General features: G+C 45.0%; 373 protein-coding genes, 11 tRNA genes, 2 other RNA genes, 7 pseudogenes and 1 riboswitch. Of the genes and pseudogenes, 224 read left to right on the top strand and 169 right to left on the bottom strand.

The features are described 5' to 3' along the window. A pseudogene (locus AC2UZJ_RS04660) lies at positions 1–680 on the top strand (RNA-guided endonuclease InsQ/TnpB family protein); the annotation flags it as partial. A 39-nt stretch (positions 681–719) separates the two neighbouring features. Here the strand turns inward: AC2UZJ_RS04660 and AC2UZJ_RS04655 are convergent. From AC2UZJ_RS04655 to eco, 3 genes are read right to left on the bottom strand one after another with little or no spacing between them, the layout of a single operon-like run. Continuing rightward, entirely contained in the window at positions 720–1,442 is a 723-nt protein-coding gene (locus AC2UZJ_RS04655; RefSeq protein ID WP_486948945.1) for an LrgB family protein, read from the bottom strand. Further along, positions 1,442–1,801 (bottom strand): CidA/LrgA family protein, encoded by a 360-nt coding sequence (locus tag AC2UZJ_RS04650; protein ID WP_486948944.1) that lies wholly within the window; start codon positions 1,799–1,801, stop codon positions 1,442–1,444. The genes AC2UZJ_RS04655 and AC2UZJ_RS04650 overlap by 1 nt, the downstream gene beginning before the upstream one ends. A 30-nt stretch (positions 1,802–1,831) precedes the next feature. Beyond that, positions 1,832–2,365, bottom strand: coding sequence for a serine protease inhibitor ecotin (gene eco / locus AC2UZJ_RS04645; protein ID WP_486948943.1), 534 nt, complete (start codon positions 2,363–2,365; stop codon positions 1,832–1,834). A 353-nt stretch (positions 2,366–2,718) separates the two neighbouring features. Here eco and AC2UZJ_RS04640 point away from each other — a divergent pair, with 353 nt between their 5' ends. Both AC2UZJ_RS04640 and AC2UZJ_RS04635 read left to right on the top strand, forming a co-directional pair. After that, complete coding sequence (locus AC2UZJ_RS04640) at positions 2,719–4,386, top strand: sodium:solute symporter family protein (RefSeq protein ID WP_486948942.1); 1,668 nt, start codon at positions 2,719–2,721, stop codon at positions 4,384–4,386. A gap of 15 nt (positions 4,387–4,401) precedes the next feature. After that, the gene (locus AC2UZJ_RS04635; protein WP_486948941.1) at positions 4,402–4,533 is read left to right on the top strand and encodes a putative transporter small subunit; all 132 of its coding nucleotides are present in this window, start codon (positions 4,402–4,404) and stop codon (positions 4,531–4,533) included. A gap of 76 nt (positions 4,534–4,609) precedes the next feature. Here AC2UZJ_RS04635 and AC2UZJ_RS04630 read toward each other — a convergent pair whose 3' ends face one another. After that, a complete protein-coding gene (locus AC2UZJ_RS04630; RefSeq protein ID WP_486948940.1) occupies positions 4,610–5,155 on the bottom strand; it encodes a carboxymuconolactone decarboxylase family protein in 546 nt (181 codons plus the stop codon). 18 nt (positions 5,156–5,173) lie between these two features. After that, positions 5,174–6,526 (bottom strand): aspartate aminotransferase family protein, encoded by a 1,353-nt coding sequence (locus AC2UZJ_RS04625; RefSeq protein ID WP_486948939.1) that lies wholly within the window; start codon positions 6,524–6,526, stop codon positions 5,174–5,176. Positions 6,527–6,720: 194 nt separating this feature from the next. On the opposite strand from AC2UZJ_RS04625, the gene AC2UZJ_RS04620 reads away from it, so the two are divergent. Continuing rightward, on the top strand, positions 6,721–7,599 hold the full coding sequence (locus AC2UZJ_RS04620) for a MurR/RpiR family transcriptional regulator (protein WP_486948938.1): 879 nt from the start codon (positions 6,721–6,723) through the stop codon (positions 7,597–7,599). On the opposite strand, the gene AC2UZJ_RS04615 is transcribed toward AC2UZJ_RS04620, so the two are convergent. Both AC2UZJ_RS04615 and AC2UZJ_RS04610 read right to left on the bottom strand, forming a co-directional pair. Further along, positions 7,600–8,145, bottom strand: a complete 546-nt coding sequence (locus AC2UZJ_RS04615) for a cob(I)yrinic acid a,c-diamide adenosyltransferase (protein WP_486948937.1) — start codon at positions 8,143–8,145, stop codon at positions 7,600–7,602. Then, positions 8,142–8,645, bottom strand: a complete 504-nt coding sequence (locus AC2UZJ_RS04610) for a GNAT family N-acetyltransferase (protein WP_486948936.1) — start codon at positions 8,643–8,645, stop codon at positions 8,142–8,144. Before AC2UZJ_RS04610 ends, AC2UZJ_RS04615 begins: the two co-directional genes overlap by 4 nt. A 66-nt stretch (positions 8,646–8,711) precedes the next feature. Here AC2UZJ_RS04610 and AC2UZJ_RS04605 point away from each other — a divergent pair, with 66 nt between their 5' ends. After that, positions 8,712–9,017: a copper-binding protein gene (locus tag AC2UZJ_RS04605; RefSeq protein WP_486948935.1), complete on the top strand. Its 306-nt coding sequence runs from the start codon at positions 8,712–8,714 to the stop codon at positions 9,015–9,017. On the opposite strand, the gene hslU is transcribed toward AC2UZJ_RS04605, so the two are convergent. The 4 genes from hslU to AC2UZJ_RS04585 all read right to left on the bottom strand — a co-directional run bounded on the left by hslU (position 9,018) and on the right by AC2UZJ_RS04585 (position 12,509). Then, positions 9,018–10,352: an ATP-dependent protease ATPase subunit HslU gene (gene hslU / locus AC2UZJ_RS04600; RefSeq protein WP_486948934.1), complete on the bottom strand. Its 1,335-nt coding sequence runs from the start codon at positions 10,350–10,352 to the stop codon at positions 9,018–9,020. A 22-nt stretch (positions 10,353–10,374) separates the two neighbouring features. Continuing rightward, positions 10,375–10,908, bottom strand: coding sequence for an ATP-dependent protease subunit HslV (hslV, locus tag AC2UZJ_RS04595; RefSeq protein ID WP_486948933.1), 534 nt, complete (start codon positions 10,906–10,908; stop codon positions 10,375–10,377). Positions 10,909–11,035: 127 nt separating this feature from the next. Continuing rightward, the gene (dksA, locus tag AC2UZJ_RS04590; protein WP_486948932.1) at positions 11,036–11,461 is read right to left on the bottom strand and encodes an RNA polymerase-binding protein DksA; all 426 of its coding nucleotides are present in this window, start codon (positions 11,459–11,461) and stop codon (positions 11,036–11,038) included. Positions 11,462–11,480: 19 nt separating this feature from the next. Then, positions 11,481–12,509, bottom strand: coding sequence for a CobW family GTP-binding protein (locus tag AC2UZJ_RS04585; RefSeq protein ID WP_486948931.1), 1,029 nt, complete (start codon positions 12,507–12,509; stop codon positions 11,481–11,483). A 148-nt stretch (positions 12,510–12,657) separates the two neighbouring features. Between AC2UZJ_RS04585 and AC2UZJ_RS04580 the strand changes: the two genes are divergently transcribed. The 5 genes from AC2UZJ_RS04580 to AC2UZJ_RS04560 all read left to right on the top strand — a co-directional run bounded on the left by AC2UZJ_RS04580 (position 12,658) and on the right by AC2UZJ_RS04560 (position 17,059). Next, on the top strand, positions 12,658–12,786 hold the full coding sequence (locus AC2UZJ_RS04580; protein ID WP_486948930.1) for a hypothetical protein: 129 nt from the start codon (positions 12,658–12,660) through the stop codon (positions 12,784–12,786). After that, positions 12,783–13,499, top strand: coding sequence for a metal ABC transporter ATP-binding protein (locus tag AC2UZJ_RS04575; protein WP_486948929.1), 717 nt, complete (start codon positions 12,783–12,785; stop codon positions 13,497–13,499). The genes AC2UZJ_RS04580 and AC2UZJ_RS04575 overlap by 4 nt, the downstream gene beginning before the upstream one ends. Continuing rightward, positions 13,499–14,398 (top strand): metal ABC transporter permease, encoded by a 900-nt coding sequence (locus AC2UZJ_RS04570; RefSeq protein ID WP_486948928.1) that lies wholly within the window; start codon positions 13,499–13,501, stop codon positions 14,396–14,398. The genes AC2UZJ_RS04575 and AC2UZJ_RS04570 overlap by 1 nt, the downstream gene beginning before the upstream one ends. 288 nt (positions 14,399–14,686) lie before the next feature. Next, a complete protein-coding gene (iscB, locus tag AC2UZJ_RS04565; protein WP_486948927.1) occupies positions 14,687–16,021 on the top strand; it encodes an RNA-guided endonuclease IscB in 1,335 nt (444 codons plus the stop codon). Positions 16,022–16,108: 87 nt separating this feature from the next. Continuing rightward, positions 16,109–17,059: a metal ABC transporter solute-binding protein, Zn/Mn family gene (locus AC2UZJ_RS04560; protein ID WP_486948926.1), complete on the top strand. Its 951-nt coding sequence runs from the start codon at positions 16,109–16,111 to the stop codon at positions 17,057–17,059. Here AC2UZJ_RS04560 and AC2UZJ_RS04555 read toward each other — a convergent pair. From AC2UZJ_RS04555 to AC2UZJ_RS04545, 3 genes are read right to left on the bottom strand one after another with little or no spacing between them, the layout of a single operon-like run. After that, the gene (locus tag AC2UZJ_RS04555; RefSeq protein ID WP_486948925.1) at positions 17,049–18,041 is read right to left on the bottom strand and encodes a site-specific integrase; all 993 of its coding nucleotides are present in this window, start codon (positions 18,039–18,041) and stop codon (positions 17,049–17,051) included. The two genes, AC2UZJ_RS04560 and AC2UZJ_RS04555, sit on opposite strands and share 11 nt — an antisense overlap. After that, positions 18,034–18,696, bottom strand: a complete 663-nt coding sequence (locus AC2UZJ_RS04550) for a DUF484 family protein (RefSeq protein ID WP_486948924.1) — start codon at positions 18,694–18,696, stop codon at positions 18,034–18,036. The genes AC2UZJ_RS04555 and AC2UZJ_RS04550 overlap by 8 nt, the downstream gene beginning before the upstream one ends. 11 nt (positions 18,697–18,707) lie before the next feature. Then, positions 18,708–19,562 (bottom strand): lysophospholipid acyltransferase family protein, encoded by an 855-nt coding sequence (locus AC2UZJ_RS04545; RefSeq protein WP_486948964.1) that lies wholly within the window; start codon positions 19,560–19,562, stop codon positions 18,708–18,710. 230 nt (positions 19,563–19,792) lie between these two features. Between AC2UZJ_RS04545 and metK the strand changes: the two genes are divergently transcribed. The 4 genes from metK (at position 19,793) to metF (ending at position 23,796) form a co-directional block, all read left to right on the top strand. Beyond that, complete coding sequence (gene metK, locus AC2UZJ_RS04540) at positions 19,793–20,956, top strand: methionine adenosyltransferase (protein ID WP_486948923.1); 1,164 nt, start codon at positions 19,793–19,795, stop codon at positions 20,954–20,956. 29 nt (positions 20,957–20,985) lie between these two features. Continuing rightward, a riboswitch (S-adenosyl-L-homocysteine riboswitch) is annotated at positions 20,986–21,068 on the top strand. Between the two features lie 76 nt (positions 21,069–21,144). Next, positions 21,145–22,545 carry an adenosylhomocysteinase gene (ahcY, locus tag AC2UZJ_RS04535; RefSeq protein WP_486948922.1) on the top strand — a complete coding sequence of 467 codons (1,401 nt, stop codon included), beginning with the start codon at positions 21,145–21,147 and terminating at the stop codon, positions 22,543–22,545. Between the two features lie 33 nt (positions 22,546–22,578). Then, positions 22,579–22,926, top strand: a complete 348-nt coding sequence (locus AC2UZJ_RS04530; protein ID WP_486948921.1) for a phage holin family protein — start codon at positions 22,579–22,581, stop codon at positions 22,924–22,926. A 33-nt stretch (positions 22,927–22,959) separates the two neighbouring features. Next, complete coding sequence (gene metF, locus AC2UZJ_RS04525; protein ID WP_486948920.1) at positions 22,960–23,796, top strand: methylenetetrahydrofolate reductase [NAD(P)H]; 837 nt, start codon at positions 22,960–22,962, stop codon at positions 23,794–23,796. Between the two features lie 12 nt (positions 23,797–23,808). Here the strand turns inward: metF and AC2UZJ_RS04520 are convergent, their stop codons facing one another. Beyond that, complete coding sequence (locus AC2UZJ_RS04520) at positions 23,809–24,429, bottom strand: 5-formyltetrahydrofolate cyclo-ligase (protein WP_486948919.1); 621 nt, start codon at positions 24,427–24,429, stop codon at positions 23,809–23,811. Positions 24,430–24,462: 33 nt separating this feature from the next. Here AC2UZJ_RS04520 and AC2UZJ_RS04515 point away from each other — a divergent pair, with 33 nt between their 5' ends. Further along, positions 24,463–26,445 carry a lytic transglycosylase domain-containing protein gene (locus tag AC2UZJ_RS04515; RefSeq protein ID WP_486948918.1) on the top strand — a complete coding sequence of 661 codons (1,983 nt, stop codon included), beginning with the start codon at positions 24,463–24,465 and terminating at the stop codon, positions 26,443–26,445. Further along, positions 26,442–27,635: a tRNA nucleotidyltransferase/poly(A) polymerase-related protein gene (locus AC2UZJ_RS04510; RefSeq protein ID WP_486948917.1), complete on the top strand. Its 1,194-nt coding sequence runs from the start codon at positions 26,442–26,444 to the stop codon at positions 27,633–27,635. Before AC2UZJ_RS04515 ends, AC2UZJ_RS04510 begins: the two co-directional genes overlap by 4 nt. Here AC2UZJ_RS04510 and AC2UZJ_RS04505 read toward each other — a convergent pair. The 3 genes from AC2UZJ_RS04505 to ppc are packed head-to-tail and all read right to left on the bottom strand — an operon-like array spanning position 27,568 to position 32,555. After that, positions 27,568–28,485: a DMT family transporter gene (locus AC2UZJ_RS04505; RefSeq protein ID WP_486948916.1), complete on the bottom strand. Its 918-nt coding sequence runs from the start codon at positions 28,483–28,485 to the stop codon at positions 27,568–27,570. The genes AC2UZJ_RS04510 and AC2UZJ_RS04505 overlap by 68 nt on opposite strands. A 6-nt stretch (positions 28,486–28,491) precedes the next feature. After that, the gene (locus AC2UZJ_RS04500) at positions 28,492–29,739 is read right to left on the bottom strand and encodes a class I SAM-dependent methyltransferase (protein WP_486948915.1); all 1,248 of its coding nucleotides are present in this window, start codon (positions 29,737–29,739) and stop codon (positions 28,492–28,494) included. Positions 29,740–29,750: 11 nt separating this feature from the next. Next, the gene (ppc, locus tag AC2UZJ_RS04495) at positions 29,751–32,555 is read right to left on the bottom strand and encodes a phosphoenolpyruvate carboxylase (RefSeq protein WP_486948914.1); all 2,805 of its coding nucleotides are present in this window, start codon (positions 32,553–32,555) and stop codon (positions 29,751–29,753) included. An 82-nt stretch (positions 32,556–32,637) separates the two neighbouring features. Here ppc and ilvD point away from each other — a divergent pair, with 82 nt between their 5' ends. Genes ilvD through AC2UZJ_RS04475 form a run of 4 tightly spaced genes read left to right on the top strand, consistent with a single transcriptional unit; the run spans position 32,638 to position 37,015 of the window. Beyond that, complete coding sequence (gene ilvD / locus AC2UZJ_RS04490; RefSeq protein ID WP_486948913.1) at positions 32,638–34,503, top strand: dihydroxy-acid dehydratase; 1,866 nt, start codon at positions 32,638–32,640, stop codon at positions 34,501–34,503. Between the two features lie 37 nt (positions 34,504–34,540). Further along, positions 34,541–35,386: an ammonia-dependent NAD(+) synthetase gene (nadE, locus tag AC2UZJ_RS04485; RefSeq protein ID WP_486948912.1), complete on the top strand. Its 846-nt coding sequence runs from the start codon at positions 34,541–34,543 to the stop codon at positions 35,384–35,386. A gap of 13 nt (positions 35,387–35,399) precedes the next feature. Further along, a complete protein-coding gene (locus AC2UZJ_RS04480) occupies positions 35,400–36,464 on the top strand; it encodes an AI-2E family transporter (protein ID WP_486948911.1) in 1,065 nt (354 codons plus the stop codon). Between the two features lie 35 nt (positions 36,465–36,499). Next, complete coding sequence (locus AC2UZJ_RS04475; protein WP_486948910.1) at positions 36,500–37,015, top strand: cytochrome b; 516 nt, start codon at positions 36,500–36,502, stop codon at positions 37,013–37,015. Positions 37,016–37,046: 31 nt separating this feature from the next. Here AC2UZJ_RS04475 and AC2UZJ_RS04470 read toward each other — a convergent pair whose 3' ends face one another. Continuing rightward, positions 37,047–37,379 (bottom strand): hypothetical protein, encoded by a 333-nt coding sequence (locus tag AC2UZJ_RS04470; protein WP_486948909.1) that lies wholly within the window; start codon positions 37,377–37,379, stop codon positions 37,047–37,049. 131 nt (positions 37,380–37,510) lie between these two features. Between AC2UZJ_RS04470 and AC2UZJ_RS04465 the strand changes: the two genes are divergently transcribed. Genes AC2UZJ_RS04465 through AC2UZJ_RS04455 form a run of 3 tightly spaced genes read left to right on the top strand, consistent with a single transcriptional unit; the run spans position 37,511 to position 39,905 of the window. Further along, a complete protein-coding gene (locus tag AC2UZJ_RS04465) occupies positions 37,511–37,888 on the top strand; it encodes a PepSY domain-containing protein (RefSeq protein ID WP_486948908.1) in 378 nt (125 codons plus the stop codon). 5 nt (positions 37,889–37,893) lie between these two features. After that, positions 37,894–38,559 (top strand): response regulator transcription factor, encoded by a 666-nt coding sequence (locus AC2UZJ_RS04460; RefSeq protein WP_486948907.1) that lies wholly within the window; start codon positions 37,894–37,896, stop codon positions 38,557–38,559. Beyond that, positions 38,550–39,905 carry an ATP-binding protein gene (locus AC2UZJ_RS04455; RefSeq protein ID WP_486948906.1) on the top strand — a complete coding sequence of 452 codons (1,356 nt, stop codon included), beginning with the start codon at positions 38,550–38,552 and terminating at the stop codon, positions 39,903–39,905. The genes AC2UZJ_RS04460 and AC2UZJ_RS04455 overlap by 10 nt, the downstream gene beginning before the upstream one ends. Here the strand turns inward: AC2UZJ_RS04455 and AC2UZJ_RS04450 are convergent. Then, entirely contained in the window at positions 39,902–41,566 is a 1,665-nt protein-coding gene (locus AC2UZJ_RS04450; RefSeq protein ID WP_486948905.1) for an AMP-binding protein, read from the bottom strand. The two genes, AC2UZJ_RS04455 and AC2UZJ_RS04450, sit on opposite strands and share 4 nt — an antisense overlap. A 190-nt stretch (positions 41,567–41,756) precedes the next feature. Between AC2UZJ_RS04450 and AC2UZJ_RS04445 the strand changes: the two genes are divergently transcribed. Continuing rightward, a complete protein-coding gene (locus AC2UZJ_RS04445) occupies positions 41,757–42,917 on the top strand; it encodes an ABC transporter substrate-binding protein (protein ID WP_486948904.1) in 1,161 nt (386 codons plus the stop codon). Here the strand turns inward: AC2UZJ_RS04445 and AC2UZJ_RS04440 are convergent. Then, complete coding sequence (locus AC2UZJ_RS04440; RefSeq protein ID WP_486948903.1) at positions 42,910–43,719, bottom strand: sulfite exporter TauE/SafE family protein; 810 nt, start codon at positions 43,717–43,719, stop codon at positions 42,910–42,912. The genes AC2UZJ_RS04445 and AC2UZJ_RS04440 overlap by 8 nt on opposite strands. Positions 43,720–43,799: 80 nt before the next feature. Continuing rightward, a complete protein-coding gene (locus tag AC2UZJ_RS04435) occupies positions 43,800–44,318 on the bottom strand; it encodes a DUF2478 domain-containing protein (RefSeq protein ID WP_486948902.1) in 519 nt (172 codons plus the stop codon). Positions 44,319–44,333: 15 nt separating this feature from the next. On the opposite strand from AC2UZJ_RS04435, the gene AC2UZJ_RS04430 reads away from it, so the two are divergent. Continuing rightward, entirely contained in the window at positions 44,334–44,933 is a 600-nt protein-coding gene (locus AC2UZJ_RS04430) for a DUF3617 family protein (RefSeq protein WP_486948901.1), read from the top strand. On the opposite strand, the gene AC2UZJ_RS04425 is transcribed toward AC2UZJ_RS04430, so the two are convergent. The 6 genes from AC2UZJ_RS04425 to AC2UZJ_RS04400 form a co-directional block, all read right to left on the bottom strand. Next, positions 44,884–46,164, bottom strand: coding sequence for an O-antigen ligase family protein (locus tag AC2UZJ_RS04425; RefSeq protein WP_486948900.1), 1,281 nt, complete (start codon positions 46,162–46,164; stop codon positions 44,884–44,886). The genes AC2UZJ_RS04430 and AC2UZJ_RS04425 overlap by 50 nt on opposite strands. A gap of 20 nt (positions 46,165–46,184) precedes the next feature. Continuing rightward, positions 46,185–47,597, bottom strand: coding sequence for a GntP family permease (locus AC2UZJ_RS04420; RefSeq protein ID WP_486948899.1), 1,413 nt, complete (start codon positions 47,595–47,597; stop codon positions 46,185–46,187). Between the two features lie 112 nt (positions 47,598–47,709). Continuing rightward, complete coding sequence (locus tag AC2UZJ_RS04415; RefSeq protein ID WP_486948898.1) at positions 47,710–48,531, bottom strand: arsenic resistance protein; 822 nt, start codon at positions 48,529–48,531, stop codon at positions 47,710–47,712. An 85-nt stretch (positions 48,532–48,616) separates the two neighbouring features. After that, a complete protein-coding gene (locus AC2UZJ_RS04410) occupies positions 48,617–49,915 on the bottom strand; it encodes a TRAP transporter large permease (protein ID WP_486948897.1) in 1,299 nt (432 codons plus the stop codon). Continuing rightward, positions 49,912–50,400, bottom strand: a complete 489-nt coding sequence (locus tag AC2UZJ_RS04405) for a TRAP transporter small permease (RefSeq protein ID WP_486948896.1) — start codon at positions 50,398–50,400, stop codon at positions 49,912–49,914. The genes AC2UZJ_RS04410 and AC2UZJ_RS04405 overlap by 4 nt, the downstream gene beginning before the upstream one ends. A 9-nt stretch (positions 50,401–50,409) precedes the next feature. Then, positions 50,410–51,414 carry a DctP family TRAP transporter solute-binding subunit gene (locus tag AC2UZJ_RS04400; RefSeq protein ID WP_486948963.1) on the bottom strand — a complete coding sequence of 335 codons (1,005 nt, stop codon included), beginning with the start codon at positions 51,412–51,414 and terminating at the stop codon, positions 50,410–50,412. A gap of 155 nt (positions 51,415–51,569) precedes the next feature. On the opposite strand from AC2UZJ_RS04400, the gene AC2UZJ_RS04395 reads away from it, so the two are divergent. Next, positions 51,570–52,226: a peroxiredoxin gene (locus AC2UZJ_RS04395; RefSeq protein ID WP_486948895.1), complete on the top strand. Its 657-nt coding sequence runs from the start codon at positions 51,570–51,572 to the stop codon at positions 52,224–52,226. Positions 52,227–52,310: 84 nt separating this feature from the next. On the opposite strand, the gene AC2UZJ_RS04390 is transcribed toward AC2UZJ_RS04395, so the two are convergent. The 3 genes from AC2UZJ_RS04390 to AC2UZJ_RS04380 form a co-directional block, all read right to left on the bottom strand. Continuing rightward, complete coding sequence (locus AC2UZJ_RS04390) at positions 52,311–52,913, bottom strand: EthD family reductase (protein ID WP_486948894.1); 603 nt, start codon at positions 52,911–52,913, stop codon at positions 52,311–52,313. Then, positions 52,913–53,959, bottom strand: coding sequence for a 2,5-dihydroxypyridine 5,6-dioxygenase NicX family protein (locus AC2UZJ_RS04385; protein ID WP_486948893.1), 1,047 nt, complete (start codon positions 53,957–53,959; stop codon positions 52,913–52,915). The genes AC2UZJ_RS04390 and AC2UZJ_RS04385 overlap by 1 nt, the downstream gene beginning before the upstream one ends. An 89-nt stretch (positions 53,960–54,048) precedes the next feature. Continuing rightward, entirely contained in the window at positions 54,049–54,573 is a 525-nt protein-coding gene (locus AC2UZJ_RS04380) for a flavin reductase family protein (protein WP_486948892.1), read from the bottom strand. A 214-nt stretch (positions 54,574–54,787) separates the two neighbouring features. Here AC2UZJ_RS04380 and AC2UZJ_RS04375 point away from each other — a divergent pair, with 214 nt between their 5' ends. Both AC2UZJ_RS04375 and AC2UZJ_RS04370 read left to right on the top strand, forming a co-directional pair. Then, the gene (locus AC2UZJ_RS04375; RefSeq protein WP_486948891.1) at positions 54,788–56,014 is read left to right on the top strand and encodes an acyl-CoA dehydrogenase family protein; all 1,227 of its coding nucleotides are present in this window, start codon (positions 54,788–54,790) and stop codon (positions 56,012–56,014) included. Positions 56,015–56,017: 3 nt separating this feature from the next. Continuing rightward, the gene (locus AC2UZJ_RS04370; RefSeq protein WP_486948890.1) at positions 56,018–57,367 is read left to right on the top strand and encodes a carboxylesterase family protein; all 1,350 of its coding nucleotides are present in this window, start codon (positions 56,018–56,020) and stop codon (positions 57,365–57,367) included. Here the strand turns inward: AC2UZJ_RS04370 and AC2UZJ_RS04365 are convergent. The 4 genes from AC2UZJ_RS04365 to AC2UZJ_RS04350 all read right to left on the bottom strand — a co-directional run bounded on the left by AC2UZJ_RS04365 (position 57,339) and on the right by AC2UZJ_RS04350 (position 60,198). Further along, entirely contained in the window at positions 57,339–58,220 is an 882-nt protein-coding gene (locus AC2UZJ_RS04365) for a PaaX family transcriptional regulator (RefSeq protein ID WP_486948889.1), read from the bottom strand. The two genes, AC2UZJ_RS04370 and AC2UZJ_RS04365, sit on opposite strands and share 29 nt — an antisense overlap. Positions 58,221–58,222: 2 nt before the next feature. Beyond that, complete coding sequence (locus AC2UZJ_RS04360) at positions 58,223–58,675, bottom strand: PACE efflux transporter (RefSeq protein ID WP_486948888.1); 453 nt, start codon at positions 58,673–58,675, stop codon at positions 58,223–58,225. 154 nt (positions 58,676–58,829) lie between these two features. Next, positions 58,830–58,914, bottom strand: a tRNA-Leu gene (locus tag AC2UZJ_RS04355). 93 nt (positions 58,915–59,007) lie between these two features. Next, the gene (locus tag AC2UZJ_RS04350; RefSeq protein ID WP_486948887.1) at positions 59,008–60,198 is read right to left on the bottom strand and encodes an RtcB family protein; all 1,191 of its coding nucleotides are present in this window, start codon (positions 60,196–60,198) and stop codon (positions 59,008–59,010) included. A gap of 2 nt (positions 60,199–60,200) precedes the next feature. On the opposite strand from AC2UZJ_RS04350, the gene AC2UZJ_RS04345 reads away from it, so the two are divergent. From AC2UZJ_RS04345 to AC2UZJ_RS04325, 5 genes are all read left to right on the top strand, one after another. Beyond that, positions 60,201–61,175 (top strand): acyltransferase family protein, encoded by a 975-nt coding sequence (locus AC2UZJ_RS04345; protein ID WP_486948886.1) that lies wholly within the window; start codon positions 60,201–60,203, stop codon positions 61,173–61,175. Positions 61,176–61,280: 105 nt separating this feature from the next. After that, positions 61,281–63,185, top strand: coding sequence for a molecular chaperone HtpG (htpG, locus tag AC2UZJ_RS04340; RefSeq protein WP_486948885.1), 1,905 nt, complete (start codon positions 61,281–61,283; stop codon positions 63,183–63,185). 180 nt (positions 63,186–63,365) lie between these two features. Beyond that, positions 63,366–65,561 carry a TonB-dependent receptor gene (locus AC2UZJ_RS04335; protein WP_486948884.1) on the top strand — a complete coding sequence of 732 codons (2,196 nt, stop codon included), beginning with the start codon at positions 63,366–63,368 and terminating at the stop codon, positions 65,559–65,561. A gap of 29 nt (positions 65,562–65,590) precedes the next feature. Next, positions 65,591–66,271 carry a Fe2+-dependent dioxygenase gene (locus tag AC2UZJ_RS04330; protein ID WP_486948883.1) on the top strand — a complete coding sequence of 227 codons (681 nt, stop codon included), beginning with the start codon at positions 65,591–65,593 and terminating at the stop codon, positions 66,269–66,271. 3 nt (positions 66,272–66,274) lie between these two features. Further along, complete coding sequence (locus AC2UZJ_RS04325; protein ID WP_486948882.1) at positions 66,275–67,384, top strand: alpha-hydroxy acid oxidase; 1,110 nt, start codon at positions 66,275–66,277, stop codon at positions 67,382–67,384. Here AC2UZJ_RS04325 and ampD read toward each other — a convergent pair. Genes ampD through AC2UZJ_RS04310 form a run of 3 tightly spaced genes read right to left on the bottom strand, consistent with a single transcriptional unit; the run spans position 67,341 to position 69,020 of the window. Next, complete coding sequence (gene ampD, locus AC2UZJ_RS04320) at positions 67,341–67,928, bottom strand: 1,6-anhydro-N-acetylmuramyl-L-alanine amidase AmpD (protein ID WP_486948881.1); 588 nt, start codon at positions 67,926–67,928, stop codon at positions 67,341–67,343. The two genes, AC2UZJ_RS04325 and ampD, sit on opposite strands and share 44 nt — an antisense overlap. A 5-nt stretch (positions 67,929–67,933) precedes the next feature. Then, positions 67,934–68,176, bottom strand: a complete 243-nt coding sequence (locus AC2UZJ_RS04315; protein ID WP_486948880.1) for a PP0621 family protein — start codon at positions 68,174–68,176, stop codon at positions 67,934–67,936. Beyond that, a complete protein-coding gene (locus AC2UZJ_RS04310; RefSeq protein WP_486948879.1) occupies positions 68,169–69,020 on the bottom strand; it encodes a cytochrome C assembly family protein in 852 nt (283 codons plus the stop codon). The genes AC2UZJ_RS04315 and AC2UZJ_RS04310 overlap by 8 nt, the downstream gene beginning before the upstream one ends. Before the next feature lie 98 nt (positions 69,021–69,118). Between AC2UZJ_RS04310 and ffh the strand changes: the two genes are divergently transcribed. After that, positions 69,119–70,615: a signal recognition particle protein gene (gene ffh / locus AC2UZJ_RS04305; protein WP_486948878.1), complete on the top strand. Its 1,497-nt coding sequence runs from the start codon at positions 69,119–69,121 to the stop codon at positions 70,613–70,615. 11 nt (positions 70,616–70,626) lie between these two features. On the opposite strand, the gene lysM is transcribed toward ffh, so the two are convergent. The 3 genes from lysM to trmB form a co-directional block, all read right to left on the bottom strand. Further along, on the bottom strand, positions 70,627–71,076 hold the full coding sequence (gene lysM / locus AC2UZJ_RS04300) for a peptidoglycan-binding protein LysM (RefSeq protein WP_486948877.1): 450 nt from the start codon (positions 71,074–71,076) through the stop codon (positions 70,627–70,629). 65 nt (positions 71,077–71,141) lie between these two features. Further along, on the bottom strand, positions 71,142–71,339 hold the full coding sequence (gene thiS / locus AC2UZJ_RS04295) for a sulfur carrier protein ThiS (RefSeq protein WP_486948876.1): 198 nt from the start codon (positions 71,337–71,339) through the stop codon (positions 71,142–71,144). A gap of 4 nt (positions 71,340–71,343) precedes the next feature. Continuing rightward, complete coding sequence (gene trmB, locus AC2UZJ_RS04290; RefSeq protein WP_486948875.1) at positions 71,344–72,069, bottom strand: tRNA (guanosine(46)-N7)-methyltransferase TrmB; 726 nt, start codon at positions 72,067–72,069, stop codon at positions 71,344–71,346. 59 nt (positions 72,070–72,128) lie between these two features. Between trmB and AC2UZJ_RS04285 the strand changes: the two genes are divergently transcribed. After that, a tRNA-Gly gene (locus tag AC2UZJ_RS04285) sits at positions 72,129–72,202 on the top strand. A gap of 3 nt (positions 72,203–72,205) precedes the next feature. Here AC2UZJ_RS04285 and AC2UZJ_RS04280 read toward each other — a convergent pair. The 3 genes from AC2UZJ_RS04280 to AC2UZJ_RS04270 form a co-directional block, all read right to left on the bottom strand. Further along, complete coding sequence (locus AC2UZJ_RS04280) at positions 72,206–73,120, bottom strand: cation diffusion facilitator family transporter (RefSeq protein ID WP_486948874.1); 915 nt, start codon at positions 73,118–73,120, stop codon at positions 72,206–72,208. 16 nt (positions 73,121–73,136) lie between these two features. After that, positions 73,137–75,209, bottom strand: coding sequence for a methionine--tRNA ligase (gene metG / locus AC2UZJ_RS04275; RefSeq protein ID WP_486948873.1), 2,073 nt, complete (start codon positions 75,207–75,209; stop codon positions 73,137–73,139). Between the two features lie 111 nt (positions 75,210–75,320). Beyond that, complete coding sequence (locus AC2UZJ_RS04270) at positions 75,321–75,605, bottom strand: hypothetical protein (RefSeq protein WP_486948872.1); 285 nt, start codon at positions 75,603–75,605, stop codon at positions 75,321–75,323. A 132-nt stretch (positions 75,606–75,737) separates the two neighbouring features. Here AC2UZJ_RS04270 and apbC point away from each other — a divergent pair, with 132 nt between their 5' ends. The 7 genes from apbC to gcvH are packed head-to-tail and all read left to right on the top strand — an operon-like array spanning position 75,738 to position 86,687. Next, positions 75,738–76,823 (top strand): iron-sulfur cluster carrier protein ApbC, encoded by a 1,086-nt coding sequence (gene apbC / locus AC2UZJ_RS04265; RefSeq protein WP_486948962.1) that lies wholly within the window; start codon positions 75,738–75,740, stop codon positions 76,821–76,823. A gap of 20 nt (positions 76,824–76,843) precedes the next feature. Beyond that, positions 76,844–78,640 (top strand): autotransporter assembly complex protein TamA, encoded by a 1,797-nt coding sequence (locus AC2UZJ_RS04260; RefSeq protein WP_486948871.1) that lies wholly within the window; start codon positions 76,844–76,846, stop codon positions 78,638–78,640. After that, entirely contained in the window at positions 78,640–82,200 is a 3,561-nt protein-coding gene (locus AC2UZJ_RS04255) for a translocation/assembly module TamB domain-containing protein (protein WP_486948870.1), read from the top strand. The genes AC2UZJ_RS04260 and AC2UZJ_RS04255 overlap by 1 nt, the downstream gene beginning before the upstream one ends. Before the next feature lie 30 nt (positions 82,201–82,230). Then, complete coding sequence (gene dcd / locus AC2UZJ_RS04250) at positions 82,231–82,794, top strand: dCTP deaminase (protein WP_486948869.1); 564 nt, start codon at positions 82,231–82,233, stop codon at positions 82,792–82,794. Between the two features lie 26 nt (positions 82,795–82,820). Next, positions 82,821–85,091: an Orn/Lys/Arg family decarboxylase gene (locus AC2UZJ_RS04245; RefSeq protein ID WP_486948868.1), complete on the top strand. Its 2,271-nt coding sequence runs from the start codon at positions 82,821–82,823 to the stop codon at positions 85,089–85,091. A gap of 2 nt (positions 85,092–85,093) precedes the next feature. Next, complete coding sequence (locus AC2UZJ_RS04240; RefSeq protein WP_486948867.1) at positions 85,094–86,302, top strand: BaiN/RdsA family NAD(P)/FAD-dependent oxidoreductase; 1,209 nt, start codon at positions 85,094–85,096, stop codon at positions 86,300–86,302. 1 nt (position 86,303) lies between these two features. Further along, positions 86,304–86,687 (top strand): glycine cleavage system protein GcvH, encoded by a 384-nt coding sequence (gcvH, locus tag AC2UZJ_RS04235; protein ID WP_486948866.1) that lies wholly within the window; start codon positions 86,304–86,306, stop codon positions 86,685–86,687. A gap of 20 nt (positions 86,688–86,707) precedes the next feature. Here gcvH and AC2UZJ_RS04230 read toward each other — a convergent pair whose 3' ends face one another. The 9 genes from AC2UZJ_RS04230 to AC2UZJ_RS04190 form a co-directional block, all read right to left on the bottom strand. After that, on the bottom strand, positions 86,708–87,736 hold the full coding sequence (locus tag AC2UZJ_RS04230; protein WP_486948865.1) for a C45 family autoproteolytic acyltransferase/hydrolase: 1,029 nt from the start codon (positions 87,734–87,736) through the stop codon (positions 86,708–86,710). A 7-nt stretch (positions 87,737–87,743) separates the two neighbouring features. Then, positions 87,744–88,466 carry a glutamine ABC transporter ATP-binding protein GlnQ gene (gene glnQ / locus AC2UZJ_RS04225; protein ID WP_486948961.1) on the bottom strand — a complete coding sequence of 241 codons (723 nt, stop codon included), beginning with the start codon at positions 88,464–88,466 and terminating at the stop codon, positions 87,744–87,746. A gap of 29 nt (positions 88,467–88,495) precedes the next feature. After that, complete coding sequence (gene glnP / locus AC2UZJ_RS04220) at positions 88,496–89,152, bottom strand: glutamine ABC transporter permease GlnP (RefSeq protein ID WP_486948864.1); 657 nt, start codon at positions 89,150–89,152, stop codon at positions 88,496–88,498. A 37-nt stretch (positions 89,153–89,189) separates the two neighbouring features. Continuing rightward, positions 89,190–89,954, bottom strand: coding sequence for a glutamine ABC transporter substrate-binding protein GlnH (gene glnH / locus AC2UZJ_RS04215; RefSeq protein WP_486948863.1), 765 nt, complete (start codon positions 89,952–89,954; stop codon positions 89,190–89,192). Beyond that, positions 89,954–92,092, bottom strand: coding sequence for a BCCT family transporter (locus tag AC2UZJ_RS04210; protein ID WP_486948862.1), 2,139 nt, complete (start codon positions 92,090–92,092; stop codon positions 89,954–89,956). Before AC2UZJ_RS04210 ends, glnH begins: the two co-directional genes overlap by 1 nt. Before the next feature lie 62 nt (positions 92,093–92,154). Further along, positions 92,155–93,297: a methionine aminotransferase gene (locus AC2UZJ_RS04205; RefSeq protein ID WP_486948861.1), complete on the bottom strand. Its 1,143-nt coding sequence runs from the start codon at positions 93,295–93,297 to the stop codon at positions 92,155–92,157. After that, the gene (locus tag AC2UZJ_RS04200; protein WP_486948860.1) at positions 93,290–93,811 is read right to left on the bottom strand and encodes a dihydrofolate reductase; all 522 of its coding nucleotides are present in this window, start codon (positions 93,809–93,811) and stop codon (positions 93,290–93,292) included. Before AC2UZJ_RS04200 ends, AC2UZJ_RS04205 begins: the two co-directional genes overlap by 8 nt. 27 nt (positions 93,812–93,838) lie before the next feature. After that, the gene (locus AC2UZJ_RS04195) at positions 93,839–94,651 is read right to left on the bottom strand and encodes a thymidylate synthase (protein WP_486948859.1); all 813 of its coding nucleotides are present in this window, start codon (positions 94,649–94,651) and stop codon (positions 93,839–93,841) included. Between the two features lie 7 nt (positions 94,652–94,658). Beyond that, on the bottom strand, positions 94,659–95,081 hold the full coding sequence (locus AC2UZJ_RS04190; protein WP_486948858.1) for an OsmC family protein: 423 nt from the start codon (positions 95,079–95,081) through the stop codon (positions 94,659–94,661). Between the two features lie 89 nt (positions 95,082–95,170). Between AC2UZJ_RS04190 and coq7 the strand changes: the two genes are divergently transcribed. Next, entirely contained in the window at positions 95,171–95,896 is a 726-nt protein-coding gene (gene coq7 / locus AC2UZJ_RS04185) for a 2-polyprenyl-3-methyl-6-methoxy-1,4-benzoquinone monooxygenase (protein ID WP_486948857.1), read from the top strand. A gap of 332 nt (positions 95,897–96,228) precedes the next feature. On the opposite strand, the gene AC2UZJ_RS04180 is transcribed toward coq7, so the two are convergent. Further along, positions 96,229–97,116: a 2-hydroxy-3-oxopropionate reductase gene (locus tag AC2UZJ_RS04180; RefSeq protein ID WP_486948856.1), complete on the bottom strand. Its 888-nt coding sequence runs from the start codon at positions 97,114–97,116 to the stop codon at positions 96,229–96,231. A gap of 87 nt (positions 97,117–97,203) precedes the next feature. Here AC2UZJ_RS04180 and AC2UZJ_RS04175 point away from each other — a divergent pair, with 87 nt between their 5' ends. Then, entirely contained in the window at positions 97,204–98,112 is a 909-nt protein-coding gene (locus AC2UZJ_RS04175) for a LysR family transcriptional regulator (protein ID WP_486948855.1), read from the top strand. Positions 98,113–98,118: 6 nt separating this feature from the next. Here AC2UZJ_RS04175 and AC2UZJ_RS04170 read toward each other — a convergent pair whose 3' ends face one another. Next, a complete protein-coding gene (locus AC2UZJ_RS04170) occupies positions 98,119–98,304 on the bottom strand; it encodes a 4-oxalocrotonate tautomerase (RefSeq protein ID WP_486948854.1) in 186 nt (61 codons plus the stop codon). Between the two features lie 145 nt (positions 98,305–98,449). Here AC2UZJ_RS04170 and AC2UZJ_RS04165 point away from each other — a divergent pair, with 145 nt between their 5' ends. The 7 genes from AC2UZJ_RS04165 to AC2UZJ_RS04135 are packed head-to-tail and all read left to right on the top strand — an operon-like array spanning position 98,450 to position 107,954. Continuing rightward, positions 98,450–99,583: an MraY family glycosyltransferase gene (locus AC2UZJ_RS04165; RefSeq protein WP_486948960.1), complete on the top strand. Its 1,134-nt coding sequence runs from the start codon at positions 98,450–98,452 to the stop codon at positions 99,581–99,583. 32 nt (positions 99,584–99,615) lie between these two features. Beyond that, positions 99,616–100,890, top strand: a complete 1,275-nt coding sequence (gene tviB, locus AC2UZJ_RS04160; RefSeq protein WP_486948959.1) for a Vi polysaccharide biosynthesis UDP-N-acetylglucosamine C-6 dehydrogenase TviB — start codon at positions 99,616–99,618, stop codon at positions 100,888–100,890. 22 nt (positions 100,891–100,912) lie between these two features. Beyond that, positions 100,913–101,953 (top strand): SDR family oxidoreductase, encoded by a 1,041-nt coding sequence (locus AC2UZJ_RS04155; RefSeq protein ID WP_486948853.1) that lies wholly within the window; start codon positions 100,913–100,915, stop codon positions 101,951–101,953. Next, positions 101,953–103,305, top strand: coding sequence for a murein biosynthesis integral membrane protein MurJ (murJ, locus tag AC2UZJ_RS04150; RefSeq protein ID WP_486948852.1), 1,353 nt, complete (start codon positions 101,953–101,955; stop codon positions 103,303–103,305). Before AC2UZJ_RS04155 ends, murJ begins: the two co-directional genes overlap by 1 nt. Positions 103,306–103,310: 5 nt before the next feature. Then, positions 103,311–104,420 carry a glycosyltransferase family 4 protein gene (locus AC2UZJ_RS04145; RefSeq protein WP_486948851.1) on the top strand — a complete coding sequence of 370 codons (1,110 nt, stop codon included), beginning with the start codon at positions 103,311–103,313 and terminating at the stop codon, positions 104,418–104,420. Positions 104,421–104,430: 10 nt separating this feature from the next. After that, the gene (locus tag AC2UZJ_RS04140) at positions 104,431–105,561 is read left to right on the top strand and encodes a glycosyltransferase family 4 protein (RefSeq protein ID WP_486948850.1); all 1,131 of its coding nucleotides are present in this window, start codon (positions 104,431–104,433) and stop codon (positions 105,559–105,561) included. Further along, the gene (locus AC2UZJ_RS04135) at positions 105,558–107,954 is read left to right on the top strand and encodes a glycosyltransferase (RefSeq protein WP_486948849.1); all 2,397 of its coding nucleotides are present in this window, start codon (positions 105,558–105,560) and stop codon (positions 107,952–107,954) included. Before AC2UZJ_RS04140 ends, AC2UZJ_RS04135 begins: the two co-directional genes overlap by 4 nt. Here AC2UZJ_RS04135 and AC2UZJ_RS04130 read toward each other — a convergent pair. Further along, on the bottom strand, positions 107,937–109,319 hold the full coding sequence (locus AC2UZJ_RS04130; RefSeq protein ID WP_486948848.1) for a phosphomannomutase/phosphoglucomutase: 1,383 nt from the start codon (positions 109,317–109,319) through the stop codon (positions 107,937–107,939). The two genes, AC2UZJ_RS04135 and AC2UZJ_RS04130, sit on opposite strands and share 18 nt — an antisense overlap. Positions 109,320–109,392: 73 nt before the next feature. On the opposite strand from AC2UZJ_RS04130, the gene AC2UZJ_RS04125 reads away from it, so the two are divergent. Beyond that, on the top strand, positions 109,393–110,802 hold the full coding sequence (locus AC2UZJ_RS04125) for an FAD-binding oxidoreductase (protein ID WP_486948847.1): 1,410 nt from the start codon (positions 109,393–109,395) through the stop codon (positions 110,800–110,802). Between the two features lies 1 nt (position 110,803). Continuing rightward, positions 110,804–111,523, top strand: a complete 720-nt coding sequence (locus AC2UZJ_RS04120) for a phosphatase PAP2 family protein (protein WP_486948846.1) — start codon at positions 110,804–110,806, stop codon at positions 111,521–111,523. On the opposite strand, the gene mutM is transcribed toward AC2UZJ_RS04120, so the two are convergent. Beyond that, positions 111,442–112,320, bottom strand: a complete 879-nt coding sequence (mutM, locus tag AC2UZJ_RS04115; RefSeq protein ID WP_486948845.1) for a bifunctional DNA-formamidopyrimidine glycosylase/DNA-(apurinic or apyrimidinic site) lyase — start codon at positions 112,318–112,320, stop codon at positions 111,442–111,444. The two genes, AC2UZJ_RS04120 and mutM, sit on opposite strands and share 82 nt — an antisense overlap. Before the next feature lie 58 nt (positions 112,321–112,378). Between mutM and AC2UZJ_RS04110 the strand changes: the two genes are divergently transcribed. From AC2UZJ_RS04110 to AC2UZJ_RS04060, 11 genes and pseudogenes are all read left to right on the top strand, one after another. Beyond that, positions 112,379–114,178, top strand: coding sequence for a tetratricopeptide repeat protein (locus AC2UZJ_RS04110; RefSeq protein ID WP_486948844.1), 1,800 nt, complete (start codon positions 112,379–112,381; stop codon positions 114,176–114,178). Then, positions 114,175–114,738, top strand: coding sequence for a lipoprotein insertase outer membrane protein LolB (locus tag AC2UZJ_RS04105; protein ID WP_486948843.1), 564 nt, complete (start codon positions 114,175–114,177; stop codon positions 114,736–114,738). Before AC2UZJ_RS04110 ends, AC2UZJ_RS04105 begins: the two co-directional genes overlap by 4 nt. A gap of 6 nt (positions 114,739–114,744) precedes the next feature. Further along, positions 114,745–115,662 (top strand): 4-(cytidine 5'-diphospho)-2-C-methyl-D-erythritol kinase, encoded by a 918-nt coding sequence (gene ispE, locus AC2UZJ_RS04100; RefSeq protein WP_486948842.1) that lies wholly within the window; start codon positions 114,745–114,747, stop codon positions 115,660–115,662. Positions 115,663–115,666: 4 nt separating this feature from the next. After that, positions 115,667–115,743: transfer RNA gene (locus AC2UZJ_RS04095), tRNA-Gln, on the top strand. Positions 115,744–115,865: 122 nt separating this feature from the next. Next, a complete protein-coding gene (locus AC2UZJ_RS04090) occupies positions 115,866–116,816 on the top strand; it encodes a ribose-phosphate pyrophosphokinase (RefSeq protein WP_486948841.1) in 951 nt (316 codons plus the stop codon). A 93-nt stretch (positions 116,817–116,909) separates the two neighbouring features. Further along, positions 116,910–117,551, top strand: a complete 642-nt coding sequence (locus AC2UZJ_RS04085) for a 50S ribosomal protein L25/general stress protein Ctc (RefSeq protein WP_486948840.1) — start codon at positions 116,910–116,912, stop codon at positions 117,549–117,551. 75 nt (positions 117,552–117,626) lie between these two features. Then, complete coding sequence (gene pth, locus AC2UZJ_RS04080; protein WP_486948839.1) at positions 117,627–118,220, top strand: aminoacyl-tRNA hydrolase; 594 nt, start codon at positions 117,627–117,629, stop codon at positions 118,218–118,220. Then, a complete protein-coding gene (locus tag AC2UZJ_RS04075) occupies positions 118,217–118,957 on the top strand; it encodes a CPBP family glutamic-type intramembrane protease (RefSeq protein WP_486948838.1) in 741 nt (246 codons plus the stop codon). Before pth ends, AC2UZJ_RS04075 begins: the two co-directional genes overlap by 4 nt. A 51-nt stretch (positions 118,958–119,008) precedes the next feature. Next, complete coding sequence (gene ychF / locus AC2UZJ_RS04070; RefSeq protein WP_486948837.1) at positions 119,009–120,100, top strand: redox-regulated ATPase YchF; 1,092 nt, start codon at positions 119,009–119,011, stop codon at positions 120,098–120,100. A 26-nt stretch (positions 120,101–120,126) separates the two neighbouring features. Beyond that, positions 120,127–120,457: pseudogene (locus AC2UZJ_RS04065) on the top strand (carboxymuconolactone decarboxylase family protein). Positions 120,458–120,616: 159 nt separating this feature from the next. After that, positions 120,617–121,579, top strand: coding sequence for a cytochrome-c peroxidase (locus AC2UZJ_RS04060; protein WP_486948958.1), 963 nt, complete (start codon positions 120,617–120,619; stop codon positions 121,577–121,579). Here AC2UZJ_RS04060 and AC2UZJ_RS04055 read toward each other — a convergent pair. Beyond that, on the bottom strand, positions 121,563–121,973 hold the full coding sequence (locus AC2UZJ_RS04055) for a group III truncated hemoglobin (protein WP_486948836.1): 411 nt from the start codon (positions 121,971–121,973) through the stop codon (positions 121,563–121,565). The two genes, AC2UZJ_RS04060 and AC2UZJ_RS04055, sit on opposite strands and share 17 nt — an antisense overlap. 118 nt (positions 121,974–122,091) lie before the next feature. Between AC2UZJ_RS04055 and AC2UZJ_RS04050 the strand changes: the two genes are divergently transcribed. The 3 genes from AC2UZJ_RS04050 (at position 122,092) to AC2UZJ_RS04040 (ending at position 124,061) form a co-directional block, all read left to right on the top strand. Next, positions 122,092–122,436, top strand: a complete 345-nt coding sequence (locus AC2UZJ_RS04050; RefSeq protein WP_486948835.1) for a protein tyrosine phosphatase family protein — start codon at positions 122,092–122,094, stop codon at positions 122,434–122,436. Between the two features lie 28 nt (positions 122,437–122,464). Further along, positions 122,465–122,926: a universal stress protein gene (locus AC2UZJ_RS04045; RefSeq protein ID WP_486948834.1), complete on the top strand. Its 462-nt coding sequence runs from the start codon at positions 122,465–122,467 to the stop codon at positions 122,924–122,926. Between the two features lie 76 nt (positions 122,927–123,002). Next, positions 123,003–124,061 (top strand): dienelactone hydrolase family protein, encoded by a 1,059-nt coding sequence (locus AC2UZJ_RS04040; RefSeq protein ID WP_486948833.1) that lies wholly within the window; start codon positions 123,003–123,005, stop codon positions 124,059–124,061. Here AC2UZJ_RS04040 and AC2UZJ_RS04035 read toward each other — a convergent pair. From AC2UZJ_RS04035 to AC2UZJ_RS04015, 5 genes are read right to left on the bottom strand one after another with little or no spacing between them, the layout of a single operon-like run. Next, positions 123,991–124,260 carry a formate dehydrogenase subunit delta gene (locus AC2UZJ_RS04035; protein WP_486948832.1) on the bottom strand — a complete coding sequence of 90 codons (270 nt, stop codon included), beginning with the start codon at positions 124,258–124,260 and terminating at the stop codon, positions 123,991–123,993. The two genes, AC2UZJ_RS04040 and AC2UZJ_RS04035, sit on opposite strands and share 71 nt — an antisense overlap. Before the next feature lie 21 nt (positions 124,261–124,281). After that, positions 124,282–125,124, bottom strand: coding sequence for a formate dehydrogenase accessory sulfurtransferase FdhD (fdhD, locus tag AC2UZJ_RS04030; protein WP_486948831.1), 843 nt, complete (start codon positions 125,122–125,124; stop codon positions 124,282–124,284). Positions 125,125–125,144: 20 nt separating this feature from the next. Beyond that, positions 125,145–127,997 (bottom strand): formate dehydrogenase subunit alpha, encoded by a 2,853-nt coding sequence (gene fdhF, locus AC2UZJ_RS04025; protein ID WP_486948830.1) that lies wholly within the window; start codon positions 127,995–127,997, stop codon positions 125,145–125,147. Between the two features lie 14 nt (positions 127,998–128,011). After that, the gene (locus tag AC2UZJ_RS04020; protein ID WP_486948829.1) at positions 128,012–129,553 is read right to left on the bottom strand and encodes a formate dehydrogenase beta subunit; all 1,542 of its coding nucleotides are present in this window, start codon (positions 129,551–129,553) and stop codon (positions 128,012–128,014) included. Positions 129,554–129,555: 2 nt separating this feature from the next. Next, entirely contained in the window at positions 129,556–130,020 is a 465-nt protein-coding gene (locus AC2UZJ_RS04015; RefSeq protein ID WP_486948828.1) for a formate dehydrogenase subunit gamma, read from the bottom strand. A gap of 182 nt (positions 130,021–130,202) precedes the next feature. Between AC2UZJ_RS04015 and AC2UZJ_RS04010 the strand changes: the two genes are divergently transcribed. From AC2UZJ_RS04010 to mobA, 3 genes are read left to right on the top strand one after another with little or no spacing between them, the layout of a single operon-like run. Continuing rightward, on the top strand, positions 130,203–131,279 hold the full coding sequence (locus tag AC2UZJ_RS04010; protein WP_486948827.1) for a substrate-binding domain-containing protein: 1,077 nt from the start codon (positions 130,203–130,205) through the stop codon (positions 131,277–131,279). Between the two features lie 38 nt (positions 131,280–131,317). Further along, positions 131,318–132,406: a GTP 3',8-cyclase MoaA gene (gene moaA / locus AC2UZJ_RS04005; RefSeq protein WP_486948826.1), complete on the top strand. Its 1,089-nt coding sequence runs from the start codon at positions 131,318–131,320 to the stop codon at positions 132,404–132,406. Continuing rightward, positions 132,399–133,022 carry a molybdenum cofactor guanylyltransferase MobA gene (gene mobA, locus AC2UZJ_RS04000; protein ID WP_486948825.1) on the top strand — a complete coding sequence of 208 codons (624 nt, stop codon included), beginning with the start codon at positions 132,399–132,401 and terminating at the stop codon, positions 133,020–133,022. Before moaA ends, mobA begins: the two co-directional genes overlap by 8 nt. On the opposite strand, the gene AC2UZJ_RS03995 is transcribed toward mobA, so the two are convergent. The 5 genes from AC2UZJ_RS03995 to moaC are packed head-to-tail and all read right to left on the bottom strand — an operon-like array spanning position 133,019 to position 136,047. Beyond that, on the bottom strand, positions 133,019–134,227 hold the full coding sequence (locus AC2UZJ_RS03995) for a molybdopterin molybdotransferase MoeA (protein WP_486948824.1): 1,209 nt from the start codon (positions 134,225–134,227) through the stop codon (positions 133,019–133,021). The two genes, mobA and AC2UZJ_RS03995, sit on opposite strands and share 4 nt — an antisense overlap. Before the next feature lie 57 nt (positions 134,228–134,284). Continuing rightward, complete coding sequence (gene moaB / locus AC2UZJ_RS03990; protein WP_486948957.1) at positions 134,285–134,797, bottom strand: molybdenum cofactor biosynthesis protein B; 513 nt, start codon at positions 134,795–134,797, stop codon at positions 134,285–134,287. Beyond that, positions 134,772–135,236, bottom strand: a complete 465-nt coding sequence (locus AC2UZJ_RS03985; RefSeq protein ID WP_486948823.1) for a molybdenum cofactor biosynthesis protein MoaE — start codon at positions 135,234–135,236, stop codon at positions 134,772–134,774. The genes moaB and AC2UZJ_RS03985 overlap by 26 nt, the downstream gene beginning before the upstream one ends. Positions 135,237–135,242: 6 nt before the next feature. After that, on the bottom strand, positions 135,243–135,497 hold the full coding sequence (gene moaD / locus AC2UZJ_RS03980) for a molybdopterin converting factor subunit 1 (protein ID WP_486948822.1): 255 nt from the start codon (positions 135,495–135,497) through the stop codon (positions 135,243–135,245). Between the two features lie 46 nt (positions 135,498–135,543). Beyond that, the gene (moaC, locus tag AC2UZJ_RS03975) at positions 135,544–136,047 is read right to left on the bottom strand and encodes a cyclic pyranopterin monophosphate synthase MoaC (RefSeq protein ID WP_486948821.1); all 504 of its coding nucleotides are present in this window, start codon (positions 136,045–136,047) and stop codon (positions 135,544–135,546) included. A 146-nt stretch (positions 136,048–136,193) separates the two neighbouring features. On the opposite strand from moaC, the gene AC2UZJ_RS03970 reads away from it, so the two are divergent. Then, positions 136,194–136,679, top strand: coding sequence for a redoxin family protein (locus tag AC2UZJ_RS03970; protein WP_486948820.1), 486 nt, complete (start codon positions 136,194–136,196; stop codon positions 136,677–136,679). A gap of 81 nt (positions 136,680–136,760) precedes the next feature. Beyond that, positions 136,761–138,212 (top strand): MFS transporter, encoded by a 1,452-nt coding sequence (locus AC2UZJ_RS03965; protein ID WP_486948819.1) that lies wholly within the window; start codon positions 136,761–136,763, stop codon positions 138,210–138,212. On the opposite strand, the gene AC2UZJ_RS03960 is transcribed toward AC2UZJ_RS03965, so the two are convergent. From AC2UZJ_RS03960 to AC2UZJ_RS03940, 5 genes are all read right to left on the bottom strand, one after another. Next, positions 138,147–139,007, bottom strand: a complete 861-nt coding sequence (locus tag AC2UZJ_RS03960; protein WP_486948818.1) for an EamA family transporter — start codon at positions 139,005–139,007, stop codon at positions 138,147–138,149. The genes AC2UZJ_RS03965 and AC2UZJ_RS03960 overlap by 66 nt on opposite strands. Further along, on the bottom strand, positions 138,995–139,936 hold the full coding sequence (gene bioB / locus AC2UZJ_RS03955; protein ID WP_486948817.1) for a biotin synthase BioB: 942 nt from the start codon (positions 139,934–139,936) through the stop codon (positions 138,995–138,997). Before bioB ends, AC2UZJ_RS03960 begins: the two co-directional genes overlap by 13 nt. A gap of 256 nt (positions 139,937–140,192) precedes the next feature. Then, a tRNA-Asp gene (locus AC2UZJ_RS03950) sits at positions 140,193–140,269 on the bottom strand. Positions 140,270–140,297: 28 nt separating this feature from the next. Next, a tRNA-Glu gene (locus tag AC2UZJ_RS03945) sits at positions 140,298–140,373 on the bottom strand. Between the two features lie 88 nt (positions 140,374–140,461). Continuing rightward, a tRNA-Ala gene (locus tag AC2UZJ_RS03940) sits at positions 140,462–140,537 on the bottom strand. Positions 140,538–140,845: 308 nt separating this feature from the next. Between AC2UZJ_RS03940 and AC2UZJ_RS03935 the strand changes: the two genes are divergently transcribed. Beyond that, entirely contained in the window at positions 140,846–142,963 is a 2,118-nt protein-coding gene (locus AC2UZJ_RS03935) for a putative bifunctional diguanylate cyclase/phosphodiesterase (RefSeq protein WP_486948816.1), read from the top strand. Here AC2UZJ_RS03935 and lnt read toward each other — a convergent pair. The 10 genes from lnt to queA form a co-directional block, all read right to left on the bottom strand. Next, the gene (lnt, locus tag AC2UZJ_RS03930) at positions 142,861–144,486 is read right to left on the bottom strand and encodes an apolipoprotein N-acyltransferase (RefSeq protein ID WP_486948815.1); all 1,626 of its coding nucleotides are present in this window, start codon (positions 144,484–144,486) and stop codon (positions 142,861–142,863) included. The two genes, AC2UZJ_RS03935 and lnt, sit on opposite strands and share 103 nt — an antisense overlap. Positions 144,487–144,490: 4 nt before the next feature. Then, positions 144,491–145,315 carry a CorC family transporter gene (locus tag AC2UZJ_RS03925; RefSeq protein ID WP_486948956.1) on the bottom strand — a complete coding sequence of 275 codons (825 nt, stop codon included), beginning with the start codon at positions 145,313–145,315 and terminating at the stop codon, positions 144,491–144,493. Positions 145,316–145,423: 108 nt separating this feature from the next. Then, positions 145,424–145,921: an rRNA maturation RNase YbeY gene (gene ybeY, locus AC2UZJ_RS03920; protein WP_486948814.1), complete on the bottom strand. Its 498-nt coding sequence runs from the start codon at positions 145,919–145,921 to the stop codon at positions 145,424–145,426. After that, the gene (locus tag AC2UZJ_RS03915; protein ID WP_486948813.1) at positions 145,918–146,916 is read right to left on the bottom strand and encodes a PhoH family protein; all 999 of its coding nucleotides are present in this window, start codon (positions 146,914–146,916) and stop codon (positions 145,918–145,920) included. The genes ybeY and AC2UZJ_RS03915 overlap by 4 nt, the downstream gene beginning before the upstream one ends. After that, complete coding sequence (miaB, locus tag AC2UZJ_RS03910; RefSeq protein ID WP_486948812.1) at positions 146,916–148,298, bottom strand: tRNA (N6-isopentenyl adenosine(37)-C2)-methylthiotransferase MiaB; 1,383 nt, start codon at positions 148,296–148,298, stop codon at positions 146,916–146,918. The genes AC2UZJ_RS03915 and miaB overlap by 1 nt, the downstream gene beginning before the upstream one ends. Before the next feature lie 89 nt (positions 148,299–148,387). Then, positions 148,388–149,332, bottom strand: coding sequence for a protein translocase subunit SecF (gene secF / locus AC2UZJ_RS03905; protein ID WP_486948811.1), 945 nt, complete (start codon positions 149,330–149,332; stop codon positions 148,388–148,390). A gap of 2 nt (positions 149,333–149,334) precedes the next feature. Beyond that, entirely contained in the window at positions 149,335–151,215 is a 1,881-nt protein-coding gene (secD, locus tag AC2UZJ_RS03900; RefSeq protein WP_486948810.1) for a protein translocase subunit SecD, read from the bottom strand. A gap of 35 nt (positions 151,216–151,250) precedes the next feature. Then, positions 151,251–151,592: a preprotein translocase subunit YajC gene (gene yajC / locus AC2UZJ_RS03895; protein ID WP_486948809.1), complete on the bottom strand. Its 342-nt coding sequence runs from the start codon at positions 151,590–151,592 to the stop codon at positions 151,251–151,253. Between the two features lie 66 nt (positions 151,593–151,658). Beyond that, entirely contained in the window at positions 151,659–152,795 is a 1,137-nt protein-coding gene (gene tgt / locus AC2UZJ_RS03890) for a tRNA guanosine(34) transglycosylase Tgt (protein ID WP_486948808.1), read from the bottom strand. 1 nt (position 152,796) lies between these two features. Continuing rightward, on the bottom strand, positions 152,797–153,843 hold the full coding sequence (gene queA / locus AC2UZJ_RS03885; RefSeq protein WP_486948807.1) for a tRNA preQ1(34) S-adenosylmethionine ribosyltransferase-isomerase QueA: 1,047 nt from the start codon (positions 153,841–153,843) through the stop codon (positions 152,797–152,799). A gap of 29 nt (positions 153,844–153,872) precedes the next feature. Here queA and dacB point away from each other — a divergent pair, with 29 nt between their 5' ends. From dacB to AC2UZJ_RS03860, 5 genes are all read left to right on the top strand, one after another. Then, the gene (gene dacB, locus AC2UZJ_RS03880; protein WP_486948806.1) at positions 153,873–155,306 is read left to right on the top strand and encodes a D-alanyl-D-alanine carboxypeptidase/D-alanyl-D-alanine endopeptidase; all 1,434 of its coding nucleotides are present in this window, start codon (positions 153,873–153,875) and stop codon (positions 155,304–155,306) included. A gap of 40 nt (positions 155,307–155,346) precedes the next feature. Beyond that, a complete protein-coding gene (gene upp / locus AC2UZJ_RS03875; RefSeq protein ID WP_486948805.1) occupies positions 155,347–155,991 on the top strand; it encodes a uracil phosphoribosyltransferase in 645 nt (214 codons plus the stop codon). 99 nt (positions 155,992–156,090) lie between these two features. Continuing rightward, the gene (locus tag AC2UZJ_RS03870; protein WP_486948804.1) at positions 156,091–156,405 is read left to right on the top strand and encodes an ElaB/YgaM/YqjD family protein; all 315 of its coding nucleotides are present in this window, start codon (positions 156,091–156,093) and stop codon (positions 156,403–156,405) included. Between the two features lie 51 nt (positions 156,406–156,456). Further along, positions 156,457–156,855, top strand: a complete 399-nt coding sequence (locus AC2UZJ_RS03865; RefSeq protein ID WP_486948803.1) for a phage holin family protein — start codon at positions 156,457–156,459, stop codon at positions 156,853–156,855. Then, complete coding sequence (locus tag AC2UZJ_RS03860; protein WP_486948802.1) at positions 156,848–157,270, top strand: hypothetical protein; 423 nt, start codon at positions 156,848–156,850, stop codon at positions 157,268–157,270. Before AC2UZJ_RS03865 ends, AC2UZJ_RS03860 begins: the two co-directional genes overlap by 8 nt. Before the next feature lie 10 nt (positions 157,271–157,280). On the opposite strand, the gene AC2UZJ_RS03855 is transcribed toward AC2UZJ_RS03860, so the two are convergent. Then, positions 157,281–158,825: a UbiD family decarboxylase gene (locus tag AC2UZJ_RS03855; protein WP_486948801.1), complete on the bottom strand. Its 1,545-nt coding sequence runs from the start codon at positions 158,823–158,825 to the stop codon at positions 157,281–157,283. 88 nt (positions 158,826–158,913) lie between these two features. Between AC2UZJ_RS03855 and AC2UZJ_RS03850 the strand changes: the two genes are divergently transcribed. Next, complete coding sequence (locus AC2UZJ_RS03850) at positions 158,914–159,753, top strand: transglycosylase SLT domain-containing protein (protein WP_486948800.1); 840 nt, start codon at positions 158,914–158,916, stop codon at positions 159,751–159,753. A 16-nt stretch (positions 159,754–159,769) separates the two neighbouring features. On the opposite strand, the gene AC2UZJ_RS03845 is transcribed toward AC2UZJ_RS03850, so the two are convergent. Continuing rightward, positions 159,770–160,927, bottom strand: coding sequence for a pyridoxal phosphate-dependent aminotransferase (locus tag AC2UZJ_RS03845; protein WP_486948799.1), 1,158 nt, complete (start codon positions 160,925–160,927; stop codon positions 159,770–159,772). Positions 160,928–160,980: 53 nt separating this feature from the next. Here AC2UZJ_RS03845 and AC2UZJ_RS03840 point away from each other — a divergent pair, with 53 nt between their 5' ends. The 3 genes from AC2UZJ_RS03840 to AC2UZJ_RS03830 all read left to right on the top strand — a co-directional run bounded on the left by AC2UZJ_RS03840 (position 160,981) and on the right by AC2UZJ_RS03830 (position 164,907). After that, on the top strand, positions 160,981–161,871 hold the full coding sequence (locus AC2UZJ_RS03840; RefSeq protein WP_486948798.1) for a hypothetical protein: 891 nt from the start codon (positions 160,981–160,983) through the stop codon (positions 161,869–161,871). 113 nt (positions 161,872–161,984) lie between these two features. Beyond that, entirely contained in the window at positions 161,985–164,273 is a 2,289-nt protein-coding gene (locus tag AC2UZJ_RS03835; RefSeq protein ID WP_486948797.1) for an NADP-dependent malic enzyme, read from the top strand. A 163-nt stretch (positions 164,274–164,436) separates the two neighbouring features. Further along, positions 164,437–164,907, top strand: a complete 471-nt coding sequence (locus AC2UZJ_RS03830) for a barstar family protein (protein WP_486948796.1) — start codon at positions 164,437–164,439, stop codon at positions 164,905–164,907. A 2-nt stretch (positions 164,908–164,909) separates the two neighbouring features. Here the strand turns inward: AC2UZJ_RS03830 and AC2UZJ_RS03825 are convergent, their stop codons facing one another. After that, positions 164,910–165,668: a 16S rRNA (uracil(1498)-N(3))-methyltransferase gene (locus AC2UZJ_RS03825; protein ID WP_486948795.1), complete on the bottom strand. Its 759-nt coding sequence runs from the start codon at positions 165,666–165,668 to the stop codon at positions 164,910–164,912. Between the two features lie 127 nt (positions 165,669–165,795). Here AC2UZJ_RS03825 and tkt point away from each other — a divergent pair, with 127 nt between their 5' ends. From tkt to AC2UZJ_RS03810, 3 genes are read left to right on the top strand one after another with little or no spacing between them, the layout of a single operon-like run. Continuing rightward, positions 165,796–167,847 (top strand): transketolase, encoded by a 2,052-nt coding sequence (gene tkt, locus AC2UZJ_RS03820; RefSeq protein ID WP_486948955.1) that lies wholly within the window; start codon positions 165,796–165,798, stop codon positions 167,845–167,847. Between the two features lie 12 nt (positions 167,848–167,859). Continuing rightward, on the top strand, positions 167,860–168,876 hold the full coding sequence (gene gap / locus AC2UZJ_RS03815) for a type I glyceraldehyde-3-phosphate dehydrogenase (protein WP_486948794.1): 1,017 nt from the start codon (positions 167,860–167,862) through the stop codon (positions 168,874–168,876). Positions 168,877–168,881: 5 nt separating this feature from the next. Beyond that, positions 168,882–170,087, top strand: a complete 1,206-nt coding sequence (locus AC2UZJ_RS03810) for a phosphoglycerate kinase (RefSeq protein WP_486948793.1) — start codon at positions 168,882–168,884, stop codon at positions 170,085–170,087. A 109-nt stretch (positions 170,088–170,196) separates the two neighbouring features. On the opposite strand, the gene AC2UZJ_RS03805 is transcribed toward AC2UZJ_RS03810, so the two are convergent. The 3 genes from AC2UZJ_RS03805 to AC2UZJ_RS03795 form a co-directional block, all read right to left on the bottom strand. Beyond that, on the bottom strand, positions 170,197–171,165 hold the full coding sequence (locus AC2UZJ_RS03805) for an MBL fold metallo-hydrolase (protein ID WP_486948792.1): 969 nt from the start codon (positions 171,163–171,165) through the stop codon (positions 170,197–170,199). A gap of 194 nt (positions 171,166–171,359) precedes the next feature. Beyond that, positions 171,360–172,676 (bottom strand): MATE family efflux transporter, encoded by a 1,317-nt coding sequence (locus AC2UZJ_RS03800; protein ID WP_486948791.1) that lies wholly within the window; start codon positions 172,674–172,676, stop codon positions 171,360–171,362. Between the two features lie 21 nt (positions 172,677–172,697). Further along, positions 172,698–173,516, bottom strand: a complete 819-nt coding sequence (locus tag AC2UZJ_RS03795) for an NAD-dependent epimerase/dehydratase family protein (RefSeq protein ID WP_486948790.1) — start codon at positions 173,514–173,516, stop codon at positions 172,698–172,700. 72 nt (positions 173,517–173,588) lie between these two features. On the opposite strand from AC2UZJ_RS03795, the gene AC2UZJ_RS03790 reads away from it, so the two are divergent. The 8 genes from AC2UZJ_RS03790 to AC2UZJ_RS03755 all read left to right on the top strand — a co-directional run bounded on the left by AC2UZJ_RS03790 (position 173,589) and on the right by AC2UZJ_RS03755 (position 179,560). After that, positions 173,589–173,927, top strand: coding sequence for a metallophosphoesterase (locus AC2UZJ_RS03790; protein ID WP_486948789.1), 339 nt, complete (start codon positions 173,589–173,591; stop codon positions 173,925–173,927). Next, positions 173,924–174,205 (top strand): hypothetical protein, encoded by a 282-nt coding sequence (locus tag AC2UZJ_RS03785; protein WP_486948788.1) that lies wholly within the window; start codon positions 173,924–173,926, stop codon positions 174,203–174,205. Before AC2UZJ_RS03790 ends, AC2UZJ_RS03785 begins: the two co-directional genes overlap by 4 nt. Before the next feature lie 25 nt (positions 174,206–174,230). Then, the gene (mog, locus tag AC2UZJ_RS03780) at positions 174,231–174,848 is read left to right on the top strand and encodes a molybdopterin adenylyltransferase (RefSeq protein WP_486948787.1); all 618 of its coding nucleotides are present in this window, start codon (positions 174,231–174,233) and stop codon (positions 174,846–174,848) included. Between the two features lie 72 nt (positions 174,849–174,920). Further along, on the top strand, positions 174,921–175,985 hold the full coding sequence (gene fba / locus AC2UZJ_RS03775; protein ID WP_486948786.1) for a class II fructose-bisphosphate aldolase: 1,065 nt from the start codon (positions 174,921–174,923) through the stop codon (positions 175,983–175,985). 21 nt (positions 175,986–176,006) lie between these two features. Further along, positions 176,007–176,885, top strand: coding sequence for a phosphoribosylaminoimidazolesuccinocarboxamide synthase (locus tag AC2UZJ_RS03770; RefSeq protein ID WP_486948785.1), 879 nt, complete (start codon positions 176,007–176,009; stop codon positions 176,883–176,885). 5 nt (positions 176,886–176,890) lie between these two features. Continuing rightward, positions 176,891–177,397 carry a 5-(carboxyamino)imidazole ribonucleotide mutase gene (purE, locus tag AC2UZJ_RS03765; protein WP_486948784.1) on the top strand — a complete coding sequence of 169 codons (507 nt, stop codon included), beginning with the start codon at positions 176,891–176,893 and terminating at the stop codon, positions 177,395–177,397. Continuing rightward, complete coding sequence (locus tag AC2UZJ_RS03760) at positions 177,397–178,566, top strand: 5-(carboxyamino)imidazole ribonucleotide synthase (protein ID WP_486948783.1); 1,170 nt, start codon at positions 177,397–177,399, stop codon at positions 178,564–178,566. Before purE ends, AC2UZJ_RS03760 begins: the two co-directional genes overlap by 1 nt. After that, on the top strand, positions 178,559–179,560 hold the full coding sequence (locus AC2UZJ_RS03755; RefSeq protein ID WP_486948782.1) for an L-threonylcarbamoyladenylate synthase: 1,002 nt from the start codon (positions 178,559–178,561) through the stop codon (positions 179,558–179,560). The genes AC2UZJ_RS03760 and AC2UZJ_RS03755 overlap by 8 nt, the downstream gene beginning before the upstream one ends. On the opposite strand, the gene AC2UZJ_RS03750 is transcribed toward AC2UZJ_RS03755, so the two are convergent. Next, a complete protein-coding gene (locus AC2UZJ_RS03750) occupies positions 179,531–180,343 on the bottom strand; it encodes an alpha/beta fold hydrolase (RefSeq protein WP_486948781.1) in 813 nt (270 codons plus the stop codon). The genes AC2UZJ_RS03755 and AC2UZJ_RS03750 overlap by 30 nt on opposite strands. A 29-nt stretch (positions 180,344–180,372) precedes the next feature. Here AC2UZJ_RS03750 and pyrC point away from each other — a divergent pair, with 29 nt between their 5' ends. Continuing rightward, positions 180,373–181,431, top strand: coding sequence for a dihydroorotase (pyrC, locus tag AC2UZJ_RS03745; RefSeq protein ID WP_486948780.1), 1,059 nt, complete (start codon positions 180,373–180,375; stop codon positions 181,429–181,431). 18 nt (positions 181,432–181,449) lie between these two features. Here the strand turns inward: pyrC and AC2UZJ_RS03740 are convergent, their stop codons facing one another. Further along, positions 181,450–183,267 carry an ABC-F family ATP-binding cassette domain-containing protein gene (locus AC2UZJ_RS03740; RefSeq protein WP_486948779.1) on the bottom strand — a complete coding sequence of 606 codons (1,818 nt, stop codon included), beginning with the start codon at positions 183,265–183,267 and terminating at the stop codon, positions 181,450–181,452. A 57-nt stretch (positions 183,268–183,324) separates the two neighbouring features. Between AC2UZJ_RS03740 and rnpB the strand changes: the two genes are divergently transcribed. From rnpB to lpxC, 15 genes are all read left to right on the top strand, one after another. Continuing rightward, positions 183,325–183,712: RNase P RNA component class A (rnpB, locus tag AC2UZJ_RS03735), an RNA gene on the top strand. A 48-nt stretch (positions 183,713–183,760) separates the two neighbouring features. After that, positions 183,761–184,825 (top strand): 16S rRNA (cytosine(1402)-N(4))-methyltransferase RsmH, encoded by a 1,065-nt coding sequence (gene rsmH / locus AC2UZJ_RS03730; RefSeq protein ID WP_486948778.1) that lies wholly within the window; start codon positions 183,761–183,763, stop codon positions 184,823–184,825. Continuing rightward, complete coding sequence (gene ftsL, locus AC2UZJ_RS03725; protein ID WP_486948777.1) at positions 184,822–185,121, top strand: cell division protein FtsL; 300 nt, start codon at positions 184,822–184,824, stop codon at positions 185,119–185,121. Before rsmH ends, ftsL begins: the two co-directional genes overlap by 4 nt. Positions 185,122–185,210: 89 nt before the next feature. After that, positions 185,211–186,857 (top strand): peptidoglycan D,D-transpeptidase FtsI family protein, encoded by a 1,647-nt coding sequence (locus tag AC2UZJ_RS03720; RefSeq protein ID WP_486948776.1) that lies wholly within the window; start codon positions 185,211–185,213, stop codon positions 186,855–186,857. Positions 186,858–186,859: 2 nt separating this feature from the next. Then, a complete protein-coding gene (gene murF / locus AC2UZJ_RS03715; RefSeq protein ID WP_486948775.1) occupies positions 186,860–189,646 on the top strand; it encodes a bifunctional UDP-N-acetylmuramoyl-L-alanyl-D-glutamate--2,6-diaminopimelate ligase MurE/UDP-N-acetylmuramoyl-tripeptide--D-alanyl-D-alanine ligase MurF in 2,787 nt (928 codons plus the stop codon). Next, entirely contained in the window at positions 189,636–190,808 is a 1,173-nt protein-coding gene (gene mraY / locus AC2UZJ_RS03710; RefSeq protein WP_486948774.1) for a phospho-N-acetylmuramoyl-pentapeptide-transferase, read from the top strand. Before murF ends, mraY begins: the two co-directional genes overlap by 11 nt. Beyond that, entirely contained in the window at positions 190,805–192,256 is a 1,452-nt protein-coding gene (gene murD, locus AC2UZJ_RS03705; RefSeq protein ID WP_486948773.1) for a UDP-N-acetylmuramoyl-L-alanine--D-glutamate ligase, read from the top strand. Before mraY ends, murD begins: the two co-directional genes overlap by 4 nt. After that, entirely contained in the window at positions 192,253–193,440 is a 1,188-nt protein-coding gene (gene ftsW, locus AC2UZJ_RS03700) for a putative lipid II flippase FtsW (RefSeq protein ID WP_486948772.1), read from the top strand. Before murD ends, ftsW begins: the two co-directional genes overlap by 4 nt. Beyond that, positions 193,437–194,507, top strand: a complete 1,071-nt coding sequence (murG, locus tag AC2UZJ_RS03695) for an undecaprenyldiphospho-muramoylpentapeptide beta-N-acetylglucosaminyltransferase (RefSeq protein ID WP_486948771.1) — start codon at positions 193,437–193,439, stop codon at positions 194,505–194,507. Before ftsW ends, murG begins: the two co-directional genes overlap by 4 nt. Then, complete coding sequence (gene murC, locus AC2UZJ_RS03690) at positions 194,504–195,913, top strand: UDP-N-acetylmuramate--L-alanine ligase (RefSeq protein ID WP_486948770.1); 1,410 nt, start codon at positions 194,504–194,506, stop codon at positions 195,911–195,913. Before murG ends, murC begins: the two co-directional genes overlap by 4 nt. After that, positions 195,910–196,854: a D-alanine--D-alanine ligase gene (locus AC2UZJ_RS03685; protein WP_486948769.1), complete on the top strand. Its 945-nt coding sequence runs from the start codon at positions 195,910–195,912 to the stop codon at positions 196,852–196,854. The genes murC and AC2UZJ_RS03685 overlap by 4 nt, the downstream gene beginning before the upstream one ends. A 12-nt stretch (positions 196,855–196,866) precedes the next feature. After that, entirely contained in the window at positions 196,867–197,673 is an 807-nt protein-coding gene (locus AC2UZJ_RS03680; protein ID WP_486948768.1) for a cell division protein FtsQ/DivIB, read from the top strand. An 11-nt stretch (positions 197,674–197,684) separates the two neighbouring features. Beyond that, positions 197,685–198,911: a cell division protein FtsA gene (ftsA, locus tag AC2UZJ_RS03675; protein ID WP_486948767.1), complete on the top strand. Its 1,227-nt coding sequence runs from the start codon at positions 197,685–197,687 to the stop codon at positions 198,909–198,911. Positions 198,912–199,014: 103 nt separating this feature from the next. Continuing rightward, positions 199,015–200,208, top strand: coding sequence for a cell division protein FtsZ (gene ftsZ / locus AC2UZJ_RS03670; protein WP_486948766.1), 1,194 nt, complete (start codon positions 199,015–199,017; stop codon positions 200,206–200,208). Positions 200,209–200,278: 70 nt separating this feature from the next. Continuing rightward, entirely contained in the window at positions 200,279–201,202 is a 924-nt protein-coding gene (gene lpxC / locus AC2UZJ_RS03665; protein WP_486948765.1) for a UDP-3-O-acyl-N-acetylglucosamine deacetylase, read from the top strand. A 19-nt stretch (positions 201,203–201,221) separates the two neighbouring features. On the opposite strand, the gene AC2UZJ_RS03660 is transcribed toward lpxC, so the two are convergent. Beyond that, a complete protein-coding gene (locus AC2UZJ_RS03660; protein WP_486948764.1) occupies positions 201,222–201,701 on the bottom strand; it encodes a DciA family protein in 480 nt (159 codons plus the stop codon). 18 nt (positions 201,702–201,719) lie between these two features. Here AC2UZJ_RS03660 and AC2UZJ_RS03655 point away from each other — a divergent pair, with 18 nt between their 5' ends. After that, positions 201,720–202,616, top strand: coding sequence for a M23 family metallopeptidase (locus tag AC2UZJ_RS03655; protein WP_486948763.1), 897 nt, complete (start codon positions 201,720–201,722; stop codon positions 202,614–202,616). A gap of 130 nt (positions 202,617–202,746) precedes the next feature. Continuing rightward, on the top strand, positions 202,747–205,488 hold the full coding sequence (gene secA, locus AC2UZJ_RS03650) for a preprotein translocase subunit SecA (RefSeq protein WP_486948762.1): 2,742 nt from the start codon (positions 202,747–202,749) through the stop codon (positions 205,486–205,488). An 11-nt stretch (positions 205,489–205,499) separates the two neighbouring features. On the opposite strand, the pseudogene mgtE reads toward secA, so the two are convergent. The 4 genes and pseudogenes from mgtE to AC2UZJ_RS03630 form a co-directional block, all read right to left on the bottom strand. After that, positions 205,500–206,810, bottom strand: a pseudogene (gene mgtE / locus AC2UZJ_RS03645) (magnesium transporter); the annotation flags it as partial. A 22-nt stretch (positions 206,811–206,832) separates the two neighbouring features. Beyond that, positions 206,833–207,240, bottom strand: coding sequence for an acyl-CoA thioesterase (locus AC2UZJ_RS03640; protein ID WP_486948761.1), 408 nt, complete (start codon positions 207,238–207,240; stop codon positions 206,833–206,835). Between the two features lie 38 nt (positions 207,241–207,278). After that, complete coding sequence (locus AC2UZJ_RS03635) at positions 207,279–208,475, bottom strand: M20 aminoacylase family protein (RefSeq protein ID WP_486948760.1); 1,197 nt, start codon at positions 208,473–208,475, stop codon at positions 207,279–207,281. A gap of 4 nt (positions 208,476–208,479) precedes the next feature. After that, complete coding sequence (locus AC2UZJ_RS03630; RefSeq protein WP_486948759.1) at positions 208,480–209,343, bottom strand: inositol monophosphatase family protein; 864 nt, start codon at positions 209,341–209,343, stop codon at positions 208,480–208,482. Between the two features lie 76 nt (positions 209,344–209,419). Between AC2UZJ_RS03630 and mnmC the strand changes: the two genes are divergently transcribed. The 3 genes from mnmC to AC2UZJ_RS03615 all read left to right on the top strand — a co-directional run bounded on the left by mnmC (position 209,420) and on the right by AC2UZJ_RS03615 (position 213,844). After that, entirely contained in the window at positions 209,420–211,255 is a 1,836-nt protein-coding gene (gene mnmC, locus AC2UZJ_RS03625; protein WP_486948758.1) for a bifunctional tRNA (5-methylaminomethyl-2-thiouridine)(34)-methyltransferase MnmC2/FAD-dependent 5-carboxymethylaminomethyl-2-thiouridine(34) oxidoreductase MnmC1, read from the top strand. Between the two features lie 132 nt (positions 211,256–211,387). Continuing rightward, positions 211,388–213,580, top strand: coding sequence for a glycoside hydrolase family 31 protein (locus AC2UZJ_RS03620; protein ID WP_486948757.1), 2,193 nt, complete (start codon positions 211,388–211,390; stop codon positions 213,578–213,580). 188 nt (positions 213,581–213,768) lie between these two features. Beyond that, positions 213,769–213,844 (top strand) — tRNA-Lys (locus tag AC2UZJ_RS03615). A gap of 130 nt (positions 213,845–213,974) precedes the next feature. On the opposite strand, the gene AC2UZJ_RS03610 is transcribed toward AC2UZJ_RS03615, so the two are convergent. Continuing rightward, positions 213,975–214,694 carry a hypothetical protein gene (locus tag AC2UZJ_RS03610; RefSeq protein WP_486948756.1) on the bottom strand — a complete coding sequence of 240 codons (720 nt, stop codon included), beginning with the start codon at positions 214,692–214,694 and terminating at the stop codon, positions 213,975–213,977. A gap of 42 nt (positions 214,695–214,736) precedes the next feature. On the opposite strand from AC2UZJ_RS03610, the gene AC2UZJ_RS03605 reads away from it, so the two are divergent. Genes AC2UZJ_RS03605 through AC2UZJ_RS03595 form a run of 3 tightly spaced genes read left to right on the top strand, consistent with a single transcriptional unit; the run spans position 214,737 to position 217,063 of the window. Next, complete coding sequence (locus AC2UZJ_RS03605) at positions 214,737–215,591, top strand: methionine ABC transporter ATP-binding protein (protein ID WP_486948755.1); 855 nt, start codon at positions 214,737–214,739, stop codon at positions 215,589–215,591. Continuing rightward, positions 215,591–216,256 carry a methionine ABC transporter permease gene (locus AC2UZJ_RS03600; RefSeq protein WP_486948954.1) on the top strand — a complete coding sequence of 222 codons (666 nt, stop codon included), beginning with the start codon at positions 215,591–215,593 and terminating at the stop codon, positions 216,254–216,256. The genes AC2UZJ_RS03605 and AC2UZJ_RS03600 overlap by 1 nt, the downstream gene beginning before the upstream one ends. Before the next feature lie 18 nt (positions 216,257–216,274). Next, positions 216,275–217,063: a MetQ/NlpA family ABC transporter substrate-binding protein gene (locus AC2UZJ_RS03595; protein ID WP_486948754.1), complete on the top strand. Its 789-nt coding sequence runs from the start codon at positions 216,275–216,277 to the stop codon at positions 217,061–217,063. A 10-nt stretch (positions 217,064–217,073) separates the two neighbouring features. Here the strand turns inward: AC2UZJ_RS03595 and AC2UZJ_RS03590 are convergent, their stop codons facing one another. The 3 genes from AC2UZJ_RS03590 to AC2UZJ_RS03580 are packed head-to-tail and all read right to left on the bottom strand — an operon-like array spanning position 217,074 to position 219,577. Beyond that, a complete protein-coding gene (locus AC2UZJ_RS03590; RefSeq protein WP_486948753.1) occupies positions 217,074–217,769 on the bottom strand; it encodes a DUF6776 family protein in 696 nt (231 codons plus the stop codon). A 60-nt stretch (positions 217,770–217,829) separates the two neighbouring features. After that, positions 217,830–218,540 carry an N-acetylmuramate alpha-1-phosphate uridylyltransferase MurU gene (gene murU, locus AC2UZJ_RS03585; protein ID WP_486948752.1) on the bottom strand — a complete coding sequence of 237 codons (711 nt, stop codon included), beginning with the start codon at positions 218,538–218,540 and terminating at the stop codon, positions 217,830–217,832. Continuing rightward, positions 218,540–219,577, bottom strand: a complete 1,038-nt coding sequence (locus tag AC2UZJ_RS03580; RefSeq protein WP_486948751.1) for an aminoglycoside phosphotransferase family protein — start codon at positions 219,575–219,577, stop codon at positions 218,540–218,542. The genes murU and AC2UZJ_RS03580 overlap by 1 nt, the downstream gene beginning before the upstream one ends. A gap of 115 nt (positions 219,578–219,692) precedes the next feature. Between AC2UZJ_RS03580 and AC2UZJ_RS03575 the strand changes: the two genes are divergently transcribed. Genes AC2UZJ_RS03575 through rsmA form a run of 3 tightly spaced genes read left to right on the top strand, consistent with a single transcriptional unit; the run spans position 219,693 to position 224,289 of the window. Beyond that, complete coding sequence (locus AC2UZJ_RS03575; protein WP_486948750.1) at positions 219,693–222,080, top strand: LPS-assembly protein LptD; 2,388 nt, start codon at positions 219,693–219,695, stop codon at positions 222,078–222,080. Next, the gene (locus AC2UZJ_RS03570) at positions 222,081–223,493 is read left to right on the top strand and encodes a peptidylprolyl isomerase (protein WP_486948749.1); all 1,413 of its coding nucleotides are present in this window, start codon (positions 222,081–222,083) and stop codon (positions 223,491–223,493) included. 7 nt (positions 223,494–223,500) lie between these two features. Beyond that, positions 223,501–224,289 carry a 16S rRNA (adenine(1518)-N(6)/adenine(1519)-N(6))-dimethyltransferase RsmA gene (rsmA, locus tag AC2UZJ_RS03565; protein ID WP_486948748.1) on the top strand — a complete coding sequence of 263 codons (789 nt, stop codon included), beginning with the start codon at positions 223,501–223,503 and terminating at the stop codon, positions 224,287–224,289. Here the strand turns inward: rsmA and AC2UZJ_RS03560 are convergent. Genes AC2UZJ_RS03560 through glyQ form a run of 7 tightly spaced genes read right to left on the bottom strand, consistent with a single transcriptional unit; the run spans position 224,286 to position 231,087 of the window. Beyond that, complete coding sequence (locus AC2UZJ_RS03560) at positions 224,286–225,515, bottom strand: nucleoside recognition domain-containing protein (RefSeq protein ID WP_486948747.1); 1,230 nt, start codon at positions 225,513–225,515, stop codon at positions 224,286–224,288. The two genes, rsmA and AC2UZJ_RS03560, sit on opposite strands and share 4 nt — an antisense overlap. 35 nt (positions 225,516–225,550) lie before the next feature. After that, a complete protein-coding gene (gloA, locus tag AC2UZJ_RS03555) occupies positions 225,551–225,946 on the bottom strand; it encodes a lactoylglutathione lyase (RefSeq protein WP_486948746.1) in 396 nt (131 codons plus the stop codon). Positions 225,947–225,985: 39 nt separating this feature from the next. Beyond that, a complete protein-coding gene (locus AC2UZJ_RS03550; RefSeq protein WP_486948745.1) occupies positions 225,986–226,753 on the bottom strand; it encodes a M48 family metallopeptidase in 768 nt (255 codons plus the stop codon). Then, complete coding sequence (locus AC2UZJ_RS03545) at positions 226,737–227,474, bottom strand: lysophospholipid acyltransferase family protein (protein WP_486948744.1); 738 nt, start codon at positions 227,472–227,474, stop codon at positions 226,737–226,739. The genes AC2UZJ_RS03550 and AC2UZJ_RS03545 overlap by 17 nt, the downstream gene beginning before the upstream one ends. After that, a complete protein-coding gene (gene gmhB, locus AC2UZJ_RS03540) occupies positions 227,474–228,019 on the bottom strand; it encodes a D-glycero-beta-D-manno-heptose 1,7-bisphosphate 7-phosphatase (protein WP_486948743.1) in 546 nt (181 codons plus the stop codon). The genes AC2UZJ_RS03545 and gmhB overlap by 1 nt, the downstream gene beginning before the upstream one ends. A 3-nt stretch (positions 228,020–228,022) precedes the next feature. Beyond that, positions 228,023–230,155 (bottom strand): glycine--tRNA ligase subunit beta, encoded by a 2,133-nt coding sequence (gene glyS, locus AC2UZJ_RS03535; protein ID WP_486948953.1) that lies wholly within the window; start codon positions 230,153–230,155, stop codon positions 228,023–228,025. 14 nt (positions 230,156–230,169) lie between these two features. Continuing rightward, positions 230,170–231,087: a glycine--tRNA ligase subunit alpha gene (glyQ, locus tag AC2UZJ_RS03530; protein ID WP_486948742.1), complete on the bottom strand. Its 918-nt coding sequence runs from the start codon at positions 231,085–231,087 to the stop codon at positions 230,170–230,172. Positions 231,088–231,260: 173 nt separating this feature from the next. Here glyQ and AC2UZJ_RS03525 point away from each other — a divergent pair, with 173 nt between their 5' ends. From AC2UZJ_RS03525 to AC2UZJ_RS03510, 4 genes are all read left to right on the top strand, one after another. Further along, entirely contained in the window at positions 231,261–232,784 is a 1,524-nt protein-coding gene (locus AC2UZJ_RS03525) for a fumarate hydratase (RefSeq protein ID WP_486948741.1), read from the top strand. A gap of 122 nt (positions 232,785–232,906) precedes the next feature. Next, a complete protein-coding gene (locus AC2UZJ_RS03520) occupies positions 232,907–233,893 on the top strand; it encodes a sulfurtransferase (RefSeq protein ID WP_486948740.1) in 987 nt (328 codons plus the stop codon). Between the two features lie 5 nt (positions 233,894–233,898). Beyond that, positions 233,899–234,990, top strand: coding sequence for a YeeE/YedE thiosulfate transporter family protein (locus tag AC2UZJ_RS03515; protein ID WP_486948739.1), 1,092 nt, complete (start codon positions 233,899–233,901; stop codon positions 234,988–234,990). A gap of 18 nt (positions 234,991–235,008) precedes the next feature. Next, complete coding sequence (locus AC2UZJ_RS03510; RefSeq protein WP_486948738.1) at positions 235,009–235,185, top strand: hypothetical protein; 177 nt, start codon at positions 235,009–235,011, stop codon at positions 235,183–235,185. Here AC2UZJ_RS03510 and AC2UZJ_RS03505 read toward each other — a convergent pair. The 6 genes from AC2UZJ_RS03505 to AC2UZJ_RS03480 all read right to left on the bottom strand — a co-directional run bounded on the left by AC2UZJ_RS03505 (position 235,175) and on the right by AC2UZJ_RS03480 (position 241,259). Beyond that, entirely contained in the window at positions 235,175–237,154 is a 1,980-nt protein-coding gene (locus AC2UZJ_RS03505) for a TRAP transporter permease (protein ID WP_486948737.1), read from the bottom strand. The two genes, AC2UZJ_RS03510 and AC2UZJ_RS03505, sit on opposite strands and share 11 nt — an antisense overlap. Then, a complete protein-coding gene (locus tag AC2UZJ_RS03500) occupies positions 237,132–237,548 on the bottom strand; it encodes a DUF1850 domain-containing protein (RefSeq protein ID WP_486948736.1) in 417 nt (138 codons plus the stop codon). Before AC2UZJ_RS03500 ends, AC2UZJ_RS03505 begins: the two co-directional genes overlap by 23 nt. 85 nt (positions 237,549–237,633) lie before the next feature. Further along, complete coding sequence (locus AC2UZJ_RS03495) at positions 237,634–238,662, bottom strand: TAXI family TRAP transporter solute-binding subunit (RefSeq protein ID WP_486948735.1); 1,029 nt, start codon at positions 238,660–238,662, stop codon at positions 237,634–237,636. 37 nt (positions 238,663–238,699) lie between these two features. Next, on the bottom strand, positions 238,700–239,188 hold the full coding sequence (folK, locus tag AC2UZJ_RS03490; protein ID WP_486948734.1) for a 2-amino-4-hydroxy-6-hydroxymethyldihydropteridine diphosphokinase: 489 nt from the start codon (positions 239,186–239,188) through the stop codon (positions 238,700–238,702). Further along, positions 239,188–240,549, bottom strand: a complete 1,362-nt coding sequence (gene pcnB / locus AC2UZJ_RS03485; RefSeq protein ID WP_486948733.1) for a polynucleotide adenylyltransferase PcnB — start codon at positions 240,547–240,549, stop codon at positions 239,188–239,190. Before pcnB ends, folK begins: the two co-directional genes overlap by 1 nt. 8 nt (positions 240,550–240,557) lie before the next feature. Then, a complete protein-coding gene (locus tag AC2UZJ_RS03480; protein ID WP_486948732.1) occupies positions 240,558–241,259 on the bottom strand; it encodes an HAD family hydrolase in 702 nt (233 codons plus the stop codon). A 110-nt stretch (positions 241,260–241,369) separates the two neighbouring features. On the opposite strand from AC2UZJ_RS03480, the gene purM reads away from it, so the two are divergent. After that, entirely contained in the window at positions 241,370–242,419 is a 1,050-nt protein-coding gene (gene purM / locus AC2UZJ_RS03475) for a phosphoribosylformylglycinamidine cyclo-ligase (RefSeq protein WP_486948731.1), read from the top strand. A gap of 11 nt (positions 242,420–242,430) precedes the next feature. Here the strand turns inward: purM and miaA are convergent, their stop codons facing one another. Then, positions 242,431–243,375 carry a tRNA (adenosine(37)-N6)-dimethylallyltransferase MiaA gene (miaA, locus tag AC2UZJ_RS03470; protein ID WP_486948730.1) on the bottom strand — a complete coding sequence of 315 codons (945 nt, stop codon included), beginning with the start codon at positions 243,373–243,375 and terminating at the stop codon, positions 242,431–242,433. Positions 243,376–243,383: 8 nt separating this feature from the next. Next, positions 243,384–245,183: a DNA mismatch repair endonuclease MutL gene (gene mutL, locus AC2UZJ_RS03465; RefSeq protein ID WP_486948729.1), complete on the bottom strand. Its 1,800-nt coding sequence runs from the start codon at positions 245,181–245,183 to the stop codon at positions 243,384–243,386. Positions 245,184–245,237: 54 nt separating this feature from the next. On the opposite strand from mutL, the gene AC2UZJ_RS03460 reads away from it, so the two are divergent. Next, positions 245,238–245,873 carry a VTT domain-containing protein gene (locus AC2UZJ_RS03460; protein ID WP_486948728.1) on the top strand — a complete coding sequence of 212 codons (636 nt, stop codon included), beginning with the start codon at positions 245,238–245,240 and terminating at the stop codon, positions 245,871–245,873. A 22-nt stretch (positions 245,874–245,895) separates the two neighbouring features. On the opposite strand, the gene AC2UZJ_RS03455 is transcribed toward AC2UZJ_RS03460, so the two are convergent. After that, entirely contained in the window at positions 245,896–247,254 is a 1,359-nt protein-coding gene (locus AC2UZJ_RS03455; protein WP_486948727.1) for an N-acetylmuramoyl-L-alanine amidase, read from the bottom strand. After that, complete coding sequence (gene tsaE, locus AC2UZJ_RS03450; RefSeq protein WP_486948726.1) at positions 247,224–247,724, bottom strand: tRNA (adenosine(37)-N6)-threonylcarbamoyltransferase complex ATPase subunit type 1 TsaE; 501 nt, start codon at positions 247,722–247,724, stop codon at positions 247,224–247,226. The genes AC2UZJ_RS03455 and tsaE overlap by 31 nt, the downstream gene beginning before the upstream one ends. A 144-nt stretch (positions 247,725–247,868) precedes the next feature. Here tsaE and AC2UZJ_RS03445 point away from each other — a divergent pair. The 3 genes from AC2UZJ_RS03445 to AC2UZJ_RS03435 all read left to right on the top strand — a co-directional run bounded on the left by AC2UZJ_RS03445 (position 247,869) and on the right by AC2UZJ_RS03435 (position 249,314). Then, positions 247,869–247,943 (top strand) — tRNA-Arg (locus tag AC2UZJ_RS03445). A 248-nt stretch (positions 247,944–248,191) separates the two neighbouring features. Then, entirely contained in the window at positions 248,192–248,995 is an 804-nt protein-coding gene (locus AC2UZJ_RS03440) for a hypothetical protein (protein ID WP_486948725.1), read from the top strand. 88 nt (positions 248,996–249,083) lie between these two features. Continuing rightward, positions 249,084–249,314, top strand: coding sequence for a DUF1153 domain-containing protein (locus AC2UZJ_RS03435; RefSeq protein WP_486948724.1), 231 nt, complete (start codon positions 249,084–249,086; stop codon positions 249,312–249,314). A gap of 130 nt (positions 249,315–249,444) precedes the next feature. On the opposite strand, the pseudogene AC2UZJ_RS03430 reads toward AC2UZJ_RS03435, so the two are convergent. Next, positions 249,445–249,627 (bottom strand): annotated as a pseudogene (locus AC2UZJ_RS03430) (transposase); the annotation flags it as partial. A 248-nt stretch (positions 249,628–249,875) separates the two neighbouring features. On the opposite strand from AC2UZJ_RS03430, the gene AC2UZJ_RS03425 reads away from it, so the two are divergent. After that, positions 249,876–250,328 carry a helix-turn-helix transcriptional regulator gene (locus tag AC2UZJ_RS03425; protein WP_486948723.1) on the top strand — a complete coding sequence of 151 codons (453 nt, stop codon included), beginning with the start codon at positions 249,876–249,878 and terminating at the stop codon, positions 250,326–250,328. Positions 250,329–250,445: 117 nt separating this feature from the next. Next, positions 250,446–251,960 carry a YfjI family protein gene (locus AC2UZJ_RS03420; RefSeq protein WP_486948722.1) on the top strand — a complete coding sequence of 505 codons (1,515 nt, stop codon included), beginning with the start codon at positions 250,446–250,448 and terminating at the stop codon, positions 251,958–251,960. Positions 251,961–252,137: 177 nt separating this feature from the next. Here the strand turns inward: AC2UZJ_RS03420 and AC2UZJ_RS03415 are convergent, their stop codons facing one another. Both AC2UZJ_RS03415 and AC2UZJ_RS03410 read right to left on the bottom strand, forming a co-directional pair. Next, positions 252,138–252,863, bottom strand: coding sequence for a conjugal transfer protein TraN (locus AC2UZJ_RS03415; protein WP_486948721.1), 726 nt, complete (start codon positions 252,861–252,863; stop codon positions 252,138–252,140). A 20-nt stretch (positions 252,864–252,883) separates the two neighbouring features. Beyond that, entirely contained in the window at positions 252,884–253,522 is a 639-nt protein-coding gene (locus AC2UZJ_RS03410; RefSeq protein ID WP_486948720.1) for a YagK/YfjJ domain-containing protein, read from the bottom strand. A 393-nt stretch (positions 253,523–253,915) separates the two neighbouring features. Between AC2UZJ_RS03410 and AC2UZJ_RS03405 the strand changes: the two genes are divergently transcribed. From AC2UZJ_RS03405 to AC2UZJ_RS03380, 6 genes are all read left to right on the top strand, one after another. Then, positions 253,916–255,631: a class I SAM-dependent DNA methyltransferase gene (locus AC2UZJ_RS03405; protein WP_486948719.1), complete on the top strand. Its 1,716-nt coding sequence runs from the start codon at positions 253,916–253,918 to the stop codon at positions 255,629–255,631. Next, positions 255,621–256,946, top strand: a complete 1,326-nt coding sequence (locus tag AC2UZJ_RS03400) for a restriction endonuclease subunit S (RefSeq protein ID WP_486948718.1) — start codon at positions 255,621–255,623, stop codon at positions 256,944–256,946. Before AC2UZJ_RS03405 ends, AC2UZJ_RS03400 begins: the two co-directional genes overlap by 11 nt. Beyond that, positions 256,943–258,178, top strand: coding sequence for an FRG domain-containing protein (locus AC2UZJ_RS03395; RefSeq protein WP_486948717.1), 1,236 nt, complete (start codon positions 256,943–256,945; stop codon positions 258,176–258,178). The genes AC2UZJ_RS03400 and AC2UZJ_RS03395 overlap by 4 nt, the downstream gene beginning before the upstream one ends. 85 nt (positions 258,179–258,263) lie before the next feature. After that, positions 258,264–259,220 (top strand): Abi family protein, encoded by a 957-nt coding sequence (locus tag AC2UZJ_RS03390; protein WP_486948716.1) that lies wholly within the window; start codon positions 258,264–258,266, stop codon positions 259,218–259,220. Positions 259,221–259,323: 103 nt separating this feature from the next. Further along, a complete protein-coding gene (locus tag AC2UZJ_RS03385) occupies positions 259,324–262,479 on the top strand; it encodes a type I restriction endonuclease subunit R (protein ID WP_486948715.1) in 3,156 nt (1,051 codons plus the stop codon). 9 nt (positions 262,480–262,488) lie between these two features. Then, positions 262,489–263,523 (top strand): lysozyme inhibitor LprI family protein, encoded by a 1,035-nt coding sequence (locus AC2UZJ_RS03380; protein WP_486948714.1) that lies wholly within the window; start codon positions 262,489–262,491, stop codon positions 263,521–263,523. Between the two features lie 88 nt (positions 263,524–263,611). Here the strand turns inward: AC2UZJ_RS03380 and radC are convergent, their stop codons facing one another. From radC to AC2UZJ_RS03355, 5 genes are all read right to left on the bottom strand, one after another. After that, the gene (gene radC, locus AC2UZJ_RS03375) at positions 263,612–264,112 is read right to left on the bottom strand and encodes a RadC family protein (protein WP_486948713.1); all 501 of its coding nucleotides are present in this window, start codon (positions 264,110–264,112) and stop codon (positions 263,612–263,614) included. Between the two features lie 204 nt (positions 264,113–264,316). Then, positions 264,317–265,198: a recombination directionality factor gene (locus tag AC2UZJ_RS03370; protein WP_486948712.1), complete on the bottom strand. Its 882-nt coding sequence runs from the start codon at positions 265,196–265,198 to the stop codon at positions 264,317–264,319. Positions 265,199–265,294: 96 nt separating this feature from the next. Further along, complete coding sequence (locus tag AC2UZJ_RS03365; RefSeq protein ID WP_486948711.1) at positions 265,295–266,299, bottom strand: YqaJ viral recombinase family nuclease; 1,005 nt, start codon at positions 266,297–266,299, stop codon at positions 265,295–265,297. 264 nt (positions 266,300–266,563) lie between these two features. Further along, the gene (locus AC2UZJ_RS03360; protein WP_486948710.1) at positions 266,564–267,430 is read right to left on the bottom strand and encodes a YDG/SRA domain-containing protein; all 867 of its coding nucleotides are present in this window, start codon (positions 267,428–267,430) and stop codon (positions 266,564–266,566) included. A gap of 238 nt (positions 267,431–267,668) precedes the next feature. Then, the gene (locus AC2UZJ_RS03355) at positions 267,669–268,937 is read right to left on the bottom strand and encodes a tyrosine-type recombinase/integrase (RefSeq protein ID WP_486948709.1); all 1,269 of its coding nucleotides are present in this window, start codon (positions 268,935–268,937) and stop codon (positions 267,669–267,671) included. A gap of 559 nt (positions 268,938–269,496) precedes the next feature. Here AC2UZJ_RS03355 and AC2UZJ_RS03350 point away from each other — a divergent pair. After that, entirely contained in the window at positions 269,497–270,225 is a 729-nt protein-coding gene (locus AC2UZJ_RS03350; protein ID WP_486948708.1) for a hypothetical protein, read from the top strand. On the opposite strand, the gene AC2UZJ_RS03345 is transcribed toward AC2UZJ_RS03350, so the two are convergent. Continuing rightward, on the bottom strand, positions 270,222–270,629 hold the full coding sequence (locus tag AC2UZJ_RS03345) for a GlcG/HbpS family heme-binding protein (protein ID WP_486948707.1): 408 nt from the start codon (positions 270,627–270,629) through the stop codon (positions 270,222–270,224). The genes AC2UZJ_RS03350 and AC2UZJ_RS03345 overlap by 4 nt on opposite strands. A gap of 102 nt (positions 270,630–270,731) precedes the next feature. Beyond that, on the bottom strand, positions 270,732–271,622 hold the full coding sequence (locus AC2UZJ_RS03340) for a tyrosine recombinase (protein ID WP_486948706.1): 891 nt from the start codon (positions 271,620–271,622) through the stop codon (positions 270,732–270,734). A gap of 102 nt (positions 271,623–271,724) precedes the next feature. On the opposite strand from AC2UZJ_RS03340, the gene modA reads away from it, so the two are divergent. Genes modA through AC2UZJ_RS03325 form a run of 3 tightly spaced genes read left to right on the top strand, consistent with a single transcriptional unit; the run spans position 271,725 to position 273,935 of the window. Then, positions 271,725–272,501 (top strand): molybdate ABC transporter substrate-binding protein, encoded by a 777-nt coding sequence (gene modA, locus AC2UZJ_RS03335; RefSeq protein WP_486948705.1) that lies wholly within the window; start codon positions 271,725–271,727, stop codon positions 272,499–272,501. A 22-nt stretch (positions 272,502–272,523) separates the two neighbouring features. Next, a complete protein-coding gene (gene modB, locus AC2UZJ_RS03330; RefSeq protein ID WP_486948704.1) occupies positions 272,524–273,201 on the top strand; it encodes a molybdate ABC transporter permease subunit in 678 nt (225 codons plus the stop codon). Between the two features lie 2 nt (positions 273,202–273,203). Then, positions 273,204–273,935: an ATP-binding cassette domain-containing protein gene (locus AC2UZJ_RS03325; RefSeq protein ID WP_486948703.1), complete on the top strand. Its 732-nt coding sequence runs from the start codon at positions 273,204–273,206 to the stop codon at positions 273,933–273,935. Here the strand turns inward: AC2UZJ_RS03325 and AC2UZJ_RS03320 are convergent. Continuing rightward, positions 273,918–274,730 carry a TOBE domain-containing protein gene (locus tag AC2UZJ_RS03320; RefSeq protein ID WP_486948702.1) on the bottom strand — a complete coding sequence of 271 codons (813 nt, stop codon included), beginning with the start codon at positions 274,728–274,730 and terminating at the stop codon, positions 273,918–273,920. The genes AC2UZJ_RS03325 and AC2UZJ_RS03320 overlap by 18 nt on opposite strands. Before the next feature lie 36 nt (positions 274,731–274,766). On the opposite strand from AC2UZJ_RS03320, the gene AC2UZJ_RS03315 reads away from it, so the two are divergent. The 9 genes from AC2UZJ_RS03315 (at position 274,767) to AC2UZJ_RS03275 (ending at position 286,541) form a co-directional block, all read left to right on the top strand. Then, positions 274,767–277,433 carry a PD-(D/E)XK nuclease family protein gene (locus AC2UZJ_RS03315; RefSeq protein WP_486948701.1) on the top strand — a complete coding sequence of 889 codons (2,667 nt, stop codon included), beginning with the start codon at positions 274,767–274,769 and terminating at the stop codon, positions 277,431–277,433. Next, the gene (locus AC2UZJ_RS03310; protein WP_486948700.1) at positions 277,420–280,755 is read left to right on the top strand and encodes a UvrD-helicase domain-containing protein; all 3,336 of its coding nucleotides are present in this window, start codon (positions 277,420–277,422) and stop codon (positions 280,753–280,755) included. The genes AC2UZJ_RS03315 and AC2UZJ_RS03310 overlap by 14 nt, the downstream gene beginning before the upstream one ends. 30 nt (positions 280,756–280,785) lie before the next feature. After that, positions 280,786–280,883, top strand: an RNA gene (gene ffs, locus AC2UZJ_RS03305) — signal recognition particle sRNA small type. Positions 280,884–280,986: 103 nt separating this feature from the next. Further along, positions 280,987–282,831: a DNA polymerase III subunit gamma/tau gene (gene dnaX / locus AC2UZJ_RS03300; protein ID WP_486948699.1), complete on the top strand. Its 1,845-nt coding sequence runs from the start codon at positions 280,987–280,989 to the stop codon at positions 282,829–282,831. Between the two features lie 43 nt (positions 282,832–282,874). Next, positions 282,875–283,201, top strand: a complete 327-nt coding sequence (locus AC2UZJ_RS03295; protein WP_486948698.1) for a YbaB/EbfC family nucleoid-associated protein — start codon at positions 282,875–282,877, stop codon at positions 283,199–283,201. Further along, positions 283,202–283,813 carry a recombination mediator RecR gene (gene recR / locus AC2UZJ_RS03290; protein ID WP_486948697.1) on the top strand — a complete coding sequence of 204 codons (612 nt, stop codon included), beginning with the start codon at positions 283,202–283,204 and terminating at the stop codon, positions 283,811–283,813. It abuts the gene before it with no gap. 82 nt (positions 283,814–283,895) lie between these two features. Then, complete coding sequence (locus tag AC2UZJ_RS03285; RefSeq protein ID WP_486948696.1) at positions 283,896–284,942, top strand: ABC transporter substrate-binding protein; 1,047 nt, start codon at positions 283,896–283,898, stop codon at positions 284,940–284,942. Continuing rightward, entirely contained in the window at positions 284,935–285,744 is an 810-nt protein-coding gene (locus tag AC2UZJ_RS03280; protein ID WP_486948695.1) for an ABC transporter ATP-binding protein, read from the top strand. Before AC2UZJ_RS03285 ends, AC2UZJ_RS03280 begins: the two co-directional genes overlap by 8 nt. A gap of 2 nt (positions 285,745–285,746) precedes the next feature. Next, a complete protein-coding gene (locus AC2UZJ_RS03275; protein WP_486948694.1) occupies positions 285,747–286,541 on the top strand; it encodes an ABC transporter permease in 795 nt (264 codons plus the stop codon). A gap of 11 nt (positions 286,542–286,552) precedes the next feature. Here the strand turns inward: AC2UZJ_RS03275 and tal are convergent, their stop codons facing one another. Then, a complete protein-coding gene (gene tal, locus AC2UZJ_RS03270; protein ID WP_486948693.1) occupies positions 286,553–287,518 on the bottom strand; it encodes a transaldolase in 966 nt (321 codons plus the stop codon). Positions 287,519–287,597: 79 nt separating this feature from the next. Between tal and carA the strand changes: the two genes are divergently transcribed. Continuing rightward, entirely contained in the window at positions 287,598–288,761 is a 1,164-nt protein-coding gene (gene carA / locus AC2UZJ_RS03265; RefSeq protein ID WP_486948692.1) for a glutamine-hydrolyzing carbamoyl-phosphate synthase small subunit, read from the top strand. 18 nt (positions 288,762–288,779) lie between these two features. Then, a complete protein-coding gene (gene carB, locus AC2UZJ_RS03260) occupies positions 288,780–292,010 on the top strand; it encodes a carbamoyl-phosphate synthase large subunit (RefSeq protein WP_486948691.1) in 3,231 nt (1,076 codons plus the stop codon). Positions 292,011–292,097: 87 nt separating this feature from the next. Here the strand turns inward: carB and AC2UZJ_RS03255 are convergent, their stop codons facing one another. Beyond that, complete coding sequence (locus AC2UZJ_RS03255) at positions 292,098–292,718, bottom strand: histidine phosphatase family protein (RefSeq protein ID WP_486948690.1); 621 nt, start codon at positions 292,716–292,718, stop codon at positions 292,098–292,100. Between the two features lie 106 nt (positions 292,719–292,824). On the opposite strand from AC2UZJ_RS03255, the gene AC2UZJ_RS03250 reads away from it, so the two are divergent. Together AC2UZJ_RS03250 and greA are read left to right on the top strand one after the other, a co-directional pair. Next, on the top strand, positions 292,825–294,141 hold the full coding sequence (locus AC2UZJ_RS03250) for a solute carrier family 23 protein (protein ID WP_486948689.1): 1,317 nt from the start codon (positions 292,825–292,827) through the stop codon (positions 294,139–294,141). An 89-nt stretch (positions 294,142–294,230) separates the two neighbouring features. Next, positions 294,231–294,707, top strand: coding sequence for a transcription elongation factor GreA (gene greA, locus AC2UZJ_RS03245; protein WP_486948688.1), 477 nt, complete (start codon positions 294,231–294,233; stop codon positions 294,705–294,707). Positions 294,708–294,787: 80 nt separating this feature from the next. Here the strand turns inward: greA and AC2UZJ_RS03240 are convergent, their stop codons facing one another. After that, on the bottom strand, positions 294,788–295,201 hold the full coding sequence (locus tag AC2UZJ_RS03240) for a YhbY family RNA-binding protein (protein WP_486948687.1): 414 nt from the start codon (positions 295,199–295,201) through the stop codon (positions 294,788–294,790). A gap of 17 nt (positions 295,202–295,218) precedes the next feature. On the opposite strand from AC2UZJ_RS03240, the gene AC2UZJ_RS03235 reads away from it, so the two are divergent. From AC2UZJ_RS03235 to glmM, 4 genes are all read left to right on the top strand, one after another. Beyond that, positions 295,219–295,851: an RlmE family RNA methyltransferase gene (locus AC2UZJ_RS03235; RefSeq protein WP_486948686.1), complete on the top strand. Its 633-nt coding sequence runs from the start codon at positions 295,219–295,221 to the stop codon at positions 295,849–295,851. A gap of 105 nt (positions 295,852–295,956) precedes the next feature. Further along, entirely contained in the window at positions 295,957–297,915 is a 1,959-nt protein-coding gene (gene ftsH / locus AC2UZJ_RS03230; RefSeq protein ID WP_486948952.1) for an ATP-dependent zinc metalloprotease FtsH, read from the top strand. Between the two features lie 40 nt (positions 297,916–297,955). Then, entirely contained in the window at positions 297,956–298,795 is an 840-nt protein-coding gene (gene folP / locus AC2UZJ_RS03225; RefSeq protein ID WP_486948685.1) for a dihydropteroate synthase, read from the top strand. Positions 298,796–298,798: 3 nt separating this feature from the next. After that, positions 298,799–300,139, top strand: a complete 1,341-nt coding sequence (gene glmM / locus AC2UZJ_RS03220) for a phosphoglucosamine mutase (RefSeq protein ID WP_486948684.1) — start codon at positions 298,799–298,801, stop codon at positions 300,137–300,139. Here glmM and AC2UZJ_RS03215 read toward each other — a convergent pair. Then, positions 300,119–301,633 (bottom strand): Ppx/GppA phosphatase family protein, encoded by a 1,515-nt coding sequence (locus AC2UZJ_RS03215; RefSeq protein ID WP_486948683.1) that lies wholly within the window; start codon positions 301,631–301,633, stop codon positions 300,119–300,121. The genes glmM and AC2UZJ_RS03215 overlap by 21 nt on opposite strands. Positions 301,634–301,721: 88 nt before the next feature. Between AC2UZJ_RS03215 and ppk1 the strand changes: the two genes are divergently transcribed. From ppk1 to AC2UZJ_RS03180, 7 genes are all read left to right on the top strand, one after another. Next, positions 301,722–303,794 (top strand): polyphosphate kinase 1, encoded by a 2,073-nt coding sequence (gene ppk1, locus AC2UZJ_RS03210; RefSeq protein WP_486948682.1) that lies wholly within the window; start codon positions 301,722–301,724, stop codon positions 303,792–303,794. A gap of 77 nt (positions 303,795–303,871) precedes the next feature. Next, positions 303,872–304,930, top strand: coding sequence for a phosphate ABC transporter substrate-binding protein PstS (gene pstS / locus AC2UZJ_RS03205; protein WP_486948951.1), 1,059 nt, complete (start codon positions 303,872–303,874; stop codon positions 304,928–304,930). After that, positions 304,893–305,855 carry a phosphate ABC transporter permease subunit PstC gene (gene pstC / locus AC2UZJ_RS03200; protein ID WP_486948681.1) on the top strand — a complete coding sequence of 321 codons (963 nt, stop codon included), beginning with the start codon at positions 304,893–304,895 and terminating at the stop codon, positions 305,853–305,855. Before pstS ends, pstC begins: the two co-directional genes overlap by 38 nt. A 21-nt stretch (positions 305,856–305,876) precedes the next feature. Continuing rightward, the gene (gene pstA, locus AC2UZJ_RS03195; RefSeq protein ID WP_486948680.1) at positions 305,877–306,743 is read left to right on the top strand and encodes a phosphate ABC transporter permease PstA; all 867 of its coding nucleotides are present in this window, start codon (positions 305,877–305,879) and stop codon (positions 306,741–306,743) included. A gap of 29 nt (positions 306,744–306,772) precedes the next feature. Further along, a complete protein-coding gene (gene pstB / locus AC2UZJ_RS03190) occupies positions 306,773–307,558 on the top strand; it encodes a phosphate ABC transporter ATP-binding protein PstB (protein ID WP_486948679.1) in 786 nt (261 codons plus the stop codon). Positions 307,559–307,623: 65 nt separating this feature from the next. After that, the gene (locus tag AC2UZJ_RS03185) at positions 307,624–308,370 is read left to right on the top strand and encodes an ABC transporter substrate-binding protein (protein ID WP_486948678.1); all 747 of its coding nucleotides are present in this window, start codon (positions 307,624–307,626) and stop codon (positions 308,368–308,370) included. Between the two features lie 4 nt (positions 308,371–308,374). Further along, positions 308,375–309,658 (top strand): DUF2254 domain-containing protein, encoded by a 1,284-nt coding sequence (locus AC2UZJ_RS03180; RefSeq protein ID WP_486948677.1) that lies wholly within the window; start codon positions 308,375–308,377, stop codon positions 309,656–309,658. A 42-nt stretch (positions 309,659–309,700) separates the two neighbouring features. Here AC2UZJ_RS03180 and AC2UZJ_RS03175 read toward each other — a convergent pair. From AC2UZJ_RS03175 to AC2UZJ_RS03160, 4 genes are all read right to left on the bottom strand, one after another. Further along, a tRNA-Pro gene (locus AC2UZJ_RS03175) sits at positions 309,701–309,777 on the bottom strand. A 538-nt stretch (positions 309,778–310,315) separates the two neighbouring features. Beyond that, positions 310,316–311,794, bottom strand: a complete 1,479-nt coding sequence (locus tag AC2UZJ_RS03170; protein ID WP_486948676.1) for a phospholipase D-like domain-containing protein — start codon at positions 311,792–311,794, stop codon at positions 310,316–310,318. A 2-nt stretch (positions 311,795–311,796) separates the two neighbouring features. Next, positions 311,797–312,015 (bottom strand): hypothetical protein, encoded by a 219-nt coding sequence (locus tag AC2UZJ_RS03165; protein ID WP_486948675.1) that lies wholly within the window; start codon positions 312,013–312,015, stop codon positions 311,797–311,799. A gap of 110 nt (positions 312,016–312,125) precedes the next feature. Beyond that, positions 312,126–312,201, bottom strand: a tRNA-His gene (locus AC2UZJ_RS03160). Positions 312,202–312,355: 154 nt separating this feature from the next. Here AC2UZJ_RS03160 and AC2UZJ_RS03155 point away from each other — a divergent pair. The 4 genes from AC2UZJ_RS03155 (at position 312,356) to bamC (ending at position 315,799) form a co-directional block, all read left to right on the top strand. Beyond that, the gene (locus tag AC2UZJ_RS03155; protein WP_486948674.1) at positions 312,356–312,982 is read left to right on the top strand and encodes an L-threonylcarbamoyladenylate synthase; all 627 of its coding nucleotides are present in this window, start codon (positions 312,356–312,358) and stop codon (positions 312,980–312,982) included. 44 nt (positions 312,983–313,026) lie between these two features. Beyond that, a complete protein-coding gene (locus AC2UZJ_RS03150) occupies positions 313,027–313,677 on the top strand; it encodes a site-2 protease family protein (protein ID WP_486948673.1) in 651 nt (216 codons plus the stop codon). 74 nt (positions 313,678–313,751) lie between these two features. Continuing rightward, a complete protein-coding gene (gene dapA, locus AC2UZJ_RS03145) occupies positions 313,752–314,657 on the top strand; it encodes a 4-hydroxy-tetrahydrodipicolinate synthase (protein ID WP_486948672.1) in 906 nt (301 codons plus the stop codon). Next, the gene (gene bamC / locus AC2UZJ_RS03140) at positions 314,654–315,799 is read left to right on the top strand and encodes an NlpB/DapX family lipoprotein (protein ID WP_486948671.1); all 1,146 of its coding nucleotides are present in this window, start codon (positions 314,654–314,656) and stop codon (positions 315,797–315,799) included. The genes dapA and bamC overlap by 4 nt, the downstream gene beginning before the upstream one ends. 68 nt (positions 315,800–315,867) lie before the next feature. On the opposite strand, the gene mutS is transcribed toward bamC, so the two are convergent. After that, positions 315,868–318,462, bottom strand: coding sequence for a DNA mismatch repair protein MutS (gene mutS, locus AC2UZJ_RS03135; RefSeq protein WP_486948950.1), 2,595 nt, complete (start codon positions 318,460–318,462; stop codon positions 315,868–315,870). Positions 318,463–318,470: 8 nt separating this feature from the next. After that, positions 318,471–319,499, bottom strand: a complete 1,029-nt coding sequence (locus AC2UZJ_RS03130; RefSeq protein WP_486948670.1) for an LLM class flavin-dependent oxidoreductase — start codon at positions 319,497–319,499, stop codon at positions 318,471–318,473. Between the two features lie 126 nt (positions 319,500–319,625). Here AC2UZJ_RS03130 and AC2UZJ_RS03125 point away from each other — a divergent pair, with 126 nt between their 5' ends. Further along, entirely contained in the window at positions 319,626–320,465 is an 840-nt protein-coding gene (locus tag AC2UZJ_RS03125; RefSeq protein ID WP_486948949.1) for a mechanosensitive ion channel family protein, read from the top strand. A gap of 102 nt (positions 320,466–320,567) precedes the next feature. Here AC2UZJ_RS03125 and AC2UZJ_RS03120 read toward each other — a convergent pair whose 3' ends face one another. The 3 genes from AC2UZJ_RS03120 to AC2UZJ_RS03110 are packed head-to-tail and all read right to left on the bottom strand — an operon-like array spanning position 320,568 to position 323,034. Further along, positions 320,568–321,332: an IclR family transcriptional regulator gene (locus AC2UZJ_RS03120; RefSeq protein ID WP_486948669.1), complete on the bottom strand. Its 765-nt coding sequence runs from the start codon at positions 321,330–321,332 to the stop codon at positions 320,568–320,570. A 5-nt stretch (positions 321,333–321,337) separates the two neighbouring features. Continuing rightward, complete coding sequence (gene cysE / locus AC2UZJ_RS03115; RefSeq protein WP_486948668.1) at positions 321,338–322,222, bottom strand: serine O-acetyltransferase; 885 nt, start codon at positions 322,220–322,222, stop codon at positions 321,338–321,340. A gap of 17 nt (positions 322,223–322,239) precedes the next feature. Continuing rightward, positions 322,240–323,034: an RNA methyltransferase gene (locus tag AC2UZJ_RS03110; RefSeq protein WP_486948667.1), complete on the bottom strand. Its 795-nt coding sequence runs from the start codon at positions 323,032–323,034 to the stop codon at positions 322,240–322,242. Positions 323,035–323,138: 104 nt separating this feature from the next. Here AC2UZJ_RS03110 and AC2UZJ_RS03105 point away from each other — a divergent pair, with 104 nt between their 5' ends. Both AC2UZJ_RS03105 and AC2UZJ_RS03100 read left to right on the top strand, forming a co-directional pair. Then, positions 323,139–323,933 carry an inositol monophosphatase family protein gene (locus AC2UZJ_RS03105; protein ID WP_486948666.1) on the top strand — a complete coding sequence of 265 codons (795 nt, stop codon included), beginning with the start codon at positions 323,139–323,141 and terminating at the stop codon, positions 323,931–323,933. Positions 323,934–323,997: 64 nt separating this feature from the next. After that, the gene (locus AC2UZJ_RS03100) at positions 323,998–325,587 is read left to right on the top strand and encodes a TerC family protein (RefSeq protein ID WP_486948665.1); all 1,590 of its coding nucleotides are present in this window, start codon (positions 323,998–324,000) and stop codon (positions 325,585–325,587) included. 30 nt (positions 325,588–325,617) lie between these two features. Here the strand turns inward: AC2UZJ_RS03100 and AC2UZJ_RS03095 are convergent, their stop codons facing one another. The 3 genes from AC2UZJ_RS03095 to AC2UZJ_RS03085 all read right to left on the bottom strand — a co-directional run bounded on the left by AC2UZJ_RS03095 (position 325,618) and on the right by AC2UZJ_RS03085 (position 327,711). Then, a complete protein-coding gene (locus AC2UZJ_RS03095) occupies positions 325,618–326,427 on the bottom strand; it encodes a UDP-2,3-diacylglucosamine diphosphatase (RefSeq protein ID WP_486948664.1) in 810 nt (269 codons plus the stop codon). Further along, entirely contained in the window at positions 326,420–326,929 is a 510-nt protein-coding gene (locus tag AC2UZJ_RS03090) for a peptidylprolyl isomerase (protein WP_486948948.1), read from the bottom strand. The genes AC2UZJ_RS03095 and AC2UZJ_RS03090 overlap by 8 nt, the downstream gene beginning before the upstream one ends. A gap of 164 nt (positions 326,930–327,093) precedes the next feature. After that, positions 327,094–327,711: a tetratricopeptide repeat protein gene (locus tag AC2UZJ_RS03085; protein ID WP_486948663.1), complete on the bottom strand. Its 618-nt coding sequence runs from the start codon at positions 327,709–327,711 to the stop codon at positions 327,094–327,096. A 102-nt stretch (positions 327,712–327,813) separates the two neighbouring features. Here AC2UZJ_RS03085 and cysS point away from each other — a divergent pair, with 102 nt between their 5' ends. From cysS to AC2UZJ_RS03015, 14 genes are all read left to right on the top strand, one after another. Next, entirely contained in the window at positions 327,814–329,262 is a 1,449-nt protein-coding gene (cysS, locus tag AC2UZJ_RS03080; protein ID WP_486948662.1) for a cysteine--tRNA ligase, read from the top strand. Positions 329,263–329,328: 66 nt separating this feature from the next. Then, on the top strand, positions 329,329–330,294 hold the full coding sequence (locus AC2UZJ_RS03075; RefSeq protein ID WP_486948661.1) for an acetyl-CoA carboxylase carboxyltransferase subunit alpha: 966 nt from the start codon (positions 329,329–329,331) through the stop codon (positions 330,292–330,294). Next, positions 330,266–331,333, top strand: a complete 1,068-nt coding sequence (gene tilS / locus AC2UZJ_RS03070) for a tRNA lysidine(34) synthetase TilS (RefSeq protein ID WP_486948660.1) — start codon at positions 330,266–330,268, stop codon at positions 331,331–331,333. The genes AC2UZJ_RS03075 and tilS overlap by 29 nt, the downstream gene beginning before the upstream one ends. 6 nt (positions 331,334–331,339) lie before the next feature. Continuing rightward, positions 331,340–332,602, top strand: coding sequence for an aspartate kinase (locus AC2UZJ_RS03065; RefSeq protein ID WP_486948659.1), 1,263 nt, complete (start codon positions 331,340–331,342; stop codon positions 332,600–332,602). 64 nt (positions 332,603–332,666) lie between these two features. Continuing rightward, a tRNA-Ser gene (locus tag AC2UZJ_RS03060) sits at positions 332,667–332,758 on the top strand. Between the two features lie 83 nt (positions 332,759–332,841). Further along, positions 332,842–335,082 (top strand): cyclic di-3',5'-guanylate-activated glycosyltransferase NfrB, encoded by a 2,241-nt coding sequence (nfrB, locus tag AC2UZJ_RS03055; protein WP_486948658.1) that lies wholly within the window; start codon positions 332,842–332,844, stop codon positions 335,080–335,082. Then, positions 335,079–338,066, top strand: a complete 2,988-nt coding sequence (locus AC2UZJ_RS03050; protein WP_486948657.1) for an NfrA family protein — start codon at positions 335,079–335,081, stop codon at positions 338,064–338,066. The genes nfrB and AC2UZJ_RS03050 overlap by 4 nt, the downstream gene beginning before the upstream one ends. Next, complete coding sequence (locus AC2UZJ_RS03045; RefSeq protein ID WP_486948656.1) at positions 338,066–338,962, top strand: DUF4434 domain-containing protein; 897 nt, start codon at positions 338,066–338,068, stop codon at positions 338,960–338,962. Before AC2UZJ_RS03050 ends, AC2UZJ_RS03045 begins: the two co-directional genes overlap by 1 nt. A 20-nt stretch (positions 338,963–338,982) precedes the next feature. Continuing rightward, on the top strand, positions 338,983–340,113 hold the full coding sequence (gene wecB, locus AC2UZJ_RS03040; protein ID WP_486948655.1) for a non-hydrolyzing UDP-N-acetylglucosamine 2-epimerase: 1,131 nt from the start codon (positions 338,983–338,985) through the stop codon (positions 340,111–340,113). A 39-nt stretch (positions 340,114–340,152) separates the two neighbouring features. Next, a complete protein-coding gene (locus AC2UZJ_RS03035; RefSeq protein WP_486948654.1) occupies positions 340,153–341,400 on the top strand; it encodes an alpha-hydroxy-acid oxidizing protein in 1,248 nt (415 codons plus the stop codon). Between the two features lie 120 nt (positions 341,401–341,520). Further along, positions 341,521–342,393 (top strand): ion transporter, encoded by an 873-nt coding sequence (locus AC2UZJ_RS03030; RefSeq protein WP_486948653.1) that lies wholly within the window; start codon positions 341,521–341,523, stop codon positions 342,391–342,393. A 49-nt stretch (positions 342,394–342,442) separates the two neighbouring features. Continuing rightward, the gene (locus AC2UZJ_RS03025; protein ID WP_486948652.1) at positions 342,443–343,039 is read left to right on the top strand and encodes a glutamine amidotransferase-related protein; all 597 of its coding nucleotides are present in this window, start codon (positions 342,443–342,445) and stop codon (positions 343,037–343,039) included. Positions 343,040–343,063: 24 nt separating this feature from the next. Then, positions 343,064–343,540, top strand: coding sequence for an MgtC/SapB family protein (locus tag AC2UZJ_RS03020; RefSeq protein ID WP_486948651.1), 477 nt, complete (start codon positions 343,064–343,066; stop codon positions 343,538–343,540). Positions 343,541–343,641: 101 nt separating this feature from the next. Further along, complete coding sequence (locus AC2UZJ_RS03015) at positions 343,642–345,720, top strand: catalase (protein WP_486948650.1); 2,079 nt, start codon at positions 343,642–343,644, stop codon at positions 345,718–345,720. Here AC2UZJ_RS03015 and AC2UZJ_RS03010 read toward each other — a convergent pair. Together AC2UZJ_RS03010 and AC2UZJ_RS03005 are read right to left on the bottom strand one after the other, a co-directional pair. After that, positions 345,710–346,246 carry a metal-dependent hydrolase gene (locus AC2UZJ_RS03010; protein WP_486948649.1) on the bottom strand — a complete coding sequence of 179 codons (537 nt, stop codon included), beginning with the start codon at positions 346,244–346,246 and terminating at the stop codon, positions 345,710–345,712. The two genes, AC2UZJ_RS03015 and AC2UZJ_RS03010, sit on opposite strands and share 11 nt — an antisense overlap. 33 nt (positions 346,247–346,279) lie before the next feature. Continuing rightward, positions 346,280–346,984 (bottom strand): SDR family NAD(P)-dependent oxidoreductase, encoded by a 705-nt coding sequence (locus AC2UZJ_RS03005; RefSeq protein ID WP_486948648.1) that lies wholly within the window; start codon positions 346,982–346,984, stop codon positions 346,280–346,282. Between AC2UZJ_RS03005 and AC2UZJ_RS03000 the strand changes: the two genes are divergently transcribed. Continuing rightward, the gene (locus tag AC2UZJ_RS03000) at positions 346,985–348,232 is read left to right on the top strand and encodes an exonuclease SbcCD subunit D C-terminal domain-containing protein (protein WP_486948647.1); all 1,248 of its coding nucleotides are present in this window, start codon (positions 346,985–346,987) and stop codon (positions 348,230–348,232) included. A 4-nt stretch (positions 348,233–348,236) separates the two neighbouring features. Then, positions 348,237–350,771, top strand: a complete 2,535-nt coding sequence (locus tag AC2UZJ_RS02995; RefSeq protein WP_486948646.1) for an AAA family ATPase — start codon at positions 348,237–348,239, stop codon at positions 350,769–350,771. Here the strand turns inward: AC2UZJ_RS02995 and AC2UZJ_RS02990 are convergent, their stop codons facing one another. Genes AC2UZJ_RS02990 through AC2UZJ_RS02980 form a run of 3 tightly spaced genes read right to left on the bottom strand, consistent with a single transcriptional unit; the run spans position 350,772 to position 352,645 of the window. Then, positions 350,772–351,143 carry a hypothetical protein gene (locus tag AC2UZJ_RS02990; protein WP_486948645.1) on the bottom strand — a complete coding sequence of 124 codons (372 nt, stop codon included), beginning with the start codon at positions 351,141–351,143 and terminating at the stop codon, positions 350,772–350,774. Between the two features lie 15 nt (positions 351,144–351,158). After that, positions 351,159–352,259, bottom strand: a complete 1,101-nt coding sequence (locus tag AC2UZJ_RS02985) for a glycerol dehydrogenase (RefSeq protein WP_486948644.1) — start codon at positions 352,257–352,259, stop codon at positions 351,159–351,161. A 23-nt stretch (positions 352,260–352,282) separates the two neighbouring features. Then, entirely contained in the window at positions 352,283–352,645 is a 363-nt protein-coding gene (locus AC2UZJ_RS02980; protein WP_486948643.1) for a hypothetical protein, read from the bottom strand. 73 nt (positions 352,646–352,718) lie between these two features. Between AC2UZJ_RS02980 and AC2UZJ_RS02975 the strand changes: the two genes are divergently transcribed. Beyond that, on the top strand, positions 352,719–352,850 hold the full coding sequence (locus tag AC2UZJ_RS02975; protein ID WP_486948642.1) for a hypothetical protein: 132 nt from the start codon (positions 352,719–352,721) through the stop codon (positions 352,848–352,850). 270 nt (positions 352,851–353,120) lie between these two features. On the opposite strand, the gene AC2UZJ_RS02970 is transcribed toward AC2UZJ_RS02975, so the two are convergent. Both AC2UZJ_RS02970 and AC2UZJ_RS02965 read right to left on the bottom strand, forming a co-directional pair. Beyond that, positions 353,121–354,623, bottom strand: a complete 1,503-nt coding sequence (locus AC2UZJ_RS02970; protein WP_486948641.1) for a metal-dependent hydrolase family protein — start codon at positions 354,621–354,623, stop codon at positions 353,121–353,123. 59 nt (positions 354,624–354,682) lie between these two features. Continuing rightward, the gene (locus AC2UZJ_RS02965) at positions 354,683–356,161 is read right to left on the bottom strand and encodes a SulP family inorganic anion transporter (protein WP_486948640.1); all 1,479 of its coding nucleotides are present in this window, start codon (positions 356,159–356,161) and stop codon (positions 354,683–354,685) included. Positions 356,162–356,314: 153 nt separating this feature from the next. Here AC2UZJ_RS02965 and AC2UZJ_RS02960 point away from each other — a divergent pair, with 153 nt between their 5' ends. The 3 genes from AC2UZJ_RS02960 to AC2UZJ_RS02950 are packed head-to-tail and all read left to right on the top strand — an operon-like array spanning position 356,315 to position 360,326. Beyond that, entirely contained in the window at positions 356,315–358,264 is a 1,950-nt protein-coding gene (locus AC2UZJ_RS02960) for a sensor domain-containing diguanylate cyclase (protein ID WP_486948639.1), read from the top strand. Positions 358,265–358,287: 23 nt separating this feature from the next. Further along, on the top strand, positions 358,288–359,055 hold the full coding sequence (locus AC2UZJ_RS02955) for a MipA/OmpV family protein (RefSeq protein ID WP_486948638.1): 768 nt from the start codon (positions 358,288–358,290) through the stop codon (positions 359,053–359,055). Between the two features lie 59 nt (positions 359,056–359,114). Further along, on the top strand, positions 359,115–360,326 hold the full coding sequence (locus tag AC2UZJ_RS02950; protein ID WP_486948637.1) for an NnrS family protein: 1,212 nt from the start codon (positions 359,115–359,117) through the stop codon (positions 360,324–360,326). Positions 360,327–360,345: 19 nt separating this feature from the next. Here AC2UZJ_RS02950 and AC2UZJ_RS02945 read toward each other — a convergent pair whose 3' ends face one another. Beyond that, on the bottom strand, positions 360,346–360,636 hold the full coding sequence (locus tag AC2UZJ_RS02945) for a hypothetical protein (RefSeq protein WP_486948636.1): 291 nt from the start codon (positions 360,634–360,636) through the stop codon (positions 360,346–360,348). Between the two features lie 117 nt (positions 360,637–360,753). On the opposite strand from AC2UZJ_RS02945, the gene AC2UZJ_RS02940 reads away from it, so the two are divergent. After that, a complete protein-coding gene (locus AC2UZJ_RS02940; RefSeq protein WP_486948635.1) occupies positions 360,754–361,305 on the top strand; it encodes a DUF4142 domain-containing protein in 552 nt (183 codons plus the stop codon). Here the strand turns inward: AC2UZJ_RS02940 and AC2UZJ_RS02935 are convergent. Further along, positions 361,302–362,936 carry a Na+/H+ antiporter gene (locus AC2UZJ_RS02935; protein WP_486948634.1) on the bottom strand — a complete coding sequence of 545 codons (1,635 nt, stop codon included), beginning with the start codon at positions 362,934–362,936 and terminating at the stop codon, positions 361,302–361,304. The two genes, AC2UZJ_RS02940 and AC2UZJ_RS02935, sit on opposite strands and share 4 nt — an antisense overlap. Before the next feature lie 217 nt (positions 362,937–363,153). Between AC2UZJ_RS02935 and AC2UZJ_RS02930 the strand changes: the two genes are divergently transcribed. Further along, a complete protein-coding gene (locus tag AC2UZJ_RS02930; protein WP_486948633.1) occupies positions 363,154–364,224 on the top strand; it encodes a YeiH family protein in 1,071 nt (356 codons plus the stop codon). A gap of 6 nt (positions 364,225–364,230) precedes the next feature. On the opposite strand, the gene AC2UZJ_RS02925 is transcribed toward AC2UZJ_RS02930, so the two are convergent. Both AC2UZJ_RS02925 and pta read right to left on the bottom strand, forming a co-directional pair. Further along, positions 364,231–364,998: a sulfite exporter TauE/SafE family protein gene (locus AC2UZJ_RS02925; RefSeq protein WP_486948632.1), complete on the bottom strand. Its 768-nt coding sequence runs from the start codon at positions 364,996–364,998 to the stop codon at positions 364,231–364,233. Next, the gene (gene pta, locus AC2UZJ_RS02920) at positions 364,995–366,002 is read right to left on the bottom strand and encodes a phosphate acetyltransferase (RefSeq protein WP_486948631.1); all 1,008 of its coding nucleotides are present in this window, start codon (positions 366,000–366,002) and stop codon (positions 364,995–364,997) included. Before pta ends, AC2UZJ_RS02925 begins: the two co-directional genes overlap by 4 nt. A gap of 146 nt (positions 366,003–366,148) precedes the next feature. Between pta and AC2UZJ_RS02915 the strand changes: the two genes are divergently transcribed. From AC2UZJ_RS02915 to AC2UZJ_RS02905, 3 genes are all read left to right on the top strand, one after another. Next, on the top strand, positions 366,149–366,952 hold the full coding sequence (locus AC2UZJ_RS02915; RefSeq protein WP_486948630.1) for an IclR family transcriptional regulator: 804 nt from the start codon (positions 366,149–366,151) through the stop codon (positions 366,950–366,952). A gap of 100 nt (positions 366,953–367,052) precedes the next feature. Then, positions 367,053–368,161, top strand: a protein-coding gene (locus AC2UZJ_RS02910; RefSeq protein ID WP_486948947.1) for an IS3 family transposase whose coding sequence is annotated in 2 segments (ribosomal slippage) — positions 367,053–367,305 and positions 367,305–368,161 — 1,110 coding nt in all. Because the reading frame shifts where the segments join, the coding sequence is not laid out codon by codon here. Then, on the top strand, positions 368,161–368,502 hold the full coding sequence (locus tag AC2UZJ_RS02905) for a cache domain-containing protein (RefSeq protein WP_486948946.1): 342 nt from the start codon (positions 368,161–368,163) through the stop codon (positions 368,500–368,502). Before AC2UZJ_RS02910 ends, AC2UZJ_RS02905 begins: the two co-directional genes overlap by 1 nt. A gap of 46 nt (positions 368,503–368,548) precedes the next feature. Here AC2UZJ_RS02905 and AC2UZJ_RS02900 read toward each other — a convergent pair whose 3' ends face one another. After that, a complete protein-coding gene (locus AC2UZJ_RS02900) occupies positions 368,549–369,076 on the bottom strand; it encodes a peroxiredoxin family protein (RefSeq protein ID WP_486948629.1) in 528 nt (175 codons plus the stop codon). 67 nt (positions 369,077–369,143) lie between these two features. Here AC2UZJ_RS02900 and clcA point away from each other — a divergent pair, with 67 nt between their 5' ends. The 5 genes and pseudogenes from clcA to AC2UZJ_RS02875 all read left to right on the top strand — a co-directional run bounded on the left by clcA (position 369,144) and on the right by AC2UZJ_RS02875 (position 373,742). Continuing rightward, positions 369,144–370,517, top strand: coding sequence for a H(+)/Cl(-) exchange transporter ClcA (gene clcA / locus AC2UZJ_RS02895; RefSeq protein ID WP_486948628.1), 1,374 nt, complete (start codon positions 369,144–369,146; stop codon positions 370,515–370,517). Beyond that, positions 370,480–372,219 (top strand): annotated as a pseudogene (poxB, locus tag AC2UZJ_RS02890) (ubiquinone-dependent pyruvate dehydrogenase). The gene clcA and the pseudogene poxB overlap by 38 nt, the downstream one beginning before the upstream one ends. A gap of 73 nt (positions 372,220–372,292) precedes the next feature. Further along, a complete protein-coding gene (locus AC2UZJ_RS02885) occupies positions 372,293–372,745 on the top strand; it encodes an Ivy family c-type lysozyme inhibitor (RefSeq protein ID WP_486948627.1) in 453 nt (150 codons plus the stop codon). Between the two features lie 22 nt (positions 372,746–372,767). Beyond that, positions 372,768–373,304 carry an isochorismatase family protein gene (locus AC2UZJ_RS02880; protein ID WP_486948626.1) on the top strand — a complete coding sequence of 179 codons (537 nt, stop codon included), beginning with the start codon at positions 372,768–372,770 and terminating at the stop codon, positions 373,302–373,304. Positions 373,305–373,310: 6 nt separating this feature from the next. Beyond that, a complete protein-coding gene (locus AC2UZJ_RS02875) occupies positions 373,311–373,742 on the top strand; it encodes a hypothetical protein (protein ID WP_486948625.1) in 432 nt (143 codons plus the stop codon). Positions 373,743–373,828: 86 nt separating this feature from the next. Here AC2UZJ_RS02875 and yghU read toward each other — a convergent pair whose 3' ends face one another. Next, positions 373,829–374,686 (bottom strand): glutathione-dependent disulfide-bond oxidoreductase, encoded by an 858-nt coding sequence (gene yghU, locus AC2UZJ_RS02870; protein WP_486948624.1) that lies wholly within the window; start codon positions 374,684–374,686, stop codon positions 373,829–373,831. Positions 374,687–374,792: 106 nt separating this feature from the next. On the opposite strand from yghU, the gene AC2UZJ_RS02865 reads away from it, so the two are divergent. The 6 genes from AC2UZJ_RS02865 to AC2UZJ_RS02840 all read left to right on the top strand — a co-directional run bounded on the left by AC2UZJ_RS02865 (position 374,793) and on the right by AC2UZJ_RS02840 (position 380,254). Further along, positions 374,793–375,728, top strand: coding sequence for a LysR family transcriptional regulator (locus AC2UZJ_RS02865; RefSeq protein WP_486948623.1), 936 nt, complete (start codon positions 374,793–374,795; stop codon positions 375,726–375,728). Between the two features lie 225 nt (positions 375,729–375,953). Beyond that, positions 375,954–376,619 carry a hypothetical protein gene (locus AC2UZJ_RS02860; protein WP_486948622.1) on the top strand — a complete coding sequence of 222 codons (666 nt, stop codon included), beginning with the start codon at positions 375,954–375,956 and terminating at the stop codon, positions 376,617–376,619. Positions 376,620–376,650: 31 nt separating this feature from the next. Continuing rightward, entirely contained in the window at positions 376,651–377,616 is a 966-nt protein-coding gene (locus tag AC2UZJ_RS02855; RefSeq protein WP_486948621.1) for a TRAP transporter substrate-binding protein, read from the top strand. 33 nt (positions 377,617–377,649) lie between these two features. Continuing rightward, entirely contained in the window at positions 377,650–378,114 is a 465-nt protein-coding gene (locus AC2UZJ_RS02850) for a TRAP transporter small permease (protein ID WP_486948620.1), read from the top strand. 1 nt (position 378,115) lies between these two features. Continuing rightward, positions 378,116–379,414 carry a TRAP transporter large permease gene (locus AC2UZJ_RS02845; RefSeq protein WP_486948619.1) on the top strand — a complete coding sequence of 433 codons (1,299 nt, stop codon included), beginning with the start codon at positions 378,116–378,118 and terminating at the stop codon, positions 379,412–379,414. 3 nt (positions 379,415–379,417) lie between these two features. After that, positions 379,418–380,254, top strand: coding sequence for an NHL repeat-containing protein (locus AC2UZJ_RS02840; protein WP_486948618.1), 837 nt, complete (start codon positions 379,418–379,420; stop codon positions 380,252–380,254). On the opposite strand, the gene AC2UZJ_RS02835 is transcribed toward AC2UZJ_RS02840, so the two are convergent. Beyond that, positions 380,251–380,604 carry a hypothetical protein gene (locus tag AC2UZJ_RS02835; RefSeq protein WP_486948617.1) on the bottom strand — a complete coding sequence of 118 codons (354 nt, stop codon included), beginning with the start codon at positions 380,602–380,604 and terminating at the stop codon, positions 380,251–380,253. The genes AC2UZJ_RS02840 and AC2UZJ_RS02835 overlap by 4 nt on opposite strands. Positions 380,605–380,648: 44 nt before the next feature. Here AC2UZJ_RS02835 and AC2UZJ_RS02830 point away from each other — a divergent pair, with 44 nt between their 5' ends. The 7 genes from AC2UZJ_RS02830 to AC2UZJ_RS02800 all read left to right on the top strand — a co-directional run bounded on the left by AC2UZJ_RS02830 (position 380,649) and on the right by AC2UZJ_RS02800 (position 388,609). After that, a complete protein-coding gene (locus AC2UZJ_RS02830; protein WP_486948616.1) occupies positions 380,649–381,167 on the top strand; it encodes a class I SAM-dependent methyltransferase in 519 nt (172 codons plus the stop codon). A gap of 4 nt (positions 381,168–381,171) precedes the next feature. Further along, positions 381,172–384,048 (top strand): adenosylcobalamin-dependent ribonucleoside-diphosphate reductase, encoded by a 2,877-nt coding sequence (locus AC2UZJ_RS02825; RefSeq protein WP_486948615.1) that lies wholly within the window; start codon positions 381,172–381,174, stop codon positions 384,046–384,048. Positions 384,049–384,069: 21 nt separating this feature from the next. Further along, entirely contained in the window at positions 384,070–385,500 is a 1,431-nt protein-coding gene (locus AC2UZJ_RS02820; RefSeq protein WP_486948614.1) for a cytochrome ubiquinol oxidase subunit I, read from the top strand. Positions 385,501–385,503: 3 nt separating this feature from the next. Then, entirely contained in the window at positions 385,504–386,523 is a 1,020-nt protein-coding gene (gene cydB, locus AC2UZJ_RS02815; RefSeq protein ID WP_486948613.1) for a cytochrome d ubiquinol oxidase subunit II, read from the top strand. Beyond that, positions 386,507–387,073, top strand: coding sequence for a pseudouridine synthase (locus tag AC2UZJ_RS02810; RefSeq protein WP_486948612.1), 567 nt, complete (start codon positions 386,507–386,509; stop codon positions 387,071–387,073). Before cydB ends, AC2UZJ_RS02810 begins: the two co-directional genes overlap by 17 nt. Before the next feature lie 10 nt (positions 387,074–387,083). Then, entirely contained in the window at positions 387,084–387,782 is a 699-nt protein-coding gene (locus tag AC2UZJ_RS02805; RefSeq protein WP_486948611.1) for an MgtC/SapB family protein, read from the top strand. A 167-nt stretch (positions 387,783–387,949) separates the two neighbouring features. Next, entirely contained in the window at positions 387,950–388,609 is a 660-nt protein-coding gene (locus AC2UZJ_RS02800; RefSeq protein WP_486948610.1) for a PRC-barrel domain-containing protein, read from the top strand. A gap of 137 nt (positions 388,610–388,746) precedes the next feature. Here the strand turns inward: AC2UZJ_RS02800 and AC2UZJ_RS02795 are convergent, their stop codons facing one another. Next, positions 388,747–388,887: a hypothetical protein gene (locus AC2UZJ_RS02795; protein WP_486948609.1), complete on the bottom strand. Its 141-nt coding sequence runs from the start codon at positions 388,885–388,887 to the stop codon at positions 388,747–388,749. 59 nt (positions 388,888–388,946) lie between these two features. On the opposite strand from AC2UZJ_RS02795, the gene AC2UZJ_RS02790 reads away from it, so the two are divergent. The 3 genes from AC2UZJ_RS02790 (at position 388,947) to AC2UZJ_RS02780 (ending at position 391,599) form a co-directional block, all read left to right on the top strand. Beyond that, positions 388,947–389,345 (top strand): tetratricopeptide repeat protein, encoded by a 399-nt coding sequence (locus AC2UZJ_RS02790; RefSeq protein ID WP_486948608.1) that lies wholly within the window; start codon positions 388,947–388,949, stop codon positions 389,343–389,345. A 398-nt stretch (positions 389,346–389,743) separates the two neighbouring features. Next, positions 389,744–389,953, top strand: coding sequence for a CsbD family protein (locus AC2UZJ_RS02785; RefSeq protein ID WP_486948607.1), 210 nt, complete (start codon positions 389,744–389,746; stop codon positions 389,951–389,953). A gap of 101 nt (positions 389,954–390,054) precedes the next feature. Next, positions 390,055–391,599 (top strand): hypothetical protein, encoded by a 1,545-nt coding sequence (locus tag AC2UZJ_RS02780; RefSeq protein WP_486948606.1) that lies wholly within the window; start codon positions 390,055–390,057, stop codon positions 391,597–391,599. A gap of 17 nt (positions 391,600–391,616) precedes the next feature. Here AC2UZJ_RS02780 and AC2UZJ_RS02775 read toward each other — a convergent pair whose 3' ends face one another. Then, on the bottom strand, positions 391,617–392,315 hold the full coding sequence (locus AC2UZJ_RS02775) for a DUF3108 domain-containing protein (protein WP_486948605.1): 699 nt from the start codon (positions 392,313–392,315) through the stop codon (positions 391,617–391,619). Positions 392,316–392,384: 69 nt separating this feature from the next. On the opposite strand from AC2UZJ_RS02775, the gene AC2UZJ_RS02770 reads away from it, so the two are divergent. The 4 genes from AC2UZJ_RS02770 (at position 392,385) to AC2UZJ_RS02755 (ending at position 397,693) form a co-directional block, all read left to right on the top strand. Further along, positions 392,385–394,316, top strand: coding sequence for a protein-L-isoaspartate(D-aspartate) O-methyltransferase (locus AC2UZJ_RS02770; RefSeq protein ID WP_486948604.1), 1,932 nt, complete (start codon positions 392,385–392,387; stop codon positions 394,314–394,316). Between the two features lie 340 nt (positions 394,317–394,656). Beyond that, on the top strand, positions 394,657–395,991 hold the full coding sequence (gene iscB / locus AC2UZJ_RS02765) for an RNA-guided endonuclease IscB (protein WP_486948603.1): 1,335 nt from the start codon (positions 394,657–394,659) through the stop codon (positions 395,989–395,991). 87 nt (positions 395,992–396,078) lie between these two features. After that, a complete protein-coding gene (locus AC2UZJ_RS02760) occupies positions 396,079–396,384 on the top strand; it encodes a DUF6172 family protein (RefSeq protein WP_486948602.1) in 306 nt (101 codons plus the stop codon). A gap of 34 nt (positions 396,385–396,418) precedes the next feature. Further along, positions 396,419–397,693, top strand: coding sequence for a DEAD/DEAH box helicase (locus AC2UZJ_RS02755; protein ID WP_486948601.1), 1,275 nt, complete (start codon positions 396,419–396,421; stop codon positions 397,691–397,693). Here AC2UZJ_RS02755 and AC2UZJ_RS02750 read toward each other — a convergent pair. The 7 genes from AC2UZJ_RS02750 to AC2UZJ_RS02720 form a co-directional block, all read right to left on the bottom strand. Continuing rightward, the gene (locus AC2UZJ_RS02750) at positions 397,677–398,438 is read right to left on the bottom strand and encodes a MauE/DoxX family redox-associated membrane protein (protein ID WP_486948600.1); all 762 of its coding nucleotides are present in this window, start codon (positions 398,436–398,438) and stop codon (positions 397,677–397,679) included. The genes AC2UZJ_RS02755 and AC2UZJ_RS02750 overlap by 17 nt on opposite strands. A 398-nt stretch (positions 398,439–398,836) precedes the next feature. Further along, positions 398,837–399,319, bottom strand: coding sequence for an aromatic-ring-hydroxylating dioxygenase subunit beta (locus AC2UZJ_RS02745; RefSeq protein WP_486948599.1), 483 nt, complete (start codon positions 399,317–399,319; stop codon positions 398,837–398,839). A 4-nt stretch (positions 399,320–399,323) separates the two neighbouring features. Next, positions 399,324–400,625 carry an aromatic ring-hydroxylating oxygenase subunit alpha gene (locus AC2UZJ_RS02740; protein ID WP_486948598.1) on the bottom strand — a complete coding sequence of 434 codons (1,302 nt, stop codon included), beginning with the start codon at positions 400,623–400,625 and terminating at the stop codon, positions 399,324–399,326. Beyond that, complete coding sequence (locus tag AC2UZJ_RS02735; protein WP_486948597.1) at positions 400,622–402,460, bottom strand: ABC transporter ATP-binding protein; 1,839 nt, start codon at positions 402,458–402,460, stop codon at positions 400,622–400,624. The genes AC2UZJ_RS02740 and AC2UZJ_RS02735 overlap by 4 nt, the downstream gene beginning before the upstream one ends. Further along, positions 402,460–403,332 carry an ABC transporter permease gene (locus AC2UZJ_RS02730; RefSeq protein WP_486948596.1) on the bottom strand — a complete coding sequence of 291 codons (873 nt, stop codon included), beginning with the start codon at positions 403,330–403,332 and terminating at the stop codon, positions 402,460–402,462. Before AC2UZJ_RS02730 ends, AC2UZJ_RS02735 begins: the two co-directional genes overlap by 1 nt. Positions 403,333–403,337: 5 nt before the next feature. Next, on the bottom strand, positions 403,338–404,342 hold the full coding sequence (locus AC2UZJ_RS02725; RefSeq protein ID WP_486948595.1) for an ABC transporter permease: 1,005 nt from the start codon (positions 404,340–404,342) through the stop codon (positions 403,338–403,340). A gap of 70 nt (positions 404,343–404,412) precedes the next feature. After that, positions 404,413–405,933, bottom strand: a complete 1,521-nt coding sequence (locus tag AC2UZJ_RS02720; protein ID WP_486948594.1) for an ABC transporter substrate-binding protein — start codon at positions 405,931–405,933, stop codon at positions 404,413–404,415. A gap of 157 nt (positions 405,934–406,090) precedes the next feature. Here AC2UZJ_RS02720 and AC2UZJ_RS02715 point away from each other — a divergent pair, with 157 nt between their 5' ends. Both AC2UZJ_RS02715 and AC2UZJ_RS02710 read left to right on the top strand, forming a co-directional pair. Beyond that, positions 406,091–406,609: a V4R domain-containing protein gene (locus AC2UZJ_RS02715; protein WP_486948593.1), complete on the top strand. Its 519-nt coding sequence runs from the start codon at positions 406,091–406,093 to the stop codon at positions 406,607–406,609. Then, positions 406,602–407,279, top strand: a complete 678-nt coding sequence (locus AC2UZJ_RS02710) for a GntR family transcriptional regulator (RefSeq protein ID WP_486948592.1) — start codon at positions 406,602–406,604, stop codon at positions 407,277–407,279. Before AC2UZJ_RS02715 ends, AC2UZJ_RS02710 begins: the two co-directional genes overlap by 8 nt. Before the next feature lie 581 nt (positions 407,280–407,860). Here the strand turns inward: AC2UZJ_RS02710 and AC2UZJ_RS02705 are convergent. Then, positions 407,861–408,445: pseudogene (locus AC2UZJ_RS02705) on the bottom strand (IS3 family transposase); the annotation flags it as partial. A 28-nt stretch (positions 408,446–408,473) separates the two neighbouring features. Next, positions 408,474–408,673, bottom strand: a pseudogene (locus AC2UZJ_RS02700) (hypothetical protein); the annotation flags it as partial.

Genomic DNA, 408,673 nt, shown 5'->3' with positions numbered 1-408,673 from the left:
CATCGTGGGTATCGATATGGGAATTGCCCGTTTTGCCACCCTGAGCGATGGCTCGTATGTCGCTCCGCTCAATCGCTTTAGACGCCAAGAGAAAGCCTTGGCAAAGGCGCAACGAGCGCTGAGCCGAAAACGGAAATTTAGCAACAACTGGAAAAAGGCGAAGGCCACCGTCCAGAAAATCCATGCCCGTATCGCCAATGCCCGACGCGACTACCTGCACAAAGCCACGACCACCATTAGCCAAAACCACGCGATGGTGTGTATCGAGGATTTGCCGGTTCGGAATATGTCCAAGTCCGCATCAGGCACAACGGAAAGACCAGGGCGAAACGTGAAAGCCAAATCGGGCCTAAACAAAGCCATCCTTGATCAAGGATGGTTCGAGTTTCGGCGTCAGCTAGACTACAAACTGGCTTGGTTGGGCGGGGAACTCCTTGCCGTACCCCCCAGAAACACCAGTCGAACCTGCCCTTGTTGCGGTCATATCGCCAAAGAAAATCGGCGCAGCCAAGCGCGGTTCCAGTGTGTGAGCTGTGATTTCGAGGAAAACGCCGATTTAGTCGGCGCGATCAATGTGTTAAGGGCGGGACACGCCCAGTTAGCTTGTGCAGACACTTCGCCCGCAGTTAGGGGCGTCGGGCCAAGAACCCACCGAAGCGAGTCAGGCGATGGTCGCTTGAACGCTGTAGGAATCCTTGTCCTTTAGGGCGAGGAGGATGTCAAATTAGCCACTGCACCACAAAAGGCATAAATACGGCGGTTAGAATTCCAGTCAGGCTCATAGCCAATGCTGAAAAAGCACCCATGGTTTCGCTGATTTGAATTAAACGCGCCGTACCAATGGCATGCGTGGATACTCCGGTAGCGACCCCACGTACGATGGGGTCGTTAATGCGTAATAAATGAAACAACGGCCAGGCCATAATACTACCTACAATCCCAGTAAAAGCCACAGAAACAGCGGTTAGGGAAGGCTGCCCACCAAAATAATCCGCCACGGGCATGGCGATGGGCATCGTGGCAGATTTAGGCATGAGGGAGATAATGGTTTCAGGGCTAGCACCAGACCATTGGCTAATTAAAGCAGCGCTGATTAAACCCACCAAAGAGCCCACAGTAATACTGACGCTTAAGGAAAACCAAAGCTGTTTTAGGCGAGGTAATTGTTTATAAAGCGGTATAGCTAGACCTACGGTGGCCGGTCCGATTAAAAAGTGAAGAAACTGTGCCCCTTCGAAGTAACTTTCGTAAGGGGTTTTTGTGATCATTAAAATCCCTACAATGGCGCAAACGGAGGTTAATACAGGTAAGGCCAGAGGGTTTAGATTAACGCGCCTATATAAGAAAAGAGATAAGAGATAGACGCATAAAGTGACGGTGAGCCAAAGAACTGGGCTATCGATCAAAAAAAGCCAAATAGGCAAGAGCATTTCTTTAGTCATTATTTTTGCTTTTTATTTTTTATTTTTAAGAGCCAAGATAAACAATAAGCGGTAACAGCCATGGTGATAAGCGTGCCAAAAATGCCAGCCATCACAAAAGGAAGCCATTCTTCTTTTAGGAGATCAAAATACAGCATAACGCCTGTGACCGCAGGAATAAAAAGCAGCATAAAGTGTTGTATGAGTAGGGTGGCACTTTGCTCTAGGGCTCGAGGCACTTTTTTATAAATAACCAAAGCCGAAAACAGTAATAACATACCTGCTAAAGGCCCAGGCAAAGACAAGGCTAAGAGGTGTACAACTACCTCGCCTAACAACTGAAACACTAGCAATGTGCTAAAAGCAATAATAATAGGCATGTTAAAAAATTACATAACAACTACATAAAACTAATTAATAGTGGCGGTATTGTAAGGAGTAGCCACCCATGTGCGCCAACGTAGTTCTAAACCTTCAGGTAAGTAAACCACCACTGGTAAACGGCTATTGTATTCCAACAGAGAACCTGTGGTGATTACCGGAATAAACTTAAAAGATTTTTCTTCATCGGGACATGCCATTTTAGTACTGACCGGGCCGCTTAGCTCGCTAAGCTCGTAATAATTATAACCCCAGCCTTCTAAGGTTTTTTCAGTGAGTTGGCCCGTATAATGCGTGGGATTACAGTCTATCTCTTGCACTTTCCCGGGCAAAAGTTCTATTTTCAGGTTGTTTTCATAGTTGCCAACGGGCAGACGGATAATATGACGCTCGTAGTTGGCTTCAGGAGCGGGGAAGGCGTCTAAATCAACGGCGGTGTTTTGATTGTTAAGCGCCTCCGTTTCTGTGTCTGCTGCTAGTGTTACAGTGGTAGAGAGGAATAGCGCTCCAATAGTGGTAATAAGAGCTTTTATTGATGGGTTAGCGTGTAATAATGGCAACATAATAAACCTACTTAAGTAATTTTAATTGTTGATAGTAACCGCTTTTCACTATCAGTTCATATAGTAGCAGTAGCTGCACTAGATAGGTATGAACTAGACTATAGGGGCTAAGACATATACAATAGTTAGCACAACTTTTGTGCTAACTACTTAATAATTAAGCACTTTTATTGGTATTTCAATTAATTCAGGTGAATAATAAATGGATTAGCTCCATCTCTTATTCACCTTCATGGGGTATGTGCCGCCCATCGTAGCTATGCGGAAACGGCAGGGTGTGGTGTGTCTAAACATAGAACTATAAATATAAATAGACACTGACACAGACACACATAATGAAGGTCAATAATAATATGCAAAACAATGAGTTTTTCCAACTCAGTACGTCAACCGCCTTACTTTTATTAATAGGGTTTTATCTAGGGACATTTTTACTTACGCTGATGATTAGCCGTAAAAATGAAAACGTAGATGAGTACATGGTATCAACCAGTGCTGTAGGCTTTGGTTTGTCTGCGGCAAGTATGATTGCCACCTGGATTTGGGCGGCTTCTTTTTATGCCAGTGCTACATCTGGCTTCCAATACGGTTTATCTGGGCCCATGCATTATGGTTTCTGGGGGGCTTTGATGATTTTATTTATCTATCCCTTTGGTCGCCGTTTCCGTAAGTTAGCCCCGGATGCCCATACCTTAGCTGAGGTGATGCACGCACGGCATGGGAAATCCAGTCAACTTATTATGGCGGGTTCCAATATCGTAGGTAGCTGTATTAGTTTGATGGTGAACTTTACCGCAGCAGGGGCACTGGTATCGGTATTAAGTCCCTTAAGCTTTATTCAAGGGGTATTGATTGCCGGATTAGGGGTATTGTTATATACCTTATGGTCTGGTTTTCGCGCTTCGGTGATGACAGACTTTGCACAGCTGATTGCTATGATTTTAGCTGCGGTGGTGATAATTCCACTCATTTTCTATAATGCGGGAGGCACCACATTTTTAGCAGAAAACTATTGGCGTTTAGATGCAGAGCAAGCTAACTTCTTTTCTACTAAAGCTATTTTAGAACAAGGGGCGCCTTTCTTTATCGCAGTACTGGCCTATGCCATTGGTAATCAAACCATTGCACAGCGTTTATTTGCGGTACGGGAAGATTTAATACGTTCCACCTTTATAACCGCCACTATAGGTTATGCCGGTGTAGTGATTGGTTTAGGTATGCTTGGTTTGCTTGCAATTTTTGCAGGTTTAGTGCCAGTTGATGGCGATATGAACAACATTATTCCGCAGATGGCTTCTATGTATTTGCCTCCTGCTGGTATTGCGTTGTTCTTTATTTTGGTGATTGGTTCATTGTCATCTACGGCAGACTCAGACCTCAGTGCATTATCTGCTTTAGTCATGACGGATATTTACGGTAAAAACATTGCCAAAGGCAAGCCTGACCCAAAACGTATGTTGCTTTGGGGGCGTATGACCATGATTATTGCCACCATGATAGGTGTGATTTTTGCTAGTTTACGCTTAGACATTCTCGTCATGTTGGTGTTTGTGGGCGCTTTATGGGGTGCTATTGTTTTCCCGGTAATTGCGAGTTTTTATTGGGGGAAAATCACTAACCGTGCTTTTACTACGGCAGTATTCTGCGCCGTGATTCTATTCACTATAGTGCGTTTTGAATTGCTCCCTTTGACTGGCGCTATAGGTGTATTTTTTGAAGTTGCTGCCGCTATAGGTGGTGGGGTGGTGATTGGTTTAATGACCTTTGCTTTTTTCCCGCGCCGTTTGGGTATAGCAGTAGGGATAATTGCTGCAATTGTACTCGTGCCATACTTCGTTGGCTTCTTACGTGATTACGTAGTATTGCTTGGCTCGTTAACCTCTTATGGGGTGAGTACCGTGGTGTGTGTGGCAATGAGCTGGAGAAGTAAAGAGAATTTTGATTTCTCTCTACTGGCGGAGCGTGTCATAGCTTTCCAAGAGGAAGATGACGCCATCCTAGAGCAAGCAAATCTTAAATAACAAAGGGGAAAAATAATGAGTATAAGTTTATTAACTACCTATATTTTAGTTTGGCCAGTTATTTCTGCTGGTATTTTAATATTGTTACTCGGCGCATTATTTGTAGATATTCGTACTGCTAAACGCGAAGGGCGCGATATGCTGTAAGGCATAGCAAGTAGCTAAGCGTAAAAAACCCCATCAACCTAATTTGAGTTGATGGGGTTTTTTATTGTGGCGTTTGTTAACTTTCTGTAGGCTGAGCCACATCGGGTGAGGTATGAATTTCTAAAGCTTCTAAAAAACGTGACACCATATTATAGGTGGCAATAGTAGCAGTAATTTCTACAATTAATTGCTCATTAAATAAATGCTCCACCTCGTCATAGACTTTTTTAGGTACCTGAACGTTAAGCGTCATGTCGTCGGTATAAGCTAATACCGCACGTTGTGCTTCAGTAAACAGATCACCGGCATCACGCCAATCATCGAGGGCATCAAGCTGCTCTTGGCTTAGGCCTTCTTTTAAAGCGATAGGAGCATGCTGATCTGCCTCATAAGGCGCTCTATTTAAGATGGCAATACGCATAATAATAAGTTCGCGCAAGTTACCTGGGAGCTGGCTTTTTAAACGTATTCCAGTTAAATGGTTTAACCAGCCTTGGGCAACCGCAGGGCTGTGTAAAAGCATTTGGTAAAGCTCAATCACACTACCGCGTTCGGCTTCTATTTGTGTTACGAGATTGCTAATTTCAGGCTGGGTTAAATCAGCATAAGGCAAACGGGCCATATAAATCACATCCAATAATTAGGCGCTAAGCGCTACAGATTCCATTGTAGAAGGTAGCACCTCAAAAATAGTGGCGCTAACTAATTCTACAATACGCGAAATCTCAGTAGATGTGCAAATAAAGGGAGGCGCTAATAGGATGTGATCGCCATGTATACCATCTACCGTGCCACCCATTGGGTAGAGTAACAAGCCCTTTTCCATGGCAACCTTACGCAGTTTAGCGTGTGTTTTAGCCGTATGGTCTAAGGGAGTTTTGCTGTTTTTGTCTGCCACTAACTCAATGCCCACCATGAGGCCACGGCCACGTATATTACCTACATTTGGATGATGGTCTAAGGCGGCGTGCAGTTCATTACGGAGTTGTAGGCCTCGCTCTTGAACATTTTCTAAAAGATTATCGCGCTCTATCACTTGCTGCACAGCCAAGGCAGCGGCACAAGCGGTGGCGTGACCCATATAGGTATGGCCATGCTGAAAGAAGCCAGATCCCTCAATGAGAGTGTTATAAATCTTGGAACTCGCAATCATGGCACCTATAGGCTGATAACCCGCTCCCAAGCCTTTAGCTATAGTTAAAATGTCTGGGGCAATGCCATCTTCAGCGCAGGCAAACAAATGCCCAGTGCGGCCCATGCCACACATTACTTCATCTAATATAAGTAATACACCGTATTTATCACATACTGCACGTATGGCTTGGAAGTAACCTTCTACCGGTGCCAATACCCCCGCGGTAGCACCCACTACCGTTTCTGCCACAAAAGCCGCTACATTATCTGGACCTAAATCAAGAATTTTTTGCTCTAGCTCATCGGCTAAGCGCTGAGCGTATTGTAATTCGGTTTCATTCTCTGCCTGATCACGGTAAGCATAACAAGGTGACACATGATGGGCTTCGGTTAATAAGGGCAGAAAGGGGGCGCGGCGCCACGCATTACCACCAATGGCTAGAGCACCTAAGGTATTGCCATGATAGCTTTGTCTGCGCGCAATAAATAAACGGCGGCTGGGCTGATTTAGCTCTACAAAGTATTGACGTGCCAATTTTAACGCCGCTTCTACTGCCTCTGAGCCCCCTGAGCCAAAATACACGTGGTTTAAATCACCTGGAGCACGTTCTGCCAAAAAAGTGGCTAAATTTTCCGCCGCATCATTAGTAAAAAAAGAGGTGTGAGCATACGCCACTGCATCTATTTGTTTGTGAATGGCATCAATCACATCAGCATGGCTATGCCCTAAACACGATACCGCCGCCCCACCCGAGGCGTCTATATAGCGTTTACCGTTTTGATCGATGAGTTCAATGCCTTCACCTTTAACGGCGGTAGGCAAGCTGGTATGGGGGTTGCGGTGAAATACATGTGTCATGGCGGCGACCTATTTAAGTAATATGAGCTGGTGGCGTATCAGTTGTTGATGTTTATCAAGATATGCAACAAATGTTTCTTATTAGGTTCTAGCATAGCTCATGCAACAAATAAATCAATTAAAGCCTTTGATGAAACAAAATGAATCATAAATGTGTTGTCTAAACGCAGCATTAACTGAGATATAATAGAATTATGAATAAAAAACCACGAGCTCCTAAAAACTTGGATGCGCTAATTCAGCATCTACAAGCGCATTACGCTGAGATGCCACCACAGTTTCAAATTAGCGCCCGTTATTTAATTGATCACCCAGGTGATGTCCCCATCGCTTCTATGCGCACCATTGCCGCGCAGGCTGGTGTGCAGCCTGCTACTTTGGTGCGCTTAGCGCAGTCATTGGGTTATACCGGCTGGGCGGGTCTTAAGGATGTGTTTGTGCAATCTTTACGCCAACTTCCCTCTGCTTATACAGAGCAGGCGAAGGCAGTGGTGCGTAATCGCAATCCCAAGGGGATGTTTACCAATGTGGTGGATGCTCAGGCGGCAAATGTGGCTAAGCTTGAAGCACTTAATGCGGAGACTATGCCCGTAGCCGCAGATATTATTGTTAAAGCCAAACGGGTTTATGTGGCGGGTTTTAGGGCTTCGTACGCACCGGCATTTACTTTTTATTATTTATATAGATTGTTTAGGCCAACGGTTTCCATGTTGCGCACCGAGGCGGGCACCTTAGAGATGGAATTACGCACTTTAGAGCCCAATGATGTGGTGGTACTCACCGCTTTTGCGCCGTACTCACAGGAAATAGTACGAGTTTATGAGGCTGCCATAGAAAGTGGCTGCAAAGTCATTGCGCTTTGCGATAGTAAGGTAGCGCCTATTGCATTAGAGTCTGAGTGCAATTTGATTTTTGGTACTGAGGTGCCGTCTTTCTTTCCTTCCAGCACGGCCGCCACAGCTTTAGTAGAGGGGTTAATTGAGCAAATTTTAGCCCGCACCGGCCGCAAAGCGCTTAGTGGTTTACAGTCTGCTGAAAATCAATTGCATCAAACCGGTGCCTATTGGAAATGATCAATCTCGCTGCCATAAGATATCAGGGCTATTATTGATTTGATTAAGGGTACGCGCAAGCACAAAACTGAGATCTGATAAACGGTTTAAGTAATGAGTGCTATGTGCACTTAAGCCTTCATCTGATTGATTAAGTGCAATCACGGCACGCTCGGCTCTACGCGCCACAGTACGCACCACATGCGCTAACGCCGCCGCACGACTGCCACCGGGTAAAATAAACTCTTTAAGTGGCGTCAAATTACTATTGTAATGGTGAGTTTGTTCTTCCAAGAACAATACATGATCAGTGGTGAGTACCTCATAGCCTGGCACCGCTAACTCAGCACCCATATCAAATAAATCATGTTGAATACGGGCCCAGCAGGCATCAATTTCGGCGGTTAAGGCTTCGCAACGTAACACCCCTATGTGACTATTGAGCTCATCCACTTCGCCTAACGCTTGTATACGTAAGTGCGTTTTAGACACGCGCTGGCCATCGCCTAAAGAGGTGTTGCCGTCATCGCCTGCGCGGGTAGTGATAATAGATAAACGATTGTTCATAATGTGCCTAAATTCCTTAAAGCTGTACCTTCTACACGAACAATACGCCATTCGGGCAATACGGTGGCGCCGTGATGTTCGTAAAAATCAATGGCATTTTGGTTCCAATCCAAAACCACCCATTCAAAACGCCCACAATCTAGTTCAAGGGCTTTTTTCGCCAAATACTTCAAAGCAAAGCCTCCTAAACCTTGATTACGATGGGCAGGAGAAATATAAATGTCTTCCAAATACAAACCCCGTTTGGCTTTAAAGGTGGAGTAATTATGAAACCAGAAAATATACGCCACTAGCTGATTGGGCTGATGTTGAGGGGTAATTACTAGAGCTTTAGCAGCAGGCTCTGCTCCAAAGAGATTGTTAAAAATTGCACTTTCGGTGGCGTCGAACTGATCAAGCAACTTTTCAAACTCTGCCATATCACGCATTAACTCTATAATTTGTGGTATGTCACTAGGGGTAGCGGGGCGTAACACATAATCGCCAAAAACTTCGCTCATACAAGATCCTCGTTGTAGAATGGAATACACGTATATATGTATATCAAAATGCTCACAAGGAATTGTATGTCTTTATTTTTTACTCGTCACACTGCCGCTGCTGTTTTTGCTTTAGGTGCTATTACGGTGGCCGCTAGTCCTGTTATGGCGCAGCAAGGTACTGCTAGTGGTGAGGTGCGTCGTATTGATAATGCAGCTAAGAAAATCACCATTAAGCATGGCAAAATTGACGAGCTAGAACTGCCCGCCATGACCTTAGTGTATTTAATTGATGAGAATTTGCTAGTAGGAATTGCGCCCGGCGATATGGTGAAATTTACCGCCGAGCGTCGTGCGGGTGATTATGTGGTGATTAAGATTAATAAAAGATAATTACAGCACATAGCGCGATAAGTCCTCGCTACTTGCTGTTTCTGCTAGCTTATCATTCACATAGGCGGTATCAATGGTGACGTGCTGCTTACCTTTAGAGCCGGCCTCGTAAGACAAGTCTTCGAGTAGCTTTTCCATAACGGTATATAAGCGACGGGCACCGATGTTTTCAGTGCGCTCATTGACCTCAAATGCGAGCTCAGCTAGGCGTAGTATGCCTTCATCTAAGAAGTCTAAGGTGACGTCTTCGGTGGCCATGAGGGCAGTGTATTGCTTGGTGAGAGAGGAGTCTGTAGTAGATAAAATCTGCACGAAGTCTTCAGCCGTTAAAGAGTCTAGTTCCACTCGTATAGGGAAGCGCCCTTGTAGTTCAGGGATCAGATCTGAAGGTCTGGATAAGTGGAAAGCGCCCGAAGCAATAAATAAAATATGATCGGTACGCACCACACCGTACTTGGTAGTGACGGTAGTCCCTTCCACTAAAGGTAATAAATCGCGCTGTACCCCTTGGCGTGAAACCTCACCACTGGTGTTGCCTTCACGGGCCGTAATTTTATCGATTTCATCTAAGAAAACAATGCCGTTTTGTTCGGCGTTTTTGACAGCCGCAGCACGTAAATCTTCTTCGTTAATACGCTTAGACGCTTCTTCTTCTACTAACAGTTTAAACGCTTCTTTGATTTTAATTTTACGGGGTTTAGTTTTCTCACGTCCTAAGCCAGCAAACATACCGCGTAGTTGCTCAGTCATTTCTTCCATGCCGGGAGGCGCCATGATTTCCATCTGTGGCATGGCTTGTGCCAGCTCGATTTCGATCTCGGTATCATCCATAGTGCCTTCACGCAAGCGCTTACGGAAGGTTTGGCGGGCGCTGGAGTCTTGGTTGCGCTCCGGCTCACCTGAAGCATTCCGTGCGGGCGGGATGAGCACATCTAAAATTCGATCTTCGGCGGCATCTTCCGCTTGGGTGCGTAAGCGGCGCATTTCTAATTCACGTGTTTGTTTGACTGAAGAGTCCACTAAATCGCGAATGATAGTTTCTACGTCTCGGCCCACGTAACCCACTTCGGTGAATTTTGTGGCTTCAATTTTAATGAAGGGCGCATTTGCCAATTTGGCTAAGCGACGTGCAATTTCTGTTTTACCTACTCCAGTAGGGCCTATCATTAAAATGTTTTTGGGAACGATTTCGTTGCGTAAGGGGTCGGCCACTTGCTGGCGACGCCAGCGGTTGCGTAGAGCAACTGCAACGGAACGCTTGGCGTTATTTTGACCCACAATGTTTTTGTCTAATTCAGAAACGATTTCGGCGGGGGTCATGGTTGATGCTGACATAGTATAAACCTGAAGCTAAGAGTTATAAGGTTTCTAGAACGTGGTTTTGGTTTGTATATATACACAAATCACCAGCGATCTCTAGGGATTTCTTGACAATTTCTGCAGGGGGTAAATCCGTGTGCGCTAATAAGGCCAGACCTGCAGACTGAGCATAGGAGCCACCGGAACCAATAGCGGCAATACCGTTTTCTGGCTCTAATACGTCTCCGTTGCCCGTTAAAATTAAGGTGTGTTCTTTATCGGCAACGATCAACATCGCTTCTAATCTGCGCAAGACGCGATCAGTACGCCAATCACGCGTTAGCTCTACGGCTGCACGCATAAGATGGCCTGAATATTTTTCGAGTTTTTCTTCAAAGCGTTCTTGTAAGGTAAACGCATCGGCGGTAGCACCTGCAAAACCGGCTAATACCCGATTTTTATAAAGGCGACGAATTTTACATGCCGTGCCCTTTACAACGATATTTCCTAAAGTGACTTGACCGTCACCACCGATGGCGACTTCGTCACCGCGTCGCACGGCGATGATAGTAGTGGCGTGATATTGTTCCATTATGATCCTTTACTTTATATGCTTTAGTAGATGGGGATGAGAGCGTAAAATTTCAAGACTAGTGTAAGCAGCACAAAGAAAGCCACTCAAACATCGAGTGGCTTTCAAAATGGCAAAGCAAGCGGTTTTAATCACCGTATAGCTTTTGGCGTTTTTCTCTACGCTCTTGTGCCTCTAAAGATAAATTGGCAGTAGGGCGTGCGAGTAAACGCTTGAGGCCAATAGCTTCACCGGTTTCTTCACACCAACCGTACTCACCTGACTCAATCAGGTGTAGGGATTGTTGGACCTTTTTTAGAAGCTTACGCTCGCGATCACGGGTACGTAATTCTAGAGCGTGTTCTTCTTCTATAGTAGCGCGGTCTGCAGGGTCTGGAGCAAACTGCGTCTCACGTAGATTCTCAGTGGTGACGCCAGCATTGGCAAGAATTTCCTTTTCTAGCTCACGCAAACGGTGTTGAAAAAATGCCAGTTGAGCCTCATTCATGTAATCGGCTTCAGGCATGGCCAAGAGTTCGTCTACTGTTAACTGTTTGTCTGAATTGCTTGCCATAATAGTTCCTTTTTATCATTTAAACTAGGCACTGTTCTAGTCCCTGCATAAACACGGTTTTAGGAAGGTTGTTTCCTATAAAAACCAATTTAGTTTCAGGTGTCTCCTTAGCTAGCCAAGGTTTCCCAGGCTCGGCGCCCATCATCATGTGCACGCCCTGAAACAACATTCTTCTATTGGCGCCATCAATATATATCACCCCTTTATAGCGTAGTAAATCAGGTCCAAAGACTTGAGCTACACCCCCTAAAAATTCTTCTAAGAGCTCTGGGTCAAAAGGGCGATGTGATTTAAATACAAACGCACTGACACTGTCTTGGTGTGCGGTGTGATTATGGTGCGCATGTGTGTGATCGTGATCATGCACAGAATCCTCCGCGGCCATAAATTCTGGATCTATGTTTAAGATATCATTTAAATTAAAACCACTAATATCTAAAATCGTATTTAACTCGGTTTCGCCAAAATGCACAGCAGTGATAGTAGCACGTGGATTAATACGCACAATACGTTGGCACAGCTTTTCGTACTCTTCTTGATCCACTAAATCTTTTTTAGAAATAAGAATACGATCGGCAAAGCCGATTTGCTTTTGCGATTCACTTTGATTATCTAAGGTGACCATGCCGTGTTTAGCGTCTACGACGGTAATTACCGCGTCTAAACGATAATATTCAGCAATGTCATCATCCATGAAAAAGGTTTGACACACCGGGCCTGGGTTAGCCATCCCGGTGGTTTCAATAATCACGCGTTCAAAACTGAGCTCACCTCGTTCACGTTTAATACGTAAATCATTAAGAGTACGCATGAGATCGCCGCGCACGGTGCAGCAGACGCAGCCATTACTGAGTTCAATAATTTCTTCTTCGCTGTCTTGAACTAACAGTTCGTTGTCTATGTTTTCAGGCCCAAATTCATTTTCAATCACCGCAATACGACGCCCGTGAAATTCGGACAAAATACGTTTTAATAGGGTGGTTTTACCAGCACCTAAAAAACCAGTCAGTACCGTAACCGGAACCATTTTCTCTATAGCGGTTTGCATAGTAGTTCTCGTAATAAATAGTGCTCTTATATATGGGGGTGGCTCATTGTATTACAAGAGTGAGTCGATGAGAGAGTTTTCATATTCAGCAGCAGTTTGTTGATATACTTTCTTTTTGCTTCTTCATACATATTGCCTTTTGGAAAACATGCGTAGATCTACACATAAATATACAGGGTCCTCTTTGCTGTCATCTGCTCTACAGCGTTTGCTAGTGGTAACCATCGTGGTGGCGTTAATGTGGTTACTTAGTGCGTGGGCTTTAGGCTGGTTATGAGTGTACCTATTATAGAGCTTGAGCATTTAAGCTTGGGTTGGCGCGATAAGGTGGCAATACGAGATATTAGTGGCCAGTTTTTACAAGGTGGACTATATGCGGTAGTAGGACCAAATGGTGCGGGTAAGTCCACGTTGCTTAAAGGTCTCATGGGTCAGATAGCGCCTATACAAGGTCATATACATTTACACCTAGATCCCAGTACCGATCTGGCATTTTTACCTCAACAAGCCGATATAGATCGCAGTTTTCCTATTACGGTTTATGATTTGGTAGCCATGGGAGCTTGGGCGCGTATAGGTGTCTTTAAAGGTGTTAAGGGCAAAGAACACCAACGTATACAGCAGGTTTTACAAACCGTGGGTATGGCTGATTTTGCTTCTCGCAGTATAAATACCTTATCAGGCGGGCAGTTTCAGCGCGCTTTATTTGCTCGGCTTTTATTACAAGATACCGCGGTGATTTTACTTGATGAGCCTTTTGCCGCTGTAGATACGGATACTACCCAAGATTTACTCGCTTTGATTTTAGATTGGCATGCCCAAGGGCGCACGGTAATTGCGGTTTTACATGAGCTTGATATGGTGCGTGAACATTTTCCTACGAGTGTGCTTTTAGGTGGGCAACTCGTGGGCTGGGGGCCCAGTACTGAGGTGCTTAGCCCTGAGAATTTACACTTAGCACGCCATCTATGTGCAGGAGACTTTCTGTAATGCTCATTGATTGGTTGGTCTCGCCCTTCATGGATTTTGGTTTTATGCGCCGTGCTTTAGCCGGCTCGTTTGCTTTAGCAATAGCGGCAGGCCCCTTAGGGGTATTTCTGATACTACGGCGCATGAGTTTAATGGGCGATGCCATGGCACATGCTATTTTGCCTGGAGTGGCCGTAGGATTTTTAACGGCTGGTTTGTCATTAGGCGCTATGGCACTAGGCGGCGTGATTACCGGTTTAGTGGTGGCGCTATTAGCAGGGGCCGTGGCACGTATTACTCCTTTACGTGAAGATGCTAGCTTTGCGGCCTTTTATCTGGTGTCTTTAGGTTTAGGGGTGTTGTTGGTGTCGTTACGTGGCTCCAATATGGATTTGTTACATGTGTTGTTTGGTACGGTATTAGGGCTAGATGATGCCGCTTTATTGCTTGTTACTAGCACCTCTACGCTAGCCTTAGTGGTTTTAGCACTGATTTATAGGCCTTTAGTCATGGAGTGCCTAGATCCGCTGTTTCTTCGTGCCCAAGGGCGGCGTACCGGCTGGGTGCATGCCGTATTTTTAATATTATTAGTGATGACTTTAGTGGCTGGCTTCCAAGTGTTGGGTACCTTAATGGTAGTGGGTATTATGATGCTGCCAGCGGCCTCGGCACGCTTTTGGGTGCATTCAGCCAGTAGTCAAATGGTGTGTGCCGGTATTTTAGGGGCTATTACCTCTTATTTTGGCTTGCTTTTTTCTTTTCATGCAGATGTGCCGGCTTCGCCTGCTATTATCTTAATGGCAGGCGCTGTGTACTTCATTTCTATTTTTTTTGGCCACCATGGTGGAATTTGGCATAGCTTGCGCGAAGCAAGGGCGCGTCATCAACGTATTTCTCAAGGGAAAAAAAATAGTCAATAACCCCGCCCTAAAGGGCGAGGCATGCCAGATTCACTCTGTGTATGCCTAGATTGACCAGACTCAGCGCTGTTATAGCGCTACGTTGGTGTTACGTTCAAGACGCACCTTGGAATGCTTCCTCAGTTCCAAGCGCTGTAAGCGGTAGCCGCAGACACGCCTCGGGTAGGCACGAAACGGGCTACCGCATGGTGCTTTAGGCATCTAGCGGGACATTAACCTTGTCGAGGGGAGCGAGGCGTAAGCCTCCGTCACCAGGCCCGTAAGGGCATTATTTAGGAGAAAATAGCCATGGCTGTTTTTGTAGTAGATAGACGTCAAGTGCCCTTGATGCCGTGCTCCGAGAAGCGAGCAAGACTGCTTTTGGCGCGAGGGCGAGCCAGGGTGCATCGATTGATCCCCTTTACGATTCGCTTGATTGATAGGGAGGTGGCACTATGCGAGTTACAACCGTTAGAGCTTAAAATCGATCCTGGCAGTAAAATATCAGGGCTAGCGTTAGTTCGCAATAACAATACCGTTAACGCGGAAACGGGCGAAATAATAACTACAGCCCACGTACTAAACCTGTTCGAGTTGATACATCGTGGGTTTCAAATTAGTCACGCCTTAACAGTGAGACGCCAAATGCGTCGTCGCCGTCGTAGTGTCAACTTACGTTACCGTGCACCTCGATTTCTCAATCGAAAAAACAAAGGCAAAGGGTGGCTCGCGCCTAGCTTACAGCATCGAATCGACACCACGTTATCTTGGGTTGCGCGACTACGGAGCGTGGCACCAATTACGCACCTGGCACAAGAGTTGGTTCGTTTTGATATGCAGCAACTTGAAAACCCGGAAATAGCGGGCATGGAATACCAGCAAGGCGAATTAGCGGGCTATGAGGTGCGGGAGTATTTATTAGAGAAGTGGCGACGACAATGCGCTTACTGCGATGCGTCAACTGTGCCGCTGCAAATTGACCACATACACCCGAAAGCGCGTGGCGGCTCGAATCGCGTCAGCAATTTAACGCTCGCGTGTGCACCGTGTAACCTAAAAAAGGCCGCGCAAGACATCACGCTGTTCTTGGCAAAAGACCCTAAACGCTTAACTAAAATTCAAGCCCAAGCAAAACGCCGTTTACGAGATGCCGCGGCGGTTAACGCCACGCGATGTCAGCTCTTTAATGCACTCAAAGCAACAGGGTTGTCTGTACGCACGGGCTCTGGCGGCTTAACGAAGTGCAATCGCTCACGACTCGCTATACCAAAGACGCATGCCTTAGATGCCGTATGTGTGGGCCAAGTGGATCATGTTGAGCAGTGGCAAAAGCCGACATTAGCGATTAAAGCCACTGGGCGCGGTAGTTATCAACGCACACGCCTTAATCGTTTTGGCTTCCCGCGAGGCTATTTAACACGGCAAAAACGAATTCATGGCTTTCAGACGGGTGATAGGGTGAAAGCGCTCGTCACGAAAGGCAAGAAGGTAGGAACGTACGTGGGTCGCGTTGCCGTTAGGGCATCAGGTAGCTTTAATATTCAAACCGCAGAGGGACTAGTTCAAGGCATCAGCCATCGATACTGCACCCTTATTCAACGTAGCGATGGCTACGGATATTCACTTAGATCGGATAGCAATTAACTACGGAGAAGCGAGAGCAAGGTTGGCTTACGCCAACGCGCTATCCCTCCCCGCCATAAATGACGGGGTATCTCGCGCAACATCTTGATGAATAAATCATTAAACATATTAAGAAATACCGTAGTAGGCGTATTTTTTAGTTTAGCTGCAAGCTTATCCCTAGCAGCTCCTTTAAAAGTGGTCACCAGTTTTTCCATCCTAAATGACTTAGTACAACAGGTGGGCGGGGATAAGGTTGAAGCGGTAACAATCGTGGGGCCAGAGAGTGACGCACATAGCTTTGAGCCTAGGCCTAGCGATGCTCAAAACTTACAAGATGCAGATTTGTTAATTATTAATGGAGTGCAATTCGAAGCGTGGCTCCCTAAGCTTATACAAGCGGCGGGCTATGAGGGCGAGATTATAGAAGCCAGCGAAGGGGTACCTTTGCGAGCGTATGAAGACGATCATAGTCATATTGAGACTTCAGAGTATGCGCATCATCACAGCCATGACGATCACGATCATGGGGTGTTTGATCCGCATGCCTGGCAAAGCTTAGAGCATGCACAGTTATATGTGCATACGATTTATGATGCGCTCAAACGCATTGATCCTGAAAATAAAGTGTATTATCAGCAACGCACGGCAGAGTATGAAAAATCCATGCAAGCGCTGCATACTGAGCTCTTAGAGAAATTTAAATCCTTACCGCCGCATAAGCGTTCCGTGGTGAGCTCCCATGATGCGTTTAGTTATTTAGGTCAAGCTTATGGTGTTGAATTCTTGTCTTTATTGGGTGCATCAAACCAAGCGGAACCCTCAGCCAAAGAGCTTGCTGATTTAATTACTTATATGCGCACTAATCACGTGCAGGCAGTGTTTATAGAAAATATTTCTAGTCCGAAATTAGTAGAGCAAATTGCACGTGAAACAGGAGCCGTTGTGGGTAAAAAGTTGTATTCTGATGCTTTAGCAAAGAGTCCACATCCGGCAGATACCTATTTGGGCATGATGCGTTGGAATGCTGAAGCCATACTGGAGGCACTTAGTCATTAGAACTGTCGGGTTTTTTGTGACGAGGGTGGGCTTGCATAAATTGCGCTAATTGTTCTGGGTTCAGCTGACTGAGACTTTGGGTGGAGCTAATCGTGGCATGCCCTAAAAGCTGTTGTACCCCTTGGGTATCACGTGATGACTCTAAGAGATGATTCGCAAAACTGTTGCGTAGCCGGTGCGGATAGACGGCTGTTTTAATGCCCACCTCTTTGGCTCGTAATGAAAGCTGTTTTTGAATAACACGCGGGCTAATACGTTGGCCACGTACCCCTAAAAACAAAGCAGCAAAGCTATCCCAGTCTGTGCTGGGGTCAAGCAGTAGTTCCGACTTAAGCAGTTGATGGCGTTGTTGTAGCCAGTTTTCTAAGGCGGCTATGGCTTTACTACCCATAGGGACTGTGCGTTGACGGTGTTCAGAGGCGTGTATTTCCACCTCTTGTGCTGCCATGTTTATCCAGCCAGCCGAAGTGTATTTTGGGGTGGTTTCGTTAAAGTCTTGTATATCCAGCGCAATAATTTCCGCTAAGCGTAAACCGCTGGAGTATAACAATTCAAAAATGGCTTGATCGCGCATAGCCACTGGGTCTGTGGTATTTGCTGTGAAATTTAAGAGCCGCTCCGTTTGTTCTATAGATAGTATTTCTGGATCAGGGTAATGCCCATAAGGAGCTTGTACGCCTAGGGTAGGGTTATAGCCCGTTTGGTATTGCTCACTATACCAATTAAAAAAGCTGCGCCAGGCTGATAACATACGGGCTAGGCTGCGCGGCTGTATACGTTCAGCATGCAGTTGCCCTAAGGCAAATTCCAAGTGATTACGAGCGTATTTTTTTGGACTATCCAAAGGGTAGAGCCGTATAAGATGCTTCATGTCACGCTCATAGGCTTCTATACTGTGGGCCGCTAAGTCTTGCTCTGTTAAGTGTTTTAACCAGAGTAAAACCGCGGCTTCAGTAGTGAGGTTTCTAGGGGTTTTATTCATAAAATCGCGCTAGTAATGCCATGATCATATGGCCCATAGCCTCTAAGAAATCAGTACCTAAATGATAAGTAAAACGTGTGCTTGAGGTAGAGCCTAAGGCCAAAGCACCTACACATTCTTGACTACCTGACGGGTACAAAGGAATGACAGCCATAGAGGCAAGTGTGTTTCTTTGTTCAAACCAGCTGGCTGCCTCATGTCCAGAGACGGGCCCTGTGTAGGGGGTGTTTAAATTGTGTACCCGTTGTTGAGTGCTTGATTTGCAATCATAAACACAAAAAGGATGGTTTTCCCCCCAAAAGCGTAACTGCACCTCTTGAAGTTCGTATTGTTTTTTTAATCTATTGGTGACGAAGTTGCAAACGTCTTTGGCGCCACCATTAAAAGCTAATAAATCACAAGTCCAGTTTAAAAGCGATTTACTGATTTGTTCATTATCGCGCGCATTTTGTAAAAATTGCGTAATTTGTTTTTCTAATTTTTGTGTTTGTTTACGTAAATACAAAGTTTGCCGTTCAGCTAGGGAAATGACCTTATCAGAGCGCGGGTGAGGTAATTGCAGTGAGCTTAAAAGATACTCGTGCTCTAAGAAAAAACGGGGATTATTTTCTAGGAAGGTGGCGATGTCATCAGCCTGCAAAGTGGAGGGGTTCATTTGGGTTGTATCTACTGTAAAGAAGATGGAATAGCAGGAGCTTCTGGGGGTATTTTATACCGGTTATAGCTCCAAAGGTACTGTTCAGGAAAGCGTTGTATTAATTGCTCCATGGCTTCATTAATGGCTGCCACCATATTATCAATATTGGGCTCAGTGGGTGGCGTTAGACGTAAATAATGAATACGCCAGCCTTGACCTTTGGGCAAGCGTTCGCCGGCGGTGAGCACTACTGGCACATCGGCTTGTAGAGCTAGTTTTGCTGCTAAGGTCATGGTGTAAGCCGCTTTGCCAAAAAAAGGTACCCATACACCATCGCCGCTGCTGGGGACTTGATCAGGTAGCATACCTACCGCTTCTCCTCGTTTAAGTGCACGTAAAAATTCACGTATACCGCGTACTGATGCAGGCACTGCATGGAGGCCAGGCATGTTACGAGAGGCTTGCATAGCTGGCTCTATAAAGCGCTGGCGTGGTGGTCTGAACATAACCGTAATGGGACCATGTTTAATGAGCGCGCGAGCGGTAATTTCAAAGCAACCTAAATGAGGCGTTAAATACAAAACCCCTCGGTTTTCTGCTAGTGCGGCTTCTACAATCGCTTCGTCGTTTGAGCTACACTTTGCTAAGCAGGCCTCTGGGTCTAACCAGACTTTTGGAGTTTCTAAAATCATGGCCCCTGTTTCTGCGGCCACATGCCTGGCAAAAACTGCGCTGCTGTATCCTGCTTGGGTAGCATTTTTCTGAATACGAGTGCGATAGCGGCCTGGCAGTAAATAAACTAACAGACCTAAGAATCGTCCGGTGCCATGTAGACATCGTAAAGGCAGTTTTGCTAGTATTTTTAAGAAAAACAAAAACATGATATATAGGTAATGATATAAGTAAATGACAATATAGGATGAATCTTCTCATATTTTTGCGTAAAATGAGGGAATCGCTGAGTTAAACGACAACTTGCGGAGCGATGCTCTGGATTAACAGAGCCCTAAATTACCGCTAAAGCGTCGCGCCCTGATCTGTCTTGTTTAGGCTTTTTCCGTGGTGCAACGCCATTGATTTAATTTAACAAACTAAACTTTTACAGGATGTGACAGTGGCACATAATAATTTTCTATTTACTTCTGAATCCGTTTCTGAAGGTCATCCAGATAAGATCGCGGATCAAATTTCTGATGCTATTTTAGACGCTATTTTTGAGCAAGATCCCAATGCTCGCGTTGCAGCAGAAACTATGTGTAATACCGGCCTAGTGGTTTTGGCGGGTGAAATTACCACCACTGCAAACATAAACTATATTGATGTAGCGCGTAATACCATTCAGCAAATTGGCTACGACAATGCAGATTATGGCTTGGACTATAAAAGTTGTGCAGTATTAGTGGCTTACGATAAACAATCACCAGACATTGCTCAAGGGGTAGATCGTGATCCCGAAGAGCTTATTAATCAAGGGGCCGGTGATCAAGGCCTGATGTTTGGTTTTGCTTGCGACGAAACGCCTGATTTAATGCCAGCTCCTATTTGGTATTCGCATCGTTTGATGCAGCGCCAAAGTGAGCTACGTAAAGATGGCCGTCTGCCTTGGTTGCGCCCTGATGCCAAAGCGCAGGTAACATTCCGCTATATAGACGGTCAGCCGGCTGCGGTAGATACGGTAGTATTATCTACTCAGCATGATCCCGATATCAGTCAAGACGATATCAAAGAAGCGGTGATTGAAGAAATTATCAAACCCACCTTTGCAGAAGGTTTACTCACTGCTGACACGCGTTACTTAGTTAACCCTACCGGTAAGTTCGTTATAGGTGGACCTCAGGGTGATTGCGGTTTAACAGGCCGTAAAATTATCGTAGATACTTACGGCGGCGCCTGCCCGCATGGCGGTGGAGCTTTTTCAGGTAAAGATCCTTCTAAAGTAGATCGTTCTGCGGCGTATGCGGCACGTTATGTGGCTAAAAACATTGTGGCAGCAGGTTTAGCGCGTCAGTGTGAGGTGCAGGTGAGTTATGCCATAGGGGTTGCTGAGCCTATTAACATCACCGTTTATACTAATGGTACCGGTATTATTTCAGACGATGATATTGCGTTATTAGTGCGTGAGCATTTTGATTTACGCCCGCGTGGAATTGTGCAAATGCTGGATTTATTGCGCCCTGTTTATCTTAAAACAGCGGCTTATGGCCATTTTGGCCGTAGTGAGCCGGAGTTTACGTGGGAAGCCACCGATAAAGCGGCGGCTTTAAGAGCGGCTGTTTAATAAGATATAATCGATTTTTAAAAAACATTAATTCTAAGGAGCGTTGCGACTTAAGGCACAGACCTTAAGCCAGGCTTAGATTTAATACAGTTACAAACGACGCTCACCTTTATTCTGTGCATCAGAGTGGGTGAGCGTTTTTTTTATGCCTACGCTTTGCTGCAAGATTTATGGAGCTTTTTATATCTATGTCTACGTTTAATGATTACAAAATTGCTGATATTGCTTTAGCAGAATATGGCCGCCGAGAAATCGCCATTGCTGAAACAGAAATGCCAGGTCTCATGGCTACGCGCGAAGAGTATGCAGCCTCACAACCATTAAAGGGTGCTCGTATTGCGGGTAGCTTGCACATGACCATTCAAACGGCGGTGCTGATTGAAACCTTAACAGCCTTAGGGGCTGAAGTGCGCTGGGCCTCTTGTAATATTTACTCTACCCAAGACCACGCTGCCGCGGCCATGGCTGCTAACAACATCCCGGTATTTGCTATTAAAGGTGAAAGCTTAGAGGATTACTGGGAGTACTGCCATGAGATCTTTAACTGGCCGGGTGAGCAAGCCAATATGATTTTAGATGATGGTGGCGATGCCACTATGTTGTTGCATTTGGGTGCCAAAGCGGAAAAAGATCTTTCTGTGTTGGATAAGCCGGGTTCTGAAGAAGAAACCGTGATGTTTGCCAGTATTCGTGCTCAGCTACAAAAAGATGCCACGTGGTACTCCACACGCCTTGCACAAATCAAAGGCGTAACCGAAGAAACTACTACTGGTGTGATGCGCTTATATCAAATGTCTAAAAAAGACGAATTAGCCTTTGCCGCTATTAACGTCAATGATTCCGTAACTAAATCCAAGTTCGATAACCTGTACGGTTGTCGCGAATCCTTAGTGGATGGCATCAAGCGTGCGACCGATGTGATGATTGCCGGTAAAATTGCTGTGGTATGTGGTTTTGGTGATGTGGGTAAAGGCAGTGCCCAAGCGCTACAAGCTTTACGTGCTCAAGTTTGGGTCACCGAAATCGATCCTATTTGTGCCTTACAAGCGTCTATGGAAGGCTATAAAGTCGTGACCATGGAAGAAGCCGCTGATAAAGCTGATATTTTCGTCACAGCCACGGGTAATTACAATGTAATCGATCGATCACATATGGAGCGCATGAAAGACCAAGCTATTGTGTGTAATATTGGTCACTTTGATAATGAAATTGATGTAGCGTCTTTATCTGATTTAGAGTGGGAAGAAATTAAGCCACAAGTCGATCACGTGATATTCCCTGATGGCAAGCGCATTATTCTTTTGGCTCAAGGCCGTTTAGTAAACCTAGGTTGTGCCACTGGTCACCCGTCTTTTGTGATGTCAGCGTCTTTTACTAACCAAACCATTGCGCAGATCGAGTTATTTAATCACGGTGAGCGTTATGAAAGTGGTAAGGTTTATGTGTTACCTAAACATTTAGATGAAAAGGTAGCTCGTCTGCATTTGTCTAAATTAGGTGTGAACTTAACCGAGTTGACTGCAGAGCAGGCGGCTTACATAAATGTACCGGTAGAAGGTCCTTTCAAAGTGGATCATTACCGTTATTAATAATTAATGACGCAATAAAAAAGGAGCGTTGCTATGACCTTACTATTAGTTTGGATTTTAAATGCAGTAGCACTGTTAGTAGTGGCCTATGTATTGCCTGGTATTACGGTAGCCAGTTTTGGTTCGGCCTTAATCGCCGCCATTATATTAGGCTTATTAAATATGCTGTTAAAGCCACTGTTAATTGTGCTGACCTTACCTTTAACGATAGTAACGTTGGGGTTATTCCTCTTGGTTATCAACGCTCTGGTATTTTGGTTTGCGGGTTCAATGCTCAAAGGCTTTGAGGTTCATGGTTTTTGGTGGGCCTTTGCGGGAGCATTAGTCTACAGTATTGTGGCCACACTTTTGTCAGGTCTAATCCCTGGAGCAACCAATTAATACAAATATAATTACAACTACAATAGAAAGACTATGAGTGAAAAAAAAGTGTTTAGCGCTGAGTTCTTCCCGCCACGTGATGTCGCTGGTCAAGAAAGGCTGGTGCGCTCCGCTAAGTCGTTAATGGCTTTGGATTTGGGTTATGTGAGCGTTACTTTTGGTGCCGGTGGCTCCACGCGTTCGGGTACTACCGAAGCAGTTGCTATCTTACAAAATCTAGGCTTTGACGTAGCCCCTCATTTATCTTGTATTGGTGCTACGAAGGCTGATATTGCGGAAGTGCTTGATGATTATCAAGCTAAAGGTATTACCCGCATAGTGGCCCTACGGGGTGATTTACCCTCCGGTATGGGGGGGGATATGGGTGAGTTACGTTATGCCAGTGATTTAGTGAAGTTTATACGCGAACACAGCGGTGATGCTTTCCATCTTGAAGTGGCCGCTTACCCGGAAATGCATCCCCAAGCCACCTCTTTTCAAGAGGATATTGATCATTTTGTTTACAAAGTGAATCAAGGCGCAAATGCGGCTATTACGCAGTATTTTTTTAATGCAGATGCCTATTTCAACTTTGCGGAACGCGTACAAAAAGCAGGCGTTACAGTGCCCATAGTGCCAGGAATTATGCCCATCACAAATTCCACACAGTTATTGCGCTTTTCTAATATGTGTGGCGCAGAAGTGCCGCGTTGGATTCGATTACGCCTAGCCGATTTTGGTGATGATCGCGCTTCTATTCGAGATTTTGGTTTAGACGTGATTAGTAAACTATCACAAGATCTACTTGATGGTGGTGCGCCCAGCTTACACTTTTACACCTTAAACGGGGCAGAAACCACCATGAAAATCGTTAACAATCTTTCTATTTAGCGCTTTGCTATTTTAGATCGTGGGGGCGGGCACAGCCCAGCCCTTATCGGTAAGTACTGAATGCAGAGGCTGATCATGCTCAGCAGGTGTATAATTATAAGTAGATAAATCGCCCACAGCCCAGCCTAAGCCAATCGTTACCACTTCATGATTTTTTTCTTTAAGTTGTGCTAAAGTGCGGTCATAGTAACCCTTGCCATAGCCAATACGGTCTCCGGTGCGGGTAAAACCTAAAGTGGGTATGAGCATAATGTCTGGATCAGGAGCAATCGTATCCGTATCAGGCTCTTGTACACCAAAGGCGGCGGCTTTCATGGGAGTGTTTGTTTCCCACGGTTTAAATACTAAAGGGCTGTTTTCTGCAACCACACAAGGTAGGCTGATATTTAATCCTTCTTCCTCCACCCACTGCCATAACAATGGGGCTAAGTCTGGCTCATACTTTAAAGCGCTGTAGGCAGCTATATTTAACGGTTTATTGTGACCTAATTCTTTTAAGCGGCTGCGATACGCATTTAACCAAGTAAATAGTCTGCCACGCATTAATAAAGCGCTGCGTTGCATTTGTTTATAGTCTTGTTGGGCGCGTACACGAATCAGTGTTTGGCGCAAGTCGTTATAATCTTGTGACATAGGCGTATAGGTATTTATATAAAGGGCTCAACGATGTTGTTACAGTTACGGTATCAGAAAAACACCATTATAGGCACTACTTTACTGAGTGGCATGATGCTGTTTAGTCATGTAGGCGCAGAAACTTCAACAGCACCTGTGCCAGCTAAGGCACGAGAAGCGGTGGTAGAGGCACGTGCAGCCATGCAAGCCAAAAATTGGCGGCGTGTGCAAGAGCTCATTGCCCCAGCTAAAGCCGATCCGGTATTAGGAGCTTATCCGGCCTACTGGCATTTGCGTCAGCAGCTACACGACACCACAAAACCTGTGCCCTCCGATCAGCTTTGGCAGTTCTTACGTGAATACGATGATGAGTACCTAGCGCAGCGTCTCAAAGGGGACTGGGCTATTGCTGCAGCACGGGGAGGTGATTATAAACTTATCAATCAACTTAATCCGGTTGATCTAGGCAATTCTCAAGTGCGTTGTGCCAGCGCTTATGGTATGCACATGACACAACAGCCTTTGGACACTGAGCGCTTATTGCATCAATTTAGGCCGGGAGCTAGTTGCTGGACGTTATTAGACCAATTGTGGGCTGATGAAGCGGTGAGTTATGAAGGAGTGCGTGATTTAATGCGCTCTTATTTAGAGCAAGGGCAGTTAAATAATGCGCGCCGGGTGGCGGCCATTATTTTTGATGCTAAGCAAATGCAAGCGTATACCCAGTTAATGGAGTCACCGCGCACATGGCTCAGTAAAAATCCTAACCTAAATAGCCCCACAGATATAGAGCTAGTTACACTCGCCTTATCCCGCCTAGCTCGCCAAAATGACAGAGCCAATCAAGCACAATACATAGAGCAAAATTGGAAAAATAAACTACCTGCAGATCAAATTAATTGGGTGTGGGGACAGTTTGGTTTGATTCCAGCTTTACGTGTGGAGAATGATGCCGCACGTTGGTATAGGCAGTCAGGTACTACTCCAAAAACGGATTACAACCATGCCTGGGAAGTGCGTGCCGAGTTGCGTCAGTACCCCATTAATTGGCAGATGGTTGAGCAGGCCATTAATAAAATGTCACCGCGTCAGGCTGCAGAGCCGGTTTGGGTGTATTGGAAAGGTCGAGCCCTAGATGCCTTAGGTCACAAAGCGCAAGCGCAAGCGGCTTTCGAATCCATTACCAGTGATTTAAACTTCTACGGTCAGTTGGCTAATGAGGAATTAGGACGTATCATTCCTATTCCGCCAAACCCTCTAGCGGTAGCAGAAGCAGAAATGCAAGACGTGCAAAATCGGCCGGATTTATTAAGAGCTTTGGAATTATTTAAGCTAGGCTGGCGCCCAGAAGCCACCCCGGAGTGGGGTTATGCCTTACGCGGTATGAGTGATCGTCAATTACGGGCGGCAGCCGAGTTGGCCCGCAATCACCACGTGTATGACAGGGTGGTAAATACGTCTTTATTAACTAAAGATGAGGTGGATTTTAGCCAGCGTTTTGTGGCACCGTTTGAGGGTGGTGTGACGGAAAAAGCGCGTTTAATTGGTTTAGATCCGGCTTGGGTTTATGGGTTAATTCGTCAAGAATCCCGTTTTATGACGGATGCCCGTTCTGGAGTAGGCGCTTCAGGCTTAATGCAGCTGATGCCCGCCACCGCCAAATGGACCGCCAATAAAATCGGTATGAAAGACTTCAAGCCCTCTATGGTGAATGACTTTGAGGTCAATACCGTATTAGGTACCAACTATTTAAATATGGTGCTCAATCAGTTGAATGGTTCTGAGGTATTGGCTTCTGCTGGTTATAATGCTGGCCCTAAACGCCCCTTGAATTGGCGTTCACGTTTACAAGGGCCAGTAGAGGGCGCGGTGTTTGCTGAAACCATTCCTTTCACTGAAACCCGTCTGTACGTTAAAAATGTACTGTCTAATGCCACCTATTACTCCATGGTATTTAGTGGTCAGCCACAGTCTTTAAAACAACGTTTAGGTACCATTTCTCCTACTATAAACTCAGGAACAGCCCTGCCTTGATAACCCTCAGTCCCGCTCAACAGCAGCGCTTAAGCGCGTTATTGCCTACACCCCCCGATCCATTGCTTAACGGTTTGGATTGCTACGTGGTGGGGGGCGCGGTACGTGATGCGCTCTTAGAGCTGCCGGCAGGTGATCGCGACTGGGTGGTAGTAGGAGCCACGCCTGAGCAGATGTCAGCGCGTGGTTTTATCCCGGTGGGCGGTGATTTTCCGGTGTTCCTACACCCTAAAACGAAGGAAGAGTTTGCCTTGGCACGTACAGAGCGTAAATCTGGACGAGGTTATCAGGGCTTTACTTTTTACACAGGCACAGACGTCACCTTAGCTGATGACTTGGCACGGCGTGATCTCACCATCAATGCCATGGCCATAGATGCTAGGGGGCAGTTGCATGACCCGTTAAATGGTTATGAGGATTTACAAGCGCGCACCTTGCAGCATATCAATGGTGCTTTTGTAGAAGATCCAGTACGGTTGCTGCGTTTAGCGCGTTTTGCGGCACGTTTTTATGATTTCAGTATCGCGCCTAATACCATGCAGCTAGCCCAGCAGCTAGTGCATAATGGCGAGGTGGATGCCTTAGTGTCAGAGCGCGTGTGGCAAGAGCTGCAGAAAGGGCTAAACACTCAACACCCGATGCGTATGATCACAGTGATGGCTGAAAGCGGAGCCTTAGAACGCGTAATACCGTCGCTACTAATTAATGATGCCGTTACACAAGCCGTGCAGTGTGGGGTAGAGCGAGGCTTGAAGACTGAGCAGCTTTTTGCCTTATTGTGCTATCAAAGTCCTGAACCCGCCGAAATCGCTGATCATTTACGTGCACCCACATCTTATAAGGATTTAGCCCGTTTATTGCCGCAGTTTGTGGCGCAAAGTGCACAAGCTCAAAGTATCGAAGCCATCGCTGAGCTACTACAACGCTGCGATGTGTTACGCCGTCCCGAACGCTTCACATTATTATTAGCAGCAGCAGATTGTATTGTTGCTATGAACTATGACTGGTCGGCTTATGCTGTTGCCTTCGCTTCAGTAGACGCTGGTGCCATCGCCAAAGCCTGCGCTGCCAAAGGGGAAGCGAAGCAAATCCCTGATGCCGTGTGGGCTGCACGGGTTGCTGCTATTTCTTCGTATACGAAAACGCCACAATGCAGCTCACTACCACCACACCCCCAATCATCTGTATGAAGTTGAGCTGTTGCCCCAGTATTAGACACCCTAAAGCTAAAGAAGCAATGGGTTCAATGTTCATAGCTGGAGCATTTTGACCTAAATTTAAGCGGGGTGCCAGCATAAAAAGTGTGATGAAACCGGTAGCGTACAAGCTGCTCAGTAAGAGCAACATAGCCCAACCCAAACCATCTACTGGCAAAGCCAAGCCCCCAGGGATAACCCCAAAGGTGCCCGCCACCGATGACAGGATTAACACAGTGAGCATGGTGTAAAAACTACGCGCGCTGCCTTTGATGGTTTTTAATTTATGCTCTGTTACCCAAAGGCCAATGGCAAAAGCGAAGGCTGCTAAAAGAGCAAAGCTAATTCCAATTATCCACTGCTGCAAATTATCTACGTCGGTTTCTAATAAGCTAGGTATATCCAAAGCCAGTAATAAACCAATTAAAATAACTCCCATTAAAATGGCCGTTTTACGCGTGGGAGGCTTACCACCAAAAGCCCAAGTAATCATAGCCAGCTGGGCCGGAAAGGTGTTTACCACTAATAAGGCAATACCTACCGGTATGCGTGACACCGCTGAGTAAATGCTGATGCTTTGAATGGCAATCATTAAACCCAAGGCCAGCTGCCAAGGGCCAAGGCGCCAGCTAATAAGTAGGCTCTGTCTAGACCACAGAGCAATAATAGCCAGCAGAGTCAAACTAAGGGCTGATCTAAAGACCACCGCCGTTAGTAAACCGGTGCCATGATCAAAGGAAATGCGCGCAGCAATATGAGCACTAGCAAAGGTGCAGCCCACCCCTAGCAGCAATAAAATAGCAATATGTCTAGCAAAAGATTGGCTAGGAATTGAATAACTCATAAAAACCTACAGAAAATCGCGTCTGTCGCGCATCATAAAACCAATTAAAGGTGGGGAAATCTCTTTACCTATGGCCAGCACTTTAAACAATTCACCCATTTCAGCTTCTGAAAGGAGCTTTTGTACAGCCGATACTTGTTGGCTCCAGCTTTGTACATGCTCGGGGTTTTGCATATCTAATAGCGTGTGTAACTGCTCTAGGTGCTGCGTTATACCGCAATTCATTAAAAAGTGGGCTTGAGAAATATAGCCTAGCACATCAAGCCCACCTTCTAAGGCGGCATCGGCCATCGCCGTAAAATCCACATGGGCTGTAATATCTTGTAGGCCGGCTAAAATTAACGATTCGTCATGCGCAAAGTGCCTAAAGTGGCACATTAAAGTACCCGTACTGCGCTGTTCATGATAGAACTCACGCGCCGGAAAACCATAATCAATTAAAAAAGCCGCTCCTTGTTTTAACCAAACGCCCATTTCACGTATCCACGCTTCGGCGCGCAGATTGATTTCTGATCTATAGCCTGAAATGGTGGGTAGACGTTGGTTAGCGATGTCTAATAGCGCTCCCGTGGCAGGTCTAGCTGTTAATACAAAAGGTGAAGGCCCTTGATGGTTTGGCGTACTGTTTAGGCTAACGCCCAGCTCTAAAATTTCGCTGGCCTGATGGCGTTGCACCAGATGCACAGGCATGGCATCTAAGACTTCATTGGCAATCACGCAACCAACGAAATCCGTAGGCAATTCATCTAACCATTGCACCTGATCAGCAAAGCGTGCCAGACGTTGCTGTTGTCTGGCACGCAAGGATGGGGAGAGCTCTAAAATAAAATAATTGATATTTGTTAAGCCAAGATCCGCCAAAGCAATAAGTAAAGACTCCGCCAAAGCACCTGAGCCTGCACCAAATTCCAACACAGTGGGGCGGCCTGCAGAGCTGACTTCACACTGTTGTAATACCTGTTGTATTTGTGTAGCTAAGCTTTGCCCAAACAAAGGTGACAGTTCTGGTGCGGTCGTAAAATCCCCTTCAACATGAAATTTTGTACTGCCTCCACTGTAATAGCCTACCTCAGGGGCATATAAAGCAGCCTGCATCCATTGCTCATAAGGTAAAAAACCGTGGTTATCATGGATTAGCTGGGTGAGGTAAGCGTGATTACTGTCTAAAACAGGTAGTAATTCACTTTCTAAAGCGGGTAAGCCGTTTGGGTATAGTGGGGAGTGTAAAAGGGGAGTAGACAAGGAATTTGACATGATTAAATCAATTAACCTGAGTTGCGTAAACCAGCAGCTATACCATTAATTGTTATGTGTATAGCAGATTGATTAGAACTTTGGTCTGAGTTTTGCTCTTGGCGATGACGACGCAGTAGCTCGACTTGTAAATAGTTTAGCGGATCAATATAAGCAAAGCGTTCATTAAGAGCGGCGCTAAGCTCAGGCTGCTGATCTAATAAATCGTAGCCTGTGATTTGACGGAAAAGCGCTAAAGTTAATTCAAATTCGGTTTTGATGCGGTTGAAAATCCTATCGGCTATGTTTTGATCACTTAATAGGCGTGAATATTGATAACCAATATCTAAGTCGGTTTTGGCTAAGACTTGCTCCATATTAGAGAGAAGTGTGCGGAAAAAAGGCCAGTCTGTTGCCATTTCTTGTAGTAATGCTAAACGTTGTTCTGCATTCATTGATTGACTTGCCATGCCTTGATCTAAATAAGCCTGAATCGCACTGCCTACACCATACCAACCCGGTATGGGAAGTCTACATTGTGCCCAAGAGAAACTCCACGGAATAGCTCGTAAATCTTCAATGCGCTGATTGGGCTTACGCGAGGCCGGTCTAGAACCAATATTTAAACCGGCAATTTCTAGTATGGGGGTAGCGCTAAAGAAATAATCACTAAAGCCTTCGGTGTTATAGATTAAATCGCGGTAGGCGTCTTGAGCTTGAGTAGATAAAAACTGCATCACTTCACCGTAGCGCTCTATATTTATGCTTTCACGCTGAGTTTCTGGGTTAGCACCCGTGGCTTGTAAAGTGGCTGAGACAAACATGTCTAAATGCCAACGTCCTATCTCAGGTTCTTTGTAGCGACTTTGTATCATCTCCCCTTGCTCTGTTAGACGAATTTGACCATTTACGCTGTCTTGAGGTTGCGCCAAAATCGCATCAAAACTAGAGCCACCGCCTCGGCCAACAGAACCACCTCGACCATGAAATAGACGCAAGCGCGTATTGCGTTCAGTAAATACCTGTACTAATTCACGTTCAGCTTGATATAAAGACCAGTTGGAACAGAGATAGCCACCGTCTTTATTGCTATCTGAGTAGCCCAACATCACTTCTTGTACACCGTGTTGAGCATGTTTAACACGAGCACGTACTTCTGGTAGATCCAGCCATTGCGCCATGATGTCTGGGCCGCATTGCAAATCAGGAATGGTTTCAAATAGGGGCACTACCATGAGTCCTGAGGCTAAACCATCGTGCATACCCGGCGTAATTAAGCCACTTTCTTGTTGTAATACTAGAACCTCTAAGAGATCGCTCAGGCTTTCTGTGTGTGACACAATGTACTGTTCTATGGCTCGAGTCCCATAACGTTTTCTACATTGAGCCGCCATACGTAAAATCGCCAGTTCTTTTTCCGTTTCAGGTGAGTAGTTCAACCAAGGAGAAGCGAGGGGGCGAGTTTCAGCTAATTCTGCGCGCAGTACGGTAATACGATCACTTTCAGAAAGCTGGCTGTATTGCACTGGACGACCACTGATCGTGACGTTGGCCGCTTGCAGCAGTTCATTGAGTACCCGTTCATGCACATCAGAGCTTTGGCGCAAGTCTACCGTGGCTAGATGAAAACCAAATACATTCACCGCTTGAGTTAATTGACTCAGACGTAAATTGACAATGGCTTGGTTATTGTCTTGGTTTAAAGCATCTACTACACATTGCAGATCCGCTAAAAAATCGGCGGCTGTCTCATAGGCAGGGGCTAAATAAGTAGTATGCGTGGCTAGGTTTTTGTTTGTTAACTGTTTTGCTGTAGCCGCTATGCGCGCATAAATATGAATAAAAACTCGTCTGTAGTGTTCATCAACGCGATGTTCGGAGTGATCTTCGCTGCGAGCAGATAAAGCCAGTAGTTCGGGAGTTAAGCGGCTAAAAGACTCTGCTAAAGAGAGTTCAGTACCTAAAGCTTTGATTTCATCTAAGTAATAGCTCATCAACACACTGGATTGGCGTTGTAAGGCTTTTTCTAATGTTTGTGCATCTACATTTGGGTTACCATCACGATCTCCACCTATCCAACTGCCCATACGTAAAAAATCAGGTAAGACCGCAGGTGTTTGCGCTCCGTGCTCAATCAATAAATCGTTTAAATCCGTATACAGTTGAGGAATAACGTCTAGAAACGTGTGTTTGTAATAAGCCAGCGCATTATCAATCTCGTCTTCCACGGTCAGCGTGTGTTGACGTAATAAGCGAGTTTGCCAAAGCGTACTGATAAGACCTTCTAAGCGCAGAGTTAATTGTTTTTGTTGTTGCGCTGATAGGTGGCTAGCTTGCACTTTTGCTAAGGTTTCAGCAATAGACTGATGTAAAGCTAGGGTGCTTTGACGTTGTACTTCTGTTGGGTGCGCGGTTAGCACAGGCATAATACAAGCGTGTGTTATTAAACCCACAATATCGTTAGGTGCATAGGTTTTTAATAAGAACTTAAGGGTGTACTCTAGAGACTCAGGTTCTATATCATGATCTGGCTGCGCCCATTTTTGACTGAGTGTATGATCTTCAGCAATATTTGATAAATGTAAGAAATAAGTAAAAGCACGGGCAACAGCGCGCGCTTGCTGATCTGAAAGCCTCGGGATTTGTTGCTCTAGCTCGTCGAGTTGGCTGCGCTCCTGTTCACGTCTAAAGCGTACTGCAGCACGTCTGAGCTGTTCAATCATTTGAAATACATCTTCACCTTCCTGTCTGAGCACTACATCGCCCAATTGTTTGCCTAACATACGGATATCTTGGCGCAGTGGCGGCAGGTTTGTGGAAGAGCTGTTGGCTTGCATGAAAATATCTCCGTAATTATTACTTATAATGGTCTATTATGATATACACTTTTGACTGCTTTTTTGCTAGAGATTATTAAAAATGCCTAACTATCGTTCCCGTACTTCAACTCATGGTCGCAATATGGCAGGAGCACGCGCCTTATGGCGTGCTACCGGCATGAAAGATGGCGATTTCGAAAAACCCATTATTGCGGTGGTTAATTCTTTTACCCAGTTTGTGCCCGGTCATGTGCATTTAAAAGACATGGGGCAGCTAGTAGCACGCCAAATTGAAGCGGCGGGTGGGGTGGCCAAAGAGTTTAATACCATTGCGGTAGATGATGGCATTGCCATGGGACATGACGGCATGCTTTATTCCTTGCCTTCCCGTGAGCTGATTGCGGATTCCGTTGAGTACATGGTAAACGCGCACTGTGCTGATGCCATGGTGTGTATTTCCAACTGCGATAAAATCACTCCCGGCATGTTGATGGCCGCTTTGCGTATTAATATTCCTGTGGTGTTTGTTTCAGGTGGCCCCATGGAAGCGGGTAAGGTGATGGCCATAGACGGTAAAACCGTAACCCGTAAGCTGGATTTGGTAGATGCCATGGTGGGTGCTGCAGACAGTGCCCTTACAGATGAAGAAGTGGCTGAGATAGAGCGCAGCGCGTGCCCTACCTGTGGTTCCTGTTCAGGTATGTTTACCGCTAACTCCATGAACTGTTTAACTGAAGCTTTAGGCTTGGCCTTACCCGGCAATGGCACCTTAGTGGCCACACATGCACGCCGTCGTGGGTTATTTGAAAATGCGGGCAATATCATTGTTGAACTTTGTAAACGTTATTACGAGCAAAACGATGATTCGGTTTTACCACGCAGTATTGCCACGCACGCCGCTTTTGAAAACGTGATGGCATTAGATGTGGCCATGGGGGGGTCTACTAATACGGTTTTACACCTTTTGGCCGCGGCGAATGAAGCGGAGGTAGACTTCACAATGGCTGACATTGATCGTATCTCACGTCATGTACCCTGTTTGTGTAAAGTGGCGCCAGCCACAGAAGACTACCACATGGAAGATGTACACCGTGCCGGTGGCATCATGGCAATATTAGGTGAATTAGGCCGTGCTGGTCTTTTGAACTTAGATGTGGGTAATATTCACAGTGGTACGTTGGGTGAGGCTATTAATCGCTGGGATGTGAAAGGGGAAAATGCCAAAGCGGTAGCCACTTTTTATAAAAGTGCTCCCGGCGGTGTGCCCACGCAAACCGCTTTTAGCCAAGATCGCTATTACGAAGACTTAGATATTGATCGTGAAAATGGCTGTATACGTAGTAAAGAGCATGCTTATTCGCTTGATGGGGGCTTAGCGGTATTGTATGGAAATGTGGCTGAAAAAGGCTGTATTGTAAAAACAGCAGGCGTAGATGACAGCATACTCACCTTTACCGGTAAAGCTCGCATCTTTGAAAGCCAAGAATCTTCTGTAGCAGGTATTTTAGATGGTACCGTAAAGCGCGGCGATGTAGTTATTATCCGCTATGAAGGCCCTAAAGGTGGCCCGGGTATGCAAGAAATGCTCTATCCCACTTCCTACTTAAAATCCATGGGTTTAGGCGAACATGCTGCCTTATTAACCGATGGTAGATTTTCAGGAGGCTCTTCCGGCCTAGTGATTGGTCATGCTTCCCCTGAAGCGGCAGAAGGCGGTAATATTGCCTTAGTCGAAGAGGGTGATACTATTGAAATTGATATTCCAAACCGTCGTATTCATTTAGCTATTTCAGATGAAGAGTTACAGGCTAGACGTGAGGCCATGAATGCTCGTGGTAAAGATGCCTGGCAGCCTACTGAAAAACGCGAGCGTGCGGTCTCTCAAGCATTACGAGCTTATGCCGCTTTAGCTACATCAGCAGACCGTGGTGCCGTGCGGGATGTTAGCCAAGTGATGCCTAAGTAGTCACTCTTTGTTATTTGTTTTAATTATGTAGATTGCCATGCTGAGTCCAGAACAGAAACAGAGTCAACAACAAATCATTGCTGAGTTAGGCGTGCAGCCCATCATTCAAGCGGTGCCTGAGTTAAAGCGCCGTACGAATTTTATTAAGCAATATTTACGTCAAAGTAAGGCGCAAAGCTTAGTCATTGGTATTAGTGGTGGTATAGATTCGTTGCTAGTGGGCTATATGGCTCAGCGGGCGGTAGAGCAGTTACGAGCTGAGGACTATGAGGCGCAATTTATCGCCTTGCGCTTACCCTATGGTGTGCAAAGTGATGCAGCAGATGCCGATGCTGCCATTCACCATATCCAGCCAGATCGCACTTTAAGCATTAATATTCAACCCGCTACCGATGCGATGTTGCATTCCTTACGGCAGGCTGGTCAGAGTTTTAACTCAGCCGCTCAGCAAGATTTTGTGATGGGCAATGCCAAAGCCAGACAGCGTATGTTGGTGTGTTATGCGGTAGCCGCCGCGGAGTTTGGTTTGGTGTTAGGTAGTGACCATGCCGCCGAAGTGCTGATGGGTTACTTCACTAAATACGGTGATGGCGCTGCTGACTTAATGCCCTTAGCTGGACTCACTAAAAGTCAAGTGCGTGAATTGGCCGTACAGTGTGATATTCCTAGCTATTTAATTGAAAAGGTTCCCACTGCTGATTTGGAGTCTTTAACGCCTTTGTTGCCCGATGAATCCGCTTTTGGCCTTAGTTATACTGAAATTGACGCCTTTTTAACTGGGCAAGATGTCTCTACAGAAGCTTTTGACATCATTTTACGCCACTACCATAATGGCGAGCATAAACGTAAGCTTCCCGCTTCACCACTTACCGTGTCTTTTTAACTTACGGCCATTTATGCAGCCTGTATTACCCCCATTTTTAATCGCCCGCTGGTTACTTTTACTTGTAATCTTAGCGGGTCTGTTTTTTTTAAAAGATTTTATTGTCCCTGTTTTAGGGGCTTTTATTATTGGATTGGCCAGTTGGCCTTTATATAAAAAGCTACTGAATTACTTAAGAGGCCGCAGTTTAATTGCTGCCACTATTGCTATTGTAATTGTGATTGGGGTTATTATTTTACCCCTATCATTTGCTTTGTCTTTTGTTATTAAAGAGGCCAGTACTTTTGTTATTTGGCTCTTGGCGGCTAACCGTGATGGAATGCCGGTCCCTGATTGGATCCCTGCGCTGCCTGGGGTGGGGCCACGTATAGCGGAGTATTGGCAGGTGTATTTGGCTGAACCTCATGCGTTAGGCGCCATGATTGAGGTCGTGAGTGGCGAGCATATTGGTAATATTTATCGCATGATTCTCACCGCTACGGGTGATGCTTTTCATTTATTATTATCCCTCTTATTTATGGTGATTACGCTGTTTTTTATTTATAAAGACGGCAGTGTGATTTTGTCACAGCTAGATATAGTGGGTGAGCGTATTTTACCTACACGCTGGCAGCGATTCTCTCGTGTAGTACCTGCCACCATCAACTCTACCGTAACCGGTATGGGACTAATTGCCTTGGGCGAAGGCGTGGTATTAGGTATTGCTTATTGGATAGCGGGTGTACCTTCACCTGCTTTGTTAGGAGCTGTTACGGGCTTTATGGCTTTGATCCCCGGTGGAGCACCTTTATCTTTTACTTTGGTGTCTTTGTATTTGTTTGGCTCGGGGAATACAGTAGCGGCTATTGCTTTGTTTTTATGGGGCTCTATAGAGCTTTTTATTGTAGATAAAACCTTGCGCCCACGTTTGGTGGGAGGGCCAGTTAAACTTCCTTTTTTACCGACTTTTTTTGGTCTAGTAGGGGGCGTAAAAACCATGGGTATAGTGGGTTTATTTATAGGCCCAGTGTTGATGGCATTGCTCGTGGCCATTTGGCGTGAATGGGTGTATAGCGGGCAGATTACCTCTACTCGTTAATTATTATGAAAATATTCAATAGATAGGAGAACAAAATGGGTGATACCGCTACGCGTTATGGTTTTATTTCACGATTTTTTCATTGGGTGATGGCCTTAGGTTTTGCCTGGATGCTGTTTACCGCTATTAGTCGCTTTATTGATAAAGACTCGGCCTTAACCAAGGCGATTTTTTATTATCACACTCAAGTGGGCTTCACCATTTTATGGATGGCAGTGTTACGTATTTTATGGGGTATTGCTCAAAGCAAAAATCGCCCAAAAAATGATGCGCTGGTCAAAGCCGGTCATGGGCTTATGTATTTGTTGATGTTGGTGGTGCCCGCGTTGGCCTTAGGGCGTTATTTTGGTGCTGATCGTGATTTTAGTTATTTTGGTTTAACCATACTGGAAAAAACAGGTGTTGAAACAGAATGGTTAGTGGATTTAGGCAATGCTCTGCACGGTAATTTAGGCTGGTTCTTCTTTTTCATCATTTTTGGCCATATTGCTATGGCGATCAAGCATAAATTAGCGGGGCCAGAGCACGATGTGCTGCCCCGCATGTTGTAAACCTAAAATAAACTTTCAGGCTTAAGCCGTATTAATTATTACGGCCTTTGCCTTCTCCCTTACGGCCGCCGCGGCGCTCATCTTGATCGCAGTCGCGGCGTTTTTCGTGTACGGTGATGCTGCCATCAGTGGGATTAATCATTAGGCGGGTTTTACGATTATCTTCATTAAATACAGTCGCTCTGTAGCCCCGAGTAGTGTGTTTGATGCTTTGAATATCGTTGTCTTTGTAGCCTGCTTTTTCTACAGCTTCATACGCCTGCTTGATGTTTGTAATAGTATCAGCTGCAAAGGCGGGAGTGCTTAAAAATGCGCCCGTTGTGGCTAAGGCGGCCAAAGTAGAAATTAGTAGTTTTTTAGACATAAGTCATACTCCATTTGTTGATTTATTGGGTTGTTTGTTAAGTGATGAATCTATTGTGCACTATGTCAGATGAACACAATATGAAGCCTGCGTTCATCTGCCGTTCATGTTGATGTTTTTATTATGGTTTTATGATGACGCGTAAATCTTGGTTTTCTTTTTTTGCTGCTGTGTGGCTGTCTTTGCTCTTAGGCAGTGTATCTACTGTGCAAGCCTCTTCGGGCTTATCTCATTCACAAATACGCGAAGCGCATCAAGCGGGGGAAATCAAATCTTTGCGTTGGGTGTTAGCGCAAATCAAACAGGATTACCCTGGCCATGTTTTAGATGCTGAACTGGCTAAAAGAAAAAGTAAAAACAAAAAATATAATCCTCGTTATATTTATAAAATTAAACTACTTGCCGATGATGGGCATATTATGAAGCTTTATGTGGATGCGAATACGGCAGAAGTGTTACGCGTGAAAAGTCGCGATAAAAAACGCCGACATCACAAAGGAAATAAATAGGTCTTATGCGTATTTTAATTGTGGAAGACGAGCCAAATTTACTGCAGCAAATTACCGAAACCTTAAATGCGCAGGGTTATGTAACTGATACGGCCATCGATGGCGCAGAAGCGCATTATATGGCTTCGGTAGAAAGTTATGATGCGGTCATCCTCGATTTAGGTCTACCGCAAATAGACGGTTTAACTGTCCTAAAACGTTGGCGAGCTGAAGGCTTAGGCATGCCGGTATTAATTCTAACCGCACGTGATAGCTGGCATGAAAAAGTCAGTGGCATGGATGCGGGTGCAGATGATTACGTCACCAAGCCTTTTCATACTCAAGAGTTATTAGCACGGGTGCGAGCCTTATTGCGTAGGGCTGCAGGTCATGCCAGCTCCACTTTGCAATGTGGCGATTTGCTATTAGATACACGTCAGGCCCAGTTCACCTTTGCTGATCAGACGCTTAGCTTAACTGGGCACGAATACAAGGTGTTAGCTTATTTGATGCATAACATGGAACAAGTGGTGTCGCGTACTGAGCTTATAGAGCATATTTATGCTCAAGATCAAGATCGCGATTCCAATACCATTGATGTGTTTATAGGCCGTTTGCGTAAAAAAATGCCAGCCGATTACATACAAACTGTACGTGGCTTAGGTTATAAGCTCATAGCGCCATGTCCTTAACACGGCGCTTATTATTAGGAGCTTTAGTTTGGGTGCTGTGCAGCATAGCAGCAGCAGGTTTTTTATTAATCCAGCTGTTTAAACAACACGTAGAAGAGCAATTGCATAAAGAGCTCAATATGCATATGCAACAGCTTATAGCACAGGCTGATATAGATTTAGAAAACCCAACTCAAAGTCAGCCGCTGCAAATTGCTCAGCCTCTTAGTGATCCTCGTTTTGAACGGCCCTTAGGCGGCATGTATTGGCAAATTACTCCAATAAACACAGATGTTTTCGCTGTGCTGTATTCCCGTTCTTTATGGGATGAAAAGCTAAGTCCTCCACAAGTAGAAGGGAATTACTGGGGCCGTTATACCGACCCCGAGTTAGGTGAGGTTTATATTTTAGGGAAAACGGTGACGTTTTTTGAAGAGGTGGTGCACCCTACCTATCAATTTTGGATAGCAGCTCAAGAAGAGTTGATAGCAGCACCTTTACAGCGATTTGGCTGGATGCTGATCCTAACACTTGCGGTCTTGGGTGCCGTGTTAGTGTTAGGTGTTTGGTGGCAGTTACGTTTAGGATTGCGGCCTTTACGACAGTTGCGTACGCGCTTAGTAGCCGTACATGAAGGTCATAGTGCAGCTATAGAAGGGCAGTACCCTCAGGAAATTCAACCCTTAGTCTCTGAGTTCAACCGCGTATTACACAGTAATGCACAGGTAGTGGAGCGAGCTCGTACACAGGCAGGAAATCTAGCTCACGCCGTCAAGACGCCCTTAGCCGTTTTAGCTAATGCCGCTAAAAAAGAAAATTCGGCGTTAGCCACCTTAGTATCCGAACAAGTAGAGGCCACACAGAAGCAGGTAGATTATCAGCTCTCCAGAGCACGAGTGGCGGCTGCAGTAAAAACCGTAGGAGTGCGCACTGCAGTAATACCTGCAGTACAAAGTCTCAGTAAGCTCTTACAACGAGCCTATGAACATAAGCCAGTACAAGTGCAAATTAGTGCGGATAGCCCAGAGCTATACTTCAAAGGCGAAGCTCAAGACTTGCATGAAATTTTAGGAAATGTATTGGATAACGCCTTTAAATGGTGTGATGCAACCATTTCAGTAGCGGTGCAGCGCCAAACAAAGGCGGGTAAATCTTCATTACAGCTCATCATAGAAGATGATGGCCCCGGTTTAGAGGCTGAACAATGTGTAGCGGTGTTTAAGCGGGGTGTACGAGCTGATGAGCTTATGGTAGGTAGCGGCTTAGGTCTGGCTATAGTGGCAGATCTAGTGCAGCTGTATGGGGGGGAAGTGAAAGCCACGCGTGCCCAACTGGGGGGCATGCGCGTGGATATAGTACTGCCTTAAGCGTTGGCTGCCGCTCTGGCTTTTTCCCGTAAAACAAAACGTTGTATCTTACCGGTTTCAGTACGGGGTAGGCTATCTACAAACTCTACTGCGCGTGGGTACTTGTAAGGAGCGGCATTTTGCTTAACGAAGTCTTGGAGTTCTTTGATTAAGCCTTCACTGGGATTGTAACCGTCTTTAAGCATAATAAAGGCTTTAAGTATATTACCTCGGGTTTCGTCAGGCATGCCTACTACACCACATTCTGATACCGCCGGGTGCTGTAATAAGCAGTCTTCTACCTCTGGTCCCGCAATGCTATAACCAGCGGAAATAATCATATCGTCATTGCGTGCCTGATAAAATAAATAGCCGTCGTCGTCCATTTTGAAGGTGTCTCCTGGGACGTTCCAGCCATCTTGCACAAATTGTTTTTGACGTTCATCGCTTAAATAACGGCAGCCGGTAGGGCCCCGCACGGCTAGCCGACCTACCGTGCCATTAGGCACAGGCTGCATATTATCATCTACCACTTGAGCCTCAAAACCAGGTACTACTTGGCCAATTGCGCCTGGGCGTACGCTCTCAGGAGGGCTGGAGATATAAACGTGGATCATTTCCGTGCCTCCAATGCCGTCTATCATTTCTATACCTGAGGCTTTTTTCCAAAGTTCACGGGTGGCAGGTGGTAAGGCTTCACCAGCTGAAACGGTAGATCGTAGAGAAGCTAGAGAAAAATCTTTGACTAAAGCCGCCATTTGTCTATAAAAAGTGGGGGCGGTAAAGGTCATGGTAACGTTAAACCTATCTACGTATTCGAGCAGACTTTTAGGATCTAATCTTTCGGCTAAAACCGCACTTGCCCCTACACGTAGGGGGAAGCACAGCAAACCACCTAGACCAAAAGTAAAGGCTAAAGGTGGCGTACCACACACTTTATCTTCAGGACTTAAACGCAATATATGTTTGCTGAACGTGTCGCACATGATGAGTACATCACGATGAAAGTGCATGCAGCCTTTAGGTTCACCTGTGGTACCACTGGTAAAAGCAATTAAACACACATCATCGGCAGCGGTATCGCAAGGGGTAAAGGTGCGGGGTTTAGTTTTGGCTAAACTCTCTAGACTTTGGCTGCTGCTATCGTTAAAAAACAAAGCGTTTTTTAAGGTGGGTGTGTAATGAGGGTGTTGAGAGTCCATGCAGTGATTAAGCTCTTCATCTAAGCGCGCATCACAGATAGCTGCTGCAATTTCAGCTTTATTTATAATAGTTTTAAGCTCTACCGCACGCAATAAAGGCATAGTAGGAACGGTAACTAAACCCACTTTTAAGGCGGCTAGCCAGCTCGCTGCCATCATGAGATTATTGGGGCCACGCAATAAGATACGGTTGCCACTTAGCAAATTCATATCATCTACAAATACATGGGCAATTTGATTACTTAAGGCCTCAAGTTCGTTATAGGTGATTTGCTTTGCCGTGCCGTCTTCTTCTAGCCACTCTAAGGCAATATTATCTCCAAAACCACGTGCGATTTGTAAGCCAAGTAACTCGGTGGCGGCATTTAAACGCGGAGCGTAGGAAAGATCGGGGTTATTGTCTAAAAGCAAAACTGGCCATTGCTCTTTTGGGGGTAAGTTATTGCGAGCAAATTGATCGGTAAGCCCTGTTTTTTCCATGATGTATCTCCACGTGTCTGCATTTACAGTTGTATTTATCGTCTTTATATTTACTTTAGCTATTAATTATAAACAACTAAAGTAAAAGAGCGAAAGCAATTTCATAGGGATAAACCCCATCATTAGGAGTAAATAATACAGAAGTCGCGGTATGATCTTGATCTAAAGTCTTTATTAAAAAAGGGAAAAAATGAAAACTACACGCCGCTTTACCTTATTATTAGGGGCTGCATTAGTAGCTGCTACTGCCACTAGCGCTACGGCTTATGCTCAAGTAAAAATAGGTACTATTGCTTCTTCTACTGGTACGGTTTCTGCCATTGGTATACCGCAACGCAATACCGCTATGATGCTGCCTGATCAGGTGGGTGATCTAAGTATTGAATATATTCATTTTGATGATGCCAGTGAGCCCAATAATACCGTGACTTCTGTTAAAAAGCTCATTTCTGAAGAGCAGGTAGATGCCATTATTGGACCTTCAGGTGCACCGCACGCCATGGCTTTATTAGATTTAGTCAGTGAAGCCCAAACACCATTATTAGCACCAGTGGGTTCTATTAGCGTGATTTATCCTATGGATGAGAAACGTAAGTGGGTGTTTAAACCTACGCAAAACGACAGCATAGTGGCTGATAAATTGATGCAACATATGCAAGATAATGGGGTGAAAACGCTGGCCTTTATCGGCACAGCAGATACTTACGGTGAAACATGGTATGGCGTAATGCAAGAGCGTTTAGCAGAAAAAGGCATTACTTTAGTGGCTAATGAGCGCTATAACCGTCCAGATACGTCTGTTACCGGGCAAATATTAAAAATTATGTCGGCTAATCCTGATGCGGTATTAATAGGTTCGCCGGGAAGCCCAGCGGTATTGCCACAAAGTACGTTGTATGAGCGTAATTATCCGGGTACGATTTACCAAACGCACGGCGCAGCCATGAATGATTTTTTACGCTTAGGTGGTAAAGCGGTAGAAAATACCATTATGGGCGGTAGTTTAATGCTAGTACCGGATGAAATTTCGGATGACAATCCTTCCAAGGCAGTGGCGCTGGATTACATGAATAACTATAACGAGAGGTATGGGAATGTGCCAGCCACCTTTGGCGGTAATGTGTATGATGCGGGTTTATTATTAATGGAGGCCATTCCGGTAGCGGCTGAGGTGGCAGAGCCGGGTACGGTGGAGTTCCGTCAAGCGCTACGCGATGCCTTAGAAAACATCAAAGAGCTACCCGGTACTCAGGGTATCTATAATATGACACCTGATGATCATAGTGGTTTTGATGAGCGGGGTGTAGAGCTCATTACCATTAAAAATGGTGAATGGACTCTAGTTAAATAACCGCAAACGCCTCTAACAATACAATACAAGCGGAGAGCCCACATAAAAGGGCAAAACCCATTTGTATATAAAGCGGTGGTATTTTGGGGGCGGCAATACGCCCCCCTATCATTCCAGCCACCACAAAAGCCACAAAAGGCCAAGTGGCTGGATTGTGTAGTGCATCGCTAGTCGCCAGCGCATTAAGTACAGTGACGGCTGATATCAGCGCGATCACCATCAATGAGGTGGCCACAATATTATGTATTTTAAGATTCGTAAAACGCTTGAGCATAGGCACAATAATAAAACCGCCTCCCACACCTAAAAGGCCGGTCAATAAGCCCGATACCATGCCTATGCCGCCAATGGTTAGGGTACAGCGGCTATTCCAGATAAATTTCCCCGTGGCTTCAGAGATCATACAAAGCTTTTCTTTTTCGGGCTCAACAGTGCCGCCCGATTTTTTACTACGGCGGGCTTGATTAAACATGCGAGCTGCCACAATAAACATCACCCCGCTAAACAGCACCATTAGCCAAAACTCAGGCAAACGCTTAGCTAGCCATGCACCTAAAGGCGACATCAGTCCGCCTACTACAGACATAAGTACGGCTGCTTTATAACGAACTAAATACCGTCGTAAACCATCTACTGCGCCGGTGAGCGCAGCAAGGCCTACAGCAATTAAGGCTATAGGTGCAGCGGTGGTCATGGAAAGCCCCACACCTAATACTAATGCGGGTACGGCTAAAATACCGCCACCGGCTCCGGTGAGACCTAAGGTTAGGCCCACAATAAACCCCAATATGCTGCTGATCATAATTTATCGTTTGTTTATTATATAAAGAAAAATATCTTTATATAATAACATTATATGCATATAGCTTGTTGTTATATGGATTATTGCTGTGCATACCAGCTTTTTATATCAGCTAAATTTGGATTGATTTCTGTGGCTAAGCCGCCGGTAAACTCACGCCAAGGTTCTAAAAAACGCGTGGCAACTACCGTGATCATAGGTAGGCCCAAGCTCATGATTTCCAGCAACTCCTCGGCAAAGCCTTCGCCTTCTGCTTCGAGTTTGCCAAAACGGTTTACCACAATAAGATCTGGTTTTTGTTCACGTGCATGCTTTAAAATATGGCTGGCATTACTAACAGCTTCGGAATCTAGGCAGCAACTGGTGTTGTGCTCGCCTAAATCCTGAGCAATAGATGTGAACTCGCCGTTATTAAGATTAATAATGCCCATTTTGCTGCGGTAAGCAAAGCTCACTTCTTCAGGCGCTTGCACCACACCTAATACCACTTTGCCTTGCTCTTGTAAGTACTGAATAAATGGTTGCAATTGCTCATCAGCGGCTTCAGCGCTTTCATGTACGATAGCACCTATAGGTAACGGTTTTTCATTGTTCGTCATTATGACTCCAAAATTATGAAGAAAATTCGAATACTACTATTTACATTGCTCTCGTCACTAACTGTAGTTACTGCTTCCAGTTATGCGGCACCCTTTACGGTGCAACCCAGCGCCGGGCAGTGGGAAATTACTACGCAAACTTTAGCTGAAGGCAAAGACATAGGACCACAGCTCAATCTCATTAAACAGCAGGCAGCAACTTTTTTAAAGCCTGAGCAGTTAGAAAAACTAAATCGCTATGATCCCCGTCAATTCAACGAATGTTTAAGCGTTAAACAGGCCACTGTATTGTCTGATCCACAAAAAAGTTTGGATTTTGTTAGTCAAGCCTTAGGCCAGTGTGAGTTACAAATAGATAGCCAAGACGCGGTGCAAAGCACAATGGTTTTTAGTGGCTACTGCAATGAGCCTAAACATGGCATGGAGGGAGATGTAAAAGGGCAAATTCACTATCACAGTGCTACAGAGGCTTCGGGATTTGTGGAAGGTGTAGGTACTCTACCTGCGCCTATACAGTTAATGCTCACAGGGCGCATGCAGTCACAGGTTCATATTCGTAATAATTTTAAGGCGCAGTGGCAGCAGGCGCAGTGTTCGTCGATTGGTACGCCGTAATCGCATTGCGTAAATATCCGGCCCAGATCATAAGCCAAAACGCATACATCATTACGCCACTATTATGCGATAAAAAACTTTGCGTGAATCCAAAGTCAATATAAGCCACAGGTAATATAGTTCCTGCTACGGCTAAGGCGCGTAAAGACAAATTTGAGTGCTTTAAGTAAGGGTGGAAATACCAAATAGGAGCTAAATATAAGGCAATTAGGGCAAGCAACCCTACCAGCCCATTTTTAGCCGTTGTATTGAGTATTTCATTATGTGAATGGGTAAATAAAGTGGTGGCAGGATCTATTTTTCCTTGAGTCACTAGCTCTTGAATAGCCGTTACGTATTCAGTTTGCCCCCAGCCTAATAAAGGTTTTTCTTTAATTAGTTCCGTGGCTCCGCGCCACATCTCAAAGCGCGAACCTACTGAGGTAGCTTTATAACCGGCTTGATATTGCTGTACATCATGTATAGCGGCATGTATGCGGTCTTTTATAGGAAGCTGTGGCAGGTTAAAAACAGTGAGGCCAATTAAAACGGCGAATACAAAAGCAAAAATTTTAGTGCGCAGGGTAAAGTAATTATGGTAGGCCTTAAATAAAACTAAAAACACAAAAGGCAGCCCTATCCAACCACCTCGGCTGCCTGAAAGAATAGAGCCTAATATACCGCTTAGAGCACCTAAAATAAGCAAAGTGAAGTAGATTCTGCGGTGTTTGATTTCAGTTAAGCTGTAGGCCCATCCTAAGCCCGCTAGGCAGAACAAGCCCATCAACATGGATAAATTACCAAATTGTATGGAATGATGAAAACCGCCTGAACGCTCTAAAGCGAGAAAGAGTTTTTCGTAAATAGCGAGTAAGCCAGCCCCTACACTGCCGGCGACCAAACCCGCCCAAGCCCAATGCAGCTTTGGTTTAGTCCAACGGAGTAAGTAAAAGGTAGGGATGGCTAAAGTAAATCGTAAAATCTTGTCATAATGACTGCTGCCTAGGTCATGCCATAGGTTATTTCCAATGCCTTCTAAGGTAAAAGCCACTAAAACCAAGAGTAAGTAAAAATCACGCGTCTCTAGCGGGTTTTGCTTATCTTGAGTGTAAGCGTAAAGCCCCCCTAATAACAACAATACTGCACCCACTGAATAGCCACTAGGTATGATTAATGCTAGCAAGCCAAAAATGAAAATGGCACTTGAGCAATAAGTAACTAGCCATCGTGGGGCAGAGGTGGTGTTTATCATTTAATAATATAAAAGGAGGCTCAGAAGCTGCCAAACATGGTCCCTAAAGTAATGACAGTAATAGTAGCAAATAATGGTGCCACCATTGTTACCATTGCGATATTTGCGTAAGCTTGACGGTGATTCAGCTTACAAATAGCGAGCAAGGTAATAATGGCGCCGCAATGCGGTAAGGTGTCAAAACCACCCGCTGCCATAACCGCTACCCGGTGCATAAGCTCTGGGCTAATACCAGCGGCTTCAGCCATTGCTAAATACTCAGCACCTAAGGTTTGTAGAGCAATACTTAACCCACCAGATGAAGAGCCAGTAATACCTGCTAACGTTGTCATCGCAACGGCTTCAGAAATCAGTGGGTTGGTAGGATTAAGATTTAAAACAGAGTCGCGAATAATGGCAAAACCGGCTAAGCCAGCAATCACCGCACCATAACCCACCTCAGAAGCGGTGTTAAATAGCGGTAGCATAAAACCAAACACCCCTTGGTTAATGGTTTCTTTAAGATTTTCCCAGCGTCCTAAGCGTGAAATAATTAATACAAAACAAGCAGAAACTAAGGCAATGATTAAAGCCCATAAGCCTGTCATGTTTTGCACATTCGTATTTGGGAATTTATCGCTAATTGGCGCTAAATCTGTATTGGGAAAAACCCAGTAGGTAAAGAGCGCATTGACCCCAATTACTAAAAACAAAGGCAGTAATGCTAAGACCAAAGGCATGGTAGAAAGCGGGCCTTTCTCATGTACCGTATGGCCATCATCCATAGGGATATCTTGGTCGCTGGCATGATCACCATAACCTCGGCCCTGGGTTTTGGCTTTGTTTACACGACCCTGTAACCACCATAAACCACCTATAAGCATTACCAGCGCACCAATAATACCTAATCCCGGGGCCGCAAACACGTTTGTGCCGTAATAAGGAATGGGGATAGCGTTTTGAATAGCGGGCGTGCCGGGCAGTGCCGTCATGGTGAAAGTAAAGGAGCCTAGAGCAATAGTGGCGGGAATTAAATCCTTGGGAATGTCAGCAGCACGGAATAGATCGCGGGCAATGGGATAAATAGCAAAGGCCACCACAAATAGCGAAACCCCACCATAGGTTAATAAACCACATGCAATCACCACCGTAGCTAAGGAGTGGGTAGGGCCTAGACGTTTAACTATCCAACGCGCAATGGTATTAGCAGCACCCGAATCAGCCATGAGCTGCCCAAACAAAGCTCCTAGCAAAAATATCGGTAAAAACTGCAGCACATAGCCGCCTAAAGCCTTCATGAAGGTTTCTGTGTAAATAGGTAAAAAGAAACCCAGGTCACCCGATAAAAACACCGCCAAGGCGGCCATTAAGGGGGCTAGTAGTAAAACCGTTACGCCTCTATATGCAAAAAACATCAGTAGCAATAAAGAAATAACAATAGCTAACGTGGACATAGCTAGAGCTCCAAAAACGTAGATACAAAAATCACGCACGCATTATTGCCTGCTAGGCGTGATTGTAAGCCTATGTTTCGGTGTTGGATATGTTATTTACGCTTATTGCTTTTTAAGCGTTCATGGGGAAGAGTCGGTGAGAGAATTTCACGTACCAAGCGGCGGATTGCACTTGGATTATATAAGCTAAGGCAATCAGTAATGCGGCTTGAGCTCCCGCCTCACCAAAAGCGGTCATGGATAAGGCCAAGGCAATGGATAAGTTCCGCATGACCGTGCCATACACTAACGCAATGCCATCACCACGATTTAGCGCCTTTTGAGCAATCACAGTACTGAGTACATAATTAATGGCATACAAGATAAAAATGGGAATGACTATAGATAATAATAATTCGGGAGATTGCATCAAGTCTTGTGCTTTAAGAGCCATCGCCACAAATACAATGCCTAAAACGCCTAAGGTAGAAAACTGAGGAAATTTCGGGCCTATGTGTTTTTGAAAATGATCTTGGCCATGTTTTTTTACTAAAACGAATCGCGTTATTTGCCCGGCAATAAGAGGAACCACAATAAATAAAAGGATTTGTTGAAATACCGCTACTATTTGCACTGGGATTTCTGCGCCTAATAATAAGCCCAACGCCAAAGCCGGTTCATCAGCAAAAAACACTCTGCCTAAGCCATACGCAATAAAAGGAATAATGGCAACGTTAATGACCAAAGCCCAGATCTGCACCGCGTTATTACCAGGGTGCAGTAACTGTTTAGGCTTTACCCCCACCATCATGGGATACACCATAAGTAGGGTTAAGGGGGCGATTAGTAAGGCTAAGGGTTGCGTGTTGGTATTAAGCCCGGTAATAAAACCCAATACTAAAAATATAGGTATGCTTAGACTGAGATTTTTACTGAGCCAGGCGATAGTCTTCATAAAAAACCTTAAAGGGGTAAGGGAAATTATTGATTAGAAATAACATTATACTTTTTTATATAGTGTATAGCTAATTCCTAGACCATTAATTAATGGCAAACCCCAAATACTCTGGTAGCCACAACGCAATCCCTGGAAAGAACATCACCAATAGTAGCGCACTAAACATGGTTACCATAAACAGCAAGGCCCAACCAAAGGTGTGCTCTAAACGTATGTTCGCCACTTTAGTTGTTACCATCAGATTTACCGCCACAGGCGGAGTGAATTGCCCGATAGCGATATTCATGGCCAGTAAAATTCCAAACCAAATGGGATTCCACTCAAAGTGGTTAATTAATGGAATTAATACCGGCGTTAATATCAGATAAATAGAAATAGCATCTAGTAGCATGCCTGCTAAGAGCACTAAAATCATCACTAAAAATAACAGAACCAATGGGTTATCGGAAATAGATAAAATAGTGTCTGCCAAGCGCGTAAAGGTACCTAAGGTAGTACCTGCCCAAGCAAAAATGCCTGCTAAAGCAATAATAAGCAGCACAATACCTGAAATTTTAACGGCCTCATTAAACATATCTAATAAGCCCGCCCAAGTGAGCTGCCTATAAACAAAAGCACCTAAAATCAGACCATAGGTCACAGCCACTACAGCGGCTTCAGTAGGCGTAAAAAGCCCTGAGCGTAAGCCTCCTAAAATAATCACAGGTGCAAATAAAGCTGGAATGGCTTTAATGAAACTCTTGCCAATCGCTGGACGCTTTTCGGTTTTGACGGCTTCCCAACCATTACGCTTAGCTAGAAAGTAAGCAGGGACTAATAGGGAAGCGCCCGCTAACAGGCCAGGAAATAATCCGGCAGCAAACAGAGCACGTAAATCTAAACCCGGTAACATTACCGAATACAGGATAAGTGCGATGGAAGGCGGAATTAAAATGGCAGTGGAGGAGGCAGCGGCAATTAAGGAAGCGGAAAAAGGTCTTGGGTAACCGGCTTTTGTCATGCTGGGTAACATGACCATGGCCACAGCCGCCGCATCTGCTGGGCCCGAACCGCTCATACCACCCATAATTAAGCAAACTAAAACCGCTACTAAGGCCAGACCACCGTGGCGTTGCCCAATTAAGGATTGCGCAAAGGCAACTAAACTAGCGGCTACGCCAGCACGCTCAAAAATAAGCCCGGTTAATATGAAAAGAGGAATGGCAATCAGGGGGTATTTAGCAATACTGTTATAAGTATTCGTGCCTAAAGTGGCCAACATATCGGGGGAAAGCCCCGTAACAATACCCGCAGCACCACCTAAACCCAAGGCAAAAGCGACTGGCATGCCTAGTAATAAAGAAGCCCCAAAAATGGCTAACATCCAGAGATCAGGGCTCATGCTTGCTCCTCTGCTGGGTTATAGCTGCTTTTTAAACGATAGATTAAGCTTTGTGTGCTACGAATAATGATGGCCACAGACAATACAGGTAGCCATATCAAATAAATCCAGGTGGGAAGTCCTAGCCCAGCTGATAAGGACTCCCACGTGTACTCCTCATAAGTTAGAAGACCACCATACCAAGCGACTAAACCCAATACCACTACAGCCCCTAGCCATTGCAAGGTATAAATAATACGCCGACCTAACAGGCCAAAGTGCTGTTCTAGTAGAGTGATACGAATGTGTTCGTTATTGCGAGCGGCAACAGCGCCACCTGCAAAAGCTAAAATCACCATTAAAAACACGGAAAATTCCTCAGTAAAAGCAAAGGAGGCATTGGTGGTATAGCGTACGATCACATTGGCCAAACTAATAATACAAATGGCGGCTAAGGCAATAATGCCTAAAAACGACTCAATACGAGTTTTGGGTTTAGAGGACATGGTAAGTAATTAACGATTTGTTATTGCTTCTTGAGCGGTTTCTACTAGGGTTTCACCAATACGTGGAATCCATTTTTCATAGACGGATTGTGTGGCATCAACAAAGGCTTGATGCTGCTCGGGTGTGAGCTCAGTAATTTCAACACCGCGCTCGCGAATGGTTTCTAAGGTATTGTCTAATTCCGCACGGGATTTTTCAATTTCCCACTGACCGGCATCGATGGCCGCTTCTTTTAAAAGGGCTTGATCTTCAGCTGATAAAGTGGACCAAACACGTTGACTCACTCCAAAAATAAGAGGGTCATTCATGTAATGCCAAAGCGTGAGGTACTTTTGATTAGCACGGTCTGCTCGGGCCACGTCATAAACGGCTAAGGGGTTTTCTTGGCCATCTACAGCACCGGTGGTGAGCGCGGGTAGCGCATCCGTCCAGCTCATTTGTGTGGGGTTTGCTCCTAGGGCATTAAAGGTATCTAAAAACAGAGGAGAGCCTACTACGCGGATTTTTAAGCCTTCTAAGTCTTCAGGCGCATCAAGCACTTTTTTAGAATTAGAGATTTCACGGAAACCATTTTCACCCCATGCCAGTGGCATCACGCCACGCTTTTCAATGGCATCAAATACCATTTTACCTGCTTCGCCTTGGGTAATAGCATCTACAGCAGCATTATCCGGCATTAAAAATGGCAAAGAGAATAAGTTTACCTCAGGTACTTGAGTTGACCAATTAATAGTGGACCCCACAGCCATATCAATTAAGCCGCTGCGCATGGCAGAAAACTCTTTGGTTTGATCTCCCGAGACCAACTGGGCATTAGGATACACTTTTAGAGTTATACGGCCATCGGAGCGCTCTTTGACTAATTCAGCCCATTTTTCTGCGGCTTGTCCCCAAGGAAAAGCATCAGATAAAACGGTGGATACGGAGAACTCACGTGTTTCTTGAGCAAAGGCGGTAGTGGCACTAAAGGCTAAACAGGCAGCGCTAAGAGTTAGCCATTTTTTAATTCTCATCATTATCTCCATTTACTTTTTTGAAAACATTGATATTAGCAGAATCAGTGCATCTAATCGCGTTTAGTTAGGGAGATATAATAATTTTTGTCTTACAATTCATGGTTGATATGATAGGATTGTAATGAAGTTCCATCATCTAAAAAGGATATATTATGGCCGTTCGTATTAATGATATTGCACCTAATTTCACCACTGACTCCACTGCAGGTGAGCTCACTTTGCATGATTGGATGGGTGATAGTTATGCTATTTTATTTTCACACCCTAAAGACTTTACCCCCGTATGTACCACTGAGTTTGGTGCGGTAGCTCGTTTAGCGGGTGAGTTTGAAAAGCGCAATACTAAAGTCATGGGCGTATCGGTGGATGATGTAGATGATCACATCAAATGGATGCGTGATATTGAAGCTTTTTCAGGTGCTCCCGCAAACTTCCCTATTATTGATGACACATCCTTACAAGTAGCAAAGCTCTACGATATGTTGCCGGCAGATGCCTACTTGCCTGATGGCCGCACACCCGCTGATAGCGCTACCGTGCGCACGGTATTTATTATTGGCCCAGATAAAAAAGTGCGTCTCACCATGTCTTACCCTATGTCAGTAGGCCGTAACTTTGCTGAGATTTTACGCGCCTTAGATGCTATCCAAGCCACTGATGGTCAGCCTTTAGCGACGCCTGCAGATTGGGTACCTGGCCAAGACGTGATTGTGGGTTTAGGTTTAGATGATGAGCAAGCCAAAGAGAAATTTGGTGAAATTGATATTAAATTACCTTACCTACGCTTTACTAAGCATCAGGCGAAGTAATATTTATTTTTGACTTCAGCGATGAAGCCATGCAAAGACCTCGGTTTTTATTGTGAATAAACTGAGGTCTTTTTTATTTTTTTATTACTTACTGTTTTTCACTGATTTCATAATAACAAAGGGTAAAGGGCCGGGGGCCAGAAAGTTCACAATATCTTGAGCTGCCGCTTTACCTGCAGGATGTGTTGCATGCTTTTGCATGGCAGAAAGCGACTCAAAATAAGACAGTGTAAAGCCATCCCAGGGGGGAGTAGTGGTTAGATACTCGTTGTCATCTACATGCAGCTGCTCATACCGGTAGAGCCATGGGCTGGCACAAGCTATAGGGCCATGCTGATTACGCCAGTAATCTCTGAACGCTTCTGTACTTAATTCTGGGTGTTTTTTAGCAAAACGCACCACTTTAATTCCAGCCTTACCCCCACTCACGTTTTTTTGCTCTATGGCTTGCACTATCAAATGCTGGGCGGTGGGCTGTTGTTTTGCTAAGTGGACGCGCCACCTATGTGCGGCCGCACTAGTTAAAAAGTCATACTCTAGCAGCCAATCAGCAGCCGGCGTAGAGTCTGTATATATTTCTTCATCAGCTTTAGAGACAGAGAAAGAAGAGCAGGCAACGGGTTTTTCTTGTTGAGCTACAGCTCCACTTCCTAGACTAATAACGCGAAATAGAGGAGGTGTACTCATTAGGATAATTCACCTTGAAGTACGCCTTTATCTACCACCACTTTGCCATCTAAACGAATGGTGCAGTTACGCATAGGATAATCAAAATGACAGTCAGTAAAGCGATTGGCTGCTGGGTTAGCACCGGTAGAGAATAAAAAGTTGCCTGCAAAAGCCCGTAACTCAGTGCCATTATGATCCCGTTTATCATACATGATCATGGAGTCCCAACGAGCAGCAGGTGCCATACCCCAGCCCACATGACTGACAGCATAAGCATCAGGCTCATTCCAGCTTTCATAGTATGAGCGCATAAGCTCAGCATCTAACCCCTGGCCTTCAATTTTTGTGACAAAATCATTTTCAATATGCAACGTAACAGCAGATTCCAAATAACGTTTAAAGGTGAGGTTCACATCACCCTCATCAAGAACCACTGTGCCATTAACACTGCCGTTATTCGGATAGCAAATACATAAACCCGCAGGCCAATAACCAAAGTTACCCGGTTTATCTGCAATACCTGCGCTACCTCGGCCCTGTACATTTTTGAGATCAATGGTGAGGTCTGTGCCGGCAGCAGAGCTAACGTGCATGGTTTTCGCTTGCGTAATCAGATCACCACCTAATTGGCTTTTTTCATGAACGGCCAGACTAGGTTTAACGCGCTCTAAAATCTCTGGGTGCTCATTACTAATCATCATAATACGCGCGCCATTAGAGAGCAGTTCATTGCGCTCTACTGAGTGCAGCAAACCCTCCACAGTACAATCCACAATAAACTGACTAGAAGAAAGCGCGTTAATAACCGGCTCTAAGCCGTCTAAAGCGAGTGAGGTACCTGTAGAGCGTAAAGGCACTGTTCCTTGAATTCTGGGTGATGGAATGCGTACGTGAAATACTTTGGCGCCCATTTGCGTAAGAGCGAGTTCAGCGAGCTCCGTTAATACGGTACGTGATTGAGATTCAGAGAGAATGGCAGCCACTTCACCGGGTTGTACTTTACATAGACCAAACACTTCCACAAAATCAGCAATCCATTTGCCTTCAATACGTTCTACTAGCATGCTTAATATCCTTAATTAAAATAAAACAAAAAATCTAAAAACCCAAAACACGACAGAACCCGTAAGTCTACAAATCTATAGAAGTAGTTTTAACCATACATAAGCTCAAACTCAGGTTCGGGCAAAGCTAGACGGGTAAATTTTGAACCATGAAACACCAAAGGCTCGTGTTCTTTTTGGGTTTGTAAGTCGTGAATTAGTAGTTGTACGGCAAGATGGTCTCCGGCCGGATGCACAGCATAAATAGAGCAGTCGAACCAAACGGAAGCATTAGGGATACGGATTGCGCCCGAAGACGTGATGTGGGTATCAATCCCGTTAAAGCGGTTTTGCTTATTAGAGCCCGCTAATTGTAAGCACATATCGGCATGGTCAGAGTTCAGAATAGATACCCCAATGCGTTCTGCTTGCGCTAAGTACTCCCACGTAGATGATGATTTTTGTACAAAAAATGCGGCTAAGGGTGGCTCAAGAGAAACTCCCACAGAAAAGCTTGAAGCAACAATAACATGTTGTTCACCCTCGTGTAAGGCGGCAATGGCGGCTACACCGGAGGGAAAATGGCCGAAGGCTTCACGTAGTTTTTTCTGGCAAAAGCTAATTTCAGTAGACATAAGTATTATCCTTTAAGGCAAATAAAACACTGCTTTATGAGTTCAATTATTAGCCGGCCGTCAAATAATTGCAATAAGTCTAGGGTAAACCATGAATTTAAATAAACAATAAAAATTATATTATATTGCTATATCATTACGGTCGTGTTGTTTTTGAGCCTGCTTTGTTAGGGTGGAAACACGCGTAAATAATTAAATAACGTTAAGGATTATTATGTCTACTACTATTACTGCTGAAAAAAATCGTATTGTTGTTTCTGGCGCGCCATCTCATGAGGAAACGGCTGGCATTGTTGAGCGAATTCATAAAATTGGACCGCTATTACGTGAGCAGGCTGTAATCGCAGATCGAAATCGTATGTTGCCCCAAGTTTCTGTGGAGGCGTTGGAGTCTACCGGTGCTTGGGATATTTCCACCTTAAAGCGTTATGGTGGTTATGAAGGCGGCGCGGCGATGTTATTAGAGGTGGCTAAAACCGCAGCTTATTATGATCCCAGTGCAGCGTGGTGCATTGTGATTTCAAATGGCTCAGTGATGTTAGCGAATCGATTTGGGGATGATGCCTTAGATGAAGTGTTTGCGAATGGACCTATTAAATCGGCCTCTATATTTGCTCAACCCCAAGGCACTGCTACACCAGATGGTGAGGGTTGGAGAGTAACCGGTAAATGGCCTTTTGCTTCCAATAGCAATAATGCCGATTGGGCTTTGGGCATTCTTTATATTAAAGAAAATGAAACGGATGAGCCAAAAGTTGGCTTTGCACTCATGCGCAGAGATGAGTTTGACATTGAGGATACGTGGTACACCATCGGGATGCGTGGTACAGGTTCTAATACTATGATCACAGAAAATCTATGGTTACCTAAAAACCGCGTGAGAACCTTTGATGAGCTTATGGGCAATGGTCCAGAAAAAGATCCCAATGCTACCTTTGGCCGTAGAATTACTCCGCACTTAACTATGTCTACTACCATTCAATCTGTGGCGGTGGGTGCTGCTTATGCAGCCTTAGATTACACCAATGAGTTGTCAAATAAGCGTGGTATTACTTATACCCATTACACTAAACAGTCGGATTCTGGGGCATTTGTACAAAATCTTGGTGCCACCAGTATTAAAATTGATAGTGCAAACTTACTGTTAACGCGTTCAGCCGCCGAAATTGATGCAACGGCAGCGGGAGTAGTACCTATGCCTATACCTTTACGTGCAAGGCATCGTGCAGGGATTGGCCATGCGGGGCATGAGGTAGTAGATGCGGTTAATGAATTGTGCTGGTTGCATGGTACGGCGGCATTTGCTGAAAATAGTTTCCTTGGGCGCATGTGGCGTGACATTAATACAGGCACACGCCACGCTTCTATTACCGCCCCCATGGGCTATGAGTTGCATGGTAATGCGTTAACAGGCACGGATTACATTTCTACAAAGCTTTAAATAATGAAACAACAAACTAAACTAGGCGCACCATCAGAGGTGAAGAAGGTTGACGGCGAGCAGGTGTGCGCTTGGTATGGCATTCGGTATGCCACAGCTAAAAGGTTTAGTGCTGCTACGCCTGCTTTTGAGCAATTAAAAGTATCAAGCCAGCAAGAGGTCCCTATTTTCCCTCAGTTACCTAGCAGGTTGGCCGCTGTCATGGGGCAAGGAAAAGCGAACTCACAGTCTGAAGATGCCTTTTTTTTGAACATTTGGGCACCTAAAGAGGCGACTGGATTACCTGTTGTTTTCTTTATTCATGGTGGTGCTTGGATGACGGGGGGTGGGGCCATGAGTTGGTATGATGGCTCCAGACTGGCAGCCCAAGGTTTAGTGGTGATGACTGTTAATTATCGCTTAGGGCCTTTAGGCCATATGGGGCAAGCGGATGCTCATGAGTTGCCACTGCCTGCGGCTGATATTTTGCTCTCGTTGCGTTGGGTAGCAGATAATGTGCAGCAGGTGGGCGGAGATCCCTACAAAATTACCTTAATGGGGCAGTCTGCGGGAGGGTGGTATGCGCATTTACTTTCTGTGCTTTCGGAAACCAAAGGTTTAATACATAGGGTTGCCCTACATAGTATGGGCACACGTACGCCTTGGACACCTGAAACACAAAAAGCAACCACGCACAGAGCTGACTCATCATTAAATGGAAAGTTACAGATAGCGCCTGTAGCCGAGGCGTTGAAAGCGGGTATGGCGGCATTGCATAGAGAGCCTGTGCAATTAGCTTATGGGCCAGCTGCCTTTTTACCGGTAGCCAGTGCTGCTTTACCAAAACAACTGCTGGAGCCAGAGTGGGCAGCCCAGGCTTGTCACGCTGAAGCGGTATATTTACGCTGTACTGCAGACGAATCCTCCACCTTTTTATTTAATGTGCCTGAGCAGTATGCAGCAAGCCAAGAGCAGGTAGATGACGCTTTAGGACAGTGGCGCTTGGAGGATTTACCACCTGAGCTTCAGTTTAATGGCGTGTTTACGGGGGCGAAGTCCGGGTTGTCACCGTATAGGCAGCTAGTAGCAGCGTCTTCATGGCGGCAGTTCCAACGTTTCCCATCACACTATGCCGGTGCGTTAATAAAACAAGGGCGCTCCGTGATTTCAACCAGCTTTAATGTAGCTAGTCCTTTAGAGCGGTTGCATAGCGGTCATTGTTTTGACTTACCATTTCAGTTTGGTAATTTATGGGCTTGGCAAGATGCCCCTATGCTTGCTGGCTATGATGCCGATCTTTTTGAGGTTGAATCCCGAACGTTGATTTCTGAAATGGCGGATTTTGCTAAAGGAGTTCCTGCCTCACAGAGGTGACGTGTTCTTCAGCTAGAGACCTCAGCAGTCTATGTAATTCATTAAATACTTTACGAGCTTTGCTACCCGCCCAGTTGGTGGGTAGTAATTCTGGGGGCAAACCAGGGTCTAAAAAAGGTAAACCCCGCCATTGCGTCATCATAGGCATATAAAGTTTAAAGGCTTGCTCTGCTGTTTCCGTGCCTAGACGTAGTTGTTTTTGCCATTGGTTTATTTCTGGCTCATAGATGTCTATAAAGGTTTGGTATTCAGAAGCTAAGGCATCTAAGTCCCACCATTTGGCTACTTTGTTTTTTATGTCCATGTGCGTGCTGGCTTCAGAGATAAACAGATCAACGTACTCCCAAAGCTCATGCTCTCTGATGTATTCAGTAGCGGCGGCTTTTAAACGCACCGGTGCTATATATAAACCTGCTGTTACCACACCAAAGCCCATTCTACTTAAACCAGTACGTATTAAATGCCTATTTTTGCGCTCACTTTCTGGTACTGAAAACGAAATTAAAAGCCATGGGTCGCCCACCTTAGCGGCTAAGGGGGTGAAGATGCGATCATCCCCGCTTTGCATATGTGGTTCTAGCTCAGGGAGCAATGAGTAGTTAGTACCGGTTTTTTTTCTTTGACTTAGAAGCACGCCTTTCTTTTTTAATCTGGAAATAGAGGAACGCACACTGGAAGGTTCTGAGTTTAGCGCAGCTAAGAGTTTAACTACCACAGAGATAGGAATGGGTTTGCCCGCTGGGCGCCCGTATAAGCCAAAAAGGGTCATTATATAATGATGATGACTTGGCTGCTCGCTGACTTTATGTCCTCGCCCCGCAATAAACTCATCAATGGCAACAGTGGTTTTCATTTTTAGTTGACATCTGTCAGGTGAGCTGGGTTTTGATGGTTCAGTGTAAAAATTTTATCAAAAACCAGTGTGAAGAAAAACGTATAGAGTAAAAAGAAGAGTAAAAGCGCGGCTTCCATGGAAATGGCTTTCCAAAGACTTACGCCATACCAAAGCATATACAAAGGGAGGCATATAAGAAAGAGCCCAGCCTCAAAACCCACAGCATGTATGCTGCGCACTCGAAAATTACGTGCCATGATTTGTTTGCGCTTTTCCCAGTGTTCAAAGCCGGTATTATAAATGTAATTCCAAATTACAGCAGCAGTTGACACGAGAATGGCTACAGGAAAAGACTCCCCGAACTCATCACTCCCACTGAGTATCATTAAGATAGGAGTCGATAGAAGAACGGCTAAAAGTTCAAAAACGCCCACGTAGAGCATACGACGTTTGAATGGAGTAAGAGTGATCAACGGAAACCTTTTAAGTATTTCTTGGTGCCGGAGCCGGAATTAAAGATCGATGTAAGCATACTAGATGAGACTACAAACAGCTAGCTAAACCTATACAAATCAAGGCCCTTTAAACAAAAAAATAGACCTCATTTGAGGTCTATTGATTATGCTCTGGTGCCCGAGGCCGGAATCGAACCGGCACCCCTTGCGGGATCGAATTTTGAGTCCGACGCGTCTACCAATTCCACCACTCGGGCACGTGCTGTCATCTCTTTGGTAGCAGCTAAGTAGGTAATTATATAGAGAGCTGTGGTTTTAAGCAAGAAATTTTGTCTACATAGAAGGAATAATTAACCACCTTTCACACACACTACTTGCTTCAAAATATGCAGCACTTCTACTAAGTCTTCTTGGTTTGCCATCACTTCATCAATGTCTTTGTAAGCAGCTGGTAATTCATCGAGTACGGCTTTATCTTTACGACTTTCCACGCCCTCAGTTTGTGCTATCAGATCATCTACAGTAAAGCGCTTACGGGCTTCGGTGCGGCTAAATTGACGGCCAGCGCCATGAGCGCACGAGCAGTAGGAATCTAAATTGCCTTTACCGCGCACAATATAGCTGCGCTGACCCATGCTACCAGGAATCACGCCTAAATCCCCCTCACGCGCACGAATAGCGCCTTTGCGGGTTACCCAAAGCTGCTTGCCGAAGTGTTCTTCCTGTTCTACGTAATTATGATGACAATTAATGGCTTCTTCGGTGACGTGGAAAGGCTTTTTAATTTCGCGGCGTATGGCGGCAATGGTTCTTTCCATCATCTCGCGGCGGTTTTCAAAGGCGTAGTCTTGGGCCCATTGCACGGCTTCTACGTAATCATCAAAATCCTCACTGCCATCAGATAAATAAGCTAAGTTACTATCAGGCAACGTAATATCTAGTGATTCCATGCGTTTTTTGGCTTTTTCAATGAAGTAACGGCCAATAAGATTCCCAATACCTCGTGAGCCAGAGTGCAACATCACCCAAACATCATCATTTTGATCTAAACAGAGCTCAATAAAATGATTGCCGGAGCCTAAAGTACCAATTTGGCGTTGGGCGTTGTTTTTTTCTAAAAGAGGGTGCTTGGCCATCAGTTGCTTAAGTCTATTGGCCAGCTCCGGGTCAAAATCAGGCATGTTTTTATGTTTATGTGTGCCTCCTGGTCCCATGCCTACGGGGATTACACGCTCAATTTGGCGGCGAATAGGAGCTAAGTTATCAGGTAAATCATTAGCGGTTAAAGAGAGGCGTACGGCATTAATACCGCAGCCAATGTCCACGCCTACGGCGGCAGGAATAACAGCGGTGTCTGTGGCAATCACACTGCCTACCGTAGCGCCAATGCCTACATGCACATCGGGCATAGCAACTACACCATGCGCGTGTACGAAGGGTAATCGGGATACATTTTTTAATTGTTCTAAAGCGTCTGGACTGATGTCATGCGTCCAGATTTTAATAGGTCTAGCGTTTTCTTCTTCAATAAGTTGTTTCATATATGTATAGCTATAGAGCTGATTTAGATGGTTTACGGGCCGTGGCGATTTTATGTGTGGTGTTATTTCACGCCTATCCACAGCTATTGCCGGGTGGGTTAATGGGCGTGGATTTGTTCTTCGTGTTGTCTGGTTATCTGATTACACAGCTTTTACAGCGCAAAAAAGTGTCATCGATTGCTGACATTTTGGGTTTTTATAAACATCGTCTACAGCGGCTGTATCCGCCTTTGTTATTGTTTTTGCTCATCATTTTGATGTTGGCGTACTTTGTGCTGAATACCTATCAGTATAGCGCACTGTGGAAATACGCGCTAAGTGCCAGTGTGTTCAGCACCAATTTGTACTTGGCAATAGATCAAGGAATCCTTAGTGACGCGTATGCTCATAATCCGTTTTTACACTTGTGGTCTTTAGGGATAGAAGGGCAGTTGTATTTGTTATGGCCTTTTTTAATGCTGTATAGGTACGGGTTGTTCGTAGCGGCTCTTTTAAGCATAGGCAGTGTAGGGGGGTTGTATGTTTTAGGAGCAGATAGTTGGTTATTTTATGCACCCAGTAGTCGATTATTTGAGATGGCAATGGGAGCGGCTATAGCCATGTATGGTCAAACGTTGCCGCCGCGTTTTGCAGCAGTTAGCAGTGGGTGCATAGTAGCCTGTTTTGTTTTCGGGTTGTTACTGATTACTCCTTATGTGCCTTATCCAAATATCACCGTGCTGTTGCCAGTGATAGCAGTGGCATTGTTTATTTTTAATTCTCCAAAAACTCCCCTAAACAGAGCATTAAGTGTTGGGCCTTTAGTGTATATAGGGCGTATTAGTTATAGTTGGTATTTGTGGCACTGGGGCTTATTTGCCCTATACCAATCACTCGCTCCTATGTGGTTATTGATAGGGCTGAGCCTTGGCTTAGCGGTGTTGAGTTATCACTTTGTAGAGTTGCCGCTGCAGCGTAAGCGACGTGCCAAGGCTTGAAATATTTCACTTCGTCCCCATATCCAACACAAATCAAGTATAGATATCCAATTCAAATAGTAAGATTCAATACAGATAACTTTTCAATTTTTGTGTAGATAAATTATGAGCCAAGTCGAACAACACACTGCGGAAACCCTGGGTTTTCAAACTGAGGTCAAACAGCTACTCAATTTAATGATCCACTCTTTGTATTCCAACAAAGAGATTTTCTTACGTGAGCTGATTTCTAACTCTTCTGATGCCTGCGACAAGCTACGCTTTGAATCCATCGATAACCCCGAGCTCTTAGAGGGCGATGCGGAAATGCGTATTCGCGTGGAGTACGATAAAGAAAATCGTACGGTTACCATTTCGGATAATGGTATTGGCATGACGCGCGATGAGGCGGTAGAAAATCTAGGCACCATTGCACGCTCAGGCACTAAAGAATTCTTTAGCCAGTTAACGGGTGATAAGCAAAAAGATGCACAGCTGATTGGTCAGTTTGGCGTGGGTTTTTACTCCTCCTTTATTGTGGCAGAAAAAGTATCTGTACTAAGTCGTAAAGCCGGTACGCCAGAAACCGAAGGCGTGCTGTGGGAGTCTGCGGGCCAAGGTGAGTTTGATGTGGCGCCGGCTGAAAAGGCCGACCGTGGTACCTCTATTACCTTGTATTTGCGTGAAGAAGAAGCCGAGTTTGCTGATGGATTCCGCTTGCGCTCTGTTTTGCGTATGTATTCCGATCATATCTCTTTGCCAGTACAAATGCGCAAAGAAGAGTGGGATGAAGAAAAGCAAGAGCAAGTGAAATCCAATGATTGGGAAACCGTTAACCAAGCTAATGCGCTATGGACACGCTCCAGAAATGAAATTGAAGATGAGCAATACATTGAGTTTTATAAGCACATTGCGCATGATTTTGAAGACCCACTGGCTTGGTCACATAATCGCGTAGAAGGTCGCACTGAGTACACACAGCTTTTATATGTGCCTAAACGCCCTCCTTTTGATATGTGGGACCGTGATGCTAAACATGGCGTGAAGTTGTATGTAAAACGTGTTTTCATCATGGATGATGCTGAGCAATTACTGCCTAACTATCTACGTTTTGTGCGTGGAGTCATTGATTCGGCTGATTTACCCCTCAACGTATCACGTGAAATCTTGCAAGAAAGCCGTGATGTGCGCTCCATACGTGAAGGTTCAGCCCGCCGTGTCCTCAGCTTATTAGAAGATTTGGCCGAAAATCAATCTGATAAATATGCGGAGTTCTGGCAGAACTTTGGTCAAGTATTGAAAGAAGGTGTGGGCGAAGACTCGGGTAATAAAGAACGTATTGCCGGCTTATTACGTTTTGCCTCTACACATAATGATTCTGATGTGCAGAATGTGTCCTTCGCTGATTACATTTCTCGCATGAAAGAAGGTCAAGACAAGATTTATTATGTGACGGCTGACTCGTATTCCGCAGCAAAACATAGCCCACACCTCGAAGTCTTTAAGAAAAAAGACATAGAGGTCTTATTACTGAGCGAACGTGTAGACGAATGGATGCTGTCTTTCCTCACCGAATTTGAAGATAAAGCGCTGGTCTCAGTGGCCAAAGGCGGCTTAGATTTGGCCGATCTAGCTGATGAAGAGGACAAAGAAAAGCAAGAGAAGGTTGCAGAAGAACTCAAACCTTTCATAGAGAAGTTAAAGTCAGCGCTTGGTGACAGAGTAAAGGAAGTGCGTACCACTAGCCGTTTGGTTGATTCTCCCGCTTGTGTGGTGGTGGATGAAAACGAAATGAGCCCGCATTTGTTGCGTATGTTGCAAGCGGCGGGCCAACCTGCACCAGACATCAAACCCATTTTGGAGATTAATCCAGAGCACACGCTTATTAGTCATATTGATGCAGCTAATGAAGATGATTTTGCCGATTGGGCCGCGGTACTTTTAGATCAAGCCATGCTGGCTGAAGGCGCCGCTTTAGATGAACCTGCTGCCTTTGTGCAGCGTATGAACCGTTTGTTATTGAAAAAATAACGCGTTCTACGTTTAATTGAAAAAGGCGATGCATTTTTGCATCGCCTTTTTGTTGCCTAAAATCTACAATGAAAAAATTAAAAGAAATGGGTTTGCGTTTGCTAATGATAATGATTATCATTTGATCTTCTTGTTTAATCTTTAACAAAATTAACAAATCGCATCACGGAGAGCAGTTTGATGTCTAGCAACCAAACCCTACTTTATACGGCTATTTGCAGCGCACTTAGTTTACCGGCCTTAGCGCAAACCACAGAAAGCAGTAATACAAATGCTGTACAACAAATGCAAACCATTTCGGTGGAAGCCGCTCCTTTGGAAGGCTATCAAGCCCCTGAGGTGCAGTCTCCTAAAATGACTGCTCCCCTTTTAGATACACCACGCACCATTAACATCATCCCAGAAAAACTCATCAAAGACCGTGGGGCGACTTCTTTACAAGATGTATTGCGTGCTACACCGGGTGTTACCTTAGGCTCAGGAGAGGGTGGTACGCCCACGGGTGACAGACCCTTCATTCGTGGCTATGAAGCCAGTACCGATATTTTTATTGATGGCGTGCGCGATTATGCCCGTGGCTCTCATGAAACCTTTAATCTTGAGTCGATAGAGGTGATGAAAGGGCCAAGCTCTGCTTATACAGGCCGCGGCGGTACCGGTGGTAGCATTAACCTAGTGACTAAAACTCCACACTTGGGGAATGCGGCTGAAGGGACTGCAGGCATTGGTAATGGCGGTCAATATCGATTAACTGTAGATGGTAACTACCAGTTTTCTGATACCGGAGCTATGCGCTTAAACCTGATGCGTACAGGTGGTGATATGCCGGGCCGCAATACCGTGAAAAAAGACCGTTGGGGGATAGCACCTTCGGTGGCCTTTGGTTTAGGTACGCCTACGCGCGTTATTTTGAGCTACTCGCATATAGAAAATAATGATACCCCTGATATGGGTATCCCTTTTAAAAATGACGCTAACCCAGATCGTACACGTCCTATAAAAGTGGATAGAGATAATTTTTATGGTCGTGATAATGCCGATTTTCGTAAAAATAAATTTGATACGGCTACAGCACAAATTGAACATGACCTCAATAGCCAAATCACCGCGCGTAACACCACCCGTTATGGGAAAAGTTTAAACCATTATCTTTTCACTCGACCCTCGTTTGACAATTGTGCTGCTGGAGATACAGGCGCTTGCGCCACTGAAGGACCTGGTTTGCTGTTTACCCGTGCAGACCGTATGCGTTGGCGGGAAAGTAAAAACCTCATTAACCAGACCGATGTGTATGGCACCTTTGATACGGGCAGCTTAACGCATAGCTTCACCGCTGGGGTAGAGTTCAGTAAAGAAAGTATTTACACCAAAGCCATGAGTGGTGGCCCAGGTAGTGATACTGATTCTTTCTGGAACCCAAACCCACATCGTCCTTATAGTTTTGATATTGGTTATGGGCCCAAGACCAAAGATGGGGATATTAAAACACAGTCAGTGTATGTGTTTGATACCATCGATCTTAATGAGCAATGGTCTTTAAATGCCGGAGTGCGTTATGACCGTTTTAAAGTCTCCAAAGAAGAGTCAATGGGACGAAATGGCATAGATCCTGCAGACAGTAACACGAGCAATATGTTTAATTACCAAGCGGGGGTGGTGTATAAACCCGTAGAAAATGCGTCTATTTATTTGTCTTATGGTACCTCGTCTAACCCTGCCGGAGAGAACTTAGGTCAAGCCGGTGGCGCTGACGGTCCAGCGGGCGGTGCAAAAATTTACGATCTCAAGCCAGAGAAAAGTCGCTCATGGGAGCTAGGAACGAAGTGGGATGTGATGGATGAGCGCTTGTCATTAGGCGCTGCTATATTCCAAACAGATAAAACTGATGCTCGTTCCACCGATCCGCTCACGGGTGATGTGACCTTAGATGGTAGCAATCGTGTGCGTGGTTTTGAGCTTAGCGCTAATGGTAGTATTACACCTAAATGGGATATTTGGGCGGGTTATACTTATCTAGATCCTAAAATTAAAAAATACCGTAATGGTGATAAGGTGTTTGATGGCAATCAAGTGAAATTTATTGCTAAACACAGTGCCACATTATGGACTACCTATAAAGTGCACCCTCAATGGACCGTAGGTGGCGGTGCCACGTATGTGGGTTCACGTTACGTAGATGATGCCAACATTTACAGCTTGCCCTCCAGTACGGTGTATGATGCGATGGTGAATTATGACGTCACCAAAGATTTCAGCTTACAGGCAAATATCAATAACATCACTAATACCCGTGTGTATGATGCGTCCCACGTAGGTTTATTTGCGAATGTTGGGCCCGGTCGTTCTTACATGTTAAATGCCACATATCGTTATTGATTGTTGATTACAGGTAGGTTTTTGTAAATATGTTGATTCGAATCCCCCAAGTCTTAACGCCTGAACAAGTGCAAGACTGCAAACAGGCTCTACTCTCCGCGCAATGGGAAGATGGCAAAAAAACTGCGGGCTATTTGGCCCAAGGAGTGAAAGCCAACTTACAGTTGCCTGTAGACAGTGTTATTGCGCAGCAGGTGGGGGATTTTTTACTGCATATTTTGCATAATAATCCCACCTATGTGTCGGCGGTATTACCCGCTAAGATACTGCCGCCACGCTTTAACTGTTACCAAGGTGGCGGCACGTACGGTAATCACATCGATAATGCCATTTTTCCCATAGTGGGTACCGCAGAACGTCTGCGCAGTGATGTGTCTTCTACCTTGTTTTTCAGTGAACCTGATGAGTACGAAGGCGGTGAACTCATTATTGAAGACACTTATGGTACGCAAAGTATCAAGCTAAATGCTGGTGACATGGTGGTGTATCCAGGCACCAGTTTGCATCGTGTAAATCCGGTGACTAAAGGCAGCCGCTTAGCTTCTTTTTTCTGGGCGCAAAGTATGGTGCGCCAGGCCCATAAGCGCAGTATTTTATGGGACTTAGATCAAAGTATTCAGGCGATTGCGGCAAATGATGTTGACGATCCTCATTTGGCCAAGCTAAGTGGGGTTTATCATAATTTATTACGCGAATGGGCGGAAGTTTAAGGCATGGTACATATACCCACAAATATAGCGGCTGTTAATGACTACCTGCCTTATGCTAAAGCCAGTATGAGTCCTCAAGCCTGGGCGTATTTTAGTGGTGGTGTGGCCGATGAAAAATTACTGAATCGTAATATTAATGCAGCAGAAAACTATCAGATTTGGCCACGTGTATTACAAGATTTTTCTGCAGCAAATACCCGATTCACCCTTCAAGGGACGAATCAGGAATACGATTTTCCTATATTTTTAGCACCCGTGGCTTACCAGCGTATGGCCCACCCAGATGGCGAAGTGGCTTCCGCCCTTGCGGCATCTGCCATGCAAACCCCATTTATTATCAGTATGCAAGCTTCGGTAGACTTGCAAACATTGGTGCAGCATGCCCCAGGGCCGCAGTGGCTGCAGTGGTATTGGCAAACAGATGTCGATGCAAGCCAACGTCTTTTAGATCAGGCTGTAGCCTTAGACATAGAAGCCATAGTGCTCACCGTTGATGCTCCTATTAATGGCGTACGTAATACCGAGCAACGTGCCCAGTTTGTACTTCCCGAAGACATAGAGGCCGTCAATTTACGTGGTATTAAACAACGGGCTTTGCCCCGCTCCGAAGCAGGACAAAGCCCGTTGTTTGGCAGCAGTTTTTTAACCACAGCACCACGATGGGAAGATGTGGCTACATTTATCACTCAATGCCCTTTACCCGTTTATCTTAAAGGTGTTTTACACCCGGCAGATGCAAAAAAAGCAGTGCAAATCGGTGCAGCAGGTATTATTGTGTCAAATCATGGAGGGCGTGTTTTAGATCTGATGCCCACTGCTTTGCAAGCACTTCCCGCGGTAGTGCAAGCTGTGGCGGGGCAAATACCAGTACTTATGGATGGTGGTATTCGGCGTGGCACCGATGTTTTTATTGCTTTAGCGCTAGGAGCGCAGGCGGTATTAATAGGGCGGCCGTATATTTATGCGTTGGCAGTGGCAGGAGCTGCCGGTGTGGCCCATGTATTACATTTACTACGCACTGAGTTAGAAGTCACCATGGCTTTAGCAGGCTGTGCCACCTTAGCAGACATCAGACACGCGGAAATAAGTTCAAAGCCAACGCCGTTTTCCTAGCATAGTGTGACCAATTAAAAGCGGGGCCGGGGTCAGTTTTACGGCCAGACGCTATATGCTCATGACCGCGTATAGCGCGCAACGGATAATGCTGATCTAAAACGCGAGTTAATTCTGCTAAGCGAGAGTATTGGGCCTCGGTATAAGGAGTATGATCTGCTCCTTCTAACTCCACCCCTATAGAAAAGTTATTACAACCTTCCACCCCATGAAAAGTGGATATGCCGGCATGCCAAGCGCGATCCGCTGTAGAGACGAACTGTACTAAGTGGCCATCCCTACGTATAAAAAAATGTGCAGAAACCGTGACGCCGCGTATGTTTTCAAACCAAGCGTGCTCGTCAAAATCGAGCTGATTTTGAAAAAATTGCACTACAGCATCGCCATGAAATTGATTGGGTGGCAGACTAATTCCATGTATTACTAGTAAATAAGGGCGCAAACCCACCGGGCGTAGATCGTAGTTGGGTGAGGGGGCAAGCTGTACGCTATTTTGCGGTAGTAGCCAGCCTGTTTTATCGAGCTCTAGCAGTGGTGGGCTCATAGCCTTTAAGAGCGCGTGCCCAGCTTGGCGTGCTCTAGGCTGCACCAAGTATGGTTATTACTCATCAGCGCTTCAGACCTTGGCAGATAAATACCGCAGTGCGCGCAGCGTACCATTTCTTCTGAGCCTTGAGGCGCTGGGGCTTTATCTTTACGTGGTGGTGCAATAAAGGGTTTTTTTTGTGTGACTATGCGTGTAATAAATAAAGCGGCAATAATAACCACTGCCCATAATAATAATTTACCCAAGAGAACCTCGCTCTAAAATAACATCCATCACAAAACGACTACCGGTATAAGCTAATAATAAAAAGGCAAAGCCAGCTAACGTCCAGCGTAAAGCCACACGCCCACGCCAGCCGCGTATACGTCTACCTATGAGCAAACCACCAAACGTTAACCAAGATAATAAGGTAAATAAGGTTTTATGGTCTAATGGTAGTAATTGATTATCAATCCGTAATGATACCGCCATCCCGGTAATAACGGTTAAAGTGAGTGCAATAAAAGCCGTGCGTATGAGCCTAAAGAGCAAGTCTTCTTGCACCATTAATGGCGGCATACTGTCTAGCGCTCTGTACCAAGTGTTTTGCTGGCCTACGGCTTGTACTGGGCGGTGTAACTGCCTATCAAGCACCGTAATAAATATAGCGTGCATAGCAGCCACACCGGCTAGGCCATAAGCGGCTAGAGCAATCAGTAAGTGAATACCTAGCCAGTCATTCTTAGTGTGGTGTACAAGTATACCCTCAGGGAAAAGCAAGGTAACTGAGCTGACTATCATGGCGGTAGGTAGTAATATAAGAAGTAAGCTATCTAAGCGTAAATATAGGCTTTCAAACCAAAACACCACCATACCTAGCCATAATGCAGCAGATAATGCGATGGCCCACCCTATATATAAGCCTTGTGGCATGTTTATGGATAATAACAGCCCTATACCATGAATAATGATAGCAACTAATAAACCCGCTCTAAATAAGCGGTTTAAGTGCGGAGCGCGTTGGTGCTTTTGTATGGGCAGCCATAGCGCCAAGGCCAATATGCCATAGGCAAGAGCCGCCAATCCATGAAATACTATACTTACAGACATATTAATCGACAGGGTAGGTAAAGGTTTTCAGGCACCATGCCACAGTAAACCATATTCAATCTGTCTCCTCATTCTTTAGTTTAAGCGAAACCAGCCTTATGTTTGAAAATCTTACTCAGCGTATGTCACGTGTTGTAAAAACAATGCGTGGCCAAGCTAGACTAACCGAAACCAATACTCAAGAGATGCTGCGTGAAGTGCGTATGGCATTGCTTGAAGCCGACGTATCTTTACCCGTAGTCCGTGACTTTATTGCTAGCGTTAAAGAGCAAGCTCTAGGTCAAGAAGTGGCCGATTCCTTAAATCCTGGCCAAGCTTTGGTGGGGATTGTAGACAAAGAGCTAGCCAAGCTCATGGGAGGGGACTTAGGCGAGCATGCAGCAGAGCTTTCTTTAGCCACCCAGCCACCAGCCGTTATTTTAATGGCTGGTTTACAAGGTGCAGGTAAAACCACTACAACTGGTAAGCTTGCTAAGTGGCTTAGTGAAGGTGGCCACACGCATAACGGTCGCAAAACCGGCAAAAAGAAAGTGTTAGTGGTGAGTGCTGACGTGTATAGGCCTGCAGCCATAGATCAGCTTGAAACGGTAGCAGGCCAAGTAGGGGTGGATTTTTTACCTACCAGCTCATCTGAAAAACCTGCCGATATTGCAGTGCGCGCTGTAGATCATGCTCGTAAACAGCACTATGATGTATTAATTCTAGATACTGCCGGTCGCTTAGGTATTGATGAAGCCATGATGCAAGAAATACGCTTGCTTTATGATACCGTAAAGCCTATAGAGACATTATTTGTGGTTGATGCCATGCAGGGGCAGGATGCGGTTAACGTAGCTAAAGCTTTTGGAGATGCGCTGCCTTTAACCGGTATAGTGCTTACCAAGCTGGATGGTGACTCGCGTGGTGGCGCTGCCTTATCGGTACGCCATATTACAGGCAAGCCATTAAAGTTTGTAGGGGTGTCAGAAAAATTAGATGGTCTAGAGCCTTTCCACCCTGAACGTATGGCACAGCGCATTTTAGGCATGGGTGATATCGTTAGTTTGGTTGAGCAAGCACAACGTAATATCGATATTTCCGAAGCTGAGAAAATGGCCACTAGAATTAAAAGTGGCGATAAATTTGATCTAAACGATTTTAAAGATCAGTTGCAGCAAGTGAAAAAAATGGGTGATATGGGTTCTTTGTTGAAAAAGCTACCCGCGCAGTTTGCCTCGGCGGCAGAGCAACTTCAAGGCGGTGAAGCTGATCAACAAATGCGTAGAACCGAAGGCATTATTAATGCCATGACGCCAGCCGAGCGTGCAAGACCCGAAATCATCAAAGCCTCTAGAAAACGTCGTATTGCTTTGGGGTCTGGCGTGCCTGTTCAAGAGGTAAATCAGATGCTCAAGCAGTTTGAGCAAATGCAAGGGGTGATGAAGAAAATGAAGGGCGGCGGCATGGCTAAAATGATGCGCGCCATGGGTGGCATGGGCGGTTTAGCCGGTGGCGGCATGAGTGGGATGATGAGTGGCCTTGGCGGTATGTTAGGCGGCGGCCGTGGTGGCAGTAAAGGGGGTGGTAAAGGCCGTAAAGGCAGACGCCGCCGCTAAGACTGTTAGTTTTAGCTCTCTAGGTCAGGAATACGTAGTACCTGGCCTGGATAAATTTTATCGGGATGTGTGAGCATAGGGGTATTGGCCTCAAAAATAACGTTATATTTGCCGCCATTGCCCTTGCCGTACATTTCTTCGGAAATTTTCCATAAAGTATCACCTGCTTTTACGGTGTACATGCGGGCTTCAGTACTGGGTTTTGCCACTTCTAATTTGTTTTCCACCTCAGAAACACCCATGGTATTGCCTAAAGCTAAGGTGATTTTTTCTGCCTGTTCAGTAGTAAGTGCTGAGCCTGTTACTGTGACTTTCTCACCATCTACCTGTACATCAATGCCCTCGGCGTCAAGTTTGTGTTTAGCGAGCTCTTTTTTGAGCTCTTCGGGCTGAGCGGGTTTGGTATCGCTGCTACCCATGATTTTCTCACCAACGTTTTTTAAGAAACTAAAAACACCCATAATAAACTCCGGTCCGTAATTAATAAAAAAGACTTAGGCTTTTATTATGCCTATAAGAACTTAAATTAACCACCACCGACGGCCACCACAATTTCCAGCTGATCGCCATCATTTAAAGAAGTAGTGGCATGCTGACTTTTAGGCACGATCTCACCATTTAGCTCTATAGCTATGCGTTTGTCTACATAACCTAGTTCAGAAATCAGCGCTAAGATGGTTTTGGCTGTGCAGTTTCGGCTTTCACCATTAAGAATAATTTGCATTTGTTTACGACTCCAGTTGTATTTTTGTAGGATTTGGCTGCAAGTTACGCGTAAAGAGTAGATCCCAAACACCATGACCTAAGTTTAGACCGCGTGTTTCAAATTTGGTTTGAGGACGGTAATCGGGACGTGGAGCAAAACCATCATGCTTATTGTCTAGTAACTCACTGGTAGATAAGACTTCTAGCATTTGCTCGGCATAATGCTCCCAATCAGTGGCGCAGTGTATGTAGCCGCCAGGAGCCAGTCTAGAGGCTAAAAGCTCAATAAAAGGAGGTTGTATGAGTCTGCGCTTATGATGGCGCTTCTTGGGCCAAGGGTCGGGGAAGTAGATATGCACCCCAGCTAAGGTGGCAGGTAAAATCATATCACGCAGCACTTCCACCGCATCGTGCTGAATAATACGAATGTTTTCTACATGATTGTCTTCAATACGTTTGAGTAAAGCGCCCACACCGGCAGGGAATACTTCTACACCAAGGAAGTTATCTTCCGGGCGAGCTTGGGCAATTTTGAGGGTGGTTTCCCCCATGCCAAAACCAATTTCCAAGATAGTAGGAGCTTCACGTTTATAGGTATGGGTAAGGTCTATAATTTCTTTACGATGCTCAATACCCCAAACAGGTAATAAACGATCAAAGGCGTCTTTTTGACTAGGGGTCATGTGTGCACGGTGCGACACAAAGCTTTTAATATGACCGAAGTCTTTGGGTTTTTTTTCAGAATTCATGGGGCAAGGGTTAAACTTTGAGTTATAATACAAGACTTAGATGCTTTTATTAGTGCGTTGCGGGTGTAGTTTAATGGTAAAACGAAAGCTTCCCAAGCTTTAGTCGAGGGTTCGATTCCCTTCACCCGCTCCATTTTTAAGTTGATTCTTTTTTATGCTCTTCCACATCTATCGGATCAAAGTGAGTCATCACATCTAATACCGGTAGGGCATCAATCACGCGTTTACGCGCATCTTCCGCTATATCATGGCCTTGAGCAATGGTTAAAGTAGCATCCATTTCTAGATCCACCTCCACCCAAATCATATCGCCTAGTTTACGCGTTTTGAGATCGTGTATGCCATAGAGCCCCGGCGTTTCTAGTAATAGTTTTTCGATTTTGGCTTCGGTTTCATCGTCTACCGCTCTATCCATTAAGTCTTTAAAGGCTTCAACAAAAAAGCGCCAACCCATACGAAAAATGATGAGCCCCACTATTAAAGCGGCTAAAGGGTCCGCGATAGGCAGGCCCATAATATTTGCCACAATAGCAATGGCCACCACCAAAGAAGAGGCAGCATCAGACCTGGCATGCCACGCATTGGCAGCTAACATAGTAGAGCGTACTCGTTTGGCTACGCTGAGCATATACCTAAAGAGTAGCTCTTTAGCTACCAAAGCCAAGATGGCAACCGGTAAAGCAATGAGATGAACGGTTTCTATTAATCCGGGATCTTGTAGCTTTAAAAAACTGCGCCAAAGCATCCCGAGACCTACTATTAATAAAATCACTCCCACAGCTAAAGTGGCAGCAGTTTCAAAGCGCCGGTGGCCATAAGGGTGATTGGCATCAGGAGCCTTTGTGCTGTGTTTATTAGCAAAGAGCACAATCCCATCAGAGACCAAATCTGATAGGGAGTGAATGGCGTCAGCCACCAAAGCTTGTGATTTGGCAATAATCCCAATGACAAGCTGCAGTATAGACAATGTGATATTAACAGCCACACTGACTAAGGTAGAACGCTTGGCTGCTTGGCTACGTTCTAGATCTAAATTATGATTTTTTTCCACAGAATTCGAGTAATAATTAACTGATGCGCATACCAGGGGTAGCGCCAGAGTGTGGCTCCAGAATGTAAAGCCCTGGATTGGATTTTTCATCAGCGTGGCTGGCAGCTAAGACCATCCCCTCAGAAACACCAAAGCGCATCTTACGAGGAGCAAGATTAGCCACTAGCACAGTTAGTTTACCAACTAAGTCTTCGGGCTTGTAGGACGATTTAATGCCAGAGAATACTTGACGCAATTTGCCCTCATCAACATCTAGCATGAGGCGTAATAATTTATCGGAGCCTTCCACCTCGGTGCACTCTACAATCTTCGCCACACGTAAATCTAGTTTTGCGAAGTCTTTGATATCTATCGTTTCTGCAATGGCTTCACCCCCGGGAGTGACGACTTCTTCTTCAATCTCCGGCATTTCTAAGAGGGCATCCATTTGTTTAGCGTCTACCCGCTGTAATAAATGTTTAAAACGAGCAATGTGTGTAGGTAGCTCTGCAGCATCAGACCAAACGAAGGTGCGGTCCATGCCAAAGAGATCAGTGGCTACGCGTTGCGCTAAGGTAGGCACAATGGGAGCCAGCATTACAGACAATGCTTTAAAACCGGCAAGAGCGCGAGAACAAATATCTTGCAGCTGAGCTTTGGTGTCTTCCGAAGCGTCGGCTATACCCTTGGCAAGCACCCAAGGCTTAGCAGTATCAAAGGCCTGATTGATGTTGTCAGCGAGCGCCATAATTTGGCGTACTGCACGGCCGTATTCACCTATTTCTAAGTTATGACTCACGGCTTTAGCTATTTCAGACAGTTCGGCTTCCATAGTTGCTGTATCACCCACATACCCCAGATTACCGTCAAAAAACTTGCCAATGAAATTAGCAGCACGGCTGGCGATATTAACGTATTTACCCACTAAATCACTATTAATGCGAGCGATAAAATCATCGGGATTGAAATCCACATCTTCCACGTGGGAATTAAGCTTGGCAGCGATGTAATAGCGCATCCATTCGGCATCCATGCCGAGATCTAAGTAACGCAACGGATCAATGCCAGTGCCGCGGCTTTTGGACATTTTTTCACCACTTAAAGTGATGAAGCCATGCACACGTAATGCGTCAGGCGTTTTGCGGCCAGAGAATTTAAGCATGGCAGGCCAAAAAAGCGCATGGAAGTACACAATGTCTTTACCAATGAAATGTACTTGCTCAGTATTGCCTTCTGGATCAACGATAGCATCAAAATCTAAGCCTTCTTTTTTGCAGTAAGATTTTAAGGAGGCTAAATATCCCACTGGCGCATCTAGCCACACATAAAAGTACTTACCGGGGGCGTCAGGAATGGGAATGCCAAAATAGGGCTCGTCGCGAGAAATATCCCAGTCTGTGAGGGCAGCTTCTCCGTCTTCGTTACTTAGCCATTCGCGTGTTTTTGCTAATACCTCAGACTGTAAACGTGGCCTGCCATCAGGGGCAGTGCCTGTGGTCCAGTCTTGGAGAAACTCCACGCAACGAGGGTCAGAAAGCTTAAAGAAAAAGTGCTCAGAAGAGCGCAGTTCAGGACGGGTGCCACTCAGCGTGGAGTACGGCTCAATGAGATCAGTAGGAGAGTAGACAGAACTACAGGCTTCGCAGTTATCACCGTATTGCTCTTTAGCGTGACAGGAAGGGCACTCACCTTTGACGTAGCGGTCAGGTAAAAACATGCCTTTAACCGAATCATAAAACTGTTCAATAACGCGCGATTCAATAAAGCCGGCAGCTTTAAGGGCTTTGTAGATGCCTTGTGATAGCTCAACGTTTTCAGGGGAATTCGTACGGTGCCAGTGATCAAAGGCAATATGAAAGCCGTTTAGGTATTGCGGACGCTCAGCGGCTACTCGCTCAACCAACTCATCTGGAGTAATGCCTTCACTTTGGGCCTTTAGCATAATAGGCGCGCCGTGTACGTCATCAGCACCTACGAAATGCACCGTATGGCCAGACATTCGCATAGAACGCACCCATATATCGGCTTGTATGTATTCCATAATATGACCGATGTGGAAGGAACCATTAGCATAAGGGAGTGCAGTAGTAACGAATATCGTGCGCGACATATAACTAAAACCTATAAAGGGAAATAGCCCGCACTAGGCGAGCTTATTGAATAAAATAGATAAAACCACAGTTAAAGAAGCATAGCAGATGCGATGCCAGAACGTGAGTTTTTAAGGAATTTCACGCATTTCTACATCGGTGACGTTTTGCGTATTACGGCCACTAGAGGTAGTCTGAGAGACATCTTTACTGCTAAAGCTCGGGCGAGTTTTACTACGTCTGCGCTGATCCCAGTAGGATTTAATGGCAAAGGGGCGGCCACTTATACGAGCCACTATGTATAAAATGGCCACAGCAAGAGCTGTAGACACCATAAAAACAACTGCCATCAACATCCCTACAATGGTCAGTACAAAGAAGAGAGCGGAGCGTAAAATCTGGTTTAATGTATTCATAATAATGTATGACAACTTTTGAAGAAATTAATTCCATTAATTTCTTTAATTTCCTCGAATGCGCTATGTTATGCCAATACAATGGTGTTAGATAGCGTACAAGTCATTTTTTAGGGCCTTTTATCAATGACAATGAGTGTAAGTAACGAACAAATACTAACGGTGTTAGCTGATGTAATTGACCCGAATACCCATAAGAAAATTGAGGTGTCCGGCGAAGCGTGTACTTTAGATCTACAAGGTACGAACCTTACAGTAAGCTTAACACTGTCCTACCCCATTTATGACCCAGATGGGGTCTTAAAGCAACGAATTCAAGAGGTATTAACCCCTTTAGGGCTAAATTTAGAGAAATTAACGGTATATGCCCGGGTGGAAACCCATGCTGTACAAGAAAGCTTAAGGCCTATTCCCAATGTACGCAATATTATTGCTGTGGCATCAGGTAAAGGTGGCGTTGGTAAAAGTACAACTTCTGTAAACTTAGCTTTAGCTTTGGCTCAACAAGGCGTTAAAGTAGGTTTGTTAGATGCGGATATCTATGGGCCCAGCGTGCCTATTATGCTTGGTATTGATGAGCGTCCGCGCTCTATAGATGGTAAATCCATGAAACCTTTAGAGGCACATGGAATACAAACCAACTCTTTAGGTTTTTTAATGAAAGATGATGCGCCCGCTATTTGGCGTGGGCCCATGGCAACACAAGCCTTAACGCAGCTTATTATGCAGACGGCTTGGCATGATTTAGATTATCTTATAGTAGATATGCCTCCCGGTACCGGTGATATTGCATTAACTATGGCGCAGAAAATTCCCTTGGTGGGTGCAGTCATTGTAACTACGCCTCAAGACATGGCGTTGGCTGATGCACGCAAAGGCTTACGTATGTTCCAAGAAGTAAACGTACCCGTATTGGGTATAGTAGAAAATATGTCTATGCATATTTGCACAAACTGTGGTCATGCTGAGGCTATTTTTGGTCAGCATGGGGGTAAAGAAATGGCAGAGAAATACAATGTGCCTTGGTTGGGAGCTCTACCTTTAGCCATGTCTATACGTGAGCAAACTGATTCCGGTGCACCGACTGTGGTGTCTGCTCCAGACAGTGCTGAGGCGCGTCTGTACCATGAGATAGCCACCAAGGTTGCCGCTAGGGTAGCTGGTTTACCCGGCGATGCTTCATGGAAGCGTCCTAAGGTTGTTCCTCGTCCTTTGTAACTTTTAAAGAAGGTAATCGCATGCGTGTTCGCGCCTTAGTTGCGGCTTTGATTCTTGTACCCTTGCTCGCATGGGCCGAGCGCGTGCCTGAGGATTCAGCAGCCCCCGAAGTGGTGATTGATCCGGGTGGCGTAGGACCTGAGGCTTTAAAGGCTATTTACGGGGCCGTAGATGCGATTACTCGCTTAGCTGAAGATCAAGACTTAGACGAGATTTCTAGGTTGCGCAGGCGCGCTTATGATGCCACTTTATCAGCCTTACAAACCCAAGGCTATTATGACCCAGTGGTCACCCTAGAGGTAGGGGAAGATTACAAGGGTGAAACGTGGGACATCATCATTGAACCCGGGGAGCGCACACGCGTAAAAGAAGTCACTATTGATTTTACCGGTCAAATTACCGAACCAGAGTTTGAACAACGGGTAGAGACAGCGCGTGCCGATTGGCCATTAAAAAAAGACGATATTTTTATTAATAGCCAATGGTCTAATGCCAAATCAGATCTCTTGCAAAGCGTGAAAATAAAAGACTTTTATTACGCGCGCTACTTACATACGGAAGCCTTGGTGGTGGCAGATAAAGGCACCGCAGATTTAGATCTAGCTATTCATAGTGGCCCCCGAGTGCGGATGGGCACCTTACAAACCTCAGGCTTAAAACGGGTGCCCAAAAGCCTAATTGAGCGTTATGTAAAGTATCAGCCAGGAGAGCCTTACGATCAAGAAAAACTAGATGAATGGCAACAGGCGTTACAGTCCACCAACTTTTTCCGTGGAGCCTTTGTTACTTTAGAGGAAGAGGCCGCAGCACAAAAAGTGCGTGAAGATGGTGAAGTGGAGTTGCCCGTATTGGTTCGGGTAACAGAATCCCCTGCGCGTCGCTTCACAGGCTCTATAGGGGTGGATAGTGATCACGGGATACGTGTAGAAGGGCTGTATGTGCATAATATCGTCTTTAACCAACCCGTATGGACAGAAACGGGTATAGGTGTAGATAAAGACCGCCAACGTTTTTTCTCAGACGTGCATTTGCCCCCTACCTATAAAGGGTTTAGAAATAGTGCGGGGGTGTTGTATGAGCACCAAGACATTGAAGGACTAAAGCAGACTCGAGCGGCTGGTGGCGTAAAAACCCAGTACGATTTTAACACCAGTGGGCGCGCCACCTATGAAAGCAAAGCCAGTTTAATGGCGGTATTAGATGAAAGCAAAGTGCGCGGTGAAGCCGAAACCTATAGAGGTAAATCCATAGAGGGCACACTGCAGGTTTTACGAGTCAATGTGGATGATAAATATGATCCACGTGAAGGTAATTTATTTGATGTAGGTCTAGGTATTAACTATCCCATTGGTAATGGTTCTAACAAAGACATTTTGTATAGAGCTGGCTTGCGGGCGCAACAATGGATCCCTGTGGGTAAATACGATGTGATTATGTTGCGGGGTGAAGTGGGGAAGGTGTGGCCTAAAACAAACCGAATCCCCATGGGCTTTGGCTACCGTACCGGTGGAGCACGTTCTATACGAGGCTATAAATACCGAAGTATTGGTTTAAGACGCAATTCTGCCGTGGTGGGGGCGCCGACTTTAGCGGTATTAAGTGCGGAGTATCAGCATTTTATTAAACCAGAAATTGGTATTAATTTCTTTGTTGATGTGGGTGATGCCAACGAATCCTTTAAAGAAATGACGCCTTATGTAGGTTATGGCGTTGGCGCCACGGTACGCACCCCTGCAGGCCCTTTGTATGTTGACTTAGCTTATGGTCAAAAAACACAAGACATACGTTTACACTTCTCTTTAGGGATTGCCTTTTAATGCGTTTACGTCGTCTATTCCGTCACGTGCTATTTTGGGGTATACCCATTGTAGCAACGCTATTGTTAATCATTACAGGTTTTCTCTATTGGCTGGTGGCTACACCCACAGGGACTCGTTGGGTCTTAAATACAGCCGCTGTACAGTTTGAGGGTGAAAGTCGTGGCGTACAAGGTAGCTTTTGGCATGGTTTAAGCTTTGAACACTTGCGTTTACATTTACCAGATGAGTTAAATCTAGAAGTAGATGGGGCGCACGTAGAAGTTGATTGGCCACAATTATGGCAAAGTAAGCAGCTATTAGTGAAAGATTTGTCTGCACAGCGCGTGGCAGTGCAGATGGACGGGGAGCCCAAGCCAGAAGACCCGAATGCCCCTGCTTTCGAAATGCCAGAGTTACCTATATCTGTGCAGGTAGGCCGGTTAGCTTTAGGTGAGTTGGCGTTTTCACAGCAAGGTGAAAAGCTGCCTGTAGATCTCAGCCAATTACGCTTAGATGCAGAAGTGTTTTTGAATAATGACGGCGCGCAGCTGGATTTACGTTCAGCACGCGTGGGTTACGAAGACATGTGGTTAGATGTGGATGGCACGGCCAAGCTCACTGAGTTTGCAGCACCGTGGAGTAGCACAGCTGCCCTTTATGTGCGAGCTTCCAGTGACAGCAATGAAAGTCCTTTATGTTTAGATCAATACCTGCCTGAGCATTTACGAACGTCAGGAGTGGAATTGCGCACCCCCGAAGCGCCTTTATGCACCGTAAATGTGAAAGCCAATTGGGAAGGTTCGTTAGATGAGGCTACTGTCACTCTAAAAGGCGGAGGCCAAGGCATTGATTTAGATGCCATAGCAAACTTAGCGCTGAGCCAAGGTTTTCCGTTGCGTGATACTAGTATTAAAATGGCTTTACCCGATGGTTCTGATATGGATTTTGATTTGGCTTGGCAGAGTAATGCGAATGAGGCAGACATAGACCATCTAAGTGGCTCTATTCAGGCGCGTGATTTTAATGTGGGAGCATGGCTTCCGGATATGGATTTACCCGCTAAAATTACTTTAGCGGGTGATTATTCCGCCCAACTTAGTGCATCTGCTACCCAGCTAGAACAAGCGCATATTGATTTAACTATAGCCGAAGGTAGCCGTTGGAATGGGCAGGTTCTGCAAGGCCATGTGATCGCGGATGTGGGGAGACTAAAAGAGGTTGAGGTCCCCGAGTTGTGGCAGGCTTATACGATTAAAGATAGTGACATAGATCTACAAATAGGTAGTAATCAGTTGCAAGTCAATGGAGGGTTTGGTTTAGCTGAAGACAAATTAAAAATAGCAGTTAATGCGCCAAACATTCAAGATTTATGGCCTGACTTAACGGAGATTGGTGCCACTAAACTCGAAGCGCAATTAACTGGCAGTGTTTTTAAGCATACGCTACAAGCGCAGTTGCAACACATATTAAAAGCAGAAGATAAAGACGCGAAGCTAGGCAATGGGCCTGTAGAAGCTCAGTTTCAGTTGCATGGAGAGCTAGATATTAACAGCAATACGCCCAGTTGGCGTGGTCAAATAGATACTATTTCAGCCGAGCATGCTGGCTTAGGCGCAGCTATTGCCCAAGCTTTTCCTGTAGATGTGCGCCTACCTTCCACAGAACAAAAGCTAGCCCTTGATATAGGCGCTTTTGATATACAAGCCACTTTTGATAAGAAGCCTTGGCTTAGATTTCATAATGATCGTATCCATCTAGACAATGAGGGCTTTAGTGCTAAAGGCCATTCAGACCCCGTTACTATTTCACCTAAACGGATTACGGCGTTATTGCAACGCTTAGGCTTAGAAGAAGAAAAGGCAGAGCGTGGAGGCATTGTAGATAAACGTGAGCCCATTAGGGTTAAAGATCTAGTGTTGCAGTTAGAATGGGATGTGGCACTTAAAGACGCGCTAGCGGGGAAAATACGTTTACATCGTTTAGATGGCGATATTATTGTGCCGGCTGAGCCGCCACTGCCTTTAGGCCTAAAAAATGCCGATGTGGTGATTAATATTAATCCTGGCGCTGGCGGGCGCAGTGTGATCGATGCTGAGGTCATGATTCAAACAGCTAAAATGGGGTATGTAAAAGCCACAGGAAGCACGCCTATTTATTACAGCAAAGAGAGCGGTTTTGATATACGGGATGCAGATCGCAAAGAGGTGGTCGTTGATGCCCATATGGATAGTTTGGCTTGGACTAGCTTAATTCTAGGCGATGAAATGGGAGTGGGCGGGGAGTTGGTTGCAAATATGCGCCTCTATAGCACTCCTAGCGGAGGCTTTGAGACAGAAGGTGAGATAACCGGTCACCATTTAAAAATCACACGCTTAGATGATGGAGTACGTTTGCTAGATGGCGAGCTTAAAGCCAGCTTAAATAACGATCGTTTTACCGTAGAGAAACTCTATTTTCCGGCTCAGCTGCGAGTTGAACCCAAAGAATGGCGTACTGCCACGTGGATTAGTGAAAATGAAGACGCTAAAGACGGTTATCTGTCTATTACAGGTTATTGGGATTTAGAGCAAAATACCGGTGATTTTGATGTAGACTTGCATCGTTATCCCATCTTGCAGCGCGCTGATCGTTATGCCATGGTGTCTGGTGATTTACACATGAAAGCGGTGCTACCGCAAATTAATATAACGGGTAAAATCACGGCTGATGCGGGTTGGTTTGATTTAGATATGCTAGGGGGAATTCCTACCGTTGATAGTGATGTGGTGGTTATACGTTCTACCGATCCCATTAAAGAAAAAAGTGAGGATGATCCTGCGCCCATAGATATATCGATGAACTTAGATGTGGATTTAGGGCCACGATTTTATTTGACAGGCTACGGAGTTAACTCCGGTCTTATTGGTCAGATAAATCTACAAATGATAGATAGCCAAATCACTGCTTTAGGTGCCTTTAACACCCGAGGGGGTGCGATAGAAGTCTACGGCCAACGTTTGCAGCTACGTAGAGGTACCGTTACTTTCCAAGGGGATATAGCTAATCCTATCCTGGATATTCAAGCCCTACGTACTGGGTTGGCAGTAGATGCCGGTGTTAAAGTAGGCGGTACTGCGCGCAAACCTAAAATTACTCTGATATCTGTACCAGAGGTATCTGAGTTAGAGAAGTTGTCTTGGCTTTTGTTTGGGCATGGGCCAGACGAAGCCGGAGGGGATTTAGCCTTACTCGTATCGGTAGGTAGCTCAATGTTAAGTGATGGTGAGCCTTTTTATAAACGCTTTGGTATTGATGAGATTTCTATGCGTTCTGGTGAGTTAGGGGGGGCAGGGAGCATTTTGCCAGCCACTAGCACTGCCAGTACCTTAGAGACAGAAATCAGTGATGTGGAACGTAGGTTCATTCAAGCCACTAAAGCCTTAAGCTCAAATGTGACTATAGGTTTACGTCAGGCCTTATCTGATACCGGCACAGTGGGGCGCGCCACTTATAAATTAACGCGCCGCTTAACCGCTGAGTTGAGTGTAGGAACGGTGAGTGGTTTAGCCTTAACGTACCGTTGGTTTTCCAGAGATTAAAGATTAAACGAGTAGAGATTAGAGGGGTATATGAGTATAAAAAGTGATCGTTGGATTCGACGTCAGGCAGACACTGGCATGATCGAACCCTTTGAGCCAGGCCAGGTACGTAGTGTAAATGGCGAGCGTATTATCAGTTATGGCACTAGCAGCTATGGTTATGATGTGCGCTGTGCGAATGAGTTTAAGATTTTCACAAACATTAATAATAGTATTGTGGATCCTAAAAATTTTGATGAAAAATCCTTTGTGGATTTTGTAGGCGATGTTTGCATTATTCCACCCAACTCCTTTGCCCTAGCGCGCACTGTAGAGTATTTTCGTATTCCGCGTGAGGTCTTAACTATTTGCTTAGGTAAAAGCACCTATGCACGTTGCGGCATTATTGTGAATGTCACGCCTTTAGAGCCGGAATGGGAAGGTCACGTTACACTTGAGTTTTCAAATACTACCACTTTACCCGCTAAAATTTATGCCGGCGAAGGTTGCGCCCAAATGTTGTTTTTCGGTGGTGATGAGGTCTGTGAAGTGTCATACCGTGATAGAGGCGGTAAATATCAAGGTCAAAGGGGTGTCACATTACCACGCACTTAGGGTTTAAAGTTAAGGAATCATTAGGTATGAAATATCGTTTTCCTATCGTCATTATTGACGAAGATTATCGCTCAGAAAACACCTCTGGCTTGGGTATTCGTGCCCTGGCTGACGCCATAGAAGCGGAGGGGGTTGAAGTGATTGGCGTCACCAGCTATGGTGATTTGCGCTCTTTTGTGCAACAGCAAAGCCGAGCCAGTGCTTTCATTTTATCTATAGATGACGAAGAGTTTGACGAAGACACGCCTGATGAGGTGACCGCCATTATTAAAAACCTGCGTGCCTTCATCGGCGAGCTGCGTTTTCGGAATGCGGACATTCCCATTTATTTATACGGTGAAACGCGCACTTCGCAGCACATTCCTAATGATATTTTGCGTGAGTTACATGGCTTCATTCATATGTTTGAAGACACACCGGAGTTTGTAGCCCGTCACATTATTCGTGAGGCGCGTTCCTACTTAGAAGCTCTAGCACCGCCGTTTTTTCGCGAATTGGTGAAGTACGCTTCTGACGGTTCTTATTCTTGGCATTGCCCAGGGCATTCGGGCGGGGTGGCTTTTTTGAAAAGTCCCGTTGGACAGATGTTTCACCAATTTTTTGGTGAAAATATGCTGCGTGCTGATGTGTGTAATGCGGTAGATGAGTTAGGTCAGCTTTTAGATCACACGGGGCCGGTGGCTGAGGCAGAAACCAATGCCGCACGTATTTTTCATGCGGATCATTGTTTTTTCGTCACCAATGGTACGTCCACATCAAATAAAATTGTGTGGCATGCCAATGTGGCGCATGACGATATAGTGGTGGTAGATAGAAACTGCCACAAATCCATTTTGCACGCCATCACTATGACAGGAGCTATACCTGTATTTTTACGCCCCACACGTAATCACTTAGGCATTATTGGACCTATCCCTTTAGAGGAGTTCTCCGCTGAAAGTATTCACCGTAAAATAGAAGCGAACCCATTTGCACGTAAGGTGAAAAATAAAAATCCACGTATCTTAACGCTAACCCAAAGCACGTATGATGGCGTGGTGTATAACGTAGAAACCATCAAAGAGACGGTGGGCGATACCATAGATACCTTGCATTTTGATGAGGCGTGGTTACCGCATGCCGCGTTTCACGAGTTTTATAAAAACATGCATGCCATTGGTGAAAATCGTCCTCGTAGTAAAGACACGGTGGTGTTTGCCACGCACTCCACGCATAAAATGTTGGCAGGCTTATCACAAGCTTCACAAATCACCGTCCAAGATGCAGAAAATCGCAAATTAGACCGTAATATTTTTAATGAAGCTTATTTAATGCATACCTCTACTTCACCGCAGTACGCGATTATTGCGTCGTGTGATGTGGCTGCTGCCATGATGGAGCCACCGGGGGGTACGGCTCTAGTTGAAGAGAGCATTAAAGAGGCCATGGACTTTCGGCGTGCCATGCGTAAAGTTTCTTCCGAGTACGGTAAGGATGACTGGTGGTTTCAAGTTTGGGGGCCAGATGAGCTAGTTGAAGACGGCATAGGTAGTCGTGAAGATTGGATTTTAAAATCCAATGATGACTGGCATGGTTTTGGTGAATTGGCTGATGGCTTTAATATGCTAGACCCAGTTAAAGTCACGGTAGTAACGCCCGGTTTAGATATTTCCGGCACCTTTGCGAACTCCGGCATTCCGGCCGGTTTAGTATCTAAATACTTAGCTGAGCACGGAGTAGTAGTAGAGAAAACCGGTCTGTATTCTTTCTTTATCTTATTTACTATTGGTATCACCAAAGGCCGTTGGAATACCTTATTAACAGCCCTACAGCAGTTTAAAGACGATTACGATAAAAATCAGCCTTTATGGCGTATTTTGCCCGAGTTTTGTAAAGCGTACCCTTCTTATGAACGTTTAGGTTTGCGCGATTTATGTCAGCAGATCCATGAGGTGTATGAAAAATATGACTTAGCTCGCTTAACGACTGAAGTCTATCTCAGTGAGATGATACCCGCCATGAAGCCTTCTGATGCTTACGCTAAGATGGCTCACCGTGAAGTAGAGCGTGTAAGTATTGATGAATTAGAAGGACGTGTAACAGGTGTATTGTTAACTCCTTATCCGCCCGGTATTCCACTGCTCATTCCTGGAGAGCGTTTTAATCACATGATTGTGAATTACTTACACTTTGCGCGTGAGTTCAATGCGGAATTCCCCGGTTTTGAAACCATAGTGCATGGTTTAGCCCAAGACACCGATGAGGCAGGCCAACCGCGTTATTACGTGGATTGTATTCGTGAAGGTGAAATCTCTTAGTTATGGCAGCAACATTTGATGTGGCTGTGATTGGTGCTGGCGCTGCCGGTATGATGGCAGCAAGTGTAGCAGGGCAGCGTGGTCTAAAAGTAGTGCTTATAGACCACGCTAAAAAACTGGGTGAAAAGATCCGTATTGCGGGTGGCGGGCGCTGTAATTTCACGAATATTGGTACCACTCCAGCCAACTTTATTTCAAAAAACCCCCATTTTTGTAAATCTGCTTTAGCCGCTTATACGCCGGCTGATTTTTTGGATTTAGTGGAATCTTACGGTATTGCTTGGCATGAAAAGCACAAAGGTCAGCTGTTTTGTGATGATTCTAGTGAGTCCATCATTCAACTTTTGCGCCAAGAGTGTGCTAAAGGTGCAGTTTCATGGCGTATGCCGTGTGCAGTGCAGTCCGTGCAGCAAACTGACTCCGGTTATAACCTTGCCACCGATAGCGGGCTTATTACTGCCTCGCAACTAGTTATTGCCACGGGCGGCATGGCTTTGCCACAGGTAGGCGCTACCGACTATGCTTTAGGCATAGCAAGACAGTTTGGGCTGAAAATTATTGAACCCCGCCCCGCTTTAGTGCCCTTAACCTTTGATTCGGCTTTTTGGCAAGATTTTACGCCTTTAAGCGGAGTGAGTGCTGAGGTGGAGTTGTCTACAAATAAAACCACCTTTTTAGAAGACTTGCTGTTTACGCATAGGGGTTTATCGGGGCCCGGTATATTGCAGATTTCTAGTTATTGGCAGCCGGGCAAGCCTATACATATTGATTTAGCACCCGCCCTAGATTTGGAGCAGCAGTTAATTGCAGCAAAATCAGGCAATAGACAGCAATTAGGTAATTTCTTAAGCACCTTATGGCCTAAGCGCTTAGTGGAGCAATGGATCTCTGCGGCTCAAGCATTGCCACAAGGCGTAGCAGAGCAACGCATGGCAGATATTCCCGATAAAGTGCTGCGCCAATTAGCGCAGGCTTTGCATCAATGGTCACTGACTCCTACCGGCACTGCAGGATATAAAAAAGCAGAAGTGATGAGTGGGGGGGTGGATACAAGAACCCTTAATCAAAAAACCATGGCTACGCGCCAGCACCCAAGTTTATATTTTATTGGTGAGGCAGTAGATGTCACAGGTTGGTTAGGTGGATATAATTTTCAATGGGCTTGGGCCTCAGGCGTAGCTTGTGGACGAGCTTTACAAAAAGGAGGATGAAATGTTGTTACCTCAAGATAGGCATTACGCCACCACTCATGAATGGGTGCTGATGAGTAGTGAAGAAGAAGGCGTGGTCTTAGTGGGTATTACTGATTTTGCCCAAGATCAATTGGGCGATGTGGTGTATGTGGGTGATTTCAATACGCAAGTGCACTTAGAGCAAGGGGCGCTAGCAGGAGTAGTGGAATCAGTAAAAGCCGCTTCCGATATTTATGCACCTATTGCGGGCAAGGTTATAGCCTTTAATGAGCATTTAACGCATACACCCGATGCCTTAAATGATTTGCCCTACGAGACATGGATATTTAAATTACAGCCTGATAATGTTGCTGACCTTGAACAACTACTGTCTGCGGAACAGTATCAGGCTGAAAATTCATAATAAAACGGGTATGTTTTAGCTTAGTCGTTTTCTATACGATCTTGGCCTTTAAAGCTTAGTACTGGCTCTTTTAGAGGACCATCATAAACATTCCACTCTAGACCGTATTCAGTATAGATGAAGTCTGCCGTAGCAATGGTGTTTTCATTGTCGGTGTCATCAGCAGAGCGTCTATAAATAGGAAAGCGATGCGTATCATCACCTAAGATGGCTAAAGGATCTATTTCGGCGGTGCTGTGATTAATCATGGCATCGCCTTGTATTTGTCTATAGCCTGAGCTGCCGGTAATAATTTGTGGATAGTTACGTACGGTAGGATGAATGGCATGATTAGCATGGAACATAGGCTCATCAATTTCTAGGTCATAAATACGATCTTGATGAAATTCCACACTATGGATATTACCGCCAGCACCACTCAGATTCAGGTGGAAAGCCCCCGAACGGGAATTATCGCGCAATATATTTACGGCTTCTTTGACTTGGATGCAGTTCATAATGGCGCGACAAAGTACCATGCGTGGGGTGCCAGGTTGTGCATGTAAAGCACGTACATTATTGACGGTCATCACTAAATCGTATTCATTCACCGCAAAGGTATGCCCAGGTATAGACCCCGGGTACACAAAGGAGGTGAAAGTAGGGCCGTCATCAGGCATAAATTTTATGACGGCGCAGTGACCATAGAAACCCGGGTCACCGTCTTCGTTATGCGTGATACGTGATACGGGATTAAGCTGCAATACAGTAGAGCAGCCATCGGGGGCCATGGCCCATAAATCGCCCCGGCAGTTCCACATAAAGGTGTCTTCCACTGATAAGCTCAAGCCTTCGGCTAGACCTTCAATTTCTTGCCAAATAAGTGGAAATTTTTCTTCCACTAAGTGTTGCATAGCCTTTAGCGACGAGGAGCCACGCCATTTGCTGAGTTCGGCCCACGCAGGGCTGTTTAATAGATGGCTGTGCACGGCTTTGGCACCAAATTGGCCCAGTTGCACACCTATATCGTGATGACTACCACTGAATTGTAAATACGGTAAATTAGACATTTTTTGACTATTCCACATGCTGTAAGAAGGATTGAAGGCGAGGATTGCTTGGATTTTTGATGAGTTCTTCGGGGGGGCCATCAGCCGCAATTTTCCCATTTTCCATAAAAATCATACGACTGCCTACCTGACGTGCAAAGGCCATTTCATGGGTAACTACAATCATGGTCATGCCCTCTTCGGCCAAGTCTTGCATTACCTTTAACACTTCATGACGTAGCTCAGGATCTAGGGCGGAAGTAGGCTCATCAAATAGCATCAGTTTAGGTTTAATGGCTAAGGCACGAGCGATGGCTACGCGTTGTTGTTGGCCACCCGAAAGCTCACTGGGGTAATGATTTGCACGCTCTTGTAGACCCACCTTTTCAAGTAATGCTAAAGCCTCTTCATGAGCTTGTTTTTTAGAGGTGCCGCGCACTTGCCGCGGACCAAAGGCCACATTTTCTACGGCTGTCATTTGCGGAAACAGGTTAAATTGTTGAAAAACCATACCGGCTTCTTGGCGAATTTCTCGTACTTGGCTGGCACTCCCTAAAACACTGAGGCCATCTACAAGCAGATCACCCCCATTGATTTTTTCTAGCACATTAATACAGCGTAGTAAGGTAGATTTACCTGAGCCCGACGGGCCTATTAGCACGGTGACTTCGCCCGCTTTAAGACTGAGGTCTACATTTTCTAAGACCACAGTTTCACCAAAACGCTTGGTAACGTTTTGGAATTCCACCATGACTTTTTGTGTGTTTTGCGTATTGGTACTCATACTATTTGCATCCTTTTTTCAATCAGACGCAATATTAATGTTAGAGCGCCAATCATAAGTAAATAAAGGATGGCCACAGCTGTCCAAACTTCCACCGCTCTGAAGTTAGACGCCATAATTTCTTGACCTTGACGTGTAAGCTCAGCCACTCCAATCACAATAAATAGAGAGGTGTCTTTGAGACTCACAATGAATTGATTACCCAAAGCAGGTGTCATACGTCTAAAAGCAATAGGGCCTATCACAAAGGTTAAAACACGCCACCGTGGCATGCCCAAGGCTAAGCCGGCTTCGTATAAACCTTTGGCTACAGATTGAAAACCACCACGTACAATTTCTGCAATATAAGCGCCGGAGTTCACCACAATAGCCGTCACGGCCGCTGTCATGGGATCTACGCGTAAATTAATTAACATGGGTAGCGCAAAGTAAATAAACATGACTTGCACTACGATAGGTGTGCCACGAACCACACCTATATAGATGGTGGCCAGAGCGCGCAATAGTGTATTGCCATAGGCACGCATAATGCCAAATAAAATACCTACGAGTATGCCACCTGCCAAACCCACGACGGTAATGTAGATCGTGAGTTTGGCACCTTGTAGCAGCTCAGGCATGGAATTAAGAATGACAGACCATTCAAAGTTCATAATATGCCCTTATAAAAAATCAAAGAAACTAAAAGATTTATTTGACAGTTGAGCTTACGGGTTTAGTGCCAAACCATTTTTCATAAATTTCATCGTAACGACCGTCCGCTTTCATATTGGCTAAAGCTTCATTGACTTGAGGAATAATCTCACTGCCTTTAGGGAAAGCAATACCGTATTCGTGCGCTAGCATTTGCTCGCCTACGGTTTTAACGCGGCCTTGACCCGCTTCTTTGATGTAATACAGCACATTTGGCGTGTCGTGCATGGCGGCATCAACGCGGCCGGTTTGTAGTTCTAGGTAGGCGTTATCAATATTAGGAAATTGACGTAAAGTGGTATCGGTGAAGTGCTCTTTGGCGTAGTTTGCTGCAGAGGTACCAGTTTTTAGAGATAAGGTTTTGCCTTTAAGGTCTTCTACTCCTTTAATATCGCTATCTACACCCACCATTAATATAAAACCACTGTCGTAATAGCCATCAGAGAAATCAATGGCTTTGCGGCGCTCTTCGGTGATGGTAATACCCGCCAAGGCGGCGTCTACGTTGTTGGTTTGTAGTGCGGGTAAAATGCCGCTGAAATCCATAGGTTGCAGCTTGTACTCTAGGCCCAAGTCTCCAGCGATGGCGTCCCACATATCAATATCAAAGCCTACGTATTTATCGCCCTGTTTGAACTCAAAGGGCACAAAGGCGGTATCTACGGCCACCACTAATGGTTTAGCGCTCACCGAGGCGGCTACGGCAAAAGATAGCGCAGCCAATCCGGTTGTCAATGTTTTAAGTAATGAAGTTGATTTCATTATTTTATCTCCTTAATTGTTGTGTTGTTTGATGTGTTATCTGATTTCTTTTCAGTCTTAGTTTTGGCCTCAAACGCTGTCTCAACCTCTGCTTCCTCTGTTTCATCAATCAGATCATCATCATGTTCTTCCATTTTCCAAGGCAAGATGCCAGGGGAAACATGCAAGAAGTGCAGGTATTTCTCAAACTGATTTAAAATATCATCAATAACGTCTTGTTGCTCATAATCATACACATCATAGGCTTGGCCACCTCGGCGTAAAAATACTTCAGCACGGTAATACATATCGTCGGTGTCTTCGGTGTTTTCTATTTCAGGAAAAGCAAAATCAGGCATGGCGTAGCCACGCAGACGAATTTCATAGATAAACTCCAGCTTACCTTCTTTTACCACTTCAAATTGGGCACGGCAGTTTTTCTCATCATAAGTGACGTCTGCTTCCCAGCCTTGCTCTTCCAACTCTTCTTCCACTCGTTTCATGCCTTCCATGGCAGTGGTGCGAATAAATTTTTCTACGGCTTCACGTGGAGGAAAATCAACGAGGTTAGCCAAGCGTTTTTTCCAGAATCGTGCTCCCGTTTTGGCCACACTTTGTCGCATTTGCATGTGCTGTTGTAGGCTGCTTTCATGATGACCTTCAATAACTAGCGCTCGCCACATACCGATGGCGGCAATAATCATAATTATCGAGAAAGGTAAGGCGCTCACTACAGAGGCTGCTTGTAGAGCTTGAAGCCCACCAGCCAATAATAACACCGCTGCAATTAAGCCTTCTAAGGTCACCCAGAAAGTACGTTGCCAAATGGGTGTGTGGGCGGCGCCACCCGACGCTAAGGAGTCAATCACTAAAGAGCCGGAGTCTGAAGAGGTCACAAAGAAGGTAATGATCAAACACACCGTTAAGAAAGACACCACTGAACTAAATGGTAGCTGCTCTAAGAGCTTAAACAGAGCAATGGCGTTATCGTTTTGTACTTCTTCAATTAGCGCCGTGTAGCCTTCCACCATAATGAAATGCAAAGCGGTATCACCAAATACGGAAAACCACATAAAAGTGAAAATGGTGGGAACTACCATCACGCCCACCACAAACTGACGAATAGTACGACCACGGCTAATTTTGGCAATAAACAGCCCTACGAATGGCGCCCAGGCAATGGTCCAGCCAAAAATAAATAGCGTCCAGTTACCAATCCAGCCTTTACTGGTGTAAGCCTGCAAATTAAAGGTGCGTTTTACAATACCGCTTAAGTAATTGCCGGTATTTTGCATGAAGGTGTCAAGGATAAATATCGTAGGCCCAACGGCAAATACGAAAACCATCAACGCAACAGCTAAACCAATATTGAGTAAAGATAATCGCTTTACACCTTTATCCATCCCTGCCAGCACAGACACTAGCGCCATGGCGGTAATTAAAGCGATGGCAGTAATTTGTACTGTGGTGCTAACGGGGATGGAAGGGAAGAGGTAATTAACGCCGGCATTAATTTGTGCTACCGACAACCCTAGCGTGGTGGCAATCCCAAACAGCGTACCTAAAATAGCAAATACGTCTACGGCATGGCCGATGGGACCATGAATCTTATCGCCAATAATGGGATAGAGCGTAGAGCGCATGGAAAGCGGTAAGCCGTGCCTATAGGTAAAATACGCTAAAGACAAACCCACTAGGCCATAGATGGCCCAAATATGAAAACCCCAGTGGAAAAAAGCAATTTGTAAGGCTTGCTGGGCGGCATCCACGGTGAGGGCCGCACCTTCCGGCGGCGAGGCGTAATGCAATACGGGTTCGGCTACGCCAAAAAATAGCAACGCGATCCCGTAACCGGCAGAAAACAGCATGGCAAACCACGACACGAAGCTGTATTCGGGTTCGGCGTGGTCTGGTCCTAATTTAATATTGCCCCACTTCGTAAAGGTAATGGAAACAATGAAAATTAGGAAAAAAGCCACGGCTAACATGTAGTACCAGCCAAAGGTTTTAGTGACGTAGGCGAGTACATCTGAAAACAGTTCGCCAGCAGCTTTGGGATTACTGATAGTGCCGATAAGCATCAAAAAAATGACGATAACGGCAGGAATGAAGACAGGAATCAGTACAGTAGATGATCGGGTAGTTGTCTTAGAGGTCATAATTAGGTTTCCTCATAAATTGCTCCCAGTTGGTTAGAAAATGTAATATCTTTTGGCCAAGTCTACCGTAATTTGTTGATCGCCGCGTCCAGAGTTTGCCTTTCTTTAGCAATACAAAAGCGTATTAGGCGTTGATTTTCTGGTGGGTTTTTATAAAAGGCGCTGTATGGAATCGCGGCTACACCTCGCTCTTTGGCTAAGTAATGGCAAAAATCCATATCATTCAAATTACTGATGGCGCTGTAATCTGCCGTGACAAAATAACTGCCTTGGCTAGGCAAGAATTGCCACGCACTGGTTTTAAGTCCCTCTAAAAAATAAGCCTTTTTTTCTGCGTACATAGGTGCTACAGCAGCAATATGTGCTGGGTCTTCCATCAGTTTTGCTAAGGCAAACTGCGAAGGCGTATGCACAGAAAAAGTGGTGAGATTATGGATTTTACGCAGTTCCTCCGTGAGGTAAGCAGGCGCTGCACAAAAGCCCACTTTCCAGCCCGTAATATGAAAGCTTTTGCCAAAAGAGCCAATCACAATACTGCGTTCTTTTAATGCGGGGAGCGTAGAAACACTGTGGTGTTGTAGCGGTGCAAACACCATATCGGCGTACACTTCATCGCTAATAACGATGATCTTGGTATCAGCCAGTATTTCTGCCAGTTGCTGTAAATCCTCAGCGCTCAAAACTGTACCGCTGGGATTATGTGGAGTGTTGAGTATAAGAATTTTTGTTTTGAGACTAATCGCGGCCTTGAGCTGCTCCCAGTCAATTTTAAATTCCGGAGCCAGCAGTTGCACGGGTTTAACGACCCCACCCAAGAGTTCAATAGTGGGCTCGTAAGTGTCATAAGCCGGCTCTAAGATAATGGCTTCATCGCCGGCCCTAATGAGGGCAGCAATACTGCAAAACAACCCTTCAGTAGCACCTGCCGTAATGGTGATATCACTGTTGGCATCGTAAGCTTGCTGATCTCTGCGTAGCAGGTATTCACTGATTTGCTGGCGTAACGCGGGAATGCCATGGCCCGGGGCGTATTGGTTTACGCCTTTTTTGGCGTAGTGGTGCAACAGTTCCACTAGCTCTGGCGCGCAAGGAAAGTCGGGAAAGCCTTGGGCTAAATTTACCGCCTTATATTTAGCGGCCACACCAGCCATATGAGAAAAAATATTAGGGCGTAATTGGGGTAATTTACTTTGTATATTATTCATTGGTATTGGTATTGGTATAGGCATTGGCATTAGTATGATTGTTTTTGTAAGTGACGAAGTCGTATTGATAACCATTTTCCTCTGGCTGCGGCTCGCGAGCCGTTTCTACCCAATTAGGGGGAAGCGCTGGGAAAAACGTGTCACCTTCTACGTGCGCGTGCACTTCAGTTGCAATGATTTCATGGGCATAAGCTAAGCCTTGCGTAAAGATTTGTTCGCCGCCAATAATGCAAGCAGTGGGAGCTTCTGCGCACGCAGCAATAGCAGCTTCTAAGCTGGGGTAAAGACTAGCGCCTTTTGCTTGGTAATCAGCATTATTCGTTATAACCAAGTTGGGTCTGCCTGGTAGGGGGCGGCCTAAAGATTCCCATGTTTTACGACCCATAATAATTGGCATACCCATAGTCACTGCTTTGAAATGCGCTAAATCTTTAGGTAGACGCCAAGGCAGATCGTTGTCTTTGCCTATACAACGATTTGTGGAATAGGCCACTACCATACGGAGTTTTGGCATAGATGTTTTTTCCTTTCTGTTTTTCTTTTAGACCGCAACTGGGGCTTTGATGTGAGGATGTGGGTCGTAGCCAGAGATTTCAAAATCCTCGTAGTTATAGTCAAAAATACTGTCTGGCTTACGTTTTATATGTAATGTAGGGTAGGGGCGAGGTTCCCGGCTTAGTTGCTCTTGCACCTGTTGCATGTGATTGCTGTAGAGATGGCAATCGCCGCCCGTCCAAATAAACTCCCCCACTTCTAAATCACACTGCTGCGCCACCAGGTGAGTTAACAAGGCATAGCTGGCAATATTAAAGGGTACGCCTAGAAAAATGTCGGCACTGCGTTGGTAGAGTTGACACGATAACTTGCCATCGGCCACGTAAAATTGAAATAAAGCATGGCAAGGGGGCAGAGCCATATTTTGAATGTCAGCCACATTCCACGCAGACACAATTAAACGACGTGAATCGGGATTGCTTTTAATTTGCTCTATGATCTGTGAGATTTGATCTATGTGGCCACCCTCCGGCGTAGGCCAAGAGCGCCATTGCACACCATAAATAGGCCCTAAGCTGCCGTCTGTATCGGCCCATTCATCCCAAATAGTGACGTTGTTCTCATGTAGCCATTTCACATTATTGCTGCCTTGTAGAAACCAGAGCAGCTCTATGAAAATACTGCGTGTATGCAATTTTTTTGTGGTGACTAAGGGAAAGCCTTGGTTCAAATCAAAGCGCATTTGATGACCAAAAATAGAACGCGTGCCTGTGCCCGTGCGGTCAGTTTTTTCTGTGCCTTGCTCGTACACTAAGCGCATTAGGCTTTCGTATTGATTGGTGTTCGTAGTAGTTGGCATGTGGTTCCTAGATTTGACGAGTGCTAATGGTGTAAGTCATTTCTGCAGTGGCGCCTAACATGGCACTGGCTGAGCAATATTTCTCGTGAGAAAGTTTTACCGCGCGCTCAACTGCCGCTTCGGGTAAATCTTTACCGGTGACTTCAAAATGAAAATTGATTTTAGTAAATACTTTGGGTTCGGTGTCGGCGCGCTCGGCTTCTAGTTTGACGCTGCAGTCTGTAACGGCATGACGGCCACGCTTTAGTATGAGTACTACGTCGTAGGCAGCGCAGCCACCTGTGCCAGCTAAGAGCATTTCCATAGGGCGGGGTGCGCTGTCATTACCGCCACCTTCTACGGCACCATCCATAACGGTAACGTGCCCACTACCCGTGCTGGCCACAAAGAGCATGCCATTATTATGATTCCAATTAACTGTGCATTCCATGATAAGTTTCCTTTGTTTTTTGTCATATACAATAGAGCTATTGTACAAGCAGTAGTACCGTTCTACATTGAGAGAATAAGGGGATAATAATGACTACAGATATAAATACACATACAGGCACAGGCTCAAGGTCTACCGCCTTAGCGGTGGTGCCCACGCCACCTAAGTTTGTACGCAGACCATCTTTGTTTGATGCGGTCTTAACAGAGGTAGGCCATGCGTTAAATGTATTAAGCCGCTCCGCTCAAGCCTCTCGCCCTAACCCAGCAGGCAGGCCTCTTACCCAAAAAGACGAGTCGTTAAATGAATCGGAGACCAAACATGCAGCGGGGTTGATGCGAGTGAATCACGTAGGTGAGGTGTGCGCTCAAGCTTTGTATCGTGGCCAAGCTTTAATGACGGAAGACGAGTCCATTAAAAAATTACTGTATGAGGCTTCTAGTGAAGAGGTAGATCATTTAGTGTGGTGCGATGACCGCCTTAAAGAATTAGGGAGCCGTCCCAGTGTGTTAAATCCGCTTTGGTATGCGGCTTCTTTGGGTCTTGGTATAATTGCGAGTAAAGCGGGTACGCCGTATAACTTAGGGTTTATGGCTGAAACCGAGCGTCAAGTCGAGCAGCACTTAGATAGTCATTTAGTGTCATTACCCGAACAAGATCAGCGTTCGCGTCAAATTGTAGAGCAAATGCGTTTGGATGAAATTGAGCACCGTATGACGGCTGAAAGCCACGGTGCGCGTGATTTACCTTTTCCCGTAAAAACAGCCATGCGTATTATGTCTAAAGTGATGACAACCACTGCCTATCGCTTTTAAATAGGATACGGGTTATCATCTATAGGGTTTATTCCTAATGACTTTTCTAGTTTTTTCAGAAAATTTTTGCTATAAAGCTACAAAATAAGCATAAAAATGCTTTTTGCCCTTGCATTGCAGCAAAATAGTTTATATACTAGATTCATTGGATGTGGAAAGGCATTAAATAAAAATTACAACAGTAATAACCCTAGTTTTTATTAATGCACAGGCTCAGGAAAACCCTTGGTAGCCCCGCATGCCCCAGTTGTCTCCTCCACCCTCCTCCTTTGGTGGATTTACCCAAGATCTTTTATTAGATCTTGGGTTTTTTTTGTCTTTTTTGCCTAATTTTAATCGTTTTGAAGGCGGTGATTAGCTAACTGTTCCAATACTTTGACTACAGCAGAGTGATCTAACTCCGCATCACCTTGCGCTATACTGCTGCTGAGTAATTGCTGAGAGCCGGCTGCACCAGGTAAAGGTACGCTCAGTTCGCGCGCTGTATTCAAAGCGCTTGTCATGTCTTTTTGGTGTAAATTCACTTTAAATCCGGGAGCAAAAGAGCCTGATGTCATGCGTTTACCATGCACCTCTAGAATCCTAGAGTTAGCGAAACCACCCATCAACGCTTGACGCACTTTCTCAGCGTCAGCCCCCGCTTTAGAGGCCAGTATTAAGGCTTCAGCCACTGCTTGTATGGTTTGCGCTATTACCACTTGATTGGCCATTTTCGCAATTTGGCCGCTGCCCACTTCGCCCACATGGGTAATGTTTTGTCCCATGCACTCAAACACCGAGAGTAGGCGTGCAAAACTGGCTTCTTGCCCACCCACCATAATGCTCAGTGAGGCCGCTTCGGCCCCCACATCGCCACCAGAGACGGGGGCATCTAAATAATCTCCTCCTGCCGCGATGACTTTAGCGGCGAAGGATTTAGTGGCTAATGGAGAGATAGTGCTCATATCCACCACTACCTTGCCATTCAGATTTGCTGCTAAAACACCATCCTCACCACATAACACTTGCTCTACGTTTGGTGTGTCATTCACAATCATAATGATAATGTCGGCTTGCTCTGCCGCTTCACGTGGGCTAGCGCATACCGTGGCACCGGCTTCAATAATGCGGGGATGAGTTTGACTACGAGTATTGCTAAAAACAGTGTGGCCTGCTTTGAGCAGGTGTAGACACATGGGAACTCCCATAATGCCCAGACCTATAAATGCGATTTTTTCCATGTAGGGTCTCCTAATTAATGTTGCGCTGCAATGTTAGCTATATAATCAGCTTTAATCCTTCATTCTAGATGAAATTTCAAAAGAGCTATGAGTCGTTATACCGAAATACGCAGTTTTGTGTTGGTTGCTGAAAAAGGTAGCTTTGCGGCTGCCGCCGTGGTGGAAGGTGTGACCCCCGTTATATTAGGGCGTCGCTTAGATGCCTTAGAAAAACGGTTAGGCGTACGGCTAATGCATAGATCCACACGGGGTCTGACACTAACGGATTTAGGCGAGCAGTTTTTAGAACAATGCAAGCAATTGTTACATGATTTTGATACGGCTGAAGCCAGCATTCGTTATCAGCAAGGCGCTATGCGGGGCCATTTAGTGGTGTCTGCACCGGCATCTTTTGGTAGACAGCATGTGGCCCCTCATGTGTTGGCATTTAAAAAGCATTATCCCGACTTGCGCTTATCGTTTAACTTTACCGATAGTGTGATTGATTTGGTGAAGGAAGGCTATGATATGGCGATACGGGTAGGGGCAGTTTATGATCCTAATTACGTCGCTTTGCGTCTTTATCCAAATCAGCGCGTGGTGTGTGGTACGCCTGATTACTTTGCACAGTACGGTACACCTCAACAGCCTGAAGATTTAGCCGCGCATAACTGTTTGGCGTTTAACCAAGAAGGAGGGCAGCAACATGGTTGGACATTTTTACGTGATGGTCGTATTTTTTCAGTGCGAGTTCAGGGTGACTTAGACTGTAATGATGGAGAGCTGCTTTATAATTGGGTGAAGCAAGGCTGGGGTATAGGTTGGCGCTCTACTTGGGAAATACAAAGTGAATTAAAACGAGGTGAGCTGGTTACGGTATTGGATGAATACGCTATTCAAGACTATGACATACAGGCGGTATACCAGCAGCAGCGCTACTTACCCGCTAAAATACGTGTTTTTAGTGAGTATTTACGTGAGATTTATAATCAGCCCGGCTATTGGGAGCAGGGCTAATAACGGTTATTTCTCAGACCAAAGTATACCTGCAGTGGCCCAGTCTTCACGTTTCACATTGTTAAAACGTATATGCACGGCTTCTGGCTTACAGCCTAAGGTCTTGCAGGTTTCAGCCGTTAAGCGCTCTGCGAGTTCGCGTTTTGTGTCTGTATCACGGCCTTCAAATAAGTCTATAGTGATAATTGGCATGGTTATTATTCCTTTAAGAGTAAAAAATACATGTTTAGTAGCATTTTAGCGTGGCTATGAGACGGCATTGTTACAAATTTAGGTCATAATGACTAGATTGTTTTGAGTGAGGCGTGTAGTGAATACCGTTCCGGTTTGGGATTATTTGATGACCTTGTACATAGCCGTTGTCGCCTTTTTGGTGGGAGGGTTAATCGTGCTGTCTGAACGATGGCATGGCCGTTTAACCGGCGACACCGATATGTCTAAGCCACAGGCCTCTCACCTACGCCCAGCTCCTCGTGTAGGAGGTTTAGCGATATTAGCGGGCAGTTTAGCAGGCTTGTTAGTATTAGGCCCCAGTAACATGACGTTAACCTGGCTTTGGCCCGTGTTGTTTGTAGCGGCCTTACCCGTATTTGTAGCCGGTTTAGTGGAAGACATCACTAAAGATGTGGGTTCCTTAAAACGCCTTTTAGCGGCTTTTGCTTCAGCGGCTATTGCTTGGTGGTTGCTGGGGGGCGTGTCTAGGGTGGGGGTTGTATGGGCAGATTGGATCTTGGCTTTTTGGCCTGTTTCATTACTGTTTACTATGATTGCCGTGGGCGGGTGCACCCATGCCCTAAATATTATTGATGGCATTAATGGCCTAGCAGGCATGGTGGCCTTACTGATGGCCGTGTCTATTGCCTTAGTGGCTTTACAGGTACAGGATTTTCCTATTTTCCTCATTGCTATTTCTTTAGCGGCAGCAACCTTAGGTTTTTTAGCTTGGAACTTTCCCTTTGGACGGGTTTTTTTGGGGGATGGTGGCGCGTATTTTCTAGGATTTATGTTGGCGGAGTTGGCTGTACAACTCGTAGTACGTAATCCCAGTGTGTCCCCTTTTTATGCATTAGCAGTGTTGTTTTATCCGGTGTTTGAAACCTTGTTTTCTATTTGGCGTCGTAAGTTTAAACGTGGGGTGCCGGTAGATCAGCCTGATTCCTTACATTTGCATCAGCTTATTTTTAGACGATTAGTGCGTGTGAGCGTGATTAAAAATGGTAGACGCTATGTGCCACCCACTTCAAACGCTATGGCTTCTCCTTATTTATGGGGTTTGGTGTTAATTGGCTTAGTGCCCGCTACTATTTGGTGGGATAATGCATGGCTGCTTAGTGCAAGCCTAGTGGTGTTTGCTTTTTGTTACATTTGGCTCTATGCCCGCTTGGTGCGTTGGCGTAGTCCGGCATGGTTATTACTGCCGTCTGTAAGACGTGCTAAACGAGAGCAATCAAATTCTGATGTTGACTCTTAGCAAATCCATGCTGTTATTTATGGAGAATGATGTTGGATTTAAAAAATAGTAAGATCGCCGTCGTCGGTTTGGGCTACGTAGGTCTGCCTTTAGCCGTAGAATTTGGCAAGCAACGAGCCGTGCTGGGTTTTGATATTAATCCACTTCGTATTGGCGAGTTAAATGAAGGGGTAGATAATACCTTAGAAGTGGAGTCTTCAGAGCTGCAGGCGGCCACGCACTTGCGTTACAGCTGTAATATGTCTGAGCTGGCAGAAGCTTCTGTATATATAGTGACTGTACCTACCCCTTTAGACGAGTATAAAAACCCCGATTTAACGCCGTTAATTCGTGCTAGTGAAACCATTGGTAAAGTATTAAAGCGTGGTGATGTGGTTATTTATGAATCCACCGTTTATCCAGGGGCCACCGAAGAAGATTGTGTGCCGGTTTTAGAGCGTATTTCTGGTTTACGCTTTAATGAGGATTTTTTTGCTGGTTATAGCCCGGAACGCATTAACCCGGGTGATAAAGTGCATCGCTTACCCAATATACGTAAAGTGACTTCTGGCTCTACGCCTGAGGTGGCCACAGCAGTGGATGCCTTATATGCAGAAATCATTACCGCAGGTACCCATATGGCACCTTCTATACGAGTAGCAGAAGCCGCTAAAGTCATTGAAAACACCCAACGAGATGTCAATATTGCGCTTATTAATGAGCTGACGCTGATTTTTAACAAATTAGGCATAGATACCTTAGACGTATTAGAGGCGGCGGGGACCAAGTGGAACTTTTTACCGTTCCGTCCAGGGTTGGTAGGCGGACATTGTATTGGCGTAGACCCTTATTATTTAACGCATAAGGCACAATCTATAGGCTATCACCCAGAGATCATCTTAGCGGGCCGTCGATTAAACGATGGCATGGGAGCTTATGTGGCCTCCCAGCTTGTTAAAGCCATGATGAAAAAATGCATCCAAGTGCAAGGTTCGCGCGTGTTGTTACTCGGTTTTAGTTTTAAAGAAAACTGCCCTGACCTACGCAATACTCGCATTATTGATATTGTGCATGAGTTAGCTGAATACAATGTGAGTGTTGATATTTATGATCCATGGATAGATGCCGCAGCCGCTAAGGCCGAGTATGGCATTGAGCCCGTAGTAGCGCCTGAGGTGGGGCAGTATGATGCCGTAGTATTAGCCGTGGGCCATGAGGAGTTTAAAGCCATGGGCGCAGAAAAAATACGTTCCTTTGGTAAAGAAACGCATGTGCTCTATGATCTTAAATATGTGTTAGACCGTACTGAGTCTGATTTGCGATTATAAAATAAAACAATAAAGGCAGTTTATGCAAAACACCTTAGCGATTGATAAGACTTGGGCACAGTTAGAGACAGCGCCTAAAAAGTGGTTGATTACGGGTTGTGCGGGTTTCATCGGCTCTAATCTTTTAGAGGCTTTGTTGACGCATGGCCAAACCGTGGTGGGTTTGGATGATTTCTCTACGGGTTTTCAATACAATTTAGACGAAGTAGAGCAAACCGTAGGCAGCAACAAGTGGCAAAATTTCACTTTCATAAAAGGTGATATACGTGATTTGGATACATGCCATCAAGCCTGTAAAGGTGTGGATTATGTATTGCATCAGGCCGCCTTGGGTTCGGTGCCGCGCTCCTTAGCAGACCCTATCACCACAAACAGCGTTAATATTACCGGTCAATTAAATATGTTGGTAGCAGCACGTGATGCAGGTGTGCAAGCCTTTGTGTATGCCGCCTCTAGCTCCACATACGGTGATCATCCTGCTCTACCTAAGGTGGAAGATACTATCGGTAATCCGTTATCACCCTATGCAGTAACTAAGTACGTTAATGAGCTTTATGCCAACGTGTTTGCACGCTCCTATGGTTTTCAAACCATAGGGCTGCGTTATTTTAATGTATTTGGTAAACGTCAAACACCTGATGGCGCGTATGCAGCGGTAATTCCTAAATGGATAGGCGCCATGATGCGTGATCAAGAGGTGATTATTAACGGTGATGGCTTAACCAGTAGAGATTTTTGTTACATAAAAAATGTAATACAAATGAATGTGTTAGCGGCTTTAGCTTCTAATGAAGCGCGTGATCAGGTTTATAATGTGGCCGTGAATGCGCGTACTGACCTCAATCAGTTATTTGCTCTCCTCAAAGCAGGACTAGCAAATAATAATGTGCTCTACCAAAAACCGGTGGTCCATGCCGATTTTCGAGCCGGTGATGTGCGGCATTCGCAAGCAGATATCACGAAAGCGCAGCGACTCTTAGGCTACGCCCCTCAATACAGCATGGAGAAAGGCTTAAAAGAAGCCATGCCATGGTATGTGCGTTTTTTGTCTGAGAGCACTTAATGATCGCTAAGTGGCTCCAACGTCTGCATTCAGACCACCAGCGCATTGCAAGGGCGGCTTTTAGAGTCGCCTTTTTCTTACTGTTAGGTAAAGCAGCGGGTGCTTTTAAAGAAATGGCCGTGGCTTATAGGTACGGCATTAGCGATGTGGTGGATGCCTATCAGTTCACCATGGTGATGGCCAACTGGATCCCTGTGACGCTAGTTGGTGTGTTTTCTGTGGTGCTCATTCCGGTCTTGGTTTATGCCAAAGATCATACCTTATCTACTAGGCAGCGTTTTATTAATGAACTCCTGGGCTTAATGTTACTGTTGGGAGTGATATTAGCAGGAGTGCTATGGGTAGCATGGCCTTGGGTAATGCATTTTGCCGGCAAAGGCTTAAACCCCGAAGTCCAAAGCATGAGTGCCGAGCTTATTTGGGCTTTTGCACCTGCAGCGGTACTTACTCTATTGACGGGCTTGCAAGCGGCTCGTTTACGGGCGCATGAGCGTCACATCAATACCTTATTAGATAGTGTGCCTGCCTTTAGTATTTTGTTATTTGTTTTAGCGGCGGGGCCCGATCAAGGCGTGTGGCCCTTGCTCTGGGGTACATTAGTCGGGTATGTGGTGCAATCAGGCAGCTTATACTACCTAGCGCAGCGTGCTGATGGATTTTGGGGGCGGCCTCGTTTACGTTTTAGTGCCGAGCAATGGCCGGCCTTAGCGCAGGCGGCAGGGATTATGTTGATAGGTCAAATTGCTATGAGCTTTGTGGGGCCTATAGATCAATATACAGCCGCTTCCTTAGGGAATAATGCCAACGCCACCTTAGGCTATGCCAGCCGTTTTATTTCTTTAATGTTAGGCGTAGGTGCCGCTTCTGTAGGTCGTGCTGCCTTACCCGTGTTAGCAGATGTAATGCGTAGAGATGAATCTGTAAGGGCACGGGCAATTGCCTTGAAGTGGGCTTGGATGATGGTGGCGGTTGGTTTGCTTATAGCTGCTCTAGCAGCTTGGTTAGCTCCTTTGGGTGTGGGTTTATTGTATGAGCGAGGTGCTTTTGACGCCGCTGATACTGCACGCGTGAGTTCCGTATTACGTTGGGGTTTAGTGCAGTTGCCTTTTTATTTTGGGGTGCTGGTTTTAGTGCAGTTACTGGCTAGCCAAAAACGTTATGCTCTAATGGCGGCTATAGCCGTTGCTAACTTTGCAGTAAAAGCGGTGATGAATAGTTATTTAGCGCCTAAAATGGGTGTGCATGGCATTATGCTGGCCACCAGCTGCATGTACGCCTCTTCCTTTGTTTGTTATTTTTTAGTGGCAATGAAGCCTGCAGTTTTACACGTTAAAACTCCAGATCCTAAGTAGAAATTATGCATATTATGATTGTTATCCATTCGCTACGAGGCGGTGGAGCTGAACGTGTGGCGGTAGACTTAGCTGCTTATTGGCACCGTTTAGGCTATGAGGTGAGTTTAGTTACGCAGATGTCAAAGAAAACGGATGCGTATAAAGTGCCTGAGGGGGTAAACCGTTATGTGATTGGTTTAGCGCATGAGACCGGCGGAGGGTTGCGGGGGGCCATAGCAAACTGGCGCCGTATGCGACGCTTACGCAGATTGATTAAAAAGCATGAAGTGGATTGCATATTGGGCATGATGACTACAGCTTCTATTTTGTCTGTGATGGCAGCCCAAGGGTTAAATTGTAGAATTCTGGTAACAGAACACACGCATCCCCCACAGCAAAAGCTACCCGAAGCCTGGTTGCGTTTACGACGCTGGGCATATCCACGTGCCCATGCGGTAATTGCCCTAACTGGCGGTACTGCACGCTGGATACGTGACCATATCCCCGGCTCTAAAGTAACGGTGATTCCTAATGCGGTGCGTTGGCCCTTAGAGAAACAGCAGCCTTTAGTAGCAGTACCAGATAAAGGCGAGCGTTTACGCTTACTTGCTGTGGGCAGATTGCATCCGGTAAAAGGGTTTGACCTTTTAATCAGTGCTTTTGCAGTGGTGGCCCCCTATTTTCCTGATTGGGATCTAATGATTTTAGGAGAAGGGGATGAACGCGTTGCCTTGCAAAAACAAATAGATGAGGCTCAGTTAACAAGACGTATTACACTAGTAGGCAGAGTGGGTAATATCAATGAATGGTATGAAAGTGCCGATATGTATGTGCTTAGCTCACGGGCAGAAGGTTTATCTAATACACTTTTAGAAGCCATGGCTTCAGGTGTAGCAGTAGTTGCCATGGATTGTGATACGGGGCCCCGTGAAATTATCCGCGATAATATTGATGGTGTTTTGGTTAACCCGCCAGAAAATACAGAAGCCCTAGCGGCACACTTATCAGATTTAATGGCTAGGCCGTTAAAACGTATGGCCCTAGCACGTCGTGCTATTGATGTGCGAGATCGTTTCTCTGTTCCCAGTGTAATGGCGCAATGGGAGCGTTTATTGCCTCCTTTAGATAAATAGTAGACTGAGCGTGAAAATACTTTTTTTTGTTAGCTCTATGAATACCGGTGGTGCTGAGCGCGTGGCAGCGAGCTTAGCGAATGCCTGGGTGCAACGTGGTGATCAAGTTCGTTTGGTTACCACTCATTTAGGTTCGGACAGTAGTGCCTATGAATTAGCTGATGATGTGCAGTTTGCCCCTTTGGTGCATGCTATGTCTTGGTTTCCGCCTTTACCAATGCCTCTAAAAAAATTACGCGCCATACGCAAAATGCACCAAGAGTTTGCACCGGATGTGGTGGTTTCGTTCTTAACGAATGTTAATGTGAATGTGTTGATGGCATTGCGAGGTGTGAGCACTCCTTTAATAGTGTGTGAGCGTACTAATCCGCTGGTGAGCCAAAGTGCAAATAAAAAATTACGCTCGCTGCGCACTAAGCTGTATCCTCGTGCTACTCGTGTGGTTGTGCAAACTCAAGATACGGCCACGGCCTTTTCGGCAGCAGAACCTAATTTAGGAGAGTTGGCTGTAATTCCTAATCCAATTCCTGCCCCTTTACAGCTCATGCCACTCAATCAAGTAGTAGAAAAAACTGAGAATTGTAAACTTGTGGCGATGGGGCGATTAGTTCCTGCTAAGCAGTTTGATCAATTAGTACGTGCCTTTGGTTTGGTGGCTGAAGCTTATCCTAATTGGTCTTTACATATTTATGGTGAGGGGCCGGAGCTAGAAAAATTACAAAAACGCGCCGAATTAGTTGGATTTAAAGATCGTATCTTTTTCCCTGGTCGTACTGATACACCTTGGGAAATTCTCTCAAAAGCGCAGCTGTTTGTATTAACCTCAGCGTATGAAGGTTTTCCCAATGTATTGCTAGAAGCGATGACCTTAGGTTTACCTTGTATTAGTTTTGATTGTCCTAGTGGGCCACGTGATATTTCTAATAATGGGCGAGATGCATCCTTAGTACCGTTAAATAACGAGCATGCTTTAGTGGCCGCCTTAGAGGAATTAATGAGCGATCCCCGTTTGCGTGGAGTATTAGGTCAACGCGCTGCCATATCGGTACGCGAGCGTTATGGCATGGAAGCGGTGTTGGAGCGGTGGGATCAAGTGTTTAGACAGTCAGGATTAGTTAATTTTAAACAGGGATCGGCATGACAGAGCTTGCGCTAACAATACCGAGCACTACGTCTGTACCCACCGTAGTGCATATTATCTCTGGGTTAGGTCAAGGTGGTGCTGAAGCAGTTCTATACCGCTTAGTCACGGCGCAATCGTTACGCTCCACACAGCATGTGGTGATTTCCATGCATGGTTTAGGGGTGTTTGGCCCACGGTTGCAAGCGGCTGGCGTAATAGTGCACGATTTACAAATGCGCGGTGCTTTTGGAATACTGCGTGGGCTTTGGCGATTACGTAAGCTAATTAAGCAAATACAGCCCGATGTAGTGCAAACGTGGATGTATCATGCGGATTTAATTGGTGGATTGATAGCACGTAGTGCCGGGGTAAAGGCAGTAGCTTGGGGCATACGTAACTCTGGAGAAAATCTACATCAAAGCAGCTTAAGTGCGCGTTCCATTGCTTGGCTTTGTGCGCGTTTATCAGCGTATGTGCCTGAAGTGATTGTGGCTTGCGCCGATAATGCAGCGCGCAGGCATAAACACTGGGGCTACGATGCCGATAAAGTACAAGTTATACCCAATGGTTATGACTTGAGCCGTTGGCAGCCAGATCTGGAGGCGGCTACGCAGTTACGTCATGAGCTTGGCATTAAGGACGAAACCCCTTTGCTAGTCTCCGTGGCACGTTGGAATCCTTTAAAAGATCACCCCAATTTATTGGCGGCTTTAGGGAGAGTTAAGCGCAGCCATCCAGATATATGTTGTTTATTAGTGGGCGAAGGCGTAGATAGTAGTAATGCGGAGTTGATGCGTTTAATTGTTCAATATAACTTAACGGATCACGTTATTTTACTTGGACGCCGAGATGATGTGCCTGCCATTATGGCGGCTGCAGATATTCACGTGCTCTCTAGTAAAGCAGAGGGGTTTCCTAATGTGGTTTGTGAGGCCATGGTGTCACGCGCTTTGTGTGTAGTCACCGATGTAGGAGATGCCGTTAAAATTGTGGGTGAAGAGGGCATAGTCGTCCCTCCACGCAATGCTGAAGCCTTAGCTGGGGGCATAGAAAAAGCCTTAGAATTATTGCATAACTCCGATTTACCAGCACGTTTAGAGGCTGGTGCTAAGCGTATTTCACGCCTTTATAGTTTAGAGAGCATGGTTAGCCAGTATGATGAGCTCTGGCACGATATGGCAGATAATGCGCATTATCAATCCACAAATACGCCTAACAGGACGCATACGAATAAAGCGGCAGCCCATTTATCTACAGAACTCACGGCTCAGCCTGCTTTAGCCCCTGTGCTGCTCTATTTGGTGAATAACCCCGCCTTTTTCATGTCACATCGTTTGCCCTTGGCTCTAGCGGCACAAAAAGCCGGTTTTAATGTACATGTGGCCACGATGAGTGGGCCAGCGGTGGCTCGTATTCGTAATCAAGGGTTTACGCATCATGCTTTACCATTAAGCCGTAGTGGCAAAAATCCCTTCAAAGAGTTACGTAGCCTGTGGGCTATGTATCAATTATTAAAGCGCTTAAAGCCACAAGTAGTACATGCCGTTACCATTAAGCCCGTTATTTATGGTGGCATTGCCGCCCGCATGGCAAAGGTACCTGGGTTTTTAGCTGCAGTATCTGGGCTGGGCTATTTGTTCACGGATAGCCGTGGTGGTTTTATAAAAAAAATAGCCTTAAAACTGTATAAAATTGCGCTAAATCATCCTCATAGTCGCGTGGTATTTCAAAATAACAGCGATAAAGAGGTGTTACAGCAAGCGGGGGTGGTGCGAGCTGAACAAGTGGTGATGATACGCGGCTCTGGCGTGGACTTACAGGCGTTTAGCTCTAGCAAAGAGCCCGCACAACCACCTGTAATCGCCTTGATGGTGGCTCGACTACTGAAAGACAAAGGGGTTGAGGAATTTATCGCTGCAGCGCAAATTAGTCATCAAAATAACGATGGTATTGTGTGGCAAATTGCCGGTAGTGCAGACGCCGGCAATCCCGCTAGTCTTACTCGTGAGCAAATTATGGAGTGTCACCAAGCTGGCGTAGTGCAGTGGCTAGGGGAGCAAGACAATGTGGCTGCGCTTTATAAACAGGCACATATAGCAGTACTGCCCTCCTACAGAGAAGGGCTGCCTAAATCATTGATTGAGGCAGCGGCGTGCGGACGCGCCGTGGTCACCACCGATGTACCGGGCTGTCGTGATGCCATAGAGGCAAATGTGACCGGGCTGCTGGTGCCGCCTAGAGATGTGACTGCTTTACATGCAGCCGTGCTGGAATTGGCACAAGATGCAGCTAAACGACAACGCTTTGGCCGTGCTGGGCGCGATTTGGCCGAGCGCGCCTTTGATATCAACACGGTCATTGATTCCCATTTGCGCTTATATGGTTATTTAGCTTCAAAAAGGCAGCGTTAGCGTTGGGTTTAGGCTTAACAGAGCACCTTTAAACTCTTGCTGTATACGGGCTAAAGCGGCTTCGTTTTGTGCTTCAAAACGTAGCACTACCACCGGCGTGGTGTTAGAGGCTCTCGCCAAACCAAAGCCATCGGCGTATTCGGCACGTATGCCATCAATAGTGATGCGTTGCTTGGCGGTGGGGAATGCTCCTTCTTTCTGTAAGCGTTCAACAAAAGAGTGGGGCTCACCTTCGGCCATTTCTAGTTTGAGTTCAGGCGTAGATAAATCTTTGGGCAAAGCCTCTAAGACGGCGCTAGGATCCGTGTATTTAGATAGGATTTCTAATAAACGAGCCGCCGTATAGAGACCATCATCAAACCCATACCAACGTTCCTTAAAGAAAATATGACCGCTCATTTCACCGGCTAAGGGTGCATTGGTTTCAGCCAGTTTGGCTTTAATTAAGGAATGTCCGGTTTGCCACATAAGAGGCACACCACCGGCAGCTTCAATAGCTAAGGCCACGTGACGACTACATTTAACATCAAAAATAATAGTTTCACCGGGGTTGCGGCTAAGTACGTCTTGGGCATAGAGGGCTAATTGTCTATCGGGCCAAATAATCTCTCCGCTGCGGGTGACTACGCCCAGGCGGTCGGCATCGCCATCAAAAGCCAAGCCTAGCTCAAAGTCATGCTCTTGTACGTGTTGAATCAAATCAACGAGATTTGCAGGATCCGCAGGATCTGGATGATGGTTCGGAAAGCTGCCGTCTACGTCTTCGAATAAAATGTCTGTGGTGCAGCCCAAGGCATCAAACAGTTTTCTGGCCACAGCGCCCCCCGCGCCATTCCCACAATCCACCGCTACACGCATGGGGCGTGCTAAATGTACGGTGGCTTGTATTTCATCAATATAAGTATCGGTGATGTGGTGCTCTATGCGTTGCCCAGAATCAGCAGAAACTTCCGCGGGATTCAGCATATGCTGATGTAATTCTTGAATGTCTGGGTCGTATAAGGTTTTACCAGCCATCATCATCTTAAAACCATTGTACTCCGGTGGATTATGGCTACCTGTGATGGCGACTGCAGATAAAGTATGAAGTTTGTGCGCTGCATAATACACTAATGGCGTGGGAGCTAAGCCAATATTAATGCTATTAATGCCGGCGCGTTCTATGCCTTGCATAAGGGCTTCAGCTAACTCAGGGCTACTGTGACGGCCGTCATAACCCACTACAATGGCGGGGACTTTGGCTACAGTAGCTTGGCAGCCTAAGGCATAACCTAACTGAAAAGCAAAGTCCGCATTTAATTGAGCAGGTACAATACCACGTATATCGTAAGCCTTAAAGACTGAGGCTGGCAAAACAGTAGACATAAACAGATTCCATTTAAATTTCAATGAAGTGATATTTCATTATTACTGATTTTATGAAGGTTAACTATTAATTATGACTGAGTTAAATGAACTACAAAAAATAGTAGGTGTTGATCACGTTTTAACGGGTGATATGGCCGCCTCTTATTTAACAGATTGGCGTGGCCGTTATACCGGTGAAGCCTTAGCTGTAGTTAGACCGGCAGACACTGAGCAAGTGGCGGCTGTGGTGCGTTGGTGTGCAGCAAATCGTATCGCTATTGTGCCTCAAGGAGGCAATACCGGTTTGTGTGGTGGCGCTACACCTAGTGTGCAGCCTGCCATCCTACTTTCTTTGCAGCGTCTTAACGCCATTCGCAGCATAGATACAGATAACGACACCATGGTAGTAGAGGCAGGATGTATTTTGCAGCAAGTGCAAGAAGTCGCCGCAGAAAACAACCGTCTCTTTCCGCTAAGCTTAGCCGCAGAAGGCAGTTGCACCATTGGGGGTAATTTAGCAGCTAATGCAGGTGGCACGCAGGTGTTGCGTTATGGGAATGCGCGCGACTTATGTTTAGGCGTAGAAGTGGTCACAGCTGATGGGCAAATTCTGCATGGTTTGCGCGCTTTACGTAAAGATAATACGGGTTATGATTTGCGCAACCTGATGATTGGTAGCGAAGGGACTTTGGGGATTATTACTGCTGCCACGCTGAAGCTTTATCCGCGTCCGGTGGCACAGTACACCGCCTTATTGGCCTTAGACTCGGTAGAGTCTGCTATTAAGTTATTGAGTATTGCACGCCAAGGCTTTGATGCCGGCTTAACGGGTTTTGAGATTTTTGCTCACAATTGTTTAGATGCAGTGGTGCGTTGTTATCCGCAGCAACGTATGCCGTTTAGTGATGAGTCAGCGCAGTCACCATGGTTTGCTTTATTGGAGTTATCCGATAGTGAAAGTGAAGAGCATGCACGTGAGCGCTTAGAAGAAGTACTAGGCCAAGCCCTTGAAGATGGTGTGGTGCTGGATGCGATTATTGCGGAAAACTCCACCCAAAGTTATGACCTATGGCATTTGCGTGAAAGCATCCCTCTAGCAGAAAAAGAGCTGGGTAAAAGTATTAAACACGATATAGGTGTGCCCGTTTCATACATTTCTCAGTTTGTAGAGGAAACGAATGCACTGATTCAAGAGGCTTATCCTGGAGTAGAGCATATTGTGTTTGGTCATTTAGGTGATGGAAACCTGCACTATAACGTGGCTCCTGGAGTGTATTCCGAAGACGAACTGATGAGCTTTGAGGCGGCCATTTATAAAATTGTGTTTGATCAGTTGCATAAACTCCATGGCACGATCAGTGCTGAGCATGGGGTGGGGCAATTAAAACGTGAGTGGCTAGAGCAATATAAAGATCCCGTTGAGCTGGCACTTATGCGCCAGATTAAACAGGCTTTAGACCCCCTAAACATCATGAATCCCAATGTGTTGTTAGCCAAGTAATATGTGTTTTTTCAATTCGGCGCGGGGGCGCTATTACAGTTTACATAGCGCTTTGCTGTTTGTTTTGTTAGCGCTCTTAGCTGGCTGGTGGCAGCATCAAGATGCCGATTTAGCCTTGTCAGCATTCTATTTTGATGTCAATACTCAAAGCTTCCCCTATTTTAAGCAGCCACTGATTTATATTTTTGGTAAATACTTGATTTGGTTCATACCGTGGGGGGGCGCGGTGCTTTGGGGGTTAAAAGCCATGCCACAGTCCACACCCCTGATGCGATCTTTATATTGGCGCGTGTCCTGGTTCTTTTTTAGCGCCCCTTGGTTAGTGTGGGGGTTGAAGCAGTTTACTGCCATGCCTCGTCCTATGTACTTAGAGCGCTTTGGGGGTGAGCTATTATTACCGCAGTCTTTTTGGGCTAGTGGTTTTGCCAATGGGGGTGGGGCTTTACCTAGTGCACATGCCACTTGTGGCTTTATTTTAGTGGCTTTCTATTACATAGGCTGGATAAAACAAAGCCCGACTTTGCGCTGGGGCGGTTTAGTCGCTGCTCTACTGGCCGGTTTGTTTTTTGGCTATTTGCGTATTATGCAAGGCTATCACACGTTAAGCCAAGTATTATGGGCTGCAGCGGTGGTTTGGCTTTATGCGAGCTTATGGTTTTTGCCGTTGTTAACACGAGCTGGGTTAATCAGTCCTACTTGTTGGCATTCCGGGCAAAAATAAGTAGCGCGTTGGTTTTGTACCATGCGTTCAATGGGTGTAGCACAACGGGGGCAAGGCTGCCCCGTTTTGCCGTAGACTTGGGCATGTAAGTCAAAATAGGCCCCCGCCTCCCCAGAGGCATTGAGATAATCACGTAGCGTGCTGCCACCTGCATCTAAGGCCTGTTGTAATGTTTCCACAATTGCAGCATGTAACTTTTTTATCTGTTTTTTACTTAAGGTGTTTGCCGGGGCGGTAGGGTCTATGGCCGCTTTGAATAAAGACTCAGAGGCATAAATATTGCCTACACCCACCACGAATCTACCCGATAATAAAACCGATTTAATGGCAGGTTTTCTATTTGCTATCTGTTCAAATAGATAGTCTGGGGTAAACTCAGGGCTAAAGGGTTCTATGCCTAAATTAGCTAATAAGCGATGTTGTAGTAGGGGGCCGTCTTTATTGTCGTGCCAAAGCACAGCGCCAAAGCGTCTAGGGTCGTTAAGTAAAAAGCGGGCGTGATCAAACACCCACTCCACATGATCGTGTTTAAGACGTGGCGCATCAAAGGCCACCCTACGTAAGGAGCCAGACATACCCAAGTGGATTATTTGGTAGCCATGAGCAAAGCGTAGCAGTAAATATTTACCACGACGCTCACAGGCTAACACTTGATGTCCGTTAATCAGTTCCGCCATATTAGGCGGTATGGGCCAACGCATCCGCGGTTCATACACAATGCATTGACGCAAGGTGTGTTGGGGCATAAGCGTCGCAATTCCGCGACGGGTGGTTTCAACTTCTGGTAATTCAGGCATAGTGAAGTGCTAAGATCATTGGGTACAGTAGCTCTATTGTGCCATTAGGCTTAATTTCATGCGCTACGGCGCCGGTTTTTGGATGAATTTAAATTATTTACTATTTCCTGCAGTCGTTTTATCTGCTTTACTTGGCAGCATTAGCAGCAATGCTTATGCTACCGATATAATAGAGCTAGAGACGGTAGAGCATATAAAACTGCGTAGCGATGGTGTGCCTATTGTTACATCTAGCCCTGATATTACATATCGTATCTTAGTGGGCGAGGTGGCGGTGCAGCAAGGTGATTTCGATACGGCAAGTCAGGTGTTTTTAAGTTTAGCCAAAGATACTGCCGATCCACGTCTAGCCCAGCGCGCGTTTCAGTTCTCTATGGCTGATAATAACTTAGCACGCGGCATAGAAGCGGCTAAAACGTGGGCTTTGCTAGCTCCTAATGATCCAGAAGCCAAAGCTACAGCCTTAGCCTTAGAAGCTTCTACTGGAGATACGGCAGGTTTAGCAAGAACACTATACCAGCGTATTGATCAAGCTACTGATAAAGAGCAAGCCATCATTCAGGCCATGGGCATTATTAGTAAAATGGTAGATAGCCGTTTAGCCCTAGATGTGCTTGAGCAGTCTTTACCGGCTGAGGTGAGAAAGCTGACTATTAGTCACTTAGCTTTAGCGGATATTGCTTGGTCAGCACGAGATCCTGAGCGCGCTTTGCAAGAGGCAAGAGCGGCTCTCAAACAAGAGCCAAATTCAGAAATGGCCATAGAACGGGTGCTGGAATATGGTTTGGATATAGACCAAGAACAGGTATTAGCCCAGGTACGGCAGTTTACCCAAGAGAATCCAGACTCACGAGATGTGGCGCTTTTGTTGATTAGTCGCTTAGTTAATTTGTCCGAATTTGATCAGGCCTTACAGCAGCTCAATCAGATGCAGGCCATCAACCCAGAAGATTTCGATTTGCTATTTACCGAGGCAGAAATCAACATACGAGCTGAGCGTTTTGAAACGGCAATCACTTTATTAAATCAATATATAGACGTACATTCCCAGCGCAGACAAAGTTTGCCAGATGGGACCACGACCTCCTTAGGTAATATTTCCGATGCCCGATTATCTTTGGTGCAAATAGCAGAAAAGCAAAACAATTTGCATGAGGCTATACGACAGTTGGATTTAATTGAAGAGCCCGCCCTTGAGTTTCAAGCCAAGGTGCATAGAGCAGTGTTAGAGGCTCGATTAGGGGATTTAAAAAAAGCCAATCGCACTTTAGACCGTCTAGGCGTCTTAGCTAAGCGAGACCAAGCGGTGGTAGATTTAACCCGAGCTTCTATCTTACGGGATTCTGGTCGTACTGATGAAGCAGTGAAGGTGCTTGAGCGTGCGAATAAAGAGTTACCAGACACACCTGAGATTAAATATGATTTGGCTATGTTGTACGCTAGTCAGGGCAGAAACGACGATTTAATTCCTTTGTTGCGTGAGGTGATCGCCTTACAGCCCCATAATGCGAATGCTTACAACTCATTAGGCTACACTTTTGTGGATCAAGAAATAAACCTAGATGAAGCACAAGGTTTATTAGAGCAAGCCCTAGAATTAGAACCCAATAACCCCTACATCTTAGATAGTGTAGGGTGGTATCTGTATAAAGTAGGCGATTATCAAGCGGCCTTAGAATACCTAATGCGTGCCTATGAGCAGTTACCGGATGCAGAGGTAGCAGCTCATCTGGGGGAAGTTTTTTGGGCTAAAGGGCGTAAAGACGAAGCCATAGAAGTCTGGCGAAATGCCTGGCAATCTGATAATGCTAATCATAGCCTAAAGCGCGTAATGGAACGATTTGGAGTTAAGCCATGATGAGAAGATTGGCAGTGACTATATTCGGAGCTGTGGCTTTAACTGCCTGTGCTGTAGCACCTAAACCTACGACGCAAATTAGCGCAGAAGATGATGTTTTTTCTCGCATTGGGCGTTTTGCTCTAAGTGTAGATGCAGCAGACGGTACAAAAGATGCCGTGCAAGGTGGATTCCAGTGGGAAGAAAGCCCACAGCAATTGCAGCTAGATTTGAATAACCCCATGGGCACGGTATTGGCGCGGGTGCTTGTTACATCGCAAGGTGCTGCGCTGCAGTATCCGAATGGTGAAGTTGAATACGCTAGCTCCCCTGATGCCTTAGTTGAGCAACTACTAGGTTATATGATTCCAGTAGAAGGCATGCGTGATTGGTTACGGGGCCAAACGGGCTCCAGACCCACCACCGGTTTACAGCAGGAAAATGGCCAACCCAGCTATTTTCAACAAGATAACTGGCGAGTTAATTTAAAACGTTATGATGAACAGGGGCCTCGTCTATTACAAATGTACCGTAATCAAGCGCAGCAAAATATTTCTGTACGTGTAGTGGTTGATTATTAGTATTTTATGAGCTCACTGTTACGTGTACCTGCGCCTGCCAAGTTAAATTTATTTCTACACCTAATAGGGCGTAGAGCGGATGGTTATCATTTACTGCAAAGTGTATTTACCTTTGTGGATTTATGTGATTATTTAGATTTCACTTTACGCACTGACGGTAAAATCGTGCGTATAGGGAGCACCGTTGAAGGTCTGGCGGCGGAAGACGATTTAATTATGCGAGCTGCTCATTTATTGCAGCAGCATACTAACACCGCTTTCGGGGCTGATATTGCTTGTGAGAAAAACATTCCTGCAGGTGCGGGTTTGGGTGGAGGCTCTAGTGATGCTGCCACCACGCTCATGGCTTTAAATAAATTATGGCAAACGGGTTTAAGTCGCACCCAGCTTATGCGGTTGGGTTTACAGCTAGGGGCTGATGTGCCGGTTTTTATTTTTGGCCGTAGTGCTTTTGCAGAAGGCATAGGTGAAAAGTTACAAGCTGTGGAGGTGCCCGCTTACACCTATGTTTTGTTAAAACCAGACGTTTCAGTCGCAACTCCTATTATTTTCAATGACACTTTCTTGACAAGAGATTTAGAGCCGGTTATAGTTACAGACTTTACAGCATATGCCCCTAAAGAAGCCTCTAGTGGCACTTTAGATTTATATGGTGTAAATGTGCTAGAACCCATAGCTAGTAAGTATGCAAATGACATTCAATTATTATTGTCTTACTTGCGCAGTAAAAATTTACATGCTAGAATGACGGGGTCAGGTTCAAGTGTGTTTTTAGTTTTTAATGAAGAAGCCAAAGCCACTAGACAGCACAAAGCATTATGTAGTAGCATATTGCTCGAACAACCAGCTTTACATGAGAAGCTCAGTATCTGGTTAGTAAAAGGGCTTAGTAACCACCCATTATATAATTGGGTTACAGAATAGAATTTGGGGATTAGCCAAGTTGGTTAAGGCACCGGATTTTGATTCCGGCATGCGAAGGTTCGAATCCTTCATCCCCAGCCATACCTTTACAGGCTTCACAGTCTGCATCACAATAAAGCTGTTGAGCTGTTTTCCACATAGGACACAGTCAACGGCTTTATTTTTTTACGCACCAAATAAATCAATTCTACGACCCACACATCATGGCACACGACCGATTCATGATTTTCACCGGTACAGCAAACCCACGTTTGGCTGTAGATGTGGCAAATCATCTAGACATGTCTCTTGGCAAAATGACCGTAGGTCGCTTCTCGGACGGAGAAGTTATGGTTGAAATTAACGAAAACGTACGAGGTAGAGATGTTTTTGTTTTACAACCCACTTGCGCTCCCACTAATGATAATTTAATGGAAATCATGGTAATGGTAGACGCTTTGCGTCGTGCTTCGGCAGGTCGTATTACCGCCGCCATTCCTTATTTTGGTTATGCGCGTCAAGATCGTCGTTCACGCTCAGCGCGGGTAGCCATTACAGCTAAAGTCGTAGCTAATATGCTGCAAGTTGCCGGTGTAGATCGTGTAATGACTATGGATCTACATGCAGACCAAATTCAGGGTTTCTTTGATATTCCTGTTGACAACATCTATGCTTCGCCCATTTTATTAGGCGATATCTGGCGCTGTAATTACCAGGATTTAGTGGTGGTTTCACCTGATATTGGTGGTGTGGTCAGGGCACGCGCTTTAGCAAAGCAGCTAGAAGCCGATTTGGCCATTATTGATAAGCGCCGGCCCCGTGCTAACGTCTCTGAAATCATGAATATTATTGGTGACGTGAAGGGGCGTACCTGTATTCTCATGGACGATATGGTGGATACGGCCGGTACGCTTTGTAAAGCGGCTGAAGCGCTTAAAGAACGCGGCGCAGTCGCGGTTTATGCGTATTGTACCCATCCCGTGTTGTCCGGTGAGGCTATAGAACGTATTAAAAGCTCTGAGCTCAATGAATTAGTAGTAACTGACACCATCCCTTTATCTGCTGAAGCGAAGGAATGTGAAAAGATTCGTCAGCTTTCATGTGCCGCCCTATTGGGTGAAACCATGTTGCGCATTTCTACGGCTGAGTCTGTCAGTTCTTTATTTGTAGATTAAGTTAGTTTCCAACACAGGGCGCTGGTCGCGGCGCGCTGTTTTTATTATTTGCGATATATTTTTTATTATTCGTCGCAACTTTGGAGTTCTCCCATGAAATTTTCAGCCTCTACGCGTAACGTACACGGATCGAGTGCGAGCCGCCGCCTGCGTCACGCGGGCCAGGTACCAGCCATTGTTTATGGTGGTGGTATTGATGTAGCCGTTATTACTCTAGATCACAACCAAATCTATCACGATTTGCGTAAAGATGCTTTTCACGCTTCTATTCTAGATATGGATTTAGACGGTAAAAAAGAAAAAGTGATTTTGCGTGCCGTACAGTGGCATCCATACAAGCAGCAAGTATTGCACGTTGACTTCCAACGTGTACGTGCAGACCAAGAGCTCACCACAAACGTACCGTTTGATTTCATCAACGGTGATGAGTCTCCTGCAGTAAAACTACATGCTCAGGTTATTAGCCACTTAATGAACGATCTAGAAATCACATGTTTACCTGCAGACCTACCCGCATCCATTGAGGTAGATCTAGGTAATCTAGAAGAAGATCAAACCATTACTCTAGAAGATATCACACTACCAGAAGGTGTTACATACGCTGGTATACACGTTGATCCTAATCCTACGTTAGTTACAGCTGTGAGTGTCCGTGGCCCTGCTGATGACGAAGAAGAAGACGAGGTGGATGGTGAAGAGGGTGAAGCATCTGGTGAAGAGCCAGCGGCTGAGTAATCGCCTTTAACGCTACGCGTTATACTAAACCCCTGTTGGCATACATGGCTGGCAGGGGTTTTTTTGGGAAGAAATATGTCGGAAGGGATTCGTTTAATTATAGGTTTGGGTAATCCAGGTGCGGAGTATGAGAAAACCCGTCATAATGCGGGTTTTTGGTTAGCGGATGAATACGCTAAAAAACTCCATTGCTCTTTTTCTTTAGAAAAAAATATGGCGGCTTGGGTGGCTAAAGGGCGCTTTGAAAATCAGCCTATTATCATTGCAAAACCCACCACATTCATGAATAGGTCTGGCCAAGCGGCTGGTGCCTTAATGCGCTTTTATAAATTACAGCCTGAACAGGTTTTGGTGTTGCACGATGAATTAGATTTGTTACCAGGTCAGGCCAAGTTAAAAAAAGGCGGTGGTCATGCGGGGCACAATGGTTTACGTGATATTCAACAGGTTTTTTCTAGCCCAGACTTTTGGCGTTTGCGTATAGGTATAGGTCATCCGCGCAGCCTAGGTTTAGCGCAGCAGGTATCTCCTTTTGTATTGGGTCCACCGCGAGCTGCGGAACGCCAAGCTATAGAAGAGGCCTTATGGCGCTGTGATCATATTTTAAATGCATTATTAGCAGGTAATTTTGATCAAGCCATAGAGCAGTTGCACGGGGGCAATGGGTGAAATTTAGAGATGAGCTGCGAGACTTCTTCCGATTCTTACGTCAGCCCCGTTTAAGTCCTCGTTTACCCCATCAAGAGTTAGGGCAAGGCTGGCACACGGATTGGACGAATGGGTTAGGTTTAAAGCGCATGCTGCAATGGGCAGCGTTTTTATGGTTAATTAATATTACGGTATTTGGCCCTTTGGCTGCAATGGTAGCTACTTCCGCAGGTGCACAACATAAGCTGGATCTGAGTAATATTCCTTGGAAACAAGCCGTGTTGTGGGCACCGGTAGTAGAAGAAATGGTGTTTAGATACGTATTACGGCGCCCTTCGCAGTTTTTATGGGTGCTACCTGTGACTGCATGGGCCTTATTTACTGGGCCACAAACGTTAACCGTTATAGCCCTTTGTGGGGTGGTTTTGTTGTTGTTTATGCGCCCTAATATAAAGAGAGTGCAAAGCGCTGTTTGGCCGCGCCGTTGGAACAAGTTCTATGTTCGTCATTTTGGCTGGGCATTTTATGGTTCTACGGTGCTGTTTGCTGCCTTGCATCTTTATAACTTTAAGTTTAGCCAAATTTCTTTATTTGTATTGCCTTTATTGATACTACCGCAATTTGTCACCGGTTTAGTTTTAGCTTGGTTACGTGTGCGTAGGGGGATTGGGGCAAGTATTATTTTGCATGCTGTTTTTAACTCTGGGCCTATATTGTTGATTATGGCCATAATGAGTTTGATGTCCGAACAGTTATAATATATATAAATATATTTTTTAATTTTTTAACTATTTTTATTTAGGAAAGCCATGTCACTTCAATGCGGCATTGTTGGTCTGCCCAACGTCGGTAAATCTACTTTGTTCAACGCGCTGACCAAGGCCGGTATCGCTGCAGAGAACTACCCGTTTTGTACTATTGAACCCAATGTGGGTGTAGTGGAGGTGCCTGATCCACGTTTAGTGCCATTGGCTGAAATTGTTCAGCCAGAACGCGTGCTGCCAGCAGTGGTTGAGTTTGTAGATATTGCCGGCTTAGTAGCGGGCGCCTCTGAGGGTGAAGGCTTAGGAAATCAGTTTTTAGCCAATATTCGCGAAACCGATGCTATTGTGCATGTGGTGCGCTGTTTTGAGGATGAAAACGTGGTGCATGTATCGGGCAAGGTGGATCCTATTTCCGATATAGAGGTTATTCATACTGAATTGGCATTGGCTGACTTAGCCAGCGCAGAGCGTGCCTTACAACGTAATCAGCGCACTGCACGTTCAGGTGATAAAGAAGCCATCCGCTTAGCTGCTACGTTAGAACGCGTAGTGGCGGCTTTGAGCGAAGGCACGCCCGTACGCGCCTTAAACTTTGATGAGGTAGAGACGGAAGCCTTGAAGCAGTATTGCTTTATTACTGCTAAACCGGCTATGTATGTGGCAAACGTACAAGAAGATGGCTTTGAAAACAATCCATATCTAAGCCTAGTTGAAGACTATGCAGCTAAAGAAGGGGCGCCCGTAGTAGCGGTGTGTGCTGCCGTTGAAGCGGATATTGCCCAGTTAGACGAAGAGGATAAAGCCGTCTTCCTTGAAGATCTTGGGATGGATGAGCCAGGCTTAAATCGCGTTATTCGAGCGGGTTATAATTTATTGGGTCTACAGACTTACTTTACAGCAGGCGTTAAAGAAGTTCGAGCTTGGACTGTACCGGTAGGCGCTACGGCACCGCAAGCGGCAGGTGTGATTCACACAGATTTTGAGCGTGGTTTTATTCGTGCTCAGACCATTGCCTATGATGATTTCATTCAGTTTAAAGGTGAGCAGGGTGCCAAAGAGGCCGGTAAGATGCGTGCAGAAGGGAAGGATTACATCGTCAAAGACGGTGATGTGCTGAACTTTTTGTTTAATGTGTAATTGATAATAATGGTATAGGAATAGATATGAGCCAGATTAGCTATAAAAAATTAACTACAGGAATTAGTAAAGAGATGCAGGGCTTTGGTAAAAATCAGCCTGAAGTCATGGGAGCTTTTTCTAAAATGGCACAGGCTGCCGGTAAAGATGGTGTGCTCGATGCTAAAACCAAAGAATACGTAGCGCTAGGTATTGCCATTGCTACGCGTTGTGATCCGTGTATTGGTTTTCACTAAGCTTGGCATCACACGTGAAGAGTTAGAAGAGGTGCTTTCTACCGCCATTTATATGGGTGGTGGCCCTTCCTTAATGTACGCCATGAAAGCCCGCCAAGCTTTTGATGAGTTTTCTGGGTAAGCTTTTTTTGGGCTAAACATACCTAACTATTATGTGTTTATTTTTCAAGATTGTTTGTTACATGTCAATAACCATATATAAAATAGGGATATAATAGTATTTTCTATTACAAAGGAAATAGGTATGTTTAGCTTACGGTTTTCCGCTGCTTTAGTGAGCATGTGTTTGGGCGTTGCCGCTTCAGCAGAAACGCTTCGTAGTGAGCCTATACAGCCCGTCACTGCTGCTGTTATTGAGGAGCCTGCCAAGGTAGAGTTAGGTAAAAAACTTTTTTTTGATCCACGCTTATCAAAATCAGGTTTTATATCCTGTAACTCTTGTCATAACTTAAGTATGGGGGGCTCGGATAATATTAAAACGTCTATAGGAGATAGGTGGCAAGAAGGGCCAATTAACTCCCCTACTGTTTTAAACTCCAGCTTAAACATGGCCCAGTTTTGGGATGGGCGCGCACAGACGCTTCAAGATCAAGCGGGGGGGCCTATTGCTAATCCCATGGAAATGGGCTTTACGCACGAGCTAGCCGTAGAGGTACTGAAATCTATACCCCAATACGTTGATGAATTTAATACAGTGTATGGAAAAACTGATTTTGGTATAGAAGAAATCACCGACGCCATAGCGGTATTTGAAGAAACTTTAGTGACGCCTGATGCCCCTTTTGATCTTTGGCTTAAAGGTGATGATGATGCACTCACAGATCAAGAATTAGCTGGCTATCAGCTATTCAAAGTCAGCGGCTGTATAGCCTGTCATAATGGCGTCAACTTAGGGGGGAGCTCGTTCCAAAAGATGGGGTTAATAGAGCCTTATCAAACTACTAATCCTGCTGAGGGGCGTGCCGCAGTGACAGGTAAAGATGCAGACCGCTTTAGTTTTAAAGTTCCTACTTTGCGTAATGTTGCTCTTACCTATCCTTATTTCCACGACGGAGCCGTAGATACCTTGACTGAAGCCGTTGATATTATGGGCAGATTGCAGTTAGGTAGACACTTTACTCCCGAAGAAAATGCACAGATTGTTGCATTTTTACAATCTCTTACAGGTAAGCAGCCTGAAATAGTATTACCTATTTTACCTCCTTCTCACGATAAAACGCCACGTCCTACGCCCTTCGATTAAGAGCTAAATCCGTTGGTGTGGTATTAGGTTGTTGATTTAGTTGATACCCCATCCAGAGACTGCGTGCTATGCGTTGGGCAAATAGCCAAGCCGCGTCCCCGAGGGCGCGGTTCTTACGTTCGGCGCATACCTGCTCAAATAACGCTAGCCATTGCTCAAAAAGCTCTGCTGAAAGATGAGGGATGGCGGCGTGTTTCATCATTGGTGAGCCTGAGAACTCCCCGGTTTTTAGTATAATAGAAGACCAAAAGTCCACCATGGTATTTAAGTGGGTGGGCCAATCCTGTATATGGGCGTTAAAAATAGGTCCTAGATTTTTATGCACTCGAATTTGTGCATAAAAATCATCTACAAGAGCTTTGATTTCCTCACGGGTACAAATGGAATCCGTCATGTTTTTTCCTTTAAGGTGGTTTGGCTTAGCCTTTAGTATTAGGGACTAATAAGGTGGTTGATTTTTTAAATATCATCTACACTAGACGTATTATTTATATTCTAAAGCGGAGAAGCGAATGAGTCTTGATATCCAGTCTATCACTGACGTTTTTGCGGTGTCAGCCCAATTAAGCCCTGCTGATATGCAATCAGTAGCAGATGCGGGCTTTAAAAGCGTGATCATCAATAGGCCTGATTTTGAGTTAACCGATGCAGAATCTAAGTCAGATGAGATGCTTAAAGCCGCTGAGCAGGCAGGTTTAGTTGCTTGCTATATGCCGGTTGTGGCAAGTGATATCACGTCGGAAAATGTACAGGAGTTCAAGCTGCGCTGTGCAAATTTACCCACGCCTACTTTAGCTTATTGCCGTAGCGGTCAACGTTGTGCCACTTTGCATCAATTAGCACAACAAGCAGGTTAATCTTACTAATTCAACATTGGGGCAAACTATGTTTAAAAAAATCCTTATACCTACTGATGGTTCCACGCTATCCGCGCAGGCGGCAAATAAAGGCGTCGCTTTTGCGCGTCAAATAGGTGCTGAAGTGGTGGCTTTACATGTCACACAGCCTTTTGCTGCCACAGTAGGTTTTGATGGTATGGCTGCAGCCTATGCAATTACTGACGAAGACTATGAAAAAACCGCTTCTAAGCAGTCTAATAAATACATACAAGCTATTTTAGACCGTGCTGATACAGCCGGTGTTAAAGCCTCTCATTTGTCTGTATCTAATTTTAATGTGGCGGATGCTATAGCAAGCGCAGCAGTAGAAGAAGATTGTGATTTGATCTTTATAGGTAGTCATGGCCGCAGTGGTTTATCTCGTTTACTACTTGGTAGTGTGACTGCGAAGGTACTTAACTTGGCTCCTTGCGCTGTATTGGTTTATCGCGTTAAAGATACCAAGTAATAGGAATATACACGGATTCTAAAGCGCCTGCAGGCTTTACGCTTAGCAGGCGCTTTTTATTATTTTGGGCGAAATTATGTTGGAAATTAACGTCGATTTTGCAGACGCTCTTATTGATATAGATAGAAAAATTACCTTAAAAGGGGCGCCAGCTCATGCTGAGGTGCTTATTACCACGAAAACGGAACGAGCTGGCCAAATTTGGCGCAGTGAGCTGAGGGTGCAAAGTGATGAAAAAGGTGAAGCTGACTGCCCAATGAGTCTTATTTATAAGCAAAAAGCGGAAAATGCCGCAGCTACCGAACTCTTTCCTTTGTCAGTGCACCATAGTTTACAAACGGTGGTGGAGGCACAAAGCGGTATCCATAAAACGGCAGAGCTTAAGCCCACGGTCATTACGCAACGTCTCACTCACGAGAGCGTGCAGCGGGTAGAAATTAGAGAGGAAGGTATTAAAGGGGTGTTATTTGTACCTGCTGGTGCCGCAGTGCCTGCAGTAGTGGTTTTGAAAAGGCAAGCTTCTTCTGGAGTCGATGAAGCCCATGCGGCCCTGTATGCGGCAAGAGGTTATGCGGCCTTAGCTTTGGACTATACAGAAACTCCCACCATTGATGCAGCAGATGAGGTACTGGTTTATTTTTCTCAGGCGTTGGACTGGTTACGTGAAAAAGTTCGTCCTAAGCATCATTTTGTAGCGGTTTCAGGGTATGAGGAAGGCGCTGAGTTAGCTTTGTTATTAGGTGTGCATTTGTCTTCACAGGTTTCAGCCGTTATCGCATGTGAGCCCACAGCTGCAGCACCTAACGATATTCATCCTTTAGCCATAGAAGAGATGCAGGCGCCTTTGCTCTTGGCATCGGGTAGAGCGCATAGCAGCAGTGCTTATCAGGAGTCTATTGGTAAGCGCCTACAGCAATATGGCTTTGATTATAATTTTCAGTGGTATGACTTTGAGGGTGTGGCAGCAGGTTTGCGTTTTCCGCATATACCCACCACTCCCCATGCCGCGGATGCTGGGCAGGTGCAGGCGTTAGCCGAAGCCAATAAGTCTTTATGGTTCAGTATTATTGGCTTTTTACATCAGGCCGTGGCTGAAGCCGCTCCTGGTGGTGCGTTAGGGCAGACAGTACAATAGGCATCAGTTCAGCCCCCGATTCAGGGTGTGTACCATTGGGGTGTTGAGCTAAGAAATCAAAAATAGCGCTGCGCATGCGGGGCTCCCAAAATAGCCGAATATGATTTGCTAGATCATGTTCGGCTTGTTTTTGATCAGGTTGAGACACAAAAAAAGCCCCTATTTGATTCAACATAGTAATCAAGGTATTAATGTTCATAATATTATATTTATTCTTGTTTTAGCTAGGATTGGAGCTTAAGAAAGCCGGATGGCTATAAGCAGAAAATTGCTTAGCACGCCCAAAGGCCACCAGTAATAAACCCAGCTCTTCCGCTACTTGAATGGCATAGCTAGTGGGAGCAGAAACGGCTATTAAAATAGGCACACCAAAAGCAGCAGTTTTTTGCACCATTTCAAAGCTGGCACGGCTAGACACCACCATCATGCCCTCAGAGGTAGCAACTTGTTGTTTGAGTAAATGGCCAATCAGTTTATCTAAGGCATTGTGACGACCCACGTCTTCACGCACTACTTGTATATCACCCGATAAATTAGCCCAACCAGCGGCATGGGTGGCGCCCGTAATTTGATGCAAAGGCTGTTGATCACGCAATTGATCTAAGGCGGTAAAAATGGCATCGCGTTGGTAGGGCTGAGTAGGGGCTGGAACAATAGGCAATTGGCGACGTACCTCATTGAGACTTTCTAAGCCACATAAACCACAGCCTGTACGCCCTGCTAATTGACGACGACGCTGTTTGAGCTGATTGAGGCAAGCAGAGGCCATTTCTATATCTACGCTATAGCCGCGTTCATCTTGTTCGATTTGAACATCATAAATATCATCAGTCGTACGAATAATGCCTTCTGTATAAGAAAACCCCAAGGCCAAATCTTCTAAGAAAGTAGGAGTCGCCAATAAGACGGCATGACTGATGCCGTTGTATTGCAATGCCACGGGTACTTCGGTGGCAAGCGCATCGGGTTCAGCTTGGGCATTTTCATGGCGTTTTTGACGCCACACCGTACGTTCTCTATGGCCTGATGCTAGCTCAGTATTGGCTGCGGTAAAATTTGACATAATCCATCACGTTAGTTGGCTTAAAGTTCGTCGAGTAGCAAAGCATGTTGGTGTTTGTGTTGCTGTAACCATTGCTGTTGCCAATCAGAATGTGCGTGGGTGGTTTTTTTAATTTGCACCGCTGTGACTTTGTATTCTGGACAATTGGTGGCCCAGTCGGAGTTTTCAGTAGTCACTACATTGGCACCTGATTGGGGGAAATGAAAGGTGGTGTAAACCACGCCCGGCTGAATTTCAGTGCTCACTTCTGCTTGGAGTACGGTTTCACCCGTACGGCTGCTAATGGTGACAAAATCGCCTGTTTTGATGCCACGCTCTTCGGCATCGTGTGGGTGCAGGGCGAGTCTATCTTGATCATGCCATTGCACATTATGAGTGCGGCGGGTTTGAGCGCCTACATTATATTGTGTCAAGATACGGCCTGTGGTTAAGAGTAGCGGAAATTTACGCGAGGTGCGCTCAGCCGTAGGCACGTATTGCGTGACCATAAAACGCCCTTTGCCGCGCACAAACTCCTGCTCATGCATAATGGGCGTGCCTTCTGGCGCCTCTTCATTACAAGGCCATTGTACGCTACCACCTAAGTTTTCGATGCGCTCATAACTCACCCCTTGGAAAGTAGGCGTTAAGCGGGCAATTTCATCCATTATTTCACTAGGGTGATTATACGTCATGGGGTAACCTAAGGCAGTCGATAAAGCACAGGTGATCTCCCAATCAGCCATCCCATTTTTAGGGGCCATGACTTGACGTACCCTAGAGATGCGGCGTTCAGCATTAGTGAAGGTGCCCTCTTTTTCTAAGAACGAAGAGCCGGGGAGAAAAACATGAGCGTATTTAGCGGTTTCATTTAAAAATAAATCCTGCACAATCACACATTCCATGGACGATAAGGCGGCTGCCACGTATTGGGTATCCGGGTCAGACTGAGCGATGTCCTCCCCTTGGCAATACAGCGCTTTGAAGGAGCCACCCATGGCTGCATCAAACATATTCGGAATGCGTAGCCCCGGCTCATGACCAATTTTCACGCCCCAAGCCTCTTCAAATAAAGTACGAGTGGTGGTGTCGGATACGTGTCTATAACCGGGTAATTCGTGTGGGAAGGAGCCCATATCACACGAACCCTGTACATTGTTTTGACCCCGTAAAGGATTCACACCCATCCCTTCTGCCCCTATATTACCGGTGGCCATGGCAAGGTTAGCAATAGCCATCACGGAAGTGGAGCCTTGTGTGTGTTCAGTTACGCCTAAGCCGTAATAAATAGCGGCAGCACCACCGGTGGCGTATAAACGAGCCGCTGCACGTATGTCTTTAGCAGGTACACCGGTAATTTCAGCCATGGCTTCGGGTGAGTTTTCTGGTTGGCTCACAGCATGTTTCCAGTCCTCAAAAGATGTTAAGTCACAGCGTGCGGCGATGTATTCGTGGTCTAAAAGATCTTCCGTAACAATCACATGCCCTAGGGCTGATAACAGAGCAGTATTAGTGCCAGGTAACAGGGGTAAGTGAATAGCTGCTTTAACATGCGGCGCAGATACTAATTCAATAGCCCGAGGGTCTATCACAATTAGTTTAGCGCCTTGTCGTAAACGACGTTTCATGCGTGAAGCAAAAACCGGGTGAGCGTCTGAAGGGTTAGCGCCCATCACCACAATTACATCGCTGTGCATCACCGAATCAAAAGTTTGTGTACCGGCGGACTCCCCTAAGGTTTGCTTTAGTCCGTAACCGGTAGGAGAGTGACATACTCGGGCGCAAGTATCTACATTATTCGTGCCAAAAGCAGCACGTACCAGTTTTTGCACCAAGTAGGTTTCTTCGTTGGTGCAGCGCGAAGAGGTAATACCACCTACGGAATGGGTGCCATATTGATTTTGAATACGGTGGATTTGATTGGCGGCATAGTTTAATGCTTCTTCCCAGCTAACTTCTTGCCAAGGCTCGTGAATACTTTGACGTATCATGGGAGTGGTAATACGATCTTCGTGCGTGGCATAACCCCAGGCAAAACGGCCCTTTACACAGGCATGACCGCGGTTAGCTTTGCCATCTTTCCATGGTGTCATGCGTACTACTTCTTCGCCTTTCATTTCTGCTTTTAAGCCGCAGCCCACACCGCAATAAGCGCAAGTGGTGATGATGGCATGCTCAGGCTGGCCCATTTCTATGACGGTGTTTTCCATGAGTGAAGCGGTGGGGCAAGCGGCCACACAGGCACCACATGACACGCAATCACTGTCTAAGAAGCTGTCGTTTTGACCGGCTGTAATACGAGCCTCAAAACCTCTGCCATCAACGGTTAGGGCAAAGGTGCCTTGGGTTTCTTCACAGGCACGCACACAGCGGTTACAGACAATACATAGCTTAGGGTCAAAGGTGAAATAGGGATTAGAGGTGTCTGCACAGTCATCCAGATGGTTAGCGCCTTCAAAGCCATAACGCACCTCACGCAAGCCCACTTGGCCTGCTGCATCTTGCAGTTCGCAGTTCCCATTGGCCGAGCACATTAAACAGTCTAGGGGGTGATCGGAAATATATAACTCCATCACATTACGCCGTAGCTTATTGAGTTTGGCGTTTTCAGTCGTGATAACTAAGCCTTCTTCCACTAAGGTAGTACAGGAGGCTGGCTGGCCACGTCTGCCTTCGATTTCTACTAAGCACAGTCTACAGGAGCCAAAAGGCTCTAAGGAGTCAGTAGCGCAAAGCTTAGGGATGTTAATGCCCGCTAAGGCGGCTGCACGCATGATGGAGCTGCCAACGGGGGCGTTAATTTCATGGCCATCAATAAATACCGTTACTGCTTCCGTAGCCACCGGAGCCGGAGTGCCTAAATCTCTATCGCGAATAACAACAGTTTCTAGCATGATGATGATCTCCTTTATTTGGCAAAATCGGCAGCAAAATGTTTGAGGGCTGAGCGCACTGGGTAAGGCGTCATACCGCCTAAGGCACAAAGTGAAGTGGCTTCCATGGTGTCGCAAAGATCATGCAGTAACTCAAGGTTCTTTTCAGGTTCTATCTGTTGACGAATTTTGGCGATGGTTTCTACCCCACGGGTGGAGCCAATACGGCAGGGCGTGCACTTACCACAGGACTCAATGGCACAAAACTCCATGGCATATTGCGCTAATTCGCCCATATCTGCGGTGGTATCAAAAGCCACAATGCCACCATGTCCTATCATGGCAGACATAGCTGCATAGCTTTCGTAATCCATGGGGGCGTCCCAGTCGGTTTCGGCTAAGTAGGCACCTAGAGGCCCACCCACTTGCACTGCCCGTAATGGCAGTCCTGAAGCGCTGCCGCCGCCAAAGTCATACAGCAGTTCTCGTAAACTAAGACCGAAGGCTTTTTCTACTAATCCACCCTGTTTGATATTGCCCGTAAGCTGAAAGGCTAAGGTGCCGTGGGATTTGCCTACGCCATAGTCTTTATAATAATCCGCGCCTTTAGCCAAGATAATAGGTACTGAAGCTAAGGAGACTACATTATTGACGACGGTGGGTTGACCCATAAAACCTTGTAAAGCGGGTAAGGGTGGTTTGAAACGGATTTCACCTCGCTTGCCTTCTAAGCTTTCTAGTAAAGCGGTTTCTTCGCCACAGATATAAGAGCCTGCACCTTTGCGTACTTCCAAATCAAAGCAGTGGCGTGAACCTTGTATGTTTTTACCCAGATAATTGGCCTCATAGGCATGTGCTATTGCTTGTTCTAATACGTCTATCGCGATGGGGTATTCAGAGCGCACATAAATATAGCCATAATTGGCATTAACGGCTAAGCCAGCAATAATCATGCCTTCAATTAGGGTGTAAGGATCACCTTCCATCAAGATACGATCTGAAAACGTGCCCGAATCGCCTTCATCAGCATTACATACTACGTATTTTTGTTCAGCGGTAGCGTTTAAGACGGTATTCCATTTAATACCTGTAGGAAAAGCTGCTCCACCACGCCCTCGCAGACCAGAAGCCGTCAGAATGTTCACAATCTCTTGTGGACCGTGATTAAGGGCATTGTTTAACCCTTCCCAACCGCCTTGTTCGGCATAAGCTTGTAAGCACAGAGGATCATTTAGCCCCACTCTAGCGAAAGTAAGACGTTCTTGATTTTTTAAATAAGGTATATCAAAGGTAGGGCCTTGATATAAAGGGTGTGTGCTAGCTGCAACCGTTAACCAGTCTGCAGCAAATAAGCTTTCCAGGTCTGTAAGCTGCACCGGGCCATAGGCAACACGCCCTGTGGCGGTTTCTATTTCCACCAAAGGCTCTAGCCACAGCATGCCGTGCGTGCCGTTACGAATGATTTCTACGAGATGATTTTGGGCCGCTGCCATTTCGTTAATAACGGGTACCAGAGTATCGGCGCCTGCAGCCACAGCAGCCGTATCCATAGGGACATAAATACGTATAGGACTCATTGCTATGCTCCTTGCTCTGCTAGTAACTGCTTTAACCGCTCGGAAGAGAGGTGGGCAATGGGTTGATGGTTAATCATCGCAGCCGGGCCTTGGGCACAAAGCCCTAAACAGTAAACCGGTTCTAAGGAAACATTGCCATCTGCACTGGTTTCATGAAAATCACAGCCTAACTGTTGTTTGGTTTGAGCGATGAGGGCATTGGCACCACGTGCTTGACAGGCTTCTGCTCTACAAACTTCCAAAAGTATTGGCGCGGGGGGTGTGGTTCTGAAGTGAGTATAAAAACTAATCACGCCATGGATTTCTGCTCTGGATCGATTAATGGCTTGACTAAGAGGCGGCACTAAGCTGTCTGGGATATAACCCAGTTGATTTTGAATAGTATGCAATATAGGCAATAAATTACCTTCTTTACTGCTATTTTTTTTAAGTGCTAACTCTAGAACGGCTTGCGGCGAATGAGCCATGGGAGAAAATCTCCTATATGTGATTAATTACATATTAATTATTATTAAGGACAAAGCGATTAAGTAGTTAATTTACAAGTAATATTGTTTCTTATCAATAAGAGGTGTTTTGCATGTTATTCTGTTTTTATATGCAATAAATAACATATTAATTAATAGCTTGAGTAGATTGGTTTAATTGAATGTCACAGCCTTTTATTAATGTTTATCCTCAATGGCAGTTTCAGGGTGCTGAAGAAACAATAGACTTGAATCAGCTGCTCGCTATTTTTACGGCGCTAGATAAACTGGGCAATCTTTCTGCAGCAGCTAAATTATGCGGCATGTCGTATAGGCATGCCTGGGGCTTAGTGCGTAAAGCAGAACAGGTTTTTGGAGTGAGTTTAATTGAGACTTCGCGCCGTAAAGGAAGTAAGCTCACTGAGTTTGCTAGTCAAATACTTCATCAATACCATGCATTAAATGAGAAAGCTCAAGCCCGCTTACAGAGCTTGCAGCAAGATTTTAATCAAAATATAGTAGATCTTTATAGTGGCGAGCACCTGGTATTACGTTTATATGCCAGTCATGGTTTTGCCGTTGAGGGTTTATTACAGCATAACGCCAAGAGTCGGTCTAAAATGGCTCTGGAGTTGCATTACCGCACAGGTGGTGAAGCGTTAGCTTATTTGCTTCGAGGAGAATGCGATATAGCCGGTTTTCAAATACCTACCGGTAAATATCAAGCTGCTTCTTTAGCACACTATAGCCAGTATTTTCAGTCAGATGAGTTATTATTGGTTTTTTTGGCTAGACGAAATGTAGGATTGTTTGTGCAAAAAGGTAATCCTCTTGCTATAAATGGCGTTGCACAACTCATGCATCCCCATGTGCGAGTCGTGAACCGGCAGCCTGGCTCAGGGTCTAGGCATTTAATGCGACTTATGCTCGAAGAAACAAAGTTAGATGCTGATTTAGTCTTAAATTATGGTGCTACAGAGTTTACCCACATGGCGGTAGCTGCTCATGTAGCAAGTGGTATGGCAGATGTGGGATTTGGTATTGAGACCGCTGCTTGGCGTTGTGGCTTAGACTTTATTTCCCTAGGCGCTGAGCGGTATTTCTTTGCTTTTCATCGTAATAGGGTTAAGAGTGAAGCTATACAAGATTTCCTTTCTTTAGTGCGTAGTGCTGAGTATAAGCAGTACATTCAAGACCTTGTCGGTTATGAGTCTGAAGGGATGGGGCATTTGTATACGTTTCAGCACGCCTTCAGCTAAAAATACTCCTTAAAATTTATAATAGATTAATAAGTCTTATGATTGGACGCAACCAAACCCCTTTTATAGCTACTCATCGTAAGCCTACTGTGGTGCCTACGCAAGGCGGGGGTGTACGCGATAAATTAAATAGACCCTTACGCGATCTGCGTATTTCGGTTACAGACCGCTGTAATTTCCGCTGCACTTATTGCATGCCGCGTGAAGTCTTTGGCAGTGATCATGTTTTTTTGCCGCAGCCTGAGTTATTAAGCTTCGAGGAAATCACCCGTACTGCTAAAATTGCCGTAGAAATGGGGGTGCGTAAAATACGCCTAACAGGCGGTGAGCCATTACTGCGCAAACACCTTGAAAATCTTATAGAAATGCTTGCGCAATTACGCACACCAGAGGGTGAGCCCGTGGAGCTTGCTATGACCACAAATGCCACGCTGCTCGCGCAAAAAGCCAAAGCTATTAAAGAGGCCGGCCTACATCGCGTAACAGTGAGCTTAGATGCTCTAGATAGCGCCCGTTTTACCCAGCTTAGCGACAGCAACGTAGCCGTAGAGCGCGTATTAGCCGGCATAGAAAAAGCGGCTGAAGTAGGTTTAGCCCCGGTTAAGGTCAACATGGTGGTGCGTAAAGGCATCAATGATGATCAAATTATTCCCATGGCGCGCTACTTTAAAGGCAAAGGTCATTCACTACGTTTTATCGAATACATGGATGTGGGCAATACCAATGGTTGGAATCTCACCGAGGTGATCACAGGAGCGCAAATTATTCAAACCTTGTCTTCTGAGTTTGATTTAGAGCCAGTGGCTTCTGAGTATTATGGTGAGGTGGCAGATAGATACCGTTACAAAGATGGTAGTGGTGAAATAGGCATTATTACCAGTGTATCCAATCCTTTTTGTGGCGACTGCACCCGTATGCGTTTATCGCCAGAAGGCCAATTCTTTTTATGTTTATTTGGTAGTCGTGGTTATGATGTGCGTAGTTTATTACGCGACGGTATGTCAGATGGTGAGGTCGCTGCGCATATTATGGAAATGTGGCACGGGCGCGCTGATCGTTACTCAGAGCTACGAGGTTCAAACTCCGCCCCTAAAAACAAGGTTGAGATGAGTTATATAGGTGGTTAAGACAAGGCTACAGCTAAGCGGTGGCATTTTAACAGGTGGCTTAGCCCGACGTTTTCAAACCGATGATAGTGGTGTTATAGATAAGGGGCTTTTAGACTTATCAGGGCAGCCCTTAGTGGCACACACGGCTAAAAAATTACAGCCTTATTGCACTCCACCTTTGTTGATTAGTGCTAATCGTAATAAAGATAAATACAAAAAATACGGGGAGGTAATTGCTGACCCCGATGACCTAGCCGGTTACCAAGGGCCTTTAGCAGGTCTTTTAGCGATGCTCAGCGAGATCACTACAGAATGGTTGATGGTGCTGCCAGTAGATAGCCCTTTTGTGCCTGAGGCACTCATAGAGGCGCTTTGGCAAGCGCATTTGGATCAACCTCAAAAACTCGCATTTTATGCACAACACGAGCGCAGCTATCCATTGTGTTTATTAATACATAAAAGCAGTGTAACGGCCCTAAAAACATATTTACTAGCCGGACAGCGTCGTGTACAGAGCTGGTTAGCGGCGCAAGACGCTGTGGCCGTAAACCTAAAGCATTATCCTGCGGAAGCCTTTTTTAATATTAATGAGCCCGCTGATTTACAACGGGCTCATCGTCTGCTGTTAGCTTAGAAGCCCCAATGCCTAAAGTCATAATAGGCGACGGTATCGCCGTGCTTAACTTCCGTATCTGCAGGTATACGTGCTAAGCCGGTAGCCCAAGCTAAAGAGCTAATAATGGCTGAGCCTTGTTGTACGTGTGGAGTAAGACGTAAGCTGCCATCTGATTCGGGTCTAGCTTGTACGCGTATAAAATCCTCCCGCCAGCCACTGAAGGTGTGATCGGTTTCAATCTTGCCATAAAATACCCGAGGCATTGCATGCCTACGGCCTTGGATGACGCGCAGCATGGGTGAAACCATCAACGTGAATACCGCATAAGCTGATACAGGGTTACCCGGTAAGCCTATAACCGGTGTATCTCCTATATGCGCTAAAGCCACGGGTTTTCCGGGTTTCATTTTTACTTTCCAGAGATTTACTTCCCCGCCTAAGGATTCAATGGCGGGCTTTACCAGGTCTTTATCCCCGACTGAAACGCCTCCTACGGTTAGTACTAGGTCACATTCTTGACTTAGTGTGGTTAAGGCTTCTTGAATTGCTTCTAAGGTGTCATTAGCATGTAAGATTTTATACGCGGGGGCACGTAATAGTTGCTGCGTGAGAGCCGCTAACATAGGGGCGTTTGAGTTGTAGATATGCCCCTCTTCTAAGGGTTCACCGGGTTGTGTAAGTTCATCTCCAGTGGTCAGAATACCGACTTTAGGAATCGGGTAAACGTCGACTTCGGTAATTCCTTGAGATGCCAATACCGCAATGTGACCACTGTTTAGAGGTTTGCCTTTAAGAATAATGGTTTTGTCTTTGCCCATGTCTTCGCCTTTAAGACGCACATTGGCATGTAATGCGGGAGTTTTTTGTACAAAAACCACTTCATTTTCTTCAGTGCAGTTTTCTTGAATAATAACGGTGTCTGCACCGGCTGGCATCAGGCTGCCAGTAAAAAGGCGTATGGCTTGCCCGGATTTAAGCGCTTCGGGAATATCACCTGCATAGCAGCGTTGTTGTATAGGTAGGCCTTTACCTATTTCAACATCAGCTAGGCGCACTGCATAACCATCCATGGCGCTGTTGTCTGCGGGAGGAATAGCAATAGTGGCTTGAATATTGGTAGCGAGTACTCGCCCCATGGCTTGAGCTACAGGTATGCGTTCGCTGCGAGTAGGGCGTACAGCGGATTGTATAAGGCGGTCTTGGGCGGTATCAAAATCTAACATAAGCACTCTTTAAACAAAAGAATTAAAAGCAGGGAAAGCGGGCGGATGGTGTAGTCGTTATTTAGTAGCGCAGTGATTGGCAAAATTACAGGGCTTGTGGTCTTTGTCCAACTGCTCGCGAATAATACGGGCCCAAGCTAAACGGCAGGCATTGGTGGAGCCTGGAATGCTGAAAATAACCGTGTTATTGGCTAAGCCCGCGGTGGCGTCAGACTGAATAGACGAGCTGCCTATATCTTCAAATGATAACTGTCTAAAGAGCTCACCAAAGCCTTTGACGGTTTGATCAAATAAAGGCTCTATGGCGGCAATGGTGTTTTTTTCAGGCCCAAAGCCAGTACCGCCATTTGTGATAATGACTTGAATGTTTTCATCTACTATCCATTGGCTAATAATTTGCCGAATCTTATAAATATTAGCCGGCATTACAGTACGTTCTAGGCATTGGTGGCCATCGCGTTGGAGTTGATCCACCAAGTAATTGCCAGACGTGTCATCGGCCGCTGTGCGGCTATTGGAAATAGTTAATACGGCACATTTTAAGCTAGCCATTGTTTTTTTCCCATTCAGCTGTTTTGGCGGCATCGCTATCGCGTTGCTGCACCCAGAATTTTTCACCATTTTGAAGCTTTTCGCGTTTCCAAAAAGGGGCTCGTGTTTTTAAGGCATCAATAATGTATTCACCCGCATCAAAAGCATCACCCCTATGTACGCTGCTCACGCCTACAAAAACGATTTGCTCACCTAAATGTAGTTCACCTACGCGATGCACCACACAGTAACTCAAAATGTCCCACCGTTCTTTTGCGTATTCACATAGATCGGTAATTTCACGTTCACACATCCCGGGATAATGCTCTAAAAATAGCGTATCAGTAGGTGCTTTAGGATTGAAATCACGCACATAGCCAATAAAGCTGAGTATAGCGCCGTTATGACCAGCGTCTTTTTTGTGCAAATCTGCAATAAGCTCAGCCACGTTAAAATCGTGCTCTTGAACAATAACCATGGTTATCTAACCTCCTGTGACGGGTTCAAATAAAGCCACTTCATCACCTGAGTTTATGATGGCATCATGATTGACGTGGTATTGATTAACCGCTACTTTTAGGCGTTCTTGCATAGGGGCGAGGGCAGGGTAGCGTGCTACTACCTCTTTGAGCCAAACCTTTACTGCAGTAGCCTTAGGCAGATCCCATTGTTCTTGACGTTTTTGCGTGATTTCTGCCACTTGAGCAAAATATAAAACCGTAATTGTTGCGGTAGACATGCTGTTTCCTCGTGTGTAGATCGGTGTATCTATAGATGGTTTATTTTTAGGACTTCGCTTCCCAAGTGCCAGATTTACCTCCGGATTTACGCACCAAACGTGTATTTTCAATCACAATGCCTTTATCAGCAGCTTTACACATATCGTAAATGGTTAAGGCGGCCACGCTAGCAGCCATCATGGTTTCCATTTCTACCCCTGTAGTATAGGAGCAGCGGCAAGTGGTTTGAATATGTACCCTATGCGTATTAGAGTCTAATTCAAATTCTACACCCACAAAGTCTAAGGCCAAGGTGTGGCAAAGGGGAATGAATTCAGCACAGCGTTTAGCGGCTTGTATAGCAGCAATACGGGCAGTATTAAGTACCTCGCCTTTGGCATTGTCTTGAGCGGTGAGCAGGGAAAAAGCGTCAGCGCTTAGGCTTACGCTACTGCGTGCTATCGCTTCTCTAGTTGTGCGGTTTTTATGGCTTACATCCACCATGCGGACTTGGCCGCTTTCATCTAAGTGGGTAAGGGTTAGGTCAGAATTCGTGCTTTTAAAGCTCATTGCTCACTCATTATTAGATATTAAATAATAGTAACGAAATTAACGATCTATTATAGCCATCTCATTGTCGCTTGAGCCTTTAATCATATAGTATGGAGGAACCCCTTTAAACTCTTAATGTTTTAACACTGTTAACTGGAGTGATTATGTCTATAAAAATTGGTGATACCCTTCCAAACGCTACTTTAGCTGAGCTGCGCACAGGTGAAGAGCCACAAATGCATGAGGTAAATGATCTAGCTAAAGGCAAGAAGATTGTCTTTTTTATGGTGCCAGGAGCTTTTACGCCTGCATGCACTGAAAATCATTTACCCGGTTTTTTAGAAAACGTAGAAGCTTTTAAAGCCAAAGGAGTAGACGAGGTTTGGTGCGTGGCCGTAAATGATATGTTTGTGATGGAAGCTTGGTCACGTGATAAGCAGATCAATGGCAAAATGCGTATGCTAGCTGACGGTAGTGCTGAGTGGACTAAAAAGCTGGGCTTGGAGTTTGATCTCAGTGAAAAAGGCTTAGGGGTACGCGCACAGCGCGTATCGGCTTATGTAGAAGATGGTGTGGTTAAGCAGCTCAACATAGATGCTGATGGTGCACTTAAAACTAGCGATGCTAAGACCTTACTAAATCAAATCTAGTAAAAAATAAAAATGTCGTAACTCATCGTCTTTGCGGGCGATGAGAAACTGCTCCCGCCACTCTATTATTTCTTATTCCCCATGTTTAACGCAATTGGCGCCTTTTTTTCTTTATATCTAGCCACCTTAGTTTTATTAACAGGCTCTGGTTTATTTAATACCTACATGGGCTTACGCCTGACCCAACTTTCCGTTTCAGAGGTTTGGGTAGGGGGCTTGTTAGCCGTGTTTTATTTAGGCTTGGTGTTTGGTGCTCGTATGGGGCATAAACTGATTTTGGGTATAGGCCATATACGGGCCTATGCCGCTAGTGCCGCCTTTGTGACAGTGGCTATTCTTATCCAGATTATGGTGGATAACTTATGGTTGTGGTTGGTGCTACGTTTTATTGCTGGCGCTGCGATGGTGACGCAGTTTATTAGTATAGAAAGTTGGTTAAATGAGCAAACCGATAACGAAAAACGCGGCACGGTTTTTGCTTTTTATATGGTAATGACGAGTTTAGGTACGGTATTAGGGCAAGTCGTACTAACTTATTTTCCAGATATGAATTATGAGCCCTTGGTGTTCGTGGCCATTTGCTCGGTGATGAGTTTAGTGCCTGTAGCCTTAACACGTCGTTTACACCCGGCTTTACAGGTACCTGCTCCCATTAATGCGAAGTATTATTTAGAGCGCGTGCCCTTATCATTGCTAGTGCTTTTAATCGCAGGTATGGTTACCGGTGCCTTTTATGCTTTGGCCCCGGTGTATGGGATACGGGCAAATTTAAGCAGTGATCAGGTAGCGATGTATGTGGCTATCTCCGTAGCAGCTGGGGTGTTAGCGCAGTGGCCTATAGGCTGGATAGCAGACCGTATTGGACGTGTGATTACTATACGAGTGAATGCGATCTTGTTATTGCTGTTGGCATTGCCTTTAATGGGTTGGATAGATTTTAATTATACGTGGTTATTGGTGTTTTCAGCAGGTTTTGGGGTGCTGCAATTTACTTTGTACCCGCTGGGAGCGGCTTTTGCTAACGACAACGTAGATCCCGATAGACGAGTGGGTTTAAGTGCTATTTTATACATGGTGTATGGCTTAGGTGCTTGTATTGGACCACTAGCAGTGGGCGTGATGATGGAGCACTTGGGGGCGGATTTTTACTTTATATTTGTGGCAGTATGTGGTGGTGTTCTTGTGCTGCTTATCAGACCGAAAGTCGTAAAAGGCGATCACCTCAGTCAAGATGCTCCTACTGAATTTGTACCCATGCCTAGTATGCAAACCTCAGCAGCTGCTGCTGCCCTAGATCCGCGTATTGATATTAGTAGTGATATCTCCCACGATCCTATTATTGAAGACGAGGAGGATAGTAGCTTTGTGGAGGCAGATGCGGAGGCGGACGCTCAGACCGATAATGAAAAGAAAAAAGCGCAAGGGCAGCCACCTATTATAAATGTGGCTGACACCATTATTGAGCCCTCAGGGGATCAAAGCGATGATGGCACTGAGGGCCAACGCTATCCCCAAAATACTAAACCTGTTTAGTTTTTCTTTAAAAAAGCCAGCGCCTACCAAAGTTCCTAAGGTGATGACCCCGATATTCATAGTAGAAAATACTAACGTGGGGTTTTCAGGGAACTGCTGGTGGGCGCGTATATAAAAATAAATATTCCCAAAATTCAATAACCCCAGAAATAAACCGGCAAAAATACTGCGCTGCTGCCACTGTGTGCCTCGAAGTAATAACCAAGAAAATAACAAAGTACCTGCGAGTATAAAAGTTACGAGCAGACTGCTACTAAAGCCTGCTCCACTTTTAGAAAGTTGTTTAAAGAGGACATCTATAACACCAAACCCTAACCAAACGCCTAATAACCAGCTGAAAGGGTGTAGTGCGGTTTGGGGGGTAGCAGTGGAATTGGTTTTTTGCTTTTGACTGCCAACGCTCAAACAAATGAGAGCGCTGAGCCCCAGCGTTACACCAAGTAGCTTACTGCCCTGTATGGTTTCTCCAAAGATAATTACAGCTGCAATTAAGGGGATAACTAAAGAGAGACGTTGCGCTGCGTCACTCAATACAATACCGGCTTGCTGCACGGCTTTAGCCATCACTAAAAAAATACTTGGAAGTAAGACTCCTAAGGCTAGTACCACCCAATAAGGCGTACTGGGGTTAAGTAGGCTCATAGGATCAGGGCGCAGCAAAACAACGGTTAACGCGCCGGCCATCACATAGTTAAAAGCAATGGCTTGAGTCACATCAATGTGTTTACTGCGAGCTATTTTTAATAAAATAGAAACCGCCACACTACAGCTAATGCTAATAATTAATGTCCACATGCAATGCCTAAGCGCTCAAAAAGCTGTTGATCAGCGGTAAATTGGGGGTTTTCCGTAGTAAGTAGTTGGTCACCATAAAAAATGGAGTTCGCGCCGGCCATGAAACATAAGGTTTGAGCGCTATCACTTAAAGAGCTACGCCCGGCAGATAAACGTACTGCCGTAGTAGGCATGGTGATACGCGCGATGGCGATCGTACGTATAAACTCAAAGTCGTCAATGTCTTCGTTCTCTGCCATGGGGGTGCCCGCCACTTTAACAAGCTTATTAATAGGCACGGATTCGGGGTAAGGGTTACGGTTGGCCAGCTGAGCGATAAGCTGTGCACGTTGCTGACGACTTTCTCCTAAACCGATGATGCCACCCACACAGCTTTTTAATCCAGCCTCGTGTACGCGATCTAAGGTATCTAAACGGTCTTGATAGCTGCGGGTACTAATAATTTTTGGGTAGAAATCCTCTGCAGTATCTAGGTTGTGGTTGTAGTAATCCAAACCCGCTTCTTGTAGACGCTGAGCTTGACCGTTTTTGAGCATACCTAAGGTAACGCAGGTTTCCATGCCTTCGGCTTTTACAGCCTTTACCAAATCAATCACTAGGTCTATTTGTTTTTCCGTGGGTGAGCGCCAAGCCGCTCCCATGCAAAAACGTTGTGCGCCATGCGCTTTGGCTTGCTTAGCGGCGGCTAAAACGGTGGCTTTATCTAAAAGCTGTTCGTTTTCTACCGCTGTAGTGTATTTGGAAGATTGTGGGCAATAGCTGCAATCTTCTGGGCAGCCACCCGTTTTAATAGATAATAAGCTAGATAGTTGAATATCGTTGCTTTTATGGTGTTCACGATGTACTTGCTGCGCTTGCCATAATAAATCCATTAAAGGAAGCGCATAAAGAGCTTCAATTTTCTCTACGGTCCACGGTTGTGCTTGCATATTTATGCCTAATACAATTGAAATACAAAGACATAAATATAATTGGGTAGCTTAAATTGCCCAAATGGATTATATGAAGATATATGTAAGAATTGTAAAAAGTGCGGACTTATAAGAGTTTTGACAGAGTTTAAACGAAGATAGAGGATTTTCAGGGAGTTTACTGTTTTACATAGTTACATATTTGATTTTAGTTTACTTCCAATAAACACAAAAAAAGCCTGATAATTTATTATTATCAGGCTTTTAAAATTCTTGGCGGAGTGGACGGGACTCGAACCCGCGACCCCCGGCGTGACAGGCCGGTATTCTAACCAACTGAACTACCACTCCTGGTAGTATGTGCTCAACACTGAAGTGTTGGCGTCCCCACGGGGATTCGAACCCCGGTTGCCGCCGTGAAAGGGCAGTGTCCTAGGCCTCTAGACGATGGGGACCTAGTAGTACTTCTTTGTAGCTAAAATAAAATTATATGATGTTTTTTTTAAACTGTCAAGTAATTTTATTTATTGCTTTTCTTCATTTTGGTGGAGGTAAGCGGGATCGAACCGCTGACCTCTTGCATGCCATGCAAGCGCTCTCCCAGCTGAGCTATACCCCCATTTGTTTTGACTAAAGCTTAGTCTCTACAACGAAGAATTAAGATTATGCACTAAATTTTAACTTTGTGCAAGTCTTTATTTATAAATAACTAATATTTTTTTAAATAAAGCATCTTGTTTACGAAAAGTAATTATCAGTAGCAAAATCATTATATAATGATTTTTAACTGTGTGATAACTGCTTACTCTTTAAGCAACTTGATAAGTATAGCGTTAAACATTAAAAAATGCATCTATATTTAAAATATTTACATAGAATGTTGTTTTATTACAACAAGTATCAGGTATCAGCCGATTAGAGAGTTAAATGTCTAGCCTACCCAAAGATAAAGCGCGTTCTGGCAGTAAAAATCAATTGTTTTTAAGTTTGGCCAATAATGCCTTAATTGGCATTGGTATTATTCAAAATAAAACCTTTACCTTTGTAAATCGCCAGTTAGCCCAGATGAGTGGTTATGAGCGCGCAAAAATTTTAGCGCTTACTGATATAGAAACTTTATTACCCCATTTATATGAGCATTTAGCTGCTTTTGAAATCGACGAAACTTTAAACGAGCAGCTTATAGAAAGCCGGTTATTGCATTACAGTGGTTTTATACGTGATGTAGAGCTATGTTTAATGCAAACACGTTATGGCTCAGAAGATGCTTTTGCCTTATTTGTTTTAGATATAAGCGAACGCAAACGTAATGAGCGCTCCAGTAAAGTGGCTGATTTAGTCTATGAGAATAGCTGTGAGGCCATTGCTGTGACTGATGAAAGAGGGGTTGTGGTGGATGTGAACCCTGCTTTTATGGCTATTACAGGGTATCAACGTGCTGAGGTAGTAGGGCGCTCTATCAATTTATTATCTTCAGGCCGCCATGATCGTGAATTTTACAAAAAAATGTGGCGAGAGCTAAATGAAACGGGGCGTTGGCAAGGCGATATTTGGAATAAGCGTAAAGATGGTAAAGAGTATGCAGAGCGTTTAAATATTAGCACTTGCTATAACGAAGACGGTTCAGTGTACAGACGTATTGGATTGTTTTTTGATATTACACAGTATAAGGCACGTGAGGAATTGATTTGGCGTCAGGCAAATCATGATCACTTAACAGGTTTGCCTAATCGTCAGATGTTTCAGGATCGCTTACAGCAAGCGATGAAAGAGGCTGATAAGCAAAAAACAGAAGTGGCCTTGATATTTTTAGACTTGGATTTATTTAAAGATGTGAATGACACCTTAGGGCATGCTGTAGGCGATCAACTTTTAAAAGAGGTTTCTACACGTTTATTGTCGTGTGTGCGTGAGACAGATACCGTGGCCAGAGTAGGTGGTGATGAGTTTACAATCATCGTCTCTGATGTACCGGATAAGGCCGTAGTAGAGCGTATTTGTGAGCAAGTTCTTCTTAAAATGGCGCAGCCTTATTTGTTAGGCGAGCATGTGGCGAATGTGTCGGCAAGTATAGGCGTTACTATGTATCCCGAAGATGCTAAAGATGCTGGAGAGTTATTAAAAAATGCCGACATGGCAATGTATGCCGCCAAAGAATGTGGACGTAATCAATTCTGTTTTTTCTTACCTGCTATGAGTGAAGCCATTCAGGCGCACATGACTTTTTCGGAAAACTTAAAAACCGCTTTAGCCGAAGATCAATTTATTTTGTACTACCAGCCCATTATTGATATGCGTACGGGGGTGTTACGCAAACTGGAAGCCTTAATACGTTGGGAGCATCCCGAATTAGGTTTAGTGCCACCTTCTGAATATATTCCCTTTGCTGAAGACTCAGGGCTGATTGTAGAGATTGGGGAATGGGTATTTTATGCTGCTGTACAGCAAGCCAAAGCGTGGCGAGCCCAAGGCTATAATTACCAGCTTAGTGTGAATGTTTCCCCGATACAGTTTGGCAATGGTTTGGATGTAGAAAAATGGGTGGCTATTATTAAAGAGGCAGGTTTAGTACCTTCGTCTGTGGTGATTGAAATCACAGAACGTTTACTTTTAGAAGAAAATCCCATAGTTATTCAAAATCTTAAACAGTTACGCGAGGCAGGTATGTTAATTGCTTTAGATGATTTTGGAACCGGTTTTTCTTCCCTAACCTATTTAAAACGTTATCCCATTGATTACATTAAAATAGATCAATCCTTTGTGCGTAATTTAGCACCGGCTTCCGAGGATTTAGCCTTGTGTGAAGCCATGATTATGATGGCACAGAAACTCGGTCTAGCGGTAATAGCAGAAGGGGTAGAAGGTACAGAGCAAGAGAAATTACTTTTAGAAGCCGGCTGTACCTTGGGGCAGGGTTATTTGTACAGCAAGCCCGTACCCGCTCAAGACTTAGTTTTATGGATTGAGGAACGTAAACACCAGCTTGCTAGGATTAAGCACACCAAAGACCAAAGCAGCACTGGCCAATTGCCCCAACGTACATAAGGTGTGAGTCCAGTTGCACCTTGTACTTCCACATCCAATACACCTACGCTATGGCTCGGTAAAAGAGCTTGTATCTCACCATTAGGGAAAATAGCCGCCGTAGCCCCTGTATTGGTGGCTCTTAGCATAGGACGAGCGGTTTCTATGCTGCGCATGCGAGCAATTTGTAAATGTTGGTCTAACGCCCAAGTATCGCCAAACCAAGCTAGATTGCTGATGTTTACCAGTATGGTGGCGCCTGCACCGTGCTCGTCATGATCACGTACGCTTTGGATGATTTCTTCCCCAAACACATCTTCATAACAAATATCTGGGCCTATGAGCTGTGAATTAATAGCAAAGTTAGGTTGCCGAGTTTGTCCACGATCAAAATCACCTAACGGAATTTGTAGTAAATCAATAAACCATTTAAAGCCCGGCGGTATAAACTCACCAAAAGGCACTAGATGGTGTTTATCGTAGCGCTGCGCCATTTGTAATTTCTGAATGGCGATAGGAGAGCTTTGTGCATCTATGGTGAAAGCACTGTTGGTGTAAGCGGATTGTTCGCCTTTTTGGGCATATAGAGGGGCGCCTAGGAGTAAGGTAGCATCTTGGGTGGCAGCTATATCAATCCATTCTTGCCAAAACTCCGGTTGCCATTGATGTTGAAATAGCGGCACAATGGTTTCAGGCAAAATAATAAGATCAGGAGTAGATTCAGGCGTCTTGGCTTCTAAGGCCGCAAGTTTTTTATAAAGCTCCACACCGTCTTGTAGACGTTGTGGATCAAATTTTAGATTTTGATCCACGTTGCCTTGAGTTAAGCGTACATAAAAGGGGGCTTCATGGGGGCTATGCCAGGTGACCCCTCCGAGCACAATGCCTGCTGCTGCAAAAATCACAGCAATCCCTAGCGGAAAGCTGTAGTTTTTGGGAGCGCTGGGGCTGGTGTTGAGAGCAAATAAGGCTAAGGCCGCGGCGGTAAAAGCGGCAAACCAACTCATGCCATACGCCCCAAATAGCGGGGCCCAACCCACAAACATACCATCTACATGCGCATAAGCAATATTTAACCAGGGGAAGCCTGTTAAAAAGGTGCCTCGTACCCATTCAAGCAAAGTCCACGCGCTGGCTATAATCACTATAGCAGCCAATTGTTGGGTCCAGTTTAAAGGTGTGGGCCGCCGTATAGTAAAGCGCATAATGGCAATAGCGATAACGTAGTACAACGCCATTACCCCACTAAACAAAAAGACGGCTAAAGCGGCTAGCACGGGTGCCATACCACCATAGGTATGCATGCTGATGTATAGCCAATACACACCTAAACTAAAACTGGCAATTCCAAATAACCACGTACCGCCTAGAGCTTCTTTAGTGGTTTGGCTCTTTAAACTGTAATAAAACAGAGCCGTTAAGCTCAATAACTGCATAAAGCTTAGTACAATGGCCGGCAAAAAACCCGGCGCAAAGCTTAACGCATGAATAAGACCAGCAATAAACAACGGCACATAAGCGGGAGGACGAAAGCGTACAGTCACGGTATTAATTATGGCTATCGTTATTAGCTGGAGGAGAAACGGTTAAGGTGCTTTCGCGCTGCACATGCAGCCATAAAGCACGCTTAGCGTCTGCGCGTACTACGGTAATGTCTATGCCTTGAATGGTGGTAGTATCACCCCGTTTAGGGATTTGGCCCATTTCGGAGGCTAGCCAGCCGCCGATGGTGTCGTATTCATCATCCGATAGATGCGTGCCAAAGGCTTCATTAAAGGCGCTAATTTCAGTGATTGCCATAACTCGCCAGCTGTTATCGCCCGCTTGGAATATGGTTTGCGCGCCTTCCTCATCGTATTCATCTTCTATATCACCCACAATTTGCTCTAATACGTCTTCCATGCTGATAAGCCCAGCGGTACCGCCGTGCTCGTTAATGACCACGGCAATATGATTGCGGCTACTGCGAAAATCACGCAGCAGAATGTTGAGTTTTTTGGTTTCGGGAATAAAAACAGCAGGACGAACCAAAGGGCGCAGATCTATATTCGGATTGGCGATGGACAAAAGCAGGTCTTTGGCAAGTAAAATGCCAATGATATTATCCCGGTCATCTTCGTAAACGGGAAAGCGTGAGCGCCCGGTTTCGATGATAAAGGGCAGCATCTCAGAAAGGGGTCTGTTGATATCTAGCAAATCCATTTTTGAGCGCGGTACCATAATATCGGATACTGTTTTACTGGCCACGTCTAAGGCGCCTACGATCATGGTGTAGGCGTCTTGGTCTATGACATTACGCTCTAAGGCCGCTTCTAAGATTGCTTTGATGTCTTCGCGGTCTGTAGGTTCAGTGCGGCGCTGAAAAAAACGCATAAAAGTAGATGCACGTTTCTTACTTCGCGGTTCGGGTTCGGGAGAATTATTTTCTGACATGCCCTAAGGGGAGGAAATTAATAAAAGTAGTTAATTATAGTATAGAGATTAATTATAAGGATTAGGAATATGGAGTAGTTGTAAAGTCTCAATCTCTAAACTTTCCATCTCTTCGGCATCCTCTTCGGCTAGGTGATCATAGCCTAAAGCATGTAATACACCATGTACGCATAAATGCGCTGCATGATGTAAAAAAGGCTTTTGCTGTGCCGCTGCCTCTTTTTCTACTACGGGGGTACAAATTATAATATCACTGCTAAGCGTGCCTTGCTCGTCAATGCCGTATTCAAACGTTAAGACATTAGTGGCATAATCTTTTTGTCTATATTGAGTGTTTAAGCTTTTTGCTTCTTCTTCATGACAAAATCGCAAAACAAAAACTACTTTTTGGAAAGGTAGCGGCAAATTTTCTTCGGTATAAACGGCCATCGCCTCTGTTAAGGCCGTTTGCACCCAAAGCTGCAACTGTTGCTTATTTAGCTCAGGGTGAGCGGCTTCGTACTGTATGGATAGTTCTAAGAGGGGGAGGGGTGCCAGAGCGTTCACTGCTCATGCTCCTCATAGGCTTCTACAATACGGCCCACTAAGGGGTGACGCACCACATCTTTGCTGGTGAGTTGGGTGAGGGCAATACCTTTAACACCTTTAAGTATAGAGACGGCATGCATCAGCCCACTTTTGTGGCCATTGGGTAAATCTACCTGTGAAGGATCCCCGGTAATAACAGCCTTACTGCCAAAACCCATACGCGTTAAAAACATTTTCATTTGGGAGGCTGTGGTGTTTTGCGCTTCATCTAAGATGATAAATGAGTGATTTAGGGTGCGGCCACGCATATAAGCTAAAGGAGCGATTTCAATCACTTGTTTTTCAAATAAACGCTGCACCTTCTCAAAGCCCATAAGATCATAAAGTGCGTCATATAAAGGGCGTAAGTAAGGATCAACTTTTTGGCTGAGATCGCCAGGCAAAAAACCCAAACGTTCGCCAGCTTCTACGGCTGGGCGGGTTAATACAATGCGTTGTACTGCTTCACGCTCTAAGGCATCAATGGCACAAGCCACTGCTAAGAAGGTTTTTCCTGTGCCAGCAGGGCCTATGCCGAAGGTAACGTCATGGCTAAGGATCTGGCTTAGGTAATCGCGTTGACGCGGTGTGCGCGGGCGTAAATCACTTCTGCGGGTACGCAAGTTGAGTTCACCCTCATTCAGTACAGGGGCTACAGGTACGTATTCTTTACTGAAGTCTTTAATAGTAGAGGCCGATTTCAGTGGTTTTTCTTGGGCACGTAACTCCACCAAACCTAGCTGTATATCATCAATACTTAAGGCTTTATGTACCGATCGGCTATGAAACCAACGCACGGCGTCCGCAGCATAGGAGGCGTTTTCGCCTTCTATAATCACATGCTCACCACGGCGCCGTAGCTGCACATCATAAGCGACCGCAATTTGGCGAAGGTTTTCATCTAGAGGGCCGCAGAAATTGGCTAAATGGGTGTTATCCCCCTCCAGATGTATGGTTTGTTTTTTTTCTGTCATTAAGCACTACTCACTTGGTCAGTAATAACCATTTCACCTCGTAAGGTGTTGGTAAGCGCCTCAGTAATACGTACTTTGGCCATTTGACCTATTAATCGGGCGTTACCGGGAAAGTTAACAATGCGGTTATTTTCTGTGCGGCCCATAATTTCAGTATCGTCTCGTCTAGATAAACGCTCTACCAGTACCATTTGTTCGGTACCAATCATGTCTTGAGCAATTTTATCTGCTTGTTCGTTAACTAAGGCCTGCAAACGATAGAGACGGTCAAATTTCTCTTCTTTACTGACTTCATCACTTAAGTCTGCTGCAGGTGTACCAGGACGGCGTGAATACACAAAGGAGAATGAAGTATCAAAACCTACATCCCGAATAAGCTGCATGGTTTTTTCAAAATCTGCTTCGGTTTCACCAGGAAAGCCCACAATAAAATCTGAAGATAGAGTTAAGCCAGGACGCGCGGCACGCAATCTGCGCACAATAGACTTAAATTCTAGAGTGGTATAGCCACGCTTCATTGCATTGAGTACATTATCGCTACCGGCTTGCACAGGTAAGTGTAGAAACGGCACCAATTTAGGTAGTTTGCCATGCGCTTCTATGAGGCGAGTGGTCATCTCTTTAGGATGTGAGGTGGTATAACGAATGCGCTCAACGCCCGGGATTTCGTGCACGTATTCTAGCAACATAGCAAAGTCAGCAATTTCGTCCGAATCGGGCATAGGGCCACGGTAAGCATTCACGTTTTGGCCTAATAAGGTGATTTCTTTGACACCTTGATCTGCTAGGTCTGCCACTTCAATGAGTACATCTTCAAAGGGGCGTGAGATTTCCATCCCACGCGTGTAAGGCACCACACAGAAACTACAGTATTTGCTGCAGCCTTCCATAATAGAAACAAAAGCGGAAGGGCCTTCCACACGAGCTGGCGGCAAATTGTCAAATTTTTCAATTTCTGGAAAACTGATGTCAACTTGGGCTCTACCGCGTTTTTTACGCTCCACGATAAGTTCAGGTAAGCGATGCAACGTTTGAGGGCCAAACACCACGTCCACATAAGGCGCACGCTCAATAATGGTTTTACCTTCTTGGCTAGCCACACAGCCACCAACCCCAATCACGAGGTTTGGATTTTGCTCTTTAAGGTGGCGTACTCGGCCTAAGTCTGAAAAGACTTTTTCTTGCGCTTTTTCGCGTACAGAACAGGTGTTAAAGAGAATAATATCCGCATCATCAGGTGTAGTGGTGATTTCAATAGGACCACTTTGATTGAGCACATCCGTCATTTTTTGAGAGTCGTACTCATTCATTTGGCAGCCAAAGGTGCGAATAAATAATTTGCGTGCGCGCGGTTTTACAGTGGGTTCGTTTTGATTTTGCATAATAAATGGCCGAAACGGGTGTTTACCCCGAGGGCTAAAAAATGGGAGGTATAAAAAATATAAGAAATACAAAAAATGTAAAAATCAGATCAATCTAAAATTTCTGCAGCAGGATCATCGTCTTTACTTACTACTTTTGGAATGAGGTCTTCACGTTTCAAACCTAAGCCTAAAGAAATACCTGAAGCCACGAAAACCGAAGAGTAAATACCAAACCAGATACCAATAGTAAGGGCTAGAGCAAAGTAATGCAGCGTAGGACCACCAAAAAACAACATAGACAGCACCATGATCTGGGTGGAGCCATGCGTAATAACGGTGCGAGAAATGTTCTGTGTGATGGACAGATCAATAATTTCTTTAACGTCTGTACGGCGTTGCTTACGGAAGTTTTCACGAATACGATCCATCACAACTACGGATTCGTTTACAGAATAGCCTAATACTGCTAAGACGCCAGCTAGGACGGCGAGGGTGAATTCCCATTGAAAGAGGGCAAAGAAACCTAAGATGATGACCACGTCGTGTAAGTTAGCTACAGCACAAGCGATGGCTAGTTTCCATTCAAAACGGAAGGCCAAATACACCATAATGCCTATGACTACAAAGAGCAGCGCCAGCAGACCGTTGGTAACCAACTCTTCACCGATTTGAGGTCCTACGAACTCTACTCTACGTAATTCCACATCGGGCTGTTGGGCTTGCAGACCGGCTAAAACCAGCTCACTTTGTGCGGTAGTGTCATTGGTGTTGGTAGCGGGTAAACGAATGAGTACATCTTGAGACGTACCAAAACTTTGCACTTGGAAGTCTTGATAGCCTAATTCAGAAAGGGCATCACGAATTTCTTCAATTTCTGCGGCCTGTTGATAATGCACTTCCATGACCGTACCGCCGGTGTATTCGATGGAAAGATTAAAGCCGCGAGTGGCAATAAAAAAAACAGCAGCAATAAAGGCCAAAAAGCTAATAATATTAAGCAATTTGACATGGCGCATGAAGGGAATGCTGCGCGCAATACGAAAAAATTCCATGATTAATCTGCCTTGTTGGAGTCAGTGGGTTTCCAGACTTGCCCGATGGAAATAGACTGTAGACGATGACGACGGCCATACCACAGGTTAACTAAAGCTCGTACACCCACTACAGAGGAGAACATAGAGGTAAGTATGCCGATGGTATGCACTACAGCAAAGCCACGGACTGGCCCAGAACCAAAGGCCAACAAGGTTATGCCTACAATTAAACTGGTGATATTGGAGTCAAAAATAGTGGCCCATGCACGCTCAAAACCGGTATGGATCGCTTGCTGGGGGCTGAGACCATTACGCATTTCTTCACGTATACGCTCATTGATAAGCACGTTAGCGTCAATGGCCATCCCTAAAGCCAGCGCTAAGGCGGCTATACCTGGCAAGGTAAGTGTGGCTTGCAGCATGGATAATACCGCGAGTAGCAGCACAATATTAAAGGTGAGACCTAAAGTAGAGAATATGCCAAATAGGTGGTAATACACCACGATGAAAATGGCTAAGGCAATAAAACCATACAAAGTGGAGTTAAAGCCTTGTTTGATGTTTTCGGCACCTAGGCTAGGACCAATGGTGCGCTCCTCTACAATTTCCATGGGCGCCGCCAAGGAACCAGCACGTAACAGTAGTGAGACATCGGCGGCCTCTTGTACGCCCATGCTGCCAGAAATTTGCACTTGGCCACCGGGGATCTCCGAGCGGATCACAGGAGCGGTAACCACTTCGCCTTTTCCTTTTTCAAACAATACAATGGCCATGCGTTTGTTGATGTTGTTGCGCGTTACATCGCGGAAAATACGAGCGCCTTTATTATCTAGGGTGAGGTTTACCGTGGGTTGCTGCGTTTGGCTATCGCGGCCAGGTTGTGCATCTTTAAGATTCTCACCTGTCAAAATAACTTGACGACGTAATAATAACGCTTGCCCATCCCGGTCTTCATAGCGCTCTAGGCCAAAAGGCACTCTACCGGCCGAGAGCGCAGAAATAGCGGAAGGGGAGTCATCTACTAGTCGAATTTCTAGAGTGGCAGTACGGCCTAAAATTTCTTTGGCCTTGGCCACGTCTTGCACCCCAGGCAACTGCACCACAATGCGATCGGCGCCCTGTTGTTGAATAATGGGTTCGGCCACGCCTAGCTCGTTAATACGGTTGTGTAGGGTGGTGATGTTTTGGCGCAAGGCGTGAGCTTGAGCTTGCTGTATGGAGGCCTCTGACAATACGGCACGTAACTCAGTGTCAGAACCACTTACAGGGGTGAATAGTAGGTCTGGGATTTGGCGGCGTAAACGCGTTTGAGCCTCACTAAGAGCCGCTGCGTTTTCAAAGCTCATCACTACGGATTCACCTTCACGCTCAATGTTTTTAGCACGTAAATCACCTTCACGTAGTACGGTGCGTACCTCTGAAGCTAAGGATTCATAGCGCCCTTCTAAAGCGCCTTGCATATCTACTTGCAACAAGAAGTGCACCCCACCGCGTAAATCCAAACCTAGATGCATAGGCTTAGCGCCTATGCTTGTGAGCCAAGCAGGAGTGGCGGACATCAGGTTAAGCGCTACGGTGTAATCCGGGTTGTCTGCGTCCGGATTAAACTCTTTTTCTAAGAGGTCTTTGGCTTTGATTTGGGTGTCAGTGGAGTCAAAGCGTATACGTACCGTGCCAGCCGGGCCGTTTTGCTCGAAATAAGTCCCCGTCATCTCTATATTATGGCGACTTAAGGTGTCTTCCACACGTTTAAGTGTGGCTAAATCAACTTTTACAATGGATTTAGCGCTAGCCACTTGTACGGCAGGCGACTCACCAAATAGGTTTGGTATGGTATAGATCACCCCAATAATTAGGGCGGCCAATACAATAAGGTATTTCCAGAGAGGGTAACGGTTCATAATTTCAGTGGCAACGGTACTCGTGCCTAAGCCAATTATAGAGTTTTAATGGTGCCTTTAGGCAATACAGAGCTAACAGCTTGACGCTGTACGAGCATTTCTACTGGTTTATCAGCTAAATCAGCCACCTCTAAGGTGATGTAGTTATCGCTGACTTTGGAGATTTTACCTAAAATGCCACCGCCCGTAATGACCTCATCCCCCTTAGCTAGGTTTGCCACGAGGTTACGGTGTTCTTTTTGGCGTTTCATCTGCGGACGAATCATCAAAAAGTAGAGAATCACAAACATTAAAATGATGGGTAGCATATTCATGAGCGTGCTTTGGCCACCTTCCATTTGAGCAGGAAGCACGCTGAGGATGTCAGTTAGAGTCATAATAATTGCTCCACAAAGAGTGAGAAATAATGAGTAATAGTGAAATTAAAGGGGCTATTGTAATGCCTAATCGATGCCACGGGCACGATCTTGTGCAAATTGAGCCTGCCATTGCTTAAAAGTGCCTGCAGCAATAGCATCACGCATTTCTTGCATAATTTGCAAGTAAAAGTGTAAGTTATGCAAGGTGTTTAGCCTAGCACCGGTGATTTCATTAGCGCGCTGCAGATGATGCAGATAAGAGCGGCTGAAATTCTGACAAGTATGACAGCTGCAACTGGGGTCTAGTGCTTTAGTATCTTCTTTATAGCGCGCATTACGAATTTTCACATCACCAAAGCGGGTAAATAACCAGCCATTGCGTGCATTACGCGTGGGCATAACACAGTCAAACATATCAATACCGTTGGCCACACCCTCAACCAAGTCTTCGGGGGTGCCTACGCCCATTAAATAGCGTGGGGCATTTTCTGGTAGTTGTGGCGTGGTGTGTTGCATGATGCGCAGCATGTCTTCTTTGGGTTCACCTACAGATAGGCCGCCTATGGCATAGCCTTCAAAGCCAATGTCTGCGAGAGCGGCTACTGACTCATCGCGTAAGTCTTCGTACATACCACCTTGCACAATGCCAAATAGGGCATTGGGGTTTTCAGACTCTTTAAAAGCCGTACGTGAGCGCTTTGCCCAGCGCATGGACATGCGCATGGATTTAGCCGCTTCTTCATGGTTGGCTGGCCGCTCATCAATTAAATAGGGTGTGCACTCGTCAAATACCATCGCAATGTCTGAGTTTAAGGCACGTTGAATACGCATGGACTCCTCAGGCGTTAAAAAAAGTCTATCGCCATTAATGGGAGAAACAAAGGTCACCCCCTCTTCAGTTATTTTACGTATACCTTTGAGGCTAAAGACTTGGAAACCACCGGAGTCGGTCAGAATGGGTTTATCCCAACCCATAAAACCGTGCAATCCACCATGCAGTTCCATAATTTCCGTGCCAGGACGTAGCCACAAATGAAAGGTATTACCCAAAATAATTTGTGCATCCATGTCTTCCAACTCATGAGGTAGCATGGATTTCACACTACCGTGCGTACCCACTGGCATAAAAATAGGCGTTTGCACCACACCGTGATTCAAGGTGATAGCACCACGACGGGCCTTGCCGTCTGTGGCGAGTAATTCAAAATTAAGTCCAGTCATATTATTTTTTATCTATAAACATGGCATCGCCATAACTAAAAAACCGATATTTTTCTTGTACCGCATGCGCATACGCAGCACGTATGGGATCCATGCCCGCTAAGGCGGAAACCAGCATCAGTAACGTGGATTGGGGCAGATGAAAGTTAGTAAGTAAAGCGTCAATAGAGTGAAATTTATAACCTGGCGTAATAAAGATACGCGTATCACCACTAATATCGCCATTGGCTAAGATCACGCTTTGTGTTTTTTCTGGTTGTGCTGCCGATTCTAAGGCTCGTACGCTGGTGGTGCCAATAGCAATCACGCGTTTCCCAGCGGCTTTGGTTTTTTGTATTAAGGCTAAGGTACGCGCAGGCACAGTGTAACGTTCTGCATGCATTTGATGATCGGCAATATTATCCACGCGCACTGGCTGAAAAGTGCCCGCCCCCACATGCAGAGTAACAAAAGCGGTATTTACCCCTTTGTTTTCAAGGGTCTTGAGCGTTTTTTCATCAAAGTGTAAACCCGCAGTAGGAGCAGCTACCGCGCCGGGATGCTGGGCATACACGGTTTGATAGCGCTCTTCGTCTGCTTGCTCAGCGGCATGAGTTATATAAGGTGGTAAAGGCAGTTCCCCATAGAACTCTAAGGCTTCTAATGCAGGCTGGTCAAATCGCACATAAAAGAGGGCGTCATCACGTCCAGTAACGGTAAGCCGCAACGCCCCTGCGGCAAAGAGTAGCTCAGTATTTGGTTTGGGTGCTTTGCTGGCGCGTATATGAGCCAACGCATGGTGTTCATCAAGCACCCGCTCTATAAGTACTTCAACTTTACCACCCGTGTTTTTTTGACCCTGTAAACGGGCTTTAATGACTTGGGTATTATTAAACACAAGTAAATCACCGGCATCTATGAAGTCAGGGAAGTCGGTAAACGTTTTATCGTAGAAATTACCACTATTATCTAGGTACAATAAACGGCTGCCAGTACGCTCTTGCGTTGGGTGTTGCGCAATAAGCGCATCAGGTAAGTGATAATCAAATAAAGAAAGAGCTAAATTCATACGTTAATTTTGGAATTTTGGGAGTCAGTATGCGAGTTGCTGTTAAAACGTTATGGCAGAAAACAGCCGTTGTGCTTGGGTTATACCTTATAAGCTTGCCGCTTTTGGCGCAGCCTTTGCCCACTGAATTACAGCAGGCCTGGAAAAATACCCGTCTACCCGAAAATGCGTTATCGGTAATAGTTAAAGAGGTGGAGGGTCCGATATTATTTGAACATAACGCCAACACTCCTCGCAATCCAGCCTCTGTTATGAAAATGGTTACCACATGGGCTGGGCTGTCAGGTTTAGGCCCTGAGCATATATGGCGTACTACAGTGTACACCCAAGCTCACGCAAAAATCGATGCCCAGGGGACATTACAAGGCTCTTTATATATAGATGCGGCCGGAGATCCTTTTTTCTCCGTATCAGACTTGTGGAGTTTACTGCGTGATGTACGTATGCGAGGCATTAAAAACCTCAGTGAAGTAGTCATAGACCGCTCGGTATTTGGCAATATTACTACCGACACCTATGCTTTTGATGGAGCAGGGGATCGTCCTTATAATGCCAGTCCTGATGCCATGATGGTGGGCTTTGGCGCATCACGTTTAGTGTTTCAACCCGACGCAAAAAACAAACAATGGATTAGCTTTGTGGATCCTCCCATTGCCGGCATGCGTGTAGAGAACAATGTGAGTTGGAGTGATCAACGCTGTCCAGGATCTCCTGCAGTGGCTACTCGTATTCAAAACACCCCCGGTGGAATAACAGTACAGGCTTCAGGTACCGCTGCTGGTTCTTGCGGTGAATTTAGTGTGTATAGGCTTACTACCGGCCAACAAGCCTTTTTTGACAGCGTATTCAAAATGATTTGGAAAGAGCTAGGCGGTACGCTGGCGCATGGGATTAGTACGGGCGCAGTGCCTAGAGGAGCAGAAGCTTTGGTGTGGCATGATTCTCGTCCCTTGGCTGATCAAATCCGTGTGATTAATAAGCAAAGTAATAATGTGATGGCCACTTTATTATTACTGCGTTTAGGTAATCAGATTAATGGTAAAGGAGCCACCACAGCCAGCAGTGAAAACGCCGCTATGCGGATCCTTCAATCACAAGGTGTAAACACCAGTGGTTGGCGTATAGATAATGGCTCTGGCTTGTCTAGAGTAGCTAGAGTGACTGCCGGGGGTATGGCACAGATGCTCGACGTGATTTGGCAATCTAATTATATGCCTGAGTTTATGTCTTCCTTAGCCATAGCGGGAGTGGATGGTACCGTACGTAGACGCTTACGAGACGATGAGGTGCAAGGCCGCGCTCATCTAAAAACCGGTACTTTGCGTGATGCGCGCGCCTTGGCGGGCTATGTGTTAGGCGCCAGTGGTAAGCGTTATATTATGGTTACCATGGTCAATGGTGAAAACACAGCTGCCGTGCGTCCTTTTGATGATGCCTTGGTAAAATGGATTGCAGAGCAGTAGTAGTGAAAATTAAACAAAATTCAAAGAAAAGAGCATAAACATGGCGATACATGAAATAAAACACCCCTTAATCCGTCATAAAATTGGTCTCATGCGACGAGCTGATTTAAGTACCAAGAATTTCCGTGAAATGTCCCAAGAGATTGCGGCTTTATTAACCTATGAAGCCACTAAAGATTTGCCCCTAGAGCCTACGGTGATTGAAGGTTGGTGTGGTGAGGTAGATGTAGAAAAAATTGCCGGTAAAAAAGTTACAGTGGTCCCCATTTTGCGTGCAGGAATTGGTATGCTAGATGGGGTCTTAAGCTTAATACCTGGAGCCAAGGTTTCTGTTATAGGGATTGCTCGCGACGAAGAAACCTTCGAGGCACAAACCTATTTAGAGCGTTTAGTAGGAGAGTTAGATCAGCGGTTTGCTTTGATAATTGACCCTATGCTGGCTACGGGTGGTTCTATGATTGCTACCATTGATTTACTAAAAAAAGCGGGATGCAAAACCATACGTGCCTTAGTACTGGTGGCAGCCCCTGAAGGCATAAAAGCCTTGCAAGATGCACATCCTGATGTGGAGTTATATACTGCATCGGTGGATAATCACTTAGATGAACAAGGGTATATTGTGCCAGGCTTAGGTGATGCGGGCGATCGTATCTTTGGCACCCGGCAGAAAGTTGAGCTTCAATAGTAATTTTTTTACAAATTTTGCTGCTGCTAACAGACGCAAAATGTAAAAATCAGGTAGCATTGACGTAAGAAGTTTGTTTTTTAATCAAGGAGATTAACCATGGCTACAAAGAAAAATGTACAACGCGACGAAGATTTCATGAAAGAAGTACGCAGCAGCCTAGATGAAGCCGAGCGCTTAATGCGTGATGCCGCTGAAGCTACTGGTGACAAAGCCACAGAAATGCGCGAGGCTGCCATGCGCTCTTTGCGTCAAACGCGTGAAACCCTACAAGACACTCAAGAGGCAATTGTTGAAAGTAGCCGTCAAGCGGCTAAAGCTACTGATCATTATGTGCATGACAACCCATGGCAGGCTATTGGCGTAGCCGGTATTGTGGGACTGTTATTTGGTATGCTTGTAAGTCGCAAATAAGACAAAACCGTAAAACCGTAAAACCATAAAATAAGAAATAAGGGCATGACTATGTCATTAAGGCAACGAGTGGGGGCTTTAAGCATTACGGCTATTTCTATAGTTCGTACACGTTTGGAGTTGTTTGCACTAGAAGCAGGTGAGCAAAAAGCAAGTTTACTTAAGCTATTAGCTTTATTGTTTGGTGCTCTGTTGTTTTCCACCTTAGCGCTCTTAGTGTTTAGTTTACTCATAGCCCTTATTTTTTGGCCTACTGAGTACCGCTACTGGGCTATAGGCGCTTTGATTATTTTTTATGGAGGCTTGGGTGCCATTATGTTTATCAGCATTGCCAATAAGCTCAGTAAGGGGCCTATGCCTTTCTCCGCTACGCTGGAAGAGTTAGGGCGTGATATCCAAATGCTAGATAGCTTGCGCTCTGATGATAAAAAAGGACCTGGGCATGAGTAGAGTAAATAATAAAGTTGAACGCCAAGTTCGCATAGAACTTCTACGAGCTCGCGCTGCAGTGGAACGTCAGGAGTTGTGCTTTATTAGCCGTCAAATTGGGGCTTCTGTACAGCCAGAAAATATTTTAGCCCTCCTTAAAGGGCAGGTTACGCGTGGTTTTGGCTCACATTTTGGCTCATCCAAAGCAGGCGGTTGGATAGATTTTGTTCTCTCTTTTAGCCAACGCTACCCCTTATTACTGTCAGGGGCTTCGGCGGTGGCAAGTACGGTAGTGGGTAAAAAGAAATGGCGATTAGGTGCTCTTGCCTTAACTACGTGGCGTTTATACAGTGCTTATCAAAACATGCAGCAGCGCAAAAGAGACCGCTTGCTTCAAGCTAAGCGGCCTCAAAGTGGCCGTATTATTGGGCCGTAGTGGCCTGATCTTAAAGTCCTAAATCCTGCCAGAGATCATCCACTCTTTTTACGACTTCTGCGTCCATTTCAATGACGCGACCCCATTCACGGTTCGTCTCGCCGGGCCATTTGTTAGTGGCGTCCATCCCCATTTTGCCGCCTAGGCCGGATACGGGTGAGGCAAAGTCTAAATAATCAATAGGTGTGTTTTCCACTAATACGGTATCACGTACCGGGTCCATGCGCGTGGTCATTGCCCATACCACCTCCTTCCAATCACGCGTATCAATGTCTTCGTCTACGATCACAATAAACTTTGTGTACATAAACTGACGCAAAATACTCCACACGCCAAACATCACCCGTTTGGCATGACCGGCGTATTGTTTGCGTATAGATACTACCGCTAGTCTATAACTACAGCCTTCGGGTGGTAGATAGAAATCCACAATTTCCGGCAATTGACGCTTTAGTAATGGTACAAACACCTCATTTAGCGCCACACCTAAAACGGCAGGCTCATCAGGCGGTTTACCTGTGTATGTGCTGTGATAGATGGGGTTTTCGCGCATAGTTATGCGTTCAACAGTAAAGACCGGGAACCAATCCTGCTCGTTGTAATAGCCTGTGTGATCGCCGTATGGACCTTCTAGCGCCATTTCGTAATCGGAAGCGGGCAAAGGATTTACACCTTCAGGGACTTCTGGGCGAATGGCATCGGGGTGATTTGCCGGTAATATATGCCCCTCTAAGACAATTTCAGCATAAGCCGGTACAGATAAATCACTACCAATGGCTTTGGCGAGTTCCGTACGTGAGCCACGCAATAGGCCGGCAAATTGATATTCAGATAGACTGTCTGGTACCGGGGTGACCGCGCCTAAGATGGTGGCGGGATCACAGCCTAAAGCCACTGCAATGGGAAAAGGCTCACCCGGGTGTGCAAGCGCATGATCACGAAAGTCTAAGGCGCCACCACGGTGCGATAACCAACGCATAATAAGCTTGTTGTGCCCAATCTGCTGCTGACGATAAATACCGAGATTTTGGCGTTTAGCAGCTGGTCCTTTAGTAATTACTAAGCCCCAAGTGAGCAAAGGAGCAGCATCGCCCGGCCAGCAATATTGTAAAGGAATATCGTCTAAGTTAACGTCTTTGCCCTCAATAACTATCTCTTGGCAAGCCGGTTTTTTGATGTTTTTAGGAGCCATATCCCAGAGCGCGGATTTCAGCATAGACACTTTAGAAAAAGCATCGCGTAACCCACGAGGTGGCTCTGGCTCACGTAAAGTGGCGAGTAATTCACCCACATCACGTAAGGCACTAACATCTTCGGCCCCCATGCCCCACGCTACACGTTTAGGCGTACCAAATAAATTCGCCAGTACGGGCATTTTGGCAGGCTTGCCTAAATGCGTTACATTTTCAAAAAGCAATGCCGGGCCTTCGGCATGCAGTACTCTAGAAGAAATTTCTGTCATTTCTAAATGACTAGAAATGGGCTGAGTAATACGTTTTAGCTCACCCGCTTTTTCTAGCTGGGCAATAAAATCTCTGAGATCACGATATTTCACAGTAGTAACAAGCTCCAATTTCACTTTACCGACTATTATAACGATTAAAGCAGTATCATTAATTTATGTTTTTTTTGAGGTGTATGCGATGTCTGCACAGCAACAAACTTGGATAGCTAAGGGCTTTTATGCACTTAACTCACGTCTGGCAGAGTTTATACATCTGTGCGCCATTTATTTAGGCATAGCGGTTATTGTGACCATTGCTGCGGGTGCGGTAGTGCCGTCTATGCGAGATCAAGCTAGTTTAATTTATCATGTGGTGGTTGAAGCTTTGCGCCCTCAAGTGATAAGCAATGATCAATACGCCACCTTGGGTTGGTTTGGGACGCAAAAAAATGCCGGTAGTACTACGACGTTATCATTAGAGGAAGCGGAGCAATCGCTGAGTTTGCCGCCTCCCTCAGCCTATACTGATTTTGCGCAAGTATTACAGCAGTCTTCGGCAGGCTTAAAAATAAGTGGAGTGTCTGCGGGGCAGTTGCAAGCGTTGCGCAGCTATATTTCACGCAAATATAGAGTTGCGCCGCAAATTACTAACGCCTTGATTCATATGGCTTATACCAATGGGCGTGAAAAGAACATAGATCCTTTACTGATATTGGCGGTGATTGCTATTGAATCCACTTATAACCCCTTTGTAGAAAGTCATGCCGGTGCACAAGGTTTAATGCAAGTGATGACTAGGGTGCATCAGGACAAGCTAGAGATGTATAGCGAAGGCGATTTATCAGTGTTTAGTCCTGAAGCCAATATACGAGCAGGTACACAGATCTTAGCGGATTGTCGTAAACGTAGAGGTTCTATTACCGGGGCACTGTCTTGTTATGTGGGTGCCATAGGCCCCAGTGATGGCGGGTATGGTGCTAAGGTGCTGGCCGAACGCCGCCGCATTGCGTTGGCGTCCGGGATTGCAGTTAAAGATTAATGCAAAAAAGATGGCATTAGCCCAAAAATTTTTGCATGCGCTCCACCGCTTGTTCTAAACGCTCTAAAGACGTGGCGTAAGAGAAACGTATCATTTGTTGGGCGTAAGCCGGGCCAAAATCTAAACCTGGTACAGCAGCAACTTGTGCTTCGTGCAGCAGCCTATGAGAAAAGTCCTGACTGTCATCGCTGTGTTGGCTAATGTCAGCATAAATATAGAAAGCGCCATCGGGCTTTACAGGCACGTGCAGCCCCATAGAATCAAAAGCGGGCAGTAAGAAATCACGGCGCGCTTTAAAGGCTAAACGGCGCTGCTCGTAAATTTCCATGGCCGCAGGCTCAAAACAGGCGAGAGCCGCGTGCTGAGCGGGCGAGGGGGCACATATGGTTAGGCTGGCCGCCATTTTTTCTACGGCAGGTTGAATCTCTTTAGGTAGAATTAACCAGCCTAAGCGCCAGCCTGTCATATGGAAGTACTTGGAAAAGCTATTAACAATAATAAGACTTGGGTCTAAACAGAGTGCACTTTGCGGTTGATCCTCATAATATAAACCCAAGTAGATTTCATCCATAATGATGAAACCATTACGTGCTTTGACGGCTTTAATTAAGGCTTTCAGCTTATCGGGGGCAATGGTGGCGCCCGTAGGATTGCTAGGTGAGGCAATCAACACACCGCGAGTGTTATCTGTCCAGTGATTTTCTATATCGGCGGCAGTGAGTTGGTAGCGGTTTGCAGCTGTACTAGGGATAAGAGTAGGCACACCACCTGCTGCGAGTATGAAATTTTGATTGGCCGGATAAGAAGGGTCAGGCATTAATACCTCATCTCCTTCATTGATTAAAGCTAGGGTTGCTAAACTTAGGGCGCCAGAAGCTCCAGCAGTAATCATTATTTGATCCGGATCTACCGTGGCATTAAAATGATCGACATAGTAATGGCAAATAGCCTCTTTGAGTGCAGTAATACCAGAGGGTGGTGTATATTGTGTATGGCCAGCAGCAGCCGCTTTTTTTAAGGCCTCTACCACCGAGGGTGGCGCAGTAAAATCAGGCTCGCCAATGCCAAGGCTAATAATATCCATCCCTTGAGCCATTAAGGCTTGGGCTTCTTTAAAAAGATCGACCGCTCTAAAAGGCATAACTAGTTGTGTACGGTGGGCAAGGCGGGGCATAAACGATGTCTCAAGAATTAAAAGTAATAGTAAATAGGTAAAAAGGGGGCAAAATGCAAGATGCATCTAGACGTGCCTTTTTCGGTGCCAAAGCACCAGAAGTCAGCCAGTGGGATCAACTTTTATTGCAGTTACAACGTAAAACCCAAGGGCAACTGCGTGGACTAGACCATGAAGAACAAGTGGTGTACAGACCAAGCATATTGGCTGATCTACATCATGCTAGGCAATTATGCCACGCCTTTGATGCCAGTCTCTATGTTTTGGGCCAGCATACTCCCGTCAGTGATGGCACTAAACCGATAGTGTGGCTGGATTTAACTGCACTTAATCAGTTGATGCCTATAGACCCACAAAAAAATCAGTGGTTCGTGCAGGCAGGTGTTTGTCTAGGCCAGCTCAGAGAAGTAGGTTTTGATTTAGCCTCTTCATTACCTGATGAACTTAGCGTGGCTAACTGGCTCGCTGATCCACAATGGCAATCCTATAGCTTAGCGCAATTACCACAAAGTGGCTTAGTTCATGCTTCCTTAATGACGGCTGATGGTTCAGTTAATAGCTTGGGTTTATTTGGAGAGAAAAACACTAAACCGTTAAATACGGCATTTTTACGGCGTATTGTGCCCGAGCTCTTTCAGCTTGCAAACTCTGAGCTAGCGCAGGTGTTATTAGACCCACCCCAATGGTTAGGACGTTATCGATTAGATATATTTACTACTAAAAATACCGAATTGAATTTAGCCCATTTGCTTTTAGGCCATGGTGGCGATTTAGGTATTTTAGAGTGGGTAGTTATTAATAAAAAAGAGCGCAAAACGCCAGTGCCTTTTGCCCCCTCTATTAATCCTGACCCCACTTTGCAAATGGCCGCTCAGGAGTTAGATGCGGCTATCAAACAGCTTTTTGATCCTGAAGGGTTGTTTTCCTTTAGCCAAAACGCCTAGGTTGGGTTGTTTAATGTTGTGCCGCAGCATGTTTAAAATGGTGCGAGCGAGTAAGATAGTTACATGTCTGCTTTTTTCTAATCAGTATTTACTCTTGTGGGGTAGTTAGCATAATGGATGAAAATTTTCGTAAAGCCGCGCTGGAATATCATGAGCAAGGGCGCCCGGGTAAGCTGTCAGTGGTTCCTACTAAGCAGTTAGCAAACCAGCGGGATTTAGCGTTGGCCTATTCACCAGGGGTAGCTGCGGCTTGTGAGGAAATTGTAGCTGATCCTCAAAATGCGTATAGGTATACGGGGCGCGGCAATTTAGTGGGTGTTATTACAAATGGTACTGCTGTTTTAGGTTTGGGCAATATAGGTGCCTTGGCTTCTAAGCCAGTCATGGAAGGCAAGGCGGTGTTATTCAAAGCTTTTGCCGGCATTGATGTGTTTGATATTGAAATCAATGAAAATGATCCTGATAAGCTCGTAGATATTATTGCAGGTTTAGAGCCTACCTTTGGCGGCATTAATCTCGAAGATATTAAAGCCCCTGAATGTTTTGAAGTGGAAAGCAAGCTGCGGGAGCGTATGAATATTCCCGTCTTTCATGATGATCAACACGGTACAGCTATTTGTGTAGCCGCTGCTTGTTTAAATGGTTTAGCTGTTGTTGAAAAAGATATAAAAAAAGTAAAAGTAGTGGTTTCAGGTGCGGGTGCAGCGGCGTTGGCTTGCATAGATTTACTGGTGGACCTAGGCCTTCCCAAAGAGCATATTTGGCTTACCGATATTGAAGGGGTGGTCTACGAGGGCCGTACTGTCTTAATGGACGAGAAAAAAGCGCAGTATATGCAAAGTACAGAGGCACGTTTGCTGGGCGATGTAATAGCAGAAGCTGATGTGTTTTTAGGTCTATCTGCTGGGAATGTTTTAAAGCCCGAGATGGTGGCGAAAATGGCGCCTAGGCCATTAATTTTAGCCTTGGCTAACCCACAGCCAGAGATATTGCCTGAGGTGGCTCATGCGGTGCGTGATGATGTGGTGATGGCCACAGGCCGCTCAGACTACCCCAATCAAGTGAATAATGTTTTGTGCTTCCCTTATATCTTCCGCGGTGCTTTGGATATTGGAGCTACTACCATTACACGTAGTATGGAAAAAGCCGCAGTGCATGCCATATGTCAGTTGGCTAGAGAAGAGCAAGATGAGTTGGTTGCAGCCGCTTATGGTTTAGATAATAATGAGTTTGGTCCCACGTATTTTATTCCCAAACCCTTTGATTCACGCCTGATTTCACGTATTGCGCCTGCAGTAGCTCAAGCAGGAATGATGGATGGGGTTGCCACTCGTCCTATTAGTGATTTCACCAGCTATATCTATCAGCTGCAACAGTTTATGTATCGCTCCGGCGCCTTTATGAAACCCATCTATGGGATTGCTAAAGGCTTGGTTAAAGATGGCGGTAAGGCGCGCATTGTTTATGCTGAAGGTGAGGATGAGCGGGTATTACGTGCTGTGCAGGTTGTGGTGGATGAAAAGCTAGCAAAGCCCATTTTAGTAGGTCGTCCCTCAGTCATTGAGCAGCGTATTAAACGCTATGGTTTACGCATTCGCATTGGTGTGGATGTAGAGATCACTAATCCTGAGCAAGATGATCGCTTTAATACCTATTGGAATAATTACTGGGAGTTGCGCTGCCGAGACGGGGTAACGCCAGAAATGGCCAGGGTAGAAATGCGCAGACGTTTTACTCTTATTGGCACCATGATGCTACATTTAGGTGAAGCTGATGGCATGATTTGTGGTACGGTAGGCACCTACGGAAATCATCTACGTTATGTGGATGAGCTGATTGGTAAAGCTCCGGGCGCCAAAACATATGGCGCGATGAACATACTACTATTAGGTGAGCGCACGGTGGCCATTGCTGATACTCACGTAAACGACAATCCCACTGCTGAGCAAATAGCTGAAATTACCATAGCAGCCGCTGAGCGTATGAAAGGTTTTAGCTTAGAGCCTAAAGTGGCCTTGTTATCACGATCTAATTTTGGTACAGAGGTTACACCTAATAGTGTAAAAATGCGTGAGGCTTTAGCTATCATACGTGAGCAAGCCCCCGATTTAGAAGTAGATGGTGAAATGCATGGCGATTGTGCTTTAGATGAGCAAATGCGCAAAAGCATTTTGCCTAATACCACTTTATCAGGTTCTGCAAATTTACTTATCTGCCCTAGCGCAGATGCGGCAAATATTGCCTATAATTTACTGAAAACCGATGGGGGTGGTAAAGCTGCCATAGGGCCATTTTTACTCGGTGCGAATGCGCCGATTAGTATTTTGACAGCTACCTCTTCTGTGCGTCGTATTATTAACATGACGGCCATGACAATATTAGAGGCGAATGTCAAAGCGTAATTTCCCAATCAATACCTAATTATTTTTTTATTAAAACCTTATTAAAATCTTATTATGCAAGCAAGGCTGCAAACAGCCTTAGCTGCATAATTGCATAAACATATATCGCAATGATTACAGTTAAAATCCAGTTATTATCCACCCTAAGTCAGGAGGCAGGTTAATGAATCAAGCGCCTAAGTCGCTGCAGGCTTTGTTGCAGGCAGGTGGCCTGATTGATGTCACCGAATCTCAGTACCAAGAGGCTTTTCAGTTAGCTAAAGCGGCAGATATTACTGCCATAGTAGTAGAATGTGATCGTGCACGCAGTCTGTCTGCTGTGTTGCGTGCTGTTGTTAAAGCCGTTGAGTACCCTGAGTTTATTGGTAAAGACTTAGATGCACTTTATGATTGCCTATGTGACACGGTTTTAGATCAAAAAACAGGGTTGTATTTATGGTTTAATAAACTCCACACGGGTGATCCCGCATTAGCAGAAGGGGCTGAGGCAATTCTTAGTGTTTGTAATGATGTAACGGATTTTTCTAGTAATAAAGGTCGTTACTTTGGCTATAGCATAGTACATGCTGGTAAACACCCAGACCCAGAGCCTGGAGTGAGTCCCGCACCGTATGCGGGTGGTTTTGACGATTAATCTTAATCGGTCCAAGCTAACTGGCCGCGTATAGCGCCCAGTAGGGCAATAGCAGCCGTTTCGGTACGTAATACTCGGCTACCAAAACGCATAGCAATGGCACCTTTAGTTAGTGCCATTTTCTTTTCCTCTTCAGACCAACCGCCCTCAGGGCCTATGAGTAATACCCAATGAGTACTATTTATGTCTGCTGCCTGTGCAAAGGCGGCAGTAAAGTCTTGGCTGGCATCAGGATCACAAAATAACAGTTGTGTATTGTTATCTACATTTTGCGTAAACTGAGCCATGGTTTGTAGAGGCTCTACCTTCAGTAAACGGTTGCGGCCACATTGCTCGCTGGCTGCTTGTGCAATGCGTTGCCAGTGAGCTAGGCGCTTTTCTAAGCGTTCGCCGCTGAGTTTTAAGGTGCTGTGTTTGGCGGCAATAGGAATAAGGCTGCTCGCTCCCATTTCCACCGCCTTTTCACAAATCCAGTCCATTTTATCGCCAGTGGCTAAACCTTGGGCTATAGAAATCTGCCAAGGCAGTTCACGCTCTATGTCGTGAAACTGTAGTAGTTGAGCTTGTACAGTCTTCGCTTCGTAGTGCAAGTGCGCTAGGTACTCTCCGCCTTGACCATTAAACAACAGCACTTGGCTTTGATCTGGCAGCCGTAAAACGCGCTGCATGTAGTGGGCAATAGCTTTATCTAAACGCACAGCTAGCCCATGCTCTAAGGCGGTGGCTAAGTTATTTTCACAAAAGAAACGGGGCAGATTCATAGCAAAGAGTCGTATAAAAAGAAAGGGATGGTATTGATTTTAAGCTAGAAAACACAGAGACGCCTAGTGCGGCGCAATAATGCTAAAATCAAACCTTTTAGAACTTCTGATTGCTGGTGAGCACCTCATGGATATTCCATCTTCCACTGCTAAAACTATGGCTAATGCAATTCGCGCCTTGGCCATGGATGCCGTTCAACAAGCCAAATCCGGTCACCCCGGTGCCCCCATGGGCATGGCTGAAATTGCCGAAGTCTTATGGCATAGACACTTAAAACACAATCCCACCAACCCTGATTGGTTTGATCGCGACCGTTTCGTTCTATCAAATGGTCACGGTTCCATGTTGATTTATGCTTTGTTACATTTAACGGGGTATGATCTACCCATAGAAGAGCTTAAAAACTTCCGTCAACTGCATTCGCGTACGCCTGGGCACCCCGAAGTCGGGTATACCGCAGGCATAGAGACCACCACAGGCCCGCTTGGGCAGGGTTTGGCTAACGCGGTCGGTATGGCTTTAACTGAAGCCATGCTGGCTAAAGAGTTTAATCGCCCAAATCACACGGTGATTGATCACTTCACATATGTGTTTGCTGGCGATGGTTGTCTTATGGAAGGGATTTCCCATGAAGCCTGTTCTTTGGCTGGTACCTTAAAGCTGTCTAAACTGATTGTGCTTTATGATGACAACGGTATTTCTATTGACGGTCAGGTGCAGCCTTGGTTTAGCGATAATACTCCAGAACGTTTCCGCAGTTACGGCTGGAATGTGATTCCGGATGTGGATGGTCATAATGCTGAAGCAGTAGATGCAGCCATTGCCCAAGCTAAAGCGGATGCGGCTAAAAACTTAGGGCCTACGTTAATTTGTTGTCGCACTGAAATTGGTAAAGGTTCGCCTAATTTAGCTGGCTCTGAAAAGTCGCATGGTGCGCCCCTAGGTGATGATGAAATTGCCCTCACCCGCGCGGCCATTGAATGGCCTCATGCCCCGTTTGTGATCCCGACTGAGGTTTACGAGCTGTGGGATGCTAAAACGTCTGGAGCAGAAATGGAGTCCGAGTGGAATACGCGCTTTTGTGCTTATAAAGCTGAATTCCCTGAGCTAGCAGCCGAGTTAAATCGTCGTATGAGTGGCGCGTTACCAACTGATTTTGCGCAAAAAGCCCAAGATTTCATCGCACAAACTAATAACGAAGCAAAAACCGTAGCTTCACGTAAGGCCTCTCAGTTAGCCATTACCGCTTTGGTGCAACATGTGCCAGAAATGCTAGGGGGCTCCGCTGATCTCACCGGTTCAAATCTTACCAATTGGGAAGGGGTTGCCCCATTACGGGTGAATGAAAATGGGCTGGAGTTTGGGCGTCATATTAATTATGGTGTGCGCGAATTCGGTATGGCCGCCATTATGAATGGCATCGCCTTACATGGCGGCTATATTCCTTTTGCCGGCACCTTTCTGACCTTTTCTGATTACTCCCGTAATGCGATCCGCATGGCAGCGCTGATGAAGCAACGTGTGGTGCACGTGTTTACGCATGACTCCATTGGTTTAGGCGAAGATGGCCCTACGCATCAGTCTGTAGAGCATGCTGCCAGTTTACGTTTAATTCCAAACCTCCACGTATGGCGTCCGTGTGATACCACGGAAACCGCAGTGGCTTGGGTGGAAGCTTTATCACGTCCACAAAGTGTGGGTATGCAAGTCAAAGACGGTGGGCCCAGTGCCTTGTTATTATCTCGTCAAAATCTACCCTTTGTGGCCCGTGATGCAAATACAGTGTCTGCTATTGCTCGGGGTGGTTATGTGTTGAGTGATGTTGAAAACCAAGACCCTCAAGCCATTATTATTGCCACGGGTTCTGAAGTAGGGATTGCTATAGATGCCCAGCAACAGTTAGCAAATCGAGGGGTTGCCGTGCGTGTGGTGTCTATGCCGTGCACTAATGTATTTGATGAGCAATCCGCAGAGTGGCGTAATAGTGTGCTATTACCACATGTGCCGCGTGTGGCTATAGAAGCAGGATCCACTTCTGGGTGGTATAAGTACGTGGGCTTAGACGGCGCTGTAATAGGTTTAGATACTTACGGTGAGTCGGCTCCAGCAGGAATATTATTCGAGCATTTTGGGATTACGGCAGCTAAGCTGGTTCAAGCCGTAGAGCAAATTTTGTAAAGGAATTTTCTAATGACTATTCGTGTCGCTATTAACGGTTACGGTCGCATTGGCCGAATGACATTACGCGCTCACTATGAGTACGGTAAAAAGCACGGTATTGAAATCGTGGCCATTAACGCTCCTGGCCAAGATGAAGTGGCCCGTCATTTAACACGCTATGATTCCGTGCATGGTCGTTTTAATGCAGATGTGGCTTTGTCTGAAGACAATAAGTTTTTAATTGTAGATGGCGATCGCATCCATTTATTGTCTGAGCGTGATCCCGCCAAATTGCCTTGGGGTGAGCTTAACGTAGATGTGGTATTGGATTGTACCGGCCGTTTTACCACTAAAGAAGCCGCCGGTGCTCACCTTAAAGCGGGGGCTAAAAAAGTGCTGATTTCAGCCCCTGGCGGTAAGGATGTAGACGCTACCGTGGTCTACGGTGTAAACCACGATGTGCTTAAAGCCACTGATACTGTGGTATCAAATGCTTCGTGCACCACAAATTGTCTCGCACCTTTAGTACAACCTTTGCACCAAGAACTAGGTGTGGTTAATGGCTTAATGACTACCATTCACGCTTATACCAATGATCAAGTGTTGATTGATGTGGCGCATAAAGATTTACGCCGTGCGCGTGCTGCCGCAGAAAGCATTATTCCTACTAAAACCGGTGCCGCGGCCGCGGTTGGTTTAGTATTGCCGGAGTTAAACGGGAAGCTAGACGGTTATGCCGTACGAATTCCTACGGTTAACGTCTCTATGGTTGATCTCACTTTTGTGGCAGAGCGTGACACCACGGTAGAAGAAGTGAATACTATCTTGAAAACAGCCGCTGAAGGTCGTTTACAAGGCGTATTGGAATATTGTGATGAGCCCTTAGTTTCAATTGATCATAATCACAGCACAGCTTCCAGTATTGTGGATTCCTTATTAACGAAGGTCTCTGGTCGCTTGGTTAAAGTCGCCGCCTGGTATGACAACGAATGGGCGTTTTCTGTGCGTATGTTAGATACCACTGCTGCGATGATGGCTGCTAAATAATTGCTATGAGTACTCATCAAATTATTACGTTGGCTGAGCTGGCTGCAGCGGGAAAGTTGGAAGGTAAGCGGGTTTTTATTCGCTCTGATATGAATGTGCCCCTGAGTAATGGCGAGATTACCGAAGACACCCGCATCAAAGCCTCTTTACCGGCCATACGTATGGCCTTAGATGCGGGCGCAGCAGTCATGGTTACCTCTCACTTAGGGCGTCCCAAAGAGGGTGTGGTTACGCCTGAAGACTCGCTGGCCCCTGTGGCAGAACGTCTAGCAAAGATGCTGGCGTGGCCTGTGCCCTTACGCCGTGATTGGGTAGATGGTGTGGAGGTAGAGCCTGGGCAAGTGGTTATGCTGGAAAATTGCCGATGCAATGTGGGTGAAAAGGCCAATGATTTAGACTTAGCTAAAAAAATGGCAGCCTTGTGTGATGTTTTTGTACACGATGCTTTTGGCACAGCTCACCGTGCGCAGGCCTCCACAGAAGGCATAGCCCGTTTTGCTCCTATTGCTTGTGCGGGACCCTTGTTAGCGGCTGAGTTAGAGGCATTGGGGCGTACCCTTAAAGATCCAGCGCGTCCTTTAGTAGCCATTGTAGGTGGGGCGAAGGTCTCTACGAAGTTATCTATATTAAGCGCATTAGCCGATAAGGTGGATCAGCTTATTGTAGGGGGCGGCATTGCTAATACTTTCATGGCGGCAGAAGGCATAGCCATTGGTAAATCCTTAGCTGAAATCGATCAAATTGATGAGGCTAAGGCAGTTATAGCGCAAATGAAGCAGCGCGGGACAGCCATTCCTGTACCTGTTGATGTGATTTGTGCTAAAAGCTTTTCGACCGATGCCACGGCCACCACTAAGGCCGCCACCGATGTAGAGGACGATGATCTGATCTTAGATATAGGACCGAAGTCTGCACGACAGTTAGCGGATATTTTGCGCAATGCCGGCACCATCGTCTGGAATGGCCCTGTGGGAGTGTTTGAGTTTCCTGCATTTGCCAGCGGTACGCGTACTTTAGCCAATGCCATTGCCGATTCAAACGCTTTTTCTATAGCCGGTGGTGGTGATACCTTAGCGGCCATAGCGAAGTTTGGCATTGCGGATAAGGTGGGCTATATCTCCACGGGCGGTGGTGCTTTCTTGGAGTTTTTAGAAGGTAAAAAACTGCCTGCAGTGGCGGTGTTAGAGCAGCGCGCTTTGAGTAAATCGTAGTTAAGTTTATAAATTGAGTTTATAAATTGAATTTGTAGTCTAAAAAAAAGCAGAATAGTATTATTCTGCTTTTTTTTATCTGATCTATCACGGGTTCCAAGCGGCTGCTTTATTTGGAGGCGGGTAATACGCTGATGCTTATTCCTTCTTTACCAATATCAAACTGCATTAAATCCACCCCTACTACTAATGGGCCTGCATACGTTTTTCGGGTGGCATTGATAATATCTTCGTCAGTGGGAGCGGAGATTTCCGCATCATCATAACGAGCGATATGACTATAGACTGCCATTTTGGGTTTGGTTTGCTCAAATACCGTTCCAGCTTGTTCAGGTGAAACATGGTGAGCAAAAATTCGTTGGAAGGCAGAGGATTTTTTGAGTAGCTCGGGCTTAATGGCAGCAACTTCGTGTATAAGTATGTCTACATCTTTACCCTGTTTAATGACATTATCACTTAGACGTGTATCGCCAGAGATAACTACACTGCGGCCATCATAATCAACTCTATAACCAACGGCAGGTTTAATTACGTCACCATGATCCACTTCAAAGCTGGTGACTTTTACACCATCTTTTTCATAAACCACGGCAGGGGTTTCAAATTCATGGGCTTCTACCGCAATACCTTCAGGAGGATTTTTTTCGTCTTCTAAGCGGATTTTAATGTCATCTTCATACGCGAGCTGTAAACCATCCATGAGTTTCTTAATGCCGGTAGGTCCGTAAATAACAAAAGGAGAGGTTCGCTGAGCATATTGAGGACGTAACCAGCCGGTAAGCCATAAATCAGGAATGCCACTGGTATGGTCAGAATGAAAATGAGTAATAAAATGAGCATCAATGCTACCCATAGGTACGCCAGCTTGCCATACACGTATAGCGGTTCCTCTACCAACATCAATAATAAGTTTTTGTGATCCCGCCTCAATGAGAGTGCTTTGACTAAAACGTTCTGGGCGAGGATTAGGTACACCGGTGCCTAATAATGTGACTTTGAAATCACCAGCCAGTAGGCTAGTTGAGCAAATAGCTAAAGCGATACCTGTTAAGGCTTTGGATAATTTAGTTATATTCATGTCTCTCTCTTTTTCTCTCTATCTAGTGAGTAATAGTTCGAATTTTTATTTATATGGTTGTGCGCGCTTTACCCTTCTTAAAACAAGCTTGCCATATAGTGAAATAAAGTATAGCTGGAAAAAAAGAGATACTAGTTATAGTAAATATGGGGAGTACTATAAGAAAACGTTATGACTCTGCAGTAAGAGAAAAGCTAAGTTTTTTTCATAATGGCTGGGTAATACCAGCTTAATACCACCGCCCGGGCTATTACATACATAATTAAGGCCCACCACAATCCGGTATTTTGATGTTGATTGGCCCACCAAGTCCCTAAGCCTACAAGCACACCTAGAGCTATTAAGGTGGAGTTACGCATAGCCTTAGTGTGAGTCACTCCAATAAAAATTCCATCAAGCTGAAAGGCGGCAAAAGACACAAAAATATAAATCGCCGCTAAGTTTTTATACTGCGAGGCGGTATATTGCACGTCTACGTCTTGTGTTAACCAGGTAATAAACACATTGGCAAAGAGAAATACCAGTATTGCTAGTAATAAGGCGGTGACGGCAGCTAAGACAGTGGTGTCAGTAACTTCACGTTGAAAGCGCACTTTGTCCTTAGCTCCATAAGCATGGCCCACTCGCATCTCTGCCACATTGGCATAGCCATCTAAGAAAAAAGCGGATAAAGAAACAAACTGCAGCAAAATATGATTCGCCGCTAGGGTTTCATCACCAAAGTTAGCGCCTTGTTTCGCAAACCAAGCAAAACCGGTAATTAATGCTAGCGTGCGAATCATGATATCCCGATTCACTTGAAATAACGCTAACATGCGTAGCTTATCGAATATTCGATGTTGTAAAACTTTAGCTCGTTGCCACGGTTGATGGAGTTCCATTTTTGGCAATAGTAAAAATAAGGCAAAGGTTAAAGCCAGCCACTCAGCTAAGACTGTGCCTAAAGCTATGCCTTTAACCCCCATATCCAAACCCATGACAAACACTACGTTCAATGCCATATTGAGGCCATTTAATAGTAGCTGCACCCACAGTAAATGGGTGGTCCAACCCATGCCTATAAACGTTCCTAATAAGGAAAAGGTCATAAGCGTGGCAGGTGCACCCCAAATACGTATATAGAAATAATCACGTACGCCGGTATTCACAGCTGGGCTAGCATTTAAGAAATGCGTAGCAATGAGTTCAATGGGCTTTTGCAAAACGATGAGACTAATACCTATGAGCAGTCCTAGCAAAATCGTACGAAAAACTAAAGCATGCATTTCATCGTGATCATTGGCACCGTGTGCTTGTGCCATAAACCCCGTAGTGCCCATGCGCAAAAAACCAAAACCCCAGTACACAAAGCTAAATACTAACGCGGCTAAGGCAATTGCTCCCAAATCGCTAGCATCGCCTGTTTGGCCAATTACAGCAGTATCTACTAAACCTAAAATAGGCACGGCCGAGTTGGCTAAGATAATGGGTAAGGCTAAACGTATAAGACGTAAGTAATTATTCGGAGACATTAAGAAAAGACAAGAAGACAGTTAATCCAAAAGTGCATCATAGCCTTGCAGAGTGTTTGGATATAGGAAATCAAAGCCGCTCTGGAGTAAACGTTGATTAGAGAAGTGCTTGCTATCATAAGCTAGATTACTATCTAACGTAGGAGCAGTGACGCCTAAGCGCTGTGCTATATGCTTATAAAGCTGACTGATAGCTAAAGGGGTATTGTCAGTGCCTAGGTAACAGTCTGCCGGCGCAGGCAGTTGTAGCACATGCGCGCATACACGGGCGGCATCCTCAATGTGAATACGGTTGGCATAATTATCAGCCGCGGGGTTAACAGTCACTTTGCCTTCACGTAAACGATTAAATAAATAATTACGCCCTGGGCCATACAGACCAGTAAATCGAATAACCGTTAACTTATCGCCTAATTCGGCCCGTAAAAACGCTTCCGCCTTAAGCAGCGCTTCGCCATTAAATGCTGGCGGACTGAGGGGGGAGAGTTCATCTTGGGCATCTGGATGTGGGCCATAGACGGCAGTGGAAGAAATGAACACAAAGTGTTTTAAGGTGTTTTTATCTATGTTTTCCAAAAGATTTATTAAGCCCGTTTCATAGACTGCGGCGTAGTTTTCAGGAGTGCGACCCCCCGGCGTAGCGCTATAAACGATGTGAGTGGCTGCAGGAAGTGTGCTTAAAGATGCCGTCGTGGTTACGTCTGCCGCCAGAGTAGATTGAAAGTTTGTGGCTTGACCACTACGATTAACCGCAGTGGATTGCCAGTTTTTTTGATTTAAATAGGGTAGGGTACGTTGTGCTAAGTCACCGGCACCTATCCAAACTAAGAGATTGATCATAATCGCTCCTGTTATGATTGTAATAGTGGTTGTTAGTGTGGGATTGTTCTATTCTAGGCAATGGGAGGAGTGGTGACGGCAAAATTTGATATTATTGGTGATATTCACGGGCATGCGGACGCATTGCATGAGTTATTGTATAAATTAGGTTATCAACAGCAAAACGATACCTTCATTCACCCCGCTCAACGTCAGGTCTTGTTTTTAGGGGATTTGATTGATAGGGGGCCGCAGCAATTAGAGGTATTACGCACCGTAAAAAACATGATAGATGCAGGTTCCGCGCGTACGGTAATGGGTAACCACGAACTTAATGCCATTGGTTGGACCTTTTATGATGCACAAGGTCAAGCACTGCACCCCATTATTTTAAAGACAAAAGTGGCCATAAACGGGTTGAAGCCCGTTTGAAGTGGTGGGAAGATAAAGGCACCTTGGCAGAAGTGGCTTTTTTACCCTCAGGCGTGGCGGCCCAGCTGCCTATTATTCAGGTTGATGAGGTCTTAGCGCCTTATGCAGCGGTTGATAGGCCGACTTTTGTGGGTCATTATTGGTTTAGCGGCAAACCGCAGCCCTTGACGGCACAAATTGCTTGTTTAGATTACAGCGTGGCCAGAGGTGGGCAGCTCGTAGCCTATCGCTTTGATGGTGAAAGTCAATTAGATGCCTCTAAATTTATTGCCGTCTAAAATATAAAAATATTTAGGATACATAATGGATACTACACGTTTAGAACGTCAACACCCCGATCAATTACTCGTAGGCTTGGTTTCCGTATCAGACCGTGCCTCATCCGGTGAGTATAAAGACGAAGGCATTCCTGCTTTACAAGAATGGTTAGATAAAGCCTTAGTACAACCTTCTCAATACGCCACGCGGTTAGTAGCTGATGAGCCTGATCAGGTGTCGGCCGCATTAATAGAGTTAGTAGATGAATTGGGTTGTGATCTGGTTTTAACTACCGGTGGTACCGGCCCCGCGCGCAGAGATATTACCCCTGAGGCCACCTTAGATGTGGCCACTAAGGAAATGCCGGGTTTTGGGGAGCAAATGCGTCAAATTAGTTTGCAGTTTGTGCCCACGGCTATTTTATCGCGCCAAGTGGCAGTGATTCGTGAAACCGCCGATCACGCAGCACTTATTATTAATTTACCCGGTCAGCCCAAAGCTATCGCGGAAACGCTCGAAGGCTTAAAAGATGCAGATGGTAAATCGGTAGTGGCCGGCGTATTTGCCGCTGTACCGTATTGCATAGATCTGATCGGTGGGCCATACATAGAAACAAATGAAAACGTAGTGGCCGCATTTAGGCCTAAATCAGCACGTCGTTAGTGCTAAAATCAAGATATTCTATACGCACTAGACAGTGCGTATTTTCACTATTTGCTACAAGGAGAATTCATCATGGCTTTGGTTTCCCTGCGTCAGTTGCTCGATCATGCCGCTGAACATAATTATGGTATCCCAGCGTTTAACGTTAACAACCTCGAACAAGTCCAGGCCATTATGGAAGCAGCCCATGAGACAGATAGTCCTGTCATCATGCAGGCATCCGCTGGAGCGCGTAAATACGCTGGCGAAGGCTTTCTTAAACATTTAATTCAAGCGGCAGTTGAGACTTATCCGCATATTCCAGTGGTCATGCACCAAGATCACGGTCAGTCTCCTGCTATTTGCCAAGGCGCGATAGATCTGGGTTTCTCTAGTGTGATGATGGATGGTTCTCTTAAAGAAGACGGTAAAACGGTTGCTGATTTCGAATACAACGTTGAAGTGACCCGTAAAGTGGTTGAAATGGCGCATAAGTTAGGCGTTACCGTTGAGGGAGAGCTCGGCTGCTTAGGTTCTTTAGAGACCATGCAAGGCGATAAAGAAGACGGTCATGGTTTTGAGGGCACTCTCACTATGGATCAGCTTTTAACTAGTCCCGAAGAGGCGGCTGAGTTTGTGCGCCGTACCCAACTCGATGCCTTGGCGATTGCTATTGGTACTAGCCACGGTGCCTATAAATTTACCCGTGAACCCACTGGCGATATTTTATCTATAGATCGCGTGAAAGAAATTCACGCTCGTTTACCTAATACGCATTTAGTCATGCATGGTAGCTCCAGTGTGCCTCAAGAGCTGTTGGCAGAGATCCGTCAGTTTGGTGGCGACATCAAAGAAACTTACGGTGTGCCCGTAGCTGAAATTCAAGAAGCCATTAAGTTTGGCGTACGTAAAGTCAATATTGATACCGACATTCGCTTAGCCATGACGGCTGCTGTGCGTAGATTTATGTTTGAAAACCCAGAGAAATTTGACCCACGTGAGTTTTTGAAGCCAGCACGTGAAGCGGCTAAAGCCATTTGCGTGGCGCGTTATCAGCAGTTTGGTACGGCTGGTAACGCCTCTAAGATTAAGCCCATTCCCCTGAGCGAAATGGCGGTTAAATACGCAGCGGGTGAGCTTGCTCAGCGCGTCGAATAATTATTCATAGGATCAAAAACTGTGCCTGCTCTATCCTCAAGCACGCTGCAATCACTGCCTTTACTTGGTAGAGGAAAAGTACGTGATATGTATGCGATCGATGACAAACATCTTTTGATTGTTGCCTCAGACCGTCTTTCTGCCTTTGATGTGATCCTTGATGATCCTATCCCCGGTAAGGGGGCGGTGTTAACGCATTTGACTGAGTTTTGGTTAGAAAAGCTCGCTCATATGGTTCCCAATCACGCTACGGGCGTAGACCCACTTAGCGTGGTGCCTGCTGCTGAACACGCTTTGGTAAAAGATCGCTCTATGGTGGTCAAGCGCTTAAAACCTATTATGGTTGAATGCGTAGCCCGCGGTTATGTAGTGGGTTCAGGGTGGACGGATTATCAAAAAACAGGTGCTATTTGCGGCATTGCTTTACCCGCTGGCTTAGAGCAAGCACAAAAGTTGGATGAACCCATCTTTACGCCAGCGGCTAAGGCGGAAGTAGGGGCTCATGATGAAAACGTCAGTTTTGAATATGTGGTTAATGAGCTGGGTTTAGAGCTAGCTGAAAAGTTGCGTGCCATTACATTAGCTTTATATAGTGCGGCGGCTGAGTACGCGGCGCAGCGAGGAATTATTATTGCTGATACCAAATTTGAGTTCGGCTTAGATGACGAGGGCGTACTACATTTGATGGATGAAGTATTAACACCTGATTCTTCCCGTTTCTGGGATGCGGCTACGTATGCTGTAGGCCATAATCCAGAGTCTTTTGATAAGCAATTTGTGCGCGATTGGTTAGAAGCCCAAGATTGGGATAAAACCGCACCCGCACCCCGCTTACCTGCAGACATCATAGAAAAAACAGCGGCAAAATATGCTGAAGCTGTAAGCCGTTTAGGAGCGTAGTTGAAATGACCACAGCAAAAATAAAAGTTGGTCTTGTTATGGGCTCATCGTCTGATTGGCCTGTAATGCAGCAGGCGGCGAAAGTTTTAACCGATTTTGGTGTACCTTTTGAGGCTAAAGTTGTGTCCGCTCACCGTATGCCGCATGATATGGTGGCGTACGGTGAGCACGCTTCCGCCGAAGGTTATCACGCTATTATTGCGGGAGCGGGTGGCGCCGCTCACTTACCCGGTATGTTAGCGGCGCTCACAGAGGTCCCGGTGTTTGGTGTGCCTGTACCTTCACGGTATCTTAAAGGTGAGGATTCCTTGCTTTCTATAGTACAAATGCCTAAAGGGGTACCGGTTGCGACCTTTGCCATCGGCGAAGCCGGTGCGGCCAATGCAGCCTTACACGTTATTGCCACGATGGCGGTACATGACAGTAGCCTTAAAGCAAAGCTTAATACCTTTAGGGCCGCTCAAACTGAAACGGCGCGTGCTATGCATTTACCTGCCTTGGGTACAGAATAATGTCTACAGTAAAATCACTTTTACCCGGTCAGTGGCTAGGTATGCTCGGAGGTGGGCAGTTGGCGCGTATGTTTTGTCATGTGGCACAACGTATGGGCTATAAGGTGGCCGTTTTAGACCCTGATCGCTTTAGCCCTGCTGGTGCTGCGGCAGATAAACATATTTGTGCGGCGTATGACAATACCACCGCTTTGCAGCAATTAGCCAAATTATGTCCCGCTATTACCACTGAATTTGAAAATGTACCCGCACAAAGCTTGAACTTTTTAGCAAAACATACGCGAGTCACCCCTAGTGGTGGTGCTGTAGCCATAGTGCAAGACCGTATTATTGAAAAGCAATTTATTGCCCAAGCAGGTGTACCAGTTGTGCCCTATGTGGCAGTGCGTAATGCTGCTGATTTACACGCAGCCAGTGATGTGCTTTTTCCTGCTATCTTAAAAGCCGCCCGTTTTGGTTACGATGGCAAAGGCCAAGCCCGAGTACAAAACAAAGAAGAAGCCTTAGCTGCCTTTGCCGAGTTTGGGGAAGTGGATTGTGTTTTGGAAGCCTTACAGCCTTTAGAAGATGAAATTTCTGTAGTGGTAGCTCGTGGGTTAGACGGTGAAACGGCTATTTATACGCCCTCGCATAACCAGCATAGAGACGGTATTTTGGCTATATCCACGGCGGCAAACCCAGAAAATCTCTCTGCTTTTCATGAGAAAGCCCAGCAGGCTGCGGTGGCCATTGCAGAAGCCTTAGACTATTACGGCGTGATGTGTGTAGAGTTTTTTGTGCTGGCAGATGGTTCTTTGTTAGCGAATGAAGTGGCGCCGCGGCCACATAACAGTGGCCACTTCACCATTGAAGCGTGTTTAAGCAGTCAATACGAACAACAAGTACGTGTGATGGCAGGCTTACCCTTAGGTAGTAGCCAAATAGTGCAACCGTCAATCATGCTCAATTTATTAGGCGATCTTTGGTTTGATGAGTGCGAACAATACCGGGAGCCAGATTGGGCACAGTTATTAGCTATACCGGGTGTTTATTTACATTTATACGGCAAGGCCGAAGCGCGGTCAGCCCGTAAAATGGGTCATGTTACCGTAGTAGGCGCTAATCATCATGAAGCTCAACACAGGGCACAAAAAGCCGCTGAGGTGTTAGGATTAAAATGGTATGGCTGATATAACTGCACAAATTAATGATGCTGCTCAGCGTTTAGCAAAGGGGCAGCTAGTCGCCTTCCCCACAGAGACGGTATACGGCTTAGGGGCGGACGCCTCTAACCCTGAAGCCTTGGCCGCTATTTTTGCTGCTAAGGGCCGGCCTACAAACCACCCGGTTATTGTGCATGTGGCTCCTAATGCCGATCTTTCAGCATGGGCATCACCTATTTCGCCTGAGGCTCAGTTATTGATGGATGCTTTCTGGCCGGGCCCTTTAACCTTAATTTTGCCGCGTGCTGAGCAGGCTTTAGCTGCCATTAGTGGTGGGCAAGACACCATAGGCTTGCGTTGTCCTTCGCATCCCGTAGCCCAAGCTTTATTGAAAGCTTTTACTCAAATTAAAGGGCCAGGGGCGGGGGTGGCAGCGCCTTCGGCTAATCGTTTTGGCCAAGTGTCACCCACCCAAGCGCAGCATGTGCGAGATGAGTTTCCTCAGGTAAATCCAAATGAGCTTTATATTTTATCAGGTGGGAGTGCGGATGTAGGTATTGAATCCACCATTGTGGATTTGTCACGTATAGAACAGGGCGTAGGCCCTGTTATATTGCGACCCGGAAGCATTACGGCAGAGCAGATTGCAGGTGTATTAGGTGTAGAGGTCGGGCTTGCAGACAAAAGCCACACCGAAGATGCATCTGCGCCTAGGGTATCAGGCTCTTTAAAAGCGCATTATGCACCTCGTACTCCTTTGTATTTGTTGTCTGAAGCGCAAATTTCCGCTTTGCCTGCGCAGTTTGCTGTGGTCATCACCCTAGACGCTGCTGTGCCAGAAGGTGTGTCCTGTTATCAAGCACCCAAAGAGGCTGCTTTATACGCCAGTAAGCTCTACAGCATGCTGCGTGAGCTAGATGCCCAAGGCTATGAGGCCATTTATGTGCAGCAGCCGCCGCAGTCTGCGTCTTGGGCCGCGATAAATGATCGTTTAGGGCGTGCCGCTGCCGCTTTTACGTAGAAAATCTTGCACCAATTTAATCACTGTCTCAGGCATATCAATGTGGGGAGAGTGGCGGCACGCTTCTAATATGCACAGTTCAGCGTGAGGGATGTTTTTTTTCACATCGTGCACTTGTGCTAAGGTGGCGTATTCGTCATCAGTACCTTGAATGGTTAGTACAGGGCAGCGTATGGCTTGAATTTCTTTTTCTATATTCCAAGCACTTAGGCTGTGCTCGTTACCCCAAACGCCTGCCCAACCCCAAAAGGCCGAATCCACATCCGCATGATAGCGTGCTAAGCGAGACTTCAAGTCGCCTTTTTCATACCAATGAATGGCTTGCTGCACCCCGGCAATGGCTTCAGGTTCCGCATACAGGTGCGGGGCTAAGATAATTATGTTTTTAGCGAGATTTTCTGGCATAGCTGCATAAAGCAGGGCGATGGTTGCCCCATCACTATGGCCAAATAAACTAAAAGGTTGTTGTATCTTTAAGGCTTTAAGCAAGGCAGGTAAAGCATGTTGTGCTTCTGTATGTAAATAATTGCTTTGCCAGAGTTCGTTTGCTGGCCGTGGTGTGCTGTGGCCATAGGCATATCTAGAGTAAACTAAGCCTCTATAGCCTAGCTGCTGGCACAGTTGATCTGGCCATTGTTGCCAATGGCGTACAGAACCCAAGCCTTCATGCAAGAAGATCATAAGAGGTGCATTAGAATCGTTTAAACCTACCCACTGGTATTCAATTTCTATGTTTTTCCCGTCCCAGCTAACGGTAATGTGTTGCGGTAAATAGTTAGGCATTTATATAAAATTATAGAAGAGGATTAGTTATGACAGTAACGACTCAGCAATTACGATTGCTACGTCCCGATGATTGGCATGTGCACTTGCGTGATGGTGCGGTATTGCAATCGGTGGTGGCGCATACAGCAAAGCAGTTTGGTCGAGCTATTATTATGCCTAATTTAACACCCCCGGTTATCAGCACTGAGCAAGCAATTGCTTATAAAGATCGTATTGTGATGGCTTTAGGTGAAGACCCACGCTCACCTGCCTTCACACCTTTAATGACCTTATACCTAACAGATAATACCTCAGCAGAGGAAATAACCAAGGCCAAAGCGTCAGGAATCGTGCACGGGGTGAAACTATATCCAGCGGGTGCAACCACAAACTCGGATGCAGGCGTTACTGACCTTCTGAAGCATTGTGGATCCGCTTTAGAGGCCATGCAAAAGCATGATTTGCCGCTGTTAGTACATGGCGAAGTGACAGACCCTGCGGTAGATGTATTTGACCGTGAGGCGGTATTTATAGATCGAGTGATGCTACCATTGCGCCAGCAATTTCCGGAGTTAAAAGTGGTGTTTGAGCACATCACCACTAAAGAGGGTGCGGATTATGTGGCTACGGCAGAAGGCCCGGTAGCCGCTACCATTACGCCTCAGCACTTATTATATAATCGTAATGCTATTTTTAATGGTGGACTAAGGCCACATTGGTATTGTTTACCCATTTTAAAGCGTGAAAAACACCGCCAAGCCCTGATTGCTGCGGCCACTAGTGATAGTAATAGATTCTTTTTAGGCACCGATAGCGCGCCGCACGTGAAAGGGCAAAAAGAAAAGGATTGTGGGTGTGCCGGCTGTTATTCGGCCTATCACGCCTTAGAGTTATATGCAGAAGCTTTTGAGTCAGTGGGAAAGCTAGATAAACTGGAAGCCTTTGCTAGCTTGAATGGGCCGGCCTTTTACGGTTTACCTGTAAATGAAGATTACGTTACCTTAGAGCGCGTAGAGCACACCATCCCTGAAGTGCTGCCAATGGCTAATGATCAAATTGTGCCATTAGCAGCCGGTGAGCGCCTTAAATGGCGCTTCGTAAAATAAGCTTACTGTTTCAATACGTTATTTTTTATCTTCTAGGGTTTCCCAGCGCTCAAACAACGCTAATAACTCTTCTTCGAGTTCAGAGAGTTTGGTGTTGATGGCTTCGGCTTTATCGTTGCCATCAGCATAAATGCTGGGGTCAGCTAGCTGCTCGGCATATTCCACTTGCTGCTTTTCCATGGCGGCAATTTTTTCCGGTATTTCCTTGAGCTCTTTTTCTTCCCAAGATGCCAAGCGGCTGCGGGCTGAGGTTTTGGCAGCGGGGGTTGCTGTGCGTGCTGCGGCTGCGGCCGCCTCTGCTTTGGCTTTTTCGTTAGCCTTAGCTTGAGCGGGTGTAGGGGTTTCTGGGCGCTGCTCTAGCCAATCGTCGTAGCCTCCCACGTATTCCCCCCATTGGCCATCGCCTTCGGCGGCAATCACTTGGGTGACCACATTGTTTAAAAAGGCGCGGTCATGACTGACTAGCATAACGGTGCCGGTATACTCAGTGAGTAAGCCTTCCAGTAGTTCTAATGTTTCGATGTCTAAGTCGTTTGTGGGTTCGTCTAAAACCAAAACGTTGGTGGGTTGTGCAAACATACGTGCTAAAGCCAAGCGGGCACGCTCTCCACCGGAAAGCGTTTTAACGGGGGAGTGAGCACGGGCGGCAGGAAAAAGGAAATCTTCCAAATAGCTCATAATATGCTTACGTTGGCTGCCAATTTCTACCCATTCGGTTCCCGGGCTAATGGTTTCCGCTAAGGTAGCTTCCTCATCAAGATTGGCACGCATTTGGTCAAAATAACCAATAGTCAATTTTGTACCGTGTTTAATGGTACCGCTATCGGGTTCGTGTAAACCTAATAAAATACGTAGTAGCGTGGTTTTACCGGCACCGTTAGGGCCAATAAAACCAATGCGGTCCCCACGCATAATTACGGTAGAGAAATCGTCAATGAGGATTTTTTCATCAAAGCGTTGACAGAGGTTTTCAGCTTCGATCACAATTTTGCCAGATTTACGGCCTTCGGCAATCGCAAAATTTACATTACCCGAGCGCTCACGGCGTTCAGCCCTTGAGCGGCGTAAAGCTTCTAAGCGTCTAACGCGACCTTCATCACGAGTACGACGGGCTTGTACGCCGGTACGAATCCAAACCTCCTCTTGGGCAAGAAACTTATCAAATTTGGCATTTTGCTGAGCTTCAGATTCTAACCATTCGGCTTTGAGCTCTTGCCAGCGCGTGAAATTGCCCGGAAAGCTAAAGATCTGCCCTCGATCCAACTCAATAATGCGCGTGGCAACGGAATCCAAAAAGGCGCGGTCATGGGTAATTAATACCACAGAGCCCCTGAATTGCTTGAGTTGCTGCTCAAGCCACAAAATACCCTCAAAGTCTAAATGGTTAGTGGGTTCGTCGAGTAATAATAAATCGGGCTGATCTGCCATGGCTTTCGCTAAGGCCACGCGTTTACGCGTACCGCCAGAAAGGGCATCGGTTAAGGCTTCAGCATCTAGATTGAGCTGGTCGATGAGCGCACCCACACGGCCTAAGCGTGCCCAATCCTCGGTTTCTGCATAGTCATCACAGAGGTAATCGTAAATAGATACGCCGGCGGGTAGATCGGGCTCTTGTTCTACTGTGGCCACACGCAAACCGCTTTTAAACATGATGTCGCCTTCGTCTGGAAGTAGACGTTGGTCGATCAGTTTTAATAAGGAGGATTTGCCTGTGCCATTGCGCCCGATCAGGCCGCAGCGCTCATTATTATGAATAATGAGGTCAGCTTGATCTAGTAAAGGGTGGTGTCCGAAGGCAAGTTGCACTCGGTTTAAGGTCACAAGGTGTATAGACATAGGCGAATAAAAAATAAAAAGTGAATGTTTATAGTGTAGCGGGTTACAATAACGGCTGGGGTAGGTCGGGCAATCGCGATGTATATCGAGGAAGGTCCGGACTCCACAGAGCAAGATAGCGGCTAACAGCCGCCTGGCGCAAGCCAAGGAATAGGGCCACAGAGACGAGTCTACTTTGAGGGCATGTACATTGTATATGCACCGGTACGGCCACTCCGTACTGTTTAACGGCATGCCGTTATAGCGATGTAGGGTGAAACGCGGTAACCTCTATCTGGAGCAACATCAAATAGGCGTACGTGAGCGGTATTGCACTGCTTAAAGGGCGGCTCGTCCAAGTACGCGGGTAGATGGCTCGAGTGTTAGGGTAACTTGACACCTAGATGAATGATTGCCAACCTATTATATAGGTTTACAAGATCCGGCCTATAGACCTGCCCCGCTTTATTTTCCTCTATACCTTAGACCACTTTTCACTCCGAGTCGGCTCACTATGGAACTCACACACCGTTCCGTTTTGTTGGAAGCTACGGTTTCCGCATTACTTGCTCCCCATTTTACCGCACGGCGTTGGCCAGTGCTTGATGCAAGCTTCGATCTTGCTGATGGCGTGTTTGTGGACGCCACTTTTGGGCGCGGTGGGCATAGTCGTTATTTGTTACAGTTTTTATCTCCGAATGCCCGTCTGGTGGTTTTTGACAAAGACCCAACTGCCATACAATATGCCAACGAATTACAGCGTGAAGATGCTCGCGTTACTGTGGTGCACGATGGATTTATAAACATTGCGGCGCGCTTAAGTGACTTAGGTATAGATCAGGTTGATGGTGTGATGATGGATTTGGGTGTGTCTTCACCTCAAATCGATGATGCCGAACGTGGTTTTTCTTTTATGCGTGACGGTCCTTTAGACATGCGCATGGATAATTCTACTGGCCCTACGGCCGCTGAATGGTTAGCTACAGCTAGCTTAAATGATATTAAGGAGGTTATTGCTGATTATGGTGAAGAACGGTTTGCTTTCCAGATTGCAACGGCGATTACAACGCGCCGCGAATCCAGTCCGCTGCGTACCACGCATGATCTCGCCGAGCTCGTCGCCGGCACCGTCCGCACGCGGGAGAAAAATCATCACCCAGCCACTCGGACCTTCCAAGCTATACGGATTTACCTCAACCGCGAGCTCCAAGAGCTTACGGAGGCCTTGCCGTTAATTCTGGAATTATTAAAACCAGGCGGGCGCCTAGCTGTTATTAGTTTTCATTCTTTAGAAGATCGCATCGTCAAGCAGTTTATTACCGGTGCATCCAAACCTGCTATGCAATACGCCCGCCTACCTATAGCTGAAAAAGATCTGCCGCCCGCTTGGCTAGAAAATTTAGGCCGAGTTCTACCTAATAAAAACGATATAGAAGCCAATGTACGTGCTCGTTCCTCAGTGCTGAGGGTGGCACAGCGCACCGAAGCGCCTTTGTTAGAAGGGTGGGAAAAAGATATTAGCGATGCCATAGGTCATGCGGCGAATGCAGGAGCGCATTCCCGACGGAGACGCCGATGATAGGGCGTATTTTATTGTCTATGCTTGTAGTGGCGGTGATGGTTTCCGCGGTGGCTTTAGTAACTAAACGTTACCATTCGCGTGCGCTTTTCATCAAAAGCGAGCAACTGCAATTACAAGCCCAAGAATTAGATATTGCGTGGCGTCATTTGCAGTCTGAGCGTGCTGAGCTAGCGCGTAATGCGCGCATTAATCAAATAGCAAAACATGAGCTTGAGCTGGGTACAGCAGATTTAAGTCGTACTCTCTATATTCAAGGTCAAGCGTCTAGACTACCTACTCTTATAGAACCGTAGCCATGAGAGCACGTGATCATAAAAAACCTAAAAAAACTACAACTACGTCCATTCCTGGATGGCGGGCACGGTTTGTATTTGTTTTTATTATGCTTACTTTTTTGGCGCTAATTGGTAGGGCGCTGCATTTACAAGGGCTTAATAATGACTTTTTACAAGCGCAAGGGGAAAGACGCTATCAACAAGAGCTAAGTCTGCCCGCCATACGGGGTAAAATCTTTGACCGTAGCGGTAAGGTGGTATTGGCATCTTCTTTATTAGTGAAAGCGGTTTGGGCTAATCCTAAAAATGCGGCCAGAGCTACCGATGAGCAGCTTACAGAGGTAGGGCATCTGTTGGGTATGTCATTAACGGAAGTAAAACGCGCTATCGCTAATGGTGGGCGTGAATTTGCGTATTTAAAACGCCAGGTTGAATTAGACATTATTGACAAAGTGATGGCCCTTAATGTACCCGGTATTAGTACTAAAGATGAGGCTAGACGGTCTTACCCGGAAGGGGAAACCGTTTCGCAAATTGTAGGTATTACTGACATAGACGGTAAAGGCAGTGAAGGCGTGGAATTGGCCTTTAACGAGGCACTTGAAGGGCGGGCGGGCTCACGAAAGGTATTACGAGATCGTTTAGGTCATGTGCTTGAAGATGTGAGTGAAGTCATCCCCCCCACTCACGGTGAAGATATTTATTTATCGCTTGATGCCGGCATTCAGTTTGATGTGTATTCAGCCTTAACTAAAGCCATGGAAGAAAATAACGCTGCTGCAGTCAGTGCGGTAGTCGTAGACGTACAAACCGGAGAGATTCTTTCCTTAGTAAACTTACCTACTTTTGATCCTTCGCGGCGCGATACCGTTAAACCTGAGCATACTCGTAATCGAGCCTTAACAGATACCTTTGAGCCCGGTTCAAGCATGAAACCCTTTACGGTGGCGTTGGCATTGGATATTAAACGTATTGGTTTAAACACACAGTTTAATACGGGTAATGGTCAATATAGGTATAAAGGGCACACGATCTCCGATGTAAGTCGCAACGGAGTGTTAAATGCTGCAGGTATTTTGCGTAGATCGAGTAACATTGGCATGACCATGATCTCTGAGATGCTGGCATCCGAAGAAATGTGGGAAGTATTTACGGCATTAGGTTTTGGCCGTGCACCGCAAATTGGTTTGCCAGGAGCTGTGTCTGGTCGTTTACGCCCGTGGGATCGATGGCGGCCTATTGAGCGCGCCACGATGGCCTATGGTTATGGGATGTCGGTATCACTCATGCAGATGGCACAAGCCTATACGGTATTTGCGCGTGATGGTGATATGGTATCCCTGTCTTTGTTAAAGCGCGATAGCAAGCCCACCAGCGTACAAGTGTTTAGACCCGAAGTAGCGCGCGCAGTGCGCGATATGCTTGAGGCCGCAGCCGGCCCGGACGGGGCTAAGCTGGCGCAGGTGCAAGGGTATAGAGTCGCTGGGAAAAGCGGTACGGCCCGTAAAATAGTGGATGGCCGGTACAGTAAGTCACGCTATCGCAGCTCTTTTGTGGGCTTTGCACCGGCATCCAACCCACGCATTGTGGTTGCGGTCACTATAGATGAGCCCAAAGGGCATTATTATGGCGGGCGCGTGGCCGCGCCGGTGTTTGCAGATATTGTGGCTAGCACCTTACGTCGTTTAGATATTGAGCCGGACGAACCGGTAGATGCATTGGCGGCAGTGAGCCCCAATCAGGAGAAGAGATAATAATGAAAGTAGCAAATGTTGTTGATTGGTTAAAAGAGCATGGTTTAGCGGGGGCGAATTTGTGTTTAGATTCACGTGCTATCCGTGCTGGTGATGTGTTTTTTGCCTGTGCTGGCTCTGCTTCAAACAGTAATGGTCATGAGTATATTGAGCAAGCGATTGCTGCAGGTGCTAAGGCGATAGTTCAGGATGCGGCTCAGGCCAAAGCTTTAGGTGCTGATGTGGCTTTGTCTGTACCCACGTTAGTAGTGGAGAATTTAAACTCGCAGTTAGGGCAGATTGCCCATGAATGGTATGGCAAGCCCTCAGAGCACATGACAGTCATTGCGGTTACTGGCACAAACGGTAAAACGTCTAGTGTGCAATGGTTAGCTGATATGCTGAATAATTCCGGTGTGTCGTGTGGAACTATTGGTACCTTAGGGGTGCATTTGCCTGATGGCAGTAGTTTAGGTGGCGTACTTACTACGCCCGATGTATTAACGATGCATCGCAGCCTAGCCGCTATACAGGCAGCTGGAGCAAACTTAGTCGCATTGGAGGCTTCGTCCATAGGCTTAGAGCAGGGGCGTTTAGATCACGTGGCCATCGATATTGCAGCTTTAACGAATCTATCACATGATCACTTGGATTATCATGAAAATATAGCCAATTACAAAGCGGCGAAAAAACGCTTATTTGATTTACCAAATCTACGTTTGATCGTAGCCAACAAAGACGATGCGTTTGGTCAAGAGTTGCTGGCAAATGCTAAAGCACAGCGCGTATTGAGTTATTCCATGCAAGATAAAAGCGCGGATTTGTTTGCGGATGATGTGCATGCCGGTGGCGATGGTCAGGTATTTAATTTGGTAGAGGCCCACGGTACGGCACAAATTTTAACGCATCTGTTGGGCAATCATAACGTGTCAAACTTGTTGTTGGTGTCAGCCGTTTTGCTGGAGTTAGGCTGGCCAATTACTAAAATAGCGCGCCTGATTGCTACCTTAGGCCCAGTTGCTGGGCGTTTAGAGATAGTGAAAGCCTTGTCTATAGGTACGTACAAGCCTTTGCCTTTGGTGGTGGTTGATTATGCTCATAGCCCAGATGCATTAGAGCACGCTTTGATTACCTTAGGTGAAGTGGCCAAGGTCAGAGGCGGCAAGCTGTGGTGTGTGTTTGGTTGTGGTGGTGATAGAGATACTGAAAAACGCCCTATTATGGGTGAGATTGCTGAAAAATTAGCGGATCATGTGTTGATTACCAATGACAATCCGCGCTCTGAAGACCCCCTGGCTATAGCGCAACAAATCCAAAGCGGGATGTCTCAGGAAGTGGCGGTAGAGTTAGATCGCGCTAAAGCCATTATGCAATCGGTGTGGGCGGCTGAACCTAACGATATTGTATTGCTGGCAGGTAAAGGCCATGAAACTTATCAAGAAATAAAGGGCGAGCAATTCGTTTTTGATGATACTCACTGGGCAAGCTTTGCCTTAACCTGGCTGCGTGGTGTCACCGTTTCTACTGATACCCGTACTATTCAGGCAGGAGAAGTATTTGCTGCTATTCGGGGTGAGCATTTTGATGGTCATGATTATGTGCATGTGGCTAAAGAAAAAGGCGCTGCGGCTGTCTTAGTAGAGCATGCCTTAGACGTGGATATACCCCAGTTTGTGTTGGGTAATGTGCAGCAGGTTTTAACTAAAGTTGCCACCCTTTGGCGTCGTCGTTTTGCTATACCTGTCATAGCCGTTACAGGTAGCAATGGTAAAACCACTACCAAAGAAATGATTGCTGCGATTTTTACTGTTTGGTTAGGTTATGAAAATCACTTAGCCACCGCGGGGAATTTAAATAATCAGTTAGGGGTACCGTTATCGGTATTGCGCTTACAGCCTAAATATAAAGCAGCCGTATTTGAGTTAGGGATGAATCACCCGGGAGAAATCGCTCCTTTGGCTGCGATTGCTAAGCCTACTATTGCTTTAGTGAATAACGCCCAGCGTGAGCACCAAGAGTATATGCATTCTGTAGATGCGGTGGCGGCTGAAAACGGTGCGGTGCTGACTGCTTTAGCTGATGATGGGGTGGCTGTTTTCCCCTCTGATGATCATTACACGGAGTTTTGGCAAAATTTAGCAGGTGAGCGCAAAACAATTTGTTTTGGTTTTAATGAAAGCGCTGTGATACGAGCGGCCGATATTCAAGCTGGCGCCACTGTTACCCGATTCAAGTTAATTATTTATACTGAAAGTGCTGATGTGAGCTTACCAGTGCCCGGTTTGCATAATTTACGTAATGCGCTGGCCGCTGCTGCTTGCGCTTATGCAGCAGGAGCCCCCTTGGCCACTATAGCCGAAGGTTTAGCGTCTTTTAAGGCGGTAGAAGGGCGTATGGAGCTGAAGTATTTACCTAATGGTATGCAGCTCATTGATGATAGCTATAACGCTAACCCAGATTCCGTACGGGCGGCCATTGATGTGCTCTCACAGCTAGACGGTAAAAAAATCTTAGTGTTAGGTAATATGGCTGAGGTGGGCATTAGTAGTGCCGCCGTTCACCTAGAGGTAGGGGCTTATGCGCTTGACCAAGGGGTGGATGCGCTTTTTGTTTTGGGCAATGATGCGAAAAAAGCCGCAGAGGCCTTTGGTGAAAACGCCTATAGTTTTGATGACTTAGAGCAGCTCATCGATCAATTGTTAAAAGTATTACCAGCACAAGTGCTAGTTAAAGGTTCACGCAGCACCCGCATGGAACGCGTGGTTGAGGCAGTAGAAAATCATTTTGCGGAGACGGGTCATGCTTCTTGAGTTAGCGCGTTGGTTAGCTGATTCTCATTTTCATGTTTTTGGGGTTTTTGAGTATATTACTTTACGTGCGGTTCTAGCTTGTGCTACCTCTTTAGTCATTGGCTTGGCTTTTGGCCCATGGGTGATTCGTCGTTTAACTGAGCTAAAAATTGGTCAAGCTGTGCGTAGCTATGGCCCAGAATCCCATTTGCAAAAAAATGGTACCCCAACTATGGGTGGTGTATTGGTGCTCATATCCATAGGCGTTAGCACCATACTGTGGGCTGACTGGACCAACCGTTTTGTATGGGTAGTGCTATTAGTTACCTTTGGTTTTGGGTGGATAGGCTGGGCGGATGATTACAAAAAAGTGGTACATAAAGATCCAGAGGGCATGTCATCTAGGCAGAAGTTTTTTTGGCAAGCCATTATAGGTGTAGTGGCTTCGGTATATTTAACCTTTGCTGTATCTGCCCCCGCCTCTGCTGAGCTGTGGCCTTTGTTTAAGTCATGGGTATTAAGTGGTTTTACTATGTCTTTGCCCACCCAAGCTGATTTAATTGTGCCCTTTTTTAAAAGCATTAGTTATCCCTTAGGGGTGTTTGGTTTTGCCGCTTTAACTTGGTTTGTGATTGTGGGGTCCAGTAATGCGGTAAATCTGACGGATGGTTTGGACGGCTTAGCCATTATGCCTACCGTCATGGTGGGCAGTGCTTTGGGGATTTTTGCGTATGTAGTGGGGCGAGTGGATTACTCCAAGTATTTATTATTTCCTTATATTCCAGGCGCTTCTGAGCTCATGGTGATTTGTGCTGCCTTGGCGGGGGCGGGCTTGGCCTTCTTATGGTTTAATGCCTATCCGGCTCAGGTGTTTATGGGGGATGTGGGAGCGCTGGCCTTGGGTGGCGCTTTAGGCACCATCGCGGTTATCGTGCGTCAGGAAATTGTATTTTTTATTATGGGTGGGGTTTTTGTAGTTGAAACTTTATCAGTCATGATGCAAGTACTTTGGTTTAAATACACAAAAACTCGCTACGGCGAGGGGCGGCGTATTTTTAAGATGGCCCCTTTGCATCATCACTTTGAAGAAAGTGGTTGGCCAGAAACTCAAGTGGTGGTGCGTTTTTGGATTATTACGATGATGCTGGTTTTAATTGGCTTATCCACACTTAAATTACGATGATCATACCTGTATTTAGCACGTCTACTAATGGCTACACCTTAATTTTAGGTTTAGGTGAGACGGGTATTGCGGCTGCCCATTGGTATTTGCGCCAAGCCTTGCCCATACGCCTAGCAGATACTCGTCCTAGCGCCCAGTCGGCGATTGAGGCGTTATGTGAACCTTATGATGTGGCGGCTGTTGAGGTGGTTTTAGGTCCCGAAGCGCTGGCTTTTTCTGTTTTAGATAGTGTACAGACGGTAGTTTTAAGCCCAGGTTTAGCCATTACTGACCAGGCCGTAGCAGCGCTATTAGCGGAGGCGCAGGCGCGTGATATACGCGTTATTTCTGAAATTGAGTTGTTTGCTCAAGCCCTAACGGATTTATCCCATACCGGTTATCTACCGAAGGTAGTAGCTGTAACGGGGACTAATGGCAAAACCACCGTCACCCAAATGGTAAAACATATGGGGCAAGAGGCGGGATTAAAAGTGATGGCCGCTGGCAATATCAGCCCAGCAGCGATTAGCGCCTTAATTGAGGCTTTAGAGAATGAGAGCTTACCTGAGCTTTGGGTTATAGAGCTGTCTAGTTTTCAATTGATTCATACCTTTAGTTTGCCAGTGTTAGCAGGCGTGGTTTTAAACATCTCTCAAGATCACATTGATTGGCATGGCAGTTTGTCTGCTTACACAGAGGCCAAAGGCCGTTTGTTTAGCATGAGTCAGCGGTTAGTTTTTAATCGTGATGATTTGGAAACCAAAGCGCTTAGCGTTGACTATGAGGCTTCAACAGCATGTAGCTTTGGTTTAGATCCTGCGTTAAGACCCAATGATTTAGGGGTGGTTGAGTATCAGGGGCAGCAATGGATAAGCACCAGTGATACACCTTTATTGCCGGTGGCAGCCTTAGTGATTATGGGTAAACACAATTTAAGCAATGCGTTAGCTGCTTTAACGTTGGCTCAAGTAGCAGGTATAGATTGGCAGCCTGCAATTCATGTTTTGCGTACTTATCATGGTGAACCCCACCGCTGTCAGTTCATACGTTCAGTGAAAGGCGTTGATTTTATTAATGACAGTAAAGGGACGAATGTAGGTGCTACGGTAGCCGCTATTGAGGGTTTGAGTCGACCTTTAGTGCTTATTATGGGCGGAGTGGCCAAAGGGCAGGATTTTACCCCTGTGGCAAAGGCCATAGAAAACCGAATTTGCAGAGCGATTTTTTTGATAGGGCAGGATGCTACTCTTATTGCTAAGGCGCTAGCCTCTACAGGTATGGCCGTACACGTGCTGCAAAGTCTAGAAGCTGCTGTGGAGCAGTCGTTTGCCATGGCATTAAGAGGGGATATTGTGTTGTTTTCCCCCGCTTGTGCTAGTTTTGATATGTTTGCGAATTACATACAACGCGGTGAGCACTTTGTGAGTGCTGTTAATGAGTTAGCCTTAGATCATGGAGAGGTGGTATGAGCGTGTTAGCCCCGCGGTTTTTACGTTCTAAGCGTCCTGAGCGCACCACCATACCCACGGTAGATGTCCCTTTGTTAACCGTGGTGATTCTATTGGCGATGTTTGGGCTTTTGATGGTGTATTCGGCTTCTATTGCTTTAGCTGATGGGCCGCAATATAAAAACTATGGGCATTACTATTTCATCATACGTCATAGTTTGTTTTTAGGTTTAGGCGCCATGCTGGCCTTTGCGGCGAGTTTAGTGCCCATGCGCGTCTGGGAAAAGCTGGCGATTCCGATTTTTGTGTTTGCTTTATTGTTGCTTGTTTTGGTGTTAATACCGGGTATAGGCCGCGAGGTCAATGGTGCTAGACGCTGGATTCCGTTGGGTATTGTTAATTTTCAGCCCTCTGAGCTCATGAAGGTGGCGATTATTATTTTCTCTGCTAGTTATGTGGTGCGCAATAGAGAGTATATGACTGAGTTTTTGCGCGGTTTTTTGCCTCTGATGTTGGTCTTAGTTGTGGTGGGCGGTCTTTTAGCTTTAGAGCCTGATTTAGGTGCCTTAGTAGTAGTGGGCGGTATTGCTATTGGTGTGCTTTTTATGGGTGGCATTGCTCTGCGCTGGATGCTTGGAATGATTGGCTTATTGGCTGCGGCAGGTGCTGCACTGATTTGGTTTGCACCATGGCGTAGAGAGCGTTTATTTGTTTATTTGGATCCGTGGAAGCCAGAAAATGTATATGGCAGTGCCTATCAATTGTCGCATTCGTTAATTGCCTTTGGCCGGGGTGAGTGGTTTGGCGTGGGACTAGGTTCAAGTGTTGAGAAACTGCATTATTTGCCTGAGGCACATACTGATTTCATTGTAGCGGTGATCGGTGAAGAGCTTGGCTTTGTGGGCGTGACCTTATTGATTTTTGCCTTTGCCTTTGTGGTGTGGCGTGCTTTCGAAATAGGACGTCAAGCCTTAGCAATGGAGCGCTTATTTAATGCTATGCTCGCTTTGGGTGTAGGGCTGTGGCTAGGTATACAAACCTTCATCAATATAGGGGTGTGCCTAGGATTATTACCCACTAAAGGGCTTACTTTACCCTTGGTTAGCTACGGGGGCTCAGGCATAGTGATGAACTTAATCGCTATTGCTTTATTGCTACGCGTAGATCATGAGAACCGGAATTTGATGCGAGGCAAGCCACAATGAGTCGTTCGATTTTAATTATGGCAGGCGGTACAGGTGGTCACATTATGCCCGGCTTGGCCGTAGCGCATTATTTAAAAGCGCAAGGGTGGCAAGTGTATTGGTTAGGTAATCCAGAGCGTATGGAAGGGCGTATAGTGCCCGAGCAAGGCTTTGAGCTGCTGCCCTTGCACTTTGCTGGCTTACGAGGAAAAGGAGTGGCGGCGCTGCTTAAATTGCCTTTTCGCTTATTGAAAGCGTGTTTAGAGGCGCGTAAAGCCATCAAACGTAGTGCCCCGAATGTGGTGCTTGGCATGGGAGGGTATGTGGCCTTTCCGGGTGGTTTAATGGCAAAGCTGGCGGGAGTCCCCGTGGTAGTGCACGAGCAAAACGCCATCGGTGGTACAGCGAATCGTTATTTATCTAAAATAGCCGCTCAGTCTTTAGTGGGCTTTCCAGGCGCGTTGCCGGGGGCAGTGATGGTAGGTAATCCTGTCCGAGACGATTTTGCTAAACAGCCTTCGCCCGTAGCGCGTTATGAGCAGCGTAAAGGCGCTTTACGTTTGCTGGTTATTGGTGGCAGCTTAGGGGCGGCGCCTTTAAATAATGTGTTGCCTGAAGCTTTAGCCCGGATTAACGCAGACAAACGTCCACATGTTACGCATCAAACCGGTGTCGATCATTTGGTTAAGGTACAAAAAGCCTATGAAGCACTGGGTGTAGAGGCGACGGCGGTGAGTTTTATCGCTGATATGGCCGCGACTATGGCCGCGGCTGACATTATTATTTGTAGAGCTGGTGCTATGACAGTAGCCGAGGTGGCAGCTGTGGGTACTGCTGCATTATTTGTGCCCTTACCGCACGCCATTGATGACCATCAATCAGCTAATGCACGCTATTTGAGCGACTGCGAGGCTGCTTGGCTGCAGCCCCAAGCTGAATTAACTGCAGAGTGGCTAGCACGTTGGTTGCAGCAGTTAGATAGAGAACAATTAAAACAAATAGCTATACATGCCCAAGAGCACGCACAGCTAGAAGCTACAGAAAAAATCGCAAAAGCGTGCATACGCTTAGCCAAAGGACATGCATGAAACATCGAATTCAACATATTCACTTCGTGGGCATAGGCGGCTCAGGAATGAGCGGTATTGCTGAAGTGCTTTTAAACTTGGGTTACGCCATTAGTGGCTCAGACATTCAAGAGTCAGCCGTTACGCAGCGCTTAGAGCGTTTGGGCGCGAATATCGTCATTGGCCATAAGGCAGAAAACGTGAAAGGCATGGGGGCTATTGTGGTTTCTACCGCTATAGGCAATGATAACCCGGAGGTGTTGGCTGCTCGCGCTCAGCGTATACCGGTAGTGCCGCGCGCGTTGATGCTCACAGAGCTGATGCGCTTAAAACGAGGTATTGCGGTAGCCGGTACACATGGTAAAACCACTACCACTAGTTTGGTTGCTAGTATTTTAGCGGCGGGAGATTTAGACCCTACGTTTGTTATTGGCGGCCGATTAAATTCCGCTGGCGCGAATGCGCGCTTAGGGCAGGGCGATTACATTGTGGTGGAGGCCGATGAGTCGGACGCCTCGTTTTTGAACTTGTTACCTGTGATGGCCATTATTACAAATATCGATGTGGATCACATGGATACGTATGGTCATGATGTTGCTTTATTAAAAAGTGCTTTTATTGATTTCACCCAAAAGCTGCCTTTTTACGGTAGTGCTGTATTGTGTATAGATGACGCTAATGTACGTGAAATTATCCCTTTTGTATCCCGTCCAGTCACCACCTACGGCATAGATAACGAAGAGGCTCAAGTGCGCGCCATCAATGTGCGCCACGAGGGTACAAAAATGCTGTTTGATGTGAGACGGCAGAGTAGTGTGGGGGAGCTGCCTTTGTTGTCGGTAAGTTTAAATTTACCTGGTAAGCATAATGTGCTCAATGCTTTAGCGGCTATTGCGGTGGCTACCGAGCTAGGTGTGGCAGATCACCAGATTGCTGCTGCGCTGGATGTGTTTACGGGTGTGGGGCGTCGCTTTGCTCAAGTCGGAGATTTGCCTGTACCCGCATCATCTGGCGGTGGACTTTACACCGTGGTTGATGATTACGGCCATCATCCTTCAGAAATGCAGGCCACCTTAGAAGCGGCACGGGGTGCGTGGCCAGATAGACGTTTAGTTATTGTGTTTCAGCCGCATCGTTACACGCGCACCAGAGATTGTTTTGACGATTTTGTGCAAGTGCTTAATCAGGCGGATGCCGTGTTGCTTAGTGAGGTCTATGCCGCGGGTGAAGCACCTATTATTGCTGCCGATGGCAGAGCCTTAGCACGCGCGCTTCGCGTGGCAGGGCGCGTGGAGCCCATTTTTATTGAAGATATTGCACAAATGCCCAAAGCCATCCATAATTTTGTCCGAGATGGAGATGTGGTGGTGTTAATGGGGGCAGGCTCTATTAGTCGAGTGGCTACACAATTAAAGGAATTGGCATGAAAGAGTTAGGTAAGGTTGGTGTGCTTTACGGTGGTATTTCTGCCGAGCGCGAAGTGTCGTTAATGTCTGGTGCTGGCGTGCATGAAGCACTGTGTAGCCTAGGTGTAGATGCTCATTTGTTTGATACACAAAAAAATAGCTTGGCTGATTTAGCTCAAGCGGGTTTTGATAGAGTATTTATTGCACTGCACGGTCGTTACGGTGAAGACGGCACTATACAAGGGGCCTTAGAGCTTTTGCAAATTCCTTACACGGGTAGTGGGCCTATGGCCTCGGCGTTAGCGATGGATAAAGTCATGACTAAACGCCTATGGTTGCAGCAAGACCTAGCTACGCCGGCTTTTTTCGTGTTGCAAAGCAGCAACGATTTGCAAAACTTAACAAACACTTTGCCCTTACCTTTCATTATGAAGCCGCCGCATGAAGGTTCTACGGTGGGTTTTAGTCGCATTGATAGCGCCGAGCAAGTAAAAGCCGCCTATGATTTAGCCGCGCGCTTTGATAAAACCGTGTTAGCAGAGCGCTTTATTCAAGGCAGAGAATTAACGGTACCGGTTTTAGGCGCGGGAGACAGCGCCCGCGCTTTGCCAATCATTGAAATCGTAGCACCTGATGGTAATTACGATTTTGAAAATAAATATTACAGTAATGAGACGCAATATTATTGTCCTGCTGATTTACCCACGTCTTTGTCTTTGCAAGTACAAGAATTAGCTCGTCTCGCTTATTTAGCGGTGGGTTGTGAAGGCTGGGGCCGTGTTGACTTCATGCTTGATGCCAATCAAAAGCCATGGCTTTTAGAGGTAAACACCTCCCCCGGCATGACTACACATTCCCTAGTGCCTATGGCAGCCAAAGCCGAAGGCATGAGTTATGAGCAACTGTGCCTACAGATTACGCAAGGGGCAAGTTTGAAATTACAAGCGGTAGCAAGAACCTAATTCCTCTCTTTTATGCGCCGTTATTTTTCTTTCACCCCGTTTAATTACCGTCACCTCAATCAATTTGCTAATATGGTGACAGTATTGGCGTTAGTGGCCTTAATGCTGAGTGCCGCGGTTTGGGTGGCTCGTTTGCCTTATTTTGCCATTCAAACAGTGCTTATTGAGGGCGTGGATCAAGATGCTTTGGTAGCAGTAACACCCAGTGCAGTAGATGCCACCATAGCGGGGCGCTTAAAAGGAAATTTTTTTACTATAGATCTTAATGCGTCGCGAGAGCTAATAGAAAAAGCACCTTGGGTGCGCAGTGCACAAGTTAAACGGGTGTGGCCCAACACACTACAGGTTAAAATAGAAGAGCAGCAGCCACTGGCTTATTGGAATGAGTCCGATATGATAAATACTTGGGGTGAGCCTTTTGCTGCGAATGAAGCGGTTTTAGATGATGATACTTTTTTACCTCAACTAAATGGTCCGATTAACTCAGAGCGTTTAGTAGTACAGCGTTATGCTGAAGTGGCTCAATGGTTGAGCCCACTTGGTTTGAGCATACAGCAATTAAATTTAAGCCCGCGTTATGCATGGGAGGTGGTGTTATCAGATGGCATACGTCTACATTTAGGGCGTGATCCAGCTGCTGATATTGCCGATTTTCATGGAACGTCTGGCGCAATGCGTTTTGCAGCAAGGCTTGAGCGTTTTGTACAGGCTTGGCCCACTTTGTTAGAGCGGCTTGATGGCCGCACCATAGAAAGTGCTGATTTACGTTATAGCAACGGCTTTGCCATTCGCTTGGCACCGCCAGAAATTATTGAGTAATTATAAAACTTATGACCCGTGATAATAAGGATCTTATCGTTGCATTAGATGTAGGCACCAGTAAAGTGCTAGCGTTGGTGGCCGAGGTGCTGCCTAATGGGCATTTTGAGGTCTTAGGCTTAGGCCAACACGAGTCAATGGGGATGCGTAAAGGTGTAGTCACCAGTATAGAAGCCACGGTAAACTCTGTTCAGCGCGCCCTAGAAGAAGCAGAGCTCATGGCGGATTGTAAAATTGGTGGCGTATATACCGCTTTATCTGGAAGCCATATTGCTAGTCTTAATTCCAGTGGTATGGTGGCCATAAAAGATAAAGAAGTGACGGCTGCTGATGTGGCTCGCGTTATTGAAATCGCTCAGGCTGTTAACATACCTGCAGAGCAGCAAGTTTTGCATGTATTAGAACAAGAGTTCTTTGTTGATACCCAAGAAGGCATCAAAGAACCAATCGGGATGAGCGGGTTTAGGTTAGAGGTTCGCGTGCATATTGTTACCGCCTCTTCGTCTGCAGCTCAAAATATAGAACGTTGTGTGCGGCGTTGTGGATTAGAAGTGAAAGAACAGATGCTGTCACCTTTAGCTTCTAGTCTGGCGTGTCTTACAGAGGATGAAAAAGAGCTAGGTGTGGCCTTAGTTGACGTGGGTAGCGGTACCACCGATGTAGCCATTTATACCGGTGGAGCTATCAGACATACTCATGTGATTGCCATTGGTGGAGACCAAATTACCAGCGATATCGCTACTATGTTACGTACTCCCATCCCTGATGCAGAGGAAATTAAAATCCGCTATGGTCTAGCACGTGAGGCCAACGCCAACACGGATGAGCTCATAGAAATCCCGGGTTTAGGTGAGCGCCCTAATAGGCAAGTAAAGCGTCATACTTTAGGCGCTGTCATTGAACCACGTGTTGAAGAATTGTTTCAATTAGTTCAACACAGCTTGCGTGAATCGGGTTATGAAAACCTATTAGCCTCAGGAATTGTGGTTACAGGCGGCACGGCTTTATTGCCGGGTATTGCTGAGCTAGCAGAAGATGTGTTTCTAAAGCCTGTGAGGCTCGCTACGCCCATTTATAGCGGTAGCCTGGCTGATATGATGCGTAACCCACGTTACTCTACTGCTATGGGGCTTTTAAGCCAAGCACGGCATGATCACGATAGAAGCCGTAAAGTAGCTCGCCAAAAGGGACATATAAAAAATATGCTGGCTAAAGCCAAACAATGGTTTATGAGCTAAGTTGTTTTGTATAAAAAGGTAACAGGAAATACGATTAATCGGGGAGACAAAGTAGCAGCTAGCTGCTTGTCATGTTTAAAAATATGCGAGGGAATCTAAGAAAATGATGAACTTTGAAATACTAGACTCTAGTGGTAGCGGTACCGTAATTAAAGTGATCGGTGTAGGTGGCGCCGGCGGCAATGCGGTTACTCATATGATTCATTCAGGGGTGCAGGGCGTAGAATTTATTTGTGCTAATACAGACGCTCAAGCTCTATCCAGCAGCGAGGCACCTATACAAATAGCCTTAGGGCGTTCGGGTTTAGGCGCTGGAGCCAAACCAGAGCAGGGGCGAGCAGCCGCTGAAACCGCACGTGATGAAATTCGTAAAGTGTTGGAAGGCGCTCATATGGTGTTTATTACTGCCGGTATGGGCGGTGGTACAGGCACAGGTGCAAGCCCTATCGTGGCAGAAGTCGCTAAAGAATTAGGCATTCTTACCGTAGGTGTAGTGACTAAACCCTTTAGTTTTGAGGGGCGTCGTCGCACCACGACGGCGAATGCTGGTATTGAAGAGCTTTCTAAACACGTGCATTCATTAATTGTGGTTTTGAACGAAAACCTATACGACCTTATGGACGAAGATGCTACCCAAGAGGATTGCTTCAAGGTGGCTGATGATGTGCTACATAATGCGTGCGCCGGTATTGCTGAGATTATTAATGTAGAAGGAAATGTTAACGTTGACTTCGAAGACGTGAAAACCATTATGGGTGAGCAAGGTCAAGCCATGATGGGGATAGCGGTAGCCTCTGGCGAGGGCCGTGCTCGTGAAGCAGCCGAGCGTGCTATTGCTTCACCCTTGCTTGAAGGGGTTGATTTGCACGGTGCACGTGGCGTATTGGTAAACATTACTGCCGGTCGCGATTTAAAATTGCGCGAAACACGTGAAATCATGGAGATTATCCAAGGTTATGCCGCAGAAGATGCACACGTTATATTTGGTACCGCTTACGATAATGGTATGGGCGATAGTTTACGCGTTACGGTAGTAGCCACCGGTTTAGGGCGTCATAAAGAAGAAAAAGGCCCCCAGTTAGTAGAGACACCAGTGGCTGAACCTTTGTTGCGTACTGGCACTGATAATGAAGTGGCCGCTACTACCAAAGCGCCGGAAGCTGAACCTGAGGTTCCAGCAGCACCTTCTGTAATGCGTACTCGTGGTACAGAGGCATCTTCTCAAGTTCGCGCTTTAGAAACTTCTGGCATGGATCGTTTTGATATTCCCACGTATTTACGCAAGCAAGCCGACTAAACACTAGCCCCGATATATCTGGTGTTTTTTCTTTCTTTGTTCATCAATTACTGTTTTAAGATTTTCATGTATGTTACGTCAGCGCACCATATCCAAAGCGATTAGCACTAAAGGCATAGGCCTACACTCCGGGCGTTTAGTAGAAATTACCCTACGCCCGGCAGCTCCTAATACGGGTATAGTCTTTCATCGTACAGATTTACCTGAAGTGGTTGATATTCCAGCCAAAGCTCATTTGGTTGGTGGCACTACTATGGCCTCTGTTTTACAAAAAGACGGTGTGCGCGTATCTACCGTAGAGCATTTGATGTCTGCTTTAGCTGGCTTAGGCATAGATAATTTACACATTGATATTTCTGCTGAAGAAGTCCCCATCATGGATGGCAGCGCAGGTACCTTTGTGTATTTGTTGCGCTCTGCGGGTCTTGCAGAACAAGATGCGCCGAAGCAGTTTTTACGAGTTCTTAAGCCCATAGAGGTCAGAGAAGGTGAAGGTGAACAGTTAAAGTGGGCTCGTTTGGAGCCTTACGATGGCTTTGCTTTACGCTTTTCCATTGATTTCCAGCACCCCGCTATTAATGCCACAGCAAACTTCGCTGAAGTTGATTTTGCTAAAGACTCTTATGTGAAAGCGATCTCCCGGGCTCGCACTTTTGGCTTCGCGAGTGACGTAGAAGCCATGCGTGCCGCGGGGTTGGCTCGTGGTGGCAGTTTAGATAACGCCATCGTTATGGACGAGTTCCGCGTGTTGAATAGCGATGGTTTACGTTATGATGATGAGTTTGTAAAACACAAAATACTCGATGCTATTGGTGATTTATACCTTATAGGTCATCCATTGGTGGCGCGTTATGTGGCATGTAAGTCAGGCCATGGCCTTAACAATCAGTTGGCTCGAGCCTTATTGGCGGCGGAAGACAGCTGGGAATTGGTTTCTTATGCAGAGCATGAGGCAGCATCACAGCCGTATGTGCGAGAATGGAAGTTTTCTTAAATAAGAGCCAAGGGGCTTTTTATTTATGGCGTGCTAGCAGCCGTTGCACGGCTATAGCTAGCGGGCCATCATTATTACTTAGCTGTTTTTCTAATTGTGCAAAGGCCGCAATACCGTTGGCATCTATACCTGCCCCCCCTTGACGCACCTCTCCTAGGGGCTTTACCCCTGTGAAAAGTACGGATTGGATTTGTATCTGCACTTGGTTAATCTGCCAATTATGGTCTTGAATAACCGCTAAGAGGGTGGGGATGCATTGTCGTAGTTTATTCGCGTGGGCTGCACTAGGAACTGCAATAACTATAGTTTGTCTATCTATATGAGCCACTTTGCAGTGCTGTAGTCCTGAGGGCACGTTTTGCTGAACAAGTCGCTCTAACTGCAAATAACGCTGGGCTTTTTGCAAGAGTTGTTGAGGATCCTTCTCTAACCACCCTATCACCGGGCTGGCTGGAGCTGAGGATCGAGTATTAAAACGTTGAAAAAAAGCCCTAGACATAAAGGATATAATTGATTAATGAGTAATAAAACAGAAAACAAATTACCTCGCTTTTGGGCGCGGCTCGTTTTAGTGGCTGTAGGTTTAAGTTTATCTGCTGGTGCAGGCGCTTTAGTGCAGTCTAAGTTAGGCCAGCAAAATTTATCACCTGAACTGGCTCAAGAGTTAAATCAGGCCCAAGAGCGTGATGCTTTATACATGCAGCAAAGTGTACAGCAGCTTGCTCAACGGGTAGGTAGCTTGCAAGCCAAAGTGATAGAAATGGAGCTGTTAGGCCGTAAGGTAGCAGACACTGCAGGGGTTAAATACACAGATCCCGAAATTGTTTCTGCTATGGATATTATTGAGGATTATCCTACCTCAAGCAGTGCCCAAGATTTGGGTCAACAGCTTGATATGATTAACTCCAGTTTATCACAGCGCCAAGATTGGTTGGTAATGTTAGATACTGTTTTAAGCCATCGCTTAGGAAGTCAGGCTAAGTTCCCCACTACGCATCCTGTAGATGTGAGCTATCCCACTTCTAGCTTTGGCTGGCGTCGTCATCCTATTACAGGTAGGCAAAAGCTACACGAAGGCATGGATTTTTCTGCGCCTGTAGGTACCCCAATTTTAGCTGCATCTGGTGGTATAGTAACTGAGGCGCGTTATGTAACAGGTTATGGTAAGTTAGTAGAAATCACCCACGGTGATGGTTTAACCACACGTTATGCACATGCTTCATCTATTTTAGTGAGTGTGGGTGATGTGGTTGAAAAAGGCCAACTCATAGCCCGTGTAGGTGCTACAGGGCGTACCACAGGCGCACATTTGCATTTTGAAGTGCGTCTTGAAGATCAACCTTTAGACCCCATGTTGTTTCTACCCCAAGATCATTCTGAGAGTCTACTCGCACAGGCTGAAAAAACAGAATAATCCTATTGGCCATAACCTACGATAAACTGTATTGTTATGTTGCCAGTTTTCCCTTAACCCGAATAATAGGAATGGGAGTGGGTATCCCCCTTGTGGTGGATACTGTGAATCTTACCTAGACGATACAAGAATGGTTTCTTTGCTCAGAAAGCTATTTGGTAGCCGCAATGACAGGCTGCTAAAACAGTACCGCAAACAAGTTGTACAAATTAATGCGCTTGAGGCCGAATACGAAGCCCTCAGTGATGAGGCTTTACAAGCCAAAACAGACGAATTTCGTCAGCGTATAGAGAGCGGTAAATCCTTAAACTCCTTATTGCCAGAAGCCTTTGCTGTGGTGCGTGAGGGCTCTAAGCGTGTTTATGCTATGCGCCACTTTGATGTGCAGATGCTAGGTGGTATTGCCTTACATAATGGCAAAATTGCTGAAATGCGTACCGGTGAGGGTAAAACCCTCATGGCCACCTTAGCGGTGTATTTAAATGCCTTAACGCGTAAAGGCGTGCATGTGGTTACCGTTAACGACTACCTCGCTAGGCGTGACGCTGAAACCATGGCCAAGCTGTACAACTTCCTGGGTTTAAGTGTAGGGGTAGTGGTACCTAATCAAGATAACGAAGAGAAAAAAGCCGCTTATCAAGCGGATATTACTTACGGTACCAATAATGAATTTGGTTTTGATTATCTGCGCGATAACATGGAATATCAAGCAGATGAGCGCCGTCAGCGTGGTTTGTATTTCGCTATTGTGGATGAGGTGGATTCCATCTTGATTGATGAGGCACGTACGCCTTTGATCATCTCTGGTCAAGCTGATGACCACACCGAACTATATAAAACCATCAATGCCGTGCCTCCCATGCTCACGCGTATGACGGAAGAGCCTAAACCTCAAGAGCCCGAGCCGGAAGGTGATTTTTGGGTAGATGAAAAAGCTCAGCAAATTCATTTATCTGAAGCTGGCCATGAGAAAGCTGAGCAAATTTTACGTGATTTAGGCTTATTGCCAGAAGGGGAGTCTTTATACGAACCGCGCCATATCTCTTTAATGCACCACGTGATGGCTGCTTTACGAGCCCATTATCTTTTTGCTCGCGACCAGCATTATGTAATACAAAATAATGAAGTGGTAATTGTGGATGAGTTTACAGGGCGTTTAATGTCGGGGCGCAGATGGTCAGAAGGCTTGCATCAAGCTGTTGAAGCCAAAGAAGGGGTGGAAGTTCAAAAAGAAAACCAAACCATGGCGTCCATTACCTTTCAGAATTACTTCCGCATGTATGAAAAGCTGGGCGGCATGACAGGTACTGCAGACACTGAAGCCTTTGAGTTTCAGGAGATTTATGGATTAGAGACGGTGATTATTCCCACTAACCGTCCCATGGTACGCGTAGATCAAAACGATCAGGTTTTCAAAACAGATAAAGAAAAATTCCAAGCTATTTTGGCTGATATTAAAGATTGTTCGGAGCGTGGCCAGCCGGTGTTGGTGGGTACGACTAGCATCGAAAACTCGGAGTTGCTTTCCGAGTTGTTAACCAAAGAAGGCCTCGCGCATGAGGTGCTCAATGCCAAGCAGCACGAGCGTGAAGCACTGATCGTAGCAAATGCCGGAAAACCAGGCAGTATTACCATTGCCACTAATATGGCAGGTCGTGGTACGGATATTGTGTTGGGTGGATCTATAGAGCGTCATCTCTTTGAGGTGCAAACTGACGACAATCTAAGTGCCGAAGAAAAAGAGCAACGTATTGCCCAGATTCGTGAAGAGTGGAAGCCCATTAATGAGCAAGTTAAAGCGGCGGGCGGTTTACGTATTATTGGTACGGAGCGTCATGATTCACGCCGTATTGATAATCAGTTGCGGGGTCGAGCAGGCCGTCAGGGTGATCCTGGCTCCTCGCGATTTTATCTGTCCTTAGATGATTCCCTCATGCGTATTTTTGCAGGAGATAGGGTGCGTAACATTATGGAGCGTTTGCGTTTGCCTGAAGGTGAACCTATTGAGGCTCGTATGGTGACCCGTTCTATTGAGTCAGCACAACGTAAGGTTGAAGCGCGAAATTTCGACATACGTAAACAGTTACTGCAATTTGATGATGTGGCGAATGATCAACGTAAAGTGATTTATGCTCAGCGTAATGAAGTGCTGGAGTCGGCTGATATTAGTGAAAGTATCAGTTTTATGCGTCAGGCATCGTTAACTGATTTTTTCCAGCAGTATGTGCCTCAAGACAGCATGGAAGAGCAATGGGATATCAATGGTTTGCAGGCGGCTCTAGCCAGTGATTATCAATTACATCTTGATCTGGTTACTCTAGTAGAAACAGAAACCCATCTTACCGCTGAAGATATCTTAGACCGAGTGTTAGACGAGTCTAAAAAAGCTTTAGATCATAACGCCGAAGTGGTGGGAGCTGAGCAATGGGCTAATTTTGAGCGTGGCATTATGTTGCAATCTATAGATACTCAGTGGCGTGGTCACCTCCAAGCTTTAGATCATTTACGTCAAGGTATTCATCTGCGCGGTTATGCTCAAAAAGATCCTAAGCAAGAGTATAAACGCGAAGCTTTTGAACTTTTTGCTGATTTGCTTGATCGTGTGCGTGATGAGGTAATTAAGACCTTATTAACCGTACAAATTCAAGCCGCACCCCAAACAGAGCAAATACCAGAACCTGCAGAGCTAGAGGGAGTGGCTTTTCATCACGCTGATTATGACACCGCTTTACGTGGTGAAACCTCAAACACCGAGCAGATCGCAGCGGCTTCAGAGTCGTCTGATGAAACCATCCCTAGAGTAGGGCGTAACCAAGAGTGCCCGTGTGGCAGTGGTAAAAAGTACAAACACTGCCACGGGCGTTTGGCCTAAGGCCTGCTGAATTACAGTAGAAAAATAGTGGCTAAACCTAGGAAAATAAAAAAGCCTAGGGAGTCAGTACCAAAAGTGAGTAGTACCGAAGACCCCACGGCGGGGTCTTTGCCAAAATGGTTACGCAAGGTAGGTATAAGCACACCTAAGGTGGCACCTACCAGCATATTGCATATCATGGCGGTCATCATCACCAAAGCGATAGGAATAGAGCGTGAAATAAACCAGGCAAAGGTGGCGGTTACTACGCTACCGCACATGCCCACTAAAAAAGTCACGTAGAGCTCTCGTTTAACTAAAGGCCAAATGTTAACGCCTTTAATACGTCCCATGGCCATGGCACGAATAATCATCGTCATGGTTTGGTTGCCTGAGTTACCTCCTATCCCCGCTACTATAGACATTAAAAAAGCTAAAATTACAATGTGGCTAACGGTGTCTTCAAAACGTGAAGCCACAAAAGAGGCCACTGCAGCGGTACATAGATTAATTAAAAGCCAAGGTGCGCGGTTGCGTAAAGCACTGAGCACAGGAGCAAAAATATCTTCTTCTTGTAGGCCTGCTCTAGATAGCTCTTGCTCTTGGGAGTCTTCTTGGAGCACATCCACCACTTCATCAATGGTCACGCGACCAATCAATCTGCCGTAATCATCCACCACCGCAGCAGAAACCAAGTCATAACGCTCAAATGCGTTTGCCGCTTCGGTGTCTGGGTCTAAGGGATGTAAGCTCAAATACTCAGTGCTCATTACTGCCGAGACTAGACTTTCAGGGTCTGAAACCAGCAGGGTGGCGAGTGATAAAGTGCCGCGTAGACGGTCTTCACGATCCACCACAAACACTTGGTCTGTGTGGTTAGGCAAGTTCTGTAATCGACGTAAATAACGGAGTACCACTTCTAAACTCACGTCTTCGCGTACACGCACCATCTCAAAATCCATGATGGCACCCACGGTGTCATCGGGATAACCCATTACCGCCACCAGCTGCGCTCGCTCGGTTTCAGAGAGGCCTTTTTGCACCTCTACCATGACACTAAGCGGTAGATCAGCCGCTAGATCAGCGATTTCATCAGCATCCATGCTGGAGGCGGCCGCAATAAGCTCATCAGAGTCCATAGACTTAATGAGTGATTCACGTACCCAATCTTCTATTTCTAACAATACATCGGCATCATGTTCTTTGGCTACTTGATCCCAGACGAGTTGACGTTCGGTTTCAGGTAAAGATTCTAAAACAAAAGCAATATCAGCGGGGTGTAGCTTGTTGATAACCGTGCGTATTTCCGTAGGGTCTGGGTTGTGCGACAGCTTTTCTATTAAGTCTGTTAAGTGAGTCATTTTTTTAGGAGGTGGGTAGCGGTGGTAGAGGGCGGCTGCGACGCTCATCGTCAGTAGCAACGTAAGTGAGTACGGCTTCAGTGACTTTAACGGTTTCACCCTTCATAAGGGGGCGCTCGGCATAGACTTCTACTGAGACAGTAATGGAGGTAGTGCCTGTTTTAATAATTTCTGCATAGACGCTAATTAAATCACCCACAAAAACGGGCTCTTTAAAAGTAAACGAGTTAACGGCAATGGTGGCCACTCTGCCCTTGGCACGCCTTGATGCGGCAACTGAACCTCCTATATCAACTTGAGACATAATCCAGCCCCCGAAAACATCGCCATGCATATTAGAATCACCCGGCATAGGAACCACACGGATGACGGGATCAAGGTGTTGAGGAACGGATACTAAAGCAGTGCTCATGCTGAGCTCCTTATTATTGTATGAAAATCAAAAATCAATTATACGGTTTTCAACCATTGCGTTGCCACTTTCACCCAGTAAGTAGCACCTATAGGGAGTAAATTATCGTTAAAATCATAACTGCCGTTGTGTAAGGTGCAAGGCCCTAAACCGTGACCGGCTATGCGATGATCGCCTTCGCCATTGCCAATAAATAAATAACAGCCAGGAACGCTCTCTAACATAAAAGAGAAGTCTTCTGCTCCCATAGAAGGAGTAACTGGATATGTGACCTTTGCCGCTCCTAGCCAATCTTGTAATAACCCAGCACAAAACTCGGTTTCTTTAGCATGATTAATAGTGGGTGGGTAACGACGGTCAAACTCAATGCTTACAGTACAACCCATGGCTTGTGCGCTGTGTTGGGTAATAGTGTGCAGTTTTTCTTCAATGAGGTCTAGGGTTTCTGTACTAAAGGTACGTACAGTACCGCGTAACTGCGCTGTGTCAGGAATTACATTGTCTGCTGAGCCTGCATGGATTTGCGTAATGCTTAATACGGCATTTTCTAAAGGGTCTATATGACGGGAAATAATAGATTGTAAGCCTTGGCCTATATGTAGAGCCGCCATCACGGGATCGGCGCCTAAATGCGGCATGGCGCCATGCGCACCTTTACCTTGTATATCAATCACAAAGGTATTACTGGAAGCCATAATAGCGCCTTTACATAGACCAAAATGGCCTTCAGGCATATTAGGCCAGTTATGCATGCCAAAAACCGCGTCCATAGGGAATAAATCAAAAAGCCCATCGTCTATCATAGCTTTGGCGCCCCCTAAGCCTTCTTCAGCCGGTTGAAAAATAAAATACACCGTACCGGCAAAGTCATTGTGCTTTGCCAAATATCTGGCAGCAGCCAGTAACATGGTCACATGGCCATCATGCCCACACGCATGCATGATGTTTTCGTGGCGGCTTTTATGAGGGAAGTTGTTCTGCTCAGGCATAGGTAAAGCGTCCATGTCAGCTCGTAAACCAATGCGACCACCTGGGCCTTGATTACCTTCTAAAATACCCACTACTCCTGTGCCACCTAAACCTCTATGCAGAGGAATAGACCAGCTTTCTAAAAGTTGTGCAATTTTATCAGCGGTTTTGAATTCTTCATAACCCAGCTCAGGGTATTGATGTATATCACGACGAATAGCGATGAATTCTTCTTGCCAAGCAGTAAAGGGGGGTAGTGTAGTCATGGTATTACCTTTGTGTGGAAGTAGAAGGGGCAGTTAGATGAGGTTGAATCATTTCTAATAAAGCCTTAGCCAAAGTAGGATTAGCTGCATACACATAACCATTACTGGGCCACGCCAGTTGCTGATACATGTCTTCGCTAATACCACCGGCTTCGCGTACTAGTACGGTACCTGCAGCCACATCCCACGGGGCCAAGCCCATTTCCCAATAACCATTCAACCGGCCACAAGCTACCCATGCTAAGTCTAGTGCAGCAGAACCAAAGCGGCGTATATCACGGCTTTTTTGCAATGCGCTTTCAAAGCCTGGCATGTATTGTTCAGCAAAACTGAAATCTCGAAAAGGAAAGCCGGTAGCTAAGACGCTTTCATTAAGGACATCAGTGCAGGCGCATTGGATACGATGACCATTAAGCCAAGCGCCCACGCCGTGCATAGCAGTAAAGATTTCCTCGCGATTTGGGTCATAAATTACGCCAATCACAGGGGTGTCTGCTGCTAAGACTTCACCATTAACCGTTGTTCCCGCGTGGGCTACGAGTGCAATAGAAACCGCATAGTGGGGTATACCATGTAAAAAGTTTGTGGTGCCATCAAGGGGGTCTATACACCAATGCGCTAAGCCCGAAGCTTGGCCCCCGCTTTCTTCGGCCACAATGCTAAAATCGGGTGTTTGTTCATGTAGTAAGGCAATAATGGCTTCTTCAGCCTCGTGGTCGGCTTGTGAGACTAAGTCGTTTTTCATTTTGAGGTCAATGACTAATTCACTGCGATTAGACGCATACGATTGTAAAATAGCGGCACCCGCATGAGCGGCGTGTACCGCCGTCTCTAGGCTGCTACTTAATGCTAAGGATGTGTGCTGCATAAATCCACCTAAACTGTAATAAATATATTTATATAAATATATACACCTATAACTAATTCTAATTGATAAAGAAAATATGACGCGAGCTTTTGAGCCATTAGTACCGGCCGTTCCTACATTTAATGATACAGGTATAGCACGCAGTGATCGCTATGATGATTTGTACCATTCCGCATCAGGTGCTTTAGAGCAAGCGCATTATGTGTTTTTGCAAGGTAACGGCTTACCTGAACGTTGGCAGGGCCGAGATCAGTTTACTATTCTAGAAACCGGTTTTGGTTTAGGAAATAATTTTCTGGCCACTTGGGCCGCATGGAAGGCGGATCCTAAGCGCAGTCAGCGGCTGCATTTTGTCTCTTTTGAAGCGCATCCTTTTACCCGAGCAGACCTGAAGCGTATGTTGCAAAATACGCCGACTGAGTTACGTGAGCTGGCCGATACCTTGCTTGCGCAATGGCCTTTATTGCTACCTGGTATTCATCGCTTAGAACTTGAGAAAGGAGCCCTAAGCCTAACGCTATTTTTTGGTGATATTCATCAAGCCACGCGCCGTATGCAGTGTTATGCCGATGCTTTTTATTTAGATGGCTTTGCGCCGCGCGTAAATCCCGCCATGTGGTCTAAAGAGGTGTTTGGACAGCTAGTGCGTATGGCCGCACCAAACGCCACGGCAGCCACATGGTGTTCGGCCTCGCAAGTACGTCAAGATTTGCAAGATGCTGGTTTTATCGTGGAGCGTCATCCCGGATTTGCCTATAAACGTCATATGATTCGTGCTCGTTTACGACCTCATTTAGGTCATAAATACCTAGCTAAGCCCACTCAGCCGGTGTTGATTGTGGGAGGTGGTATTGCTGGAGCTGCCACGGCGTATGCGCTAGCACAGCGTGGTATTGCTTCTACCGTTATCGACCCTGTTTTTGCTCAAGACTTAGGTGGTGCGCATTTAGGCCATGCGGCCGTGGCTATGACGCCGATTATTACACCTGATGATGCACCCCGTGCCCGTTTGAGCCGTGCGGGTATACAGAGGGCTTTACAGCGCTGGCAGCCTTTTTTAGGACATAGCTTATTTGCTTGTGGCTCATTCGTGGCAAGTTTAAGTGCCACAGAAGCTGAAAATGCGCAAAAAACTGTACAAATGCTCGGTTTCGATACAGATTGGGTACAATATAGGGATGCACAAACGGCAAACCAGTTGGCACAAGCTGATTTTGCTCATGGGGTTTTGCATTTCCCTCGTGGTGTTTGTGTGTACCCGCAGCAGTTATTACGACAGTTATTACGGCATCCACTAATTACCCCGCTGGCCCAGTCAGCGATGACTATATCTGCACAGGAGTCAGGTTGGGAGGTGGTTACAGACCAAGGTCAGCATTTAGAAGCAGAGCATTTGGTGGTAGCTAATGCGGCTCAAGCGCCTGCTTTATTGACTTCCGTATTGGCGTCGTCTGCATTGCCGGGTTTAAACATGGATGTATTAGGTGGGCAAAGTAATGTGATTAGTGCATCAGCTTTGCGCCAGCAGCCTCAAGGGATTATTGCTGGGTCTGGCTATGTGATTCCATTCACGCCTTCACAATGTATAGTAGGGAGTACGTACAGCGCCCCAGAATTGGGCATTAGCAGTGCGGCGCAGGCTGAGATTATGCAAAAAGTATCTCAACTTCTGTCATTACAGCAAACTCAGCCGGTGGCTTTAGGTTCTTGGTTTGGTTTGCGAGCCGCTTTTAAAGACCATTTGCCTATGGTGAGTCAAGCTTTACCGGGGCTGTGGTTAAATATTGGCTATGGGTCTTACGGTTTTAGTTGGGCGGCCTTAGCTGCTGATATAATAACTACACAGTTGAGTGCAGAGCCTGCTGTTATTGAGCGTGATTTGGCTCGTGTATTGTCTCTGCGCCCAACTTAGTACGTATGCTTAATACATACAATACATATAGTAATACAGTAATAAATGATGAATTATTCGGTGGTAGTAAATACTGCTGCCGAATAGTGTTTTTAACCCAAGGTTTTGGGCTCTGCCCTTGAGGATCGCACTGTGCCGTCCAAAACTCACTTTGATGATGTGACGCAATTGTTTAATCTTCTAAGCTCTATTTCTACTAAAACGTCTAGCGCTGATTTTGCTGCTACGGATGATCAACTGCTTCGTATAGAAGCCCATGCCCCAGGAGTATTTCGCTTACGCTTCGGGTCGCTAAAACATATACAGCCTGAGCGCGTGCGGCCACGTGATCAGCAGTATGCTGAAATGCTACTCACACGCCTCGATCCCGTTGGGGAGCTGGAGGTGATTGAGCAAGCCACGGGCTGGCGCATAGAGCAAGGCGAAGCGGCTGTAGAGATAGATAAAAACAGCTTCGCCTTGCGCGTTTATACGGCTGAGCAGTTGCTATGGCAAAGCCAATCACTACAAGATGACGCTGACAACTGGAAGTTATCCATAAACCTAGAGACCGAAGAAGGTATTTATGGGTTGGGTGAAACCCAAGGCGACTTAAACCGTCGCGGTAGTTTATTAGTGTCTGATAACCCAAGTCATCGCGTTTTACCTTTGGCCTGGAGCAATCGGGGTTGGGGTATTTATATCAATACCTTTGAGCGTGTAGAACACGATGTGGCGCATACCGATGCTGAACACTACAATTTAACCATTCATGACACCGTATTGGATTTGTTTATTTTTGTGGGCAGACCTTTAGATATTCTTAATCAGTACACCGCGCTTACTGGTAGAGCCGGGCAGCCAGGCTTGTGGCCTATGGGGGTTTGGCTAGATCAAATTGCAGGTCAAGACTTAGAGCAGGCGCACACTCATATCGCAGAGCTTAAAGCGTTACAGGTGGGTATTGATGTAGTACACATGGCGCCGCCCGCTCCTTTAGGTTTTAGCGCTGATCGTCCTCTTTTTGAATGGGACAGTAACCGTATCGGTGAAATACGTCACACCATTGCAGCGGCTGATGAAGCGCAGTTTAAACTGGTGGTTTCCACTTTCCCTGGCGTGTTGGTGGGCACGGGAATGTTTGACGAGTGGGAAGATAGAGGCTGGCTCTTAATTAACGATGATGATGGTTCTGCCTTTGTTTTCCCGGGTAATGAGCTCACAGGAGGCAAAGATTTTGCGCTCTTGGATCTTACGCATAAAGATGCCTATAAGTTGTGGGTGGAGCGCTTAAGTCAGTCTTACGAAGAGGAACTAGGCGGTGTGATTTGTAATGTGCAGTATGATTTACCTGATCACATTACCGCACGCAGTGGCGAGAGTGGCGCAAAGTTGCGTACGGTCTATCCTTTACTTGCTCGCTCAGCGATTTTTGATGCCTTTGCCGGTCATAAAACGCCCCAAGAAGGGCTAGTGGCTAGTCGTGATTTATACCCCTCAGCACATCGATTTGCTTGGCAGTTAGGGCCTGATGTCACCAATGATTGGGAAGGTCTAGCTAACACTTTACAGGCTGCGTTAGCCGCCGGTAATAGCGGTATAACCGCACAAAGCCACCAGTTGGGATCCGTTAATCACCCCATAGATCCTAAAGTAATGACACCTGAGCTGTATTTGCGTTGGTTAGCCATGGGGGTGTTTTCGGCTAATTTCCATATCCAAGCCATAGATGGCCTTATGCCCCAATCTTTTGACGAGGAAACTCAAGAGTTAATTGCGCATTGGTTACGTTGGCGTTATCGCTTGGTACCTTATGTGTTGGGCATTATCGAAGAGTCAGTACGTTGTGGTTTACCGGTGCAGCGTTCATTGGCTTTAGAGTTTCCTGAAGATCCTGAAGTGGCTAATTGGCCGCATCAATATATGTTTGGTTCCACCTTACTTATTGCGCCTTTTGTAACCCCCGGTGATGAGATTGAGGTCTATTTGCCGGCAGGCAGCGATTGGTGGGATATTTCTACTGGCTGGCGTTATGAAGGCGGCACCACTTGGAAAGTGAAGGCAGGCTTAGACCGTTTACCGGTGTTTGGACGCGATGGCTATATGCTTTGTTTAGGTTTAGATGCTTTAAATACTAGTGAGTTTAACTCAGCACGCTTATTAGAAGAAGTATGGATGTTTGGTATGCCTGAAGAAAGTCCAGCTGTTATGCGCAATAAAATTCGAGTGATGCAAATGCAAGGTTCTAGCTATATCAAAGGTTTAGAAGGCTTGAAAATATTGCCTTCCGAAGGGTTAGAGGTGAAACGTAGAGGTGCTGAAGTACGTATTTCTCCTGCGCGCTAAACTAAGTTTGTGCATGTTTGTATACAGTTATAAATCGGCATGAAAATAATTGTGTACATAATAAAAAAACGTGCTATAGTTACGTCTTTGCTTTAGAGCAAAAATCAAAAGGTGCAGTTATTTATAAAATTCTTATAAATAATGATTGACAAGACTTATTAGTCATGCAATAATTACATCTTTCGGTTGGGTCGTTAGCTCAGTCGGTAGAGCAGCGGACTTTTAATCCGTTGGTCGCGCGTTCGAATCGCGCACGACCCACCAACCAAAATTCAAAGGCGCCACTTATTTATACTAGGTGGCGTTTTTATTTTTGCTGATGACATAGCAAAGCAGTAAAGAAAAAGCCCAATGGTTGCAGGCCATTGGGCTTTTTTTATGGGGGATTGGTTTCTTAGAGTAGTTTTTCTTGATAGTGTTGCCAGCTTTCAGGGTGTAAGTCGCTAAGACGCAAATGCTGTTGAGCAGGCCCCCAAGCTTCTTCTATATGTGCTTTATCGGTAATAGTTAGCAAAGGTAGTGCTTCCGCACCTAAGGTTTTATAGTGGTAATCCAAAGCCAGTATTTCAGTGCCGCTAATCGCTGTAACTACCTTATCACCATTAGGCGTCTCGGGCTCTAGGGCAATAAAAGAATGCATAACGGCTAATAAATATAGTAAATGTAGGGCTGCTTCTGTGTTTGTTGAGTTTTCGCGTAAAATAGCGCGTAGCGCAATGGCAGCTTCATTAAATGCTGTACTGTAAGGTAGCATCTGCAATGCTAATCTCAGGCGCTCATGGGGGTTCTCTTTACTATTTTTAATGGCCTCACGCCACTCTGCACCCATGCTTTCTAAAGCTTGTGGTAGAGGCGAGTTTGGCGACATATGTAGCCAAGGTGTTTTTTCTGCGCAGAGTTTTAGGTCTAGTGTTCTTAAAAGCTGATGTAAATACATTTGTACTAGCTGCTGCTGTAGTAAAACTAAGCGTTCAGTAATTTGCTTATTGGTAGATTGCTGCTTGAGTTGCTTTACAATAGCTAGGCTGCGCTGAACTACGTCAGAGGGCACTGTGACGTTTTTTTGGTGCAGTAAAGACCAAGTATGCTGCAGGGCAGTTATAACTTTGTACATAAAACACCTTCCTTCTGATGAATTTTTATTGGTAATTATACCTTGATACGTTTAGAACACATTTTTAAAACCTACACCTCAGGTAATAAAATCATTACTGCCTTAGATGATATTAACTTAGAAATTCGTGCTGGCGAGATCTTTGGAATTATTGGCCGCTCAGGTGCGGGTAAAAGCACTTTAATCCGTATGCTCAATTTATTAGAGCGGCCTTCTCAAGGGGCTGTTTGGCTGCAAGAGCAAAATCTTTGCCTATTATCTGAAGCACGCTTACGTCAAGAGCGTCAGAAAATAGGCATGGTATTTCAGCATTTTAATTTGTTACAGATGCGTACTGTGCTCGATAATGTGTGCTTTCCTTTACGCCTAGCTGGTTTAAACCGTAAAGCGCAAAAAGAGCGTGCTTTAGAGGTGTTGGAGCTGGTTGGGCTAAGCGATCATGTGCATAAGTACCCTCGCCAGCTCTCAGGCGGCCAGCAGCAGCGTGTAGGCATTGCACGCGCGCTTGCAAATCACCCGCAGCTATTGCTGTGCGATGAAGCCACCTCAGCATTGGATCCTGAAACCACACAATCTATATTACGATTACTGGCCGAAATTAATGAGCGCTTGGGTATAACTATTGTCTTAATTACGCATAGTATGGATGTGATTCGTACTATTTGCGATAGAGTCGCTGTGATAGAAGCTGCCAAGCTGGTGGAGATGGGAGCAGTGAAACAGATATTTTCTAATCCACAGCACACGGTTACCCAATCCTTATTAGCAGAGGGTGACATGAAAAACACCCTCTACGGACAGCTAGTGTTAGCGGTAAAAGAAGACAAAGCGCGCTGGTCAGAGGTGGAAGCCTTATTGGCTGAGCATGATGTGGAGTATGAGGTGCTACGGGCATGATGAGTTTTGATAATGTGGACTGGCCTCTGATAGCTGAAGCCACAGTAGATACCTTATTGATGACGGGGTTTTCGTTATTATTTACTGTTATTATTGGCTTGCCTGTGGGCATTATTTTGTTTTTAACTGCTAAAGGGCAATTAATGCAAAATAGAGCGGCTTACCAAAGTTTGTCGTTGGTGGTAAATGTGCTGCGCTCTATTCCGTTTTTGATTCTCTTGATTGTGATGATTCCACTCACCCGGATTTTGGCAGGTACATCTTTAGGTGTGCAAGGTTCTATTCCTCCCTTAGTTATGAGTGCAGCGCCCTTTTTTGCCCGTCTGGTTGAGAATGTATTACGTGAGCTAGACCCCGGCGTCTCTGAAGCTTGTAGAGCCATGGGGGCGAATTCCCGCCAAACGGTATTAATGGCCTTATTACCTGAAGCCACCACAGGTATTTTAGCTGCTGTGGTGGTGACTGCCATTACCCTAGTAGGGTATTCGGCTATGTCTGGTGTAATTGGTGGTGGCGGTTTGGGAGATTTAGCCCTGCGCTTTGGTTATCAACGCTATCAAAGCGATGTGATGCTAGTTACCGTTTTAATACTGGTAGTATTGGTACAGTTGTTACAAATGTTTGGCGATAGACTCGCCGCTTGGTTACATAGTAAAACGCAGTAAAAACTAAAGGATATATAGATGAAAATTAAAAAACTACTCCCCGCTTTTGCATTATCGTTGGCCGCTTTAGCTGTGGGCTCTGCCCATGCTGGTAAACTATCTGTAGCCGCCACACCTGTACCGCACGCTGAGCTATTAGAAATTGTGAAGCCTATACTAGCTGAGCAGGGGGTAGAGCTAGATGTGAAGGTGTTTACCGACTATGTGCAACCTAATGCTCAAGTGGCTGATGGCCATTTAGATGCGAATTTTTTTCAGCATAAGCCGTATTTAGATAGTTTTAATACCGAGCATAAAACCGAACTGGTGTCTGTAGGCTTAGTGCATGTGGAGCCTTTTGGCGCTTATTCACAAAAGATTAAAGAGCTCGCTGAGCTTAAAGATGGTGCTTTAGTGGCTTTGCCTAATGACCCGTCTAATGGTGCACGGGCCTTATTGCTACTGCAGCAACAAGGTCTAATTGAATTGGAAGACCCAACCAATATCTTAGCCACTTCACGAGATATTGCTAAAAACCCCAAAAAGTTGAAATTTAAAGAGCTAGAAGCCGCTACTTTACCGCGCGTATTAGCGGATGTGGATTTAGCCCTCATCAATACTAACTATGCGTTAGAAGCGGGTCTAAACCCATTAGAAGATGCATTATTCATTGAAGGCGCTGACTCGCCCTATGCCAATATAGTCGTCACTAATAGCGATAAAGTAGATGACGAAGACATCAAAAAACTGGTTGAAGCCCTGCATTCTGACACCATACGTCAAGCTATTGCCGATAAATACCAAGGGGCGATAGTACCGGCTTTTTAGGCTTCAATGGTTATTGCACATTAATTATGCGTTTGGCTGCAGCACGCTGACTGCCTTCAGGAAACACTTGAATGGTCACTTGGCGTGCCACCATCCCTGAAGGCAGCTCTACCACGCCCTGGACGTGTACATAATGACCGAAATCTACCTCTATAGGGTCTAAATCTACATGGCCAGTACGGCCATTTGGGTAACGTCCCATGACGTTAAAGTTCATAGTACCTTTAAAGGCAGAGGCATCTTCACTGTCTTGCATGAGTAAAACGGTATAGTCCAGTTTGCCGTCATCATTAAGTAAGTCTGCCGCTCGAATACCTGGTGAAGTGTTACGCGGGTCCGCAGGCATAGACTTAGCAAAAAGGGAAATATCATTTTTGAGGGCATTAACAATGCTGTCGTGATTTTCTAGACGGCCTTGAATGGATTCCACTTTGGCTAAGCTCTCAGTACGTTCACGTTCAGCAAGTGTGATTTGTGATTGTAAGCGTTGATTTTCAGCTTTTACGCTGTTGATTTCATCGTGTAGCTTTTGCGATTGCTCTACGGTTAGTTTTGGGGGACCGTAGCTTTTTTGAATAAACAGCAAGCCTCCAGCACCTAAAACCATACCGGTAATCATCAATACTAACCAACGAGGAATACGACGCTTACGACGGCTATGACCATAAGCGGTGGGTTTAAATACGGGGCGTTTAGAACCTAACATGAGATAAATCGATCCTGTAGGTAGATAGGGTAAAAGAAAAATAATAGCCTGTTAGTCTTTCTAAGCCAAGCTTTGTTCTATTTGTTGCAATCGTTCGGGAGTGCCTATATCGGCCCATATCCCTTTATAAGGGGTTCCTATAGCGCTTTGAGCGTTTATCGCGGCATGCAGAGGATCGCGTAAAGGGGTGGGGATAAAAGCAGATACCTCAGTGAAAAGTTCAGCCTTGAATACACCTATACCACTGTAGGTATAGCTAAGCGTATTAGCTGGACTTTTATGCTGTAATAAACCAGTCTGAGTATCAAAACTGAAATCACCCTCGTTATTGTGATCTGGGTTAGGCACGAGTAATAAATGGGCTAAGGCATTTTCTCTTTGTAAGCGCTCAGCCATATAAAACGCTAAGGTCGCATTCCAATCCGTCCATACATCAGCGCTAATAACTAAAAAAGGTGAGCTGCTTATTAAGGGCAGAGCTTTTTTGATGCCAGCGGCGGTTTCAAGGGCAGAGCTTTCAGCTGAGTACTGTATTTGTACCCCATAACGGCTGCCATCACCTAAATGCTTTTCTATTTGCGAACCCAGCCATGCATGATTAATCACAACGTGTGTGATGCCAGCCTGGGCTAAGCGCTCTAGGTGCCATTCAATAAGGCTTTTATCACCTACTGTTAATAAAGGTTTTGGGGTGTGATCAGTCAAGGGACGCATGCGGGCACCGCGCCCCGCGGCCAAAATCATGGCGGATAAGGGAGCTGGAGTAGGCATTAGATAGTGATTCCCAATACGGTTTGCTTATTTTCCAAACGATCAAACAGATAGCGTAAGGCTTTGAATTCTTCGTAGCGTACAAAGACTTGGCGTAAATACTCCGTTACCCGAGGTATGTGATCTAAGTAATGCGGTTTATTGTCGCGTAATGCCAAACGGCTAAACACTCCTAAGATGCGTAGATTACGTTGCACGCTCATCCATTCATAAGCGCGGTGAAAATTAGCAAAGTCGGTATCAATGTCTAGGCCGGCTTGGTGTGCAGCTTGCCAATAGCGAATGGCCCAGTCTAGTTGCTGGTCTTCATCCCAGCTGTGACGTGCATCCATCACTAAGGAGGCAATGTCATAGGTAATGGGTCCTATGATGGCATCTTGAAAATCAATGATGCCAGGCTGTAAGCTTGCGTCAGTAGGCATCATAATATTAGGTGAGTGAAAATCTCTATGCACTAATACCTGGCCATGCTGTACATTGTCTTCCACTAAAAGAGTAAACAAGGCGTGAAGATTTTGCTTTTCTGTAGCGCTAAGTTCTGTTTTGCAGTGCTGCTTTATATACCATTCTTCAAAAAGCTGTAGCTCAGCCAGCATACGCGAAGCATCATAAACAGCTAAACCTTTAGTGTCTGCTTGTTGCATACGTACTAATTCATCGATGGCCAGTCTATACATAGCTTGTAGAGCTTGAGGATCTAGAGCTTCTTGCAGAGCCATGTAATAATTTTGACTGCCTAAATCACTAAGTAACAAAAAACCATACTGCTCTTCATAGGCAAAGATTTCTGGTACTTTAATACCTGCCTGCGCTAAACGCACTTGTATATCAATAAAGGCAGCATTGTTTTCTTGGCTAGGTGGGGCATCCATCACAATATAAGAAGCATTCGCTCCTTGGATGCGTTCGTAGCTTCTAAAGCTGGCATCGCTAGAGGCTTTTTCTAGGGTGTTGAGATTTAGTTGATAGGTTTCAACCAGCGTGTTGAGCCAAGTAAGTAGGTGTTTTTGACGTATTTGAGCAGTAGAGTTAGACATAAAAAAACTTTAAAAAGCATTAAGCAAATAAATATCACTATAATAGCGGTTCACGGTTTGCCTATCATATAAGTAGGTACAAGTTTAGGCGAGATTTATATAGATAAAGGACGCAATGGGTGTGCGATCAATTGGGCTAGCCCTCACAATTTTAGCGGGTTTAGGTATAGATGCAGCATTAAATACCGCTCTATCTTCTGAGCCACGTAAGCCACGGCTTGAAATGGCCTCGCATTTACGTGTGCATGACGTAGCAGATGATGATCTTACTGCTTATTTTATTGCAGATGAGTTGTCGCGTACCGAAGATGGTGAAATTCATTTACTTGGCAAAGCCCAAGTGCGCCGCCTCGATGCTATTTCTAAAGGGGATGAAATTCATTACCACCCAACTGAAGGTAGCGTAAAAATACGCGGTAACGGAAGCCTCATACGTGAAGGCACTATTATCCGTAGTGAGGCTATTGATTACAACATGCAGGCTGAGACTGGCCATATAGATCAGCCTTCTTTTATGTTTGGTGGTGCCGGTGGCTCAGGTACGGCCAGTGAGGCGCAGATTTTGTCAAATGATCATCTGCGTTTAAAAACGGTTGAATACAGTGGCTGTCCTTGCCCTGCACCCTCTTGGTTTATTAAAGCTCCCACCATCGATCTTTATAATGAAGATAATACCGGGGTAGCAAAGCATGGAGTACTTTATTTCAAAGATGTGCCTATTCTTTATTCGCCTTATTTAACCTTTCCTTTACGCGAAGAGCGTAAAAGTGGTCTGTTAATGCCGACGTATGGCTATTCTTCCAATAGTGGCCTGGAGTTGGCGGTTCCTTACTATTTTAATTTAGCGCCAAATTATGATGCTACTTTAACCCCCCGATACTTAAGCAAACGGGGCTTACAGATGCAAGGTGAGTTTAGGTATTTAGGTGCCCGCTACAATGGGCAAGTGTCTGGCTCCTATTTATCTAATGACAAACTAACCAAAACAGATCGTTGGTCATTAAACACCACACATAGTCAGTATTTAGGACGAGGCATAGGTTTTTCATATAATTACCATCGCGTTTCCGATGATAACTACTTCCGTGATTTTTCTACCTTTGGTATTAATGAGGCTTCAGTTACCGAGCTTTTGAGTGACGCACGTTTTACTTGGTCTGGTGCTAAGTATTTTAATGCGGCGGTATCAGTAGCAAAATATCAAACTCTACAAGATGGCAGTTCGTCTTATAGACTTCCTCAGTATGATCGTTTACCGCAGTTTGAATTGCACGGGGCGCGTTATAATTGGCATGGCTTTGATGTGCAAAGCCAAAATTACGCCACGCATTTTGTCATGCCTTATTATAATGGTAGTTTAAGCGAATTTGATTTATATAGAAAAAATCGTTTAGCTCCAAATAGCACGCGCGTTAAGTCTTATAATTCCATTGCTTATCCTGTTGTGCAACCTGCCTGGTATATAACGCCGAAGGTAGCATTGCATCTGAGTCATTATGATACCGATTGGAAATCAGTCAGTAATGTGGCACAACGTAACTTACAAAGTGGTGTGAGTCGTGTGGTGCCTATATCTTCAATAGATGCGGGCTTAACTTTTGAACGTGATACTTCCTTATTTGGTATAGATTCTATTCAAACCCTAGAACCACGAGCTTATTATTTATACGTACCCTATCATAATCAAAATGCGATTCCTAATTTAGATACTAGTGTAGCTAGCTTTAATTTTTCTCAAGCGTTTAGTGAAAATATTTATAGTGGCGGCTGGGATCGTATCGCGAATGCCAACCAGTTAACCTTGGGTTTAAGTACCCGCTGGTTAGATGCGGATACGGGGTTTGAGCGTATTGTTTTGCAGGCAGCACAACGTTTTCATTTTGATGAACAACAGGTATTTTTAGGTAGTTTTGGTCCGCTTGAGCATCCTGCAGAGCGCACCCGTTCTGATTATTTGTTTGGGGCTCAGGCAGCGCTTACGGATGATTTTACAGTGCGTTTTGATGCGCAACTGAACCCAGAAACCCGCGATCGTAATCGTATGACAGCAAATGTGCGTTGGAGTCCAAAACGTTTAGCCACTATTTCTGCTTCCTATAGATATGAGCGGGATCCACGTGCATTTGATAATCCAAATTACCAGTACACATCCGCAGAAGAAAACCGCACCCAAGAGCAGGTGTCATTAACCACACAATGGCCCTTGACTCAAAAGGTGTATGCCTTAGGGAGAGTAGATTACTCTTTACAAGATAAACGCAGCACTCAAACCATTTTAGGGTTGGAGTATAAGGGTGAGTGCTGTTGGACTAGTCGTTTTGTGGTGCAACGTTATGCCGTATCGGCACAAAAGAGTAATAGTGCGGTGTTTTTCCAATTGGAATTAACGGGTTTGGGCTCTTTAGGTACTGATCCGATGAATTTATTACGTGAACGCATTATAGGCTATGAGTCCATTAGTTCACCTATACCAGAGAAAACCACTTTCGAGAGGTACGAGTAAATGCAGGTAGAAAAACTAACACGTCATTTCAGCTTTGCTGTATTCCTAGCAGCAAGTGTGGTGGGTGGCGGCCTTGTGCAAGCACAAAGTCAAGCAGATGATTCTTTTCTTCAAAGCACAACTTCAGCAGATGGAATTGCTGCCGTAGTTAATAGTGAAGTGATTACCCTTCGAAATGTACAGTTGGAGGTAGAGTCCGTTACTAAAAATCTGCAGGCGCAAAAAATCCCCATCCCTGAACCTGAGGTCTTGAAAAAGCAAGTGTTGCAACGCTTAATTGATGAGCGGTTGCTTTATCAAGAGGCAGCGAATATGGGATTGTCTCCTGATAATGTTGATATTGAGGAGGCCGCTGAGGTTGTGGCTAGAAATAATAACCTCACTGTTTCACAGTTACGCCAAGAAATAGAAAAAAGTGGCATGAGTTGGAATGATTATCTTAAAGGCTTACGTCAGGAAGTGATTGTTGATCAGATTCGGCAGCGTGTGATTGATCCGACCATTAGTATTTCCGACTCAGAGATTGATATCTATCTTAAAACTCAGGGTATAAGTCCCGAGATAACCAAAGGCGCAGCTAGCCCAGCAACAGGGCCCATAGAATTAGCACAAATTTTAGTTCGCGTCCCTGAAGACGCGAGCAGCAGCACCCGTGCTGAATTAAAGCAAAAGGCAGAAGATTTATTACAGCAAGCGCGTCAAGGTGCAGATTTTGCGGGTTTAGCTGCTTCCTCTTCTGATGGACCTGAGGCCTTGCAGGGGGGAGTGATGGGGGCTAGACCCTTAGAAGGTTGGCCAGATGTGTTTGTCAAAGCGATTGAAAACACAACTCCCGGCCAGCTGACTGATGTAGTACAAAGTGGCGCTGGCTATCATATATTAAAAGTGCTTAATAAAGGCCAAGCTCAGACGGCATCTACTGGGAGCAATGCTAAGGACGCCTTAATTGTTACGCAAACAAAAGCTCGTCATATTTTGATTACTTTAGATGCCATTACCACCGATGAGAAAGCGCAGGAACGCATTAATCAAATCGCGAGGCGTTTACAGAATGGTGAAAGTTTTGAAGAGTTGGCCAGAGCACATTCTGATGACGCTACCGCCCCACAAGGTGGGGATTTAGGATGGTTACATCCCGGTGAAACCGTACCTGCTTTTGAGCAAGTGATGGATGGTTTAGCGGTAGGGGAAATTAGTGCGCCAGTTCGTTCACAGTTTGGTTGGCATATTATTCGTGTAGAGGACCGTAGAGAGCGCGATGTGGGTAATGAGTTTTACCGTATGCAAGCTCGTCAAGCGCTACACGAGCAACGAATAGAGCCTGCTTTTGATGACTGGTTTAATCAAGTTCGTAGCCAAGCATTTATCGATAATCGTTTAGACTCGCAATCCAGCTCTGGCCGTCGTAAATAGGAAGCACATGCAAAAACATCAGGCGCGTAAGCGTTTTGGACAAAATTTTCTGCACGATGAGGGAGTTATTCACCAAATTGTGCGCGCTATAGACCCTCAATATACCGATACGTTGATAGAAATTGGACCAGGTATGTCAGCGTTGACTCAACCATTGGTAGAAGCGGTTGAGCAACTCACAGTGATTGAAATTGATAGAGATTTAGTGCAGTTTTTGGAAAAAAAATACCCAGATAACAAACTAACTATTATTTCTGCTGATGTATTAAAAGTCGATTTTTCTCAGTTTGGTGATAATTTACGTATTGTAGGTAATCTTCCTTACAATATTTCCACGCCCTTATTATTTCACCTCATGCAGTATGCAGATCAAGTGCAAGATCAATACTTTATGCTACAACGAGAGGTGGTGGAGCGTATGGCAGCAAAGCCGGGTGATAGTTTGTACGGCAGGCTCTCTGTGATGTTGCAGGCACGTTATCGTATTACAAAGCTGTTTGAGGTAGATCCTGAAGCATTTGATCCCGTACCCAAGGTCACTTCGGCCATAGTTCGTATGCGTCCTTTAAGAGCAGACCGGCCTCAAGCAAAGGATGCTGCAGTCTTTGAAACTGTGGTGGCGCAAGCCTTTAGCCAGCGCCGTAAGATGCTGCGTAGAGCCTTAGCGCAGTGGGTTGAGCACATTGATTGGGAGGCGGTGGGGATTGCATCTACAGATAGGGCGGAAGCCATAAGCCTGCAGCAATACATCGCTTTAAGTGATGCATTAACGCCGCATCTACGCACATCTTCTTAACCGTAAAACCAATAACTCACGGCAATGGCTGCCATTATGCCAGCTAAGTCTGCCACTAAAGCGCAGCCCACAGCATGCCGAGCGCGTTGAATGCCCACCGAGCCAAAATATACCGCTAATACATAAAAAGTGGTTTCGGTGCTGCCCTGAAAAGTCGCAGATAATAACGCTGCAAAGCTGTCTACGCCGTGGTGCTGCATAGTTTCTATGAGTAAAGCACGCGCTGCGCCACCAGAAAATGGTTTCATCAAGGCCGTAGGTAAGGCTTCCACAAAGCGGTTGTCCCAGCCTAGGCCATCTACAACCCAGCGTATGCTGTTTAAAGCCACATCTAAGGCCCCTGAAGCCCGCAATAGCCCTATAGCGCATAACATAGCAATAAGATAGGGTAATAAATCCCTAGCCACAGCAAAACCACCCTTAGCGCCTTCTACAAAGCTGTCATAGAGCGGAATTTTTTTACGCCACCCTATAAATAGGAATACAAAAATAATACTGAGTAAGCTGAGATTTCCTAATAGGGAAGAGAAGTGATTGAGTGCGGCTGCGCTCATGGTGGCTAAGGTGGCCATAAATAGCCCTAAGCCGATGATGGCACTGCCTAGCCAAAGCAGTAATACCGGATCCCACAGCTTAATACGCTGCACTATAGCCACTACAATGAGTCCGGCTAATGAGGAGGCGGTAGTCGCTAAAAGTATAGGCAAAAACACCATCGTGGGGTCAGCTGCCCCTTGTTGCAACCTATACATAAAAATACTGATGGGCAGCAACGTTAAGGATGAGGTGTTAAGTACCAAAAATAAAATCTGCGCATTAGTGGCAGACTTAGGATTTGGATTAAGTTCCTGTAAGGCCCGCATAGCCCGTAAGCCAATAGGCGTGGCGGCATTGTCTAAACCTAGGCCATTAGCCGCAAAATTTAAGGTAATGAGCCCTAGAGCAGGGTGGCCTTTAGGCACTTCTGGCATAAGTCGGGTGAATAATGGGCTTAGCCACTTAGCAAGTTTTTCAATAATCCCCGCCTTTTCCGCAATCTGTAAAAATCCCAACCACAAGCTAAGCGTACCAAAGAGCACAATCATAATTTGCACAGACAATTCAGCCATTTCAAATAATGACTGCACCATTTGTGCAAAAATTTCGGCGTTATCTAATACTAACCACTGGTAAGCACCACTGAGCGCAGCGAACACAAAAAAAAGTAACCAGAGGGTATTAAGCATGATGAGAAAACGCCGAAAATGGAGGTAAGATTAAATTAGTCTTGGCGGCCTTTGGCTTGTATAAGTTCGATCTTATAGCCATCGGGATCTTCCACAAAGGCAATCACGGTGTTGCCATGCTTCATAGGGCCCGCTTCACGCACTACATTACCGCCCTTGGCTTTGATGTCTTCACAGGCTTTATAAGCATCTTCCACTTCTAGAGCAATATGACCATAGCCATCACCTAAATCGTAGCTGTCTGTTTCCCAATTGTGGGTGAGTTCAAGTACGGCGGTTTCGCTTTCAGGGCCATAACCCACAAAGGCAAGGGTGAACTTGCCATCTGGGTAGTCTTTTTGGCGTAGTAATTTCATGCCGAGTACATCGGTGTAGAAATCTAAAGAGCGCTGTAAGTTGCCAACGCGAAGCATGGTATGAAGAATACGCATAAGAACTCCTTAGGGATGAGAGAATAAGGGTAATTGAAATTAAAATAGGGGGAGGCTGGTGGGGTCAAATTGCTTGAGCTGCTGCCTGGCTGTATAGAAATCAGGCAGTAAGCGTTCCACCTCTTGCCAGAAACGCTGGCTGTGATTCATTTCTTTGAGATGCGCCACCTCATGAGCCACCACATAATCAATAATAGCAGGGGGGAAATGAATCAAACGCCAATTTAACATAATGGTGCCATTACTAGAGCAAGAGCCCCAGCGTTTGGCAGGGTTTGCTAAGCGTAGCTTCTTAAAACGTTCACCATAACTGCATTTACTTAAAAAAAGCTGTAGGCGTAGGGTTAAATCCCGCTTGGCTTGTTGCTGCAGCCAACTATGACATAGGTCTTGAACACGCTGACTATCTGCCGTGGTGTCTAGGTGCAAACATAAGCGGTCTGTTGGCGTAGGGGTGCTCACATCACCACTAAAGACGATTTCTGTTAATAATGGATTTAACTGCAATGTAATAGGCACACCCAAATAGGGCAGCTTACCGCCTTCTTGCCATAGGGTATGGCTCATGGCTTGTTGCGCTAAACGCTCAGAGCGCTCGTGTAGTTTTGTGGTGATCCAGTTAGCTTTTTTTTCTAAGGCCTCATTAATATGAGTGTTAGCTGCCCAAGTGGGCGCGGTAATAATCAAGCCTTCATCACTAATACGTAAACCTATACTTTTACGGTTAGAGCGTTTCAAAATAAAGCGAACATTTTGGTTATTTAGTGTGCGGTGTTGCCAGCGGGTATTTTTAGGTAAGGTCGTCATCTAAATAGCGTTCAGGGTTTAAACGTCGTACTTCGGTTTCAATCCAAGTTTCTACGGCTTGATTCACTTCTGTTGCCGTGCGGCCCTCGGTTTCAATAATAGGGCCTATAGAAACAGTAATGAGGCCTGGAGTTTTAATGAACGCATTACGGGGCCAGCGTTCACCGGCATTATGCGCAATGGGGATAACGGGTACCTGACAGCGGGTAGCTAAAGCAGCGCCACCTTGCTTATAGCGTTTTGATTTACCCGGTGCCACACGCGTGCCTTCGGGAAAAAGTATGGGCCAACGCCCTTCGTCAAGGCGCTGTTGACCCACTTGCACCACCTGTTCAAACGCGTCTCTACCTTTAGAGCGATCTATAGGAATCATGTTTAATAACGCCAAACCCCAGCCAAAAAATGGGATGCGGTGTAATTCACGCTTATATACAAAACACAGATCATTAGGAAAGTGAGAAACTAAAAACATAGTTTCCCAGGCGGATTGATGTTTAGATAAGACCACCGCTGGACGATTGGGTAGGTTTTCTTTACCAATAACTTGCCACTTAATACCTAAAATGACTTTAGCGCCCCAAATGGCCAGACGCGGCCAGCCTATGGTGAGTTTATAGCGCCATTTTATTGGCAAAGGAGACCACAATAGACAAGCTATGGCATACGGGATAACCGTAACAATAAGGAACAATTGGTAAATAACCGCACGTAAATACAGCATTAGTAATTTTTGAGCCAGTAATCCACCACGGTGGCTAAGTCAGCGTGAATACTACAGCCATCGGGGAGGGGGTGTTGTTGAGTTTTAGTGCCATTGCCAGTTAAAACCAAAGCCGTTTGGCAGCCTGTATTATGCGCTGCCTCTATGTCTCTTAAGGAGTCCCCTACAGAAACACAATGGCTCAGATCTAACTCATAGCGTCTTGCAATATCTAAAAACAGCCCTGGTAATGGTTTTCTACAGCTACAGCCATCATTAGGGCCATGGGGACAAATAAACACACTGTCTATACGCCCCCCTAGCGCTGCTAGCTGCTGGTGCATTTTGTTATGAATAGAATTTAGGGTATCCATATCAAAAAAACCGCGTGCTAAACCCGATTGATTGGTAGCCACAACCACTCGCCAACCGGCATGAGTGAGTCGGGTAATGGCTTCTAGGCTACCGGGAATGGCAATCCACTCATCTGGATTTTTAACAAACTCGCTGGAGTCAAAGTTAATGACACCATCTCGATCCAGAATAGCAGTTTTTACAGTAAGCATGGTTTAAGCAAGTAACGATAAGTCAGCCACTTGGTTCATAGACAAGTGTAATTGCTGCAATAAAGCTAAGCGGTTATTACGCACAACCGGGTCTTCAGCCATCACCATTACATCATTAAAGAAGGCGTCTACCGGCTCTTTGGCACCGGCTAAAGTGGCTAAAGAACCGCTGAAATCCCCTTGTAGAAACTGTTGCTCAGCAATAGGAGCCAGTTCGTTAATAGTAGCGGCTAATTGATTTTCTGCTGTTTCAGTAAATAGCTGAGGATTTAATAGAGAAATAGGATCCGTATGACGTTGCAGTAAATTACTGATGCGTTTATTTGCAGCAGCTAAGCTTTCAGCCTCTGGACGCTGGGAAAAAGTCACACAAGCAGCAATACGGGCATTCACTTGTTGTAATGGGGGGTGTACAGCTAAGACAGCCTCTACCACCTTACGGTCCAGTTTTTGATTTTGTACCAGCTGATTCCTGTAGCGCTCATAGATAAAGTTTATGACTTCATCCACCGCTTCAGTGCTGAGTACATCCGCGTCAAAGCCTGCTGCTGAATAGTGCAATAGAGCCTCTAAATCTAAAACATGATCCGTAAAGTAGCCCCCATTATTAAGTTGCTCAAAGGCGCTAATAACACCCAGAGCAGCTCGGCGTAGTGCATAGGGATCGCGTTCCCCGGTGGGGGCTAAGCCGATGCCCCAAATGCCCACTAAGGTTTCAGCGCGTTCGGCTAGAAATAAAATCGTGGCAATAAGATTTTCTTCATTGACGGGGGTGTGGATACGGTGCTCGTATTGATGGCGCAGTGCATTAACCACTTGAGCGTCTTCACCATCAGCCTGGGCATAATAAGCACCCATAATGCCTTGCAACTCGGGGAATTCACCTACCATGAGGGTGTTTAAATCGGCCTTAGCTAGTAATGCTGCACGGTCAGCTAGCGCTTCACTGGCCCCTAGCTGTTTGGCTAGATACACGGCTAAGCGGCGCAGACGCTCTACACGCACGCGTTGTGAACCCAGTTTATTGTGATAGACACTATTTTCTAAGCTGTCTACTCGTTCAACTAAACGCTGTTTACGATCTGTGTCAAAGAAAAACTGAGCGTCTGCTAAGCGCGGTAAGATCACCCGTTGGTTACCCTCAATAATATGTGAAGGATCATCTACCTGCATATTACTGACGAGTAAAAACTGATGGGTTAAGGCTTGAGTTTCAGGATTGAAAAGAGGGAAGTACCGCTGATTAAGGCGCATGGTTAAGATTAGGCATTCGCTAGGAATTTCTAAAAACACCGGATCAAACTCACCCACATACACCGTGGGGTGCTCAACTAAGGCAGTCACCTCATCTAAGAGCTCAGGAACTTCCGGGTCTGAACCTAGGCTTGCATGCAATTTTTCGCACGCCGCCTCTAACTGCTTACGAATGTTTTCTTTGCGCTCTGTAAAAGAAGGAATCACCCAACCGGTATTTTCCATCTGTTCTACATAGGTGTTAGCGCTCGTTAATACGATAGGCGCATCACACATAAACCGATGCCCTAGGGTGGTGTTACTGGAATCCAAACCTAAGGTGTGGGCCGCTAAGACGGTCTCTCCCCACAATACGACTAAGCCATGCGCTGGGCGTACAAAACGCACACTGGTGACGCCATCGTTTAGCTGATAACGCATGACTTTAGGAATAGGTAAGTGCGTAACGGCATAGTTGATGGCCTCATCAATCACATCTTTTAGGGCAGCGCCTTTTGCCATACCATTGGCATACAGATGCTCTTGTTTGCCATCGGATTTGATTTCAAGATCGGCCAAAGATAAATGGCCTAAGCCCTTGCTTTCCAGACGTTTTTTTAAGGGCATACTCATATTGCCTTCAGCATCTATGCCCACTTTGGTGGGCATGAGTCGTTCGCTAAAGGCTTGATCAACCGCCTGTTCTGCCACGGCATCAATATGTACGGCTAAACGCCTAGGCGTGGCATAAGGAGTAATTACAGCATCAGGGCTGATAAGGTGCTGCTCTTTCAATATTTTACTTATGCCATCGGCAAAAGCCTGGCCCATTTTCTCTAAGGCTTTAGGGGGGAGTTCTTCAGTTTGTAGTTCAACGAGTAAAGGTAAGGCGCGATTAGACATAGATTGTACTGACATTAGTTGGCCTCCTTGGCAGCCTGATTTTTATGTTTAGGCAGCATAGGGAAACCGAGTTCTTCTCTGGAGTTATAATAAGCTTGCGCCACGCCACGGGCTAAATTACGAATACGACCAATATAGGTGGCGCGCTCAGTCACACTGATGGCGCCACGAGCGTCGAGCATATTAAAAGTGTGGCCGGCTTTAAGCGCTTGCTCATAGGCAGGCAGGGCTAGAGGGATTTCAATGAGTTTTTTGGCTTCGGCTTCGTGATTGTTGAAATGCGCAAATAGCATGTCGGTATCGGCGTACTCGAAGTTATAGGTGGATTGCTCCACTTCATTTTGATGGAATACATCACGGTAATAGATGGCATTACCTTGGGCGTCTTTGGTCCAGACTAAGTCATACACGCTTTCTACACTTTGTAAATACATGGCTAAGCGCTCTAGGCCGTAAGTGATTTCACCGGTGGCGGGTACGCAATCTAGGCCGCCTACTTGCTGAAAGTACGTGAATTGTGTGACTTCCATGCCATTGAGCCAAACTTCCCAACCTAAGCCCCAAGCACCAAGTGTGGGGTTTTCCCAATCATCTTCTACAAAGCGGATGTCGTGGATTTTAGGATCAATACCGATGGCTTCTAAGGAACCTATATATAAATCAACAATATTCTCAGGAGCCGGTTTCAGTACGACTTGATACTGATAATAGTGCTGTAGACGGTTGGGGTTATCACCATAACGGCCATCAGCTGGGCGACGAGAAGGCTGCACATAGGCGGCAGACCAGGGTTCGGGGCCAATAGCGCGTAAGAAGGTGGCAGTATGCGAGGTGCCAGCACCCACTTCCATATCAAAGGGCTGTAATAAGGTACAGCCTTGTTGATCCCAGTAGTGTGAGAGATTAAGAATTAATTGTTGAAAACTAAGCATGTGCAAGAAGACCAAATAAACGTATGAGGTGTGATAACTAGCTAATTGCTAGTTCTAAGGCTCTATTGTATAGAAAAAGTAAGTAATATAACGAATAACAAAGAAACCCCGATTGAAGAAGTATAGTTTCTTTTTGATTTTTCTTTTATTCACCTTATGAATTTTTCATTATTATGAGCACAGTTATTAAAGAGAACGATTTAATACAATCCATTGCCGATGCAGTGCAATTTATTAGCTATTATCACCCGGCGGATTATATAGCGCACTTAGCGCGCGCTTATGAGTCTGAACAGAGCCCTGCGGCCAAAGATGCTATTGCCCAAATTCTCACCAACTCTAAACTGTCTGCTGAAGGTCATAGACCTATGTGTCAAGACACCGGGGTGGTGAATGTGTTTTTAAAAGTGGGGATGAACGTGCGCTTTGATTCTGCCCGCTCGTTGCAAGACATTTGTGATGCAGGGGTACGTCAAGGATATACTAATGCAAAAAATCCGCTACGGGCTTCTGTACTTGATGATCCTATCTTTGCACGTAAAAACACTCGTGACAACACCCCTTGTGTAGTCAGTGTTGAACTAGTGCCGGGTGATAAGGTGGAAGTGGGGGTGGCGGCTAAAGGCGGTGGCTCTGAAAATAAAAGCCGCTTTGCTATGCTCAATCCGGGTGACTCTATTGTGGATTGGGTTTTAGCGCAAATTCCAGAAATGGGCGCGGGTTGGTGTCCTCCGGGCATGTTGGGTATAGGTGTAGGCGGCACCGCAGAAAAAGCGATGCTCATGGCAAAGCAATCCTTAATGGAAGAGATGGATATGTTCGATCTTTTACAGCGAGGCCCTCAAAACCCACTAGAAGAGCTGCGTGTAGAGCTATACGAAAAGGTCAATGCCTTAGGTATAGGCGCGCAAGGCTTAGGAGGTTTAACCACAGTGTTAGATGTGAAAATTAATACCTTTCCCACGCACGCAGCTTCCAAGCCTATTGCGATGATTCCTAATTGTGCGGCTACACGTCATGTGGATTTTGTTCTAGATGGCTCTGGCCCCGCTACTTTAACGGCTCCTTCTTTAGATATATGGCCTGATGTGGAGTGGGCGCCGGATTACAATAAATCCAAAGCTGTGAATCTAGATACATTAACTCCCGAAGAAGTGGCTAGTTGGCAGCCAGGTGAAACCTTATTACTATCCGGAAAAATGCTCACTGGCCGTGATGCTGCGCACAAGCGTATCCAAACCATGCTCGCTGCGGGAGAAGAATTACCGGTGGATTTTAAAAATCGCGTGATTTATTACGTAGGGCCGGTTGATCCAGTAAATGATGAAGCGGTTGGCCCGGCAGGCCCGACGACTGCTACGCGTATGGATAGCTTCACCGAAATGATGCTAGCTGAAACCGGATTAATTTCCATGATTGGGAAAGCCGAGCGTGGCCCGGTAGCTATCGAAGCTATTAAAAAGCATAAATCGGCCTATTTAATGGCCGTAGGGGGTGCGGCTTACTTAGTATCTAAAGCCATTCAAAGCGCTAAGGTGGTGGGCTTTGAAGACTTAGGCATGGAAGCCATCTATGAATTTGATGTTAAAGATATGCCAGTAACAGTAGCGGTGGACTCTACCGGTGAGTCCGTACATACCACTGGCCCGGCGCATTGGCAGCAAATGATTAAAAACATCCCCATTGTTTCTGCTTAGATCGTATTAGCTACCTTATATATCTTAAAGTCATATAAGCATATAGCCATAGGTTGTTTTTGCTCAATTCCCCTCTATGCCAAAATACAGTTTCATGCTGATTATTTTGGGTAGAGGTGGAAATGGAAGGTTTATACGCCGCGAGGGCGTTTTTTTTATGGCTAATACTAAGTTTAAGCCTAAGCGTTATCTCAGCAAATGCCTATGCACAAACACAACCGCTATTGGATGAGCATCAATTAGCGGCTTTAGTTGAACTGCCTTCGGTGCGTGTGATCGATATTCGCCCATCTAGTGATTATGCGACGGGACATATACCGGGGGCTGTTTCTGTTCCTTATAACCAATGGCGTGGTCCGGCCACCAATCCGGGGCAACTCATTGGCACTGAAGACTTACAACAGCTAATACGTAGTCTAGGAGTTGATAGCGATCAACATCTAGTGGTGTATTCCTCAGGGGATAGTCAAACCGATTTTGGAGCGGCAGCGCGGGTGTATTGGACGCTAAAGTATGCAGGTCTACCGCATTTAAGCGTGTTAAATGGTGGTTACCAGCAATGGCAACGTGCCGAGCTACCGGAAAGTGTGGAAGTGCCCACCCTTACAGCCAGCCGCTTTGAAATACAACCAGATGAAAGCATTGTGATTTTCAAAGAGGAGTTATTACAAAAAATAAATACCAACAATAATAATCAAGATAATGATTATCAGCTGATTGATGCACGGCCGCAGGCTTTTTATGAAGGTAAAGTCAAAGCGCCCACTGCGAGTATCCCAGGCACTATTGCCGGCGCTAAAAATGCCCAGCATCAGCAGTGGTTTAATGAAGAAAGTGCCACACTAAAGCCAGCAGATCAGATTAGGCAGCAGATTGCCCAACAAGGTTTAGATCATGCGCCACAAACTGTCTCCTTTTGTAATACCGGTCATTGGGCTGCTACCAACTGGTTTGTGTTGTCGGAAATAGGGGGGCTCCCACAGGTGCGTTTATATCCGGCATCGTTAGCAGAGTGGACCCAAGCTGAAGAAGCCTTACCCATGAATAATACGCCCAATCGAGCTCAACAAATTCGCGCTAAATTTCAGCAACTATTAAAATCCGAGTAAAGAAAATGAATCAACGATTATTATTGGGGGCGGTATTTGTACTATTTGCTGCTTTTTTACTGTGGTTTGTCTCCATACGACAGAGTCTGCTTTTTATAGTGGGCATAGGTTTAGGGGGGATGTTAGCCGGTGGCCGCTTTGGTTTTACCACGGGTTGGCGCAATTTAATTGATCAGCGAGATGCCAGTGGTATGTTGGCGCAGCTATTGCTATTAGCGGTAGCGGCTGCAATTTCTATGCCATTACTGGCAGCCTTTCCCGGTGAGCTAAACGCGGCCTTAGGACCACCCAGCATTAGCTTGTTAATTGGTGCGCTGGTGTTTGGGGCGGCTATGCAGATTGCGGATGGCTGTGGCTCAGGCACCTTGTATAAAGCCGGTTTAGGTATTTCCTTAAATATGGCGATATTACCGATGTTTGCTTTGGGGAGCTTTTTAGGTTCAGCACATCTTTCTTGGTGGTTAGGCTTGGGAAGTATTCAACCCATAGGCTTGGTGTCAGAATTTGGCGCCAGTGGTGCTTTGATTATTACCTATTTGGGGCTCTTTGCCATTGCTTTTGCGGCATGGCGTTGGTCTAAAACAGCAACCGCACCCAGAACCTTATTTAATAAAAAGCTACTGGGGGCTGCTGTGGTTCTGGCCTTATTGGCGGTCTTAGTGTTGGTTATAGGCGGGCAACCATGGGGTGTGGTGTATGGTTTTGGATTATGGGCAGCAAAAATAGCGCAAGCCACGCATCTGTTTGATCCCGCTACCAATGTGTTTTGGAGCCAGCCCGTGAATGCCACAGCATTACAACAGTCAGTATTTTTAGACTTAACCTCTATTACCAATATTGGCATTTTAGCCGGTGCATTATGGATAGCCGCGCGTAAGAAAACAGGGGATACCAATCCTTTAACCGCTAAACAGTGGGTAATAGGTATTATTGCTGGTTTCTTACTGGGTTACAGCTCCCGTTTGGCCTTTGGTTGTAATGTAGGTGCGATGGTGAGTGGAATTTCTACGGGTAGTGTGCATGGCTGGATTTGGGTAGCTATGGCCTTTATGGGCTCCTTGTTTGGCGTACGATTGCGTCGTCATTTTGGTTATTAAGCATTAGGAGAAAAAATTATGACGAAAGCAAAAAAGCCCGTTGCCGTGCGTATTATTATTTTTTGGCTAGTATTGATTGGGTTTTTTGTGTGGGATTGGCACAGTGCTAAACCGGTGAACCTACGGCATGAGGCTCCTATTATTGCCGTAGGTTCAGGTCAAGCGCCCTCAGGCGGTCATTGCGCTACTTTTTAAGCCAATGTAGGGCGACCGCAATCGCTAAAATGGCGGCACCGACCAGGTCTGTGCTGCCTTCTGGCACAATGAGGAAAAGAGCGCCTACAGCGAAAATAATACGCATCCACCAAGACAGTGAGGATTTTAAGTAACCTTCTACGGCAGCACTGAGCGCAATAATCCCTACTATTGAGGTAGCAGTAATAGAGACTATAGACCAAAAGCTAGGGAGAGCAAAAGTGCGAGCAGTGGTGGCTACGCCGTCCACATCTATCATGAGCATGGCCGGGTTATAAACGAATAAAAACGGCACAATAAAACCAGCCAATGCCAGCTTTAGCGACTGGAAGCCAGTTTTCATTGGATCCCCACCGGCAATACCTGCACCGGCAAAAGAGGCTAGGGCCACAGGTGGTGTAATATTGGCAAATAAACCAAAATAAAACACAAACATGTGTGCCACTAAGATAGGAATATCAAAAGCGGCTAAGGCCGGCGCCGCCATGGTGGCAGTAATAATATACGCTGGAATAGACGGTAACCCCATGCCTAGAATCATGGAGGCAATCATGGTGAAAAACAGAGTTAAAAATAAAGACCCGGCACCAATGCTCATAATGGAGCTGGTCATCACTGTCCCAAAGCTGGTGAGACTCACACTACCAATAATGACACCCACCATGGCACAAGCTGCCATCACGGATAAGGATTGACGGGCACCATCATTAAGCGCATCCACAATGTCTTTTAATGACATACGTGTGGTTTTACGTAAAGAGCTAATAACAATAGTGATTAAAATCGTATAGAAGGCCGCGTAACTTACTGGCACAGATCTAAACAAAAACACCACCAAAGCCACAATAGGCAGTAACAAATGCCCACGCTCTTTAAGCACTTCTTTGACTTTAGGCAGCTGATCTTTGGGCACTCCTTGCAGATCATCGCGGCCCGCGCGGAAATGCACCTGTGCAATCACCCCTAAGTAATATAGCAACGCTGGCAATAAACCGGCTAAAGCAATAGTACTGTATTTAACACCGGTGGTTTCGGCCATAATAAAGGCGCTGGCACCCATAATAGGGGGTAATATTTGCCCGCCCACGGAGGCACTGGCCTCTACAGCACCAGCAAAGTTACGGCTATAACCAATTTTTTTCATCAAAGGAATGGTAAAGGCGCCAGTACCCACTACGTTGGCTACCGCAGTACCATTAATACTACCCATAAAACCACTGGAAATGACCGCTACTTTAGCTGGACCGCCTTTTTTATGACCGGCCAAGGCCAAGGCCAGATCATTAAACAGCTGCCCCATGCCTGATTTGGCTAAAAAAGCACCAAATAAAATAAACAAGAAGATAAAAGTGACCGAAGCACCAATGGCCGAAGAATATAAACCTTCTGTTTTTAAGTACATCTGCCCAAAGATGTCTCCCAAATCAAAAGGCCTAGTTTGTAGCCTATTGGGCATGAAGCTGTAGCCACTGATGAAAGGATAAATCAAAAACACCATGGCTAAGGCGGGTAACATAAGCCCCATAATGCGGCGCGTGGCTTCAAATACCAATGCTACGGTAAGAATGGAAAAACCAATATCCCAAGCATTTGGAATACCACCACGAGTGGTAACGATGGCTTGATATTCACTGAATAAATAAACCAAAGAAGCCACCGAAGCAAAGGCGAGAACCCAGTCAATAAGACTGACTTGAGTGCGGCTGGAACTTTTTCTTGCTGGATAGAGCAAAAAAATCAACACCAAACCAATGCTAACGTGGGCAGCACGCTGCAACAGCTCAGGCATGGGATTGTAAGTAATATAAAGATGAAAGAGCGAATAACACACCGCCACTGCATAAATAAATAAAGCAACGCTTTTATTAGTTACGTGACGGGTTAAAGAGCTTTTATCAAATTTTTCCAGCACTTCTTGCTGGGCTGTGGTTTCTAGCACGTTTGCTTCAGAGTCTGAGCGCGTAGTCATCACATTGATCCTTTAAGAGGGTTTTCCACCAAGGCCATTTTTGCACCTGAAATTCGGCAGCATCGTAATCAGTGCTCCATGTGTATAGAGATATAGGGTGGCTGTCTAGCCATAAGGTGGATTGCACATTATTAGAAACGACCCAACTGATTTGAGCGATTGGTTGCTGCACAGCAATGCGTACATAGCCAGCAGGGGCTGGCAGTAGCTGACCTTGATCTGGTGTACCTGCGCCAAAGGCTTTGAATTGCGTGTCTAGCAATAAAAAATCGTGCTTACGGCGCGTATAGCGTTCTAACCAAGGTTGTTTTTCTACAGAGTGTTGCCAGGATAGTGAAAACTGCGGTTGAGTAAAAAAACAATGATGCTCACCTAATTGTATAGTGGTGAGCATCACAGGTCTAAAAAATAAGAGGCTAATTATAGCCAAAAATAATAATGAGGCACTAACAATACGCCAATGCCTCATTGAGCGAAACCTATTTGCTTTGCTCATCATAGAACTTCTTCGCACCAGGGTGTAATGGTGCCACTAGGCCTTCTTGAGCGGCTTCTAGTGAGACGTCTTTCACAGCTTGGTGTGAGTTTTCAAGCTCGGAGAGATTGTCAAAGAAGGTTTTTGTGAGCTTGTAGCCGTCTGCTTCACTAACGTCTGAGCGAATGACTAATGCGTTCATAATGGCCGCAGTAGGTACAGGCTCAGCATTACCGTAGGTGTTAGCGGGGATTTCTAAAGAGATAAAATAGGCTTTATCTTTGGCAATATCTGCAATACGTTCGGGCTCAATGGTGACTAGCTGTAGGTCAAATCCTTGCTCTAGTTCCATGAGTGAGGCATTGGGCAAGCCACTGGTTAGGAAGGCCGCGTCGAGTTTACCGGATTTAAGCGCATCAGCGGCTTCCGCATAGCCTAAGTAGTCCACACTAATATCGTCATAAGTAATGTCATGACCATTTAGTAGGTTACGAGCGTTGACTTCTACGCCTGAGTTTTGGGCTCCCACTGCTACTCGTTTACCACGTAAGTCATCAAGTGTTTTGATACCGGATTTTTTGGAGGTCACCACTTGTACGTAGTTAGGGTAGAGGGCCGCGACTTGTTGTACATTATCGATTTTATTTGGAAAGCTGCCGGTACCCGCAATGGCATCACTGAGTACATCACTCATTAAGAAAGCCATTTCCACTTTATTTTGGTTGATCAGGTTGATGTTTTCTACTGAAGCACCAGTGGTTTGGGTTTTGGAATTTACGCCATAAGCTTTGTTATAAATTTCAGCTAAAGACGTGGCAATAATGTTGTAAGGGCCTGAGGCACCTCCTGTGGCAATGGTTACAAAACGTGCGTCTAAACCGTCTTTGTCTGCACTTTCAACCACGGCAACTTCCGTGTTTTCTGAGATTACAGGAGTTTGTGCGGTGGCTTTGTCGTCGCTATCAGAGCAGGCGGCTAATAAGCCTAGTAATACTACGGCTGAAAGGCGTTTTAAGGGAAATGTTGTTTTCATAAATCTATCCTTTAAGAAAGTGTGTAACGAGTTATGGTTAATTTAATAGCTGTATATCTTGATCTGAACAAGCTTCAAGCAGTTTTTCTAAAGAGCCTTCTGCGAGCTTAATGTGCGGGTTAAGCTCAGCTAAGGGCTGTAGTACAAAGGCACGCAAATGCATGCGTGGGTGTGGCACAGTTAGGTCTTCAGTATGTATTTTCTCATTACCATAGAGTAGTAAATCCATATCTAAGGTGCGAGGCGCATTTTTATAACTACGTTCACGGCCATGGATTTCTTCAATATGCTGTAACTGGGCGAGTAGCTCGTGTGGGTTCAGTTGGGTTTTTAGACTCGCAACGGCATTAACATAATCGGGCCCCTCAGCGTCGGCACCTACCGGAGCACTACGGTAAAAGCCAGATATACAAACATCTGTGCTTTTAGGTAAGGCGTGTAGGGCATCACAAGCGTTTAATAAGGTGCTGATGGTGTCACCTAAGTTAGCCCCTAAACCTATATATGCAATAACAGGAGTAGGCATTAATTATTCTCTCCGTTGGTTGATTTACGTGGCCTACGACGCGGTCTGCATCTAGAACGTTTAGCGGGACTGCTGCGTTTAGGCGGCGTACGCTCTTCAATGAGTGCAGCGCGTTTATCGGTATTAGCATCAGCTAAGTCCATCCACCATTGGGCTTCTACGCTATCGACCTCTTTTGTAGCAGCGCGTAACTGTAAAAAGTCCACCGCAGCGCGGAAACGAGGCTGCTCTACCATGCGCCAAATAGCGCGATTATTTACGCGGGCAAAACGCGTTTGCGTAAACCAAATTTCACGCATATCAGACTGAAAGCGTTTTTGGATTGGCATGGCACGCCCTTGGATGGCGAGTACCTCATCACTAGCAGAGGCAATGGCTTGCGCTCCGTGTTGGCCTTGCGCTTGATAAGCTAGCCATTTTTTACGTACTTGCGGCCAAAGCAGAGAGGCGAATAAAAAACTTGGGCTAATGGTTTTACCTGTACGCACACGGCTATCGGTACGTGCTAAGGCTTTCTCTACAAAGTCTAAGTCTTCTTCATTAGCTAGCAACTCATCCATTAAAGGAAATAAATGTGAATGTAGTCCTTCAGCATGAATCAGCTTTAAACACATGAGGGCATTCCCACAACCTAAGAGTTTAATGCTTTCATCAAATAAACGAGAATCAGGTACATTCGCGATGAGTTCAGCCATAGTAGCAATAGGTGCGTGCGTGTCTGGATCTATGGTTGCGTCTAATTTGGCTGCAAAACGCATAGCACGTAGCATGCGCACCGGATCCTCTCTATAGCGAGTTTCCGCATCTCCTATAATGCGTACTATACGATTTTTCAAATCATCAAAACCATTATGGAAGTCGATAACGGTTTCAGAAGTGGGGTCGTAGTACAGAGCATTTAGGGTGAAATCACGCCTTTTAGCATCGTCTTTAAGCTCCCCGTAATCATTATCGCGTAATAGGCGACCATGATTATCTGTGATGTCTTCATCTTTACCATCGGCTCTAAACGTAGAGGTTTCAATAATCTCACGCCCAAAAACCACGTGCACCAGTTTGAAACGCCTACCAATAATGCGCGCCCGTCTAAATAGCGGGCGAATTTGCTCGGGGGTGGCATTTGTGGATACGTCGAAATCTTTAGGTTCTAGGCCGGCGATTAAATCACGCACGGCTCCACCTACGATGTAGCCTTCAAAGCCGTGTTGTTGTAAAACTTCGCATACCTTTACCGCGTGGCGTGATACTAACCGCCTATCAATGTGATGCTGCTCTACTGCAAGACGTTTTGGGCCGGTAGGGCGCGGTGCGGATTGGTTAAATAAACGGGAAACGAAGTTTTTTATTGTTTGTTTTAGCATGCAGTCAATTAGGATTTAGCGTCTAGAAGATCATCGAATAAATCAATGATTTGCCAGTTTCGCTCTAGGGCAATATGCCGTAAATGGTTGCTAGGATTAGTGGCAACCGGGTGGGAAACTACCTCCATTAGGGGTAGATCATTAGGGGAGTCACTATAAAACCAGATTTTATCGAAGTGATCACGCTTCAGACCTAGCTCATGGAGCCACTGATCTACACGTGTAATTTTACCTTCTTGGTAAGAAGGTACACCATGAGGACGCCCGGTATACATGCCATCTTTAGTTTCAGGAATGGTAGCGATTAAATGCTCAAAACCAAAGGCTTTGGCTACAGGAGTTGTTACAAACTCATTTGTGGCAGTCACCAGAGCGCAAAGGTGACCTTGTTTAACGTGCTCATTTACTAGCTCGCGGGCCTGCGGAGTAATAGCAGGCAAAATCACCTCTTGCATAAAATCAGCTTGCCATTGCATTAAGGTATCTAGTGGCTGGTTGGCAATCAGTCCCAACATGAAAGCATAGGACTCTTCGGCGCTAAGATTGCCTTCATTGTACCTGTCCATCAGCTCCTGGTTACGCTGCTGGGCTTTTACAGGGTCGCCAATTCGGCCTGAACGGGCTAAAAATTCAGCCCACTGATAATCGCTATCAAGTGGCAGTAAGGTGTGATCTAAGTCAAACAAAGCAAGATACTGAGGGGATGACATGGGGGCTCACAAAAAAGAAACGAGGATATGGGCTAATTATACAAAGCTGCGGTACAATTTGGGCGTTTAGTAATTTTACTCATTTTACGGCGTTATTTAGGCCTTTATTCATGACAAATAAACAATCTGTCTCTATGACTTACCGCGATGCCGGTGTAGATATTGAGGCTGGCGATGAGCTGGTCTCCCGCATTAAGCCCTTAGCCGCACGTACCATGCGCCCTGGTGTTTTGGCTGGTTTAGGTGGTTTTGGTGCCATGTTCGAGTTGCCCAAAGGCCTTAGTGAGCCAGTGTTAGTCTCAGGCACAGATGGCGTAGGTACTAAACTGCGCTTGGCCTTTGAGTGGCAGCGCCATCATACAGTGGGTATAGACTTAGTGGCTATGAGCGTCAATGACATCTTAGTACAAGGAGCTGAGCCTCTCTATTTCTTGGATTACTTTGCTTGTGGCAAACTAGATTTAGAGACAGCTACGAATGTAGTGAAAGGGATTGCTGAAGGTTGTGAACTTTCAGGTTGTGCATTAATTGGCGGTGAAACTGCTGAAATGCCGGGTATGTACCCAGATGGCGAGTACGATTTAGCTGGTTTTGCCGTAGGAGTAGTAGAGAAGTCTAAAATTATTACGGGTGAAAGCATTGCTGAGGGTGATGTGATTTTAGGTTTAGCCTCCAGTGGTGCCCATTCAAATGGTTATTCACTCATTCGTAAAATCTTAAAACATGCCAATGTACGACCCACAGATGAATTAGACGGTCAGCCTTTTGTTGATGTGGTGATGGCTCCTACGCGTCTTTACGTTAAATCAGTGCTAGCAGCTCTTAACCAACATGAGGAAGCCATTAAAGGTTTAGTGCATATTACGGGTGGGGGGTTATTAGAAAATATCCCACGCATCTTGCCGAAGACCACCGCCGCTCACATTGATCGTGATTCTTGGACTATGCCAGTGCTCTTTCAGTGGTTACAAGAAAACGGTAATGTGTCTGACGAAGAAATGTGGCGCGTTTTTAACTGCGGCATAGGTATGATTGCCGTGGTTCCAGCTGAGCAGGCTGCTGCTATCACAACCACACTTACCGCGCAGGGCGAAACCGTATACCAATTAGGGAAAGTGGTAAATCGTGTTGATACCGAGCCTGCTGTAGTGATTGCCTAAATAATTCAAAGTTATTTCCAAAGATGCGCAACGAGGTCCACCACATGGTGAACGCGTTGTGCATCCATACAATTAATAGTTTGACGTTCTGGCATGGCGCGCAGCCATGTCATTTGTCGTTTGGCCAGTTGCCGCGTGGCGATAATAGCTTTTTCTACAGCGTCTCCTAGGTTAGTTTTCCCGTCTAAGTATTCCCAGATCTGTCTATAACCTACGCTACGTATTGCAGGAAGCCCAACATGTAGATCTTCCCGTGCATACAGTCTTTCAACCTCAGACACCAAACCGACTTCAATCATTTGATGATAGCGCTGTGCAATGCGTGGGCTGAGTTGTTGGCGCTCAGTGGGCTCTAGGCTGATGGTGGCGTACTGCCTATCAAATAGCGGCTTAGGTGGCGCATCACGTAGCCACGCCGACATGCTTCTACCACTAATACGATAAATTTCTAAGGCGCGTTGTACGCGTTGGCTGTCAGTAGGGGCTAAGCGTGCCGCCGTCTCAGGGTCTATAGTGCTGAGCTCAGCGTGCAGGGCTGGCCAACCTTTTTGAGCTGCTTCTGCATCTAACTGGATACGTATTTCGGGGGTGGAGACGGGTAAATTACTTAAACCTTCGCGTAGGGCTTTGTAATACAGTAGCGTGCCACCACAAAGGAGTACGTGATTACCACGATCCTGTATTTCATCAATCAGTTTTTCGGTGTCATGCACAAACTGGGCGGCTGAATAGCTCTCGGCCGGATCACGAATATCTAATAGGTGATGAGGTATAGCCGCTTGTTCTGCAGCGCTGGGCTTGGCTGTACCTATATCCATGCCTTTATAGATAGTGGCCGAATCCATGACGATGATTTCTATATTCCAGCGAGCGGCAATGGCATGGGTGGAGGCACTTTTACCGGCTGCTGTGGGGCCCGTTAGGCAAATAATTGTAGGCTTTTGCTTAGTGGTCATGGTTATGGTTATTGACCTCGTAGAAATAACTTGTCTAAGTCTCCCATACTCCAATAAAACCAAGTAGGGCGACCGTGATTGCAAAGATCAGCCCGTTCAGTTTGTTCCATCTCACGTAGTAGGGCATTCATTTCGGTAATAGTGAGCTGTCTATTGGCTCGTACAGAGCCATGACAGGCCATAGTGGATAGCAGCTCGTTGCGTTGTGCTTCTAAACGACTTGAACCGCCAAAGCGGGCTAAGTCGGCTAATACATCACGTGCTAAGGCCTCGGTGTCGCCGTTAGCGAGTAATACAGGGACGGCGCGCACCGCAACAGAAGTAGGACCAGCGGGGCGCATGACTAAACCAAAGGCCTCTAGTCGCTCTTGGTGTTCTTCTACTAAGGCACTTTCTGTCTCAGAGCAGTTAAAAACCACAGGCACAAGCAGTTCTTGCATGGGTAAGCCTTGGGCATCCATGGCGGTTTTAAGTTTTTCATACACCACGCGCTCGTGAGCCGCATGCATATCCACAAGGATGAGACCATTTTTGACTTGCGATAAGATGAAAATGCCGTGTAGCTGAGCTAGTGCCATGCCCATAGGTAAATCATTGGCAGCTTGTGTTACATGTTCATGTAGAGAGGTGGGTGTAGAGGGAACACTAGGTGTAGATGCGGAGATGGGGGCATAAAAATCTTGCCATTGCTCTGTCTTAGGTGCCGCTAAAGAGACTGGAGTAGGAGTGGTGTAGGAGAAGTTCGTTTGTTGGTGCTGAGGTTGATGGTGAAGCTGCGATAAAGATGTAGGGGTTATAGGTTCGGTTTGAATTCGTTCGGCCTGATTTTCGGCTAAGGCAGCCTGTAGGCTTTTTTGTACGAAAGAAAAAACAGCACCGGAATCACGAAAACGCACTTCGTGTTTAGCCGGGTGTACGTTCACATCTACGGTGTTGGGATCTATGGATAAATACAACACATAAGCCGGTTTACGATCGCCGTGTAGTACATCTTTATAGGCTGCTTGTATGGCTGCTGTCATCACACGATCACGAACAAAGCGGCCATTTACAAAGGTGTAAGTCTGATCGGTACGTGATTTAGCAAAGGCAGGGCGTATTATTAAGCCTTCCAAACGTATCAGATCGTGAGTAGACTCTACGCCCACGCATTGATCTACAAACTCGGTGCCCAAAACCTGTACAATGCGATCTTGGATTGTGCCCGCAGGCCAATGGCGGCTAGCTTTATTATTATGATATATCCTAAAACCTATCTTTGGATAGGCCAGAGCAATACGCTCAGCAGCCGTAATACAATGACCAAATTCCGTGCCTTCAGTGCGTAAAAATTTACGTCGTGCTGGGATATGGTCAAAAATCTGGCGTACATCCACGGTGCTACCCACCGCACCAGCGCTAGGCTGGGGTTCAGCTTGGCCTGCGTGTAGCTCCCAAGCGTGCTCATCGTGAGCCGTTCTAGAGCGTAGGCTAAGTGTAGTCACCGAGGCGATGGATGGTAAGGCCTCACCTCTAAAACCCATAGAGTTTACCGATTCTAGATCTGCTAAAGAGGTGATTTTACTGGTGGCATGCTGTGTGAGTGCGAGCACCAGTTGATCTTTAGGCATGCCGTGACCATCATCCGTCACAGCAATACGGCGTATACCTCCGCCATCTAAGCGGATCTCTATGTTTTGGGCGCCTGCATCTAAGGCATTTTCTAATAGCTCTTTGAGTACGGAGGCAGGGCGCTCAATTACCTCGCCGGCAGCAATTTGGCTAACTAAAACAGAAGGCAGGGGTTGGATGGCTTTATAAGCTGTCATAATTTCACTTAATTAACTCTTAATCATTATTGTAATGCATACAAAAGGGATGTCATGCCAGAAGCATTAACCATGTTGTTAAATATAGATCAGTACCTAGGAATTTGGGTAGAGCAGTACGGAGCGTGGATTTATCTGATTTTGTTTTTGATTATTTTTGGGGAAACGGGGTTAGTGGTATTGCCTTTTCTGCCTGGTGATTCGTTGCTGTTTATTGCGGGCGCCTTTGGTGCTACGGGTTTACTCGATCCGGTGCTCTTGGCAGGGCTTTTATTTGTAGGAGCAGTATTAGGCAATACGGTTAATTACCATATTGGTCGCTATATAGGGCCAAAAGTTTTTAATACCGAATCACGCTTTTTAGATAAAAGAGCACTTATTAAAACGCAAGAGTTTTATGCTAAGCACGGCGGTAAAACCGTCATCTTGTCACGGTTTTTACCGGTGTTTAGAACTTTTGCGCCTTTTGTAGCAGGGGTAGGCAGTATGCCAGCTGCCTTATTTCAGTTTTATAATTTTGTGGGGGCGGCGCTGTGGATCTTTGGCTTAATTACCTTGGGATATTTCTTTGGTAATGTGCCTATTATCAGGGATCATCTCAGCACTATTGTATTAGTGGGCATAGGTGCTGCCGCCGTGCCTGTGGCCGGCGGCGTATTATGGCGCTTTTTTTCTAGCCGAAAAAAATAACAGCCGCCAGAGGTTTTTGTGTTTAGCTGCGTTGTGCTAGGGCTGCTCCAGACTTGAAGTAATCTTGGATGCCATTGAGCATAGCACGGGCAATTTTATCTTGATGACCTGGGCTGCGCAGTAGTTTTTCTTCGTTAGGATTACTAATAAAAGCGGTTTCTACTAAGATAGAAGGGATGTCGGGGGCTTTTAGGACGGCAAAGCCCGCGCGCTCTACTTGGCGTTTATGTAGTTTGTTGATTTTACCTATTTCAGATAATACGCTGGACCCCATACGCACAGAGTCATTAATTTGTGCTGCGGTAGATAAATCTAAGAGTACTTGGGCCACTTGCTTATTATGGGTACCTATATTGATACCACCCATCAGATCGGCTTCGTTTTCTTTTTTGGCAAGCCATTTGGCGGCCGTACTAGTAGCGCCAGTTTGTGATAGAGCGTACACCGATGAACCGCTTGCACTGGGCTTAATAAAGGCGTCAGCATGTATAGAGATGAATAAATCGGCTTGCACGCGACGGGCTTTTTGTACACGCACCCCTAAAGGCACAAAGAAATCGCGGTCTCGCGTTAGATAAGCGCGCATATTGGGTTGTGCATCAATGAGCTTTTTTAGGCGCTGTGCAATTTGTAGCACTACGTCTTTTTCACGTGTGCCGCCAGGACCTATAGCCCCAGGGTCCTCACCACCATGACCAGGATCTAAGGCAATAAGAATAGGCCTATTAGCTGGGTTGGACTTTACGTCTGGCAGAGCGGTAGTGGGTGCAGGAGCCGGTGCGGTTTTGGGTGTTTTTTGCCCTTGTACCATTGGCACAGGTACATTAGGCTGGGATTGTGCTAACTGTTCTAATACGGAAGCTAAAGGGTCTGTGTCATCCGCATTTTGTAGGGCCAAGAGCGGATCTCTGGCCACTCGAGGGTACAAGTCAATAACCAACCGGTATTTGTATTCACCAATGGGCTTGAGCGTAAACACCTGCGGGGCGATGGGCTGTTTTAAGTCTAAGACTAAGCGCACTACATCAGGTTGGAATTGGCCTACGCGTACATTACCTATGTATGGGTCATTGGGACGTACCTTAGATACCAGCTCTTTGAGTACTGTATTGATGGTTATGCCTTTTAGATCTACCACCATCCGGTGTGGGTTATCTAAGGTGAAATGCTCTGAAATAAGTTCACGGTCTAGCTCTAAGGTGACGCGGGTATACTCATCAGCGGGCCAAGTACGTACAGCCACAATGTTATTGGAGTTCGCAAAGCCTATACGAGGTACGATGGGAAATACGAGTAGCGTCGTTGCTGAAGCCACAAAACGACGTCGGTTTGAGCGTACGGCACTCGCCTCTAATTGTTTGTTTTGAGTGTCTTTAGCCATGTTTTTCCTTTGTTGCTATGTGCTTGAATAAAGAGCCGACGCCCCTCGTCTTGATAATAAAAGTTTAAATAAAGATCTGGCGGCGGCAATAAACCTCCCGCCTTTTCAGGCCATTCAATAAGTACAACAGCCCTTTCCTCTTCAAGAATATCACGAAAACCCGCCTCTACCCATTCTTCAGGAGAGTTAAAGCGGTAAAAGTCAAGGTGGTACATATTTAAGCCCGCTACTTCATAGTTTTCTAATAAGGCGTAACTAGGACTTTTAATACGACCTTTGACACCCAACTCTCTTAAAAAAGCGCGTGTAAAGGCTGTTTTTCCAGCACCCAAATCACCAGTTAAATAAAGATGTACAGTAGCATTTACAGGTGAAATATGATTAGCCAATTGTTGGGCTACTTGTATAGTTGCATTTTCATCGGCTAAAAATAGCTCATAAGTAGCTAAAACGGGTGATTGTGCAGACATAAGCGTTAAGTTAGGTAAGAGTTTGATAAATATATATTATTATACCGCGGCCTTGTTAGCCATTGGTTGCCTATATTTTGCATTGCGGTGAAATGCAGTTAGCGTTTATAATTTTAAACTTTACTTATCTCGTCACCGTTTTTTGGCCCCATAGTTAAATGGATATAATAGTCCCCTCCTAAGGGATAGTTGCAGGTTCGATTCCTGCTGGGGCCGCCATTGTTTATATTTAAACCCTTGATTTTCAAGGGTTTTTTTGTTTCTAGTTCACGCTAGTGTGCCATCTGGTGTGCCATTTGGTTTTGGTTGTGGTTGGTTGAGATGGGGTGGTGTTAGATAGTCAGGCAGCCTTTCATAGTGTTGCCTTTTGAAGGCTAATTATTGTCATATTCGTTATACTGCCGCTGTGGTTTGGTGTGTCACAGGCCAAATTTATTCGAATCAAAAGTGTAAATAGAAAGACTAGTATGAGTAATAGTGTTGAGCAAATAAACAAAATTCATGAGCGGCTAGCTAGTACTTGTATCGAGCTTAATGAGTATTACCGTCTTTATTATGATGATTGTGTGTACTCTGAGCTTAAGAAAGGAGTGAATGGTAATTGGTTTACCGTAGTATTTGGGTCTTGTGATTGTGGAAATTCTGAAAGTTGTGATAGGTGCGGTAAAAAAAAGGAATTCAGTTACGAAGATTTGTGTGAAATTGCTAAAAAACTGATGAATTCCGGATATGAGATAGATGAGATAGATACTCAGCTTCTGGTGTCTTCAATTGAGACCTGCGATCTTTCTGAGGATAATGTCATTACGTATGGCTCTATGCTTTATGCCCTCTTAAGAGGGGCCTTGAATTGCTTATACGCTACTGCATTACTTGAAGAAAGAGAGGTTATAAAGGCGGTAAAAGCTATAAATAAAGCTAGTGCTTTATGTGAGGGGTGTGATGAGCTAGCTGCAGCTGGTAGTTATGGTCTAGAGCGAAGGGCGAAGAGAGTTTCTGAAACAGGGAGAAAAAATGTCGCAAAACGTAATGAGAAATATGGTTCGATAAGAAGACAGATGTATGGTGTCTTTATGGATAGATGTCCTCCAGAGGGTTGGACAAGTACACCTAAAGCGGTTGAAGCTATTTTGCCTGAGATGGAGCTTATTTATAAGCGCGAGTTTGGGCAGTCGCCTAAGAGGGATATAACAAGGACACTGAGTAGCTGGATAGCAAAAAGTGACAAATGCAGAGAAAAAATAAGAAGCCTAAACAAGAAAGGTCCTTAATTAGCGAATATGGCTCCGTAGGCTTACCGTCAAGCGCACAGTTCATAACTAGAGACTTCTGCAGTTAAACGTCGCTTAAACTCACTAGGTGGCAGATTACCCAGCGATTCATGGGATCGCTAAGGAGGTCATTCAGGGTAAAACCACTATTTCAGAGGGCAATCGTCAGTATGATCTGCTCCCATCAGAAATCGACGGGTGGATCGACAATGCTAAAGCAGGCATGGGAAATGCCCTAAAGACTATGCCTGAGGATGTGAGTGAACAGTACGAGCGTCAACTAAAAGAGCTGCAAGAAGCCTATGCGTTAGCAGCCTGACCTGAGTAGAAGGTGCTGGGTCATTACAACGCAGCACAGGATCGGACCAGTGCTATCTGCGACGAGACAAACGTGTCAACCGTCACGCATGTGAGGTAGACAGCGAGCCCGATTGCACTGAGCGTTGTGCTGCTTCAATATCGCGTAACCGTTTTAGGACAGAAGCCTCTAAACCGCCGTATTTGCTTTTCCATTAGTAATACGTGGCACCACTGATACCGTGCTCACGACAGATATCGGTCACCTTAGCCCCCTGTTCAGCGAGTTTTAAAATGCTGACGATTTGGGCTTCGGTGAATTTAGATCGTTTCATGGTTTTCTCTATGTAAAGAATCATGGCAGAAATCTCTGATTTCGGCTTGTGCCTTTTTAGAGTAGGTCTACGGCTCCATTTTAATTAGCACGAAATGACGAATTTTGAGGCTTTATGTTGTACAGTTTACCAAGATTTCCTCCATCGACTTAGTTAACTGATTTCGGCTTTGGTTTTAATGGTTCAGAATGATTCTCAAGACGTCACAAAGACGCTTTAGTTAATCCTTTTTATTTTGGGAGTCATTTATGTTAAATCAAACAAGTAGAGCTAAGCACGAAGCCTTTACGCAAGAAATAACAAAAGAGTATAGTCAAAAAAAGGTAGATGCCGATGCATCATTTAATAGGCAGCTTGCTGAGGCTCTAGAAAAAGCAAGAGCTCAACTTAACGAGAGGCGTGCTGAAAAAAACGCTACTCTGAAGCAGGCGGCTGAAGAGTTAACTGTAGATCAGGGAAAAACAGTCGAAGAAAGAGCTGAAGGGTATAGACCTGGATCGGTAGTTCGTATAGAAGGTTTTGTAAAAATGGTGGGGTTGTCTAAGTCAACCATTTACGACCGTTTGAATAAAAAATCTCCACGTTACGATCCTACATTCCCGAAGCAAATCAAAATAGGTGCTTCCGCTGTTGGATGGCTAGTTGATGAGATTGAGGCATGGATTAATGCTTGTGCTGCAAAACGCGCAAGTGACGTTTAGCGCTTTATTGGATAGTAAAGAAGTTTAACTAAACACATTAATTCGGCAAAGGTGTCTAAGCATAAAGCGCATAGATACTTTTGCCTACCTTATAAATCATCAATTAGGGTGAAAGTTATGCGGAATAATAGCTTGGAAACAGTCTTAAATTTATTGCCTGAGGAGTTAAAGCAAACCATCTATGAAACTGCAGCTAATGTTGAAACTGCTCTAGAAATCGTACTTGCATCGGTATTAAGTGTGCTTTCAATGGTCATTCAGGCTGCCGTTAAAGTTACACCTATTTATAGTTCTGAAGCGCATCCTGTTTTTCTTTATATAGCTGTCATTGCTGATTCAGGTGATAGGAAAAGCAGCGCTGATAATTTAGTGTCCGAGCCTCTTTTAATAAGAGAGATGCAACAGGTAGAAGCTGCTGAAGAAGAAAATAGGGGTTTGAAAATCAGGCGGTTTGAATGGAAGGAGCGTCTAAAGAAAGCTGAAAAAGAGCTACGTAAAGCTCTAGGAAACGGTGATGAGGCACAGCAGCAGGCTCGGTTGAACTTAGAGACCGTGTATGCAGAAGAGCCAGTGCGGCGTGAAAGTACCCACACGATATTTGTTGACACAACAACTGCCGCGCTTGTTAGTAATCTTGCAGGCCGTAGGCGTTCAAAAATGTTACGGTCTAATGATGCCGGGCAATTTTTTAAACATAAGGGTGCGGAGTTTGCTAGTAATGTAAATCAGATTTGGGATGGTAGTGATTTAGTTCAAGTTAGAAAATCTGGCGATTCTAGCATTATTGGAGGATGTCTCACTATATCTATAATGATGCAGTCTGCAGTGTTTTCTGAGGCAGCGAAGAGCAAGCAGGTTGCATTTAAAGAGTCAGGTTTTTTTGCCCGTTTTCTGATTAGTCAGCCTCAGTCGTTGCAGGGAGCAAGAACCAACGCCGGAGCAAATAGTGGCAAAAGATATTTAAATCAATTTCATGCGCGTATTGAGAAGCTACAGGATGAGGTGCAGAATTACCTAGAAAACAATGCCGAGTCTAGGGTGGTTGTCTTTAGTCCCGAAGCAGGAGAAGTCATGAGAGGGTTTTCTCAATGGGTGGAATTGAGATTAGGCGTGGAAGGTCAGTTTAGAAGTGTTAATGATGCAGGCTCTAAAGCACCAAATAATGCTGCTCGAATTGCAGCTTTGCTGCATGTATATCAATATGGTCTCAACGAGCCTGAGATTAATGCTGAAATAGCGAAGGCTGCTTGTGAATTAGCAGTTTTTTATTTATTCGAGTATCTGCGTGTGTTTGGTGAAAAAACAGTTGCTCAGCGGGCGCAAGAGGGCGGTGAGCGACTTTTACGCTGGCTTCAAGGTGAGGGCTACCAACTGGATGCGACTCTTTCTAGGAGATTTCTTCAGCAGTATGGGCCTAACAGTCTCAGAAAAAAGGCTGATTTAGAGTTAGCTATAGGTTATTTGTGCAGCAAGGGAAAGTTAGACTATTACCCTCACGCTAAGCCAGCTTATATACAGATTGTTAATCGACCTGATATGGTTGTTTATGGGGAGCTCGTAGAGTGTGTAAATAAGTTGCATGGGGGAAGTGAAAGGCCGTCTCCAAACCCACAATGGCAGAACTGGCCCTAGATCAACTCAATAATAAAAGCCTTAGCGATTCGTTTTCATTGATTCTATAGGTTAGATCAACCGCTACAATTGCTACGTAGCAGCTGTAGCGGCCATTTATTTTTTACTATTGCCTTTTCATCCGCATAAAATTGTTCATTCACGCCAGTATCACACCCCACCCATCACTTGCGCTGCTTACTTAATACCTTTTGATAATAAGCGGAGATGCGTTGTTTCTTTTGCCTTAGCGCATCGATTTCTGATCTCTGCAACGGTTCTAAAGCCGACAAGGTAGCTGGCTTCGTTTGCGGTGAGTGCTGAGACGTGGATACCAAAAAGTTGTCTGATTTCGTCATAAAAGCGTTGCTCCAAAAGTCGTTGGTGTTTTTTTACTGGTATGAAATTGATGTCTCTGCCAGCATTCACTAACACAATGCTGCCGAGGACGGTGCCACCATTTAGTCGAATGTAATTGGCTAGCTCAGCGAGCGTACCACCCATACTGGTGACATCATCTACCAACACGTAATTATTGCCACGTTCTACTTTGCCCTCAAAGGATGGTCTGAGTAGTAGGCGCTCCATGGGATCTGCGCCTGTATGAAAAACCTTCTGCAGCTGAACAATATCGGTATCACTATACCCATCTAAGGTATCAGCAGCCATCAGTGATAGCAAAAGAGGTATGGCGTTATCACCTGTGGCTTCTTGAGCATACGGCGATACATAATGCACTCCCTGAGGAAAAGCCCCTTTTAGGGAGTCTAAAAAGTCATGTGCTAAGTCATTCACCAGACGAAACGCTGCTTCCTCACATCCCGCTTTTGCTGCACTGTAGTCGGCGTGGCATTTAATGTCTTCGTCTATGGTAAAGCGGTGGTAGTGCTTAGCCGTATTAGGGAAAGAGTAGAAGCGTTCCATTTAGTTATTTTAACATGGGGTTAGATGCCTGCATTATACAGTCTAGGCCGCCCTGAAGGGCTGTTTTTAGGCTTGTATTCTCCCTGCCTATAAGATCGATAGCGTTTGCCTGCGGCATCGAACATAGGCTCGTTAGGAGACAGGACGGTCTCTTTCGCTAAGTAACTACCGGCAGCTTTAAGATTTTCTATTTTTTGAGCCTCATGGTATTGAATCATGCCCATGGCAAAGGTGTGGTAGTTGCTGACGTTCATGTTAGGGCTGTGGTAAGCACCCGTGTACTGAGTAATAGTACTGACCCAATACTCACCAATTGCCTTGGCAAGTAGATAATCATTTTTTACGTATTGACCATCAAAGAAAAACAGCACATGGTAATGCCACTTCCTGTCTTCGCCGTATTCCAGTTTGGCTGCGTAGGTAATGTAGTGCTCAAATATACGGTTAAAGCGTAGATTGTTTCTAAGCCTTTCAAAGGCTTGGTTCATGTACTCGTAGGTGTGAATTTCATCAAAATCATTTTTCAAATAGAAGTCAACGCGTACGGTTAATAGCTTTGAGTAGTCCTTAAAAAGATTATCGATCAAGGTGCTTAGTCTGCGTTGATTATTTGGGTTAATCGTAGCGTTAAGTTGTATGGGTGATTGTGTATGTGTCATGGCCTATATCTCGTAGTGATTACAGTGAGTAAATAGGTCTTAGATAGTGGTGGTATCTATCAGGGGTGTTTGGTACACCCCTTAGTCTTACCAGTCATACTCTTTTAATAACATCTAAAACCTAAAGTGATAGGGCTAGTAAAATGCAGTGATCCAAGGAATTCGTAATAAAATACTTGTGTGAATCAAATAGTTTTTGACGATTGGAAGTTTCTACACAGTTAGCTCCATACCATAGGGGTAATGTGGTTGAAAATTATTTGTGCTAATGGTCAATTCGTATTCTCAAAAATTGATTGCCCGTAAATAACGGCTAGAATGAGGCATAGTCAGCCCTCAGGTGTAACGAGCTATGATGAATCGTCACCAAATAAATACGCAAAGAGATACGAGATGAGTAATACAGAACAAAAGTTTTTAAAAGAGCTAGACGATAAGCTCTGGAAAGCCGCCGATAAGCTACGAGCCAACCTAGATGCAGCCAACTATAAACACGTCGTGTTAGGGCTGATTTTCCTAAAGTACGTCTCTGATGCCTTTGAAGAACGCCAAGAGGAACTGTTAGGGCTGTTTCAGCAAGACGGTGACGATAATATCTATTACTTGCCACGAGATGATTTTGATAGTGATGAGGAATACCAGCAAGCCCTTCAAGAAGAGCTAGAGCTACTGGACTATTACCGTGAGGCCAATGTGTTCTGGGTGCCAAAGGCAGCGCGTTGGAATACGTTGAAGGAAAAAGCGGTACTCCCTATAGGTACGGTGCTCTGGCAAGACGAAGCCGGTAATGAGGTGAAGCTGCGCTCGGTGTCGTGGTTAATTGATAATGCGCTAGAAGAAATAGAAAAAAGTAACGCTAAGCTCAAAGGCATCTTGAATCGCATTAGTCAGTATCAGCTGGATAACGATAAGCTCATCGGTTTAATCAATACCTTCTCCGATACCTCCTTCACTAGACCCGTGTTTGAAGGTGAGCGGCTACAGCTGCAAAGCAAAGACATTTTGGGCCATGTGTATGAGTATTTCTTAGGCCAGTTTGCGCTAGCTGAGGGTAAGCAGGGTGGCCAGTATTACACGCCAAAAAGTATCGTGACCTTAATTGTGGAGATGCTAGAGCCGTATTCAGGTCGTGTCTATGATCCGGCCATGGGTAGCGGAGGCTTCTTTGTGTCGAGTGATAAGTTCATCGAAGAACACGCCAAAGAGCAAAATTACGATCCTGAAGAGCAGCGTAAGCATATTTCGGTATACGGCCAAGAGTCTAACCCCACCACATGGAAGCTGGCCGCGATGAACATGGCCATCCGTGGCATTGATTTTAATTTCGGCAAGAAAAACGCCGATACCTTCCTAGACAACCAACACCCCGATTTACGGGCTGACTTTGTGATGGCCAATCCACCGTTTAATATTCGGGATTGGTGGAATGAGTCTCTGGCCGATGATGTACGTTGGCAATACGGCACCCCACCTAAAGGTAATGCCAACTTCGCTTGGATGCAGCACATGCTTCATCACCTTGCGCCTACGGGAAGTATGGCGTTGTTATTGGCGAATGGTTCTATGAGTTCTAACACCAATAACGAAGGCGTGATTCGTCAGCGTTTGGTGGAAGAGGATTTAGTGGAATGCATGGTTGCCTTACCCGGTCAGCTCTTCACCAACACCCAAATCCCTGCGTGTATTTGGTTTTTAACGAAAGACAAAGCAAATGGTGTAGTGCGTGACCAGAAAAAGCGTAGTCGCCAAGGCGAACTGCTCTTTATTGATGCCCGCAACTTAGGCTTTATGCGCGATAGGGTGTTGCGGGATTTCACGGCTGAAGACATCGCTAAGGTGACGGATGTGTATCATGCGTGGCAGCGCGGTGAGGGCTATGAGGATGTGGCGGGGTTTTGTAAGTCGGTCACCTTGGATGAGCTGAAAAAGCATGACTTTGTCCTCACGCCGGGGAGGTATGTGGGGGCTGTAGCTGAAGAGGATGATGGGGAGCCGTTTGCGGAGAAGATGGAGCGGTTAACGACGCTGCTGAGTGAGCAGTTTGTGGAGTCTGAGCGGTTAGAGGTTGAGATTAAGAGGAATTTGGGGGGGTTAGGATATGACTTCTAAATGGACTCAATTTTCTCTTAAAGATATTGCGAGAATTATTACAGGAAAGACCCCTCCCGGAACTGAAGATCGTTATTTCAATGGAAGCACCCTCTTCGTTACACCAACAGATATGGTTGATCAGAAAAGAATAACCTCGACCATTAGAACTCTTTCAGTAGAGGGGGAAAATATACAGAGACGATACTTGTTCGAAAAGGCGATAGTTGTTTCCTGTATTGGCTGGCAGATGGGGAAGTCAGCGATTGTTGAGCAGTTAGCCTCTGCGAATCAACAAATTAATGTGGTTATTCCTGATGAGGAAGCAGTTAATTTTGACTATCTATATTATGTTTTGAAATCCAAGCGTGACGAAATCTTTAATTTGGGTGCAACAGCCACAAGGACACCAATACTTAAAAAGTCACTTTTTGAGAAGATAGTTTTTAAAGCTCCATCATTAACTCAGCAAGCAATTATTTCGACACATTTGTCTGCTATTGATAGCAAAATTGAGCTCAACCACCAAATCAACCAAACCCTCGAACAAATCGCCCAAGCCCTTTTCAAAAGCTGGTTCGTCGATTTCGACCCGGTAAAAGCCAAAATAGACGTACTAGAAGCGGGTGGTTCAGAAGAAGAGGCGTTGTTGGCAGCGATGCAGGTGATTTCTAGTAAAAATGCAGAGGAATTGGCTGTGTTTGAAGTAGAGAAGCCTGAGGAGTATGCGGAGTTACGGGCGACGGCGGAATTGTTTCCGGCGGCGATGGTGGAGAGTGAATTGGGGGAGATTCCGGAGGGGTGGCGTACAAGTCGAATAGAAGACTTGGTGCAACGGCTATCTGTTGGTAAAAGATATTCTCAAAAAACGGCTTCTGAGTCAGGCTCTATTCCTGTACTTGATCAAGGGAGATCCGGAATTATTGGGTATCACGATGATAAGCCCGGAGTGTTAGCAAGTTCTGATGATCCAGTAATCGTTTTTGCTAACCACACGTGCTATATGCGTATGATTATGCATGACTTTAGTGCGATTCAGAATGTTTTACCGTTCAAGGGGAAGTCCGTCAATATTTATTGGCTTTACTTTGCGACTCTCGGTAAACAGAGCTTTGTTGAGTACAAGGGGCATTGGCCAGACTTTGTTATTAAGGAGGTGGTTGTCCCAGATAATATATTAACAGTAAGTTTTGGTGAGTTTGTTTCTAGATTACTAACAAAGCAGTATAAAAACGAGGTGGAAAACCAGACGCTTGAAAATGTAAGAGATGCTTTATTGCCAAGACTACTCTCCGGCGAGTTTTCGTTATCATTAGATTATGAGATAAAAAAATGAGTTCAAATTCTGTGTATTGGGAAAAAATTCCATTATGGAATAAAAAACAGCTAGATTTAAGTTTCGAAATAACAGCTGACTCAGTTAGTGCTCGAATTCCCGTTACTCGAATAGAAAGCTGGCAGAGTTTTTCGGAACTTTTGGAAAGTTCATTTTTCAGTCATACTCCTGAAGAACTTATATTTCGTGGGCATCGTCGCTATGATTGGGCGATGACTCCTACATTGGCTCGTGTGACTTCAAATGGAATTATTGATGAGGGGCTTGCGGATAGACAGTTAGCAATGTTTCGTAAAGCAATTCGTGGAAGGATTGCTGACCACTCATTACTTGATGGTGGACCAGAAGATGATGAGTTATGGTCCATAGGCCAACATCATGGATTGATGACACCTTTACTGGACTGGACTTACTCGCCATATGTAGCTTTATTTTTTGCTTTTGCTGAAGAGGATCAACAAGAGGAAATTAACAACCCATATCGAGCAGTCTATATTCTTAACAAAACATTTATTTCCGACGATAATTTATGTCCTGATATACGTGTTTTTGAACCAAAAAAAGATGATCATGGTCGTTTGGTAAATCAAGCAGGTCTTTTTACTTTCTCTCCTTTTGATGCAACTATTGAAAATAAGCTAGCTGACTCTTTAGCTAATCAGTTAGAAAACTTAGAAGCAAGTAGAGAGGGAAAGGAAATTGGTGAAGATGCACTAGAAATGGCTAAGTATATTTGTAAGGTCTATATAAAAAATGAAGATCAACAAGGTTGCTTAAGATACTTGCGTCGTATGAATGTACATCATGCTAGTTTATTTCCTGATTTGATAGGAGCTGCTGACTATTGTAATGTGTTTATCTCAGAAACGGAGCGTGAAAAGCGGCTATCAGAACCTACTAAGCCGACTCCATTATCCCCTACTAAGGATTTGTCTACTGTAAAGTTGAAAGTTACTACTTTAGCCGAGTACACAACTTTAATTTTTGAGATGCTCTTGCTAACAGCTGAGGGATTTGACGTTGATTCCAATCAGATTAATATGCTCTCTGAGCAAGTTAATAAGAATATATCTGATTTTATAGTTGTAGATTGGCAAGATCGTGAATCCATTCAATCTAAAATGAAAAATACTATTCGTGTATTACTACGTAGATATAACTATCCAGTAGAAATTAGAGAGATAGTGATTGAGAAGATAATGGATATTGTTGTCAAAAAAGGTGAGGTATGACTGAAGACGATTGAGAGGTGGCTTATGAACAGATATTGCCATAGATTAAATCATCATGTCGTTTACTTAAAACTATTTGGAATAAATGAATTCAGTTAAACCCTGGCAATCCTTTCCTGATCAACTCCAAATCCTGAAAAGCCGTGGCTTGCAGGTGGAGGATGATGAGGCGGCGTTGAGGTATTTGGCGCGGATTGGTTATTACCGGCTTAGTGGTTATTGGTATCCCATGCGTGTGATAGATAAAGTTGCTTCTGCACGAGAAAAAAGACCAGTACGTTTGGATCGGTTTGTAGAAGGTAGTCGATTTGAGGATGTCGTTAGGCTGTATATCTTTGACGCCAAGCTGCGTCTACTCGCTTTAGATGCCTTAGAACGTATTGAATTAGCTGTGCGAGTGGATGTGGCCCATTTGCTTGGAAAGTATGATCCCTGTGCTCATAAGAATCCCACGTGCTTGCATGGTAACTTTACAAAAAGACCCCTAAAAAAGGGCTTTAATGCGGGCAGAACTGAGCATCAAATATGGTTAGATAAGTACCAGCAGCAGCTTTCCCGATCAAGACGTGAGCCGTTTGTTGAGCACCATAAAAAGGTATACGGCGGCGAACTGCCCATTTGGGCAGCCATTGAGGTGTGGGACTTTGGTTTACTGTCTAAGCTGTTTGCAGGTATGCAGTTTAACGACCAGAAAAAAATTGCCGATAAGTATGGCGCAGTCAATGGTAAAGCGTTTGCTAGTTGGTTACGTAGTTTGAACTTTATCCGTAACGTGTCCGCTCACCATAGTCGTCTTTGGAATATTAACGTCTTAGAGCTAGCCCCTATTCCTAAAGGGTGGCCAAGCATGCCAAATAATAAGCCGTTTTTGTATTTTTGTTTTATGCAGCAACTATTACGAACTATTTGCCCACGTTCATTGTGGGGGCAGAGGTTTAAAGCATTGCTTGTGGACGAGTTTCCTAATGTGCCTTCAAGCGCTACAAGCTTGGCAGATTTTGGACTTATAGAGGGTTGGGAAGAGTGGGATATTTGGCAGTAGAAATGAGAACTGACGCGTACACAGGGTGCAGAGGCGTCAGTCATATTACCTATAATATTACGGTACACAGCGAGTTTAGTCAAACGAATAAGGACATAGGGGCATGACCGAAGATCAATTAGAGCAGATGTGTTTAGAGTGGTTTGGGCAAGGGGGCTGGGAGGTAGCGCAGGGTTTGGATATTGCACCAGATGGTGCTGCGCCAGAGCGTACTGACTATAGGCAGGCCTTGCTGTTAAAGGATTTAGAAGCCGCCATACGTCGCATTAATCCCCATCTACCCGACAGTGCCGTTGATCAGGTCATCGCCATCGTCCGTAAACCAGAAAGCCTAGATACAGTAGTGAGTAACCGTGCTTTCCATCGACTGCTCTTAGAAGGTGTGCCGGTAGAGTACAAGGTGGATGAAAAGGTAGTTTACGACAATGCCTTTTTAATTGATTTCAATGGTGTGGAGAAAAACCGATTCCGCGCCATCAATCAATTCACTTTGCAAGGCAGTAGGCAACTACGTCGCCCGGATATTATATGTTTTATCAATGGCATTCCCTTGGCTGTTTTAGAGTTAAAAAGCCCTTCTGCTGAAAATGTCGGTATTTGGGATGCCTACAATCAAATTCAAACCTACAAAGACGAAATCCCAGAGCTGTTTAGTTATAACGAAGCCATTGTCATTAGCGATGGCTATAACGCGCGCGTGGGCTCATTGACGGCCTCTGAAGAGCGTTTCATGCCATGGCGCACTATTAAGCACGAAGATGACAGGCCGCTGTTGGAGTGGCAATTAGAAACCATGGTGCGGGGCTTTTTTGATCGGGAGCTATTCCTGACTTATATTCGATATTTTGTGATCTTTGAGACGGATTCCAGCCAGCTTATTAAAAAGATTGCCGGGTACCACCAATTCCATGCGGTATTAGAAGCCGTCAAAGCCACAGTGATTGCAGCGCAAAACCCAGCGCAGTTTGTATTGGATGAACGCCGTGCGACTTACGGTTCTGAGGTGAGTCCGGGCAGTAAAAAGGCAGGGGTGGTGTGGCATACGCAAGGGTCGGGTAAGAGTATTTCTATGTGCTGTTATGCCGGTATGCTATTGCAGCAGCCTGAAATGAATAACCCCACCATTGTGGTGGTCACAGACCGGAATGATTTAGATGGCCAGCTGTTTGCCACCTTTAGTGCTGCCAAAGAACTACTAAAACAAGACCCAGTACAAGCCGATGACAGAGATACCTTACGTCGCTTACTGGGTGAGCGCGAGTCCGGCGGCATTATTTTTACTACCGTACAGAAATTTGCTTTAGTAGACGGGGAGTCCGATCACCCCATTCTCAATGAGCGCCATAACCTCGTGGTGATTTCCGATGAAGCCCACCGTAGCCAATATGGACTGAAGGCCAGATTAAGAGAAGACGGCACCTATACCTTTGGTTATGCCAAGCACATGCGTGATGCGCTACCAAATGCGTCCTTCATAGGTTTTACCGGCACACCCATTGCCAATGAAGACAAAGACACCCGTGCGGTGTTTGGTGATTATGTCTCGATTTACGATATCCAAGATGCCGTCGAGGACGGTTCCACCGTACCGATCTACTACGAATCTCGTTTGGCTAAGTTAGATATTAACCATGCGCTGATTGATGAGCTTTCCAAGCAAGTGGATGAGATTGTAGAAGAGGAAGAGAATGTAGGTGACCGTGAGAAAACGAAGGGGGAATGGAGCCGTTTAGAAAAACTCGTGGGCTCTACGCCGCGTTTAGCACAGATCGCCGCTGACTTGGTGCAGCACTTTGAATTACGACAGGCAGCCATGGAAGGCAAAGCCATGATCGTAGCAATGAGTCGAGAGATTTGTGTGCATCTTTATAATGAAATTGTGGCGTTACGCCCTGAGTGGCATGACACAGATCCCGAAAAAGGTGCGATTAAAGTGGTGATGACAGGCTCTGCGGCTGATAAGCCGTTATTGCAGCCCCATATCTACAATAACCAAACTAAAAAACGCCTAGAAGCACGCTTTAAAGACCCCAGTGACCCACTAAAGCTTGTGATTGTGCGTGATATGTGGTTGACGGGATTTGATGCGCCAGTGTGCCACACCATGTATGTCGATAAGCCCATGAAAGGGCATAACCTCATGCAAGCTATCGCCCGTGTAAATCGTGTATTCAAGAATAAGCCAGGTGGCTTAGTGGTGGATTATATTGGTCTGGCAAGTGAGCTAAAAGCCGCCTTAAAGACCTATACCGACTCTAAAGGCAGAGGCGAGCCCACGCATAGCGCTGAAGAGGCGTATGCCGTGATGCTTGAAAAACTGGATGTAATTCATGGCATGTTTGCCAAAGGCCCGAAAAGTACGGGTTTTGATTACCGTGGTTTTGAAGAGAATGCCAAAGACTTACTGCTTCCTACGGCAAACTATATATTAGGTTTGGAAGACGGTAAGAAACGATTCTTAGATGCCGTGCTTGCCTTAACCAAAGCCTATTCACTCTGTAACACTTTGGATGAGGCGCAGGTGTATCACAAAGAGATTGCGTTTCTCTCTGCCGTTAAAGCCGCTATCAGTAAAAGCACAAACGTGGACCAACGAATTAGCCAATCTGAAAAAGACTCGGTACTCAAGCAGATCTTAGATAATGCAGTCGTGGCGGAAGGGGTGGACGATGTCTTTGCTTTATGTGGTTTAGATAAACCCAATATAGGCTTGCTGTCGGATGAGTTCCTTGAAGACGTAAAGCAAATGCCTTACAAAAACTTCGCGGTGGAGTTATTAGAAAAACTACTCCAAGATACTATCCGCGCCAACACTAGAAGCAACGTAGTTCAAGAAAAAAAATACAGCGACCGCCTAAAAGAAACCCTACGCAAGTACAACAACCGTGGCATTGAAGCCGCTCAAGTCATTGAAGAGCTGATCGCTATGGCCAAGCAATTCCAAGCCGAGCTAGCACGCGATGAAGCCTTAGGCTTAAGCCCTGAAGAGATCGCCTTCTATGATGCTCTGGCGAATAACGAAAGTGCCGCGCGTGAGTTAGGCGATGAGGTCTTAAAAAAGATTGCCGTTGAGCTGACGGAAAAGTTGCGTACTTCTACGACTGTGGATTGGCAGGTAAGAGAAAGCGTACGTGCCCGACTACGGATACTGGTGCGTAGAACTTTACAACGTTATCGCTACCCGCCAGATCAAGCACCAGAGGCCATTGAATTGATCTTGGAGCAGGCGGAGGTGTTGTCGAATGGGTGGAGTATATAGGAAATGATTATGCTTAATCGATTTGTTGTACCTGTTTTATGTCTCTTCTATTTATTTTGGAGTCCGCATGTTTTCTCAGTAGAGAAACTAGACCTTGATTTATATTCCACCTGTAACTATGACAGTGAGCTAGTGTTTTTAGATGATATTTATGGTTTTGAACCAGACGATGAAGCGCAGGAGATTGTTGAAAAAATATTACATAGATCCGGACTGGAACCTAATTTTAGATTGATGGCAGCAAATATACCTAATGCTGCAGCAGTTGTTAAGGCAAATAATAACGAAGGATCTGATCGTATCATCTTGTATAGTCAAGATTTTATGGAGCGTGTTAAACAAAGAACCAGAACTGATTGGGCTGCAATAAGTATTCTTGCGCATGAGATAGGTCATCACCTGCAAGGGCATACGTTACAGGCAGGCGGTAGTAGACCTTCTATAGAACTAGAGGCTGATAAATATTCTGGATATGTTGTAGCTATGCTTGGTGGTAGTTTAGATGATGCGCAAACAGCAATAAAATTATTATCATCAGATGCAGGTAGTATGACGCACCCGCCTAAGTCCGCAAGACTTGCGGCCATTACCAATGGTTGGAAGCAAGCTGTATCTCAAATAAACAGTATGCGTGAAGTCGAACAGCCACTACCTAAAGTAGAGTCAAAAGAAACTAAGCCTTCCTTTCCCAATAGACGCCCAGATAGTTATGAGCTTACGTATAGTCATGTTAATCAACCAAGTTTTAATTGCTCTAATGCGAAAAAACCAGTTGAATTACTTATATGTTTTATTCCTGAACTCAGTAAGGCAGATGGGATTATGGGTACTATATATCGAGATTTACGCAAAGAGCTTGGTTCGTCTGCAGCTGACAGCTTAAGAAACTCTCAGAGACAATGGATCAAAGATCGTGATACCGCATGCCCTATAAATGCTCACGATCTCAGCTCGCCGGATCATTTAGAGCGTAGCGCACTCTGCTTGTTAAGCATAACTGAGATTCGCATTAGTGAACTTTGGGTTCGATTGCGTAATGAGTAAATTCGTTCTAAATAATAGCTTTAAAAAAAATAGATATTTTGGAGATGTAACCACCAAAGCAAGTCACCTTGCCTCGGTGGTTTTTCCATTACATCTCCCCCAACTCCGCCAACGACTCCACCCCCTTAGCCCCCACCACAATATGATCCAACACATTCACATCTACTAAGGCCAATGCCTTCTGCAGCACCTTTGTCATTTCCACATCGGCACTGCTAGGCGTTGGATCACCGGAAGGGTGATTGTGAGTAAAGATCATGGCAGCGGCATTATGCTCTAGAGCTAACTTCACTAGCTCACGAGGATGGACGGTTGTTGAGGAAAGCGTGCCTCTAAAGAGCTCATGAAAGCCTAAGATCTTGTGCTTAATATCCAATAGTAATACCGCAAAAACCTCATACTCATAGTCCTGTAGCAACGTGCGAATGTGTGCCTTCACTTCCGCAGGGCTAGTAAGCGATCTCCCTTTACTGAGACGCTTACGAGAGAGCTGCTTAGCCATCGTTAAAATATCTTCTTCAGAAACCAACGTGGATTCCATGATGTACATGCCCGCCTGATCGCTGGCTTTGAGTTTATGATAACGCATGATGTAGTTCCTTTAGACGTAAAAAAGCCACCGCGAAGGGTGGCTATAGGTAGTAGTTAAATTTTGGGTTAATCGTGAGGAAAGCGGATGCAGTCCTTTCTTTCTTCTAGCTCTTTGACGTACACGTAGTGCTGATACGCCTTACGTGCAACAACAACTAGACCAACAACAGCTAAGGCATTACGGATCATGTGATGGCTCCTTTTATGGGATGGTGATAGCGTTCAGCTTTGAGGCTAAAGACTGCGTAGCAGCTTCATTGGTCTGAGGTGAAGAGCTGCTTTGCTCTGGATAAAACTCTTCCATCACTTCCGCCGATTCTTCATTACTGTCTTCAAAGGCCCCATTACTAAAGCCAAGCCGTGCGGCGTCATCTAAGGCGCGTTGGTCGTAACCGGCTTGTAGGCGTTGCTCATGGAGCGCTTTGGCTTCACTGATGGCTTGCTCTAGGCTGAGTCCGTCACGAATGGTCATGTCCACGTAGTAGATGGCAGAGCGATAGCTCATGGTGGTACTTTTACCGCGCAGTCGTAGTTCTAACGGCATACAAGCTAAGAGCCCACCCGATACCGCTTGATAGTAGTTAAGACGAGCCGCTAAAGTACGGATGCTGTTGTAGCCGGTGGTTCTAAAAATAAACGTTCCTAACTCATCTTCGGCTTCACCTTCAATACGTACATTCAAGCGACCATACGGCTTACAGTGACCACCTTGAGCAATGTCGCAAGCTTCAGGGGAGGGGCAAGCTAAGGTCTGCATGCCGCTGTTGGTATAGCGCTTACAGGTTTCTCCGTTACCTACGCATAAAGGTCGGCCACTGGCGCGATCAAACATACTGTACTCAGCACGTAGATTGAGCTCAGGCTCATTGAAGAGCAGACGGATCGGAATGGTACGTAGCTTTTTATTGCCGTCACGTAACGTCTCATCCAAGGGGTGAGGAATCCAGCCGTCTTTGGTTTGTACTTGGCTAGTGATGGTGAATTGATCGTCTTTTTCGGGTAGGCGTTTGCCTTTCTTTTCCACTACACGACCGATAGCAATACGGCCTAGTGTGGGTGGGGTAATCATTAAGCCTTTGATCATGGTTTGTCCTTAAATATAAAAGCAACATAAAAAGCCAGCCTATCCATTTAGGACGGGCTGGCTTTATGCCGTTCATTGAAAATGAGGTGAGAGTGACTAGCCTTGCACTAAAAAGCGACGGCTCCCTGAGCGCGTCAAGCTATATTGGGTGAGTAGTTCAGGATGATCGGCTAAGAGACGTTTGGTATCTAAGACGGTGCTGTCTTTACTGCGTCGCCATGTCACCGAGCCGGTTTCAAACTGCGCTTTACTGGCTGCGCCCATGGCTTCTTGGATTTGCTGCTTGAGTTGATCTTCGAGCTTTTTGTATTTATCTAGTTCAGCACGTACGCTTTGCAGATCGCCAAATAAGGCCGACATGCGGCTGTCTTCGCTGTAGTCAACCTCAGTGCTGTCGTCGCTTGGGTAAAGCGCTTGTAGGGCCTTAGAGGCCGAGCTAGAGCCATCGGCAGGGGGTGGCGTATCGGTTTGTACGTAGTGCCAGAACTTCGCTTCCAATTCAATGAGTTTAGTGATTAGGGCCTCATCCCGTTCAATGCGATGAATCTGTAAATCCTGCCCATTCATCAGTACCGCCACATCCGCGGCTTGCTTCCCTGTCACGGCCAACTGATGCTGAACTTGTATCTGCACATACTCCGGTACGCCATCACGCCATAGCCGTGCGCCAAACTCCCCAGCCGTTTTGCATTCAAGTATTTGTACTTCATCCGTACCCACGACTTCGCGGTCAATGTTAGCGAGCATCCATGCTTTATCGGGATCAGGGTGTTGCAGAACGGCATTCACTCGTCTAACGCGATTGCCTGTATGGGTTTGGTATTGCTTCGCCACTAAAGGTTCCAGCTGATTGCCCCAGTGCATCGGTGCATAGCCAGCACTACTTTCACTAGGCATAGCGGCGGTGTCTCTACCTGTCTTAATCATCCACAGCTCCAGCTGAGACTGGTAGGGGTTGAGGCCAATCGCTGCCGCCGCATCACTGCTACCTATGCCTTGCTTACGTACATCTAACCACTCGTCATGGGTAATGGACTTAGTATCGATTAAACGTAAGGCGGGGCGGTAGGTGGTCTGTTGTGGTAAGGGTTGTATTTGCATGAGAAAACTCCAAGACGTAAAAAAGCCCGATGCGGGTGAGGCATCGGGCGATAAGGTATAAGAAAAGAAATAAAAGCCACACCACAATAAGGTGGCTTAGTCAAAGGAGTGATATGTGAGTGAAATAATCTGGAATCATAGACTTGAAAATCGTAGAATGAATTCGTATTAAGGTGATGTCAATCAATCGCTTTTACACAATTTAATTTACAGCCTCACATTCGCCAATATCGCCTTATTCATTATTTTTTCTTAGGTAATGTATTATTCGTTTTTTGCATAATGCTCTCTATGATAAGTAATAAACTCAAGAGAAATATTATGATTTGGCACTGTCCTAAGAACTCCATCGATACCATTAAGAGTAAAGTCATCATTAATGGAGATAAGGCCATAATCAAACATCACATGATGATTAGGACACAGACAGAGTAGGTTTTCTGTCACATCAGGCCCGCCATGAGGTCTACCTAAAGGCTTTATATGCGCAGCTTCTGAGTAGGGTCCAACTTCTGTTTGAATAACTAATCCACATATCTGACATTGCCCTTGGTGCCAGTCTTTAACTTGTTTTGTTATATTGCTGTTACGTACAATCCTTTGAACTGTCACTTCTGTACGTTGAGTTGGTCCATACTCGAATAGCTCTGACTCAACTGTATTAACATACACATCAGGAGCTTCTATAGAGCGAAGTCTATATCTCCAGACCTTATAGCCAGACAGTCCTTGTTCATACCAATAATCATCTACATTATATAAGCCAGCATATCGATAGCCCTGTTCAGGTGAATAATCACTTACATGCTTGTAACCTCGAATGACTCTCACTGGCTTTCCTTCCAATTTGCTAATAGCTAACGCTCGATTCCCTCTTTTTAGCTTTTGATCAGCTATTTGCCTACCTGTTTTTTCGTCACGACCGCCTTCTCCTGTATAGATAATTTCGTTACCAAAATCTTCATCATCTTCATAACCGCCAGAGAGGACAATTGAATCAGCGCCATCCTTGATGCTCCCACTAATCCCCGCTTGAAGAGGTCGATGGACTCTAGCTTGAGCTAGTTCTTTACGACTATCAAAAATATCACCTACTTGAACTCCATTAATTTCACCAAATACTCTTTTCATAATCCTATCTTTGTAAATAAAAGCAAATTAAATGTGAACAACCCTTTTTATTTAGTATGTGACAATCGTTACAGAGAAATTAGGCTATAACGATTATCCGTCTTAAAAATGGTTTCCTTTTACTCAAGGTTATATGTAAAAATATTCATAATACTAAACAGAGTTCTAGTCTCCTAATTAGGAAACCCTATAAAGGTTTTATGGGATGCTGAAAAGTTAACCAAATATCGCTCTTAGCTTACTGAGAGGGGGGGCAGTTAGACACCCTTTGAATAAATAACTGCTCAAGCTCATCGCCAACTGATTGCGTAGCTGCACCCGTCACAAAATCCGACCACGCCTGCATCATAGGCCGTCTCTGCTCTAATAAGTCTGTACGGTGATAGGCGGCTTCAACCTTATTTTGCACTGTATGAGCTAAGGCACGCTCAGCCAAGTCTCTAGGGTAGCCATTTTCACTACACCAATCCCTAAAGCTAGATCTAAAACCGTGTGCAGTAGCTACTCTGCCTTCAGTGCTGCTTGGGGCATTTTTTCGTCTTAGAAAAAGTGTTAGGGTCATATCCGATAGCTCCTTTCGGGCTTGAGGCGAAGGGAATATAAGCTCCTTATGTAAGCCTCGTTGGTTTTTCAGTATGGCGATAGCTCTATCACTTAAAGGCACACGGTGGGCAGTTTTCATCTTCATGCGTTCTGCGGGAATACTCCATACTTGTTGCTCCCAATCAATCTCAGACCATCTAGCACCACGCGCTTCACCTGAACGGCAAGCGGTTAAAATTAAAAACTCTAATATTGAGCGAGTGACATTACTTTTGTCATTGATGGCTATGTGCTTTTCAATGAATCTTGGGATGTCTTTCCATGGCATAGCGGGGAGGTGCTGAGTACTAATACTTTTCTTTTCTTGCTTAGGCAGTAGATGCTCCACAACATCCACAGGATTTGATACACAGAAACCATGAGCCCAGCCCCAAGCCATAACGGCATGAGTGCGTTGTTTTAGTTTACTGGCAGTGGGTGATTTTTCTAACCAAATAGGGCGTAGTACATCTGCAATATGTCGTGGTTCTATCTTGTCTAAGAATAGATCGCCGATAAAGGGAAATACGTACTGCTGCATGGTGTGAATCCATTGTTGCCCATGTTTAAAGTTTCTCCATGAGGGGAGTAGTTCAGCATGCAGTGTAGTAGCTGCTTCCTCGAAGGTTGGCATTTTTAGCTTTTCGAGTTGCTTAGCTTTTTCTTCTAAGGGATCAATTCCAGCTGTAATTTGTTCACGCATTTCAAAAGCGGCTTTTCCAGCATCCGCTATACCTACCGCTGGATACGTGCCTAAGCCCGCATTACGGCGCTTGCCTGTACTGGGGCTAACGTAACGTAGTACCCATTTACCTTGTCCTTTTGTTTTAGAAGGATGGAGCGCTAAGCCTACTACACCGCCATGCGGGAGGTTTTTACTGTCAGGTGTAATGTTGCGTGCTTGGGTGTCTCTGAGTATGGCCATAGATGATAGAAATCTTGATGGATGTAGATGGTTGAGTGTACCATCCAGTATGCCATCTGGTATGCCATTTTTAATTGGATAGAGTTGGGTTCCATAAGACTCTGTTGGGCTAGTTCTTAGCTAGTGTACTGATTTTATTAGGTTTTTTAATCTTTATTGAATTGGGTTAGATTGGCTTAAGGCGGCTGCTGGGGCCGCCAGTGTTTAAATACATCTACACCGCGCTCTCAATCCTTTGAGATCCCCAACGCCCACCAGTAAGGCGCAAAGATATGTGAGAATCCAAAGGTCCATAACTGTCTAGTTTGGCCTTAAGCGCATCTAGTTTGAGAAATTTATGCATAAGCCAACTCCTGCAAGTAGCTTATATCTAGGAAGGGGTTGCACGTGTATCAGATGGATTTATTTATGAGGTCTTGATTGATCCGAGTAGTTGCCGCGGCTTCAGTCATGGATTTTCTGTCCTGATAATGGTTAAGTGGTTAATAGGATTTCGGCTGGGCCGTTAACCTGTCAGTCCTATGCTATGCTTTGAAAAAGTATTCTAAAGGAGACAGTCATGCGTCATCAAACTAAATCTAAGGGATTGAATAACCGTAGTTTATTAGCGGTAGCCCCATTATTACTACTACCCAGTCTTGTGTTTGCAGGAGGCAAAGCAACCTTGATTTCAAGTGCTGAATCTATGCAAATTGCAGGGCAAACCATAGAAGAAGAATCAAGCAAAATAAGCATTGTTTGGAGTGATACGGATACGTTGCGTATGGATTTTGGTGATCCTTCACATTATTTAATTATGCAGGGTGGGAAAGCTTATTCCATAAATCAAGAGGGTGGTGAAACCATGGTTATGGATATGGAAAGTATGGCTGCCATGGTTCAAGCAATGAGTGGCAAAGAGAGTAAAGACGATCCCTTTGGTGGTATTGATTCGATTAAACCTACTAAAGCCAATGAAACGGTAGCCGGCATTAATGGTCAGATCTATGATATGACTTGGACCGAAGCAAATGGCAGCCAGAAATCGGCTACTGCCGTATTAACGGATAACCCCTTAGTAGTAGAAATGACGTACGCCTACCTCAATTCAATCAGTGCAATGACTGGAGCAAAGAGTATGCAGCGGTTTTTAGATGCTTTACCTAATAATAAACACGGGATGCTAAAGGTGGGGGATCAATTCTACGTAGAATCAATTGAAAAAGCGGATCCACCTGCATCCACTTTTGAACTGCCCGCTAAACCCATGAGTTTTCAGGATCTGATTAAGGGGCAGATGAGTAACTAAAGCGAGCTGTAATAAAACGCCACTGCATCAGCTAGGTCTTGATCACTTTTAATATCGCGGCCACTAATACCCACAGCCCCCACTATGGTGCCGTCAGCAGTAAATAAGGGAGAGCCGCCGGGGATAGCCGTGAATTTATGATCCATGAAATCTTGAACGCTTAGTTTTTCACGGACTATACGCTCATGAAACTCAGTGGTGGAGCTGCGCATGCGTAAGGCGGTGTAAGCTTTAGCTATAGCTATATCTGCCGCGCGTGCCGGCGCATTATCCATACGCTCGAACCACATTAAATCCCCTTGGGCATCTACCATAGCAAAACAAATAGGCCCTCTACCATCTTCGGCAGCAGAATTATGTAGCCAATGGGCGAGGTTTAAGCAGTCTAAGTGGGTGATAGGCATAAATATGAATTATAAAAAGAGCTGGGTGCGTAGCAGGCTATTGTAACAAATCCTTAGCAAAGCAGAGTTTTAATCTGTTAAAGATTTTAAATTGCTTATGGATTAAGCCCTTGGATGATGCTCTGCATGTAATTTCTTTAAACGCTCACGCGTAATGTGATTATATATCTGCGTAGTACTTGGGTTTTTATGACCTAATAATAATTGCACGATTTTTAAATCAGCGCCGTTATTTAATAAATGCGTGGCAAAGGCATGACGCAGGCTGTGAGGAGAGAGGGTGTTAGGAATGTGCGCTTTTTGGGCGTATTTTTTAACAATAAGCCAAAAGGCTTGGCGTGTCATTTTCGAGCCATGCGTGCTGACAAATAACGCATCGCTTTGACGATTATTCAGTATTAATGGCCGTGCTCGTAATAAATACAACTCTAAACAAGCAAAGGTCTCCGGACTCAAAGGAATAAGACGTTCAGCTTGCTGATTTGGGTGCATGACCCGTAGTAACTGCTGTTCAGATTGTAGTTGGCTAAGCTGTAAATCCACTAACTCACTGACACGCATCCCTGTGGCATAGAGTAACTCCAACATACTTTTATCGCGTAAACCCAAAGGAGTACTGTCATCAGGAGCATTCAGCAAAGCGCTCACTTGTTCGGAGTTAATGGGGTCTTGCTGCACCTTTTGATTTTTAATAGTACGTAAATGGCTAGCGGGATTATGGGTAATATGACCTGCTCCTGTTGCCCATTGATAAAACTTCCTTAAGGTGGCAATGCGTCTGTTGATAGTGCTAATAGATACCGTATCATGGCTTTTATCTAACCATTGATCTATTGTTTCACTGCTTACTTGCAGTATCTCCTTGCTTGGCAGCCACTGTAGGTACAACGATAAATCACGTCTATAAGCCGTTGAGGTGTGTTTGGATAAGCCCTGTTGTTCTAGTTCAGCAATAAAGTCATCTATATAGGGCAAATTATTAAAATGAGTCATATTTTTTCATTATGTACCTATGTATATAGGGGTGCTATACTTCCCTATACTTTACACACTTTATATATATTTAACTATACACAAAACCATAAGGAAGTCCTCATGCAAACTGCTAAAACTAAAAAATCATGGCGTGTTCTCTTGCTGAGTAGTGCTTTAGCTTTTACGGTAACCTCAATGCCTGCTGCAGCAGCAGATTTAGTGGTTTCCGCCGCTGCTAGTTTAACCAATGCGTTTACAGAAATTGGAAAAAACTTTGAGAAAAAACACGAAGGAACGAATGTATTAAATAGTTTTGCGGCTTCTGATGTGTTGATGCAGCAAATTGTGAATGGGGCTCCCGTAGATGTGTATGCCTCAGCAGATCAAAAAGCCATGGATAAAGCCATGGAGGCCGGGGCTATTGCTGCTGACACTCGTAAGGATTTTGCTCAAAATAAAGTGGTGCTTATTGTGCCAGCAGATAATCCTTTAAAAATTGAAAGCCTTGCAGATTTAGATCAAAACGAGGTGACTCGTATTGCCTATGGTAATCCGGACTCCGTACCGGTAGGTCGTTATACGCAAGGCGCTTTAGAGAAGTCCGGTAATTGGGAAACAGTAGAAAAAAACAAAATCCTAGGGCAAAATGTGCGTCAAGTATTGGACTACGTAGCACGTGGTGAGGTAGATGCCGGTTTTGTATTTGCTACTGATGCCGCCATTATGAAAGACAAGGTGCTGGTAGTAGAAACCTTAGAAACCACTGTGCCTGTTACTTACCCTGTTGCTATTGTTAAAGACGCAAAGCAAGCTGAACTCGCTCAAGCTTACGAAGACTACTTATTATCTGATGAAGGCCAAGCTGTATTAGCTAAATATGGCTTTAGCCAGCCTTAAGATGTAAGGTTCAAAACGAATCATGTCTGATTTATGGGTCCCTTTATTGCTCTCACTAAAAGTTGCTCTTTGGGCTACTTTGTTTGCGGCTATTTTTGGTGTGAGCGTAGCATTTTTACTCTCACGTTGGCGCTCGCCCTTATGTAATTTAGTGGATTCCGTTTTGACTTTACCGCTAGTGTTACCGCCTACGGTGATAGGTTATTACTTGCTGGTTTTACTCGGTCGTCGTGGCGTAGTGGGTGAATGGTTGGGTAAATTTGGCATCGAGCTGGTATTTACTTGGCAAGGTGCCGTCATAGCCGCCACGGTAGTGGCTTTTCCTTTGGTTTTGAAATCAGCACGAGCCGCCTTTGAAGATGTGGATCATCGCTTAGAGGATGCCGCCCTAGTGTTGGGTTTAACAAGTACGCAAGTTTTCTTTCGCGTCAGTTTGCCTTTGGCCATGCGCGGTATTATGGCGGGGGTGTTGTTGGCTTTTGCACGAGCGCTAGGGGAGTTTGGTGCTACCTTAATGATTGCTGGCAGTATTCCCGGCCGTACTCAAACCTTATCTATTGCCATTTATGAGGCGGTACAAAGTGGTAATGATCATTTCGCTATGGTTTTGGTGGCAGTGACTTCATTAACTTGCATTGTGGTTTTGTGTTGCGCCGGTTTATTAACGCCAGCTCAGCAACGTCATAAAAGGCAGCATTAGTTATGTCAGTGACTATTACTATCCAGCGCGTATTAAAGGCGGCTACTCGGCATTTTGAGCTCAACATACAAATAAATACTCAAGCAAAACGTATTGCTTTGTATGGTCCGTCCGGCTCAGGTAAAACCTTAACTATTCAAGCGATGGCTGGTTTATTAACCCCTGATTCGGGCGAGATACGCGTAAATAACACAGTACTGTTTAATTCTAAAACCGGTGTTAATATTATTCCGCAAAAGCGTAAGCTTGCTTATTTGTTACAAGATTATGGGTTGTTTCCGCATTTAACCGTGGGGCAAAACATCAGTTTTGGCTTGCGTAAAGGGGTTTTTAACCCGCCAAAGAAATGGCTGCCTGCAGCAGCGAAACGATGGGTGGAGGCTTTTGAGTTAGAGCCTATATTAAACAACTACCCAGCTGAAATCTCCGGTGGCCAGAAACAACGCACAGCTTTAGCGCGTGCTTTAGCAGTAGCCCCAGAGCTATTATTATTAGATGAACCTCTGGCGGCTTTAGATAGCCATTTGCGGGTACGTATGCGCCAAGAGTTGGCTCAATTACAAAGTAAGTTAGACATACCTTCTATTATTATTACTCATGACCCAGAAGACGCCATTATGTTGGCGGATGAAGTATATAAAATTGTAGAAGGTAAGATAGTGGGGCAATGTAGCCCCCTTGAACTCTTGGCTCAGCAAGAGCAGGTTGAATTGGCCTTAGTCCATAGTGCCTAGTAATACACTAGAGGCTTTAAAGATGGCTACGGCTTCTTGACCCACTTTTAGTTTTAAACGTTGTAGGCTTTCCATGGTGATGATGGCCGTAATACGGTGCTGCTCAGACAGCGCTAGACCAATTTCTGCATTCACTGCACCGGCTTCTACATGCACTACTTTACCCTTTAGTTGATTACGTGCTGAGAGTTTGTTATCTGAGGGTAAACCAATAATAATGGATGAGGCTTTTAAAAAAGCTAAGGCTTTAGCCCCTTCTTTAAGCTCCATGCTTTCCACACTTTCATTAGTGATAGAAGCAATAATGGGTTGCGCGTCGCCTATGTCTAATGCCACTTCGGCATTCACCGCACCTAGGGTGATTTTAGCCACAGTACCAGCAAAGTTATTACGTGCGGAGGTTTGTATCATCATAGTTTGCAGTAAGTCCAAAATCTTATCTGACCCAGGCTTAGCCTTGGATAAATGTTGCATAAAACGTTGATGGGCTTCATCAAGCTGTTGGTACAGCTCTAAAATCTCTATGGCGCGCGGGGTTAAAGAAGCTCCACCACCACGTTGGCCACCGGTAGTGCGAAGCACTAAGGGTTCCTCAGCCAGATTATTCATGGTGTCTATAGCATCCCAGGCCGCTTTATAACTGAGCTCTATGTGGCGCGCAGCAGCAGAAATGGAGCCTAGTTCATGGATGGCCGCTAAAAGCGCCATACGGCGGGGGTTGCCCCAGTTTAATTTACCTGAGTGAAACCAAATGGAGCCTGCTAGCTCGAAGGAGGGGGAGTTTTCTGTAGACATAATTATAGTATTCTATACTTTTATGGGTGTTTTCATATGTATGGTTCTATTTCGTTTACGCAGTTACAGGGTTTAGACAGCAATGATACCTTGGTGCTTACAGTAAATAATCGCTTTGCACGGCGTTTATTGTCTCAGTTACAGCGTGAGTTGTTAGCAGAAACTCAAGGGCAAAAAAAAGCCATAGCGGTACCGGATATTATGCCTTTATCTGCGTGGTTAAGACAGGCCAATGATGATCTTAGCTTTAACGCTCAAGCCGCCCCCGCTTCCTATTTGTTAGATGCTTTTAGTAGTTTGCATTTATGGGAACAAACGATTTATAACCAAGATTCAGAAGATACCTGGCTTATAGATGTACCTCAGGCAGCAAAAATGGCAGCTGAAGCCGATCAGCTGATTGATGAGTGGGAGCTAGAGGTACTCAACGCTGAGGATCATGAGGATTATTTTCGATTTCAAAAGTGGCGTCAAGCCTACAAAGCGCATTTGACTGCACACGATTTGGATGATCAAAACCAAGCCACACAACGTGTAGTGGAGGCCTTAGAGCAAAAGCAGTATAGCCCCCACTGGCGCTATATTGTGTTAGTGGGTTTTCATGATGTTTCTAGGCGTTTAAGGCGACTATTTCAGGCCTTAGAGCAGCAAGGGTTATGTGTATACACTTATGAGGAAGAAGTTCAAGCCGAGGTGCAGTGCAATCGTGTAGAAGCGCCTACGCCTGATGCTGAGTGGCGTATAGCAGCGCAATGGGCAGCGCAGCAATTGCACCAATATCCACAGGGGCGTTTTGCTATTGTGGCTTTAGATTTACAAAATCAAGCCGCCTATGCCCGTAGGGTGTTAGCGCATGAGTTGGCAGCGACCGATCCTAAAAAGAGTGGGTTTAGTTGGAATATAGCGGTAGGTAGACCTTTGAAAGAATGGCCTTTGGTGCATGCAGCCTTAGCTTGGTTGAACGCCTTAGCGGAATCAACGACGGCAGAAATTCGTAGTAGTACCATGGGAGCAGCCCTCTTAGCTGGACATTGCGTAGGGATGCAGTCGGAAAAAAACACGCGTGCCATGCTTGATGTGCGTTGGCGCCAAGAGCAGTTTCAGTTTCTTAGTCTGGATGCGGTGCAAGAGCAGTTGCATACCTGTGAGCTTTTGGGGCCGGCTTGGCAGCAAGCACAACAATACTTATTGCAACATAATAAAAAATACACACCGGCTCAGTGGGTACCGCATTTACGTCAGCTATTGCAAATACTAGGTTTCCCAGGCGAAGCCTCTTTAGATAGTCATGCCTATCAAACCATGCAAGCCTTTGATCAACGTTTGGGTCAATTTTCTCGTTTAGCACCGGTATTTGGAAAGTTATCGCTGCCACAAGTCGTGCGAATCTTCGGACGTTTTTTACATGAAACTTTGTTTCAACCGCAGCGTGATGCTTTAGCGCGATTGGATGTATTAGGGCTTTTAGAGGCGGAAGGCGGTCACTGGGATGCCATTTGGGTATTGGGCGTTACCGATGAGGTGCTACCGGCTGTGCCTAGCCCTAACCCTTTTATTCCTTATGCGGTATTACGTCAAGCCCAAGCTCCGCGTGCCACACCGGAACGTGAGTTACAGTGGGCACGTAATATGATTAAAGCGTTGCAAGAGACCGCTCCACGGATTACTTTTAGTCATGCTGTGCAAGATGACGGGCAGTTATTAAGACCTAGTCCTTTAATTGCGCAGATCACTGCTATCACCGCTGAAGATCCTTTAATGGCAGAGCTGACTCCAGAGACAAGAGTAGTTTTAGAAGTTTTGGAAGATAATCAAGGACCTGCAGTGGCGCCACAAGAGAAAATATTTGGTGGTACAGCCCTATTAGATAAGCAAGCACGTAACCCCCTATGGGCTTTTGTACAACATCGTTTGCATGCTACTGCTCTAGCCGCTTATAACGACAGTGGTGTTTTGCGTATGTGGCGCGGTATTTTTCTTCATGATGCGTTAGAGCAGTTTTGGAAAAAAATAAAACCAGCCACTAGTGCGCAGCTAAGACAGCATTGGCAGCAGGGAGCCGCACAAAAGTGGTTGCAAACCGCCTTAGAGCAAGCCGCGTTAACGCATTTATCGACCCTGTCTACAGTAATTCGGAGCTTAGAGATCGAACGGGGCTATCAGGTACTAAGTGCTTGGTTGGAAATAGACAGACAGCGTCCGGACTTTACTATTGAAGCCTTAGAGCAAAAGCATCAGTTAGCTAATTTTGCCACCAATATGCGTATAGACCGTATTGACCAGTTAGATAATGGTGAGTATGTATTAATTGATTATAAAACGGGCAAAATGAATAGGGATTATTTGGCGTGGCTAAGACCGCGCCCTATAGAACTGCAGTTACCCATTTACGCGGCCATTTTAGCTGAGCAAAGTAAAGAGGTAGCCGGTTTGGCTTTTGCTTTTATTCATTATCAATCGGGCTTGTGTGGTTATGGAAGTGAGGAAGTAGGCTTGACCGGCACAGAAGAGAAAAACATAGCACAAAAAATAGGCAGTTGGGAGCGATTGAAAACCCATTTGCAAACCCAAGTAAACGCCATGCGCGATGAGTTTTTAACGGGTTACGCCGCCAACTACTTAGTAGATGAAAATGATTTACGCTACTGCGATGTATTACCTTTTTTACGTTTAACTCAAGAGGCTATAGATGAGCGCGAATAAACCGAGTGATTATCAAGTCCGTGTTGATGCGGTGGATCCTAGACGTTCATTTTTAGTGCAGGCACCAGCAGGTTCCGGGAAAACGGAGTTACTTACTGATCGCATTTTAGCCTTGTTAGCATTAGTGCAACGACCTGAAGAAATCGTTGCCATTACTTTCACGCGTGCTGCAGCAGCTGAGATGCACGCTCGTGTTATTGAGAAATTACAATCGGCCTCGGGGGCTGAGCCTGAAGAAGCGTACCGAAAACAAAGTTGGTATTTGGCGCGTCAAGCTATGGCGAATAACGCTAAACAGGGCTGGGACCTTTTAACGCATCCCGCAAGGCTCAGTATTCGTACCATTGATTCTCTATGTTCGCATTTAGTGCGTGCTATGCCTTGGATGAGTGGTTTAGGTGGGGTGCCTAAGGTGTCTGAGCAGGCGAGTGCTTTGTATCTACAAGCCGCTCAAGCGACTATTGCAATGGCAGATACCCATGATTCCATTGCTTATTTAATCAAACATTTAGGCGTCAATATAGCGGGCTTAGAGCAGCTGCTGATTGATATGCTGGGTGTGCGCGATCAATGGTTACCCGTATTAAATGAAGCTGCAAGCATGACGGATAGTTTGCAAGTGTATTTGTATGACACTATTGCTGAATACTTGGAGCGTGTAGCAGCGCAGATGCCTTTAGGCTGGCAGGAATTGGCCTCTAGTGCTGTGTATGCAAACGAAAACTTATTAGCTAAAGGCAATACGAATCTGGAGGCATTGGCCTCTTGGTCTGCAGATGATCCGTTGGTGCCCATACCTGAAGATTTAGCACGATGGCAGGCATTAATCCCTTTTTTAACGACGGGGGGCGCTTTGCGTAAATCTGGAGGGATTAATGCCAGAGTAGGTTTACCGGCCGGTGGCAATAAGGCCTTGGGACAGCAAGTAAAAGACTGGTTAGAGCAAGAGGAAAACGCAGGAAGCCCTTGGTTAGAGCCGTTATTAGCTATACAGTATTTACCGGCTGAATACAGTGCAGCACAACTGGAGTTACTGCATCACTTAGCACAGGTGTTGTGGCTAACGGTAGCGCAGCTACGCGTTGCTTTTATGGAGACGGGCCAAGTTGATTTCATTGAAATTTCCCAACGTGCTTTAAGTGCATTAGGTGAAAAAGGGGATCCTTCTGAGCTTTTATTACGCTTAGATAGGAGTATTAGTCATTTATTAGTTGATGAGTTTCAGGATACCAGTTTAAATCAGTTGCGGTTACTAAAGCGTTTAACCTCGGGTTGGGAGTATGACGATGGCCGTACGGTTTTTTTAGTGGGTGACCCTATGCAGTCTATTTATCGCTTTAGAAAAGCGGAAGTGGGCTTGTTTTTAGAGGTGCAAGAGCAAGAAAGCTTGGGCGATGTGGCGCTCACGGCAGTGAAGTTAACGAATAACTTCCGCTCTTCGGCGAATGTGGTGCAATGGGTAAATCAGTTAGGGCAGCATTTATTTCCCACGCAATTAAATGTGGATTTAGGTGCGGTTAGTTATAACCCCTCCGATGCCTTTAATAAGGAACAACCTTACGCAGGCGTTATTACGCATCCCTTTGTTTATAAAAAAGAAGATGCGGAAATCATGGATGCCAAACAAGCCCGTGTAATAGCCGAGCAGCGCGTAGTGGCACTATGTACAGCCGCCTTAGAGCAATATCCAGATAGTAGTAAACCAGTCGTTGTATTAGTGAAGGCACGTACGCACTTAGGTGAGGTAATGCGGGCGCTAAATAACGCAGGCATACCCACCAAAGCCGTAGATATTGATAGTTTGAGTGCAAGGCCTGTGGTGCAAGACATTGTGCAGTTGGTGCGAGCACTCAGTCACCCCGGGGACCGTTTAGCGTGGCTGTCTTTATTGCGCTCTCCTATTTGTGGTTTGCGTTTGCATAGCCTTCATAGCTTATGTGGTTATGATCGTCATAGCACCATTCCTGCGTTAATTCGTGCTCTGCAAGAAAGCCCGGAGCAGCAGGCCTTATTGCTAGAAGGTGAGTGGCAGCGTTTGGAGCACGTAGCTGCTGTACTTTTAGATGAATCATATCGTAGTGGTACCTTGCCTTTTGCTGCTATGGCAGAGCATTGCTGGTTGCGTTTAGGAGGCGAGCACGCCTACCCTTCGGTAAGTGATAGGGTGGATGCGGAAAATGTGTTTAGGCTTTTAGAGCAAATTGCGCCTTATGGCGATTTGGATTTGGATTTATTCGAAGAGCAAATTGCGCGGCTTTTTGCTACGGCTCAAAATGCCGAGCGTGCCGTGGAGGTGATGACTATTCATAAAGCCAAAGGCCTAGAGTTTGAGTCCGTGATTTTATACGATTTAAACCGTAGACCACGCCCTGACAGTGAGCCGCTTTTACGCTTTGAGCAAAGCAGCCAAGGGCGTTTATATGTGGGTATGGTGCAAGCCAGTGATGCCGAAGAAAAAGATTCCATGAGCCAGTTTATTAAAGAGCGAGAAAATCAACGTACGTATTATGAGCTACAACGTCTGGTGTACGTCGCAGTAACCCGGGCGCGAGCTCAACTGCATTTAGTTGCTTTGGCTGAACTTAATAAAGACAATGAAATTAAAATAGAGAAAGGATCGCTCTTAGATTTACTCTGGCCTGCCGTAGAAGCGGATTTTCACGCAGCCACGCCCTTAGCGCAAAAAGAAATACCCCTAAATCAAAATCAATCTGCTCACACGTTTCTACACCGCTTCGCTTCTTTAGAGACTTTGCCCGCTGTACGGGCGCGCGCCAAGCCTGCGGGAGTTAATCATTGGCAATGGGATGAAGAGCCGTTTAAAGAAGCCGCTGTTGGTACTGTTGCCCATGCGTGGCTGGAACGTATAGGGCGTGATGGGAGAGAACAATGGCAAACTGAGCGCATTGTACAAAGTGCCACTGTAATTAAACGTCAATTATTACGCGCAGGCGTCACTCAAGCCGAAGTCTCAGAAGCATTAACAGAAGTACAAGACACCTTAATACGCACATTGAATAGTGAACGGGGGCAATGGTTGTTAGATGTAGCTAAAGCCTATAGAGAGTGGACTTTGCTTGATGCGGAAGGGCGGGTTTCTATTATTGACTTAGCTATCTCTCAAGAAGATCAGTGGTTGATTGTGGATTACAAAACAGCTAAGCCAAACTCAGGGCAGTCAAATGAAGCGTTTTTAACTGTGATGCGTAATCGTTATGCCGCGCAGTTGCGTCGTTATTGTGAGCAAGTGACGGCCTTTGATGGGCGTAAGGCGGTGGCTGCACTTTATTTTCCCCGGGCTGATTTGTGGTGTGAGCTTTAATTTTTTGAGATTGGTGCTATACTAGTTATTGGTGAGCCCCTTCGCATGGTTCAACAGCTCAACTGGTCAGGTCGGGAACGAAGCAGCCAAGGTTGTATCGATCCAGTGCCGAAGTCAGGCTCACCTCCTTCTTTTACGGCTTATCTGCCTATCAATCTCCCCCATTTGCTCTAAATTCGGTACACTTTGCCTAGCCTTAGTGCTTTTTTCTATTTACCGTTCTCCCCCTACATGACATATCAAGTATTGGCTCGTAAATGGCGCCCACGTTCTTTTGATACCCTTATTGGTCAAGAGCATGTTGTGCGTGCTCTCACTCACGCTTTGGACTCACAGCGATTACATCATGCCTGGCTATTTACAGGCACGCGTGGTGTAGGTAAAACCACTTTAGCCCGTCTTTTGGCTAAGGCGCTAAATTGTGAGCAAGGGGTAAGCGCTGCACCGTGTGGTAGCTGTCGCTCCTGTGTGGAGATTGATCAAGGGCGCTTTGTCGATTATGTTGAGCTAGATGCCGCCTCAAACCGTGGTGTAGATGAAATGACACAGCTGCTAGAGCAGGCCGTTTATGCGCCTAGTGCCGCCCGTTATAAAGTCTATATGATTGATGAGGTGCATATGCTTACTGGGCATGCATTTAATGCCATGCTCAAAACGTTGGAAGAGCCACCGGCTCATGTTAAGTTTATTTTAGCCACCACCGACCCGCAAAAAATCCCGCCTACGGTATTGTCACGTTGTTTGCAGTTTAATTTAAAGCAAATGACAGTGCCTGCCATCGAAGAGCATTTACAGAATGTGTTAAACCAAGAGCAAATTGGCGCGGAAGGACCCGCCTTGCGCTTATTGGCCCAAGCCGCCGCAGGATCGATGCGAGATGCTTTGTCGCTGACGGATCAAGCCATTGCTTATAGTGCCGGCATGGTGAGTACTGAAGCAGTGCAAGGCATGTTAGGCACCATAGATCAAGCACATCTTATTGATGTGCTAACGGCTTTGGTGGAAGGTAATGGCGCGCAACTCGTGACCATTGCTGACGATATAGCATTGCGTGGTTTGTCGTTTAGTGGGGCTTTGGCTGATCTTGCCGTGCTGTTATCACGTATTGCTATTGAGCAGCGCGTGCCAGGCGCTTTACCGGCTGATGAGCCTAATTTTGCTGCTATTCAAACACTGGCCCAGCAGTTATCACCTGATCATGTGCAGTTATTCTACTCCGTAGTTGTGCATAGCCGCGATGAGTTGGCGTTAGCGCCGGATGAGTACGCGGGGTTTATTATGGCTTGCCTACGTATGTATGCTTTAACGCCGGCAGGCAGTTTGCCTGTGTCTGATCCCGTAGATCCTACGGCTCCAGTTAAAATAACTGCTGAACCTGAACCTGAACCTGAACCTGAACCTGAACCTGAACCTGAACCTGAAGGGGCGCGTGTAGGGATTCAGCCCCCTATGGTTGAGCGAGGTGGTCAGCAGATGCAACCCTTACCCTCAGCTCCTGTTTCTGCTGATGATATTCCGCCGTGGGAGCTTGATGATCCGGGGCCAGAGCCGGATTTTATACCGGGGGAGGTTGATGAGAAAGCAGTTGATGATGCCAATACTCCCCCTGTTATTATTCCTATGGAAGAGGCCATTCAGCAGGCGGTAGAAGCCTTAGAGCTGCCTGAGCCTGCCAGTGCTGCAATACCCGCGCCACAAAGTATAAATAGTACTCAATGGGCTGAATTAGCACCTATGTTGCCTTTATCCGGTTGGGCGGCTGAGTTAGCGCAGCAAGCAGAGTGGATATCTTGTGATGGTAATGAAGTGGTGTTGCGCGTAGAGATACGTTCAGCTGATGATAGCCAAGCCAAAGCGCGTATTAATACGGTCTTAAATGAGTACTTCGGTCAGGTGTTACATTTACAGATTGAATACGGTAGCACTAGTGACGAGACGGCTTTTGCGATGGCACAAGCCGAGTTAGCAGAGCGTCAAGCACAGGCTGAAACCGACGCACAACAAAATCCGTTTATACTAGCACTCATACAGCAATTTGATGCACAAATTGTGCCTGACTCTATACAGGCAAAATAAACCCATTGCTATACTTTTTTAAATATATAAAGGACAAATCACTATGATGAAAGGTCAAATCGCTGGCTTGATGCGTCAAGCTCAGCAAATGCAAGAAGACATGAAAAAAGCCCAAGAAGAGCTCGCTAATATTGAAGTGGAAGGGGCTTCAGGTGGTGGTCTAGTGAAAGTCACTATGACTTGCCGTAACGATGTGCGTCGTATACACATTGATCCTTCTTTGTTGGCAGACGACAAAGACATGCTTGAAGACTTAGTGGCAGCGGCTTTTAATGATGCTTTACGTAAAGCAGAAAGCACCTCACAAGAAAAAATGTCAGGCGTAACCTCAGGCTTGCCCTTGCCCCCAGGTATGTCATTACCCTTTTAAATGACAAACCCTGTTTTACCTGAGCCAGCGCCGCTGCGCGATTTAATCGATGCGTTTAAACGCCTGCCTGGTGTAGGTGAGCGCACTGCGCGGCGCATGGCTTATCATTTATTGCAGCACGATGTAATAGGTGCGCAAGATTTAAGTCATGCCTTAGATCATGCGGCAAAAAGTCTAGTACATTGTAGACGCTGCAATAGTTTTACCGAGACAGAAGTTTGCAGTACTTGTACTAATCCGCAGCGGGATGCCGGATTGCTATGTATTGTTGAGACACCGGCTGATCAAAATATGGTGGAAGCCAGTCATAGCTACAACGGGCTGTATTATGTGTTGATGGGACGCTTAGCACCCTTAGAGGGAGCAGGGCCTAATGCGTTACAGTTTCAGCGTATTGCTAATCGAGCTTCAGAAGCGGAGGTTCGAGAGGTTATATTAGCCACTAATTATACCGCTGAAGGTGAAACCACCGCCCATCATTTAGCTGAGTTTTTACGCACTCAAGACGTAAAACTGACACGTCTAGCACGTGGCGTGCCGGCTGGCAGTGAGCTGGAATATGTAGATGCGAGCACTATTGCTTGGGCCTTGATGGAACGCAGACAAACATAGATGCAGTCAATGCAATTACTCTATTATAAAAGTAACTGTTTATTACTAAAAAATTACCAAAGTGAGTTTTAGGAGAGCAAAGATGTCTTTTACACGTCGCGATGTATTAAAAATAGCCGCTATTTTAGGCGGTTTTAGTTTAACTCCTGGGTTTTTATGGGCGCAAAGCCTAGACCTAGAGAAAAAAAAAGTGAAGATTGCTGTAGGTGGGCAGGCACTGATTTATTACTTACCGCTAACTATTGCTAATATTAATGGCTACTTCAAAGATGAAGGCCTAGACGTTGAGGTTATTGACTTTGCGGGTGGATCACGAGCCCTACAGGCTGTGGTGGGTGGTAGCGCTGATGTGGTGTCTGGGGCTTTTGAGCACACCATTAATCTACAGTCTAAAGGGCAAGATTACCGTGCCATCGTGCAACAAGGTCGTGCTCCTATGATTGTATTAGCTGTTTCCAAAGAAACCATGCCTGACTACAAAAGTCCTGCGGATTTAAAAGGTAAGAAGATAGGTGTTACTGCGCCGGGTTCCTCCACTAATATGATGGTTAATTTTTTCTTAGAAAAAAATGGTTTAAAGCCTTCAGACGTGTCGTTTATTGGTGTGGGCGGTGGTGCCGGAGCAGTAACGGCGTTGCGCACAGGGCAAATTGATGCTTTAGCGGGTTTAGACCCCGTTATTGGCACATTGATGCAAGAGGACGAGATTCAGATTATTGCCGATACCCGTACCTTAGCAGACACAAAAGCTATTTTTGATGGCAATATGCCTTCAGGTTCGTTGTATGTATCCCAAGCCTTTATAGATAAAAATCCCAACACCACTCAAGCCTTAGTAAATGCCATGGTAAGAGCCAATAAATGGATTCAATCTACGGCCCCTGAAGAAATTGCCAAAACTGTTCCCGAGTCTTATTTACTGAATGATCCAGCGCTTTATATTCAAGGAATTAAAGACAACCTAGAAGCCTTATCGCCAGATGGTAGAGTGGCTGAAGATGGGCCCCAAACGGCATTAGATGCTATGGCTGCCTTTGCTGATAACTTTGACAAAGACAGCATTGACGTAAATAAAATCTGGACTAATGATTTCGTAAACGTAGCCAATGAGAAGTATCCCGATGCCTAAAAACGCAGCCCTTCATTTAAATAATATTAGCTGCGTATTCCCTGCCCGTGATGGGCAGGGGGAGTACGTAGCTGTTAAAGATGCAAGTCTAAGTATTGCGCCTGGTGAATTCGTCTCTGTGGTTGGGCCTACAGGGTGCGGTAAATCTACTTTACTTAATGTGGGGGCGGGATTATTAGCTCCTACCATGGGCTCAGTCACGGTTTTTGGTCAAGAGCTCAAAGGTATAAATCAGCGGGCGGGGTATATGTTTCAGGGTGAAGCTTTATTGCCTTGGCGTACTGCTTTAGCCAATGTTACAGCTGGTTTAGAATTTGCTGGTATACATAAAAAAGAAGCTGATGAGCGCGCTAAAGAGTGGTTGAAACGCGTGGGCTTAGGTGGTTTTGAAGACCGTTATCCCCATCAAATGTCTGGCGGTATGCGTAAGCGCGTCATGCTGGCTCAAATGCTTATCCGTGATCCAGATCTTATACTTATGGACGAGCCTTTTTCTGCCTTGGATATTCAAACACGCCAACTAATGGAAAATGAGGTGCTTGAAATCTGGATGGCAAGCCGTAAAGCCGTGCTATTTATTACCCATGACTTAGACGAAGCTATTGCCATGAGTGATCGCGTAGTGGTGTTGTCCGCTGGGCCGGCTACACGCCCTATAGGCGAGTTTGAAATAGATATAGAGCGTCCTCGTGATGTAGCAGAGGTGCGTAACAACCCTCGATTTATTGAATTGCATGCCGCCATTTGGGATGTGCTGCGAGAGGAAGTATTAAAGGGCTATGCCCAGCAAAAACGGGCTTAATTATGAAAAAGTTAACGAATATGTCAAAGCTTACCTTACGGTTTTGGCAGCTTTTATTATTATTTATTATTTTGGCCCTTTGGTATTACGTTTCGCTAGACCGAAATGTGGCCTTTTTCTTTGGTCAACCTACACAAGTAGCTAAGGTGATTTGGAATTGGTTTGTGGTCAATGGCAATATTTACCATCACCTAGGCATTACCCTGACTGAAACCTTATTGGCTTTTGTAATAGGGACCGTAGCGGGTTTGGTGTTTGGGCTATGGTTGGGGTTATCCAAAGGTGTAAGTGCTTTATTGGATCCTTATATTACCGCAGCTAATTCTATGCCTAGAGTGATTCTAGCGCCTATATTTGGCATGTGGTTTGGTCTAGGGATTTGGTCTAAAGTGGCGCTGGCCGTTACTCTTGTGTTTTTCATTGTTTTTTTTAACGTATACCAAGGTGTACGTGAGGTCAGTAAAACCTTATTGGATAATGCCCGTATGCTAGGCGCTAACCGTAAACAGCTTTTACGTCATGTTTATATCCCTTCTGCTACTAGCTGGGTTTTTTCCAGTTTACATACATCGGTGGGTTTAGCTTTTGTAGGGGCTGTGGTAGGAGAATATTTGGGTTCTGCCAGTGGAGTAGGGTATTTGATCTTGCAAGCTGAAGGTACCCTAGATGTGAATACTGTGTATGCAGGGATTATTGTGCTTACAGTATTTGCTCTCATATTAGATGGCTGTGTAAGCCTAGTAGAAAAACGGCTCTTAGCGTGGCGCCCCCCTCAAGGTGACGCCGGCCAAGTGTAGTTATACGCTTTCTAAGCGTGTTGTTGCTTGGTTTCAGCAATTAGCTGGTCTAAAGCAACGGCATCACGCACAAATAAGCGGATGCCTTCGGCTAGTTTTTCAGTGGCCATGGCATCTGCATTTAACCCCATCCTAAAGGCCACTTCGTTACTGGCTTGCCATTCAGGTGCCTGAGCTTTAGCTGCTGCAGGATCTAATTGTTTTTCTACCGTCCCTTCTTGAGCCTGGAGCTCATTAAGTAAGGCTGGGCTAATGGTTAATAAATCACAGCCCGCTAAGGCCAAAATTTGGCCACTGTTTCTAAAGCTAGCACCCATGATTTCAGTTTGCAGATCATAAGTTTTAAAATAGTTGTAAATCTGACGTACAGACTGTACACCGGGATCATTAGCACCTAAATGAGCTGACTCGTCCCAATTTGCTCCTGCTTCTTTTTTATACCAATCATAGATACGCCCTACAAAAGGTGAAATTAATGTGGCCTTTGCCTTCGCACAGGCAATGGCTTGAGGTAAGCAAAAGAGTAAAGTGAGATTACAATGAATGCCTTCGCTTTGTAATTGCTTAGCGGCTTGTATGCCTTCCCAAGTCGATGCCAGTTTAATGAGTACGCGCTCACGCTCTATGCCCGCCTTTTCATACAGGTCAATAATGTGACGAGCGCGTTCTATGCTGGCTTGTATGTCAAAAGAGAGACGGGCATCGACTTCTGTGGATACCCGACCAGGCACAATAGTTAAAATGGCTTTACCAAAAGCCACTAACAAGGCATCACTGAGCTCAGCCGCATTGACCTTCGGGTATTGCTTGACGGTTTCTATTAGTAAGTGTTGGTATTCAGGCTGTTGTACAGCGTTTAAAATCAAAGAGGGATTAGTAGTGGCATCCGTAGGCTTAAAGGCGCGCATAGCCTCAAAGTCTCCGGTATCTGCCACTACGGTTGTGTGTTCACGTAAAGATTCAAGCAAAGTAGTCATAATTTAATGCTGCCAAAAAAAAGCAAATTCAAGGTACAATCAATAAATTTTATTTGTAATTCAAAACTGGGGTTTCAACGTGCTGCCGTCTTTATTTCCTGACGAGTCTACTGCTAGATCAAGAGCAATCCTAGCCCTTGCCGATGGAACTGTATTTACAGGATACTCCATAGGTGCCGAGGGTTATACGGTAGCTGAGCTTGTATTTAATACAGCCATGACCGGCTATCAAGAGATTCTCACTGATCCTAGCTACAAAGATCAAATCGTTACACTAACCTATCCACACATTGGTAACACTGGGGTAAATCCCGAAGATGCCGAATCATCACATGTGCAAGCTGCAGGTTTAGTCATCCGAGATTGCGCCTTACGCGTCTCTAACTTTCGTTCTACTCAATCGCTGCCCGATTACTTAACCCAGCAAGGAATAGTTGCTATTGCGGGTATAGATACACGTAAACTTACTCATATTCTACGAGAAAAAGGCGCTCAAAGCGCATGTATTCTTGTGGGTGCTGATACAGAGCGCGCTATTGAGTTAGCTCGTTCTTTTGCTGGTTTAGAAGGTAAAGATCTGGCAAAAGAAGTGAGCACTGAAAAAAGTTATAACTGGACCCAGGGTTCTTGGCAGCTTGGTGAGGGTTTTAATCAGCCTGAGATAAGCGCTGAGGCTCCTCACATAGTGGTATATGATTTCGGTGTTAAGCGCAATATGTTACGTTTATTGGCTGACCGTGGTTGTAAAGTCACAGTTGTGCCGGCACAAAGCTCCGCAGCAGATGTTTTGGCCTTAGCACCTGATGGCGTGTTTTTATCCAATGGTCCCGGCGATCCAGCTGCTTGTGATTATGCTATAGAGGCCGTTAAAAAATTAATAGATAAAAAAATTCCTTTATTTGGTATATGTCTAGGTCATCAGTTATTAGGTTTAGCCGCCGGTGCACAAAGTGTAAAAATGAAAACCGGTCATCATGGTGCAAATCACCCTGTTAAACAGGTAGATGATGGGCGTGTTTTTATCACCAGTCAAAATCATGGTTTTGCTATTGATGCCGCCACCTTACCTGAAAACGTACGTGTGACTCATACCTCACTTTTTGATGGCAGCCTACAAGGTTTAGCCTTTACTGAGGGGCCTGCATTTGGATTTCAGGGCCACCCAGAGGCCACCCCTGGGCCACGTGATATGACCATACTTTTTGACCAATTCATTAGCCTAGTGGCTACCAATCAGGCTTAACAGCCCAAACAGACTATTATGCCTAAGCGTACAGATATAAAAAGCATTCTTATTATCGGGGCTGGCCCAATTGTGATTGGCCAGGCATGTGAGTTTGATTACTCCGGCGCCCAAGCTTGTAAAGCTCTAAAGGCGGAAGGCTACCGTACTATTCTTGTGAATAGTAACCCCGCTACCATCATGACAGATCCAGATACAGCCGATGTGATTTATATTGAACCCATCACTTGGCAGGCTGTAGAAAAAATTATCGAGCGTGAAAAGCCCGATGCCTTACTGCCCACCATGGGTGGTCAAACGGCTTTAAATTGCGCTTTGGAGTTAGAGGCAAAAGGCGTACTCGCTAAGCACAGCGTGGAAATGCTAGGTGCGAATGCAGAGGCCATTGATAAGGCCGAAGATCGCTTGAAGTTCAAAGACGCCATGACCAAAATTGGCTTAGAATCTGCCAAGTCTGGCGTGGCTCATTCCATGGCTGAAGCCTGGGAAGTGCAGCAGCGTATTGCTAAAGAGATTAACTCTTCTGGTTTCCCAGTGGTGATTCGCCCTAGCTTTACCCTAGGTGGTACCGGCGGTGGTATTGCCTATAACAAAGAAGAGTTTGAAGAAATTTGTCGTCGGGGTTTAGAAGCTTCGCCCACTAAAGAGCTACTCATTGAAGAGTCGTTATTGGGCTGGAAAGAGTATGAAATGGAAGTGGTACGTGACAGTGCCGATAACTGCATTATTGTGTGCTCCATTGAAAATCTAGACCCCATGGGAGTACACACGGGTGATTCCATTACGGTTGCACCCGCTCAGACCCTTACCGATCGCGAATACCAAATTATGCGTAATGCCTCCATTGCGGTATTGCGCGAGATTGGTGTAGAGACAGGGGGTTCTAACGTACAGTTTGCTTTAAACCCTGAAAACGGCCGCATGATTGTGATTGAAATGAATCCGCGTGTGTCTCGTTCTTCGGCCTTGGCTTCCAAAGCCACGGGCTTTCCTATTGCTAAAATTGCCGCACGTTTAGCGGTGGGCTACACCTTAGATGAGCTTCAAAATGAAATCACAGGCGGTTTAACGCCGGCTTCTTTTGAGCCCTCCATTGATTATGTGGTTACAAAAATTCCACGTTTTGCTTTTGAGAAATTCCCGCAGGCAAACTCTCGCTTAACCACACAAATGAAATCGGTGGGTGAGGTGATGGCTATGGGGCGCACCTTTCAAGAGTCCTTTCAAAAGGCTTTACGTGGCTTAGAGGTAGGTGTAGATGGTCTGAATCAAATGACCACTGACCGTGAAAAACTGCAAGTAGAGTTGGGTGAGCCCGGTCCAGAGCGTATTTGGTATGTGGGTGATGCCTTTGCCCAAGGTATGAACCTAGACGAAGTACACAATATCACCAAAATTGATCCTTGGTTCCTAGCGCAAATCGAAGAAATCGTCAAAATCGAATTGGCCTTAGAGCAAAAAACATTAGCTGATTTAGACAGAGATACCTTATTTGGCCTTAAACGTCGTGGATTCTCAGATCGTCGCTTGGCGTTCTTACTGGATACGGTTGAGTCCGAAGTGCGTAAATTACGTCACCAGTTAGATGTGCGCCCTGTATATAAGCGCGTAGATACTTGTGCAGCAGAGTTTGCTACCGATACCGCCTATATGTATTCCACCTATGAAGACGAATGTGAGTCCAAGCCCACTGATCGCAAAAAAATCATTGTTTTAGGGGGCGGGCCTAACCGTATTGGTCAAGGTATTGAGTTTGATTACTGTTGTGTACATGCTGCGATGGCATTACGCGAAGATGATTTTGAAACCATCATGGTTAACTGTAATCCTGAAACCGTTTCTACCGATTACGACACCTCAGACCGTCTATATTTCGAGCCGCTCACCCTAGAAGATGTGCTAGAGATTGTGCATATTGAAAAACCCGTGGGCATGATTGTGCAATATGGCGGTCAAACCCCTCTAAAATTAGCCCGTGCTTTAGAGGCAAATGGTGTGCCTATTATTGGCACTAGCCCTGAGTCCATTGATATAGCTGAAGACCGTGAACGCTTTCAAAAGCTGCTTAATAAGCTAGGTTTACGTCAGCCGCCAAACCGTACAGCGCGTACTGAAGCCCAAGCCATTGCCTTAGCGGCTGAGATTGGCTATCCCTTAGTCGTGCGTCCTAGTTACGTGTTGGGTGGTCGTGCCATGGAAATTGTGCATGAGCAAGCTGATTTAGAGCGCTATATGCGCGAAGCCGTTAAAGTCAGTAATGATTCCCCCGTTTTACTGGATCATTTCTTAAATGATGCTACTGAGGTAGACGTAGATTGTATATCTGATGGCACCGATGTGTTTGTTGGTGGGGTAATGGAGCACATTGAGCAAGCTGGGGTGCATTCAGGTGATTCTGCGTGTAGCTTACCGCCTTACTCCTTGTCTGAAGACATAGTCGAAGAGATTCGTCGTCAAACCGCTTTAATGGCCAAAGCCTTAAATGTAAAGGGTTTAATGAACGTGCAATTTGCCATCCAAGACGATGAAGTTTACGTCTTAGAGGTAAACCCACGCGCTTCCCGTACCGTTCCCTTTGTTTCTAAGGCGACTGGTTTACAAATGGCAAAGCTGGCAGCGCGAGTTATGGCGGGGGCTAAAGTTAAAGACTTAGATATGTCCGCCAAAGCCAAGCCGGGCTTTTATGCTGTGAAAGAAGCCGTTTTCCCCTTTGTAAAATTTCCTGGGGTTGACACCATTCTGGGCCCGGAGATGAAGTCCACCGGTGAAGTGATGGGGGTAGGGCGTAGCTTTGGCGAGGCCTTTGTGAAGTCTCAAATGGCTGCTAGTGTTAAGTTACCTAAGTCTGGTAAAGCGTTTATTAGCGTACGTGATGCCGATAAGGTAGAGGCCGTGGAAGTAGCACGAGGCTTAATCGATTTAGGCTTTAGTATTGTGGCCACGCGTGGTACTGCTACTGCCATTGAGGCTGCAGGTTTAGCGGTGCAGGTGGTAAACAAAGTCACCGAAGGCCGTCCACATATCGTAGACATGATCAAAAATGGTGATATTGTCTTAGTGGTAAACACGGTAGAAGAACGTCGCAATGCTATTGTAGATTCACGTACTATTCGCACGAATGCTTTGGCAGCAGATTTAGCCTACTACACCACTATTGCAGGTTCCTTAGCAGCGGTTGAGGGGTTGCAATATTTACGTGATGGTGATGGCTTGATTGTGTATTCTTTAGAAGATATGCACGGCGGCTAATCATTCATCGTACTAAGCCTAAAAAGCCTGTGATGCTTTTCAATGCATCACAGGCTTTTTTTGTTATTGAATTAAATACTGGGTAATTTAAAGGTGATCGATTTGGCCCCACGCGATTTCATGCCACTGTTGGTTTTTATCAATAGTGAAATGGTTGACACTGGCATTCATAATACGCATAGGGCGCAAGGTAGTGAGACCTAGATTTTGAATGCGACGCCACACCATATCAATCACACCACCATGAGCAATCACAGCCAGATGCTGGTTGGGACGTTCTGCGGCGATACGCAAAAAAGCATTAACAATACGGTCATGAAATACCTTTAATGTTTCTCCCTCCGGAACCTCTAGGTTTGGATCGCGTAAATTGATTTCCGGCTCCGGCTGATCGGGCAGCTGTAAAAGTTGTCGCCAAGGGTGACCTTCATAAATACCGTAATTACGTTCACGCAGTTGGGGGTCTTGTATTAAAGGAGTGTTGCTATGACCTTCTAGTGCGATTTGTGCCGTTTCTACAGCACGTTTCAAGTCACTACTCATCACCGCATCAAAAGCAACTTGTTGCGCCTCTAATAACTGTCGTACGGCTAGAGCTTGCTGCTTGCCTACGTTATTGAGCGGCATATCCCGCCAGCCTTGTAGGCGCTGCTCTGCATTCCAGTCAGTTTCACCGTGTCGAATAAGCCAAAAATGAGTTGCTTGCATAGAGTGTTAATAAATAAGAATAAGGAAATAAAGTAATTTGCTTTGTACATACAGTACAATTTGAAGGTATAACAAACACCAAACATTCTACTCAATACAACCCATTATGTCTGAATCCTATTTCCCGCGTTGGCGCCGGGTAAGTTCTGTTGCGCCAGATGCTGTTGTTCAACCCGATGAATATTTATCCGCTCCCCAAAGTGTGGCCATGGCAGCCCAGCATGTGGTGGCCATGTTTGGTTCCACCATCTTAGCGCCATTATTAATGGGTTTTGATCCTAATATGGCTATATTAATGTCAGGCATAGGGACATTGATTTTTTTCTTTTTTGTGGGCGGCCGCGTGCCAAGTTATTTAGGCTCCAGTTTTGCTTTTATAGGCGGAGTGATAGCAGTTACCGGTTATGCAGGGAGCGGTGTAAATCCAAATATAGGCGTGGCGTTAGGCGCTATTATTATTTGTGGTTTGGTTTATACGCTTATAGGAGCTGTGGTGTGGTTTGCTGATGCCCGCTCGGGTGGAGCTGCACATATCATCAATAAAATGATGCCGCCGGTAGTCACCGGAGCTATTGTGGCGGTGATTGGCTTAAACTTAGCACCTATTGCCGCTAAAGGTGCTATGGGAGCAGGTACTTTTGACTCATTAATGGCATTGATGACGGTGGCCTGTGTAGGTGGTATGGCGGTTTATAGTCGGGGTATTGTCCAACGTCTATTAATTCTTGCAGGGCTTATTGTGGCCTGTTTATTGTATGCTGTTTTTACCAATGGCTTTGGTTTGGGCACGCCCATAGATACTTCAGAGGTAGTACAAGCCGCTTGGTTTGGTTTACCTCACATCTCCAAACCTGTATTTGAAATTCAAGCCATGACCATTATTGTGCCGGTGGCTATTATTTTAGTGGCTGAGAATTTAGGTCATGTTAAGGCAGTATCTGCCATGACGGGCCAAAACCTCGATAAATATTTAGGTAGGGCTTTTGTAGGTGATGGTGTGGCTACCATGTTCTCGGGTTCTATGGGTGGCACCGGTGTGACTACGTATGCGGAAAACATTGGCGTTATGGCAGCCACGCGTATTTATTCATCATTAGTGTTTGCCATCGCCGCATTAATTGCCATATTTTTAGGTTTTTCACCCAAGTTTGGTGCTATTATTCAAATGATTCCTGGCCCGGTGTTGGGGGGGATGTCTATAGTGGTGTTTGGTTTAATCAGTATTGCAGGAGCTCGAATTTGGGTAGTAAATCAAGTGGATTTCAGTAAAAGTAAAAATTTACTGGTCGCTGCCGTGACTTTAATTTTGGGTGCTGGTAACTTCAGCTTAGAATTAGGTATAATCAAACTAGATGGTATAGGCACTGCCACTTTTGGTGCTATTTTAATGCATGCGTTTTTATCCATGCGTAAAACTATGTAGCACTTGCATTTTTGGCCACTTTTGCCCACAATATTTTGTATGGCGCTCCTATTTCTTTGGGGCGTTTTTCATTTTTAATCAGGAAAACTATGTCTGCGATTCCCTTGACTATACAGGGCGTTGAGCGTCTGAATGTTGAGTTAAAACGTCTAAAAACAGTAGAGCGCCCCAATGTAATTAATGCAATAGCCGAAGCCCGTGCTCACGGTGACCTTTCTGAAAATGCAGAGTACGATGCGGCTCGTGAGCGCCAAGCTTTTGTAGAGGGGCGCATACGCGAGTTAGAAGGCACCATCTCAAATGCTCAAGTGATTGATCCCACCACCTTAAATGTGGGCGATAAAGTAGTATTTGGTGCCACCGTAACCATTGAGGATTTAGATACTGAGGAGCAGTTAACCTATCAGATTGTAGGCGATGTAGAGTCTGATATCCGCCAGAATCGTATCTCTATTTCTAGCCCAGTGGCACGTGCTTTAATTGGTAAAAGTGAAGGCGATGATGTAACCGTACAGGCGCCGGGTGGCGCGCGTGAGTACGAAATTGTAAAGATTGAGTATGTGTAATACTGGCTTAGTGCTTGCGAGAGACTAAGCAAAAAGCCCACAGATATTTAAACTCTTAAATAGATGTGGGCTTTATTTTTTTAACGGCGAGGACGAACTTTTCCTGACTTAGACTTGACTAAACCAGCAGCCGCGAGTTTTTTAGGTGTATAGGGTTCAGAAGGCTTACGTACTGCGCGCGTGGTAAGTGGGTCTTCACCGAGTACCGAGGGGCGTTCTGAGTTTTCACGGTAGATAGTAAGAATTTTACCAATGTGATGAATAGGCTCAGCGTTTAGTTCAGAGCATATTTTTTCAAACATGGCTTTACGAGCTTCACGATCATCGCCAGATACCCGGATTTTTATTAACTGGTGTACAGTTAAGTGCACGTTAATTTCTTTAAGGACGGCATCAGTGAGGCCGTTGTCTCCAATTAAAACAACGGGGCGTAAATCATGTGCTACGGCACGTAATTTGTTACGTAGCGGAATAGATATAGTTAATGTAGGCATAATGAGATTGTACGGGAATGGGCAAGAAAAAAACTTCTAAAGCATGGATGCAGCAGCATATTAATGATCCTTATGTTAGATTAGCGCAACAAAAGGGCTATAGAGCACGCGCGGCTTTTAAATTATTGGAAATCATAGAAACAGAAAAATTGTTGCACCCTGGCAACATTGTAGTTGATTTGGGTGCAGCACCAGGAAGCTGGTCTCAAGTGGCGCGTGAGCGATTATTACAAAATGGCCAATTAAATGGTCGTATTATTGCTTTAGACATGCTGCCTATGGAGCCCATAGAAGATGTGGATTTTATTTTAGGTGATTTCAGGGAAGATGAGGTATTAGAAGAATTAAAACGTTTATTAGATGGTCAATTAGTAGACCTTGTAATTTCGGATATGGCCCCCAACTTATCAGGTGTGGCCGCCGCTGATTCTGCTCGCATAGAACACGTGGTTGAATTAGCGGTTGATTTTGCTATAAATCACCTTAAAGCAGATGGGGCGCTTATTGTTAAAGCCTTCCACGGCAGTGGTTACTCACAGTTAGTTAAATTATTTAAAGAGCATTTTCATCAAGTGAATACACGTAAGCCTAAATCGTCTAGAGATCGCTCTTCTGAAACTTTTTTGGTTGGACGCCAATTAAAAACATAACATTCCGCTAAGACGCCCTATTATCGGGTAGAATGTTCATATATAGCGCTTGTACAGTTTATTGTCAGTTTTGCTGTGCAGGTTAAAGCAACTAGGAGGTTGGTGTTGAACAACTCATTTTCCAAAGTCGCCGTTTGGATGGTTATCGCGTTAGTGCTGTTTACTGTATTTAAGCAGTTTGACGGGCGCCCGATGGCTAGCGACGGTGTGACTTATACTCAGTTTATGGACGATGCCCGCTCAGGCCGCATCGCTAAAGTCGATATTCAAGGTGATACCTTACACGTAACGCCCGATTCCGGTCGTTCCTATACCTTAACTTCACCCGGTGATCTCTGGATGGTTCCAGAGTTAGTTAAATCTGGGGTGCAGGTATCAGGTAAAGCACGTGAAGAGCCTTCTTTCTTGGCCAGCATATTTATTTCTTGGTTCCCCATGTTGTTACTTATAGGGGTCTGGATATTTTTTATGCGGCAAATGCAAGGTGGCGGCAAAGGCGGAGCTTTTAGCTTTGGTAAGTCGCGTGCCCGCATGATGGATGAAAATACAAACCCCATTACATTTGCTGATGTGGCTGGCTGCGATGAAGCCAAAGAGGATGTGCAGGAGATCGTGGATTTCCTAAAAGACCCTTCTCATTTTCAGCGTTTAGGTGGTCGTATTCCACGTGGCGTGCTTATGGTAGGGCCTCCCGGTACCGGTAAAACCTTATTAGCTCGTGCCGTTGCCGGTGAAGCCAAAGTGCCATTTTTCAGCATTTCAGGTTCTGATTTTGTGGAAATGTTTGTGGGTGTGGGTGCCGCACGTGTACGCGACATGTTTGAAAACGCCAAAAAGCAAGCTCCTTGCATTATCTTTATTGATGAGATTGATGCGGTAGGTCGTCAGCGTGGTGCTGGCATGGGCGGTGGCAATGATGAACGCGAACAAACATTAAACCAGTTACTGGTAGAAATGGATGGCTTTGAAAAAGGCCAAGACGTTATTGTGATTGCAGCCACTAACCGTCCAGATGTACTCGATCCTGCTTTATTGCGCCCAGGTCGTTTTGACCGTCAAGTCATGGTTTCCTTGCCTGATATCCGTGGTCGTGAGCAGATTTTGCATGTGCATATGCGTAAGGTGCCGCTATCTCCTAACGTAGACGCGCAAATTATTGCGCGCGGTACACCAGGCTTCTCCGGTGCAGACTTAGCTAACTTAGTTAACGAGTCCGCTTTGTTTGCTGCTCGTCGCGGTGGTCGCACTGTTGATATGCAAGACTTTGAAAAAGCCAAAGATAAAATCATCATGGGTGCAGAGCGTAAATCCATGATCATGCCTGAGGAAGAGCGCCGAAACACAGCCTATCACGAATCAGGTCATGCCTTGGTAGCGCGTTTATTGCCTAAAACAGATCCCGTGCATAAAGTGACTATTATTCCGCGTGGTCGTGCCTTAGGTGTCACCATGCAGTTGCCAGAGCAAGATCGTTACAGCATGGATAAAAGTCATTTGCTCAATATGATTGCTGTGTTATTTGGTGGTCGTATTGCCGAAGAGGTGTTCATGAATCAAATGACAACTGGTGCCTCTAATGATTTTGAGCGTGCTACGCAAATTGCACGTGATATGGTTACCAAATACGGCATGAGTGACTCCTTAGGCATTGTGGTGTACGCCGAAAATGAAAACCAAGGTTTCATGGGTGGCGGTGGACCAACGATGTCCGAAGATACCATGCAAAAGGTAGACCAAGAAGTGCGTCGCATCATTGATGAGCAATACGCTATTGCGCGTAAGCTAATCGAAGATAATCGCGATAAAATGGAAGCCATGACTCAAGCTTTGCTTGAGTGGGAAACCATCGACGCCGATCAAATCAACGACATCATGGAAGGCCGTCCTCCCCGTCCCCCTAAAGACTACGATGACACGAAAAAGCCTGGTTCTTCCGATAACACGCCACCTCCTGGTGCCATTAAGGCTGAAGATGAGGTGACTGAGGGAACGGTTCGTGAGGGTGGTGATAAAGGTGATGAAGCGTCACCTGATGACAAACCGGCTACGCATCCCGTGGTGTAAGTTTTAATATTTAATAACTAATAATTTAATAATATATTCCATGAAAAAAACATGGCTTTGCGGGCGCTACGAATTAAATTTCGAGCGCCCGTTATTGATGGGTATAGTTAACATTACCCCCGATTCCTTTTCCGATGGCAGTCAGTATTTGCAGACTGATGCTGCTATTGCTCATGCTAAGCGGTTGATTGCAGATGGCGCAGATATTTTAGATATAGGTGCTGAGTCAACGCGACCAGGCGCAGAACCCGTGCCTTTAAATGAAGAGTTACACCGCTTACTACCTGTGATTGAAGGCTTACGCGTGTTAGACGTACCTATATCTGTAGATACCTTTAAGCCAGAAGTGATGCGGGCGGTATTAGATGCAGGCGTAGATATCATTAATGACATCGCAGGCTTTAGGTATGCAGCATCTATAGAAGCGGTGGCTAATTCAAACTGTGGCCTGTGTGTGATGCATATGCAAGGTGAGCCGCGTACTATGCAGCAACAGCCTCATTACGAGGATGTTAATGCAGAGGTACAGCGGTTTTTAGCTCAACAGGTAGCCGCCTTACGTCATGCAGGTGTGGCTTCAGAACGGATTATGCTTGATCCAGGTTTGGGTTTTGGTAAGTCTGTTGCGCATAATTACAGCCTATTACGTGATTTTCCGCAAATTCAGTTAGAATCGTATGCCTATCCATGGCTTATTGGCTTGTCCCGCAAATCAATGATTGGTCACTTGGTTGATAAACCACCCCAGCAGCGATTGGCGGGTAGCTTAGCGGGTATGTTAGCGGCTGTAGCTCGTGGTGCTGCGGTAGTGCGAGTACATGATGTGGCAGAGTCCGCTGATGCCTTAAAAGTATGGCTAGCTGTAGAAAAAGGAATATAAATAATGAGCGAGCGTAAGTATTTTGGTACCGATGGTATTCGGGGTGAAGTAGGTGGGGCAAAGATTAATGCTGAGTTTGCCCTGCGTTTGGGTTATGCCGCTGGTGTGGTGTTATCTAAAGCGCAAACGTCTGTTAATAGACCCACGGTGGTGATAGGTAAAGACACGCGTATTTCTGGCTATATGCTGGAGTCTGCCTTAGAGGCGGGTTTTTCATCAGCCGGGGTGGATGTGCTTTTAGTGGGGCCGGTGCCAACGCCTGCTGTAGCCTATTTAACGCGCACCTTGCGCTTAACGGCGGGTATTGTGATCAGCGCTTCGCATAATCCTTATTATGACAACGGTATCAAGTTCTTTTCAGCACAAGGCATGAAATTGCCGGATGAGCTTGAGCTGCAAATTGAACAAGCCTTGGAGCTGCCTCTAAAGTGTGTGCCTTCAGATAAATTAGGGCGAGCGCGACGCTTAGAAGATTCGGCGGGTAGATACATTGAGTTTTGTAAAAGCACCTTTCCAAATGAGCTGGATTTAGCTGGATTAAAACTCGTAGTCGATGCAGCCCACGGCGCTGCTTATCACATTGCCCCTCATGTATTTCGTGAGCTAGGAGCAGAAGTCTATGAAGTGGGCTCTGAGCCCAATGGTTTTAATATCAATGATGGCGTAGGAGCCATGTATCCGGAACGCTTGCTTGAAGTAGTACGTGAGCGTGGTGCGGATATTGGTATTGCCTTAGATGGTGATGCCGATCGCTTGCAAATGGTAGGTAGTGATGGCCGTCTATATAATGGCGATGAGTTGCTTTACATGATTGTGCGTGACCGTATGCTGACAGAAAAAGTGGAAGGCGTAGTAGGCACACTCATGACGAATTTGGGTTTAGAAAATCGTCTTAAAGAGCTAGGCGTGGAGTTCATACGAGCTAATGTAGGGGATCGTTATGTATTGGAAAAGCTCTTAGAAAAAGGCTGGCTCTATGGCGGAGAAAGCTCAGGGCATTTATTGTGTTTGGATTATCATACTACCGGGGATGGCATTATTGCTGCGCTTCAAATTCTCACCGCTATGCGCCATCATGGTAGTTTATTGCGTGAGCTAGTAGAAGATCTCACCATGTATCCGCAGAAAATGGTGAGTATAGATTGGGAGCAAGGCCGTGATTGGACACAGTGTGCGGCCTTAGTGGCTGCTAAAGAGCAGTTAGAGGCAGATTTAGGCAGTCGGGGACGTGTATTGGTACGCCCTTCCGGTACTGAGCCCGTATTACGTTTAATGGTAGAAGCTGAAGACTTATCTTTAGTAGAAAAAGGTATAGAACGTTTATTAGCCGTGGATCTTAGCTAAACGGTTCGTATACACCAATTTAACGCTCATCCCCGCTTTAGCCCATTCGTTTTGTTCGGCTCGTAACGAGAACTCTGATAAAGGTCGAGCGGCGATCCAGTGTTTATCTGCATAGATAGTGGCCCCGGTACTATCCATCTGAAGGCGTAGGGGTAAGGGGTTTACGTCCTCTCTTCTACGCATCAACATCAGACTTAAACGTAAACACAATAAAGTCAGTCTTTGTTCTTTAGAGCTAGGCTGACTTTTTAATTTATCAAGTTTACCTAGCTGTTCTAGAGTGAGAAAAGCAAGTAGAGCTTGGTCATCCCGAGAAAAACCGGGCATATCAGCATGTTCTAGCACATATGCCGAGTGCTTATGAAAATCATTATGTGCTATAGATAGCCCTACTTCATGTAAATCTGCCGCCCAGCCCAGCGCTTTTTCTAAGTCGTGGTTGTCGGTATTAGCCGTCAGATTCAGCTGTTTAAATAAAGATAAGGCGGCTTGTTTAACGCGTTGCGCCTGTGCTTGATCCAATTGATAACGTTTTTTGAGTTGTAATACGGTTTCTTCACGTTTGTCGCGGTCAGAATCCCTACCTAGTAAATCATACAATACTCCCATGCGTAAGGCGCCTTCGCCTAGCAGCATCATGTCTATTTTTAACTCTTCAAAAATAGCAATCATAATAGCTAAACCTGCAGCTAAAACTGGGATACGGTGCAGCTTAATACCGGGTAAGTCTTCTACAATAACGCGTTTATCCCGTACTAGTTTTTGGCGTAATAAATACATCCCTTCTAAGGTGATGCCCCGAATGGAGTAAGCATTCCCCACTAATATGGCTTCAATACCTTTAGCGGTGCCTGAGGAACCATAGGCTTGCTGCCAGCCGTTTTTACGGTATTGCTGAGCAATCACTTCTATTTCTCGGCGCGCACTCCAAATGGCTTGGTTCATACGGTTTTCAGTAATTAAGCCGCTGCTGAAAAATCGATCGGTGTAACTCACACAGCCCATAGCTAACGAGGCGAGTAGCTGAGGGTGATTTTTACGGCCAATAATGATTTCTGTAGAGCCCCCCCCAATATCTACCATAAGACGACGAGATGGAGACGGAGGTAGAGAATTATTCACCCCAGCATAAATTAAACGTGCTTCCTCATAGCCTGAAATCACTTCAATAGGAAAACCCAGCGCTTCTTCTGCGACCTCCAGCATGTCTTCTCGGTTTGAGGCTACTCTGAAAGTATTGGTGGCTACGGCGCGTACACGATTGGGGTGAAAGCCTTCGATGCGCTCGTGAAAGCGCTGTAAGATGGTTACAGCGCGTTTTATCGCATCCGGGTGAATACGCTTATCTGCGCCCATCTGAGACGCTAAGCGTACAGACTCATTGAGACGGTCAACCGCATAAATTTGCGCATGGCCGTTGTTTTGTTCCACGCGCCCTATAGATAAACGAAAGCTGTTTGAACCTAAGTCTACAGCGGCAAGTAATTGGTCCATAATGAATAATAGATTGTGAGATAGATGTTGATTATACGTTGTTATTACCGCACTGCAGCATAATTACAAAAACCATTAAGATATAGCCATGATTCCAAATTCTAATGTCATGCTCATTAACCGTGAGCTCTCCCTATTGAAGTTTAATGAGCGGGTGTTAGCGATGGCGGAAAACCCTCTTGTACCCTTATTAGAGCGCTTACGTTATTTATGTATTGTGAGTTCAAACCTCGATGAGTTTTTTGAAATACGCGTAGCATCTCTCAAGGAGCAAATTGCTCAAGCCCCTGGGCAGGTACGTGCTGACGGCTTTACTGCCACTGAAGCGTTAGCAGGCATTCAACGTCTTATGCATGGTTTAGTAGATAAACAGAACGACTTATTATTAGAAGCAGTGCTACCTGCGTTGGCACGCGAAGGTATTGGTCTTTTGCGCCCTGCTATTTGGAATGCATCACAGCATGAGTGGTGTTATCAACGTTTTCTTCATGAGATCATGCCATTATTGACTCCTATAGGTGTGGAGCCGGCGCACCCCTTCCCACGAGTTTATAATAAAAGTTTAAATTTTATCGTCTCTTTAGCGGGAGAGGATGCTTTTGGTCGTACGGCAGCCATGGCGTTGGTGCAAGCCCCACGTTCCTTACCACGTTTACTAAAAATGCCTACGAGTATTGCAGGCATGGCGCATGGGTTTGTATTGCTGAGTGCTTTGATTAGTACATTTATTTATGAGCTTTTCCCAGGCATGACCGTAAAAGGTTGCTATCAATGGCGTGTTACGCGCAATAGTGATTTGTTTGTGGATGAGGAAGAAGCTACCAATTTGCGCAAAGCCTTACAAGGCGAATTATCACAGCGTAATTTTGGTGCAGCAGTGCGTTTGGAGGTGGATGTTTCTATGCCACAAGAGTTAGTAGCTTTTTTGCAAAAAGAATTTGTACTAACTGAAATAGATACCTATGCCGTCTTAGGTCCAGTTAACTTATCGCGTTTAGAGCAATTGTGCGATATTTCTGATAGACCTGATTTGCTATTTAGGCCTTATCATGCACCAGTTCCTGTCCCATTTAATTGTTTAGAAAATTTGAAAGATATTTTTGATCTGCTCGCACAGCAAGATCAGTTGTTACATCATCCCTATCAGTCTTTTCAACCTGTTTTGAGTTTTTTACGAGCGGCAGCAGCAGATCCACAGGTGGTGGCTATTAAACAGACTATTTATCGTACAGGTGAAGATTCAGAGCTTATGAATTTACTCATACAAGCTGCCAAAGCCGGTAAAGAAGTGACTGTGGTGGTGGAGTTGATGGCACGATTTGATGAGCAGACCAATATTAATTGGGCAGCACGTTTGGAAGAGGTGGGGGCCCATGTGAGTTATGGCGTACTGCGTTATAAAACCCATGCCAAAATGCTGCTGGTATTACGCCGAGAAAAAGAAGGGATACGACGTTATGTGCATTTGGGTACAGGTAATTACCACCCCCATACCGCCCGTTTATACACCGATTTTGGGTTATTAACCGCCGATCCTGCTATAGGAGCAGATATAGAGCAAGTTTTTAGCCAATTAACAGGCTTAGGAGGCCACCGCAATTTACAGGTGCTAGTGCAGGCCCCCTTTAGCTTGCATGACACCATGTTAAGGCGTATTAGCCTTGAAGTAGAACAAGCTAAAGCGGGTAAAAAAGCGCATATTATGGCAAAGATGAATGCCTTACTTGAGCCGCGTATTATTCAAGCCCTTTATGCTGCCAGTCAAGCTGGTGTGCAGATAGACTTAATTGTACGAGGTGCTTGTGCCTTACGATCCGGTGTGATTGGTTTATCAGAAAACATACGGGTGCGCTCCATAGTTGGACGGTTTTTAGAGCATGCCAGAGTGTATTATTTCTATAATCAAGGTACTGAAACGGTGTATATGTCCTCGGCAGATTGGATGGATAGAAACTTCTTTCGCCGTGTGGAAATAGCCGTACCTATTAACTGTAAACGCATTAAAGCGCGTTTAATTAAAGAGGCTTTTAGTTATGCTTTATTAGATAATCAGTTGGCTTGGGAGGCACTGCCAGACGGTAATTACACTCGGGTGACCCCCAGTTCAAATAAAAAAATCGTTAATTTACATAAACAGCTTATGCAAGAGCTAGGGCAATAACTGAAAGCTTGTCATGAGTTTGTCATATTGGCGTCTTACACTATTGAGTATTCATGAATTTGCACGCGGATGTTTCTATGATCAAAAGTGTGGTTTTTAAATTATTAACAGGGCTAGTACTTAGTGTTTTGGCATTAAGCGCTCAGGCGGCTAATGTTACGGGCGCAGGGGCGTCTTTCCCTTATCCTGTCTATGCTAAATGGGCTGCTATGTACCATAAAGCAACAGGTAAACAGGTTAATTATCAGTCCATAGGTTCAGGCGGGGGGCAGCAGCAAATTATTGCCGGTACGGTTGATTATGGCGCTTCCGATGACCCAATGAAGTATGAAGACTTAGTCAAACATAATTTAGTACAGTTTCCCGCCGTAATTGGTGGCACCGTACCCGTAGTTAATATTGATGGTGTGGGTCCCGGTGAGTTGAAACTATCCGGTTTGGTTTTAGGGGATATTTATTTAGGAAAAATTAAACGCTGGAATGACCCTGCTATTCAAGCTATTAATGAAGGTTTGACGCTTCCTGATAAGACCATTGTAGTGGTGCACCGTTCAGATGGATCAGGCACGACTTTTGGCTGGACTAATTACCTTTCAAAAGTCTCTCCCGATTGGAAAAAAATAGTGGGTGAAGGCAAGGCGGTGAAATGGCCCGCGGGTCAAGGGGGTAAAGGCAATGAAGGGGTAGCAGCGTACGTGAGTCAGCTGGATAATACGATTGGTTATGTGGAGTATGCCTACGCGCAGCAAAACAACTTGGCTTGGGTGCGCTTACAAAATAAAGACGGTAATTTTGTAGCGCCTTCGCAGCAAAACTTTGCTGCCGTAGCTGAAAATGTGGATTGGTTAAACACTCCGGGCATGGGGGCCATACTGACGAATCAGCCTGGTGAAAATTCTTGGCCGGTGACGGCAGCTTCTTTTATATTGTTAAAAGAAGAGCAAGCCCGTCCGCATAAAGCTCGTGCAGTATTGGAATTCTTTGATTGGGTGTTTGATCATGGTGGAGAAACAGCCATTGAGCTGTCATACGTACCGTTACCTCCGGCAGTAGTGAAGCAAATTCAGCAGCTTTGGGCGCAAGACATTAAAGCCAAAGATGGCAGTGACATTTGGAAGTCTTATGAAATCGAATAAAAACGTTATTTTTGATCTGCTATTTAAAAATATTACCAAAGGCTTTGCGCTTTTTGTTTTTATTTTATTAGCGGCTATTATGATCTCCTTAATAAATGGTAGTAAGGAGTCTATCGCTGCTCATGGCATTGCCTTTTTATGGACTAACGAATGGGATCCAGTAAATAACCAATACGGTGCGCTTGTACCTATTGTGGGCACCTTGTTTACTTCATTCATAGCTTTAATCATTGCCGTACCCGTGTCTTTTGGTATTGCCATGTTTTTAACCGAGCTCTCTCCTGCTTGGTTGCGCAGACCTTTAGGCATTGCCATTGAAATGCTGGCTGCTATTCCATCTATTATTTATGGAATGTGGGGCTTATTTGTTTTTGTGCCTATATTTCAACGCTACGTGCAACCGGCCATTATTTCATTATTTGATGGAGTGCCGGTATTGGGAGCTGTATTTGCTGGACCCCCCTTTGGTATTGGCGTATTTACGGCTGGCTTGATTCTTTCCATCATGATTATTCCTTTCATTACGGCGGTGATGCGTGATGTGTTTGAGGTGGTGCCTCCTATGTTGAAAGAGTCGGCCTACGGGTTAGGTAGCACTACGTGGGAGGTGATGTGGAAGGTGGTGTTGCCCTTTACAAAAAATGGCGTTATAGGCGGTATTATGCTGGGTCTGGGGCGTGCCTTAGGTGAAACCATGGCGGTTACCTTTGTCATAGGTAATGCCTTTAATTTACCTGATTCCATTTTTGCGCCTTCAAACTCTATTGCCTCAGCCCTAGCGAATGAGTTCAATGAGGCAGGCGGCATACAGAAATCTGCACTACTAGAATTAGGTTTAATTCTATTTTTGATCACCACTATTGTGTTAGCTATCTCTAAGCTATTGCTGTATTACTTGGCTAAAAATGAAGGCGTAAAGGCCTAAAAGGTATAAAGGGTTACTCATATGCAAAAAACAAATACCTCTATTCTAGGCTCTGATAATCCTCTTTATCATCGCAGGCAGCGTTTTAACCGATTTATGCTTACTCTTTCAGGGACAGCATTAATATTCGGTCTGTTTTGGTTATTTTGGATTATTCTTACCCTTCTTGTTAAAGGTGGGGGTGCTTTAAGCTTAAGTTTATTGACGCAAACCACGCCGCCACCTGGTGAGGCAGGAGGGCTGTTAAATGCAATCGTAGGCAGTTTTATGATGGCAGGGGTGGGGACGCTTATAGGCACACCCATAGGCGTGCTAGCCGGCACGTATTTAGCTGAGTTTGGTCAGCGGGGTTGGTTAGCTCCAGCTACTCGGTTTTTAAATGATGTGCTGCTGTCTGCTCCCTCTATTGTGATTGGTTTATTTATTTATGCCATTTATGTAGCGCAGTTTAAACATTATTCAGGGTGGGCGGGTGCGCTAGCATTAGCCATATTAGTCATTCCGGTAGTGGTACGCTCTACCGATAATATGCTGCAGTTAGTGCCTAATAGTTTACGTGAGGCCGCTGCCGCCTTAGGCTGTCCGCAATGGCGTATAGTCGTTTATATTAGTTATAGAGCAGCAGGCTCGGGGATCATGACAGGTGTGTTGCTGGCTGTGGCCCGTATTGCGGGTGAAACGGCGCCTTTATTATTTACGGCGTTAAATAACCAGTTTTTGTCTTTAGATATGAATGGTCCTATGGCCAATTTGCCCGTGGTTATTTTTCAGTACGCAGCCAGTCCTTTCGAAGATTGGAATCGCTTAGCTTGGGCGGGAGCGGTATTAATTACGTTGTTTGTGTTGGCCATTAATTTGCTAGCACGTACTTTATTTCGCAGTAAGTAAACCCTATTTTTTATTTTTTGAATTTTATTATGCACAGTACAAGTACGACGCCAAAGACTGAAAAAACCAAAATCGAAGTTAATGATCTTAATTTCTATTATGGTGATTTTCAGGCAATTAAAAATGTCAACATGAGCATCAAAGAAAATAAAGTCACCGCATTTATTGGGCCTTCAGGTTGTGGTAAGTCCACTTTATTGCGTACTTTTAATCGTATGTATGAGCTTTATCCTGGGCAGCGTGCTGAGGGGCAAATATTACTTGATGGTGAAGATTTATTGTCTTCCCGTTTAGATATTTCCTTGATTCGCGCTAAGGTGGGTATGGTGTTTCAAAAGCCCACGCCTTTTCCTATGAGTATTTACGATAACATCGCCTTTGGAGTGCGTTTATTTGAAAAGCTGAGTAAAGGGGAAATGGATGAGCGCGTAGAATGGGCTCTTACTAAGGCAGCGCTTTGGGATGAAGTTAAAGATAAGTTACGCCAAAGTGGTAATGGTTTATCTGGTGGGCAGCAGCAGCGTTTGTGCATTGCTCGTGGTGTGGCGATTAAGCCCGAGGTGCTATTATTAGATGAGCCTACCTCCGCCTTAGATCCTATCTCTACGGCTAAGGTAGAAGAGTTAATCTCCGAGCTTAAAAACGATTATACTGTGCTTATCGTGACGCACAATATGCAGCAAGCCGCGCGCTGTTCTGATTACACGGCTTATATGTATATGGGGGAGCTCATGGAGTTTGGTGATACCGATCAAATTTTTGTGACCCCGGCTCGTAAAGAAACCGAAGACTATATTACAGGGCGATTCGGTTAATAACCGCAGTAAATAATCGTCTAGTAAAAGCAGCCTTCGGGCTGCTTTTTTTGTGGAGACAATCAATGCCAAACAAGACAAAAAATATAAATAATACTATCAATACCGTAATTTCTAGCTTAGCGCCGCAAGGGGAGCTACGGGTAGCCTTAAACTATGGCAATACGGTATTAGCACAACGTGGTAAGGATGGGGTGCCTTTGGGCGTATCGCCAGATTTAGCACGTGAGTTATGCCGTCGTTTAGGGCTAGTGCCGCGGTTTATTAGTTATGATGCGGCGGCCGATGTGGCGAAAGCGGCTGCTGAAAATGCCTGGGATTTAGCCTTTATGGCCATAGATCCTAAACGCGGTGAACATATAGATTTCACTAAAGCCTATGTGCAGATAGAAGGCACGTATTTAGTTAAAGATAATGCGCCTTGGTTAAAAGTAGAAGAATTAGACCGCGAAGGGGTGCGTATTGCTGTGGGGCAGGGGGCGGCCTATGATTTATTTTTATCGCGTCATTTAAAGCATGCTGAGCTTGTAAAACTATCCACTTCTGCTGCCGCCATTCAAGGTTTTGTAGATCAAGGCTTAGAAGCCGCCGCAGGAGTACGCCAAACGTTGTTAGGTTTTAGTGAGGAAAATCCAGGTTATCGCCTTGTAGATGGTTATTTCACCGCTATTCATCAAGCCATGGCGCTACCCAAAGGCCGTGATGCGGCCTTGCGGTATGTATCTGATTTCATAGAAGAAATGAAGACGAATGGTTTTGTGATAGAGTCTTTAGCGCGTAGTGGTCAAAATGGTGTAACGGTAGCGGATTGAAATAATGAAAGCACATAAGATCTGGGAGTTAAAGGCTTTATTAAAAGAGATCTGGGTACGTGTTACCTTGTTTTCTTTACTTGGGCTAGTTACCGCTTTATGTGGGCTTTGGTTTAATCGCTATGTGCCTAAAGATTGGGCGGATGTGGTGGGGGCCGATTCGGTTCATAGTATTTTAACTATTTTGGCCTCTAGCATGTTAGCGGTAACCACTTTTTCATTGAATACTATGTTGGGGGCATATAACTCGGTGAGTACTAATGTAACACCTCGAGCTACCCAGTTGCTCATACACGATCAAACCACCCAAAATGTACTTTCTAGTTTTGTGGGAGCCTTTGTTTTTAGCATTGTCGGGATTATTAGTTTGCAAGCGGGTGTGTATGGCAGTCGCGGTAAGGTGGTGATTTTTGCTGTTACTTTGGTAGTGGTAGTGGTGGTGGTGATTGCACTGTTACGCTGGATTAATCATCTTATGCAGTTTGGTCGGTTTGGAGAGGCGGCGCAACGCGTAGAAAAAGTTACTGCTAAGGCATTAAAAGTACAAGCGCAACGCTCTTGTGAAAAAACACAACTTTTACCCGTAGAGTGGAAAGCGCCAGCTCAGGCTATGGCTATTTACGGCCCCACGAACGGTTATTTACAACATATAGATCTAAGTGCTTTAGCGGAGCTGTGTACCGAATCAGATCAACGTATTTTTTGTGTGACTAGGCCCGGTGAATTTATTACTACGGCCACAGTAGTTGCTTATAGTTTAGGGCTTAACTCTGAACAAAATGAGGCAATACATGACGCCTTTGTATTGGCGGTAGATCGTTCTTTTGAGCAAGATCCCCGTTTTGGCTTACGTACTTTATCGGAGATTGCTTCTAGGGCGCTTTCTGCTGCTGTGAATGATCCGGGTACGGCGATTAATATTATTACGCGCGGCACACGTTTATTAGCGGTATACAGTGATTATTGCCAAGAATTACAAAAAGAAAACAGTGAGGAAGCTAAAGATGAAGACGTTGCTTATCAAGTGTATGTGATGCAGCCTACGCTTGAGGAGTTGTTTGACGAGTTTTTCACCCCTATAGCGCGTGACGGGGCATCATTAATTGAAGTGATGTTAGCTTTAGCTAAGGCTTTAGAACAATTAGCGGATATTAATCCTCAAGCGTATAGAGCTTTAGCGCAGAAGCATATGCATAGGCTTATAGAGCGAGCCAATCATGTTATGAGTCTGGAGCACGATAAAACGCGCTTGTATGTAAAAGCAAATAAAATACTCACCCAGTCATAAATAAAAAAGCCTTGCAGAAATAACTCTGCAAGGCTTTATATTTGGTCGGGGCGATAGGATTTGAACCTACGACCCTCTGGTCCCAAACCAGATGCGCTACCAGGCTGCGCTACGCCCCGAAAGAATGTAATATAGCATGGTCTTTAATAAAAAGGCAAGCCTTATTTGTAAATAATGCTTTTTCAGTGTTTTTTGAGCCTAAGTAGTAAACTTGACGCATAAAACTTGACGCATAAAAAATATACGTGCTGCTAAAGAGTAAATAATAGGGTACAATCATTTGCTTAGCGCTCTTAGCTCAGCTGGATAGAGCACGTGCCTTCTGGTTCGCTAGCATTGCTAGCATTTAAATTGGGCCTCTAAGTGGAAACGTTTAGAGTGTAAGACGTCAAATTCGGGGAAACCTTACTTGTTAAGAGTTGGCAATCCCGAGCCAAGCCTAGTTATTTCTAGGAAGGTGTAGAGACTAGACGGCGTCTACCTAAAGCTTAATTGCTAGGGTAAAGGGATAGTCCAGCACACAAAGCCGTTAGGTGGTAGTGAAAACTATAGTGTGATGAAGCACGGGGTCACAGGTTCGAATCCTGTAGGGCGCGCCAGATAAAATAAAGAAACCAGCGAAAGCTGGTTTTTTTATTTTCTAAAATTGATTAGTAATTACAAATAAGGACTGGCGAGCCAGATCACTCTATTTACCAAACGCTGCTTAAAGGGCAGTTTTTTCAACGTGTCTAGGGTTAGAAGTTCGGCGGTTTTAATGGGGGCGTCGATGAGGTCTTCGATTTGTTTGGCCATATCATGGCAATAAATCTCTACATCCAACTCAAAGTTTAAGCGCAGACTGCGGGGGTCTAAGTTGGAAGAGCCTACGTAACTCCATTGACCATCAATGGTAATGAGCTTGGAGTGATTAAAAGGGCCTGTATTAAGCCATACATTACAGCCTGCGGCAATAACTTCATCCATTTGTGCCATCATCGCACGGCTAACTAAGACTAAGTTATTGTGTTTAGGAATAACAATATCTACGCGCACCCCGCGCATAGCGGCGGTGTTAATAGCGCCCATTAACACTTGATCGGGTAGGAAATAAGGGGATTGAATACGTATGTGTTTATTTGCCGTAGCAAAAGCTCCTTGCAGCATAGAGTGGTTGCTGGCTAAAAAGCGATCAGGGCCTGAGCGTATGCAGCGCGCTGGCACTTGAGGTGCAGGCACATCCCAGACGCAAGCACACCAAAAATCATAACTTAAGTTTTCTTTGGTGGTGAATTCCCAGTCATGGGCAAAGGTAGACATCAATTGCAATACTACCGGACCTTCAAAACTAAAGTGTGTGTCTTGAGCCGGGTTATTGTTACTGTATTTACTGTAAAAACTTTCTCGAATATTCATACCACCTGCAAACGCAAGATGACCATCCACAATCAGCATTTTACGGTGACTACGCAAATTCGTGTAAGGACGACGTATAAAGCTCAACGGTAAAAAAGAGGTGGACATAAATAAGGCGCATATAATGCCTTGTTTACGTAAAAATCGATGAATAGGAGGGTGAGAATACTTGGCCCCAATGGAGTCGATGAGGACACGAATTTGCACCCCTCGTTTTTTAGCACGAATAAGGGCATCCGCAAACTGCTGACCAATACGGTCACTATCAAAAATATAGCTTTGCAAAGCTATAGAGTGTTCCGCTTTTTCAATAGCTGCTAGCATAGCGGGGTAGGCAGCATCGCCACCTGCTAAGAGTTTTATATGATTGCCATCTCGTAGCTGAAAATGACTGATACGATCCCCCAAAGCTTGCAGTGAACTAAGTTGCGGGGTGAAAGAATCGTCCAGCTGAGCTAGGGGCGGTGAGTTTTTACTGCTGTATTCTTTGATACTTTGATCACGCAGCTCAGTGATTTGTGTTTTGCGTATTTTATTGATGCCCACAATAAAATAGAGGGCAGATCCCATAAAAGGCGAAAGAAAAATCACGCCTACCCAACCTATAGCAGCACGCACCTCTTGTTTGGTCATAGCGGCATGTATAGCCGTGGGGATACTGATCAATAAGCTTAGGATTAAGGCTATATGTGGCCAAAAATCGACGATAAAAAGATAGAGGTCTTTAGGGAGATGTGTCATTTTTAAGGGCGTAAACGCAGGCTGTGAATCCAGTTTGGATTGGCTGGAGCATGGCAGGCAAACTGTTGGTGTCTGGAGTTTGATCGCCATACGCCGCCACCTATGCTTGGTTCAGGCTCTACACTATACCAATACCAGTCGCCATTTTCATCTTGTGCACACCAATTAAAACCCACCGGCGCATCCTCCCAAACCGGGCCAGAATCCGATATTAAACCCATCGTATTATACTCCCCCGCAGGAAGCGGCCCATGGCCGCGATTAGGCCAGAATTGACCTTGACTACGATCACAAAAAAAGCCCGTATAAAGATACGGGCTTTTTAATATTTTGGGGTGGCCGACGGGGCTCGAACCCGCGACAACCGGAATCACAATCCGGGACTCTACCAACTGAGCTACGGCCACCACTGTTTTTTTACATGATTCACAGATTTTTTTAAGTAGCTGTGTATGTAAAGATGATACTATAGCATATAAATAAAAATAATGCACACTCTTTGTTTTTGCTAAGCTTATACTAAGTAAGACTTACGTAAAACCGCTTCACAAAGGAGACATTATGGCTCAGATGTTTGAGGTTCACCCTAAAAATCCCCAAACTCGTTTATTGACACAAGCCGCTGAATTGCTAGCTAAAGGCGGCTTAGTTGCTGTACCTACGGATTCCAGTTATGCCGTGGTAGCTCGCTTAGATGATAGAGCTGCTGCAGAAAACTTACGCAAATTACGCGGCTTAGATGAACGCCATAATTTAACGTTGCTTTGTAGAGATTTGGCAGAAATTAGTCATTTTGCTCGAGTAGATAACAGTCAATATCGATTATTGAAATTAGCGACTCCTGGGCCTTGGACTTTTATTTTAGAAGCCACCAAAGAGATACCGCGACGTGTATCGCATCCTTCGCGTAAAACCATCGGTATTCGCGTTCCCGAAAATCCAGTGATTTCTGGTCTTATTGATGCGGTGGGTTCACCACTATTGTCTACTACCTTAATACCAGAGGGTGAAGACATGGCCTTAAATGATGCAGAGGCAATTTTTGAGCGCTATCAGCATCAGTTAGCTGCGGTTATTGATGGTGGAGCGTGCCCGGCTGATTTTACTACGGTGATTGATCTTAGCGGCGCAACGCCTGAGCTCATACGTAGAGGTTTAGGTGACCCACAAAAATTAGGTTTAGATTAAGCATTTATTATGGCATTAGGCCGTATCTTACTTATTGAGTTCTGATGGAAAGTTTTATTCAAACACTCGCGGTCTATGCCATCCCCGTTTTATTTGGTATTACGCTACACGAAGCAGCGCACGGTTATGTGGCGCGTTATTTTGGTGATCATACCGCTGAGCAAGCGGGCCGAATTAGTTTAAATCCGGCTCGACATATTGATCCTATAGGGACTATAGCTGTACCTTTGTTCTTATTGATTAGTACCAAGCTCTTAGGGGGGGCGGGGTTATTGTTTGGCTGGGCTAAGCCCGTACCCATTACTTGGTCTAGATTACGTAATCCTAAAAAAGATATTTTATGGGTGGCATTAGCAGGCCCTGCCTCTAATTTACTCATGGGCATACTTTGGGTATTGGCGTTGCGTTTTGCTGTCACTTTAGGGGCTGATATACATAGCTTTTGGGGTAAAATGGCTATAGCTGGAGTGCAGGTTAATCTGGTTCTTATGGCCTTGAACTTAGTTCCTTTGCCGCCTTTAGATGGGGGGCGTATTGTCTATAGTTTATTGCCCCAACCTTATGCTAATCACTATGCGCGTATAGAGCCTTATGGCATGGTGATACTTATAGTACTAATGTTTACCGGTACTTTATGGACTATCTTGGCACCCTTGATCAGTTTCGGTAACGCTATTATGCGCTTTTTCCTCTGATTCTAGCCGGTTTGGTTATTAATCCGTTAAACTGATGCTTAACTATTGTTTATATTCAGGAGACTTTATCTATTATGGCTAGTTCTGATACTGCAACCCCTATTTTCCAAGGCAGCATGGTTGCCCTCATTACACCAATGTTTCCTGATGGAAGCCTAGATTTTGACGCTTATCGAAAACTTATCGACTGGCATATAGACGAAGGCACCGATGCGTTGGTGGTCGTGGGTACCACAGGGGAATCCCCCACCGTTGATATGGATGATCATGCTGATTTAATCCAAGTGGCTGCAGAGCATGCCAAAGGTCGTATTCCTTTAATTGCTGGGGTAGGTGGCAACTCCACCGCTGAAGCCATACAGTTGGCCCAGCATGCCCGCGATGTGGGTGCTCAGGCCGGTCTATCTGTTACGCCTTATTACAACAAGCCTACGCAAGAAGGCTTGTATCAGCATTTTAAGAAAATCATCGAAACGGTAGATTTACCTACATTGCTTTATAATGTTCCAGGGCGTACGGTGGCTGATATGGATAACAGCACTATTTTACGTCTTGCACAAATACCCGGCATTATTGGCGTGAAAGATGCTACCGGTGATATTGGTCGATTAGGCCATCTATTGCGTGATAAGCCAGAAGATTTCGTGGTGCTCAGTGGTGATGACCCCACCGCAGCTGCCCTTATTTTAATGGGCGGTAAAGGTAATATTTCCGTAACGGCTAACGTGGCACCACGTCTCATGAAGCAGCTTTGCCAAGCGGCTTTAGATGGAGATATTCCTACAGTACGTAAAGTGAATGCACAACTCGTTGATATAAATAAAATGCTGTTTGTAGAAGCCAACCCTATCCCTGTGAAATGGGCAGTGGCAGAAATGGGGCTTACCCAGCTGGGTTACCGCTTACCCATGACGCCGCTAAGCTCAGAACATCACGCAGCCTTGCGTCAAACATTACAAAGCTTGGGACTAATCGCATGAAATTCACTCTTAAACCATTAGGATGGTTAACGGTAACCGGGTTAAGCTTGATGCTGCTAGGTGGTTGCTCCGCCTTAAATCAGTTTATGGGTACAGAAGAAAGTGTGGACTATAAAAGCACCGTAACCGGAGATCCGCTAAGCATTCCTCCTGATTTAACTCAAGCGAATACGAATGTACGTTTTAAGGCTCCGCCTGCTACAGCGGGTGGGCTAACGTATAGTGATTATGCGGAAGGCCAAGCCCAACAACCTATGGTGGGTGATCGTTCTTCTCATATTTTACCCACTCAAGACGGTATTCAGGTTGAGCGTGATGGTGATTTACGTTGGTTAGTCGTCGATAAGCCAGCAGAACAAATTTATCCCCATATTTTAGAGTTTTGGAATAATCAAGGTTTTACTATCCATACAGACAACCCAAGCACTGGGGTTGTGTTGACTGACTGGGCTGAAAATCGTGCCAAAATACCTGATAGCTGGATTCGATCTCTATTAAGTAGTTTTGTAGATCAGGTTTTTGATAGTGGGGAGCGAGAGCGTTTTCGCACTCGTTTAGAGCGAGTAGATGGTAAAACAGAAATCTTCATTAGTCATCAGCATATGTACGAAACACCGACTCAAGATGGCGCGGCCTTTAAATGGGTGCATGGTGAAGAAGATCAAGGTCTAAATGCGGTTATGCTAGCACGCCTGATGGTGTTTTTAGGTACTGACCTAGAACAAGCTCAGGCTAAAGTAGCTCAAGCCGAAGCCTCAGATGCACCGGCGCTCATTGAAGTGCATAGTGATGCCAATCAGCCCCAGTTAATTTTAAATGAAGGCTTTGATAGAGCATGGCGTCGTGTGGGTGTGGGCATAGACTCGGCTGGTTTCTCCGTTGAGGATAGAGATCGCAGCACGGGAGAGTATTACATTCGCTATTTAGATGCGGATTCCGGCGAGAAAATTGAGCAGCCTAATATTATTGGCCGCTTGTTCCGGGCGCGTAATACGGCAGAAGCCCAAGATTTGCGCATACGGGTGAATGCTCAAGGCGTTAACTCTTCTATTGTTCAAGTGCTTGACGCAACAGGTCAGGTCTTAACTACACCCACAGCGGGTCGTATTATAGAAGTGCTTTCTACACATATGCCCCATTAATATATAGTCGTTTTGTATAGAAAATAAAATCCTGCTCAGTTTATTCGCTGAGCAGGATTTTTTTTACATTAAGGTAAGTATTTTTTATGCCAACTATATAGTAAATCTAAGGCAGCTCTAGGGCTTAGATCGTCTAGATCGGTTTCTATTAGGCATTGTTGTAAATCTAAAGCTAGGCTCTGTTCACGGCTTAATGGTGCAGCAGTAGGCTCAGTCGCTGCTTGAGGTTGAGCAAATAAATCTAATTGCGGGGTGTTTTGCGTGTGTAGTTGTTCTAAGCGTTGTAACTCCATTTCTGCATTGTGTATTACCGAGGCAGGAATGCCTGCACGCTGTGCAACTTGAATACCGTAACTGCGGCTAGCTGGCCCTTCACGTACTTCATGCAAAAAAGCAATACCATCCTCTGTTTTAGCGGCCGCCAAGTGTACATTAACGGCAGCAGCTTGCTCGTTAGCTAAGCGCGTGAGCTCAAAGTAATGCGTGGCAAACAGCGTTAAGCTTTGATTATGTTGTAATAGGCGCAAGGCAATGGCCCAAGCCAAAGATAAGCCATCATAGGTTGAGGTGCCGCGGCCAATTTCATCCATTAAGACGAGGCTGTTTGGAGTGGCTGCGGATAAAATGGCAGCGGCTTCGGTCATCTCCATCATAAAGGTGGAGCGCCCACCTGCTAGATCATCGGCTGCGCCAATGCGCGTGAATATACGATCTATGGGCCCCACCACGGCCTGCTCTGCGGGTACAAAACTCCCTGTGCGTGCCAATAAGGCGATCAACGCCGTTTGCCGCATATAAGTAGATTTACCGCCCATATTGGGCCCAGTAATCATTAAAAGCCGTCTATCCGCATGAAGCTGACTGCTATTGGCCGTAAAATGTTCAATGCTGTGCTCTACCACAGGGTGTCTACCGGCAGTAATACGCACTTCGGCTTTATCACTTAAAACAGGAGCTACCCAGTGGTTTTCTAATGCATGACGTGCAAAATTCAATAAGGCATCAATTTGTGCCAGCGCCGCCGCAGCCACAGAAATAGTAGGAGCAAAAGCCAGTAATTGTGTTAATAACTCATCAAAAAGGTATTTTTCTCGATTTAGACTACGCTCTTTAGCCGAAAGGATTTTATCTTCCCACTCCTTAAGCTCAGGCGTAATAAAGCGTTCGGCATTTTTTAAGGTTTGGCGGCGTCGGTATTCAGTGGGCACATTTTCAGATTGTGCTCTGCTGACCTCAATAAAAAAACCGTGTACACGGTTATATTCTACTTTTAACGTATTAATCCCTGTGCGTTCGCGCTCACGTGCTTCTAAAGCTACTAAAAATGCTCCGCTATCGTTGGCTAAGGAGCGCAACTCATCTAGCTCCGCATCATAGCCATCCGCTATTACGCCTCCATCACGTATTAGTAAAGCCGGCTCAGGCGCAATGGCTTTTTGCAATAATTGGGTTAAGGCGGCTGGCAGATCTAGATCGGTAGAGGCAACCGAGGGTGCTATGTCTATAAGTTGTTTTTGTAAGGCAGGTAGGGCACTTATGGCATCTCTTAAACTTGCCAATTCACGCGGTCGTACGGATGCGAGCGCAATACGAGTTGCAATACGCTCTAAGTCTGGATACTGACTTAGGCTATGGTGTAGGGAATCTAAAGCGCTAGAGTTGGTTGCAGTAAAGAGTTGAACTATGGCTTGACGCGCTAAAATGGGGGCGTTTTGACGCAAGGGCTGATGTAACCAGCGTCTTAATAAACGAGAACCCATAGGGGTGGCGCATTGGTCTAAAAGGCTAAATAGCGTGGGTTTACTTTCACCGCTAATGGTTTCGGTGATTTCCAGATTTTTGCGGCTTACATTATCTAACACTACAAATTCACCTAATTGTTCTACCTGTATGCTTTGAATATGCAGCAGATTTTGTGATTGTGTGTGTTTTACATAACGTAATAATGCTCCTGCCGCATAAGCAGCCCGCGGTAGCGCATCCAGACCAAAACCCGCTAAGCCATCCACTTTGAAGTGTTCTTGTAAGACCTGGAGCGCATTATCAGCAGCAAAATGCCAATCAGGGAGTGCCACGCGGCTTTGGGCGTCTGGGTAGTTGATGGGGTTTTGTTCTGCGTATAAAAGCTCTACAGGTTGTAGGCGGCTAAGCTGCGTATCTAGTAACTGTTTCTCACATTCGTAAACTTTGAATTCTCCACTAGCTACGTTCATCCAAGCGATACCCACGGTTTGCTCATGAGATTTGCCGCTTGTGCAAACGGCGACTATAAGTCGGTCTGCTTTGGCAGGTAGTAGTGCGTCATCTGTCAGAGTACCTGGCGTGACTATACGCACAATTTGGCGCTCAACCGGCCCTTTACTTGTGGCTGGATCGCCAATTTGCTCACAAATAGCAATCGATTCTCCCAAGGCCACTAAACGAGCTAAATACCCCTCCAAGGAATGAAAAGGTACGCCCGCCATGGGAATAGGTATGCCGTTGGAATTGCCCCGTTTGGTTAAGGTTAAATTAAGAAGGCGTGCACCGCGCTCTGCGTCTTCATAAAACAATTCATAAAAATCACCCATGCGGTAAAACAATAAATAATTAGGTGCTTGAGCCTTTAAGCCCAAGTATTGGCGCATCATAGGGGTGTGACCAGACAGATCGGATTTATTCATCATAAATATTAAAAAGAGGGAGCTGCAGAGCGTAGGTTTTTATGGGCTTGAGCTAAAATGTCATAAGATTGTAAGCGGGCGCGTTGATCATACATATTGCACGTTACCATCAGCTCATCGGCACCGGTTTTATCAATGAAGGCTTGAGTTTGTTCGGTAATGCTTTCTAAAGATCCGATGGCTGCACAGTTTAATGCGTGATCCATGACAGCTTGGCCGGCGGCACCACTGCGTTCTATATAATTGGCCACTGGGGGAGGAAGTTGTATAGGCTTACCTTGACGTAGACTCACAAAAGATTGTTGCCATGAAGAAGCCAAATAATGGGCTTTTTCATCCGTTTCAGCGGCAAACACATTAAACCCCAACATCACATACGGTTTACTCAGGTATTGAGATGGTTTGAAGTGTGTTTTATATACGGCAATCGCATCCATCATTTGAGCCGGGGCAAAATGCGAAGCAAAAGCATAAGGTAAACCCAGCATAGCGGCAAGTTGTGCACCAAATAAACTAGAGCCCAAGATCCATACGGGTACCTTGGTGCCTCGGCCTGGCACCGCTGGCACCGCTTGCTGTGGCTCATCAGACATATAATCCAGTAACTCCAACACATCATTTGGAAATTCATTGGGATCAGTTTGTAGATTACGACGTAAAGCTCGCGCCGTGCGTTGGTCTGAGCCGGGGGCTCGACCTACGCCCAAATCAATACGATCAGGAAACAAAGAGGCAAGTGTACCGAATTGTTCAGCGATCACTAAGGGTGAGTGATTAGGTAACATTATACCGCCGGCACCCACACGTATACGGTTAGTGTGGTGAGCCACGTGTGCTATTAGTATAGAAGTGGCCGCACTGGCTATACCTACCATGCCGTGATGCTCTGCTAACCAATAACGAGTGAAATGTGCTTTATCTGTTTGTTGCGCTAATTCTATTGTGTTTTCAAAGGATTCTGTGGGCGTGCTGCCCTGAATAATTGGAGCTAAGTCTAGTATAGATAAAGGATAGAGAGTAGGTGTGGAGTCTGACATATAAACGGGAGCCCTTTGCATGCTTTAGTAGTTCATTAAATAAGGTTAACAAATTTCAATGTAGCTGCGAACCGATGTGAAAATCGTTATCATGTGGAGTATTTATATTTTAACTTGGAGACGATGATGGAAGATCTTTCTACGAAAGTAGTTATAGGTATGCCTTGGTTACAAGAAATAGGCATGAATATTTTGTTAGCGATTATTATTTTAGTGGTGGGCTGGTGGGCTTCTAATGTGGCCGGACGTTCAGTGCGTAAAATGGCACAGCGCTCTACTCATATTGATATTACCATTGTACCCATCGCACAAACCGTAGTAGTTTGGGCTATACGCGTATTTGTATTAATTGCAGTGTTAGCTCGTTTTGGGGTGCAGACGGCCAGTATTATTGCCCTACTGGGTGCGGCAGGTTTAGCCATTGGCTTAGCTTTACAAAATACCTTACAAAATATTGCCTCTGGCATTATGCTACTTATTTTACGTCCTATACGAGCCGGCGAATACGTAGCTATTGTAGGTAAAGGCGATGGTACCGTCGATGAGGTGGGTTTGTTTTTGACCCGTATGGTGCAAACAGATGGTGTTAATTTTTATTTACCAAACAGTTTAATTTGGGGTAGCCAAATTATTAATTACAGCCGTAATGCAACGCGTCGTATGGATATAGCGGTGGGTGTGCGCTATGGGGATAATTTAGATAAAGCCATTGAAGTGTTAAAAGAGCTTGCCATTAATCACGAGCAAGTGTTGCAAGACCCAGCGCCCAATGTGTTTGTAAGTGGTTACAAAGATAGCACAGTGACTATTAACTTACGTCTATGGGCCAAAGTAGAAGATTACTGGGCTTTGCATTTTGAATTAAACCGTACCGTATTACAAAGTCTAGAACATGCGGGCTTACAGCATCCTATTCCTGTGCGTGCAGTGCTACAAGACACTAAAGGGACACAAGAAGCCGCATAAAAAAGAGCGAAGAAAGTGATTAAGATAAGAAAATAATAATCGATTACATAAGCGCTATCAGTTTTTACCACTGATAGCGCTTTTTATTTTTGTTTGTAACGGTTAAATTTTTTCCGCAATCTTTTCAAGAGTTTCGTTAATCAGACGGGCAATTTCTTTTTGTCGACGGGCTGGCATACGTTCTGTAATGGCTGTCACACTGAGTGCTAGTAAGGGGTAGCCTTGGCTGCTACATAAAGCGCTGCCTACGCCTAAGGCACCTCGCACCGTGTAATTACCTACTACCGAGTATCCACGTGTTCTGGTGTTTGCAATGAGTTGGCGCATTTCACGTTGGGTCATACCACCATATTGATTTAAGACGTCACTATTTGCTTCTATAATTTGATCTACGGTGTGGTCGTCTAATTTTGCCAATAAAGCTAAACCCGCAGAGCCTACCCCTAGAGGTTGACGTTTATTTGAGTAAGTGCCTAAGATTTGTACCGGGTAGGGGCCAATTTCACGCCAAAGGGTAAGGGCATTGTTATTCTCCCTAATCACTAAAAAAACAGCATCACCCACTTTAAATGCCAGCTCACGCATAAAAGGTTTGGCAATTTCAACTAAATGGTGCTCGTTTTCCGAATGGCTGTTGTGTTGTCTAGTAGCAGCATAACGGCGAGTTTTTCCTACTGCCTCTACAAAATTACACTCAGTAAGCGCAGCAAGTAACCGATATATAGTGGGGCGTTGCAGCCCCGTGAGTCTAGATAGCTCGGTAACACTGAGACCGCTGTCATCATGATCCAGTAATGTTTGCAAGATATGTAGACCACGTCGCAAGGTTCTAGGGCCAGCGCTACTATCGGTTTTAGTGGCAGTCATTTTTCTTACTCCATCATTTTATTAAGACGATCAACATCTAAAGGTTGTTGACCGTTTTCTACTCGTTGACCTAATTCTTCTAGGGCATGACAAAGCTTATTGATACGCTGCTCTTGTTGAGCAGAGTGGTTAATGAGCTCATTAATCACTTGCACTAATGGGTCATTATTCGTGCTGTCTACCGCATAAGCGGTAAAAGCGTCTTGATCAGTAGGGGTATCGGTAGGCTTATGGGGGGATTTCTGCCCCTGCATTAATTGGGCGCTGCGTTCTAGCAATTCATCTAAAGGTTTAGCTGTGCTGGCAGCTTGACAAGAGGAAATGGCTGCAGCAGTGGCTTTATTGGACGCCGCTTTTTTAGCACTTTCTTTATCTTCTTGGGTAATAATGCGCGCTGTATTGCCAATGGCAGTAGCTTGGGCAGGCACAGGCTTAACCACCACCGCATTAGAGCCTATCTTGGCATGAGCACCTATAGTAAACCCACCTAAGATTTGGGCGCCAGCGCCTACTACCACACCTTCCTCAAGAGTTGGGTGTCGCTTTTCACCTTTATATAAACTAGTACCGCCTAAGGTAACCCCTTGGTAGATGGTGCAATCATCACCTACCTCGGCCGTTTCACCAATCACAATTCCGGTGCCATGGTCGAAAAACACACGTTTTCCTATTTTAGCGCCAGGATGAATTTCTATACCGGTAAAAATGCGGCTCACATGAGAAATAAAGCGAGCTAGCCATAAAAAACCGCTATTCCAGAAGCGATGGGCAAGACGATGTACTAAAATAGCGTGCAGTCCAGGGTAGCAGGTGAGGATTTCCCAGCGGCTACGGGCAGCAGGATCGCGTTCGTAAATGCAGTCGATGTCTTCGCGTAATTGTTTAAACATAGTTTAGTACTATAGCCTTAGCTGTGATTTTTCGCTGCAGTTTTCAGCATAGCAGTGCATACGCCCCGTAACATCGCCACTTCATTTTGGGTGAGTTGATTACGGGTAAATAGTTGCTGCATGCGTAATAGCAGTTTGTTTGGGTGTGCTGGATCCAAAAAGTCCAACGCTATGAGAGCACGCTCCCAGTGTAATAAAAAGTCGTGTATTTGCGCTTGTGAAGCCGGCAAATCGCGTTCTTGTAACTTGCCGGGAGTCCGTAACTCTGGTTGTAACTCTAAAATTTCTAATAAGGCATGACGCATTTCCCAAGCGGCTAGCTGTAGTGCTTGCGCTACATTCAGCGAACTGTAATCTGGGTTTGCCGGTATGTAACACGTGTATTGGCATTGATTTATGTCGTGATTTCCTAGGCCGGTGCGCTCTGTGCCTAATACAATGGCAATTTGTGCTGTAGCATGTTGATGTAAATGCATAGCGCTAATTTCAGCACTCTGACGTATGGTTTTAGGTGGTGGTCCAATATACCGAGGGCGTGAGGTGAGCGCAAAAGCTAATGAGACGGGAGCTAGTGCCTGCGATAAACTATCCACTATGACCGAGCTGGTTAGTACATCGGTGGCACCACTAGCCATGGCGATCGCGTTTTCATGCGTTATGATAGTGGCTGATTTTGGTTTAACCAAATATAACTGGTTAAAGCCCATGGTTTTGATGGCTCTGGCAGCCGCACCCACGTTGCCCGGATGACTAGGCTCAACCATAATAAAACGAATATGATTGAATAAAGGCTCTTTTTGGCTAGAAGTCATTATGTAGAGATTTGAAAATTTAGAATAATAGAATATTAAACAGTTGTTAGCCTTATAATAAACAAAGTTATTTTAGGGCTTCTTTTTAAGAATTACGGAAATTTATGCACCCGATGTTATTTACCGCTATCAAAGCGGCACGCCGTGCTGGCGACATTATCACCCGCGCTAGTCGCGATTTAGAGCGCGTGCAAGTTTCACGCAAAGGCCACAATGATTACGTTACTGAAGTGGATGAGGCCGTTGAGGAAGCAATTATAGAAGTTTTAGCCGATGCTTACCCTGATCATGCTTTTTTAGGAGAAGAATCAGGAGAACGCCAACCCGATTCCGCGAAGGTTGCTAAAGGGGGCGTAGAGTATCAATGGGTAATTGATCCACTAGACGGCACCACCAACTTCATTCATGGCTTTCCACATTATGCCGTATCTATTGCTGCACTGCACCGAGGGCAAGCTGCGCATGCGGTTATTTACGACCCCACTTCCAATGAGATTTTTACTGCAAGTCGCGGTAATGGCGCGTTTTTAGACGATAGACGTATACGAGTTTCCGAGCAGCGTAATTATCATGACGCATTAATTGGTGCTCATGTAAGTGGCTCAGGTGGTGCATTAACCACAACTTCCTCTTTTACGAGTCTTCTGACGGAGTGTGCCGCTGTGCGTCGTACGGGTTCAACTGTTTTGGATTTGGTGTATGTAGCCTCCGGCCGCTTGGATGGTTTTTGTGCTACAAACCTCAAACCGTGGGATATGGCTGCAGGGGCTTTAATTGCTACTGAAGCAGGTGCTTTGGTGGGTGACTTTGAAGGTGAGCAAAGTTGGTATGAGACCGGCTCTATCTTAGTAGCCACTCCTAAGTTATTTCCGCAAATGATTATGCATTTGCAAGCATAGATGTTTTAGGCCACTGTTTGGACGGTGGCTTTTTTTATTTTCAGTCTTACACGGAGCCCCTTAAATGGAGTGGATTGCGGACCCAACAGCCTGGGCTGGGTTATTAACGCTAGTTATTTTAGAAATAGTTCTTGGCATTGATAACTTAATTTTTATTGCAATTTTAGCCGATAAACTACCCCCGCATCAGCGTGATAAAGCACGTGTTATTGGTTTGAGTTTAGCGCTATTAATGCGTTTAGGCTTATTGACTGTTATGTCATGGCTGATTGCGCTAACGGCGCCCTGGATTACGTTATTTGGGCATACTTTCTCTGGTCGAGATGTGATTTTGATCATAGGGGGCTTATTTTTGCTTTTTAAAGGCACCTTAGAGTTACATGAACGCTTAGATCCAAGAGTGCAGCATGCTTCAGGCTCCCGTATGTATGCGGGTTTTTGGGTTATTGTTACGCAAATTGTTATTTTAGATGCGGTGTTCTCCATTGATGCGGTAATTACTGCGGTAGGGATGGTGAATCATCTGCCCATTATGATGATAGCCGTCACCATTGCGATGGCCTTAATGATCGTGGCTTCTAAACCCTTAACTAGTTTTGTAAATAAGCATCCTACCGTGGTTATTCTCTGTTTGGGCTTTTTGCTCATGATTGGGTTTTCATTATTGGCTGAAGGCTATGGCTATGAGGTGCCTAAAGGGTATTTATACGCCGCTATTACCTTCTCTGTGCTCATAGAGTCGTTTAATCACATTGCCCGTAGAAATCAGCGTAAAGCCGAAGCACGTAGACCTATGCGGGAACGTACCGCCGATACAGTTTTACGTCTATTAGGCAGACGTCCCATCACAGAGATGGAAATGGCGACAGAAAATGATGCCTTACAGCCGCATGATCCTAGTTTGGTTTTTGGGGCTGAAGAGCGCAATATGGTGAGCGGAGTGCTCACCTTATCAGAGCGTAATGTGCGTTCTATCATGACACCGCGTAATGACGTCACTTGGATTAATATCGAAGACTCTATGGAAGATCTCAAAGCTTACATAGATCAAGAGCCGCATAGTTATTTGCCTGTTTGCCGCGCTAGCCTAGATGAGGTGATAGGCATTGGTCAAGCGAAAGAGCTGATTGCCGATTTAATTACCCATAGTCGCATTGATATCAGTAAATTACGTGAACCGGTGGTGGTGCATGAGTCCATAGGTATTTTGCAGCTAATGGAGTTATTTAAAGAAACGCGAGGGCAGCTAGCTTTAGTTACCGATGAATTTGGTGCCATTGAAGGCGTGGTCACCCCTATAGATATTTTTGAAGCTATTGCGGGTGAGTTTCCTGATGAAGATGAGATTCCAGATATTGCTATCTTAGATGAGACGCACTGGTTGGTTGACGGTGCTGCAGATTTACATCACCTAGAGCAAATTTTAGAAATTGATGGTTTAGTGGATGAAAGCGAGGAGTATTCCACTTTAGCGGGGTACTTGCTTGAACGTTTTGGAGCTCTGCCGCAACCTGATGATAGCTGTGAATTAGAGTGGGGGCCTTATCTCTTTAGGTTTATTGTCAAAGAGCTAGAAAATCGCCGTATTGCCAGCGTAACTATTGAGCGCGAACGTATAGAACCGGAGCCTTATGCGGAAGAGTCCCACGATTAGTGTAGATTAGTGTATAGACTTAGGTAATTATTATTTATGGTTTTTTAGCTGGAAACGAAGAGTGGGCTGATGCAGGCGGTGTAAGGCTATATGTCCATTTGCCTCTAAGGCGAGCCAGCCTGCACGAGTGGGCTCGCTGTGATCGTATTCCCAGTCAGGTAACACTATACGGCTGAATGCATGGCCTGCAGCATTGTGCATCCTATGGATGGCAGGCCTATGGGTGTGACCATGAACTAAAACGCGTTGTTTATGCTGCTCCAAGAGTTGAATGCAGCTGCTTTCGTTCACATCGCTAATGGCGTAATTTACTGTATTTTTCTGAGTATTTGCGCTTTTTTTGCGTAAACCTCCAGCAATGCGTTGACGCCAAAGTATGGGTAATTTTAAAAAAAGCTTCTGTATTTTTTTATTGCGTACTTTACGTCTAAAGGCTTGATAGCTTTTATCATCTGTGCAGAGCTCATCGCCATGAGTGAGTACGATGTGGTGATGATCAGTCTGTAAAAGAATTTGATCCTCAAGCATATGCGCCCCCACATAGTGTGCAAAACGGGCATCTAATAAAAAATCTCTATTACCGCGCATAAAGTAAATAGGCAAATCTAAGGCGGTATTTCTAAAGTGATAAATGGCGAGCGCTAACCAAGGGGGGGGATCTATAGCCAGATCGGACCCTATCCAAGCATTGAAAATATCACCACATAAGATAAGGGCCTTGGCGTTGTGTTTGGCTTGCGTTAAAAACTGATAAAAGGCGTTAGCCGTTTTGGGGTTATGTGGCCCCAAATGCATATCAGCAGCAAGCCAAACTTCACCGTGCAGTTGTAATTTACTCAACAACACTGGCGGATTCGATAATTAAATCTTCCACCGGCACATCTTGGTGGAACCCTTTGCTACCTGTTTTAACGCTTTTGAGGCTATCTACCACGTCTTTGCCTTCCACTACTTTACCGAAAACAGCATAACCCCAGCCGTTAGGAGTGGGGTTCGTGTGATTAAGGAAGTCGTTATTGGCGACGTTAATGAAAAATTGCGCGGTAGCAGAGTGCGGGTCGCTAGTGCGAGCCATGGCTACCGTATAAGCATCATTTTTCAAACCGTTATTGGCCTCGTTTTCAACGGGGTCATTGGTGTTTTTTTGTGCCATGCCTGGCTCAAAACCACCGCCTTGTACCATGAAATTAGGAATCACACGATGAAAAATCGTACCATCATAAAATCCAGCATTTACATAGTTTAAAAAGTTTTCTACGGTTTTAGGGGCTTTTTCAGCATCTAGTTCTAAGGTGATGTCACCTTTGTTAGTGTGTAATAAAACTTGAGGATTTGTGCTCATAGTAATGCCTTCTTGTGAGGATGAGTTTGCTGCTTGTGCGCTTGGAACTATAAATGTAGCCAGCGTAAATAGAAAGGTAAGCAGAAAAATAAGCGTACGCGGTAAGCGCAAAGCTTGTTTTATAGTGAAATTATTCATGAATGTAAAGGATTCCTTATATTAAACTAGGGTTGCAAGATGTATTGCGTATCTTGAGAGCGCTGAGCATCGCCGGCTTTTTTAAATGATTCGTGCGCCAGCATTAATTGTAATTCACCTTGGTTTTTTAGGGCGAGGTTGTAATTAGGATTAGCTAATAAGGCCATGTTTAAAGCTTCTTTTGCTAAGCCGAGTTTATTTTGACGCATGTACTCTGCTGCCAAGTTATTCCAAGGCTCGGGCAGTTCAGGGTAAAAAATCGTAAGCTGCCTATACGACTCAATGGCGTCATTAGAAAGCCCTAATTGTGATTGGGCGCGGCCTTGTAAAAAGAGTAATTGTACGTCTACGTTTATTTCGGCATTGTCTTCCCGCTCTTGAAGGCGTTTTTGAATAGCCTCTAAAGCCTCTTGGTTTTGACCGTTATTTAGCATTTGAGTAATACGGTCTGTGATATCTTTAGGGGTTAAAGCCAAAGAGGTATCAATTTTTGGGGTTAAGGCATCGAGCACGTTCATCAAAGGTTGCCAGCCACGAGTGGGGGCAGTTTGTGTTTGTGCTTGCACAGGAGCTAAATAAAATAGCACCATAAAAAAGCAAAGCAGCATGCTAAAGCAATAAACTGGGGTAGTTCGTTTTTGCACGAGCAATCCTTACAATAAAATTATAGACGACACAGCTAGGTATAGCCTTGTTATACTTACTAATTACTTATTTTAGCCATTTATTTACAGAATAAACCCTTTATGTTGCGTATTTATAGTTCTCTGTCGCGTACCAAAGCTCTTTTTGAACCTATTGAGCCAGGAAAAGTCCGCATGTATGTGTGTGGTATGACGGTGTATGACTTCTGTCATTTGGGTCATGCTCGTATGCTGGTGAGCTTTGATGTCATACAGCGCTGGCTGCGCACCATGGGGTATCAAGTGAAGTATGTACGTAATATTACAGACATAGACGATAAAATTATTCGTCGTGCGGTAGAGCGTAACGTGCCCATGAAAGAAGTGACGTCTTTTTATATTGATGCTATGCATGCGGATGAAAAAGCCTTAAACGTACAGTCCCCGGATTTTGAGCCACGCGCTACTGAACACGTAGGCGATATGCTTGGCATTATAAAGCTGCTTGAAGATAAAGATTTAGCCTATCAAGGCGAAGATGGCGATGTGAATTATGCTGTGCGCCAATTTCCCGATTACGGTAAATTATCCGGTAAATCTTTAGACGGTTTGCGTGCGGGTCAACGAGTTGCTGTATCGGCTGGTAAACGTGACCCGCTTGATTTTGTACTTTGGAAAGCCGCCAAAGACGATGAGCCCGCAGAGTCTAAGTGGGAGTCGCCTTATGGTTTGGGTCGGCCGGGTTGGCATATTGAGTGTTCAGCCATGTCTAATGCTTTATTAGGTATGCCCCTAGATATACATGGGGGTGGGCCAGACTTAAAGTTTCCACACCATGAAAATGAAATAGCGCAGTCTGAAGGCGCGTTTGGCGGTGAAATGGCTTCTGTTTGGATGCATTGCGGCTCTTTAATGGTAGATGACGATAAAATGTCGAAGTCTTTAGGTAATTTTCACACCATTCGAGAAACCGTCTCCCAAACCGCTGATGAAACGCAAGCTTCTTACGAGGTAAATCCGCGTGAAGCCGAAATGCTACGTTTTTTCATTGTGCGGAATCACTATCGTAGTACCCAGAATTACAATCCAGATAATTTATTCGATGCCCAGCAAGCCTTAGATCGTCTCTATCAAACGTTGGCTACTATTACTCCAGCTAAGTACGATGGGATTAACTGGGACAGCGATTACGCCATGCGTTTTCGCGAAGCCATGAATGATGATTTCAATACAGCAGGTGCGGTAGCGGTATTGTTTGAGATTTCTAATCAAGCAAATCGTGAAAAATCAGCCGAGTTAAGTGCTGAGTTAAAGGCCTTAGGTGGTGTGTTAGGATTACTGCAAACGGATCCACACGTGTATCTACGCTCAGCATCCCGCTATTTGCGTGACGCTGTACAAGGCGAAACGCACTTAACTGAAGCACAAATTGATGTCCTTATTGACCAACGTCAACAAGCTAAAGATATCAGAGACTTTGCCGCTGCAGACGCTATCCGCGATCAATTACGTGCCCAAGGGGTAGAGCTAGAAGATAAATCAGGTGGTCTCACGCAGTGGCGTAGAGCTTAATCCTGATCCTAAAAATATCGCTATACTTTTGTAAACTTTACGTAACCTTAATACGAGCTAAGACTAATGCGAAATACATTCTTAGAGTTTGAGCAACCCATTGCCGAACTCGAACAAAAAATAGACGAGCTGCGCTTCGTACAAACTGACTCCGCTGTGGATATTTCAGAAGAAGTTAATCGTCTACAGCAAAAAAGTCAGACCTTGGCGCGTAATATTTATTCTAAATTAACGCCTTGGCAAACTGCCCTAGTAGCGCGCCACCCCCAACGCCCTTATACCCTAGACTATGTACGTGAGATTTTCACTGATTTTCATGAGTTGCATGGCGACCGAATGTATGCGGATGATAAAGCTATTGTAGGAGGTCTGGCTCGTTTTAATGGCACTCCTTGTATGGTGATTGGTCATCAAAAAGGGCGAGACACTAAAGAGCGAGCTTTGCGTAACTTTGGTATGCCCCGTCCAGAAGGTTACCGTAAAGCCTTGCGCTTAATGCGCTTGGCTGAGAAGTTCCAGTTACCGGTGTTTACCTTTATTGATACCCCCGGTGCTTATCCGGGTGTAGGTGCAGAAGAACGTGGCCAATCTGAGGCCATTGGTCATAATCTTTACGCCATGGCAGAGTTAAAAGTCCCTATTATCTCTACTATTATTGGCGAAGGTGGCTCGGGCGGAGCCTTAGCTATTGCTGTGGGTGATGTGGTGCTTATGTTGCAGTATGCTACCTATGCAGTGATTTCCCCTGAAGGCTGTGCATCTATTTTATGGCGTAGTTCTGATAAGGCATCTACCGCTGCTGAAGCCTTAGCGATTACGGCAGATCGATTAAAAGGGTTTGAGCTCATTGACCGCATTGTGAATGAGCCGGTAGGGGGTGCTCACCGAGATCCTGTCACTATGGCGCGTCAACTAAGTCGGGCGTTGGCTGATTCCTTACGCCAAGTATCTGGTTTATCTGTAGATCAATTACGTGCACAACGTTTAGAGCGATTGTTGTCTTATGGACGCTATCAAGAAGCCCGTAGTTAATCCTGCCTCACGTTTTATCCCTACTGCTCTTATTAAGTCCATTGTTAATAAAAAAATAATGGGTGCGTTGCGTCAATTAACTGCTGATACAGCAGCCACACAGTTTGCGGTGGCGTGTAGTGGCGGGGTTGACTCTGCCATGCTGGCTTTACATGCTGCTTTATGGGCACGAGAGCAAGAGCATACCCTGCATTTATTTCATGTGCATCATGGCTTACAGCAGCGAGCTGAAGGCTGGGTGCAACATGTGCATCACTTGGCTGAGCGTCTAGGGGTGCCTTGTCATACAGTACGTGTAAATGTGGATTTAACTCGTGGTGATGGAATGGAGTCTGCTGCGCGTAATGCGCGTTATCAGGCTTTTGTGCAGCTGGCTGAGTTTACTGGCGTACAGCATGTGTTTTTAGGTCATCATCAAGACGATCAAGCGGAAACGGTATTGTTACGATTGCTACGTGGTGCGGGGCCTACTGGTATGGGCGCCATGCTGCCTAGTATGCAGCGTGAAGGCATATATTATTTACGCCCTTTATTGGAAGTGTCACGTGCTGACTTAATCGCGGTTGCTGAGCAGTTTGCTCAGGTGGCCGATTGGAAACCCGTATGGGATCCGACTAATCTTCAAGATGATTACACCAGAGGGGCTTTACGTGAGCGCCTGACACCCCATTTAAATGAACGTTGGCCTGGATGGCAGCGTATTTTAGGCCGTCATGCTCAGCAAAGCCAAGAGGCAGCTGAGATTTTAGATGAAGTTGCTGCTGAAGAGTTGACATCGCTGGATTTCAACAGCACAGATCAGAGTTTTGATTTAGCTTTATGGCGAAAACTTAGTGCAGCACGGCAAACTCTAGTGGTACGCTATTGGTTAGCCCAGCAGGGCTTGAAAATGCCTACCCAAGCTCGTTTACATGATATGTTACGCCAAATGCGGCAGTTGCATGCCTTAGGTTTTGATAGGCAAATGCGCATAAAACATGGTGAAGCTTATGTGTGTTGTAGGCGCGGCCGTGTTTTTCTCTCTTTTTCAACTACTTAAAAATTTATGTCGATAATCGTACAGAAATATGGCGGCACATCGATGGGCTCAGTAGAGCGCATTAAAAATGTGGCTCGCCGCGTTGCCAAATGGCACAAAGCAGGACACCAAGTGGTGGTGGTTCCATCCGCCATGTCGGGTGAAACCAATCGTTTGCTAGGCTTGGCCTCGGAGATTTCTGCCCACCCGGATGCGCGTGAGCAAGACATGCTAGCAGCTACGGGCGAGCAGGCAAGTAGTTCATTACTCGCTATGGCGTTAATTGAGCAAGGTATAGAGGCGCGCAGCTATGCGGGCTGGCAAGTGCCAGTGCAAACGGATTCCTCCCATACTCGTGCACGTATTAAATCAATAGACCCCGAGCGCGTACAAGCTGACTTAGACGCAGGTCGTGTGGTGATCGTAACGGGATTCCAAGGTATAGATAGTAACGGTAATATCACTACCTTAGGACGTGGTGGTTCAGACACCTCAGCAGTTGCCATGGCTGCGGCCCTAAAGGCCGATGAATGTTTGATTTTTACTGATGTGGATGGGGTTTATACCACTGATCCACGCGTGGTGCCCGAAGCCCGTCGTATGGGGGTAATTTCCTTTGAGGAAATGCTGGAGCTGGCCTCTTTAGGCTCTAAAATTTTACAAATACGTTCGGTGGAATTTGCTGGTAAATACCGAGTTCCCGTTCGTGTTTTATCGTCTTTAACTGATCCTGATTTGCCCATAGACGAAGAAGACTCTTCGGGCACGCTTATTACCTTCGAGGAAGATACAAAAATGGAAGCTGCTCTTGTTTCTGGTATTGCTTTTAGCCGCGATGAGGCCAAATTCACATTACGTGCGGTACCTGATACCCCAGGTGTGGCGTACTCTATTTTAGGCCCTATTGCAGAGGCCAATATAGATGTGGATATGATTTTGCAAAACCTTTCTGTACAAGGCACCACAGATTTTTCCTTTACGGTGGGTCGTGCAGATGCGGAGCGCACAGAAGAGCTATTAAAAAACACCATTGGTCCCGCTGTAGGAGCTGGTGAAATCGTGGCGGATTCCAAAGTGTGTAAGGTGTCTATTGTGGGCATTGGCATGCGTAGTCATGCGGGTGTGGCCAGTAAAATGTTCCGTGCGCTCTCTGAAGAAGGCATTAATATCCAAATGATCAGCACCAGTGAAATCAAAACTTCAGTGGTAATTGATGATAAATACATGGAGCTCGCTGTACGTACTTTGCATCGCGTGTTTGAACTGGATCAGACGCCAAATAATCCCTAAAAAATTTAGTTTGGCTAGGGCTAGCTTTTTGAATTAAAGCTATGCTATAGTATTCTCTTTACACGGAGATGTGGCCGAGAGGTTGAAGGTACTCCCCTGCTAAGGGAGCATGCGGCTTAAACCGCATCGAGGGTTCGAATCCCTCCATCTCCGCCAGATTTTAAAGCCCTTGCATTTAATTAATGCAGGGGCTTTTTTTCGTCTTAAGGTAGTAGTATGGTAGGAATATCTTAGATGCTTTGGGTAATGATTTGATTGATGTATTTTCAACCTATCTTTATGGGCTCAAGTTTATTGCTATTGCTTTAGCAGTAGCTATGATTATTAGCGGTATAGACGATCTTTTTATCGATATTGCTTATTGGGTTCGTCGTGTCTTTCGATTTGTAACTATTTATAGCCATCGTGATTATATGGGCTATGAAGAGCTCTATAAACCAGATGAAAAACCTCTAGCCATTATGATTCCAGCATGGCAGGAAACAGGGGTGATAGGTAATATGGCACAACTGGCTGCCAGTACGCTTGATTATGAGAATTATCATATCTTTGTTGGCACGTACCCTAATGATCCAGATACCCAGAAAGATGTGGATGAGGTTTGTGCACGTTTTCCCAATGTCCATAAGGTGGTTTGCGCGCGCCCAGGTCCAACGAGTAAAGCGGATTGCTTAAATAATATTTTAGATGCGATTTTGCAATTTGAAATCAGCGCTAATTTTGAATTTTCTGGTTTTATTTTACACGATGCCGAGGATGTGCTTTCACCCCTAGAGTTACGGTTATTTAATTTTCTTGTTGATCGAAAAGATTTAATCCAAATACCTGTATACCCTTTTGAGCGTAAGTGGACTAATTTCACTAGTCAGTCGTATTTAGATGAGTTCTCTGAATTGCACGGTAAAGACGTTCCTATACGTGAGGCGCTAGCAGGGCAGGTGCCTAGTGCGGGGGTTGGGACTTGCTTTAGCCGTAGAGCCATAGTGGCTTTATTGCTTGATGGGGATGGGATTGCTTTTGATGTACAAAGTCTTACTGAAGACTACGATATAGGTTTTCGTCTCAAAGAAAAAGGGATGGAGGGAATATTTGCTCGTTTTTCTGTTATAGATGAGGCTGCTTTAACAGCTAAAAGAAAAACCTTTCAAGGAAAACGAGCATCAAACGTGATTTGTGTACGTGAGTATTTTCCCGATACGTTTAAAACAGCAGTAAGACAAAAGTCTCGTTGGATTATAGGGATTGTTTTTCAAGGCTATAAAACCCATGGTTGGACTAAAAGTCTAACTTTGAACTATTTTTTGTGGCGTGATAGAAAAGGTTTATTCAGTAATTTTACAAGTTTTATGGCCATGTTGGTCATGTTTCAACTTGTATTGCTTTGGTTGTATCAGACATTTTGGCCGGATGCCTGGCAGTTCCTCTCAATATTTACCAGTGACCCATGGTTAGTGACTTTGCTATGGATTAATCTTGGGTTAATGATTAATCGGATTTTTCAACGGGTTTTTTTTGTCACGTCCTATTACGGGTTGGGGCAAGGGGTTTTATCAATATTACGCCTCTTTTGGGGTAACACCATTAATTTCATGGCAAATTGGCGCGCCTTATTACAAGTGTTGCAACAAGGTGATCCGCGTCGCGTGGCTTGGGATAAAACTACCCATGATTTTCCAAGTATTGTGGGTGAGAATCGAGCGTTACGGCCTTTAGGACAGATTTTAATTGATCATAAATGGATTACGGAGCAAGAATTAGCTGATGCCTTACTCTATCCTGTACCTGGTTTGCGTTTGGGAGGTGTTTTAATTACGCGCCGTTTAGTAACACCTCGGCAATTAGCTGCAGCATTAGCCGAACAAAACGGTGTTAAATTTGAAGAAATAAATCCATCTGAAATTTCCGCATCTTTAATTAATAAGATACCCGCAAGGATTGCTTTGCACTATGGCATATTGCCCATAGACGAAGAGCATGGAGTATTGAAAGTAGCAAGTGAAAATGGCATTGACCCAGTTTCTTTAGCGGCGTTAGCACGTAAAGTGCAAACTCCTATTCAATATGTGATTGTGCCTAGAGGTCAAGTGGTCGTGGGATTACGTCACTGGTATGCACGTCAAAAAAATGAAAACCCTAAAGCCTTATTAAAAAAGGCGGTAAATCATGCTTGGCTCACCTCAGAGCAGGCAGCCGAGTTGTGGGAAGAGTATGTTTCTGAGCAGTTCCTTTTTACAGAGATACTGGTTTCACTTGGGCAGATTAATAGTTCTTCCATGAGTGCACTTTTATTACGTCATGAGCGTACAGACTTACCTTTAGGCATGTTTTTAGTGACTGAAGGAGTGATTACGCAAGAGGTATTAGATAGAGCCTTAGCACGACAAAAAGAATTGCAAGTATCGATGCAAACATTATTAAAACAAGCTGGATTGTCTTCTGGTCAAGTTTCTGAGCTTGAAAAAATTGAGAGTGACGTATGAAAAAGTTCAGGGCTATGCTTTTCTGGTGTTTAGTTAGCGGATTGTTGTTATTCACGTTCACTTTAAAAGTAGCCATTGCAGAGGCAAAAACAGGCACCAGTGCAGAGGAGCTAGGCGTAAGTAGTTATCAACATTTTGTCATTTATCCGCATTTAGAAAAAGCGTTGAAAGCTCAAGAAAACGATAACGAAGGCGTTGCTTTACAAGAGTTCGAGCATATTCATAAGCTGGCGCCAGAAAGTATCCCGTTAATCATATATTTGGTAGAAGCTTATCGTTACTTTGATCACGATGAGCGTGCGCGTGCGATGTTACTAGAGCAGCTAAAACGACATCCTCAAGATGCTAGATTACAAAAGCAATTGAACGCATTACCAAAAGTTGTGGAACCCATCACAAACCTAGCCGAATTACGCCAGCAACAGCATCGTTGTGATGCAGAGCCAAGCACGGAATGTAGAAGCGAGGTAGGGCAAAACGCGTTGCGTCTAGGGGCCTTAGATATTGCACTTGACCAGTTAGCGGATTCCAATTTTAAAGAGCAGCCTCAAGCCCAAGCCTTGGAAAAAGACATTGCACAGCGGGCTATTACTCTACAGCAATGGCCCATGGTTGATGAGGTGTTTAGTCGCATTCAAAAAGAAGGTAAACGTAAGTTGAACCCTCAGGAGTTAAATCAATGGTTTAATGCTCTGCTCTTAGGGCAATTAGATCAGCGATTGTTAGCATTACAGTCTGAAGGGGTGTTTGATAGTCCAGCTGAAAAAATAGCGTATGCCACCACCTTATTAGAACGAGCAAAGTCAGACCAGTTAGCACAGTATTTAGCGAGTAATGCGCCTGATTTTGAAACGGCAGAGCAAGAAAAAAGTTGGTTGTATTTATTATCAAATTACCACTCAGACCCGTATCAGGCCTTAGTGCAACAGACAATCCAATTTTCTGAGAATCAACGTTTTGTGACGGGTGAAACCTTACCTATCGCATTAAAAAATCAAGACTATCGTCTTGCACAAAACCTCTTGAAAGCCTTGCCTGAAAATAGCTATTTAGCAGAGCGCTATGCGTTGAGTCTTGCCACTCATAATCAAGCAGAAACCTTGCGCGTAGCACGTGAGCTTTATAAGCAAAACCCATCCGATCTTAACTATTTAGATCAGCTGTCTTGGCAGTTAATGCAGTCTGGGAAAACGCAGGAGGCGGCTCGTTTATTAGCGAATCGCTATCCATTTGCAGATAAGAGAAATCAAGCACTTACAAAAGGTTTAATGCTGAGGTTATCAGATTTAGTGGCTGCGTCTCCAAACGCCATTACAGCAGAACAAAAAGAGCGATTAGTAAAACCCTTAGCCACTGCTGAGTTAAGGCAATTTCAAAGCACCTTGTCTTGGTTTGCGAATAATTGTGCTGCAACTGTAGCGTTATTAGAGGATTTTTCATCTAGCTATGAGGCGCAGACGTGGCAGATATTGGGGGATTGTTATCGAGATGCGTTTCCAGGGTTAGCGCTTTATGCATACCAGCAAGCAGAGTCACGTAAGAAAGAGGAATACAACCATCGTGCGGTGGCTTATCAAGCTTATGAAGTCGAAGATTACCAAGAGGCCTTGAGAGCGTGGCAGTCGATTGACACTCATGTAATGAGCAACGAGGACTTGAAAGCGGCTACGCAGACGGCCCAAGTGGCTAATGATAGCGCGGCAAGAGATCTATGGTTACTAGAACAGAAAAAACGAGGCTTAGATAACACGGAACATTATTGGTGGCTACATGCCCAACGGTATTTGCCAAATCAGCCGGAGTTAGCCTTGGCAGACCTTAGTCGTGCCATTCTAGCAAAGCCTACAGTACGAGCTTACAGTTCTCGTAGTGCCGTCTACCGTCAGTTAGATAAATTAGATGAAGCCATTGCAGATCTAGAGCAAAGTATTTTTTTAGAGCCTGATAATAAACAGTTACAAGCCGCGCTGGGCTATGCCTTATGGGATAAAAAAGAGTTCATGGCCTCCAAAAAGGCTCATGAGAGTGCACTGGAGGCCATGCCGGATGATGTGGCTTTGCTCAAGCAGTTAACGTATGTGAATCAACGGCTAGATGATGTGCTGAGTACGCAGCACTATGCACGTCAGGTTATTGATTCCATCAATTATGTATCTGAAGTGGAGCCATTAAGCTTAGAAGAAAATCAAACTCTTTTTGATTTTCGGCGCATGCATGAGGATGTGGCTCGCCGCTGGACAGGTAATGCCGATATGTCTGTGGGTTTAAATTCGGGCAGTGTGGGCGCTGCAAACCCAACCACAGCAGTGGCACCAAATAAAAGTTATCGTAGTTTTGGGCAAATAGAAGTTGATTACCGCTTAGGACGTAATCAGCTCATTGAAGGGGATCTTATTTCTTTGTACAGCCGAGTTTTTGCTGATACGGGCGAAGCGGGTAAGATGCTGCCTGTTAAAGACCCTGTGTTAGGAGTGGGTGTGCGCTGGAAACCGTTACGGGATTCGATTTTCTTTATAGCGCTTGAGCAACAACAACCGCTAAACAGACAGGGCAACTCAGATACGATGGTAAGAGTGAGTACCTCCTTTCTTAACGGTGGGCGTTTTAGTGATGAATGGCATCCAAATGGTGTGGGGTGGTTAGCGCAAAATCTCTATTTAGACGGAGCCTATTATTTAAGAAGTAATGTGCAGGCTTGGACTGCAGATTATAGACTTAGCTGGCATCATAAACTGATGAATGGGCAGACGCTTGAGCCGTATGCACGTGTGCAAAGTAATGGCTATCGAAGTAAAGGCTCTACCCAGGGGGGGCAGTTTATGGGGCTAGGAGTGCGCTGGAATATTTGGTTAGGGGAGACGCAATACAACGCGTGGCCCCATAAAGTCAGTGTGGGTTTAGAGTATCAGCGTACACTCAACACCATTAACCAACCTAAAGGAAGGCGTAATAATGCATTCTTCACTTTGGGAGTGAGTTGGTAATGAATAAATTACGATCCTTATTTTCATTATTTTTACTGTTTTTTTTGCTCAGTCCTTTATCGCTATATGCGATGAATGGAATTATTTGGCAGCCTCATGATAAGGATTTATCTATTTCAACCGCCAAATGGCAAGCGTTAATGCAAAAAGTGCGGTTAGAGGGATTTGATACCTTTGTAGTACAGTGGACGCGTTATGGTGATAGCTTTTCAACGCCGGAGCGTAGAGAGCTGCTTCAGGATAAAGTAGAGAGTGCTCGCAAGGCAGGTTTAAAGATAATTCTAGGCTTATACATGGACCCGGCGTTTTTTGATCGTCAAAAACAACCCGCTACCGCCTTAAATAATTACCTCAATCGCTTACGTGTTTTAGACGTAAAACAAGTTCAACTTTGGCGAGAGACACTAGGTTTTGAAACAGATGGTTGGTATATGAGCGCCGAAATTGATGATCTAAATTGGCGAGATAGGTCTAGACGTCAGCAGATGCTTATTTGGCTTAAAGAAACAAGGCAGCAAATTAAACAGTACTCCGAACAGCCTGTTTATATTAGTAGTTTTTTTACTGGAAAAATGACACCCGCATCATATAGTGCTTTAGTTGCAGAAATACAAGCCATAGGTCTTAGAGTCTGGGTGCAAGATGGAGGTGGTGTTAATACACTTACGGCTAACCAAAGAAATCTTTACTTGGATAGTGTGACTGCCAGTGGAGTTGTTTACGAGCTTTTTACTATGCATCAGGGAGAGGTTTTTAGTGCCTCCACTAAATCGGATATAGAGCTTAAAGAATTATTAGTACAACGCCCAGCTTATTTTGAAGACCGTCTTTACTTCTCTTTACGTTATTTGCCTAGTAGTGCCGGAGTGTTAGAGATCGATAAGCACGAAGAGTAAAAATAACTCAAAGGTTAAAAATGAAAGTTTTAATTGTCTTTGGTACCAGGCCTGAAGCCATTAAAATGGCTCCTCTTATACTGGAAATGAGTAAGCGTACTGACATTGATTTGAAAGTATGCGTAACCGCTCAGCACAGAGAGATATTAGATAAGGTTCTCACTCTTTTTAATATTGAGCCCGACTATGATCTTAATATTATGAAGCATGGGCAAACCTTAGAAAGTTTGACAGTGGAACTATTACCTAAGCTGACGGAAGTGATGCGAACCTTTAATCCTAATATTGTGCTCGTACATGGAGATACCACCACCTCTTTTCTTGCCAGTTTGAGTGCTTTTTATTTGAAAGTCCCTGTAGGGCATGTTGAAGCAGGTCTAAGAACCTATGATCTGTCTTCTCCTTGGCCCGAGGAAGGGAATAGAAGATTAACAGGTGTATTAAGTCGTTTGCATTTTGCGCCTACTGAAAATGCAAAACAAAATTTACTCCAAGAGCATGTTGCAAGTAAAGATATAGTAGTTACGGGTAATACGGTAATTGATGCCTTGTTTTTAGTTAAAGAGAAACTAAAAAACACAGACAGAAAACTAGAAATGGAGCGGGCTTTCCCATTTCTAAAAAACGATCCCAAAATGGTGCTTATCACCGTTCATCGACGTGAAAACCATGGCGAGCCCATTCAGGCGATTGCTCAGGCAATAAAACAATTATCACAAAAATACCCCGATGTGATTTTTGTACTGCCGGTACATCCAAACCCTGCGGTACGAATTCCCTTACATACTGTTTTATCAAATAGTAGTAATATTCATTTAATTGAACCTCAAGATTATGTTCCTTTTGTTTATTTAATGACAAAATCAGATTTTATTTTGAGTGATTCGGGTGGTATACAAGAAGAAGCGCCCGCTTTAGGGAAGCCAGTTTTATTATTGCGTAATACGACTGAACGTCCTGAAGCTGTGGAGGCAAAAGTTGTGGAATTAATAGGATCTGAGACCAGCACTATAGTCGAGCATTGTTCAAGACTTTTAGAAGATAGTGCCTATTATACGAAAATGTCTCAAGCGAAGAATCCTTACGGAGATGGTCACGCAGCGCAGCGGGTTACAGATTTTTTAATGTCAGTAAAAGAGACTTGTTGGTGAGGTAAATACTAAATTTTATCATTACATGAGGAGTCTAATATGACTAACCGCAGAAGTTTTTTAGGATACACTGCCGCGGCTATTGGTGCGATACCATTTAGTGGTGTAGCTTTGGCGCAGAATACCACCCCCTCTGAATCGACTAATAAAGCTGCGTCTGGTGCTGCCGCAGTTGCCGCTTCGGACTACGGTGCGTCAACCGCCAATGCCGAAATCGATGTCATCAGTCTACCTGCGCTAGAAAAGCCTTTCAAAGAAGCGATTCCGGAAGCCGGTTATGTGTTTGTTACAGGAGCTAAGGGCGATGAATGGACTCTACATGAAAACCGCCGCGCCATGAATGATTTCCGCATTGTGACCCATCGTTTGACAGGCGTTAGCCCCGAGGAGCTCGATCTCTCTATCGAACTCCTAGGTCACAAATTACCTTACCCGTTTTTCGTCGCCCCCATGGGTGCTCACGGTATGGTTCATGAAGAAGGTGAAGTTGCCACTGCGCGAGGTGCAGGCATGGCGGAAACCATCTACTGCTCGTCTGGTGCCTCGAACACAACGCTGGAGCAGATAGCGCAAGCCACTGATGGCCCAAAGTGGTTCCAGCTTTATTTTAATCAAGATGTAAATGTCACTAAATCATTGCTCAAGCGGGCAAAGGATGCGGGCTATTCGGCCATTGTATTGACCGCTGATGCGCTAGGGCCTGGGATGTCGGATCGTTTCCGGGAAATGGGCGTGCCATTTCGAAGTGACATGAACTTTGGTAATCACGATCCTGCTCATGGAGGTTCCGGCAATTTTTTTGCGCAGAAGGCGGCCCTAACCCCTGAAGATATCAAAATGATCAAGGACGAAACTGGACTGCCGGTGATCGTCAAGGGCATACTGCGTGCCGAAGATGTGGATCCGATCATCGCTGCCGGTGCAGACGCGATTCAAGTCTCCAATCACGGTGGGCGTCAGATTGATGGCGTACCGGCTGCGATTAGTGCGTTGCCATTGGTCGCTAAAGCTGTTGACGGCCGTGTGCCTATCATCATGGACAGTGGTATACGTCGTGGTGTTGATGTGATCCGCGCTCTGTGCATGGGTGCGACTTGCGTTGCGGTAGGCCGCCCGGTGTTGTACGGTCTGGGCGTTGGTGGTGCACCAGGAGTGAAATCGGTGTTGGATGCTTTGGCCGCCGAACTGCGTTCCGATATGCTGCTGACGGGAGCCCAATCGGTAGCTGATTTGGATGCATCTTACATTTCCGTCACTGGCCCAAGTGCCGAAATGCAGGAGGATTGACATATATCTCCACTAATTCATCTTAAAACTCAATAAAATTGGGCAATTATAAATTCGCATTAAAAGGAAAGTGTATGCACGCGCTATCCACACTACTCTCCAAAGGTACTGAGCAAGCCTATGCGCGGTTATCCAACTGAGGATGCTCTTGGTCGGCCCGAGCAGGGCTGGCGATTGCGTTTATATACTATTATTTTTGAAGCTGATACAGTAGCGGGTCGTCGTTTCGATCAGATGTTGTTTTTGCTGATTGGCCTGAGTCTGGTTGTTATCATGGCAGATAGCTTTGATCCATGGTCACACGATTACCGCTTCACTTTTTCAGTGCTTGAATGGAGCTTTACTCTGCTTTTTACGGTGGAGTACCTGCTAAGATTACTATGTGTAAAACGCCCCTGGCGTTACGCCACCAGTTTTTACGGAGTAGTAGATTTACTGGCGGTATTACCGACTTACGCCGCTTTCTTTTTTCCCGATTTGGCCTTCCTTATAGGCGTACGTACTCTGCGCTTGTTACGTATCTTTCGCGTTTTCAAAATGACGCACTTCATGAAAGAATACCTAATGCTAGCGCGTGCCCTGCGTGCCAGCTTTCGGAAGATTTTGGTGTTTTTATCGGTTGTATTACTGATAGTACTCGTAATGGGTACGATTATGTACGTAGTAGAAGGGCCTGCAAATGGTTTTAGCAATATTCCGGTGGCGGTGTACTGGGCTATTACTACCTTGACCACGGTGGGTTTTGGCGATATTACGCCACAAACGGGTTTAGGGCGCTTTATTGCCTCATTAATGATGATGTTAGGCTGGGGAGTATTGGCCGTGCCCACGGGGATTATTACTATGGAAATGACCATAGCACAGCGTGCCATGGCCAAGTTAGTGACCACACGCACGTGTCAGGAATGTTTAACTGAAGGGCACGAAGTGGATGCTAAATACTGTAAGCAGTGTGGTGTAAAGCTGCCTGAATATCAGAGAGATTCAGACTGATCTATGGTTTTATATAATTATTAAAGTATTAAAGGTGAAGGTTTTTAAAATGAAAAAAATTATTATTCTTGATTACGGTTATGACAACATAGAAGCCCTGTGTGAAACGATTGCCGACCAAGGCTTTGAGACAGAGGTTGCACCACGTAGTACTCCGTCTGCCGCAATTAGGGCAAATAATACTATTGCGGGCGTGATTCTTGCTGGTGGGCCATACACGGTTTATAGCGATGATATTAAAGGCGTGGATGCGGATTTGTTTAGTCTTAAAACGATACCTCTTTTAGGCTTAGGCCGAGGTATGCAGGTAATGATTGACTGTCTTGGTGGCACGGTCACCCCTGCCGGTTATCAATATGCACCCACGCCTTCAAAACTAACATTACATAATGTAGATAACGGGATCTTTACGGGCTTTGAAAAAGAAATGGTGAAACCACTTGGTTTTGATGCCAAGGTCTCCAAATTGCCCGAGGGCTTTAGTGTGCTGGCCAGTGGTAAGGAAGTGGAAAGTGGCGATGATCGTCCCTTTGGTGCGATTGAGTACCCAGAAAAGAAACTTTACGGCATTCAATATGTGGTAGATGTAAAAGCCGCTGAGGCAGATAAAAAAGCCATAGCTAATTTTTTAGCTCTTACAAATTAATTACACATAACCTAACAAATTATCATGGCAACTATTTGGTATACCTTAGTCGCTGAATTTTCAGACATTACCGATTTAAGTGATGCCGTGATTATTCTATTGAGGCTTTCTTTGGCTACTCTTTTGGGAGCGGCTATTGGTTATGAGCGAGAGCGTAGAGGTAAAGATGCTGGCTTACGCACGCATATGCTGGTGTCTTTAGGCGCCGCCATTTTTATTGTGGTGCCGGTGACCAGCAATATGGAAAGCGCTGATGTAAGCCGAGTTATGCAAGGCATCATATCTGGCGTGGGGTTTTTGGGTGCAGGCGCTATTATTAAACAAGGCAAAGATATCACGGTTACCGGACTCACTACTGCTGCGAGTATTTGGGTGGCTGCCGCCATTGGTATTGCAGCTGGGTACGGGCGTGAAGCCACTGCTGTAGCGAGTACCTTAGTGGCTTTATTTGTGCTTGCAGTATTGGGACGTTTAGAGAAAAGAAATAATAAAAACACGTAGTATCAAGCTTTTACATTTATTTTTTTATAGCTAAGTAGACTGGAAAGTAGCTATACGTAACGAAAATCTTTTCTATATTAAATTTAGCTAAGGAGCTCGTCGTGTCTAATCCAAAAAAACCAACGTCTACTCAATCACCTTATCCTCAAGGCAGCGGGGGTGAAACTCAGCAACGAGGCGGAGATACGCTAACCACGAATCACGGCGTAGCCATCTCAGATAATCAAAATTCATTAAAAATGGGCTCACAAGGTCCCACATTACTCGAAGATTTTGTTCTTAGAGAGAAGATATTTCACTTCGATCATGAACGTATTCCTGAGCGTATTGTTCATGCGCGTGGTACGGGAGCGCATGGTTATTTTGAGTGCACCCATCCTATTCCTGAATTGACTAAAGCCTCTTTGTTTCAAAAAAAAGGGGCGAAAATTCCCGTTTTTTGTCGCTTATCTACGGTAGCGGGTTCTAAAGGGTCCAAAGACACCCCTCGAGATGTACGGGGCTTTGCGGTTAAGTTTTATACCGAAGAAGGTAATTGGGATTTAGTGGGCAACAACATGCCCGTTTTTTTTATACAAGATGCGATGAAGTTTCCAGATTTGATTCATGCCGTGAAACCAGAGGCTGATCGGGGCTTTCCGCAGGCAGCCTCTGCGCATGATACGTTTTGGGACTTTATTTCTTTAATGCCCGAGTCTACGCACACTGTGATGTGGTTGATGTCTGATCGCGCTATTCCTCGCTCTTTACGCATGATGGAAGGGTTTGGAGTGCATACTTTTGTACTAGAAAATGCAGAAGGTGAAACGAAGTTTGTTAAGTTTCACTGGAAACCCAAACAAGGTTTGCAGTCGACTCTGTGGGATGAGGCGGTGAAGATATCGGGGGCGGATTCGGACTATCATCGTAGAGATATGTTTGAAGCCATTGCAGCGGAACAATATCCAGAGTGGGAGTTAGGACTACAGGTTTTCGATGAGGCTTGGGCGAATCAGCAGCCTTATGATGTATTAGATGCCACGAAAATAATTCCTGAAGAGGATATTCCCGTTCAGGTGGTAGGGCGTATGGTGTTAAATAAATATCCTGACAATTTTTTTGCAGAAACAGAACAGGTAGCTTTTTTACCCACCAATATTGTTCCCGGCATTGATTTCTCGAATGATCCCTTATTACAAGGCCGGTTATTCTCTTACCTTGACACGCAGAAATCCCGTTTAGGTACCACCAACTTTCATCAAACCCCGATTAATGCCCCTAAGTGTCCCATGCATAACTTTCAGCGTGATGGCATGATGCAAACGCATCAATTTAAAGGGCGTGCCACTTATGAGCCTAATAGTTTAGATGAGGTAAATGAACCTACCGGACCGCGGGCTGTAGAGCATGGCTTTAAAACCGTTGCAAGTCACTCAGGCTCAGGGAAAGATAAACTGCGCGTACGTGCAGAAACCTTTGCGGATCATTTCACCCAACCCAGATTATTTTATCAATCACAAACGGACGTAGAGCAGCAGCACATGGTAGAGGCGTTTGTGTTTGAACTTTCCAAAGTGCAGTTAAATCACGTACGTCTACGTATGCTGGGGCAGTTGCAAAATGTGGATATGACTTTAGCTGTAAAAGTGGCGGAAGGCTTGGGCTTGGATTTACCAGAACGTATCACAGCAGCCAAAGAGCCCATTACCATGCCTGCATCAGATGCTTTATCTATCTTGAAACAAACGCCTCCTGTTGCAGGGCGCTCTTTAGGGTTGTTTGTGAGTGATGGGGCTGAGGCTTCTTTAGTCAATCAGCTACAAAAAGCCGCTAAGCAAGCCGGGGTAATGGTAAAAGTGATAGCAGAGAAAGTGGGCGGAGTGAATTTAAGCGATGGTCAACACTTAGCAGCTGATGAAAAAATAGAGGGCGCACCTTCTGTTTTATTTGACGGTATTGCACTGATCTTAACTCAATCAGAAGCGGATCGTTTAGCTAATAACAAAGCAGTGCAAGATTTTGTTTCCGATGCGTATGCGCATTTAAAAGCTATCGCTCACACAGGGGTAGCCGCTGCTTTGCTTAAACCGTTTCAAACACAAAATGATGCGTTCATCATTAATGTAGATAATGAAAAAAACGGAACCCATTTTATTAATCAGCTGGCGTCTCGTTATTGGGAAAGGAGTACTAAGCCATAAATAAACTTAAAAACCGCGCCCAGCCCGCCATTATTGTTTGCACCCAAGCCGTCTCTTGGTGCGTATAAGCCCAAAAAACCAATCCTACAAGGGTAAAAACAAAGGTCATGGACTTCTCAAACTCACCCGAACGCCACAAGCCACCAAAAATAGAAACACGTTTATGGGGCCAGAGCATAGGTACGCCCATGGGATTGGGAGCATCTGCCAAAATATGGGCTATAGCACCCACACAAACCCCTAAGGCAATCGCGGCGGGGTAGGGTTCAAGGTAATGGAAAGCGGCATACATTAATGCTAGCCAGAGTATAGGCCAGTGAGTAATGGTGCGGTGCGGTATCAATGTGCCTGTGCGCACTCCTTTTCTATAAGTGGGGATTTCAATCCAATCTGGCACGGTGGTTGAGGAGGCTGCAGCAATCCCTGCCAGAAGTTCTGCTGTATAGTTATAGCCTAATACATGCACTAAGGCCGCAGCAAAAAACCCTGCCCCTACGCCTGTTAATCGATGACCTTTTCCTGTCATTTTGTCTCAATAAATAAATCAAATACTAACTGGCTAAAAATCCAGTCTACTTCCATCCCAGTGTAGCAAATAGCCGCTGTCATTGGCTTGAAGGTTTAACAATACCTGACTAAGTCGGGCTGCAGTTTGCTGAGGGCTATAAAGCTTGTCTTGAGTTATATTGCGCTGAAAAGGGGCTGATAACTCGGTGTTTGTAGTGCCCGGATGGGTGGCTACCACTACGGTATTAGGGGCTTTACGCTGCCACTCTATAGCTAAATTTTTAATAAACATATTCAGGGCTGCTTTGCTCATGCGGTAACTATACCAACCGCCTAAACTATTATCGGTAATCGAACCTACCATGGCAGACAAAGACATCCATCGCAGTTCTGTGTTGCGACGCAGTAACGGTTGTAGTGCTTGAGCTAAATGTACATGCGCCAACACATTAACTTGGATATTGTTTAGGAAAAAATCATCAGTGAATTCAGTTAATGATTTTTCAGGGCCTTGTTGCTCTGTGTGCAGCAGACCAAAACAAACCATAACGGCATCAGGAAGAACTCCTTGTGCTTGTAGCCACTGTGTTATGAGCGAGATGTTTTTAGCATCAGTAATATCGGTTGTTAAATGGCTTTTTGAGCACGAGGATGGTTTTCTACCTATACTAAGTATTTCCACCCCTTGGGATTGCCAGTAAATCATTAACGCCTGTGCAATCCTACTACCACTTCCTGCAATTAAAATACGCTGCATATGAAAATCCTCCACACCTCTGATTGGCATTTGGGCCGTTCTTTGTACGGCAGAAAACGTTACGATGAGTTTGATGCTTTTTTGACTTGGCTGCTAGAGACCATAGATCAAGAGAAAATAGATGTTTTGTTAATAGCGGGAGATGTTTTTGATACCAGCACACCCAGTAACCGCGCCCAAGAGCAGTATTATCAGTTTTTATGGCGGGTATCGCAATCGTATTGCGATCATGTGGTGGTGATTGGTGGTAATCATGATTCTCCTTCCTTTTTAAACGCACCTAAAACGCTTTTAGAAGCATTGAATGTCTATGTGGTGGGGGCAATTACCGATGATCCGGCAGGTGAAGTGATTGTGCTTTATAAAAAGACTTGTAATACACCGCAGGCTATTATCTGTGCCGTGCCTTACTTACGTGATAAAGATATACGCACAGTGGCCGCAGGGGAAAGCAGTGATGATAAAAATAAAAAGCTTATAGCTGGGGTAAAACAACATTATGCGGATGTGGCTGCTATAGCGCAACAAAAACAAGAAGGGCTTTTGGCGGCAGGGCATACGGCCGTACCCATTATTGGTATGGGGCATTTATTTACCGCTGGTGGTAGTACTTTAGCGGATGATGGGGTACGAGAACTCTATGTGGGCTCCTTAGCCTATGTGGGGGCGGATGCGTTTCCTGAAGTGTTTGATTATGTGGCGCTAGGGCATTTGCATGTGCCACAACGCGTGGCTGGCACAGAGCATATTCGCTATTGTGGTTCACCCATACCGATGGGTTTTGGTGAAGCTAAACAGACTAAACAAGTCAACATATTGCAGTTTAATAGTCATAATCAGCCAGTGGTGCAGCCTTTGGCCATTCCCTGTTTTCAGCCCCTAGAGCGTATAGAAGGCGATCTGCCCCGTATACAATCTCAATTACAACAATTAAAAGTAGAAAACAGTCATGCATGGTTAGAGATTGAATACACGGGCGATGAAATTGCTAGTCATCTTAGTGATTTAGTGTTGCAGACCATAGAGGGCACCGCACTTGAGGTGCGGCGTATCCGAAATCTACGTACGGCACAGCAGGTTGTACAAAGTCAGCAAGCTGAGGAAACCTTAGAGGACTTAGACGTCAATGAGGTCTTTTTGCGCTGCTTAGATGCGTTTGAAGTGCCCGTAGAGCAACGTCCTGAACTTAAGTCTGCTTACAAAGACATAGTAACGGCGTTGTATGAGGAAGACGCTAAGGCAGAATAACATCATGAAAATACTTGAATTACGTTTTAAAAACCTCAACTCCTTATACGGGGAGTGGTTGATTGATTTCACCGATCCTGATTATGAAATGAACGGGATTTTTGCCTTAACAGGACCTACGGGAGCCGGTAAGTCCACGATACTAGACGCTATTTGCTTAGCTTTATACGGCGCTACACCACGCCTAGGGCGTATCACCGCTAATGCGAATGACATTATGTCTAGACAAACAGGCGAGTGTTTTGCCGAGGTGGTATTTGCTTCACAAGCGGGGCAGTTTAGATGCAGGTGGGACCAAAGACGGGCACGTAAGGCAGCTACAGGAAAGCTACAAACTCAAGAACATCAGATTGCAGAGGCACACACTGGCAAATTGATTGAAAGTAGAGTGAGTCGTGTAGTGAACGTGGTAGAAGAGAAAACGGGCATGGATTTTGAACGCTTTACGCGTTCTGTATTATTAGCTCAAGGGAGTTTTGATACCTTTTTAAAGGCCGATGCTGAAGAAAAATCTAAGCTCTTAGAGCAAATAACTGGCACAGAAATTTATACCACTATTTCACAACGTGTACACGAGCGTTTACGTAATGAGCAAGCGTTATTTAAGCAACTCATGACGGAAATTGCCGGTATAGGACTGTTATCTCTGGAAGAAGAGCAGCGTATTCAACAACAACTAGAGCAAACTGAGTTCGATTATAAAACCGTTCAGGCTGAACTCAATAAAGTGAATAAGGCCATAGATTGGCTAGGGGTGCTGCAAACCTTAGAGCAAGAGATAAAAAATCTTCAGAAGCAACACAACACATTACAAGCTAAGCAGCAGGCTTTTGAACCAAAGCGCCAGCAGTTAGCCTTAGCTAATCAAGCTGCCATTTTAGAGGGTCTGTATGCGGAGCTAAGCACTTTAAAAAAACAACAGCTAAATGAGCAAACTGAGCTCAAAGCCGCGATGACACAACTGCCCAACATACAGCAACAAGCCGCTCAACAAGCCGCGCAATACGAAGCCGCTGTCAAACAGGTGTTAAACGCCAAGTATGCCTTAGAAAATGCTAAGCCCTTATTACAAGAAGTGCGTCTCTTAGATCAGCAATTACCCAAACCTTATAAGCAGTTAAAAGACTTGCCTTTGATGTCGGTAGCGACTGAGCGTGAGCGTTTAGAGCACTGGTTGCAGGGGCGTTTATTGCGCGAGTACGAACAAGAAAAAGAAGCTTTGTGGCGCGAAAAATTGCTACTAACAAAAATAGCGAGTCTAGAAGAGGAGCGTGCTTTACTGCAAACAGATGCACCCTGCCCTTTATGTGGTGCCACAGAGCATCCTTATGCACAAGCTCAGCTGCCCACAGTAGATACTGTAGATCAAAAGATGGCAGTCATAGACAACATCATCAAACAAGTGGGGATTTGCACAGAAAATATCAAAAAGGCGGAGCTGTCTGAGTTGGTAGCACGCCGCCATACATTATATGGGGAGCAAGATCCTGACCAGCAAGAACAGCACCTAATGCAGGCGATAAAAAAAGCCGAACAGGCAGAAATCCAGAGTCGGTTTAATCACACAGCGCTCCAGCAAAAATATATAGCCACTCAAGCCCAACTAGAAAGCTTAGAGCAACGCATAAATCAACGGCAAATGGACATTGCGACGCTGCAACAGCAATGGCATAAGGCTCTGTTGCAAACAGGCTTTAAGGATGAAACCGCTTTTTTAACTGCTCGCTTAAGTCCAGCACAACGTGAAAGCTTAGCGACCCAAGTTCAAAGTCTTGATAACGAACTGCTTAGCTTAAATAGTCGTTTGCAAGATCGCCGTTTAGCGCTGCAAAACGAGAAAGCCAAACAGCTCACCGCCGCCACTGCAGAACAACTATTGCCGCAACAAACAGCTAGCACCGCACAGCATCAACAGCTACAAGAGCACTTAGTGCAATTACGTTATCAGCTGCAGCAAAACAATACGGCCAAAGCTCAAATACAGTCTAAGCAGTTAGCCCTAGCGGCTCAGCAAAAAGAATGCCAAAAATGGGAGCAGTTACATGCTTTAATTGGTTCAGCAGATGGCAAAAAGTACAGAAATTTTGCTCAAGGTTTAACTTTTGAGCTTATGGTGCAGCAAGCTAATCAACAATTAGAAAAAATGACAGATAGGTATTTACTGGTGCATGATGCCACCCAGCCTTTATACTTAGATGTAATTGATAATTATCAAGCTGGAGAGATGCGCTCCACCAAAAATCTCTCTGGTGGTGAAAGTTTTGTTGTGAGCTTAAGTTTGGCTCTAGGTTTATCTAAAATGGCCAGTCAAAAAGTGCGCGTGGATTCGTTATTTTTAGACGAAGGTTTTGGCACGTTGGATGAAGATGCTTTAGATACGGCTTTAGGCACTCTGGCTGGCTTACAGCAAGAAGGCAAGCTCATTGGGGTGATTTCTCATGTGCCCGCATTAAAAGAGCGCATAGCTACACAGGTGCGTGTAACTGCAGGGCAAGGGGGGCGTAGTCAAATTGCAGGGCCGGGTTGCTTACGAATTTAGTTATTTATGCTCATCTAAAAACTTCTGTTTGGCACGCTTTAAACGTAATATTCTAAAATGCAAAGCATTACGTTCTATGTCGTCCTGAGCTTCGTTATAAGCTTGACGTAGTGTGGCTAATTCACGCTCAAATCGCATTAAGCCTTTGGTGTAAGCATCCTCGGATTTATTATGTGGCGTAGGGGGAGATAAAGCAGAAGTGGTGTCTTGAGAAGGCTCCACTTCTTTAAGCGGCCTTTTACCTGTAGGCGATGTTTTCTTTTTTGAGGTGTTTATACCGTAAAGATAGCTGCCTACTTGAAACGCCGCTTTATTAATGCGAGCCTTCAAACTGATTATGTAATCGGTCAGAGTTTTAGGCTTTTTAGGCATTTTTGCTATATACCTTTAAACCCATTCTTGACCTAAACGGTCTGCAGCTAGAATGGCAGAGTAAACGGTATTAGGTGTGACAACGAAAGGCATGTTGTGGATACTTTCACCCTCAGCGCAGCTAGCCTTAGCGATGGTCATAACTTTGGCTTTAAGCTCATCGCCTTCAGCAGTTACGCCAAGCTCTTTTAAAGTCACGGGTAAGCCTAGAGCTACGCAAAAACTCAGCACATCTTCTAGCTCTTCTGAGTCACCGTTTTCCATGACCAGTTGTACTAAAGTACCAAAAGCCACCTTTTCCCCATGGTACATGTGATGGCACTCTTCCAGTCCTGTCATGCCATTATGAATGGCGTGAGCGGCGCCTAGGCCAGCACTTTCAAAACCAATCCCACTTAGTAGGGTGTTAGCTTCTACAATATTATTTACCGCTTCGGTACAAGCGCCTACCTCTACGGCAAGTTTGGCTTTATAGCCATCGTTTAGTAAGGTGCGGTAGCAAAGCTCAGCGAGAGTGTAAGCCGCTAAAGTGGCAGTACCACCGGCCATGGTAGGTTGATTAGTGGTAACGCAAGCGCGTGCTTCGAAATAAGTAGCCAGCGCATCACCCATGCCCGCTACTAATAGGCGTGCGGGGGCCTGAGAAATAATGCTGGTATCCATAATGACCATTTCTGGGTTTTTGGGCAACATTAAATAGCTATCAAAACCACCGTCTGCCGTATAAATAACAGATAAAGCGCTAGTAGGCGCATCAGTGGAAGCAATTGTTGGGGCCACCACAACGGGTACTTTAGCAAAATGCGCTACCGCTTTGGCAGTATCGATGGTTTTACCACCCCCTACACCCAAGACCACGTCGTGTTTGCCAGCTTCGACTAATTTTGTGAGACGTTTGATTTCATCGTGGGTACATTCACCGTTGAAATTCTCAAAATGACTAGACAAGGCGGCCTTTTCTAAACTGGTTTTGACCTGTTTGCCAACAAGATTCATCACAAAGTCGTCAGCTAATACCAGGGCATTAGTGGCCAAAGGTTTGGTGTAATCACCGATCTGTTTAAGCGCATCAGCACCTTGCACATATTTAGCGGGAGACTGGAGTACTTTAAGCATAAGTAAAATCCTTTTGGTTGAGATTAGTTATTATTATCAGTAGAAATAAGTTCAGACCATAATTGGCGTCTACAGTAATCTTTGACTTGCTGTGTTTTCTTCATGCCAATATTGCTATAACCGTCACTTTGGCTACGCAGCGTTTCAATGGTGTCTTCATAACAAGGACGTATGGCTTGTTCTAGCTTCTGTGCAGTATAGCCGTGTTGGCACCAGGTAGACCACCTTCTTAGGCGTTCTACAGAAATAACTTTGACTCTATCTGAGGGGCCATAAAAATGGTGGAAGTGAGTGCTAATGCAGGCAGATTGTTGCTCTTGCGCTATTGCAGTCAAAGGACTGATTAGCAAAAGGCCAACCCAAAATCGAATAAGGTGCTTAAACATAGCCTACAATAGAGAAATCAAGATGATATAGCGTGATGTGATTTGCACATTATGCCTTTTAAAGGACGATAACATGCGTATTGCATTATTTATATTTGGCGCTTTAGCTGCCGGGTATTTGATAGTTAAAGGGTTTAAACAAATGCTAGCGGAGCATCGAGAAGATGACAGCAAGCCGCCTCAACTACCGAAAGATGATGAGTGAGTAAGAAAGCGCGAGGAAAGTTTTGACTGATGTTTAGTTTAGTGTCTTGCCGTAAAATAAAGCAGTGCTAAGACTAGAGAGCCACCGAATACAAACACGAGTGGCAACAACTCAAGTAAAAAAGCGTACTGTGATAGCATAGTTAACTCCTATAACTGGCTGTAGATGTAAGTGTATTTTACTTACATCTAGTCAGATAATGAATTATACCCTATAAATATAACGTGATTTAGCGTTGAGAAGAAAAACTAGTCGTTCAGCACAGCAAACTTAGAGCGTGTTTTTATAGATTTTCCCATCTTTCATAATTACATGAAAGTTTTCATCGGGATTAATAATAAAATCTAAGTTTGTCGTAGGGTCACCGTCAGCAATAATTAAATCCGCATAACCACCTTCAATAATTTGCCCTAAGATGGCAGGATAGGGGTTACGCGTGCCACATAGAGCTAAAAGTTCGCCGTTATCTTTAGTGGCTTGTGCTAATAAAGTGAGTGGATCGTAAAAACGAGTGAGTTTGGCTAGCTGATTGTTTTGAGTGTGAGTTTTGGCTGGATTAAATAGAATGTCGGTACCCCAGCCTGTTTTAATATTGTATTTTTGTGCCATTTCATAAGCATTAGCAGTGCCCTGGCTGACGAGTTTTTGGGCTTCTACTTTACTGACTTCATTATAAAAATTGGCATCTTCATCTTGAAGAAAAGGCTGTAGACTCCACCATACACCTTCACTTTGCATCATTTGTACGCTTTCTTCGTCTGCCAGTTGGCCATGCTCAATACTTTTGACACCATTACGAATGGCACGTTTAATCCCTTTAGGAGTGTAAACATGAGCCATTACATAGGTGTTGTAATCGCTAGCAGCGGCTACACCGGCTTTAATTTCAGCCTCGGTAAATTGTGTACTGTCTAAAGGGTCATAAGTAGAGGCAACGCCACCGCCTACTAATAGCTTAATTTGAGAGGCACCATGCATGAGTTGTTCACGCACACGACGTAACACTTGCGCCTCACCATCAGCAATCATAGATACGCCAGCGCGTTCTATAAAGCTAAGGTCATTTTGGCTAGCACGTGGTAGATCTGAGAGAAAACGAAAGTCTCCGTGCCCAGAGGTTTGAGAAATCATGGCTCCAGACGGATAAATACGAGGACCATCTACTATGCCACTATCTATAGCATCTTTTAATGCAAATGCGGGACCTCCTACATCACGTACTGCAGTAAAACCGCGCATTAGCGTTTTCTGCGCTTGATTTGCTGCAGTTAAGTACATATAACCCACATCAGAGGTCATGGCTTTCATTTGATTGATGGCGGCCAACATAGTGTGCCAATGGGCATCAATCAGACCCGGCATAAGCAGTTTGCCACCACAGTCAATAATGTGCGCGTTTTCTATTTTTTCATTGGCAGCCAATATGGCTGTTATTTTATTGCCTTCTACCAAGACGTGTTTGTCAGTCACAGGAGGCTTACCGCTGCCATCAAATAAACGTAAATTAGTAAATAGGGTAGGACGCGGAGGGGTATCTGCGCTTTTTTCTTTAGGGGAGGCGGCCACAGATAGGGGAACAACTCCAGCAAAAGCTCCCATCATCAAAGACATGCCACCTAGCAGTTTACGGCGTGTCATGTCGTTCATAATACGTTGATGCAACTGCTGGCTCACGGTGCTGCCGCAATCACAGTCAAAATGTAATAAACGGCCTTTTTTTTGCTTTTTTTGGACGGTGGTAGACGGATGATGGTGTTTGTATGCGTGAGCCATAGTTTGTCCTTTTTTCTGAATAATTGATATTTACCATCAGAGTACCAGAGTCATTACCGCTATGTGTTTCTAGCCGTCGAAGTTGACAATAGTTTTCTAGGTTCATCTGCCAGCTGGATAATTAAACGTCTGGAATCTTTATTCATATTAATTAAAGAGACCTCTATGTTTTTAGCCTGTAATTTGGTATAGACTTTTTCTATGCTTTCTATAGCGGTCAGATCCCAAATAGAAGCCTTGGCAAAATCGATATTTACATGCGCAATAGGTTCATTTAAATCAATACTATCTATGAATTGCTTAGCTGAAGCAAAAAATAGCTGACCTTTGACTTTGTATATACGAGTTTGGCCATCTTCAGAGAGATGATTCGTCACTTTAAGCAAATCTACTACTTTATGGGCAAAGAAGATCGCAGATAACAAAACACCCACTAATACACCCTGAGCTAGATCTTTAGTCCATACGGTAACTACCACGGTGGCCAACATAACCACACTGGAGCTGCGTGGGTGAGTGAGCAGTGTTTTTACTGAACCCCAATTAAAGGTGCTAATAGATACCATAATCATTACTGCTACTAAAGCAGCCATGGGTATACGACTTACCCAATCACCTAAAAACACAATTAGTATTAATAAAAATACGCCGGCACACAAAGTAGATAAACGACCTCGACCTCCGGCCTTGACGTTAATTACAGACTGACCAATCATGGCACAACCTGCCATGCCGCCTAAAAAACCCGTGGCTACGTTAGCTACGCCTTGACCCACACATTCGCGGTTTTTATTGCTTGGGGTGTCAGTCATTTCATCTACTATGGATGCTGTCATCAGTGATTCTAACAGCCCTACTACGGCTAAGGTGGCGGCATAGGGAAAGATGATTTTTAGCGTTTCCATATTTAATGGAATGTCAGGTATTAAAAATATGGGTAAAGAACTTGGTAGCTCCCCCATATCACCTACCGTGCGCACTTCTATATCAAAAAATAACGTGACTGCGGTTAGCACAATAATGGTTATTAAGGGCGAAGGTAAAACGGTAGTGAAGTAAGGCAGTAGATAAATGATTCCTAAACCGGCTGCAGTGAGCGCATAAACGTGCCAAGTAACATTTGTTAGCTCAGGCAATTGAGCGAGGAAAATTAAAATGGCGAGAGCATTTACAAAACCGGTGACTACGGAACTGGAGACAAAACGCATGAGACCACCCAGTTGTATTAGTCCGGCTACAACTTGTAGCAACCCTGCTAATACCGTGGCAGCCAGTAAATATTGCAGTCCGTGGTCGCGGACCAAAGAGGCAATCACTAACGCCATGGCACCAGTGGCTGCTGAGATCATACCGGCTCTACCACCTGCAAAAGCAATAATAGTAGCAATACTAAATGAGGCATAAAGCCCCACCTTAGGATCCACCCCCGCAATGATGGAGAAAGCGATGGCCTCAGGGATGAGCGCCAAGGCGACTAGTAAGCCAGAGATCACATCTCGGCGGGCATTAAATAGCCAAACGGATTTGAGATTTAACATGCAGAATCCTTATTCTGCGCAGTGCCGCAGTAAATAAAAAGTAAAAACATAAGGGGGTTTCAAAGATTTTGGATTGTAGCATAGCGTAAGTGCTACTATTTTTCTTATACTAGTAAGCTTGGGTATTACACGGCCGTAATTTTTGGAAAGCAGATGGTTAAAAAATGGGTGGCATGGGTAGCGGTTCTTTTTGTGGTTTTAACCTCTGCTTTAAGTATAGGGAAAACTATTTATGATGAAAGGCTACAAGAGTTAGTTTATTCCCGCCATAGTCATTTAATTAAAACGGCGCGCACCTTATTGCATGAGCACTTGATGAAAGTGGTGCAAGATACGCATCAGCTTTCTATCATTTCTTGTATTCAAAGATATTTAAATAACCCTAGCTCCCAAAATTATGAAATTTTAGAGCGTACTCTGATGCATACAGCCAATGTATATGGCCGTTATGATCAGATTCGAATAGTCAGCCTACAAGGTAAAGAGTTGGTTCGTATCAATCACGCTATCTTAGGCGCTTTTACAGTTCCTCAGAATCAGCTGCAAGACAAGTTGGATAGGTACTATATACAAGAAGGCTTGAAGTTAAAGCCGGGGCAGGTTTACTTGTCACCTTTAGATCTAAATGTGGAACATGGGGTGATAGAAAAACCGCTTAATCCAACCATACGTTTAGTGCGTATGATGATAAATAATGCAGGCGAGCCAGCAGCACTTCTAGTATTAAATTACAAAGCAAGAGGTATGCTCAATCAGTTTATAGAGCAGTTTCCTCAATCTGATAGGGCCATGTTACTCAATATGGATGGGTATTGGTTGGCAAATCATCAGACCGAAAATGAATGGGGTTGGATGCTAGGTCATCCAGAGCGCACTTTAAAACAATGGAGTCCGGAGTTATGGGATGCAGTCACAACGAGTCGTACTGGAACCTTTAATAAAGATGACGATCTTTTCACTTTCGGCCGTATTGATATTGCTAATATTTACCAAAGTACCTCTCACGCCCCCTACATAAGGGATTTAGGTTTAATTAGCAACTTGAAAGCGTCTACTTGGACCATCTTAGTACAAACAGATAGAGCCGATTGGCAAAAGAGAGCAGTTTATAACTCGTTTTGGTTTAGAGCGGCTTTAATCGGTTTTGTGTTAGCTTTATTAAGTATTATTTATTTATTAGTTCGTAATCAGTATCAACATCAACTGAATACAAAATTACAAAATCAACAGCTAGCTAACTTTAGAGATCTCTATGAAAATGCGCCTATTGGTTATATTACCTTAGCCGCCGATGGTTTAATCACGAATGTTAACAAGGTGCTTTTAGGTTATTTAGGTTATGCACGTGATGATATAGTGAATAAACTGTATTTGAAGCAGATTGTGGATAGTTCATCACAAAGAGAATTAGAACAATTTTTACTCACACTAACCGATGCCCAAGAACGTAAGAGTCGTCTTACTATGCGTAGTGTAGATGGTCGTCAAGCAATTATGCGTTGTAATATTTCCTTACGTACCGAAGAGAGTACCTTTTTGCCTATTGGTCGTTGTAGCGTACAAGATATTAGTGAGCAAGTACGTTTAGAAAAACGCTTAGAAAATCTAGCCCTTAAAGATCCGCTGACAGGATTAGCTAATCGTCGTTGTTTTGATGAGGCAGCGAAGAAAGAGTTTGATAGGGCACAACGCACAGGTAACACACTAACGGCAATTGCTCTAGACATAGATCACTTTAAACGGGTTAATGATACCTATGGACATGCTGCAGGCGATGAGGTGCTTAAAGAGTTAGCACAGCAATGTCAGATTATGTTGCGCAGTACCGATATCTTGGCGCGCATGGGGGGCGAAGAGTTTGTTATTTTATTACCTGACACGTCTATAATTCAGGCTGTAGAAAAGGCAGAATCCATACGTCGGGTTTTAGCAGGAGTCGTGGTAGTGCTGTCTAATGGTGCACGTATTCAGTTTACGGTGTCACTTGGAGTAGCAAGCTTAGGTGAGTACGACGCTAGTATTCAGCAGCTATTAGCAGCTGCTGATGAGGCTTTATATGATGCCAAGCGTTCGGGCCGTAATTGCGTTAAAGTAGCCCTTTAATTTCATTATTTTTAGGATTATCAGTGAATAAGAGATTACATGGTTTAAAGTGTGCAGTAGGGGTTATGGTAACTGCTCTTACTTTACCTTTGTCTGCACAGGCGCAAACCACCCTTGGCATAGGCACCGGTATTATGCCGCAATACGAGGGCGCTAAAAAATATAAAGCACAGGTTTATCCGTTGTTTAGTTATGAGAAAGATAATTTCTTTCTTGGACCCAAAGTAGAAATGCCTGCCGCGGGTTTACAAGCCCATTTGGCTGATAACTGGAAAGTTGGGGTGTTTGGTTCATATGCCATGGGTAGAAAATCCAGAAAAGATAGTCATCTGCAAGGAATGCGTAATATTAGTGATCATATGGCAGCTGGTGTGTTTAGTAACGTTCATTCAGGTAATTTTTCTTTTGATCTTACGTATTTTCATGCCTTAAAAGACGGTTATGGCGGTGGTGTACAAGTTGGCGCAACGTATAAGTTATTACAAACCGCAGCCTCTGCGTTGCGTGTGGGAGGGACCTTAAGCTGGGCAGATAATGATGCTATGGATACAAACTTTGGCGTGAAAAAAAACGAGTCTCAGTCCAGTGGAGGGCGCTTAAAGCCCTATGAGGCGTCAGCAGGTTTACGCTCTATGTCTGTGTATGGTGCTTATCATCATCAGTTGAGTCCTAGCTGGAGTTTCAATTCTTCACTTGGAATTAAACGGTTGGCTAGTGATGCGGCAGATAGTCCTATTACGCAGCGTAAAGCCAGTGTATATGGCGGAATAGGTTTAGGTTATTCCTTCTAATATGAGCTGCTGCTGTTAAGATTGAGTTTTTGATTCTTCTTATCTGTAGAGGTAATGCTATGACCTCGAGCGCTATCAATAGTAATCGCAATAATACAAATACTGTTTTAAAAAACGGCTTGGGATTTAGGCCGTTTTTTTGGTTAGGAACTCTTTTCTGTCTACTTGCTCTAAGTGTGTGGTGGCTATTTTGGCATGGTCAAATTGTCCTCATGCCTTATGGTGGCATGTTGTGGTGGCATCAGCATGAGATGCTATTTGGCTTTGTGGCCGCTATTATTGTTGGGTTTTTATTAACCTCAGTCCAAAACTGGACTGGTTTACCTAGCTTAACGGGGTTACGCTTGTGGGCGTTGGTACTCATTTGGCTCTTAGCGCGGTTATTATTGGCTTACCCTCTAGGCTTACCTATACTGCTGATTATTTTTATTGATGCGCTATTTTTGCCTTTAGTGGCAGTTTTCGTAACCTCTTTAGTCATAAAAACAAAAAAATGGCGTAATTTAACTATTGCTCCCTTATTGTTATTGCTAGCATTTGCTAATGTTTCCATGCACGTGGGCTCACTTTATAATAATAACGACTTAGTACTACAAAGTGCTTATTTTGCGGTGTGGCTAATTATTTGTCTCATTTTACTTATAGGCGGTCGAGTTATTCCTTTTTTTGTCTCGCGCGGTGTAGGGAGACCACAGGTGACAGCCTCTAAAAATAGAGAAAGACTGGTTTTTATTAGTGCAGCGGTGTTGTGTTTATTGCAGTTTTTGCGTGTTTTGGATTTTAATGTATCTGCTATTATTTTTGTAATTCCTTTGATATCTCTAAGTGTTTTAAATGTTTGGCGTCTTAGTACTTGGGAGTTACAACATTGCTGGCATGAACCCTTGTTATGGGGTTTACATCTAAGTTATGCGTTTGTGATTGTTGGCACAGTGATGTGGGTGTTCAGCGAGTTTGCCTTCTTGCCGGTGGATTTGGCTTTGCATGCTTTAAGCGTAGGAGCCATGATGACCATCATCTTTGCCATGATTACCCGCGTGGGTTTAGGACATACGGGTAGAAAAATACGAGCTTTGCCAGGGGTGGGTATTGCCATAAGTTTATTATTGCTCGCAGGATTGTTACGCAGTGTGTTACTTGTGATTTTGCCTGAGACGGCCTTATGGGCCTATCGTACGAGTTTATTATTAGCCATAGTAGCGTATGCACTATTTATCGTGCATTACACCAAAATACTTTGGACGCCTCGCCCTGATGGCAAGGCGGGCTAATGCTTGAGAAATGGTTAATTTAACTGCTGGAGCTTTCGTTTAGGATTTGTTCAGCAGTAGCGGCATAGCCTTGCGGGTTATCGGGATGGGCTTTGGCATAATCTAACCAAAGTAAGCCTACGCGGCTAATTTCATCGGCTTGGTCACCATCTATGGCTGTGCCGACTTTGTGCATCGCAAAGTCTGTGATCTCCTCAGGGTCAGCTAAAGCTACACGTAACTGCTCGGCATCATTAATTAAATGCCCGTAGTGCTCCATGTAGCCCACTAGCACGCTATACAAGGTGCGGGGGTGTAGATTGAAATGCATACCTAACTCCTTTTTACATTTGGTTTTGCTTTTTTTCCTAGCTTGTAGATAGTGTAACGTATGATTGTATGGTAGATGGTTAAACAATCATCAATTTGCTTAGTTAAGGAGATACCTATGTGTGTACGACTTCTTGCAGTGGCTGCTGCTGTAGCGGGTATAACGGCGTGTGGCATGAAAAAATGTTGTGACCTGACTAAACAAGGAAGACATTTATCCTTTAAAGATCGATTTTTTTTAAAAAAAGCGGCTCGTGCTGGTATTTATGAAATACAAGCCGCTAGGCTGGCCATTGCTACAAGCCAAGATCGAGAAATACAATCGTTTGCCCAAGTGATGATCCAAGAGCACAGAGCACTATCTAATGAACTCAAAGGGTTAGCAAAAGCAAAAGGAGTGGGTCTTCCTATTGCTCCTGGCGTGATGCAAGAAGAACACTTGGAAGAGCTCAAGCAAGCAACGGGTACTGCCTTTGACGCCCTTTACGTGAAACATACCGTTCGGATGCATGAAGAGACTGTTAGATTATTTGAGGCTCAAGCGCTTTCGGGAAGTGATGAAGAAGTGTCGGGGTTTGCCTCAGATGCTTTGGAATTACTTGAGCAGCATCTGCAGCATGCGCATATGCTGCAAAATCACATTCAATCTACGCCTACCTCTGATGCTTAGTTAAAGCGTATTTGATCGTAATCTAGTTGCTTCCCTATGTCTCGGGCCAGCTCATCAGAGATTTCATTATCTCTAGCTAAACGGTAAACAGTGGTGCGTGCGGCATCAATAATTGCTAAACGCATCGCTCTTTCCGTTAAATAATGTTGATAGTGAGGGTTTTCTAGCGTGTGATTAATATCAAAGCTATTTTCAAACTCTAGTAATAATCGATTTTTCAAGGCGTGTTGTTCGATTTCATTTAATTGGAAGTCATCTTTCTTTTGTTTTAATAACAGAGCCTCTACTTGCTTAGAGGCGGCCTCCATCGCTTTAGTTATAGCAAGATGTTTTTGCTTATCTAGGGGGGAGTACGCTTTGTTTTCTTTTTCACTGCCTTTTAAAAGTAATGGTAACCCAACACTGGCAATTAATAATGAAATAATAATGACGGTAGCGGCTAAAAAAATAGCTAAATCACGTGCTGGGAAAATTTCTTTAGTAGGTAGCAATAAAGGTAATGTTAAAACACCTGCTAAGGTCACTGCCCCTCGCACACCCCCTATAGCTAATATAGAAATATCACGTATTGAAGTTCGGTTTTCTAAAGGAACAGGGGTTCTACGTAAAAAGCGTGCTACATGTATAGAAAGAAATACCCAGCCAAAACGAAAAACAGCTAAAACCACACAAATCACTACCGCATAAACAATCAGCCACCAGGGGCTACGATGCCCAGTTTCCTCTACTACTTGCACAGCACCTTGAAAAATACCCGGTAACTGCTCCCCAAGTAAGATAAACATCATGCCATTGAGCGTGAATTGTATGGTGTCCCAAATGGCATTTCTACGCATGCGGGTAATGGGTGATGCCGCACCAGAAAGTTCAAGTCTACTCATAGTCAGACCCGCAGCCACCGCGGCTAAAATGCCAGAAGCTCCTATTTGTTCAGCAACGGCATAGGCGGCAAAAGGGATGAGTAAACTAAGTAATATTTCTGCACCAAGTTCCTCTCCATATCGTTTTGTAAATTGAGTACGAAAAAAAGAAAGCAGCCAAGTTAGTGATATGCCGGTAATGACGCCGGCTACCGCTAACCAAAGAAAGGAGGTAGCAGCACTGTAAATGGAGAAGGCTCCGGTCATCATGGCTAATACCGCCATACGGAAAGCTACCAAGCCGCTAGCGTCATTAAATAATGCTTCGCCTTCAAGCACGGCCATCACGCGGCTAGGGATCGCTAGTCTACGCCCTATACCTGCTACCGCTACAGGGTCGGTAGGAGACACAATGGCCGCTAAGGCAAAGGCTACTGGCAAAGGCATGGAAGGAATCATCCAATGCATTAAATACCCTAAACCTAGCACCGTAATAATTACTAGACCAAATGCTAGATGAAAAATGCCAACGCTATCACGTTTTAAGGCATCTTTAGGAATACGCCAACCATCTAAAAAGAGCAGGGGAGGTAAAAAAAGTAAAAAGAAAATGTCTGGATTGAGCGTAAGTCCTTCTTGAAATACACCAGCCAATAAAAAGCCTAAAACTATTTGAATTAAGGGCAATGGCACCCAAGGAATTAAACGTACTACTACGCCACTGACGAGTATAGCGGCAAAAATGGCAAAAATGAGGCTGATGTTTTCCATTAAAGTTGACTTTCCAAGCTAAAAGTAACATGTCTAGCAGTACAGATTGCACATGATAGTAACCGACGAGTTTTTTTTTGCCTAGGCAGAATCTGTGGATTATTTGTCATAAAACGCAAAAACCTCAATCGTTTTCATATTTCGAGACATTTTGGCTTGATAAATGGTTTTTTTGTCGTAGAATATAGTAATTCAAGATAATAATTAAGGAATGGTTATGGGGGCAACTACTGTTCACTCTTCTGCTCAAGCAGAGCGAGTTACGTTAAAAGAAGAAAACACACAGCAGAAAGACACATCAAATAAACCCACACTATGGCAGGGGCTTGCTTTAGCAGCCGCTTTGGCTGTAGTAGCTATGATTTTAGGGAGATGGTTACCTACAGTAGGTGGGCCGGTGTTTGCTATTTTATTAGGGCTTGCGATTAGAAACTCTATGGGTATGAGGCCGGTATTTCAACCCGGGTTGACCTTTGCGTCTAAAAAAGTGCTGCAATGGTCTATTATTGCTTTGGGCTTTGGTTTAAGTATTACTCAGGTTGTGCAAACGGGCTTGGAGTCATTGTGGGTGACTCTAATTACTATGGCAGCAGCCTTTATTGTGGCAGGACTCTTAGGTAGGATGCTACGGGTACCAGATCGATTATTAACTTTAATTGGTGTAGGTACAGCGGTTTGTGGTGGTTCTGCAATTGCTGCAGTATCACCTATTATTAAACCCAGTGAGCATGAGATGGCCTTTGCTATTTCGACCATCTTCTTATTTAATGTGGTGGCCGTATTAGTATTTCCTTTTTTTGGTCATCTCATGAATATGTCGGATATTGGTTTTGGCCTTTGGGCTGGTACCGCCATTAATGACACCTCTTCAGTGGTAGCAGCCGCTTATAGTTACAGCACAGAAGCCGGGGATTACGCTACGGTGGTAAAGCTAACCCGAGCTACTTTTATTATTCCTATTTGCTTGTTTTATGTTTTTATTGAAATAAAACGTCAAAAAGAAGAAGGCAGTGGTTTTAGCATTAGACGTTTAATCCCTTGGTTTATTGTTTGGTTTGTGGTGGCTTCGGCGGTAAGATCTACTGGTCTCTTACCTGCTGAAGTATTAGTGGGTTTACAGTTTTTGGCTAAGTTTTTGATGGTATTAGCTTTAGCAGCTATTGGGTTATCAAGCAATATGCGCGCGATGATACGCACAGGCTGGCAGCCAGTAGTCTTAGGATTAGGAGTTTGGTTAGCCGTCACATTTACTAGCCTAGGCGTACAAATGTATAGCGGGGCGTGGTAATAGTTCTTAACTAAATAGCTGCAGCTCTTTAAGACTCCCTATAATTAAGCCCAAGCCGATAATGACTAAGGTCACAAAGGTAATACGTCGCATGTTTTGGGGGCTTACTGGAGGTGGAAAGCGCTGTGCTAATAAGGTGACTATAGCTACACACGGAATAGCAATGGCCGATATTAGCAGGGAGTCTTTGGGTAAACCTTCAGTAATCACCTCATAAAATGTGCGTGAAAAAGCCGTACAGGCAAACATTAAAAGCAGCATGTTACGTATGACTGGCATGCTCATAGGTTGTCTGTACATGTGAAAAATAACCGGTGGCCCAGGCATACCAAATAACCCACCACATAACCCAGAAACAAAACCAACCGTAAAAAAAGATTTTAAACTGGACTCGGTTTTTCTTTGTTTAGGATTTAGAGCAAAACTAATACCACTATAAACAATAATTGCTCCCAGTATAAATTCCAGGATACTTGCTGCCTGAGTGCTGAGATAATTGAGCAGCACCACGCCAATAACACTTGAAGGCACAATGCCTAATAAGGTGGTATTAGCAATGCGCCAGTCTATATGGTGTAAATGGCGTGGCAGGGCTACTGCACTATTAACTAAACTGATTAAACTGACTACCGTAGCAATAAACGCCACGCTAGTTAATTCCATGCCGCTACTTACTCCAATCACAATCATGGCTAAACCAAAGCCTGTTACTGTTTGAAAGTAAGTACCTATGGCAATAATCAGTAAGAGAATGCTCATAGTGAAAATGCTCATGGTTTAGGTCTACCTTTAGCTTGTAAAGAAGTGATAGCGATAACACTGAAAACATCCTCAGCGCTACAACCCCTAGATAAATCATTGGCGGGTTTATTTAAACCTTGTAATAAAGGACCTATAGCAGTAGCTCCACCTAAGCGTTCGGCAATTTTATAACCAATATTTCCAGCATCAAGAGTAGGGAAAATGAAAACATTGGCGCGGCCCTTAACAGTAGAATTTTTGAGTTTTTTGGCAGCAATATCAGGAATAATTGCGGTATCAAACTGCACATCTTCATCAATGGCAACTCCCGGTAGAGCGGCTTTAACCCGTTGAGCTGCGTGTTGAACCTTAGTCACAGAAGGGTGCTTCGCACTGCCAGCAGTAGAAAAACTCAGCATGGCAATACATGGCTCAGTTTGTAATAACGTGCGTGCGCTTTGAGCAGCAGCTAAAGCAATGGCAGCGAGTTCTTCTTCGTTTGGATCTATCATTAAGGCACAATCACTAAAAATGACTCCGCCTTGTATTGGGTGATGGGGTTTTTCTAAGAGCATTAAGAAAAAGCTAGAAACCACGGTGGTATCGGCGGCTTTGCCAATCAATTGTAGAGCGCTACGCACTACATCCGCTGTGCTGTAGACTGCGCCCGCTACGGATCCCTCAGCATGATTACAATGCACGAGCATATTAGCAAAGCAAAGCGGATCGTTGAGTGCTATATGTGCTTTTTCTGCTGTCATGCCTTTGCTTGCACGTTTGGCTACTAAGGCCTGTGATAACTCTGCTCTTTTTTTAGAAAGCGTAGGGTCTTCAATACTAAGAGCGCTAATATCAAGCCCTAATTGACTAGCTGCTTTTTGTATTTTAGCTGTATCACCCACTAATATGGGGTGTGCTACACCTTCTTGTTTTGCTTTGTAGGCGGCACTTAAGATGCGTTCATCAGTCGCTTCACTGACAACAATACGTGCGGGGGAAACTTTAGCCGACTGGATGAGTTGATCAAGTAAATTCATGAATATAAACCTTTATCTCAAATAATGGTATAAAAAGTTTCGTTTATTGTATTTTTACAAATTTAACGATAAAATAAGGATTGGTCAATGGTTTGTGATGTTTTTTTGTATTATATGTATTAAATTATAATTTATTGGTGAGGAAAATGAGTAATAATCAACATTTAAATCAAAAAGACGCAGTTAAAATAGCGGGTGATACCCCTACGATGCGTCTTTTTAGTTTGTTAGAGTTAATTGCTGCACAAGACAGACCATTTTCTTTACAAGACTTGGTCAATAGTACGGATCTACCTAAACCCACCGTACACAGAATGTTACAGCAGTTAGAGGGGGCCAATATGCTGATTAGGGATACAGACGGTAGACATTACTGTGTGGGCGGTCGTTTACGTCGTTTAGCTGAGGATCTGTTATTTAATGATACTAAATATGGTGCTAGACATGCGCTGCTTAGATCCTTAGGGAGTGAGTTAGGTGAGAGCTGTAATCTAACCATGCTCTCGGGTCATGAGGTTCTGTATTTAGATCGCGTGGAAACGGAAGCGCCTTTACGCTTTTATTTACGCCCGGGTTCTAGAGTCCCTGTGCATTGCTCGGCTAGCGGCAAGGTGTTATTAGCACAAATGCCACCCGCTCAGCGTAAGCGATTATTAGAGCATGTACCCTTTGAAATATATACAAAAAATACAATTCGATCCCTAGAAGAATTGGAAGAAGAAATAGAAAAAGTACGCGAGCAGGGGTACGCTTTTGATAATGAGGAGTTTTTACCTGGGTTATTTTGCGTGGCGGTACTAGTGCCTCGTAAAGATGGTAGTCGTTCTAATATGGCCGTTGCCACGCAAGCTCCTATTATGCGTATGACAGCTGATAAAGCTTTAGCCGCTTTGCCGGCTTTACAGCGTGCTGCAGAGTCTCTTACTAAAATTGAAGCCCAATTTGTTTAGATTAAGGATATAGGCGCGGTCTCGCATAAAGTGTCCACTTCCCCTAAACTGAGACAGTCATAATTGGAGTTTTCTGCGATACTTTACGTAGGAGACGATGATGAAGAAATCACGATTTACTGAATCGCAAATTATTGCGGTGTTAAAAGAAGCGGATGCGGGCATGAAGGTGAGCGATGTTTGCCGCCAGCATGGTATTAGTAGCGCCACGTACTACAACTGGAAATCGAAATACGGTGGCATGGAAGCGTCTGAGATGAAGCGGATGCGTGAGTTAGAGGAAGAAAATGCCAAGCTCAAACGCCTGTTTGCCGATGTCAGCTTAGAGAATCAAGCGATGAAGGATTTATTTGCAAAAAAGGGTTGGTGACAGCAGAGAAAAAAGCGTGTGCCCAAGGCCTTGTTGCTCGCGGTGTCAGTGTGGTGCGAGCCTGTTTGGCAACGGGACTAAGTCGTTCTGGTTATTATCGCCCAGAAAAAGACTGGCGCATAGCGGATGCTGCTGTCATTAATGCGATTAATGACGTATTAAAAAAATCACCTCAAGCTGGTTTCTGGACGTGTTTTGGTCGATTGCGTTTTCAGAAGTATGGATTTAATCATAAACGGGTGTATCGTGTTTATTGCCGTTTAGGGCTTAATTTAAGGCGCCGCATCAAGCACGTTTTACCCAAACGCACGCCTCAACCCTTAGTAGTGGAGAATAAACCAAATCACCAATGGGCACTGGATTTTATGCACGATACCCTTTACTGCGGTAAACGTTACCGCACGTTAAACGTATTGGATGAAGGCACGCGAGAGTGCTTGGCGATTGAAGTGGACAGCTCGTTATCCGCCGACCGCGTCATCCGTACCTTAGAGCAGTTAAAGGCAGAACGTGGGCTGCCCCAACAGATTCGTCTTGATAACGGCCCTGAGTTTATTTCAGTCAAGCTAATGGATTGGTGTGAGAAAAATGAAGTAAAAATACAGTATATTCAACCGGGTAAGCCCCAGCAAAATGCTTTTATTGAGCGTTTTAATGGCACTTTTCGGCGAGAGTTTTTAAATGCGTACTTGTTTGAGTCATTGCATCAGGTACGAGATATGGCGTGGTTCTGGCGATTGGATTACAACGAGGAGCGCACGCACGAAAGTTTAGGTGATATTCCCCCGTCGGTATACCGACAACAACTGGAAAACTCTAGTTTAGAACTGTGTCAGTAATGGGGGAGTGGACAGCATTACGTAAGTTTCGCAATAGGCAAAGTGGTTTTAGAAATCCTGATCAGTACGTGTATGTGTTGGATAAAAAAAATCGCCGTATAGAGTGGAGTCCGAATGCCACACACACCTTAAATGGTAAAAGCTTAGATGAGATTGAGGATATTCAAGGCACAGCGTTTTTAGCTCAAATGGTAGATAATGCTAGTCCCAATATCATTCAACAAATTGACTACTGGTGGTTTAGCCCCATTAGTCAACGTGTTGAATTACGGCGAGGTTTTTATCAGCAAGTAGGTGATAGTGTGATCGCGGTAGGTACTTATGTGTTACCTGCTGATTGAATCTCAATATATTTGTTTGTAGTTGCGTTGTCCTTGTAGTGGTTGTTTAGTTACGGGCAACCCCTAAGATTTCTAAGTTTGCAATCATATCCTCAGCGGACGTGTCTGGGTTGATGTTTTTATCAACCTTTATGACACGTCCGTTTTTGTCTATGTAAATAGTATGACGTTTTGCAAAACCCATAAAACTTAAAACATCATACTCTTTTGCTACGGATTTATCTTCATCGGAGAGTAGAGGAAAATCCGCTTCGGTTTCTAGTGCGAAGGCCTCGTTAACTTCTAAAGGGTCTACGCTAGCCATAAAGTAACTCACATCGTATTCACGAATTTTATCGCCATTTTTCGCTAAAGATAAGCATTCAATAGTACAGCCAGAAGTATGTGCTTTAGGAAACCAAGCTAAGACCACTGCTTGCTTTCCTCTGTAATCTGCCAGATTATAGGTTTGACCATCTGAACCTGGCAGCTCAAAGTTTGGCGCCATTTCTCCTACTTCTAGGGCTACAGCGGTGCTCATAGGTAAAGCTAAGCAGAGCCCACTTAATATAACTTGTATTTTTTTAATCATCATTTTGCCTGCTATCTGTTATGGTTAGTTTTAACAAAAACTATACTTTAATTTATAGCCTTCATTCTCTATGCCTCAGTTTAAGCTAATAAAACGATTTAAAAAAATAGATACTGCTGCTGTAGTGGTATTACTGTGCTCCGTTGTCGTTGGTTCTTTGGCCGGTTTTTTTGGGGCCTTATTTAATAAAGCCGTTACTTGGGTGGTTAATTTACGTACTGAGTCAGTGGCAGAAATCAGCGTAAGTTTATGGATATCCATACCGCTCATGTTTGTTATTTCCAGCTTGCTTGCGATGTTTGGTTATTTTATGGTGCAGCGAGTGGCACCTGAAGCGGGTGGATCAGGTATTCCAGAAATTGAAGGCTCATTACAAAACTTGCGCCCCGTGCGTTGGTGGCGAGTCTTGCCTGCAAAGTTACTTGGAGGTGTAGGTACCTTAGGTTCTGGCATGGTGTTAGGACGGGAAGGCCCTACAGTACAAATGGGCGCAAATGCCGGCCAGATGGTGCATGATGTACTTAAGTTAAATAATCCAGAATCAAGACATATCCTATTGGCGACGGGAGCAGCAGCGGGCTTAGCGGCCGCATTTAATGCGCCTTTAGCAGGGGTGCTGCTTATTATTGAGGAAATGCGTGAAGAGTTTCGTTATAACCTCATTTCTATTAAGGCGGTTTTTATTGGTGTGATTATGTCTACCATTATGGTGAGATATATGGACGGTAATAAACCGTTGCTGCAAGTGGTGGAGTACCTTAGCGCACCCATAGAGACGTATTGGCTTTATTTGCTGTTAGGAATTTGTTTTGGTTTCTTGGGTATAACGTTTAATTATTTTATCCTCCGCGTACAAACGTGGTTTCAAGCATTTAATGCTGGAGGGAAATATCGCTTTATTTTAATGGGAGGCCTTGTAGGTGGTCTTATAGGCGCTGTGGGGGTTGTTTACCCTAGTATTAGTGGCGATGGTTTTCATTTAATAGATCGTATTAGTGCTGGTAGTTTTTCTTTAGCTGTTTTAGCGCTGATTTTCTTTTTTCGCTTTGTTACCTCCGTGCTGAGCTTTAGCTCGGGTGCGCCCGGTGGTATTTTTTCGCCTTTATTAGCCTTAGGTACCCTGTTTGGCACGGCTTTTGGTTTGGCAGCCATAACGCTTTTCCCTCATTATGAATTGCAGGCAGGCAGTTTTGCCATTGCCGGTATGGCGGCTTTATTTGCGGCTACTGTACGGGCCCCCCTCACTGGCATCGTGTTAGTGTTAGAAATTACAGGTAATTATTTGCTAATACTACCCATTGTTATTACCTGTTTAGGCGCCATTACGGTGGCACATTTATGCGGCGGTAAGCCTTTATATACTCAGTTATTACAACGGATTTTATTAAGATATAAAAGGGAAGAGGATGAAAAACAAACAAACCATAGCATCTCTTATAGCTAGCACCTTAGAACAAGCAGGTGTTAAGCGAGTGTGGGGCGTAACGGGAGATTCGTTAAATGGGATGAATGATAGCTTGCATCAATTAGGCACCATAGAGTAGATGGGTACGCGTCATGAAGAAGTAGCGGCTTTTGCTGCTGGTGCAGAAGCTCAACTCACGGGTGAGTTAGCCGTGTGCGCAGGCTCCTGTGGTCCAGGTAATTTGCATTTAATTAATGGTTTATATGACTGTCATCGTAATCGGGTGCCAGTATTGGCCATTGCATCGCATATTCCCTCTTCTGAAATTGGCAGCGGTTACTTTCAAGAAACGCATCCCCAGCAGTTATTTCAAGAGTGCAGTCATTATTGTGAAATGATTACCCACCCTGAGCAACTACCGCAAGTATTAGGCATAGCCATCCGAAAGGCCATTCTTAATAAAGGGGTCTCAGTGATAGTCTTACCTGGCGATGTGGCTTTGCTACCTGCTCCTGAGGGAGCCACGGCAGCGTCTATGGCTTATGCTCCAGCAGCACCGGTGATGACACCGCAGTTAAGTGAAGTGCAAAAACTGGCTGAAGCCTTAAACCGCAGTGCAAAAATCACCTTAATGTGTGGTAGCGGCTGTGCCGGTGCGCATGATGAAGTGGTAGCGCTAGCCGAAGTCTTAAAATCGCCTGTGGTGCATGCTCTGCGTGGTAAAGAGTATATAGAGTGGGATAATCCCTACAGCGTAGGCATGACAGGGTTGATAGGTTTTGCCTCAGGTTATCACGCGCTGGAAAATGCCGATACAGTATTACTTTTAGGCACAAAATTTCCTTATAGAGCTTTTTATCCTAAAGATGCCAAAATCTTTCAAGTTGATATTAATGCCGATAGCATTGGCTCCCACAGCCATGTAAATTTAGCGGTTATGGGGGACATTAAGACTACTTTAGAACAGTTGTTGCCGTTGCTCACAGAAAAAACTAAACGCAAGCATTTAGACGACGCACTCAAGCATTACGAAAAAACTCGAGCTGAATTAGATGAGTTGGCGCAGCCTAGTGCTGAAGGCACAGCCATCCATCCGCAGTATTTAGCCAAACAAATCAGCCATTTTGCTGCTGAAGATGCTGTTTTTACCTGTGATGTGGGCACACCCACCGTGTGGGCGGCACGTTATTTGGAAATGAACGGTAAGCGTCGTTTATTGGGGTCCTTTAACCATGGTTCCATGGCTAATGCCATGCCTCAAGCCATAGGAGCGCAAAAACTAGACACCAGTCGCCAAGTAGTGGCTTTATGTGGTGATGGTGGGTTCTCGATGCTAATGGGAGACTTACTGTCCTTAGCTACGATGAAGTTGCCCATCAAAGTGGTGATTTTTAATAATGGCGAATTGGGTTTTGTGGCAATGGAAATGCAAGCCGCAGGTTACGTGCCAGAAAGTGTGCATTTAGATAATCCTAATTTTGCCTCTATTGCTACAGCAGCCGGTATTAAGGGCATTCGGGTAGAGCGTAGCGCAGATTTAGAGGGCGCCTTACAAGAGGCCTTTGCTCATGATGGATCAGTAGTGATTGATGTGCTCACTGCTAAGCAAGAGCTCATTATGCCCCCCCACATAAAACTTGAGCAAGCCAAAGGCTTTAGTTTATATATGCTTAAAGCCATTATGAATAATCGTGGTGATGAGGTGGTTGATTTGATCAAAACAAATTGGTTACATAGATAATAAAATCGGAGGAGTCTTGTAGTTTTTTTATATTTTTATGTTTTTATATTTTATAAACCTTAAGAGGTGGAGTATGCGTAAATTAGTGTCCTTATGGTCTTTAGCAGGTGCAGCGGCTTTAGTAAGTTTAGCGCCAGTACAAGCTCAACAAGCCCAAACCTTTCCTATAGGTGAAGGCTATCTTTATCAAGAAGTGGCAAAAGATCCAATTTTAGCGCAACAGTTTGCCGAGATTACGCAACCATTAAATACTCATTTCGCATGGGTGGCGAATTACGGTACGGCTTCTCCTGCTGAAAGCATTAAAGTAGATGGTAAAAACTACACGGTGTACCACGCGTGTAAGCCCCATAATTGTCCAGCAGAAAGCTACGTAGTGCTTTACGACACGCATAATAAAAAAATGGTTGCAGGTGCATTTGTACAAAACAAGCATGAGCAAGGCGTGTTATTAGATAGTAAGGTAAGCTGGTTAGGAACACAGGCGGCAGATTTTGCATCAGCCTTGAGCAAGTACCTATTTTGAATCTAAATGATGAGGAAATACTATGCCATTACTACGCGCAGATAAAAGCCTAGTGATGGCCATAGATGTGCAGCAAAAGCTGCTACCTGCTATGGCGGATCACGAGCAATTATTAAAACAAATACAACGGTTTATAGAGGGCGCGCAGCTTTGTTCTGTGCCGGTTATTGCCACTGAACATTGGCCGGATAAAATTGGTGCTACGCACCCGGATTTGTTACCGCACATTGATACTGTCATAAGTAAAACGCATTTTAATGCGGCTCAGGAAGAGGCCGTCATCAATGCGTTGCCTAAAGACCGTCCTCAAGTACTGTTAGCCGGTATTGAAGCCCATATTTGTGTTTTACAAACGGGCTTAAGCTTAGCTAAGGCCGGCTTTACGCCTGTTTTAGTAACGGATGCCATTGCCTCACGCTTGGAAGGTAGTAAACAAGCGGCGTTGAGTCGTTGGCGCCATCATGGTTTAGAAGCCGTAACTGTGGAGATGGCGTTTTTTGAGTGGCTAGAAACGCCGGCACACCCGCAGTTCAAATCCATTTTGCCCTTAATTAAATAAATTAGCATGACCTATTTGCTTGTGGCCTTTGCCGCCCTAATGTTTGGGTTGTATAACGTCTTCATCAAATTATCCTCTTCCCATATAGAAGCCGTATTAGGGGCGGTAGTATTGCAGTTTGTAGCGGCTTTAGTGGGTTTAAGTTTACTGCTTTATATGAAGATTAATGGTAGTGAGATTTATAGCAGTCCCAAAGGTTTGGGTTTAGCGGTGGCGGCAGGGGTAGCGATTGGTTTAGTGGAAATATTAACCTTTGTTATCTATGGTCGTGGCTTAGCTGTAGCCGTTGGTAATCCTTTGATAATCGGCGGCTCATTGCTCGTTACTACCGGGGCCGGCGTATTATTCATGCGTGAGCAAATTTCTTTGACGCAACTTATTGCTATAGGGCTGATTGCTGCAGGAGTGGGGTTGATGGCTTGGTCAGCAGGTAGATAAATAAAAAGGTAGTAAAAGCAGCTATACCAACCTCTTAAGGCCGGATGCTAGCTGCTAAAGCCTACGTTTATCAACGTAGTATAGGATTATGTTTTTTGCTGTAATGCTGCTGTAATATCTTCTGCATTATGGCGTTCTTTTAATGCCTCACCGGGTTCTCCCCAAGTGCGGTTGACGATGCGGCCGCGTTTTACGGCAGGACGTTGATCAATAAGCTGAGCCCAGCGTTGTAGATGCGTGTAGCTAGCCACATCTAAAAACTCAGCAGCATCATAAAGTCTCCCTAAGGCCAAATTACCATACCAAGGCCAAATGGCCATGTCTGCAATGCTGTATTCTTCCCCAGCAATATACGTGCGTTTGGCTAGCTCTTGGTCTAATAGATCTAATTGGCGCTTGGCTTCCATGGTAAAGCGATTAATAGGGTATTCAAACTTTTCTGGTGCATAAGCATAAAAATGCCCAAAACCACCGCCTAAATAGGGGGCAGAGCCTTGTAGCCAGAAAAGCCAATTAAGTACTGGGGTGCGCTGCCGTACATCAGTAGGTAGAAAGTGACCGAATTTCTCGGATAAATACACCAAAATAGCGCCAGACTCAAATACGTTTATAGCAGGCGTTATGGAATGATCTACTAGGGCAGGGATTTTCGAATTAGGGTTGATTTCCACAAACCCCGATGAGAATTGATCGCCTTCACCTATTTGAATAAGGTGGGCGTTATATTCGGCTTCGGTAATACCTAGCGCTAATAGTTCTTCTAATAGAATAGTGATTTTTTGCCCATTAGGGGTACCCATAGAGTAAAGTTGCAAAGGGTGTTTGCCTACCGGTAGAGTTTTTTGATGGGTAGCGCCAGCGGTTGGTTTGTTAGTAGTGGCCCATTTGCCCCCAGTTTGTGTATCCATTGACCAAACTTTTGGGGGAGTATATGTATTTGTCATGAGTGTCCTTTGTTTGTCCGTATTCTCTATTTTTCTAATAAAAGTAGAAGTGTAGGATAAGTATAGGTATAAGTTGAGCGTTAACGCTAATTATAGAGGTGTCTAATTGAACTTGCGATTTCTTGAAACCTTTATATGGGTTGCGAAGTTAGGTAGTTTTAGGGCGGCCGCCAATCAGTTGCATCTGACTCAAGCGGCTATTTCCAGACGTATTGCTTCATTGGAAAATGAGTTAGGGCAGCTTTTATTTGAACGCAGCAATCGAAATATCCAACTCACTTCTGCTGGTTATAACTTGCTGCGATTTTCTAATCAAGTGCTAAACTTAGAACGTGATTTATTGGCTGATTTTCAAGGTAAGCTCGCCTTACGTGGTAGGGTACGTTTGGGCATAGTTGAGTCTATTGTGCATACTTGGTTTAGCTCTTTGGTTAGTGAGCTACACCGCGTGCATCCAGATATAGAGTTAGAGTTAACCGTAGAGCCTAGTCGGCGTTTGAATGATTTATTAGTACAAGGTTTGCTAGATGTAGCTTTGCAAACGGATCCTGTGTTGGCTGAAGGGATACGTAATGTACCCATAGGAAGTTTAGAAATGGGCTTTGTTATAGCTGCGGGCAATGAGTTTAAGGAAGCGGTCGATATTAAAACCCTAACAAATCAGTGGGCTATAGTAACTTTTCCTCGAAATTCTCAACCCCATTTGGCTTTAATGGAAGTGCTAGAGAAAGCCAAGGTTTTGCAGCCACGTATTCATTTTGTTTCCTCCATTGCTGCTAGTATGGAGCTAATGGCAGCAGGTATTTGTATGGGAGCAGTGCCTTTGGCTGCCTACAGACAAGGTTTGACCAGTGGTAAGTTTGTAAAAGTGCCTTGTACTAGTGAAATTCCTGATTTACGTTTAGTGGCTAGTTGGCGGCAAGAGTCTGTGGGAGGTTTAGCTGAGGCGGTAGTGAAAGTAGCCTTAGCTGAAATGCATGCTTATGCTTCTAAATACCCAGATGCTGTTGCTCCCTTAGATACCAGTGTATTTCTGATTTAGCTAGGTTAATTAGCTAAGACAGGGTTTCCCCTAGAAAAAGAGTGGTTTTTTATTTTTGAGTGAGAGAAAGGCCAGAAATAAGGCGTTTTGCGCGTCTGATAACAAATGCGTATTGATGGTGTCTAAAAAAAGTTGATTGAGTTGCTAAGCATCTAGTCTCAGAATGAATATAAGAAACTCATACATTATTGCTCAAGACTTAGGACTCAAGACGGAGGTCAAATCATGGTACAACCAATCAGACAAGACCGTGCGGCACAAGGTGAACTGTTTATTTGGACAGATATAGATCCCGCATACGAAGATGATTTTAATCAGTGGTATGACCGCGAGCATATGGAAGAGCGCGCGGCTATCCCTGGTTTTAAGTGGGCTAGGCGTTATAAAACTCCTACGGGTAGTCGTCGGTATTTGGCCGTATACAGAACAGAGTCTGTAGATGTGTTCACTAGTGATGTTTATCGTCAAGCCTTTGAAAATCAAACCAACTGGAGTATTACAAACTTCAGTCGTATGCGTAATACCAATCGTCGGGTTATGGTGGTCAGTCCATTAGCGGGGGTAGGCACCGGGGCGGCAGTAGCCCTTATACCTTTAGGAGATTTAGCCACAGCTGAAAAAGCAGCCCAATTAGCTCAACAAATTATAGAAGATATAGATGGTGTTATTGCCTTGCGAGTTCTTACGCCAGATCCCGAATTATCCACCCCGCTGCCTTCAGAAAATACGGAAGGCCGGTTGCTTGAACCTATGCTGCTAATAGATACCACCACAGAACCTGTGGCGGCAGCAGTAACGCGTTTTATTGTAGAAAAGTTAGGTGTAAATGGCTCTAGGGCCTCTACATTTTCTTTGCTTTGGGATTTACGGTCTGCCGACTTAAATGCCTAAAGTTTTTGTTTTTTGACCGGAGGAGTACCTTATGATTAAAAAAATAGTAAGTGTAGCCTGTGCGATGGCAATGGCTGGAACTGTCAGTGCTGCCACAAGTTGGAACATGACGGCCGAACAGCCTGACAACAACTACTTAACGATTAATGCCCGTGAGTTTGCTAAAGATATTAAAGAGGCCACTGAAGGCTCTGTAGATATTAAAGTGCAATCCAACAGCGTGCTTTTGAAGCGCCCTGAAGTAAAACGAGGTGTACAACAAGGTGTAGTGCAGGTCGGAGAAATGTTAGTATCTGCAATCGGTAATGAAGACCCCTTATTTGAAGTTGATAGCGTACCTTTTTTAGCCTCGTCCTTTGATGAATCTGAAAAGCTATGGAAAGTAACGCGTCCTTTACTTGCTGAAAAGCTTGATAAACAAGGTATTGTTTTGTTGTATGGTTCTCCGTGGCCACCACAGGGTATTTATACCAAAAAAGACATTAATGATCTTGACGACTTGTCTGGTGCACGATTCCGTGCATACAGCCCCGCCACAAGTCGCCTAGCCACCTTAATGGGAGCTACCCCCACCACAGTACAAACGCCCGAAGTCCCACAAGCTTTCTCTACCGGCGTCATTGATTCCATGCTAACTTCGCCCGCTACGGGTGTAGACTCACAAGCGTGGGACTACGTATCGCATTATTATGATGCGCAAGTATTTATTCCCCAAAGCTTTGTTATTGTTAACAAGCGTGCGTTTTCTCGTTTGTCTGAAGCGGAGCAAAAAGCCGTACTAGAAGCAGCAGAGCGTGCCGAAGTACGTGGGTGGGAAATGGCGCGTGAGCGTACTGCAGATCTAACAAACACGTTGGCAGAAAATGGCATGCAAGTACTGGAGCTACCCGCTAATGTACAAAAGGAAATGGAAGAAATTGGTACACTCATGACCGAAGAATGGTTAGAAGACGCGGGCGATGAAGGTCAGAAACTACTAGATGCCTACCGCAACTAATAAGCGAGTGAAATAATGAAAGGGCTAGAGTTTATGGCCAAAGTGTGCGGCGTGCTCGCTGCACTCTTTCTTTGCCTAATTGCGATCGTTGTTACAGGGCAGATAGTGGTGAGGTTTTACGGCGGCATCATACCCTCGTCGGATGATTATGCCTCGTGGGCGATGGCCTCATCGGTGTTCTTTGCTCTGCCTTATGCCATGTTGCACGGCGATCATATTCGTGTCAGTTTGGTAATGCAGTTATTACCGAAACGCTTTCATAAAGCGTATGAATTGGTAGCAACCACTCTAGCTCTTTTATTGAGTGCATGGTGTGCTAAATACGCCATTTATTTTGTTTATGAATCTTTTATTTATAACGAACTTGCACAAGGTATGGTTCCTGTACCTATATGGATTCCGCAAATAGGGATGCCTATAGGCCTATCCATGTTGACGTTAATGCTAGCTAGACGTTTAGTGCTTTGCATCTTAAATCGTCAGCTAGAGGAGAAATAACATGGCAGATATTACCCAGGCAGTTGTACTTTTTGGGGCTTTATTGCTATTTCTAGGCTTAGGGGTGTGGGTAGGACTGGTGCTAGTGGCTTGTGGCATTCTTTCTTTAGTGTTATTTGCCGATGCACCGGCCGGTATTATTTTTGCTACTAAGGCATGGGATTCTGCTGCAAATTGGGCCTTAACGGCGTTGCCTTTATTTATTTGGATGGGCGAAATTCTCTATAGGACACGTCTGGCCGAAGATATGTTTAAAGGGCTAGGCCCTTGGGTACAGCGCTTACCGGGGGGCTTAGTGCATGTTAATACCTTTGGTTGCGGAGTGTTTGCGGCGGTGAGTGGCTCGTCGGCAGCCACTACTGCCACCATAGGTCGTATTTCTTTACCCGAATTAAGGTCTAGGGGGTATGACGATAGCATTAGCATAGGTTCATTAGCGGGAGCGGGTACCTTAGGTTTACTCATACCCCCTTCCATTGTGATGATCGTGTATGCTGTTGCAGCACAAGTTTCTATTATTCGTTTATTCGTGGCAGGAATCTTGCCAGGGATAATGATTATGTTGTTGTTCTCAGGCTATATCGCGCTGTGGTCTTTACGGCACCCTGACCGGGCACCGAAACAAATGGAAAAAATAGGCCTCATTGAAAAACTAAAACGACTACGACTTCTACTGCCAGTCGTGCTGTTGATTATTGGTGTTATTGGTTCTATTTATGCAGGAGTAGCTACCGCTACGGAAGCGGCAGTAATTGGCGTGATTGGCTCTTTGATCATTGCTGCTTTTGGTGGCTCGTTAAATCTTAAAACTTTTTCTGCCAGTTTGATGGGGGCGGTACGTACTTCTTGTATGATTTCCTTCATCTTAATTGGGGCAAGTTATTTAACTAGCGCTATGAGTTTTACGGGTTTGCCTGCTAATTTATCTGCTTGGATTGCCTCCTTAGGCTTGAGTCAGTATGCTTTAATCATAGTCCTCACTATTTTCTTTATTTTACTTGGGGCTTTTTTGGATGGGATTTCTTTAGTGGTTTTAACCACTTCAGTACTTATGCCTACCATTTTAGCAGCCGGTATTGATCCTATTTGGTTTGGAGTGTACTTGATTCTCACTGTAGAAATGGCGCAAATTACACCACCTATAGGGTTTAATTTATTTGTATTACAAAGCATCACTGAGCGCAATTTGTTTGAGCTTATTCGTTATGCATTTCCTTTCTTCTTACTTTTAGTACTAGCAACTGCTTTAGTAACGATATTTCCTGAGATTGTGCTCTATTTACCCAAAGCCATGCGATAAATTATGAATACTACTACTCAAAATGTCATCGTTTTACTCGGTAAACAACGCTACCGTTTATGCACAAATTGGATAAGCGCTAAAGAAAGCGTGGGTGTGAGCAGTGTGGCTGTGCTTACTGATGGACGTCTAGCGGTATTGTTACGAGGGCAACCCGCTAAACTACGTTTGTTTGATACTGATGCGCAGCAAGTGGATGAATGGGAGTTGCCGCAAATACGCTGTGCGCATAAGCTTACGGCTTTACCAGGTGGTGGGGTGTTAGTGTGTGATGTGGATGGGCATCAGTTGTATGCCTTTGACTCTAAAGGACAAGCCTTGTGGCGCTTAGGAGATCCATCAACACCTAATTGGCAAGCTCCTTTCAATCATCCTACGCATGCTACTTTTACTCATGATGGGCGCTTATATGTAACCGATGGTTATGGCAATTCATGTGTGCATGAGTTTGATGCAGATCTTAATTGGGTAAACACTTTTAAAGGAGCGTCAGAGGTTCCTTTATTTACTGTGCCACATTCTATAGTGCATGAGGGCACAGATTTATATGTGGCTGATCGAGAAAATAGCCGAGTGGTTGTACTGAATGAGGCGGGAGAAATACAGCGCTTAATAGGCCCAGTTTACAAGCCTATGTCGGTGGCGTTGCATCCCTCGGGGAATTTACTAGTGAGTGATCAAACCGCGAGTTTATCGCTGTTTACGCTTGCTGGAGAGCTGTTAGGCCGCTGCCGTACAACGGCCGTGTATGGTCACAGCATTAGCTGCAATCAGGCTGGGCATATTTTTATGGCCGAAATGATGCCAGACCGAGTGAGTTGTTTAGTACCTATTTTTTAGTAGGCGGACTTACGTAACTTAACTGGGGCTTGCTCACGTTTTTCGGCATCTTTTCTATCTAGCTCTGCATTTTCTAATTCTATCTTGCGCTTATCTTCGGCTTCTTGCTCGCAGACTTCTTTTTCATCTCCCACTAGCACACCGCATAAATTCATTACTTGCTCGTAGTGTTCTTGTATTTGCGCTTCAGTTAGGGGTTCGTGCCTATCGACTTCACTTGCTAGCTGAGGTGTGCGAGCGCCACCAGCGTGAAGGGCAGTAGTTCCTATTATTGATAAAGCAACTGCTCCGGCCATTAAAAGCAGTTTGTTTTTTTGGTTTTCATAATAATCTCCGTTGAGTTTACGCATTTTGATGTTGCGTAGTAGTATAGCTAGGATATAGGAGTAGAGGCGTGAACATATCCGGTGAAATGAAACAACATCACGAGTTTACAGTTATTCAGGCTGCGCTTAAAGAGCATAATAGGCTGTATGGGCAGAATCTCCGTATTATCTCCCGCCCTGATCCGCCCGATGCTATTTTGTCTAATGGTGTCTATACAACGTGGCTAGAGCACACAGATGCTTTCTTTTCTGAAGAATGGGCTAAAGTATTGAGTGCAAAGGGGTACGTCAGTATTAAAGTCGATCTGGGCATGACCATAGACGAGCAATTTGCGAATGTGTTTTGCCAACGCGTATTAGATAAACATAACAAAGAGTCCTATAAATCCAGTATATCGCAATATGGACCTGGTATTTTAGTAGTAGGCTTAGAGTCCCCTTGGTTAAACAGTAATACTCTCACAGAAATAAACAAAAGATGGCAAGAGTTAGGTCAACCTGATATTTCAACCACCTTTAAGCATGTTTATATCGCTTATCGTGATCAGAACAGCAAAAATTATGCCGTTGAATGGCAAAGTAAATAAAATTATGAAACAGAAAATCCTTACCACCGTTAATCATTTTCATGAATTGCCCGCCCAAGAAATTTCTACTGAAGTACTTTTAGAAAAATACGCGAAAGGCGATGAAAGCAGTATTCAAGACATACGTGAGCGAGTGGCTAAAGCACTGGCCGTCCAAGAAAGTGATGATCCTATCGTACAGAAGCAACGTGAAAAAGAATTCATGCAAGCGCAGCAAGCGGGGTTTATTCCTGCAGGGCGCATTAACTCTGCGGTAGGTACTGATTTAGCTGCTACCTTAATTAATTGCTTTGTGCAGCCTGTGGGCGATTCCATTTCTGAGACAGAAAATGGCTTACCTGGTATTTATGACGCACTACAAAAAGCTGCAGAAACTATGCGCCGTGGCGGTGGAGTGGGTTATAACTTTTCCGCTATTCGTCCGCATGATGCCAAAGTAAAAGGGACTGCTTCTAAAGCCTCTGGGCCGGTGTCTTATATGCGTGTGTTTGATCGTTCATGCGAAACGGTAGAGTCTGCGGGATCCCGCAGGGGGGCGCAAATGGCGGTGTTATCGGTGGATCACCCGGATATTGAGCAATTTATTACGGCTAAGCGCACTGCTGGCGAACTCACAAACTTTAACGTATCGGTAAGTATTACTAATGACTTTATGCAGGCCTTAGAGGCCGATGGCAGTTTTGATTTAGTGCACATTGCTGAGCCTAGCGATGAGCTGATAGCTCAAGGTGTGAAGCAACGTGCTGATGGTAAGTGGGTTTATCGAACTGTACGCGCTCAAGAAATATGGGATTTGATCATGGAGTCTACCTATGATTACGCTGAACCCGGCGTGTTATTCCATGATCACATTAATGATGATAATAATCTGCATTATGTAGAAGAGCTGGATGCCACGAATCCGTGCGGTGAGCAGCCTCTACCACCTTATGGCTGTTGTTGTTTAGGCTCCGTAAATTTAACACAGTTTATAGAGAACCCTTTTGCCTTTACTGGCAAGCCCGCCGTGAATTGGGATGGCTTAGCGCAGGTGGTGCATACTGCAGTGCGTATGTTAGATAATGTTTTAGATGCCACTCAATGGCCACTACCAGAGCAAGAAGCGGAAGCTGCTGCTAAACGTAGAATAGGTTTAGGTATTACGGGCTTAGGTGATGCTTTAGTTATGTTGACCTTAGCTTATGACAGTGAAGAAGGCCGAGCCATGGCAGAGCGGCTCACCCGTCATGTGACTCATGAGGCCTATAAGGCATCCATAGAGCTCGCCAAAGAGCGCGGTGCTTTCCCCTTATTTAATGCGGAAAAGTATTTACAAAGTGGTTTTACTAAGCGTTTACCTAAAAGCATCCGTGAAGACATACGAAAGTACGGTATTCGTAATTCTCATTTAACGTCTATAGCACCCACAGGCACTATCTCTTTAGCTTTTGCGGATAATACTTCTAATGGTATAGAGCCTGCATTTTCTTGGTCTTACACGCGCCGCAAGCGCATGCCTGATAACAGTACCCAAGAATATTTGGTGCAAGACCATGCACATCGTTTATATGCCTTGATGGGAGGCGATACAGAAAATTTACCCTCGTATTTTCGTACGGCTTTAGAGATTTCTGCTGAAGATCATGCTCGCATGGTGGCTGCCGTCAAAGACCATGTGGATTCTGCCATTTCTAAAACGGTGAATGTGCCGGTGGATTATCCCTACGAAGATTTTAAAGACTTGTATTTACAGGCATGGAAATTAGGCTTAAAAGGCATTACGACTTATAGGCCTAGTGGTATGCGTAGTGCAGTATTAGTAGAAACGCCTAAAGCTCAATCTGCTGATGCTCCCACCCCAGAAACCATGGTGTTAGACGAGCAGGACCGGCGCTTAGTTCTCAAAAAGTCCATTGAGCCTGTATTAAACAGCTTGCGTTGGCCGAGTCGTCCGCATTTGCCCTTTGGGGCCAGTGCGTGGGCTTCAGATGAGATTAAAACACCGCAAGGCAGCTTTGTGGCCTTTGTCACTGAGCTGAATGGACGTCCTTTTGAGGTGTGGGTGAATGGGGCTAAACCTCCACGCGGCATGGGCTCTGTAGCAAAAATGCTGAGCTTAGATATGTACACCGATGATGCCCGTTGGGTGCGTAGAAATCTTGAGGTGATGGCTAAAGCCAATAGCTCTTACGTGGAAATGACTGATCCTGCTACGGGGGAGAAAGTGGTTAAACCTTCTGCCGTGGCCGCCTTGGCGCATATTGTGGGTTATAGGCAAGGTGAGCCCGCAGCTGATGCTCCTTCTGCTATGTTAAATGCCTTAATTGCCCCTCGTGAGCCAAAAACCGGTCCAGATGGCACCTTAGGTTGGGTTTGTGATGTGACCAACCCGAGCACGGGTGATGACTTTGTATTGATGCTCAAAGAGCTGCGTATGCCAGATGGTACTCTAAGGCCCTATTCAGTATGGGGAGCCGGAAAGTTTCCACGCGCCTTTGAAGGTTTATTCAAGCTGCTTAGTTTAGATATGCGTATAGTGGATCCGGCATGGATTGGCATGAAACTACGTAAGTTGTTGTCTTATGCTGAGCCACAGGGTGATTTTTTAGCGCGTACCCCTAATTCTGAAAAAATGGAATCCTATCCGTCTACTGAAGCCTATGTGGCACGTTTAGTGATTCATCGTTATGCCATGTTAGGTGTGCTCACGCAAGAAGGGGAGCCCGTTACGCAAATGGGTATAGTGCAAGAACAGCCTTCTGGAGCCACTAAATCATCTATTGAATCGATCCCATCTGTTATGAATGGTGAATTATGTCCAGAATGTTACCTACATACGGTTATTAAAAAGGATGGTTGTTTATTTTGTACTAGTTGCGGGTATATTGGAGCCTGTGGTTAACATAGAGCTAGGAGCCTAGGCATGGAGCTGGATCCCGTTATTGTTTCGCGCATGCAGTTTGCGTTTACTATTACTTTTCATATTGTCTTTCCTGCATTTACGATTGGTTTAGCGGCATGGATTACAACTCTACAAGGCATGTGGTTATACACATCAAATGAAAAGTACGAAGAATTGGTTAGATTTTGGATTAAGATCTTTGCCATTATTTTTGGTGTGGGAGTGGTGACGGGCATCATTATGTCCTATCAGTTTGGTACAAACTGGAGTAACTATGCCGAAGGGGTAGGTAATGTCGTTGGGCCATTGATTGGTTACGAAGTGCTTACCGCTTTCTTCTTGGAAGCAACGTTCTTAGGACTAATGCTCTTTGGTGCTGGTAGGGTGCCACGTTGGCTGCATTTTTTGGCCTGTGTAATGGTGGTGCTGGGTACCTCAGCATCGGCTTTTTGGATTTTATCGGCTAATAGCTGGATGCAATTTCCTGCCGGGCATGAGCTTCGTGATGGCATTGCTTATCCTGTGGACTGGCTCAAAATTATCTTTAACCCCACCTTTCCCACCCGTTTTGCACATATGTTAACGGCAGCTTATATTTCCACCGCTTTTGTCATTCTAGCGGTGGGAGCTCGCTGGTTGCGTAAAGGTATAGCGGTTGAAAAAGCCAAAACCATGATGCGTATGGCACTGGGTTTTTTAATTGTTTTAGTGCCATTGCAGGGTTTCTTTGGTGATGCGAGCGGCCTTAATACTCTAGAGCATCAACCCGTAAAAGTGGCTGCTATGGAAGCGCATTGGGGCCATGAAGGGCCTGAAGGCAAAGGGCCAATTCCTTGGGTGCTGTTTGCTTGGCCTAATGAAAAGGAAGAGCGTAATGATTTTCAAATTGCCATTCCCTACTTAGGCAGCATTATTTTAACGCACTCTTTAGATGGCACCATTAAAGGATTGAAAGAGTTCTCTCCGGATGTGCGTCCTCCCATCGCCATTCCCTTCTTTGCTTTCCGTATCATGATTGCGATGTGGGGGCTCATGATGATCACCATTATCGCAGGTGGCGTTTTATGGTGGCGTAAAAAGATTTTTCACTCGAGCCGTTATCTGGGTTTTGCACAGTATTTATGGCCTATCGGCTTTTTAGCCGTTATTGCCGGTTGGTATACCACAGAGGTAGGGCGTCAGCCGTGGGTGGCTACTGGTATTTTGCGCACCGTCGATGCCGTTTCACCGGTGGCCGGAGGTGCGGTGTTAACCACTTTATTATTACTGATAACCATCTATAGCGTGATTCTTATTACCACTTTCCATTACGTAAACCGTTTGTTGAAAGCGGGGCCTGATGTAGTGGAAGAGAGCAATACCAATCCTTTTGCGGATCATGCCACTCCCATGAGGCCTATGTCAGCAGCGCAAGATGCAACACGTGAAGCTATGCGTATAGAGGAGAAATAGGCTATGAATAGTTTATGGTTTGAATATCATTTGCCAACAATTTGGGCACTATTACTCAGTACCGCCGTTATGCTTTACGTCATATTGGATGGTTTTGATTTGGGCATGGGAATTTTATTTCCTTGGGTCAAAAGTGAGCATGAACGGGATCAAATGATGAACTCGGTGGCTCCTTTTTGGGATGGCAATGAAACGTGGCTTATTTTAGGTGGGGGCGGGTTGTGGATTGCTTTCCCTAAAGCTTACGCCATTATTATGCCAGCCCTTTATTTACCCGTGATTTTTATGCTGATGGGGCTAATATTCCGGGGCATTTCCTTTGAGTTTCGTTTTGTCTCAAAACCAAATAATAAACGCTGGGATTTTGCTTTCTCTGCAGGATCCATCGCGGCAGCTTTTTTCCAAGGCGTCATTTTAGGGACAGTGGTGCATGGTATTAAGGTGGTGGATGGTCAGTTTGCAGGTGGTCCACTTGATTGGACACATCCTTTTGCTTTGATGTGTGGAGTGGGGGTAGTGGCAGGTTATGCGTTATTAGGCACTTTTTGGCTTATGATGCGCGTGGAAGGCGGTTTAAGATTACGTGCTAAGCAATTGGCTCTGCCTGCCCTCGTCGTGTTGTTTGCTTTTATTGTTGGCGTAGCTATTTGGACGCCTTTAGCAGTGCCGAGTATTTATGCACGCTGGTTTGATTCGGCCGTCATGAAATATATCTGGGTCTTACCGCTACTGATTCTTGCTATGGGTTGGTGGGCGTTGCACGCCATTAAGCGTGGCAGTGGCGGCCAAGGTTTTGCTGCGGCAGTAATTATTTTTCTCTTATGTTTTGTGGGGTTAGCCGTATCAATTTTTCCTTATTTAGTACCTCCTGTTCTTACTTTATGGGAAGCTTCTGTGTCGCCAGAAAGTCAGTTGTTTATGTTGTTAGGTGCAGCACCATTAATACCTTTGATTTTGGCTTATACGGCATTTATTTATTGGACTTTCCGCGGCAAGGTTAAGTTAGGTGAAAAATATTACTAAAAATAAAACAAAACTACTTGTCTTAAACAAACCCTATGATGTGCTCACGCAGTTTACCGATATTCAAGGTAGGGCTACATTAAAAGACTATGTGCCTGTTTCTGGTGTTTATGCCGCTGGCCGCTTAGACCGTAACAGCGAAGGCTTATTGCTATTAACCAATGATGGTAAATTGCAAGCACGTATTGCTGAACCTAAGTTTAAGATGGCAAAAACCTACTGGGCGCAGGTGGAAGGTGAGGTCTTCGAAAAGCAACTGCAGCAATTACGTCAAGGCGTGCAGCTTAAAGATGGCCTCACTTTGCCGGCTAAAGTGGAGTTAATCCCTGAACCCATACTTTGGGAACGTCATCCCCCCATACGTTATCGAGCCACTATTCCCACCAGCTGGCTAAGCATTACTATTACCGAAGGGCGTAATAGGCAGGTACGGCGTATGACAGCGGCTGTGGGCTTGCCTACTTTACGTTTAGTGCGAGTGCAAGTAGGACCTTGGAAATTAGATGGATTGCAGCCTGGCCAGTGGCGTGAAGAGCCAGTAATTAATTAAAAATAAAACTATGACTTTTGTGAACATTACTTCTTTTGAAGTGTTAGATACGCTGATTCGATTGTTTACCGCTTTTATTTTGGGTTCTGTAATTGGTTTAGAGCGTCAACATAGACAGAGCACGGCGGGCTTACGTACAAATGTGTTGGTGTGTTTAGGTGCTGCTATTTTTGTGGATGCTGCATTACGGATTAATGATGTGGAAGGGGCAGCACGTGTTATTTCGTACGTGGTTTCAGGGATTGGTTTTTTAGGTGCTGGCGTTATTATGCGTGAAGGTGGGCGAGTGCAAGGGCTAAATACAGCTGCTACGCTATGGACCTCTGGTGCTATTGGTGCATGTGCAGGAGTAGGCCTTTTAATTGAAGCGGTAATAGGTACGAGTTTTGTTTTAATAGCAAACACCACATTGCGACCAGTAGTTAGCTATATCAATAGTCTGCCTTTTACAAAAAGTGATCCTAAACTATCAAATATGGTGCATATTACAACATCAAAAAGCAAGATAAAAGATGCCGTATCTTTTATTGAGAAAGCTGTAAAGTCAGAGGATTATCCTTTAGCTGATTTTAATATTAAAAGCTTTAGTGAAAAAGAAGTAAAAATTGATTTGGTTTTAACCCCTACAATTCAAAATCATAAAAATATAAATGATTTGGTTTTTTATCTCAGCTCGGAATCTTCGATAGATCAGGTCATTATTACTTAAGTAAATACATATAAAGAGCAAAATAATTAATTTTCTATAGTTACACATAGATGCAAACCGTTAGATATGCTGTCTTGTTTGAGAGTAAATTCATGCTAACTTTGAATTAACAGCTTCATTAGAAAGTAAAAAGCTGCTTAATTTTAAGATATAAACAGGAGAGCTTCATGAAAAAAATACTCACTATCACAGCATGCTCCATTTCTTTGGTTTTTGGTTCTGCGGCATTTGCGCAAACGGCCGCCACAGATACGCCATCAGGTGGAACTTTGATCACAGATACCACTCAATCAGTAGCGGCTTGGGGCGTTGAGGATATTTTCGGCAAAAATATCCATAACGAGCAAGACGAAAAAATTGGCGATATCCGTAACCTGATTCTAAATGAGAAAGGTCAAGCCACGCATTATATAGTGGGCGCAGGCGGCTTTCTTGGTATGGGCGAGCATGATGCAGCTATCCCTTTTGATAAAGTTAAATATGGCAATGGGGATTTCGTTTTATACGGTTATACCAAAGACCAATTAAAAGAACTCCCAGAAGTTGATATCACGAATACAGCAGCCCATTGGGGTGCTAAAGATATTATGGGCAAAAATGTCCATAATGAACAAGATGAAAAAATAGGTGATATTCGTAATCTAACGCTCAATGACAAAGGCCAAGCCACGCATTTTATAGTGGGAGCTGGGGGCTTTCTTGGTATGGGCGAACATGATGTTGCTATTCCATTCGATAGAATGACATACCGTGATGATCATTTTGTTTTGTCTGGTTATACTAAGGATCAGCTAAAAGAGCTTCCTAAAGTAGAGGTCCGTAAATAAAAACATTTATGGTTCTTTTAATAGTCGAATAATTAAATAGTATAAAAATTTAATAATTAAACTTACTTCTCAAAAAATGCCCTATATCTTAATAAATATAGGGCATTTTTTATGTGTGCTTATCTGCTTCTATATAGCTAATCACCATAGCCCCAGTGTCGGGCATAGCCCATACAGACTCTAGAGGTGCTGTTGTCTTTAGGTTTAGACGCGTCCCACACGCGACGTAGCTCGTAGCGATATTGATTGCAATCAGAAAATACAGCGGAAGATCGCATAAAAGTAGTGGTAAGATTCAATTATAGATAGACATGTAAAACTATTCTAGGAGATGACGATGCGAGTTCATTTTATACGGTGGTTTAGCGCGCTACTACTGCTAGTAGGAGTAGGTGTTAGTTCTTTTAGTTATGCTGAAAATATAGAATCTGCAGCGGCACAAAAAATTCAAAGCTTAGCTGAAAAAGGCGAAGCTTCAGCTCAAGAAGTGTTAGGTGGGATGTACTTTGTGGGCGAAGGTACCAAACAAGATTATGAAAAAGCTAAAGAGTGGTATGAAAAAGCGGCCGCCCAAGACTATGCCAAAGCACAGACAAATCTAGGAATGATGTATTCGGACGGGTTGGGTGTACACAAAGATTATGTGAAGGCTAAAGAATGGTTTGGGAAAGCATGTGAAAATGGAGAACAAAATTCCTGTGCTGAATACAATCGATTAATTAGGCAAGGTTTTTAACTTTATGAGTTTTTTGTAAAAGTCGTTACAATATAAAAACTTACAAGATTCTCTTAGGGCTTTGTATGTAAGTGCTGTACTCTATAAATAGCGATTCTGCTATTAGTAGTTAGTACTTATTTGGAGTACACCATGACACAACAAAGCACAAACAAACCAGATCAAGAAAAAGCAAAAGAAAAAGCACCATCACGCTTTCCTGCTGATAAGCCTAAAGACGATAAAAAATCACAATCAAAAATTGATAAATAAATTAGACTTTGAAGTGTAAAAAATACCTGTTCTAGACAGGTATTTTTTTTGCTTAATCTGGTTTCAATTACTTGCAATAAACAATAGACATATCTGAATGAGTCCATGTATTGTAAAGAGGCAATCAATACTTAAAGGAGTGCATCATGAATGAAAATATCGCTAAAGGTAATTGGAAGCAGTTTAAAGGTAAAGTAAAAGAACAGTGGGGTAAACTGACTGATGATGATATTGATGTGATTGCAGGAAAACGTGATCAGCTAGTAGGTAAAGTTCAAGAGCGTATGGGTATTGCTCAAGATGAAGCCGAGAAACAAGTGGCTGATTGGGAAACAAGAAATAAATATGAGTGGTAAAACTAAGGCTCATTAGAATTAATTGTTTCAACTACATTTAAAAAGGCCTAATTAGGCCTTTTTAAATGTCTAATGGTCAAACATCTTCGAGGAGAAGAGTTATGGCTACGAAAGCGACACTACAGCCACCTTATTACCCAATAATATATGTACGGGGCTTTGCGGCGACCATGTCGGAGATAGACGAAGCGACGGCTGACCCTTATATGGGATTTAATCGCGGCTCCACTGTTTTGCGGCAGGATTATCAAAGTAAGCCCATTTCTTTCATTTTTGAATCACCACTGCTGCGTCTGATGAAGGATCACGGCTATATCGATGCTTTCCAAGGTGGGGGATACCTTGAGGAGCGGGGTAAGATTACACCGAAATCGATTTGGGTATTTCGTTACTATGAGCAAGCTTCAAACTTACTTGGCAGCGGTGAGCGGGTTACTATGGAGCAATTTGCTCTGGATCTACGTCGCTTTATTCTGCGTGTGCGGGACGCAATTTGTGGCGATGATAAAGACCGAAAGAAGGCGTTTAACGTGCATTTAGTGGCTCACTCAATGGGTGGCTTAGTGAGTCGTTGTTACCTGCAAAATATTTGCCGATATGGTGCGCCCAAAGGATATGATGACACGGATCTAGAGTTAGCTAAGGGGGCTGCTAGCCCCCATTATGTGGATAAATTATTTACGTATGGCACACCGCATAATGGCATTGAGATGCTGGGCGTTAATGTGCCTGAGCTAGGTCCTCTCGACAAATTTCAAATATCTAATTTCTCCCTAAGCCGTATGCGAGATTATTTGAAAATAAGTAAAAAAACTGTTGCCGTCAATTCATTAGATGGTGCTTTTGACCCTGAGAAAAGCTTCTGTTTTATTGGCTCTGATTATAAAGATTACGATGCATTTTTTAAACTTACAAAACGAGTAACTGGGCCAGCCAGCGACGGACTGGTAATGATAGCCAATGCCTACATTGAAAACGCACCCCGTGCTGTTGCGTATCGTAGTCATTCAGGGCACTTTGGTTTAGTGAATTCCGAATCCGGTTATCAAAATTTAAGACGTTTTTTGTTCGGCTCGTTACGAGTTACAGCTAAGCTTCGCGTAAATAGAGTGGATCTACCACCGGGTGTACAAGAAAAATATAATAATAATGCGGAGGTCAGGGGGTCTTATTATTTTGATACGGTTATCAGTGTACGATCAGGAGCTAATTATGTCTTGCATGAGCGGCGTTATGACCATGCTTCTGCACTTTTACGTACGTACGATGAGCTTATTAAAGAGCAGTTACCTGTTTATCTATTTACTGGCTATTTGACGGAGAAGGCGCGTGAAGCTTCTGATCAGGCTCTTATGTTTATGATTGATGTAGGAGTGCGTATTCCGCTTTTTGAAGTGAATCGCAAATTTTGGTTTAATGAACACTTTGAAGGCTTTATGTATCAAGAGCAAATCACTTTAGCGATACGTGATAAAACGATTCGTTATGGGCTTTCTCTGAAAGATGGCATTGGTAATGCGCCTCATAAAGCAGAAATAACGGAGGAGCATGGCTTGCGGTGGATTCGTGTACCGCTAGGCACAGCCATAAATGCTCGCCCAGGTTTTCAGGGACAATTGGAGCTGTTTGTAGATAACTGGCAGTAAAACTAATTCTGCGGATTTTAATTTTCTAAGAGTTTGTAATCCATGTTTTTTAAGGTGGCAACGATTTTTAGCAGTCGGCTTTCTTGATGTTCAATTTTAACTAATAAATAATCTAAACTGGGCGCCACATAAAGGCGGGTTTGACGGCTTTCACTTTTACGGTCGCGCTCTATTATTAACGCTTCCACATCCCCTTGCCCTGTTTCTACCATTTCCGTACCCATTACTTTATAGTTGTGAATTTTTTTATTGCCTTTATGGATCAAGGGGTAGGAAAACTCTTTTTTACCAGCCATCAATTCACAACGAGCTTCAATAAAAAAACTCAGAGGGTCATATAGGGCCGTGTCTAGATCAAAGATTTTTTGTTCTTTTTCACTATTAAATTCTGCTTTTTTCGCATTCCAATCAAACGATAAGGTTTGTACGACTTCTTCTTTTAAAGGACGTTTGGACGTAGAAATATAGGAAAGAGGTTCTACCTCACACGACGATTTCATTGCAAAAGTGGCTTTTTGACTGGATGATAACAGCCAGTGATCTAAGGCAAAGTCAATTTGGTATTGATTTTGATCGCGTTGTATATGTAAATGGTTTTCGCCTTGGATGAGTTTATTGTTGTACTCCACAGAAAAAACCGCATTCACATAATCAATACGTTGAGCTTGTGCAGCAGTAGTGCGTAGTAGTCCTATACTGATTACAGTAAATAACATAATAATAAATAACAGATCATTTGGATGTCTGTGATGGTTGGTATTAATTCGCATAATCTGAGGAAATAAATGACACAAGAAAATTTACATGTTCGCCGTCAGGAGTTGATAAATCAACTGCTACGTGAAGACAGTATACGCTCTACTGCCGTACTTGACGCACTGAAACGGGTACCGCGAGAGGCGTTTGTCCCTGAAACGTTACGTGAATTTGCCTATAACAACACCCCTTTGCCCATTGGTGCGGATCAAACCATTTCGCAACCTACTATTGTGGCCATGATGACTGAAGCTTTGGAGCTTAAAGGTGGAGAAAAGGTGCTGGATGTGGGCACAGGCTCGGGCTACGCGGCTGCAGTACTGGCTTGCATTGCGGACAAGGTGTATTCCATAGAGCGCATTGATCATTTAGCCGCCCAAGCCCAAAAAGCCCTCAAGCACACCGGTTTTACAAATGTAGAGTTACGGGTAGGCGATGGTTCTTTAGGGTGGCCGGAAGCTGCACCCTTTGATGCTATTGTGGTAGCCGCAGGTGCACCGGTGGTGCCAGAAACCTTAAAGCAACAGCTAGCCATAGGTGGGCATTTGGTGTTACCGGTAGGAGCGGAGCAGTCCGTGCAACAGCTTTTACGTATTACTCGCTTGGCAGAAGATGAATATCAAACAGAAAATCTGGGTGATGTGCGTTTTGTACCTTTGATCGGTGAGGCAGGCTTCAATCCTAATCCAGCCCTTGCATCTACTGATGAAAAGCGCTTAATACAACGCATAATTCAAGTGGCTGAACCTTTTGACGCCGTGGAGGATTTGCCACTGAGAGCGCTGTTAGAGCGGATTGCTGATAGTAAGGTAGTACTATTGGGCGAAGCCACTCATGGCACTTCGGAATTTTATCAGGCACGTTATCGAATTACGCGTGCTTTAATTGAGGAAAAGGGTGTTAGTTTTGTGGCTTTAGAGGGCGATTGGCCGGATATAGCCCAGATGAATAACTATATACAGTCTACCGATGATTCATTAACGGCGTGGATAGCGTCTGCACGTTTTCCCACTTGGATGTGGCGTAATGAAGAGATGTTGACCTTTATGAAGTGGTTACGCGAGTTTAATAAAAGTTGTGATTCGGAAGAAAGAGTGGCTTTTTACGGTTTAGATATGTATAGCCTTTTTGATTCTATAGCTGCGGTTCTGAGGTATTTGCATGAGGTAGATCCCGATGCCGCCCAGAATGCACGTGACCATTACACCGTTTTAGATTCATTTAAACCAGACCCCTTCGATTATAGCCAATACGCCACAAGCCCTGGTTTTGTTAGCTGTGAATTCTCGGTGAGTCAGGTCTTACAAAATCTACAAGCACAGAAAGATAGGTATGCAGCGCAGACGGGTAAAGCGCGATATATGGATGTCTTACAAAATGCGCGCTTAGTAGTAAGCGCTGAGGCTTATTACCGTCTCATGCATCAGGATACTCATAATTTGTGGAATCTACGTGATACTCATATGTTTGAAACGTTAGATGCATTACTACACTATTACGGTAAAAACAGTAGAGCAGTGGTGTGGGCGCACAATTCACATATTGGTGATGCGCGTGCTACCGAGAGTCTAGAGCTTGGCGAGCTAAATTTGGGTCAACTTTGTAGAGAACGATTCAGAGATGCCGCTTACTTAATAGGATTTGGTACCAATACAGGTACCGTGGCTGCCGCTTCGAACTGGGGTGGAGCTATGGAAAATAAAGTTTTAGCCCCTGTTTTGGCTGATAGTTACGAGCGGCTATTTCATGAAACGGGTCTTAATGGTTTTTTGTTACCCTTTTCGCATGCAGGAGATGTAGAGGTGCGATTAGCTCTGTTAGAGTCGCGTTTGCACCGTGCCATTGGTGTGGTGTATTTGCCAGAAGCGGAGCGTGCTAGCCATTATTTTAAGGCAGAGCTTTCTTATCAATTTGATGAATATATTTGGATAGATCATACTCAGGCAGTCATAGCCTTATAATTACTATAAAATGCATGATTAAGCATATCTATGACGTAGGAATTCCGTCAATAACCCCGCCCTAAAGGCGAGGCATGCCAGAGTCACTCTGTGCTTGCCTAGATTGACCAGACTCAGCGCTGTTATAGCGCTACGTTGGTGTTACGTTCAAGATACACCTTGGAATGCTTCCTCAGTTCCAAGCGCTGTAAGCGGTAGCCGCAGACACGCCTCGGGTAGGCACGAAACGGGCTATTGCGTGGTGCTTTAGGCATCTAGCGGGACATCAACCTTGTCGAGGGGAGCGAGGCGTAAGCCTCCGTCACCAGGCCCGTAAGGGCAAAATTAGGAGAAAATAGCCATGGCTGTTTTTGTAATAGATAGACGTCAAGCGCCGCTGATGCCGTGTTCCGAGAAGCGAGCACGGCTTCTATTGGCGCGAGGGCGAGCCAGGGTGCATCGATTGATCCCCTTTACGATTCGCTTGATTGATAGGGAGGTGGCACTATGCGAGTTACAACCGTTAGAGCTTAAGATTGATCCTGGCAGTAAAACATCAGGGCTGGCGTTGGTTCGCAATAGCAACACCATTGACGCGGAAACGGGCGAGATAACAGCTACGGCGCACGTACTAAACCTGTTTGAGTTGATACATCGCGGGTTTCAAATCAGTCACGCCTTAACAGCGAGACGCCAAATGCGTCGTCGCCGTCGTAGTGCCAACTTACGGTACCGTGCGCCCCGCTTTCTTAATCGGAAAAACAAAGGCAAAGGGTGGTTAGCGCCGAGTTTGCAGCATCGAATTGATACTACGTTATCGTGGGTTGCGCGACTACGAAACGTGGCACCCATTACGCACCTAGCTCAAGAGCTCGTTCGCTTTGATATGCAACAGCTTGAAAACCCGGAAATAGCGGGCGTGGAATACCAGCAAGGCGAATTAGTGGGCTATGAGGTACGCGAGTATTTGTTAGAGAAGTGGCGACGACAATGCGCCTACTGCGATGCGTCAACTGTGCCGCTGCAAATCGACCACATACACCCCAAAGCGCGTGGCGGCTCGAATCGCGTCAGCAATTTAACGCTCGCGTGTGCACCGTGTAACCTAAAAAAGGCCGCGCAAGACATCACGCTGTTCTTGGCAAAAGACCCTAAACGCTTAACTAAAATTCAAGCCCAAGCAAAACGCCCTTTACGAGATGCCGCTGCCGTTAACGCCACGCGATGGCAGCTCTTTAACGCACTCAAAGCAACCGGGTTGTCTGTACGCACTGGGTCTGGCGGCTTAACGAAGTGTAATCGCTCAAAGCTAGGTATTCCAAAGACGCATGCCTTAGATGCCGTATGTGTGGGCCAGGTGGATTATGTTGAGCAGTGGCAAAAACCGACGTTAGCGATTAAGGCCACTGGGCGCGGCAGCTACCAACGCACACGCCTTAATCGTTTTGGCTTCCCGCGAGGCTATTTAACACGGCAAAAACGAATTCATGGCTTTCAGACGGGTGACAGGGTTAAGGCGATCGTCACGAAAGGCAAGAAGGTTGGCGCGTATATGGGTCGCGTTGCCGTTAGGGCTTCAGGTAGCTTTAATATTCAAACCGCAGAGGGGCTAGTTCAAGGCATCAGCCATCGATACTGCACCCTTATTCAACGTAGCGATGGCTACGGATATTCACTTAGATCGGATAGTAATTAACTACGGAGAAGCGAGAACAAGGTTGGCTTACGCCAACGCGCTATCCCTCCCCGCCATAAATGACGGGGTATCTCGCGCAACATCTTGATGAAAAAAACTTTCGCTTTAACCCACCCTAAGTTAAAACCCGCGCGTTTGGTAGACGCTATTAAGCACGATATTAAAAAATACCTGCGCAGAGAGCGTAATAAACCGCTGCCTGCCGGGGCAGATTACTGGACCTTTGATTGTCGTTTTGGTCCTTCCGCAGAAACCGCAGAAGTGGTTTTTACTTCTGAGCTCAATAAACATGTGGATGAAGCTGTAGCGCAAGAGCTGCCAGAGTTTTATGTGGAAATTCTTGCCAGAGCGGCTAACCATGAGCACAGTTCATCGCCAAACACTGACATTTAATTAGTTGTCAGCATTAATAATTAGAGAACCTTTTATGCAATTTTCGTCTTTAGATTTAGCTCCCGAACTGCAACGTGCAGTTACTGAGCGCGGCTACGGCACTATGACGCCGGTACAAGCCCAAGCCATCGTGCCGGCACGCCGTGGTAAAGATTTACAAGTTACCGCTCAAACAGGGACAGGTAAAACCGCGGCTTTTGCGATTCCGTTATTACAACGTTTAGTAGATCAACCCAAAGCCACCGTGGCCCGCCGCCCTCGTGCCTTAATTTTGGCACCTACGCGTGAGCTCGCTGAGCAATTAGCGGATTTCATTAGTGCTTATGCCAAGTATTTACCTATCAGTGTAACAGCACTGTATGGGGGCGTAAAAATGGGAGGGCAGACGAATAAGTTACAGGCCGGTGTGGATATAGTCATCAGCACGCCAGGCCGTTTACTGGAACATACCAGCCTAGGTAATGTGGTATTAACCGACGTGGAGTTTGTGGTGCTTGATGAAGCCGATCGCATGTTAGACATGGGCTTTATTAGTGATGTATTGCAGCTGATGCAATTAACCTCCTCAAAACGCCAAACCCTGCTTTTTTCAGCTACCACCTCTTCAGCAGTTAATGAATTTGCCCAACAGGTGTTAAATAAACATCAGCAAATTCAGGTGACGAAGCTTAATAGCACAGCCGATACCGTGAATCATGCGGTGTATGCAGTAGAAGAAAGTCGAAAAATTGAATTATTTGAAGCGTTGTTAACAGAGCATAACTGGTTTCAAATTTTAGTATTTACGAGTACTAAAGAGCAGGCGGATCGATTGTTAGCAGCACTTAAAAAACGTAAAGTGGCCGCTGCTGTATGTCATGGTGATAAAAGCCAAGGCTCTAGACGTCGCGCCATCGCTGATTTTAAATCCGCAAAGTTACAAGTATTGATTGCTACTGAAGTAGCCGCTAGAGGCTTAGATATTGAAGGCCTGGACTATGTGTTGAACTTTAATTTGCCTTATTTGCCTGAAGATTATGTACACCGTATTGGCCGTACTGGTCGTGCAGGGGAAGCGGGGACCGCTATTTCTTTTGTCAGCCGAGAAGAAGAGCAAGCCTTAGAGCGTATTCAAAAACTCATCGGCAGCAAAATTAAACGCATCGTCAAACCGGGCTTTGAAGTGAGTCGTACTTCTCTAATTAAAAGTATCTCACGTAAAACGCTGGCAAGCCGTAAAAACAAAGCCACGAAAACAGTGATTGAGCCTAAGGGTGGAAGGCAAGGACAGGGTAGAGGGAAAGCAAATCGTTCTAAACGTATGCAATAAGCATCCAGAGTCCCATACCTATCATCATTAAGTTTTCAGTCAATGAAATAGCGCCCAGTGGCACTTTACTGTTACCACCCACACAGGCGCATTTTAGCTCTCGTCTGTCTACGTAGACCGCCTTAATGACGGAGACTGCCCCAATAGTACCAATGAATATAGCCACTGGTGCCGCTAGCCAGAGTAAGCTGCCTGCCAGCATGAGTACGCCTGCCAAAGCCTCCCCAAATGGGTACAGTTTGCTATAGCGGACCCAACGTTGGGCTAGTAAATCATAATTAAGGAACATGGTAGAAAATTGTTCGAGGTCTTGCAGTTTTTGTACCGCTAATAAGCACATGGAAATGGCGATAAACCACTCGAAACCCCGTAGCGTAAACAAGGTTCCAAAACTATACCAAGATAAACCTAATGCCATAAGCATAGCTACGCCAAAAATAGCCACTACTGCTTGATAAGAGGTGTCTCTGCGTTGGTCTTTGGGTTTTTTAACATCTAAGTAAACTTCTAACTCGTCAAAGCCACCAATACGTTTTCCATTAATATAGGTTTGTGGAGTGGTGTCTACCCCTTCTTTTTCCATGAACGCATCGGTTTGTTCGCGGGTGGTCAGATGATGGTCTTCCACCTCAAAGCCTTTGCGTTGAAGTAAATCTTTTGATTTTAGACCATAAGGGCAAAGATGTTTTGGCATGACCATTCGATAAAGCGTAGCTTTTTTCTGTGGTGAGTTCTGCATAGTCATAATTCTCCTCCTGTTCACTAATTATCAAGAATGAGAAGGTATTTTTTGACATTAGCATTTTAGTAAGAGTAGTACCATCTTTGACGCAAAGAGTAACAGCTACCAATAATAAAAAACCTCATCCTAGGATGAGGTTTTTTACAATATTATGGCTAAAAAAAATTGCGTTTTAAAATGAATCTCTAGTTCTACCCCCCCAAGTAGCTGATAAGCTGGCTACTGTCCACTTCCCCTAAACTGAGACAGTCATAATTGGAGTTTTCTGCGATACTTTACGTAGGAGACGATGATGAAGAAATCACGATTTACTGAATCGCAAATTATTGCGGTGTTAAAAGAAGCGGATGCGGGCATGAAGGTGAGCGATTGTCCACTCCCTTATTTGTTATTCATAAAACCTAAATAAAAAGTTGAATCATAGGCAGGTAGCCATCTACTGCGAGTAAATCAATCCTTTTTTGAATGATTTCCCAACTCGTATCTTTAGACCTTAAGTGGTATGTGACCTTAGCAGGAAATGATTCTACAGTAGAAGATTGATATTCAGAGTAGATAATATTGGTTTCCACTTGAATATACCCTTCTGAATCCATCTTGTTTTTTAATGTTTTTATAGGTTGCACTAAGCGCATCCCTTGTATCTTTGGCTGCAATGAAAAAGCTCTGCTATGATTTAATCGTTCTATTCTTAGTTTTAAAAGCAGCTTGTTCTCAAGAGCTATAGACATTTGAGACAGTTGATCAGTCTGGTCACTGCAACCCGGAACCCAATAAATACCATCTTCGGAAAAAAGATCGTACCAGTCATCGTAGTTTTTACTGTCTAGAAGATGATTTTCGTAGAAAACAAAATCCTCTATTTCTTTTAAATTAAAATCCATTGTCTTAGCCCTCAAAAGAAGAAGTTATGATGTTTTTCCATGCTTTATATTGATTTCTGATAACTAGTTCATTATTTGCATTGTCAAATGTGTTTGTGTCATTTTCTAACTCAGCCTCATCAAATTGGCGACAAAGATTTATCCATTTATTGCCAGCGGCTTTCAGGTTTTTTTGTTGACTTTCAAATAGATGAAGATCGTCGTGAGCTACCACACTCATAGGTGAAAAAACTAAGCGACTATACGTTAAGCCCCTATTTAGTAATTCTTTAGGTGCATTTTTAGGCTGAAAAACCCACACTTCTAATAGCGTTTCATTTACGGAGATAGGTCGTAAAACACGAAGGATTTGAGGGGAGCCTTTAGCTGCTAAGCTAGGATACAGCACAACGTTTTGTGGGGTGAAATTTAAAACATTAGAGGTTTTTTCTTCGCCATGAGCCTTTTCAAGCATTTCTTTGTAGCCTTTTATTTCTGCGTAGGCGCTATGTATACTAAATTTAGTTCCTAAAATACTATGGCCGTTTTTAAACGTTTTGACCCCCATTGTTGAGTAAAACTCATAATTAGAGCCAAAAGGTAGTAATTGCTCTAGAGACAATGGATCAATATCTGCAAACTCATCGGCTACCTTAGCTGCAGAGCTAGCAGCAGATTCATGAGCTGAAATAGGGTGAACGGTATCATTTATATTCTCTAGATACATTTTCCAGTTACATTTTATTTGGCTTCTAATAGATCCGCCTGCTATCTCTAGCTCTCCATCGGGTGAACTATCCGCCATCGTGTCTAAGGCTGATAACACATCACCAAAATAATCATGAAAACCTATACCTTCTTCGCTTAATCTAGCAAAAACAAAACCTCTATAACTTTCTACAGCCCCAGGGGTAGACAGACCCTGGGCCGCAGGGCACTCGTCAAAACCGGTGTTTTCATATTCTTTTTTAATGGGAATTGAGAGTAAAGAACCGTCGAGGCGATAGGTCCATGCATGATAGGGGCAGCGCAACATTTTTCCAACATTACCGCTAGCTTCACTTACTAGTCTGGCGCCTTTGTGTGCGCATCGATTCATTAATACATGCACTTCGCCTTTTGCATTTCTAATCATTATTACCGGAGATTTACCTATAAGAGTAGAGAGGTAATCACCTGTGTTGGGAACTTGGCTTTCATGGCCTACATAAATCCAAGAATTATGAAATAGGTTTTTCATTTCAGACTCAAAAACATCTTCATTGAGATAGATGTCACTGTGAATTTGTTTTTTATTTACTAGGTTAACAATGTATTCTTTATTCATTTCATTTCACCTTTTAGTAGAGGAGGCCAAATCCCTTCTGAGCTTTCTGGAGGCACAGCAGATAATAAGTTTTTTGTATAAGAATGTTGAGGATTAGAGAAGACTTCTGAGGTTATTCCTTGCTCTACCACTTCGCCATTGTGCATAACTAGCACTCTAGAGCATAAGTAACGAACTACAGATAAATCATGGGAGATAAAGACAACGGCGATACCAAAGTCACGATTTAGTTTAATAAGTAGATTTAAAATTAAAGCTTGGACTGAGACATCTAGGCCTGAGACAACCTCATCAGCGACTAAAAGACGCGGCTCAACACATAATGCTCTAGCAATATTGATACGTTGTTTTTGGCCGCCAGAGAGTTGGCTAGGGAAACGTTCACCTGCATCCGGAGCTATACCAACTTCTTTCATGAGATTTTTAGCTACTTTTTTACGCTTTGCATCACTCATGGAAGGGTGAAGTTCTAAAACTTGAGTGATTAATTCCCAGACGCGTCTTCTAGGATTTAATGCTGAGTCCGGGTCTTGGAAAATCATTTGAATCGCTTTAGAGATGTCCTCGTTATCTTTTTTATTTAGTTGTGCACGAGGTTTATCTAAAACTTTTACTTCGCCTCCACTAGCATCAAGTAGGCCCACCATGAGTCTGGCGATAGTGCTTTTGCCACTACCGCTCTCTCCTACAATGCCAATTAACTCACCTTGATTTACACTTAAAGATGTAGGTTTTAAAGCATACATCGTACTTTTCTTTCTTTTTTTAACCACACTATACGTACGTTCTACATCTTTGAATTCAATTAAAGGCCTTTCTGTATTTTTAAGGGCTATGGGAACGGAATGTGCTTCACGCTCATGCACATTATTTATTTTGGACATCTCAGCAATACAAGCAACATTATGATTTAGGCTGATTTGTTTTAATGCAGGGATTCCTTGACTACATACTGGTTCACTAATTGGACAGCGTTGTACAAAGCGACACCCATGTAGGTTAGCCATGTCTTGTAGTCCAGGCATGATTTCAGCTAAAGAGGGTAGTTTATATAATGGCCCTAGTAGTGCCGGCGTTGCATTTTTTAATGCCCAAGAGTAGGGGTGTGATGGCTGGTCTAATACGGCTGCTGCTGGTCCATGTTCGACCACATCTCCGGCATAGAGAACGAGTACTTCATCACAAACATGTGCTGCCATTCGTAAGTCGTGCGTAATTAAAATAACAGCCGTGTTATGTTGTCGCTGTACTTCACGCAGGATACGAATAATTTGTGCCTGAGTTATCACGTCTAACGCTGTTGTGGGTTCGTCAGCAATAATTAACTCTGGATCACCAGAAAAAGCCATGGCAATAAGTATTCGTTGGCATTGCCCACCAGATAATTGATGAGCATAACGATCAAGCATGGTTGACGGCTCTGGTAAACCAACTTCAGTCAAACGTTCTATAGCATATTTTTCTCTATCTTTTTTAGCTATGCCAACCCGCTTTAAATGTTCGTACATTTGATCTTTTATAGTCAGTACAGGATTCAGTGAGGAGAGGGGCTCTTGAGGAATAAATGCTACTTTTTTTCCTAATAGTTCGCGCATCTCCACACCTGTTACTCGTTTGCCGTGAAAGCGTACTTCACCGTGTGTGAGTTTTAAATTGCTGGGTAGTAGGCCTGAAAGCACTCTTCCTATCATGCTTTTCCCAGCTCCGGACTCACCAACTAGACCTAAGGTTTTTCCTGAGCTAACGGAAAAAGAGATTTTCCTTAATAAGTCTATGTTTTTTTCTTTGCTCTCTACGGAAATAGAGACTTGGTCAAATTCAATAACATAGCTCATCAGTTATCTCCTTGTTTTTTTAAGCGGGGATCTAAAGCGACTCTAAGGCCATCACTTAGTAAGTTGAATCCTAAAACAGCAAAAACTATACCTAAAACAGGTGCTAATAAATTCCAAACAGTGTCATAAATTTGATCTCTACCATCAGCCAACATCACGCCCCAGGCCACGACATCTGAAGAAACTGATAAGCCGACAAAACTTAAAATAGCTTCCACAATAATAGCAATACCCATTTGTAAACTAAATAAAGTAATGATTAAAGGAGTTACGCTAGGAAGAATTTCTTTTAACATAATTCTAAAATGCGAAAATCCTAGTAAACCTGCTGCATTTATATAGTCTTTTTGTCTAACTACTAATGCTTCGGATCTTATAACTCTATAGAAACGAGTCCAGTCAACTAAAATAACAGCGAGGATGACATTAAATAAACCTGTTCCTAGTCCTACCATTAACATCATAGAGAAAACAACTGGTGGAAAAGCCATCCAAAGGATAACTAAAGAGCTAACAGCTTTATCAAAGTAACCGCCTATATAGGCAGATAAAATAGCTAATGTACTTCCTATTAACATGGTTCCTAATGCAGCGGTTACAGCAACCAGGAGCGCAACTCTAGATCCATAAATTAATCTAGATAAAATACATCTTCCTAAGCTATCTGTTCCTAATGGATATTGTGCTATTCCATATTCATCCCAAGCAGGTGGAAGTAAAATTTCAATTAAGTTTTGAGCATTTGGATCATTTGGAGCAATAAGTGGAGCAAATATAGCAATTAAAATAAAAGTTAATACAATCAAACCACCTATTATTATTTTAGGATTATGGGTTTTTTGAAATTTTAAAAAGTTAAATAATGAACTCATTAGATCTACCTTAGTCTAGGATTTAGTATTCCATACAACATATCAACAAGGGAGTTAATGATTAAAATCATTAAACAGAAAACTAATGCTATTCCTTGAATGAGAGGGAGGTCATGGTTTTTAATTGCTTGAACCATTAAATTACCTATACCAGGGAAGGAAAATATTATTTCTATAAGTAGTGTGCCACCAAAAAGAAAGCCAAACTGTACGCCTATTAGCGTTAAGGTAGGTAAAGCTGCATTTTTTAGCATATGAACTAATAGAATTCTTGTTTCTGAGACCCCACGTAATCTTGCAACGTTTACATACTGTTCATTTTCAATATCCAGTAAGCTAGAGCGAAGTACTCTGATTATTATCGGACTAAAGCCTAAAGCTAAGGCAATGGAAGGTAAAATTAAATGTTTAATTGCATCCCATAACTGTGCCCACATACCTCTGATAAAAAAGTCAAATAAAATAAAACCTGTACCATCACTAATGGGACTCCCCTCCATTCTTCCCATAAAAGGTAGTATTGGAAAAAGAACACCGAATAAAATAATGAAAATAATTCCCCATAAAAATGAAGGAATAGATATTACAAAAACAAGGATAAAATCAGCGAAAAATTCTATTCTTTTTTTATCTAAAAGGTAAAGAATAATTCCACCTGGAGTTGATATTAACAATGCAATCATTAAGCTAAAAAGAGAAAGCTCGATGGTGGCAGGTAAAGCTTGGAAAAGTAATGAGGTAACAGATTGATGGAAAAATATAGATTTTCCTAAATCACCCTGAATAGCATTAGAAAACCAAACCCAATATTGGCTTAATATAGAGCCGTCTAATCCTAATTCTTTTCTTAATAAATCAGCATCAGCTTGAGTAGCTGAAGGTGATAGCATCATTCCTAAAGGATCTGCAGGAATAAATCTCAAAATAAAAAAAACAACTATTGATAATGCAAAAGACGTTATTAATATAGAAAAAGCTTTTCTTGAAAGAATGAAAGTAATGTTTTTCATATTCTACTCATATTTTTTTACGAAAAAACGGCACATATATAGTAAATATATGCCGTTTTATTTAATGAAATTACCAAGAGTAGTCTTGGGGTAGAATATATCCAGTTTGATAGGTTTTGAAGTCCAATCCTTTTTTGTAAGCTACTGTGGATATGGATTGTAGTAATGGAATGCTCCAGTCATTATTTGCTATTTTCTTATTTAGCTCTTTATATCCTTGAATGCGCTTTTCTTCATTAATTTCTGAATTTAACGCATCAAGAGTTTCAATCAGGCTGTCTTCTTTCCATGTGGAAAAACGTAAACGTGGGTCTAGAATTCTTCCGGTGAAGATTTCCGGATCGCCAGTTGCATTTGCCCAGCTATAAAGCATTACTCCATCAAGTTTTGACGAGTGGCTTAGTTCAAGATATTTAGCTACCGTTATTTCTTCTACATTCGCTTTGATGCCAATGTTCTCCCACATTCTGGCAATGGCGCGAGCCATATCGTAATCGGCAGGGAAGGTGTTATTGGTTGAGTAAAGTTTTAATGAAAGAGGGTTTTCTGTACTGTAGCCTGCTTTTTTTAATTCGCTTTTTGCGGCTTCTATATCAAAATCAATAGAAAAATCCTCAATATCGCCAGGGGAGCCCTTAGTGGCTAAAACAGAAATGGGCTGAGCGGTATCTTTATAAAAGGCTTTAGATAGGCCTTTTTTATCTAATGCCAAGTGCATTGCTTTTCGGACATGCTCGTTTTGAAAAATTTCTTCATAACTTGGCATTTGCAAAATATAGATTTCACTATATGGATAGACTTCTGCTTCTATTTTTGAATTTCTTTCCAAACGGCCCACATCTCTAACAGGGATTTGCACTGATATATCAACGCGGCCTGATTCTATGGCTGCTACACGAGCAGAAGTATCGGGCACAATCTCAAAAGTGACATTTTTAATTGGGGCTTCCTCTTGCCAGTAGTCTTCGAAGGCTTCTAACGTAATTCTTGAGCCTCGTTGATAGTCAACCAGTTTGTAAGGGCCTGCACCTATGGGGTTTGCTGCGAATCCATCTTCGCCAACCTTCTCAAAATATGCCTTGGGCAGTATGTAAGAAGAAAGGAAAGCTAAGCCTTTGGCTGCGGTGGGGGTAGGGGCGCTGAAGTGGATGATGGCTTCTAGCGGGTTGATGATTTCTACGGATTTTAAGGTAGGCATCATCCCATTAAGAGCTAGTGATTTTTGATTAACAGCCCTTTCAAACGTAAATTTCACATCCTCAGTAGTGAGCTGACTGCCATCATGAAAGAGAACGTTTTCTTGGAGCTTGATTTTAAGCTGCTTACCTTCTTCATCGTTCCATTCCCAGCTTTCGATAATTCTTGGTGTGACCTCTAATTCACCATTAACAAAAAGGGGTGAATCAAATACGGCTTTGTATATTGACTGCCCTGCGGGAAAGGTAACTGAAGTGGGATCCCAAGAGGGGATATCAACAGGAAAGGCGATCTTTAGATCTGTATTTTCAGCAGCAAGAGCAGGACCTACAGCGGCTAGAGCCATTGCCGTGGAAAAGGCTAGTGCCGTCATTTTTTTGTAAATTTTAATCATGAGTTGTCTCCTCAAGGGTTTTCATATATTGTTATCTGAAGATAATTATACTGTTTGTTTATTTTTCTAATTGTAGTGGTTTTCCCTATTAATAAAACTGTTTAAAATCAATGATATATAGGTAAAATAAGCAGTATACACTTTAGGAGTCAATAATATGAGTATTTTAAAAAGAATGAACTGGGACGAGGGTAAAGGTCAGATATTAGACCAAGATCGTCGTTATGTTTTGCTTAGAGCTGATGTGTTAATGGGGCTTTTTGATCAGCTGGAGGGGACCACGGAAAGACGTAAGGCTTTGGAGGCTTTTCAACAGTCTGTGACTCTATATGGTTCAAACTCTGTTGAGGCTTATTGGGGTGAGATAGATCATGATGCAGATAGGCTGTTAAATAGTATGATGACTATTTCGGCGCAGCTAGGTTGGGGGGTCTGGTCCTTGTTAAATAGAAGCAATAACAGTATAAAATTAGAAGTGTTTAACAGCCCTTTTGCTATGTCTACTTCTATTAAAGGACAGACGGTTTGCTATCCCATAAAAGGTATAATGCTGGCAATGGGGAAACTTATTTTTAATGGTGAGGTGAAGGTGGTAGAAGATAAATGTGCAGTTCAAAAGCAGGGTGATACATCTTGTTTTTTTACTATCATGCCTCTTTCAAATACTGATGCTTAAACTTATTAATGGAGAGGGTCCAAGGCGTAATATTAGCGAGCAGGTTTATTGGCTATTACGTTCTCGCATGCGGCTTGGTGAAATTGGATTTGATGATCGTTTAGTTGATCACGAGATTGCCGCAGAGCTCGAGGTGTCACGTATGCCTGTACGTGAAGCTTTATTAAGGTTGAAAAATGAAGGTTTAGTTAAAGGGACTTCTAGAGGGTTCATACTGAGGCAGTTTACTCCCTCTGATATAGCTCAAATATTTGAAATTCGTATTCTTCTAGAACCTGAGGCTGCTGCCTCGGCTTGTAAAAACTCAACTATAGATAATCTAGGCAAGATGAATCTGTATGCTCAGGCAGCACACAAAGCTCATGTTGAAAATTTAGCGCTTGAGTATATGGAAGCACAGGACCAGTTTAGAGATATGTGGTTAAAAATGAGCTCTAATCAACACTTAAGTACAACGATTTCACGGTTGAGCGATCATGTAGAAACGGTTCGCTTAGCTACATTACGTGAGTCAAAATATCGATTGCTCTCTTTAGCATCAACACAGAAAATTCTTCAAGCGTTTATAGATCAAGATCCAGAAAAAGCGAGTGAAGAAGTGCGCGTTAATCTACGTAACGCGGCACTATCTTATTACTCAACCCTAGATGGACTGTTAGATAAAAACTAGAAGATTGGTTCATACTTCTTAAGCCTGCCCATGCTTATATTTTTGAGTTATTTTATCCGCTATGGTTTTTTTAATGACGTGTTAACGGCGTTTATCGTTGAGTATGCAGATCGATATACGTATTCATGTCGTAAAAAAATACAGCTGGAAAATTATGATCTATGTTTAGGTAAGCGAGGTATTATCGTAGCTGGAAAACTCGGTAAAAGATATAAAATTATGGTACCAAAAGAGTTTTATGGATAAAAGTAGTAACTATTGCAAACAAGTGAATAAAAGGCTTACTTTGGTATACATTCTAATTAAAAAATAAAGATGTATATCCCTGCAAGATCTTTGTTTATAAGACTTACGAGATATGTTTTATTTCTAAGAAAGGAGATTATGAGGAATCTATGGATTTATTAACGTTATTACGACAGGCGAAGTTGAAGTCACGAGTTAAGCAAACATAGGTGTGGGGATTATTTGGCTTAAAATCCCCACACCCCAAAAAAAACCACCTAAACCATAGACCCGCTGTAAGCCAATAAAAAAGCCCCATCCGAATGAACTGACCCCCAATAGTTGGACGGTTTAGTTTACTGGGCACTTAAGGACTGAATTCGGTATTGCACCGGACTCAGTCCTTTTAATTTTAGTTTAATCCGTTCGTGATTATAGTAATTAATATATTCGTTAATTGCTTTTTTTAGCTGTTCCACCGATTGCCATTTTTGTAGATAAAATAATTCTGATTTCAGCGTGCCGAAGAAGCTTTCCATGGCTGCATTATCCAAGCAGTTTCCTCGGCGAGACATGCTCTGTGTCAGTCCCCGTTCGATTAAAAGTGTCTGATACGCACGGTTTTGATAGTGCCAACCTTGATCACTATGAACCAGTGGCTTATCTTCTTTTTTAAGTCCTTTCTTTGCTTTTTCCACCATTTGAGTCACGAACCGAAGAGCGGGGCGGAGACTCATTTCATGCGCAACAATTTCCCCATTATATAAATCCATCATCGGGGATAGGTACAGCTTTTCTCCTGCTACCTTAAACTCGGTCACATCCGTTACCCACTTTTGATTGGGCCCAGAGGCATCAAATTGACGCTGTAATAAATGGGGCGCAATGCGTCCTTCTTGGCCGCGATACGAGCGGTATTTCTTCACCCGAACAATCGACTTAAACTATGTTTTTGCCTTAATTCAGCCACTACACGCGCTTTTTCTTGGGTAAGCGATTTGCTTTTTTTGCTTGTTCTTTTTTCTGAAGTAAGGCATCGAGCTTTTTTAAGTAGGCATTCTCCGCTTCTAAATATAAAAGCTTTTCCTCAAGCTCTTTAATGCGTTTTTGTTCGGGCGTTCCCGCCGTCCGGTCTTTTTTATTGGGTTGCTTCATCGTTGATTGGCGTC

This window comes from Paenalcaligenes sp. DL 309, assembly GCF_057475285.1.
The sequence above is the reverse complement of the archived record's forward strand: the minus strand, read 5'-3'. Positions and strand labels throughout refer to the sequence as shown.

Bases quoted from the DNA above. Each gene is read 5' to 3' on its own strand.
- AC2UZJ_RS04655 (WP_486948945.1), bottom strand. From the start codon at position 1,442: ATGACTAAAGAAATGCTCTTGCCTATTTGGCTTTTTTTGATCGATAGC.
- AC2UZJ_RS04650 (WP_486948944.1), bottom strand. From the start codon at position 1,801: ATGCCTATTATTATTGCTTTTAGCACATTGCTAGTGTTTCAGTTGTTA.
- eco (WP_486948943.1), bottom strand. From the start codon at position 2,365: ATGTTGCCATTATTACACGCTAACCCATCAATAAAAGCTCTTATTACC.
- AC2UZJ_RS04640 (WP_486948942.1), top strand. From the start codon at position 2,719: ATGCAAAACAATGAGTTTTTCCAACTCAGTACGTCAACCGCCTTACTT.
- AC2UZJ_RS04635 (WP_486948941.1), top strand. From the start codon at position 4,402: ATGAGTATAAGTTTATTAACTACCTATATTTTAGTTTGGCCAGTTATT.
- AC2UZJ_RS04630 (WP_486948940.1), bottom strand. From the start codon at position 5,155: ATGGCCCGTTTGCCTTATGCTGATTTAACCCAGCCTGAAATTAGCAAT.
- AC2UZJ_RS04625 (WP_486948939.1), bottom strand. From the start codon at position 6,526: ATGACACATGTATTTCACCGCAACCCCCATACCAGCTTGCCTACCGCC.
- AC2UZJ_RS04620 (WP_486948938.1), top strand. From the start codon at position 6,721: ATGAATAAAAAACCACGAGCTCCTAAAAACTTGGATGCGCTAATTCAG.
- AC2UZJ_RS04615 (WP_486948937.1), bottom strand. From the start codon at position 8,145: ATGAACAATCGTTTATCTATTATCACTACCCGCGCAGGCGATGACGGC.
- AC2UZJ_RS04610 (WP_486948936.1), bottom strand. From the start codon at position 8,645: ATGAGCGAAGTTTTTGGCGATTATGTGTTACGCCCCGCTACCCCTAGT.
- AC2UZJ_RS04605 (WP_486948935.1), top strand. From the start codon at position 8,712: ATGTCTTTATTTTTTACTCGTCACACTGCCGCTGCTGTTTTTGCTTTA.
- hslU (WP_486948934.1), bottom strand. From the start codon at position 10,352: ATGTCAGCATCAACCATGACCCCCGCCGAAATCGTTTCTGAATTAGAC.
- hslV (WP_486948933.1), bottom strand. From the start codon at position 10,908: ATGGAACAATATCACGCCACTACTATCATCGCCGTGCGACGCGGTGAC.
- dksA (WP_486948932.1), bottom strand. From the start codon at position 11,461: ATGGCAAGCAATTCAGACAAACAGTTAACAGTAGACGAACTCTTGGCC.
- AC2UZJ_RS04585 (WP_486948931.1), bottom strand. From the start codon at position 12,509: ATGCAAACCGCTATAGAGAAAATGGTTCCGGTTACGGTACTGACTGGT.
- AC2UZJ_RS04580 (WP_486948930.1), top strand. From the start codon at position 12,658: ATGCGTAGATCTACACATAAATATACAGGGTCCTCTTTGCTGTCATCT.
- AC2UZJ_RS04575 (WP_486948929.1), top strand. From the start codon at position 12,783: ATGAGTGTACCTATTATAGAGCTTGAGCATTTAAGCTTGGGTTGGCGC.
- AC2UZJ_RS04570 (WP_486948928.1), top strand. From the start codon at position 13,499: ATGCTCATTGATTGGTTGGTCTCGCCCTTCATGGATTTTGGTTTTATG.
- iscB (WP_486948927.1), top strand. From the start codon at position 14,687: ATGGCTGTTTTTGTAGTAGATAGACGTCAAGTGCCCTTGATGCCGTGC.
- AC2UZJ_RS04560 (WP_486948926.1), top strand. From the start codon at position 16,109: ATGAATAAATCATTAAACATATTAAGAAATACCGTAGTAGGCGTATTT.
- AC2UZJ_RS04555 (WP_486948925.1), bottom strand. From the start codon at position 18,041: ATGAATAAAACCCCTAGAAACCTCACTACTGAAGCCGCGGTTTTACTC.
- AC2UZJ_RS04550 (WP_486948924.1), bottom strand. From the start codon at position 18,696: ATGAACCCCTCCACTTTGCAGGCTGATGACATCGCCACCTTCCTAGAA.
- ahcY (WP_486948922.1), top strand. From the start codon at position 21,145: ATGTCTACGTTTAATGATTACAAAATTGCTGATATTGCTTTAGCAGAA.
- AC2UZJ_RS04530 (WP_486948921.1), top strand. From the start codon at position 22,579: ATGACCTTACTATTAGTTTGGATTTTAAATGCAGTAGCACTGTTAGTA.
- metF (WP_486948920.1), top strand. From the start codon at position 22,960: ATGAGTGAAAAAAAAGTGTTTAGCGCTGAGTTCTTCCCGCCACGTGAT.
- AC2UZJ_RS04520 (WP_486948919.1), bottom strand. From the start codon at position 24,429: ATGTCACAAGATTATAACGACTTGCGCCAAACACTGATTCGTGTACGC.
- AC2UZJ_RS04515 (WP_486948918.1), top strand. From the start codon at position 24,463: ATGTTGTTACAGTTACGGTATCAGAAAAACACCATTATAGGCACTACT.
- AC2UZJ_RS04505 (WP_486948916.1), bottom strand. From the start codon at position 28,485: ATGAGTTATTCAATTCCTAGCCAATCTTTTGCTAGACATATTGCTATT.
- AC2UZJ_RS04500 (WP_486948915.1), bottom strand. From the start codon at position 29,739: ATGTCAAATTCCTTGTCTACTCCCCTTTTACACTCCCCACTATACCCA.
- ppc (WP_486948914.1), bottom strand. From the start codon at position 32,555: ATGCAAGCCAACAGCTCTTCCACAAACCTGCCGCCACTGCGCCAAGAT.
- ilvD (WP_486948913.1), top strand. From the start codon at position 32,638: ATGCCTAACTATCGTTCCCGTACTTCAACTCATGGTCGCAATATGGCA.
- nadE (WP_486948912.1), top strand. From the start codon at position 34,541: ATGCTGAGTCCAGAACAGAAACAGAGTCAACAACAAATCATTGCTGAG.
- AC2UZJ_RS04480 (WP_486948911.1), top strand. From the start codon at position 35,400: ATGCAGCCTGTATTACCCCCATTTTTAATCGCCCGCTGGTTACTTTTA.
- AC2UZJ_RS04475 (WP_486948910.1), top strand. From the start codon at position 36,500: ATGGGTGATACCGCTACGCGTTATGGTTTTATTTCACGATTTTTTCAT.
- AC2UZJ_RS04470 (WP_486948909.1), bottom strand. From the start codon at position 37,379: ATGTCTAAAAAACTACTAATTTCTACTTTGGCCGCCTTAGCCACAACG.
- AC2UZJ_RS04465 (WP_486948908.1), top strand. From the start codon at position 37,511: ATGATGACGCGTAAATCTTGGTTTTCTTTTTTTGCTGCTGTGTGGCTG.
- AC2UZJ_RS04460 (WP_486948907.1), top strand. From the start codon at position 37,894: ATGCGTATTTTAATTGTGGAAGACGAGCCAAATTTACTGCAGCAAATT.
- AC2UZJ_RS04455 (WP_486948906.1), top strand. From the start codon at position 38,550: ATGTCCTTAACACGGCGCTTATTATTAGGAGCTTTAGTTTGGGTGCTG.
- AC2UZJ_RS04450 (WP_486948905.1), bottom strand. From the start codon at position 41,566: ATGGAAAAAACAGGGCTTACCGATCAATTTGCTCGCAATAACTTACCC.
- AC2UZJ_RS04445 (WP_486948904.1), top strand. From the start codon at position 41,757: ATGAAAACTACACGCCGCTTTACCTTATTATTAGGGGCTGCATTAGTA.
- AC2UZJ_RS04440 (WP_486948903.1), bottom strand. From the start codon at position 43,719: ATGATCAGCAGCATATTGGGGTTTATTGTGGGCCTAACCTTAGGTCTC.
- AC2UZJ_RS04435 (WP_486948902.1), bottom strand. From the start codon at position 44,318: ATGACGAACAATGAAAAACCGTTACCTATAGGTGCTATCGTACATGAA.
- AC2UZJ_RS04430 (WP_486948901.1), top strand. From the start codon at position 44,334: ATGAAGAAAATTCGAATACTACTATTTACATTGCTCTCGTCACTAACT.
- AC2UZJ_RS04425 (WP_486948900.1), bottom strand. From the start codon at position 46,164: ATGATAAACACCACCTCTGCCCCACGATGGCTAGTTACTTATTGCTCA.
- AC2UZJ_RS04420 (WP_486948899.1), bottom strand. From the start codon at position 47,597: ATGTCCACGTTAGCTATTGTTATTTCTTTATTGCTACTGATGTTTTTT.
- AC2UZJ_RS04415 (WP_486948898.1), bottom strand. From the start codon at position 48,531: ATGAAGACTATCGCCTGGCTCAGTAAAAATCTCAGTCTAAGCATACCT.
- AC2UZJ_RS04410 (WP_486948897.1), bottom strand. From the start codon at position 49,915: ATGAGCCCTGATCTCTGGATGTTAGCCATTTTTGGGGCTTCTTTATTA.
- AC2UZJ_RS04405 (WP_486948896.1), bottom strand. From the start codon at position 50,400: ATGTCCTCTAAACCCAAAACTCGTATTGAGTCGTTTTTAGGCATTATT.
- AC2UZJ_RS04400 (WP_486948963.1), bottom strand. From the start codon at position 51,414: ATGAGAATTAAAAAATGGCTAACTCTTAGCGCTGCCTGTTTAGCCTTT.
- AC2UZJ_RS04395 (WP_486948895.1), top strand. From the start codon at position 51,570: ATGGCCGTTCGTATTAATGATATTGCACCTAATTTCACCACTGACTCC.
- AC2UZJ_RS04390 (WP_486948894.1), bottom strand. From the start codon at position 52,913: ATGAGTACACCTCCTCTATTTCGCGTTATTAGTCTAGGAAGTGGAGCT.
- AC2UZJ_RS04385 (WP_486948893.1), bottom strand. From the start codon at position 53,959: ATGCTAGTAGAACGTATTGAAGGCAAATGGATTGCTGATTTTGTGGAA.
- AC2UZJ_RS04380 (WP_486948892.1), bottom strand. From the start codon at position 54,573: ATGTCTACTGAAATTAGCTTTTGCCAGAAAAAACTACGTGAAGCCTTC.
- AC2UZJ_RS04375 (WP_486948891.1), top strand. From the start codon at position 54,788: ATGTCTACTACTATTACTGCTGAAAAAAATCGTATTGTTGTTTCTGGC.
- AC2UZJ_RS04370 (WP_486948890.1), top strand. From the start codon at position 56,018: ATGAAACAACAAACTAAACTAGGCGCACCATCAGAGGTGAAGAAGGTT.
- AC2UZJ_RS04365 (WP_486948889.1), bottom strand. From the start codon at position 58,220: ATGAAAACCACTGTTGCCATTGATGAGTTTATTGCGGGGCGAGGACAT.
- AC2UZJ_RS04350 (WP_486948887.1), bottom strand. From the start codon at position 60,198: ATGAAACAACTTATTGAAGAAGAAAACGCTAGACCTATTAAAATCTGG.
- AC2UZJ_RS04345 (WP_486948886.1), top strand. From the start codon at position 60,201: ATGTATAGCTATAGAGCTGATTTAGATGGTTTACGGGCCGTGGCGATT.
- htpG (WP_486948885.1), top strand. From the start codon at position 61,281: ATGAGCCAAGTCGAACAACACACTGCGGAAACCCTGGGTTTTCAAACT.
- AC2UZJ_RS04335 (WP_486948884.1), top strand. From the start codon at position 63,366: ATGTCTAGCAACCAAACCCTACTTTATACGGCTATTTGCAGCGCACTT.
- AC2UZJ_RS04330 (WP_486948883.1), top strand. From the start codon at position 65,591: ATGTTGATTCGAATCCCCCAAGTCTTAACGCCTGAACAAGTGCAAGAC.
- AC2UZJ_RS04325 (WP_486948882.1), top strand. From the start codon at position 66,275: ATGGTACATATACCCACAAATATAGCGGCTGTTAATGACTACCTGCCT.
- ampD (WP_486948881.1), bottom strand. From the start codon at position 67,928: ATGAGCCCACCACTGCTAGAGCTCGATAAAACAGGCTGGCTACTACCG.
- AC2UZJ_RS04310 (WP_486948879.1), bottom strand. From the start codon at position 69,020: ATGTCTGTAAGTATAGTATTTCATGGATTGGCGGCTCTTGCCTATGGC.
- ffh (WP_486948878.1), top strand. From the start codon at position 69,119: ATGTTTGAAAATCTTACTCAGCGTATGTCACGTGTTGTAAAAACAATG.
- lysM (WP_486948877.1), bottom strand. From the start codon at position 71,076: ATGGGTGTTTTTAGTTTCTTAAAAAACGTTGGTGAGAAAATCATGGGT.
- thiS (WP_486948876.1), bottom strand. From the start codon at position 71,339: ATGCAAATTATTCTTAATGGTGAAAGCCGAAACTGCACAGCCAAAACC.
- trmB (WP_486948875.1), bottom strand. From the start codon at position 72,069: ATGAATTCTGAAAAAAAACCCAAAGACTTCGGTCATATTAAAAGCTTT.
- metG (WP_486948873.1), bottom strand. From the start codon at position 75,209: ATGTCGCGCACGATATTCGTTACTACTGCACTCCCTTATGCTAATGGT.
- AC2UZJ_RS04270 (WP_486948872.1), bottom strand. From the start codon at position 75,605: ATGAATACATTAAACCAGATTTTACGCTCCGCTCTCTTCTTTGTACTG.
- apbC (WP_486948962.1), top strand. From the start codon at position 75,738: ATGAGTGTAAGTAACGAACAAATACTAACGGTGTTAGCTGATGTAATT.
- AC2UZJ_RS04260 (WP_486948871.1), top strand. From the start codon at position 76,844: ATGCGTGTTCGCGCCTTAGTTGCGGCTTTGATTCTTGTACCCTTGCTC.
- AC2UZJ_RS04255 (WP_486948870.1), top strand. From the start codon at position 78,640: ATGCGTTTACGTCGTCTATTCCGTCACGTGCTATTTTGGGGTATACCC.
- dcd (WP_486948869.1), top strand. From the start codon at position 82,231: ATGAGTATAAAAAGTGATCGTTGGATTCGACGTCAGGCAGACACTGGC.
- AC2UZJ_RS04245 (WP_486948868.1), top strand. From the start codon at position 82,821: ATGAAATATCGTTTTCCTATCGTCATTATTGACGAAGATTATCGCTCA.
- AC2UZJ_RS04240 (WP_486948867.1), top strand. From the start codon at position 85,094: ATGGCAGCAACATTTGATGTGGCTGTGATTGGTGCTGGCGCTGCCGGT.
- gcvH (WP_486948866.1), top strand. From the start codon at position 86,304: ATGTTGTTACCTCAAGATAGGCATTACGCCACCACTCATGAATGGGTG.
- AC2UZJ_RS04230 (WP_486948865.1), bottom strand. From the start codon at position 87,736: ATGTCTAATTTACCGTATTTACAATTCAGTGGTAGTCATCACGATATA.
- glnQ (WP_486948961.1), bottom strand. From the start codon at position 88,466: ATGGTGGAATTCCAAAACGTTACCAAGCGTTTTGGTGAAACTGTGGTC.
- glnP (WP_486948864.1), bottom strand. From the start codon at position 89,152: ATGAACTTTGAATGGTCTGTCATTCTTAATTCCATGCCTGAGCTGCTA.
- glnH (WP_486948863.1), bottom strand. From the start codon at position 89,954: ATGAAATCAACTTCATTACTTAAAACATTGACAACCGGATTGGCTGCG.
- AC2UZJ_RS04210 (WP_486948862.1), bottom strand. From the start codon at position 92,092: ATGACCTCTAAGACAACTACCCGATCATCTACTGTACTGATTCCTGTC.
- AC2UZJ_RS04205 (WP_486948861.1), bottom strand. From the start codon at position 93,297: ATGAATAATATACAAAGTAAATTACCCCAATTACGCCCTAATATTTTT.
- AC2UZJ_RS04200 (WP_486948860.1), bottom strand. From the start codon at position 93,811: ATGCCAAAACTCCGTATGGTAGTGGCCTATTCCACAAATCGTTGTATA.
- AC2UZJ_RS04195 (WP_486948859.1), bottom strand. From the start codon at position 94,651: ATGCCAACTACTACGAACACCAATCAATACGAAAGCCTAATGCGCTTA.
- AC2UZJ_RS04190 (WP_486948858.1), bottom strand. From the start codon at position 95,081: ATGGAATGCACAGTTAATTGGAATCATAATAATGGCATGCTCTTTGTG.
- coq7 (WP_486948857.1), top strand. From the start codon at position 95,171: ATGACTACAGATATAAATACACATACAGGCACAGGCTCAAGGTCTACC.
- AC2UZJ_RS04180 (WP_486948856.1), bottom strand. From the start codon at position 97,116: ATGGAAAAAATCGCATTTATAGGTCTGGGCATTATGGGAGTTCCCATG.
- AC2UZJ_RS04175 (WP_486948855.1), top strand. From the start codon at position 97,204: ATGAGTCGTTATACCGAAATACGCAGTTTTGTGTTGGTTGCTGAAAAA.
- AC2UZJ_RS04170 (WP_486948854.1), bottom strand. From the start codon at position 98,304: ATGCCAATTATCACTATAGACTTATTTGAAGGCCGTGATACAGACACA.
- AC2UZJ_RS04155 (WP_486948853.1), top strand. From the start codon at position 100,913: ATGCAAAACACCTTAGCGATTGATAAGACTTGGGCACAGTTAGAGACA.
- murJ (WP_486948852.1), top strand. From the start codon at position 101,953: ATGATCGCTAAGTGGCTCCAACGTCTGCATTCAGACCACCAGCGCATT.
- AC2UZJ_RS04145 (WP_486948851.1), top strand. From the start codon at position 103,311: ATGCATATTATGATTGTTATCCATTCGCTACGAGGCGGTGGAGCTGAA.
- AC2UZJ_RS04135 (WP_486948849.1), top strand. From the start codon at position 105,558: ATGACAGAGCTTGCGCTAACAATACCGAGCACTACGTCTGTACCCACC.
- AC2UZJ_RS04130 (WP_486948848.1), bottom strand. From the start codon at position 109,319: ATGTCTACTGTTTTGCCAGCCTCAGTCTTTAAGGCTTACGATATACGT.
- AC2UZJ_RS04125 (WP_486948847.1), top strand. From the start codon at position 109,393: ATGACTGAGTTAAATGAACTACAAAAAATAGTAGGTGTTGATCACGTT.
- AC2UZJ_RS04120 (WP_486948846.1), top strand. From the start codon at position 110,804: ATGTGTTTTTTCAATTCGGCGCGGGGGCGCTATTACAGTTTACATAGC.
- mutM (WP_486948845.1), bottom strand. From the start codon at position 112,320: ATGCCTGAATTACCAGAAGTTGAAACCACCCGTCGCGGAATTGCGACG.
- AC2UZJ_RS04110 (WP_486948844.1), top strand. From the start codon at position 112,379: ATGCGCTACGGCGCCGGTTTTTGGATGAATTTAAATTATTTACTATTT.
- AC2UZJ_RS04105 (WP_486948843.1), top strand. From the start codon at position 114,175: ATGATGAGAAGATTGGCAGTGACTATATTCGGAGCTGTGGCTTTAACT.
- ispE (WP_486948842.1), top strand. From the start codon at position 114,745: ATGAGCTCACTGTTACGTGTACCTGCGCCTGCCAAGTTAAATTTATTT.
- AC2UZJ_RS04090 (WP_486948841.1), top strand. From the start codon at position 115,866: ATGGCACACGACCGATTCATGATTTTCACCGGTACAGCAAACCCACGT.
- AC2UZJ_RS04085 (WP_486948840.1), top strand. From the start codon at position 116,910: ATGAAATTTTCAGCCTCTACGCGTAACGTACACGGATCGAGTGCGAGC.
- pth (WP_486948839.1), top strand. From the start codon at position 117,627: ATGTCGGAAGGGATTCGTTTAATTATAGGTTTGGGTAATCCAGGTGCG.
- ychF (WP_486948837.1), top strand. From the start codon at position 119,009: ATGTCACTTCAATGCGGCATTGTTGGTCTGCCCAACGTCGGTAAATCT.
- AC2UZJ_RS04060 (WP_486948958.1), top strand. From the start codon at position 120,617: ATGTGTTTGGGCGTTGCCGCTTCAGCAGAAACGCTTCGTAGTGAGCCT.
- AC2UZJ_RS04055 (WP_486948836.1), bottom strand. From the start codon at position 121,973: ATGACGGATTCCATTTGTACCCGTGAGGAAATCAAAGCTCTTGTAGAT.
- AC2UZJ_RS04050 (WP_486948835.1), top strand. From the start codon at position 122,092: ATGAGTCTTGATATCCAGTCTATCACTGACGTTTTTGCGGTGTCAGCC.
- AC2UZJ_RS04045 (WP_486948834.1), top strand. From the start codon at position 122,465: ATGTTTAAAAAAATCCTTATACCTACTGATGGTTCCACGCTATCCGCG.
- AC2UZJ_RS04040 (WP_486948833.1), top strand. From the start codon at position 123,003: ATGTTGGAAATTAACGTCGATTTTGCAGACGCTCTTATTGATATAGAT.
- AC2UZJ_RS04035 (WP_486948832.1), bottom strand. From the start codon at position 124,260: ATGAACATTAATACCTTGATTACTATGTTGAATCAAATAGGGGCTTTT.
- fdhD (WP_486948831.1), bottom strand. From the start codon at position 125,124: ATGTCAAATTTTACCGCAGCCAATACTGAGCTAGCATCAGGCCATAGA.
- fdhF (WP_486948830.1), bottom strand. From the start codon at position 127,997: ATGCTAGAAACTGTTGTTATTCGCGATAGAGATTTAGGCACTCCGGCT.
- AC2UZJ_RS04020 (WP_486948829.1), bottom strand. From the start codon at position 129,553: ATGAGTCCTATACGTATTTATGTCCCTATGGATACGGCTGCTGTGGCT.
- AC2UZJ_RS04015 (WP_486948828.1), bottom strand. From the start codon at position 130,020: ATGGCTCATTCGCCGCAAGCCGTTCTAGAGTTAGCACTTAAAAAAAAT.
- AC2UZJ_RS04010 (WP_486948827.1), top strand. From the start codon at position 130,203: ATGTCACAGCCTTTTATTAATGTTTATCCTCAATGGCAGTTTCAGGGT.
- moaA (WP_486948826.1), top strand. From the start codon at position 131,318: ATGATTGGACGCAACCAAACCCCTTTTATAGCTACTCATCGTAAGCCT.
- AC2UZJ_RS03995 (WP_486948824.1), bottom strand. From the start codon at position 134,227: ATGTTAGATTTTGATACCGCCCAAGACCGCCTTATACAATCCGCTGTA.
- AC2UZJ_RS03985 (WP_486948823.1), bottom strand. From the start codon at position 135,236: ATGGTTATTGTTCAAGAGCACGATTTTAACGTGGCTGAGCTTATTGCA.
- moaD (WP_486948822.1), bottom strand. From the start codon at position 135,497: ATGTCTACCGCAACAATTACGGTTTTATATTTTGCTCAAGTGGCAGAA.
- moaC (WP_486948821.1), bottom strand. From the start codon at position 136,047: ATGAGCTTTAAAAGCACGAATTCTGACCTAACCCTTACCCACTTAGAT.
- AC2UZJ_RS03970 (WP_486948820.1), top strand. From the start codon at position 136,194: ATGTCTATAAAAATTGGTGATACCCTTCCAAACGCTACTTTAGCTGAG.
- AC2UZJ_RS03965 (WP_486948819.1), top strand. From the start codon at position 136,761: ATGTTTAACGCAATTGGCGCCTTTTTTTCTTTATATCTAGCCACCTTA.
- AC2UZJ_RS03960 (WP_486948818.1), bottom strand. From the start codon at position 139,007: ATGTGGACATTAATTATTAGCATTAGCTGTAGTGTGGCGGTTTCTATT.
- bioB (WP_486948817.1), bottom strand. From the start codon at position 139,936: ATGCAAGCACAACCGTGGACCGTAGAGAAAATTGAAGCTCTTTATGCG.
- AC2UZJ_RS03935 (WP_486948816.1), top strand. From the start codon at position 140,846: ATGTCTAGCCTACCCAAAGATAAAGCGCGTTCTGGCAGTAAAAATCAA.
- AC2UZJ_RS03925 (WP_486948956.1), bottom strand. From the start codon at position 145,315: ATGCGTTTTTTTCAGCGCCGCACTGAACCTACAGACCGCGAAGACATC.
- AC2UZJ_RS03915 (WP_486948813.1), bottom strand. From the start codon at position 146,916: ATGACAGAAAAAAAACAAACCATACATCTGGAGGGGGATAACACCCAT.
- miaB (WP_486948812.1), bottom strand. From the start codon at position 148,298: ATGCAAAATCAAAACGAACCCACTGTAAAACCGCGCGCACGCAAATTA.
- secF (WP_486948811.1), bottom strand. From the start codon at position 149,332: ATGGAATTTTTTCGTATTGCGCGCAGCATTCCCTTCATGCGCCATGTC.
- secD (WP_486948810.1), bottom strand. From the start codon at position 151,215: ATGAACCGTTACCCTCTCTGGAAATACCTTATTGTATTGGCCGCCCTA.
- yajC (WP_486948809.1), bottom strand. From the start codon at position 151,592: ATGACTCTAACTGACATCCTCAGCGTGCTTCCTGCTCAAATGGAAGGT.
- tgt (WP_486948808.1), bottom strand. From the start codon at position 152,795: ATGACTGGACTTAATTTTGAATTACTCGCCACAGACGGCAAGGCCCGT.
- queA (WP_486948807.1), bottom strand. From the start codon at position 153,843: ATGAATTTAGCTCTTTCTTTATTTGATTATCACTTACCTGATGCGCTT.
- dacB (WP_486948806.1), top strand. From the start codon at position 153,873: ATGCGAGTTGCTGTTAAAACGTTATGGCAGAAAACAGCCGTTGTGCTT.
- upp (WP_486948805.1), top strand. From the start codon at position 155,347: ATGGCGATACATGAAATAAAACACCCCTTAATCCGTCATAAAATTGGT.
- AC2UZJ_RS03870 (WP_486948804.1), top strand. From the start codon at position 156,091: ATGGCTACAAAGAAAAATGTACAACGCGACGAAGATTTCATGAAAGAA.
- AC2UZJ_RS03865 (WP_486948803.1), top strand. From the start codon at position 156,457: ATGTCATTAAGGCAACGAGTGGGGGCTTTAAGCATTACGGCTATTTCT.
- AC2UZJ_RS03860 (WP_486948802.1), top strand. From the start codon at position 156,848: ATGAGTAGAGTAAATAATAAAGTTGAACGCCAAGTTCGCATAGAACTT.
- AC2UZJ_RS03850 (WP_486948800.1), top strand. From the start codon at position 158,914: ATGTCTGCACAGCAACAAACTTGGATAGCTAAGGGCTTTTATGCACTT.
- AC2UZJ_RS03845 (WP_486948799.1), bottom strand. From the start codon at position 160,927: ATGCCCCGCCTTGCCCACCGTACACAACTAGTTATGCCTTTTAGAGCG.
- AC2UZJ_RS03840 (WP_486948798.1), top strand. From the start codon at position 160,981: ATGCAAGATGCATCTAGACGTGCCTTTTTCGGTGCCAAAGCACCAGAA.
- AC2UZJ_RS03835 (WP_486948797.1), top strand. From the start codon at position 161,985: ATGGATGAAAATTTTCGTAAAGCCGCGCTGGAATATCATGAGCAAGGG.
- AC2UZJ_RS03830 (WP_486948796.1), top strand. From the start codon at position 164,437: ATGAATCAAGCGCCTAAGTCGCTGCAGGCTTTGTTGCAGGCAGGTGGC.
- AC2UZJ_RS03825 (WP_486948795.1), bottom strand. From the start codon at position 165,668: ATGAATCTGCCCCGTTTCTTTTGTGAAAATAACTTAGCCACCGCCTTA.
- tkt (WP_486948955.1), top strand. From the start codon at position 165,796: ATGGATATTCCATCTTCCACTGCTAAAACTATGGCTAATGCAATTCGC.
- gap (WP_486948794.1), top strand. From the start codon at position 167,860: ATGACTATTCGTGTCGCTATTAACGGTTACGGTCGCATTGGCCGAATG.
- AC2UZJ_RS03810 (WP_486948793.1), top strand. From the start codon at position 168,882: ATGAGTACTCATCAAATTATTACGTTGGCTGAGCTGGCTGCAGCGGGA.
- AC2UZJ_RS03805 (WP_486948792.1), bottom strand. From the start codon at position 171,165: ATGAATATAACTAAATTATCCAAAGCCTTAACAGGTATCGCTTTAGCT.
- AC2UZJ_RS03800 (WP_486948791.1), bottom strand. From the start codon at position 172,676: ATGTCTCCGAATAATTACTTACGTCTTATACGTTTAGCCTTACCCATT.
- AC2UZJ_RS03795 (WP_486948790.1), bottom strand. From the start codon at position 173,516: ATGATCAATCTCTTAGTTTGGATAGGTGCCGGTGACTTAGCACAACGT.
- mog (WP_486948787.1), top strand. From the start codon at position 174,231: ATGGATACTACACGTTTAGAACGTCAACACCCCGATCAATTACTCGTA.
- fba (WP_486948786.1), top strand. From the start codon at position 174,921: ATGGCTTTGGTTTCCCTGCGTCAGTTGCTCGATCATGCCGCTGAACAT.
- purE (WP_486948784.1), top strand. From the start codon at position 176,891: ATGACCACAGCAAAAATAAAAGTTGGTCTTGTTATGGGCTCATCGTCT.
- AC2UZJ_RS03760 (WP_486948783.1), top strand. From the start codon at position 177,397: ATGTCTACAGTAAAATCACTTTTACCCGGTCAGTGGCTAGGTATGCTC.
- AC2UZJ_RS03755 (WP_486948782.1), top strand. From the start codon at position 178,559: ATGGCTGATATAACTGCACAAATTAATGATGCTGCTCAGCGTTTAGCA.
- AC2UZJ_RS03750 (WP_486948781.1), bottom strand. From the start codon at position 180,343: ATGCCTAACTATTTACCGCAACACATTACCGTTAGCTGGGACGGGAAA.
- pyrC (WP_486948780.1), top strand. From the start codon at position 180,373: ATGACAGTAACGACTCAGCAATTACGATTGCTACGTCCCGATGATTGG.
- AC2UZJ_RS03740 (WP_486948779.1), bottom strand. From the start codon at position 183,267: ATGTCTATACACCTTGTGACCTTAAACCGAGTGCAACTTGCCTTCGGA.
- rsmH (WP_486948778.1), top strand. From the start codon at position 183,761: ATGGAACTCACACACCGTTCCGTTTTGTTGGAAGCTACGGTTTCCGCA.
- ftsL (WP_486948777.1), top strand. From the start codon at position 184,822: ATGATAGGGCGTATTTTATTGTCTATGCTTGTAGTGGCGGTGATGGTT.
- AC2UZJ_RS03720 (WP_486948776.1), top strand. From the start codon at position 185,211: ATGCTTACTTTTTTGGCGCTAATTGGTAGGGCGCTGCATTTACAAGGG.
- murF (WP_486948775.1), top strand. From the start codon at position 186,860: ATGAAAGTAGCAAATGTTGTTGATTGGTTAAAAGAGCATGGTTTAGCG.
- mraY (WP_486948774.1), top strand. From the start codon at position 189,636: ATGCTTCTTGAGTTAGCGCGTTGGTTAGCTGATTCTCATTTTCATGTT.
- murD (WP_486948773.1), top strand. From the start codon at position 190,805: ATGATCATACCTGTATTTAGCACGTCTACTAATGGCTACACCTTAATT.
- ftsW (WP_486948772.1), top strand. From the start codon at position 192,253: ATGAGCGTGTTAGCCCCGCGGTTTTTACGTTCTAAGCGTCCTGAGCGC.
- murG (WP_486948771.1), top strand. From the start codon at position 193,437: ATGAGTCGTTCGATTTTAATTATGGCAGGCGGTACAGGTGGTCACATT.
- murC (WP_486948770.1), top strand. From the start codon at position 194,504: ATGAAACATCGAATTCAACATATTCACTTCGTGGGCATAGGCGGCTCA.
- AC2UZJ_RS03685 (WP_486948769.1), top strand. From the start codon at position 195,910: ATGAAAGAGTTAGGTAAGGTTGGTGTGCTTTACGGTGGTATTTCTGCC.
- AC2UZJ_RS03680 (WP_486948768.1), top strand. From the start codon at position 196,867: ATGCGCCGTTATTTTTCTTTCACCCCGTTTAATTACCGTCACCTCAAT.
- ftsA (WP_486948767.1), top strand. From the start codon at position 197,685: ATGACCCGTGATAATAAGGATCTTATCGTTGCATTAGATGTAGGCACC.
- ftsZ (WP_486948766.1), top strand. From the start codon at position 199,015: ATGATGAACTTTGAAATACTAGACTCTAGTGGTAGCGGTACCGTAATT.
- lpxC (WP_486948765.1), top strand. From the start codon at position 200,279: ATGTTACGTCAGCGCACCATATCCAAAGCGATTAGCACTAAAGGCATA.
- AC2UZJ_RS03660 (WP_486948764.1), bottom strand. From the start codon at position 201,701: ATGTCTAGGGCTTTTTTTCAACGTTTTAATACTCGATCCTCAGCTCCA.
- AC2UZJ_RS03655 (WP_486948763.1), top strand. From the start codon at position 201,720: ATGAGTAATAAAACAGAAAACAAATTACCTCGCTTTTGGGCGCGGCTC.
- secA (WP_486948762.1), top strand. From the start codon at position 202,747: ATGGTTTCTTTGCTCAGAAAGCTATTTGGTAGCCGCAATGACAGGCTG.
- AC2UZJ_RS03640 (WP_486948761.1), bottom strand. From the start codon at position 207,240: ATGAGCACTGCTTTAGTATCCGTTCCTCAACACCTTGATCCCGTCATC.
- AC2UZJ_RS03635 (WP_486948760.1), bottom strand. From the start codon at position 208,475: ATGACTACACTACCCCCCTTTACTGCTTGGCAAGAAGAATTCATCGCT.
- AC2UZJ_RS03630 (WP_486948759.1), bottom strand. From the start codon at position 209,343: ATGCAGCACACATCCTTAGCATTAAGTAGCAGCCTAGAGACGGCGGTA.
- mnmC (WP_486948758.1), top strand. From the start codon at position 209,420: ATGACGCGAGCTTTTGAGCCATTAGTACCGGCCGTTCCTACATTTAAT.
- AC2UZJ_RS03610 (WP_486948756.1), bottom strand. From the start codon at position 214,694: ATGTACAAAGTTATAACTGCCCTGCAGCATACTTGGTCTTTACTGCAC.
- AC2UZJ_RS03600 (WP_486948954.1), top strand. From the start codon at position 215,591: ATGAGTTTTGATAATGTGGACTGGCCTCTGATAGCTGAAGCCACAGTA.
- AC2UZJ_RS03595 (WP_486948754.1), top strand. From the start codon at position 216,275: ATGAAAATTAAAAAACTACTCCCCGCTTTTGCATTATCGTTGGCCGCT.
- AC2UZJ_RS03590 (WP_486948753.1), bottom strand. From the start codon at position 217,769: ATGTTAGGTTCTAAACGCCCCGTATTTAAACCCACCGCTTATGGTCAT.
- murU (WP_486948752.1), bottom strand. From the start codon at position 218,540: ATGCCTACTCCAGCTCCCTTATCCGCCATGATTTTGGCCGCGGGGCGC.
- AC2UZJ_RS03580 (WP_486948751.1), bottom strand. From the start codon at position 219,577: ATGTCTAACTCTACTGCTCAAATACGTCAAAAACACCTACTTACTTGG.
- AC2UZJ_RS03575 (WP_486948750.1), top strand. From the start codon at position 219,693: ATGGGTGTGCGATCAATTGGGCTAGCCCTCACAATTTTAGCGGGTTTA.
- AC2UZJ_RS03570 (WP_486948749.1), top strand. From the start codon at position 222,081: ATGCAGGTAGAAAAACTAACACGTCATTTCAGCTTTGCTGTATTCCTA.
- rsmA (WP_486948748.1), top strand. From the start codon at position 223,501: ATGCAAAAACATCAGGCGCGTAAGCGTTTTGGACAAAATTTTCTGCAC.
- AC2UZJ_RS03560 (WP_486948747.1), bottom strand. From the start codon at position 225,515: ATGCTTAATACCCTCTGGTTACTTTTTTTTGTGTTCGCTGCGCTCAGT.
- gloA (WP_486948746.1), bottom strand. From the start codon at position 225,946: ATGCGTATTCTTCATACCATGCTTCGCGTTGGCAACTTACAGCGCTCT.
- AC2UZJ_RS03550 (WP_486948745.1), bottom strand. From the start codon at position 226,753: ATGACGACCTTACCTAAAAATACCCGCTGGCAACACCGCACACTAAAT.
- AC2UZJ_RS03545 (WP_486948744.1), bottom strand. From the start codon at position 227,474: ATGCTGTATTTACGTGCGGTTATTTACCAATTGTTCCTTATTGTTACG.
- gmhB (WP_486948743.1), bottom strand. From the start codon at position 228,019: ATGCTTACTGTAAAAACTGCTATTCTGGATCGAGATGGTGTCATTAAC.
- glyS (WP_486948953.1), bottom strand. From the start codon at position 230,155: ATGTCTAATCGCGCCTTACCTTTACTCGTTGAACTACAAACTGAAGAA.
- glyQ (WP_486948742.1), bottom strand. From the start codon at position 231,087: ATGCTTAGTTTTCAACAATTAATTCTTAATCTCTCACACTACTGGGAT.
- AC2UZJ_RS03525 (WP_486948741.1), top strand. From the start codon at position 231,261: ATGAGCACAGTTATTAAAGAGAACGATTTAATACAATCCATTGCCGAT.
- AC2UZJ_RS03520 (WP_486948740.1), top strand. From the start codon at position 232,907: ATGGAAGGTTTATACGCCGCGAGGGCGTTTTTTTTATGGCTAATACTA.
- AC2UZJ_RS03515 (WP_486948739.1), top strand. From the start codon at position 233,899: ATGAATCAACGATTATTATTGGGGGCGGTATTTGTACTATTTGCTGCT.
- AC2UZJ_RS03510 (WP_486948738.1), top strand. From the start codon at position 235,009: ATGACGAAAGCAAAAAAGCCCGTTGCCGTGCGTATTATTATTTTTTGG.
- AC2UZJ_RS03505 (WP_486948737.1), bottom strand. From the start codon at position 237,154: ATGACTACGCGCTCAGACTCTGAAGCAAACGTGCTAGAAACCACAGCC.
- AC2UZJ_RS03500 (WP_486948736.1), bottom strand. From the start codon at position 237,548: ATGCTCACCACTATACAATTAGGTGAGCATCATTGTTTTTTTACTCAA.
- AC2UZJ_RS03495 (WP_486948735.1), bottom strand. From the start codon at position 238,662: ATGAAAACAACATTTCCCTTAAAACGCCTTTCAGCCGTAGTATTACTA.
- folK (WP_486948734.1), bottom strand. From the start codon at position 239,188: ATGCCTACTCCTGTTATTGCATATATAGGTTTAGGGGCTAACTTAGGT.
- pcnB (WP_486948733.1), bottom strand. From the start codon at position 240,549: ATGCTAAAACAAACAATAAAAAACTTCGTTTCCCGTTTATTTAACCAA.
- AC2UZJ_RS03480 (WP_486948732.1), bottom strand. From the start codon at position 241,259: ATGTCATCCCCTCAGTATCTTGCTTTGTTTGACTTAGATCACACCTTA.
- purM (WP_486948731.1), top strand. From the start codon at position 241,370: ATGACAAATAAACAATCTGTCTCTATGACTTACCGCGATGCCGGTGTA.
- miaA (WP_486948730.1), bottom strand. From the start codon at position 243,375: ATGACCACTAAGCAAAAGCCTACAATTATTTGCCTAACGGGCCCCACA.
- mutL (WP_486948729.1), bottom strand. From the start codon at position 245,183: ATGACAGCTTATAAAGCCATCCAACCCCTGCCTTCTGTTTTAGTTAGC.
- AC2UZJ_RS03460 (WP_486948728.1), top strand. From the start codon at position 245,238: ATGCCAGAAGCATTAACCATGTTGTTAAATATAGATCAGTACCTAGGA.
- AC2UZJ_RS03455 (WP_486948727.1), bottom strand. From the start codon at position 247,254: ATGGCTAAAGACACTCAAAACAAACAATTAGAGGCGAGTGCCGTACGC.
- tsaE (WP_486948726.1), bottom strand. From the start codon at position 247,724: ATGTCTGCACAATCACCCGTTTTAGCTACTTATGAGCTATTTTTAGCC.
- AC2UZJ_RS03440 (WP_486948725.1), top strand. From the start codon at position 248,192: ATGAGTAATAGTGTTGAGCAAATAAACAAAATTCATGAGCGGCTAGCT.
- AC2UZJ_RS03425 (WP_486948723.1), top strand. From the start codon at position 249,876: ATGTTAAATCAAACAAGTAGAGCTAAGCACGAAGCCTTTACGCAAGAA.
- AC2UZJ_RS03420 (WP_486948722.1), top strand. From the start codon at position 250,446: ATGCGGAATAATAGCTTGGAAACAGTCTTAAATTTATTGCCTGAGGAG.
- AC2UZJ_RS03415 (WP_486948721.1), bottom strand. From the start codon at position 252,863: ATGGAACGCTTCTACTCTTTCCCTAATACGGCTAAGCACTACCACCGC.
- AC2UZJ_RS03410 (WP_486948720.1), bottom strand. From the start codon at position 253,522: ATGACACATACACAATCACCCATACAACTTAACGCTACGATTAACCCA.
- AC2UZJ_RS03405 (WP_486948719.1), top strand. From the start codon at position 253,916: ATGAGTAATACAGAACAAAAGTTTTTAAAAGAGCTAGACGATAAGCTC.
- AC2UZJ_RS03400 (WP_486948718.1), top strand. From the start codon at position 255,621: ATGACTTCTAAATGGACTCAATTTTCTCTTAAAGATATTGCGAGAATT.
- AC2UZJ_RS03395 (WP_486948717.1), top strand. From the start codon at position 256,943: ATGAGTTCAAATTCTGTGTATTGGGAAAAAATTCCATTATGGAATAAA.
- AC2UZJ_RS03390 (WP_486948716.1), top strand. From the start codon at position 258,264: ATGAATTCAGTTAAACCCTGGCAATCCTTTCCTGATCAACTCCAAATC.
- AC2UZJ_RS03385 (WP_486948715.1), top strand. From the start codon at position 259,324: ATGACCGAAGATCAATTAGAGCAGATGTGTTTAGAGTGGTTTGGGCAA.
- AC2UZJ_RS03380 (WP_486948714.1), top strand. From the start codon at position 262,489: ATGCTTAATCGATTTGTTGTACCTGTTTTATGTCTCTTCTATTTATTT.
- radC (WP_486948713.1), bottom strand. From the start codon at position 264,112: ATGCGTTATCATAAACTCAAAGCCAGCGATCAGGCGGGCATGTACATC.
- AC2UZJ_RS03370 (WP_486948712.1), bottom strand. From the start codon at position 265,198: ATGATCAAAGGCTTAATGATTACCCCACCCACACTAGGCCGTATTGCT.
- AC2UZJ_RS03365 (WP_486948711.1), bottom strand. From the start codon at position 266,299: ATGCAAATACAACCCTTACCACAACAGACCACCTACCGCCCCGCCTTA.
- AC2UZJ_RS03360 (WP_486948710.1), bottom strand. From the start codon at position 267,430: ATGAAAAGAGTATTTGGTGAAATTAATGGAGTTCAAGTAGGTGATATT.
- AC2UZJ_RS03355 (WP_486948709.1), bottom strand. From the start codon at position 268,937: ATGGCCATACTCAGAGACACCCAAGCACGCAACATTACACCTGACAGT.
- AC2UZJ_RS03350 (WP_486948708.1), top strand. From the start codon at position 269,497: ATGCGTCATCAAACTAAATCTAAGGGATTGAATAACCGTAGTTTATTA.
- AC2UZJ_RS03345 (WP_486948707.1), bottom strand. From the start codon at position 270,629: ATGCCTATCACCCACTTAGACTGCTTAAACCTCGCCCATTGGCTACAT.
- AC2UZJ_RS03340 (WP_486948706.1), bottom strand. From the start codon at position 271,622: ATGACTCATTTTAATAATTTGCCCTATATAGATGACTTTATTGCTGAA.
- modA (WP_486948705.1), top strand. From the start codon at position 271,725: ATGCAAACTGCTAAAACTAAAAAATCATGGCGTGTTCTCTTGCTGAGT.
- modB (WP_486948704.1), top strand. From the start codon at position 272,524: ATGTCTGATTTATGGGTCCCTTTATTGCTCTCACTAAAAGTTGCTCTT.
- AC2UZJ_RS03325 (WP_486948703.1), top strand. From the start codon at position 273,204: ATGTCAGTGACTATTACTATCCAGCGCGTATTAAAGGCGGCTACTCGG.
- AC2UZJ_RS03320 (WP_486948702.1), bottom strand. From the start codon at position 274,730: ATGTCTACAGAAAACTCCCCCTCCTTCGAGCTAGCAGGCTCCATTTGG.
- AC2UZJ_RS03315 (WP_486948701.1), top strand. From the start codon at position 274,767: ATGTATGGTTCTATTTCGTTTACGCAGTTACAGGGTTTAGACAGCAAT.
- AC2UZJ_RS03310 (WP_486948700.1), top strand. From the start codon at position 277,420: ATGAGCGCGAATAAACCGAGTGATTATCAAGTCCGTGTTGATGCGGTG.
- dnaX (WP_486948699.1), top strand. From the start codon at position 280,987: ATGACATATCAAGTATTGGCTCGTAAATGGCGCCCACGTTCTTTTGAT.
- AC2UZJ_RS03295 (WP_486948698.1), top strand. From the start codon at position 282,875: ATGATGAAAGGTCAAATCGCTGGCTTGATGCGTCAAGCTCAGCAAATG.
- recR (WP_486948697.1), top strand. From the start codon at position 283,202: ATGACAAACCCTGTTTTACCTGAGCCAGCGCCGCTGCGCGATTTAATC.
- AC2UZJ_RS03285 (WP_486948696.1), top strand. From the start codon at position 283,896: ATGTCTTTTACACGTCGCGATGTATTAAAAATAGCCGCTATTTTAGGC.
- AC2UZJ_RS03280 (WP_486948695.1), top strand. From the start codon at position 284,935: ATGCCTAAAAACGCAGCCCTTCATTTAAATAATATTAGCTGCGTATTC.
- AC2UZJ_RS03275 (WP_486948694.1), top strand. From the start codon at position 285,747: ATGAAAAAGTTAACGAATATGTCAAAGCTTACCTTACGGTTTTGGCAG.
- tal (WP_486948693.1), bottom strand. From the start codon at position 287,518: ATGACTACTTTGCTTGAATCTTTACGTGAACACACAACCGTAGTGGCA.
- carB (WP_486948691.1), top strand. From the start codon at position 288,780: ATGCCTAAGCGTACAGATATAAAAAGCATTCTTATTATCGGGGCTGGC.
- AC2UZJ_RS03255 (WP_486948690.1), bottom strand. From the start codon at position 292,718: ATGCAAGCAACTCATTTTTGGCTTATTCGACACGGTGAAACTGACTGG.
- AC2UZJ_RS03250 (WP_486948689.1), top strand. From the start codon at position 292,825: ATGTCTGAATCCTATTTCCCGCGTTGGCGCCGGGTAAGTTCTGTTGCG.
- greA (WP_486948688.1), top strand. From the start codon at position 294,231: ATGTCTGCGATTCCCTTGACTATACAGGGCGTTGAGCGTCTGAATGTT.
- AC2UZJ_RS03240 (WP_486948687.1), bottom strand. From the start codon at position 295,201: ATGCCTACATTAACTATATCTATTCCGCTACGTAACAAATTACGTGCC.
- AC2UZJ_RS03235 (WP_486948686.1), top strand. From the start codon at position 295,219: ATGGGCAAGAAAAAAACTTCTAAAGCATGGATGCAGCAGCATATTAAT.
- folP (WP_486948685.1), top strand. From the start codon at position 297,956: ATGAAAAAAACATGGCTTTGCGGGCGCTACGAATTAAATTTCGAGCGC.
- glmM (WP_486948684.1), top strand. From the start codon at position 298,799: ATGAGCGAGCGTAAGTATTTTGGTACCGATGGTATTCGGGGTGAAGTA.
- AC2UZJ_RS03215 (WP_486948683.1), bottom strand. From the start codon at position 301,633: ATGGACCAATTACTTGCCGCTGTAGACTTAGGTTCAAACAGCTTTCGT.
- ppk1 (WP_486948682.1), top strand. From the start codon at position 301,722: ATGATTCCAAATTCTAATGTCATGCTCATTAACCGTGAGCTCTCCCTA.
- pstS (WP_486948951.1), top strand. From the start codon at position 303,872: ATGATCAAAAGTGTGGTTTTTAAATTATTAACAGGGCTAGTACTTAGT.
- pstC (WP_486948681.1), top strand. From the start codon at position 304,893: ATGGCAGTGACATTTGGAAGTCTTATGAAATCGAATAAAAACGTTATT.
- pstA (WP_486948680.1), top strand. From the start codon at position 305,877: ATGCAAAAAACAAATACCTCTATTCTAGGCTCTGATAATCCTCTTTAT.
- pstB (WP_486948679.1), top strand. From the start codon at position 306,773: ATGCACAGTACAAGTACGACGCCAAAGACTGAAAAAACCAAAATCGAA.
- AC2UZJ_RS03185 (WP_486948678.1), top strand. From the start codon at position 307,624: ATGCCAAACAAGACAAAAAATATAAATAATACTATCAATACCGTAATT.
- AC2UZJ_RS03180 (WP_486948677.1), top strand. From the start codon at position 308,375: ATGAAAGCACATAAGATCTGGGAGTTAAAGGCTTTATTAAAAGAGATC.
- AC2UZJ_RS03170 (WP_486948676.1), bottom strand. From the start codon at position 311,794: ATGACACATCTCCCTAAAGACCTCTATCTTTTTATCGTCGATTTTTGG.
- AC2UZJ_RS03165 (WP_486948675.1), bottom strand. From the start codon at position 312,015: ATGGGTTTAATATCGGATTCTGGCCCGGTTTGGGAGGATGCGCCGGTG.
- AC2UZJ_RS03155 (WP_486948674.1), top strand. From the start codon at position 312,356: ATGGCTCAGATGTTTGAGGTTCACCCTAAAAATCCCCAAACTCGTTTA.
- AC2UZJ_RS03150 (WP_486948673.1), top strand. From the start codon at position 313,027: ATGGAAAGTTTTATTCAAACACTCGCGGTCTATGCCATCCCCGTTTTA.
- dapA (WP_486948672.1), top strand. From the start codon at position 313,752: ATGGCTAGTTCTGATACTGCAACCCCTATTTTCCAAGGCAGCATGGTT.
- bamC (WP_486948671.1), top strand. From the start codon at position 314,654: ATGAAATTCACTCTTAAACCATTAGGATGGTTAACGGTAACCGGGTTA.
- mutS (WP_486948950.1), bottom strand. From the start codon at position 318,462: ATGAATAAATCCGATCTGTCTGGTCACACCCCTATGATGCGCCAATAC.
- AC2UZJ_RS03130 (WP_486948670.1), bottom strand. From the start codon at position 319,499: ATGTCAGACTCCACACCTACTCTCTATCCTTTATCTATACTAGACTTA.
- AC2UZJ_RS03125 (WP_486948949.1), top strand. From the start codon at position 319,626: ATGGAAGATCTTTCTACGAAAGTAGTTATAGGTATGCCTTGGTTACAA.
- AC2UZJ_RS03120 (WP_486948669.1), bottom strand. From the start codon at position 321,332: ATGACTGCCACTAAAACCGATAGTAGCGCTGGCCCTAGAACCTTGCGA.
- cysE (WP_486948668.1), bottom strand. From the start codon at position 322,222: ATGTTTAAACAATTACGCGAAGACATCGACTGCATTTACGAACGCGAT.
- AC2UZJ_RS03110 (WP_486948667.1), bottom strand. From the start codon at position 323,034: ATGACTTCTAGCCAAAAAGAGCCTTTATTCAATCATATTCGTTTTATT.
- AC2UZJ_RS03105 (WP_486948666.1), top strand. From the start codon at position 323,139: ATGCACCCGATGTTATTTACCGCTATCAAAGCGGCACGCCGTGCTGGC.
- AC2UZJ_RS03100 (WP_486948665.1), top strand. From the start codon at position 323,998: ATGGAGTGGATTGCGGACCCAACAGCCTGGGCTGGGTTATTAACGCTA.
- AC2UZJ_RS03090 (WP_486948948.1), bottom strand. From the start codon at position 326,929: ATGAGCACAAATCCTCAAGTTTTATTACACACTAACAAAGGTGACATC.
- cysS (WP_486948662.1), top strand. From the start codon at position 327,814: ATGTTGCGTATTTATAGTTCTCTGTCGCGTACCAAAGCTCTTTTTGAA.
- AC2UZJ_RS03075 (WP_486948661.1), top strand. From the start codon at position 329,329: ATGCGAAATACATTCTTAGAGTTTGAGCAACCCATTGCCGAACTCGAA.
- tilS (WP_486948660.1), top strand. From the start codon at position 330,266: ATGGACGCTATCAAGAAGCCCGTAGTTAATCCTGCCTCACGTTTTATC.
- AC2UZJ_RS03065 (WP_486948659.1), top strand. From the start codon at position 331,340: ATGTCGATAATCGTACAGAAATATGGCGGCACATCGATGGGCTCAGTA.
- AC2UZJ_RS03050 (WP_486948657.1), top strand. From the start codon at position 335,079: ATGAAAAAGTTCAGGGCTATGCTTTTCTGGTGTTTAGTTAGCGGATTG.
- AC2UZJ_RS03045 (WP_486948656.1), top strand. From the start codon at position 338,066: ATGAATAAATTACGATCCTTATTTTCATTATTTTTACTGTTTTTTTTG.
- wecB (WP_486948655.1), top strand. From the start codon at position 338,983: ATGAAAGTTTTAATTGTCTTTGGTACCAGGCCTGAAGCCATTAAAATG.
- AC2UZJ_RS03035 (WP_486948654.1), top strand. From the start codon at position 340,153: ATGACTAACCGCAGAAGTTTTTTAGGATACACTGCCGCGGCTATTGGT.
- AC2UZJ_RS03030 (WP_486948653.1), top strand. From the start codon at position 341,521: ATGCGCGGTTATCCAACTGAGGATGCTCTTGGTCGGCCCGAGCAGGGC.
- AC2UZJ_RS03025 (WP_486948652.1), top strand. From the start codon at position 342,443: ATGAAAAAAATTATTATTCTTGATTACGGTTATGACAACATAGAAGCC.
- AC2UZJ_RS03020 (WP_486948651.1), top strand. From the start codon at position 343,064: ATGGCAACTATTTGGTATACCTTAGTCGCTGAATTTTCAGACATTACC.
- AC2UZJ_RS03010 (WP_486948649.1), bottom strand. From the start codon at position 346,246: ATGACAGGAAAAGGTCATCGATTAACAGGCGTAGGGGCAGGGTTTTTT.
- AC2UZJ_RS03005 (WP_486948648.1), bottom strand. From the start codon at position 346,984: ATGCAGCGTATTTTAATTGCAGGAAGTGGTAGTAGGATTGCACAGGCG.
- AC2UZJ_RS03000 (WP_486948647.1), top strand. From the start codon at position 346,985: ATGAAAATCCTCCACACCTCTGATTGGCATTTGGGCCGTTCTTTGTAC.
- AC2UZJ_RS02995 (WP_486948646.1), top strand. From the start codon at position 348,237: ATGAAAATACTTGAATTACGTTTTAAAAACCTCAACTCCTTATACGGG.
- AC2UZJ_RS02990 (WP_486948645.1), bottom strand. From the start codon at position 351,143: ATGCCTAAAAAGCCTAAAACTCTGACCGATTACATAATCAGTTTGAAG.
- AC2UZJ_RS02985 (WP_486948644.1), bottom strand. From the start codon at position 352,259: ATGCTTAAAGTACTCCAGTCTCCCGCTAAATATGTGCAAGGTGCTGAT.
- AC2UZJ_RS02980 (WP_486948643.1), bottom strand. From the start codon at position 352,645: ATGTTTAAGCACCTTATTCGATTTTGGGTTGGCCTTTTGCTAATCAGT.
- AC2UZJ_RS02975 (WP_486948642.1), top strand. From the start codon at position 352,719: ATGCGTATTGCATTATTTATATTTGGCGCTTTAGCTGCCGGGTATTTG.
- AC2UZJ_RS02970 (WP_486948641.1), bottom strand. From the start codon at position 354,623: ATGGCTCACGCATACAAACACCATCATCCGTCTACCACCGTCCAAAAA.
- AC2UZJ_RS02965 (WP_486948640.1), bottom strand. From the start codon at position 356,161: ATGTTAAATCTCAAATCCGTTTGGCTATTTAATGCCCGCCGAGATGTG.
- AC2UZJ_RS02960 (WP_486948639.1), top strand. From the start codon at position 356,315: ATGGTTAAAAAATGGGTGGCATGGGTAGCGGTTCTTTTTGTGGTTTTA.
- AC2UZJ_RS02950 (WP_486948637.1), top strand. From the start codon at position 359,115: ATGACCTCGAGCGCTATCAATAGTAATCGCAATAATACAAATACTGTT.
- AC2UZJ_RS02945 (WP_486948636.1), bottom strand. From the start codon at position 360,636: ATGCATTTCAATCTACACCCCCGCACCTTGTATAGCGTGCTAGTGGGC.
- AC2UZJ_RS02940 (WP_486948635.1), top strand. From the start codon at position 360,754: ATGTGTGTACGACTTCTTGCAGTGGCTGCTGCTGTAGCGGGTATAACG.
- AC2UZJ_RS02935 (WP_486948634.1), bottom strand. From the start codon at position 362,936: ATGGAAAACATCAGCCTCATTTTTGCCATTTTTGCCGCTATACTCGTC.
- AC2UZJ_RS02930 (WP_486948633.1), top strand. From the start codon at position 363,154: ATGGGGGCAACTACTGTTCACTCTTCTGCTCAAGCAGAGCGAGTTACG.
- AC2UZJ_RS02925 (WP_486948632.1), bottom strand. From the start codon at position 364,998: ATGAGCATTTTCACTATGAGCATTCTCTTACTGATTATTGCCATAGGT.
- pta (WP_486948631.1), bottom strand. From the start codon at position 366,002: ATGAATTTACTTGATCAACTCATCCAGTCGGCTAAAGTTTCCCCCGCA.
- AC2UZJ_RS02915 (WP_486948630.1), top strand. From the start codon at position 366,149: ATGAGTAATAATCAACATTTAAATCAAAAAGACGCAGTTAAAATAGCG.
- AC2UZJ_RS02905 (WP_486948946.1), top strand. From the start codon at position 368,161: ATGGGGGAGTGGACAGCATTACGTAAGTTTCGCAATAGGCAAAGTGGT.
- AC2UZJ_RS02900 (WP_486948629.1), bottom strand. From the start codon at position 369,076: ATGATGATTAAAAAAATACAAGTTATATTAAGTGGGCTCTGCTTAGCT.
- clcA (WP_486948628.1), top strand. From the start codon at position 369,144: ATGCCTCAGTTTAAGCTAATAAAACGATTTAAAAAAATAGATACTGCT.
- AC2UZJ_RS02885 (WP_486948627.1), top strand. From the start codon at position 372,293: ATGCGTAAATTAGTGTCCTTATGGTCTTTAGCAGGTGCAGCGGCTTTA.
- AC2UZJ_RS02880 (WP_486948626.1), top strand. From the start codon at position 372,768: ATGCCATTACTACGCGCAGATAAAAGCCTAGTGATGGCCATAGATGTG.
- AC2UZJ_RS02875 (WP_486948625.1), top strand. From the start codon at position 373,311: ATGACCTATTTGCTTGTGGCCTTTGCCGCCCTAATGTTTGGGTTGTAT.
- yghU (WP_486948624.1), bottom strand. From the start codon at position 374,686: ATGACAAATACATATACTCCCCCAAAAGTTTGGTCAATGGATACACAA.
- AC2UZJ_RS02860 (WP_486948622.1), top strand. From the start codon at position 375,954: ATGGTACAACCAATCAGACAAGACCGTGCGGCACAAGGTGAACTGTTT.
- AC2UZJ_RS02855 (WP_486948621.1), top strand. From the start codon at position 376,651: ATGATTAAAAAAATAGTAAGTGTAGCCTGTGCGATGGCAATGGCTGGA.
- AC2UZJ_RS02850 (WP_486948620.1), top strand. From the start codon at position 377,650: ATGGCCAAAGTGTGCGGCGTGCTCGCTGCACTCTTTCTTTGCCTAATT.
- AC2UZJ_RS02845 (WP_486948619.1), top strand. From the start codon at position 378,116: ATGGCAGATATTACCCAGGCAGTTGTACTTTTTGGGGCTTTATTGCTA.
- AC2UZJ_RS02840 (WP_486948618.1), top strand. From the start codon at position 379,418: ATGAATACTACTACTCAAAATGTCATCGTTTTACTCGGTAAACAACGC.
- AC2UZJ_RS02835 (WP_486948617.1), bottom strand. From the start codon at position 380,604: ATGCGTAAACTCAACGGAGATTATTATGAAAACCAAAAAAACAAACTG.
- AC2UZJ_RS02825 (WP_486948615.1), top strand. From the start codon at position 381,172: ATGAAACAGAAAATCCTTACCACCGTTAATCATTTTCATGAATTGCCC.
- AC2UZJ_RS02820 (WP_486948614.1), top strand. From the start codon at position 384,070: ATGGAGCTGGATCCCGTTATTGTTTCGCGCATGCAGTTTGCGTTTACT.
- cydB (WP_486948613.1), top strand. From the start codon at position 385,504: ATGAATAGTTTATGGTTTGAATATCATTTGCCAACAATTTGGGCACTA.
- AC2UZJ_RS02805 (WP_486948611.1), top strand. From the start codon at position 387,084: ATGACTTTTGTGAACATTACTTCTTTTGAAGTGTTAGATACGCTGATT.
- AC2UZJ_RS02800 (WP_486948610.1), top strand. From the start codon at position 387,950: ATGAAAAAAATACTCACTATCACAGCATGCTCCATTTCTTTGGTTTTT.
- AC2UZJ_RS02795 (WP_486948609.1), bottom strand. From the start codon at position 388,887: ATGCGATCTTCCGCTGTATTTTCTGATTGCAATCAATATCGCTACGAG.
- AC2UZJ_RS02790 (WP_486948608.1), top strand. From the start codon at position 388,947: ATGCGAGTTCATTTTATACGGTGGTTTAGCGCGCTACTACTGCTAGTA.
- AC2UZJ_RS02785 (WP_486948607.1), top strand. From the start codon at position 389,744: ATGAATGAAAATATCGCTAAAGGTAATTGGAAGCAGTTTAAAGGTAAA.
- AC2UZJ_RS02780 (WP_486948606.1), top strand. From the start codon at position 390,055: ATGGCTACGAAAGCGACACTACAGCCACCTTATTACCCAATAATATAT.
- AC2UZJ_RS02775 (WP_486948605.1), bottom strand. From the start codon at position 392,315: ATGTTATTTACTGTAATCAGTATAGGACTACTACGCACTACTGCTGCA.
- AC2UZJ_RS02770 (WP_486948604.1), top strand. From the start codon at position 392,385: ATGACACAAGAAAATTTACATGTTCGCCGTCAGGAGTTGATAAATCAA.
- iscB (WP_486948603.1), top strand. From the start codon at position 394,657: ATGGCTGTTTTTGTAATAGATAGACGTCAAGCGCCGCTGATGCCGTGT.
- AC2UZJ_RS02760 (WP_486948602.1), top strand. From the start codon at position 396,079: ATGAAAAAAACTTTCGCTTTAACCCACCCTAAGTTAAAACCCGCGCGT.
- AC2UZJ_RS02755 (WP_486948601.1), top strand. From the start codon at position 396,419: ATGCAATTTTCGTCTTTAGATTTAGCTCCCGAACTGCAACGTGCAGTT.
- AC2UZJ_RS02750 (WP_486948600.1), bottom strand. From the start codon at position 398,438: ATGACTATGCAGAACTCACCACAGAAAAAAGCTACGCTTTATCGAATG.
- AC2UZJ_RS02745 (WP_486948599.1), bottom strand. From the start codon at position 399,319: ATGGATTTTAATTTAAAAGAAATAGAGGATTTTGTTTTCTACGAAAAT.
- AC2UZJ_RS02740 (WP_486948598.1), bottom strand. From the start codon at position 400,625: ATGAATAAAGAATACATTGTTAACCTAGTAAATAAAAAACAAATTCAC.
- AC2UZJ_RS02735 (WP_486948597.1), bottom strand. From the start codon at position 402,460: ATGAGCTATGTTATTGAATTTGACCAAGTCTCTATTTCCGTAGAGAGC.
- AC2UZJ_RS02730 (WP_486948596.1), bottom strand. From the start codon at position 403,332: ATGAGTTCATTATTTAACTTTTTAAAATTTCAAAAAACCCATAATCCT.
- AC2UZJ_RS02725 (WP_486948595.1), bottom strand. From the start codon at position 404,342: ATGAAAAACATTACTTTCATTCTTTCAAGAAAAGCTTTTTCTATATTA.
- AC2UZJ_RS02720 (WP_486948594.1), bottom strand. From the start codon at position 405,933: ATGATTAAAATTTACAAAAAAATGACGGCACTAGCCTTTTCCACGGCA.
- AC2UZJ_RS02715 (WP_486948593.1), top strand. From the start codon at position 406,091: ATGAGTATTTTAAAAAGAATGAACTGGGACGAGGGTAAAGGTCAGATA.
- AC2UZJ_RS02710 (WP_486948592.1), top strand. From the start codon at position 406,602: ATGCTTAAACTTATTAATGGAGAGGGTCCAAGGCGTAATATTAGCGAG.